This is a genomic window from Bacillus sp. 22475 (assembly GCF_052044835.1).
GTDB lineage: Bacteria > Bacillota > Bacilli > Bacillales > Bacillaceae_G > Bacillus_A > Bacillus_A cereus.
Map to the genome: position 1 here is coordinate 1 of NZ_JBQENW010000003.1, position 446,801 is coordinate 446,801.

A 446,801-nucleotide genomic window follows, 5' to 3' on the forward strand; every position below is an offset into this window, starting at 1 on the left:
AAAATAATCCTTTGTGCGACACGTTTCCTCATAAGTGTGCAAACACGAAGTAGGAGGGTTATCAATTTGATAACAACAACTGTTTGACTGAAAGTAGGAATGAAAGCCGTCATGTTGAGCTGAAACTACTTATCTAATACTCCTACATGCAAGGCGTGATAGTAGTCACAAATTGTATGAAGCTAGGTGAAGTCGGCTGAACAAAACCTAAGTGAGAAATCATATGGTAATGGATAGGTCGGGATGCTACAAAATATCTATGGTGAGAATGTCTAAAATAACGGACTGGCGAACTTGCGAATGTACGGGTCTAAATTATTAATACAATAGAAATTTGTATGTCGTCAATGATGACGTTATCTACCGAAAAGTAAGAGTAAAGGATACGAAATTCGGAACATCTAACGATGAGGGTGTAAAGATAACAGGCTTAAAGCAAGCACCTAAGGATATATGTATAGCTAAGTCAATCGGAACGTGGTAAGCAAGAAACTGTCACCAACGCCTACTAGCGGACAGATGCATATAAGGTTCTAACGAACCGAAATTGCTTCATTCTTGTGAAGGTGGGGACAAAGTACCGACGAAGCATGTAGCGAATGTGGAGGGATAGTCCCTAGTCTTGTTCTTTGAAAACTAAATTAACTAGATGTAACTCACAGGATCGAGTAAGATGATGGGACTTTTCGTAAGAAAGGGGAAATAATACATCGGTGAGTACAACATTACGAAATGCAGAATATTACGATATGCAAAAAGTGTTTGATGATTTATACCAACGTAGTGAAAATAACGCTACTAAAGGTGTAAATCTATATAAATACATCATATCAAAAGAAAATATTCTATTGGCATATAGAAGTATAAAGGCTAACAGTGGTTCTAAAACTGAAGGAACAGATGGTATCACAATCGACCATTATAAAATGGAAGATGTAAATTCCTTCGTTGACGATATTAGAAAAACTCTCACAAATTACAAACCAAATACGGTACGTAGGATAGAAATACCTAAACCTAATGGGAAGAAACGCCCATTAGGAATCCCTACAATGAGAGATAGATTGATTCAACAAATGTTCAAACAGGTTCTAGAACCAATATGCGAGGCAAAATTCCACAAGCATTCATATGGATTCAGACCTAACAGGTCAACACACCACGCAATGGCTAGGTGTCAATATCTGATAAACAGAGGAAGATTTAGTCACGTAGTAGACATTGATATACAAGGTTTCTTTGACAACGTGAACCATTCCAAGTTATTAAAACAACTATACAACATAGGCATAACTGATAAAAGGGTGCTGACAATTATCTCTAAAATGTTAAAAGCACCAATCAAAGGAAAAGGTATTCCTACAAAAGGAACTCCGCAAGGAGGAATCCTAAGCCCATTACTTAGTAATGTTGTATTAAACGATTTGGATTGGTGGATATCTAGGCAATGGGAGAATATTAAAACAAGAAGACCATACACAACAGCAACCAAAAATCCATTGCTGATAAAAACAAAATTGAAGAAAATGCATATCGTTAGATACGCAGATGATTTTAAAATATTTACTAACAATCATCAATCTGCAATCAAAATATTCCATGCAGTAGAAGGTTATCTTAAAAATCAATTAAACCTTAATATATCTAATGAAAAATCGACTATAACTAACCTAAAAAGAAAATCTTCCGATTTTCTGGGGTTCTCTATCAAATCTGTTAAAAAGCGCGAAAGATATGTGGCAAACACACATGTAAGCGAGAAAAAGAAAAAGGATATCCTTGAAAAAGCAAAGACAAGGATTAAAGCAATTCAAAAAAGCCCATCAGGGAAAACAGTACAGGACTATAACTCTTATGTACTTGGTATAAAAAATTATTACAAAATTGCAACACATGTAACTATAGACTTTGCTGAAATAGCCTTTCGTCTCTCGAAAACTTTGTTTAATCGTCTAAAATCAATAGGGAAATATAAGATTCCTACCAATGTGAATGCATTATACAAAAGAACTCATAGGAACAATTATAGAACCTTTGAAATAGCGGGCAATCATGTATATCCACTAGCGGACATACAAACACGATTCCCTCAAAGTTTTAGTCAAGACATATGCAATTACACTAAGCAAGGAAGACAAAAACTCATCAAAAGCCTAAAAGGTAACATTGCCAATGAAATGCAAAAGATGTTGCTATCCTCCAATAAAGGACAAAGCATGGAGTATACAGATAACAGAATATCCAGGTATTCCATGCAAAATGGTAAATGCGCTGTCATCGGAATCTTCTTAATAGCTGAAGATGTGCACTGTCACCATAAAATACCGAAAGGTATGGGAGGAACTGACGAGTTTAATAACCTGATTATTGTACATGAATTTGTCCACAGATTGATTCACGCTACAAATGACGAGACGATTAGAACATATATGAGAATTCTTCAATTGAACGATAAACAATTGAAGAAAATAAACAAACTCCGTAAAGCTTGTAATCTAGTTACTTTAGTATAAAAGGATAAGATGGGGCGCTGTATGCGATGAAAGTCGCACGTACAGTGCTAAGCGGGGGAAAAGATGGAGATAACTTCAAAGTCTTACCTATCGCAACTGTTTATAGAAAAACAAGCTACCTCGTTTCACTGATTGTGAATCTTTTCTAAGGTGTGGTTAAGGGGATGGGAATAAAAAGAATATTTTCGAGAGGAAAGGGATTTAATTTATGTTAGGAAATTAGTTTGATAAATTAAAAGAACCTAAATGTATACATAGATATAAACTTAATAAAAGTTATGACAATGAAGATTTTAGAACTGGTAAGATGGGGATAGTTAGTTATTATAAATGTGAAAAGTGTGGGAAAGAGAAGGAAATCAGCAAATATACTAATGATGTTAATAGTGACTATTGGGATGTTTAAAATAACATTCGAATATAGTCCGGCTAGAAAACTAGAGGACAACAATTCATTAAAGTAGCAATTAAAGCTGTTTTAGGAATAGGTGTCCTTTTTATTTCGTTTTAAAATTAGAACACAATAATATGAAATGCTCATAAAATCATTCTTGCTATACATGATAATAGTATAAACTCTATATTTCTTTTAATAATTTAGGGTTATATCTTTTCTGTATTAGCCGCTTTTAACCACGCTTCGTAAAATTCTGCAACGGATGCATACCGTTCTGCCCGATTGTCATTTACAGCACGATACGCTACCTCATATAATTCCTTACTTGCTTCCCATTTTATAAAGGAACGATCTTTTTCACCGCCTAAAAGTGAGAAAGCCATTGCTCCCATATTAAATACATTTGTTCGTTCATCAATTGTTGCGTTTAGTTCAAATTCCTCTGGTGACATAAAACGGGAGGAACCCCATAGCCGGCCCATTTTATTTATGTAAGGTTTCTTACTGTATAAATCTATATCACAAATTTTTGTCTTGTTTGTATTAAAATTATATAAAATACTACCGTCATAAAAATCTATCGCTACATAGTTTTTCTTTTCTACATAAGTATGGAAAGAAAAAATGGAATGTAAGGAATGAACTCGTTCTATAGCAGATAAATGTCTAAATTTATAAAATGGAGAGTTTGGATTTTCATATTTCTCAGGAGGTGGGAAGCGCCAATGCGAATGAAGACATTCACCATCAAACCAATCGAAAATTAATACATATCCAGATTGAACTGGAAAATGATCAATTAATCTTATGAGCGATTCATGCTTTAAATCTTCATAAATAGTAACTGAATTTTTTAGCCTTTTAATAGCATCACCCGTTGTACCTTCATATGCAATTGTTTGTGCTCCTGCGTATTTGATAAATTTCTTGTGACCATCTTTTTCTACACCAAAACTTATATTACCTGAGTCTTGCTGGTCAAAAACTGCAAATACGGTCCCTAATTTAATAAGCCAATCAAAATTATGATATTCTTTTAATTGGAATGTTACACTATTTAACTGAATTTCGACGGAATTATCTTTCATAGCTTACCTCACATTTAATATAATTAAGTTGTACATTCCACTATTCGACATATTTTATGGAAATCCTATGCTAATAATATAAAGTTTTATAAATATAATGATAAACACTTATAAAGAGGTGGATACAATGGATCAACAAATTGTTATTAAACCGTATCAAAAAGACTGGGTTGAAGAGTATATAAAAGAAAAAGAGAAATTCTGTTCCTTGTTAGGACAAGAAATAATCGCTGTTGAACATATAGGGAGCACAGCAGTAGAAGGATTAGGAGCTAAACCTCTTATTGATATGATGATTGGCGTAACAGAATTGCAAATTATTGAAAACTGGATTGAGATTCTATCTGAAATTGGATATGAGTTTGTCCCAAAAGAAGCAACGAATTGGCGTTTTTTTAGAAAGGGAAAATGGAGAGCAGGTACTCATCATTTGCATGTTTATATTTATAATAGTGACGAATGGAGGAACAATATTTTATTTCGTGACTTTCTAATAAGCCATGAATGGGCACGTAAAGAATATAGAGAATTAAAAGAGATGCTTGCTATTACATATGCTTTTGATCGTGTTTCATATACAAAGGCAAAAGAACCGTTTATTCAAAACATAATAAAGTTAGCTGAAAAAAATCAATAATAATTGTCAGTGATATTGAAATTCTCATTTTATTTTAATCTTTCTCTCATGTTCTTTTCTTTTTTATTTGATAGACTGCTTGTTACAAAGCTTTTGTGAGTAAGGAGATTAAATAAAATGGAGAAGATATTAAGAAATAAATATTTTCGTGTGTGTGTTAAAATTATAGGCATTACTATTATTATTTGTAGTGTAGTGATGCTATTTATTAATGTTATATACGGCAATGTTTTGAATGTAAAATGGTTAAATAAAAAATTAGGCTCTTTTGGTGAATATGGGGCTATTATCGCTGCTTCATTATGGTTTTTACGCCATATATGGGTGTTTTTAAAGAAGAAAAATATACAAGGATTTAAAAAAGTTAAAGAAGTGTATCTATTTGCAAAAAAGTTTCATGTATTAATTGGATACGCTATAATAGCTGTTGCAATTACTCATGGTGTTTACTTTTTTATAAAAGGGAGTCCTCATATTTTACTCATATACAGTGGTATATTTTCTCTATTAGCCTTAATCGCACTAGGGGTTGTTGGGTTTTATTTACAGAAAATAAATAAGAAAGAAAAATTTATGGTGTATAGAAAATTGCATCAAATCATTGTAATTATATTTGGAATAGGATTATTTATTCATTTAATCGTCTAGGAGGAACTATCGTTGCAACACATTTTAATTATTGAGGATGAGGAAAGTTTAGCAGATTTTCTAGAATTAGAACTAAAATATGAAGGGTATAAAGTAGATATACAACTAGATGGAAGAAAAGGGTTAAGCGCAGCACTAGAAAAGAATTACGATCTCATTTTGCTTGATTTAATGCTGCCTGGATTAAATGGACTAGAGGTATGTCGTCGACTAAGAGCGACTAAAAATACACCTATTATTATGCTGACTGCTCGTGATAGTATTATGGACCGTGTGACAGGTTTAGATAGTGGAGCGGATGATTATCTTCCGAAACCATTTGCAATTGAAGAACTGTTAGCACGTATGAGAGTGATATTTAGAAGAGAAGAACATATTGAAAACAAGCAGGTTTCATTTCTTACATTCAAAGATTTGCAGCTTCAGATTGAATCTCGAACTATAACTAAAGGAAATGAAGAAATTGAACTTACAAATAAAGAATTCGAGTTATTGCTTATGTTTATGAAAAATATTAATCGCGTACTTACTCGTGATGTTTTACTGGACCAAGTATGGGGATATGATGCAATTGTTGAGACAAATATCGTTGATGTATATGTTCGTTATTTGCGAAACAAGTTACATAGTGTAGATAAGGAGGAGTATATCCAAACAGTCCGTGGTGCGGGATATATAATGAAATGATAAAAAATATTATGTTTCGAATTCGAAATCTACCTATAAAGTGGAAACTAACACTTTGGTCCACTACACTAGTATTTATTTTATTCATCTTATATAGTGCTTTGCAGTTTATTGTAATCAATAAGTGGACTATAGATTATGAACAGAAACAAATAAATAGGCAAGTGACGGAAATAGCGGCATATTTCCAAGATAAAAATGATACCCTTTCGAGTAAAACATTTGAAAACAGTAAAGATTTTCTAAACAATATGATTGATAAGCATCAAATGATTCGTATTATTGACATGGATGGGGAGCCGATTATTACTGTTTCACGAGATTTTAATGAAACATGGATAAAGCCGAAACAGGTTATAAAAGATGAGTCATTTATAAAAAGGCATTTAGAAGATCGAATATTAGTTAAGCGCATACCAATTAATACGAAAGAGTTTACTGGTACTATTGAACTTACGAAAAACCTAGAGACATTTGATCATTTATTAAAAATTATTTTAGTGGTAATGGCTATTGCTGGAATATTCGGATTGATATTTAGTTTTTTAGGCGGGATACTTATAACGAAGAAACTATTATCAAGTGTTCAAAATATAACAGATACGATGAAACGTATTAAAAAGAATGGACTTAATGAACGGGTTCCAGTACGAGAAAATAATGATGAGCTTGCAAAATTATCATTTCTCTTTAATGAGATGATGGATGAAGTAGAAACTTCTTTTACACAACAGAAACAATTTGTCGAAGACGCATCTCATGAACTAAGAACACCGTTAACAATTATTCATGGACACTTAGCGATGTTAAACCGATGGGGGAAAAATGATCCAGCAGTATTAGATAAATCTCTTCAATCTAGTTTAAAGGAAGTAGATCGTTTAAATAAATTAGTTTCAGAATTGCTAGAACTATCAAGAGCTGAATCTGAACAAATGCATCCAATTGCATCTGAGCCAGTCCATGTAAATAGCGTATTAAAACATGTTACACAAAACTTTATAGTACTTCAAAGTGATTTTCAATTTGATATGAAATTTGGGGATGATGGAGCTTATGTGTCAATGCCATCATCTTACTTAGAACAAATTATTATTATCATAATGGATAATGCAGTTAAGTATACAAAAGAGATTAATAAATATATTTGCATAGAATCCAGTTTACAATCAGGGAAAGTTAAAATTCGTGTAATAGATCATGGAGCGGGAATACCTGAATCCGATTTACCATTTGTTCTTAATCGGTTTTATCGAGTTGACAAAGCGAGAAGTCGAAAACAAGGTGGAAACGGGCTAGGCTTGTCTATTGCAAAACGACTTGTAGAAAAATATAACGGAACTATTCAAATAGAGAGTAAAGAAAACGAAGGAACAATCGTTACAATTACATTACCTTGTATAATAAAATAAGCAATCAAAGAAGAGATGCCAAAAAGCATCCCTTCTTTTTTACGAGCAAATAATTTTGTTTATTTCGAAATTTCTAGTACATTAAAATTATTAAGGGGGAATTATAATGAAAGCTATCGTACATCAATATAAAACTGGATTTGACGGTGTAGAATATAAAATATCACCTGAGAGAACACTTAATAATGGGGAAGTTAAAGTGAAATTAAAATCAGCAGGCTTAAATCATCGGGATTTATTTATTATGAATAATAGAAAAGAAATGCAATTACCTTTAATCTTAGGATCAGATGGTGCAGGTATTGTTACGGAAATTGGAAACGGTGTTTCTGATAACATATTACATACAGAAGTTATTATTAATCCTAGTATTGGATGGGAACATGCTACTGAAGTACCGGAGTTACCGGAAGTGCTAGGTGGGCCGAAAGATGGAACGTTTGCTGAATATGTAATTGTACCAGTTGAAAATGTTGTAGAAAAGCCGTCATATCTTACTTGGGAAGAATCAGGTGTTTTATCTTTATCCGCATTAACTGCATATAGAGCGCTTTTTACTAAAGGTAGATTGAAGCGCGGCGAACACGTTTTAATTCCGGGAATAGGCGGTGGTGTTGCTACATTCGCCATGTTATTCGCGAAAGCAATTGGCGCAAAAGTGAGTGTTACTTCAAGGGTAGAGAATAAAATGGAACTTGCTGCAAAATATGGTGCAGATATTTCTTTTCATAGTGCCGGAAATTGGGAAGAGAGCTTACAAGGTGAAAAAGTAGATTTAATAATAGATAGTATAGGTCCAGCAACTTTTTTGAAATATTTTGATGTATTAAAACCAAACGGAAGAATCGTGAATTTTGGTGCAAGCTCAGGAGATAAAATTGAATTACCATTACGCGCATTATTTTATAATCAAATTGATATTATGGGAACATCCATGGGTAGCCGTGAGGAATTTAATGAGATGATAAAGTTTATTGAAAAATATCAAATTAAACCAATTATTGATAAGGTTTACTCGTTAGAAGAAGCAATTAGTGCACTAAGCCGTATGGAACATGGAGAACAATTCGGAAATATTGTACTTCAAATGAATTAAAAAATATGATTTTGCAATTAGTATATTTAAATGAACATGTTATGTATTCCAAACATGAAAAAAATACGAACCGCCTTATTATAAAGGTTTACCGGCTTTATACATAAATAGCGTATAAAATTTGTTTTATAATTGTCAAATGAGTAATAGTAAAATGAGAATTAGATGAAAAAAGTTTAAGCCCATTTTCATAATGGTATTGTATACTGTGTAAATCAAGAACACTTGTAAGTAGGGAGAGAGTATTATGAATTACACAGTATTTCAGTGGTTTAATAATTTTGCTGATTCATCCAAACTATTAGATACAATAATGGTTGCAATTACAAATAGCGCTGCATACGTAGCCATTTTATTTATGCTTATCTTATGGTTTAATAATGGAAAGAAAGAGAATGCAATTAGAAAACAATATACAGTTTTATATACGACGCTTTCGGTTATTATTGCATTAGTAGTAAATGTTCTTATACACGCAGTATATTACCATCCGCGTCCGTTCGTATCACATGATGTACACCAATTAGTACCACACGCAGCAGATTCATCATTCGTTAGTGATCATTCTGTACTTGTATTTTCAATTGCCTTCGTATTTATTCTTAGAGGAGAAAAACTGAAATATATCGCGCTCTTATGGGCAGTGTTAGTCGGTATATCACGTATGTATGTAGGTGTTCATTATCCTTTAGATATACTTGGTGCAGCATTCTTAACACTTATTACGAGCGCTTTAGTAATGCAAAGTACACGTATGTTTGAACCAATAGCGAAACTTGTATTCAAAATGTATGCATTAGTAGCGAGACGAATTCCTTTCTTAGCGAAATATAACCATATCGCATAATTTTCCTATAAAAAGTTCCCCTTTGGACATCCAGAGGGGAACTTTTTATAGGAAATACGAAAAGAGTTTAGAGTGCTCTGTAATCAAGTTGTACTAATTAATATTCTGAAATTTCACGCACCGTATTTAAAATATATAAAATAATGACACAAAATAACAACAGTTAGTTTTGCATTGTTTTAAAGGAATTAAAAAAAAAACTTCGAAACATATAATATCGCAAACAAAAACTACAAATTTTAAAACGGATCTTCGTACGAATCCATTCCAAAAGAGAGGAGATAAGTATGCAAAAACTACAAACGAATAAAGGCGCTCGATATATGATGATTGCTTTTATTGTTTTGTTTCTTATTATGATTTTGCGTATATTCTATATTCAGGCAGTAGGAGTCGTGCATAATGTAAATGTAAAGGACCTCGCGGATGAACAACATAATAAAAAAGGTGTTTTAGAAGCGAATCGTGGCACTATCTATGATCAAACCGGAAAGGTGTTAGTACAAGATTCTACAACGTATCGAGTTGTTGTGAATTTAAAAGGAAAAGATAAAGTGAAAAATAAAGATGAAACCGCACAACAATTAGCTGATGCGCTTGAAATTGATAAAGAAGAAGTATTAAAAAACTTTCATGAAGGGCGTACGCAAGTTGAAATTGGGAAAATTGGTCGGAACTTATCTAGGGAAAAGAAGGAAAAAATTAATGATTTAAAAATACCAGGTGTATCTTTTATGTCGGAAAAAGCAAGAGTGTATCCGAATGAAGACTTTGCATCTTATATACTTGGTTTTGCTAGACCAGATGATAAAGGGAATACGGAAGGAAAGTTTGGGCTTGAAAAGAGTTTGGATAAATATTTGCGCTCTACAAACGGGAATATAGAATATGTGGGTACACGAAGGGGAATTCCGCTTACGAATGATATAGGTAAAGTAGAACCTGCTAAAAATGGGAATAACGTATATTTAACGCTTGATAAACAAATTAATAGCTTTTTAGAAGAAGCGATGAACAAAGCACAAGAGCATTATGATCCTTCTATGTTAATTGGCATTATTGCTGATCCAAAAACAGGAAAGGTTTTAGCGATGTCTAGTAAACCTAGTTACAATCCTAATGTAGGTGATATCGAATACTTTTTAAATGATCCGATTGCAAATGCATATGAACCAGGTTCAACAATGAAAGTTTTTACGTTAGCAGCTGCCATTAATGAAGGTGTATATAACGGAAAAGAATATTTTCAATCTGGAAAATATTCCGTTGGTTCCTCTGATATAAAAGATCATAATGGTGGATTTGGATGGGGATCAATTACATTTGATGAAGGTTTTGAAAGATCATCAAACGTAGCTTTTTCTATTTTAGAAGATCAGTTACTGAAACCAAATAAATTTAAGCAATATATGAATAAATTTGGATTCAATCAAAAAACAGGAATAGATTTACCTGGAGAAAGTAAAAATACTTTATTATTAAATACGCAAATTCAACAGGTTACAACTTCTTTCGGTCAAGGTTCTACAGTAACTCCGATTCAATTAATCCAAGCGGCTACTGCTATAGCAAATGACGGGAAAATGATGCAACCATATATCGTTGATAAAGTTGTAAATCCAACAAACAAAGAAGTTATTATGGAAAATCAACCGAAAGAAATTGGGAATCCGATAAAAAAAGAAACAGCGGACAAAGTTAGAAGCTTAATGGAGCGTGTCATAACATCTTCAAAAGGAACTGGTACAATGTATAAAGTGGATGGTTATCCAATTGGAGGTAAAACAGGAACAGCACAAATCCCGAATCCTGAAAACGGCCGATATATGGAAGGGAAAGAGAATTACATTTTCTCCTTTTTAGGAATGGCTCCAATTGATGATCCGGAGTTAATCGTATACTTAGCTATTAAGCAGCCAAAGTTAAAAGGAGATGAGTATGGAGCTCAGCCTCTTGCTGAAATATTTAAACCTGTTATAAAAAACAGCCTTGAATATTTAAAGGTGAAACCGTATACCAAAAAACAAATAGCTGATGCAGCGAAACAATCTAAATTAAAAGTACAAAATTATGTAAATCAATCGATGGGTACAGTAGAGAAAAGTGTAGAAAAAGAGAAGCTACAGTCAGTAATTTTAGGAGAAGGAAAAATAATAAAACAATATCCACAGTCTGGCGAGGTAATGAGTGAAGGTGATCGTATATTTTTATTGGGGAATAACGCACAAATGCCAAATGTAAAAGGGTGGTCCATGCGTGATGTTATGTATTTCTCTAAACTTTTGAAATTAGATTTGAAAACTTCTGGTACGGGTTATGTAACGAGCCAAAGTATTGAAAAAGGACAAGATTTACAAGAAGGAGATACACTAGAACTAGAATTAGAATCGCCGTTACAACCGTTAACAGAGGCGAATACGAATTAATTCAAACTTGTTGAAGAACCTACATCCAATAGGTTCTTTTTTTAAAATTTATGAGTAATTTCACGCACCGTATTTTTCAGAAAAAATAATAAATAAAATACTTAACAGTTACTAAAACAAAAAAACTTACATATATTGAAATTAGAACGATTGTTCAATTTTTGTATTAAACGATGGAAGGAGTCTACATTGAATAAAAGACGATATGATAGTGATTTAGCCAAAAAAATAATAGCAGAAAAAGCGATAGAGTTATTTTCCTTAAAAGGGTATACAAGAACCTCCATTGATAACATTGCTAAAGCCTCTGGTTATAGTAAAGGACATATATATTATCATTATAAAAATAAAGAAGAATTATTTGTTTATTTAGCTAAAGACAGTATGAAAAACTGGCATGATAAATGGGAAATGGCAGAAAAACAGTATACAAACGCAACTGAAAAATTATATGGAATGGCTAAATTTGTACTTTATAATTACAAAACGCCGTTATTAAGAGCGGGGCAAGAACTTGCCTCTGATCCGAGCACGAATCCTTCTACAGTTCAACAACTTTATGGTTTAGCTGTTGTCCCTTTAAAGGCATATCAACAAATTTTAGATGAAGGTATAAAAAGTGGTGAGTTTTATATGAAAAATGTTGAGGGTTCATGCCTTTTATTAGGTTCATGGCTAGGTGGATTATGTCAATTCATTCATTCAATTGAAATGGAGAAATTAGAAGTTTTATTTGAAGAAGCTATTAAAATTTTTTTACTCTCTATTTCAAACAAATTTATGTAGCGTGACACGCGAATTAGAACGATTGTTCAAATCCTTACACTCGTCCGTTTTCATTATATGTATAAACAACAGGAGGTTATTTATATGGATGAGCAAAAAATCGCAATTATAACTGGCGGCGCTTCTGGTATTGGTAAAGCTTTAGCCATTCAATTAGCAAATAAAGATATATTTGTAATTATCGCTGACATTAATGAAACTTGTGGCCAAGACCTTGTGAATAATATAAAAAATAAAAATCAACTAGCTAGGTTCGAATATTTAGATGTTACTAACGCTGGATCCGTAGAAGAACTTATTATAAAAATAGTTAATGAGTTTGGTAGAATTGATTATATGTTTAATAATGCAGGAATTGCTATGTATGGAGAAGTATTCGATATGTCTTTGGATGATTGGAAACATATTATTGAAATAAATTTATTAGGAGTAATTTACGGAACACAATTGGCTTACCAATTCATGAAAAAACAAGGATTTGGTCATATCATTAATACTGCTTCTGCAACTGGTTTAGGACCAGCTCCCCTTTGTACCGCGTATGCAACAACCAAACATGCTATCGTAGGTTTAACAACTTCATTACATTATGAGGCGGAAGAATACGGTGTAAATGTAAGTGTGCTTTGTCCAACTTTTGTAGATACACCCATATTTGAAAAATCAATTGCAATTAATATGAATAAGAATCAAATTATAAAACAACTAAAAACAAATAAGCCAATTTCAGCTGACAAGTTTGCTGAAATTGCACTGAAAGCTATTCATAAAAATAAATTAGTAATTTGTCCAATGCCATTAAAAAAAACGATGGACGTATTCTTCACTTTATTTCCTTATCTTCATAAAAAGCTAATGCGTTTCGTATGTCGAATTGGTCGTAAAGCAAAAATGACGAAAATATAAATATCTGATTATTTTTTATTTACAGTTAAAATTATTTGTGATAATATGGAAAAAATCAAATGCAGTGAAGAGAATAGTAAATAAAATGAATTTTTCACAGAGAGCTCCATTTAGCTGAAAAGGAGTAAAAATTCTTTATTGAATCAAGCCTCTGAGCAGTACACCGGAACCTGTTATGAAGGGGGTGGTGTGACGGGAGCTCCCGTTATAGAGCTATGGTATAAGCATGAATTAGAATGCAGTACCTGATAAGGTTAGTATGGTGACATATTAACAAACTAGGGTGGCACCGCGATGATAAATCTCGTCCCTAAGATTAAAAGTCTTGGGGGTGGGATTTTTTTATTGTTGTAAAACAATTTGGAAAGCGGGGGCCAAAAATGAAAAACTTACTTAAAGATTGGAAATATCCTTTATTACTATTGTCCGGAGTTGGTATTGCGAATTTAGGGGCATGGATTTACTTAATAGCACTGAATGTACTTGTCTATCATATGGGTGGCTCAGCCTTAGCTGTTGCTACTTTATATGTAATAAAACCATTAGCCACTTTATTTACAAACGCTTGGTCTGGGAGTATGATTGATCGTTTAAATAAACGGAAGTTAATGATTCACCTCGATATATATCGTGCGTTATTTATCGCTATTTTACCTTTACTTCCGTCACTTTGGATTGTTTATGTATTCGTATTCTTTATAAGTATAGCCAGTGCAATTTATGAGCCAACTGCTATGACGTATATGACGAAATTAATTCCCGTAGAACAAAGACAACGTTTCAACTCATTACGTAGTTTAATAGGATCTGGTGCATTTTTAATTGGTCCAGCGATAGCAGGCGTTTTATTAATTGCGAGTACACCAGAGTTTGCTATATATATAAATGCTATAGCATTTCTCTTATCAGGATTCATTACATTACTTTTACCTAATCTTGATAAGAAAGAAGCTTCGGATACAACTAGTAATATATTATCTCTTACAGTATTAAAAAAAGATTGGAACACTGTTATAAATTTTAGTAGAAAACATGTGTATGTCGTATGTGTGTATTTCTTATTTCAAAGTATGTTCGTATTAGCAACTGCTACTGATTCACTTGAACTATCGTTTGCGAAAGAGGTATTACTACTAACAGATAGTGAATACGGTTTTCTAGTTAGTATAGCTGGTGCAGGATTTATTTTAGGTGCCATAACAAATACAATTTTATCAAAGAAATTAGCACCTTCATTTCTAATTGGAATAGGATCATTATTCATCGCAATAGGTTATTTAATTTATGCTTTTTCAAATGTATTTTTAATAGCTGCTATTGGATTCTTTATTTTATCTTTCTCTATGGCATATGCAAATACAGGATTTTATACGTTTTACCAAAATAACGTTCCCGTTCATATAATGGGACGGATCGGAAGTATATATGGACTTGTTATTGCGTTAGTAACAATCTTTATTACAATATTATCTGGTGTTGCGACTCAGTTCATTTCTATACAACTTGTAGTTATTGTAGGTTCATTGATCATGTTATTTATTACTATCGTCTTGTGTGTGTTTACTTTATTCCCATCACAATCTAAGTTGTATTCTACTGAATCAATAAAGTGAAATTTTAATCAGGGGGGCATCCCCCACTGATTATCAGCCCTCACCAATCGGGCTTTTACGGGCAGCAGGGTCCCCACTTAACTTCTTTGCTTTCGCTGAATTTTGAGATGGTGGTCCTACTGCCCACAAATAGTGGAATACATTCGAAATGAACTTTGTGTTCTCATTAACAATTGATCGTATTTAATAAGAGGAAAGAACAATACCGAAAGATAAGGGTGGTTGTTGTGATAAAAACAAAAGATGAAATTGATAAAATTGTAAAAGAAATACAAAAGAAAATAGATTTCTCTGGAGTAGTTTTAGTAAAAAAAGAAAAAGACTTAGTCTATAAAAAAGCTTTGGGTTACGCAAACCAAAGTGAATGTATAAACAATACGATACAAACAAGATTCGGCATTGTCTCAGGATGTAAAATTTTCACTGCAATTGGCATCTGTCAACTTGTTGAAAAAGGTTTTATTTCTTTTCATACAAAATTAAAAGATTGTCTAGAGATAAAATTTCCAAACTTTGATGAAGATATTACAATACATCAACTACTAACGCATAGTGCTGGTATACCAGATTATTTTGATGAAAGTATTATGGATAACTTCGAAGATCTTTGGAAACAAACACCTATGTATCTATTAAAGAGCTTAAAAGACTTTTTACCATTATTCCAAAACAGTAATATGATGTTTACACCTGGAAGTAAGTTTCACTACAACAATGCAGGTTTTATCATACTTGGATTAATAATAGAAGAACAGACGGGACTTGAATTTGCGGAGTATATAGAAAAAAACATTTTTAATCCGATTGGCATGAACGATTCTGGCTATTTTTCGTTAGATAGATTACCAAGACATACAGCTCTAGGATATATAAAGGACGAAACTAACCAAAATTGGAGAACAAACGCCTACTCTATACCAATAAAAGGAGGTGCTGATGGAGGTGCATATGTTACTGCATCAGACATGTTGAAATTTTGGGCGGCACTATTTAATAATAAAATTTTAGGAAAAGAATATACAAAGTTATTTTTAACTCCTCACCTTCAAGTAAATAATAAACAATCTTACGGCTATGGAATATGGATTGAAACACGAGAAAACAAGGTATTCAAATATCATGTAATGGGATATGATCCAGGCGTCAGTTTTCGCTCGGCTATATATCCAGAATTAGGAATAACTTTAGTTATTACGTCGAATAAAGGGGCAGGACCTGAAAAATTAATGACAGAAATAGAAAGAGCTTTTTAATTATATGGATTTAAAAGAAGAGATACGAAAATAATTTAAACGGGTTCATGATTATTTCTGTTTTGAAAAATATTTTAGTTAACGAGGAACCCTTTATTTATTAAATAAGGGTTTTTTGTAATTCTGTACAATTATATATAATTATATGGATTTTTAAATTAGAAAACATTACTATATAGTTGTAAATTTTTATTATTAATTCATATGAAAGGATGTGTTAACAATTTGTATATGATTAACGGTAGTGTGTTTATTATTTTAGGAGTTATTTGTTATTTAATTGTACGTGGAATATTAATTGGTACCAAAAATACAAAACATGTAATTTGGTGGAAAGAAATAATAAGTTTTTTATTTGTGATCTACATTTGTATGGTTGTTGCAGTAACTTTATTCCCTTTACCAATCGGTTTTCCTTTTAATATTGAAAATCTGAATCGCTCGGTCAATATAATACCATTTGCATCAATTATTAAAGACATCAATCAAATTGGTAGTGCTTATGATGGAGATACCCTATTTATGATTGGTCTAATTGTAAGAAATGTAGGCGGGAATATTTTATTATTAATGCCTTTAGGATTTTTAGCACCAATCCTATGGGATAAATATAAGAAATTCAAAAATACAATTTTATTAGGATTTTCTATATCAGCTAGTATTGAATTGCTACAATTAATTGAGTCTTTATTTAGTGGAGTGGGACGTATTACTGATATTGATGATGTGATCTGTAATGTTATAGGTTCTATTGTTGGATATTGTATTTATATTATCTTTTTAAAAGCTATTAATAAATTTAACATTCGAGTGTTGGGTAAAGCTAATTCTAAAGGTGTGGAATTAGTTGATAAATAGGAGTTTAAACGAGTTATTAAAGGCGTACGAGTAAAAAGTACGTCTTTTTATTTTTATAAATAATGCTTAAGGCTGATGAGAAATCACATTTTCCATCTTACACTTGAAAGTAGCTATGGTATTTCAAGTATGGTATTTCAAGTATGGTATTTCAAGTATGGAATGAAAAGAGGAGAATATAATCTTTAAAGATAAACAAGTTTATAGGAGGATTCTAAATGGATATTTTACTTGTTATTCTTATTATTGTTTTGATGCAAAGTAAAGAACGAAAAGTGAAAATAAACCGTATTTGGCTCATTCCGGCTTTGTTGTGTTTTGTAACAGTTCAATCCATTATTCATATGGGACAAATAACTTTGCTGCAAGGACTACTGTTTGTTGTAATGCTTGGAATTGGCTTATGTCTTGGGATTATACGGGGAAGAGCTTTAACATTTCGATTAGATAGTGAAACAGGTCATGTACTACGAAAAGGAAATTGGGTAAGTACAATAATCCTTCTTGTTATTTTAGGAGCAAAAATTATGATTAAACAAAGTATGTTTTCGGGTAGTACGCACCAGACATTAATGGTTGTAACAAATGCCTTTTTATGTATTACATTAGGCACTGTGATTAGTAGACGTTATTATATTTGGAAAAAATATAATGAATTAACACAAAAAGCGTAAATACATTTATCCCTTGTTTAACATTGCTAAGAACGGTAATACTAATTAACATTGAACTTTTACAACAAGGGATGATAATATGATATACATTTACACAGATTTTGGTGGAACACATACTACCTCACTAGCTGCAGCGTATCATTTAAATAAATTACCAACGGATCGCAAGTTAACGAAAGAAGAAATTTTGAATGTAGATTACTTTAATAAATTGAAAACAGAAGATATGGGAAAAATTATTTTTCATGGCATAGATGAACATGGTCATCCTGTATATACGATTGGATGCGGCGCATCAAAAGTGGTTGTACCAGCGATGAAGCATTTAGGAGAAATCTTGCAAAAACATTATCAAAGTCATGAAAAGATTATTTTTTCTAATACATCACCAACCGTACCTTTACCAATGACTTTCGGTGGGCTGTTTTCTAGAAGGTTCCATATCGATTTTATTGGCGTACCGTTACTCGTATGGGGAGCAAAAATTTGCTGTGATAATATACAAAGGCTTGTTAGTTATACAAAAGAAGCTGGCCGATTAACGAATGATTATGTTGTAATTTTAGATAATGAAACTTTTAAATAGTATATGATAAAAAGAAAATCGAGCAAATTCCTTGATTTTCTTTTTTATTTGTGAAATAGACAAGAAATAGTCACATTTAATATACATCTACTATAGCCAAAACAATAAAGTCCTGTTACTATTACAGGGATATTCTCTTTTCATAACATAAATATATAGAAAAATTAGAAAAGAGGAATTGAATTAAGGGAGGAACAACATGAAGCGTGTTGCTTGGATTACTGATAGTACAACTGCGAATTTTAAAACAGAAGGAGATAACTTTGTTATCCCAATCGAAGTTATTATTGATGGAATTTCGTACAAAGATTGTGAAGAAGGTGTACGTGAAAGGGTTTATAATGCGTTAAACGAAGGTAAAACAGTCACTACTTCACAACCTAATATTGGGGAAATGGTAGAGTTATTTACAAAATGCAAAGAAGAATATGAAGAAGGATTTGCAGTTGCTATTAGCGGAAAAGTAAGTGGAACCTATCAAAATATGAAGTTAGCTGCAGAAATGGCAGGTTTTCCATTAACGGTATTAGACAGTGAAACAACAAGTTATCCAATGGATGAACTAATTAGAAAAGCGAAATCGTTATACAATGATGGTATGACTTTACAAGATATACACAAAACATTAGTAGATGAAAAAAGAAGACCTTTTCATGTATTCCCAAAGAGTTTAAAAGGTCTATATGCAAGTGGCCGTGTAAAGGGCATGCAATTTTTACTTGGAAGTTTATTAAGTGTTAACTTAATATTAGAAGTAAAAGGTGGAGAGCTTTTACTTGAAAAGAAAGTTCGTAAAATCCAAAAATGTCGAGAATATATTAAAAATGAACTTGAAAAAGAATTACCAAAAGTACTTCATATGTTCCATGCTAATGATAAAGCTGGAGCGGAAGAATGGATTGCAGATATTAGACAAGCATTCCCTGAAATGGATTTCAAATTATATCCATTACCAATTTCATTTGCGGTTCATGCAGGTGAAGGAACAATAGCAATTAGTTATTAAAGAAAAACCCGTGAATAATTCACGGGTTTTTCTTTAATTAAAATTAAATTGGATCCCGGCATATCTCCAGCGAGCTTAGAAATCGATGGTTCCCCTTAACCTAGCAGTAATTGAAAGACTTGTACTATGGAATCTACAAAATATCCGTATTCTTTTCTTTGTACAAACTATAGGTATACTTTGCATTCTCGGATAAGATCTGATCCATGAAAGCTTTGAACATATACAAGACAATCCCCTTTGGATGCTATTTATTATTACTTCGGTCGTATCGGCTTATCTATCCATGAGCATTAGTACAAGGGAGGGTTTATTATTAGGTTTTATCTAAATTTGAAATAAAGTCGCGACGTTTTGCCCCTTTGAATCAGTTTATCTAAAAGGATGTTTTTATAGTGAAAAGAAGATCTGCACTGTAAGGCGAATTAAGGAACTGCTGGGTAGCAATAAAGTTTCTCCACTAAAGGGCCCATTTAATGAAATAAGGCTTATGAACAAAATGAATTTCTACCATTCGATTAAATCCCGAAAACTGAGGCTGTACGTAGGCACCATTTTATGGTTAATAAAATAATATCAGGTTGATAATGTTTCCACTTGAATAGATTTTGCTTTTCCACACTTAACATGTCTTTTTTTAGAGTACTAGTATCAGTATGTCCAAGTATGGGGAGGTACTGCAGATATTTTGAAGGTTTGCACCAGAACCTAAAATCTTTTCTTTTATCTTCATAAAATCAATTCTTGATAGGCATGTGATGGGACCCCAATAAGGTTGTTTAAAAGTCGGCTTGGAGATATTTTTAAATATGTTTAACATCCAAACTAAGCCAAGGTAATTAAAAATGAAAGTGTCCTATTAATATTAAAAAAACACCTAATCCCATTCTCTTGCTATATTTTTAGTTAACTCACTTGACTATAACGCAACGTCATAGTGCATAATTTTAACTATATTAAATAAGGAGTGAAAGAAATGAATATAAAATCATTACGGTCAGATAGAATATACCGAAAAATTTTACAAGCTCCAAAAGAGGAAAAGGTTGAGTTATACAGGAAAGAAATGTTGGCTCCGTTTATGGGGAAATGGGAAATTCAATATGTTCCTTTTAAAGCTGAGGAGCCAAATGGTTTTGATGTTATTACATTGAATAATATAATGAGCATTTCTCCTAATCAGATTACAAATGAGATTACACCAGAACTAGAATTGATTTCGTCAGATTCTTTTTGGTCTGAGTGTAAAGAAGCTGTTAGGAAAAGCCTTCATTTATTTAGAGAGTATGATGTGAACCTTCGTGTATCTGATTACGTATTCACGATTCTATTAGGGAATCCCAATAGTCCTTCATTAATGTTAAATGAAGGGTATAGTGGTGATGGAGGTATTCCTGGTTATATTTTGTGTACATTTTTGCCAAATGAATACACAATCCCTCGAATGAAAGCTGCTTTAGCACATGAATGTAATCATAATGTTCGATATCAATTTATTCAGTGGGACCATACTGTTACTTTAGGTGAATTAATTGTTAGTGAAGGTTTAGCAGAGAATTTTGCTACTTCTATTTTTGGGGAAGATCTACTCGGACCTTGGGTATCGAAAACAACTATGGAAATGCTTAATACACGTATCAAACCCGTGCTCAAGGATCAATTACAATTAACAGGATTTGATAAAATTGCACCGTATCTTTATGGTGATGAATTAGCAAAACTTCAAAACTATATACCAGTCGATATGCCTTATGCTGCTGGTTATGCCTGTGGATACTATTTAATTAAATACTATTTAGAAAAAACAGGTAAAAATATCTTTGAAGCCACAATAACTCCTGCCAATCAAATACTAGATGAAATAAAGGAATTTTGGGATGAAGAAACAATTTTTAACGGTTAAAGATATTGTGCAAATTACAGGCATAACAAAAAGAACCTTACAATACTATGATAAAATAAATTTATTAAAGCCAATTTACTTAACGGAAAATGGTTATCGACTCTATGATAAGAACAGTTTAGCAAGACTTCAAATGATACTATTTTTTAAAGAAATGGACTTTTCTCTAAAGGAAATTGCGGAAGTTTTGAAACTTACAAGAGAAGAACAGCTACAATTATTAAAAAAGCATAACCAAACTTTATTGTTAAAAAAACAACATTTAGAAACAGTTATTACTGCGGTGGATGAGTATGTATCAGGAAAGGATATCTACAATTTAAATATTTTTAATAATTCATCTATTTTGCCATTACAAGAACAATATGCTCATGAAGCGAAATTCATCTATGGAGAAACAGAAAAATACAAAGAATTTGAGGAGAAACTGAAAGAACTCTCTCCTAGTGAAAAAGCGGACTTATTTCACGAATTCGAACAAAAAATGGAAAGGGTGTTTAGAAAAATTGCTTCCTATATTAATCAATCACCTACTTCCGATGAAGTACAGCAATTAATTGTAGAGTGGAAAAGTTATCTCGAACAATCTATTGTATGTGATTCTGAAATGTTGACATGTATTGCAAATACGTATAAATTTGATAATCGATTTAAAAATTATATAAATCAATTTAGTAATGAAGACTTAGCTGAATTTTTATATGACGCTATTATACATTATATCAATCAAAAGAAGTATTAATGTCGTACTTTTATAATAGGGGTCACCTTACATAGCCATTAACTTAAGAACAGAATTAAAAAAGGCTTTCGTTTACCAAAATAAAAGCATTTAAAAAAGGAGTATTTTCTTATAAATGTGCATGATAAATAAGCCCTGGCTAGTTCTAAAAATTATACAGTTTTTTGCCCTCTTAATACAGTATACTCGTAAACAACACCTAAAATATTCTCATATGGGTGAGTTTTTCGTCCGTTTTAGCTAGAAATATGTCCATAAACTGTGTATATAAATCATGGAGGGTAGTTCAAAATCTAGAACCAGGATTTGTATCACAAATAAAGGATATTTTCGGGAAAAATTCACAAACTCCATTGTGAACTGTTTGTTATGTTAGAGTTTCTTTAAGTTCCTTTTATGAAAAACTGTATTTTACAAATACTACAAGTTCATTTAGGGCAAATAATAATGGAAAATCGCCGTTGTATAATCAATTTATTATGAGCATGCAAGGAGGCTTGTTAGGAGTGAAAATAAGCGAACTAGCACGATTGACCAATGTCAGCATACGATCCATCCGGCATTATGACAATAAAGGACTTCTAAACGCCGATAGGTTGGAGAACGATTACCGGGATTTCGACGAATCGGCCATAGAACGAGTCAAAGCGATTCAGTTATACTTGAAGCTTGGATTAACAGCAGATGAGATTAAAGTATTGTTCAAGAGCGAAGCGGCAAATCCTGACGAATATCAATATTGCGAAGAGATGCTGGAAACGTATGAAAAAAAGCTAAGTAATGTGAATTATCAAATCGAAGCACTTCATGGATTAAAGAGATTACTGGAGAGGCAAATCGCTTTAACGATTAGGAAAAAGAGAACTGTTTAATGTAGAAATGGTCCCGAGCATGATAAATTGCTCCGGGGCCATTTTTGTTTGTGTTGACATTGACACTAGTGTAATCCTTTATGATTTACTTAATTTCACCTGAAAGGGGTTTTTTCATTGAAAAGTAATAGCCAAAATGAGAAAAATGGTTCTGAAACTACAAACGCGGTTGGGAACCGAAAATCAGTAACAGTCATAGGGTTAGGGCCGATGGGTCAGGCGATGGCAGACGTTTTTCTGGAATACGGGTACTCGTTGACCGTGTGGAACCGGACTTCAAGTAAAGCAGACCAGCTTGTAGCAAAAGGAGCCATCAGGGTGTCCACGGTCAACGAGGCGTTAGCTGCTAACGAGTTGGTAATCCTTAGCCTTACAGATTACAATGTGATGTACTCTATTCTTGAACCCGTCTCTGAGAACTTATTCGGTAAGGTGCTCGTTAACTTGAGTTCGGATACTCCGGAGAAAGCTCGTAAGGCGGCTAAATGGTTGGAAGACCGTGGAGCCTGGCATATTACTGGAGGGGTGCAAGTTCCACCGTCAGGCATAGGTAAGTCGGAATCTTACACATACTATAGTGGTGATCGAGTGGCCTTCGAGGCTCACAGGGAGACCTTGAAAGTGTTAACAAGTACCGATTACCGGGGCGAGGACCCCGGATTAGCCATGCTATACTATCAGATACAGATGGATATATTCTGGACAGCAATGCTAAGTTACCTACATGCTCTTGCAATCGCTAACGCAAACGGCATTACGGCGGAGCAATTCCTACCATACGCTTCGGCGATGATGTCGTCACTCCCGAAATTCGTAGAGTTCTATACCCCGCGTCTCGACGAGGGGGAGCACCCTGGTGACGTGGACAGACTCGCAATGGGCTTGGCGAGCGTTGAGCACGTTGTTCATACTACCCAAGAAGCCGGCATCGACATCGCTTTGCCAGCAACTGTTTTGGAAGTCTTCAGGCGCGGCATGAAGACTGGTCATGCCAGTGATAGCTTCACCAGCCTCATTGAAACCTTCAAAAATTCCGATATTCGTTCATAACAAGAATTACGTGGAAACTGTTTCATTGTACATGTCTTATGAAAATAAATGTATCTTTGAAGCCGAGATGAAATCGGCAAAACGAATCTATACTCGTAGTAACTCCTTATATGTTCAAGGCGGTGTAGAAAACAAAACAATCGAGGTAAAATTTAAGCCACATTTTACTATTCAAATAGAGGTATTCCAGATATAGTAAATAAGAAAACACCTTACATACTATAAGGTGTTTTTACACCAAAGATGCCCATATGGGCGTCTTTGGTACCTCTTAACATGACTTGAATAGCGTTTATTTGAGGTCATTAGGTAGTAAGAGATGGATAGACTATCTTAAACGAAAAATGTTGATTAGTTCTTATTTATTATACATCATTATATATTGATTTAAACATTAAATATTGCATGTTTAAATCAATGCTCAGCAAATCCTAAGCAAATTTACAATTTTTAATGTCAACACTACAAACTTGACATGTTTATTAAGAAAGAGTGAGGATGAGAATTATAACACTTATCCGATATATTCAGGTGATATTAGAATTGGATTTATTTTTAAGGGGGATGTTTAATGAAACCGGAAATAATTATTAGAAATTTCTTTAAAGAAGTGCGTTCAGGGAGTAATCCGGATTTTTCAAATCGATATATGGCAGATAAAGTATTGGCACATCAAGTTATATCTGAAGAGGAACAAACAGTATACAGATCGCCAAAAGATTATGCTGAGCATGTAAGAGAGATGATAGGAATATATGGAAACTTTTCATTAGAAATTCAAGAATTATTAGTACAAGATAGTAAAGTATATGTACGCTGGAAGCAAGTAGGTACACACATAGGAGAAATAGATGGGTATGAACCTACAGGCCTCCCTATAATTCAAATAGCAAGTGCAGTGTATAGAATAGAAAACGGGAAAATTTCAGAGTATTGGATTCAAATTGATAGATCAGGAATTCAAAATCAATTAGAGTACAATAAGAATATTCAATAAATTATCTTTAAGAATAATAGAAAAAAGCATAAAAACAAGATTTTTAAAACGATTATTTTTGTTACATAAAGGATACAAATCAATGTACTTTTTTACTGAAAGATTCATTCAAATTAATAAAAGAGAGCATGTTTTAATAAATCTTTTAAAATATGCTCTCTTTTATTGTTTCTATGTGTACTGATATCAGTTTGGTGTAACATTATTATATAGTAACAAGAAATATAGGCATCTGTTTATGAACTAAAAAAATAGCAACAATGGTTCATAGGGTTTAAATTCGCTATACGCTAGCTAATAATGAAAATAATAGAATCAATTTGTAATGTGTATTTCGTTTTACACTGTAAATCATTCATATTGAGTGATAGAATTGCAGAAATATATAATAGAATATTCACACTAATGTTTATACAGCTACAATCTATTTACATATAAAATTATTAGGATTATATTGACAATGAAAGAAAAAACAATAGAAAGAATTGGGCTATGGCCAAAACCCATTTGCTAAAATGAATGGTTCTAATGTAAAAAGTATTGATTCCACTATAATTGGCGGAAGACCAATCGTTGGCTGGTATTATAAATGGGATGCTTCTGGACACCAACAAGGAACTTTTGAGTACCAAAAGACATCTATAAATGCACCATTTAATACAATGCGTACATCGATTTATATCCAATAATTTTGAAAGCGTTCGCACATATAGAATAGTAAAAAAGGTACTTCTAGGAGTACCTTTTTTTGATTTGAATCACGTTCATCTATATTTACAATCCTAATTTCACAGCAAGAATACTTCCCATAAAACAAAATCCTTAAACGTCTATAAAATTAATATGAACGCGTAGTACAAGTCCGCTACAGTTAAAGTACGTAACTTTACATATTTCAACTCAATGAAAAAGGAAGAAACTGCAGTACTTACGCCGCAGTTTTTAATTCATACATGAATTCACAGTTTTTAGATATATAGATATAAACGTACTACCTGCTACTCTTTTTTAAATTCAAGATTAAAAAAGGAGTAGCTAAACTTATATAAGCTTAGCTTAATGGGTATGTGGCGGAACTTTAAAATTAATTACATCTTTTTCATAGCATAAATAATTTTGTATAGGGAGATGAAAGGATTTTTTAAAATAATAAAGAAGTATGTATAAACAAATATATAAATGGTAGTGATTAGGATGAAAATCAGTAAGTTTGCAGAAGTAAATAATGTAAGTGTAGATACGATTAGACATTATATGGACCTCGGACTCGTTATTCCCGAGAAAAAAGGAAGTCACTATTTTTTTGACGAGTATTGTCAAAAGGATATAGAACTTATATTAGAGTACAAATGGCTAGGGTTTAGCTTGTATGAAATTAAAGAACTGTTTCTTTATAAAAATTTAGGGAAATCCTTAGGCTATGAAAAGGATAATTTTTATCAATCTTTATTTAAAGTAAAATATGAAAAGATTGAACAAGAAATAAAAACTTTAGAGGAACGAAAATGCAAATTAAAGGAAGCGTTACATAATTTATCTATAGAAACTGAAATTTCGAGTTCAATTTTAGGGATAGATTTAAAAGTACTTCATTTATTTAAATGTGTTAAGTGTAACGGAAATTTAATTCTTGAAGATGGCATTATTAATAAGAATCAAATTATTGAGGGAAAGTTAATTTGTAATTGTGGTGAAGAATACACGATTATTTCAGGGGTTTTAACAGCTGGTAACTCAGTGAAAGCGTATGAAAAGAAATCACTTGAAGATTCTATTTCGGATTATATTCATGAAACTGATACTGCTTTTTTGGAAAATGTTCAAAGAGGAGGAGAATGGGCGAAAAAGAAACTAATGCAATTAGATTTAAATGAAAAAATACTACTTGATTTAGGGTCTGGTATTGGGTTCTTTTTACGAAATATTTATGAAGAACTACCGGAAGAGTGTTTATATATTGCTGTTGATCGAGATTTGAATAAACTTTTACTTTTAAAAGATGTAATTGAGAGAAGAAATGTGAAAAGAAATATTGTATTTATCTGTGCCGATTTTCTAAACATACCTATTCAGAATTATTCTATTGATATTGTAATTGATCAATCAGGTACAAGTAATTATAGTTTTGAACATGAGGAGTTCTTATTGTGCGAATTAAATTCTCTTTTTAAACACAATAGTTATTTATTAAGTTCGTTTATTTTATTTAATAAATTTAGTATAAATAGCCAAATTGCACCTAGACTCAGAGAGAATTTTACATCTGTAAAAGTAACGAAAGAAATCCAAAGTTTACAGTTTCAATCGATTGATGAAAGTACTTCAAATTATTTGATACGAGGGGGAAAGTACGAGGATTTCTTTGTTCAAGGAGAAGAAATTTATACATATTCATTTTTCGGAAAAAGATGGGGTTAACCCCGTCATAAAAAGTCCGTTTTTATAACGGGACTATTTATGACGATTCCTATCTATACTTTTTACGATGAAAAGAAAAAGAGAATGTTAATCTAAATGTTTAGCACTCACTGGACAGTCTCTTGTCGGTGTATGTCTAGTAAGAGAAAAGATAGCCAAACCTAAAGATAATAAAACTAAAGATCCACCAACCCAGGCCATATTGGCGACATTATGTACTTGTTTTAAAGCTATACCTCCAACTGCAGAGCCGAGTGAAATTCCTATTTGTAGGGCTGAATTATTAAAACTTTGCTGTATATCTGACGTATCCGGGGCAGTTTGGATTAAATAACTTTGTTGAGGTGGTGCAAGCCCCCAACTCAATGCAGCCCAAACTATCATAACAGGAATAAATAGGATAATAGAAACTGCAGTAAACGGTAATATAAATAAGATTAGAGCAAATAGAGTAATAACTATCAAAATACTTTTTTGAGCGCCTATTTTATCTGATAATACACCGCCAAACGCACCGCCACTTACTGCAGCTATACCAAACACTAAATAAAATATGCTAATCCAATAAGGGCTTAGGTGAAACTTATTTTCTAAAAAAGGAGTAAAATAAGCATATAGAGTATAGTGTCCTGCTAACATAAACATGGTAGCTAGATGGGCAGATCCTAGTTTAAGACTACAAACGGCCTTTAATTGGATAGATAAAGGAGTTCGGTTTTCCTCTCCAGGTATTTTATCTAAAAATACTGAAATTAAGATAATAGACCCCAATGATAAAATAGCTATACATAAAAAAATAATTCTCCAGCCAAATGTGTTTGAAATTAATATGCCTAGTGGTACTCCTAGTACAAGTGAAGAGCTAATACCCATATAAATTAATCCTAATGCTTTTGCTCGATAAGCGGGATTAACAATTTTAGCTGCAATTGTTAGGGAAAGTACTACAACTAAAGCAGTACTCATAGCAGTTAAAATTCTTGCTATCATCATAAAAGTAAAGTTCGGACTAAAATAAGTAAGTAGATTACCAATTAGAAAAATGTAAAGTGAAATAATATATAATTTTTTTCTTTCCACTTTACTTGTGAAAATCAATAATACAGGACCTGCTATTGCATAAGTAAAGGCGAAAATTGTAATTAATTGACCAGCGGAACTTAATGAAACATTAAAATCTTTAGCGATGTCTGGCAATATTCCTCCAACGATAAGCTCTACAAGACCTACCGCTATCGTTGCTAAAGCTAATATAAATACTTTGAAATTCATTTTTTATATTCCCTTCTCTGCATTATTTACCGTAGAACAAAAAAACTCCTGACTACAAACGCTAAAAGACGCATTTTGTAGTCAGGAGTTGTTGGTTCCTGGTAGAGACCCCCAAGCCATATTCTTGGAGTTATACATGATTCTCATATGTAATTAATCAACGTAATAGAAGATACCATATTATTTTTTAGATTTCAATAAAAAATTTGCATTTGTACATGTGATCTTATTAATCATTTTATTTTTTATCGTTGTAGGAGGCACTAATATCTTCAGTTGATGTGCACGGGGTTAACCCCATCTTTTTTCATTTCTTTGTAGTAATTTTTAAACACAGTGTATTGATATTGGGTTAACCCGAGAATTTACACTTTATGTAATACAAAGAAAAGTGAGGGAAAAGTGATGGGAAGTTTACGATTACATATAGAAAATAAAAAAAGAAACCAAGAACTAAGAAATATTTGTTTATATTCAATTGCAAAAACAGTATCACTATTCGGTAGCTCAATTTATAGTTTTGCATTAGGATTGTATGTTTTACAAATAACCGGATCTGCGTTACATTTTGCGATTACGCTCATATTAGGAACGATTCCAATGATTGTTATGAATCCATTTGCTGGTGTCATTGCTGATAAGGTTGATAAAAAGAAACTCGTCGTTTGCATGGATGTACTAAGCGGGTGCTTATTAATAACTGTTTATATATTAAGCAACTATTATGGATTAAACTTATTCATTATTTATACTACTACCTTTCTTATGACAGTATTTACAACGTTTTTTGGAATAGGATTAGAGGCCGTAAAACCGAATATGGTTACTAAAGAACGGTTAATGAGTATTAATTCTATAAGTAAAATTATCGATTCTATATCTTTAATTTTAGGGCCTATGTTAGGGGGGATTGTTTTTGCAGTCTTTGATATTAAAATTTTTATAATTATAAATGGTATTTCATTTATCCTTTCGGCTATTTCCATATTGTTTATTAACTTTAAATTGTTTGAGCAAAACATAAATGAGGAATGTTCAATTAGAGAAATTAATTTTATTGAAGATATAAAGGAGGGATACTCTTACTTATTGGAGCGGAAAAGCTTAAAAAATACTTTTAGTATTTTAATTTCTCTTAATTTCTTTTTAGGCTTTGCTGTAACCGTTCCGTTGCCATACATTATTAACACAGTTCTCAATCTTAATTCTAAGCAATTTGGTATGATTCAAGGGACTTTTCCGATAGGTATGATAGTTGGTGCAATATTAGTAAAAAAGATAACTGATTGTTTTTCTTATTCTTATCTATTGAAAAAAATAAGTTTTATGTTGGCAATTTTTATGATAGTTTCAGGAATACCTGTTTTATTTAAACCTATTGTAGTAAATAATTTGGTATATGTTACTACGTATTGCATGATTATGTTCTTTTTAGGATTTATGATAGCACAAATTGATATTCCTTTAATGTATTTCATGCAAAATGAGATTCCTGAAGAATATAGAGGAAGAGTTCTTAGTATTGGATTAAGCTTAGGTAAAATAATGCAGCCAATAGCACTTGCAATATCAGGACTATTATTAAATTTCATTCCAGCCTACACGCTTCCTATTGCAGGGGGGATTGTATTTTTTATTTTGAATAAAATTTTAGCAAATAAGTTAAATTTAGAAATTCATTCAAAAGATTATAGTGTTTAACGTAACTTAAAAAGCGCAGGATTCTAATCCTGCGCTTTTCTATCGTAATTCAGCTGTTTTTCTAATAACGATCTTATCAATTTCATCTTCTTCATCACCAATAAATAATCCTCGTTCTTTTAAATATGCTTCAAAATATAAATCTGCTTCAGCGCGTTCGTCATATGGCTTTACAGAGAGAACGAAACCTAATTTGTTTTGTTCTTCTAAATGAGAAGTGGAGATGTAAGCCGGTACATTATGGCGTAAAAAGAGTTCTTTAACCGGAATAATCATATCTTTCATTAATTTCGTTAGCATACCCATTTCAAACTCGAAATTAAAGCGATCTATACTAGATAAATCAGCGAATACTACACCGATAAAACCTGTATTAAATACTTCTTGATATTCTACATCTTCGTCATGGCCGCCGTAAAAATTCTTTTCGATTAAATAATTGACAAAATAAGCAACGCCATCACTTTGTTCAAATGGTTTCGTTGAAAGGACAAAGCCAATTTTCTTTTGTTTATGTAAATACACACATGACATGTATGCTGAAATGTTATGTTCTTTAAATAAAGCACTTGTTGCTCCAGAGAGACCATCTAATACGTGATGAACAATTTGAAGTTTTTTACGAGCGAAATAATAGGATTTCTTTTGTAACTCCAATGTATCAATAAAGACAGAGCCGATAAAGCCTGTATTTGAAATAATAGGTGCTTGCTTTTTTCTTCCTCTGCGCTTTAATGGAGCCATTGTTAAAATCATCCCTTCATGTACGTTTAAAATAAAAAGAACGTTTGTTCGTATATTTATATTTTACTATTAAAACGCTATAAAGTAAAGGGTTTTTGACGAAAAAAACAACAAAAAAGACACCTGTAAAGGGTGCCTTAAACGCTGTAGGGAAGAGGGTTCATCCCTACAATTTATATTATGATACAGAAACAATCTCTTCTGTATCTTCTACATCTAAATGACAGTCCATAGTACGAACATCTTGATCTTCATGACTTCCGAAATAAATAGTAATTTTCATATGTATCGCTCCTTTATTCTAGGAATACCTAAAATAATTACTAGTAATGTTAATATTTATTATATACCACTTTTTTCATTCCGACAACGTTATATCATTTTTAATTCTTTCAGAGCGTATAGAGTGATTTATAGAGATATTTTTATAGAAATAGTTACATTTCGTATATGTTATATTTAATACTGAACGATTTGAATACGAATTTTTATGAAAGGAGAAAAAAGAATGAATTATAAACAGTTATTAATAGATAACTTCACATATAAAATGTCATATATTGCGCGTCATGTACATGGAATGAATGTAAAAGAAACGAAGGACTACATTGCTGTAGATTGTGGTTTACCTGCAGATACATTTAATATCATTACTTTACTAAACAATGATGTAACGGAAGACATTGAGAAATTATATAAAGTGATAAACAACTATAATAAAAAGAAGTTTCCAATGTGTGTTTGGTTTTGGGATAATAGCTATGAACAGGCTATAAAAAACGAATTAATAAAACTTGGCTTAAAAGAAGCAGAACAAAATATTGGGATGGTAGCAGACTTAAAGACAATTCAACCAACAATAAAAATGCCAGAAGGTTTTACGATACAAAGAGCATCTTCGTTAGGACAAATTAAAAAGTTTGGGGAAACGTTAGCTAATCTATTTGGTACATCAGAGGAAGGTATACATGTGCAAACATTTTATAATGAAACTGCTTCTTTCGATTTATGGAATAGTGAAAATATGAAACTATATTTAGGGATTTTTAAAGATGAAGTCGTATCTGTTGGTTCATTAGTATGTACAAAAGATAGTATTGGTATTTATGATATAGCAACTAAAGAAAAAATGCGAGGGCAAGGATTTGGCTCCACTATGTTTAATTACTTGCTGCAAGAAGCAAAACAATTGAAAGTTTCTCAATGCGTATTACAAGCTTCACCTGATGGGATTAATATTTATAAAAAGGCTGGTTTTCAATCTGTTGGACAAATGACTGTATTTGAAAATCGACATTTAATTGAATAAATTATTCGATCCAAATTGCTTTCATGTAGGAGTTAATACATCATTATGAAAAAGATATATATCATTACAATCATTTGCACCATTATATTACTAGGTACTTTCGTTTTACATAAAGTAGATGAACGTAAGTACACGAAAGCTATTAATCAAGCAAATCATATAAAAAACATTGCACATAGAGGCGCTTCTGCGTATGCGCCGGAACATACAATAGCAGCGTATAAATTAGGACAACAATTAAAAGGAGATTATATAGAAATTGATCTTCAAATGACAAAAGACGGACATTTAGTAGCTATGCATGATGAAACAGTAAACCGCACTACAAATGGTACGGGTCTAGTTAAGGAACATACATTAGAAGAAATAAAGAAACTTAATGCAGGTTCTTTTTTCAATGAAAAGCATCCAAGTTTAGCAAAGAAAGACTTTGAAGATGCTAAAGTCCCAACACTAGAAGAAATTATTGAAACGTTCGGGAATGGTGCAAACTATTATATTGAAACAAAATCACCAGATGAATACGCTGGTATGGAAGAGAAGCTATTAGAAATTATACAGCACTACGAAATAAGTGATAACGTTATTATTCAATCATTTAGTGAAGAAAGTCTGCAAAAAATTCATAGTTTAGATGTTACTTTACCGCTAGTACAATTACTACCTTACAAAAAGTCAGTTCAATTAACTGAATTAGAGATAAAAAAGTATAAAACATACTGCATCGGTCTTGGGATGAACTATAAATATATTGATTCCGCTTATGTAAAGAGAATAAAGAAACACGGATTAGAAGTTCATCCATTTACTGTAGATAATGAAAAAGATATGAAAAAGTTACTTTTATGGGGCGTTGATGGGATGTTTACGAATTACCCGGATCGTTTACATTCGTTATTACAATCTTAAACTATAATGGTGTAATTATCACTGAACCAATAAAACAAGTACCCACAAGTATACAAAGATGGTTTTTGGTCCAAATGGTAACATCATTGAATGCATAAAGCCGATATTGAAATGAAATTTGAAAAAGAATCCAATACTGTTATTGGATTCTTCTTATTTAGCGCTAAGTGACTAACTTAAAGCAATACGATCTTGAATTTATAAATAAAATATTACATTGAGTATGATTTTTCATAATAATCATCAGAAAGTAACGAAAATGTAATGAAGTTTAACTACGCTTTTTATATTTTTTTGATACACTGGCTACGAGGGGGATACCAATTAAGGTGGGTAAAAACCAAAACCATATTGGCGGAAGTAAATTTATAATGGGAATATGGATGCCGACATTTACTAAAAGTGCGGTGACTGCACCTATATAAGAACCTAACATACCTCTAATGTGGTGATGGAGCCAATTTTTCCAACGTTTTTTTCGTGCAAGGTATCCATAAATCGCAAATGAATAAGAGAAGATTGCTACATAAAATAAATATGCGATTTTATCCCAGTTTATAATGGATAATATAATGGCAGTAACGGTGATAACGACATAGGATGCGTGATATATTTCACCCCATTCCGTATGTTTACCTTTCTTCTTTTGAGCAACCATCGCTATTATCCCAGTTATTAAACATATCGTTCCAAATAATATGTGGATGGTTAAAAGAATGTTGAAAATGCTCATCATAATTCCTCCCTTTTTATTTTTATAGTATTGCAGCATAGGAGAAAAGTTGAAACATATTGTTTATTCACTTTAATATATTGAAGTAAAGGTACTTCAAGAACAAGTTTAAACGGACAAATTTTTCTTGAGTTTAGTGAGACACGTATTACGTGAAATGAAGGAGAGACTTCCATGTTTACATCTATTACATATTTACAATCGGGCAATGACAAGCAACAAAAAATATATGATGTTTTGAATAGCCTAAACATAATGGAGGATTTAGCTTTATATAATCCCGTTCTTTGCGGGACAATCCCGATAAGAATTGATACTCCTCAATCTGACTTAGATATTGTAATGGAAGTATATAACTTTGATGTTTTTGAGCAAGAAATGAGATCTTTATATGGTTCTTATAGAGGGTTCGACATAAAAAAGAAAAAAATGAAAGGTACTGAATCGATAAAGGTGAATTTTGAATTCGAAGGTTTTGAATTTGAATTATTTGCTCAACCTAAGCCAGTGCGTAATCAAAATGCATATAGACATATGATAGTGGAGCACATGTTATTAATGCAGCATCCTTATATAAGGGAAGAAGTTATTCACTTAAAGGAACAAGGTTTAAAAACAGAACCTGCTTTTGCTCAAGTATTAAATATTGACGGAGATCCTTATGAAGAACTTATTTTATTAGGGCAGGAAATGAAATTGTGGTAAATAAAATACGTAAAAAAATCCTCCAAAAACAAAAGAGGATTTTTTTATGCCGTTAACTTCCGAATTAATTCACTGAGCAATTTAATTCCGTTAGTCATTTGTTCTGGAGAAGCATATCCATATGATAAACGAATGTACTGATCTGATTCTTCTTCATAAATACGTCCTGGATTTAAAAGAATTCCTTTTGATAGCGCTTCTGAAAATAGTTTTTTCATCGGAATGTTAGGTACAACCTTTAGCCATATGAAAAATCCACCATTAGGAATATCCCACGTTGCGATATCTGTACAATACTTATGTACAGCTTGTACCATTATTTTTCTTCGTCCTTTTAAGTGAATTCTTACGTTTGCTACATGTGCTTCATAAAAACCTTCATTTATCCATTCAGCAGCTACTCTTTGAGATAAAGAGCTGGATCCATAATCTGTTTGCATTTTTATATCTGACAATCTATCAATAACAGGTTCTGGTCCGATGATCCAACCAATTCTAAGTCCTGGACTAAGTGTTTTAGAGAGACTACCAATATATAATACATGTCCATGTTTATCCATCGTTTTTAAAGGAACTGGGGGAGGTTCATCAATCCATAACTCACGATAAATATCATCCTCGATGATAGGTAACTGCTCTTTTTCACATACTTTTAATATTTCTTTTCTTCGCTCTTTGGACATCAATATCCCCGTTGGATTTTGAAAACAAGGAATTGTATATAAAATATTTTTCTTTTGACTATATTTAATTCGTTTTAATAAGTCGTTAGGTAAAATACCGTGATGATCCATTGGTATACCGGACAAATTTATATTTGCTGATTGAAAGACGTGAAGTGAATATAAGTAAGAAGGTTGTTCAAGTAAAACAGTTGATTTTCTATGCAAGAGACCAATTGATATTAATTGTAATGCTTGTAGTGCACCAGAGACGATTAATATAGAACCCGGCGATGCTTGTATTCCAAATGATTTTACGTATTTGCTTATTGCTTCACGTAACGGATAAAAACCTTTTTGTTCTTCGTATCCGAAATAATCTAATTCCTCACTGACGTTTTTCATTATAGATTGCATAGTTTCGAGCGGGAAAAGATGAGGTGCAAGTTCACCTTTACTAAGATGGATAAGTGTTTTATTTGCTTCTGCTTCATTTATTTCTCACACCATTAACTTGCTTGGTTTATGAATACCGGCCTTTACATATTCACTCCAATCAGGAGGGGGATTAGTCGCTAATAATGACCATGTATTATTTGTTACAATTGTTCCTGCTCCGATTTGTCCTTGAATTAAACCATCTGCCATAAGTTCATCTAGCGCAGTTATTATAGTACTTCGATTTACATGAAATAATTTTGCTAACTGCCGCTGACTAGGGATTTTACTTCCAATTGGCCATTCTCCGTTTTCAATTTTTTCTTTCATATAGTCTATTATCTGCCGATATTTGGGCACTTTTTTATCGGTTGTCATATAAAAAACTCCTTCGTTAATTTAAAAGATTCAAAGTGGTTGGTTTTTCCGATAAATAACTGGTTGAAGACATTGTATCAACTATTAAATATGATGAAAAGAAATAATTGGTAATTTAAAAATGGTTGGTTTATTAAGGAGGGAGAGAAAACATGCATAATAAAAAATGGGATTTACGCATTATATGTGCTCATGCTTTTACAATTCTTATATGGGGAACTGCTTTTCCAGCAATTCGTCTGGGGCTTGAATCTTATACGCCTGAACACCTTACTTTACTACGCTTATTAATCGCCTCATTTATACTTTTGTTATTTTCATTTATATACAAACTACGATTACCGGATTTAAAGGATATCCCAGCAATTTTTATATTTGGTGCTTTAGGGTTTACTATTTATCACATCGCATTAAATTACGGCGAAAAAACAGTCAATGCTGGATCTGCAAGTTTAATAATTTCAGTCACTCCAATAGTGACGGCAATTTTTGCTTCTGTTTTTTTGAATGAAAAAATGAAATTAAATGGCTGGATCGGTGGTGTAATGAGTTTTGCAGGAATTGCCTTAATTTCATTTAGCCAAGGCGACGCTATTCAATTAAATAGCGGGGGATTATTTATATTATTAGCGGCGATTTCAGAAAGTCTATTTTTCGTTTTCCAAACATCTTACTTAAAAAAATACGGTTTCTTACCATTTACCATATATACAATTTTGTCTAGTACTGTATGTATGCTTATTTTCTTACCCGGAGTTTATCAAGAAATATTAGCAGCTCCTCTTGAAGTTAACTTGAGTGTTATATATTTAGGTGTCTTTCCAACAGTACTCCCGTATATTGCATTGGCCTATATTATATCTCGTGCTGGTGCTTCTGAAGCAACAAGTTCTCTATATTTAACGCCAATAATTGCGTGTTTCATTGCTTGGATATGGTTAGGAGAAGTGCCAACTTTAGTTTCAATAATTGGCGGCGGAATTACTATACTTGGAATTGTGATTGCTCATATACCAGTATTAAGAAAAGAAAAACATAGGAATTTAGTAAATAATCAATCCGTATAATGTAATTCAATAATGATTTTATGATACTTTTTTATATAGTTTCTTTCTTATGTTGATAAATATAATATTTTGTATTTCAGTTAAATATTGTATGTTACATTTTATGTAGTAAGCATTTTAAAAGGAGCTGACAACATAATGAATGGAAAAAGAAAAATTTTCACATGTATTTCTATTGTAGGAATCGGACTAGCTAGTTTTTCTAATTCTAGTTTCGCAGCAAGTGTAACGGACAATTCAGTACAAAATTCTATTCCTGTAGTTAATCAACAAGTAGCTGCTGCAAAGGAGATGAAACCATTTCCCCAGCAAGTTAATTATGCAGGTGTTATAAAACCGAATCATGTTACACAGGAAAGTTTAAATGCTTCTGTAAGAAGTTACTACGATAATTGGAAAAAGAAATATTTGAAAAATGATTTATCTTCTTTACCTGGTGGTTATTATGTAAAAGGAGAGATTACAGGTGATGCTGATGGGTTTAAGCCACTTGGAACTTCAGAAGGTCAAGGGTATGGGATGATAATTACAGTATTAATGGCTGGTTATGATTCGAATGCTCAAAAAATCTATGACGGTTTATTTAAAACAGCAAGAACTTTTAAAAGTTCTCAAAATCCTAATTTAATGGGATGGGTTGTCGCAGATAGTAAAAAAGCACAAGGTCATTTTGATTCTGCTACTGATGGAGATTTAGATATTGCGTATTCTCTTCTTCTTGCTCATAAGCAGTGGGGATCTAATGGAACAGTTAATTATTTGAAAGAAGCACAAGACATGATTACAAAAGGTATTAAAGCTAGTAATGTTACAAATAATAACCGACTAAATTTAGGAGATTGGGATTCTAAAAGTTCACTTGATACGAGACCATCTGATTGGATGATGTCACACCTTAGAGCATTTTATGAATTTACAGGTGATAAAACTTGGCTTACTGTTATTAATAATTTGTACGATGTTTATACGCAATTTAGTAATAAGTACTCTCCAAATACAGGACTTATTTCAGATTTCGTTGTAAAAAACCCACCACAACCCGCACCTAAAGACTTCTTAGATGAGTCAGAATATACAAATGCATATTATTACAATGCTAGTCGGGTACCATTGAGAATTGTAATGGACTATGCGATGTACGGTGAGAAGCGAAGTAAAGTCATCTCTGATAAAGTTTCTTCATGGATTCAAAATAAAACGAATGGAAATCCTTCAAAAATTGTGGATGGTTATCAATTAAACGGATCAAATATTGGTAGTTATTCAACTGCTGTATTTGTTTCACCATTTATTGCTGCAAGTATAACAAGTAGTAATAATCAAAAGTGGGTAAATAGTGGATGGGATTGGATGAAGAATAAGAGAGAAAGTTATTTTAGTGATAGTTATAATTTATTAACTATGTTATTTATTACAGGAAATTGGTGGAAACCTGTATCTGATGATAAAAAAACACAAAATCAAATAAAAGATGTAATTTATGAAGGATACGATAATTAATTAAATTTGAGAATGGTTACTTAAAAAAGGAATTAGCATACGCTAGTTCCTTTTTAATATTTTGTAAAACATTATCCATTCTAAAATTCGCATAGATATACTTGCTTTTTTCATATACATAGTTATTGATGACTCTATGTTTTTATGAGGGGAGAGTATTTCTTGGAAAAAGTATTATTTTTCGGAGACCCAGGTATTGATGACTCATTTGCTATTATGTATGGTTTACTGCATCCCGAAATTGAAATTGTCGGTATTGTAACTGGATACGGAAATGTTGAGCATATACATGCTGCACATAATGCAGCGTATATTTTACAGTTAGCAAATAGACAAGACATTCCGGTAATTAGTGGTGCAACAAAACCACTTACAGAAGAAATTACTACGTACTACCCTGAAATTCACGGGTCAGAAGGATTAGGGCCCATCCATGTTCCAGAAAGCGTATTATCTATCCCGATATACAACTTTGGTAGTATTGCTTCGATTCTTATAAAGTATGGAAAAGATTTAACGATTGTCGATGTAGGAAGATCTACCTCGTTAGCAATTGCTTTTAATTTATGGAATGATTTAATGCTAAATGTAAAAGGAATCTATTTCATGGGTGGTGTTTTTTTAGAAGTAGGAAACGTTACGCCATTAGCAGAGGCAAACGTGTATGGAGATCCTATAGCAAGTAAAATTGTTTTTCAGCAAGCAAAGAATTTATTGATATTCCCTTTAAATGTAACAAACAAAGCAGTTTTAACACCAAATGTCTTTAATTACATCCAAGCTAATACAAAGAATTCATTTCATATGATAATGAAACCAATGTATGATTACTATTTATCTGCATACCAAAAACTTAATCCATCTATCGAAGGACCTTTGCTACACGATGTGGTTGCTATAAGTGGATTAGTAAATCCAAATTTTTTTGAATTTGTGCATCGTACAGTGAATGTAGATACATACGGAGATACGAAAGGACAAACATTTGCTGATTTTCGCCCTAACTCTATATCTGAAGGAGCCCGTATAGCTTTAGAAATAGATGCAGAAAAATTCATTCAAGATTTTATAAAAATTATGTTATAAGTTGCTGTCGAAAAAGGGAATTATTTCAATGCGTTGAATATAAAAATACATCCTCTATATAAAGGAGCTTACAATATTGAATGTCCAGTTAAAGGTTGTTACGAGAGACAATTGGGAAGATGCATTAAAGTTACAAGTTAAAGAAGATCAAAGAAAATTTGTCCCCGCCGTAGCAGTTTCACTTGCTAAAGTATATATAAAACCAGATGGTGACAATGTAGAGTACATACCATTCGCTATATACGATGGTGACCTTATGGTTGGTTTTGTTATGCATGCTGTTGTAAGAGAGACATCGGATATGTATTGGATTAACGGATTTATTATTGATCAATCGCAGCAAGGTAATGGTTATGGAAAAGCAGCATTACAAGAAAGCATTTATTTGATCAAAAATACATGTAAGGCGTGTAAAGAAATTAGATTAACCGTACATAAAGATAATGTCTCTGCGAAGAAACTATATGAACGTTACGGTTTTCAATCATTAGGACATGATTATGATGGTGAGCAAGTGTATCGTTTATTTGTTTAACTATTATGAAGTAAAGTCGTGAAATTTGAACTAGTATAGATTGAATGACTAGGAGGAATATCAATTGAAAAGTAAATTCCATCATATTGTACGAGCAGTCGTGATAAAAGATGAAAAATTATTAGTTGCTGAATATATTGGCCATCATTATTTCTTGCCAGGGGGTCATGTTGAAATTGGTGAATCAGCAGAGAACGCATTAATAAGGGAGTTAAGAGAAGAACTTGGAGTAAACTGTAGTATACAACAATTTTTAGGAGTCATAGAAAATCAATGGCAAGATAAAGAAGTGCTTCATCATGAAATTAATCACATTTTTGAAGTAGAGTCACAAGGTTTACATACAGATTTAACACCACACTCTAGCGAGTCTCATTTAGCATTTCATTGGATAGATTACAGTAAAGAATCTTTAAATACTCATAAAATCATGCCAACGCCTTCAGTTAAAGAATTACTAGAAAGAAAATTAAGTGATGAACTACTAAATTGTTGGATAAGTAATTTTTAAATCACTCTATTTATAGTAAATACGTCCATCGAAAGGATATAAAGAAAATAGGCTAATAAACAAGGTACATCACCTAGTGTAAGTTCATATTTTGTTGATGTACGCATTTAGTCTATAGTCTTGTTTCTATTTTGTTTACAAAAATATATAAACTTTAACGTTTGGGCGGAATTTATATTTATAAATGGAGGGGTTCGTAATGAATCAGTTTCAACATGAATTACAAACATTAAACCTTAATGATTATCAAACTGGTAATGTTGTGTATTGGGATCAACAACAAAGTCAATATCCATATTATTACATCCAAGGCGATGCACGTCGTTGTGGCGGATGCGGAGGTTGTGGTGGACGCTGTGGCGGTTGCGGCGGCGGCAGATGTGGTGGTTGCGTAGGTTGTGCCGGATGTTTTGGTTGCTTTAATTGCTGGAACTGGTGGATTATTTAAATATAGTACATCATTAATATTTTATATGAAAGAAAGGTGTAAATACTGTTTATACTTTTCTTTCATGCTGTAATTTTGTATTAGGGTTAAGGAGGATTTATTTGTATACATACGAAAAGTTGATTTCTTGGGTAGAGAATATAAAAGAAAAAAATCATAGTTCTGCTACAGCACTATGTATTATAAAGGATAACAAAATTGTACTAGAGCATTATAATGGATATCACTCAAATACATTTAATAGTAAAGAGGTAACAGCATCTTCGCAGTTTAATGTTGCTTCTGCGAGAAAAAGTTATTTAGGATTAATGATAGCGTATGCCCTTTACGAGGGGAAAATAAACTCTATTGATGATGAAGCGATAAAGTATTTTAAAGACTTCGATCCTGTATTACTTGGTAAAACAACGCTAAGACATTTAGTAACCCATTCGCATGGTTTAGGTGAAACGAATGACGGAACAATTTTTCGTGAATTTGAACCTGGACAAGCATGGGCGTATAGAGATATTAATGTAAGAATGATGACACGTCTTATTTATCAGCTATATAGTAAAAGTTTTCCTGAATTATTAAAAGAGCGTGTGTTTAAACCTGCTAATTTTCAAGAAACAGGTTGGAGAATTCAGCAAGATGAAAATTTGGTTAAAGTTATTAACAATCCAAATGAAGACGCGATTAGTGAAATTGGTACAGTAGATGACGGTACTGAAAAAAATCTGTTTGTCTCAGCTAGAGAATTTGCACAGTGGGGCAATCTGCATTTAAACCATGGCAAGATACATGATAAACAAATTGTTCCACAAGAAGTTATAAAAATTGCTACAAGTTTGCAGAGTCCAACATATATAAACAAAGATCTACCGCAAAATGGCTTGTTTTGGTTCGTTCAAAATAAACCTTCAAGATTAAGTGAACTTGGTGAACGAGTTCCGAAAGGGTCGTATCAAATATTAGGGATTACTGGACCGACCATTTTAGTAATACCTGAATATAATGTAGTTGTTGCAAAAATGTATAATAAAAGATTTAACTACGGCGGTGATAATTATTTATATTATTTACGTGAATTTAGCAATTTAGTCGCTGATACATTTAGTAGCAGTAATAGGGAATAATTACTCCTATAACAAAAAGGAGTGATCTAAAGTGAAAGAAAACGGGAAAAAAAATAAAAAACAAAATATAAAAGGTGTAAATACAGAACAAAATGCGATTTTTAGCGATCCTAAAGATGCAGCTAATATGCAAACGGTACCGCAACCGAAGGATTTTGATGAAATTGAATACTAATTTTTCGTTTATCCGACTATATGATGAATGAAAAATACATCTTAAGTCCCATCACATGACAGAAATCTTTTGGTATCCTATATACATAAGCATTTGAAAATGGCTTATCTTAACAAAGCTTTCTTTAGAAACATCTGATATAACCTGCAAAAGACACTTCTTTATGAAGTGTCTTTTTGTGTATATGAACTTAATTACCATTTTCCGTACAGTATCTTGCAATTTACGATGGATATACTAACTGTGAAAATTCATGTCAAGATAAAAGAAGGGGACAGTTAGTATGAAACAAACTTCTATAAATCCGTTACTAATTGTTCTAGGTACAATCATTGTTCAAATTGGACTTGGAACAATTTATACATGGAGTTTATTTAATCAACCCCTTGTAAGTAAGTTTGGATGGAATCTTAATTCAGTAGCGATAACTTTCTCCATAACAAGTTTTTCTTTATCATTCTCAACCTTATTTGCAGCAAAGTTGCAGAAAAAATTAGGACTTCGGAAACTTATTGCTACTGCAGGAATTGTTTTAGGACTCGGCTTAATACTTAGTTCACAAGTTTCTTCCTTACCACTATTATATTTATTAGCTGGTGTCGTTGTTGGTTATGCGGATGGAACAGCTTATATTACATCACTATCTAATTTAATTAAATGGTTTCCAAATCGGAAAGGGCTTATTTCAGGTATATCTGTATCAGCTTATGGAATGGGCAGCTTAATCTTTAGATATATAAACGGAAATCTTATCGATAATCTTGGTGTATCACAAACATTCTTATATTGGGGCATTATCGTGTTACTTTTAGTATTAATCGGATCGTTCTTCTTACGTGAGGCAATTGTAAGTAATGCTGTAACTGAAACATTACACAATGATTATACTCCGCGTGAAATGATGCGAACGAAACAAGTATATCTGCTATTTTTTATGTTATTCACCTCGTGTATGGGTGGTTTGTATTTAATCAGTATGGTAAAAGATATCGGTGTACAACTCGTTGGACTTAGCGCGGCAACCGCTGCAAACGCCGTTGCTATGATTGCGATCTTTAATACAGTAGGTAGAATCATTCTTGGGACGTTATCAGATAAAATCGGCCGAATGAAAATTGTCTCTGCAACGTTTATTATTATAGGTTTGTCAGTCTTTACTTTAAGTTTTATTCCGCTAAATTATGGAATCTATTTTGCTTGTGTAGCAAGTGTCGCCTTTTGCTTCGGCGGTAATATAACTATATTCCCAGCTATTGTCGGAGATTTTTTTGGGTTAAAAAACCATAGTACAAATTACGGGATTGTCTACCAAGGTTTCGGATTTGGTGCGCTTGCAGGATCATTTATTGGAGCGATACTCGGGGGATTTCAACCAACTTTCATTATAATCGGTGTTTTAAGTGTTATTTCCTTCATTATTTCAATATTAATCCGTCCACCAAATGCAGAGAAGACAAAGGAACTAAAACATCTACATCGGAAAGTGGCGTAATACTAAAAAGAGTCCTAATATAGGGCTCTTTTTAGTACAAAACATTTTTTGTGTAGAGAGAATAGAGTTATTTAATTTAAAATGAAATGAGTAGCAGATACTTAGAATATTCATATTGTTTTATAAAGGAACTAACATGTTGCTAAAAACATTTAGAAAATTACAGTTAACCAACTTTGTGATGGAACGCGTACTTCATTCATAGACCATTATTTTCTTATAAGTTTACAATGAAAGTAGTTGGCTTTTATTGATTACAACCATAATTTCTTCTGTTGTGGCATTCGCTACAACAAATATTGATGACATTTTTATACTGTTTGTTTTATTTTCACAAGTAAGAACAGAAGTAATCAGGAAAGAAGGTAGAGTTGTCCGCGAAAAAGCTACGAGAAAAAAACTTTATATTGTTATTGGGCAATATGTGGGGTTTAGTATGATTATTTTTCTAAGTATCATTGGGTCTTTAAGCTCTTTTTTCATTCCTGTTTCGTGGATTGGGTTATTAGGATTAGTGCCAATTTATATGGGGGTTAAAGGACTATTGTCACTTCGTTCTTATAAAAGTAATGAAGTTATCGATAACGTTACTGTTTCATTATTTAAAGTAGCTTCAATTACATTAGCTAATGGAGCTGACAATATTTCGATTTATATACCAATGTTTGCTAGTCAAACTCTTGAAACAAATATCGTTACATTAGTTATCTTTTTTTCCATGATAGCGATATGGTGTTTTATTAGCTACAAATTGATAAAAGCTCCTATACTAGCTAAAGTACTTGAGGAAAACTGTCATATTATTGTTCCAATTGTTCTAATTGGTTTAGGAATGTTCATTCTTTTTCGTAGTGGTACAATTGGACTATTCTCCTAAGGTGTTGAAATAACGGAAGTTTTCATAAAAAAGAATTGAACAATTTTAATATTTTTTGAGCAATTACATTCATTGAGATTAATTAGATTCTACACAACGTATATAAGTCTTATTACAGATGAAATGTAGTAGGGCTTTTTTTATTTTAGTGAAATGAAACAATTGTATTAGTGATCTACGACTATTATTTAAACAGGACATTAGAATTATGAAGTTGAATAGCTACCGTAAAAGGAGTGTGATACTTAAAATGAAAATGGTACAGCAGTGGGTACAAGAAGATAGTGATTACATAAGAGAGAAAGTAATTGAATATAATCAAAAATATCTCGCAGATGAAGAAAAAACACCTTCAGAAAAGGTTAGTTTCATAGTAAGAGATGAAAAAGAAGAAATCGTAGGCGGGGTAACAGCGATAACTTTTTGGCACCATATACACGTTGACTTTCTATGGGTTTCTGAAGAATATAGACATGAAGGTTACGGAACCAAGTTAATAAAACTTATTGAAGAATTTGCAATTGAAAAAGAGTGCAGGTTAATCAATTTAGATACTTTTAGTTTTCAGGCACCTGATTTTTATAAGAAGCATGGATATAAAGTAATCGGAGTAAGTGAAGATCATCCGAAAGGACACAATCGATACTATTTAGAAAAAAGGTTATAAAGTATATAGAATTCAAAAATGAATCAATTAGAGCATAAAGAGCGTACATTGAATAATCAATTCCAAAATACGCTCTTTTTTATTTTGTAATGAAGGACTATCGATTATTAACTTTGCTAAGAGCAGATAAATGAAATACTCAATTAACTTTTTTATATTTTAAAACGAATAAATGGTAGAATGTAACAAAGATAGAAAATTCCCATTATTAGAGGTGGACTTAGATGAAAAAAGTAAATGTTACATATGCACTTTTATACGATAAAACAAACGAAAAAATCTTAATGGTAAAAAACAAAGGGGAAAATGGTTCTTATTATACATTACCAGGTGGCGCAGTTAAATTAGGAGAAACGTTAGAAGAAGCAGTAATTCGGGAAGTAAAAGAAGAAACAGGGTTACATATAAATGTAAACGGGATTTGTTCTATCAGCGAAGCCTTTTTTGAGGAAAGAGATCATCATGCAATTTTCTTTAATTTTCTAGGTGAAATAATTGGCGGAGAGACATATATATCAAGGCCAAAAGAAATTGAAGAGATTACTTGGATGGAATTACATATAGCAGCTCCATATTTACGCATACCAGAACATTTACTAGATTTATTACAAAGGAAAGAAACAGTACCGTACTTTTTTAACGGAACAATCGTTCATCAATCTTCATAAAAATATTATCTCATGTAAGGCGGGGAAAACATGGAGTTCATCGTTAATCACAAACAATTTACTCAAGCACTTTCAGAAGTTAACAAAGCAATATCAACAAAATCTTTAATTCCTATATTATCTGGTATAAAAATAACTGCAGATCAATCTGGAATTACTTTAATTGCAAGTAACTCGAATATTTTTATCGAAAAATTCATTCCTGTTTCAATTGAAGACGAAAAGATTGCAACTATTATAAAGGCAGGAACTATTGTTGTACCTGCAAAGTATTTCATTGAAATAATAAAGAAAATGCCAAGTGATATAGCAATAAAAAGTAAGAATGAGCAATTAATTACGATACAATCAGAAGAAATCACATTAAGTTTAAATGGATTTCCTGCAGATGAGTTTCCGAATGTACCGCTTATAGACAATCATGCAGAAATCAAAGTAGAGACAGAGCAATTGATTGAAGTATTTAAACAAACAGTCTTTGCGGTAGCGAAAAATGAATCTAGACCTGTTCTTACTGGGGTGCATATAGAGTTATCTAATAATAAGTTAATTTGTGCTGCAACTGACTCACATAGACTAGCGATACGTGAAACGCTACTTTCCTCAGATGTAAAAGCAAATTGTATTGTACCAAGCGCAACCATTAGTGAACTTCTAAAATTAATGAACAGCAATTCGGAATTCGTATATATCTACCTTTCAGAGAGTCATATTATATTTACGCTCGGAACAACTACATTATATTCAAGACTAATTGAAGGGAAATATCCTAACATTTCCAATCTCATTCCAAATGAATTTAAAACGGTTATTAACGTAGATAGAAAAAAGATATTACAAGGCGTAGACCGATCAAGTTTATTAGCAAGTGAATGGGCCAATAACAATGTTAACTTAGAAATCATAAACGAATCTACAATTAAAATTTCTTCAAACGCTTCTCAAATTGGGCAAATATCCGAAACGCAACAAATAGATGCGATTCAAGGTGAAAAACAATTAAATATATCTTTCGATGGGCGTTTTATGGTTGATGCTTTAAGAGCAATAAAAGAAGAAACGATTACTTTAAGCTTTGGCGGTTCTATGAGACCGATATTGATTGAAGCAGGAGAGCAATCTGCAGCAGTACATCTTATATCACCAGTAAGAGCTTATTAGGGATAGAGGGAGGAATTACATTATGTACAAGGATACAATGGTAATCTGAAATACAAAGCAAAATAATAATAACCTAAATATAAAAGCCATAGATTAATCGATATGGGGTGAGTACGATGAAGAAAATAATTGTTTTACTCATTGGTATAGTTTTAATTATTTTTGCTTTTTATCAATACAACAAAAAAGACTATGCAGCTAAAAGTACTAACTTGTATGTAGAAGACTTTAAAGGGGAAAATGATTCAATAAAAATACAATCTGCTATTAACAAAGCGGCGTCTAGTAAAATAAAAACTGTATTGCTTGATGATAAAAAGTATAAAATCACGTCACCAATCATTGTTAAAAAAGGTGTGAAATTATTATTTGGTTACGGATCACAATTTGTGGTTGAGGGAAACTTTAGAGTTCTAGAATTAGAGAAAAACGCATCCATTGAAGGAGCTTATATAGCTATTGACGATTCTAAATTTAACTCTGAAGTTATTTATTTAGACGGTAAAAATAAATATTATAACACTTGGAACAAAACACAAATAAAAGATATAAATATTATCAATTGGACGGAAACGAATAAAGGTACCGGAATTTCTTTATACTCCGCTGGAAAAGAAAATGAAATTTCGTTTGTTAACTTTGAAAACATTAAAGTTGTAGGAATGGAAACTGGACTGAAATTAGTAGCGAAAAAACCGAGCACCGGACAAGCTTGGATAAATGCCAATCGTTTTATGAACTTTTCTTTAGAAGACTGTGTAAATATGATTTATATGGATAGTCAAGTAACTACGCCAAATGAAATTAGTGGAAATCAATTTACAAATCTTCAAATACAGCCTTCAAATAAAACAAAAAGCATTATACAGGTAAGTGGTCAGCATAATGAATTTCATGGAATGGTGTGGGATTTAAATAAAATAAAACATGAAAACGAACTCATTGAACTAACTGATAAGAGTATGAATACAGTGGTTGAAATGTCCAGTGTACCAGCAAATAGAGTTTTAGATAGTGGGAAATCCAATATAATAAAGTAATATTTTTATTTATGAATTCACTTCTAAAAGCAGATAGAAATAAAAATTTTAGACAGGAGATTCAATATGTGGAAAACAAATATTATCAAAACTACTAGAGGAAAATTTGAGTATTTTGTGAAGGGAGAAGGGCCGCCTTTATGCGTTACACATATGTATAGTGAATATAACAATAATGGAAATACTTTTGCAAACCCATTCACTGATTTTTATAGCGTATATTTAGTTAATTTAAAGGGTTGTGGGAATTCAGATTTAGCAAATAGCGATTCGGGAAGCTTTATATATTAATAAGTGGGGATTTGCTGGTCATTCAACAGGAGGGATGTTAGCTCTTGTATATGCGACTGAAGCACAAGAAAGTTTAACGAAAATAATTGTTGGTGGCGCAGCGGCGAGTATGGAATATGCATCCCATAAAGATAGTATATACTGTAGTAAAAATGAAAAATTTAATAGAATCGTATCAATTATGAATACATTAAATGAGGATAGTATAGTACAAGAAGAAAGAAAAGCATTAAGTAGAGAGTGGGCACTTATGTCTTTTTATTCTGAAGAAAAGCTTGAAGAGGCATTAAAATTGCCGAATAGCGGAAAGACAGTTGGCAATCGGTTAAATTATTTTAGACAAGTTGAATATAAAGATTATGATGTTCGTCAGAAACTTAAATTCGTAAAAATCCCAAGTTTTATATACTGTGGTAAGCATGATGCGCAATGTCCCTACATATTTTCTCGTGAAATAGCAAATTTAATCCCGAACGCAGCATTAACTAAATTTGAAGAAAGTAATCATAATCCATTCGTTGAAGAAATAGACAAGTTTAATCAGTTTGTAAACGATACATTATAATCAATAAGTAAAAAGCGAATCTTCTATATAAGACAGATTCGCTTTTTACTATAATTAGACTTTTCGCCACCAAGCATACCTAGGATAGTCTGTAGATTTCAACGTAATAGATTCGCCAATTTGAGGCGTTGTAATTTTAACACCTAAACGGTTGGCTTCTTTCGTAACACGTTCTATCGGGTCACTCCATTCGTGTAATGCTAACGTAAAAGCACCCCAGTGAATTGGAAGAAGTACTTCTCCTTTAACATCAATATGAGCTTGTACAGTTTCTTCAGGCAACATATGAATCGCAGACCACCTCGAATCATATTGTCCGCATTCCATCAATGTAAGATCGAATGGACCGTATTTATCACCAATTTCCTTAAAGTGAGGGGCATAACCGCTATCACCACTAAAGAAAATTTTAGTCTTTTGACCAAGAATAAGCCATGAACACCATAATGAACAATCTCTATCTGTCATACCACGTCCAGAGAAATGTCTTGCAGGCGCACATACTAACTTAATATTATCAAACGTAATTTCGTCCCACCAATTATGCTCACTAATTTTACTAGGTGAAACGCCCCATTTAATTAAATATTGCGCAACTCCAGATGGAACATAAAAGTGCTTTGCACGATCTTTTAACTGCATAATACTTTTGTAATTCAAATGGTCATAGTGATTATGAGAAATGATAATCGCATCAATTTCTTGAAGTTCTTCACGTTCTAAAGAAAAGGTACCACTATAACGTTTACTATTAAACAGAGGAAACGGGGAAGAGGCATCTCCAAACATCGGGTCTAATAACAATTTTTTACCTTCTATTTTTAAAAGAGAAGCAGAATGGCCAAACCATGTCACACTCTCTAAAGATTCATTATCTTTATTTGATAAAACGATCGGTAAATTCTTTATAGGACGCAGCTTTGATTTCATTTTAAAGTAATCCGTCATTAAACTTATAATATCTTTCGGTTTAACACTCATATCAGTATGAATTTGATTTGTATATTTCTTATTCATTAGTTCTCCTTTTTACGATTAACAATATACGTATGTTGTTATTGTAGCTATTTTTAGTTTAAACTAAATTATTTTACCTTTCATCTTAAATGCATTGCAGTTCATAAATTCGTCAAATTCAATATTCGTAAATATAAAATGAAACTTATTTAGCAGCAGAGAAAACCACTATGAAGTAAATGTAAATTGTTTTAATTTAGTAAATCCCTTCTTACAAAAAAGAAAGAACATACGTTCCGTTGTATGTTATAGAAGAAAATATGTTTCTAATTAACAAAAGGAGGGAGAGGATATAAGTGCAAATAGAGCGAAAAAAGAAGTCCAAATGTAAACTATCAAAATCTGAAATCATTCATCTGTATGCAGAAGGGAAAAGCACCTCAGAAATTGCTATGCTTGCTAATGTGTCTGCAAGGTATATTCGTATGGTTCTAACAGACAACAACGTTCCAAGGCGAGCTATAGGGAGCTGGAAGAGAAAGTATGACATAAAAGAAGATTTTTTTAAAACTTGGTCAAATAATATGGCTTATATTTTAGGGTTTATAGCAGCTGACGGCGTTATACAAAAAGAAAATCAATGTGTCAGTATATCACAAAAAGAAAGTTACATTTTAGAAGATATAAAAAAAGAACTACACACAAATCAGCCGCTATACCAAAACAAAAAAACAGGTGTATACATGCTAAATATTAATAGCAAAACAATAAAAGACGACATTATGAACATACACGGAATCATGCCATGTAAATCATTTAAAATTGAATTTCCTTTCGTACCAGAAGAATTTTCACATCATTTTGTTCGTGGGTATTTTGATGGAGATGGTTACGTCAATTATGAAACTTATACAGTTAGTTTTGTAGGTGGATCATATAATTTTATGAATTCTTTAAATCAAATACTACAAAATCACAATTTAACAGCCGATTTACTAGATCAAAATAAACATTATCGTGTCATTTTATCCGGAAGAAAATCAATACAACTATTTTCAAATTGAATTTATAAAGACAAAGATATTTATTTGCATAGAAAATATGAAGTATTTCAGAAAGAAAGTCTAAGTCTAGATCAATTACAAGATCGAAAGCTAAAACAAACTCAAACTGCTGTTAAACAAAGAAAACAAAATTTCCTTAAAGAATATATGAAAAATAAATGTATTGGCACAGCTTGTTCTAATATAGAAATAAGCGAATAAACTTTTAAACGTTGGTTAAAAAATGATAATCAATTTAAAACAGAATATGAACAAATTAATTTGACAAATCCAACTAGCAATAACTAAATATAAAATTCTAGATGACCTTAGTATAGGTATTAACATAGCCATACTAAGGTTTTTAATTTGAAATCATTAAAGGATTCTTATTTTTATTTATAGAACATAATAAATACATAAATTTTACAATTAAATCACTAAAAAAGGAGGAATATTAAAATGTTCGTTAAGTATACTCCGGAGAAAATACTTCAAACATCTTATGAGGCAAAAATGATTTCATCAGGTGACAATTATCCAGCCTTAAAGATAAGTGAAACAAACCTTCAGTATTTACTTGTAATGCTCCATCTTGGAATTGAGTCAAATGCTATAAAAACGAAGCTAAATTGGACGAATGAGGAATTTGAAAAGCACGTTAATTCATTAGAAGTAGAGGGGCTATTGAAACAAACAGGAGGGAGGTACTATCCAACGTGTATGGTGATAACAGCTACTGAAGGAAAAAAGCTTTATAACCTTTGTGAACCTCTAATTAAACCAACACTTAAGATCATTGAAAATTATTCAAATCAAATTGAAACTATTTCAAAAAGAATCGACACGTTTAATCATTTATCTAAAGAATCGTATAGTCTGTTATTGTATAGCGGTGTTTTATTAGATTTTGGACAAATAATTAACATTGAGAAAAACTATTTAAAAAAGGAACGACCTCTAAAAAATAAGAAAAGATACTATTATGCTATTCCAGAACAAGAACAGACAGATATAGAGGCATTCGGGATGTATGGTAATACATATTTAGATTTAAGAGAAGTTCAAATTGGTCTTTATGGAAATACTCGATATTCAACATTAAATTTAATAACAGCAAATAATAAAGCATTTGAAGAACATTTTCAAAACACTAATACTGATATTAATTATGTAAAAAAGCGATTAGTAAAAAATTTCGTAGCAGCAGAAGGGCAAATAAACTTACACCTAAATGTACTTTACGAAAAATTAGGCTTATATCAAAATTCACAACCTGTTATCCCTATGTTTAAAACAGCAGACTTACCAATACTTAACGAAATTGCAAACACAATCAGTGAAGATTTAGTCTTATTATTTAAAGAAAACGATAAACCTTTAAAAGAATACTTTGCGAGCAGCAGATACTCAAAAGAAATAACTTATGAAGAGTTTTTTATCTGGTGGTATCATTTTTTCTATACAAAAGTAACTGAAGAATTAATAAAACAAGGTGTAATTATAACTAGTGCTCAAAAAAATCAAACGTACATAATCTATTAAATCTATTACAAACTCATTTTAACGAACTTTAAATAAAAGCGACTTATATAATTTCACATATGTAGCAGCTGAGTGTATGTGGAATCTTTAGTAATTTGTAAATAAATAATCATTCAAAATTAAAATCTAATATATAAAGAAAATAAGATATTAAAAGGAGAGAAAAATCTTGCAAAAAAAATTTATCAATCCAGAAACGATGCCACCAACTTTTGGATATTCACATGTAGTCGAAGTTAGTAACGCTAAACGAACAATTTACATATCTGGACAAGTAGCAATCAATACTAACGGTCAAATAGTAGGTATTAATGATTTAGCTACACAAACGCGACAAGTATTTGAAAATATTAAAATTGCATTAGAATCTTCAAAATTAAACTTTAATGATGTAGTAAAATTAACATTTTTCTTAACAGATATTTCTCAAATGGCCATTGTTAGAGATATTCGGGATCAATACATAGATACTAAGAATCCACCAGCAAGTTCAGCTGTCGAAGTTAGAAAGTTAATTAACGATAACTTATTAATTGAAATTGAAGCAATTGCTGTAGCAAACTAATTTTAAGAACTTATTCGTAATCATATCAATGCAATTCGTTTAATGCGTTCAGTTAAAACGAATTGCATTTTTTATTGTCTTAAATATAATTTATATCTGGAGACATTTTCATCAACAACTTATAAAACAAACAACTAAACAATCCATCACACAGAATGATTAAAAAGAACGAGGGGAGGCTAATCACAAAAATTGACTTATTTATAATAAGTTTATTATTTAAAGTTAGTTAACATAATATATATTATAGGCAGTTATAGAAACAAAGTAATATCAGGTATCAAAAACCAAGTAAACTATACTTAATGAGACGAAATGGGGATTTTTAGTGAGATTCATATGAAATCTTATCTAAACAAATTTCTTCAGTTTTTATCGTTTTTATTTGTTATAAATTCATCACAGCAAATCTTAATCAATAATCGCTTAAGATTTAACGAATTAAAAACATTTTTGATTGGCAAGAAATTTTTATACAGAAAAATTATTTCTATACAAAATATAAATTAGTAATTTTATTTTATGTTTTACTTAATGAATTTATTGCTATTTGCACATGTTTTACAACTTTACATTATTTGTTGTTATTTCTGTTATTTAGGCTTGACTTTCATTACACTCATTGTTTTTTATTCTAGTTAACATAACGCTTATTTTTAACATAAAAAAATCCTCCTCACCTTCAGGAAGATTTTTTGTTTGCTATTATTTTATTTATATCTTCTAGTAACAATCCCAATTGTAAATGACATTGGAAAAATCTAGATTTAACAGCTCTTCCTTACGTATAAAGAAATTAGCAACCCCAGAATCGCCCCACATAATATTTAATGAATCGTCTGTATCGATTTGCAGCAATAATATGTCATGTTGCTGGTATTTTTCTTCCCATTCTCTCGGATCTGTCTGTGTGAAAAATGGATATCCACCAATTTTATGTCCTTGATCTTTACATAAATCATCATACAGTTCGCCTAATTCTGTATTATTTTCTTCATCAACAATTTCTTCCCAATCAATGTTATCACTAAAAATCATTTCAAATCGATAATCTCTTGGTGTTACTGGTTGATATGCCAACTCAAACTTTAGTTTTGCTGCTTCGGGTATGATAAAATTCTCTAAATCTAAAGTGTTTAAATAACTAAAATCAGTAATAACCTTATTTAAATCTTCTATAATTGTAGAATGATAAATAATTCGAAAGTCTTTTTGGACTGTTGGATGATCAAAATCTGCTCCAAAAAGATCTTCTTCAGCACTTATGAAAAACTGTAACATTCCATGTTGAGGCATATGTTCAATGTTTGGTATTTCTTCAAGGTTTAACTGCGCAAGTAGCATCATAGGTTGTCCGTTTGAGTCTTTAGGATGCTCTTGATCTATAGGTAAATACGGATATCCACCAAACTTACTTTCAAAAAGCGTTGTCTCTGCTTGCGTTCCAGACACTTTAACATACGGTTTCACACTTTCTTCTAAAATACTACGATACTGTTCTAGTTCTTTCGGAATTTGAAGTTGATACGTATTCTTCACTACATTTGCCTCCCTTTAGTAATGAATTGAAAATGCCTAACTTAATTATATAGCAAGCGATAGCTTAATTGAAAATCGTTAAAAATCCATTTTCACCCTCATTTTTTGCGCGCTTGGTGGACAAAGTAGATTATGTTCTAATACCTTTTTATTAATAGTTCGAATTAAATCCGCTGCTTCTGCAGTATTTGTATTTTCTTTTAGCTTTTCTTTTAAATCGTCAATTTCTTTTGAAAGCTCAATCCACCTAGGTAAAACATGATTATTTGCTAAAGTTCTATAAAGTTGCTTTTCAGGATTGTACGAAAGATCTTTATCAAGATTAAGAGGTTTCCCTTTACCAGGTAAATGATCAAAAGACCCTTTCTTTTCTGCTTCTTTAACGATAGAACTAATATGATCTTCATACGTATAGGACCAAACTTTCTCATCTTTTACTAAAATCTCTTGCTTTTTTAGTTTTTTATCTAGTTCTTCTTGATTCATAGATTCTCTCTCCTTTTTATTTTCTAATGTCGTTTTTGTAAATTCTAATGCCCTTAATCCATCGAATAGCTTTTCTCGCCACCATGCGCTATCATGTCCGCCTTGAAACTCTTCGTAAGTGGTTCGGTGTTTCATTTCTTCTAAAGCTTTATATAGCCGTCTATTAGCCGTTAAAAGAGGTTCGTTTTCGAGTTCACCTACTGCTATGTAAGAATGTAGATCAGTCGTATTAGAATTTATTGATGAAATTTGATTTTCAATCCAAGGAATTGTATTTTCATAATTATCCTTTTTCCAATGTACGGATCCAGACATTGACAACACATTTCCGAAAATATGTGGATTTTGAAGTGCTGCATAAAAAGCTGCTAAGCCAATAAGACTGAAACCAGCAATTGTTGTATGATTCTTTTCCTGATAAACGTGATACTTAGCTTGAATCCACGGAAGTAATTCCTTCGTTAAAAATGCATTCATTTTATCGTTATAAGTTAGCTCTTCTAATCGATAGACAGGATCTATAGCAACAGCAATACACGATGGGATTTCTTTTCCGTAAATTAAATAATTAAGTGTTTTTGTGATTGAAAGGTCATTAATGAATGAATTCCCATCAAATACAATGAGAAGTTCTTGAAGATGTGAAGTGTGAGAATAATCATGAGGCGTATAAATATGAATTTTGCGTGTGTTATTTAAAATCGAACTATAAAAAGAATATGTTTCAATCTTTCCGGACGGATAATCCTTTGAAGGAAAACGACTGCTATATTGCACCTCCATTCCTATGTTTAACACAGACGCTTTATTGGTACCTTCTCCAAATGTATTTTCATTAAATGGATCTAGTCGATACTGTTCACTACGCTTTATCCAATCATTTTCAAAAAAATCGTTGACTGAAAAATAATAAGTTGAAATAAAACTCTTATTCGTTCTAAACGTAATATACCAAATATCTGTCTGTAACAATCGTTGTAATTGATTTACAGACAGATCCCAAAGAATCCCTATATAAAAGTAGTCATAAGTTATGTGTTTAGAGAAGTTATTGATTAGAAAAATGATCAATTGCCTGAATAGAAAGTTCTAATGATTTTATTCTTCTTTCTAAAAGTGTTCTTTGAGGACTCCCAAGCTTTGACTTAACGTAAATCTTTTCAATTGATGGAAGCAAACCAATCAGAACATTACGAGCTTCTGCTAAATCTTCCTGAGTATAATGATGAGTTTCTTGCTTCCAAACACTTTCTAACATAGCTAAGCCGATACTAGCTGCTTTGAGTCTTTTTTTCACTAAAGTAGTATTTGATCCTTTTTGAGTCATCTGTGATAAGGCATTTTCAAGTTTACTAATTGTTGACTGTAAAGATTTTATTGATTCTACTTTATCTATATTTGATACGTTTTTCATGTTAATGTTATCCCTTCTACGTTGCTAACTTGTTTTGTTTAATGTTTAATGAAATCCTTAAAAGCTTGATTTCACTCGAAATATTTTAACATAAATAACTAACTGTATTCGAGTTGGACAATAACTTAAAGTAAAACAGCTATTCCTCTCTCCTCCCCTGTATCATTCTATTATATGTACTTCTTTCTTCTCATTAGAATTCCTATATAAACTAGTTGTTAATATTGAATGTTTTATGAACAAAAAAACGTACAAGTAATGTAACCTGTACGTTTTCGCTTTTATTCAGTAAGGTAATAAAGTAATAGCTTCCTGGTCTTCTCATAACTTATGAAATCTCTATACAAAATGGGATAATTCACAATTTCTGTTTCTAGAAAACGATATTGCGGAAACCACTCAAAAAACGATTTTCTTAACCACTTTATTTGTTGAAACGTAATGTTCTGTTCGTTTCCATTTAGTACAGAATTTAAAGTAGCTGCTGTATGCATCCAATAATGATTAAAATCAGCGTTTATACAGTCATCTTCGGTAAATTTACTTTTTAAGTCTCGCTGCAATTTTGCTGTAGCACGATAAGGAAACGGTTTATGAAGTGGACTATGCATTTTCTGCAATTCCTTAAAAATAATTTGTTTTCCTAACTTCAACTTTCTCCTCCTTTATTTCTCTATCCAATTTAATAAGTTTTCATAATGATATTGAGCATCGATATACCCAAGATTATATAGATTAACAAGCTTTTCCTTATTTCTTTCTATTCCGCTTATAGGAAGCTGTACACTTGGCTGAATTACATAAAAATTATCTTTTTGTTCTTCTTGATTCATATAAGATATCGTCTCATTATAAAAACGATAATGGTTTACTAAATCCTCTGCGATTTTCGGATATTTTCTATATAAAATTTTAGCCAGGCCTGAAAATTTATTTCGCTGCTTCTCATATCCTTCTGGCTTTGTCATAATTACAACGTTCTTTTCATAACCATCCTTTTGGGCTTTCAAAACTGGTATAGGGTCTATAATCCCTCCATCTAATAATTTTCGATTATTATATTCTACAGCAGGTGCTATAAACGGCACAGAGCTAGATGCACGAATGATTTTTAAAATATCATTTCCGTGTTCTGCTTTATTATAATAAATGGCTTGTCCTGATTCGCAATCAGTTGTCCCTATAACAAACTGTTCATTACAGTTTAAGAAAGTTTGAAAATCAAATGGTACAATTTTATTAGGTACTTCATCAAATAAAAAATCCATTCCGAATAATTCACGTTTTCGAATTAAGTTTCGATAAGATATATACCTGTAATCTGATACTAGCTCTGTATTTACTTTCTTATTTCTACCTTTTTGACGTGACAAATAGGTTGCTCCCATACAGGCTCCAGCTGATACGCCGACTACATATGGAAAGAATAAGTTCTTTTCCATGAAATATTCGAGTACACCTGCAGTATATAAACCTTTCATTCCTCCGCCCTCTAATACTAAACCAATATTCTTCATGCTATATCCCTCTGCTTCTTTTTTCTTAATTTCATATTAGCATAAGATTTTAAGATGAGGTTATATAAACTAATTACAACAATAACCAGAAACTACTAAAGTAATGTCATAATATCTTTGTGAGTAACATGTTACAATATAAGTAATTCATTCCACATATATTAAAGGAGGAATTTAATATGGGTTTATTTAGCGGTATTTTAGGAAATGCATCAAATACGAGTTCTGAAAGTGTAGAACGTGATTTAGAGAAGATTATGCTAGACGATGAAAAAGTAGAGCATGCTTATAAATTAATTCGTGATCTAATCGTATTTACAAATCGTCGTCTTATTTTAGTAGATAAACAAGGAGTAACTGGCAAAAAAACAGAATACCATTCTATTCCTTATAAAAGTATTACACAATATAGCATCGAAACGGCTGGGCATTTTGATTTAGATGCAGAACTTAAAATTTGGGTGTCTAGTATGGAGGATCCAATTACGAAAGAATTTAAAGGTGACGATAGTATTTTAAGCATTCAAAAAGCGTTAGTAACCTTTACGACAAAGTAGTGATTTTGTATTTTTATTCATTTTTAAAATTACTAACCCGAGTATTTTGGAAGAACATACATTATTTTTGTATATTTAATCTAAAATAACATAAAAAGGTAAAGCGTATTTTATATGCTTTACCTTTCTTTTTTGTAATAAATAAGTGTAGTTTCATCATTTAATTTCTTTGTAACTTCTGTTCTTTTATACTCCATCTTTTCATACAAAAAACAATTTTTCTCTTCTTCTAAAATAGTAGCAAGTTCCCAGCTCGTTGCTTCAGGAAACATTTCCTCAATTAATGTAAGTACCTTTTGGGCAATTCCTTTTCCTTGATAACTCGGGTGAATAAACATTGGACTGATCCAAAATTTAGAGGGTGTTTCTTTTTGTGAAATGCATATCGCTCCAACAAGATTCATTGCCACTATTATTTTATATAAGCCACCGTCTACATGATTTATTCTACAAATAGTTTTTTCGATAGTTTCATTTGCTGGATTTGTTTCATAGTCTTTATATTTATGTAATAAAGGGCTAAATGAGTCTATTTGCATTTGAAATATAACTTCTGCATCACTTTCTGTCGCCTTCTCTAATGTAATCTCCATGTTACCAATTAAGTCGCTTTCTTAACGAGGTAATATGAGCGGTATGATGACGACCATGCCATGCATATAGGCCTATTGCAACAGCAAGTTTTGTTTCACCAGTTTCAGGATGGTTAAATGTCTTTTCTAAATCTTCAATTTCTAGAGAATATAAAAGGTTAACCCATCTTTTATGTAATGAATCTAGCATTACTAGTGAAACATCTACCGGTAATTTTGAATCGGGTAACTCTGCCCACTTCTCTTCTTTATACGGCTTAATAGTTGGATTCTTTTCTGTCAGTGCTAATTTAAAGCGTATGTAGCTATTCATATGGCTATCAACAACGTGATGAACAACTTGACGGACAGTCCACCCTCCAACGCGATATGGTGTATCTAACTGCTTCTGATCTAAATCTTTAATTGCCTTTGTTAGTTCATGAGGTAAATCTTCAATTTCTTGAATCCATGTATCAATCATTTCTTCAGTTATAGGACGTTTGTATGTAAATTGGCCAATTGGATAACGTAAATCATTCATGAATAAGTCCTCCTTATTATAAGCGCGAAGTATTTCTCCAAATATAGTGTACAAACTTCACATGTTCTCCATTTAATTCTACAGATGTTATATCTGATTCGTTTTGATAAGAAGAAAATCCGCTTTTTTCAAGTACAATTTGTGATGCGAGATTATTAGTAGTTGTTTTAGCATGAACTTCAGTAATTTCATTCTTTTTCGCTACATCTAAAATTAATTTTACGGCTGCTGTTGCAACTCCTTTTTTAGTAAATTTTTCTCCGACCCGATACCCTAGCGAACTAATTCGAGTTTTCGTATCTATATCTACTAAATTGATTCGCCCTACAATTTCTTTTTCTTCATTACGAATTAAATAAAAATAAGAATCTCCATCCGCTTGTTCTATTAATAAATCGTCTAGTAGTTTTTGGAAATATTCAAATTCAAAATATTTTGAGCTACGATTTGGTACCATTGTTTCAAAAAAAGATTTATTCGTAAGTTCAAACGTAAATAAATCCTTAGCATCTTGTTTCTTTAGTTGCTCTATGTATATTTCCATCCCGTATTCTCCTTCTTGATTTACTAACTGTTATACATTCTTTTTTAATCAATTATATTCCTGCTATTACTTTCGATTAAGTAATACAGATAGTAGCACTTTCGGATGAAAAAGATGAAATGGACTACGAATTAAATTCATCACTCGTACTAACCGAATATAAACATCAGAATTACTTGCGGATAGTCGATATATTTGTTTCGTATACCATAGCTGAAATTTTTGTTTTGTAGTTAATTCTCTCTTTAGTTGCGGATGACGTGATATTTCTGTTGTTGTCATATCCCAAGGGGTTTCTATTATAGTAGCTGCCTTTTTATAAAATTGTTGTGTAAATGTTTTATCAAGTTGTTTTCTGCCTTGCAGAAGTAATTGCAACTGGTGAGCCTCCATAGCAGCAACTGATACGCCTTGGCCGAAAACGGGATCAAAACGACATTGCGCATCTCCAACAACTAATAAGCCTTCTGGTACATTATTCACTAAATCAAATCGCCGGCGTACTTGATAGGGAATTTTGTATGTCTTTATATCAGTAATTCCCTCAGCCTTGTTTAGGAAGTCTGTAACATTAGAAATTGATAGGTTTTCAGCAAAATCATAAAAATCATCATCTGTTTGTGGTGCTTTCTCGTTTGCGTATCCACTGAAAGTAACAAAATAACGATTATCTTCTATCGTTTGAATAAGAACGCCATAAGGGTTATCAGGGAAACTCGGAGACATTAGCACATTGCAACAGTCTAATTTCTCATTTTCTTTAAGTTTGAACATTTTTGTTGCGTAAAATAAATCAATACGAACTTTCTCTTCTAGTACTTCAATTCCGTATTCTCGTAACCACTCTATACTTTTTGAGCCAAATCCACTCGCATCAACAACAAGATCTGCATGAACTTCTTCTTGTATGTCTGTCTCTAAATATTTAACTTTTACTCCACACACTTTGTTAAGCTTTTCATCTACCAATAACCCTTTAACCAATGTTTCATATTTAATAGTAATATTTGAAATTTGATGTATTCGTTTTTGAATATGCCATTCTAGTAAAGGACGACTTTGTTGAATCATATGTACTTCCCCTATGAACGGTTGTTTCCATAGACCGAATTGATGCCATTTCAAATCACGTGTAAAGTTGTTTATAATACTACCCGCTTCTATTAATTCATTCGTAATAGTAGGAAACAATTCTTCAATTGCTTTTTCTCCACCTTTTAATAACACGTGAGGATGATTACTTTGTGGAACTCTTTTTCTTGAAGCTTTTCCATCCCATTTTTCACCGACTTCTAAAATGATTACTTCTTTAAAAAAAGTTGATAATGCTTTTGCTGCAAACTTTCCTGCCATACTTCCACCAATAACGATAGCCTTATTAAACATATTTTCCCCCTTAATAAAAAGAGATCCTGCCTTGTATGAATGAAACAGGATCTTAAACTAATTAACTTCTTTATCATTATACTTAAAATACATCAGTAAATTGCAAAGTTAAAATTAAAATACCTAATCCCCATACGTAATACGCGAATACTTTTAAGGAGTGACGTTTTAAATATTGAATCATCCATGAAACGGCTATGTATCCAAAAAACGCTGCTGATAACGTTCCGACAATTAAAGATGTACTAGAAATAGATTCTGCTTTCCCTTGAAAAACGTCTACAAATTGCAAAATGATAGCTCCAACAATGGCTGGTGTCGAAAGTAAAAAAGAAAAGTAAGCAGCTGTTTCACGATCTAATTTTCTCCATAATGCAGCGACAATTGTCATTCCAGAACGAGAAATGGCTGGAAAAATAGCAGCCGCTTGAAATGACCCGATAATTAGTGCGTCTTTATATGTTATGTCATCCATTTTTTTACGACCATTTTTTTGTTTATCTGCCATGTAGAGAAAGAATCCAGTCACTAAAAACTCCCAACCGATCGTGATTCCTGTTTTTGAAATATCTTCAAAGAAGTCTTTAAACAATAAACCAATAACAACTGCGGGTATTGTCCCGACTATAAGTAATAACATTAGCTTTGAAAATGGATTTTTAATTAAATATATAAATTCTTTTTTGTAATAAATAAACACTGCAAGTAAAGTCCCAATATGCAACATCGTATCTAAAAATAAGCCTGCTTCATCTAATTGAAATAAATGCCTTCCTAAATAAAGATGTCCGGTACTACTGATTGGTAAAAATTCTGTTAAACCTTGAATTATACCTAATATGAAAGCTTCTAACCAATTCATGATGGTCTCCTTTCTCTTTTGCTTGTACCAATATATGAGGGTTAAATTTTCGATATGAAAAAAACTATATTTCTCTATGAATTTACTTTTAGTTTATGGATATATATGTAAAGAGAATTAAGGAGGGTTATTATGTGGAAGCACACAAAATTCGGTAATGTATTACTTTGGATGGGCCCTATCCTTGTATTTTTAGGACTATGTATGACAAATGTTATTTCAGATATTCCTTTCTTTGAGGGAAAACATAAAACGCTTGGTATTGTACTTATATTTATAGGGATATTCTGTTTTATTGTGGCTAATCATTTGAAAAGAGGAGAAAGATATGAAGAATAAATCTAAATAAAAAACAATCCTGGCATATTAGCTAGGATTGTTTTTTATTAATGTTGATTATTTGTAGAATACTTTATCAACGTTATATTTCGCTTTGTATTCATTAATGATATATGTTTCGTAAATTTCTCTTTCTGTTGGATCTTCTACGATACATGCATCAATGCGGTATACTTCATCACGGTGATTTTTAATTGGTGAAACATTATCTTCAAAATGCTTCTTAATACGTTGTCTAATTTTACGAGCTTTACCTACGAAAAGTAGTTCGTCATTAATATTGTAAAACATAAAAATGCCGCCTTTATCTCTAGGGAACAAGTGGAAATCGATAAATCCATTAATTGGAGTAATGATTGGCTCGTCTCCTTTAATAACTTGTTTACGTTCAGTAATTGTAACATCAACTTCAGGGATACTAATTTTAATCAAGTTCATTCACGTCCTCTTTTATTATAAAGATAAATAATAGCATACATATGTAAGAAAAGCTACGTTCATAGGTATATTTCATTTTATAATTCAAATATTATAGGTGTATCATGTAAACTCTTCTTCCAAATCATATGATCACTTGATTCTCCCCAATAATCTTTCAGTACATAACTAGGCTCTCCAAACTTCTTTGTCCATATACTTTGCGCTTTTCTGTATCCACTATCTAAACAAAATTCTGTTATTCCTCTGCTAAGTAACGTAAGAAACATTGTATGTAGCAGTAAACTCCCGATACCCTTTCTTTGATACTCTGGAAGTATAAATACAGTTCCTATTTCATACAAATCCTTAAGTACACCACCTGTACAACTAGTAATCAATGTACTTGCTGGACCAACTTCAATTGTTCCAATGATTTTATCGTTATTTGTATCAATCGCTAATAAAAAGTAACGACTTTCTCCGTTACTTTCAAAATCACTTTTCAAATACCGCTTTTTTGAGTTAATTTCATTTTCTATGTCATCCAATAATTGTGACAATCCTTCATTTTTGTATGTATTCGTAATAACGATACGGAAAAATAAATATAGTTCATCTACATCATTCAAATTCGGTCTTCTAACTGCAACGTTAGTCATGAATGCATTCTCCAATCTTCATTATGCCATTGTCAATACAACACTTTACATAATCTATTCATCATTATTCTGCAAAAACCTGCATAAATCCAGCAGTATAGAAAGCTCAGTATAAATATTGATAAAATAATTTTTATGTCCATAGTTGTATGAACAGTAGGACCAAGTACCGGAAAACGGAAAACATCGAGAACGATCATAATACCTATAAGTAGACACGTTGCTGAAAAAGAAACTATCCAAATTCTCCTCTTTAATTTTAAAAAAGATACTCCTAAGGCTAGACCTAATAAGCCTGTAGTAAAAGGAAAGACAATTAGTTCACTTGGCTCAATAATAAATAGTAGAAAAATAGTAAGAATATAAGAAAGTATTCCCTCACGAGTAGAATAGAAAATAGCAAAAAAAATCGGTAATGTCGAAAATGGACTAATGAGCAAACCTATACCAGGAACTAAGTTACCCGCTGCTTGAAACATGGTGGCTAATGCACTCATCAAAGCTGTAAGTACTAACTTATTCGCAAGGGACAATTTTCTTTTATGAACAAAGCTTATATCATGCTCTATCATCAGTTGATACCAATAACGTACAAACCGATTCATTAAAATCCCCCCTAAAGACACCTCATTCAGTACTTTCTATATTATTCGTACACATACGGTTTATGAGTTACTTTCTGTAAGTTAATAGATTCTCATACATTGAAGATTTTTAGGTGGACAAGTTAAGTCGTGCTTTTTGGGAACAGAATAAATTCCTTATATTTTTAGACTGATAATTTGTATCGTATCAAGGGATAATTTCAAAAATGGTACCTTTGTTAAAATCAGTTACTTTCATAGAACCGTAAACTCCTAAATATAATCTAGTTTGATTCAAATTTGTTCCTAAACTCATATAATAAGCTGCTTGCGTACCAAAATCATAATTAGTTTCAATAGCATGAAAGTCAGCATGTTTACCGTCTGTACCTGCTCTAGTATAAGCTAAAACACCCTTAACTGGCGGTTGAGAATCTTCTTTCTTAGCAAGGTCAGTAAACACTACGCTACCTGTTAAATTTGGAATTGCATTTCCCATATATGGCTGAACTCCTGTAAGTGAAGTTCCTCCAAACTTATCTGTTCTAGAATCTTTATGAAAATAACTAAGTAGAGGCAGAATACGCTTCACTGAAGTTTGTATTGTTTCATCATGATAAACCATTGTTCTCTCATCCAAAGTCTGATTTTCGGAACAATGTCGTATAAAAGAAGTAGGTAAATCCCCTTCCCATCCTCGCCACCCAAAATTGATAAACCCATCTTGATTGGGAGTTAACCTCATAAAATGCATTTGAACAAGTTCTGTAACCGGTATAGGTTTATATTGAACAAATGAAAAAATAGACTCTACAATATCTTGTCCGACATTTCCAGCGTATTTGATATATTGATTATAAAACCTTTGAAATGAAATGCCGGTTATATTACGTACTCCTTTTGCAATTACTGTAAGTGTTTCTTGTATAGATAAAGGAAGTTCATTAAAGCGTGTAACTACAGGAGGGTTATTTATAAATGTATTTTTACTTACATCGATTTCAATTATTTTTCCTGCTATTTCTAAATCATCTTGGCTTAAATTAAATGGATCATAACCTGATCCGCCATCTCCATTTGTAAAAACAAGTTTTCCATTCTCTGGTGAAAAGTTTAAACTATTGACTCCGTTATGATTAAAAAATGGTCTTCTTACATTCAGTAATGTTCGTCGCTTTTGAGCTTGACCATTAGGTTGTAAAGTCCATTCTTCCACAGTATCAATGTGATTATATTGCGTATTTCTATTAACCCACTTTAAATTTAACGTTTTAGGGTCACAAGGATTCGGTTTAAATTGTTCAGAAAGTGCACCTGGCCCTTGAGTTCCGGCTACTGAATAATGTAGATAAAATAACCTATTTTGATAAAATTGTGGATGGAACGCAAGTCCTAGCAATCCGCGTTCATCATAACCGCTACTAGAAACACCTTCTTCAAATGTACCTAATTTAATAATTAGGTGACGAATATCTAAAAATGTCTTTATAACTCCATTCCCTATGTAGAAAATCTCTCCTAATTGGGTTGCGATAAATAGTCTTTCGGTCGATTCGCCTGGAAGTATTGTTGTTTTCAATACGGTTGGTAAATTTATATTATGAACAATGGGTCGTAAACTAACTTTAACTTTTGTCAATTTACTGTACACCCCTTTTTCTTCTTTTTATAGAAGAATATGATTAGAGTAGTTCTGTTAGTATCAAATAAGTCGTATTCCTTTTTATTACAATTTTGTATATAATATAATTATAAATAATATGGGGGACGAACTATGATAATCGTACTACAAATCATCTTACCACTAATTTTCGCAGTCTATTTATTTACCCTCTATCATAACGGGACGTATGGATCAGCTTCATTCATTTTAGCAGTCATGATAGGAATTTTCGGTTTAGAGAATATTTTTCAATATGCTAGTCTAACAGATCATGCTATTTATCCATATTGGGGAAGTTTGAAGGCTGTTGTTATCGTTTTATCAGTCGTATTTCTATTTAAAAAAGGTGGTTTAACAGGAAAATATTGATTTGTAATGTGTTACATATTTTCTTGTTAAATTGCTTTTATTTTATAAAAGAAGAAATATTTATGTGAAAACACGAAGGGATGTGTTACATATGTCTATAAATATTATTTCAATAATCTCTATCATAATATGGATTGTGTTAATTACAGAACTTATAAAACCTTCAAAAGAACAGAATGGACGAAAAATAATTAGGATTCACTCCTAATCTTTTTATATTTTGGGATAGCACCACATGCCCAGCAAGCTAAGGTCTTGAAGTAGCCCCTAAACAAAATTTTAAATTTTTCTAAAGTTATTTATGTGAATTCAAATCGTTTTCAGGAACATATGTGGTCCTTTTATAATTTGAAGTTCTTTTTAAGCTTCTTAAATTTTCTGTACGAACGTCTAACAATGTTTAACATAAAATACGGTATTTTAACGGGGAAAGGCAATTTATAAATGAAAGGAAAATAAAAGGTGAAATATGCCTTTTCTAGGTCTCTCCACTTACTATCTTCTTTTGTTTTTAAGAAATCAGATACATCGACTACATATCCCCTTCCTTTTTCCATCATCACATTTTTCCCGTGAACATCACAAGGAGTTAACCCTTGTTCCCTCGCATACTCTAAAGCCTCATTAATATCAAGTATTACTTGCTTAGGAATTTTAATCCCCTTATGAATAGCATCGTATAAGGTAATTTCTTTTAAACGTTTCAATACTATGAAATTTTCTCCTTTATATATAAGCTTTGAATAAGAAGGATGTTCTCCAATTCTTCGGTATACTTCTGACTCTTTTTCAATTCCTTCTCCTTCTCGCACGTAAACTTTCACTACCCAATCTTTGTATTCTTTGTGCATGAATACTGCGGCATAATTACCTGTTCCTAAACACTTCCAAAGTCTAGGAATATCTTTAACTACTACAGGCTCGAATTCATCCTCACTTCTTATACTTACCTCTTTTAATAATTCGTCCTTTATCAATCCCACAAAACTATTTATACTCATCATTCCCACTCCGGTTTTGCTAAAAGGGGGCCCACCCACATTTTAACGAAAATATACACTAAGCGAATTTTAGCATAAAACGAGTCATCTTTCTTCTTAAAATAAAAAGCTAACTCATTTTATTTAAATTGTTGAATACTTAATATTTATTCCGTTATTCATAGCCAAAAACCGTACGATATAAAAATATTTCTAACTATTTTCATTTTTTCAGAGTCAACTGTATAGGGCTTTTCTTAGTACAAGTTCTCTTAGTAAATTACCTATACAAAATCTATATTACTCTATTTTATAATCTAAAACATTGTTTAGAAGTGTAGCAAAGGTTTGTTAATGGTTCAATTCTTGTTCCACTACTATCTTTGTTAGCTAACACTTTTATTGTTTTAATAATCTTTTGTTTAATTTCCACAATGCTGTTTTGTTACTATCCCATTTCAAAAGCGTTACTGCTTTCTCAAAGCATAACCATTTATAATTGAAGTGTTCTTTAGATAATGATATGTTTTTTGTAGGGACTTTAACTCCAAAAGAAAATTCTTTTATTACATAAACTTCTTCTCCCCAAAGGAATCCTCCAACTACATCCTCTACTGGTAGTGAAGACACAGAATCTAATTGTATATATGGACATTCTCTTGTAATACCAGCCTCTTCAAACGCTTCCCGTTTTGCTGATTCAATAGGAATCTCACCGTCTTCTCCGCCACCAGCTATTCCTTGCCAATATCCATAATCACTTCGGTTAAAAATGGCATATTGAATAGAATCGGCAGTTTTTATATAAGGAAATATCAATACTTGATATGGCGCTCTCATTACTTAACCTCCTCTCGAAAATAAGTTTTAAATCAATATGAATAAAGAGCCGACATCACAATTCTACATTATTAATGCAGGTTTATAATGTCGGCCCTCTATTTTTAAATAATTTTATTTTTCATAAACAGGCTTACTCTTAACAGAGGAAAAACTACTTATTCTCTGTCGAATTTGTTTAGCATGGTTTTTCATAAATGTTAGCAGTACTCCGTATTATTCAATTGCGCCAGCAACGTCATAATCATTTAAATCTAATTCAATCGGTTGTCCGAGCGCTAGTTTAGCAAGTTCCGCTCCTAAATATGGACCAGCTGTTAAACCCGAAGCCCCTAATCCATTCGCAACGAAAATTCCTTCAAAGTTAGGTAGTGGTCCGATAACAGGTAAGAATCCTGGTGTGAATGGTCTGAACCCAACTCTCGTTTCAAGCATTGTAGCATTTTCTAAGCCAGGTGCAACTGCTAATGCCTTATGGAATACTTCATGTAAACCACCAGCTGTTACACGATGATCGAAACCAGTATCATTCTCATGTGTTGCACCAATTACGACATGACCATTGTCAAACGTTAAAATATATTGATCGTTTGGTGGCATAACAACTGGCATATTTTCTGTTGCTGTATTTTCAATTTGCAGATGAACAATTTGTCCTTTTTGGAATGTAACTAAGAAATTAATTCCTAATGGGTTCAAGATTTCATTCGCCCATGCGCCTGCAGTTACAATAACCTTTTCTGCTAAAATTGTTTCATCGTTTACTGTAACTCCAGTAATATGATTTCCTTCACGGACTAATATGGCATCGCCTTTTATAAAAGTTGCACCATGTTTTTTCGCAGCACTTATTAAGGCATTGCGTAATAATCTTCCATTTACTCGTGCAGCACCACTAATATGAACAGAACTATATTCGTCTGATAATGCTGGGAATAATTTTTTTGTTTCTTCAGCTGATAAGCGAGTTATTTCACCAATCTCTGGGGCATCTTCACGTCGTTTATAAGCTCGCTCTTCCATTTGATCTAACTTTTTCTCGTCAGTATGTAAACTAATTGCACCTACACGATTATATCCTGTGTCAGTTTCACCGTCTTCTTCTAATTGCTGAATTAACGAAGAATAGTAACGTGCACCGCCTTTAACGATTTTATACCATGCTTTATTACGACGCTGTGATAGCCATGGACATACAATACCTGCTCCTGCATCAGTTGCTTGCCCTAATTGTTGGCGATCCACGATAGTAACATTCGCACCTGCCTTAGCAAGATGATAAGCAGTAGACGCTCCTAAAATTCCAGATCCAACTACAATATACGATTTCATTTCAAACACCTTTTCTCTTTTGCTAATTATATAAATACAAGAACATTCCTTAGTATAATGGAAGGAATGCTTTTTTCAATGTACTCATCACAATTAATTGTTGCAGCATTGTGACTTTCTTAATCATTATTTTTTCTTCTTACGGAATAATTCAATTGTTTTATAGCCTTGTGAAAGGATTTCTATCATTTTCTCTAGACGTTTTTCACGTGTTTTTTCTTGTTTTACAGAAAAAAGATTACGTGCCCAATCTTTCTGATATCCAGGCGTTAAACTTTGATAAAACTTAAGTTCATTCGGGTGATTTGTTAATAATGCTTCAACATCTTTAATTCGATCTGCATAGTCGGCAACACATTGACTCATAGCAGATGTTTTCGTTGTTTTTTTCTTTTCACGTTTTAAACCTACAACAGTAAAGACTTCATCCATACTTACCATTCGTGCAAATTTAATATCGCTTTCTCCCACATAACCATCTTCTCCAACGTTTAATGCCGGAAACATCTCATCACGGTGAATAAACGTACTATAACGAGCATTACCTTTTTTCGGATATGCGAAGAATACGTAACCTTTTTCAATTAGTAATTCTTCATTACTAATAATAAAATTCGTTTGTTTCACCATTTCATCAAGCGTTTCTACAAATATAAAGATAGCATCGTGTTCTTTTGAGAATGCAGTTTCTTTACCTGTAAAAATGTCATAATCACTTGGTTCGTTAATAACGACCATATTTGTATACTTATTAAGTTTCAATTTATCAATAACTGACATAATAATCTTCCTTTACATTCAAAATTCATTGTACATACTTTTTCGTACTGTTCTAGTGTATTATATGTATTAAGAAAATCAAACTTTAAATCGTATTATTCTGCTGCAAAAGAACATAATTCTTTAATAGATGGGTTGGTTTTATGCCATATGTAATCCGAGATGAAGGGCTAGTTTTACAAGGGGATGATGGAAAAGAACCAATTTTTCATACATATGAAGAAGCTGAGGAAACATTAAAAACATTAACTATACCGTAGTTTCCGAAACGTATTAGAAGAAAACCATTTACACCAAAAATAATAAAAATAGCCGCTTCTGAATAAGAACCGACTATCTTTATTATTCATGACTTAATAGCAAATAAAGTATATAAAAACTCTTTATATTGATCTTCTGTAATTTCATGCTTAGTTTTTTCCCCACGAATAATTTCAGTTAAACTTGTATTCGTTAATGAAATATGACCGGAGTTCGTCAACTTTACTGCAATTGGTCCTTTATTAAAAACAGACTTCTCATCTTCTATCACTCTTCTTTGAACATCGTTTACTACTATCTCATCAATAATATGTTTATAAAAAGCATGACAAACTTTCCATTCTCCAGCAGCATCTATTCTTTCTAAAACATAATTTCCTTTACTCGTATCTTTCCGTCTCACCCGGTACGAACCATTTTTTGAAGAAACAGACTCGCCAGTAAAAGGTACAGGAACAAGAGGTACTAACGAAGCTATACCGACATCAATTAAATACTGTACATTATCATAAGTTAAAATAATTGTTATGTGGCCATCCTCAAGTGCCCATGCATTTATATCGTTTTTATAAACCGTACCTAATGCCAGTTGTACATCATAGCCACAGTCTCTTAAGAAATAGTAAAAAAGAGTGTTTAATTCGTAGCAAAGTCCACCACGGGAACTAGTTAAAATTTTCTCTCGTAAGTTTTCCAGAGAGATTTGATTCGTATTTCGTGCTATAACATCTAAATTCTCAAATGGTATAGTATGCGCAAACGAAAAGAGTATGGTAGGTAATTCTTCAAACGTTACTTCATTACGTTTTTTAAGATTTAATCTTGTGAAAAGCTGATCTTGTAAACTTGTCATATTTAGCACCCCTTAAAAATTTATAAGTTTAAATAATATATGCTGATTGTAAATTTTAAGGGGCACTGTAACAACGTACATTTCATTAAACTGTACCGGTACAAAAATTACGATTCACATAGGAGGTGTCATTACACATGTTTTTTGTAATCACTTCTTTTTGTGGCAAACCAAAAGCTACGAATATAAATTTAATAGTTTATCTATAGGCAAACTATTACTATCACTTAAATCAACAAAATATTGAAGTTGCCATGCTTGGCTCTTTTTAGCTTGATTACTAACAGTGGTATCCCAAACAGGATAAATTCTCATTGCCATTTTCCCTGTTTGACTTTGTGTTCTCAATATTTTTTCTTTAAGAAGAATCTCTTTAGGAAAAATAAATTGCCCTAGTTTATTATCAGCAATACAAGTGATTACTAATAAATCAGGAGCAGCTTCATAAGAGAAAGCTCTATTTCGCATATTTTCATCTTTCTCCCAAAAAGAAACAAATTGCCCAATTTTATTAGGAGTAACTTTTGATTTTCTAAAACGAATGGTTTTGTTATTTAAGTGAAATAAACATCCTGCATATTCTGCGTTTTGCTTTTCTTCTTTTAGATTCGTAATCATTAAGTTGTTAGGTTTGTAAACTATATTATTTAAATTTTGGATTATATTATTAAAATTGTTCAAAAAAACTCCCCCTTTATTCATCTCTTAGTTTACCACAAACATCAGTTCTTCTATATCGTATATAATTATGAACTAAGTGAAATGGGGGAATTTAGCAGGATATAATTATTACTTTAATGTACTTAGTTTTTCAATTGCTTGTTGTTCAGTTGCTAAGTAAAAAATGTCATTTCCTTTATTACATTCATAAATAAAATCTTTTAAGCTTTTACTAGTATACATAGAGAAATTTCCAACAATAGCAATCTTTACCTTGTAGTTTATAAACTTTTGAAGGATATCACCCGCAAGCCGTGTTTTTAGGTCAAAGAAATCTTCACTTATTAAAGATTTATGGATAATAATATGTTTCGCATCTACCTCATTTTGAACTGTTGCCATAGTATCTAATGCAGACTGAACATCCGATATTAATACCTTATCGTTTCTAATGACCGCAATATTGATTCCATCGATTACTACTTTCTTTATTTCCATAGTCCCACCTGTACAGAGATAATAAAGTTGTTTAATTTACAATAAAGTCATTTAAAAAATAATATAGTAGTTTAAAAATCCTTCTTCTACTAACGAGGCAGGTTAGTGGAAGAAATAGCAAGTGGGTTTAACTAGGAGAAGTGTCGATGACATTACAGAAGACACCGAGGTGTCTTCTGTTTTTTAAATTAAGGATATCAATAAATTAAGATTTATTTACTTAACATTATACTTATTTTCGGACCGAGGCATCTAATCGGTGAGTATATACAAACCAAGTAATGCTTGCTGTTAATAATGTTGACGAAATTAAAGCTGTAAGAACACTATATGTTTGCCAAATAAGTATCGTTGACCAATCGAAGGCAAAAACCATTATACACTGGGCAATCGTAGCGATTAGGAAAATAATTGTTACGATTGTTCTCTTTTTTGTCATTGGCTGCTGCTCATTCGTTTTCCTTTTTCTTAATCCTAAGAAAAATAACAGAACGGCTAATAGGCAAAGAATAATTGTGGTAGACGAAAAAATGATGTCCAAAAGCTGTGTGCCGCTTATCTCATATGACTGAGTTAGATTGCCGTTTAATATATTTTTAACTTTTAGTACCAGGTTTATATTGGTATTTGTGCCGTTGCTCAGTAAGCAGATGGCTGTTCTTTCATTTGGCAGTATGGCTACTTTGGTACTAAAATTTGGATTACCCCCAGTGTGTTCTATAAACGTTTGTTCGGCGTTTACCGACCAACCTGCCGCATAATACATATCATTGACAGCCGAAACAGACATATCACCCCTATGTGATTTTTCGATGGCCCTGTGAAATATTTCGGGTATGTCCTGCACGATACCCATCTGTATGCCCATCCAACGCGCCATATCTTTTGTATTAGAAATGATATAGCCGGCAGGTTTATTCCCAGCATAATCCGGAGCGTTAAATGGAGTTGTTATAAAAAAGGAAGAACGGTAGCCCTGTGCTAACTGTCCAGTGGCTTGAGCATCTTCTTTATAAACATACGTCTGGTGAAGACCTAAGGGTAGAAGTACCTGTTCCTTCATAAAGTCTTCATAGCTTTGTCGTGATACAATCTCAATAACCAAACCCAATACGTCATAATTAACGGTTCCATATTTATATTGTTCACCGGGAGAGAACGCCAATTCTGCATCTGCCAGCGTTTCCACAGTCTTTTGCAACATATCAGGCGTATTACCTTGTGGAATATTTTGAGTATGTCTAATATTTGTTAGGCCGCTGGTATGGTGAAGAAAGTTATTTAGTGTAAGGTTTTGCATATCAACAGGTTTACCTTGATACTTTAACGTAAACCAAGGTAAATATTTTTGGATAGGGTCAGTCATTGATAGCAGCCCTTGCTCTTCCAATAGCAAAATCCCCATACCAGTAAAAGCTTTACTCACCGAGGCCAACTCATAGAGTGTATTTTCACTTGCAGAAAGTCCCTTTTCAAGATCTGCATACCCAGAAGAAAAGTAGAACACTTCACCATCAGCAAGTATTGAGAGTGACATTCCAGGCACACCTGACGTACGACAGGCATCATCTAGCAATGCTTGTATTGCCACAGATTTCGAATCTGACAACGCATAACTTTGTGTTGCAAATCCTGAGAATAATATAAATATCGTTAATACAAAAACAATAGTTTTTTTCATACACTCTCCTTTTTGAAGAATTATAAGGGTATAAATAACTTATTTTTATAACTATAAACCAAATTCTAATTTATCTTTCTATTTATCTATATAATATAAAATAATTGTGAAGAGTTACACTTAAACTAACGGGGGCGTTAGTTCAATAAGAAGTAAACAACTTTATTATCCATTTTTTAAGCATTACATAAGCAGATGGATATAATTTGAAACAACTTTAAAGAGCCTTGCTGCATATAGAATGTAGTAAGGCTCTTATCTTTTTTAATCAAAATTCAATAACTTTATTATCACTATACACCACCCCTTTATAATTTACACAGTATGAGTAAAATTGTTTTACAAAACTTCGTATTAATCATAGATTAAATTAGCCACAGCGATTAAAATCGCCTCTATTTTTTATTGTAAGTATATATTTTTTATTACTAATACGGTCAATGAAATTAATGATAGTTTCTCTTTTTTTTATATTTTTGAATATATATATGGAATTGCCTTTACTTGTTATAAAAATATTGCGGAGTAACATAACTTAACAAACTATTCAAAGTGTTAATCTCGGCATATGGTTGTATTTTGGTAGTATTCTTGATTTTCTGAGGGTTAAACCACACACCTTTTATATTTGCATTTTGAGGACCAGCAATATCCTTTTCTAAGTCATCCCCAACAAATAAAGTATTTTCCGGTTGTAAATTTAACTTATTTAATGCTAGTTCGAATATACGTTTATCAGGTTTACTAAATCCCACTTCTTCAGAAATAATGATTGTTTCAAAATACTTATTTAAATTCGTGTTAAATATTTTAGCTTTTTGCCTCTGAGTTGAGCCATTTGTTATAATTCCAACTTTAAAGTGCTTCTTTATTTGATTTAAGAAATGAATAGTATTTTGCTCTATTGAAAAACATCTAGGGAAATTATTATTCCAAAAATCTTGGATGTAATTGCGTGGCAATCTATACTTCGGCGTGAATTCATCAAACAATGATTCTAAAACTGTCGTTTTATTACTTATGCCATATTCTCTTTTATCGTATTCTTTGAATTTCTGTAACATGTTGCTTTTAGCCGCACCATCTACATTTTCATAACACTTTTCTAAAACAATTAAAAATAATGCCTCTACTGCTGTATCCCTATCAAGTAATGTATCATCTAAATCAAACAGCATCGCTTTATAACCCATCAAATCATTTCACAACCTTTCTAGCATTATATAAATCTCTCCAAGTTTGTACCTTTAAACTTTTGGTTTAGCAAGAACATTGTTATGTAGTGATTAACGATTAAATAGAAACTAGATGAAAGAAATCCAAAGTTCTTGGCACACACTCTAGTATTACGGTAGCTTCTTCTATATTGAAATTCCTTTTCCTCTTTTGGTAAAGAAGCAAAAGTATATTTTCGCAAATTTCAAGAAAATACATACAATTCACATTATTATACATTAGTTTTTCGTAAATATTAATCGTACATCAATTCATACGATAAGTTTTTTTTAGCAATTATTTCTCCATCAAAAAATAATATAGCTAATAATACTTTTTGATAGTAAACGTCCTATGAAGTTTACTACTGTATCTCCACATAAACTCCAGATTGTACGGCTATAATGACTACCAGAGGTGATATTATGAAAAACTATCATATCCTCGTGGTTGAGGACGATCAAGAAATTCAGGAATTAATTAAACAATTTTTAATGACACAGCATTATACAGTGGTAGTCGCTTCAGATGGACTAGAGGGTATGACACAATTTAATAAGCAATCATTTGATTTAATTCTTCTAGATGTTATGATGCCCAATCTTAATGGGTTTGAAGTTTCTAAAATGATTCGAAGTCAGTCAAACGTACCAATTATTATGCTAACTGCGTTGGAAGAAGAGGAAGATCAAATGAAAGGATTCGATCTTGGGATCGATGATTATATAACAAAACCCTTTTCATTTCATGTTTTGATTAGACGAGTCGAAGCTGTACTTAGAAGAAGTTATGATAAAAATGTAAATAATCATTTGATATTTAAAGAAGTTCGTATCGATGTGGATGCATATAGAGTGTATGTAAATGACGTTGAAATTATATTAACGACAAAAGAGTTTGAAATTCTACAACTACTATTTCAAAATGAGAGAAAAGTACTTACAAGAGAAAATATCGTAGAGAAAGTTTGGGGGTACGATTATTTTGGAGAAACACGAATAATTGATACACATATTAAAAACCTACGCAAAAAATTAGCTATCCCTTATATTAAAACAATAAAGGGTATTGGTTATAAAATTGATGAATAGTATTGTGAAACTCATGAAAATGAAGCAAATCACTTATAAACTCTTTATGACTACATCTCTCATTTTGTTATCCTTTGCAGTATTGATTTATTTAACTTTATACTTCTTTCTCCCTACATTTTATGAGCAATATAAAACAGATCAACTTCAAACAGGGATAAACGAAATCATTGATAAGTCTAAAAATCTTACGTTTCAAGATGCGATACCACTTTTTGATGAATACGCAAAAAAAAATAATGCGATGCTTTACCTTCAAAATAAAGAAGGGGTAATTATTTACTCTCCTTCGTTTTCTTTTATTCAAAGTGGTACGCAAAAAACAGTAGTTACTAAAGCAACACGATTCGAGAATGCAAGTACCCTTAGCAATTCATATAACGTTACGAAACCAATTCAATTCCAAGATGGTAGTTTAACGCTTATAGTCTTTGCTACATTTCAACCGATTGATGAAGCTTCACAGGTTTTAGTCCGCTTTCTCCCCTATATTAGTATCATTGTACTCGTAATTGGTATAGGGAGTGCTTATTTTTATTCCAGGTTTATTACAAAGCCACTTATTTATATTAATGAAGGTGCACAAAAGATGGCAAATTTAGATTTCTCCGAAAAAATTGAGGTTCGCTCTACAGATGAGTTAGGAGAATTGTCTAATAGTTTGAATGACATGTCTATTAACTTACAACAAGCTATGTTTGATTTAAAAAAAGCAAATGAACAATTAAAAAATGATATTGAAAAAGAAAGAGAAATAGAAACAAAACGCAGAGAGTTTTTTGCGATTGTAGCACATGAATTAAAGTCCCCTCTTACTGTAATGAAAGGATACTTAGAAGGGATGATTTACAATATTGGCCCTTATCAAAATCGCGATCAATATTTAAAGAAAAATCATCAAATTATTGAAAGTATGGAACAATTAGTTCGTGAAATTTTAAGCGTATCGAAATTAGAACAACACACCTTCAAACTAAAAGTAGAGGAAGTTAATCCTTCAAAGTTAATAGGTACAATCACAAAAGATCTCGAATTTTTTGCTTCTCAAAAAAGCATCGAAATAATAAAAGAAATTGATTCTGACCTTTCTATTTATACAGATTGTGCTCTTTTAGAAAAAGCATGTAAAAATATTATTCACAATGCGGTTATGTATTCACCACATAATGAAAAAGTCTATATAAAGTTAAGTGAGGATTCGAAACAAGGTCAAATCGAAATGCAAATTATAAATACAGGTGTCAATATTAAAGATGAAGATTTACAACAAATTTTCAAACCATTTTATCGAATTGAAAAATCAAGAAATCGAAATACTGGAGGAAGTGGTTTGGGGTTATATATTGTTAAACAAATTCTTGAAACGCTAGATATAAAGTATTCAATAAAAAATATGGAACATAGTGTGCAATTTTACATGAGTATTCCATTATCTAAACATAAAAACAAGCAAACTCTCCTTTAAATAGGACGAGTTTGTTTGTTTTTGTAGTAAGTATAAATTTATTAACAGGTTTTTCACTTAATGGACAAATGCTGCTTCTTAAATGGCGATTATCATAAGTAGTGACAAACTGTATTCAATTTACATATTTATCTTCTACTATAACAGCAAAAACGAAATTCCGCTTAGCAGCAAATTAGATTCTCTTATTTGAGATGCATTTCATCTATGAAACTGAAAAGGAAGATGAAAAATGCATATTTCCCTCCATTTTTCAGATTAATTTGGAACTCTTTTATGATAAGCTATATGTAAAGATTAAACATAAAACAAAAAGGATGATTCGTATGCAAATAAGACCAAAGGTAAGTGAATATAACTCCTATTATGCAACGTATACCAACTTGGTATCAGACGGAAATATCATACATATTCTAGAACAACAAATGAAAGAAACGAATCTTTTATTAAAGGGAATTTCTAATAGTGAGGGACTTTTCCGGTATGCTCCTACTAAATGGAGTATAAAGGAAGTAATCGGTCATATAGCAGATACAGAACGGATTATGGCGTATCGATTGCTATCAATCGCTCGAGGCGAGACAGCAGAACTTCCAGGCTATAATGATGATATGTATGTTCTTAGAGCTGCTTTTGATAAGCAATCAATGCAAGATCTTCTTGAGAATTTAATAGTTGTTCGCCAATCTACCCTGTATTTACTTAGAAGCTTAGATAAAGAAGCTTGGTCACAAAGAGGAAATGCGAATAATTCTGAAGTTACAGTTCGTGCATTAGCATACATCATTGCTGGTCATGAGCTTCATCATCTTCAAATTATAAAAGAACGTTACCTTGGTTCTGATTTATATCCAGCTACTTAACATTTGAAGAAAATGAGTCCTATCTATGTAGGGCTCTTTTTCAGTATTTATAACGGATTAGTGCTTAGAACTATGGCAATTAAATGCATTTATTTATAAAGTCCACCACATAATATATATGCTATCCCCTCTTATTCTGTACATAATTTTCTTTAGGCTGATATACTATAAACACAATAGTTCTGGAAAGGTGATGATATTATGTATGAACAACAAAATAATAGAGATAGAGATCAAAAAATGATGTTTTTCATGCAAGGAGTTCCCACAAATAAAATTAACATGCATCAATTACCTAAATGGATTAGAATTTTTGGCTATTGCGCGTTTGGTTGGATGATAGTATTTAGTTTAATTATGATTGTAGGTTTAATTCTGCAATAACTATACAGATACACAGGTAAACGGGACAGCATTTAGATTATATATCTAGGTATTGTCTCTTTTTTTATGTGTGATTATCCCATGATATAGGTAACCAATTATAATAAAAAGAACTTGTAGAATATCCTACAAGTTCTTTTAAAAATATTATTAAAACGGGAACAACAAACTATTTTAACATTCAGTACAGGGAGACCATTTTGATTATGGCTTGATTTTATTATAAATCAAATATAAGCTTTTGAAAGGTCTAGTTTTTGAAAAATATGTGAATTAAACAGCTACGATGTTTATATTAGATTTCATTTATGATCAACTTCTTCTTACTTAAATACACTGCACGATCTGATTTTTTAGCAACCTCCTGTGAGTGCGTCACAACAATAATGCATTTATTCTCTTTATGTGCAAGTTCTTGAAACAGTTCTATTATATCCATTGCGGTTTCCTCGTCGAGGTTTCCTGTCGGCTCATCTGCAATTAGTAAATCAACATTACAAGATAGTGCTCGAGCAATTGCTACACGCTGTTGTTGCCCGCCACTTAGTTGCAGGACGTTTCGTTTCGCTTCAGCTTCTGAGAGTCCTACCCTCTCTAATAATTCTAATGCTCTTGCTGTTTTATTTTGCACTTTAACACCTGTAATTTCCATTGCTGTTAAGACATTTTGAAGAGCGGTCATATAGGTAATTAAGTTATAAGATTGGAAAATTACAGATACATTTTGATTACGGTATCGATCCAAACCAATTTTTCTAATATCTTTGCCATTATACAGTACATAACCATTTTTAGGGACATCCAGTCCACAACCTAAGCTCAGAGTTGTGGTTTTACCAGATCCAGATGGCCCTAAAATCGTGTAGAAATGTCCTTTTTGAAAAGAAAAGTTAACATTATCTAGTATCGCTACATTTTTTCCATTACTTTCATAATAATAATCCAAATTTTTAAACTGTAAAATCGTCTCCATATCGAGCCTCCTCATTCATCTTTTAAAAGAATTTGTTTTGGGTTTAAACGTAGAATAGATAATGCTGGAAGAAGCGTTGCTATTATAGCAATAGCTAGTCCAATTCCACCCATTTTTCCTACATCTTCTCCTGTTACACTTACATCAATTTTATCAATTGGATCTTCTTTTTGATTTTGTAGAGTACCACCGGGTCCAGCCATCATTACAGTACCATGTTGCGAGGTATCTGTTTCTTCGCTTGCAGTAGCAATTTCATTCGAAAGTAAATTATCCCCGATATATTGAGAAACTTTAGCTCCTGTTGTTATGGATAATCCAAATGCTAAAATAGCGACACACACTACTTCTACTACGAATTGCGCCATCAGTTTCCACTTTTTCTCTCCAATAGACAATAGAATTCCCATTTCTTTACGACGCCCTTTAATTGATAGCATAATGATTAATCCTAAAATGATCGCACCTGCAATCGATACAATATAAATAATCATTTGAGAAGTCGAAGAGATATTTTCGATAGGACCAATCATTTGCTTGTACAATGAATCATGCGCATCTAATTTATAATAATTAAAATCAATATTAGATTTTTTTGCTTCTTTTTTAAATGCATCAATATATTGTGGATCATTCAAGAAATACACGACTTGAACACTACTTATACCTTGGTCTACTTCTAATTTTTTCATAGTTGAATGCGGCATATATAGTTTATTAGCTGGATCCATAATAGGAGGAGCCTGTTGACCCATTGCTTGCTCATTTGTTTCGTAAATACCGATAATTTCAACCTCAAGGGTTTCCTTCTTATCCCCTGATTGCACTTTAACTTTGTCTCCTACTTTCAAATTGTTTAATTCCGCTAATCGTTTTTCCATTAAAGCTACATTCTGATCCTTCATTTGTTCTGTAATTGGTTTTCCATCAATGATTTTACTTTTTCCGTTTTTAAAGCTTTCTTGTAATGCAGTCTTGCGAACTCCCTCAATCATAAAAGAAGCATTCATATCTATTTCTGTACCAGAGCTTGAACCGCCTCGCACAGCCGCCATTCCGGCTTTACCTTTTCCTTCTTCTTCTGAAGCTCCTACTAGTTTAAGTCCATCAGAAATACCGAAAGTGTTAGCTATGTAATTATAGTCTTTTACATACTTGGATTTCGCTAATTGATCTGTTTCTTTTGTATCGAGCTGCGGTGGATTTGGCATTTCTCCAGTTTCCTTAGCTTTTTGACCTAATTTGTCGAAATCAAGACCTAAAGTAACATCTGCACCAAGTTTTTTTCTCGCAGCATCCGCTGCTTTTTTTGACGCATTTTGGATTGTGAAACCTGAAAGAACCAAATTTGTAACAATCAGAAAAACTGCCATCAAAATTAATGATGTTCCTATCCTTTTTTTTATACTGAGAATTGCTCGTTTCATAAAATTCATTTTTTCTTACCTCCTTGATATCTTGTATTCTATATAGGTTATCTAGAGTTTATATGGAGCTAATCGGTAGTTTAACTAGAGATATAAGGAGTTTATGTGTAGTTATTTACCTGTTCCAGAAAAGCTAGAACACAAATTCAAAAACACAGTCGTTTTTGAATTTCGGTAAGGAGTTAGTCAATTTAAGAGACTTATAGAAAAGAGAGGTTAAGCTTAATTTAATGTATATAATATAAAAAATATATTTATTGTATAATTTCTATACAATAAATATAGAGAACCTATTTGTGAATATTTATTTGAGAATTGTAAGTTCCTAATAGAAATTACATCTTTTAATAAGAAAAGAAACAAGTTAACATTCTTTTATATGGATAAGAATATTAACTTGCTTCTTAAATTTTAGTATAAATTATTTATTGTAAGCTTTATAATATAATATACAAATTTATCACCTGTTTTTATAATTCAAGCACCTACTATTAGGAAAAGAGAATATTTTATAATTAATTTAAAACATAAATTTTGTCCATGTTTTAAACAATATGTATTTTGGAGGAGGTTAATTTGATTTTTTCAAAACTCATTGATCGGTACGCCTTGTATGATTTACATAAAAAAAGAAGTGTAGCGTTTCAGTATACTTCCCTTTCTAACACTTCATTAAATATAAAGGACATAGAATCTTTTTATAAAGTAAAACCATCACATATTCATTTTGACATTAAGCATTCAAAACAGGAAAAGAAATACATGGTTGGACAATTCAACTATAAAAGCTCGGTTCAATCTGGTGATTCACGCAACGACTCTGTAACTGGGGAATTATTCTTACATAAAAATGAAGATGCACCTCAGGTTATCTTTGTTCATGGTTGGAGAATGGATTCTAACGAACGTGTGAAAAAAATATTCCACGATCATATGACCAGCCTAAAGTGGAATATGTATTATTTCACTCTACCCTATCATTTTGAAAGAAAACCCGATCAATCCCTTTTCAGTGGAGAGTATATGGTAAGTGCAAACATTGAACGAACAGTACAAGCAACTAGACAAGCGGTAGCTGATTTACGAGCTTTGATTAAATGGATTAAAGCAAATAAAAATGGGCCCCTGATTCTAATAGGAATTAGTTTAGGCGGATTTATTACTAACTTAACCTCTCTTGTTGAAGAAGAAATTGATGTGTTAGCATCCATTTTCTATGCAAATCGACTTTCTTATTCTATTTGGAATACGACTCCAGGTAAATTTATTAGAGAAGACTTGGAACATCATGGTGTTACGTATGATGATTTAATAGATTATTGGAAAATCACTGAACCGAGTCAAGCATTACCAAAAGTAAAAAAAGAAAATATTTTATTAATTTCAGGTAAGCACGATCTATATGTGCATTCTGAGGATACAGACTACTTGTGGGAATCTTGGGAAAGGCCTACACGATATATTTATACATGTGGGCATGCCGGGATAGTTCTTAAACGTAAAAAAATTGCCGCTGATACTATTAATTTTATTCAGAATCGATTGAACTCCTCGCACTCATCCAATGTCGTGCCTTAAATAACGAGATTACTAAGCGCATAATCTTATACTTGTAATGTTTCATTTTAACCAATCACATATATAAATCATCGTCACGCTAATCCATACACGATTAAAAAATGAAAGATCCCCTAATGAAACATTAAAAAGGGAAGAACCTTGATGAGCTCTTCCCTTTTTGTTTATTCTTCATTGAATTGTAATTTAATTACAGTATGTGAAATTATGCTATATTAATTTTAAAAGCGAAGTAAAGGTTGTTTTTACTTCGCTTTTTTCATTTGCAATCCTTATTAACTTTGCTCAATTCAGTATTTATTTCCACACTCTTCGCTTTTATTTAATCGGTTTTTCTGATTTTAAAACAATGGAACTTAATGCAGGAACTTTAATTTTATTGTCATGGACAACATAAAGTGGTTTACTTCCCGCCTGCTTGCCATCTACTAGTACTTTCCAAGGCCCTTTCGATGGAAGTTTTATTTCAACAGCTTCTCTATTTGCATTGTGAGCCACCGTAAAGTATTCATTTTTATTCCCCTCTATTGTATAAGCAACCGTATTTTTCGGGGCACCTATAAATGAAACTTGTGTTTTTATTTGCTCTGCAGATGTCATTCGAAAAGCTGAGTACTTTTTGCGTAATTCTATTAACCCCTTCATATAATCTACTTCATTATTAAACGTTGCACGGCGCAACCAATCCATCTGGTTAATTGAATCTGGAGATTTGTAACTATTATGATCACCATATTTCGTGCGCATAAACTCTTGTCCTGCATGTAAGAATGGAATCCCTTGTGATGTTAATAAAATCGAAGAAGACAATTTGTGCATTTGTTTTCGTACTTCTTCACTATCATCTGGATTAGTTAACTCAAGTTTATCCCATAATGTATGATTGTCATGTGCTTCCACATAAGTTAGCACCTGCTCTGGATCTTGATAGGTAGACAAATTGGTATCATAGTCAATACCTGCTGTAATGCCTTTTTTAATACGATCTTCCATGTTTTGCTTTCCATTTACAAAACCATTTTCTTTCTCCTCAAATACACTACCTTTCAATCCATCACGTATATTATCGTTAAAATGAGCAATCCCTTTCATTTTCTCCGCATTTTTTTGATTTGCTTTCAACTCAGCTGCAAGAGGTGTATTTAAATCCCAGCCTTCTCCATGCAGTATAATAGAAGGGTCAATTTGATTAACAGCTTTACGTATTTCATTCATCGTTTCATAATCATGAATACCCATTAAATCAAAACGGAATCCATCTAAATTGTATTCTTTTGCCCAGTATGCTACAGAATCGATCATAAACTTCCTCATCATTTTTCTTTCTGAAGCAGTATCATTTCCTACACCGGTTCCATTTGCAAATGTTCCATCTTCATTGTAACGATAATAATAACCTGGAACTAACTTATGAAAATTAGATTCAGCAGCATTATACATATGGTTATATACTACATCCATCACCACACGAAGATTATTATCATGCAGTGTTTGAACCATTTGCTTTAATTCAGTTATTCGAACAGTCGGCTCATAAGGATTTGTAGAATAGGAGCCTTCTGGAACATTGAAATTTTTAGGATCATATCCCCAGTTATATTGCGGTTCATTTAAAGTCTCTTCATTTACTGAAGCATAATCAAATATCGGTAAAAACTGAACGTGAGTAACACCAAGATCCTTTATATGATCAAGTCCTGTTTTTACACCTTCTGGCCCTTTTGTTCCTTTTTCTGTTACACCTAAATATTTCCCTCTCTGTTTAATACCACTTTCAGATTGGATGGAAAGATCGCGTACATGTAATTCATAAATAATAGCATCTTCTGGATTTTTAAATTTTGGCTTTTTGTTTGCTTTCCATTTTTTCGGATTTGTGTCTTCTAAATTAACGACTACACCTTTATCCCCATTTACAGAAGCAGCACGCACATATGGATCAACCGCTTCAGTCCACTTATCACCAATTTTGACCTTATACGTATAAAAGAGCCCTTTTTGGTTCCCTTTTAGTTCTGCTGTCCAAGTTCCCTTTTCACCTTGTTGCATGTTTATTTCAGTACCTGTTTTATCGCTCCATTTTTTATATGTAACCAACTTCGCTTCACTCGCAGTAGGAGCCCATACACGGAAATTTGTATATTGCGGAGTATATATATTCCCTAAATCATTACCACCATAATAAAATAAATTGTCGAATTCCTCGCTACGAATGACTTTACCGATTTCAGTATTCGTATCAGCTAAGTTTTCAATTTTAACTTTGTATGTTTGTTTTAAATCAATTTTCTGTTCCGTAATTATTTTAACCTTATTAGTAACATCTCCACTGTTTATATCATAAGGAGTAATATTCTTAATTTTTATGCCTTCAATTTCAATTTTCTGTTCCTTAATATTAAACGGGACATTAGTCGTTACAGTAATTTCATGGAAACTATCAATAGTTGCTTTTTGAATTGAGAGATCCGATGAAGGCTTAGAGTTATATACTTTTTCATCACCCGAAAGAATCCATACTTCAGCACGACCGTCCTTTATATTTTCAATCCAACGATCCCCACCATCTTTTTCCCATTCATTTGTTCGAACTATAAATCCTACACGATTATAGTCACCTTCTATTTTTATCTTAGCGTATTTTCCAAATTCATCTTCACCAGTAAATTCATAAGATGTACCATTTGCATTTTCTCCCCATAACCAAATATTCCAGTCTTTTGTATTTCCAAGCTTTTCTTTGTAATGAATGATAACTTCAGTTGTTTTCGAATTTGAAACTGCCTTCACACTCTGAAAGGAGAAAACAGATGATAACATAACGATTAAAGTAAGTAATAAAACTGATTTGTTAATTAACCTTTTTGTAATTTGCACCACATACACCCTTTCTTCAAATATTACTAGTGATTTATTATGCTTACACTGAATAACACTGCTTAAATTAATCTAGAAATCTCTTTTAATTCACCTCCATATTGGCTATTTTCACGTATGTATTTCAATGACCTTTTAATGCGAAAACGTTTGCATTAATGATTAAAAAAATAGATTTGTTAATGCCTTCATATGTTTGTAAATGCTAAAAGATCAGGGAAATCATTTTAAAGCAATCGTTTGTTATCGCTTTCATTCTATAGATTTTCCATCAAGAGGTCAATATATTATTAATTTTCTGTTTTTATATATTTTAAACCTTATTTATTTGTCGAAACTTCTTAAAGATAAAGCGCCTAACTATTGCTTAGTCAGTTTATTTTCAATAATACATTGCTACGAAAAAACAGCTAATATCCTTAAAATGACATTAGCTGTTTTTCATAATATATTAATATATGAATGATAACTATATTTCTAAATTACTTAATTTTTGCTGCATCAAATGCCTTTTGAACTGCTTGAACTTCAGCTGTATTCGCACCATATTTATTAGTTGCCACTCGAATACATGCTGATCTCAATTCTTTGAAATTAGAAGTCATGTTTAACTCATCAGTATTTGCATAATAGAAAATATCAAACATTTTATCTTCACCAATTCCTTTAACAGTTACTCCGTTATGAGTACCGCCTTTTGCAATGAGATACGCAACTTTATTAATAATACTTGAATTAAAATGAACACCGCCTTGATCCCATCCATTAAAATCGTTAAATTCACTGTAATCATCTGGATAAGGTACTCCTAGTGAAGATGGAACAGAAGCTGGGTTTTCCATATCACGGAAAACAGATCCTGTTTGTTCTCCCATTGTCCAGTTAAAGTTTCCATTATTTACGTATTTCTCAATAGATGTTCCCATAATATCAGATAGTGCCTCATTAATCGCACCAGATTCCCCGTAATATTCAAGATTAGATTCGCTAGAAGTAACAGCATGTGTAAATTCATGTCCAGCTACGTCATATGCTTTAACAATAGGATCACCATATACAAGCATACTTCCATTATTAGCACTTAATGCATTCTGCCAATTTTTCGGATCATTCGTCTCTTCAGAATCCCAAGCGTGTACAACTGAAACTACCTTTTGTCCCTTATTATCAAAGCTATTGCGCTTGTATTTATCTTTATAAAAATCAAATACTTTTGTTGCTAAGTAATGAGCACTTACCGCTTTTGGATCGTTAAATGTTGCCGAAGTACTAGTCGCTAATGTACCAGGATAATAGCTTTCTTCTTTAGTAATATCTCTGTAATTCACATCATATGTTTCAATTCCTTGCCCTCTTGTATAATCAGCAAGAGCATATTTGCCATTACTTTGTTTAGAGATACCAAATGAACGATTAATACCTAAATCATCTTTTCCTGTTCCGGTTAATGATGTAAGACTGCTTTGTTTATTTTTCTTTAAAGCGCCAACTAGTTTGTCACTGGCTTTTAAGTTAGATTCTTGTACCATATTTTTTAACATATCACCATTTTGTGCATTTACTAAATAAGTACCAGAAACATAGTTTGGTGTTGCAGCTTCAAATTTAACTTGATATGCATTTTTAGCTTGTCCATTATTTTCATCAACAAAAATAACCTCTTTAACTTCTGGCTCAGTAATAAACTTGATATCGTTCCCGTACTTCGTATAAATAAATTGTTTTGCTTCATCTTTTGATAGATTAATAGTTTTTTTCAATTCTTCTTGTTTTAAATTTTGCGCGCTATCACCTGAAACACTTTTAATAACACCATTATTATCTACGTGTGCAGTTAATTGATGACCATATACTTCTTTTCCTTCGTATGTTTGCTGCATACGTACAAGTGTAGTTCCATCATACGAACCACGTTTTTGAAGGACTTTATAATCTACTCCTGCTTCTCCATTGACTTGTTTTTGGGAGAGAGCTTGCTCTGTTTTCTCCTTAAGTGCATCCTTTACTACATTTTCTGGTGTCTTTTGTGACGGTTGTGTCAGTTCACCCGAACGGAACGATTCTTCCTGAATTTGAACTTGTAGTTGATCTGTTTCCTCTGCATGACCTACCCCATATGGTGCCACAGCTGTTAAAGCTAATCCTGTTGTTAATGCTACCTTAGTTAATGTCTTTTTGTTTTTCATTATTTCACCTCGTATAATTTTTGAAATAGAAAGCTTGTACAAAGTATACTGTCTATTTCTGTCGGAAAAAAGAGAAAATACACAATTTATGTAACATTATGCAAAATTACATAAATTGTGGTCAATATTATAAATAATGAACGGAACACATATGTACATTAATTTGAATAAAAGAGAGTCCTTATAGGCGCTCACCCAATTGGTTAGTTATTAATTATCTATATTCATTGTAATAAAAGTATACTTACCTCTAAATAACAACATAAAAACCCACTCTTTACTATTGTAAGAGTGGGTTTAATGTTATTAAAATAACAATTACTATAAGAAACCTTATAATTTATATTTTTTTAGTAATCCTACTAAGTTTTTTGTAAAATTCACCTTTCGTTTTTATATGCTTAAACTGATTTGGATTAATATTTGCTTTTTGTGAGAGTGCTACAATCTCTTCTTTTGAAATTGAGTCTTTCGTATTTATAGATGCTATATTTGTGTATTTTCCGTCTTCTGTTTTTGGAATTTCTAAAATCCCTTTATTCACAAGATCAACTACAGCCTTATGCTCTGAAGAATGTAAATCTACACCAGTAATTTTCCAATTACGCATAACTTTTGGTGTGTATACACCGTTCTTTACCTCTTTTAAATATGTAATAGCAAGGTTACGAATGGTTCCACCTGTTTCTCCAAATGCATTCTCTTGTTTAGATGACCAAATTTGTTCAAACTTACGCCCCTCTAAAGCTCCTCCTTTTGCCTGAAGAGCCTCCATTCTATATGCATTCATTCCCAGCGTCATAACATCGCTCATTTTGATTGGTTTGTTTGTACGAATAGAGCGTAAATTTGTAATTCTACTTCCGTATGGTTTTGTTAAGTCAATTTCGTATTTTACGCCTCCAAAGAAATCGTTCGTACTGTATTTAGATGCACGGCGGGTTTTATCAAAGCTAACGGTTACATCTCCGGCACGAGATGAGTTAAAATATCCTGCTGCCCATTCCATATAGTCTTTCAAATCTTTTCCAGAAATCTTATATACTGTAATTTCTCCCAAGGCATATTGGTAATTATACGCAATATCTTTTTTCTTAATAGGACCTGTATCCAAACGGGCATAATCATTATCAATTTGATGGGCTACTACATCTGCTTTACTGTAGTAGAGCATGACTTCATGAAAGAAATCTGATAAAGGTGTTTCTTGAATCTGAACACTTGGGATACCCTTTATTTCATTTTCAGGAACAAGATTTCTACCCTTTAATTGAGCGACTACAACATTTGCATCTCCTCTCGCATATTCGTGAAAAGGTGTTAGTGTTTCTTCAAGTGTAGGATCAGATAATATCGTTGTTCCATCAGCATTTTTTACAGGTATAGCGGTAGCAGTTTTATCTTTTAAAACCAACTTCTCATCTTGCTTTGTAAAAGTAAGGTCAATACGTGAAATATGTGTTCCATATTTATCTGGTTCTGTAATAATTACGCCATTTACAACTTCTTTTTTTACAAGTTTATGCATATGAGCCGCAAAAATAGCACTTAGTTCCGGACAAGCATTTGCAATATCTTGAACACCAGTACCAGGGATACCATTCTCATTTTCTAGTCCCATATGCATAACTCCTACCATTACATCTACTTTACCTTCTAATTCCTTAATTGCCTTTTTCGTCTCTTCTACCGGATTTTTCACCACTAAACCATTTAAGTGATCTGTCCCTTTTTCAAAATCACTAATCATTGGTGTATTCATACCAATAATCCCAACTTTAATTCCACCTTTTTCTACAATTGTATATGCAGGAAGAAAGCGCTCTCCATTTTCCTTATAAATATTTCCTGCTAACGTTTTTCCCTTATATTGCTCACTAACTTTTTTCAATGTATCTAATCCAAAGTTGAATTCATGATTTCCAAATGCCCAGGCATCATATCCCATTGTATTCATCGCTACCATCATTGGCGATTGTGGCTTATCGTTGAATAATTCTACTGAGTTTCCTTGAATTGTATCCCCGGCATCTACTAATATGGTATTTGGATTTTCTTGACGGACCTTCTTTATAACCGTATAAAGCTGCGTCAAACTTCCACTCATATTTGCTCCATCAAGCGCATAATCCCAAGGCATAAATCTACCATGAATATCTGCAGTACCTAACAATGTAATATTAACTTCAGATTCCTCAGCCTTAGAGATAGGTGGTTTGACTATTACTGCCGTTCCAAGCAGTAATAGAATTACAAAGTAACATACATAGTTCTTCCATTTCATTTTTTGCATAATAATAATATTTCTCCCCTTTTTGTACTTTCATAAAGTTGCTTGAACTTTAAAAATGTAACTTATTATTTAGGAAACTTCAACTACAAAAGATAATTTTGAAGGTGGTTCTGTTGCAAAAATAAAGAGAATAAATTGCATACATCCCCTAACAGAATTGTATTTTATCGTTTTCTGACAGAATACTCCTTCCTTAAGCGTGTGAAGTGTACTTTCAAAATAAGGACATATCACTTATCATTATTTCAATTTATTAAAACGTGCATATACAATATGTTATCATGATTAATTTTTTGAATTTCGTTGCTGATTTATTTCCTTCTAAATAAAAACACTTTCAAAAAAATAACCCCGCTCTTCATTTAAGACGGGGTTACACTTATACAGAAAATCGGATAGTTTCATATTTTCTTAAGCTTATTGGTCACTTTCAACTAATTTCATTCTATTTTTGTTTTCTTCTGAATCAATATGAATCAACCGTTTTCCTTGTTTATAATACGTATCAATAAATAGGGAATAATTTTTACTTTTCAATTTCACAAAGCAATTTTATCTCTTTGATTTGTAACATATGACGCTGTTCATGCAAATAGATCAGTTCTATCCACTGATCAAGGGGCAATTCTCCAAGAGCTGGATGCATCACTGATTTTTTCGCTAATACAGACTCATCATCTATTGTACTCAGGAAACGCATCAATTCTTTTCTTGATTCGTTTAGCATATTGAGCATTTGCTCCACTTCAAATGGTTCTATACTTGGTTCAATCATTTCTGGAGCTATAAACTTTTTCGTTCTATCTAATAAAATAGTGTGAATTTCTTTACGCTCATTTTGGGTACTATCTAACTTTTTTAACCCTGAGGAAATAACTGTTATCACTCTCTCATCTAATAAAACTAAATGATGACAAACTTGTGCAATACTCCATTTATCCTTATCTGGTTTCCTATTAAATTGAGCATCACTCAACAAAGAAATTTCCTCAACTAATTGATTTCTCGTTTCATAAAACTTGTCATTTACAAATGTATCCATGCGGATTCTCCTTTCATTGCAACCTACATACTTAAATTTCTACGCTAAAAACATTATCTTCGAAAACAGATTTTCTTTCACTACTATTCCAATTTCATTTTAAAGCCACAAATGAAGTTATTTGTTTTTTTGTATGTTTTTAATTGGCACAAATAAATCAACCTTTAACTTTCCTTCTAGATCTTCAGCAACATTATTTAAGCAAAACTCTAAATTATCTCTATCATAATCTGCATCATACTCACTATTTGGTAGCCACTCTGCATACATGTATTGATACGCTTCACTTAATTTATGAGGTTCATCATAGAACTGGTATAGACCATATGTACCTCCATCTAATCTTTTAAATTGCACATCATGATACTTTTCTTTATCGAAGTTTTCAGGAATCATAACACATGCATCATGCCGGCACTTATGACTTGCAACAAGTTCAGGATTATCTAATGATATTCCGATAAATGATTGCTTTGGTGGATACAGTTTATTTTCAATTGACCAGTTCAGTAACTTCCCCCAGTGATCTTGCGGTTCAAAGTAGCTACCAGTTCGTCTTATATACGCTACTTCTAATGGTGGTAATTTTTTTATAACAACTTTCATTTACATCTTCTCCCCTATAAATACGTACACTGTTTATTTAGCTTTCTTTAATATTTATTCCTTCTTAAACAAAAAGAATTTTCTAATCACATAAAGTGAAACTTTAATCAGCGGGAGATGAATTTTAATTGAAATATAATTGATTACTATTACTACTACTAAAGTAGTATGTACTTTCATACTTTTATTTGATTTTAAATTCTTTTTAAATCGATATATTAATTGTAAGAAAATAAAAAGGTGGAGGATTTTAATTGATTAAAGGAATATACGAAGCGCATTTACCAGTGAGTAATTTAAAACAATCTATCGAATTTTATGAAAAACTAGGGTTGAAGTTAGCCTGGAGCGATGAATCAACAGCATTCTTTTGGATTGAGGATGGGAAAAGTTGGCTAGGATTATGGGCGGGCTCTGAATACGAAACAAAATATCATCCTTCTTTACGTCATATTGCATTTAGAGTTTCCTATGAGGATTTAAAAGAATCATTACATTGGTTACACTCACTTCAAATTAAAGCTGTTCCGTTTGGGAGTAATGAATCTATTGAACCATTTGTCCGTCCACATCAAGGTAATGCATCTGTTTATTTTATTGATCCAGATGGTAATAGCTTAGAACTTATTTGTCATATTTTTGTACCTAACGCACTAAAACATATAAATGATAAATTATCCTTTAAAGATTGGGAGACACTATTAGCTGACACATTTGAATGAATATTAGTTATAAATCATAATGGCTCACCTTTATTTTTATAACATGTATAACAATCTTGAATAGTAATGTCCTATCAATTTATCATTAAATAAATGTAAAAAATGACCCTATTTATTCATTTTTAATGCGTATGTATGTACATTTGTTAATTTATTCGATATATTATGGGTATTGAATGATTACGTGAAGTGTATAGGTCGCTTATATAACACCTTATATTTTTATATCCGTGAAAACTACAAAGTGTATGAAAATCCATTTGTCAAATGAATTTAGTGCGGAAGGAGGTTTGTGGTTACTTCATAGGGTATAATAATCAGTTTTTTACTGATAAAAATATAGGAGGCGACATAATGTTTCGTACGATTTCAAATTTCATGAGAGTAGCTGAGATAAGAAGGAAAATCCTTTTTACACTAGCGATGTTAATCGTTTTTCGAATTGGCACGTTTATTCCAGTTCCTCATACTAACGCAGAGGTATTAAAAGTACAAGATCAAGCTAACGTTCTAGGTATGTTAAACGTATTTGGCGGAGGAGCATTGCAACACTTCTCAATCTTTGCTGTAGGTATTACACCATATATTACAGCTTCCATCATAGTACAATTACTACAAATGGATGTTATACCTAAGTTTTCGGAATGGGCAAAGCAAGGAGAAATGGGCCGTAAGAAATCAGCTCAATTCACTCGATACTTTACAATCATTCTCGCATTCATACAGGCCATCGGAATGTCTTATGGCTTTAATAATATAGCAGGTGGACAATTAATAACAGATCAAAGCTGGACTACATACTTATTTATTGCGACAGTTTTAACTGCAGGTACTGCATTTTTACTTTGGTTAGGCGAACAAATTACCGCTAACGGAGTTGGTAATGGTATTTCGATGATTATCTTCGCAGGTCTCGTTGCCGCGATTCCAAATGTTGCAAATCAAATTTATTTACAACAATTCCAAAATGCTGGCGATCAGCTATTCATGCACATAATAAAAATTGTTTTAATTGGACTCGTAATTTTAGCGATAGTTGTTGGCGTTATTTACATTCAACAAGCTGTACGTAAAATACCGATCCAATATGCAAAAGCTGTTTCAGGAAACAATCCATATCAAGGAGCAAAAAACACTCATTTACCGCTTAAAGTAAATAGTGCTGGTGTTATACCAGTTATCTTTGCTTCTGCATTTTTAATGACGCCGCGTACAATTGCGCAGCTCTTCCCTGATTCAAGCGTATCAAAATGGTTAGTTGCAAATCTTGATTTCGCACATCCAATTGGAATGACACTTTATGTCGGTCTTATTGTTGCTTTCACATACTTCTACGCATTTATTCAAGTAAATCCTGAACAAATGGCTGAGAATTTGAAAAAGCAAAATGGATATGTTCCTGGTATTCGTCCTGGTAAAGCAACTGAACAATATGTAACTAAAATTTTATACCGTTTAACATTTATCGGTGCAATTTTCTTAGGTGCAATTTCTATATTACCGCTCGTATTCACGAAAATTGCTACGTTACCACCTTCTGCTCAAATTGGTGGTACAAGCTTACTTATCATTGTCGGTGTAGCACTAGAAACCATGAAGACTTTAGAAAGCCAGCTTGTAAAACGTCATTATAAAGGCTTTATTAAAAAAGTGAATTAATTATAAAAAACACACTATATTTTAAAGACATAGTGTGTTTTTTATTTTATATAAATATCGCCATTAATTCTCGATTTTAAAATCCTTATTATTGTGCATGTAAAATACCTTGAAGTACAACTTCTAATCCCCAGCGGAACCTTTCTTCTCCACCAGACAACATATCATCTTTTAAGCTTACAATCATCGGATACTTTACTACATCTAATGTTTCGTACGAAGCACGAATTGCGTCAAGTGTAGTTCCCTTTTCTTTACGTGCTGTTTGTTCAAAGGCGACTGAAGCAGCATATAACAGTAGAATATCTACTCCCCATGCTGATGATTTCGCATTTACTCCTCCTAGGTGTAATTGGTGCAAAATCTGTTCGGTAAGAGCTAACGAATTTGGTCCAATTGGAATTGTCATTAAAGCCAATTCTGCCATTCCAGGGGAATTGAACAAAATTCTGAAATATGAATATACAAGTTCAAATAATTCTTTTTTCCATGTTTCATTTTTGACATCTACTTCTTCAATCTTTCCTAGACCATAATCTAATACAAACGCTCTTAATTCATCAGCATTTTTAACATAAACATATAAAGAAGATGGTCCTGTATCTAGCACTTTTGCAATTTTTCTCATACTAAGACCTGATATTCCTTCAGACTCCAGGAGGTTATATGCGGTTTTCACAATGATTTCTTTACTCAATGGTTCTTTTGCTGGTCGCGAACGACGGCTATTCGTTGTATTTGTTTTCTCTTCCATAGTTCTCCTTAATTACATCCAGTTTTATTGTTGTCCATGAAGTTGATTCATAAGATTGTACATTTTAATAGCAGCATCTTCTGAAAAACAAATTTCAAGGTTATCATTTGAGATAGCAGCAGATTGTGAAGAATAATCGTACATTTTTCCTTCATAAGTTTTGATTGCTTCGTTCAAATCGTCATACTTTACAATAGCTAGTGCAAGTTCTGCTGCATCACGCATAGCTAGGTTCACACCTTCTCCAGCAAATGGAGACATTAAATGAGCAGCATCACCAATTAAAGTAACACCAGGTGTACTATTCCAAGTTAGCCCCACAGGTAACATATAAATTCGTCTAGGAAAAATTGCACCATCTGCACATCTAATATAATTTTTAAGAGTTTCATCCCAGTCCTCAAAATATTGTAGAAGTTGACTCTTTGCTTCTTCTACATTTTCAAATGGAATCCCACAATTATCAAGCCATTCTTTATTAGTTCTAAAACTTAAGTATACTCGAATACTGTCATCTCCATTTAACTGTGCCAAAATACCTTTTTGATCCGAAAGTGCAAAGACTTTACCACGTCGATTAAACTCCGCTATTCCCGGATGATTTTCCGTGACATTTTGCAAATTCAATTCAATCATACTAATTCCAGTATATTGCGGTGCCGAATCTGTGACAAGTGGGCGAATTTGTGAAAAAGCACCATCTGCCGCTACAACTAAATCCACAATATCTACATGTCCATTTTCAAAATGAAGTTTATGCATACCATTTTCTAGAGAAACGGCTTTTATTAAATTATATCCCCAATGTATACATTCTGAATCAACAGAGTTTAAAAGCAACTCACGCAAAGTACCACGATCAATTTCAGGACGATCCCCGCCAGCTGAATCTGCTTCTTCATCTAAATATATTTTTCCACTTTTATCAAATAAGCGAAAATCTTCTCCCTCATATCTAGCAAATTCATAAAATTTCTCTAACAATCCTGCTTCTTTTAGCGCTTCTTGAGCAGAATCATGATGGATATCTAATGAACCTCCTTGTTGACGACTCATTGGGGATGTTTCTCTTTCATACAACACACTTTTTAAACCATGTTGTTGTAATATACGAGCTAATGTTAATCCTCCTGGTCCAGCGCCTATAATGGCAATTCTTTTTTTCGTATTTTTCGTTCTTTCCATCATTAATCACACCTTACATGTTTTTGAATTACTTGTTCTATTTATAACATAACGAACACTGTTCGTAAAGTACAGTGTTCGTTATTCTCTAAGGAAATTATGGTAACGGCTCCAATAAGAAAAACATGCTACAAATTAGTAATAGCATGTTTTTTGTGTCATCTATTTATTTAAGTTCTCAAAACACTTCAGTCGTTTCTATTTAAAGCTCCTTCTTTAATAGCTTCCCTTGCTTAAAATAAGCTCCAATTGTTGTACGGTTTGCTAAAAATACACCTATCAAAATGAAACAAGCCCCCATTCCCATTGTAGGATTTAAAGGTTCTCCTAATACGATATACCCTACGATAATTGCTATTAATGGTGATACATATAACCACGTCGATGGAAATACTGGGTTTGTTTTTGATAAGAGCCAGTAATATAATCCGTGTCCACCGATCGATCCGATAAATATGAGATATAAAATAGGCCATTGTACACTCCATGAAGTTAATACAGTTACATTTGGTTGTTCTACAATAATAGATGCGATTAGTAGTAAAATCCCTCCATAAAACATTTGAATTCCGTTAATAAGAAATGGTGATACATTTGATAAATCTGAAAGTATTTCTTTCGAACGAATAGAGCCTATTCCGTAAAATAACTCTCCTATAACTAAAACAATACAAGCAATACTCCATATGAAACTTACTTGTTGATGCATTCCTGGTAAAGAAACAAATATAACACCTATTAGTGCAATAACTAAAGCAACGAGTTGTTCCTTTTGTAATTTCTCCCTATTCCTCTTTGCTTGTATTAATAAAATCATCATTGGTCCCGTAGCAGACAGAACAGCAGCTAATCCCGAAGAAATATATTGTTCTGACCAATATAAACTTGCGAATGTCATAAATGTTAAACAAAATCCAGCATACATAATGCGTTTTGAAAATATATGTGGCATAATTTCTTTTCGCTTTAATTTAAAAAGAATCATAAGGATTATACCCGCTAAAAAGAAGCGAATTCCTGCTGAAAACAACGGTGGCGCCCCTGCTTCAATTCCAATTTTTATCGTTAAAAATGTTGTCCCGAAAATAATACATACTAAAATGTAATTAAAAATGACCATTTTTCTTCCTCCTTTTTACTCTTAAAATGAGTATAGAGGCTATGGTGTATAACAGTGTATGGGTACATATAACAGTTACTTCAAGTTGTAGTTGATTCCCTATATATTTTTCGCTTTAATTAAGTTAAAAAGAAAAATAGGTGAACCTATGAAAATTGTATTGCGTAAAGAAACAAACATACCGTATTACAAGCAAATATATATGCAAATTGTTGACAGAATACAAAGTGGTATGCTTTCACATGGTGAATCTCTTCCTTCTTTACGTTGTATGGCCACAGATTTACAAATCAATGTATTAACAGTTCGTAAAGCGTATAAACAATTAGAAACGAAAGGGTATATACGCATCGAACAAGGAAAAGGTGCTTACATATATAAACGGGTAAAGAAAGATTTCAAACCAATTCCGTATAAATGGCAACAAACGAAAACGATTAATGTTATGCGTTCTCAATATGCAATGAATAAGCACCGTAAATATTATAATTTTTCACAAGCAATTCTGTATCCTCGTCTGTTACCAAATCCATTTTTGACAGATGAAATGCATAAATTGCTGGATAAAAATCCGATGTTGTTAGCAACTTATGGACCAGTTCAAGGCGATTATGAATTGCGAGTTGAAATAGTGAATTACTTACATGAACACCAGAATTTAGTGACAGACCCATCTCAATTATTAATTACAAGCGGAGCACAACAAGGAATTAATTTAATTGCTCAAACATTATTAAAACCTGGAGATATCGTATTAGTAGAAAGTCCATGTTACAGTGCCGCGCTTGATGTTTTCATCAATAAAGGTGTTCAAATCATTCCCGTTTCTCTTGATAATCATGGAGTTCGCTCCGACTTAATTGATGATATTTGTCAAAGTAAAAATCCCGTTTTATTGTATACGAATCCCACCTTTCAGAATCCGACAGGTACAGTAATGAGTAAAGAACGAAGAATGGAACTTATAGAACTAGCGGAGCTATATCAATTTTTTATTATTGAAGATGATTCTTTCGGAGAAATATATTTTGAGGATGCTATAGTCCCGCCCCCAATCAAAAATTTTGATAAAGATGGTCACGTAATATATATAAAAGGATTTAGTAAAACGTTAGCACCAGGACTGCGTATCGCAGCACTTATTGCCGATGGCCCTATTTTTGAATGGCTATATGCAGTGAAAGGTTCAATGGATATCGGTAGTCCTTTATTAACACAAAAGGCACTTCTACCGTTTTTACGTGCGGAACGTATGAAAAATCATTTAGAAAAATTACGAACAGCTTTACAAATGAGACGTGATTTAACAATTGATATATTATCGCCATTAAAAGAACTAAACTTTGAAATACCAAATGGCGGTTTTAATTTATGGGTGACACTGCCTGATTCGATAGATCCCTTTACCTTATTACAAAAAGCAAATGAAGTAGATGTCTCTTTTTTACCAGGAACAGCTTGTCTATTAAATTACGAAACAAATGATAACCAATTAAGAATTAGCTATTCAATGTTAAACGAGAAAGATATGGAAATTGGATTAGAGAAATTACACGATACAATACGAAACAGTATTTATTAGAAGTAATAACACAATAGCCAACAATAAATAATACCCGCAAATGAAAATGTATAGTATGGGATATTATCTATTGTTGAGCTTTTTCGTTATTCAAATCTAGTTACTCTATAAGCTGTAATCTTCATTATCATTCCACTTTAACTACAATCTTTCCTCTAACATGTTGTCCTTCACTCAAAATATGAGCTTCTCGAACTCCTGCTTCATTAAATGGCACCACTTTACTTATGATTGGTTTGATTTTTCCGTTTACAATTAAAGCTGATAATTCTTCTAATTGTTTTCCATTTGGTTTTAGCCATAAAAATCCTGATTTTATTCCTTCTACTTTTTGTAGTGGTTCATGAACAATGGAAACTAAAACACCACCAGGTTTAATAATTCGAAAACTTTTTTCTTGCACTTCGCCACCTATTGTATCTAACACAATATCAAAATCTGATACTAGTTCTTCAAATTTATCTTTTTTATAATCAATAACGAGATCCGCTCCTAAAGACTGTAAAAATTCTTTATTTTTACTACTAGCAGTCGTTGCAACAAAAGCTCCAAATGATTTTGCGATTTGGATTGCCAAACTTCCAACGCCACCAGCTCCAGCATGAATGAATACACGGTCATTTTCTTTTATTTTTGCGTAATCTACAAGACTTTGCCACGCTGTAAGTCCTGCAAGAGGAATAGAAGCTGCTTCTTCGTAACTAATATTATTAGGCATATGTGATACTAAATCTAATTGTACTGCAATGAATTCAGCATAAGAGCCGCTTCCTATATTTTCAGGTTTCGTAAACACTTTATCTCCTATATTGAAACACTCTACATCTTCGCCAACTTCTTCAATAACTCCAGCTACATCTAATCCTAAAGTAATTGGAAATGAAAAGCGTAACTGTTCTTGTAAGTCACCTTTTCTTATTTTCCAATCAACCGGATTAACAGATGTTGCATGAATACGTATTAATACCTCATTATTCTTAACAACCGGTTTTAAAACTTGTCTTTCTTTTAATTCTTCAACACTGCCATATCGATCAATAACAATTGCTTTCATTTCCTCTCCTCCTTGCTGTTTATTTTAATAACATACAATTATTTCTCAAAATTTTTTGCCTTGAATTCCCATATACTTATTTTTGGGGGTAATTATGCAAAAAGCATTATAAAGTAAAACTTTAATCATTCCTCACCAATCGGGCTCTTACTGCCCGGCAAATAGCGGGATGAATTTCAAAAAGAATCTTACACACATCTTAGAATTATTCAAAACTGTATTGTTAATTAAATTCAAAAGAAATGGGGCTAACTTTATGAGTGAAAAGATATTTAAAATAAACGGTATTGATATATGTACAGAAAGCTTCGGTAACTCTAATGATCCCGCTATTTTATTAATTATGGGAGCTACTTGTTCAATGATATATTGGGATGAAGAATTTTGTGAAAAGTTGGCGAACACAGGAAAATTTGTTATTCGCTTTGATAATCGCGATGTTGGACGCTCTGTTACATATGAACCTGGCACTTCAAATTATTCAGTAACAGATATGGCTGAAGATGCAATCGGGGTATTAGACGCTTATCATATTGATAAAGCCCATCTTTTTGGTATGTCATTAGGTGGTATGATTGCTCAAATTGCTGCTGTAAAACATCCCGAAAGAATTTTGACGCTAACTTTACTAGCGACTAGTGTAATAGGATCTGATGACAATACTCGCGATTTACCTCCAATGGATGAAAGGATTTTAACACATCATGTAAATGGCACAAGTATAGATTGGGCAAATAAAAATGATGTGGCAGAGTATTTAGTTTCAGGATCTTGTCTATTATGTGGATCAGAACGAATATTTGATGAAAATAGAGTTTATAAACAAGTAAAACAAGAAATAGAACGCGCAAACAATTTATTAAGTATGTTTAATCACGCTTTACTTCAAGGTGATGATGCATATGAAGGTGTACTTCAATCCATACAAGCACCTACATTAGTTATTCACGGAACAGACGATACAGCACTACCATTTGAACATGGCCTCGCACTAATTGATGAAATTCCAAACTCAGTACTATTAACCCTTAAAGGGGCAGGCCACGAAAACCATCCAGATGACTGGGAAAGCATGATTAATGCTGTTTCTAAACATACATCTAAAATTTAGATAAACAACTAATGGAAGAGGGCACAAATTGTATTACAAATTGTGCCCCCTTCTAGTTACAAACAAAAACCCATCACTGTATTCGTATGTATAGTGATGGGGACTTTTTATATTTTTCTATGTTTAAAAAAATGGACAATCTAATTGATCAACAGATTTCCATAATTTTTTTTTTGCATTTTCGGTGGATGTATTTGTGTCTAGTGTCATGTTTTTAAAAGGGTTTACTTCGACTTTTAATAAGGATGAAGGCTCCACATATAATGAGAAAACATGGCTGCTTGGTAAAGCTTTTGAAACGTCAATATCTCCTACTTGTTTAAATAATTGCTGCGCAGCAAAAAAGAAGAAATTAGTTGGATTTGATTGTTTATTCAGCCACGCAAGCATTTCAGGTGATACCGATTTATGAATATTGATTTTTACTCGATCACCACGTTTATATCGCCTAGATCGCATACTTCCACCAACTAACTTATCGTTAAGTTTGTAAATCCTAACTCTTTTTGCTTATGCTCTCTATATTTTGGCGAACAAGTATATACTAATAAACCTCGTGCATTTGTAAATAACGGATTATCTACAAAGATTACATTTTTGAGTCGTCCTTTTTGCTTTAAAATCATTTTTAAACTATTTTTAATAATTACTGCACCCCCGCCATAAATAAACACGTATGGATCGTCTTTCATATCATCAATTTTATTTATAATATCTGTTGCGACACGCGCTGCTAAACCTAATAGTGCCGGCTGTGATTCCTCAACTAATAAGGTATTTCTCGGATGCGTATCATTTAAATAAATTTGATTGAATTCTGTAATACTATCAATCGTCTTAGTTGGATACTTCCGGTTCCATCTCGTAATGATTTGTAGTAACGTCTCTTTTACACCATAAGATAAACCTTTACTTAGTTGCGGACGGAAATTTACCCCTAATGAAACAACTTCTTCTGTCGTCCCTGCACCAATATCAAAAGAGAGTAGAGTTTTATCTACAAAATCAATTTCAGAAACTTGATTTTGCTCACATTCTATTTTATGTTTCACAACATTTCCTTCTTCATCGTATACAATGCCCCACGTCCCAGAAGCACCCTCAGGCAGGCATTTACAATACTCAATTGAAACATTAATTGTCACATCGCGTCCGTTCGGATAATGGAAAATAACCTTATGATTTCCCATATAACGTTTTGCATTTTCAGCAGCTATTTCTTGTGTAATAAGCTGCATAGGAAGAGCGACAGATAAATCATAACGAATATTAATATGGCTAGAAGTTGGACTTTGACGCATAGCGCTTACCGCCAAACCTGATAGTATTGTAATAACCATTAACTCATCCGTTGACTTATTTGATTTCTTCTCTACCTCAGTACCTTTTAATTGATCTTGAATGACTTTTTCTCCAACGATGTATCGTACATTATTAAGCATTAACGATGGCGAACTTATAGTCACATCAATGTGGTTTTCTAATTCAGATAATGAAACATCTACCTCATCTAAGAGTCCTGTCGGCTCACCTATATATAAAGAATAAATACTCGGAATAAAAATAGGGTCTTGCCCTTTCACCATTAACTTCAAACCGTTGTTTCCTGCATCTGCACCAGCTTTTAAAAGTATAGACATAACTACCCCCTAAATTAATCTGACATCCCTTCCAAATATATGCGAGCCCATTCTTTTACATTCAAATGTATTGTAATTTTTTATTTATTATAAAACCAAAATATTGCATACTTACATATTATATGTAAAAAGTATTTGACATGATACTTTTCCAATTTTATACTTATATTTGTAAAGAGTTTTTTACAATCGAGGGGGGCAATTATTTATTGAATACTAAAAAAACTATTTTTATAATCATTGTTTTAGCATTAATTGCAATACTAGTACATGGCACATATAAATACATCACTGAAGGTTCTATTTTGGGTGGTACGATTTTTGCTATCTCGTTAATACTTAGTAATTTAATTAATCACATTACTTGGGGAGATCCCCACGGTGTATCAGAAGAAAGTCAAGATGAAATGGGCCAACAAATTACATATAAAAGCTTTAAAATTGCGTATTTTGTGCTTGTAGTTGTAATGTTCCTTTTATTAATCTTCTCCGAAGGATTTTCTATGGGGGCTAATTTAGATGGCGTTAAAAACCTCCCTCTGTTCATCGCAATTTGCTCTTCATTCTTTATTTATCCTATTGTCGAACTCATAGTTGCAAAACAATATAAGTAAAAAGATGAGGTTTTCTACATGTAGAAAACCTCATCTTTTTATATTTACATACTCTCTACAATTGCTTTTAATTTATTCGCAGTCCGCCAATTCCTAACTGTAGCTGGTGTATGTAACTTCTGAAACTGGTTCATTAATTTAGAATTTCGAATGCTATTTTTGAAAAATAAATAAACGACCTTCTCATCTATATAGCAATCTTCAAGTTCATTTTTAAATGTAAGCAATTGACTACTCTCTTCTTCAGAAAGTACATTAGCTAAAAAAGCAATATGAACACTTTCTCCTTCTAACAATGAATGAACTTCATACGGACATTGTTTAATAATATTTATAAATTCATCATGTGTTCTTAGCATGACTGGAACATCGAAATCAAATTCTTTTTTTATTTCAGATTGTATTCGGTCCTTTAGAAAGTTTATACTTTCCTCAGATTCGAACACAATATTACCACTTTGTATATATGTTTTCACTTGTTTTAACCCTATTGATTCAAACACTCGTTTTAAATCAGCCATTTTGATTACTTTATGGCCACCTACATTGATTCCTCTTAGTAATGCAATATAAAGTGTCATATTATTCCCCCCACAGTAAAATGAACTTATCAATTGAATCGATTTCCCCACTCATATTTCTCGGATATTTGTTTTAATTCTTCTAACATATCATGAATAGATAATACCTCAAATAAAATAATAGATTCACTTGAAAAATGATGATAATGATTTGGTTTATAATCTTTCAAATCATTTTTATAACTCCAAAATTGCTTGTCTAATTCAGCAATAAGTTTGAAATGTTCCTCATCAATTTCATTACAACGGTTTCTCAATATAGCAATTATAGAATGAGTTGTTCGTTGTAATATTTCCCTTTCACCTTGTGACCAGTCACAAGTCTCAATTGACACTCGAGCTAAATTATCTATATGGTAAATGATTTGCTGTAATATATGAAGTTGGTTCTGCATGGTTAAAAAGCTTCTCATTTCCTTCTTTGTATGTTGATGATATTTCCAATCTTTCTGCTCATATTGAACAAATTGTATCGCCTTATGCAATAATACAGTTAATTTAGATAAATCCTGAGCGGTCTCCTTTTTCATACCTTTTCCTGCAACTAATGCAGTAATCCATTCTTCCATAATATTTGCTGTTTTAGCAAATAGATCCTCTGTACATCCAAAAATCGTTTTCGTGTAGTGTGGTGGGAAAATGAAAAAATTCACTAAAGTAGATACTATAATACCAGTAGATGTAGTAGCTAAACGAATTAAAAATGCAGTGAAATAATGATCTGCCGTAATTGGAATCATAGCTACAGCAGTTAAAGTTGCGACTAATGTTCCCGCATGTAACCTTAGTTTTTGACATGTAACGATCGTAAACATCGCAGCTAATGCATAAGAAATTGCTTGATGACCTAAGAAAAATGTGAACGTCATGGCATATGCCGATCCAATTGTTGAGGCCGGAAAGCGAATAAGCCCTTTTTTTATTGAGTCTGTTGCAGTTGGTTCAATTGTAACAATTGCTGTTATTACAGCAAAAATAGTTGGAATGTTAAAAAATTCACAAACTAACACTGTAAGAAAAACTGCAATCCCAGTTTTAATCACTCTTCCCCCAACGATATTCCATTTTCTATCTTGATTCATTTTTTATATCCTTCATTTCTGTTTCATTTTATATACATATATTATATATTACTAAAATAAAAAAACCTACTACGTGAATATTCAAGAGTAAGTTTTCTATCTCATTATTTCATTATAGGTAAATGCATTATTATTTGTTGGCCAATTGGTCCCATTCTTCTAAAACCTTTATCTTCGAAGCCGACTTTTGCATATAAATTTTGCGCAGGAATATTTCTTTCATTCACAGCAAGTACAACTTCATTTTTTATTGGAAAATAGCGTTTTACAAACTCTTCTAATAATAACAATGACTTTTTAGCGAATCCTTTTCTTTGTCTATTGTGATTAATAGAAAATGACGTTAAAAGTAAAGCATCCTCATTATCTGTGAACTCCTTTACTCTATCTCCCGTTTCCAATGCGAAAAGATCCACCGGTACCCCATTGTAATCTAAAATAACAATCACATTTTTTGTACGATCACTTTTTGCTTTTTCCAGTAAGGCGCTTGGATCTGCTGTAAACTGAACTTGTTCACTTGGTAAAGTAAATGTTTGTATAACTTCTTTATATTTCTCCTTATACGGAACTAATTGAATTTCCCCTGTGTGTATGTTCATGCTAAACTCTCCCATTTTTTAGCTTATTAACTTATACCTTGCTGTGCTTTTGAATGCACTCTTCCATCTAAAAAGGTAATTTCAACAAATGAATTTGGATTGTTTCCTTTCCAAGCAAAAATTTGTTTAATTTGTGTAGAATGTTCTACCCCTTCTTCTATAAGTAAATCCCCTTCAAAACCAATTAAATCTTTCACTTCTGTATAAGTCATTCCTTCATTTATGTTCGAGAAATGATTTATATTGATAGATTCTTTCTGTTGCCTTTCCATCACAGTAGAAGAAGTTGCTGTTTGATTTTTCACTTCTTTTCTCTTTTCACACGCTGTCATACTGAAACCTAAGCATAAACTAAACAATATACATGCGCTTTTTTTCATCATAACAGTTGTCCCTCCCATCATAATTAAACCATATATTCCCTTAAAAATAAACTGAATATTTAATATTATACTTAAAAACCTCGCACAATTAAGTACGAGGCTAATTTCATTTATTCAAATGATTATTTGATTGATCATCCTGTTCTTTTCTTAACTCTTGTTCTTCATCTTTTGGTAATTGTTTATCATTATCTTTAATTGGATTCGTTTCTCGATTTTCAATCATATCATTTGGAACTTGTGGCATTACTCGTCCCACAATAGCCGCTAATTCATCTAGTATACCTTCACCTGTTTTTCCTTTTTTAATTTGCTTTCCGATTTGTTTGAGGCGTTCATACGTATCAACATCTGCTACAACGACTGCATTAGCACCGTCAGGGTCATTTTTTAAACTTTCTGCAACAGAATATTTAATTGATTCAACACGAGTTCGATCAAGTTTTGCTTTTACGTCTATACCTACAATAGCATATTTTCCAACAACGACCGCTGTCGCATCATTCACACCTGGCACACTTGCTGCTAAAGATGCTAAATGATCTGCCGCTTTTTCATTTGGCTTATTTGATTTATTCGTATAATTAACATTTTTCATTGAAACATTTTTTTGTTCCGGCTTTTCGTTTGGGTTTTCTTTTGTTCCAATACTGCATCCAGTTATAACGAAGCAAAGCATTAATATATATATTAGAGTTTTCATTATTTTCACCACTTCACTTTTAAGGTTTAATCATAAATTTTTTCAACAGCTTGCATTTTCTTTACCTTTTCCTCGGCCCCGCTATTAGCATTAATGAATATTTGGTACGTATCTTTTCCTAAAGTACCTACAAATTCATAGCAAAGTACTTCATTATGCAAATCATTAACTACTATAGCTTTACGTTCTTCCATTACTTTTACATCCGGATTGATTTTCTTTCTTGCTTCTGCTGCAGTTAGCTTTGCCGATGGAACTGTTCGTTTTTGATGTGACGCTAAATATTCTTTTGCGGAGAACCCTACGATAGAACCGTCATCTAAAGCAATTTTCATTTGGATTGCTTCTGGATAAATTCGTACTCCATTTTCATTTACTACATACGTAAATACACCAACATTATCATATTGAGAGCTATCATAAAGCTCCATATTATTAAACTTATGGTCCTTTAAAAATTTCAAACCTTTACTACCTGCATCGTTTAAACTAACTTTCTGTTCTTTAATTTCGCGGTTATTCATAACCCAAATTGGATATCCGCCTTTTCCGGTAATATCCATATAGAACTCATTGTTCGTTGCTTCATCTTTAATTTTCACACTATAGAAGGATTCTTTCGCACCTTTTCCACTTTTCTCTACATCTACTTTTTCATTTCCTTTTAAATTCAAAAACGATTTGGAAATTTTCGCCGCTTCATCTTTAGAAATTGCCTTTCCTTCCGCTTCAAATCCGCCTTTTTTATTTTTTTGCGCACTTGTAAAGGTCGGTCCGAAATTTGTAGAAGAATATGATGTTACGTTTTTCTCTACAGTTTTCAATCCATCAATAATTGTGTTATCTGCTGGATCACGATTTGATGCAAGTGCCATTTCTACATCCATCCAGCGTAAATTATTTTTCAAAACAAGATGTTGTACTTTTCTTAGTTCATCTTGTATATTTCCTGCATTTGAATATAAAGTCTGTAGCGTTTTATATTCTTGCTCATTTAACGGCTCTTTTTCTAAATCACGAATGGCTGCACGGTAACTGAAATCACCGATATTCGCTAAAAATTCTTCCGTTTTATTAAATGGCATTAATGTTAAAGGAAGTTGTCCTACATCTGAGCGAGCTTCAGATGTTAAACGCCATACATCCGCTAATGCAGGTGATAAAGATGATCGTGAATTCATCGCAAGTGTTGTGCCAATTTTATCGTGTAATAAATCGACTTCGTATGCTAAATCATGGAATGCACGTTGATAACTATTTTCCGCTCGAATTAAAACCGCATTTTTCTCTTGGTGCTCTTTATAGCCCCAATAGCCTGTTCCTACTACACCGACTGTTAATAATACAATGATAATACCTCGTAACATTGTCCCACCTCCGCTCTATTTACAGAAAATATGTTTACCGATTTTTTTAATTTGTGGACGAGTCCAAATCCATTTACTAGTCGCAGTATCTGGATTGAAATAATATAAAGCATTTCCTGTTGGATCCCATCCGTTAATCGCATCTAAAACTGCTTTTTTTGCTGTTTCATTTGGCGTTAAATATATTTGTCCATCGGCTACCGCTGTAAATGCTCTAGGCTCAAAGATTACACCTGAAACAGTATTTGGGAATGACGCACTTGTAACACGATTCAAAATAACGGCAGCTACTGCAACTTGTCCTAAATACGGTTCACCACGTGATTCTCCGTATACTGCGTTTGCCATAAGCTGAATATCATTTTGAGAATAACCGTTCGGAACATTTGTCCCTTTATTTTGAGGTGGTTTATTCTCTTGTGCAGTTCCGCCGCTATTTCCTTTATTCGTTGTCGTCCCTTTATTAGCAGTTGACTTGTCATACTTCGTTGCCTTCACGAGCATTTGCTTCGTTTTAGCTCCAGCTAAACCATCAACGGGTAATCCGAATTTCTCTTGAAAATTCCGAAGTGCCCAGTATGTACCCCATCCGAAAACACCATCCACTTTTCCCGTATAAAATCCGTTATATTTCAAACGAGATTGCAGTTCAATGACATCTTCGCCAGATGCTCCTCTTTGAATAACTTGATTAGAAAAAGCTTCTACATTCTTTAGTTGTATACTACTGACCATTAAAGACAGTCCTATGAACGCAAGTAAAACTGCTATTTTAAAAATAGCTTTTTGGCGCATAATTTTCCCTCCTTAATTACGGAAATGATTTCTTGGTTATGTTTTGTAAAAGCCTCGCTTTTATGTAAAGAAGACAAAAAAATCCAAACTAATATCGTTGAAAAAATATGTAAACAATATAAAAAAAGGATAAAAGGAGTTCATCATGAAGAAATCGTTAAAACGTGTCGCACTCGTCATTCTGTTCCTAACAACATGTTCATATATATATACAGGCTCATCAATTGTTCATGCGCAGCCGCCGTATGCCAAATGGGGTAAACTTGCCGTAGAAAAGACGAAAGAACAATACCCAAAAGCAGAAATTATTGACTATCTTCATATAGGTAGAAAACCAAAAACAGTTCAAATAACTGTTGAAAAATTTAAATTGTGGTTACGTGAAGATGGAAAAGAATATGGTGTTTTTGTTGATGTAGAATTTGAAACGAAGACGGAGAAATTTATAAAGTTGTCGTTTCAGAAGACGAGTAGATAAAGTGAAACTTTAATCAGCCCTCACCAATCGGGCTGCCCGTTAATGCGGGATAAAGTGAAACCCCCACTGTTAAAAACAGAAACAGTGGGGGTTCTTGCATTTCTAAAATTCTTTCCTAAAGTTTCGATTCCCTAAAAATCTTACCAATATACAAATAGCCCCAATTACAATTGCTATCCCTATACTGTATAAAAGTACTTTACCATATCCACCTATTCTCGGATCTAAAAACGGATATGGATACCAATTCACGATTGGACCACGTATTAAGCTATATACAACGTAAAAACACGGGAATAAGAGCCAACTTGCAGCTTGTTTCCAAGTGATTTTCTTAATAGGTGGATTTAAAATCCAATCTAAAAGCATTGCAATCGGCATGATATAATGTAGCACAGTATTTACCCATGGTATTGCCGTTTGAAGTGACTCTTCTAACCCTCTTAGTAACAAAAAATAAACGAGTCCTGTCGTAAGTATGTATACCGTTGCCGCACCACGAAGTATACTAAACTGTTCTGAGCGACCAAATGTAGCTGTTCCGATACTGCTTAAAAGGAGAATACATGCAACTAAAATGTTACTTTCAATGGTGAAGAAACTAAAAAAGTTAACTGGATTAAACGGCTTCACTTGTGCCCTAATTATGAATTGCGTAACAATGGCGCTACATACTAGAAGACTTAAACATAATCTAAATAAAGATAAAATTTTTTCATCCTTCATACATTCCCTCCTTTTCTTATATATAATTAGAATTTCCCTGTACATGCTCAATAAATAGTTTTAATGGAACGAGCCCACGTTTTGGCATATGACTACTTATAATAGCTACTATTTCTAACTGAGGAATGATAACGATGTATTGTCCGCCGTATCCCATAGCAAAATATATACAATACGGTATGTGAAATCTTCCGTTATGTAATACCCACCAGTGATATCCATATGCACCGACATGTTCATATGTTTCAAATAGAGCCCTACTTGACTCTTCTAACCATTTCGCTGATACAATTTCTTTTTCATTCCAATATCCATTTTGCAAACATAACTTTCCTAATTTTAATAAATCGGTAGATTTCATTTTCATACCGAAGCCGCCGACATATATACCTTGCGGATCTTGTTGCCACTCGTATTCGTTAATTTCTAATGGATCAAATAAATATTTCTTTGCAAACCGCTCTGTCGACATTCCAGTAGCTTCTTGAATAATATAGCTCAGTAAATGAGAAGAACCTGAATTATAATTCATTTTTGTAGCAGGTTCTTCAATTATTGGCTTTTCTAATATGTACTGTACCCAGTTCTCTGATTCTACAAAGTCATTTGGGAATACTACTCCATTTCCAAACTCTTTCCAATCCTCACCAGTAGTCATTGTTAATAAGTGATAAAGCGTCAAATCATGTTTTTCCCCAGGTACATTTTCAATCCACTCTGTAATCGGTGTATGTATATCATTTATATAGCTCTTATCAATTGCAATACCAATTAATAAAGATATAATACTTTTTGTAATCGAATTTATTTTATATAAGTTATTTGCACATTCAGGTGTTTTATAGTACTCAGTTGTTAATTCCCCTTTTTGATAAACAAGAAATGTATTCACTTTTTTCTTTTCGAATTTATTTTCTAGTTGCTTGAAATCCAAAAACTTTACCTCCATTTAAATAGTTACTCCATTTATTATATCTTGTTCCTTCATTTTAAACATAATTGTGCTCAAATAAAAATAAACCTGTCAGCCATAATGAACTGACAGGTTTATTTTTATAATTTCGTACGAACATTCCAAAGCTCTGGGAAGAATTGTTGATCAAGTACTCGTTTTAAATAAGAAACACCGGAGGATCCACCTGTTCCCATTTTATGTCCAATAATTCGTTCTACTGTTTTCATATGACGGAAACGCCATTGTTGTAGCCAGTCTTCAATATCAATCAATTTTTCAGCAAGCTGATATAAATTCCAATATTTTTTCACATCCGCATATACTTCTAACCACGCTGCTTCTACTGTTGCATCTTCTTCATAAGGTTGCGTAATATCACGGTTTAACACATCTTTATGAATAGGGAATCCTTCTATTACTAATGCTTGAATCGCGACATCATATAGACTTGGTGCATGTAGCGCTTTATGAAGTCGTGCATGTAATTCTGGATCCTTTTCATAAATTTTTAATGCGTGTGGCGTTTTATAGCCAAGTGCATACTCAATCATACGATATTGATACGATTGAAAACCTGAAGCTTGACCGAGTGAATCACGAAACTCAATATATTCTGATGGTGTTAATGTCGCAAGAATATCCCAAGATTGAATAATTTGAGACTGAATTTTTGATACACGTGCTAACATTTTAAAAGCTGGTTGTAATTTATCTTGTTTAATCGATTCAATCGCCGCATTTAGCTCATGTAAAATGAGCTTCATCCAAATCTCACTTGCTTGGTGAATAACGATAAATAACATTTCATCATGATGGTCCGATAATCTTTTTTGAGAAGATAGTAAACTATCTAATTGTAAATACTCCCCATACGTCATATTCTCTTTAAAATCCGTATGAATCCCTTTTTCCATAATTACTTTTTCATTTTCTTTCATATTAGCCAAACGCCCCTTTTATATGATTCTACTTATATTGGTCTAATAACGGCTCGAACTGGACTTCCATCTGCATCAGTTAATGCAAGTGGTAATGCAATAAGTTCATAATCACCGTCTGCTACATGATCTAGTACGACATTTTCTAAAATATGAATTCCATGTTTAAATAATTGATGATGCGCTGCTAATTCTTTATCATCTAGCGGATCAACTGATGGTACATCTACTCCGATTAAACGAATACCTTTCTCTGAAAGAAACGACGCTATGTCTGCACGTAAATGAGGGATCACATCTGGAAATTCTTCAGCTTTTCCATGTGAAGATGTACGTAATAATAATCGTTCTACACCTTCTAAATGAAAGCTTTCTAATTCCTTTTTCCCGATGCTTTCAAAATTAGAAACGTCAATAATCCGTGCCGGACCAACATAAACTTGAACATCTAAATCTAATACTTTCTTTCCATCATTATCAAAATGAAATGGTGCATCAATATGAGTGCCTGTATGAATACTCATCGTTAACTTTCCGACATTTACCGAGCCACTTTCTTCTTTTGACCATGAAACTTCATACGAGAACGGTGTGTCTCCTGGCCACGTTGCAATATTATTATTTAGCGGTTGTGAAATATCAATCCACTCTGATGTTTTCATATTTATGCCACAACCTCTCGCTTATTTTCAAACTGCTTATACTCTTCATTTTTCATAATTTTCTTTAATATTTGTACAGATTTCCACACTTCTTCGTATGTGTTATATAAAGCGACCGGCGCAAGTCTCACCCCATTTGGCGCTCTAAAATCTGGAATTACTCCATTTGCTTTTAGTGCTTTACATATACGTGCTGCTTCTGCATGCTCTAAATAAATGTGCCCGCCTCGTTTTTCATCCTCTAATGGATTTCCAATTGTAATTTCGAAATCTTTTAATTCATGTCCAATTAAATTCAGCATGTATCTCGTAATATGTAAAGATTTCTCACGTAAACGTTCAATACCAGCATCTTTGAAAATTTCAAGTGAACCAATTAATGGTGCTGTACTTAAAACGTGCGGTGTACCAATTTGATAAGCACCTGCATGATCAGCAGCTGTTAATGTATGCTCCATATCAAACTGCTTATCTTTTCTAGAACTAAACCATCCAGACAACCCTGGTAGTCTATTAAAATGTTTATTATTCACATAAATTCCTGCAACGCCACCCGGTCCTGCATTTAAATATTTATAATTGCACCAAACAGCAAAATCGACATCCCAATCTTTGAAATGATGCGGAATAGATCCTATTGAATGGCATAAATCAAATCCGATATGAATGCCGCGTTTATGAGCTTCCGTTGTTAAACGTTTCATATCCAGAATTTGACCACTTCTATATAAAACAGAAGGTAATAAAATTAAAGCGATATCATCTTCCATCGCATAAATAATATCTTCTTCAGAAAGTGTTCTACCATCTCGGCTTTTCACTCTTACTAGATGTTCATTTGGGTCTAATCCTTTTAGACGAATTTGACTTTGAAGTGCATAAATATCTGACGGGAAAGTTAATTCATCCGCAAGTATTTTTGTACGTATTCCTTTTGGTTCATAAAACGTCGCAATAACTTGGTGTATATTCGTAGTCGTAGAACCGGTTACAATAGTTTCTTCGGGTAAAGCTCCAATAAGAGGGGCTGTAAGTTTACCTAATTTCTCTGAAAGGAAAAACCACGGGTGCTCACCTTCTGTCCAGCCGTCAATGCCATACTTTTTCCAAGAATCTAGCAACGTAAGTAATGATTTCTCTGCTCTTTTTGAAAGTAGCCCTAATGAGTTTCCATCTAAATATATAGTACCTTCTTTTTTATAGAATTCAGTTTGAAAATCTTTCAGTTCATCATGTTTATCACATTCAAGCGCATACTCATAAGTTGGTTGAAATGGTTCTTTATACATGGTGTCACCTTCTCTTAATTTTCTTTTTATTCTAACTAATTGAAATATACCACCTTAATTGATACAACGTCAATGATATTATGTCAGTTGACTTTATATATGAACTTCTTTTACAATACAGTTATATTTTCAGATATTTCAGTATAAAGAGGTGATTCTTTGAAAAACTCTACTCTTTCATCAAGAAAACACCGCTCCTTAGAAACGAAGAAGAAACTATTACACTCTGGTTACACTATTTTTATAAATAATGGATTTCAAAAAACGACAATTACACAAATTATTAAACATGCAGAAACTGGTTATGGAACAGCATATGTATACTTCAAAAACAAAGATGATCTCCTAATTAGTTTAATGGAAGATGTTATGAATCAATTTTATAATATTGCTGAGCGCTCTTTTTCTCCACAAACAAAAGAGGAAGCACGTATAATGATCCAAAATCAAGTTAGAGCATTCCTGCAATTAGCAGATGAAGAACGCGCTATTTTGCAAGTTGTAGAGGAAGCGATAGGATTATCAAGAGAAATACGGCAAAAATGGGATGAGATTCGGGAACGTTTTATAACAAGTATTAAACAGGATATTACTTACTCTCAAGAAAGTGGATTAGCACAACCTAATTTAAATAAAGAGATTGTAGCACGCGGTTGGTTCGCGATGAATGAATCGTTTCTTTGGACTATTACGCAAAATGATAAAAAGATTAACTTAGAGGAAATTGTGTATACGTTAACGGAGATGTATACGACCGGGTTATATAAATAGCACATCTTCAATAAGTAAGGTGTGTTATTTTACATCTATAAAAATATATTATCTGGGTATGGTAGTGCTAAAGTAGGCTTTTCAGAAAATGAGAAATATTGTAGTTTTAAAGATTCACCATCTATCGATTTCAGTTTTCCACTAGTAATTTCACATTCAAATACAACAACAATATATTCTACTTGATCGCCATTCGGATATATATGACGGAACCTTTCCCCTCCAAATACCCCTTTTTGTTTTTTTACTTGCACTTTCAAACCCGTTTCTTCCCACACTTCACGAACTACCGCTTCTTCTGGAGTTTCTCCAGGCTCAATTGCTCCAGCTGGCAAACTCCAGTATTCTCCACCAGGATATTGAAATAAGATTTTCCCTTGCTCATTTTTAATAACAGCAGCTACACTCGGTATTAGAATTAGTTCATGGCCTAATTGCTCACGGATTTTTTTATAATATAGCGACATCGACATATAATTCTCTCCCACTCCAATAATAAACGACTGTATTTTCTGACACCTATTGTATAATAATACCAATAAAAATTTCTATATAGAAAGGATAAGAAAATGACCCAAGTACAACTAGTAAATAGCTTTCTATCATTTTTAGGTACGACAAAACAGCCTACTAGCTTAAAGTTTTTAAATGAGCTTATTAAAGCTCATCAAGAAAAAATAAAATGGGAAACCCTTACTAAAATAATTGACTGGGAAAAGGGTAATGAAACAGGTAATTATTTTCCTTCCATTGAGACATACATAAACCGTATTACAACAAAAGATCTCGGGGGTACTTGTTGGGCGCACTCAATTGGATTCCATTGGTTATTATCAAATCTTGGTTTTAATGTTCATTATATGTATATGGATCCCCGACATTTATGCTTACGGGTTAACTTAGACCAACCTTATTATGTTGATGTTGGTTATTGTGCACCTTTATTCCAAGCTTACCCACTTTATGAATCATTTCAAGTAAGTAATGTAAGAGAAACTTTCACTTATGAAGTCTCAAATAATAGGATTAAAATTGCTAGAAATCCAGGTCCAGCAAAAGTTTTACATACAGAGCCAATACATTTATCAAGTATGAAAGAAATCATTACAAAGTCTAATGATTGGCGTATATCTCCTGTATTAAAGAAAATTCAGATTTTCGGTTATATCGATGGCATTCCGACTTCTATTAATAATAATGTTTTAAAACAATTTTCCCAAGGTAAGAAAATAGAACAAAGCCTTACATTTTCTGAACTTAATTATTGGATAACAGAAAGATTTTATATTAATCAAGAAATATGTGAAAGAGCTATTGAGATTTTCAATGAAAAATCTTCAAATAGAATATTACAAACAAGTTCTTTAATATCTTTAGGCTGAGGTAAATAGCTAGTTGAAGGAGCAATTTCAAAATTAAAGCTTATATGTCCACATATAGTGACATTTCAACTCTTCATCGAACATATATTTCACAATATCTATAGATAATAAATCTCCTGCGTATTGCAACAGAAACTCCATATTCGAGCTACAAGTATAATAATTGTCATCGTCATCAAGATTTTTTATATTATATTCCGCCAAATCCCATAAAAAATCTTCTTTTAATATATTTTTAATTTTTTCAACAATGCTTATCCCCCCGAATTTTCCCAAGAATAACTCTCTAATCTACTTAAAATAATTTCAGTAAATTCTTCAGCAATGTCCTTAGAAATCTCACCACGATTTTCAATAATATCCCAAGCAATATTAATTGAAGTCCATCTCATCAATGAATTCTTTTCAAATTTTAAAAACTCTATTATTTCCTCCTCTTTCATTTCACTTAGAATTGCTTTTAATTCACTTTCTTCTAATTTGCTTCTTTGATCATAATCAGTTTGATTTTGTATTTTTACATATTCCTTACTTTCTTGATAAAAAGCAATCTTTACTTGTTCTGGTGATAAATCCGCTAATAGTTTTTCAATTTCTTCAGCGCCTATTTCTTTACCTTTATTTATACATTTGAAATAAATATGTTTTAATCCTGCTCGGTCTTCTTTGTGATACCAAGATAATATCCCACAACTTAATATCCAAATAGAAATTAACTCTTCAATATCAGTAGCATTCTCCACAAAATCAAATAATTGATTATATATTAAATTTAACGAGAAACGAAATTCTTCATCATGTTGTCTAATTTGCCATATGTCATTAATCCCACTTTTTACTGCAGCAGTTGCAGTTTCTTTTTGTATATCGTACGAGGCTCTATTACTCCCCTTTATATCTGCTACACTAGATAATTTATACAGTTCTAACCCCCGCGTTTTCCATTCTTGTGAATCTTGTTTAATTATCTTTTTAAAATATTTTAGTAGTGGCCATAAAGCATACTCCTTATGATCTACATAACTAACAACATCCCATTTTAACTTTTCATTAATTTCACTCATAAGTTCGGGTATTACTACTTCACCATATTTTTTAAAACATTCATGAGTTTCTTCGTAATTTTAAAATAAAGTTTGATTAAAAATATCGTGTTAACCCGTATTCTATGGTAAATAAAAAGAATCCATTTTGAAAAAGATTGATCAAAATGGATTCTTATCCAGCAGGTTTATGTTTTGGTTTTATAAAAAAGTTTGATCATTTTCTATCAATGAAAACAATTAATTGACTATTTTTATTATGAAAAGGTCGGAGCAGGAAATTCATCAATTTTGATACGAAGTAAACTATAAGGTTTCTGTCGTAAGTCTTTTCCATAATGAAATCTAGGCTGTCGATGTAATTGGTTCACAATGACATACAAATATTGATCCGGACCAATTGAAAAAGTATCCGGCCACAAAATTCTCGGATCATGTGCGATAGCTTCCATTATGCCATTTGGCAATATCTTACGGATACTGTTGTTTTCATAATCTCCAGCATAAACAGTTCCCTTTGCATCGGTGATCATTCCATCAGACGCACCTTTTTCTCCCCAATACTCCACATGATAAGGTAAATTCATGTCCGGTATCGTTCTGTCTCTCAAGGCTTCTGTTGAGATCGAGAACAAATGCCGACTGGTTAGTGGAGCAAAAAATAATATCTTTCCATCGGGAGAAATCGCAAGACTATCAGACGCCAACCTAAATGGAGAAGTTGAACCGTCTTTGTTTCGATTCATTAAAATTTGACCTTCTACTTTCGGTAAAAAATAGGGATCGGGTGAAGTTGAATTTGCTCCATTTAACCGTCTAAACGCGTTTCCATTTGATAAATCTACGACGATAATAGCTCCTGGTCCTCTTGAAGAAGAATCCGTTATATAGGCATAACCTGCTTTTCCAACACGAAAATCAAAACGGACATCATTCAGATAAGTTGTAGGCAGGACAACATCTTCTGTAAAGGTATATACTTTTCTTATTGTATTGGTTTCTAAATCAACAGCGACTAATTTTGCCCCCCCTTTAATAGGTTCAGAAAAATTGGGTGCCGCTGTATCTAATATCCAAAGCGTTCCCCTTCCATCAGCAACAACACTTTGGACACTGATGAAAGTCATTGGGATATTCTCGGGGTTAACCAAATTGGTTTGTAAATTAGGATAAGGCTGCAATTTATCCTCAAAAATTTCCGCCACCGTAAATTTAACATCGTCTCCCCATTTCGGAAAGCAAATGAAAATACGACCGGTTTCTGAAACAGTAACACCTGTAGGCATAGCCCCATAAAATGCATAAACTAGTTCTAAATTACCAAAATATTTTTCACTAGGTAACATAGGTTTCATAATATCCTCCTCAAGCATTCAAACGGGATATCTCCTATATATGATTTATATTTTTTCTAGTGCATGTTTCTTAATAAGTTTTTCTATACGAAAAGATGATTGAATTGATTGTTTTCGAAATTTAATAAGTCTGTCAGAAGAAAGGAAACATTTTAATTTAAAGGTCTCCAGATGAAGTAGAATTCAATTAGCAGGTAGCGAAGTTCAATATTCCCGAATCAACGTTAAGCTGGTATAAAAAATGGGGAAATTTCCCCCTTTAAATTTGTGAAAAAATGTACTTAAGCTAAACTGCCCGTTAGTTTAAGTGTAACACTTCACAAATAATCTTTTGAGTATTCTTATTATTCCTGTTTCCTCAACAATCTGGCCCTTTAATTGAACAATACAACTGAAATTTAAGGGGCAAAAGAAAAATCTTATATTAATACAGGGTTTTATCAATCTTTTTTATAAATTATCAAACTTTATTTTAAATCAATACCACACTTTATTCCATGTTCCATGAGTGACTAACGGGGGCTTTGAACAAGAAAATAAAGGTGAGTACATATTATACATGACTAATATGCGCTCACCTTTATTTTTTTAGGATTTTTAGCTTTTAGGTCTTGATAATAATTTTTAGTGGTTTTATTAACAATTTATATTTAGTAAAATTGCTTTTTATGAATTTGATATAAGTCCAAAGAATTTCCTGGTCAATATAATAACGTATATCAGCACACTTTTTCTTTATTTATTCTACTTACAATTCCAACTATAAATTTATATTCAATCCTCCTCTTCTTAGTTTTTTTAAACCCTTCTTTCGTATCAAAAATAAAACACGTTTTCCGAAACCAAATTCGTACATATAAAGACTCAAAATAAATAGGTTTTATAATTCCTCGTTCCTCAAATTCAGTTCCATCTTTATTTTCAGTTTCTGTTCGAACGAACCACCTATTTCCGAAGCCAATTTCAATATACTTCACATAAGTCCCCCTTTCGGAAATTAATTTCTAACTGTTCTATTATTTCCCCGGTAAGCGCACATTCCGACAGAACATGAGCCCACAAAGAAAAAGTAGATTACAAAAATCTACTTTATAACTTATATTTTTGCATTCGTTTATAAAATGTACTACGGGGTACATCTAATAGTTTTGCAGCTAATGAAACATTTCCGTTTGTCTTTTGTAATGCTTCAATCATGCTATCACGCTGTATTTTTTCGCGGAAATTCAATGTATGTTGGGTTTTATTTTCAACTTGTAACTCAAGTTGTTGTTGATTTCCCATCATTGTTTGTATCAAAAAAGCGACTTGTTTTTCGCATATTTCCCGTCCTTGCGACAAAATGTAAATGCGTTCTAATGCATTTACTAGTTCTCGGATATTTCCGGGCCATATATGTTGTAAAAATTGATTGCAAATACTCTTCGGAAATACAACATTCCATTTCTTCCGTTCGCAAAAGTGTTGTATAAAATATGGGATATCCTCTTTTCTTTCTATTAACGATGGAACATATAACGGATAAACGTGCAAACGATAATATAAATCTTGACGGAATTTCCCTTCTTCTACTAACCGTAGTAAATCTTTATGTGTGGCAGTAATAATACGAATATTTACTGGTACCTCTTTTGAACTTCCTATTGGAGTTATTGTACGTTCTTGTAAAACACGCAATAATGCTACTTGCATCTCTGATGGTACTTCACCAATTTCATCTAAAAATAATGTTCCTCCATTCGCTTGTTCAAATTTCCCTTTATATCCTTGACGTCGCGCACCTGTAAATGCACCTTCAGCATAACCGAACAATTCACTTTCCATTAATTCTTTAGGCAAAGAACCGCAGTTAACAGCTATAAAGGGCCCGTCTTTTCTTGGACTATTTTCATGAATCGCTCTCGCGACATATTCCTTTCCCACTCCTGTCTCACCACATACATACACACTAGCATCAGTCGGTGAAACAAGCTTAATTTCTTCTAGTGTGTGTTGAAATGCTCTGCTTGTCCCAGTAACTCCTGGAAAAGTAATTCCTTTTATAAATGTGAGAGCAGAATATGTATTCATTTGTTTGTTTTCCTTTAAATACATACATTTCCCAATCATTCTTTCATTACTATATACTGGTATCTCTAATTTAGTTTCTAATCCATGGTGCATTAACTCTTCAAGTTTCATTCTTGACCAATTATTTATTCGTTCACGAACGCTCTTACTCGCAGAAACGATAACATCACGATGATTACAAATAACTACTTGTTCATCACTATCAATGACATCTAAAAAACGATGGATTAAGTGTAATTCATTTTGATGAACTCTTATGCTACATTCACGTTCAATCGCATGTGCAATTGAAGTTACCATACCGAGCATATATGGATGCGAAAATTCAATTGGACAGGAGAAATCTAGAATACCAATTAATTTCCCGTCATCGTTATGAATGGGAGCAGCCGCACAACTCCAGCTATGAGATGCCACGGAGTAATGTTCAGTACCACTTATCATAATAGCTTCTTCAATTTCTAGCGCTGTTCCTATTGCGTTTGTCCCCACAGCTGCTTCCGTCCATTTTACACCTTCAATAAAATTAATATGTTTCGCTCGCTTTAACGTCTGTTTATTTCCACTTAAGGATAGAACATAACCATCTGGATCGATTAATAATGCCATCATTTGTAGTTCATCAATGGTTTTTCTCATATTTTGTATTTGGGGTAATGCTATATCAAGGAAAATTTCACTCTTTTTCTTTTGTTCTCGAAAAATATTAGAAGACAAAATTTTCTGACCTTTATTCATGTGAGGATTAACATTAGCCTGTTTACATCGATGCCACGATTCTGAAATTCTTTGATTTATGCGATTTGAATCAAGAACACCTTCATTAACAAACTTTTTCCATGTATGTAAGTAAAACGGTGAAGCTAACATTGTATCATCTCCCTTTTAATTGTTTTGGAGATTTATAAAACATACTTTTATTATAAAACTGAATAAAAGCGTTTTCAATACGACACAAATATGTTAATAATTTGAATATCCTAATGCACTTCTTTATTCTTTTTTAGTAGCACTATATTTTGTATAATGGACGCAAAGAAAATACATAACCAAAACCACTTTTGTGGATTACCATTTATAAAGAAAACAATCACGGCTATTGCAAATAAAATAGTGGATGCTAAACTAAAATATAATTTTGTTTTCATTCCTATTATCCCTCACCCCTCTATTACTTTACAGTACATACTAACTCTTCATTTTTCATCTCTACTATATACTCCTGTAAAACATATTCTTTCCCACCATATTTTTCATACCATTCATGTATTCTTCTAATATGATTCTCGTCACTTCTAATTTTCGATTCTATTTCTTTATACTGTTCATAACTATCATATTCCCATATGGCAAATACTTCAGACGTACCATTCTTATTATCTTTCATCCAGCGTCCTATTAGCTTAGAACCATGCTTTAATTGATTAGGTAAGTTTGTGTTATTGAAATGATCATTAAATACTTCTATGAATTCATTTTTCACTACATAGTACTTCCTTCTGTAAAACATACTTCTTCACCTCTTTTATGAAAAGTATCAGTAAACCTTCCCATCACTACCGTATTATAATACTTTCCGTCCGATAGTCTTTTGTCATTTTTTAAAACGCCTTCTACTTCAAAACCTAATTTTTTATAAAGATGAATAGCTTTCTCGTTTGTCTCTAATACTTGTAAAGATATTTTATTTACTGCATTTTCGTCAGCCCATTTAATAGATTGTTGTAATAGGCTCTTACCCATTCTATATCCCCAAAACTCTTTTAAAATACAAACGCCAAACTCCACTTTATGAGATAATCTCTTAAAATTTGATCCTTCACACCTTGAAAATCCAATGATTCGATTGTGCACTTCTGCAACTAAAAAGAGATTCTTCGTCTCTTCACTATCTGTTTTTATTATTTTTTGAAACCCTAGGTCATCTATAAATCCCTCTCCAGCATCTCGATCCATATTTTCAGTTTCTCCATCAATCTGAACTCTAATTTTCGATAACTGCTCAGCATCTTTCTCAGCTGCAGAACGAATTGTATAAGTTAATCCATTTATATGAAACTCTTGCTCTTTTACAATCATGTCAAACTCCTTTCAAATGAATATAATGGCGCTATTACAACTTGTTTACCTTGTTTCTCAAATTCCTGAACAGTTTCTTTACTAGCCTCTTCGTCAGTTATAATAAGGTCAATTTCTTTTAGAGACTCTCCTCTTATAAAACAATCTATTCCAAGTTTATTATGCGGAGCTAAACAAATATTTCTTCTAGCAATTTCACTTACTCTTTTACTAAAATAAGCAACTTCAGGTGTTGCAGTACTAATACCTTGTAATGAAATGCCTCCACCTGTAGAGAAATAAAGATCAATAGAAAATCTACTTATCAATTCAGAGGCAAGTGTATCAGTAATATTTCCTGAAGGTTTTACTTTTCCGCCAATTAAATACGTATCAATATTCTTATATTCTCGTAGATAACCAGCTATTTCTATAGAATTCGTAATAACCGTAAATGATACTTCCGGTAAATATTTCAGCATCGCATTATGAATGGAAGCCCCGCCAATAAAAATTGAATCACCTTCTTGTATATAAGATACTGCAACTCTTGCAATTGTGTCCTCATATATTGAGCTATCACTATAACGTTTAGTTGGTTCCGCAGCTAAATTTCTCACTCGCGTAAGTTCAATTGCACCTCCGTGCGTTCTTTTTAATAAACCATCCTTTTCCATAATAGACAAATCTCTTCTTATAGAATCAATAGACATATCAAATCTTTCCGCAAGATCCTTTGCGATTACTCTTCCATCTGTATTAAGTAGTTCTAAAATTTTCTCTCGACGCTCTTCAGTAAACATGTTATCACCACCGTTATTGAAGATTCAGAAACTTAAACTTTATTTTAATTATATGCATGCCTCTTTCATTTTACAATATTTTCAGTTCTTATTTATTCCGTTTTATACAGTCTTCTCCCTCTTTCTATCCCATTAATTTGCCAACCAAATAAATGCATATCTGTATATTACGCAAAAATACTTCCATTTACCTTCCTGTTGATGTAAAATTATTCCTATATTTTACTTTTTAATACAGAAAGGGATTACTATGAAATCAATTAATCAAAACGACATGTACAGCATTATTATTTACTGGAATATTAACAGGATGTAATAGCAATACTACACCAAAACAAGAAAAGAGCGCTCTCGAAAAGAATGCAATGCACTATGGAGAAATAGTTAAAAACGAATACTATAGAGCGACAGTTGAAAATGCAAAGTTTGAAAAATTAGACGAAGAGCGGCGCCTTACTACTCGTATTATGATTAATAATGTTCGAGACGATGGACAAACTATTGATCTTTCGGAAATAAAATATTTCATACAAGATGAAAAAACTGGTCAGAAATATGAAGGTGAAGCTCATCCGATAGGTGACGAGCACTATAAAAATGTTCCGCACGAATTCTCTTTAACTACTGACGTTGTATTTGAACTGAAAACTTCACCAAAAGATTTAAATAATATGTATTTATACATAGATAGCAAAGCTGCACCGTTAACAAATACATATTGGAAGCTTGATAATTTAGTATCTAAATAGAAAGACCAGCCTTAAATGACTGGTCTTTTTACATTCATACATTTACCTTTCATTAACACTTATATTCATTTTCTAATAACAACTTGAATAACATCAGCTAAACCAGTGTGCCCTTTCCCTTCAACTCGCTCTTGTTCTCCATTAAAGAAATGAATTACCTTATGTTCTTCACACCAAGTAAGAATATCAATTGGATCATACAGCATATCAACATCTTTTGGTCCACCAGTACTATAGTTTATTTGTTTTTTTGAGTAAACTTCAAACATAATTAATCCACCAGGTTTTATCGTTTGTATCATTTTATCTAATATCATTTTTTTATAATCATCATGAAAATGTCCAAATACCATAATTGCCGCATCATATTCATTTTCTGGCAAACAATCAGCTAATAAATCTACTTTTTTTGTATGCACGTTTACGTTATGCTTCTCTGCCAATTTTTTTGTCTTTTCTAATCCATCTTCCGAATAATCAATAGCTGTTACTTCGTTCCCTTGTCTTGCTAGAAATACAGCATTTCTACCTTCTCCCTCTGCGAAAGCTATTACTTTATTGTGATTTTCTAAACGAAATGCTTGTTCTTTAATAAATGTATTAGGTTCTTCCCCGTAAAAATATTCATCTGATTTATATCGATCATTCCAAAAATTATTCATCATCTTCTCTCCTTCTACATATTATTTTCTAACTACAATTAAAGATATTAAAGAGCCTTTTTATCCTTAATTAATTTAAAAATAAAAGCAGATTAAAAATCCACTTTTATTTTTTTCGCAAGATCTACGATTTTTTGATTTCTTAACTCTTCTTCCATTTTCTCTTCTGCTGCGAGCATTGCCTCATTAATTAAACATCCAGGTTTGTCATGTAAACAACAGTCAAACAATGATGTTTTGCCTTCAATTGCATGTATAATATCTAAAAATGAAATATCTTCCCAATTCTTACTAAGCGAGTAACCGCCCTTTGGACCAGATGATGAATGTATCATCCCTTCCTTCGTCAACTTAGTTAGTATTTTAGACAAGTACGTTGGTGAAACATTTTGCATTTCTGCTAATTGGTGAACACTAACTAACTTATTTGGTGTGGCCTTTGCCAGAAAAAGCATTGTATGAAGAGCATAATTTGTAGCTTTAGAATATTTCATAGTACAGCTCCTATTGTAGACTTCATGTATCTACAATAACTTTATTTTTTTATTATGTCAAACGTTTGTAATACTCCATACAACATTATTTCTTCACAAGTAATACATCTGCTGCGCAAATCGTCACTTCTCTAAATGGAGAGTCAAATAAAACACCTAGTTCAAAACCATCTTCAGTAAGAGCTATTTCATGATATAGCCACCAAGCACTTTCAAAGTTTTCCGGCATAGAACACTTTGTTACTCCTATAAAGTGAAACTTTAATCAGTGGGGGTTTTGTTCATCTCCCACTGATTATTAGCCCTAACCAATTGGGCTTTTACGGGCAGTTGATCCCCACCTACCTTCTTTGCTTTCGCTGCATTTTGAGGCGGGTGCCTTACTGCCCGTTAATGCGGGATAAAGGTTACTTCAAGTTTATCAAATTCACTAAAAGTACCACTGCAATCTAATATGATAGACAAAGTATCTTCTGACTTTCTCTTTACTACTTTAATTACACTATCGTGTAGTGATGTCTTGTGTAACTGAGCGACATTTGACGGAAGTTTTTTCTCAATGGAATTAAAATATTCTACGTATGATTGATCTAATTGTGCCACTCTTTTCTCATAATCTGTTGTCCACTTTTGCATAAGTTTTTTCAGTTCACCTGATGGGTATTCTGAATTAATTGTGATGTTTTGTATAATTGAGTATATCGATTCAGGAAGGAACTTTAATAAATCTATTTTCCTTTTCTCAATTTCCTCCTTTAAACTTTCTATATCCATTTCCGACCATTCTTTTATAGAATCTATAAAACTTACAAATTCTAAAACTTGCATTTCTTTATACCAATCTCTTGTAAAATATTTCAATGACACCTCTCTTAAAACATCTTTACATCCAGTAAAAACAATATATCCACTTATTGTATCATTCCAATAACCATTCTTTCTAAAGAAAAAATATAAAACTGTAAATATTCCACCTATTATTTCTAAAACTTCAGAATATTTACAAAAGTATAAAATTAGAATACATTTTAGCTGTACACGATTCACCTGTACAAAAATTCAAACAAAAAGGGATGGTTATATGTTGAAGAAATTAGTAGCAGGGACATTAGTAGCGGGTTTTGCATTAACTGGAGGACTAGGTGCGGTAAGTGCTGAAGAAAAAGTAACACAATTAAGTCATTTGATTATTTAAAAGTGGATGAACAAAATGTTAATTCATTTGCAAAATTAAGTGATCAGGATAAGAAAGATATCCAAATTACTATGGTATTACCTAAGCAAAATGAAAATGGAGATTGGCTAGCTTATGGTTTTACTAGCCGTGAAACATTAAATGCGTATATTGAAAAGGATAAAAAAGCAATTAAAAATAAAATTAATCCTTTAGGTAGCGGTGCTGGTAGTACTGATTTTTATGAACATAAAGATAAAGGTGGCCAATATATTTACTGGAGTAGCGGCTTTAAAAACTTACCATCTAGCTGGAATGACAGAATTTCTTCTGTAAGTACAGCGTCACCTTCTGCAAGTTATTCAACGACACTTTGGGAGCACACTTCAACACAAGGATATGGAAAAGGCGTTGTATTTAAACATGCTGATTGGTACGGTAAAACTGCTAATTTAGCTGCTGATTGGAACGATATTACTTCAGCGATTGAAATTAAATAGTAATAAGATATTTAATTTCTTCTATAAAAATTCAAACCACTATTCTCTCTTTCATTTAGAGAATAGTGGTTTATCATATTTCTATTTAAGCATGTACAGCATGTCCTACTGCTTGCATTAACGCTTCATGAATCGCCTCAGATAAAGTTGGATGTGCTGCAATATAATCTCTCATTATATCAGCGGTAACTTCTGTATGAATCATTACGGTTCCTTGACCAATAAGTTCAGTTGCATAAGGACCGATAATAGAAATCCCTACAATTTCTTGGTATTTAGGTTCCACAATGACTTTTACTTTCCCTACTTGTTCTCCTAAAATAAGAGCTTTTCCGTTCGCTGTAAAAGGGAATTCTCCGATGAGAATATCACCATATTGTTCTCTTGCACCTTTTTCACTTAACCCGACACTAGCTATTTCTGGAGCTGTGTATATACAACGGGGCACAGCGTAATAATTTACTTTCACGTCTTCTCCGCTTGCGTGTAATGCTGCTGTCGTTCCTTCATGGAAGGCAACGTGAGCAAGCTGAATTCCACCAATCACATCACCAGCTGCGTAAATATGCGATACGTTCGTTTGCATATGTTCATTCACAGCAATCCCTTTATTTGAAAACTGAACTCCTGCCTTTTCTAATCCTAATTGTTGTACTTGTGGTTTTCTTCCTATGGAAACAAGAACAAATTCTGGAGTTACTTCGTGAGTAATTCCCTCGTATTCAAATACAGCTTGCTTCTTATAGTTATTTAATCCTTTTAAAACTGCTCCCGTAAAAATTTCCACACCATCTTTTTCTAATTTTCCTCTTAAAATATTCGCAATATCTTCATCTTCACCAGGTAGTAATTGCGGTGCCATCTCAACTATCGATACTTTTGTGCCAAGTCTACTATAAATACTTGCAAACTCGCATCCTATTACACCACCGCCAACGATTAACAATGAAGATGGTACACTCTCAAGAGACATTGCATGGCTACTATTTAAAATCCATTTTCCATCGAACGGAGCGAATGGTAGCTCTGTAGACTTGGAACCAGCTGCGATAATAAAGCTCTCTCCATCGATTAATTCTTCTTTATTTCCTTGTACAACTCGCACACGATGATCCGTTTCGAATTTCGCTTTTCCTTTTACAACTTTAATTTTATTTTTCTTCATTAAATATTGTATTCCTTGGACAAGTTGCATTACGATTTGTGATTTCCTCGCCTGTATTTGACCCCAATCAATTGAGATATTTTCTGTATTAAGTGTAACTCCATAATCATTCGCTTTTCTCACAATGTCATGTACTTCAGCACTTTCTAACAGTGATTTCGTCGGCATACACCCAACATTTAAACATGTTCCGCCAAGGTCAGCTTCATCAATAAGAGTGACATCTTTGCCATTTTGAGCCGCGGTAATTGCTGCTACATAGCCAGCAGGTCCGCCCCCAATAACAACTAATTTACTCATTCTCTCACCTTCTCTTTATAAAAGAATTGTTATAGGTTCTTCTAAATAATGTTTAATTGTGCGTAAAAATGCAGCTGCTGGTGCACCGTCTAATACACGATGATCGAATGTTAAACTTAAAGGTAACATACTTCCTTTTCTTAATTTTTTCCCTTTAAATACAGGAACATGTTCAATTGCACCTACACCTAAAATACCAGTTTCAGGTGTATTTAATACCGGCGTAAAATATTCAATACCAAAGCTACCTAAATTACTAATTGTAAATGTCGTTCCGTGCATATCATCACTACTTAAGCTACCTGCTCGTGCCTTTTGTGCCACATTCTTAATCTCTTTAGACAACTCTACTAAAGATAAATTATTTGCAAAGCGAATAGCTGGAACGATTAACCCTTTTTCTAATGCGACTGCCATGCCTAAATGCACATGTTCAAATTGATGAATTGCATCATCTATATAAGCGCTGTTCATTTCTTTATGCTCTCCAAGTGCTAATACAGTAGCACGCGAGACGAAATCCGTAATGGTTAATTTATTATCATATCTTTTTTGTACAACTTTCGCTATTTCTTTATGTAAAGCAACTAAATCTGTTACATCTACTTTCATCGTTAACGTTAATTGTGCGCTATTTTGTAAGCTTGCGTGCATACGATTTGCGATCGCTTTACGCATACCAGTAACAGGAATCACGTTACTTTCTTCTTGTTCAGATATTTCCGGAACGATTCCTCTTACCTCAAGTGCTTTTAATACATCTGCCTTTGTAATCCTTCCGCCAGGACCTGTACCAACCAATACCTTGATATCCAAATTTTCAGACTTTGCAATTTTCTTCGCTACAGGTGAAATTTTAATTCTTTGCTTCGCTACTTCTTTCCCATTTGGTTCTTGATTTTGTACATTTTGTACTTCTATATTAGATGTTTTTTCTTCTACCACATGTGTGCTTTCCTGCATTTCTACTTTTTCATTCGGTTTACCGATGTAGCAAATTACAGTACCAGGCGGCACCCCTTCATCTTCACTTACAGCTATATCAAGCACCGTACCATCAGCTGGCGCTTCAATTTCCGTTTCAATTTTTTCTGAATTAATACTAGCAATTAGTTCTCCTTTTGCTACATTATCGCCTGCTTTAATATTCCAGCTCGTAATAATACCTTCTTTCATCGCCATACCTAACTTCGGCATTACAACTTCTACAGCCATGTTTCTCTCTCCCTTCTCATCGTTTTATTACACATGTAATAAAGATTGGTCTCCGATCATTTCTGATACAGTTTCAATTACTTTTTCTGGCGTTGGCAAATACAACTTTTCAAGTGGCGGTGAGAACGGAACAGGTGTGTGTGGTGCTGTAATTCGTTTAATAGGTGCATCTAGCAAATCAAAACCTTTATCCGCTACAATTGCCGCAATATCTGTTGCAATACTACATCTAGGATTCGCTTCATCAATGACGATAAGACGATTTGTTTTTTCAACAGATGATAAAATAGTATCTTCATCAAGCGGTGATAAAGATCGTGGATCAATTACTTCTACTTCAAGCCCCTTTTTCGATAATTGCTTTGCAGCTGCAAGTGCTGTATGAACTTGCTTTCCGATCGCGACAATTGTTACATCAGAACCTTCCCGTTTAATATCTGCTTTTCCTAATGGAATTGTATAGTATCCTTCTGGCACTTCACCTTTCATATTGTAAAGTGTTTTATCCTCAAAGAAGATTACTGGATCATCATCTTCAATTGCTGCTAATAATAAGCCTTTTGCATCATACGGTGTGGAAGGAACAACAACTTTAATACCTGGTATGCTCGTAAATAATGCGTACAAACTTTGTGAATGCTGAGCTGCTGCACTAAAACCAGCGCCATGCATCGTACGTACTGTAACGGGTACTTTTGCTTTACCTCCAAACATATAACGGAATTTCGCACCTTGGTTTAATACTTGATCAAGACAACTACCGATAAAATCATTAAACATTAACTCAGCTATCGGACGTAATCCAGTTGCAGCAGCTGCCATCGCAGCTCCCATATAACCCGCTTCAGAAATTGGTGTATCCAATATACGATTTCGGCCAAACTCTTGTACAAGTCCTTTCGTAACACCAAGAACACCACCCCAAGCTTCATCATCTTGCAGATGATCAACTTGTGCACCGCCTGCAACATCTTCACCTATTAAAATTACATTTTCATCACGACGCATTGAGATTTTCATCGCTTCATTAATTGCAGTTGACATACTTACTGTTCTAGTCATAATTTTTCACCCTCCTCTTATTTGTAAGAAACGTATACATCTTTTAATAATTCTTCATCGTCTGGGTATGGACTATTTTCACTAAATTCAATGGATCTTTGTACTGCATCATCTACTGCTTTTTCCATATCAACAAGTTCAGATTCCGTTAATAAACCTTCATGAATTAAATGCTTACGGAAATTCACAATTGCATCTTTTTCATTTAAATGTTCTTCTTTTTCTTCTGATGTTTTATATGTTTGCGCTTCACCTTCGAAATGACCATAATTACGATATGTCATACATTCAATAATTGTTGGACCATCCCCATTACGCGCACGTTCCACTGCTTCTGCAGCAGCTTTATATACAGCTAGAAGATCTTTTCCATCTACTTGAACACCTGGAATATTATAAGCTTTTGCACGATCAGCAATAGAATCACAACTTGAAGCATATTCAAATGTAGTTGCTTCACCGTAACCGTTATTTTCTGCGATAAAAATAACTGGTAACTTCCAAATCGCTGCTAAATTAACCCCTTCATGAAATGTCCCTTCATTATTTGCTCCGTCACCGAAGAAGCAAATACTTACATCTTTTGTTCCTTTATATTTAGCTGTTAATGCTGAACCGCAAGCAAGTGGGAAACCGCCGCCTACAATGCCATTCGCACCTAGCATTCCTTTATCTAAATCGGCAATATGCATGGAACCGCCTTTTCCTTTACATAATCCTGTCGCTTTCCCGAAAAGTTCAGCCATCATACCATTTAAATCACAACCTTTTGCGATACAATGTCCATGACCTCTATGTGTACTTGTAATACTGTCACTATCCGTTAAGTGGGCACATACACCAACTGCTACCGCTTCTTCACCTGCGTATAAATGAACGAAACCTGGCAAAACGCCTTGCGCGAACAATTCATGCACCTTATCTTCAAACTTACGAATCTCTAACATTTTTTCGTACATCCAACGAGCTTGTTCTTTCGTAATTTCATTCCCTTTACTTTCAGTTGTTTTTAACATGTCCAGCCCTCCTATTTTCTTGTTCGTCTTTTATATTGCAAGTACCGTGCCAAATTCTAATCCTTGCTTTAATAGTTTTTCTCTTTTCTTTCATAATAAAAAAGTGGACAAAATGAGACATTTGTCTCGTTTTGTCCACTTTTGTTCACCTAATTTGAGAACTATTATCTTATTCATTATCAAAGCTCTGCTGTAACTTTCGGATGTAAATAATTTGTCCAATATGATATGCATTATGAGTTGTTACATTCGCTAGCACTTCCCACCACTTTGCAGAAACGGGAAATCCCACTACATCACTTTCAACCTTTTCTTCATTTATGAGATTTTGCCATTGTAACAGTTTTTTTAGTAGCTTTTCCCGTAATTCATCGAAAGTTTGATTATCTGAAAGCATAAAACTTTTGTTATTATCTCCAATAGCGGGTACTGCATTAACATGTGATTCTTTATACCTAGTTTGCCACGTAGAGTTCCAATACAGTAAATGTTGTACGATTTCGGCTATACTATTACTCTCTTCATTCGGTTTCCAGAAAGCTTCCCTCTCAGACAAACCCTTAACTGCATCTGAAAATGGCATATACCAACTGGGATCATTTGCATTTGCTAATAACTGATCTGCTAATACAGCTTTTACATGGACCATTTTTCTTCCCTCATTTCATTATCATATTAATATACACTACTCTATATACGCTCATTCCCTATGATCCCCTTTTTTTACATACAAATTGATTTCATAATGAATGTAAGAATAATAGATTTTCTTATCATAACTCGTTATGATAAAAGAAAAAGAAAGCTGGCGAAAAATGAATAAAAAAATCGCAATAATTACTGGAGCTTCAAGTGGATTTGGACTATTAACTACACTCGAACTCGCAAAAAAAGATTATTTAGTTATCGCTACAATGCGAAACCTTGAAAAACAAGTGAACTTAATATCTCAAGTTACTCTACTTAACTTACAGCAAAATATAAAAGTTCAACAATTAGATGTAACAGATCAAAATTCTATACATAATTTCCAATTGTTTTTAAAAGAAATTAATAGAATAGATCTCCTTATAAATAATGCAGGATATGCAAATGGGGGCTTTGTAGAAGAAATCCCAGTAGGCGAATATCGAAAGCAATTTGAAACGAACCTTTTTGGAGCTATATCAATCACTCAGCTTGTTTTACCATATATGAGAGAACAAAGAAGCGGAAAAATCATTAATATAAGCAGCATTAGCGGCCAAGTTGGATTTCCTGGTTTATCTCCTTATGTATCTTCAAAATATGCATTAGAAGGCTGGAGTGAATCGCTTCGCTTAGAATTAAAACCTTTCGGAATAGATGTCGCTTTAATTGAACCTGGTTCTTACAACACAAATATATGGGAGGTTGGTAAACAACTAGCTGAAAACCAATCTGATACAACATCTCCTTACAAAGAATATATGGATAAAATACAAAAACATATTAATAGCGGTAGTGATACATTTGGTAATCCGATAGATGTTGCTAATAAAATCGTTGAAATTGCTGAAACAAAGCGTATTACTTTACGATATCCTATTGGTAAAGGTGTGAAATTTATGATCTTCGCGAAGAAGATTCTTCCTTGGAAATTGTGGGAATACCTTGTTTTGAGAAGCTTTAAGAAGATGTAATAAACTTTTTGAAAACTATTTTGAAAGAGGTGCTAATTAAATGTTAGGTTTACCGTATGGGAAAGTGTTTTTAGTGCCGTGGACTGAAGAATGGGAAATTGAGTTTATGAAAGAGAAACAATTCATTGAGGAACAAATTGGCGAACATATTTTAGCGATACACCATATTGGTAGTACTTCTATTCCACATTTAAGTGCAAAGCCAATTATTGATATAGCAATAGAACTAAAAGATAATGCAGTTGGCATACAATGTATCGCAAAGTTGGAACTACTAAATTATAAATACAGAAAAGATGTATTGCCTGAAAGATACTATTTTAATAAAGGAGAGCCACGAACTCATCAAATTCATATGTATGAACAAGGAAATAAATATTTAATAGAACAATTACAATTTCGAGATTACTTAATAGACAATAAAACATCTCGTATACAGTATGAACAATTAAAAATTCAACTTTCACAAGCTAATCCTACTGATAAACATAAGTATGCGGAGGACAAAACAAATTTCATTACATTCATACTAGCTAAAATAAATGATTGAATGAAAAAGACAGAATTTCATACACAGAATAAGAAACCATTTATTCCTAAGTAAATGGTTTCTTATTCGTTAGTTATCTTATTATTTATACTATCAATTTTTTTATTATACAGCAGGTGGAACGAAATAAAATAGTATTGAGAGCATCAATATAAATGCAACCATTCCCGTTATTGAAAGTATATACTCTTTTGATTCTCTATCATACTTCCATTCCATCCATGCTCTTAAAGTCCAAGATATTCCTAAATAAGTGAACATGACATAAGCCATTTTAGAGTTTTCAAATTTAAACATATAATAATAACTACCTATTACATAAATAATAATAAGCCCTATTTCTAATTTTACATGTAAACTATTCACATGCTTATATCCAAAGAAGCCTCTTTTCTCCATATTCAATTTTCTTCTTAAAAACTGTTCTAAAAAGTAACCACCTATACCTAGTCCAATAATAATAATCAAAATTGTAGAGGTCCCCATTGTTATCCACCTCCTATTCCTTTATTTATTTTTAGAAATAAAGTGGACTATATTTCGGTTATTCTCTTCTAAACAACTTACAATTCCTTCAGGATATGTTGGTTTCTCCTTTAATTCGTCTAGACTTTTCCAAATTAATATAATATCTTCATGTTCTTTATGCCTTGTTTCATTTGTAATTATCTCTTCAACCGTTCCCCAATGTATGAATGTACAATGATGTCCTATTTCGTTGTTCCATTCGAAAATATGCTCATTTACAGCGGCTAGTTCTTGGACATCAATCTTCAAATCGTATTCTTCCATTAATTCTCGTATTATCGCTTCTTTTGCCGTTTCACCAAATTCAATAGAACCGCCTGGAAAACGATAAAATATTTCTCTTAAATCACATTGTACAAGTACTTTAGAATGATCTTTATTTAAAATCATTGCTTCAGCACGTAATTTAGCCATTTTCATTTTATCTCCTCATTCATTCCACATATAATTAAATCCAATATCTATAAAAGAAAAGATTAAGCATAATTCCTGTTATTACTAATAGCGGAACCGTTCCTAAAGAAATGACATATTCTCTCGATTCTTTATCAAATTTCCACTCCATAAATGATTGAAAGCAGTATAAAGTTATTAAAAATAAAATGGGTAAATTACTAATATAAATAGGATTTAAAGTGGCACATATCATGGTAACAATTATATAAGAAATGATAAGAGCCCTAGTGCCCCATTTATGAAAGTTATTTACATATTTACTATTCCAGTCTGTTTGTTTCGGTATATTTAGTTTTTTCCTCACTATTTTTTCCAAAACAACTAATGATATAATCCATACTACTAATAAAATTCCTTTAACCCAAAACAGTGATGTTTCCTCCTTTACCTTTTATCAGGTTGATCACTCGGATACGTGGCATTCTCTTTATTTTCAACGTCCCAACTAATTATAGTCGCACTATCACGTCCGAATTGATGATGAACGTGCTCTAATACATGATGAACACTTTCTCCAAGCTTTTTATTATTTCTATTCATATTATTATACAGATTTAATGGTGTTTCATATCGGCGTTCCCCGCATTCTAATACTCCATCTGTCACCATTACAATTCGGTTCTTTCCAGTACGTAATTCACGAATACCTGATGAATAACAAGGAACAGGTAAATCAAATGTGTTTACATTTCCAATCCATTCGTAAAAATGACGTTGATTTAATGCATATTGTCCTAACTTATGTAACTCTTCGTGAAATACATACACTAAACAATCACCAATAGAAAGCCACCATATATAATTTTCTTTTCTTACACATAGTAAGCAAGCTGTTTCACCTTGTATTCTTTTGCACCTTTCCTTAAATGAAGATGACTGAAAAATTGTCAGTATATGATTTTCAATAGATTGAAACACTGTATTAATTGGGTCATTCAAAATTACTTTTATATTTTCATATTCTTTTTCGATTGTATTTACTACTAAATCAACACTTTCTGCACTATTATGTCCATCTAATATAGCTGCAAATTCCCATTCACCATTTGACCAAACTAATGCACCATCTTCATTCTTTTTCGCTCCAGCACTTATATTCCCGCCATATTTACCAAGTACAATATCACCATATTGCTTAACTGAAATTTCTCCTAAACACATTTCTATATTTCCAACCCATGAATATTGTGTATTATTTGTTGTATGCATACTCATTTACCATATACTTACGTATTCTTTCGCATAGTTTTTTTATTTTCTCTTCATCACCATATGGTGCACCAGTCCATTTCGCTACTTCGGTTGGTGACCAAAATTCTTTTGGTGTGTTCGGATAACGTGGAATAATGTGCATATGCATATGTGGTACACCATTTCCTGAAACAAAAGTGTAAATATGCTCTGCACCTTCGCTTTCTTTTAGCGCTTTACTTACTCTACTTGTTATCAGTCCGAACGCTTTCGCTTCTTCATCTGTTAGTTCAGCAAGGCCAGGTACATGTCTTTTTATATCTATCATTACATAACCTAGGTATGTTTCTTCACTATCCCAGTAGACATGTCCAACGTAAACGAGTTCATCTTCGTAAATAGCTCCACCTGGAACTATAATATTTCCTTTATGTTTTTCGCAAATGAAGCAGTTTTGTTCTACTTGATTGTTTGTTGACATATCCATCACCATCCTTTTCATATATAATATCACAAAAAAAGGAAAAACAGGATTTATATTCCGAAAATTCACTCTTTTGATACAGCAATTTTTGAAATGAATTTAGACCTCATTATTTCTTCAAAAACGCAATCCCAATTACGATCCCAATCACAATTCCGATTACTAAATTATTTGTAAAATAACCTTGGAATACACCGATTACAACTCCTATACCAATACCTATTGCCAAAGCATCATTTCTTTTTTTATTTTTAGCCAAAATTGCATCTCCTCCCATCATTTCTCGCTAAACAACATACACTTACTTGAATGTATTAATATATTCACTATCTCACTTGAACATTTCAAAAAAATGTACTTTAACTTCACATATAATATTTTCCATTTTCTGTACATACTCCTTTTATATTGAAAAATTTTCAAGTAACTATTAATTATACATAGGCATTTACTATAAGAAAGCTTCGTAATTTATTGAAGGAGGAACAATTCAAATGTATCCTCATTGGAATCCAAATATAAATCAACAGTATGTTTATTCCCCCCATCCCGCAAGGAATACATTGCATCATGATTCACAATATATGATGCAGCGCATCGCTAGCCTTGAAAATCAGTTAGCTAAATTAATCTCATTAATCGAAGAAAATAATCAATTAATTAAATCCATGGAACAATAGCAAAACCAAGTTTGTGCACCAGCTGGAGGTTCTGTTATCGTTCGTATGTAAACTGGATGCAATAAAAAACACACTTTGTAGTATAAAAGTGTGTTTTTTGGTCATTATTTTCTTTTCGTATGGAACCCTTGTGTAATTCGGTCTAATATAATTGCGATTACTACGATAGCTAATCCAGCTTCAAATCCCATTCCGATATTAACTTGTGTTACCGAGCGATATACATCAACTCCAAGTCCTGGAGCTCCTACAAGTGATGCTGTTACAACCATCGATAATGAAAGCATAATACTTTGGTTCACACCAGCCATAATCGTTCCGGTTGCAAGTGGTAATTGTACTTTAAATAGTTTTTGTGATGCAGTGGATCCAAATGCATTCGCTGCTTCAATTAAATCTTCTGGAACTTGTCTAATTCCTAAGTCAGTAAAACGAATTGTCGGTGGCATTGCAAAGATTACTGATGCAATAATTCCAGGTACTACACCTACTCCGAAAAATGTAATCGCTGGAATAAGGTATACGAATGCAGGCATTGTTTGCATAAAATCTAATGTTGGTTTTAAAAATTTTGAGAAACGTTCATTTTGAGATGCTAATATACCAATTGGAATTCCGACAATAATTGAAATAATAACTGACGTAAGTACGAGTGCTAATGTTTGCATCGTTTGTGCCCAGTAGTTAATATTCAAAATAAATAATAATCCAATAAGCGTAAAAATGACTAAAGATAGTTTTCTCGTTGTGTACCAAATGAGGAAACATAAGATAATAATCATCAATATGGCAGGAATTATTATTAAAAAATTAGTGAGTAAATCAACGAATCCACCAATAATATAAGAGAATCCTCGGAATAAGCCTTCAAAGTGCTCATATAAACTTGCAACAAATGAGTCGACCCATTCCCCTAATGGAATACGCGGTATACTATTCATCGTCTTTCACCTCTTCTTCAATGTTTCCTGCAAGAGCTTGAATGACACTTTCACGTTTAATAATTCCTCTTAGCCTTTTCTTCTCATCGATTACTGGTAACGGATATTTCATCTCCGCCATTTTTGCATACGTCTCTTCCAGTAAAGTATCTAAATACACATGCGGAATATCATTAAGTAATAAATCAGCAATCGGCCACTGTTTTTGTACTGCCTTACTCGCATCATCCGCAGTTAATATACCTAAAAACTCATACTTTTTGTTTACAACATATACAGTTGAAACACCAGCATTCCTCATAATTTGAAGGGCTACACGAGGTCCACGATCAATTAATAAAGTTTCTGGTCGTTTTAAAATAGACTCCGCCGTAATTACTTTTCCTAAATTCACGTCCGCAACAAACTTTTCTACAAATTCATTAGCGGGGCTCATCATAATTTCTTCTGGCGTTCCAATTTGAACGATTTCTCCATCTTTCATTAATGCGATACGATCTCCAATTCGAAGCGCTTCATCTAAATCATGCGTAATAAATATAATCGTTTTTTCCATTTTATCTTGCAACTCTAACAATTCATCTTGCATTTCTTTTCGAATAAGTGGATCTAATGCACTGAATGACTCGTCCATTAGTAATACATCTGGATTATTCGTTAGCGCCCTTGCGATTCCAACGCGCTGCTGCATACCACCACTAAGTTGACTTGGATAATTATCTTTATGATGATCGAGTCCTACTAACTGTAGCGATTCTAACGCTTTTTTCTCTCGCTCTTCAACTGGAACTCCTTGTATTTCTAAACCATATGCAACATTTTGTATAACCGTACGATGCGGAAATAGAGCGAACTTCTGAAATACCATACTCATTTTCGTTCTTCTTACTCTCCGTAACTCTTCTTTTCCCATCGTAGCGATGTCTTCACCATCTATGTATATATGACCTGCGGTTGGTTTAATCAGTTGATTTAACATACGAACTAGCGTAGATTTCCCACTACCAGACAAACCCATAATAACGAAAATTTCTCCAGAGTATACTTCAAACGTTGCTTTTTTCACACCGACGTTCATTCCTGTCTCTTTTAAAATTTCCGATTTACTTTTTCCCTCTTTTAATAAGGCAAGGGCTCTTTGCGGATGTTTCCCGAATACTTTTGTTACGTTTTCAACACGCACCTTTGTATTATCCATGTCACTACTCCTTTTCTACCCATCTATTCACATAGTGTTGCGATTTTGCAAAGAAATATTACATAAAAATGACATTCATAAGATTTCTTTAAAATTCTCGTTTCCGTTCATAATAAGAATGCTTACTTATACATTTATTTAAAAAGGCAAACATTCCTTAGGAGGTTTTCAATGAGAAAGAAAATATGGCTTATATGCCTTGCATTATTTATTACTATGATTTTCACTTCATGTAATGCAACAAATGCAAATTCGAAAGGAAAAATTAAACTTGGTGTAACAAGTTGGAAAGAAAATATTGCAACTGCAAACATGTGGAAAGTTTTATTAGAAGAAAAAGGCTACAAAGTTGAGCTCATGTATTTAGAAAAAGCCGCAATTTGGACTGGTGTCGCTCGTGGCGATGTTGATGCGAATTTAGAAGTATGGCTACCAGTTACAGATAAACCGCTAAACGATCGTTATAAAGATGATATTGTCTTAAAATCAAAATGGTACGAAGGTACTGGACTAGGTTTAGTCGTCCCTTCTTATATGAAAAACATAAACAGTATCGAAGATTTAAATGCTCATAAAGATGAACTAGATAATAAAATTGTCGGTATCGAACCCGGTAGTAGTCTTATGAATTTAACGAATAAAGCAATGAAAGAATATGATATAAAACTAAAACTTGTCCAATCCTCTGAAGCTGCGATGATGAGTGAACTAAAGAAAGCATATACAAAAAAGAAACCAATCGCTGTTACGCTTTGGAATCCGCATTGGGGTTTTTCAGAATTTGACTTGAAATATTTAAAAGACCCTAAGAAAGTATATGGTGAAAAAGATGACATTTATTACTCCGTTCGTAAAGGTTTCGAAAAAGATCACCCAGATGTTATAAAATACTTTGATAAATGGAAAATGAAAGATGAACAGCTCGGTACGTTAATGGTCATGTTAAATAAAACAAAAGATCCTGAAGAGGCTGCGCGAAAATGGATTAAAAAAAATCAAGCATTAGTTGATGAATGGGTGAAGGATTAATAAAAAGGCTAGAGAATTAACATATCCTCTAGCCTTTTTCATCTTATTTTTTCGTAACAACATCATCTACAATCCCATATGCCTTCGCTTCTTCTGCAGTCATAAAATAATCTCTTTCTGTATCATGTGCTACTCTTTCAATCGGTTGGCCTGTTTTTTCTGCAATCATTTTATTAATATCATGCTTTAACTTTAATATTCTCTTCGCAGTTATTTCAATTTCTGTTGCTTGCCCTTGTGCACCACCAAGCGGCTGATGAATCATAATTTCACTGTTAGGGAGCGCAAACCGTTTTCCTTTTGCTCCAGATAATAATAGCAATGCACCAAATGATGCCGCAAAGCCCATGCACAGCGTTTGCACATCTGGTTTAATTAAATTCATCGTATCTAATATTGCAAAACCTGCTGTCGTTGAACCGCCGGGGCTATTGATGTATAAGAATATATCTTTCTCTGCATCTTCTGCTTCTAAAAATAATAATTGAGCTACGACACTACTCGCTACTTGATCATTAATTTCTGAACCGATAATAATAATGCGGTCTTTTAATAACCTTGAATATATATCATAGGAACGTTCTCCTAATTTTGTTTGTTCTACTACATATGGAATTGCATTCATTTTAAATCCCTCCAATACTTGTTATGCTGCGCAAAGCATACAACTGTAGGAAGAAGGTTGTTTCACATTAAATAATAAGACTGGCTGTTTAGATGGTAACTTAGTAAAATCTATTGACGGAAGCAGTTTCGTTAATAATTCCGGTCTCTCTTCTCGAATAGACGTTACTACAACTTCCATATCATCTGTGAATTCGACTATCTCGACCCCTTCTTCACTTACAGTTTTCAGCCTATTTCTACTCCGAAATAAAGAAGCTTTCACTGCACCTTCTGATACAGAACACACTTTAGCAATATCAGCGATACTATATTGAAAAACATCTTTTAATAATAAAATTGCGGATTGTTGTACATTTAATGAAGACAATACTTTCCCTACCATTTCATGCAAATCTGCAATGTTCTCATGTGGTTCTTCAGAAGTGATTTGTTCTCTTATTTTTTCATGAATAGACTTAGACTTCATCTGATCTAACCAACGATTTCTTGCTATTTTATAGACGAGTGTCATACAAATATCTTTATTTCTATATTTTTGAAGCACTTTACACACTGTTTCTTGGGCGAGATCTTCCCCATCCCATTTGTTTTTCGTTAAAAAAGTACAGTATCTTTTTAACTCTCCATATTGTTCAATTAAAAAGTTTATATTTGAATGATTCATATCGATACGGTTCTTTAAAACATGAGTTACTTTTGTGCACAAAATAACCACTCCTTTTCAGCGCTTACTTAATAAACGATTCAACATTAAAAAAAGTTACGGGGATATAAAAAAATAATGTTTATGTTCAATAATTCGCGGTCATAAATATGTTATGTACAATTTTACGTGAGGAGGAACAAATTTGCCAAAATTAACAATTGAAGGTGCGGGAACATTTGATGTAAAAGAAGGAACGAAGTTAGTATTAGCAATTGAAGATAGCGGTGTTAACATTCTTCATCGTTGTGGTGGGAATGCACGTTGCACAACTTGTAGAGTAGAAATACTAGCAGGTGATTTCTGTGAAGCGAGTGCGAATGAGAAACATGCAATGACGGAAAAAGGGATTGAAGATCATTTACGATTATCTTGTCAAATGCGTGTACATAAAGATATAGTCGTTCGTCCGGTACTTACAGTTGAAAATTCAGGTCTTGATGCCGGGCCGCGTCCGGCGGAGTAAAGCGATGAATTTAAAACAGCTCGCTGGCGAATATGCCGCTTACTTTGTAAATGATGGCATGAAGATTGGGCTTGGTACAGGTTCTACTGTATATTGGACAATACAAAAATTAGGTGAGCGTGTAAAAGAAGGATTATCATTTCAAGCTGTACCGACATCAAAGGAAACTGAAGCATTAGCGCATCAACTAAATATCCCTCTAATTTCGTTAAACGACGTACAAAGTCTTGATCTTACAATTGATGGAGCGGATGAAATTGATTCAAATTTACAACTTATAAAAGGCGGTGGCGGTGCATTACTTCGTGAAAAAATCGTTGCCTCTTCCTCTAAAGAACTAATTATCATTGCTGATGAATCGAAACTTGTAACACATTTAGGTACTTTTCCATTACCTATTGAAATCATCCCTTTTTCATGGAAACAAACCGAAAATAAAATTCAGTCTTTAGGATGTCAAACAACATTACGTTTGAAAAATAATGAAACCTATATAACCGATAACAATAACATGATTATCGATTGTATATTCCCTAATCATATTTCTAATCCTGCCCATTTACACACTCAATTAAAAATGATTACTGGTGTAGTTGAAACAGGGTTGTTTATAAGTATGACGAGTAAAGTAATTATCGGCGCTAAAAATGGGATAAAGGAATTGTAATAAAAGCTAACTTTTTAAAGTTGGCTTTTTAGTATGTTCTTCTCTTAATAGCGCTTTATTATGATATACTATGAAAACACAAGCTGATTACACTAGAAAGGACTGAACATTTTGCAATCCAAACTTATAACAGAACTTGCTGATTTAGAAACTGCCTTTCATATTCGAAAAGAAGTATTTGTAAAAGAACAAGGTGTCCCTCTTGCAGATGAATTCGATACATTCGATGAAATCGGAGAGCAATGTAAACATATTTTAGTTTATTATAATGAGCTTCCTGTAGGTACAGGGCGTATACGATTTGTTGATGGCGTCGGAAAATTAGAACGTATTTGCATTTTAAAAGATTATCGTACATACGGATTAGGTAAAGTTATCATTCAAACGTTAGAAGAAATTGCTCGTAACGAACAAGCTACAAAAATGAAACTACACGGGCAAACACAAGCTGAAGGATTTTATAAAAAATTAGGTTATGAAACTTCTTCTGATATATTTATGGAAGATGGCATTCCGCATATACTTATGACGAAAATGTTATCATAATAAAAAGGGTAGTGTATGAATCTTATGTATTCATACACTACCCTTTATTATTAATAGAAAAGTGAATTCTCAAGATTCTCTTTTGAAATCAAAGCCCATCATCTCTTAGTTCATATTTAGGTAAAGCTTACACTGTTTTCCATAATGATAATGCATAAATCCAGTTCGGATCACCATTTCCTTGATAACTCTGGACTGCTTCATATACTTTTCCTTCGTGTAGAACTCTATCTCCCTTTTTATATGCTTTTTTTGCATCCCACGCTTCATATGAAGCGCTTTCGGTTTTTGTAGTAATTGTGAATATATCACTCTGTACGGATTCATTTCCAGCTACATCAACAGCTTTTACTACATATTTATAAGTAGTATTAGCGAGCAGATTTTTATCCATATAAGAAGTTGTATTGGATGTTGCAATCTTTTTCATTGATCCTTCTGTTTCTCTATAAATATCGTAATGGTCTACACCAATATTATCGTCAGATGGACTCCACATTAAATCCACACTTGACGCTGTCGTTCCCATACTATGTAATCCTTTTGGTTGTGTTGGTGCTTCTGTATCAGGAATCTCAACTGTTGTTTTTACTGTAAGCGTTGTACTTTCCTTCGATACATTGCCAGCTGCGTCAATTGCTTTTACAGTATAAGAGTATTCTGTGCTTGGTTGTAATTTCTTATCAATAAAATGAGTGCCTATTACTGTATCAATCATCTCTCCGTTACGGAAGATTTGATATCCTTTTACCCCTACATTATCCGTAGAAGCGTTCCATGTTAGTTCTACACTATTTGCTGTTACTATTTGCGTCTGAAGTCCATTTGGAATACTTGGCGCTTCTATGTCTGGTTTCACATCATTAATAAGATTAACATCAATTACATTATAGAATGCATTTGCTGTATCAGCTACATCCCATACTGCTAAAATCACATGATATCCACTACGATCAGTAGGTACATTGATTTTATGAGTTAAATTATTTGAAGCTGCAGAACCATCATGTTGTACAGTTCCAATTGGTTCAAAATCTGCTCTTGTTAGCGCTTTATTTGGATTCCATCCTTTTTTAGTAATATAGTAATGCCACTTACTCGTTAAGTGAGGCGCAGTATACTTCCAAGTAAATGTATTTTCCCCACCAGTGATTGTATTTTTAAACCAACGATTTGCTGTTTGTTGATCTAAAATACCACCAAATTTTCCGCCTGCTGAAGCAATTTGTCCATCTACTGGACCACTTTGTGGGAACCCTTTTGGAGCTTCTAAACTTTGTGGTTCATACATAATACTTCCACAGTTTACATTTAGCGCACCATAAGTTGGACTACATAAAGCAGATCGGCTACCAGGCTTTTCAACAAAACCGTGCGCATAAGCATTTTGAGGAATAAGTGTCGTACTAATAATTCCAGCTGTTAATGCTACAGCTCCTAAACTTTTTTTGTTCATTTTCATATTTTGTAGTTGTTTTAAAAATCGATTATTCATGTTCATGTCTCCTTCTTGTTATACTTTGTAGTGGAATGTGGGCTTTGATGTAAAAGAATAACAAGAGACAAACTTGTACCGATGTATGTGTTAATTATGCATACACCGCAGTGAAATTATATTTTTCTTGTGAAATATTTCACTTTATGAATATATCATGACATAGAAATTACCTGAGTATGTGCAGAAGTTGTGCAGAAGTTGTGCAGAAACAGTGAAATTATTACTAACATGTAAAACTAAGTCCTAACATTTTAAAATACAATTTGAATATATTTATCTATCATCTTTACTTCATAATTAACAATACATTTAACTGGTTAACTTTTATTCTTATACTTATATCTCTCAGTGCCTTAGTTTTAACCATACTAGATATTAAAAATAAGAATTATAAAGTTAAATAAAAAGCATCCTATTTAGATGCTTTTCTAATGTATAATTTCATTTTTTTCACTGACCTACAAATATAAAAATTTCATCAACAGCTTCATTATATCCACCTGATTTTTGGAAAGATTCCTTCAAATTCAAAGCAACTTCTTTAAATGAACGATTATTTAATACTATTTCTACACTTTCACTTAGTTGATCCACAGTTAATCCTTGCATTTGTAATTTTACTCCTGCTCCAAGACTCTCCACTTGCTTTGCGACTACTGGCTGATCTGCACTTTGCGGTATTACAACGAGCGGAACCCCGTTATACAGTCCTTCATGCGCACTGTTCATCCCGCCGTGTGTAATAAATAGTTTCGTATATGTAAGCAGCTCAGTTTGGGGTACATAGTTTTTCACAATGAAGTTTTTAGGGATTTCGCCTAGATCACTTATTTTTGTTTTACTACCAATAGACATAACAATTGTATGCTCACTATTCTCAAAGGCCTTCATACACAGTTTATAAAAGTCAATCGCTTCATTAAAAACAGTACCTAATGAAATATAAATCGGACTTTTTTCTTCAATTGAAGTAAAATCAACGTCTCTGTTTTTCATTTGTGCAGAGATAGATGGTCCTACAAATTTATATGTTTCATCAAACGTATCACCAAAAGGCTGGAACTCCTTAATTGTATATACAATAGTAAGGGGTGCAGGATTACAGAAAACTTCATATGATGATTTTATTTCAACACCATATTTTTCAGCAATTCCCTTCGTTAAGTTTTGAAAATCATTCTGTATTTTAACATAAATTTCTACTGGGATATTTTTTGATAGATGACCTAACATTTTCTCAAAGGATTTTTCATCCTGCGCAAAAGATGTGCATGAATTTATGGCTGGAAGTTTAAGGATTTGAGCAATTAAATGGCCACAGCCAAACATAGAATCATGAATTATGTAATCAAAATGTTCACCTTCAATTTGTTCTAAAACGCTAGGTATTACAATATCCGCTGTATGTAGAAGGCCATTTATTCTTTCCTGTAAATAATTTCTGCCTCCAGATAGAAACGCTTTTATAAATTTTTGATCATCAATCGTTCGTACAGTAGCACCTTTCTTCTCAATCCGCTCCCTGAAAGCTTCTATTGAAAAATAAACGACCTCTTCACCACGAGAAATCAATTCATCTACAACCTGTAAAGTTGGATTTATATGTCCTTCTGATCCAGCATTAATAAATAAAACACGCGCCATAATAAACACTCCTTACGTTAAATCATTTCTATGTTGGAAAAGTACGGATTCTCTCCATACTCTTTTCCTAGCTGTTCGTATCATGTTCCTACTAAATTGACCTAGCGAGTCTAAAACCGAGATCATCTATATGAAATGTAGGATGGCTTCGACGACGACAAGTAGCTCCGCACCCTCTCGCTTTTTCAGCCCAACTACCACCACGGAAAATGCGGTATGATCCGTACACTGTTTCATCATACAAATCATAACACCATTCCCAAACGTTCCCTAGCATATCATAAAGTCCCCATACATTCGGTTCCTTTTGGCCAACGTCATGAATATGTCCATTTGAATTTTCATTATACCATGCTATATCATGAAGTTTCCCGTATGTATATCCGGTTGTACCTGCTTTACATGCATATTGCCACTCTGCCTCAGATGGCAATCGGTAGCCATTTGAATCTAACTTACATCTAACAATTTGACCACCATCACTAATAGAATAATATTCTTTTAATCCCGCTTTTTTTGAAAGTACATTACAAAACGCAATGGCATCGTTCCATGAAATATTTACAACTGGTTTATGATTATTTTCAAAATTATTTAATGTACAATTTGTAATAGCATCATATAGTTCCGTTGTTACAGCATACTTTGCAAGAAGAAATGGTTGAATTTGTACTAACCATTCTTTTTTTATTCGATCATCTCTTAATACTACCTCTCCAGCTGGAATATTGACCATTAATGAATCGATTAGTTGAATTAAATCGTTAGTCATTTTCTATTCCTCCAAACGTTCATTTTATATGAACTTATAGTCATATACTTATTACAAAATACAATTTTCAAAAAGCGTTAAATCTTTCATAATAAAAAACGATTAGTTTTATTAAACTAATCGGTAAGATCCACAAAGAATTTTTGTGTTACATTCTATTATTATATGTGCTCTAAAAATTTCCGAACCTCATTTGGAGATTTTAAAACAATAACCTTTTTCTCTTCGGGCAATTGCTCTAACTCTTTTAAAATTGTAGGTCGTTTAGCATTAGGATATTCCCATATCCATTTAAAAAATTGCAAATCAAATCTTTCTTCACATCCCGCGCCCATATCTGGTCTTGTTTTATTTCGGTATTTTACAATTCTTTTAAAAGCCCTATAAACACAAATTGTTCTATGAATATCAAGGAAGATAATTGTATCAGCTGCATTCAGTCTTATACCCATCGTCCCGCCGTAATTCCCATCAATAATCCATTTCTCATCTTTAATTAAGTTATTTTGAACTGTTATTTGTTCTTCTCTCGGAACACCTTCCCAATTCGGTTTCCAAAATAATGCATCAAGATGATGCACCTTAATATTTAATTTATTCCCTAACTGCCTTGCTAATGTAGATTTTCCTGAACCACCAGAACCAATTAATATTATTTTTTTCATAAAGGGCTCCTTTTTAAAATCGATTATTTCCTCCGTAACATAAACTCACAAAGTATGCCAACAACAACACCAATTGTATAAGCCACCAAATCACTCCACAAAAAACCGTATCCCAACACGAGTCCGCCCAAAGTCGTTGTACGAATGCTATCTATCCATTCCGCATGATACAATTGGCTCACTTCAATCCCGTAGCAAAACATTAAACTAATAAAAGCCAACTTCTTCGTCTCTGTTTTAGGAAACAAAAATCCAAAGCCAGTGAAAATCATTAATGCCCATAAAGCATCGCCTAAGTAATTATTTAATAGATGTGGTAGTGCAAAAGAAAACTTTCTTGAGCTAAGACCTAAAATAATAACAACTATAGTAAATAGTGCATATACTACTCTATTTCGTTTCGTATTCATTTTAAAGTCTCCTAATATGTAATGTAAAACTGTAAATAGCTAGTAAAACAAAGTTATTTTACTAGCTATTTATTGATTGCTTTTATGATAAGAAAATGTGGATTCATATTTAAATAATGATATGATTTTTCGCTTACTTCTTTCATTTTTTCAATTGCCTTCGGTTCCACTATCTCTTCTAATACAAAATAATTTGTAGTTTCATTTATTATGTCTTGTAGTGACCTTCTGAAAAATTCGACTTCAATAGTAATATTCGGTTTAACCCAAGTATCTATTAATAGCTGTTTTTCAAAATAACTTTCACATGGAAACTTTGTGAAATCCATAAAAGGATGATGGATAGAATATATAAGTTCTCCACCCGGCTTCAATACGCGACGAAATTCTTGAAATACTTGATTCCAATTTTCTAAGTAATGAAGAGTTAACGAACTTACAATCACATCATACGTATTATCTTCAAATGGCAATGTTTCTTGCAGATCATGACAAAGGAACGTTGCTTCTTCTCCTATATTTTCTTTTGCTGCTTTTACCATTTCAGGACTTACGTCAATTGCTGTAACATTTGCTCCTCTTCCTATGAATTGAGAAGTATACCATCCAGCTGCACATCCAGCATCTAGTATCTTTTTTCCTTCTAGTTCCTTTGAAATAAGCTCCATCATCGCCGGTCTTTCATAATAACTGTTATATGGATTTGCGAAATCTAGATTTTCTTTATATGTACTCGCTAATTTATCATACGTATCTTTAATCGAATCTTTCATTACACACACTCCTAATACATATTAATTCATTAACTCCTGCTGCTTTTTCTTTGAAAATGATTGTAGTACTAAATCATACGACCAATCAATCATTTTATTTATTTGCTCCTGTTCTATACCCTTATGAATATAAACGGTATTCCAATGTTTTTTATTCATATGATACCCTGGAATAATTGTTTCTGGATAATCTTCTCTTATCCTTAATGCGACTTCTGGATCACACTTCAATGTAATCGCAGCTTTTTCACCTTCTTCATGATTTACTATCGCAAATATTTTATTATTAAGTCTCATACATGTTGCACTCCAACCATCTGGAGAATCTTCTGTCGCTTTTCTTTTCGATAAACAGTACGCTCTTGTTGCATTCATTTTAATTGGCACCTCTTATTCTTTCCCTGTTTAATTACGATGCATCACAATTTGCTTCGTTGCTTGAAATTGTTGCTCACCATAAAACTTTATTAGCTTCTCTCCGCAAAATAGACTAACAATATCAATATGAGATATTTCTCGAAGTAATATTGTTAGCATCTTCTCTCCAATACCTTTATTTCTTACACTCTCATGTACGACAACATCTTCAATGTATGCTCGAAAAACACCATCAGAAACGACTCTAGCAAATCCAACTAATTCATTTTCTTCCCATACTCCAATGGCTATGCTATTCTTTAATATTTTTTCAATATCGACTTCTTTTCTTTCTGGCCACCAACCGACAGAATCATAAAGTTTTTTTATTTTTTCTGCACAGATTGGTTGTTCTTGTTGCAATTTATACGTGTACATATTCTTTCTCCTATCAAACAGTATACATAATATTATTATAATCTCTTTTCAAAAAAGTGCTGACTATGACCTTTCGGGTGATCTTCAACAATACCATACTCCCTGTAACCGTGCTTTTTATAAAATTCTGGTGCTTGAAAACTAAATGAATCTAGCAATATTAATCTACACCCTTTTTCCTTCGCAATCCCTTCAATTTCATGTAAAAGTTGGCTGCCATAACCGTCATGACGAACTGATTCATCAACCCACAAAAAGTCGATATGAAGATGATAAAAATACATCGTACCTGTTACGCCACCAAAAATTTTTCCTTCTTCATTTTTTACTACGAGGCTTACTTCTTCCATCGGCTGTCTTGCCTCATCTGTTAAGATGGACATATTATATTGAATGACTTTATTTTTAATGTATTCTCCTTCAGTGCGTGTACCGTTCTCTATATGTTTCATATACATTGCTTCCTTTCAGCTTAGTACGCTACATTTTATTTTTCCCCTTTAAAATACTAATCAAAACGAATCCACCATATGTAACAAAGCATGAAAAGCCAATTATCCCTGATACAGAGACATAGCCTACCATTATGTAACTTATAACTGCAAAACAAGCGATAGACAATAAAATAGATGGCCAAAATATAACAGCTATTTTTCTTCGTCCTCGTTTCGATGTACTTTCTTTCTCTCCAGAAACACGTGTGCCAAAAAGCAATACAATACAAATAAGGATCGCTGTAAAGTAAATTGTATCTAATGACAAATCGTGATCATATAGTGCGATTCCAACTTCAAGAGCAATAATCGTTAAAATTAAAATAATGATTGTTGAAGTCTTTAAGTTTCTTTTCAACCGCTCACTCCTAGCATGTTTTCACTATATTCTTTGTATATGTACTTTAAAACTACTGCAAAAACTTCATCTACCTCTTTATTTTCACGGCGATTCGGTAAATCTTTTCCCCCAATCACATAAAGAAGCGGAAATTCGTTAAACATTCCTATTATACCAATATTTATTGTAGCTGTGAGCAATCCACCTGTCATATGGGCTAAATGATAATATGGGATTTCTTCATACTCCCCTTGTTGTCTTACCATACCACTAATAATTGGTTCCCATAATTCTGGTTCTGATTTATAACCTTGAAAGGTTTGTATCAAAAGGGCAAGAACTTCATTTAAGTCTCCAATATTTTTCTCATCTCTAGCATTCTCTTGTATATGAATTTTTGAAAAGTACGTTTGTACATACATTTTCACAGCATCCCATCCACCACAGTGCATTACAACTGACTGTGCAACGTAACTATCATGACAAGCTATCATTACCTCGACCGCTTGACTAAGTGTTAAAGAAGTTCTTCCTTGTAAGTGCGGATATAACTGCGTACTATCTTCATGCGGATTAAATTTAATGTGATGAAGTATATCATTCCAATTATGTTTATTTTCCTTCACCATTTGTGCTACTACAAATCCAATAACTAATTTTGCTGCTGATGCTAACGGAATATTTAATTCACTATTATATGAAGCAACTATACGATTGTTTTTTGTAGAATAAATTTCCATTCCCACATAATTAGATTGTACCTCTTTTATTTTATTTATGACAGTTTCCATTTCCATCCCTCTTTTCATATCATTATATTAACTTCTAATAATTCAATATTGAATATAAAAAACCTTTTTATCAGCTATTAAAATAAGAAAAAGGTAGCATGAATTTTTTCTTGCTACCGAAAAATATTTATTCTTCTATAGGATTTTCAGGACCGTTAAGTTCCAGCTGATAAAAAGCTAAATCTAGCCATTTATTAAACTTATAACCAGCTTTTTTTATTGTCCCTGCATGAACAAATCCATAGTTTTGATGCAAGGCAATACTTTTTTCATTCTCTGCATCAATTCCAGCAATTAAGGTCATATACTCTCTTTCCTTCGCAATTTTGATTAATTCTTTCATTAATGAAGACCCAATGCCATTTTTTCTATATGCCCTATCTACATACACAGAATGTTCAACTGAATATTTATAAGCAGGCCACGCTCTAAATGGGCCGAATGTCGCAAACCCTACTACTTTATTATCTAATTTATATACGAAAATGGGATACCCTTCAGCCTTTTTTTGTTCATACCAATCTATTCTATTTTCAAGGGTTACAGGTTTATACGAATATACAGCTGTTGTATAAAGTATCGCATCGTTATAAATATCTAAAATGTATGCTAAATCTCTTTTCGTTGCTTCCCTTATCATTATTTTCTTCCTTTCATCATGTTCATCTTATTTCACTATTTTCTTAATAGTTTTATTTTATCGAAATTTCCGTTTTTTATCTACATACGAATACTAGCTTTTCGGAAACCATCAAATATATTTATTGCAGCAGATAACATATAAAAGAAAATTCCTCCCCCAATGAGCCACGTTTTAAACTCCTCTGGGGAAGTAGTAAATGCATTTGCCAAATACGTAATGAATCCTTCGTTTAATAAATGTGGATTTACTACAATTACAATGAATATGATTGTTCCGACTACTTGAAGAATAGCATTTCCAATTGCCAACCTTTTCGTCCATTGTCCCTGTACTAACTTATAAAGTGATATAGCTACTTCGAAAACGATCATAACCAAAATTAGGGGCCAGTATTGAAGCAAAACATCTTGATTAAACGTTGGCGCGACAAACTTCAATCCGTTTTCTGTACCATGATATACGCCTACAAGATGATTCGCATAAAAGTAAAGTGTAGCCCATATTGCTGTCCACATTAAACCTCCAAAAACTTCAAACTTTGAAATCGCCTTTTTCTTCGGGATATACGAAACATTTTTCAAGTCATCTGGTGTCCATTTTTTTAAGCTTGTTGTTAATGGGTGTGGATCCTTTTCTTTATCAGTTCTTTCTAAAATAGCAAATACAAGTGTTAACCAGAAAAATACATGGAGACCCACTTCAAAAATTTCCCCTATACCTTTACCTATCAATTGTAAAATAACATTTAATACCGCTTGATCACCATTATAGCCTATAAAATTTTCTGCAACCATTGAAATGAGCCCAATAACAGCTGCAATTGGTATAATCATTTTTAATAGCGTCGTATATACATCAAAATAACGTGGTCCAATTAAATGCATTGGTCTATCCAAGTACCCATTAGCCAATGAAACTGGACTTCCCAATTTTTCGAGTACACTCTTCACATCTTCCTCATTATAATCGTCTGGTAACATATCCTCTATTGTTGACCGTAGTTCAAGTGTAATATCTTCACGATTTTGTTCAGGCAATCTCTTCGCAACTTCATGGACATACATATCAATCAAACTCATTTTCGTCCTCCTCCTTTAATAAGTTATAAAGTTCTTTCGAATCCTTTATCCATTCCTTTTTTAACTGCAAAAATATTTCTAATCCATATTCACTTAAAACATAATATTTACGAGGTCTACTCTCCGTTTTATCCCAACTACTCGTTACTAGCTCCTGCTTTTCTAATCTGCGAAGTAGTGGATATAAAGTACTTTGATCAATTGTAATCCCTGATTGCTCCAATAACTGGACAAGTGAATATCCGTACTGCGGCGTTCTTAATTGACTTAAAACAGCTAACGTTAATGTCCCTCTTCTTAACTCAGTAATTAACGAGTTTAATAAAGTATCCATTCACTCACCTCATTTCCATTACTATATGTCATACAGTATGTGTTTTATACTATGTATCGTACAGTATTAATGTGACAAAAACTATAATCATTTACCAAAAAACGGATAATAAAAAGCGCAAATTATATGATTTTTGCTTTTTTAGCTAAGTTATATATCTATAGCAATCTAAAAGGTAGCACCTTAACTACTAATTTTGAAGTTCTAGTAATGCTATGTTACAAATATCGTATACATATGATGTGAACATAACATCTCACTATAGGAAGCTATTAAAACGGCAAATTACCATGGTTGAATGATTCCCGTTTTCAGCACCTAATCAACGTTATTTCCTTCATAAACTTCATCTTGTTCAAAATCTCTATTTTTATTTGGTTTATTAAAGTAAAATAAAAAACAATTAAATTAGGTTAATTGTTTTTCAAATGCAAAATCTTTATTTTTTTAAATAACCTATGATATTCGAAAAGACAAACTCTCCAAATGCAAGTGGTATATAAATAAACCATAACTTTAATATTGCCTTTGTTTCTTTGTGATCAGAATCCCCCATTAAAACCAATCCAATCCTTTTTCTTCTAATATTTTCATTTTAATTCCAATAACAAGGAAATTATACCATTTATCAATATTATAGTCTATGTTTTCTAAAAATTAGATAAATAAAACTTTTGTATTCCCTCAATATTCAGATAAACATAATAATTTTTTTACGTTTCATCTTCAAAGTCTATAATGAGTCCTGTTAGAACTGCTTCATTACCAATCGATTGGATCCCGTGACCAATAAAAATTCTTCCCACTCTAACTGCTCTTTTGTGATTCATCGTCACATTATGATGAATCACTCATACATTATCTAGAAGTAAAAACCCTAATTCACTTTTCTCTTAAAGAGCACAATTCAAATGTGCTCTTTTTAAGTCTGTTCGAATAAAATTAAAAATCCTACTGATAAACAAAAAATCTCGTTTATCAATAGGATTCATTAGCTATATATAGCAATTATAGCGAACTCCATCGCCTATTACTAAAGTCGAACTGATTTAAGTAATATAAATTCCCCGTTTTCTTTAGAAAATGGAACAACCTCTACAATCGCCTCAACATTAATTACTCCGTAAACATGCGGATATTCTTGACCGTTTGAAGCAAGTTCATATTTTACTTCTGCTTTTAATAGGGCTGGATCAATTGTAAGTAATAAAACATCTTCTTCATGCTTGAAATATTTTTCTGCAACTCTTAAAGCTTGATCTACTAATGAACAATGAATAAATCCCTCTTCTATAAGGGAATCTTCATTAATTTTTCCAATTATTTTTGCGATTTCCCAATTACTTTTCGTAATTACTTTTGTAATCATAGTAACTCTCCCTTTTTAATTTATGTAATGATATAATAACACTAAATTTTCAACACGTTCTTAATAGATTGGGGACTTATAATGGATAAACCTCTCACTACATTACAAACTATTATTATACATATGAATACAAATGAGCATTGGCATGATTTTATTTGTTACTGTCAGCATCGTGAAGCGGGACTTCGAAAATTAGCTTATAAACATTTAGAGACATTTATTTCAAATGCAAAGAAATGGGAATCAAAAGATCAAGAAGAGTTTGCCATTTCACTGTTTACTATTTTAGATGCATTAAACGAAAAAGATGAGGTCTTAACTTTCGCACTAAATAGTTTGCTAATAGACATTCTATATAGATGGACAGAAAACAACCCATTTGATTCAAGACCTTTTAGATGGATAGGAATTTATATGGACTCTAGCAATAAAGATGACGATTTAGAAAAATTCCTTCGAAAAGCGATTGAATTAGGTGGTGATACCGAACAAGAAGCTATGATATACCTAGTTTCTAATTACATCCATACTTTAGAATTTGGTACACATGAATTCCCTTCAGGTTATTGCGGAGATTTAAGCGAATGTATAGAAAAACTTCCCTATATGCTTCAATTAATTAATAGAATTCAGAATAAGAACATAAAGGAGCAAAACATTGGTCAAATACAAGAACAACTACACCTTATTCTAGATTGGTTAAAACATACACAAACTCCAGTAGATGCTGTTCGTACATGGGAAAAAGAACAAACTAAGGAATTAGAAAAAAGCATCGTATATCATTTAAACAACAGCTCAAGTCATTAATTCGTCTACCATTTTAATATAAAAAAGAGGATCTTCATACTGTACTAGAAAATCCTCTTTTTATATTTATCCCACATTAGCTTGCAGTAAAACTCCCCACTGATTATAGTTTTACTTTATTTTAATCCTTTAATTAAAGGTGACGCTTCCCCACTATGGAAAATCCATAAGTCATGAAGTGATCTCGTACATCCAACATATAGTAACTTTGCATCATGTTTTGTATTTTTGTAATGTTCCTCATCCACATCAATTAAAAGCACCGCATCAAATTCTAAACCTTTCGCTAAATAGACAGGTACTACTGATATACCACCTTCATATTTACTTTGGTTTGCTTCAATTACGTTTACCGTTAATTCTGCATTTTTTAATTTCACATATATATCACGGCATTCACCTTCTGTTCTTCCGATTACCGCAATTGTTTTCACATCTGCATTTTGCAAATGTTTTACCGTCTTCACAATTTCAGTAAATTGATTTTCTGCACGAATTACTTTCACATCTTCTCCACTGCGGAAGACTGGTGTTGCGAGTCCTACTGGGATGTCTGCATTTTTAATTATTTCATTTGCAAATTCAATAATTTCTTTTGTAGAACGATAACTTCTTGTCAATTCATAATAACCGGTTTCTTGGAATACTTCCTTAAAAGCATTCCAATCTTCAATTCCTTGGTAATCATAAATCGCTTGCGATAAATCACCTAATATAGTGAAAGAATTACCTAATGTAATTTCTTTTAATACATAAACTTGGAAAGGCGAAAAATCTTGCGCTTCATCAATAACAACGTGATGAAACTTCTGCCCGATTTCGATCCCTGTTATACGATGATGTATGTATATTAAAGCTGGTAAATCTTCTACATACACTTCTTTTTTACGACAACTCTTTTCTGTTTCTTTAACAAGTTCTTCAGGTAATACCTCAAGTATTTCTTTACTTTTTACTATTGAACTATACAGTGAAAGAGCACTCATTTTTGGCCAAAACTTCATATATGCGTTCAGTCTCTTAGTCGCTTCTTTTTTAAGTAATTTTTTCTCGTTTGTTTCCCCGAATTTTTTAAGTTCAATTTCAATCCAGCGCTTCATTCGTCCTACTAATCGTTCTCTTCTTTTCTGTAAAGGATAATGTTTATATTCAACTTGCATCCATTTTTTAATATCTTCTACTGGGATAATCGCTCTATCCCACGCCTCAAAATCTTTTGTCGGAATTAACTCATTTTCAAATTGGATCATTCTCTCTTCAATAAACGTCTTAAATTCCAACGTACCCTTTAATTTACCTAGCATTACCTTCTTTTCATCACGATTAATTGAAAATGCTTCTTTCAATTTTTCTTCTGTCTGCTTTAGTTTCACTGAATCATCTAACGTACGTAATGCCCAATCCGGAAACGTTGTTTGACTAATATTCCCTACACCTAATTCAGGAAGTACACTCGAAATATAGTCTAAAAACAGACTATTCGGCGCAAATACGATCATTCTTTCTGCTTCTAGTTGTTCACGATATTCATAAATTAAAAAAGCAAGGCGATGTAAAGCAATTGTTGTCTTTCCGCTCCCTGCAACCCCTTGAATAAGTAATGGTAAATTTCTTTCCGCTCGAATAATATCATTTTGTTCTGATTGAATCGTTGAAACAATATCCTTTAGCTTATTATCTTTATTCTCACCTAATCGATATAGAAGAAAATCATCGGCATGCGATACATCTTCATTTCCTTTTACATATGTATCAACAACACGTTCAAGTTCTCTTTTTCGAATGGAAATGTTTCGTTTTAAATACACATCACCTTCTACTAACCCATCTGGTGATTGATAAAACGCTAATTCGTCTCCACCGGTAAATGAATAAAACATACTTGCGACAGGTGCCCGCCAATCGATAATGATTGGCTTCATCGTGTCCATATCCGAAACCCCTACTTTTCCGATATAAATCGGCATAACTTCTTCTTTTCCATCTTCCTGAAAATCTAACCTTCCAAAGTACGGCTCTTGCACACCAATACGTAAGTTTTGTCTATTAGACTCCCTCATACTTTCAAGAATTTGCTCTTTAAAATCTTCTCCATAATAAACTGGGATTTTTTCAAGCTTATCCAATTGCTCATCCATCGTATGTAAAGTATCCTTCATTTTTTGTAACTCATCTTCAAATATGTTGCTCATTTCGACGATTCCCTCCTGTCCGTTCTAATTTTTCAGTCGAAGTATCATTGTATTAAAAATCCAATCATAAAGTCAATAGTTTCCATTTAAATTTTCCGAAAAAACTTACTTTTCATCTTTCTAATTTAAAAAGAATATGCAACATCTAAATCAAACAAATACACATATAGTATAGTGATGCATGCAAAAGATACTACTTTCTATTTGTCTCCTATTTAATTTATCTATTAAAAAACATTGTAAAAATTAAAGATTTTAATCAATGGGCGTTTTACTGCCCATAAATAGTAGGATAAACAAAAGTAAAGGAGGCTCTTCAAATGAATGTCGCGAAAAAGAAATCACTAAAGTTATATTTACTTATTTTTGTATTCACTGTTTTGGCCAGTGGATGGATTGGGGTATTTCTAGATTCTCTTCTAACAAATCAACCTGAAGGAAACACTTTAGGTATGGGATTATGGCTAATATTACCTTTCCTCCTAAGCATTTTCCTTAGAGTTATTAGCCGAGATTGGAATGATTTTGGCATCAAGCCAAATTTGAAAGGAAACTTTACATGGTATTTCACTGCACTACTTATTTATCCATTCGTTACAGTAATAACGATAAGCATATCGCTCATTTTTGGAGTAGCTCATATTTCTAGTTTTGATATATCCACGTTATTGTCACTCATAGTCATGTCTTCTATTGGAAACTTTATTAAAAACATTTTTGAAGAGTTTTCTTGGCGTGGTTATTTAACTCCAAAGTTGATTGAACTAAATCTAAACGATTGGTACATTTATATTATTTCTGGTTTAATTTGGGCACTTTGGCATGCTGCATATTATATAGTCTTTTTGCCAAATGAATATTTTGAATCTATCTCAAGATTAAATATGCTTTTATCTGGCTGTATCCTTATGGTTTGTTGGTCAATTATGTATGTTGAAATATATAGACTTACAAAATCCGTCTGGCCATGCGTTATCATGCATGCGATCGAGGATGCTGTTCCTACTGTTTTAGTTACCATAACAGGGATTATTACCCTTACAAACAGTAGTGATTTTTGGTTAAATCCTATTAGCGGGGTCGCTGCTACTGTTTTATTTCTCGGAATTGGAATCGTACTAAGAACTATAAGAATAAAAAGAGAACGACAATTATTCACACAATAAAAAGCAGATAATGAATTCGTCATTATCTGCTTTCCAATTTTTAAAACTACCTTATTATATTTTTTGATACATAAGCCAGTCATCAGATTCTATCACTTTCTTTAACATCTTTTTATCTTGAGCGATATACACATATGCCTCTATTTTCCTATCAGCAACATATACTGTTTGCGTGATTCGATCATATAAATCAGTCTCCGCATTACCTGTATATTCTTCTAGTTCATCTAACTTACACAATATCTCATCATTTACTACATAAACTTCTCCATACACCTTTTCTTCAATCGAATAAGTCATGGCCGGATATCCTTCGTTCGTATCAAATAATTTTCCATATGTCCAAGCTCTGTCTGCAATGCATGTTGCACCTAGCATATAATGAGCATTCGTTTGTCCTCTTCTTAACGTGCCATAAACGAAAACATGATACATAAATTCTTATCCCCTTTATATGTCTCTACTTTCTTATTTGTAAATAAGCACGAATCATAAAGTAACTCACTTCATTCGGAAGCTGTTCTTTAATAGATTTCAGACCACCCTCTGCATTTTGAACGGCAATTTCAATAAGAGATTCATACTCTGATGGAACAAAACTTTGCCACTCTACTTCCATTCCATCCTCGTAGCAGCGAATTAAATGGTTTTCGATTGTTTGTCTTGATAAGTTGCGTTCTTTTGCAATCTCATTCAAATCAATACCTTGTTTATACATTTCATACGTTTCTAAATGAGAATTTGCGGACGCTTTTCCTGACTTTTTACGCTCTGAAACTACTTCTGTCTTAATCGTTTCAGTATAATTTGGATTTTCTTCAATAAAATGCTGAACTGCTTGTAAGAAGTGCGAGCCATATTTCACAAGTTTGTGTTCTCCGATACCTTTTACCGTCAACAATTCGGAATCACTTTGCGGCATTTTCACGCACATATCTTTCAATGTTTGGTCAGAGAAAATAACGAACGGAGGTACACCTTCTCCTTGTGCAATTTCTTTACGTACTTCACGAAGCACTTCAAATAAAGGATGGTCTTGAACAATTTGTCTTGTCTCTACTCGTTCTTTTCGTAAAACATTCTCTTTACCAAGTAATACTTCTTTCCCTTTTTCTGTTACTTTTAACGTCGGATAAGTGCCATGTTCAACTGCAATTAACTCATCTGAAATTAAAAACTCAATAAACTCACTGACCTCTTTTACACTACGGTTCGATAAAAGCCCATACGTTGGTAAAGTATGAAAATTAAATTCAATAACTTTCTTATTTTTCGACCCCGTTAATACTTGCGCTATCATTTGCTTTCCAAAGCGTTGGTTCGTTCTAATCATGCATGATAAAACCATTTGTGATTCCCTTGTCACATCGATGCTCTCGCGATTGTCTGTACAATTACCACAGCGTCCACAATCTTCTTTCGGTTCTTCTCCAAAGTATTGCAAAATGAATGATTGTAAACATTGTTCTGTATGACAGTAATCGGTCATATTTTGCAATTTTTCAAGTTCATTTGAAAAACGTGATTCTCCAGTTGATTGATCAATTAAAAAACGCTGTACTTGTACATCTTGAGAAGAATATAACAATATACATGTGCTATCTAATCCGTCACGACCAGCACGTCCTGCTTCTTGATAGTAACTTTCCATATTTTTTGGAAGCTGATAATGAATTACGTAACGAATATTCGATTTATCAATACCCATCCCGAATGCAGATGTTGCTACCATTACACTTACTTCATCTCGTAAAAAGAGTTCTTGTTGCTCATTTCGATCACTATCACTCATACCAGCGTGATATTTTGATACAGAAACTCCTGCCTTCATTAAATCTTCATATAACTGATCGACTACTTTTCTAGTAGCTGCATATATAATCCCAGATTCCTTTTGATTTTGACGAATATAATCCGCCAAATATGCATTTCGATCTTGCCCTTTAATAACAGAAAACGATAAGTTCTCACGCTCAAACGTTGTCATAATTGTATTTTCTTGATTAATTTCAAGTGTATTACAAATATCATCACGTACTTGCGGTGTTGCTGTTGCTGTTAATGCTAATACGAGCGGCTTTTCTGGAAGATAATCTAATATGCGATGTATATGTAAATAACTTGGACGGAAATCATGTCCCCACTGTGAAATACAGTGTGCTTCATCAATCGCAATCATAGGGATTTTCATATCGATAAGTTGGTCAACAAACTCCATCGAATCAAGACGCTCAGGCGCGACATAAAGTAATTTGTAATGTCCTTGTTTCGCTAATTGAATTCGCTGATTTGCTTCAGCAATAGAAATAGAACTATTAATATATGTAGCTGAAATGCCATTCTGTACCAATGTATCTACTTGATCCTTCATAAGTGATATTAAAGGAGATATAACCAACGTCGTTCCTTCAAATACTAATGCCGGAATTTGATAACAAATTGACTTACCGCCACCCGTTGGCATAATACAAACTGTATCTTTCCCATCTAGTACATTTTTAATTGTTTCATCTTGTCCTCTTCGAAACGAAGAATAACCAAAGTAGGACGCTAAAAGTTCTTGTGCTTTAGTAAACAAAAAAGAGTCACCTGCTTTTCTTTATCTTTCATCTACTTCTATTATATCAATCACTTATGCGACTTGAAAGGGATGGATAAACGCTTATTGTTTTTTCATTATTCTATATTTAATATGAATTAGCATCCGTGTTTTATATGTTTTACAACATTTATAACGTAAATCCAGTACACATGAAGAAAGAGTTTCAATTTAGATGTTCATTTTATTTCCCTTTCTTGAATACTACTAATTGTATACATATAAATTCAGGAGGTTACTATATGAAACATCGTAATATGAGTTCCATCACGGCAAAAAAGAAAACAACACAATTCCAATTCTCTAATAATGATGCGTGGAAATATGAATCATACTATAAGTATCAGCCATTATTCTCTTATAAAAAGCTTTTACATTTTCTTTCTCAATTTTTTAGACGTTAATATATGCGCAAAAAATGTATCATTCACAGAAGTTTTCTCAATATTAAATGTATAGACTTACTACAATTCAGTTGTTACCATATATAATAATCTGTTGGATAAACCCCTTAAGTTGACCTGCTCATATTAGCAGGTCTTTTTCATGATTACATACTAATGTGCACTTCAATCCCACTTCCAAGTCTTTTCTCCATTTTATAACTATATTTAAATCCCAACAATTAATGATAATCATAAATCGTTGGGATTTAAATTGTTCACATATAATTATGCAATTCTTCTTTCTCAATACACAAAACACATTTTACTTGTTACTATAAAAGTACTCCAGATGAGTTTTTGCTCATCGACATTATCTAGTTAATGGGGCCTGCCGCGGGAAGCAGGTCCCTTTGACTTTATGACGGTACCAATTTCATTTGGACACATTTACCAGGTTTTTTCAAAAGAATTTTATGATAACATTACGTAGTCGAGTCCGACATCTCGGCAATACCCTTTTGAGGGTCTGCAACTTCCCTTGCAGACCCTCTTTTACTTTATATTCACTTTATTCATATATACCACAACATCATTCGTTGAATTTCTCCATTTCAAATTCCCTAAAAATAATCTAGGACACGTAACTAAAAATAAATATTTATCATACTTTGAGTTATACATGTTCAAAGGAGTGTTACTATTTATGTATTCTTATTTGCAATCGTATTACTCCCCCTACCATAACCCTTATGTAAACTATGATTTATCCGTACGTAACTACCGAATTAGTAAAAACGAGAATTTTTTAAAAGGGTATATGCGTTCTTTATGGGAACAACACGTCGCTTGGACGAGATTGGCTATTATAAGTATTGTATATAATTTACCAGATGTTAACGTTACTGTTGGACGGCTTCTACAAAACGCAACACATATGGGTCTATCACTTGAACCATTTTACGGTGAGGATGCAGTGAAAAAATATAGTGCATTAATTAAAGATCACTTAGTAATTGCAGCGGATCTTGTTAAAGCCGCAAAAGCTGGTAATCAAAATGCAGCGGCCGCTATAGAGAAAAAATGGTACGCTAATGGTGATGAAATTATTGAATTTCTTAACAGTATCAACCCATATATAGATAAAGAAGAATTTAGAAAAATGTTTTATGAACATTTAGCACTAACGAAAGCAGAAGCACTTGCCTTCCTAAATAAAGATTATGAAGCAGGAGTAAAACTTTACGATAAAATTGAAAAAGAAGCATTAGAAATGGCCGATATGATAACAAACGCAATCGTAAAACAATTCCCGCAAGTATTTCAATAAAGTAAAACTTTAATCAGAGTAGGTATTACTACTAAGTAATACTTGATAAAAATAAGTCGATTTCCAAACATAAATCGGCTTATTTAGTTTTCTCTCCATGATATTTCACCTCTCCTCTTTACATTTAGCTTATATCGATATATTTTATTAATATCCGTTTTTTATAGGAGGAAATAGTTTGATTAACGCGATTGGTCTCGTTTTTATACTTACAAATAAACACGAGAAAAAAAAGAAAGTTTACTTAAATGAAAAATTTGCACTAATAGATATTATTGATTCTAAAGAAGTATTTGATGATGAAGGGAATCCTTTAGTAGAACTAACATGTAAATACAGTATATATTTAGATGAAAAATATTACTGTAAATCTCTCGATGATTATACCGGACAAGTATTTCCTTTCTTAAGTGCAAAAATAGGAAAAGGTCTTCTAAGAAACTTAAACTACTACTTTTCTTACGTTGATGCCTATGATAAGAAACCACCAGTTAAAGAAATAAGACCACTTATGAAACAAGTAACGAACAGATAGCGAAAAATACAAAAAAAAGAAAGCATCTAACTCTAGATGTTTTCTTTTTTATTGAAAACTCATTAACTTTCATCCTCTTCTAAAAGTATGTATCCAAGCATATTTTAAATTAAAAACATTGGAGGATTAGACTAAATGAAATACTCAGAAACAATTATAAGCAAACGACTTCGAATACTTAAACTGACGGGTATGTTTTTCATGCTAGTGTTAATAGCATGGATTGGCTATACAAAATTACTTTATGAAAACGGCTTTCTTCAAGAAAAAAAGAATTCAGTAGAAGTAATGAACACTAGCATTACAGGAGAAATAGAGCAGCTTTTTCATATAAACTTGCAAGGTTATCGAAAAACAAGCCTTGATGCTGTTATAGAAGCAAGCAAAACCGATCCAAGCGAACTATCCCTAATTGAATTGGTCAACAAATCCTGCTCGCGAGATTGCATAGGCGAACCAGTAACATATGTAAACTCAAACAATGGATATATCTTTTATAAGGAATCTAATGGAACTAATGTAGCTATAACGGTTAAAAAGAAAGACACATGGGTAATTGTAAAGAAATCTGTTCAAGATGGATTATAATTCCCCCCCAAAAAAAAGAGTACGTATCGTACTCTTTTTTATTATTAATCCCCTTCCTCTTCATCCCTACAATGGCATTTCGGTTTTGTTTTACAATGACATTTTTCACACTCACATTTCGGTTTCTCTTTGCAACAACATTCGTGAAAATCTCTGCATTTGCATCTACATCTCCCAAACATTAAATCATCCCAAAATTTATTACAATTTCGGGAATGCCCACAATGACAAGTATTCCTCATGAATATACTTCCTCCTAAATAGAATTCATCATATTCTATGTTTGAAAGTATACAAAGGCTTGTATATTAGTCTATTTTCTCCATATCATAAGTAGAGTTAGAAGATTATATAAAAATAAGTCTTATCTCACATTTCACAAATCGGATTTTTTATTCTCTAAATTGTATTAACTTGAATGGTAACACGAACAAAAAAGCATCACCTTTTTGGCGATGCTTAAAAACTCTATTTTACTTTTAGTTCTCTAAATAAAGTTTAAGATCATGGTGACCGAAACTATACCTATATTTCCGCCTCCTCCTTCACTGCCTCTTTTAACCTCTGCAACATATACCCAATTCCTTTACACCCCTCTAGCGGATATGTAATCATTTCTTCTGGATATAACTTTGTCACTACTTTTTTATGCTTCTTCCCTGCTAGTAAGACGATTTCGTCAAACTGTAGTAAACTTTTATCTACCATCTGTTTTTGTAATTTCTCTATACTTATTACCTCATCGTTTTTTGAATCAAATGCAAGATCATAGTTTTTTAATACAATATCATTTGGCCTTAAAAATCCATGTTTCGCTGATAATATAACCCAGTTTTCGAAAAACATGGATGCGTACGCCTGACATGCTTTTCCGAACGGACTAATATATACATCTTTTGCTTCCATCGGTCCGTAGTTTGAATGCTTATCCCAAATTTTCTTTTTTCCACATGGAATTATACATAGCCTTTTCATATATATTTCTACTCCCTTTACTTCAATAAATAAAATCCATTATTTTGTACATTTTTCTCTCGAAATACTATATAATAATTCTGAAAGTTTTAATTACACATTTTACCATATAAGTACTATGGATCACTCTCAATGCAAATATTATAATACCATAAAAATTTTTCTTTTTTCTTCAAAATAATAAAAATAAATTGTAATATTATGATGTATTAATAAAAATTAAAAAGGAGGTTCATAAAAATGAAAAATATTATCCCTGCACTATTAGTCTATTTTATCGTTTGCGTTATTTCCGTTATCATCCCAGCATCTGAAGGCTACAATTATGTCGGCTGGAAGTTATTTGTTGGGCAAGTGTATGCGATACCTATTTTCTTCATTACTGCGATAATCACATTTTATATAAACAAGAAAAAATCTTACGAATAAACAATTGTAAGGATAGCTAACGCTATCCTTATTTTAATTCGTTAATCAAATCTAAAATAGCCCTTGCAGTACTTTGTATCCTTTCTTCCGAAAAGTCAAACGCAACACCTGTATTTATATATATTTCCTGTATAGATAAATTCCAATCTGCACTCGCTCCCTCTTTAAAGAAAGCAATCGCTTTTTCTGGGTCCTCTCGATATATTTGAAACAGTTGCATCGCTCCTATTTGTGCAATTGCGTATTCAATTTTATAAAAAGGAAACTGAACATAGTGAAATGACTCTATCCAGCTTGCACCGATTTCACCTTCTAATCCTGCAATGTCGACTGATGAATATTGATACCTTTTGCATAGTTCGGCATATTTCTTATCACGCTCTTCTGGTGTATGGTTTGGATTTGCATAAAGCCAATGCTGGAATATATCTCCTGCAATTGACGACATTAATAAAGACAGAGCACGATATAATTGTACGCGCTGCACTTCTTTATATTCATCCTCTTGCTTATAAAAAACATTCAACTTATCCATTACTAATAACTCAAGACTGAGTGAATAAAGCTCAGCCACTTCTTCGCGCAGATATCTTTCCTGCATGCTACTATCATTGTTAAATTGTTTATAAAAATGAAATGCATGCCCCAATTCATGTATGAGTGCATTAATTGCATAAAAAGATGGACTAAAATTAGAATACACAAAAACCTCTTTACTATGAGGCAATGTAAAACAAGCAGCTCCTGGTGCTTTATTTCTACGTTCTTCTACGTCAATCAATTCCGCTTTCCCTATATAAATAAATTTCTCATAAAAATATAAATCTGTCGTCCGAAACATTTCTTCCACTCCATCCAATAAATCAATAGCATTTTGGAATGGGACTTTTGGTAAATGACATGGAGAAAGATCCCAAGGGCGATACGTTTTTACACCGAGATTCTTTTTAGAAATACTTCCTAACTGTTTCCAAATTGGTACAACATACTTTTCTATAGATTCATGGAGCTTATAGCAATCTTCAATACTGTAATCTCTATTTTTTTGTTTAAAAGCATATTCACTATAATTATGAAACCCTGCATTTAAAGCGAGCTCATTCCGTAATTGTACGAGCTCATTCATAATACAATCTATTTCCATTTTCACTGCACTTCTTGCTTTACATAAAGCGTACCAAGCTTTTTCACGAATAACTCTATTGGGGTTATCTAGCTTTGCTTTAACGTATGCATACGTCTTTTGCTCCCCCTCCCAATTAATTGTTATGTTAGACATTACTTCTCTATACTTCGTAATAAGTTCTTGCTCTTTAATAGAAAGTGCAATGTTTTTTTCATTAAACATTTTACTTTTTGCCAATCTTAATTTTTTCATAAATCCATATTTTTGCTCATCTAATAAATCGGAAAACTGACACTCTCTAAATTTCTGGTCAAATTTTGCATTGTATCTTTTTAATAGTGGTTGAATTGTATTTTGATTATACATATGTAAATTACGTTTATTTCTGTCATTTGTATCTCTATACGTGGCGATTAAACTACTTGTAATCTCCTCTTCTATTTCAGCGTTTACACGTAGTTCCTCTAAAAGCCAATTTTCTAATTCTAAAACAGAATTAATATTTCGCTCTAAAAGTGACTGTAATTTACTTTCCAAATCATTAAGCATACACAAGCCTCCTATTTTAAAATTAAAATTTTCTGTTTTTTAGAGAAAGAAAAAGGACAAGCAGCCAATCCGACTACTTGTCCTTTTTGTTAAATCATACTCAATAATATTAAGCTTGGAATGCTTCTGTTAATACTGGTACGATTTGTTTTTTACGAGATACAACACCTTTTAAAGTAGCTGTGTTGTTTTCTAGTGATACGTTGTATGCTTTCTCAACAACGTTTGCTGCTTTACCGATCGCAAGACCGACAGAATCGTTAGTTAAGATATCAGTTACAACGAATAAGAATAGGTCTAAACCTTTCTCTTCTACTACTGCAGAGATTACTTTTTCAAGTTCCGCTTGGTGTACAAGAACGTCGTTTGTATCAACAGCGTTTACTTGTGCGATTTCAACTTTCGCATTACCCATTTGGAATTCTTTAGCGTCAAGAGAGATTAATTGCTCCATTGTTTTTCCGCTTAAGTCAGCACCAGCTTTTAACATTTCTAAGCCGTAGCTATCAGCATCTACACCAGCGATTTCCGCTAATTCACGAGCAGCTGCTACGTCTTGTTCTGTGCAAGTTGGAGATTTGAATAGTAAAGAATCTGAAATAATTGCAGATAACATTAAACCTGCAACTTCTTTACGAATTGTAACGCCATTTTCTTTGTACATTTTGTTTAAGATTGTAGCTGTACATCCAACTGGCTCACAACGATAGTATATAGGATCGCTTGTTTCAAAGTTAGCAATACGGTGATGGTCAATAACTTCTAACACACGAACTGATTCGATATCGTTAGCACTTTGTTGACGCTCGTTATGGTCAACTAAAATAACGTTGTCCACTTCGCTTGCTACTGTCTCAACAAAATGCGGTCCTTCTACTTTAAAATAGTCTAACGCAAATTGAGTTTCACCGCTGATTTCGCCTAAACGTACAGGCTCAGCATTCATTCCTAATTCTTTTTTCAATTCTGCATAAGCAATTGCAGAACAAATTGCATCTGTATCTGGGTTTTTATGCCCGAAAACTAGTACTTTTTCCATGTTTTCCACCTCTTCATGAAAAGGATATCTTAAAGAAGCAAATATGACAATATTTAAAGCATATTTTTTTATAAATAATTGCACTTTCTTCTATATTTTTCATCATTTTCATAAAAAAAATCATCTAAAATGAATTAGATGATCGAAATATATGTTTCAATTAAAATAGTGTAGGAGTTTGCACTACGTTGTTAAAAGCGAAATTTGAAGCTAAGCCATTATTCACAAGGTTTACATCTATAACTTGATAAAACGCATTTCCAGTGTCTGCAATTTCCCAAACAGCTAAAATAAGATGGTATCCACTACGGTCAGTTGGTACATTTGCTTCGTGCATTACTGTTGTCCCTGGTCTAGCTCCACCGTCATTTTTCACATAGAATGGCACTAAATCTAAATCTGATCGCGTTAAAGGTTTATTTGGATTCCAACCTTTTTTCGTAATATAATATTTCCACTCTTTTGTACTATGAGGAGCCGTTAGTTTCCACTTGAATGTATTCGTTCCGCCATTTAACGTAACTTTCTTCCACCTATCTACAGTTTGAACATCTAAAGCGGGAAAATGACCAGCCCCTGCAATTTGTCCATCAGAAGGTCCGAGTTGCGGAAATCCACCTATCCCTTCTACACTTTGTGGTTCATATTGAATCGGTCCACAATTTACATTTACCCCTTGCTTACATAAATAAGATCGGCTCGCTGGTGATTCTACATATCCATGAGCTGAAGCCTTTTCTGAAAATCCAAATGTTAATAATCCCGTAAGTAATACGCCACCACTTAAAATAACTTTCTTCATCTTTTGTAAACTATTCTTTTTCATTCTTTCATCCCCTTCCAATAATAAAGCGAAAATAACTATAGTTGCCTAGTCATCTTCTCTACATTTATTATAAGACGAGAATCATTACTAAAAGAACCCTCTAAAAACTTTCTCAAATTCATTTAGTGCGGTAAATGGATTATATCAATAAATTTATTTAACACCGCCAAAAAAATATAGACGGTGTTAAAATAGTTTCTTATTATTCAGTATGATAACCTTTTAATCACAATTTATATGCATTTATAATAAAGAACCGTAGCATCTAACTTTCCATTCGGAGAAATTGCATACCCTGGTATTGTTCCAACTTCTTGGTAGTCTAGTGATTTGTACAATTTATTGGAAGGATCTCCTTCTCTAGTATCTAATACTAAAAGAGACCTGTTTTCTTGCTTTGCTCGTTCCTCTGCTTTTTGCATAAGCGATCGTCCAATACCGTTACGTCTAAAGTTTGGGTGAGTCATTAATTTACAAATCTCGGCTCTATGAATTCCGTTAGGCTTTGTAACTAATTGTAATTGAATACTCCCTGCTACTTCGTTGTTTATTTTAGCCACATACAATATCACTTCTGGCGCTAATACTGTTTGCCAATACTTTGTTGCGTCTTTTTGTTCCAGTGGAGGCAAAAAACCAATTGATGCCCCATCATTTACAACCATTTTCAAAAGTTTCGAAAGTTCTTCCATATCATTTTCTAGTTTCTTAATTTCTTCAATTACTAAATTTCGCATTACTTTTCCCCCTTTTGTTTCATTGTAACAATTTTTAAAGAAGGAATAATGAAATAATAAGATGAATTTATATTAAGATATGATTTTTTTTGAAAGGATAACGATATGAAATATATATTAGATAGAACGTACGCAAAAGAATTACTCGAATGGGCATATGAACAAAACCCGGGCCCTTGGTTTGAACATTCACTACATGTTGCTCATGCAACTGAAAACATAATTATAGAACTTATAAAAAAAGGGTACAAGCTAGATGCTGACATAGCATATAACGCTGCCCTTTTGCATGATATCGGAAGATACAAAGGTTTTACCAAATCGGTCATTCATTCCTATGATGGTTATATGTATATGAATGATTTAGGATATACAGGAAACGCCATTATTTGTGTGACACACTCATTTCCCTGTAAAAATGAACATATAGATATCGCAGCGGAATGGAGTCTCGTTCCTGACCATATGAAAAGCCGGTTAGTTGCAATATTGAATGAACATAGTAACTACGACTTATATAATAAAGTAATTACTCTTTGTGACGCTCTTGCTGACGCAGATGGCTTTACTACGCTGGAAAGAAGATTAATTTCCGTTGGTTTGCGCCATGGTACAACATCTCATACATCTTTACATTGGAAAGGGTTTTATGCGATTAAGAAAGAATTAGAAGCTTTAATCGGTAAGAGTATATACACAGTTCTTCCTGATGTAGGAAAATCTATTTATGAAGATATAGAATATTAAATTGAATACAAATTGAAAACGATAAAAATTGAACCCATCCTAGATAATTTTTATACTCAAATTTAATTTCACATAAAAAACGTTTTAAACATAAAGTTTAAAACGTTTTTTATTCAATGCTTTTGATTTTTCAGTTCTGTTAAACACTCTTGCACTAAAGTTACCGCTTGACTCATCGCAGCTCCGCCAGCAAATGCTGCTGAAACACCACATGCTTCCAGAATCTCTTTATCCGAACATCCTTGATCAAGACAACCTTTTGTATGATAAATTGTACAATACTCATCTTGCGTTGCTAAACTAATACCTAATGCAATAAGTTGTTTTTCTCTTTTTGTTAAAGCACCCTCTTGAAAACAAGCTTGCGTGAACGCATTATATGTCTCAGCGATTTCAGGAATTTGATTTGTAAAACTACCTATACCTTCTTTATAATGATGTAGAATATCATTTATCGAACTATGTTGCTCATGTTCCATCTTATTCCCTCCAGTCATATTATCCATACCTATTGTAGTATGCGATGAAATGGAGGCAATATACCTTCTTTTAAATTAAGAATTTTCAGTTAATTTATGTTATAATTTTAAATTATCATCTACAATAACTTTTTCTCTAAAACTTTTTCTTTCAACCTCTTTACTTCTTTCTTCCCAAAATGTTAATCCTTCAATCCCCACATTTTTAGGATTAAATACTGGATCTTTCCCTTCTTTTTTCTGCGTTTCATAGTCTTTTAACACTTTTAATGCGATTTTACTTAATAATAGAATCGCGATTAAGTTTAACCATGCCATACTACCGATTCCTAAATCTCCGAGATTCCATAAAAGCGATGCTGATTCAACACTACCGATGTAAACCATAATTAAAAATCCAAATTTTAAAACTGGTTTTAACCAGCCATACTTCAATTGACGATCTAAATAAGTAAGTGTCGTTTCAGCAATATAGTAATAAGCGAGTAACGTTGTAAATGCAAAAAAGAAAATTGCAATTGAAATAAATATTGGACCAAACCCTGTCATCACAGTTTCAACTGCTTGTTGCGTATAAATTGGACCTGCTTCCACATTTCCTATGTTTTTTACAATAGCGCTTTTCCCTTCAGGTATAACATTATACATACCTGTAATTAATATCATAAGAGCTGTCGCTGTACATACGACAATTGTATCGATATATACGGAAAACGCTTGAACTAATCCTTGTTTTGCAGGATGCGATACTTCAGCAGCAGCCGAACTATACGTCGCTTCTCCGACACCAGCAACGTTTGAAAATACAGCGCGTTTTACACCCCATGCAATAGCTGCACCAACAATTCCACCAAACATTTCATTTACACCAAATGCGCTAGAGAAAATTAAAGCAAACATACTTGGAATCTCCGTTACATTCGCAATTAATATGATACATGTAACAATTACATAACCAATTGCCATAAATGGAACAAGCATTTGAGAAACGCCAGCAATTCTCTTTACACCACCAAAAATAATTGCTGCTAGTAACACGACTAAAAATATACCAGTTATATATTTGTTAATACCATTAGAGTTTTCGAATCCAACTGCGATACTACTAGATTGAATACCTGGTAATAACATGCCATATGAAAGTGTTACAACTACCGCTACAATGACTGCAAACCATTTCATTTTTAAACCTTTCTCAATGAAATATGGAGTACCGCCACGATATTCATTCCCTACTTTACTTTTGTATACTTGAGATAATGTTGATTCAACAAACGCACTCGCTGCCCCTAACAAAGCCATTACCCACATCCAAAATACAGCTCCAGGCCCGCCGAAAGCGATCGCTGTCGCTACCCCTGCAATATTACCAATTCCAACTCTTCCTGATAAGGCTAAACAAAATGCCTGAAAAGATGATATTCCCGTCTCGGAACTCTTTCCTTCAAATAATAGTTTAATCATCTCTTTAAAATAACGAATTTGCAAAAAACGTGTTGCAATCGTGAAATATACGCCTGCCCCTAATGCAAAAACAACTAAACCGATACTCCACACTTGCCCTACTAACCATTCTACTAAATTCTCCATCCAAATCCCCCTTATCATTCTTTGGAAAAGCAATTTTGTATATAAGAAAACGGACAACTATTATCAAACTTTCTAGTTGTCCGCATCTTTCATTATTTCATCCCTCAATTTTTGTCAGTAAAACACCCTATTACTTTATATTTACCCAAACACTTTTCACTTCTGTATAATTATCAAGCGCATATGAACCTAATTCGCGGCCAATACCAGATTGTTTGTATCCACCAAATGGTGCAGCTGCATTTTCTAAGTTATAATCATTAATCCACACTGTTCCTGCTTTTAATTTATTTGCCACTTGATGACCCGTTTTGATATTTTGCGTCCATACACCCGCAGCAAGGCCATAGGATGAGTTGTTCGCTCGTTCAATTACTTCTTCTGTCGAATCAAATGGAAGTACAACAACAACTGGTCCAAATATTTCTTCCTTAACGATTGTCATATCGTCTGTAACATCTGTGAATACAGTTGGTTTAACGAAATAACCTTTTTCAAGCGCACGTTCGCCACCAGCCGCAACTGTAGCACCTTCTTTCTTCCCTTGCTCAATGTAATGTAACACACGCTCTTGTTGTTTCTTAGATACGAGTGGACCCATTTCCGTTCCTTTCTCCATACCTGCTCCAAGTTTTACGTTGTTCGCCATTTTCACAAGTGCATCTACTACAGTTTCATAATGTTTACGATGAACAAATACACGTGATCCTGCGCTACAATTTTGACCGTGATTATACATAATACCTTGGAATGCACCATTAATTGCTTCTTCCAAGTCCGCATCTTCTAAAATGATATTTGGTGATTTGCCGCCAAGCTCTAACGTTACATGCTTAATCATTTCTGCAGACTGACGCATAATATACTTTCCTGTAACAGTAGATCCTGTAAAAGCAACTTTATCAATGTCATGATGATTTACAATTGCTGCTCCTGCTTCAGGACCAAAGCCTGGTACAAAGTTTACAACACCGTTTGGAAATCCAGCCTCTTTAAAGAGTTTTGCTGTATATAGTAAGGATAAAGGTGTTTGCTCTGCTGGTTTTAATACGATCGTACAACCTGTCGCCAGTGCAGCTCCCATTTTCCAAGAAGACATAACGAGCGGAAAGTTCCACGGAATAATCTGACCTACAACACCTACAGGTTCATGTCTCGTGTAATTTAAGTAATCTTTTGAAATTGGGATTGTTTGCCCAATAATTTTTGTAGCCCATCCTGCGTAATAACGATAATTTTCTACAGTCGCTGAAATATCATCATCAAGTGCTACTTGATATGGCTTTCCATTATCTAAAGCTTCTAGTTGCGCTAATTCTTCTCTATGTTCTTCAATTAAATCTGCTAACTTATAAATAAGATGCGCTCTTTCAGCAGTAGTCATTTCTGCCCACGGACCAGATTTAAATGCAGATCTTGCTGCTTTTACTGCAGCATCAATATCCTCTTCTTGCGCTTCACATACGACTGCTAGAACATCTTCTGTTGCTGGATTGTATGTTTCAAACGTCTTTCCGCCAATAGCAGAAACAAATTCGCCATTAATAAACATTTTAATTTCTTCATTTAAAAACGCTTCCACTTTTGGTTTCAGCTCAATATTTGTCTTTAACATTATGTTCTCCTCCTTATTTAAACAGCTGCATGAGCTGCAATATTTGATAAAATCGTTTGAAGCTTTTGATCTTCGTCAACAGTTAATCCTAGTCTTGGATAGCGAGAAGGTCCTCCCGCTTGCCCATGTAATTCCATGGAACGTTTAACGATTTGAACATATTTCCCTGATCCTTCAAGAAACTCGCAAAGTGGTAAAATAGCATCGTTTATTTCCCACGCCTTTTCTAATTCACCATTTTGAAAATGCTCATACATTTTTGTAACGAGACCGGGAACGATATTTCCTGCTACTGAAACCCATCCCGAAGCACCAACTAAATATGATTCCATAACTAAATCTTCAGAACCACAGAAGACTTGGAAAGCCCCTTCACTTTGTCTTACTAAATCTCTCGCTTTTCGAATATCTCCGCTAGATTCTTTAATATGTGTAACATTTTCACACTCTTTTCCAATACGGAGCATTAGCTCTGTACTCATATCGACACCAGAAGTAAATGGGTTATTGTATAGCATAATTGGTATATTTACAGAGTTTGAGATTTCTTTAAAATGAAAATAAATCTCCTCTTCCTTCGGTTTACAATAGTAAGAGTTTATAATTAATGCACAATCCGCTCCGTGCGCTTCTGCATGTTTCGTATATTCAATTGTTTCTTTTGTGGTCTCTGCTGCAGTTCCAACAATGACTGGAATACGGCCATCAATTTCTTTCAACACAGTTTCTACCATTTTAAATCGTTCTTCTTTTGATAAACTTACAAACTCTCCTGTACTTCCATTAATGATAATACCTGCAACCTTTTGTTCGATAAAGTAATTTACATTTTGTTTTACCCCATCCCAATTAATTTCCTGAAATTCATCCATCGGTGTTATTAATACTGGAAATGCCCCTTTAATTTTTTGCATATTTATCTCTCCCTATCACATTTTATTTTAATAAGAATCCTGCCGGAAACGGATCCGTAGGGTCTAATAGAAACGTCTGCATCCCTGTAATAAATCCTCTACTTTCAAAACGGAAAATGTATCCTAGTTCCTCCTTCTTCACTTTTTCCACAGTTATAAAACTATTAAATATATTTTCATTTTTAAAAGGTTTATCCGCCATATAATCATTTTTAAATAATGCATGAACATAGGAAACGATAGTAGAAACAAAACCTGGCGAACGTACGATAAAGTTATCTTCATGAAATGTAATCGACTTTATATGGTTCTTTTCTTTTTGCGAAGGATCTACTAAAATAAGCCTTTTTATTAGCGACTGTTTTTGTATAGCCTGAAGTGTAGCTTCTCCCCATCTTTTCAATTCTGAAATGTTTTCAACACGAATTTCTGGCGAATACGCACCTTTTTCTACAACTGCATATACTTTATCTGCTTGTATGAGAGAATAACTTACATTACCAACCTGTAAATTTTCCTCAATCAAATAGCAAAGTTTGCTTTCAAACGAAACAGATATAACTTCATCATTCTCTACATACGCATGAACTAAAAATATTCCAGATAACGTTTCAATTTTGTATTGATTGGACTCTCTCTTTTTTAAATACCCACTTTCGAGTAACATCGTTATTACCGCAACAATGCCCCCATAATGAAGCGGAATCGAACCTTCATAATTAAAAAATAATACAGCTGCATCCACTTCATTATGGATAGATGGAACAACAATACACCCATTCAAACCAATAAAACCACGTGGTTCATTTAATAAAAGCTTCATCTCTTCTGCTAATTCACCTGAAAATTGTTCATTTAATTGCTCCAAACTGTAGTAGTATTTGCATGGTACGTCTTTCATTACACGAAATGCCTCGCCATTTACATGTACGTCTACTGCTGTATACATTTTTTGAATGTTCATTTTATATCCTCCGTTTCATGTTCCATCGGCGGAATTAGCAAAAATCCTTCTTTGAGTGGATCCATTTCATTGTAAAAAAATTTATGCATACCCATAAGCCAAGCTGATCCCGTAATTTTCGTTATGACAGCTTCAATATTTTCAACATGTGTCGTATTCACGACATTTCCTTTAAATAAAGAACCAACGATACTCTCATGAATGAACTCTTCACCAATTTTGATTTCTTTCTGAGCGTATAATACAGCTAGCTTCGCAGATGTTCCTGTACCGCATGGGGATCGATCTATTCCGCCTGGTGGTACAACAACTGTATTTTTCACATGCGCACATTCATGAGTAGCATCTGTATAAAATTCAACATGTGTTAATCCTCTAATAAACGAATACTCTGGATGAATGATTTCAAACTTCTCATTAATTGTGTTTCTTATATGAATCGCCTTATCGATGATTGTAGATGCATTTTCTGGTACTAATTCTAGGCCTACTGACTTCGCATCAATAATGGCATAAAAATTCCCTCCATACGCAATATCAGCCTCTACAGTTCCAATGTCTTTCACTTGTACAGTAATATTTTTCAATAAAAAAGCTGGTATGTTACAGAAAGATACCTCTTTTGCTTTTCCATCTTGAACAGCAATATCTACTTCCACTAAGCCAGCCGGGGTATCTAGTTTTAAAGAAGTAATCGGTTCAACTACTGGAATTAAACCTGATTCAACTAACGCTGTACATACACCGATTGTATCGTGACCGCACATCGGTAAGTATCCACCTGTCTCTATGTATATAACACCTATATCAGCCTCAGGATTACATGGGTCTGTTAATAATGCCCCTGACATTACATCATGACCACGCGGTTCATTCATTAACAATTTTCGAATCCAATCATATTCCTTTTTCATATGTAACATCTTCTCTGCCATCGTCTCTCCAATCAACTTTGGAAGTCCGCTAATTAATGTCCTCGTTGGATTCCCGCCCGTATGTGTATCAATAGTCGTAAAGACTCTTTGTGACCTCATCCGTTTAACACCCTTTCTGTAAAACGACTCAAACGAAGTGGTTCAATAGGAATAATTGTCTCTTTTTCATTTAATAACTCTTCAATTACTTTCCCAGTAACTGCTGCAAGACTAATCCCATCCCCTTCATGTCCAGCGGCAATGAAATAATTCGGAATATGTTCCACTCGTGAAATAATCGGCAAATGATCTTCTGTCCACGGACGTAAACCAGCGTAAGAACGAATTACCATCATATCTGCCATTTTCGGATAAAAGCGAATCGCTCTATTTGCGATACATTTAATGACTTCATTGTTTATTCTCGTATGAAACCCTACAAATTCACGACTACTTCCAATTAAGAAATTTTGACTTTCAGTAGGCTCAAATACGAGCGCAACCCCGTATTTTTCAGTTAAAGCATCTACTTTTCTTTTTCCGCCAAATTTAGAAATTAAATAACCGAATTCCATTACTTTACGGCATCCTACATGTTGTTGCCTTGATGCTACTATAATATGCCCTTTTCTCGGTTCAATTGGTATATTTACATTTAACATCTGACCAATCTTAGGAGCCCACACACCGGCTGCATTTACAACTTGTTTTGCTGTAAAAGTACCATTCGTAGTTTCTACAACAAATGAACCATTCGTCTCTATTTTCATACTCTTTACTTCGGTCTGCTTAAAGGCTTTTGCGCCAAACTTTTCTGCCTCTGACAGAAGCGAGAAAGCAAGGAGATATGGATTCACAGTTGAATCCGTCGCACATTCTAAACCGCCTAATAAATCATCAGCAAAAAAAGTCGACTCTTCTCTTATATCTTGCCTATCAAGCATTCGAAACGGTAATCCAGCTTTTTTTTGCCGATTTACCCATTGCTGTGCAGCCTCCATCTCTTCGTCTGACTCACATACGAGAATACTTCCTGGTGCCCTATATTCAAATGAATGCTCTAATTCTTCACTTAAATCAGTTACTAATTTTTGACTTACTAAAGACATTTGACTATCAAACCCTGGGTCTTTATCAATGGCCAAAATATTCCCATCACACCGTGAAGACGTCCCGCTGACAAATTCTCCTTTTTCAATGATTGTTACGTCTCTTCCGTATTTTGAAGTGTAATAAGCGATAGAACACCCTATTATTCCACCACCTATAATTAAAACGTCGCAGTGCCTCACAATATACTCCTCCTTTCTCTAAACCTCTCACTTTCTTTTATGCAATTGACGTGCCAATTCTGCACATATACAATTTCCATAAACAATATTTTTATTTGTAAAAATAATTCAAATTTATAGTAAATAGGTGTATTATTTTTTTATCACTGTCAAAATTTTTATACATAACGGGAGGATATTATGGCATTTTCATTTCCGACTATACAAGAGTTTTTGGAAAGTATTTTAATCGATCATACATGTAGCCTTAATCACATTAAGCAAGTAAACGAAAGGTTTTATTATCTCCCTTCTACTACAGAAGAATATAATTGCGCCATTATTTATGTAGATGACTCATTCGCTGCATTAATTGACGCTTTTTCTTATGAATTAGCTGTTATCATCCTTAACGAAAACGATGAGCCGATATGCTGTATAACTTCTCAGCAAATCATTCCATTTCTTTATAAGTCCTACAATGAACTACAGGCATTTTATGACACCGTAATACTAACAACTGACTCTTCTGTTACAGTCATTGATAGTAAAGAATGCGTTCGAACTTGGACAGATGGTGCTGAAAAAATATTTTCAGTCAACCATAATGAAATTATTGGGAAACCGATTACTCGTTTTTTTGATTATAAAGACTTGGAAATTTTACAATCTTTACATGATGGAAAAAGCATAGTCGCTCAGTTCCATCAGCCTCGTCCCGATTTATTCGTATTAATTAATTCAAATCCAGTTTATTGTAATGATGAAATTATAGGAGCAGTCGTTTCAGAAACAGATGTTACAAATCAAGTCGCTTTAAATGAAAAACTATTTAATATGTCACATGAAATGCACCGTTTAGAACAAGAAGTGGCAAAGTATAAAGATGAATCCGATCCATTCCTTGCGATGAATGGAAAAAGTCCTGTTATACAAAGAACGATACAATTAGCTAGAAAAGTTTGTTCGGTGAAATCAACTGTTTTAATACTTGGGGAAAGCGGAGTTGGAAAAGAAGTATTTGCGAAAGCAATTCATGAAGCAAGTGAAGCAGCGAAGGCGCCTTTCATTTCGATTAACTGCGGGGCAATTCCAGAAGCGTTATTTGAAAGTGAATTATTCGGTTACGAGCGTGGGGCGTTTTCTGGAGCTAATAGTAAAGGGAAAAAAGGTAAAATTGAACTCGCACAAGGCGGTACTTTATTCCTCGATGAGATTGGCGAAATGCCGCTCGATATGCAAGTAAAACTGTTACGTGTACTACAAGAACGAAAGTATTACCGAGTTGGCGGAGAAAAAGAAATTAATATTGATTTCCGCATTATCGCTGCTACAAATCGGGATTTACAAGAAGAAATGAGAAAAGGAACTTTCCGAGAAGATTTATATTATCGTTTAAATGTAGTTAGCCTGCATATTCCACCGCTGCGTGAAAGACGAGAGGATATTATCGAACTCACATACTCATTCTTAAACGATTTTTCAATCAACTATAACAGACCAATTCGTGACTTACCTTCAAGCATTATGCATGAACTGCTTCATTACAATTGGCCAGGTAATATTCGCGAACTTCGAAACGTTGTTGAACGACTTGTGGTATTTGCGACAGACGGAATTATAAAACAAGAATATTTACCATTTCATACAACCGAAAATTTAGACAATCATACAGCTCATTCCCTATTACTCAGCAACAATAATACAATCCTTTCTTTACAAGAAGAGATGGATGAGCATGAGAAAAAAGTTATTGAAAGGGCTTTACGAATTTTAAATGGGAATAAATTAGAATGTGCAAAACAACTTGGCGTAACAAGGGCTACTTTATATAACCGTTTAAAAAAACTTGGACTTCAATAAAGAAGCAGTATGCACCGATTAGGCGTTTACAGGTAGCTCTCTCTCCCTCCTCTATATTGGCATGATTTTTGCATATATAATTTGTGCAAACCGAACTAGAGGAGGAATACACATGACCAATAAAAACAACTTAATTGTTTGTCGTTGTGAAGAGGTTACATACGGACAACTTCAATCGACAATTGCTGAATATAACTGCTCGGCAAGAGAATTAAAACTAAGGACACGTGCTGGCATGGGATTTTGCGGTGGTCGTACATGCAGAATAATGATAGATCGAATGATTGAAAATGTGAATCCTGACGTAACTCTTAATGAACTACCGTTAAAATATCAACCACCAATACGTGCAGTTACTTTTGGATCGGTAGGTGAAAGTAAATGAGTAGAATTACACATCACCCTATTTTAGGTACTTTACAAAGTAGTGAGCGTATTACTTTTCAATTTAACGGTCATCAATACGAAGCATATGAACATGAAACGATAGCTGCTGCCCTGTTAGCAAATGAAATACGGACATTAAGAGTTCATGAAGATAGCGGGACACCGCGAGGTATTTATTGTAATATCGGGCACTGTTCTGAATGCCGCGTAACAGTAAATAATCAAACAAATGTACGTGCATGCTTAACTGTTGTAGAAGAAAACATGGTTGTTGAAAGCGGGAAACAGCATCCGAATATCGTGAGAGAGATGGTGAAAAAACGATGAGTGATGTAATTATCATTGGTGCAGGACCAGCGGGATTATCTGCTTCTATCTCTTGTGCTCGTTTCGGACTAAAAGTGCTCGTTATTGATGAATTTATGAAGCCGGGTGGGAGATTGTTAGGACAGTTGCATCAAGAGCCTACTGGAGAATGGTGGAACGGAATAGAAGAATCGAAGCGACTTCATGAAGAAGCAGAATCACTTTCAGTACATATTAGGTGCGGTGTTTCGGTCTATAATTTAGATAAAGATGAAAACAATTGGTTTGTACATACTAATATCGGTACGTTAGAAGCACCGTTCGTACTACTTGCTACTGGTGCTGCGGAATATTCTATTCCCCTTTCAGGCTGGACACTTCCAGGAGTGATGTCAATTGGAGCAGCTCAAGTTATGACAAATGTTCATCGCGTGCAAGTTGGAAAAAAAGGAATCATTATTGGTGCTAACATTTTGTCTTTCGCCATTTTAAATGAATTGCAATTAGCGGGAATTAAAGTAGATCATATTGTACTCCCTGAAAAAAGCGAGTTAAGTCAAAAAGCTGGTGAACCTGAAGAAGTTTTAAACTCTCTTTTAAATGCAGCACATCTCGCTCCTTCTGCTATTTTACGAATAGGTAGCCACTTTATGAAATATGATTGGATTCGAAAAGCTGGATTAACATTCTATCCAAACAGCGGAATGAAAATAAACGGAACGCCACTTCACCTTCGGAAAGCAGCTCTTGAAATTATCGGAACAGATCAAGTTGAAGGTGTACGTATTGCTAATATTGACTCTAAAGGAAATGTTATTAATGGATCCGAGAAAATATATGAAGCAGATTTTGTTTGTATTGCTGGGGGATTATACCCACTTGCCGAACTTGCAGCTGTAGCTGGTTGTCCCTTCCATTACATTTCAGAATTAGGCGGACACGTTCCTCTCCATTCCGAAACAATGGAAACCCCTCTTCCTGGTTTATTTGTAGCTGGCAATATTACAGGCATTGAAAGCGGAAAAATTGCGATGGCGCAAGGAACTGTTGCAGGTCTATCAATTGCTAAATATGCAGGTGAAAAACATGATATAGTCGACCAACAATTATATCACGCCATGCAAAACGTTCACTCTGTTCGTCAAAAAGCTGCAATTCAGTTTAATCCGATGGTAGATATCGGTAGACGAAAAATGAATGAAATTTGGCGTGATTATTCTTCTACATATGCACATACTAAAAAGAGCTGCTGAGATTATTCTCAACAGCTCTTTTCTCTACTCATCTGAGTTATTAAATCTCGCTAATGCGTAAATACCTTCTTCATCATCTAATTCAAGTTGTAATCTCGCTGCGAATGAATTGACATTATATTCTCTGTCAAGCAATAAGCGTAATGCTTCGATTAAGTTTGCTTGAATTAAAATTTGCTGGCGACCATTTACCTCTACTTCCGCAGAGAAACCGTAGTCATCGTCATACATGAGTTCAACTAACACTTCTTCTGGACCCACTTGTCTTTTTTCAGCTATATATACGCAAAGCGCATTTATTAATTCTTGTTCAGAAATTTTTATTGTTTCCATGCTACTTCATCTGCCTTCTTTTTACGTTGGTCTTTGAAGTATTTAAATGCACGAACTGCTAACATTACGATACCAGCCATTACTAACATATTTACCATAAACGCTAATACAGAACCAAGAGCTCCCATATTTGCAAATAAGCTACCCATTAGTAAACCACCAAGACCACCTAGTAATAAACCTTTCATAAAGCTTCCTTTATTACTTTTTGGTGCTGTGTTTGTTGCTTTCGTTTTTGAATCTGGAGTCGTTTTTTGAGAATTTACATTTGAGTCTTTTTTGTTTAAATCAACTTTTGACTTTTGACCTGAACTTGGTGTAAATGATTTTTTACCAGATTTGTAACTTTTCGCTGCCGCATGATCTACGAACATAAAGCTGCTAGCCCCAAAGATAACCATAAATGCTGTCATTACTGCTACAAGTTTTTTCAACATATTATATCCATTCTCCTTTTATATAGATATATGTGAAATCTATCTTTCTAGTAAATTCAGAATGATAGATTTGTTTTTAAGAACATTTTAAAGGTTCTTATGAACTTATTATATGAACTTTTGTCGAAATATGCAAGTATTATTTACTTTCAACAGTTTGGTGACAAAGGAAAAATTAAGCAAAACAGAATTGACTTTAAATGAAACAAAACATATTATAAGTTCATAAGAACTTTTTATTATTTTGGAGGTGAAAAGATGGAAACATTTCATCTCACACGAAACGAAATGGCTACCCTTCTTCTATCACTAAGAGGATGGAATACGAAAAAGCCTCTCGGTATTTTACAAGAAGCTTGGGCAAAGTCACATAAAAAAGATATTGAAAGCGGACAAAGCGTTACAGCTTTTATTACTACCGCACTTTCACCTATTTTTGAAAAGCTGATTAAAATTGACGATACTGATGTCGGTTTTTCTTTAAATGAAATAGTTGCGCTTGGCAATCAGATTGAAAACACAAGTTTCTCTGTAACTGCTATGCAAAACTGGGTGAAACGAGATATAAAAGAAATGATTGGCTCTCCTCAAAAAGGGAAAAAATATTCAATTGAACAAGCAGCCTTACTATTTATTGTCGAAGATTTAAAAACAGCACTTGATTTTGAATCCATTCGTAAGCTATTACGCCTTATTGTAAATGACCCAGCCGATCGAAGTGATGATTTAATCAATCCTGTTCATTTATATGTAGCATACTCTTCTCTATTTGAAGAACTCAATCAAGGGAATTGCTTACAATTAAATGCAACAGATACCGTTCATACAATTGAAAACATCGTAAAAGAAAAAGCTGATAAAATCGCAAGCAAGTTCGATCAAATTAATAACGAACAACGCGAAGCAATTCGTAACGCTATTATTATTGCGACCCTTTCTGTACATACCGCATATGTACAAATGTTAGCAAAACGTTACGTAACAGCAACTTTATTTTTACAGAACTTAGATGTGAAGCCTTAAAAAAATAGGAGCAGAAATGCTTCTATTTTTTATGAGAAATTTTTAATAATCTTTTCATTAACCCTTCATGAAAACGCGGCTTATATCCTTTACTATAATACTTATAAGAGACATAAAAGAATTGAAATAGCAATCCCCTATGTAAATAAGGTATAATCTACATATAGTGAACCTTTTATGTCATTAAATAAATGGTTCTTATACTCAAAAATTCATAAACTAGAAGGTGCAACAATGTTAAGTAGTTTTATTCATTCAGTATTAACGTTTTTTGAAGGATTAGGTTATTGGGGCATTATGCTTGGACTTATGATTGAGATTATCCCAAGTGAAATTGTCCTTGCTTATGCAGGATACTTAGTATTCAATGGAAGTATCTCATTTATAGGTGCTGTTGTATTCGGTACAATTGGCGGTGTTATTGCCCAAATCTTTATTTATTGGCTTGGACGATACGGCGGACGACCTATATTAGAACGTTATGGAAAATATATTTTCATACATAAAAAACAAATAGATGCTGCAGAAGATTGGTTTAATCGTTACGGAACTGGCGTCATTTTTACAGCACGCTTCATTCCAGTAGTGCGTCATGCGATTTCAATTCCTGCTGGTATTACAAAAATGCCTTTACTACGTTTCACTACATTAACAGCACTCGCAATCATCCCTTGGTCCATCATTTTCATTTATCTAGGTGAAAAACTAGGCGAAAACTGGGAGAATATAAACGATATTGCTGGTCCGTATGTGAAATCATTTGCAATTGGTGGCGTCGTACTTATACTTTTATACTTCGTTATAAAAAAATGGACAAAAAAGCGCAAAAATCTTGCTTAAGAATATAATAAAAACCGCTATAAATTCATTCGGAATTATAGCGGTTTTCTATTTATATATGAATTAATCTCCAGGAATTATATAACACCTTTCCATCTACATTTACATGGATAAGCAACCATTCGATCATTCCTTTCGTATATTATCTCAAAAAGGAGTGATTCCCCTATGCATTGGCAGCAAAAAATACCATACTTAATCGGACGCCCTATCGGTATTTCCTTCATAAATGGGCAAGGAACTTCAGGTGTATTATGTTCAGCGCATGATGGGCAATTATATGTGTATGAATACCTTTATCAAGCCCAGTTCGCAATGAAACATTATGATTATAGACAGGTTCAAGATATACATGCATTCCCAAATTGTCCTCACCAAAATCCTCTATACTAAAAAAATCGGAACGGCTCATAGCCATTCCGATTTCTATACTTTATTTCTCAGAATAAAATTTCTGCACTGCTTCATCAAAATAAATCCAACCTTTCCAGCCTAAATGAATCGTATCTTTTAAGAAATACTTATCATATTCATGACCAGAGAAATCAACTACTGGATATCCTGCTTTCTCAACCTGTTCTCGAACTTTATTATAATACACTTCACGGCGTTCTTTCGGGAAGCCAGTATAATCATACCAAGGCCCATTTACAGGTACAGAAATAAAGAGTGGTTTGACATTTTTCTCTTTAAATAAATCTAAAATAATTTGTAAATCATCATATTCTGGTGATTCATCATATGTTTCATTTGCTCTAAAGTTTTTTAAACCTTTTAGTTTTTTCTTCAGATTATTCTTATGATAATACGGATTTTCAATTCCGAATGTATTTGTAGTAGACTCAGCTTTCCCTTCTTGTTCTGCGTGTTTACGTGCGTCTTCCCAAGAAATTGAACGAAGCCCGCTATTGGTTTTCTCTTTCATCGGTTCGATTTTAAATAAAGAGTTAAATAAATCTCTATGATCTAAAATATTTCGATACATATAAGCAAGTGGTTTAACTAAACCTGCTTTTATGTTATGTTTCGTATCATTATATACAATACCTTCTAATGAATTTTTTAATATATCATCTTCTTGAACAACTTTATAATCTAATAGCCGTTTCGCGATTTGCTTCTTCATTTCTGGATTTATCTCATCATTAAAAATAAAATGATATGCTTGTTGTTTGGAGAAATTATTAGTGAAATCCCCTTGTGAAACACCAGTCTTTGTAAACCATTGTGGTGAAAGAACAAAGACTACTTTTTTACCTTCTAATTCATCCATAGTAGATGTCATATTTAAAATATGAGCTAAACTTTGTGTACCGCCAGTTCCAATTAAAAACGGTGTAAAACCAGCTGGATTTACTTTGAAATAATTAGACGGATGATATGCATCCATTCGTAAAAATTCTGATGAACCGTACATCGGTAAATACTGTGAATTATCTAACATTTTTTGCTGTAAGAAAGCACTTTGTAATTTCTCTTTTTGTAAAGAAGTTGCCGCATCTTCTACCTTCTTATCACTAATAAGCGATACCAAACTTTTCGATGGGATTAGAATGATAATGAAAAACAGCACACACGCTAAAATTATAGGACCAAAAGCATGCTTCATTTTCATCTTCTGTCCCTCTTTCTATCGTTATTAACTTGTAACCCTTGTTTTTGACACGTCATCTTTTCTCTCCTTTTTCTCTATACATGTTCCATTCTATTTATCTATTATATACATGTATGTATTTCCTTCCTTGTTCTATTAAGCCCTATATAAATAGCGCCAGAAAATGTTTCCATAGAAACACGTTAATTATACAAGATTCTACATAAATTTCACACTGGAATTTTAGTAATAATTTTATTTTTAAGTCGTGAAAAAACATATGAAATGTCTATATTTCATTCGGAACTGTACAAAAAACAGACTATCACACACGTGAAGTCTGTTTCCCCATTCTTTTATTTTTGTACATCTGCCCATTTTAAACTTGTAGATGGACCAAATTGATGTACATATAAATCTTTCACATATGGTTTTTGTAAGTAAGATAATCCACGCTGGAATACCGGTGCAATTACTGCATCATCAAGTAGCATTTTTTCAGCATCTTGCATTGCTTTCCAGCGAGCCTTTTCATCATTACCTAATTCTGTTTTAATCTTCTTAATTAACGCATCATATTCTGGGTTTGCATATTCTGTATTATTAACACTGCTTCCAGAAAGGAATACTTCTAAGTAAGTCATTGGATCTGGATAATCCGGTAACCAGCGTGATAACGACATTTCATATTCTTTCTTCTTCTCAAGTGCTAATTTTTGCGTATGTGGCTGTAATTTCACATTCACTTTTAATCCAGGTAAATTTTTCTCAAGCTGCTCTTTAATGTACTCTCCGACTTTTTTAAAGTTTTCTAAGTCATAATTTAATAGTTCTAACGTCACTTCATTTGTACCTGTCTCTTGTTTTGCTTTCTCCCAATATTCCTTCGCCTGTTTTACATTCGTCTTATTAAACTCACCAGCCGTACTTCTAAAATCTTTCTTATCTGGGCCTTTTAAGAATCCTTTTGGTACGTAATAATTTGCAGCAACCGAACCATCATTTAAAAATGAATCTGCGAGTCCTTTCTTATCAAAAACTGTACTTAGCGCAAGCCTTGCATTTTTATTTTTAAGAATCGGTACATTTTCATTAAATCGGAAGAAGTACATAACTGGATCTGTGTATTGTTTTAGCTCTTTATTATTTTTATATTTATCTACGAATTCTGTAGAAATAACAGCTCTATCAACTTTATCTGTTTCATATAAATTTACCGCAGTTGAAATTTCTTTTACAATTTGATAGTTTACTTCATCTAACTTCACTTCTTTTTTATCCCAATACTTATCGTTTTTCTTCATTGTAAAGCTAGCTTCATGCTTCCACTCTGATAATGTAAACGGTCCATTATATACCGCTTTATTTGCTTCTAATCCATATTTATCACCTTGCTCTTTCGCATATTTTTCATTAATTGGATAGAAGGATGGTAAAATTAATAATTTCGTAAAATACGGTACAGGATGTTCTAGCTCTACAACGAATGTTTTATCATCCTTCGCTTTTACTCCTAATTCATCTAGACCTAGTTGCTTTTTATTTATCTTCTCAGCGTTTTTCACATCGTACGCAATGTATGCATATTGAGAAGCGGTATCTGGATTAATCAATTGCTTCCAAGCGTATACGTAATCATGAGCGGTTACTGGATCTCCGTTTGACCATTTCGCATCACGCAAATGAAATGTATATGTCTTTCCATCTTTACTCACTTCATATTTTTGTGCGCCTGCCTCAATTACTTCATCATTTTTCGATAGACGGAATAGTCCTTCCATTACGTTATTCAAAACGTTAAACGAGACTGCATCTGTGACTTTCCCTGAGTTTAACGACGGAATTTCACCCGTTTCTAGTAACTGTAATACTTTCTTTTCATCTTTCGGCTTTGTTGTAGTTTTTTCTTTTGCGCAGCCAACTAAAAATGAAGAAACTAATAGAGTACTAACTAATGAGTAACGAACAACTTTTTTCATTTAAAAACCCCCTCTATTTTTAAGGTAAGTAACGACGAGCACCAGCGTATTCTTCTATATATCCTGGTGTATTTAGTGGTATAATCTCTACCGACCTTTCAGCTCTTGGTGAGTGAATCATATTGCCATCACCAATATACATTGCAACGTGATGGACACTACCTTTCCCTTGATCATGTGCAAAGAAGATTAAATCTCCCTTTTGTAAGTTTTCTTTATCAACTGCAATTCCTGCTCTTGATTGCGGTCCAGAATCTCGCGGAATTGTAATGCCGTGCGATTTATAGATCGTATGTGTGAAGCCAGAGCAATCAAATCCAAAACCACTTGTACCAGCCCATATATACGGTAAACCTAAAAACATTTTCCCTGTGTTAATTAAATCATCAGCTGTCGGTTTTGGAATATCAGTTTGAGAACGGTAAACTGTTCCATCATTTTTTCGTAGCCATGCTTTCTGACCATTTGGCAACAATACACGGTATGACATTGTGTCTTCACTTAATAGCGGCAGTCTTGTATTATAACTGACTTCAAGTGATTTATGTTTTTCAGAAGGATTTATATATAAAATCGCTGTTGGCTTTGTTATTAACACAAAAGGTTCATTTGTTTTATCTGCAAATTCTTGATTATATGTTAATTGCTTTTCAGGCATCCAGCCCGGATAACCTTCTTCATTTCGTGGTGTTGGCTGTCCATGCACTAATACCTTCACCCACTCGCCTTTCTTATCAATAACGGTTACTTCTTGACCGAGTAACGCTTGTGTTTCTAATTTATTTGCATTTGTTAACCATAGTTTCTCGTCAAGTGTCATTGATTTCGTCCATTTCCATAGATCCACTGGATTTGTTGCACTCGGTGTATCGATTGACCTTAATGAATCAGGTGCTGTCCATAACGTTGCAGCAGATACATCTATAAATGCTTTATTATCCTTCTTTTCTTCAGCATTTGCCGATGTAAACGATGAAAATATAAATAAAGTTGTTAAAAATGCAGTTCCTACTTTTTTCATATATATCCCCCTTAAAAAAATAGTTTACTAGTCTCTTCTCCTAAGACTTACTATTCACTGTCGATTGAAGGTTTACCTTTGATCCAGAATAAGTCATTCCTTCTGGCTCTTCCATTAACCAAAGCGGTGCATCAAGATCAAAATAATGTATATTAGGATGTGCTGCCGCTAAATGTGCAACAGCGCTAACGGAAAGTGAAGATTCCATCATACTTCCCACCATACACTTCACACCAGCCGTTTCTGCGATATCTGCAATACGCCATGCTTCACGTATGCCACCACATTTCATTAATTTAATATTAATTAAGTCTGCGTATCTTCCTTGAACGAGCTTTAATGCATCACTTGCTGAAAATATACTTTCATCGGCCATAATTGGCGTTTGCACACGATCTTTGACGTACTTTAACCCATCCCAATCTTTCGCGTGTACTGGTTGTTCAATAAATTCTATATTTAAATTACGATTTTCCATCTCTTGAATAATAGAGATCGCTTCTTTTGGACTCCAACCTTGATTCGCATCTAAACGTAATGTCGTATTTCTTGGTACTACATTTCGAATTGCCTCAATACGTTCCAAATCTAAATGCGCCTCTTTACCCACTTTAATCTTTAATGTTTGAAATCCTTTTTCTATATGTTTCTTCGCTTCTTTTGCCATTAATACAGGCTCATCCACACTCACTGTAATATCGGTATAAATTTCTTTCTTCCCGCCTAACAATGCATATAACGGCACATTTTGATATTGGCAATATACATCATATAGAGCGATATCTACCGCTGCTTTCGCACTTGAATTTCCAATACAACTCATTTGAATGCGCTGTAGTAACTGCTGAAACTGAATGATATCTTGACCAATTAAACATGAACGCATCGGTCCTAAAATCGCATCTTCCATTCCACTGGTGAAATCACCCGTAATAACTGGCGTTGCGGCTGCAGCCCCCTTACCAATCACTCCTTCGTCTGTATGAATATAAACATCTATACTTTCAATTTCTGTTACAGTACGAAGCGCGGTTTTAAACGGTGTATGAAGTTTTACACGTCTACGATTTACTTTTACATCTGTAATTTTCATTTTGTTCATCCTTTCGTTCTCCAATGAAGTGAAATCTTAATCCACCGGAGATTTATACCCACGAATTATTAGGTAAACTCATTGGGCATTTACTCTTCTATCACTCTACTTTGTTTTCGTTTACTTTTGATGTAGAACGATAATGTGAAATAAAAAAATCCAGCCATAAGAATGATTCTTACGGCTGGATTTTGTCTATGATTGAGTAGACAAAGCAGCAATCTGATTATATTTTTTCTGTGCATCTTTTAGCGCTACAAGTAACGCTTTTTGAGAAGAGCCGAAATATCGGTTCTTTACTTCCATTACTAACGCCGGGTCATTTATATTTTTATGTAGAAATAAATATTTAACAAATTGAGATGTTAATGCAATTGTCGCTGAGCAGTCTGCATCTACAATTTCCCCTGTATCCTTAACAAGTACAAATGCTACGAAATAGCTTTTAAACTTTTCAGTAATGGGATTATTTTGAGGTGCTTTCGCATCCCCTACGATATAAATTGTATTTGAAGCGTACACAGCTATCTTCCTTTCTTATACGAGGATAACGGGTTTCTTAATAGTCGTATGAGCGAGGAACTCAACGTTGATTAAAAAATATATCCGCTTACCTTGTATTATAATATAATTGACAGAATTTTAACAACATTTATTTTAGTGCATATTCCATATTTATGCAAATAGCTTAAACTCTTCATTTTTACAATATGTGATTGTTCCTTGTACCATGACATTCATACATAAAAAACTGCACCTCCAATTGTTNATTGGAGGTGCAGTTCAATGGCTAACTGTTTTTTTATTACTTTGGCATCACAAATATAGTTTCATTTGACTTAGAAAATTGATACTCTTTTCTCGCAAACTTCAAAATTTCTTCTTCATCGTCTGTTAAATTTTCTATGTTAGTCTTTAAAGAACCTTTATCTTTCTTTAAAGATACTAATTGTTTCTTTTGATCCGTAATCGTATCTTTCTTTTTATCAATTACTTCTTGTTGTTTCGTTAAAATATATTGAACGTACAGAGTAGTTGCCGCAATAAAAAGGACCATTAAAATAAGACGCCTTAACTTCTTTTTATTTATCTTACGCTTGTCACTAGGTTGTGATGATTGTTCTGGTATATTAGGAACATTTACTCGTTTGAGTTTCCTCATTCAAATCCCCCTAACCCATATTTTTCACTACCATCGGCACATTTTCTTACTAAACTAAATTCTATTCTTATAAAATAAACTCCTTCACAAAAATATCCCATAAATTTACCAATTAAAGATAGCATTCGACGACATTTCTACATTTACACCGTTTTTTTTTATACATGCTGCTATAAAATAGTAGTTTCTGTAATTCTTTTTCTACTATTGTAGAAGAGTTTTTTCACACAAAAAATTCTTACCCCACATATCCATGTTATAACATGCTTACAAGGAGGGGAAATATGCATTACCGCACATTAGGTAAAACTGGAATAACTGTTTCTGAAATAGGTTTTGGGGCATGGGCAATCGGTGGTGATGAATGGGGACCTGTTAACGATAAACAATCTATAACTGCTATAAAAAAAGCAATTGAGTGTGGTGTGAATTTTATTGATACTGCGGATGTGTATGGTTTAGGACATAGTGAAAAGTTGGTGGCCACCGCGATTAAAGGACATCGTAATGATATTATCCTATCAACGAAAGGTGGTTTAATCGGACACCACTACGACCCTAATGGAGTTCCTGTATATGATACTCCCGAAAAAATCATCGCCGTATTTGAAACAAGTTTACAACGTCTTCAAACAGATTATATTGATCTTTATTTTTGTCATATTTGGTGGCATAATCGTAGAGAAACAGAAGCATTTCTACGTGCATTTGACATATTAAAACGTGATGGAAAAGTAAGGGCAGTCGGTGTTTCGACTCATGATTTACAATACATTCATCATTTCAATAACAACAACGAAATTGATATCGTACAACTTGATTACAATATATTAAATCGAAAACCTGAAAAAGATATTTTACCATTCTTACAAGAGGAAAATCTAGGAGCTATTATTCGTGGTCCATTAAAAATGGGCATTTTAACTGGAAAATTCACAAATAAAACAATTTTTCCAGATGGAGATTTACGCAAAGATTGGCCAAATGAAACTTGGTTTCAAGAAGACTTACAAACCGTAGAGAAACTTCGGTTGCTCTCAAATAAAAATCAGACCCTAGGGCAACTTGCACTTCGCTATGTACTCTCTCATCCGGCAGTAAGTGTTGTAATTCCTGGTGCCAAAACCGGAATGCAAGCACAAGAAAATGCAAATGCATCTGTTCGCCCTATTTTGAGTGATGAAGAGCTTAACTATATTCATTCAATATAAAAAGCCCAATTCGGGCTTTTTAATTTGGCAAACTAATATCATACTCCATTCGCTTCGCTGTGTCCTCCGCAACATGCATACCTAACAAGTTTTTCACAATATGAAATGCCATATTAATTCCAGCTGAAATTCCAGCAGATGTTATAATATGTCCTTCATCTACAAACTTTACATTTTCTATAACTTCAACATTTTGAAACTCATTTTGAAACTTTTCAATACTAGCCCAATGTGTTGTTGCTTTTAAACCTTCCAGTAAACCTGCTTTCGCCAGTAATAGCGCTCCTGTACAAACTGAAGTCATCAGCGTTACTTCTTTCATTTGTTGGCGAATCCATTTTATTACTATTTCATTTTTTATTTCATATTCTCTAGCACCTAGCCCACCCGGAATTATTAAAATATTCACTGGTGGTAAATTTTCAATACTATAATCTGGCTGTACCTTCAATCCGTTCCTTGCTGTAATCATTTCCCCATTCTCGCTAACTGTATAAACAGTAAATGGTTTTTCTTCATTCACCTCAGTTACAGAAAAAACTTCAAATGGCCCTGCAAAGTCTAACACTTCTACTTCATTAAATAAAAATATACCAACACTCCATTTATTCATCATAAGTTCACTTCCTGTTTCAAATGATGTAATAGATGATCATATCCTTTTTCTAATGCAATATCATACGCTGTTTTCCCATCATTTTTCTTTATCATCTTATTAGCTCCATTTTTAAGGAGTAACATAATTATTTCTTCATTTCCTAATAATGCCGCTTCGTGAAGTCCTGTCCAGCCACCACTTTGCATAATATTTACATCTGATCCTTTTTCAATTAAGAAAGCAACAAGTTCACTTTGCTTGTTCGCAATTGCTGCTTGCAAAGGCGTATTTTCATTTTCGTTTTTCGCTCTACTATGTATATCTGCACCGCTTTCTAAAAGAAAACTCGCTATTTCTTTCTGTCCAAAATAAGCTGCTAAATGAAGTGGTGTCCATCCATCTTCACTACATTCGTTAACAATACTTGGACTCGCCTTTATAAACTCCACTACTTTTTCCTTATGACCACTTAAAACAGCTTGTGCTATTGATTGTAAATGCTCCATAATAATCTCCTATCCTTCAAAATATTTAAGCATCCCCTTCTACATGTTCTATTAATTATTACATTTTCCTTTTAAAAACTTAAGTTTACATAATAATATTATAAATCACTTTTGTACTAATGTTGAATAGCAATAATGTTAAAAATAATACCTTTAAACAATAAAGACTATGATTTCATTAGAGTTACTGAAAAAAGCAATTAAAAAAACTATACACATAGTTTTCATCATATTCGTTCAGTTGCATAAACTAAAACAGGTAATGTTTATTCTGCTATTCATGCTTTCAACATATGAAATAATATTATTCCAATAAAAAAACAATCCATTTTAAAAATGGATTGTTTTTTTATTTCTGTTTTATGCGGTTTTATTTTATTTTTGTATTTTCAATGACGAAATAATTACGTTTACAAAAATGAAACGCCACTATCTTTGTCCCTCTTATAGTGAGCTTTTCGTTTGAAAACAAAAAACTTATTTTCGCCTTACGATTGAAAAAACATATGTAAAAATCTCTAAAACAGCTGCCTTATCATACTAATCTATAGCAATTCTGTCTTCTTCCCTTACCTGTTTCCTTTAACACATACGATTTTAAAACAAGCGCCGTTAATGAATCTGTTAATGTTTTATATGATAAATTTGATAATGCCAATAGATCGTTTGTATATAACATTCTATGCTTCTCTAATAATAATAGTACTAATCGTTCAGACGGTTTTAATGCCTCATCACTTTCTAGTATAAAGTCTATATTTTTCATTTCTCTAATTACTACTCCTTATATAAAAAAATACTTTATGTGCTAATTTAATATAAAAATAATACATAACAAAATTTGAAATATATTAAAATAACATTGTTTTAAAACACTATTATACTATAACATATAAAAAGCATTTCCCGAAATAGGAAATGCTTTTTATATTGGTTATATAATTCTTCAAAAACTACATTTAAAGACGGTTAGTCATTCTCTAAAAATGAATGACTAACCGTCTTCCAGCTTCTTCTCAATTAACATGTTTTACCTTAAATATTTCTTGCAATATGTGGCTTACTGTAATGACTTGTTCCACCGCCACCTACTACCACTTTACCGCCTTTTTCGAAAATTAATAATTTACTTGAACCATCTGCAAGAAGTACAATTACTTCAGCATTATTACTTGTTGCTACATAAATTACATAACCACTCTTTGATATACAAGTTTCCCAATTCGCATCAAATTCTGATCTTACTACACGATTTGAATACACTTGATTTTCAATTCTATCTTGTTCTATATTTTCCAAATTGATTCCTCCCACTTCACTAAAATAGCATTTATAGGAAATAACAGCCCTATATAAAATAGTAGCTGACTTTAACATAAATAGTATATGTAGTAAGTAGCAGAATGCTTGGACAATGAAAACCTAATAACATGTAAGCGATATACAATTAAAATAAGGCAATCGATCTTATATCAATTGCCTTATTTTCATAGATAGTTCTTTTATTTCTCGTTTCGCACAGCTTCAAAAGTAATCATTTGATTTGCATTTGAAGGTTCTTTTTCATAATCATATTCGGCAGAGCAAGTAATGTTAGAGAAACCTATACTTTCTAAAAGGAGTTTAAACTCTACTATTCCATACCAGCGCAGCGCAAAACGTTGTAACTCTGTTTGTACTAGCTGTCCTTTACTCCACTTTTCATATTTCAAATATGATACAGTAACTTGGTTCAGCCAATCTATTTCAATTGATTTATTTTCTAATGTGATTCCGTCTCCGTTCGGCAAAGAAAAAGTCGATGTATGAATTTCCCCAGTCTTCCAGTCATGCGGAAGCATAATATCTACGATTAATCGTCCGCCTGGATTAAGATGTTCATAAAAACATTTCAATGCGTTTATAGAATCCACACGATTTTCAATTAAACAAAAAGATCCAGTAGGAATGATAATTGCCTCATATTTATGCGGAATTGAAAATTGTTGCAAGCTTCCTTCATACAAATTAGGATGTAAGCCTCTCTCTTTACACCGCTTACGGCAAGAATTAAGCATTTCAGGTGAATAATCTATCCCATCCACTTTAAAACCAGCCTCTAGAAGCGGAATGATGACACGCCCTGAACCTACTGCAGCTTCGAGAATTCTACCTCTACAATCTTTTAAACGTTCTTTGTAATACTCAATATCACCATTTAAAGAATAACCGACTGGTTTTGTGTAATCATACAGTTCCGTACAAAGTGTACTATAAAAACTAAACATTTATTTTCTCCTCCGTTTTTACGTACGGAAGATTCCAATTCAACTAATCTTCCTGTACCTCTAAATTTAATGCGCTTTCGAAAGAGCTGACTGTCATAATATATCACTCACTTTCCATAGAATATAATGATATTGTATTACATAACCTTCCAATTTGAAATATAAAATTAAAAATTCAGACTATAAAACAAAAAGCTTACTTTAGTAAGCTCTTTGGAAAAAATATTTATTTCACAATCGGCAATGTCACTTCACTTAATTTCACTGTAAGTTTCGTGCCCGCTTTCGGTCTAATTGTATAATCATAGTCGCTAGCAATTAAAACGACCCCTATTTGATGTCCAGCTTTAAAGACATAATCATCTGGCTGCATGTCCCATGTGAATGTATAATCTTTGCCCGGTTGAATCGCTGTTGAATTTTCTATACTCTTTACGTTTTGTGGATCCATCCAGCCTCTCGTTACGATTTCCGGCTTCGCTCCTCCATAGTCAACAAGTAATGCTGTTAAATTTGATACAGATCGATCAATATTTCCTGTAATTGAAATCTTTGGTGTACCACTTATGCGTGTATCTTTTTGAAGTACAGGCATTGTATATACTAATCGATTGGCTACTTCTAATTCTGGGTTTGCTACTAATTGATTTGATTTCATTTGTGCATCATCTAAGAATGAGAAAACTTTATTAGCCGATCCCATACTTAGTGGAAAATTGACTGATTTATTACTTAAATACATACGGATTTTTGAAGGTACAGCCGCTGGATCTGGCCAATTTTTTATCTTTTGCCACGATTTATTTTCTCTTTGCACATCAACCATTGGTTCATCCATAATTCCATTTTCAATTCCGTACAACCAATAATCTAACCATTTATTTTGTGTTTGCTGCCAGTTATTACTTGATGTCCCACCATGACCACCTTGGTGTAGCCACATTTTACGAGGAACATTATTTTCTCCGAGTGCATCCCACCATTGCGCGAACTGCTTCGTCTTAACATTCCAATCATTTAAACCATGAACAACAAATACGCTTGCTTTTACATTTTTAGCATCTTTTACATAATTGCGTTTATCCCAAAAATCATTATAATTACCTGTTTTTCGGTCTTGTCCAGCCGTTAACTCTTTTATAACTTGTCCGCAAACTTCAGGATTTTCCCTTGTCAGTACTGCTTCTGCCATATTATCTGTATCTTCTCCTTGATATCCGCCTGGCGCAATTACTGCACCATTTGCACGATAATAATCATACCAACTACTAATTGCTGCGATTGGAATAATTGTTTTTAAACCTTCAACTCCAGTAGTCGCAACAGCATTTGGTAGTGTACCATTATAAGAAACTCCAGTCATACCTACATTTCCTGTAGACCAATTTGCCTGAACTTCCTCACCCTGTTCTGTAAATGCTTTCGCGCGACCGTTTACCCAATCAATAACAGACTTTGTACCGAGTATTTCTTGTTCATCTCCAGTTGTAGGGCATCCATCTGATTTTCCAGTACCGATACTTTCGCCTAGAATAACTGCATAACCTCTTGGCACGTAATAGTTCCCATACGAACCAAGATTAACCGCTCCATACGGTTTTCCTTCATACGCATACAATTCTTCATCTACATTATATACAGGAACATCTTTTAATCCAGATCGATATGGACTCATTTCATAAATAACAGGAACCTTCACATTCGAATCTGTCTTTGGACGCATAACTTTTATCGATACTCTGTCTTTCTTACCGTCGCGATCACTATCAACCTCTGTCTCTACATATAAATTTTCGATAATAGCTTCATCGAGAGAATAAATCGGCTTTGTCATCCCATTTTCTAATTCAATTTTCGTATTTTTAGTCTCTTCTTTCTTCTCTGCATGCACATCCATAGTAAAGCTAGGTATAATTGTTGCAGATAGCATTGCTGACAGTGTAATTGCCATTTTCTTTTTACTCAAAATGTTCCCTCCCCTTATTCGTTCTCTTTTACTATATAACAAAATAACTGAAAATTCAGTTTTATTTTTATATAATAGTTGAGAAACTCAAAGATTTCTTATTAAGTAAAATTCAATACAGGTGTGAAAGTATTTTCCCACTCCCAGCTTCTATATAAAGTGAGCCCTCACCAATCGGGCGTTTACGGACAGCGGGGCCCCACCTAACTTCTTTGCTTCCGCTGAATTTTGAGTTTTGGGGTCTTACTGCCCGGCAAATAGCCGGAAAAATAGAGAAAAAGACAACCGATATTTCTATCGATTGTCTTACATTCCATTTATTATTTTTCTAACTCTTTAAAGGTATCTTTCAAGTCTTTATCTGATACTTTTATATCTGCATTTTTAAGCAGATCTCTAGTAACTTGTTGATGGAATTGAGGATCTTGTATACGTTGCTGTTCTAATTCTTTACGAATATTCTCTTTCTCTTCCTCATATGGTTTAAGCTCTTTTTTATCCGTTAGCTTAATTATATGATATCCGAAAGAAGATTTAACAGGTTCACTCAATTGACCAACTTCTAACTTATATGCAGCATCCTCAAATTCTTTCACCATCATACCTGGTCCAAATTCAGATAGTTCTCCACCTTTTTCTTTAGAGCCTGGATCCTCTGAATATTGTTTAGCCAATGCCGCGAAATCTTCGCCACTATTTAATTTTTCTTTAATTTCTTTTGCTGTCTTTTCATCTTTCACTAAAATATGGCTAACTTGAAGCTTTGGCTTATAGTGATCTTTAATATCTTTTTCCGTTACGGTTGCTTTAATAGCTTTTTCAAAAGCGAAAGTAAGCTTTAATTTCTCTTTCAACTGATCTTCATTTTTCACACCATTAGATTCCATATATGTATTAAAATTATCGCCCATCTTGTCTTTTAATTCTTTCAGTTGTTTCGTTACCTCTTCATCCGTAACTTTATATTTATCATTTAATACTTTCTCTACTACCATTTCAGATAAATTCTGTTTACCATAGTTTTCTTTTAATTTTTTGTTAAAATCACTTTCTGAAATGCTTCCTGATTTTGTAGTTACAATATTATCTGATGAACCACATGCAGATAAAGATAACGTCATCCCCATTAAAATGCTACCAATTACTAATTTCTTTCTTTTCAAATCCGAATACCTCACTTCATTAAATTCAAATGTAACTATGTAAATATAACGTTTCCCTGTGAACTTCACGTGAATTTAATGAAAGTAGAACATTTGCTAATTCTCCATTTAATACATCAATTTTGAAAATTATGGTGATTCATCCTGTATCGCTAACCTCTAAAGCTGCAAAAAGGACTAAATTTTCATTTGTCCTTTTTCACATTTATATAAAATTGAATTTCTCCATTTATAGAGGAAACTCCATATTCAAAACCATGTCTTTCTAAAATACTTTTCACTATCGCTAGTCCTAATCCTGTACCTGATTTTTCTTTACTACGAGAAGATTCTAGTACGTAAAAAGGCTCCCAAATTTTCTCGATATCTTTAATTTTATCCGTATGAATGCCATTTTTTATTTGAAAATATATACTTTTATTTCTATCTTCTAAAGTAATTATTATGCTTTGATTTGCTGTATATTTTATTGCATTAGAAATTAAATTTTGAAATACCATTCTCATTTTATTTAAATCTGCATAAACGATTGTATCACCCGTATTACAGTTTACTTGTAAGTCAATTGCTTTCGAATCCAGGTCAATCTGATGCTTATCTAATATACTCTGGACCAGTGGTTCAATGGGGAATTCTTCTTTTTGTAAAATATCTCTTTCTAGTTTAGAAAATCGTAATAGTTCTTCAATTAAGTTTGATATTTGATCTGTTTGTTTAATAATTGTATCTACGTAAGTCCCATCATCTAATCCATCTTTAATCCCCATAGAGTATGCTTTTACTAATGCGATCGGTGTCTTTAATTCATGCGTTACATCACCCATAAATCGTTTTAAATTTTCATTACGATTAGTTAAGTCTTGATGTGCTTCATGTAGTTTTTCACTCATGATATTAATACTATTGGCCAACTCTCCTATTTCATCATTCGTTTTCACTTTCGTTCTTTTAAACTGCAAATGTGAAATATCCTGAGCCACATCACTTAGCTCCTTCAGTGGCGTCGTTATTATTTTTGAAAGTATCCACACAAGTAAAATAATAAGAAGGAGCGAGAAACATACGATGTATAAGTAAAATGTATTTAACGTATTTATAATTTCATTTGAATTCGCAATGGAAGTCCCAATTAAAATTATCGTATCATCTTTCGCAATATATTTAGCAAAAAAACTCGCTTTTACCTTTCCTTGATCGTACAGTTTATTCGATTGCCCTTCCGTCTTCACTTTCATAACTTCGTCTTTCGTAATCCAAAGCTTATTTAAAGTTACTTTCTTTTTCGTAAGTTGCATGCGTAACGCTTCGTTCATAGCATCTTCTGACTGATTAATTGGCGTATACGCAATTGTAACGTTATTTTCACTTTCAATTGTATGAATAACATCCTCTATATTTTCCACTGTTGTATTTTGTATTTGTGTTGTAAATTTATTTAAGTTTTCACGTGTTTTATAAATATTATAGTTCGGTAAGAGATTGTTAATGAATAATAATGAAATCATAAAGATGAGAATAACAGTTGCAGAAATACTTAAAAATAACTTTTTCCCAAGTTTATTCACTTTGTTCCTCCAAACTATAGCCCAACCCGCGATGCGTCTTAATAATATTTTCTCCAATTTTTTTACGCAGCCTTCTTACATGTGTATCAACCGTTCTCTCTTCTCCAAAATAGTCAAATCCCCATACAATATCTAGCAATTTTTTACGAGTTAAAATCGTTCCTTTATGATTTAAAAAGCATTTTATTAATTCGAGCTCTGTTTTTGTAATTTCTAACTCTATATCATTTTTATATACTTTATTTTTGGCGAAATTTATTTTTACATCTTGTACTTGAATAATATCATCATGCTGAATAAGTTTTTTCGCTCGCGTAATTAGTACTCCTGGATGAAATGGTTTTTTCACGTACTCATCTGCCCCGCTTTGAAGTGCTGCTAATTCATCTTCACTTTCACTTTTCGCCGTAAGCATTAATACTTTTACGCTTGAATTCTTTTTTATTTCCTGACAGACAGTAATACCACTATGTTTTGGCATCATCCAATCCAAAATAGCTAAATCAATTTTTTCATCATAAAATATTTGAAGTGCTTCCTCTCCGTCTTTTGCTAATAAAACTTCGAAGCCTTCTTTTTCAAAATAAGCTTTTAAAATTCTTAACATATCTTGTTCGTCATCTGCAATTAAAACTTTCATATTTTTTCCTCCATTGCTTTTAAACAAAAACCAATTGTATCATACAACATCTTTGTTACATGAATGTGACAGAAAAATATTTAAAGCTTTTGAGGGGATAGTAATGGTGAGGTGTTGTATTATGATAAAAAAAATCGAGGTCATTTCTCTTCTTTTATTTCTATTATCAACAAATGCATTAGCAAATACAAATCAACAAATTGAAGTGTTTGATTGTCAAAAAGAAATGGTCATTCAAAAACAATCTTTAGATCCAATAGTCCAAAAAGAAGCAGTTCAATACGCTAAAGCAATTACTGGTCCATTTAAAAACTTAAATGTCGTTCCAAAAGATGGCTATATGATAAAAATCCCATTATCTAAGCCGGTTTCTATTACTAATCAATGGTTACACACTACAATAGACGAAGTACTTATACTGCTCCCACTAAATGAAAAGCCTTATATTATGCTTTATGATGATGAAAATAATCCGCATTTTTATTATGTAAAAGGTAAACCAGGATTATTATTGAAACAAATGAACGTTAAAACGTAATTGACTGAAAAGGAGTCACCTTATAAGCTAAATTTTAAAAGCTAAGGTGCTCTTTTTTATAATAACAATTTAGTAAATGAAATTATAAAAGTTGTTTTTTAATATAAGGATCGCAACTTCATATATCAGCGATTTTTAAGATATATCGATTTACCAACAAAAAACCTGTCCGTCTATTCTTTTGGTAGCTACCTCGATAATACTTTGTAGTGACTAGATCCCTTATATAATCCCTCTTTTACAAATCCATTTGCAGTATAAAACGCATCTCCTTCCTTCGTGTCAGCATGTAATACAATCACTTCAAAATACTTTTCCGCATGACATAATAGTTGGTTTAATAATAAGTTCCCTAACCCTATACGCCGAAAATCCTTTGAAATATAAAATCTCCTTAACCGCCCAATCTTATTGTCTTTTGTGTACGGATCCTCATTTAAACCTCCAACTCCAATTAACATATCACCTTGAAAAATACCATATAAACATTCTCCAGTTTTATTGAATGTATTTATTTCGTTTTTATATTCACTTATTAGCCTTATAAGGAAATTAAAACCTTCTTCTTCACTGTCTTGAACGAGATGACTGAATTCATATCCCATTAAATTTTCTATTTGTTGAATATGTATATCTTTCAAGTCCATTCCCCCTAAGTACGAAAATATATAAAATGCTCGAGAATCATTTATTCTGAGCATTTTTATGGTTGTTACTTTATTTAATTCATAGCGTGCGTATTCTTCACTTCATATCTAAACCGATAATACAGTTGATTAATTTTATTATGAAAATATAAGAGCCTTGCTACAATCTAGTGTGTGATAAGGCTCTTTAAAATTGTTTAATTCTTATTGAATTAAAGCATGTGTTTGTTTAAGTGTATACATTCACCATTTATAAATTCTCTCAAATATACAATAAGTTTATATATTTCTCATTCTTCTCTAACAGGTTCAAAATCAATTGTAATTTGTTAATCGATATGTTTGTGTAACCACTGTTCAAATATCTTTAACTGTTCTTCAGTATGAAAGTAATGTTCACCCGTCTCCATAACTTCTAATTCACAACGATGTTTTTTTGTAAAATAGTTAATAGTTTCAAATTCGCACAGTTCATCCTTGGCTCCGTACATAATATATGTATCTATATTCCATATATTAATAGGATGTTCTTTTACATAGCATAAATAATCCCAATATAACTTTTGACCAATAGGTGTCTCTATAGTCATTTCTTTTTGCAAAAGCTCTGGTGTTACATTAAACCATTTCATCATATTTTCGATAATTCTTTCCATATTAACTACTGGTGATAAAAATAATGCCTTTTCTACCACATCATTTTGATAAGCTAAAAGGCTAAAATACGCTCCCATACTACATGCAAACACGTTTATTTCTTTCCAATTTTCTTTTGCATAATTCATAATTATAGATAATTCACTAACACAAATCTGTATTTTGCAAGGAGTGTTATCATTTTTTCTTTCTCCATGCTCAGGTAAATCAAAGCTTAATACTTGATAACCTTTTCGATTGGCTTCTTCAGCTAATATTTGAATAACTGCATCTTCCTTATTTGACATATTTCCATGTACTGCAATAAAAATTTTTTCACTCTTATCTCCCCACAAGACCGCGGGAATATTACTAATTTTAAAATTATTTTTAAACATATTCCCTCCATAAAATAAGACATATAGGACTTGGAAAAAATGCACACACTTTATTTATCTCTGTACAGCAGGCAATATCCCCTTCAACTCCATTAAATCATCTATTACTACATCAGCCTGAGCAAGTTCATCTTCTTGCGCAAAATCAAAATTGCACCCAATTGCAAGTAAACCGTTGTCTTTCGCAGCATTTATATCAGATAGCCGGTCACCAACTACGGCTGCCTCTTTTATATCATATTTGTTCATAATACTTTTAACTAAGTCACCTTTATTTAGCGATTGTATTTGTTCAATACTAAACGTTTCAGTCACCCACTTGTCTAAAGCATAATAAGTTACGATTGCTCGTAAATATTCTTTCAAACCATTACTAGCAATGTAAATGGAACAATTATTTTCTTTTATATATGTAAATATTTCTTTTACATTTGGATATAAAGCGCCTTTTCCGCTTTTTATGTTTTCAATAAGTCTATCTAAAAAATATGCATCTGTTTGTTCTCTTACTTCAATAGAATGGTCCGGTAATAAAGCTTCCCAAACTTTCGGTAACGGCACACCCATAATTTCTCTATATTTATCAATTGGAGTTACTGTATCCCATAATTGTAGTGATCTTAAGTGATTAAAAGTATCATCTAAAGATAATTCTAAAATTTTATCTGTTTGAAATAACGTTCCGTCCATATCAAAAATTAATGCTTGTAACATCTCATTCTCTCCTTTTGAACTATAGTACAGTTTTACTCTTTATATTTTTAAGCATCTCAATAATAATTTCTGAGCAATACTTCGCAGCAGTTTGCGCGAAGTCATCATAAGAAATTTGAGCTTCATCATCTGCGCTGTCAGAAATACATCTTATAATGAGAAACGGTATATCATTTATATAGGCAACATGTCCAATTGCTGCCCCTTCCATTTCTGTACAATGAGGTGCGTATTCGTCTATTAATTTCGCCTTTAACTTTGAATCTTCAACAAAACATTCACCGCTGACAATTCTTCCTTCATGAACTGCAATCTGTAAACTACTACTAATACAAGCTTTACGTGCTAACTCTACCAATTCCTTACTTGCAATAAATTCCTCTTGGAACGGAAATAAGTTTTTCATTTGAGTTTTACTTACATCATGATGAGTAACATTCGTTGAAATAACTATATCGCCGACTTTTACATCTGAATGTAATCCGCCAGCAACGCCCGTATTAATGATAGAGTCTACATCAAATTTATGAATTAATGTTTGCGCGCATGCAGCTGCATTTACTTTCCCTACACCAGAACGTGTAATAATTACTTCTATTCCCATGAATTCTCCAATATAAAAAGGCATTCCCGCTATTGTCTGTTCCTCTTGTATAACTAGTTTTTCTAAAAGTAAATCTATTTCAATTTGCATTGCTCCAATAATGCCGATTCTGTTCATGTATGTAGTCTCCTCTTTATTTATAAGTCGGCCAATATATTATGTAATACACCATAATTTTCAGCTATCCAATTCATTTCATCTGCAAAGCGTGAAGGTGGTACACTATGCTGATCCATATTGGCATGGATCCACCAAGTACTCTCCATGTACCAAAGCATTTGAATTGCCCGAACAATATTCCCTACTGGAAAGTCTACATCATTTCGGTACCCTTCTAAAAATGATGCAACAAGACTCTTATTTAATACTCCGTCACTTAATGCGCACGATATAACTACACGGCCAATATCTAACTCTACATAATCGTAATCCATGCGATCAAAATCAAGAATCGCTGATACTTTATCATTAAGAAACAAGAAATTATCTACCCATAAATCACGGTGCACCCATCCCCGTTGGCTATTATGAAATTGTTCTGTATTTACCAATTGTGTTGCTTCTTGCTGTAATTTTATATAAGAGAGAATGTGCTCTTTTCCTAGCTTCTCTACTTCTCTCATTTTTTCTCCCCAATGTTTCAATCTCGCCTCTTTAGTAGGTGGAACAAATTTAGGATTTTCTCCTTTTATTAAAGAGCCATCATTTAACAAGTTATGCATATAACCTATCGTCTGACCAAGAGAGTGAATTTCCTTTTGATTCACTTTTCCTGGTGAAACTAAGCTACCTTCCTTATGTTCTAATACTATAAATCTTTCATCACTTTTTGATATATGCATTACATTATTTTTATAAATTAATACCCTTGGACAACTTACACCATTATTATGTAATCTTTGCTGTTGTTGTAATGCTTGTATTAAAAGGTCTGGGTTATACATTTTGTAGCGTTCTTGATTATATTGCTTTAATACAAAATCCCCTGCATCCGTTTCGAGTTTCCACTTCAAATTTAGCCAACCACGATGAATAGGTATTGCATTTCGAATTTTAAATTCAAATAAAGTTTCACATTCTACTTTCAGTTCTTGAAAAATCATTGTAGCTTTTTCATTAGATAACGGCTCTATCATCTTACTTGTCCTTTCTTAGCTTGGCATTCCTTTCACTCTCTCTAACATAACCGACAATAAAAATTTCGGAAGTACAAGTTGCCTCTTCAATCTTTTCGGCTGTGAGAGTAACCTATACAGCCATTCAGTTCCAGTATCCCTCATCATTTTCGGTGCTCTTTTTACAGTACCAGATATTATATCAATCATGCCTCCGATACCAATAGATAGCGGAACGTTTAATGTTTGTATGTTTTCATAGATGAACTCTTCTTGTTTTGGTGAACCTAGTCCTACGAGTAGTAAATGCGGCTTGAATTGCTTAATTTTTATTTTTATTTTTTCTATTTCTTCACCATTACAAATCCATGCTGTCCTTTAAACTGTGCTCCTGGGAACTGCTCATTTAATTTTTCTAATGCCTTTTTATTACTTTCTGGAGCGGCTCCAAAAAGAAAGACACGATATTCATTGTCGTTACAATATTTTATTAAATCACGAGTTAAATCCGCAGATAGTAACATCTTTTTAAACTGCTTTGATTTTTCCGTATTTTCCTTTGCAGACATAAAAATTTCAGAATTTGCAGTTACTACAAACCTTGGTTTCTCTTGTTGTTCATGTATCCAACCTTTTAATAAACTTATAGCTTTTGCATATTCTAAAGTTGAAAAAGGTATACCTTTTATAAACTGTTGATCCACTATACTCTCCCCTTACATAAGCTGCAAATATTCATCAATGTCTTTAGAAATTTGAATAAAAGCCTTATTCCAAAATTCATAATTTCTTATATCTATTTCAAAATATTTTTTCATAAGCTCCTCTACTGGAGCCTTTCCTGTTTCTCTTAAAAACTCTTTATATTTCGGATGAAAAGTACTTTTACTTTCTTGAGCTATTTCTAATAAACTAAAACTTACTAAATATCCAAATGTGTATGGATAATTGTAAAAAGGAACATCTGCTATATAAAATTGAATATATTTCATCCATACAAACGGCTGGTATTCACTTAAAGAATTTCCATATGCTTCTTTTTGTGCCATTATAGATAATTTCTCAATTTCATCACCACTTAATGGACCCTCTTTACATTTTTCATAAAATGTTTTTTCAAACTGATACGATGCTCGTATTGCCATTACATAATTAAAACTATTTCTTATTTTCCAGCTAAGCAATGCCTTTTTCATATCTTTACTATCAGTTGTTTCAATTAGATAATTTAAGAGTACCGTTTCAAAGAAAATAGATGCTGATTCAGCCGTACTCATCGGCAAATAATCATCTAAAAAAGATGTAGATTGTTCAAAACTCATATTATAAAAATGCCAAGCATGTCCTAATTCATGAGCGAGCACTCTTACACTATCTATACTCCCATCATAACGCATGGAGATTCTCGATTCTTTCTCACTGAAAAATGGAGCACAAAACCCACCTGGTGGTTTATTCTCTCCCGGTTCAGCATCTACCCATCCACTTTCTATCGCATTACGTGCAAATTCTGCTAATTCTTCGTCAATATTCTTACATGCATCATAAACGTTTTGTACTGCGACTGAAAAAGGAATAGTAACCTCATTACTTTCCTTTACTGTCATAAGTTCATGCCATGTAATCGAAGCTTTCCCTTTCTTATACACGTTTAAAGCACTTACTAATTTATCAAGGTTTTCTTCTGTCACATTCCACATTTGTAATAATACAGTTTCTGAAATGCCATTCGCATGAAAAGATTGTGTTAAAATCTCTCTATCTTCTATTTCATTACTCTTTATATTACGTAATCTCCCTATTTGATTTAATACAGTAGCAAAGATTTCTTTTTCCTTATGTAAAGTACTTGTAAGTAACTCGAATACTTCTAATCTTTCCTTTTCATTATCACTATTCATTGCAATGTTATTTGCTTGTCCAAATGATAATTGTTTGTTATTGTGCGCTATTTCTATCCTATCCCGTAATTGTATGTACATATTTTCCCACGCATTAAGTTCATCTTTTATTAACTTAGTATTATCTGAAGTTTCCACTTCATTATGTTTTATTACTTGCTGTACTTCACTTTTTAGTTCCTTCACTTTCACAGTCAATTTAGTAAGGTCAGATGAAACACTTTCTTCAACCGATTGACAGTACAAATAGTATTCTGCTTTTTCAATAGCTTGTATAAGCTTTGAAAGAATCTCTACATCTTTTGTTACAAAATATTGCTCTTTCAACTCCAAAATCGGAAATAGAATATCCTCATTCAAATACAATCGATTTAAATCCCATCTAGCAATTTCTTGCATTTTTATAGCCGCCTCCTATTTTTACAAATAGTTACAGATATTTCTCCCTACACAATTATATATGAAATGAAAAAATTTCGATATCATTAAATATTCAGATTCCTATAAATGCATTCTTATTTATACTCTTTTCTTCTACCATTAAGTATCATTCCACATATAAAAAATACTCCCTCTACAAGATTGCATTTGATATAGGAAAACTTCAAAGATTTTATCTTCATCAATACCATATCGACCGATTTTCACAGATTAAAAAATAAAAAAGGATTGATCAAAAGATCAATCCTTTACTCTACTTCATTTAAGAAAAATAACGTTATAACGCCAGGACCTGTATGTGCTCCGATTGCTGCACCAATTGTATTTACGATAAATACTTCACAGCCAAATCTTTCCGTAATTAATGCTTTTAATGCTTCAGCTGTTTCTAAATCGTCACCGTGAGTCATACCGATTGTTTGACCTTTAAGGTCTTTACCACGCTCTTCCATAATATCAACAATACGGCTTAATACTTTCTTTTTCCCTCGTACCTTTTCAAGTGGTACAAGTTTTCCTTCTTCCACGTTTAAGATCGGCTTAATGTTTAGTAAACCACCGATAAAACCAGCTACTTTACTTAAACGTCCACCTCTAACAAGGTACTGTAAGTCAGCTACAGTGAAGATGTGCTCCATATGGTTCATTAGAAAAGCGACACGGTTTAAAATCTCTTCTTTTGATGCGCCGTCTTTTGCCATTTTAGCAGCTTCTAAAACGACAAGACCTTGACCAAGCGAAGCACATTTCGTATCAATAATTTCTAAATCTAAATCTGCATATGTTTCTTTTACTTCCTCTTTAATGACAACTGATGATTGATATGTACCAGATAGTTCAGATGAAAAAGCTAAATATATACAAGGATTACCTTCTTTTGCATAAGAAACAAATTTTTCTTGGAAAGTTTCAAGTGAAGGCAATGACGTTCTATAAACAGCGCCTTCTCTCATTTTTTGCAATAATGTAACTGACTCTAATGTTACTCCATCTAAATACTCTGTTTCTGCTTCATCATATACACGGAGTGGAATTAAATCAATATCATATGCTTGCAGCAATTCTACTGGTAAATCCGCCGCACTATCCGTAATGATTTTAACACCCATTTTTAAACCTCTATTCTGTTATAAATATAAAATAATAAAATAAAAATAGTACTTTTAAATTATATACGTAAAACTTAAATGAAGAAAGGAAAACACTTTATATTGTATGCACTATTCTTCAAAACTTGAACTATTAATGAAAATGATTCTATTTTAAACACCTTTTTCTTATTATTTTTCTAAAACACGAATAATTTTATAAGTATTTTGTATCATTATATTTTAATTCTTTATCTTAATATAATCTTTTCAAATTCATACTTTTTAAAATTTAAAAGCCAAATCCAATAAAAGAAATGGCTTTTAAATTTTCATAAAATAACCAAACTTCATTTTCCATCACATTGCTCTCATTATTATTTTGGCGATGTTAAATATTAGTCCAGTTATGATTAATATTTATAGCCTGTACTATACTTAAAACAGTAAATATTCACCTGTAAGAATCACTAGATAAAAAGCAAGTTAAACATTTTATAAAATATTTAATTTTACTAGTAAAGCTAATAAAATTTGGAGAAGAATTTGAACATTTACTGCTATATCTGTATCTGTTGTCGTAACTGTAACATTTCTAGAGTTTCTAATAACAGTTTCTTGTTTATTAATTTGTTTAATAGATGATTTTTGAAACAATTCTTGTGCTACACGGTCAGCTTTTTCACTATCTGCTATAGAAATACTTATTATAACCACGATAGCTGCTTGTAATGCTGCTTGAATAGATAAAGCGGCTTTTGTATCTGTAGTCGTAACTTCTACATCTGCTGAATCTACAATTGTAATAGATTCTTCAGAAATTTGGTAAGTTTTACTTTCTTGCGCAGCTACTTCTGAAACGCTAGTATTTTTAAAAGACGGATGAGGATTTGAGGAATCTAATGCACTCCACTTTTTATTTTCATCTGAATGACATTTTTTGTCCATACGTTCACCCCCTTTCAATCTAAATAATTATTAACTTGTGATTGTATTTCAGAAACAATACTTTTAATTTGCTGCTTTTTTTCTGGTGATAAATTTTTTAATTTTTCTTCATTTATCCCATGCCTATTAAAAATATCTGAGAGTAAAAGGTCTATAATTATATTCTTTTGATCCTTATCAAACTTAAAGGAAGAAAATTTATTTAAATCATCCATTTACAATGTTCACTCCTATCAGTTTTCTATAAAAATTTCAAATAACTACCAGCATTATATGCATTTAAATAAAAATTGCTTGGACAAGTAACTTAATCTTCTATTTTCACTTTTTTACTAATAAAATCAAAAAGCTGTCTTCTAATACGAAGACAGCCCTCCTTTACTTCACATATATAAGTTTTATTCACTGTTAAATAATAAGTTCACCTTTGTTATTGTGTAATTTTCCACACTTAATTTCCCAGCAATCTTGAATATTAATTCAGTCATAATGAGAAGTCCAAGCTTGTACCACATATTACAACAAAAAAATATTTACTTAGAGTGAACCCTTATAGCTAAATATAAATGGGATAGACACTTTATAAAATGTTTAGTTTAACTAGTAACGCTAATAAAATTTGAAGGAGAATTTGAATATTCACTGCAATATCTGTATCAGTAGTTGTTACGGTTACGTTTCTGGAATTTTTAATAAATGTTTTTTGTCTATTAATTTGTTTAATAGATGATTTTTGAAACAATTCTTGTGTTATTTTATCTGCCTTTTCACTATCTGCTATAGAAATACTTACTACAACCACAATAGCTGCTTGTAACGCGGCTTGGATAGATAGTGCAGCTTTTGTATTTGTAGTAGTAACTTGTACATCTGCTGAATCTACTATTTCAATATATTCCTCAGAAACTTGATCGATTTCATCTGTTTGTATAGCTTCTTCTAAAAAATTTGCATTTTTACTAAATGAATAAAAATTTCCTGATTCAGAATCCTGATTTATTGGCTCAGAAACCTGTTTTTTTGGTTCAGAACCCCGATTTAATGGATCACGTTTTTTCTTTCTTCTACAAACTTCACAATCACACATAAAATCACCCCTTTTAGTCTAAAAAATTAGCAATATAAAAATATTGGCTAACTACTAGCATTTTATGTATTTTTAAAAAAAATGTTTGGACAAGTAACTTGAATTTACATTTTACTTCTAATTCTTTTTTGTAATAACAAAAAGCTGCCTTCTAATAAGAAGACAGCTCTCTTTTATTTCACATTTATATAAAAGACCCATACTTAAATACACTTAACTTCATATAATATATTGCATCCTTTCTTTTTAGAATAAATAGTCGTTACTGAAGGGCACTTTTCGAAGTGCTCTTATCTTTAATCCCCCTCTTTTTCAGGAAGAGTTTTTTTACTAAACCTTAATATGATTTGTATCACTAAGGCTAGGGATTACCACATTTCCTTAATAACTTCAATTAATACAGTAGATACTAATTAAAATACCCCTATGATCTTCTCTACACTAAAAAAATCGTGCGTTACCGAACGCATGAACTAATTTTTATTTTGACTATGTAACACTAAATTCACAACATTATTATCCTATGTTTGGTGAAGCCATCATTTCAATGCCAGCAACCCCACACTTTTAACTAATAACTTAAACAAATGTGCTATCTCAAGGTTCCTTTGATATAGTATCTTATGTTCTATATAATGAAGAGAGCGCTAGTATTCCGAAGGAGGATGTATATGAGTATTCAACTAGCTACATCTAACGATTTAAAATGGATTAATAGTCAATATAACTCAATAGGATTTGTAAGAAGTGATTTAAAGAGAGATAAAGTTGCAATTATTACATATAACAACGAGTATGCAGGTGTTGGCCGATTAGTCCAAATAGATGAAGATACTTTAGAAATGGGCGGGATTTTTATTCTACCTCAATTTAGAGGGCTTCAATTAGCTGGTGAGCTTGTTTCATTTTTAGTAGAAACTGCGAAAAAATCACAAATACAAAATGTATATTGTCTTCCTTTTGAGGAATTAGAAAACTTTTATAAGAAATATGGATATACTGAAGTCGATACTACGAAAGAAGCAGTCCATCCAATTATTCTAAAAAAATATAATTGGTGTTTGGAGAATTACGATAAACACGTTCTACTCTTCAAATTGTAAATGTAATAAAAAAATATATTCTCAATCGTTTTTCTATCAGTACTACTAATCGGAGCCAAAGGATTAATCAAAGATATTTTATCTCTCTTTTTATAAATGACTGATTAAAACTTAATGTTCCGTCAATACTATAGGTAACATGATTGTATTTCTCCATTCTCCCTTGGAGAGGAGCAGTAAGCTTTTGCTAGCTGCTCTTTTATTTTTTCAAAAAGTCACATAAATATCTTTAATTCCAAACATTCAAAAGATAAAATGTGATAAGATTGTTATGAAGATATTTACCAACTAATAAATGCGCCCTAGACTTACGTACTAGGGCGCATTTATTTTTTAGTATGTAATTCCTTCACTCATCTATTATCCACAAAATAAGTATCATACGCTTTATCAAAAACATATCCTAACTTTTCTGCTAGGTTAGCAGATGTAGTATTCGCTGCGTCCCAGTTTGGATACTTTCCATTTTCTAAGCAATCCAATATAAGAGCTGCACTAACTACAGTTGCCAAACCTTTTCTTCTATGATTATGATCAGTCGCAACTTCAATTTCAATGCCATCATTATAAATACTATACGAGGATGCACCGCATACAACTTCTCCGTTATATAAAATGCTATAACCTATACCACGGTTTATATAATCTTCTACCGACTGAAATTGACTTGTAAAATCTTCGGAGATCTTATGTAATGTAGGGCTATTTGCGATATGCTTATCTATTCTTTTTAACTCATATCCTTTTGGAAGTGTTGATATAAAAGATTGTAATTTTGAACGATTAAAAACTTCTAGATTTCGTTTGAATTTATAACGTAAAAACTTATCTATTTTTCTTTCATGGAATGTTTCTAGGCGTTGTTTCCACTCTTCACTATTTACGATAACTAAAATTCTTTCTGGAATATTACGTAATAACTCTTCTGTTTCTTGCACGTTTGGGTCTCCAGCGTAAAATGTGAAAATTCCTACCGTAACTTGTGCTACTGTTGGATTTTCAAGATCATTTACCCAAGCAGTACCCATATGCCCTTGTAAATAAGAAAGTAAAACAACGTTATTGAAATCATTAAACATAGAAACTAGTTTTTTTCTTGTATGTATATTCGCTTCATATATCATTTACATTCCCGCCTTCTTTAGAATCAACTACTCTTAACATTTTCATGAGCGCTCCATAATTCGTATTCATATACATACCCACCTGTTCATCATAAAAGCAATTGACTATTAAATTAAAACTTCGAATATTTATAAAATATCAGTAAACATAAAATGATTATAACATCTACTAACTATAAAATGATCAACATAATTAATTATGTAACAACCCTCAACAATAGTTTGAGGGTGCATTTAAATACATGTATTATAACTCATTTTTATAAATAAAAGATTCCGTCTCACCGTTCTTATATACTTTAGTCAATTTAACAACTGATTTGTACGTGTTAACGTCATCCTCTATCATTTTTTTCATCTCTTCTATTTTGGCATCACCAGTTCCGCCCTCTATTTTTAAACAGTTCGAAATGGAAAGGTATCCGCTTGATGCCAATATAAAAATAAAAATCGTATCAGGAAAATTAATAAATAATAATCCGTAGTTTAAAGGGTCTCCAGCTGGATGTGATAAAAGTAATCGAAAACCTACCAGTTCAGGTACTTGAACAAAATCTCTAGAAACTCTCGCTTCACCTACTATAGTAATTTGCTTTACTACATTCCCAAGTTCATCTGTAAATTCAGTACATCTAGGTGGATTAATTGTTGTTGCTTGGAAAGACACATTTAATTCAGGATTGTTAAAATCGAAAAAGATTGTACTCCCCTCTGTTAAACATTGCGGGCAAACATTTCCTAGCAAGCTAAAGTCCTCTTCAATATATTTAACTTTCGATTTGCAACTACAAACTTTTCCTATTCGGATTGCATCAATTTTTGAGCAATCTACAAAAATAACCTCATTGTCTTCTTGTACAAATGATACAATCCCTTTCATCACATTAAACGAAAGAAAATAGGATACAACGATTTCGTTTCCTGCTATTACAATACTTTCAACTTTAGTATACGGTTCTAGACTTTGTAAAAATTCACATATACTATTTTGGCAACATCCACAATCACGTTTCGGCTCACAATCCACTTACACTCCATCCCTTCTCTATATAGAATAACTAATACATATATATGAAAGGAAAACAAAAAAGCTTGGACAATATAACTTTAACGTAGGAATATCGTTACCTATTCATAATATTAGTAAGGGAATTACACCAATAATGAGTAATAACACATAATTTTTACTATAAATACATATAACAATTTCATCTTTCATGAAAAAAACGTTATAATGAAGTGTAGCCTCTACGATTACGTTATAAAGGAGATTAAAACAATGGCTAAAATTAAAGTATACCAAGTAAAAGAAGAAAATATGGAAGCAGTAAAAAACATCATTGATGTTGAGGAACAAAACCCAACTGCTGAAAACTTACAAAATCTATATGCATGTGTATTAGAAACTGAAGATATGGCATTGCCTGAATCATACATTGAAGAAGATATCTTAATCGATTCTATGGAAGTTATGGTTAACGCTTCTCAAAGCAAAGTAAGAGACTTAGGTGCATACGATGTAATCGAAGTTCAAAACAAAGGTAAGAAAACACAAATTTTATTACTTGCAGACGAAGAATACGAAATTATCGAAGGCTAATCTAACACCATACATACGAAAAAGCTCCTTTCCAATTGGAAAGGAGCTTTTTCATTACGCTTTTGATGTTTCGCTCTTTTTATTCTTTTGTTGTTTCTTAATTACCATGCGCTCATTTCCCATAAAGAAAATGAATATGAATGCTAATCCAGCTGGTACCAATGCCCACATGAATGTTTGAACAATTGAACTAGAAAGAGCATCAATAATCTTATCTAATATTTGCGGAGGGATTTGAGATCTTGCCGATTCTGATAAAATGGCTCTTGAATCCCTTAATGTGTTTGTATTCATTCCCCCGCTCATACCTTTAAATGCTTCTTCTAATTGATCTTGGAAACCTGTTCTTTGAATCATTCCGAAGATTGTAATACCAAGTGTCATACCTAATGAACGAATGAAATTACTCGTCGAAGTCGCAGATCCGCGCTGTTCCATACCGAAGTTGTGAATAGCTGCCATACTTAGTACAGAGAATGAGAAACCGACTCCAAATCCGATAATGATCATATACACTGTTAATAATGCACGACTTGTTTCTGGCGTTAATGTGCTTAATAAAAATAGTCCAATTAGCATAATAACCACAGAAATGATCATAATGTTTCGGTAGCTAAGCTTTGTCGTTAAAAAACCACCTAACTGCGCTGTTACGACTGAGCCTAACATCATTGGTAAAAGTAATAATCCTGAGTTTGTTGCAGTGCCACCGTATACACCTTGAATGAATAATGGAATGTATACAGTTGCTGACATAAATGCAGCTCCGTAACATAAAGCAATAATTGTACTCATTCCGAACAAACGTTGTTTAAACATCTCAAATGAAATGATCGGTTCTTCTACTTTACGTTCAATAAAAATGAATGCAATAATTAAAATAACGAATCCACCAAATAAACTTAAAATAAAGTTAGAATCCCAATCATACTTTTGTCCGCCAAGTTCAAGCGCAAACATTAAAGAAACTACTGCACCAACTAAAGTAATTGCGCCAAACCAATCAATTTTTTGCTTTCTATGAACTCGTGACTCTTTATAAAAGAATGTAATAAAAATAAGTGCTAAAACGCCAAGCGGTAAGTTAATATAAAATACCCAGTGCCAGCTTATGTAATCTGTAATATACGCACCAAGCAACGGACCAAAAATACTTGATAAACCAAATACTGCTCCGAATAAACCACCCATTTTCCCGCGCTTTTCAGGAGGGAAAATATCAAAAACGATAGTAAACGCGATCGGCACTAATGCCCCGCCGCCAATACCTTGAATGGCACGATAAATCCCTAACTGTGTAATATTTTCAGCAGTACCACAAAGCGCCGAACCAATCATAAAGACGATTAAACCGAAAATAAAGAACCTCTTTCTACCATACATATCTGATAGTTTTCCGAATATCGGCATACCTGCCATTTCTGCGACCATATAGGCAGAAACGACCCATACAAAGTTTTCAAGGCCTCCTAAATCACCAACGATTGTTCCCATCGCTGTTACGACAATGGTATTATCCATTGATGCCATTAAAATACCTAGCAATAAGCCCGCTACAACAAAGCCGAGCTTATTATTCTTTTCAACCATAAACTTGCTCTCCCTCGTACTACTTATATTTGTTTATGTTCCTTTACGACTGCATTACCTTTTTGATTAAAACTAGTATGATATTCTACAACACTAATTTCACATCCGGGACCAATTGTAACATTATTTCCTCTTACTACTTCAGCAATCGTATGCTCTAAATAAATCTCATCTCCTTCAATGATAGACGTTTGGAGGCTTCCAGCATGATTTGTAAATGGAATAAATCTCGCTTTTTTACGAACGGTAATCTTCTTACCGCCAATTTCTCTTACTTTGCTACCTTCATAACGAAGTGAAATTTCAATATTTTCAGCATTAAGTAATCCATCACTTTCAAGGCCACCAGTTAGTGACAGTTCTTCAACTTCAATATCTCCTTTTACATTTAAAGCGCCTTTCACATCTACGAAATCACCAGTTAATTTCCCCTTAACTTCTATCATACCTCTTACTTTTATTTTTTCAATATGAGCATCACTATGCATTTGTGTATTTCCGTATACTTTTACATATTCCGCATCTACATTTCCTTGTACTTCACTATCTCCATACACGACATAACTTTTCACTTTCATATTACCGCACACTTCACTCGTGCCGTACGTTTTAAATTCATTACAGCTCATGTCATTAGAAATCGTTCCTTCACCGCGAATCTTCACTTTATTATAATCTCCGCCTGCTGAACTACCAGAACCATTAACAGTAAGACTATGTTGATGTTCCATATCATTTTCTCCCTTCCATTAAATCTGCTTCATTTCTTTTACATTTGCGCTTTTATCAACAGTAAGAACACCCGTATATTCGATCAGTTCAATCTCACAGTTCGGTCCTACCGTAACATTATTTCCTCTTACCGTTCTTATGTGAGCATAATCAATATCGATATTGTCACCTTCTAATAGTTCAGCCTCTAATTGCATACCAAATACTGATTTAAACAGCCTACTAAAAGTACTTAGTCTATGTTTTACTTTAATCGTTTGACCACCAATTTCTTTCGCTCGACATGTACCGTGAATATTAATATTTATTTCATCAGCGCTTAGTAATCCACCAATTGTAAATTGTCCTTCTGAAGAAAACGTATCCACTTCACAATTACCATCAATTGTCGCTTGACCATTGACTTTAAATTCTTCACCAGTGACATTTCCACCTACCGTACCTTTTCCTGCAATTTTCAAACTGTTTGCCTTCACATCTTGCGTAATTGTTGCTTTTCCATCAATTCGCATCGTTTCAGCATGAACTGTACCGTCGATTTTACCTGATCCACTAATTCTTGCATTGCTACTTTTCAAATTTCCAGTAACGGCACCGTAACCGTTACATTCAAATTGGTCACATTCAACATTTCCATTCACAGTACCTTTTCCGTTTAATTGCACTTTATGAAACTCGCCACCATTCGATGAACCGTAACCATTTATAATCAAATTATCTGTACGCATACTTTCTCCTCCACTACAACAATTTCGTTTTTAATGCTTCGGTATATTTCATAATCGCTTCGCGTAAAACGATTTTAGTGCCTTTTTCAAAAATTAAATCTTCCACGTTTGAAACTAATAAACATGTAGAAATCCCTAACTTTCGTACAATGATTAAATCACAAGTTTTATGTTTAATTGCTTCATAATTTTCACGTAAAACTTGCAAGACCATTTTTCCTTCTTCTAAACTAATATCTCCCGATTGTAATAATTCTTCTAACATGTACACATAAAGAATATCTACAAATTGAAACTCTGCTGTTTTATTCGTTTGTTCTATGAAAAATTGTAAAACTGGTTCTGATGCAATCCCCTTACGTAAAATGTCTTCCTTTGTTAAAAGAATTTCTCTCACACTCGGTGAAAACATATTCGCTAGTTCATCAAGTGATAAATCCTCTTTCATCGTTTGGATTTTATCAATACGCTCTAATATCTTTTCTTTCGGAAAAAATGTCTCTTGACCCGTGAATGTTGACTTTCGTACAAACCAATCTTCCGGTATTAAATTTTTTCTTTTCCACCTATATAACTGTCCGTATGAAATGCCAGTTAGTTCTAATAAATCTTTTTTTGAAATCAAATCTGTACTCAACTATATAACACTCCTTCCTGATATCAATGTAACATAACACTGTTACGCTGTAAATAGACTTTTATCACAAGTAGCGTAACAATGTGTAAAACAAACCTATTCCTACATACAAAAAAGGCTCTTACACATCTTATGAAAATGCGCAAAAGCCCTTATATATCAAGATTTAAACCAAATATTATAAAAATCAATCCAACCTTGTGAATTAATCATTATATTTTGGACTTTTTCATGTGTACTTACCTCTTGTTTATTACGATACAAAGGAATAATATGAATTTGACGTAACAAAGTATCCTCAATATCGCGTAACAATGTAACTCTTTTCTCTAATTCTTCTTGTTTAAAATAAATAGACAACTTTTCATAAAAGTCCATGTTGCTTTGTCCATGAATAAAACTATTTTTTGTAAGAAACATATATAATAGACTATCTTCTATTCGTTCGCTTATTGTGGCACTATCATGCATCATATCAGCCTTTTGTATCGTACTTACTTCCAATAGCTCTTCTATATCAAGAAAATTATTTTCTACACGAATCCCGTACTTCGCACACTCTTTTTGTATCCATTGTGCATCTTCAACATGATCTCGTCCTGTAAATGTGTAGAGCTGTAGCACTTCATTATGATAAGTACTCCTTTTAATTAAACTTTCTACATCTTCCTCAATCTCTACAATGCTTTCACCTGCTAATATTAGTTTCTTTGCCACTTCTCCACGTTCTCCGCCGAGTTCTTGAACGATTGTATAACCATGAATGATTTTATATAACGCTTTCCGAAATAACTCATCTTGCATTGGTCCTTCTTTCGTAAGATTACATGTTAGATATGTCACGTTCGACTCAAGCCGAGACAATTCTTTATTATGTTTTTCTTTATCTTTATACTGCGCCTTTACTAAAACATCGTATGTACTTACACCTTGTTCTACATTCCACAACTCAACACGATCTAAAAAAGGTCTTTCACGAAAATATAAAGGATGACCTTCTAAAATGAACAGATTTTCATTACTTTTATATAATTGAAAAGACCCTGTTCCAATTAGCTCTCCTGCTTCATCTTCATTCACGATAGAACACTGTTCTGCACTTATCATATGTAAAAACATTTTATTTTCCGTATGTAATTGAATTTCGACAACGTAGTCATCCACTGAACGGATACTTTCAACGTGTTGTAACATCCAAGCGTGTGCATTATTTTCCAGCTTCATAAATCGATTCAATGAGTATATAACATCATGTGCAGTAAGTTGTTTTCCATTATGAAAGTGAACTCCTTTTCGTAAATAAAACGTCCATATTTTTTCAGCGTCATTATATTCCCAGTGAAATGCAAGTCTTGGCTCTATAATGTTTGTATTACCGTCTACATACACGAGTGTGTCGAATATATGTTTTACCATATGACATTCTGAACGCATTGTAGCGTATACAGGATCTAATGTGATATCTAAATTCATTTGTACTTGCAACCGGAGTACATCTCTTCTCCCTTCAGATGTCATTTCAATCTTATGACCAAATATTGAATCTACCCAGCGGTGATATTCTCCCTTTACTGACGGAAAATGTGAGCTATAGCGTTCCACAAATATGCTTCCGCTTTTCACATCCCCTTTTTTCGTTATTTCTTTTCCTCTATCTAAAATTAAAGACATCGGGTGCTTTTGAAATATTAACTTAGAACGATTTCCCCTGCCGCGACCTGGAAACCACTTGATCCAATTTAACTCATCTAATTTTTTTATAATTAATTTACTATTACGCTCTGTACAAAATAATGTTTCAGATATATTTTGCACTGTTACTTCCAATCGTTCTCCCTCTTTTTTCCCTTTTCCATAAGCAATCCATAGTTCAATATATTGATCTAAAATAAACATCATAATCCCCCTAAAAGGTGAAAAATACTCCCTATTGTTTCTACCCTTTTTCCAATTCTTCTTTCATCTTATCATTTCAATATAGAAAGGAGGAATTAATATTGAATTATCTCTTACTTCGTTACAATAAACCTATTTTTATTAGACTGTGTGGTGAATTATTAACCCGAACGACTGAATCTATGTTAGCTATCATTATGATTATTTACGTTAATAAAATGTTAAACGGCAATGTAATAATAACTATGCTGATTTTCGGATTACAGCCACTTTCAGACATTTTATTTACACTTATTGCTGGAGGAATTACTGATAAATATGGCCGAAAAAAGATTATGTTACTCGGCTTATTGCTACAAAGTGTTGCAATCGGTAGTTTCGTTTTCGCTCAATCCATTTTTATATTTGCACTGTTATATGTCATTAATGGCATTGGCCGTTCCTTATATATTCCGGCTCAACGTGCACAAATTGCTGATTTAACAAAAAAAGAGCAGCAAGCAGAAATTTTTGCTCTTCTACAAACGATGGGAGCAATTGGATCCGTAATCGGCCCTTTAATCGGTGCAAGTTTTTATAATACTCACCCAGAATATTTATTTATCGTGCAAAGTGTAACCCTTACGATATATGCCGTTGTTGTTTGGACCCAGCTCCCAGAAACCGTTCCGACTATAAGTAAGACGAAACAAACAATTGAGGCAAGTTCACCAAAGCAATTTGTTTTTAAACATTACGCCATATTCGGTCTTATGTTTTCTACACTTCCTATTAGCTTTTTTTATGCACAAACTGAGACGAATTATCGTATTTTTGCAGAACATGTATTTCCTAATCTCGTATTCATACTCGCATTTATTTCAACATGCAAAGCCATTTTGGAAATCATTCTACAAATCTTCCTCGTAAAATGGTCTGAACGATTTTCTATGGCGAAAATCATCCTTATTTCTTATACCTGCTTTACAATAGCTGCAGTTGGCTTTAGTTATTCAACGACGATATTGTCGTTATTCTTCACCTTACTCTTTTTAGTCATTGGAGAAAGTATTGCTCTAAACCATTTATTACGATTCGTTTCAGAAATTGCACCTCATGATAAACGTGGTTTATATTTTTCAATTTACGGTATACATTGGGATATATCTCGAACGTGTGGACCAGTTATTGGTGCAGTTTTATTAAGTAAACTAAGTGGTAGTATGCTTTTTTATATTTGCGCTTGCTTCTTATTAGTTGGGGGCATCGTTCAAGCACTGTTCGTTCAACATTTGGAACGTAAAAAAATCGTGAACCATCCTACACACAATTTATAAGTTACTACTTTTTCAGTAGATCAACATTTCTTATTGGATGCATGCTAAAAAATAAAAGTGAAGTATTTCACATATGAAAGGAAACGTTCCTTGTTTACAACTAAAAACACCTCACTTAAAGAAAGTGAGGTGTTTTTGAAATCACTTAATTTCTTATCCTGCCATTTTATTAATACTATCCTCTGGTGAAAACACGGAAATATGATCTACCTTACCAGTCGATTTTGGAATGACAAATTTTAACTCATACTGGTTATTTACTTTGTATACATATATTTTGTCTTCACCATTCCCTTTAACTGAAGATGGTTTTCCTAACGCTTTTTCAATTTCTTGTAATGTAATCGATTTTAGTTCTGCATGATATGAGCGTACATCAAAAACTTGTGACCCTTTATTAAATCCGAAAACAACATTTTTATTTGTAAAAGTTGCATACATTCCATTCCCTGCATATTCGATTTTATTTGCTTTCCCCCACGCTTTTTCAATTTCTTCAATATCCCCTGTATGGGCTCCAAATGGTATATTAGGTACTTTTCCTTCTTTTGCTAGTTCAAACAAATCTTTAACGTGGTTAATTGATTTTTGATTAAGTGTTCTATCTTTCGAATCTGGCTCAGGTGATGGTTTTCTTGTTTTTTCATTACTTGGTTTTGCTTCAGGATTTTTCTGTTCTTCTGAAGAATTGCTTTGTTCATTTTTATTATTTTCCAAGGTTGGATTTGTTTCCTTTTTTTCGTCTGTCCCATTACATGCTGCTAGCGCAAACATACATGCTAAAGCCAAAAACAACATGACTATTTTCAAATACCCTTTCATCATTTCCCCCCTATTGCATCTTATTCATTTCGATAACCAACCCATTACACTACTTTTCAAATTATGTTTGTTCCAAAAAGTCAGTGCTTCATTCTCTCCAAAGGCTTGTACAAAATATGTTACAAAAGCTGTTCCTAAAAAGTAACCAAGTCTGTTATATCCGAAGTAACTACCTCCTGATAAACGGAACCATTCTTTCTCTTTTTCATCTGTCCATCCTTCAACATAATCTTTTAAAAAACGTTTCTTTATTTTCTCTTCATTTTCTTTATAATATTGTAGCCATGGATCACCGTCACTATTATATGAGTAGTAAACAGACTCATTTAAATCTTTAACGATTTTTTTTGATAAATAAGTTGCAACACCTTCACGATACAAACTTACCGACGCATCGATCCATTCAGCCCTAGTCCAATCCATTCCAGTATTTTGTAGCATAACATTATGATATATATGACCTATTTCGTGAGCAGCAATAACACGAAGATGATTCAAATCTGGAGATAATTTTTCTGCCGCAAAAAATATGTCTCCAATGATTTCCCTTTCTACAAATGCATTTGAACCAAATCCTCCAACGAATAAATGGAATTTCATATTTACATCAAAGTTATATTTATTACGATATTCATTTGTTACCTCTTGAATAATGATTGGTAATGATTCTGCAATAATACGAATATCTTCTATTTTTGCGGGATATTGTTTAATGGCATTAGAAAGACGTTCTTTCGTTTTAGGACAATGATACTTAAAGTATTCTTCAAATATCTCTGAATGCGAAGTAAAGTATCGATTAAGGAGTTCTAATTCTAAATCGTCACTTTCCCATAATTTTAAAAAACTTGGAATTATATTGTTAATCACTGTATTCATCTCCTTATTTAAACCTTCTCTTCTCAATGATAATATCCTCTATCTATAGCTGAAAATATGCCGTCACAACAGCTCCTTGAAACAGAAAAAAACCAGTAGGAAGTGATTGCTCTTTTCCTACTGGTTGAAATGAAATTAAACGGTAAATCTTAGTTTCTTAAAAAATGTAGCGATAGTGCTTTTTACAGTTTCAAAATTATAAGCAAATGTATTATCTCCACTTAATGATGAAATACATGTTAAACCTGCAGCTTTAATAAAAGCTTTTACATCTACAAGCATAGAATTAGCCTCCATGAATTTAATTACAATCATTATAACAGGTGTTTTACGATACTAACATGAAAGTAATAAATAATCCTACTTAATAAATAAATTTCTATTATTAATTTATCCCGCTATTTGCCGGGCAGTAAGATCCCCACGTCGAAGCAAAGAAGTTAGATGGGGGTAAGGGCTGCCCGTAAAAGCCCGATTGGTAGGGCTAATAATCAGCGGGGATGAACCCCCCACTGATTAAAGCTTCACTTTATTTAGCTCAAAGTACACCATTTCAATGTCATATAAAAAAGCTGCCCCAAAAGGACAGCTTTAAATATGTATATTACACTTCGATTGACTTACCGTCTTCAACAATATGATAAAGTAAGTGAGCTAAATGATGAATTGGACCATATTCTTCCTCTTCCTCATCTGTTTCACCTTGGTATTCCAGATCATTTAAGTATAGTGCTAAAAATTGATAGTATAGTTTTAAATCAAATCCATAACACGCAGTTGGTTCTTCATGATCTCCTTCATATTGTAACATTAAGTATTGATCATTTCCTTCTGCATCTTCTGCATCAAAGAATACGAAGAAGCCAACGTTTGTGTCTAAATCAAATAAATGACGAGTACCTTTTTCAGTTGCTTTATTGAAGTCCTCTTCACTTAATTTATGTACTGTTGTCGCTTTTGCATTATCTTCTTGATGGAAATTTACTGTAAATGATTTCAATGCTGACACCTCCTGATTGTATAATACTAGCATAACATATAAAAAGGACTGCTTACAAATGTAAACAGTCCTGCTACATTCATTTCCGCATTGCTCGTAGTAAAAAACTCACAATGAAGATCAAAATAACCGCACCAATTAAAGCAGGAATGATTGCAAATCCGCCTATTACAGGACCGAAACTACCAAGTAATTTCGTACCAATCCAAGAACCGATAATACCAGCAATAATATTACCAATTACACCACCTGGTACATCCCTTCCAGTAATTAAGCTTGCAAACCATCCTAATAAACCACCAACAATTAAAGACCAAATCATATAATAACCTCCTTTATATTTAACCAATCAAAATATAATTAGAAACAATTGCTTACCATTAGTTATGTGACATTTTTCATAAGTTATTCATGCTGCTCAACTATAAGATTTTTGAGAATAATACACACCGATAAACTATTTTTCGAACTAACGATTTATCCGACTTGTTATTACACACATTAAGGACAATCTGGCTTCAATATTGTTCGCATAAACTCTTCTTTAAAAGCAGGATAGTTAAAACCAACAGCAATTCTCTGAATCGGCCGATCATCAAACCTTGTTGGTTCAGCTATTTTTCTAAAGTCAGCTACACTTTGGCCCCTAGTAACATCATTTGTCGTACTAATCCACACTGCCGATTTTTTATATTCGAAAATACTATCGTTTATAAACGAGACAAACGGTAGTAAATCGTGTATGGGACTTCCACCAATACCTGGATATTCTTTTTTATAAAAATTCTCATAATAAAAATCAATCATTGGTTTAATGAGTTTCGCCTGTCCAGTTCCTTGTTTATCTATTATATTGGCCATTTCAGGCGTAATAAGCGCACCCTGTGTTACATTTAACGGGTATATAGTAGCGTTTTTCGCATATTTCATAACAATATTTGCTGCAATTGGATCACCATAAAAATTCGCTTCAGATACTGGTGTAACATTACCTGGAAATAGGAAAGCACCGCCCATTATATAATACGAACAAATACGATCCATTATATTTGGATACAATAAAAATAACGTAGCAAGCGTCGTTAGTCTTCCTGTCGCCACAATTATAATATCTTCTGGACAAGGTTCGATTAATTTGATTAATTCACAAAAATTTTCTCGTTTACAAATTCTCATTTCAGGTGGAATAATAGGACCTAAACCGTGATCCCCATGGATTTCAGGGAAAAACAAAGGTTCTTCAGCTGTCATCGGCCTACTCGCACCTTCAATAATTTTCACTTGTGTAGCATAGTACCTTTCTAAAAAATAAACATTTTCCGTAACGATATCTCGTGATACATTCCCGTACTCTGCAACAATACCTAGAATATCTAATTTACATGTTTTATTTGCATAAATTAACGCTACGGCGTCATCAATACCAAAGTCTCCAAAAAAGATGATTTTCTTATTAACTATTCTCACCCCTCTTCAGAATAATCTACTATTATTATTATGTGAAAAAGACAAGGCGGTGAAACAGCGCAAACTAAAAAAGCCGCCTATTTATTGGCGACTTCAATCTTTTTATAAGACAAATATGCTAGTACATTTTTACTTGAATCGTATTTCGGGTTATTTCCTTTTCTTGGCTCTCTCATATGTGTCTTTTCAAATCCAGGAATGTCTGGCATTTTCCCCATAAATTCAAGCATTTCTTCCTCAGTACCTTCAATGCGTACACGAATCATAATAACTATTCCTCAATTCACAGTTTCTCTGTACTAAGTATATCGTACTTCAGAAAGACTGCAACACATTTATCTTTTTAATGTTGTACTTTTTTTACATATAAACATAGCCATTTCAGTATAGAACGAATCTACTTTATTATTTTTAAGTTGAATATTAAAATATTCCTTCATTTCGTTTGGTGCTTTCATCATACATTCTGTTAATTTTTCACGCTTTTGTACAGGGACATCCATCATATTACACCACCAGTCAAAATCAAACTTCTTATCAAAAGTAAGACATGACTGCATTTGCAAACCGTTTTTTTCTAATAAAGTAAGCCATTCTGTCTTTTTTAGAGCTCGTTCATGACTTGGGTCCCGCTTCTTTTCTATAAAATTATAAAATGTATCATATTCATTATTTTCTGGCGAAACATTATCTATTAAGATGAATAATCCATTATCCTCCAACGTACGATTTACTTCATAAATAAATTGAGCCGGATTCGTAAAATGATGGGCTGCAATCCGGCATGTAATTGTATCAAAAAAATGATCTGCAAATGGTAAATCCTCTGCGTTTCCTGCTACAAAAGACACATTTTCATGACCATTCTGCTTTATAAAACTTTTTGCTTTTTCTAACATTTGTTCTGTTAAATCAAGTGCAACTACTTCTTCAAACATAGGTGCTAACATATTCGCAACATGTCCTCCACCAGTAGCAACATCAAGAAGACGATTATTATGGCGAGATTCAACTTGTTGAACTACATGCTGTAAGTCCTGTCCTTTAGCATGTATTTTACTATTCACATACTTATCTGCATTACTGCCAAACTGTTTTTTCACAAGCTCCTCTTTACTCATTTTATCATCTTCTTTCTATTGTAATTTACATATACGATTCATATAATTATTACAATTCTCTTCATGTATTTTCAAATCCTCTTTTCATCTCACTTCTTATCGTGCTGTCCTATCATCAACATAATATAAATTTTACTTTTACTATTAAATAAAAAAGGCTACGGGAACTTCTCCCCTAACCTGATTAAATATTTATTACATTTTTATTTCTTCATATACGTCTATATAATATAAATCCTCTTTCAACTTCATAATAACATCTACTTCGTTATAAGTAGCCTCACGAGCATGTAATCCAAATTGATCCATACCAATCCATATCCATCCAGGTGTATGATATAAAACATCTATGTTAAAATAATCTAATTTAGTAAGCTCCGATGTAATAAATTTATCTTTATTAGCGATTTGTTTATCTAGTAAACCATATTCTTTTCCATTTTCAAATAGCGATATAAATTTCCCTACAATCGGATGTTCACGAACAATAAAATGATATTCCTTTTCCTCTACATTTGCCACAATCAAACGAGAAACAGATAAATCAGCCCCCGAATTCGACATATTTGTTTATTCACCTCCTTATATAGGTTTCTTCATTATAATAACAAATGAATATTCAAATCAGATTAATATAATGTAAAAAATAAAAAAGCTGACTTCCCTTTAGAAATCAGCCTTTATAATTTGATCAACTTTATACTTTTACAAATTATTATAATGTTTCTTTTTCCTCATCATTTCCGGAAACTAAACTTCCTATAGCATCTGCTGTTACTTCCACTACAAATTCACAAATACCTGCTACAACTTCTCCAATTACTTCATCCATCTTTTTACCCCCTTATTTTATGTAACTTATTTGTAGTATAGAAGAAATTGGTGAATGTAAACTATCGAAAAAGGTGACATAAACCTTACAGAATTGTAAGCTCTTTCATCACTTTACGTACCCCCTTTTGAAACTCCAAGTATTTTTAGCAGACATATAGGCCATCATAATATGAAGCAAGTAATAATCAAGTGTCAGGAGGCGTTTAATATGTATTACGTAAAATTAATTAAAGGTCAATCGTTCTACGCTTTTGATCATCGTTTCTTAGTGTCTGAAGAAGAAAAGGTTTCAGAGAAAATCTATAATTACTTACGACGTAATGAATTTTTTGAAGTACGTAAAGAAGAATATTCTGCTTAATTACAAAAAGCATTAAGAAAAATATCATCTTATTGTGATATATTCTTGATGCTTTTATGTGAATTTCTTCTTTCAATAATTGTTGTTGACTCTATTAAATAATCTAGTATTTGTCCAAGCTAATTCTTCACTATTTTCATATTCTAGTATATGAGGAGGTGAAGAATATGACTCATATCATTGATTACCAAGCTACTCAACCTATAAGTAAAACTGGTGAAACAACTTTTGCAATCCCAGCTTCTCCAAATAAAGCAATTTTAGCAAATTTGAAATTGAGAATTTCAAGTAGAGATTCACGTAATAATCGAGTAGAATTAATCGCTACAATTGGTGTAGAAGGTATAACTGGGACTTCACAAGTTTTATTCCGAATTTTTCGTGATAATATTGAAATTTTTAATGCACAAGTAGGTATTGAATCTACAGATTCTGAACAATTCTACGTACAAACATTTCAAGCTATAGATCAAAACGTTAGCAGTGGAACACACGAATATTCATTAACTGTAGAAAACCTTACTAGTGGTGCAAGCGCAGAAGTTGTTGGCCCACTATCTTTTAGCGCTTTAGCTATTGGACAAGAGCGTAGATGTTGCTAAGTGAAATTAATTTTTAATTTTGTACTTTGTAAAAGCAAGACGTAGTTATACGTTCTTGCTTTTTTATTTTCGCTATTTTTAACCATATGTCTTTTACATTTCAATTGCTTATTTCATCAATTAACGAATCAAATTTTCGGCAAATCAAAAAGATTGAAATCCAATTATGAAACACGTAATATAGACTCTGACTCTAAAAAAGTTCGTATGAAAATAATACATAAATAAGGAGGTTTTATATACGAGTTTTTCATTTTAAAAGACGGAGAGGTTTTATGTTATGTGGCGTAATAAAAACGTTTGGATTGTTTTAATTGGGGAGTTTATTGCAGGTCTAGGCTTATGGCTTGGTATTCTTGGCAACCTTGAATTTATGCAAAAATATGTCCCTTCTGATTTCATGAAATCAGTTATATTATTTATCGGACTATTAGCCGGTGTTCTAGTTGGACCTATGGCTGGCCGTGTCATCGATCAGTATGAGAAGAAAAAAGTTCTTCTTTACGCTGGGTTTGGTCGAGTTTTAAGTGTTATCTTTATGTTTTTCGCTATTCAATTTGAAAGTATCGCATTTATGATTGCATTTATGGTTGCTCTTCAAATTTCAGCAGCATTTTATTTCCCTGCATTACAATCTGTGATTCCACTCATCGTAAGTGAGCATGAGTTATTACAAATGAACGGTGTACATATGAATGTTGGTACAATCGCTCGTATTGCAGGTACTTCACTAGGTGGAATTCTTTTAGTTGTGATGAGTTTACAGTACATGTATGCCTTCTCAATGGCAGCATACGCCTTATTATTCCTCTCGACTTTCTTCCTGCAATTCGAAGATAAGAAATCAACAACACCAAGTAAACAAGCTGCAAAAGATAATAGCTTTATGGAAGTATTTCGTATTTTAAAAGGAATTCCTATTGCTTTTACAGCACTTATATTAAGTATTATCCCTCTTTTATTTATAGCTGGGTTTAATTTAATGGTTATTAACATTAGCGAAATGCAACATGATCCTACGATTAAAGGGTTCATATATACAATTGAAGGAGTCGCATTTATGTTAGGTGCCTTCGTAATTAAACGTCTATCTGATCATTTCAAACCTGAAAAATTACTATATTTCTTCGCAGTTTGTACTGCTTTTGCACACCTATCATTGTTCTTTAGCGATATAAAATGGATGGCTCTTACATCATTTGGTTTGTTTGGGTTTAGTGTTGGCTGCTTCTTCCCTATTATGTCGACGATTTTCCAAACGAAAGTTGAAAAAAGTTATCACGGTCGCCTCTTCTCATTCCGTAATATGTTTGAGAGGGTTATGTTCCAAATCGTCTTACTTGGCACAGGGTTCTTCTTAGATACAATTGGGTTACAATATATGGTTCTCATCTTCGGGGTCGTTTCATTATTGATTATTTCTATTTCCCTTTCTAAGCAGAAACATTATGAAAAACAACATTCGCAATCTGCGAATTTATAAAATAAACAAAGAAGTATGGATATAATATTGAATCCATACTTCTTTGTTTTATAATACGCCTATTTATTACGTTTATTGAAATTATCTAAAGGAGTATCCCTCTTTTATTTCGAATAGATTATAAAGAGTACTCTTTATAAAAGGAGTGGTAAAATGTCTGATGGCATCCAAGTATTTATTGTCCTGCTCTTTGCAATTGCGCTGTTTAGCATCCTAAACTTTTTAGCCATTTCCTTATCTCGACATAGTTTAAAAAAAAGAATCGTGGCAGGTTTCATATTTTTACTACTGACTCCCATTATCTTTTTGACTATCGCAACATTTGCTTCTATATTCGATAAAGCAGGATTTGGCGCAGGTACGTTAGCCTTTATGATCGCAAGCGTATATATATTAAATGGAATAGTGCTTCTGCTTTCCTCTTTATTTATCCTCAAAAAAGACATAACATAGGCTATGGTACTAGCATGAATCTGACTTTACACTAGATTCATGCTTATTTAATTTCTCCTAAATTTTTATATGAAATTAAATAATTCTTTAAAAAAATTTAAACTTTATTTATTATAATATCCCTATCGTATTCGCACGTTTATTCAAATTTAAAAGAAAGGAGCACAAAATGAAAAAGGTTCTACTTACAATTCCTATACTAATCATCCTACTGAGTGGATGCAGCAATAACGATATATACGGTTCTTGGGAAGTCGTTGACAATAAAAATGGTGAATGCCCTGTATATTATAAATTTGAAACAGTTGTCAAAAAAGAAAATAAAGAGGAAATTGTGCAAAATTTAGTAGAAATGCAAACCACAAAGAATAAAGACGATTTATATAAAGGCTCATTTGTCAAAAATTCTAATGTATATCACATTGATTATGGTAATTCATTTACATCAGAGCAAACTTTAAAAGTTGCCGACGGTACATTAAATGTATACTTTTTGACAGTTGAAAAATTATGCACATATAAAAAGAAATGATTACATTTCAGAGGAAACGCAGAAAATATTTTCTGCGTTATTTCACTTTAGAAATCTTCCACAAATACTTAATAAAAACTATAAAATAACTTAAGTTATATAAAATGAATCCTATAATAGACATTTCAATTAACACGTCTACGCTATTTACATCGATACTTTTCAAAATAGGCTAATCCTTCCTCTAAATTTGTCAATCGTTTTAATTTTCATAAAAAAATGATAAAATATAAACATGTGTTTTCAGAATAATTAAAAACGCAGAATGAAAGCACTGTTTTAGGAGGGGTTTTGATGACTTACACGTTAGCAACTAGAATGAAAGCATTCCAATCTTCTATATTTAGTGAATTAGGAGCCTATAAAAAAGAAAAAATTGCAGCAGGTCATAACATGATTGATTTGAGCATCGGAAATCCTGATATGCCGCCCGCTGATTTTGTAAGAGAAACAATGGTACATACAGCGAGTGAGAAAGAGAGCTACGGGTATACATTATCAGGTATTCAAGAATTTCACGAAGCTGTAACTGAATATTACAACAACACTCATAACGTTTTATTAAATGCGGATAAAGAAGTTTTATTATTAATGGGTTCACAAGACGGGCTCGTTCATTTACCTATGGTTTATGCAAATCCAGGTGATATTATATTAGTTCCTGATCCAGGATATACAGCTTATGAAACAGGTATTCAAATGGCTGGTGCAACATCTTACTACATGCCTTTAAAGAAAGAGAATGATTTCTTACCAGACTTAGGAGTCATCCCTGAAGAAATTGCCGATCAAGCGAAGATGATGATTTTAAACTTCCCAGGGAATCCCGTTCCAGCAATGGCTCATGAAGATTTCTTTAAAGAAGTAATCGCATTCGCGAAAAAGCATAATATTATCGTTGTCCATGATTTTGCTTATGCTGAATTTTATTTCGATGGTAATAAGCCCATTAGCTTCCTCTCTGTACATGGTGCTAAAGAAGTTGGTGTAGAAATCAATTCTTTGTCAAAAAGTTATAGTTTAGCAGGTAGCCGTATTGGATATATGATTGGAAACGAAGAAATTGTTCGTGCACTTACTCAATTTAAATCTAATACCGATTACGGTGTATTTTTACCAATTCAAAAAGCGGCATCTGCAGCACTAAGAAATGGCGCTGTATTTTGTGAGAAAAACCGCGATATTTATCAAGAACGGAGAGATACTTTAGTTGATGGATTCCGAACATTTGGCTGGAATGTCGATAAGCCAGCTGGTAGTATGTTTGTCTGGGCTGAAATTCCACAAGGATGGACTTCTCTAGACTTCGCTTATGCATTAATGGATCGTGCGAATGTCGTTGTTACACCTGGTCATGCATTTGGACCTCACGGAGAAGGCTTCGTACGTATTGCACTCGTTCAAGATAAAGAAGTGTTGCAACAAGTTGTTGAAAACATTAGAAATAGCGGCATTTTCACTCTTGAAAAAGTAAATGAATTAGTTAAAAATTAGTTCCCACTCCCCTGCTTAAATTTAGCAGGGGTATTATTAATTGGAGGTACTTTCATATGCATATTAAAGACACTCTTCCCCATCGTTATCCATTTTTAATGACTGATAAAGTAACAAATGTAAAACAAGGTGAATCCGTTACAGGATATAAACTCATTACAAATAACGAATGGTTTATAAATGATAGTCAAAAACATATGCCTCATATGTTAATTGTAGAAGCACTTGCTCAGCTTAGTGCATTTGTACATACAAGTGATTCTGAAGGACTAGGATTCCTCTCCTCTTTAGATGGAGTTGAATTCCAAGGAAAAGCATATCCCGGTGATAAACTTGATTTACATTATGAACTAACGCGCAATCGCCGAGGTTTTGTTCTTGGTAAAGGTATTGCAACTGTAAACGACCAGCCTATTGTAACTATAGAAAAACTATTAATATATCAAGCAGATTAAATTGTTCCTTATATCAGTTGGGAATATCTATTCTCAACCAATTAAAAATAAATAGGAAAACATATTACGTAGTTAGGAGCAGGAAAATGGAACGTACTATCGGTATCGATGCTGGAGGCACATTAACGAAAATAGCTTATTTTAACGAAAAAAGGCTATTAACTTTTGAAAAATTTTATTCGCATGAACAACATAAAATAATAGATTGGATTAAAAGCAACAATGGCATAAAACAAATATGTATTACGGGTGGTAAATCGAAACTATTACAGCAACTGCTTACAGGTTCATATAAAATAATAGAGCTAAACGAATTTGAAGCTACTCTTGCAGGTGTCCAATACATATTAAAAGAAGAAAAACATGCTATACGCAATTTTATTTTAACCAATATCGGTACAGGTACTTCTATCCATTACGTTTATAATGAACAATATATTCGCGCTGGTGGAACCGGAGTTGGCGGTGGGACTATTATGGGACTTTCAAAATTGTTAACAAATATAGATCATTTTGAAGATGTAATCCCTCTAACAAAAGTAGGATCTAGAAAAGAACTAGATATTACGGTTGGAGATATTTATGGTGGTATTCTTTCCCCTATCGATAATAACTTAACTGCTAGTAACTTCGGAAAAACAGCCATTACAGAATCAAATAATAGTAGCTCCGATATACTAGCTACTGTACAAGGACTTGTCGGTGAAGTCGTTACTGCATTAAGCCTTCAATTCGCTGAAACAAAAAACATTAAACATATTATTTATATTGGTTCGACTTTATGTAATAACGTACAACTTCAACATATTATTAGTAGCTACACCGAATATCAAAATAAAACACCAATCTTTTTACAAGATGGTGGTAATAGCGGTGCAATTGGTGCATTACTTCATGCTACGAAATAAAAAGCTGACTTTTGTCAGCTTTTTAGAAATGGCACTTCAAATTCAATAATTGATTCCCCGTTCTCTCCAATTCGCTCCACGCTTATTCTATCAATCACACAATTTAACTTCCCATGAAAACTAGCAATCTCCTTCACTACTTCAGCAGCTAATTCGGCACTCTCTTTTCTTCCGACTGTTACATGCGGGATGTACGGAATGTCTTCTTTCAAAAATTGTAATAAAGGTCCTGTATATAGAATATTATGTAGTTCCTCTATTTGTTCTTTCCCCTTTTCAACTCGTAAAAACAAATATTCTCTTTCACTTGTAATTTGATTCTTAAATTCAATTTCTATATTCTGTATCGGTTTTGATACATTTATAATATGTAATTTCAGCTCATCATTTGAAATCGAACTTTCAAATGGGAATACAATTGTAATATGCGGTGGAATTAATCCAAATAAAGGATCATGTTTTTGCCTAATGTCCTCGATTTCGCTAATGAACATGTTGTTTAGAAAAAGTAAAATTGTACGCATTTTTATCCCCTCAACTTTTCCTCATTATAATATGTATCATATTCTATGACAGCCTGCCCTTCAACAACTTGTTTTGCTTACCTGTAAAAATAAAAAAACTTCTCAAATGAGAAGTTTTCATATAGCATGATTATTATTTTCCCGCCAAACTTTTCTAAACTTTATATAACAGGCAATTCTCCAAGGAAAAATATACGATACTGCAACAACATAAAATAATAAACCTATTGTTTGCTGATCTAAGTCAACAATATATTTTCTTGAACCGTATCTCAAAACGACAATTGCAATAAAAGTAATTAAAAAAGCTGCACTTTTTTTCGTATAAATATTCCCATCATCTCTTCGTTCATAATTTGTTAATACTATAAGCGGCACAGCAAAAAGTACACCAATGAATACCGCTATAATTACTTGCAATATAGCTGGATGTACGGGACCTAAAAACCATACAATACCTGGTGTTAAAAATAGTAATGGCCATAAAATACGTTTTCCCGATCCCTTTATTGGCTTATGCATGGAGCGATAACGACGCCAAAATATTAGTAGTGCAATGCATAAAAAGACGGTTATTAGTGAGGACGTGTCTCCCATATATTTTCCTTCTCCCTAAAAGAATAATCTATCACTATTTTAAACTGTTCGTTCAAATGATACTTTACGAATAAATATACTACTAGTTATGATATAAAGAATTGTTAATCCAATTGAAATAACAATAAAATAAGGGATATCTCTTAAAATGTCTCTCTTTCTAAAAATTCGAAGTTTCAACTCTTGTTCTCAAATTCTTTTCATTTATACCATTTTGACAAAAGTTAAATTGTTGTCCCTTTATTGACTTTGTACGATCTACTATTTGCCCTAAATGATAACTTGTATGCTCAACCAAATGTAATAGACTTTGAAGATCAATATGCGTTTTTCTTCCCAGACCTGTATATATGCTTTGCCCCACTATTTCAACTGGTTCACTGGATATTTAGCAAATAAAGATTTCCGAAAATCTTTATCTTCCACAAGCATTTTAATTTTTTCTTCATTGCTGTTAAAGAACTTTATAACTTTATTTTTATCCCATATATCTTTTTCTTTTGGAAAATCATCGAATATCCTATGCAAAATTGATAACATTTCTTCCCTCGTTATCTTAAAGTTTTTATTTTCTATTTGAAACTCATAAGCTTTTGCATTTGGCACTAAAATCACTAAATATATAGCATTAAAGAAAAAATTCTTCTTCATCGTATCCTTCTCATCAAACCAATACGTCTCAATCATTTCTTCTGTAAGAGCCCCACTTTCTTTTGTGCCATAGTTCACTTTTATATTTTCATTTTCTAAACTTATACTTTGAACTGTTCCACCACCGGGTAAATGATTAACAATTGCAACCACATCTGAATTATTACCAACGTATGTCCCAGTATATTTCTTAAAATCATCTGACCTAACATCATATATATCTTTTATTCTTTCTCCGTTAGAACAAGCCGCAATGAATAAAAAAATTGTTAGCATAACGATCATGTTATGATGCATATATTTCATTTAGCATCCCCCATTTTTATCGATATTTCGTTAATTACAATATTTACTTTCAAATCCCTTTTTAAATATACGCATTTTAATCAAAATTAAAAATTTTCATTTTTTATGTTTACAATTATCCATTAATTGTATATACTTACTAACGTAAGAAAAAAATTCTAAAAGGAGGTCGAAGGAAATGATGAAATTACAATTACATGCATTAACTTTAGCGTTAACTGCACCTGTGTTTTCTGGACAATTAAATATGAATTCGACCACCCTAATGGAGAATTGAAAATCGTAATTTATTTCATTTAATTCATAAATTCGCCACAGGAGGTCGTATACTTTCCTGTGGCTTTTTCACGCCCAGCCATAGGAGAACTGTATCTTCCTGTGGTTTTTTTGCGCGATTTTTTAGTCTCTTACATTATTTTTCTAAGAAAGGAGCAACATTCAATGACTATTAGCGTATTGTTTTTAAGTATTACGATTCAAAGAAATACAATTTCCAAAGGGGTCATTCTTCATAATGAGCAAATTGAAAAAGCTATGAATGATGTTAAGGAGCGCCAAGCACTTTACTGTGATCACCTGTAATTCCTTTTCGAAAGGAGGAATTCATTTATGACTTTTCATATTTTCTTTTTTACGACTGTGCTTCAAAAAAATACTTTATCTGAAACTGAAATCAATCGTAAACAACAGTTAAAACAACTGACTGATAAAATAACTGACATTAAAAGTTCATACTACACTCAAATGTATTAAAAATATATTTTAAAGGGGTCATATATTCATGAAATTTAAAGCATTCTTTTTAACAATCACCATTCAAAAACGTAAGCTTTCACAAAAAGAGATTTTACGTGAGCAACACATCCAAAGCATTATGGACGAAGTAAAAGAGCGCCAATCTTCTTATTACACTCGTCTTTTCTAAATCACTTATAAAGGGGTCATAAATCTAATGAAATTTAAAGCATTCTTTTTAACTATCACTATTCAAAAACGTAAACTTTCACAGAAAGAGATTTTACGTGAGCAACACATTCAAAACATTATGGACGAAGTAAAAGAGCGCCAATCTTCTTATTACACTCGTCTTTTCTAAATCACTTATAAAGGGGTCATTATCCAATGAAATTTAAAGTATTCTTTTTAACCATTACCATTCAAAAAAATACATTTTCCGAGTCTGAAATGTTTCATGAGCGACAAATTAATCAGGCTATGGATCATGTAAAAGAAAGACAAAGTCATTACTGTAGTCATCTGTAAATTCTTATTACACTCGTTTTTTCTAAATCACTTATAAAGGGGCAATTATCTAATGAAATTTAAAGTATTCTTTTTAACCATTACCATTCAAAAAAATAAATTTTCTGAGTCTGAAATGTTTCATGAACGACAAATTAATCAGGCTATAGATCATGTAAAAGAAAGACAAAGTCATTACTGTAGTCATCTGTAATTCCAATTCGAAAGGAGGAATTCACATATGAAGTTTCACCTTTTCTTTTTAACGATTACAATTCAAAAAGAAACAATATCTCAAAATGAATTAAAACAAGAAAGACAATATAAACAAGTTATTGATGAAATTCGAGATCGTAGAAGCAAATACTACACTCACCTTTAATCGTTTAACTATATAGAATTGAAAGGAGTCGATTATGATGTTGATAGCACGCTGTAAGGAAATGATTTGGATAGTTCAGAGGGATTCCACATAGTTTTATAGAGCTTATATCACACAAGTTTATCACTGAATTTGATGTATAAAAAATATATAATAAAATCAAATCAACCCGCTTTTAATTATTTATTTATAAACAAAAGATACACCACTTAAAAAGCGGTGTATCTTTCTCAGGTTTCACTATTTCCGATTACTTCTCTTTGTCTTAAACAATCTCACTAAGTTCAAAACAACAGTTTTTGTTACTGCATAAACTGGTACTGCTAAAATCATTCCGATGATTCCAGCAAAGTTACCTACCCCTAAAATTAGGATAATAATTGTTAATGGGTGAATGTTTAATTTCGAGCTCATAATACGCGGTGAAATAATATTACTTTCAAACTGTTGTACAATTGTTACGATAATAATTACGTATAAGGCTTGCATCGGAGAAACGAACAGTCCTACAATAACAGCTGGTGCTGCCCCAATAAATGGCCCTAAGTTAGGAATGATGTTTGTAAATGCTGCAATAATTCCTAAAACGAAAGCGTACGGTAAATCGATAATTAAATAACCGATAAAAGTAAACGCACCTACAAATATACAAACGAGTGCTTGCCCTTGAATATATGCAGATAATGTTTCGTTCGTTTCCTTAATGATACGAAGCCCCTCTTCACGGTAAGACTCAGGTAATAAACTTACCGCTTTTCCCGGAAAGGCATGTCCATCTTTAAACATGTAAAATAAAATGAACGGTACAGTAAATACAACTAATGCAACGTTCGTGATAATACCAAATAAAGCCGTTGCACTCGACGTAATTGTATTTGGTATATCTTTTAAGTATTCAATCGCATTTTTTTCAATTGTTTCAATGGAAACGTAGTTTTGTGTAGATAACCATTCAAACAACCTATGATGTGATAATTCTTGTATGTATACTTTCCCCTCTTTTATGTAGCTTGGCATATTTTTTACTAAGTCCATTAGCTGTTGTGAAATCGTAGGAACAACTACTCCAACGCCAACCGCAGTTAATGTTATGATAAAAAGATATAACAGTAATATCGCTAAATTTCTAGGTACTTTTTTATTCTCCAAAAAGATTAATACAGGATTAAATATGAAGTATAAAAAAAGCGCGATTAAGATTGGGAAAAACAATGTTGATATGAAGATACCAATCGGTTGAAATAAAAATGATATTTTTGTGCAAATAAATATGATTCCTACAACCATTAGCACTTCTAATGTCCAAAAGTGCACTTTTGATTTCAAAAAAACGGCCTCCTTTAAACTAGCACTTCTCTTCATTGTACCAAAATAAGCATGAATTTCACATAATATTTTCGTTTACAATATTCCAAAATACCGATAAATACACTACAATGAGATTACATACAAATTTGCAGGTAAAGGTGATAAAAATGACACAATGCATCATTTGCAGAAAAGATACGAAAGAACTTAGTGAACAATATGTCATTCCAGAAATATTATGTGGGTATTATTTCACAAACTCAATTTGTGATACTTGTCATGAACAAATGACAACAAATATTGATCGTCCTTTAATTAGGCATAAATTGAGTCAATTTAAGATTGAACAAATGAAAAGACAAATTGATTCCCCACTCTATACGAATGAGCACGGTGAGGAACTTGCGGCTGCTGAGACTGATGTTGTCGAAGTAAGCGACGAGATTCTTTATTCTAATGCATTAATTATGAAACTATGTAAAAAGCACGATATTTCCTTACATAATGAAATTTGGAAAGAGGAACGTGTAACGAAAGTAGCGAGTTCTATTCAACGTGAATTACTATTAGATAACCGTAAATATAAAATGAGTGTATTAAAAATGGCTTATACATTCGCTGTACAAGCAGTTGATGGCTACTTTGAAGATCAAGATGCAATTGATATTTCTACCATTCTCTCAAATGCAGATTTCGTGGAACTAAAAGAAAAAAGCATTGTACGTGATTTAAGCAAAAGTTCTTTATGGAATACGCTAAATACAAGTAGTGAAAATCATTACTTTATTTTACTTAGCGATAAAGACGGCCTGTTTTGCTTCATTCGTTTGTTTGACATCTTTGATGTTGTCGTTCATTTATCAGAAAAAAGATTTGACCTTCCATCGCCGATTGTCGGTGTAAATAATGTGAATACGCAGAAATTTTATGTCCAAAGTTTAAAACAGTATATGGATGGGCTGTTTAAAGAAAAAGCACCTACTATATAACAGGAACCAGAACATACGGTCTCCTTTCTTGATGAAAAGACACTGTGTTATAATGAGTATGAAAAGAACAATACAATCACATAAACCAATTATAAATTGTATATAAATAAAAAAGACTAGTGTGCGGCTACACACTAGTCCACGTAACTTAGCAGATTGGATTGTTCATTTATCCTATTTGTTTCTTACAAACAAAACAACCCACATTCTATAAGCATAGGTGGGTTGTTATTTTTTGAGCTTGTCTATTAAAACGACGACGAACGTTAACAATGCAACGAGAAACAGTCCACCTTGCAGTAGCAACGCTATTTCACTCACGTATTATCACCCCCCTCCTACTCGGAGAAGTGATAATTGAACAACCAACCGCACCTTAAGTTACCCTTTAATTTTACCATATTTTCTAATAATTTACGATGAAAACCCGCAAGCGAATAACTTGCGGGTTTTTTATCCCGTATTAACAGGCAGTAAACAAAATAAAGCAATAAATATGTGCAACTTTATTTCTCACTATTTTTTTAATGCATATGCATCAGCAATCATTTCACCAACAATTTTATTTTCTTCTTTCTTCTCGTCTTTCAATAATGGGAATAACAATTCTGCGACCTCATACGCTTCTTCTAAATGCGGATATCCTGATAAAACAAACGTATCAATTCCTAACGATTCATATTCTTTTATCCTTTCTGCTACTGCATGTGGATTGCCTACAAGTGCAGTACCTGCCCCACCTCTTACAAGTCCGATTCCAGCCCATAAATTAGGGCTTATCTCTAACGACTCTCTCGTACCTTTATTTAAATGTGTCATCCTCTTTTGACCAACCGAATCATATCTTGCAAATGTCTTTTGAGCAAGCTCAATTGTTTCATTATCCACATATTGAATTAAACGTTCTGCCTCTTCCCACGCTTCTTCTTCTGTTTCTCTTACAATTACGTGTAATCTAATGCCAAATCGTACTGTACGCCCCTTCTCTTCTGCAAGTTTTCTTACTTCTTCTATTTTCTCTTTCACTTGCTCTGGTGGCTCTCCCCACGTTAAATATACATCACTATGTTCAGCTGCTACTTCTTTTCCAGCAGCTGATGATCCTCCGAAATATATAGGAGGATATGGTGTTTGAACTGGCGGGAATACAACTTTACTATCTGTAACTTGAATATGTTTTCCTTCTAAAGAGATCGTTTCACCTTGCAATGTCGATTTCCAAACCTTTAAAAATTCATCCGCTGCTTCATATCTTTCATCATGCTCAAGATATAATCCATCTCCTTGTAGTTCAACTGGATCTCCTCCAGCTACTACATTAATAAGTAGTCTCCCATCTGAAATTCTATCAAATGTAGATGCCATCCTCGCTGCAACTGTAGGTGACATTAGTCCTGGTCTCACTGCTACTAAAAATTTTAGTTTTTCTGTTTCAGCAGCAAGAGCTGAAGCTAACACCCAAGGGTCTTCACATCCTTGACCAGTTGGAAGTAAAACACCCATATATCCTAAATAATCAGCTGCCGCAGCAACTTGCTTATAATAACCATATTCAGCTGCTCTTCCTCGTTTTGTCGTTCCTAAATATCGACCATCTCCATAAGCCGGAATAAACCATAATAATTCCATACCTTTACACACCCCTTATTTATTTTGAAACGTATACTAACAAATTCTATATAAATTACCCCTAATAATTTATATGTTAATTCCCAGTCTCACCTTTAAAATTATCTCGCCATCTTAAAAACTTCACTTCTAGTAAACGTACTAGAGAGTCAGAAAACTTCCCAACAAATGCAAAGATAATTATGCCGACAAATACGATATCTGTATTTGAAAATTGCCTTGCATCCATAATCATATAACCAATACCTTCTGTAGATCCCATAAGTTCTGCTACTACTAAACTCACCCATGCAACACCTAACGATAACCTTGCTCCTAGTAAAAGGTTAGGCAATGCAGATGGTAAAATTAGTTTCGTAATTAGTTTTCTTTTGCTAAACTCTAACACTCTCGCAACATCAAATAACTTTGAATCCACACCTCTAATACCTAAAAATGCGTTTACGTATAAAGGAAAAAATGCACCATCTGCAATTAATAACACTTTCGATGTTTCACCAAAACCGAACCATAATACGAAAAGCGGCGCAACAGCTAAATGAGGTACAGTTCTTAACATTTGCACAGATGGGTCTAAATATTGCTCACTTCTCGTTGAAAATCCAACAATTGTTCCTAAAATGATTCCTAAGCCCCCACCAATAAAGAAACCAGCCGCAGCCCTGAATACACTAATACTTAAATGGCCGAATAACTCTCCTGTTTTAATAAGCTCTTGGAACGCTAGAAAAATATCTAATGGTGTTGGTAAAACTGTTTTAGAAACAAGACCGAATACGCCAGCCAACTGCCAAATTATTAATATAATAACCGGTATAGTAATCGCCCTTACTAAAACTTTTACATTTAACTTTCGTACCTTCTTTATGCCATTTTTCTTAATCGTTATACTCGCTGGTTTCATAACAGCTTTCGTATTTTCCACTTTACAAAACCTCTTTTCACTTCGCTTTCAATGCTTTTTCTACGAAAGAATTATCTACAACTTTTTCCGTCTTAATTTCTTTCTTTATAGAACCGATCTTATATTGAAAATCCGCTGTCTTTTGTTGTTCTGCTATTATTTCCTTCGTTACCGGAACTAAAATTGGTTTGTCGTGATTAAACACTTCTTTTACAATCTCTGCATCTATCTTTTTTACAGAAGTGTACACTTTTATTGCTTCATCTAAGTTAGCCTCTTGCCATACACGTGCTTTCTCATAAACTTTGAGGAATTTCTCAACTAATTCTGGATGTTCTTTCGCAAATTTTGTCCTCGTAATTAAAAATTCTGGTGAAGAGACATTTAATGTTTCACCGTCTGCAATCACCTTCGCACCTTTATTTAACGTATGTAATGATATGAAAGGGTCCCAAATCGCCCATGCATCTACTGATCCTGATTCGAATGCAGGCTGCGCTTCATCTGGTTGTAATTGAATGACATTTACATCTTTTGCATCAATACCTTCTTTATCAAGCGCTCGATATAATAAATTAAAGGCACTACTTCCTTTTGCTACTGCAATTTTTTTACCTTTTAAATCTTTTACACTCGCAATCTTGCTATCTTTTTGAACGAGAATTCCAGTTCCTTTTCTCGCATAACTTGTATTGGCGATTTCGGTAAATCCAATACCTGCTGCTTGCGCTGAAATGACTGGAGAATTCCCTACTTCACCAAAGTCTAACCGGTTTGATGCGATTGCTTCAAAATAAGGAGGTCCACTTTGGAACTCTGTCCATTTCACTTTAACTCCTTCTTTTTTAAACTCCTCTTCAAACCATCCCTTTTTCTTTGCTAGTAATAGTGGGCTTAATCCTTGCTGTATACCAATTTGTATTGTTACATCTTCTTTCTTACTACTTACTGTACTTTTTTCACATCCTAATAAAAATACTGATATAGCTAAAGCAAAAGAAAGAATTTTAAATTTTTTATACATATAAAATCACCCTTTTCCTATATACTTGTTTGAATCAACCCTCCATATTCAAACTGCTGTAATACTTTCGTTCGAAGTTGTTGGAACGATTGAGAAGTTTTATTTCGCGGATAAGGCAAATTATTTTCAATCACTTTATGTATTTTCCCTGGTTTTGCACTCATAATGATAATTCGGTTTGAAAGATATATCGCTTCGTCTATATCATGTGTAACGAATATCATTGTTGTTTTCTTCTGCTCCCAAATATTCAGCAATACTTCTTGTAAATGACTTCGAGTAAAAGCATCCAGCGCTCCAAAAGGTTCATCAAGTAATAATACATTCGGATCTCTTAATAACGCTCTCGCTATCGCAACACGTTGTGACATCCCGCCTGAAATTTCTTTCGGATACGATTTTTCAAAGCCATCTAACCGAACGATTTCAACCCATTCTCTCACCTTATCTTTCACATACTTATCTTTTAACGACAAATCTGCCGCTATATTTTCTTCAACTGTTAACCATGGAAAAAGCCTATGCTCTTGAAAAATAAAACCTTGTTTCTTGCTCGTTTTTAAGATAGGCTCCCCGTCAATAATAACTTCACCTTCAAAATCATTATCTAGACCTGCAACAATTTTTAGTAATGTACTTTTTCCGCACCCACTCGGACCAATTACTGTAACAAAATCCCCTTTCTCTAATTGAAAATTAATATTCTCTAGCACTTGAACCGTACCAGTTTGTTTCAAAAAATATTTTGATACCCCATCAATTGAAACAGTCATTTCTTTCCCTCCTTAAAATGATTCATATAAATGAACAGATTCAGTATTTGTGCAATAAAAAAACCAAAGGCATTTTATCTGTTGATAAAATGCCTTTGGTTTCTCCAATCAGCAATACGTTATGGAATTAAGTACATATTATACAAATATTTCCGATAAGTCAACTAGGTTTTATTAAAACATACATATGATTTGTTTGAACATTTTACTTTTGTTTATTTAAACGATATCGTTTACTTACTATTTTTTCTGATCTTTAATCCACTGTAACCAATAAGAAAACTCACACGCTAAATGCATTTGATGGGATTTAATTAGACTATTAGGACAAAGGGCTGGGAACTCAACAACTAGACTTACTTCTATCCCTGTATCAGTATCTTTAAATTGATGTCGAACTCCACCAATAGTAGTACCATCTTTCATACGTGCAACACCTGTTGATTGGTATTGATAAGATTTATCTCTTGGTGTTTTCAATCCAGTTTCGTCACCAAAAACAATGAAAAATTGAACTGGAAACGGAGAATTACCAGTAGTTTCGATAACCTCTAATTCATTTTCCCCAAAGGGCCTTAGTACATAGTGATCAGGACAAGCAGATAAATTCACTTTGTTATTTTCACGTGATTGTTCAAGCATCAAACTATCAATTCCATGTATGGCTTCTTCTGCTGTAATCCCGTCTAAATAAATACTAGTTTTTGAAAATTTTCGTCTATCGCCAGATAAAAGAGTACAGATACGCATACCTATTGCACTTAATCTAAGTTTTGATTTCAACTTTTCGTACATTTCATTGTATGTATATCGCAACTTTATTTCCGTTAGCTGTTTTATCATGACGTCTGTATCATTTATTTCAGGCTCTTTATGTCCTAATATATATAATACTTTTTTTACCCGTTCTCTTTTCCATTTTATAAGTTGCTCTTGTGAGATATTATTTCCATCGATAATAATTTTCATAAACTTTCTCCTTCCTTTTGATTGTATCGTAGTGTAGTTAATACTAAATTAACCATTTCTTGTTTTGTATCTAGATTCAACTTTACTTCTGAATGAGCAATACTGCTAAGACCGTATAGAATAAACCCAGAAGCTAATAATGAGTTATCAGTATAAAAAACCCCTATGTTTACTCCCTCTTCAATTACTTGTCTAATTAACGGTTGCATACGTGCGAATAATTTCTTTTCCAGTTGAAAATGTTGTTCCGTCTGAAACGAACTCACATTTTTATAGGGTGCTAACTTTTCAATAAATGTCCAAAATATATCTAGTGAATCTTTCATCTTTTGTATGACAGACCGTTCATTTGAAATAAGTATTTCTTCAATTAACTCCATATTTTTCACAATAAAGTCATTTAAAACTTCATCAACAAAATTCTCTTTAGACTTGAAGTAATAATAAAATAAACCCGTTGCTACACCTGCATGATTCACAACATCTTTTATGCCAAATCCTTTCATACCATTTTTCATATATAGTTCAAAACCAATATCCATTAACTCTTGGCGTCTTACATCTGGTTCTTTTGATATTCTTTTCATAGGTCATCTCCTACTTTATTTTTCCTGCGACTGAATCTGATTCAATCATAAACGACTGAACTTGATTCAGTCAATATTATTTCATAAATTTTAAATCCATTTAATAACTAAGCAACAAAATTTCTACCAAAAAAAAGTAATCTCAAGAAATATGCTACTAACCTTAGATTTATCAAAAAAGTTAGACCATATAACTTGAGACTACTCATTTCCATTCAAAATATTTATGTAATTAAATTTTAGTTCTTCTGCACCCTGGCTGTCTCCAAAACTATTTGTGGAAGCTCTTTTTGAATGATTTCTTTCAGTCCATAAAGAGCTTTCTTCACATAACCACCTTCGAAATTCCCTAATGATTCTGGTAATTCATCCTCATCTAATATGAAGTATTCTCCATTAGGAAGTACCATAATATCGATGATTAAATCTTCGAAGGAAACCACTTCGTCTTTTATTTGTGTATTTTTTACGATATTAAAATAGGAACCTAAATACTTCCCTTTTATATCTCTCCATACGTATAAATTGTACGGACGATCTTTCCAATAATATGCGATTGTATAACTTCCTTTTGGGATTGTTAACTTAGTATCTTTTGCAGTCATTGTAAATGAATACTGCACCTCGTGAAATAAAACGATACTTTGTGATTGCTTTTCAAGTAATAAACAATTGTGATCTACTATTGTTGAGTTATACCGGATTTTTCTTTCTAAAATTTCACTTTTCGATGTAAGTAACTTATTCATTATTTTGTTTCCCCTTATACTAGTTCTATCCTCAATTATATCCACTTATCTAACGATAAAGAAGTATATAGTTTTTTATATAATGATTTATACAAGTACACAAGAAAAACTCCTTCTTATTTAGAAAGAGTTTTTCACTATCCATGTTTCATATTTTTTCACTTCTAACGGAAGCTTATTTGTTTTTATGTAACTAACAGCACTATTACTCATGTTTTAACTTTTCCTTAACCGCATCATAAAATTTTCGTTCTTCATCAACATTTAAGTGCACACGACTTACTGTTTTAGAAAATCCATATAACAACTGTGCTTTCACTGGCTCTTTTAATGTTATTTCAAAAGTAGCAGGTTCTTTTATGAACTCCATAACAGTTGCATCCAATACCTGTTTCCCTTCTTTTGCCGTTAGCAATTCATCACCCTTGTAGAACGCAATATTATCAATTTGTGTAAATGGTATAACAATTTTCTTTCCTAATCCAATTTGAATGATTACTTGTTCTTCTGTTACGTTAAGTGGATTTTTACGCATCGCTTGTATTTCAGCTATAAAATAAATCATCGCGTATACATTTAAAATAAGTAAAATCCATGCTATTACTGGATTCCACTGGTGTAGCAAATAATGAAAACCAATACTTTCTATTAAGGTCGCATGGATGATCATGATATATACACCTATTGCACCAGTCTTTTTGTGATATGAGTATACGTATTCACCTTCTGGTACTTTTTCACTCCACGATAAAAATGCATAATAGATTAACTTACACTCCGTTACAATGATATCTATTAATTTATTTCTTTTCATAGTAGCGTCAAACGCAGCATCAATTGCATAAGAAAATGAAGAGTACTCACTTTTATATTCTTTATATTTTTTTATTATGGTAGGAAGCTTTCTAACAATTTTATATAGAAGGAATAACTCTAAACATACAAAAGCAATTTCTCCTGCAATTATAATATAAGAAACGTATGAAAAATCTTGTAAATAGTCACTTGGAATAATAAATCTTGCAAAAATATAACCAGCTATTACAACAGGAACTATATACGTTAACGAGTACCTTTTTCGAATAATGAAGAAATACGTGATGATTGGAATGACAAACATGCAATCTAATAATGACCCAAGTACAACTTCTTTCGGCGCAGCTGGTACTATTGGAAGAGCATACAATAAATAGTTTGATAGCATAATTAAAGAGACGAGTCCAATCCAAATACTTTTTCGCCTTCGCGATAGTGTAACATTCATACGTTCACTCCTTTATTTAAAAACCTCATTTAAGTGGTCTTTATAAAATGAAATGGCACGTTCAAATTCTTTTACTTCCTCTACTTTCACGACAGTTTCAAGTAATAATTTCATCGCTGACTCGTGATCGTTTACGTTATATTTTGCTAATGATAAAAATACTTTCATCGGATCGTTCTCTGGGAATTTTTTCACCCCAGCTTCTAATACTGTAATTGCCTTTTCATATTCCCCTAAACAACGATATGTACTTCCTAGACCAATATAAGCACCGCAAAGGGATTCGCCATCAAGTCCATTTGCGATTGCCTGCTCATAATACGGAACTGCTTCTGTTTCTAGCCCCATTACATCATGTATCCACGCACACTGATACAGTACTTCTGCATCCTTTGTAAAGTTTGTTAATCCTATAAGCATCTCTTTAGACTGCGCATATTTCTTTTCGTTTCTAAGTTTAATAGCTTGCTTTAATAAATGTTCCATAGAATCCACTCCTCACCAATTATTCTGTGTATAGCTCTTGATTGATATACGCTTCACATTCGTGTAAAAGTAAAATTCCCACCAATTAAAGTTTCGCTTACTTATTACTATGAGGATTCATTCTTATCTAAAAACTTAATTTTAAAAAGCAGTGACACGATTACATAATACTTCTAAGCTTTTGACAATTTCTTTCGCCGTTTCATCTTTTCCATTACACAACTTCCCTTTACCATCCTGTCCAATTACATAATGTACAGCTCCACGCGAATATAAAGAATGTGGTGAATTCGCAATCATTACATTCGCCCTTGCTTCTTTCATTCTATTTTTCGCTCTTGCAAACAGTTCTTCTTCATTTAAATCACTTTCAAGTTTAAAACCAACAAGTACTGTTTCTGGGTCCCATTCTTTTATTTGTTTTAATACTTTTGGAGCCTTTTGAAAGTGAATAATCGGTGCTATATCACTTGAAATTTTTCCGTCCATATTAAGAACATTACCATCTTGATCACAAATTTTCTCCACAATCCAATCTGATCCAGCCGCTGCCATAATAACCGCATCAACCTTTTCATGTGTGACGATACTTTTCATTTTATCTTGTAAATCAACAATTCCTTCAAATGGATGTAATTCTAACCCTCTATGTACATCGCTCGGTTTCTCCGCAAAATAACCGTGCAAATATATAACATGTGCCCCTTTAGCTATAAGTTCTTCTGCGATTATCCTTCCGATTGTACCTTTAGCCATATTCGTATGCCCGCGTACTTGATCCCATTTTTCTAGACAACCACCGCTCGTAATTAATACCTTTTTCCCCTTCATTGTAACCATCCCTTACTAATTTTTCTTACGAAACCATTCTGTTCCAAAGTCAACTATATCACGCTGTTTCATTAGACGACACGTTGCATTCCCTATCTTCCCGTTTTTTACAGTTCCTTTTCGCTCAAACTCCACACCAATTTCTACAAACTTCTCAGATTCGTAATCCATTTCAACAAACTCTTTCCACACTCTTTCACCGTTTTCTATAATAGGTGCTCCTACTTGTATTAACTCACATGCACCAGTACGCACCTCGGATAAATGAACAGACGTATTTGAATCATATCCAACACCAATCAATAATACGTACCCGTCTAAATCGTATATTTTTCTTAATGGAGATTCTTCTCCAAAGCTCATTGATAATGAATGGTTCATTGTTATTTCTACTGCATGTTTTCCCCATGCAGCAAAACTTCCTAACGGATGATTACTACGTACTACATTCGGATATGTACGAAAACATTCAACTATTTCACCCATTCCCCTTGTTGGGGTTATACGTGAATCAAATGCAGGGACGTTATCTCGGATAATTTGCCACCAGTCTTCCGGTACAGGTGGTCTTGACCAATGTTTTGGATCAGACAAATCCGAAGATTGCGTTGGCATTATTATCGTTCCTTCTTCCGTAACAACTTTCATTAATGCTTCTACTACAGCAACCGCACCACCAGATGTCCATCCGATAGAACTTAGTGATGAATGAACGATAATTGTCATTCCTTTTTCGATTCCTAATGCTTTTAAATCTTTTGTTATTGTTTCGATTGTATTTGGAAATTGTGTGCTTGCTACTATTTCATTCATTTTCATATTGGTTCCCTCACTAGCCACGTAAATTTAAACTTTTATATAAATATATTATCATATTTTTCTTAATTTTTAACTTAATCATATTCATTACTACAAAAATATGTATATGGGTGTACTGAAGCCTCAAAACTCTATTAAAATCGTAGATAATGATGAGCGAGAGTTTTTTCAAATGAAGAAAAATGTAAATCTTATTTTTTCAAGCTATACTCCATATGCATATTTTTATACTATTTTTCCAAATAACAATGAAATCTTTCGATTCCCGTATATTTTTCTCCTAAACTTTTAACTTGAAAACCAATTCTTTTATAAAATTCTACCGCCCCATCATCTGTCTCTGCTTCTATATAAGTCAATTGATATATCCTTACCACTTCTTTAATCATTTGCAGTGCAATTCCTTTTTGACGATAATCTGAATCCACTGCTATATGGCATACTCGTGCTTTAGTTGCTCCGATTACTTCAATACCTATACAAGCTTTTTCTTCATATTTGTACAAAGTCCCTTTATTCATTTGGTAAAATAATACTGCCTTCTTTAAGCTTATTTCATTTGGACCGACGGCATATTGTAGCACATTTAATATTGAATCTTTTTCAATTTGTTCAACACGCTGTAAATTCATATTTTCATCCCTTTCTATGAAAAAAGACTAGCTCTTAATAAAAAGAGCTAATCTCATTACGCCGTTATTTTTTCTTCTTTTTTTACAACGACAGCCACATAACTATGAAGTACCATTCCAATAATAACGAGACTCATACCAATCCAAGATAATGATGACGGAATTGGTGCAGATAACCAGATCAGCTCTCCTACTAGCGCAAATAAAACTTCACCAGACTGCGTCGCTTCCACTGTTGCTAGTTTTTGTGGATCATCTTTCACAAGATCTGTTGCAAAGAAAAATAATATTGTCGCGATTAACCCAGAACTAACTGCTACAATAAAACATTGAAAAACTTGGTTACTTGACGGTAATCCGCCAGTTGATACTTCGTAACCAGATAATAAAAACCAAAATGGTAAACTTGCTAATGTCATACCGAGTACTCGCTGAAATACATCTAATTCCCCTTTACAAACTTGCATCATTTTTCGATTTCCAAGAGGATACGCAAATGCTGCAATAAGTACAGGAACTACACATAAAACGGTTTCACGAATACCTAATGAAGAAGCATGTTCTACTTGCATGAGAACAACACCGAATAAAATAATGCCCGACATAACTAATTCCTTCATCGGAAGTTTTTTATGTAGTGGATCCACCGCAAAAAATGGTGTTAACAAAATCCCTGCAACGATTGTAATTTGCCATGTTGATGCAACGAGCCAACCTGGTCCGAACGCTCCAGCAAAACTAAGCGGTGCATAAAAGAGACCAAATCCAACGATACTCCATACTAACCATTCTTTCGGATTGTTTTTCATATATTGAAAGAGTTGCTTTAAGTTCCCTCTATACATAACAATAAGTAATAGCATTGGAACCATAAAATAATACCGTAATGATGCACTCCAAATCCAGCTTCCACCTTCTAAGTCCATTGCCCGGTTTAAAACAAAGGTAAAGGCAAAGAAAAATGATGCCAGTATCCCTATAACAATTGCTTTCATTGTAAAACCCCTTGTATTTAATTTTTAATCTTTATAACATATATTTTAGTATACGCGATGAAAAATCTACATTCAAACTTACATTTCACTTTCCATTCACTTGCAATGAAAAAGATAATAATACATTCATTTATTATACTTAATATAAAAACATTAAACAGAAATAATTTTAAAAATAAGTTACTTCTATGGATGTAATAACACTGAAAATATACAGAGCCTCTATACAATCTATTTTATTTGTACTTTCTTTCGGAGTTGTTTTCCTTCTAATAAGTGTTTTATCTTTAATGGAAGAATTTGATTTACTAGGAATTATTTCAATATTTTTCTCCTTATGGCTACTAAAGTATGCCCTAACCTTATGGAAAACACGTGCAAACGATATAGGTTCCTATTGGGATGATGAAGGAATTGTAGTAGATTTGCATGGGAATAAAGTGTATTGGTATGAAATCAAGGATATTACATACCAAAATTTTCAAGGGTCAAAATCTACCTTAATCTCGACCCATTATACTCACCATGAAAATATACGAATCCGCCATAAAAGATGGCTACCAACTATTGCACATTCAATTTACTGGTTTTCTATTGAAAAACCAAAAGATTATCATAAAAATTTAATGATAGCTTGGGAAGAAAAGCAAACAAATAAAAATAAACGCCTCCTTTAATTATTATTTAGGGGCGTTTGTTCATTCAAAAATTAAAGAATATGTAGTTTATATTCTCTATATAATTTCCTCAATCGACTTATATGTGCTTGATGATACCGATTATGATCTGCTATATGCCAAATTCCCCATCTTATAGTCGCATTTTCCCCTTTTTCATACAAAACTTCCCGCGTTAAATCAGTTTCTGTTAGTTTCATACATTCTTCATAAAACAATTTTTGCACTGCTTCATAATCTTGCATTAACTCTTGCAACGTGTATTTTCTTAAACTCGGTATTTCTCCTACTTCATTCAACATAGGACCATATTTATTTTCAAATGCTGTTGGAACATCTTCTCCCTTGAAACGATACACCCAATGTAAATCGACAACTGCTAAATGCTGAAGTAACTGCCCAATACTATTTTCATTATTTTCAGACCCTTTATAGGATAGTTCGTTCTCTTCAGTACCTTCTACTAACCTTTGCAATCTATTAAACGTATCAGCAACCGTCGCATACAAAATCGCTACTTGAGGGTCCAGATTTCTTTCTAAATGGAGATCTTTCATACAAAACTTCCTCTCTTAAAAGAACAACACCATATGTTCATCATCACTATACACACCATTCATTTTTATAGCCCTTTTTTCAATTCCGTACGTTTTAAATCCCATTGATTCATATAATCGTTTGGCTGGTTCGTTCGTTGACACAACCCCTAAATTCAATTGCTCTAACTTCATCTCTTTTGCCCTTTCAATTGCTTTACGTATTAAATCACGTGCAAGACCACTTCTTCGATTTTCAGTATCTACATACATTGCAACGATATGCCCTTTATGCTTATATGCGTCCTTTTCTTCTGTTAATAAAGTAACAACCCCAACTAAACGATTTTCATTATTAAAAGCACCAAATGTAAAACTACTGTTGGATGAAAGATTACTAGCAACGCGTTCAAGAGGGTTTTCTTGACGTACTGCTTCTTCATAAGTCGTTACAAATGCTTCTGGATTTACTTGTAGTGCTTGTAAACGTAACTCCCAATATTGTTTTGCATCCGCTTTTGTAAGTAATCGAATCATTTTATCTTCCCCTTTTTAATTGACATAATATTTTTATAGGTTATTATTTTTTGATTCATACTCTTCTTTTAATATACTGTAACGATAGCGATGAATGAACTTTCCCTGTCTCAATCGATCATTTCTCATTAACCCTTCGCATACAAATCCGGCATTTTCATAACTCTTTTTAGCTTGTGTATTATCTTCATCTACACGTAACCAAATTTTCTCCAATTCAAACTGGGAAAAACCTATTTGTAACATGCTGTTTAGAGCTGCCATTCCAAATCCTTTACCCCAATAGTCTTTATTTCCAATCGCAATTCCTAGTTCTGCATTTTTATTTGTTTTATCAAAATTTTTAAGGTCTACCCATCCAATATGTATACCTTTCTCAGTAACGATCGCCCTTTGTTCATAACCATTTTTTCGGCTTATACAAGCTTCAATCCAGATTCTCGTATCTCCACGAGTGAACGGAGGATATTGGTCTGGTACGACTAAATGCTTTGTTACATCGCTATCTAACGACCATTGATAGCGATCTTCTACATCATCTAGTGTCAATTCTCTTAATTGAACATATGGTACATTCATTTTTCTCTCCCGTTTTATAAAAATGATCAAAAGCCGCTACAAATTTGTTTGCATATTGCTCATCATATCTTCTTAGCACTCTAATAAACCATTTTGAACTCCCAAGCCACCTACCATTTACTCTTAATACATATTCATGTACTAAATCCGCTAATAAATTAGCGATAAACAATTCTTCTTCTCTTTTTGTTGCACCAATAAAGTCATCTAAAGTATCCGTAATAAAATATCGCTTCTGCTTAATCGTTTCTTCGGTCCATTTAGCTGGTCCTTTATGTAGTAAATCATTCGCTTCTTTTTTTAATTTCTCAACAATTTCCTTTTCCCCTTTTAATGCAACCCCTTCTGAAACTAATTGTGGTAACGACGGTCTCCCTCGATCACAATCCATTTTGAAAAAGGTTTTATATGTTGTAAAATTATGAACAAACACCTCAACAGGCCATCCATTACTATAGAAAGATTCTCTATAACAAGAAGTTAAACTTTGGTCAACTATTACAATATCAAGGTCAGATGTTTTCGTCGCTTCTCCTCGTGCAACGCTTCCACCGAGTAAAGCTACATCACAATTCGGAAATTGTGATGTAATTATGCTTTGTGCTGCTTCAATTGGTTTCATAGCCGTTCCTCTTTTCTTATTTCACTTTCTTTTTTTGAGCTCTTTCTCTCGCTTTTTTTATATAGCTTTCTGCATCTGGTGTTTTACATGATGTTGCACCGTGATCAACCTCTACTTTTCCAATTTCACGTGCAATTTCAATCGCTTGTCGCTCTAAGTCTTCATTACGAATTCCTATTGCGATTAAAGCACTATTCATCGCTTCTTTTTTTCTATTTTTTTCATTATGTATATTTTCTTTAATCTCTTCTAAGTATGGAGAGAAGAAATCATCATGTAACGTTTTATTTTTAATCGATATATTTGCTAATAAAGACCAGCCAGCTCTTCCAATCCATTCATCATTAGACTTTGTCCACTCTTCCATTCTTTCTATTGCAATTGGCGAAGTACATATAGATGTCATAAAAACATCCATTAAACAGTAATAATCAACATCCTGAACCCAACTATTAAGCTGTTCTGCTGTTATATTCTTCGGGTCTAAAATATAAGTTGCTAATATCATTGCGTCCATATTTTTCGTTTCCCACAATTCAACTGCTAAATCGTGATCTTTTTTTATTTTCTTTTTTAACAATTTTAAATTTGCAAAACTAACTCCGAATAGTGGCTCTTTCGCTCCGTGGTTTTTATACGTTTTACGATTTTGTTCTGTTCCATATTCCTCTAGTTGCTGCATTACTTCCTCAAGTAACATATACCCACCTCTTTATCTTTTATGTTGACTGTATATATGTATGTACGATATATTCTACATTACTTTTCGGTTTTCCTATATTTATTTTTAAAATACGGTATGTGAAATTTCTAAACATTGCACAGCTACACCATTAAAAAACTGTACATGTTAAACATACAGTTTTTTAATGGTATCAATTTTGCGTAGAATAAGATATAAACTACAATAGAACTTTTAATGGTCCTCTCTATCATTTGGTCTATTCCCTATTTTCAACTAAATTTTTTACATCTGACCACTCTTCTATTGATCCTGCGTCCGGAAAAACTGTAACTACATTAAAATTCGCACCTTTTTCTTTCCCAATTTGTTTAGCTGCTAATAAATTCGCTGCCGCAGAAGTTCCTATTTTTATACCAGTATCTTTGTAAAAACGTGCCATTTCATACAGGGTATCTTCATATGAATAAGTCCATTGTTTTTCTATCAAATTTTCTTCCTGTTCTATGAAATGTTGTTTCCTTCCTAAGCCGAACCCACCTGATCCAGCATATTTCTTTAAATCATTTGGTGGTTGTTCCGAACCATAAGGCAATTCAGCAGGCATTACTAAATGTAGTTCAACATTTTTTGTATAATTCTTTATTGCTGTATAGACTCCCATTAGAGTTCCACCAGTACCAGCAGATGCTACCCATGCATGTATTGGTTTTCCAATCATTTGTGCAATAATTTCTCGCCCTGTACCTTCTATATGACTTACTAGATTTGCATTATTATAATGTTGGAATAAAAAGTATAATTCTGGATTTTGTTTACTAATCTCTACTGTTTTCTCAATTACTGCGTAGAACCCTTTACATTTATCAACTAAGATTACGTTAGCACCATAACGATCAAGTTCATTTAATAGAGATTTACCGGTTCCAGAACTTAAAACTAACGTGCATTGAATCCCTAAATAATTACAAATACACCCAATTGACCTCGCTAAGCTTCCACCACTATACTCTAAAATATTTTGTTTTTTGTCCGCTTCTTGTAAATATTTATTAATCATTCCAAGTGCTGCCCTATCCTTAATCGATCCTGTAGGATTGTGCCATTCACATTTAGCATAGATAGAAAGGTCCTTCGTTTCTTCGCATTTTAATTTCATGAGAGGTGTATTTCCAACATGTTTAGAAAACTCTTCAAAATGGTTTACTATCATACTTTTATACCTCCTTCATAAATTATGTTTATTACATTTGTTCTCAGCCAAAATACTTTCTACATTTTAATAACTCTCTCAATAAGATCTTCTTATATAAAAATCCCTACAAACACTGTAGGGATTTATGTCTAAATCATTTTGTTACACTCTATTTCATATGAAAATAGTTTCTTTATTCAGATGCATTCATAAGCACAATTCTCCAACCATCTGGATCCTCTATTGTGGTTCCTTTCTCTATCCAATACGGGTTTTCTGGTTCCACCTCATGATAGCCCATATTACTTAATCGATTCACTATCTTTTCAATTTCATCTTTATTAGGCATATAAAAAACTAGTAAATTATCTTTTGTCGGTGCCGGACATGGACTTCCATTAACATGTGTAGTAAACTCCAAATGATACTCTTCATCTGGTAAGCCAAACATAACCCCATCATATCCTTCATGATTGTGAAATTCCCCTATACGTTTTAAACCTAATCCTGTTTCATAAAAATTTATCACTTCTTCAAATTTATCTGTTGGTCTTGCAATTCTAAATTGAACCCAATTCTTCATGCAAATCTCCTCCTTTTCATTTTCCAAAGCTTTATAGTAATTAGTATAGGTTACATATATTCCCTTTAACATCCCTCATTAGTGTGAACTTCCTAAGTTGAAAGACCTATTAGTTAATAAACAATAGGACTTTAGTGTAAAATTAGTTATATAAATGTAGAGATGAATTACAAGCTATTACGTATGAAATAGTTCTCCTTGCAGGGCCTTTATATACCGATCAGCAGATCTTTGTACAGCTTTATTCGCATCTTCCACCACACCATGAAATGCATTATATAGTCGACAAAATTGGATATCTTTTACCTTCTCTGCCATATCTCTAACTTTATTCGCTGGTAATGGAATGAGATTGGGATAACTATACATAAAACTTACCCATTTTCGATCCGAAACTACTTGTATAATATCACCTGATAACAAAATGCCTTTCCCTTCATTACCGTCTTTCCAATGTATAACAGTTCCGCCCTTAAAATGGCCTCCTAAGCGATGCAATGTAAGTTCTTCCGATAATATCAGATGCTCCCCAGACCAAAATTTAATTTGCTTACTCGGACGAACTACCCACTCTTTATCATCTTCATGAATATAAATAGGTACATTGAATGTTTCCGCCCATTTAACTTGTGTAGAGTAATAATGTGGATGAGAAAGTGCTATTGCTTGAATACCACCTAAATCATATATACGTTGTATCGTTTTATCATCTAAATAACTAATGCAATCCCACATAACATTTAGAGTTTTACTTTGTATTAAAAATGCTGTTTGTCCAATCGCAAATTTAGGTTTAGTAGTAATGCTATACAAACCGCTTTCTTCTTTTATTATTTCGTTTTTGTATAAATTGCTATTTTGCATCGTTTCTAATGTTGTCCATGACTGCCCAATTGGATTAACATATTGTCTTTCCTCATTACAAATTTTACAGCGAGAAGGTGCTTCTTCATTTTCGGGATACTGTACTCCACATGTAGTGCAAATATAATTATCCATATTCCCACTCCTTTTTTCATGTAATTGTTTCTTTACCAATATTTTAATAAAAAGCAAAAATATTCGAATCAATAATTGGAATGAAAATGAAATGATACGAAAGTATGATTAGTCTCCTTTCGTTTTAAGACTTTAGCCTAAGTACTATATTTTTCATTTCTTCTTTCTGTGAAAGTTGCATATCGTTTTTAATAGAAATTCCAAGTAAATTAAACTTTTACCCATTAAATAAGTGAATACATCTTTTCAAAATAAATGAACCTATTCATAGATTTCGTCACACCTTTGACATAGTTGCACTAAGCGATACACATTAGAGGTATAGTATATTTAAAGAAACGATAAAAGAATATTCAATAATTTTATCTTCCTTATCGTTACTAGATTCAATTCGTAACAAATAAAGGAGAGGTTTTAATGGAAATCGTTATTATGCTCTATGATGGAATTACTGCATTAGATGCTATTGGTCCATACGAAGTATTTGCTGCAGAAAGCAACAACAACATAAAATTTGTTGCTAAAACGAAGGGATTAATAAAATTAGATTCGAAAATGGGCTATTTACATGCTGATTACAATTTTAATGAAATTACTTCAGCAGATATTCTTATTATTCCCGGATGTCGTCCACCAAACTTTACACAACTTATGAAGGATGAAGAAACTCTTAATTGGATTCTCCAAATACATAAAACGACAAAGTGGACTACAACTGTATGTACGGGCTCCTTAATCTTAGGTGCTACTGGTCTACTAAATGGTGTTAATGCTACTAGTCATTGGAGCTGTTTTAACTTACTTCGTTCTCTCGGAGCTATTCCAACTGAAGAGAGATTCGTGCGCCATGAAAAAATTATAACAGCTGCTGGTGTATCTGCAGGTATTGATATGGCCCTTCAGTTAATAGCTTGGGAATTTGGAGATGAAAAAAGCAAAGCAGTTCAACTCATGTTAGAATACGACCCTCAGCCTCCCTTTGATACAGGTTCTCCTAAAAAAGCGCATGCATCCTTATTAGAAGATTTAAATTTGATGATTGAAAGTTTAAATAATAAAGTTTAAATAATAAAGTTTAAATTCATCCTATTTTTCAAAACTGCAATTGATATAAAATCTTGCATACTTTTGAGTAAACTTTTTTACACTTGTAAAAAAGTTTTTTTGCATTTCCCTACCTATAATTGCTAATATAGTAGAGTAGAACTTTTATAGAGAGAAGGAAAATTATGCACAATGGAATTCGAATGACAACTTTAGTAAAAAGGGCTATGTTAGTTTGTGCGGGGGTATTATTCACATACGAAGCGGCTTTGGGATCAGTACATACTGCTCTAGCTAGTACAGAGGATGAAGCAAAATCTGTTCAACTTGTAAGTGAGATTCAAACATCTCTTGCTCCGAAAGAAGCTCCTAAACATTATAACGGGCAAGTTAGAAAAGTCGCTTATTTAACATTTGATGATGGTCCTGGAAAATACACAGCTGAGCTTTTAGATATGTTAAAGAAAGAAAATGCAAAAGCAACATTCTTCCTAATTGGTTCAAACGTAAAAGCTTTCCCTGATCTTGTAAAACGCGAAGATGCTGAAGGCCACTACGTTGGGATGCACAGTATGACTCATAACTACAAGAAACTTTACACAGAAGGTCATTACGTAGATGAAATGAAGGAAGACCAAGGCTTAATCGCTGGTGTTTTAGGTAAATCACCAATATTAACTCGTCCATCTTACGGCTCTATGCCAGGATTAAACGAAGCTCTTCGCAACAAAGTTGTAGAAAATGGCTTAAAAGTTTGGGATTGGACAATTGATTCTTTAGACTGGAAATACAACAAAATGCAAGTTGATGCTGCATCTGCTAAAATTGTAGAGAACGTGTTACATGGTGCTACAAATCCAACAGAAGTTATCCTTATGCATGATATTCATCCACAATCAGTAAAAGCAGTACCTGGAATTATTAAAGGACTGAAAGAAAAAGGATATGAATTAGAAGCATATAATGAGAACGAACATTTCCCATTAAACTTCTGGCATGATAATCGTATGTAATGAAAAGACTTGATTCCCTTTAGTAGGTTATCAAGTCTTTTTTTATTCCATATATTAAAAAATATAGCCAACTAACTTCACAATTTCACTAATCAAAATACCGACCACTGCGAAATCAGAATCCCCGAATGTTGTATTCTCAAATCCTAAACCACCTAATATAGGTAATAATATCGCTGGTAGGAATGAAATTAGTAACCCATTTACAAAAGCGCCAAGTATCGCTCCCCTTCTACCTCCTGTTGCATTTCCAAATACAGCTGCTGTTGCTCCTGTGAAGAAGTGAGGAATTAATCCTGGTACTATTACACTTAAACCGATAAATGGAAGCAGAAACATGGAAAGGAGTCCAGCAATAAAACTTGTTAAAAAGCCAATAATAACTGCATTTGGTGCAAACGGAAAGATTGTTGGACAATCTAATGCCGGTTTTGCATTTGGTACAAGTTTATCCGCAATCCCTTTAAATGCAGGTACAATTTCTGCAATTAACATACGTACACCTGCTAGAATAATATATACACCTGCTGCAAACGTAATGGCCTGCATGAAAGAATAAACGAGATAATTTTGTCCGTTACTTAATTCAGTTTCGATAAACCCCTTACCAGCAAATGGCGCGACAATAAAGAACAATACAGCCATCGTTAATGACATAGATACTGATGTATCACGCAAGAAACCAAGTGATTTCGGAACTTGAATTTGTTCTGTTGATTTTTCTTTATTTCCAAATTTACTTCCAACAAACCCTGCCGCTAAATATCCAACAGAACCGAAATGGCCAATTGCAATATCATCCATCCCTGTAATCTTTCTAACATACGGTTGTAGTAATGCTGGAAAAATCACCATGAGTGCCCCTAAAATAACTGACCCAATAATGACTAGTGAAGCGCCTTGCATCCCTGTAGTTGAAAATACCGCTGAAATTAAACATGCCATGAACAATGTATGATGACCAGTTAAAAATACATATTTAAATTTCGTAAATCGTGCGATTATTAAATTTGTAATCATACCAAATACCATGATTAATGCCGTTTCTTTTCCTAATGTTTGCTGAGCTATTGCAACAACAGCTTCATTATTTGGAATTATACCTTTAATATGGAATGCTTTATCAAATATTTTACCAAAAACGTCTAAAGCTCCTACTAATATAGTAGCTCCGCCTCCTAAAACGACAAAGCCCATAATTGTTTTTAAGGTTCCTGAAACTGTGTCTGCAAAGTTTTTCTTTTGCAGTAGTAAACCACACATAGCAAATAATCCAACTAATATTGCAGGCTGTCCCAAAATATCCTTCATTATTATATCAAACATAGCATTACTCCCCTTTCACTGTACTACATCAGGTGTTTTTGTAATGCTTCTTTAATTTCATTTTGATCTAAAATATTTGTTAAACCAGCAACTGTGCGTGTGCCATCTTCAAGATTACAAATAATATCTTTTGCACCTAAATATAAATCAGCTTGCTCAGATTTACTAGAAGCTAAATCTGTATGAGATACTTCTGCTTGTAATCCTAGTTCATTTAAAATTTTCTTCACATTCATTTCCACAATAAAACTACTTCCTAAACCATTTCCACATACAACTAATACTTTTTTCATTTTAATTTCCCCTTTAATTAGAATATTTAGCTATCATTTCTAATAATTTATCTTTTGAATCTGAATGTATTAACATTTCCACATTGTTTTGTTCAGATAGCATCTCACTTAATTGTGCTAATGCTTTTAAATGTGTTTCATTATCTATAGCCGCTAGCACAATAATCAAATTAGCAGCATGCTCTTGTTTTTCTGAAAATGAAACACTTTCTTTTAACTGTAGTAAACTCATTCCTAGCTGCTTAACTCCTGCTTCTGGACGAGCATGTGGTATTGCAATTTTAGGTGCAATAACAATATAGGGACCTAATTTTTCTACATTTACAATCATTTCATCAATATATTCTTCAATGATATATTGATTTTGTAATAACGGTTCAGCTGCTACCTTTATCGCATCTTTCCAATTATCAACTCGATTTTGAAGTTGAATAAACTCTTTAGTTAAAAGTTCGTTTAACATTGGTTTATATTTCTCCTCCTTCTCAAAATACACCGGACCACTCATAAATTCAGTCAATTCTCTTTTTAAAGATTGCTTATCTACTACATCGGAATATTTTCGAATAATTCCCATGACTACATCAACAGAATCCTTTTGATTCTCACCATAGAATACTCCATTTACGTTTCTTAAAAGAGATGCTTTTTCAGAATCAGTTAGAATTGGATTCACCTTAAAAACAGGTACCCCTCTCTTCTCAATTTCAGTAGTTGTAATAATACAATCTACATCAAATGTATTTGATTCATATTCTCGCTTTGAAATTGCATTTAATATATCCACATTTGAAAATAATTTTTCTAATTGGTATTGCAACATACGTGATGTTCCAATGCCATTCGGACATACAAGTAGCGCAGTTTTCCGCGGATTGGGAACGATTCCTTCTTTCCTCATCCACGCTCCAAAATGCATAGTAATATATGCAATCTCATCATCTGAAACAGATTTTCTCACATATTCTTCAAAATGATGAATCACTTTTTTTGTAAGACAATATACCTCTTTATAATTTTGCTGAATCGTATTCAGTAATGGATTTTCAATATCTATTCCATACTTCACCCGATAAAATGCGGGTTTCATATGCAAATATAGGTCTGAAGACAGCCCGTTAAAATCTTCAAATATAACGCAAGCATAGTCCTGAAATTCTTTAATCATCCTGTCAACAACCAAATGTATTTCATCCTTATTATTTTTTTCATACATATTTTCCTGGTAATTTACTTTTGCCCCTAACAAATGCGTCGTAATATAATAAATTTCATCACTTGGGAATTTAACAGCAAACTTTCGCTCAAACTGCTTCGCGATATACTTTGCTGCTTCAAATTGCTTTGAATCTCGAAGAACATTTTTTTCTGCTTCTTCCATTTCAATGTACTGTCCTTTTAAAATACGTCTATGGAACAAATACATGTAAACGCTTAAATTTTCAAGCACCTCATCTGTATATTGGATACCTAAAAACTCTTCACAGTTTGAAAGAATATTTTTTATGTTGTAAAGTGTTTCTCGTTCCAGAGTATCTTTTTCATTCCTCATGTCAGTTATAATGCATTTTACTTGTGATATTAAATACTCCCAGCCGTTTTTGGAAATAATGTGAGAGAGACTGGAAATTAACAAATTTCGTTTATCCTGTTCATCTCCAGCAATTTGATAGCCTTGTTTACGCCCAAATTGTAATAATAAATCATACTTATTTAGTTCTACTTTTAGCTTTTTTAAATCTGTAAGCACAGTATTACGACTTACTTGTAAAAGGTCAATTAAGTCTTCTAATAAAATTCTGTTTTCCTTTATGAGTAAGCATAAAATTAACCATATTTTTCTTTCTTGTGGAGAATATTCATATTGATCACTCGTAAATTCATTTAATTTTTTTACTATTATCTGTTTCGTTTCATTATTTAAGCAATAACCTAGAGGCCGGATATATTCAATTGAATGTAGCCCTTCCTCTTCTAACCAATCTTCAATCTTCTTAATATCATAATAAATTGTTCGCTTAGAAACTCGAATTACATCAATTAATTGATTTATAGACACATAACCTTCTGCTTGAATAATTTGTTGCAAAATATTTACACTTCGATTACCTAATATCATATATGGTGTACACCCTTTCTATACTTGTTCACTAATTGACTTGCAAGTATAGATACTAACTTTGCAAAATTAGATTTTGTAATCGTTTTCTATTAATATAATATCTTTTATTACCTCCAAATATAAGTCCAAATTTTGTTTTCTCTGTAGTGCAATGATTGTGCTTTAAAAATTACTTCAGCATACATTCCCCCGATGGAATACTTTATTTTCCTTTAATTCTAAAGTTCCCCTCATTATTCATTTACAGCAATGACAAAAAGATCTTTAGAATTTTTAATATAGCTTAGCACATATTAACCATAAGGAGTGATATGTATATGGAGTTTCTCTCATCTGAATATTTGTCTGCCTTGCTTGCCATCATTGTAATCGATTTAGTGTTAGCCGGAGATAATGCCATCGTAATTGGATTAGCAGCAAGAAGATTACCGAAAGACCAACAAAAAAAAGTTATTATATGGGGTACTGTCGGGGCAATCGCTATTAGAGCCCTCGCTACCTTAGTTGTCGTTTGGTTATTAAAAATACCTGGTTTACTCCTAATTGGCGGTATACTTCTTATATGGATCGCTTACAAGTTGATTGCTGAGGGTAAAAATCATGATATTAAAGCCGAAGAAGGATTTTGGTCTGCTATTAAAACCATTATTATCGCTGATGCGTTAATGGGCATTGATAATGTACTCGCAGTTGCAGGAGCTGCCCATGGTAACTTTTCTTTAGTAATCATTGGTCTATTAGTTTCTATTCCTGTAGTCGTATGGGGCAGTACATTGATTTTAAAATGGGTGGATCGTTTTCCTGTCATCATTACGATTGGAGCAGCGGTTTTAGCTTATACTGCTGCAAAAATGATTGTAGATGAGAAATGGTTTGCTGGATTTTTCGAAAGTAACCCTTTCATTAAATGGGCATTTATCATTATTATCATCGTCGGTGTAGTTTTCTTCGGAAAAGCAAAACAAAAAGCAACAGCTAGTTCTGTCTAATAATGATGGTATATTTACAAATAAAAAGCGCTATTCATATGAATAGCGCCTTTTATTATTTAGCTTCCCCTTCCGGAGTCGTTTTTACCTTCGTTTTGTTTTTATCACGATTGTTATAGTTATACTTCGAACGATCTACTGGAGTGAATCCTTCCGGTGTGTAGAATCGTAATAAGTCACCATTTACGACTTGGTCAGAGTATTTTAGTGAGTTTTGAACCATTTGTTCATTTTTCTTTATTTCATCTGTAAATTCTACAGGTTTTCCAGTTGTTGTATCATAGTATTTGCCGTTTAGTGCAGTAACAGTTGGGCTTACGTAGTTACCGTTACGGAACGCAACGACTTGTTTATGCTCTGGTGATAATAAATCTGAACCGAATTGAACATAGTTTTTCGTATCTGTACCTAGTAAGTGTAATAACGTAGGAAGAACGTCAATTTCACCGCCATATTGATGTTGTACGCCACCTTTCACTCCTGGTACACGAACGATTAAAGGCACACGTTGTAACTGTGCATTTTCAAATGAGTTCATTTCTTTACCCATTACTTTTGACATTGCTGCATTATGATTATCTGAAATACCGTAATGGTCTCCGTACATAACGATAATTGAGTTATCATATAAACCAGATTGTTTCAAGTAATCGATGAAGCCTTTTACAGATTCATCTAAATAGCGTGCTGTTTGGAAGTACGTATCTACTGATGAATCACCTGTTGTTGCTGGTTCAATCGTTGCTTCTGCCTTATCGATTGGATAAGGGAAATGGTTCGATAACGTAATAAACTTCGTATAGAACGGTTGTTTCAATGTTTGTAATAACGGAATAGATTCATTAAAGAACGGTTTATCTTTTAATCCGTAGTTTACTACATCTTTTTCATTCATATCGTAGTATGACGCATCAAAGAATTTATTAAAACCAAATGATTTATAAATATCGTCACGGTTCCAGAATGTTTTGTAGTTACCGTGGAATACTGCTGATGTGTATCCTTGTTGTCCTAAAATAGCTGGTGCTGATTGATACGTATTATGAGATTTCGTTGTAAAGACAGAACCTTGCGGTAAACCAAACATTGAATTCTCTAACATAAACTCCGCATCAGATGTTTTCCCTTGTCCTGTTTGATGGAAGAAGTTATCAAAGTATAGTGTATTCGCATCTTTTGTAAATGAGTTTAAGAACGGTGTAACTTCTTGACCATTTAATTTGTAATCGATTAAGAAGTTTTGGAATGACTCTAAATGAATATAAATTACGTTCATTCCCTTTCCTTTACCGAAATACTCAGGATTTGGACTTGCATAAGTTGATGTTAAATAATTTCGTACTTCTGTCATATTATCGCCATCAGCTAATGCTCGTTCTGTCGATGCTTTCGCACTTTGAATTCCATCATAAATTGTGTAGTTGTATGCCCCTAAATATTTCACAATATAATTACGGTCAAACGTTCTTGTTAATAATTCAGGACGGTCAGACTCTGCAAGACCTAAGTTAACACTGAATAATAAAATACCTGCTACAAATACTAGAGATAATTTATGCTTCGCAACACGAATTGGTTTTGGATTTGCAAATTTTGTTGCGACTAACACAATTAATATAATCGTGTCTAAAAAGTATAGTGGATCATAAAGATGTAGCAACGCAAGAATACTACCACCTAAATCTCCAAAGTTATTCGTTTGTGTTAATGTCGGGAACGTAATAAAGTCACTGAAAAAGCGATAGTATACTACGTTTGCGTATAAAAGAATCGACAATAACAAGTTGATGACAATTAGCCAAATATAAGATCGTTTCCCTTTTGCAAATAATGCAAGTCCTAAAAATAGAACTGCTGAACTAAGCGGGTTAAAAAACAGCAAGAATTTTTGGATTGTGTTTGAAATTCCTAAATTAAATTCCGTTACATACGCGGCATATGTTTTGAGCCAAAATAAAATAACGGCAAACAGAAAGAATCCAAAATGATTGCTTAACACACTTTTGCTCTTTAATAAGAACTGTTTCATTTCTCCACCTCTTTTAATCATCCAAGGCTTATTTTTTATAAGTCTGTCTCTCTATTCAAATTTTCTTCTTCAAATAGATTATCTTTATTTAACTATATGAAGAATATTAGTAATTATAATTTGAAGCTAGTATTTATTCAACTATTTCTTTTTAAACATTTTGACCTTGGTTTCTATTTAACAAAATAAATTTGTAACATTTCCTGTTTTCTCCCAAGATTCATCCACTAATTATGACATCCCATACTATATACCTTTATAAACTCATTCGCAAACTATTCTATCTCCAATTTTGGTACATATTTCACATGACAAAATAATGTTATTTAATTATATTGCTCACCTTACATTCCCCTGCTTCAACTAAATCTTAAAGTCATTACATCTCTTCCATACATGAAAAATCCTCATGTTCACTAATATTATATTTGAATAATTATTCATTTACCCTACCAGTAGTGTTATGTTTTCTCGACAAAAAAACTCGCTCTAAAAAGAGCGAGTTTTTTCATGATATATTATTGACCTTTGTACATTGCATCTACTTGTTTTTGAAGTTCTTCATTTTCTAAGTACTCATCGTAAGTTGCCTCTTTATCGATTACACCGTTTGGTGTTACTTCGATAATGCGGTTTGCAATTGTTTGTACGAACTGATGGTCATGAGATGTGAATAACATTGTACCTTTGAAAGCAATTAAACCGTTGTTTAATGCAGTGATAGACTCAAGGTCTAAGTGGTTCGTTGGATCGTCAAGTGTGATTACGTTCGCACCACTTAACATCATTTTAGATAACATACAACGAACTTTTTCGCCTCCAGATAATACAGAAACGTTCTTCTTAACTTCTTCACCTGAGAATAACATACGGCCTAAGAAACCACGTAAGAAGCTTTCTGACTCATCTTGTGGAGAGAATTGGCGTAACCAATCAACTAAGTTATAGTCACTGTTCTCAAAGTACTTAGAGTTATCTCTTGGGAAGTAAGATTGAGATGTTGTAACACCCCATTTGAATGAACCGCTATCTGGCTCCATTTCACCCATAAGGATTTTAAATAATGTTGTCATCGCGATATCGTTACGACCGATAAATGCAACTTTATCACCTTTATTTAAAGTGAAGTACACATTATCTAACACTTTTTCGCCATCAATTGTTTTAGAAAGGCCTTCAACAGTTAATAAGTCATTTCCTATTTCACGCTCAGGTGTGAAGCCAACGAATGGGTAACGACGTGATGATGGTCTAATATCATCTAATGTAATTTTATCTAATAATTTTTTACGAGAAGTTGCTTGTTTCGCTTTAGATGCGTTTGAGCTAAAGCGTGCAATGAAGTTTTGTAACTCTTTTACTTTCTCTTCTTTTTTCTTATTAGCATCTTGTGTTAATTTTAAAGCTAATTGGCTTGACTCATACCAGAAGTCATAGTTACCAACATAAAGTTGAATTTTTCCGAAATCAAGATCAGCCATGTGCGTACATACTTTATTTAAGAAGTGACGGTCATGGGATACAACGATTACTGTATTTTCAAAGTTCATTAAGAAGTTTTCTAACCATTGAATCGCTTTTAAGTCCAAGTGGTTGGTAGGCTCATCTAGTAATAGAATGTCAGGTTTACCGAATAATGCTTGAGCAAGTAATACTTTTACTTTCTCTGCACCAGTCAATTCTGATAATTTTTTGTCATGAAGATCTTCACCAATACCAAGACCTTTTAGAAGGATTGCAGCTTCTGACTCAGCTTCCCAACCGTTAAGCTCAGCGAACTCACCTTCAAGTTCTGCAGCACGCATACCATCTTCATCACTAAAGTCTTCTTTCATGTAAATAGCATTTTTCTCTTGCATTACTTTGTAAAGTTGCGTGTGACCCATAATTACTGTTTCTAATACTGGGAACTCTTCATATTCGAAGTGGTTCTGTTTTAATACTGCTAGACGCTCACCTGGCGTAATATGTATGTCACCTGTTGATGGTTCAATTTCTCCAGATAAAATCTTTAGAAATGTTGATTTACCAGCACCGTTTGCTCCGATTAAACCGTAGCAGTTACCTGGCGTGAATTTTATGTTAACATCTTCAAATAATTTGCGATCCGCGAAACGCAAACTAACGTTACTTACTGTAATCATTTGTGTCCTCCTACTAATACCGCTTATTTCAGCGTTTTCTCACCGATTGTCTTAAAAAATCGCATATTACGACTCAATTATTGTAGACTATAGCTATTATATAGTAGAAGCTGGATGAATAGCAACGGTTGATTACCTTTCTATAATGAAATCGGATAGTTTTTATCCATTCCCCTAGCTATTGTATGTATATCATCGACCTCTTTCTCATATAACCATTCACTTCTCATTCTGTAATACATTGGATTCATTTTTCATTCGAAATTTTATATATAGAAAAACTGTAGAGAAATCACCCCCTACAGTCTTCACTTATTTCGTATTTATTATCTTTTCTTTATAACTCTTCAATTTACTCGTTAATCCCATTAAAGCAGGTAACAATATCGGCATCACGATTAAAGCTAATAGTAATAGTGCAACGCCAACAACTGATGCTACTTGTATAAGTGTTAATACACCTGAAGGGATTAATGCTGCAAATGTCCCTACTAAAATTAGCGCCGCTGATAATACAACTCCTCCTATATGACGAGATGCAGTTATAATTTTCGTTACCGAATCCCCTTCTACCTCGTTATAGCGCATCATTACGAAAATACTATAATCCACTCCTAAAGCGACAATCATAATGAAGCTAAAGAATGGAACATTCCAGCTTAATGACTCTACATGTAATACATGTGCACTAATTTGTTCGCTTATACCAAGCGATGCAAAGTACGCTAATAGTAATGAGCCAATAATAAATATTGTATTTAATAATGAACGTGTAATTACAAGTAATACAATCGCAATTCCAATTAACATAATCGTAGCTGTACGTAAGAAATCTTGCCCCGTTACTTCTTTTAAATCAACGTTTCTAGCTGTAGTTCCGCCAATCGCTGTTTTCGCATCCTTTAATTCCGTTCCCTTTACAGTGCCCTCGATTGTTTTATTGATTTCTTGAATAATCGGCATTGCTTCTTTTGAATACGGATTTACATCTAAAATGATGGTCATTTTAGCAATCTTTCTATCTTGTGACATGTACGTGTTCAATGCTTTTTGGAAATCGTCTCCCTCTAACACTTCTTTTGGAATATAAAACTTCTCAGAGCTTTTCGATTCATTGAGCTCCCCTAAATATTTCTGCGCGTCATGCAGGCCATTGCTTACTTTTCCAAGCCCTTCTGTACTTTTAGATAAACCAGATTGTAATTGCCCCATCTTTTCCTGCAGGTCTTTAAGGCCCGTTAAAAGTTGCCCTTGCCCATCGTTTATTTTCGTTAATCCAGATTGTAACTCAGCTGATTTATTCGCAATTTGTTTTGAACCTGCAGAACCTTCATTTAATCCATTTTTAAGATCCGCTGCTCCCTTTTGTAACTTATTAATTCCATTGTTCATTTCTTTTAAGCCGTTATCCACTTTCAGTAACGATTGATTCGCTTCTTTAAATGAACTCATCGCTGCTTTATGCTGCGTTGCTAATTGATTTAATTCTTTTGAAAGTATATTTAATTTTTTTTGAGCTTCTTTAGCAATCCCTATCGTTTGTTGTATGTTTGAATCATTCGCTAGTTCTGGTTTCGTTTGAACGAAATTGGTCATTAACATTTCAATTTGTTCATATCCCTTTTTCGCACCATCAATTGCTTGAGAAATACTTCCGAAGTATTGATCGTAAGAGCTTAAACCTTTTTCTAACTGTGCATAACCAGCATGCAGCTGCGACGTTGCATTAGATAGAACATTTATATTTTCGTTTACTGAAGCTAAGCCACTCTCAATTTGCTGTGCCCCTTGTGCACCGTCGTTTATGCCATTTGATAATTGATGTAAAGCTGTTCCTAATGCTGATACCCCGTTTTTCGCCTCGTTCGTTCCATCAATTAATTTTTGAACATTCGCAAGACTATTTGAATCATTACTTCCCATTTTATTTTTCGCATCCGTTAATCCATCATTAATTTCCTTTATGCCACCATCGGCATCTCCTAATCCTGTATTCAATTCTCCCGCTTGCTTATTTAAATATAATTCTTTTATCTTCTCACCAGTTGGACGTGTTGGTGCATATACTTCTGATACACCTTTAACTTTCAAAATTTTATCAGTTAATTCGTCTAAAATTTGTAGAGAAGTTCCTTCATCCAGCTTTTTATCAGATTGAATGACTAATGTACTCGGTGAAGAGAAACCAGGCGGAAAATGATCCTCTATTACGTTAATACCCATCTTTGATTCATACTTATTATCTACTTCAAATAAATCATTGTAATTTAGTGTATTAGAGTATTTTAATATGAAAGGAATCGATATTAAAAATACGATGATTAAAGCGATAAATGGCCTTGCTACTGAGTTTTTCGCAAAGAATCCCCATAAGCGACTATCCTCATGACCTTTAAATGTTTTAACTGGATAAAACATTCCTTTTCCTAAAAGCACCATAAAAAATGGATTTAAAGTCGTTAATACGAGTAGTAATACTAAAACACCAATTGCTACCGCTGAAGTAGATTGATATAATTTAAAATTCGCTAACGCAAGTGATGCAAAACCAATTAGCACCGCTATACCGCTATATAATACGGTTTTACCTGCCGATTTAAATGTTTCTTTCGTGGCCCAAAATGCATTTTCTTGTTTACTTAATTCTTCTTTAAACCTCGTATATAATAAAATGTTATAATCTGTTCCTACTCCAAAGAGGACGACGACTACGAACACTTGTGTAAAGTTTGAAAATGGGAAATTAAATTGATCTACAAGCTGAGCAATAATCCCCATTGAAACTAAATACGACACACCGACTGTAAGAAGAGAAACAATCGGAACAACTGGTGAACGAAATACGAGGATTAATACTACAAGAATGAAAATGATTGAAATAACTTCTGTCTTTTTCACTCCCTCTTGAGAGGATTTAAGAAAATCACCCGCTATTAAGTCACTTCCTGTTAAATACGTTTTTACTCCTTTCGTTTGCACCTTTTCATGCAGATTATTTGAAACCCTTGATATTTCACCATGTTTTTTATCTATCGATATTTGCGTTAAAATAGTCGTATTATCTTTAGAAACTAATTGTTTCTCCAAGTCTTTATTATCTAAATGCGAAACAACTTCCTTAATTCCTAATTGCTCTTTTTCATTTTGCAGGGCGTTGATCGTTTTTGTTATTTCCTTCTTTTGTTCATCTGTTAAAGCTGCCTTATTACCACTATTAAAAACGGCTATAATTTCATACTTTTCAACCCCTTCTTTATCCATCTCTTTAATCATCTTGTCAGCAATGCTGCTTTGTTCTGTATTAGGGATTGTAATTTTCCCTTTTTCCTTCACTAATTTATCCATATTAGGCATCGTTACAACCATTGTAATAGTAATAACTATCCATAATAGAAAAGATAAACTTCTCCAACTTTTTAACTTGCTCATTTAAATCATCTCCCATTATGAAATTTACACACGGAATGAATATTCATTCCTATTCTTTTGAAAACCCTTCCGGAATGAACGTTCATTCCTATCATTCTATTAAATTATTCATTAACTTTATTAAACTAGGTAATACGGAATGAATATTCATTCCTTTAGTTGTAAAGATTTATCATCTCCTGTTATTCTTTTTCATACCTCTCTCGGAATGAATGTTCATTCCTGTCCTTATAATGCTATAGAATCAAATGATTCTAATAGCATTCCAACAACTTTCTTCCAATTCCTTTACTAATTCATCTGTATATTCTAACTGCCCTGTTTCCATTACTTTAATTAATTTTTCAATTGGTTGATATACAATAATAATTAAAGCAATTGGTGGTAATGGACGAAGCAAACCTTTTTCGATTCCATCTTCAATCAAGTTCATGAAGAAACCCATGAAGTCCTCGAATATTTCATTGCTATGTTCATCTAGAAAATAACTATCACAGTGAGAATTTGTAAAAAGAAAAGCATCTGCATTTTGTCTCGCAAATTCAAATAAACGGTTGTATGTATGGCTAAACTGTTCACGAATATTTGCACCGACCGGGAAATCATTTTTTATTAATTCCGATAGTTGTAAAACACTTTTCGTAAATAAAGAATTAACAAGCGCTTCTTTATTTTCAAAATAACGGTAGATCGTACCTGCGCCTACTTTTGCTTTTTCAGCAATCATCGGAATTGTTGTACCATCATAACCTCGTTCTGCAAAAAGTTGTATTGCAGCATCAAAAATATCCTCTTGTTTGTTTTTAGCCATTTTTCCACCTCAATTTCCAGGAATGAAAATTCATTCCGTTTTTAATTATAAATTACATGAATTAAAAGTCAAGTGCGTGACAAAGTATAACTGTGATTTTTTATCCTCTATTTGTGAATGAAATTATATGAGTGACTTTCTGGATATATTGGCGCAACTTAAAATTATATCAGCGATTCTCATGATATATTGACTTACCGACAAAAATTCACAATATAAGAGGAAGCTATCCCGAAATTTCACTTAGGATAGCCCACCTTCATACATACAAATTAAAAGAAATCATAAATAAATGGCTTACGCACTGGTACTAGATTCTCAATTGACCGTATTGCCTCGTCACTTCCACTAATTAATTCAAGTTCATTTAGTTCTAACGGGCGTTTATAACCAAACATTATTGCCGATAGTGCATTTATATCCAGTTTTATTCCTTTTTCCGTTGTTTCTTCTACAATTGTTATTTCATGATTTGCAAGTCTCACTGTTACGTTATTCCACGGAGCAAATGCGTCTGTAATGTGTAGGATCACTTCTTGCTGTACATTGTTCCAATTCAACTCATATTGTTTTAAGAATTGCTCTACATCTACAATTCTTCCCATAAAATATGGTTTTATTTCTGTCTTCACGCGTGGCTCTTGCAATGAATATAACAACGGTTCGTTTTCACTTACTGTCATTTCAAGTTCTTTAATCATAGAATCATGCTGGCAAATAAAGTTCCACAGACCATTTCGTGCTTCATTATGTAGTGGTACAAATTCTTCTACTGTCATTTTATAGTTTTCTATTTTGTATAACATGTAACCTGCTGCCCTTTTATTTTCATCATAGTAAATCGCTAATGTTAAATCATCATAAACCGCTTGTAACCACCAGTTCTTCTCTCGAACTAGCATACCTGAAAAACGTTCTGCAAATACTTCATAGAGCTTTTCGACCTCTTCTGGATGATTTTCTTTATTAAAACGTTTCACAGTGCCATTTACTTGTTTTTCCATCACTAAATCGCTCTTAGTTATATGACATGTGACTAAATTCGCACAAAGTTCCCAGCCGTATTTACGGTAAAATGAAACCGCAAATGGATGTAACATAGAGACTGTATAGCCATCTTTTTTCATCGTTTGAAGTGAATCTTGAAGTAGCTCTTTTACATACCCACTTCTTCTATACTCAGGATACGTCGCTACCCCTGCAACGCCACCCATTTTAAATTTTTCTTTACCTATGTAAATATGAAACGGAATAAGATGTAGTTTTGCTGCTAAGTCTTCCCCTTCCATAATGCCGTATATTTCATGACTTTCCTTCATCTTTGTAAGTTGCTGCTGTAATCGTTCCTCATCTACTTTATATTGAAAAGCGTATTCTGATAAACGTAATGCTTCTCTGAACTTATCTTCTTTTAATTGTATGACATTCATATAATTCTCCTCCATTCCCTGTTTGAATTGTATCACAATTCTTTCTATTATAGTTCGGTAAGTGAAATTAGAAAGACGTTTTAACAAAAAAAGCAGATACATCACGTATCTGCTTTCCATCCTTATTATTTAGCTAACTTTTGAAGTTCATCAAAGAATGTAGGATATGATACACCTACTGCTTCTGCATCTTCAATAATTGTTTTTCCTTCTGCCAGACAGCCAGCAATCGCAAGCATCATTCCGATGCGATGATCACCATAACTATTTACTGTATTGCCTTTTAGAGCTGATTTTCCGTAAATGATCATGCCGTCATCAGTTGCTTCTATGCGAGCTCCTAGTTTCGTTAACTCAGCAACGACTGTATCAATACGATTTGTTTCTTTTACTTTTAATTCGTGTGCATCTTTAATTACTGTAATTCCTTCCGCTTGCGTTGCCGCTAATGCGATTACAGGAATCTCATCGATTAATCTAGGGATAATATCTCCGCCAATTTCAATTCCTTTTAATGAAGATGTTTCAATTGTAATATTTGCAGCTGGTTCTGATGCCCCTTCGTTAATTATATCTACAGTGAACGTAGCACCCATTTTCTCTAAAACATCAATAATACCTGTACGAGTTGGATTCATTCCTACATTTTGTAATACTAGTTTACTATTTGGGATGATTGCACCTGCTACTAAGAAAAATGCTGCTGATGATACGTCACCTGGCACTTGAATGTCTGTTGCTGTTAATTTTTGTCCACCTGACAGCTTCACTGTTTTCCCTTCGCGAGTTACTTTAACACCAAATGCTTCAAGCATTCTTTCCGTATGGTCGCGTGAAATATGTGGTTCTGTAACAGCTGTTACACCTTCTGCACGAAGACCTGCAAGTAAAATAGCTGACTTTACTTGTGCACTTGCAACAGGAGAAATATATTCAATTGCTTTTAAATCTCCGCCACGTATTGTTAGCGGTGTAAATGTTCCTTCTTCTCTGCCGTCAATGTTTGCACCCATTTGTTTTAATGGGTTTGTTACACGCTTCATCGGTCTTTTTGCGATAGACTCATCACCTTGTACGCAAGAGAAAAATGGTGTGTTAGCTAATATACCTGACATTAATCGAATTGTTGTACCAGAATTACCAACATCTAATACAACTTTCGGTTCTTGTAAACCTTCTAATCCTTTACCAACTACAGTAACTTCATCACCGTTTTGCGTAATTTCTACTCCCATTTCTTTAAAACATGAAATAGTACTTAAACAGTCTGCACCGGGCAAGAAACCTTTAATTGTTGTTTTCCCTTCTGCAATCGAACCGAACATAACAGCACGGTGTGAAATGGATTTATCACCTGGGATTGTAATATTGCCATTCAATCCGTTATTAACAGGTTGTATTGTTCTTTCTTTCACGTTTTTCACCTTCTCATTTAAATTGTTTCATAAGTTTGGTATTCTTCTTCTCCAAGCGCTAGCTTCGCTTTCATACGATCTTCTTCCCTTTGGAAACTAATACGTAATACCCCAAGCAGTCCTTCACGCGCTTCTAATATTTGCAAGTTCGTAATACTAATTTCCTCGCGCGCTAAAATACTCGTAATATGAGCCAATGCCCCCACCTTATCTAATACATCAACGTATAAGTCGTGATAAGCAGGAATTGCACCACTCTTTCTTACTGGTAAAGAATCACGGTATTCCTTCGCATCTGCAAAATAGTTTTGAATCTCGCCTGCATCTCCGGTAGAAACTGTCTTATATAAACCTTCCATTTCAGAGATCCACTCTTTTAATAATACCATTAAATGCTCTCGATTTTGCTTTACAATATCACTCCACATTTTCGGACTACTAGATGCGATACGTGTAATGTCTTTGAAACCTCCAGCAGCGAGTTGATGAATGAGCGGATTATCTCCTGCATGTTTCTCAACTTGCTTTACTAAACCTGCTGCGATAAGATGCGGGAAATGACTAACAATCCCTGTTACATAATCATGTTCTTCTGTATTTAAAACAAGAAAATGAGATCCTGTTCCTTTTAACCATACTTTAAGGTCTTCCACTTGTTCATTTGGTACATGATTCATCGGTGTTAAAATGTAAAATGCATTTTCAAATAAATGCGCCTTTGCGCTTTCAACTCCCGTTTTATGAGAACCCGCCATCGGATGTCCCCCAATGAAAGAAACTTCCTTTGAAAATAAAGCTTCCGCTTCGTTCATAATAGACCCTTTTGTACTACCAACATCAGTCACTATAACATCTTCTCGTAAACGGAATGACGCAAGTTTGTGTAATAGCTTCTTCGTTTCTTCAACTGGAGAAGCAAAAACAATTAAATGGGCCTCTTCACATGCATGTTGTAAATCAACTGCTACTTCATCTACTACGTGTAATTCTTTTGCACGCTCTACTTGCTCTTTAAATATATCGTAACCTGTTATCGTTACATCGTGCTCTTTCTTAATCGCTAATGCGAGAGAGCCTCCTATTAAACCTGTTCCAATTAATACTACCTTTTTACGCATTTGCCTCATCTCGAGACTTACTTTTTTTGTTTTCAAAGTGTTGTTTTAACACTGAAATCACTCCTTCATTTTGCTCCCTTGTTCCAACTGTAATACGGACACCATTTGGGAATGGACGAATAATAAACCCTGCATGTGCACAAGCTTCATAAATCTCTCCTGCATTCTCAACTGGCAAGAAGATGAAATTTGTTTGTGATGGATAAAATGGAATTTCATTTTCCTTACAAAAGCTTGCGTATTGTTGTAATCCCTCTGTATTCACGTGAACTATTTCTTCAATAAACTCGTTATCACCAAAAGCAATCGTAGCTGCTTTTTGCGCTAATGAAGATACGTTAAATGGTAAACGTACGACATTTAATTTCTCAATTAGCTCTTCCTGTCCGATCGCATATCCAACGCGGAAAGAAGCTAATCCGTATGCTTTAGAAAACGTTCTAAGTACAAGAATGTTTTTATGTTTTTCTAAAAGCGATAATGTCTCAGGGAAATCTTTTGCTGTTACGTATTCATAGTACGCTTCATCAATGACAATTAACGTATTTTCACTAATGCCTTCAATAAATTGAGTTAATTTTTGCTCATTCACATATGTGCCCGTCGGGTTATTCGGATTACAAATCCATACGATTTTCGTATTATTATTTACCGCTGACAAAATTTCGTCTAAATCGTATACACCGTTATTTAAAGGAATTTCTTTCACTTCACAGCCTTCAATAATCGCATGATGACGGTATTGCGGGAATGTTGCACCTGCTGTTACAATGTTATCTCCCGCTCGTAATACGGCGCGGCTTATTATTTGAATGATTTCATCTAAACCACTACCACAAAGTACTTGTTCCATTTGCACATGCAACTTATCCGCGATTGTTTGACGGAGCGTCGTAGCACCTCCGTCAGGATATAAAGCATGTTCCAACCAAGATTTTTGCAACTCTTCTAAAACTCTCGGTGAACAACCGAATGGATTTTCATTCGATGCTAATTTCACAAACGAATGATCTCCGTACACTTCTTTCATTTGTTCTGGTGATTTACCTGGTTTATATGGTTGTAATGATGATAGTTGATCTTTTACTTGCACGTTAAACCCACCTTTTTATTAAAATTCTTTTGCGTAGTTATTGTGTTGCATAATGTTTTGTTTTAATAATTCCATACGATCTTTTCCGAATTGTTCGACTAGTGCATCTGCAAGTTCCCATGCTACAACAGATTCAGCTACTACACCCGCTGCTGGTACTGCGCAACTATCAGATCTTTCAATACTAGCTTGGAATGCTTCCTTCGTATCAATATCAACGCTTGCTAACGGTTTGTATAATGTAGGAATTGGCTTCATAACGCCTCTTACGACAATTGGCATACCTGTTGTCATACCGCCTTCTAAACCGCCGGCATTATTCGTTTTTCTCGTGTATCCTTTTTCTTCATCCCACAGAATTTCATCATGCACTTTACTTCCTGGTTGTCTTGCCGCTTCAAAACCTACGCCAATTTCAGCACCTTTAAATGCATTTATACTCATAATTGCACCAGCAAGTTTTGCATCTAATTTACGATCGTAATGAACGTAACTACCAACGCCAATAGGCATACCTTCTGCAATAACTTCCACAATACCACCGATTGAATCTCCGGTACTTTTTGCGTTGTCAATCGCATCCATCATTTCTTGCTCTACTTCTTTATCTAAACATCGAACTGGTGAGTTTTCAGTTATCGTTTGAATTTCTTCAATCGGTAAGTTTGAAATATGTTTTGCTTTTACTCCACCAATTTCAAGAACATGTCCTGCAATTTTTACGCCTAATTCGCTTAAAATTTGTTTTGCAACTGCACCAGCAGCTACACGAACTGTCGTTTCTCTTGCAGATGAGCGCTCTAATACGTTTCTTATATCACGATGACCATATTTAATTGCTCCATTTAAATCCGCATGTCCTGGACGTGGTTTTGTAATTGTACGTTTCATGTCTTTACTTTCTTTTTCAGAAATTGGCTCAGCACCCATTACTTTCGTCCAATGTTTGAAATCATCATTTTTTACGATTAACGTAATCGGTGATCCAAGTGTCATCCCGTGACGAACACCACTTACAATTTCAACTGTATCTGTTTCAATTTGCATGCGTCTTCCGCGTCCATGACCTTTTTGTCTTCTTAATAATTCTTTATTAATATGTTCCGCCGTAAGTGTCAAACCTGCTGGTACACCTTCTAAAATAACTGTTAACTGCGGTCCATGTGATTCTCCAGCTGTAATGTATCTCATTTCTCTTGCCCCTTTACTATTTTTTTGTACAAAAAAGTCCCTACTGAGCGCTCAGTAGGGACGATGTTTATCGCGGTACCACCCTAGTTGTAGACAACTGTCGTCTACCTCTCTTCTTCTTTAACGATCGTTTGACCGTCTTCCCCTCCATAAGTTGTCGAGAAAGATGCTCCAAGGCTGTAATTCATGCTTACCTTTGTACTGATTCACACCAGCCATCAGCTCTCTTTAACAGTGAGATAAGCACTACTGTTTCCTCTTCAACGCATATATGATATGGAATTAAGATAATTTATTTTTGAAACCTTTTAACTCATCCATGAATCTATGGAATTCTGGAATGTCCATTTGTTGTGCAGAATCTGACAATGCAACTGCTGGATCTGGATGAACTTCAGCCATTACTGCATCTGCGCCAATTGCAAGTGCCGCTTTCGCTGTTGGTAATAATAAATCTCTGCGTCCAGTTGAATGTGTTACATCAACGATAACTGGTAAATGTGTTTCTTTCTTTAAAATTGGTACTGCAGAAATGTCTAATGTGTTACGTGTTGCTCTTTCGTATGTGCGGATACCGCGCTCACAAAGAATAATTTGATCGTTACCTTGCGCAATGATGTATTCCGCTGCGTTAATGAACTCATCAATTGTTGCTGCTAATCCACGTTTTAATAATACTGGTTTGTTAACTTTACCTACAGCTCGTAATAAATCGAAGTTTTGCATGTTACGTGCGCCAACTTGAATTACATCAACGTAGTCTAATGCCATTTCAACATCGTTCGGATTTAAAATTTCACTAATAATTGCTAAGTCGAACTCGTCTGCTACTTGGCGTAAAATTTGTAGTCCTTCTACTCCTAAACCTTGGAAATCGTATGGAGATGTTCTCGGTTTGAATGCACCACCGCGCATTAATTTTAAGCCTTGGTCTTTCATCGCTTGCCCTACTTGACGAACTTGCTCTAAGCTTTCTACTGCACAAGGTCCCATGATGAACGTTTGTGTTCCGTTTCCAATCAATTCACCTTTTACATCAACGATTGTATTTTCTTGTTTCTTTTTACGTGATACTAGTAACGCTTTACGGTTATCATCTTCTTGTAACTCTAAGCTTGCTTTGAAAATCGTTTTGAAAATATGTTGAACTGTTGATGTTTCGAATGGTCCTTCGTTATGCTCTGCAATCATATCAAGTACTTCACGCTCACGTACTGGATCAAAGCGTTTCGTACCTTGTACTTGCTTTTGCTCTCCAATTTTTTGAACGATTTCACCACGTTTGTTTAAAAGGTGTAATAGTTGTAAGTTAATTTCATCTACCTGTTTACGTAATTGATCTAATTCATGATTTGCCATTTGGAAATCCTCCTCTAATGTTTTAAAAGTATAGTAAGAGAATAAAAGATTCTCTATTTTCTGAACTGGCTAATTATACAAATTTATAGTGGAATCGATACCTCTTCTTATTTTAAACTAATAATTCGTACAAAGACATGAACTACTAGTTAAAAAGCCACTTTTTTGTACAAAAAAGCCCTACTGATCCAATCAGTAGGGACGATATTTATCGCGGTACCACCCTAGTTGTAGACTTCTTTCGTCTACCTCTCTTCATTGTTAACGATCATCTGACCGTCTTTCCCTTCATAAAGACAATACTATCTTTACTACGAAAAAGATGCTCCAGGACTGTAATTCGCTCTTGTTTTTGTACTGGTTCGCACCAACCACCAGCTCTCTGTTACAGGGAAACAACAACTACTGCTTTTCCTTTCAATGCATGACTATTTTATTTTCAAGTTGGACCACTAAAATACAAAAAGTCCCTACTGAATAAATCAGTAGGGACGATATTTATCGCGGTACCACCCTAGTTGTAGACTAACTTTCTGTCTACCTCTCTTCACTGTTAACGATCAATTGACCGCTTTTTCCTCATAAAGACAAACTATCTTTATTACGAAAAAGATGCTCCAAGACTGTAATTCATGATTATCCCTGTACTGGTTCACACCAACCACCAGCTCTCTGTTACAGTAAGACTAACCACTACTGTGATCTCTTCATTGCACTTTGTTTATTCAAATGTTTTTGAAATTGAATAAGTATGATTCGTATTATAGAACGCTTTTCAAAACACTGTCAACAACTTTTTATATATTTTTTAAAATTCCACTTTCGTCCTATAATTCTTCTTGTAAATCACCCATTACAATTCCTATGCGAATTATTTCATTTTCTAGTAAATGTAAAACATATTCCTCTACTCCATACTGAACTAATAATTCTTTTATTTTTATGATTTCTTTTTCAAATAAAACGGCTTCTTGACATGTTTGTAGTAAAATAAAAAACACATTTGCAAACATTTCTTTATGCGCTTTCATACTTTCTTTCTTATGAAGCATTTCAATCAATAACTGCTTCATTTCCTCACCTGTACATTTACCATTTACACTTGAAAATGCACGAGACATAATACATAATCCTTTTTCTAATATTTCATCCATGTATAAAATAATACGTAAAAGCATTACATATTCTCTCGCTGTTATCTCACCCATTTTTGGTCGTTCTCGCAAAAATACACTGAGCCAAGCTGTCCAAAATTTTTGTTGTTCTTTTACACTTAATGTTTTGACGTAATAGCATAAAAACTGCATAAATTTAATTTTATTTTCTTCATTTTCTAATACGAGTAAAGGGTATAACCAATCTGTTTTTTGCTCCCAATATAGTACACATTTAATAAATACAAAGCTAAGCCACTTCAAGAAAGCTTCCCTCGTATGCGGATGTAATACTTCCAAATGTTCTATCGCATACTTAATAAAACGCTTCATTTCTGTAAATAAAGGTAAATTTATTTGCGTGTAACATAAACCAGCCCATGCATATTCCGTAATTTCATTTTGTTTTTTTAAATCTAAGTATGGTAACAAATATTTTCGGCACCATTGCTTTTCAATATGATATAGAAATGTAATATCTGCTATTAAACGAGCAAACATAAAGTTTGTTCGTACTGAATTAACTCTTACTTGTTCTTCAAATAAAAATAAATATTCATATACATTACGATCGTATAAATGATCATATGATAACAACTTTAATAATACAGCCGTCATTTTTCCAACAGGATGCTGAATTGATTCATTGTAAAAATCTTGTTTTCCAAGCTTAAAATCCGTATCACTCTTCATAACTTGAGGAAACACTGAAAAAGCAAAGCGTTTTACAACACGTATACTATTCTCTTCTAACTCTTCTAGTCGATTACTAATTTCATATAGAAAACTACTAATTAACCAATGAAAAGCAGTATTTCTAACAAATTTCTGCAATAACGGAATAATTTTTTGGATTTGATCATTTGTCAATCCTCTGTTATTTCGCCATTCTCTAATACAAACAAACCATACTTCATTACTTATTTCTTGCACTCCTACTAATTGATATGCGAATGAAATACTCCACTCTGTATTCAATTTACATGCTTTTGATAACATCTCTAAAAAATGGCGTTGTTCAAAAACACCATCTTGCGAAAATTGCCGAACTTGCTTCATAATTTCAACATCTTTCAGCTGCAATAATCCGTCAGCTGTTACATTACAAGTAATGCTTTGCGCTGTATCCTCTTTCTTTTGTACACTGTATCGTTCAGAATGAAAATGAGGATGCTTTTGCTTCATTAACTCATACCCATTTGCCGTAGATGGACTATTTGAATCACACTTGAATAATAAGTCTAATACGAGACATGCATCAAATACTCTCTCTTCTGTAAGACGCTTTATTACAGTTCGAGTGACTTCTTCTTTTGTTTTTTCCAAACAATTTGCATAATGACTTTTTAAAAGTTGGAAAACTTCATGTTTATAAGTGAAATCTAAAAGAAGTCCTTCCTGTAACAACCATTTCATTTTGTCATCTACACGAACAAAAATATTTTTATTCATCGCATCAATTGCAATTCGCTTTTGAAGTACACTATTCGCTTCTATCATTTCTGTAATATAATAATCCGCTTTTTTCTCATTGTTTTCACATAAATAAGTTAGACACTCTTTTACAATTTGTATTAAAAATGCAAGATCATTTTGATGAAACTCTTTTTCTACATCTTCCTTATTTCTCTTTTTCAGTGCCGTTTGTCTTAATGACAACATTCTCAATTTTTCTAATCCAATCATCATAATTGGAACAGCATAATAGGCGATATATGGCCTCATCTTTTCGTTCCAAATTTGCTCCACATGAGAAAATGTAGATACTGGTAAGCGACTCGATTCCTCGAGTTCTATTGATTCTTGCGTATCATTTCCCCATTTTCTTACACGTTTCAACTTCAGCTTTCCGTCTAAAATAAAAGTTAGTAACAATAAGGCAATTTCTTTATGCTCAGGAAAAGAACATTTTTGCAATAACTTAGAAATCTTTTCTATAGAGCTACTATCTTTTTCAGCAGTTTCTAATAAAAGGAGTGTCCACCTGGCAAACAACAATGGGTCCATCTCACTCTTCGTTTCGTTTAAGTAGTTACAAATTGTTTTCCATAATAACGTTGATATTTTAGAATAATTTTTATAAATTAATTGAAATAATTCTTTCTGATGACTAAAAAGAAATTGTTCCACTAACCATTCTGCAAGTAATTCATCTACTTCATTATAGTTTGGCGTAAGCATAAACAAATTTTGTAATTTACCTTCTGCTTCTAACCATTCGACCCATTCATAATCGTGAGCAAATTCCACAAAGTAACGAACTGTTTCAATTTTTTTAATTGATTGCTTTATGTATGATAATTGTTCCTGTTCTACTGACGGGGGAACCGTTACAATATCCCGAATACGCATTCTTTTCGTAATATAATTATCACCCATTAATTCCGCCCAGCGTTTTACCGCTTTTACGAGAGATTGATGATTATTCACTTTATTCGGATACACAATCGGTCTTATCCCTAAATGTTCCCAGTGGTACGTATTTTCTCCTTGTGCGACAAAAGCAAATCGTCTTGTACTTGGTGGTAAACCAGTTGCTAAATATTTCATTACTGGGTCATTATGACTATATCCAATGAATAAAACGGTGTAATTTGAGAATAGATCGACTAAAAATCTTCTCGCCCAACCTTCCGTTAAGTAAGCCCTTCCAAAATCACCGTCTGTTAAAATTAAAGCCTCTTTCTCCTGTTCTACATTACCATGTATATAAGCAAGACCTTTAAAAGCTCTCCCAGTCGGTAAAGCTGGAGCGTAATAAACATTGATATCTCTATTTATTTCTTTAATTGCAGTTGTAAAATGTTGATCAAAATTTGTTGTTACAATGCGGATATCTGTATCTAAAGGAAATAACCTTGGAATTGCATAATGTAATGGATTCGGTTTTGATTTCTCTATATGAACAAGATCTCTTGCGACTTGATGTACATCTTTTGTTTTCGCAATTTTACCAAGATAATAATCATGTGGTTCTGTTATTTCACGCTTTTCGACATATAACGTTTTTGCAATTTCATCAACTAAATCATCAAAATTTGGTAAGTTTGATTTCCCTTTCATAGAAACTCCCGCTCCAACAAATAACACTAACTTTCCTTGCTCAATGTGATCAATTAACTCATCTGGAATTTCTACTTCTGAAGTAATCCACATCCTGGATTCCCCCTTACCTAAAAATGTCATACACTCTCATTTTACTATAACATTTTTTCGTTATTTTTATAATATTTAGACTAAATTCCGAACATGAAAAAGTTTTATGTAAATAAATCCGTTACAATGTATGAACTACAGAATTTATTGAAAAACTATGTATAAATCGGAGGTGTAAATTTTGAATGATTTCACAGTAGTGCTTATCAAGTTTATATCATGCATTATCGCATTTAGCATTGGGCTTGCTTTATTTTTCCCTGCAACGTTTGTTCAAATTATTTCATTCAGTCTCTTTGTTACAATCGTATCCTACATGTTCGTTGATAAAATTATTTTAAATCGAATTGGCAATACTGGTGCCATTATGTCGGATTTCTTATTAACATATTTAAGCGTATGGATTTTCGGTAATATTTTATTAGACAACTATATGCAAATTGCATGGGGCAGTATCCTTTCTGCCATCGTCTTCACTTTATCTGAAGTAATCGTTCATCGCTTCTCTAACTCTCATACAAGGCACAACAATGATAACATTCGTATTAATCGCCGCTTTGCATATGGTACGGAGTTTGCTGAAGAACAAAATATATTGGATAAAGACAAGAAGAAGTAACATTTTAATGCAGGAGCGCCCTTTTTAATTATGTGGTGCTCCTTTTTTTGTATTTTTTCATTATGGTACGTGAAATTATATAAACGATTATTTCAAAATATCGACTTACCGACAATATTTGACGCTATTTTTCTAATAAAAAAACTGCCTCTTATTTAGAGGCAGCCACTTTCAAGTCTTTTAATGCAACAACATCCGCAAACGCTCCCAATACTGCGTTATGATGTTTCACAATATCTTCAGCACGTAACACTTCTGCATCAAATGTACTATGCGCATCACTAACTAACGTTACTTTATATCCTTCACTACATGCTCTGCGCGTTGTCGTATCTACACAATACTCTGTTTGCATTCCCGAAAGAATAACGTGTTCAATTCCTTTCTCTTGTAACACTTCGCTTAAGTTTGTCTTATGGAATGAATCTGGCGTCGTCTTTTCAACAATATCATCCCCTTCTTGCGGAGCGATTGTTGCATGGATTCGCCATCCATCCGTACCTTTTTCTAACGGATGGTCTTTAGGACCGTTATGTTGGACATAAATAACTGGAATATCATTTGTACGACATTCCCCAATAAGCTCTTGCAATGTTTGTAAAAACTTTTCCCCATTATGTACTGGCATTCCAGCTGTATACATACCGGCTTGCACATCAATTACGATTAATGCTTTTTTCATTTCACACAGCTCCCTTCGTTTATATAAGCCATTGCATATTCATTATAATTGTTTGTATTCCATCATCCAACAATCTTCTAGTTCCCCCTCATGTAGCTCATGTTCCTTTAAAATCTTTACTTTTTTAAATCCGCATTTTTCATAACACTTTATCGCTCGTTCATTATTTACTTTCGGATCCATTGCGATTGCTTCTGCTCCCATTTCACCCATAATGTATGTAATTGCTGCCTGAACGAGTTTTTGTCCAATTCCTTTTCCCCAATAGACTGGTTCACCGATAAATTGATCCATTCCCCATACATTTTGTGATTCTTTATAGCCATATATCGCTTTCCACTCTGAATCAACTGGGTACATTTGTATGTAACCAATCGGAACGGTATCAAATTCTATTAAACATCTATTTTCATTACTGTTTGGATTATGCATAAAATGATCAAGCACCTTTTCTACAGATTGCGGATTATCTCGCCCTTCGTAATACCGCAGGACTGCTGGGTCCGTTAACCATTTAGAAATGATAGCTGCATCATTTTCCATTACGTATCTAATCAATAAACCTTCTTTTTGAAAAAGCATATTATACCTCTATTATTCCTTTATATTTTTTCTTGATGTTACATCTTTCATTGCACCTACTAATGCATATGGTAGTAATGTAATCGCAAAAAATGCTGTAAATACGTTAAATTGCGGGATTGTATAGAGTGTGAACCATTCAGTGAAAAATTGAGAATTTAATATTCTATTAAAAAACTCTCCGCCTGGCCTAAAGTTTGGTGCCCACGCAGTTATTTCACACAAAATAAACAGTAACTGAACAATAAAAAATGCCCCTAGATAACGAAACCAAGTCCGTTTCCATATAGGTTGTGCATTTTTTAATATATCCCCCATCTAATCCCCTCCTTAAATATTCATCATATTAATTATACACTTTCCTCACTTTATTTGTTAAAATTTTCTATATAATTAATACCGTTGGGGGAATACATTATGTCTAAACCTATACTTACATCCACTTTAATCATTCTTAGAGGAAACTCCGCAAGTGGTAAAACAACGATCGCAAAGCAACTACAAGAACATTTCGGACAAGGGACACTTTTAGTCTCTCAAGACGTCGTACGTAGAGATATGTTAAGAGTACACGACACGATGGGGAACTTATCTCATGATCTACTATTTGAAATTACGAAGTACGGAAAAGGAAAATGTAAGTTTGTTATTTTAGAAGGTATTTTAAACAATCGTAGATACGGTGATATGTTGAAAGAATTAATTCGTTATTTTGATGGAAATGCATATACATATTACTTTGATTTATCACTCGAGGAAACCATTAGACGACATAACACAAGGGACAAACGACATGAATTTGGTGAATATTCCCTTCAAAAATGGTATAATCCGCACGATACAATTGAAGTTGCTAGTGAAACTATTTTTACAGATAATTTTACACAAAAAGATATATTTGATGCGATTCTTAACGATGTTGCGATACAAAAACAAGACTAATATAATATGTTAGTCTTGTTATGTACTTTGTGTTTCCGTTTTTATAATTGAACAATCTTTACATAAATAAAAATAGATATTCATTTCCCCAAACTGGAAATCAACTACTGAAATAAGTTCACGTTCCTCGATATCTTGTGTAATTGTAGCAGCATACTTCATCTCTTTAGAACAAGTTGGACACGCCAAATCCTCTGGAAGATCATCATATAATGGTGCCCCTAACAATCTACATACATATTCCGAACCGAACAAGTCGAAAGCTTCCCAGTACCTATCTTCATCTGTAGGTATATCTTCATTTTTCATATTTATAAGCTTTACCGTTGTTTTTGGTAATGAAACTGGTAACTTATCTTCCTCTTCCATTATCCATTCTTCTGTATTTTGCTGCTGTATGATTTGAACTGTTTTACCTCCATCACTTAACTGAAAATATTGCGGTTCCCACACCATCGCGCAGTTCAAGCATGAAACGAATGGTAAAATATTTAGTTCACTACTTTTAAGTTCAGCAAGTCTCTCATCTTTTAAATCAAAACAGAGAATTTGGTGCATCTTCTCACCGCATAACTTACATACTGGCAAATTGCAATCTTGACCGCCAAAGTAATGATTATATGCACCTCTTCCTTCAATTACTCTATACCCTTTCCGCTCATTACAATGTGCGCCATATAATTCTATTGTCATATTCTATCCTCGCCTTTTATAAGAATGATTCACAAAATGATAATAATTAAGACTAAAAAACATCGTCTTCCTGAATAGTTTCCATAATAAATTCTTTTAAACTCGGAGATATTTCTTCCATTTCGTCATCCGCGTGATACCAAATATATATTTTATCATCCGTTTTTCCATTATTTATTTTAAAGCACAATTTATCCCCTGAACCATCGTCACCAATTATGATAAGATTTTCTGGTATAGACTCATCTCTCATGTCAATGTTTTTTCTAACAATATCATCCAAAGTTTTCGTTACATTTCTATTATCTTTAATCGGATATAGTATCCATTCCCCTATTTCAGCATTATTAACTAATTTAATAAGATCCCTATATTGATTTGGGAAAGCAGCACCTAGCTTTTCTTCCGTTTCTTTTATTTGCAACTCCAATACACCTTGTTTCTTTGTTTCAATATATTCTCTTACTTCTTTCATGAAATACACCTATCCTTTGAACTTAATTACACTATTATGAGTGAAAGTGTTTAGTAAACGATTTGATCCGATTTATATATTTCATTATACGTTAACCCTTCGTTTTCAACATACTATTCTTCTCTACTTCTCAATAACCTTCTGTTCTACTTCCTTACCTCATTCTTAATAGTTTTTCTAAACATGAGACAATTTTTATGTTTTATTACAGGTTTATTAATAAGTCATTTAAAAATCCTATTATACTTCCACTAAAAAAATAAAAGCCAGCCTCAATAAGGAGAACTGACTTCTATTTGGATCATTATAGTTACTATAAAATTTTTACTTTAACAGTTTTTCTTCCCCAATTCATAGCTTTACTTTTTGACCCCATTAATACATCAATACGATTACCTTTAATTGCGCTTCCAGTATCACCAGCGATAGCTTCTCCATAACCTTCTACCCATACTTTAGATCCTAATGGGATTACTTTCGGGTCAACTGCGATAATTCTCATATTCGGATTTGCCGTTAAATCATGCCCCATCGCAGTTAAAACGCGTCCACCATATGTACCATTTTCACTTGGATCAGCAGTATACGCTGTCGCTACTACCGTTAATTCACGTTTAGCAGACTGTATGTTGTTTTTTGATACTTCTTTCGCTCTCTCTTCTTCTTTAGCTTTTGCTATTTCTCTTGCTCTCTCTTCTTCTTTAGCTTTTGCTTTTGCTATTTCTCTTGCTTTTTCTTCTTCTTTTGCTTTTGCTATTTCTCTTGCTCTCTCTTCTTCTTTTGCTTTTGCTATTTCTCTTGCTCTCTCTTCTTCTTTAGCTTTTGCTATTTCTTTTGCTTTCTCTTCTTCTTTAGCTCTTGCTATTTCTCTTGCTTTCTCTTCTTCTTTAGCTTTTGCTATTTCTTGCGCTTTTTCTTCTTCTTTAGCTTTTACTTCTTCTTTAGGCTTTACCATTTCTTGTGCTTTCGGTTCTTCTTTAACTTTTACTTCTTCTTTGACTTTTGCCTCTTCTTTAGGCTTTACTATTTCTTGCGCTTTCGGTTCTTCTTTAACTTTTACTTCTTCTTTGACTTTTGCCTCTTCTTTAGGCTTTACTATTTCTTGTGCTTTTACTTCTTCTTTAACTTTTACTTCTTCTTTGACTTTTGCCTCTTCTTTAGGCTTTACTATTTCTTGTGCTTTTACTTCTTCTTTAACTTTTACTTCTTCTTTGACTTTTGCCTCTTCTTTAGGCTTTACTATTTCTTGTGCTTTCGGTTCTTCTTTAACTTTTACTTCTTCTTTAGGCTTTACTATTTCTTGTGCTTTCGTTGTTTCTTTCGCTTTTGCTACTTTCTGCGTCTTTACTTCTTTCTTTTCTTTAACTGATTTTTGTACTTTCGCTACTTGCTTCGTTTTCTCTTCAGTTTTCTTTTCAGTTGGTGCTGTACTTGATAGGAAAGAAACGTTTGCATAAGCAATTTTTCCTTTATACTCAAATTCCAACCATCCGTCTTTTACTTGATGCGTTGATTCAATTACATCATCTTTTTTTAGTCTGCCAAGAATTTCTGAATCTGTGTTTGCTTCGGTACGTACATTTAACAAATTCGCCGTTACATGATACACATCTTTTGTAAACTCCGAACTTACAAACACTTCTTTACCGTTCAATTCAATTTTTGACCAGCCATCTTCGGTATTGATGACTTTTAACTCTTGCCCATTCTTTACTTTTTCGACCACTTTTGATTCTGTAGTCGGTTTTTCACGTACGTTAAGTACATCTGCTGTTACGATTGTTTCTGCGGTAGCAGTTGTGGTAAACGCCCCCAATCCAAAAATAGTTGCTGTTGCTGCGCCAATTACTTTTTTCATATTAGCCTCCATTATATTTTTTTGAATTTTATCAAATGCCTCTGTAAAATTGTATAATTTTACATAATATCAAAACATTTGCAACAGTATATTAATACGGCTTAATATACTGTTATTAAAACTCCTCACTTCAATACTAACAAATTCTTATTTCTAATTCTATATATTATAAATCTCCTTATCTTTTATAAAAGCTTCATGCCCTTCTTCACACTAAATAGTTGTTGCAATTCCCGCCAAAAATAAACTTACAATTGCTAAAAATTGAGTAGCGACTATAGCCCCTCTTAAATGAAACTTATAATCTTTATATCCCTTCATTCCTTCCGTACTAGGAATCACAACAAACCTTGGAGTAATCCAGCAAAAAATTAGCCAATCAATTATAAGTAAATCTACTAAATTGAAAATCATTAAAATACCAAAAGTGTGTAAATAAGCATCCATATACAATAATTTTTCATGCTTATGTAATATATATGTAGAAACGAAAGGACAACCGAAAAGAATAGCATTATATACAATATTAAAGTAAATGGTTTGCTTTTTTTCATGAATCGATTTTGGAAAAACTACTTTTTGAATATCTTTCGGATAATCAGTTAATGAAAGTCGAGGATTATAATATAAGGACCCTAAAATCATTACGGATAGTACAGTAGACATGATGACACCAACGTACATCATTTGCTCAAATTGATTCATACGCTTCATTCACCCTTTCTGTAATTACTATGTTGATCATTCACTTAATTACACATTGTATGTACGTACATAATCAAAAATTAACAACTAGCTTTAATAGCGAAGCAAACAGATGTAAACGTACTAAAAGCAATGATTGATCCAAATAATATCCCTTCTCGCAAAATTTTACTAAGCGTAGGTTTTACATCGGAGAAAGTTTGTGAGATTGATGGATTACCTGGGGAGATTTTGAGCACATACATATAATTACAAAAAGGCAGTGCTACTTATGTAGCACTGCCTTTTTCTTTATTGGAATAATCCTCTTCCTTTATTCATTTACTTATAAAGTATTGTCAGTTCTTCTTTATGTTCTGTATTTCCACATTATAAATATTTCACGTCAAGGAGAGATGACTGAAATGAATAATCAAAAAATTGAACTTACTGGTCGTATCGTTACACCTAATGATCCTGATTATAATTCAGCGCGTGAAGAATTCAATACATTCTTCAACAAATTTCCGTTAATCATTGTTTTTGCTCAAAATACACAGGATGTAGTAAACGCCGTTCGCTGGTCAAGGCTACATAACGTTCCTATACGCATGCGCTCTGGACGTCATAATTATGAGGCATTATCCGTCAGTAATGCTGGTCTTGTAATTGATGTAAGTGAAATGAAACAATTAGAAATAGATCACAATAATGGAACTGTAACTATTGGGACTGGATGGAGAAATATTTCTTTAATTGAAACACTTGCTGCTGAAGGATTAGTTGTACCGAGTGGTGTTTGTCCTACTCCCGGGATTGCAGGTGTTACTTTAGGTGGCGGACATAGTATTCTCTCTCGTCCGTTTGGATTAACTCTCGATCATTTACTTGAATTAGAAATGGTAGACGCGAATGGTTGTATAATACGTGCTAACGCCAAGTGTAACTCCGATCTCTATTGGGCTTCGCGCGGTGCTGGTGGTGGTAACTTTGGAATATGTACTTCGTTTAAGTTTCGAACACATAAAATTAATACGGTAGGATTTGCAGAAATAAGCTGGGGGATATCAGATTTAAAACCCGTATTAACCTCTTGGCAAGAATATACGCTACCTTGCGCTAATAAACGCCTTACAACTACTCTTTTTATGTCTGCAGGATTAGAACCATCATTATTAATGCAAGGTGTATTTCTCGGTTCTGTTCAAGAATTGCAGACGCTACTACAGCCATTATTAGAAGCCGGTTCACCCATGCAAGTAACTATCGAAGAAATACCATGGGCAGAAGCAGCAACGAAAATAGCTGAGAAGCAACCTGCAACACCTTTACCATTTAAAAGTGTTGGTCCATATGTGTATGAACTATTACCAGAAGAAGGACTATCCATTATCGATCACTTTATTAATAATCCACCTCCCTTTTCCACTACCTCTGTATTTTTCCACGGATTAGGCGGTGCTGTTGCTGAGGTGCCAAATGAGGCGACTGCTTACTTTTACCGAAAAGCACTATCAAACATGTCAATATTCGCTACTTGGGAGCAACCAGAAGGTGCTGGTGGAAGTATTCGATGGGTTGAAGACTTCCGTTTGGCAATGCTTCCATTTACAAAAGGTGTCTATGTTAATACTCCTGACCTATCCATTAAAAATTGGCCAGATGCATACTTCAGTTGCAACTTTGACCGATTAATGGAAGTAAAAGCAAAATATGATCCGAAAAATGTCTTTAACTTTCCGCAAAGTATTCCGCTTTTTTAAACTATATATTCCACCTAATATATCAAAATATAAAACATCCATTTTTTAAATGGGTGTTTTATAAACTAAGTTTACATAATATAATTATTAGTTACTTTTTTTGCTAAATATCTATTCAACAATCCAAAGTAATACTTTCTCAAACTCTTTTTTGGGCAACATACTTTCTTTTATATAGCCATTCTTTTAATTGTACTTCATCCAAAGTTTCGTTCCCCTCTCGTAATCTTTCACACTATATTCGCTCGTTTTTCACAAAAGGTTCATTTTACATGAAAATTTATTTATTACAATAAAAATATAAGGTATATTTTTAAGAAAAGGAGGATTTCAAGAATGAATCAAGAGGATAAAATTTACGCTGAAAAAGTGTTGGAAAATCTATTCATCGGATCACAAGTTGATGGATTACAATTTGGTATTTCTCCAGCCGCTATAAAGATTCATTTCACAAACTTTCACGACTCAGTTGATTATGACAGACAATTATATATCAATATCGAATCCAAATGGTGTTTATTTAATAAACCTCAAAAAAGATACCCATTAAATGAAGATGAATTTGAAGTTTATTCTGAGGAAGAAGAATATGAAAGAATATTTAAGATAAGAAGACAAAAAGTTACCGCTATACGACTCGGCTTAGAAAGCCCTCATTTAATTATTACATTAGAGAGTGGACAAATTATTTTTGTAAATGGTTTTCATGATTATTATGAATGTTGGCAATCTGGTGTTCTATGTGAGCAATGGCTTGTAGTCGCTGCACCTGGGAATGAAATCGCCACTTGGGCTCCCGATGAGTTTATCGATAAATAAACTGTCTTCACGAAGAAGAACCGAAGATATTTTATGAACTACATAACTATTTCTATTACACTTAAACGAATGACCATTTTACTTTAATAGAACTCACTTTATTAATGCTGAAAGGATGATAATGATGGCATGTGTCCATGATTTTGGAATAATTGACGATTTTACTTCTCAAAAAAATTACGAAGATTATACACCAGAGAAATATCATTGTATTTCTGTTGATGATGATATTATCAGTAGCTTAAATCGAAATTTATCAATTATGAAAACCTACTTTCATACAGTCAAAAATCAGGAATACGGTTTAGTTTATTACGGTATTACAATTATCCCGCCTGAATCATTAGCAATATTCTATGAAACAGTTACATCTTCAAAGCTCTTCAAAAATTCTGATGAGCTGATTGAGTTAGCTTCAAAAATTGAACAAGCCGCAGCAGAACAGAAGTACATGATCCATTATGGGGTTTAAATGTAATTCAAAAAATGCTTAGGATTTCTCCGAAGCATTTTTTGTATGTTACTAATAAATTTATTTCCTTAACCATTTAGTCCATGATTGAGCCTATGGCCCCACCTTTTACAAGTGAGGGCGCCCCTATTAATCTAAATAGGCGTCTCATTTCCAATCTTCCAGCTAAACCATTTCCCATGCCCTTCTGTTTCTCCAACCGTTTCACGATATTCGTTTCCGTTAATATAATAATCAATATGAAGGTCACGATCCCACATGTTGTTATAAAGGTGGAATACATCACGTTTTGCGCCAATTTCTTGTATTTGTTTTTCTAACTTATGTTTTACTTGTTCTGGTATTTGATTTGCGACGTGTGTATGGAAAATACAAATAACAGCTTCTTCACTTATTTGTTCAATAATAGATGATAATAGCTCTACACCGTCTCCTTCTATGAATTGGACAGATTCATTTTTCACTAAAGATGCAGCTTGATCAAACATCTCAAGCCTTTCTTTATGTTCTGGCCAAATTAAAGCACGTAACCATAAATAATCTTCCTCATTATGTAAATCATTCACATGTAAGTCCAGTCCGATTCTTTCTACGACAGATGGGCTTTCTTTTAGAAAATGCGGTACATTCTCCCCTCTTATTTCAGAAGTTACATGCACATTTGAATTTATATTTCCGTACATTTCATCCGTCCCGTACGAATAACTATATTGGTCCCAGAACAGTTGCAACCCAGAACTTGTCCCAATTTCAATTAACGCTAACGGCTTCTTCACTTTGTTAAATATGTAGCAGAAACTTGGGTATAAGTATGCACACCGTCTTACTTCATTCGTTTGAACGAGTTTCGTTTGTAACAATGTAATGATTTCTTCTCGGTACTCTTTACAGAAATCTTTAAAATGATCAAAAGCTTTATTTAAATTTGTATCGGCATTTTCAACTAAACTACTATAATACGTTTTTAAATGATGTTCTTTCCCTGCTAACAATAAATAATGTACTGCACCTAATAGTAAGTTTGGGACTGGTTGACCTACCTGAGCAGAGGACGATAGTGTAAGTACTTCCTCATCTTCAGCAATTTTCATTGATAAATATTCATATAAATCACTTGACCCTTTACATTCCTTTATTGAAAAGTTTCGAAATAAGTTTGAAATTTGTTCTTTTGTACACATTAGAGTCCCTCCTTTTTATTTTTCAGAATAATCTTACCATTACAGAAAGAATAATCCCATAAAAAGGTACTCGATTTAGTCACTTAAGGATACGTAAGCTTTTTCGAGATAATTTCAAACTGTAATTTTTTTCTATTTATCACCTTAAAAGAGCTTGTTAAATAAGATTTTTAGCGAATAAAACGTTAAATAGTTTAAAATTATCAGATAACACTAGATATTTTAGTCTATTAATTATTATAATAGAGTATGAGATGGTTATATAATTGAGACAAAAAAGGTATACACCTAGGTGGGGCCTAGGCGGTGTTTCTCTTTTACGGCTTAGACATAGAAAACACCTACACTTTTTTGCCAATATAGGGGATGGAGAGATTATCATGAGCAACATGCAGCAAAAAACAGACGTTATCTTAATTGGTGCAGGAATTATGAGTGCAACGTTAGGCTCATTACTAAAAGAATTAGCACCAGAATGGGAAATTAAAGTTTTTGAAAAACTCGCAAGTGCCGGGGAAGAAAGCTCTAACGAATGGAATAATGCAGGTACAGGGCATTCTGCGCTATGCGAACTGAACTATACTTCCGAAAAATCTGACGGATCTATAGATATTAGTAAGGCTGTAAAAGTGAATGAGCAATTCCAGCTTTCAAGACAATTTTGGGCATATCTTGTAAAGAGCAAATTAATTCGTAATCCACAAGATTTTATTATGCCACTACCTCATATGAGTTTAGTACAAGGGGAAAAAAATGTTGAATTTCTAAAAAACCGTTTTGAAGCGCTTTCAAAAAATCCACTGTTTCAAGGAATGGAATTTTCTGATGCTCCTGAAACATTAAAAAAATGGCTTCCACTCATTATGGAAGGCCGCACATCTAATGAACCGATGGCGGCAACGAAGATTGACTCTGGAACAGATGTTAACTTCGGTGCATTAACACGTATGTTGTTTGATTACTTAAAAACAAAAAATGTCGAGCTAAACTACAAGCATAGTGTCGAAAATATTAAGCGCACGAAAAATGGTTTGTGGGAAGTAAAAGTACACGATATGAATAGTGGTAAAATTGAGCATCATACTGCTAAATTCGTCTTTATTGGCGGTGGTGGCGGTAGTCTACCTCTACTTCAAAAGACTGGTATCCCTGAATCAAAGCATATCGGAGGATTCCCGGTAAGTGGACTATTTATGGTATGTAAAAACCAAAAAGTTGTAGAGCAACATCATGCGAAAGTATACGGTAAAGCTAAAGTTGGCGCTCCGCCAATGTCTGTACCTCATCTAGATACGAGATATATAGACAATAAAAAAGCTTTACTGTTTGGACCATTCGCAGGCTTCTCACCTAAATTCTTAAAAACTGGCTCAAACCTTGACTTAATCGGTTCTGTAAAACCGAATAACGTCTTAACGATGTTAGCTGCTGGTGTAAAAGAAATGGGACTTACAAAATACTTAATTCAGCAAGTTATGTTATCGCACGAAAAACGTATGGAAGAATTACGCGAATTCATTCCGAACGCGAAAAGTGAAGATTGGGATATTGTAGTTGCTGGACAACGTGTACAAGTAATTAAAGATACTGATGCTGGCGGTAAAGGAACACTTCAATTTGGTACAGAAGTAGTAAGTGCAGCTGACGGCTCAATCGCCGCATTACTAGGTGCATCACCAGGTGCTTCTACTGCTGTTCACGTCATGCTTGAAGTATTAGAAAAATGTTTCCCAAGCCGCATGGTAGAATGGGAAGAAAAAATAAAAGAAATGATTCCTTCATATGGCATTTCACTAACTGAAAATCCAAGATTGTTCCAAGATCTTCACACTTCGACTGGTCGTACACTTGGATTAAACGAAAAAGAAACTGTTCATAATTAATGAAGAAATTAAAAAACGTCCGATATATTCGGACGTTTTTTTGTCTACTAAAAATTATACTTATCAATATTATCTTTCGTAAATACAACTCGGTCTGGTAATACGATAATTCCGTTCCCTTCTGCCTCATAGTCATATCCTTGAATGGAGTTTGGCTCTACTTTCACTATTCCAATTCCTTTTACTTCAAAGCTATCCCCTACTATTAACTTCTTCCCTTTTACAACAATTTCATTTGCTACATAAGTTGCCAACGCACCTTGCTGTTTGACATCCCATAATCCGAATTGTTGTACTGTTCCTCGTTTTACATAATCACGCATAACGTTCGGTGTAGAAAATCCAGTTACCACTACTTTTTTATCCATTTTTAAGTTTTCAGCTGCTTGCGCCATGGCTGGGAGTGCTGTTGCATCTGGACAAATAACTGCGTTAATATCTGGATACGTTTTTAATATGTTCTCCCCTACGGATAAAGATTTTTGTGCATTATTTTCACCGTACTGCGTCGTTACAATTTCCCAGTTCGGATATTTCTTTTTAATAATTTCTTTCGCTTTCGTTACCCATTGGTTTTGATCCGTTACTGTTGGACTAGAATAAAAGAACGCTACTTTCCCTTTATCTCCAATTTGCTTGGAAGTCATTTCAATTAATAAGTTAGCAAGTTGGTCTGGTGTCCCTTGACTTATATAAAAAGAACGGTCTTTGGGATTCACATCAGAATCCCACGTTAAGACAGTCATTCCTTTTTTCTTAGCACGTTGCAATGATTGCGATAAACCATCAACTGATGTAGAGGAAACCATAAGTGCATCATAATTTTGGTTAATAAAATTATTTATATACTTTACTTGCCCTGATACACTCGCTTCAGACGGCCCATCATATTTCACTTGTACGCCTAGCTTATCTCCCATCTCCTTTGCTCCTTCACCGCCCGATGTAAAGAAGCCAACTCCAGTTAATTTCGGGATAAATGCAAATTTCACATCATCCGCTTTTTTCTTATCTGCCGTTTGACTGGAACAAGCGATTAAACCTATTAAACAAATACATACAATCAATACAATCCCCAGTTTTCTCTTCATGACATTTCCCCCTTATGCCAACTCTGTCTTTTCCCCGCTAAAAATTGATGTAATTTGAAATGTCTCATAATAACTGAAAGAATAAGGATAATACCTATTACGACATTTGATTGTTCATTTGTTAAGCCTGTCATTTGTAGGCCATATTGCATAAGGCCTATAAAAATACTTGCAAGTACAGTACCGAAAATACTTCCTTTTCCACCTGTAATAAGTGTCCCGCCTAATACGACTGCTGTAATGATTGGTAATATTGTTTCACTTCCTATATCAGCACGTGCAGAACCGAAATATGCAGTTAAGAAAACTCCCCCTAATCCACCTCCTAACCCAGAAAGTATGTAAGCAATGATTACTACTTTCTTCGTCTTAATCCCGGTGTATTTTGCTGTATTTTCATTCGCACCTGTTAATTTTACGTAGCGTCCATATATCGTTCGGTGAAACAAAATTGTGTATACAATTGTTAATGAAATAAGTAACCATAATAAATTGGGTATTCCTATAAAACTACCATTTGCTAGTTGTACATAAGTATCAGGTAAACCGCTTATCCCTTCATATCCAGAAGCACCCGCCCCTCCTGAAATGACAAGCGCAATTCCTCCGTATAAAAACATCGTTCCGAGTGTAACGACTAGTGGTTCTACATCTGTCATTTTTATAATGAGTCCATTTAAAGCTCCTGCTAAACAACTAATTATTAGGGCGATTATGACAGCAAACAAAATAGGTATTCCGTTCATCCAAAGTACACCAATCAAGATCGAAGTGAGCCCCATTATTGATCCGACCGATACATCAATTCCTCCTGTTACAATAACGAAAGTCATTGGTATCGCCGCAATTGCGATAAATAGGAAATCATTTGTACTAAAAAGGAGATTACTAATATTTAAGAAATCACTATTTATAAAACTAAAAAGGATGAATTCTATAAGAAGTAATACAATTAGAACCCCTTCCCATCTATATAAATACTTCATAGATTCATCCTCCTTTTTGCCTTCCACTTTCTCATAACACTATCTAATATGATGATGAGTAATAATAAAAAGCCTGAAATGGCATTATTCCAAAATGCTGGTATTTTTAAAAAGACGAGTGAGCTGCTTATCACTTCTAGAAACAATGCTCCTAATGCGGCTCCAAATATAGAACCTGTTCCTCCTTTTAAATGAATTCCTCCTAGTACAGCGGCTGCGATTACTTGTAATTCTAATCCTGTACCTGTTTGATTTGGGACGAACCCGATATTCATAACAAATATGCAACCAGCGAGCGCAGCGCTTATGCCTGAAATCATAAACGCATATATCTTCACTTTATTAACAGGTATACCAATAAGCCTCGCGCCATCTTCATTATCACCTACCGCATAAAAGTATCTTCCCAATGGCACTTTTCTTAAAAAGAAGTATAGTAGTAGTAAAATAATAAAAACGAACCATACAGTTATAGGTAAACCAAGAATGATGATAGATGACAGCTGCTTAAAATCGTTTGGAATATCTTCAATCCACTTCCCGCCTGTGAAGATTAACATTGCACCTCTAACAATTCCTAGCATCCCTAATGTCATAATAATGGCTGGTACCCGAAACTTTGCAACGCCAATCCCGTTTATGAAACCGATAATAGCACCAAGCATTATCGCAGCAAGAATTGACATGAATGCATTATACCCGTTCGTTAACAACATCCCGCAAACTGCCGCGCTTAATCCCATAATTGAGCCAACTGATACGTCTATATTTTTCGTAAATAAAACGAACGATTGGCCAATTGCTAGAACGACTAAAATAACGCTTGATTTCATCAGTAAAGATAACGAGTTAAATTGAATAAAACTAGGGTTTATCATTCCTACAATAGCTATATAAATTAGTAGTAACAGTATGATAGACGTTTCATGCATTTTTAACATATGTTTCATTCCGCTACACCTCCGTATGCAAGGCGTGTAACTTCATTCACACTCAGTTGTTCTTTTTCCATATGAGAAACAAATCGCCCATTTCTCATTACATATACACGGTTTACTAATTGGACAATTTCTTCAACATCTGAAGAGATTAATAAAATTGCGAGTCCATCCCTTTTCATTTTTTTTATCGTCTCATACACTTCAAGCCTTGCTTTCGCATCAATTCCGCGAGTCGGCTCATCAAGAATAATAATTTTAGGATTACATGCAAGATACTTCGCAAGCACGACCTTCTGCTGATTACCTCCTGATAAAGATGCCAGTTCTTTATTCATATTCTGTACAACAATTCGGAACTGTTCTATAAACGAATTAACTAAAGCGCTTTCTTTTTCTTGATTTATAAAAAAGCGATTATTTTGATATAAACTTGCTGCTGCAATATTTTCTTTAACAGAAGCAATTGAGAAAATTCCATTTCTCGCCCTATCTTCCGGCACATAAACGAGCCCTTCACTTAGTCTTTTATGCAAAGAACATGTATCAATTGATTTTCCTTCTAATAAAATAGAACCTGATTTTATAGCTTTCAATCCGAATATCGCTTCCGCTAATTCCGTTCTGCCAGATCCTATAATGCCAGCAACACCTACAACCTCACCCGCATGTACAGTGAATGATATATTTTCGAATGCGTGACCATTTATATCAACCACTTCTAATATTTTTTTCGTCTTTGCTGTCTCTTGAACTACTTCTATTTTCTCTTTCTGTTTATATCCTTTTGGCAATAGTCCCTCCATCAGCATGTCATATGTATAGTCACATACATCACCTTGGCTTACAACCATTCCATCACGTAGTATTGCTACTTTGTTGGCAATTTCAAAGATTTCTGGAAAACGATGCGTAATATAAATCATCCCAATTCCTTTTTCTTGTAAACTTTTCATCAACACAAAAAGACTCTTAATTTCGTGTGTTGTTAATGTCGATGTTGGCTCATCTAGAATAAGAATCTCAGCTTCTCTTATTAATCCTCTAACGATTTCTACTAACTGTTGTTGCGCAATCGATAATGTTCCTCCTAGTTTATTAAGGTCAATATCCCATCCTAAGCTGCTAATCAATTGCTGAATCTGTACTTTTAGTTTCTTTTTCTTTTCTTTTAACCCGATACATATATTTTCTTCAATGGTCATATGCGGAAAAATGAGCGGTTCTTGTGGTATTAAATAAATCCCTTCTTGGTGTGCTTCTTTTGGATTTACAAACTGCTGTCTCTTTCCTTTCACATACATTTCTCCACTATCATACGAATATAACCCCGTTAATATTTTCATTAATGTCGATTTCCCGGCGCCATTGCCACCAACTAAAGCGTATATATCACCATGCTCTACTTGTAAGTTCACTTCCTTTAGCACAAGTTGATTCGAAAACGCCTTACTCATTTTCTTCACTTGTAATAAGGGCACATTCTCCACATGATGTCACCTGCCTCTATCCAGAACATTTTTTGAGAAAATGATTATTTGTTCTACTTGTTTTGTAGCATTGTATATTCCTTTTTTCATATCTAGAACACTTTTTTCAATGTGCTATTAATCGTTTCAACTGGAATAAACAAAATATATGCTACATATGTTTAAGCATTGGTCAATTGTTGAAAGGGATGAAGAGTATGTCACAGCTGAACTTTGAAGAAAATTTATTAACTAAAGTAGCCTGGTACTATTATAAAGATCAATTAACACAACAAGAGATTGCTTCACTTCTTCATATTTCAAGAAATAAAGTCGTCCGGTTATTAGATAAGGCACGCAGTGAAGGTATCGTTACATTTCACGTAAAAGGAACCGGTTTGCATTGCTTGAGCATTGAACGTGACTTAATGAAAAAGTTCCACTTGAAAGATGCCTTTATTATCCCTACTCCAATAGACAATTATGCTACTTCTCTCGGAAAAGCCGCTGCACAATATTTAGAGACTCATCTCCAACAAGGTGATTTACTCGGCATCGGCTGGGGTGAAACAATAAGTAAAATGCTAGAAAACATTCATTTTGAAAGTTCTATTAATCTTTCATTCGTAACGCTAACAGGCGGAGTAAACCACTATCTTCCAAGAAAACAAAACTATTTACACTACATGCAAGGTGATCTTCATATTATTCCTACTCCTTTTCTAGCATCTTCTACTGAAATGGCACAAAGTATTTTATCAGAACCAAGTGTGAAAGATATGCTTCATGTCGCTTCACTTGCACATACGGCAGTTGTCGGTATTGGCGGGTTATCTCAAGACGCTACGATTGTAAAAAAAGAAAAATTAACGCTACGTGAAATGACATATATTCGAAGTCAAAACGGGGCGGGCGATATTTTAGGACAGTTTTATAATACGAATGGTGATTTATTAGAGCTCTCGCATCATAATCGTCTAATTGGCACACCACTTACGATTCTTCGCAGCATGAAGCATGTCATTGGTGTGGCTGGAGGTACTCAAAAGATAGATGCCATTTATGGGGCTTTAAAAGGGAAATTTATTCATACATTAATTACTGATGAAGAAACTGCGCTCTCCTTATTAAGAAAGGAAGGTGATTCTTAATGTCTACTTTATTAGCTTTCGATGCTGGTACAGGAAGCATTCGAGCTGTTCTCTTTGATTTACATGGCAATCAAATTGCAGTAAGCCAAAAAGAATGGGTTCATAAAACTGATCCTCGTTACCCCGGTTCTATGAATTTTGATGAAAAAGAAAACTGGCAACTTGTACAACAGTGTACGAAAGAAGTTCTGCAAAAAAGTAATATACTTCCCTCTTCTATTCAAGCTATTAGCGCTACAAGTATGCGGGAAGGTTTTGTTTTATATGATAAAAATGGGCAAGAAATATGGGCATGTGCAAATGTTGATGGCCGTGCATCCGCTGAAGTTAGTGAGCTAAAAGAAATCCGCTCACATCTTGAAGAAGATTTATACAGAAAATCTGGGCAAACTTTTTCATTGGGTGCTTTACCACGTCTACTTTGGATTAAAAAACATGAACCAGACATCTACAACAATATTCAATCCTTTTCGATGTTAAATGATTGGATTTTGTATAAATTAAGCGGCGTACTGCAAATCGATCCTTCCAACGGTTGTACGTCCGGAATCTTTGATTTACAAAATAGAAATTGGGATAACGAAGTCGCTAAAGAATGTGGTATAACGTTGCCATTTTCACCAAAAGTAAATGAAGCTGGCACTGTAATTGGTAATGTTACAAAAGAGTGTGCAGCACTAACTGGTTTACTTGAAGGGATTCCTGTCGTCGCTGGTGGCGGTGATGCTCAAATGGCAGCACTCGGGACTGGAGTCGTAAAGCCAAATCAAACTTTAATATGCGGCGGCAGCTTTTGGCAACAGGAAGTGAATATTACAGAGTCAACAACGGATCCAAATGCTGCAATTCGAGTAAATTGTCACGTCGTTCCGAACCTTTGGCAATATGAAACGATTGCCTTTTTCCCTGGCCTCGTTATGCGTTGGTTTCGAGACGCTTTTTGCCAAGAAGAAAAAAAGTTCGCTGAAAAACTCGGTGTAGACGCTTATGAATTATTAGAAGAACAAGCGAAAGACGTACCTGTCGGTTCATATGGTATTATCCCTACTTTTTCAAACATTATGAACTACATTTCTTGGCGTCATGCCGCACCTTCATTCTTAAATTTAAGTTTAGACGCTGACAAATGCGGAAAAAAGGAAATGTTCCGTGCTATTGAAGAAAATGCGGCCTTCGTTACACTTGGAAACTTAAAACTAATTGAAAATCTTACTGGTACATTCCCTTCTGAAGTTGTTTTTGCTGGCGGTGCCGCTAAAGGGAAACTATGGCCACAAATTCTATCAGACGTACTCGGCATTCCTGTAAAAGTACCAGTTGTGAAAGAAGCGGCTGCTTTAGGAACTGCAATTGCTGCTGGAGTTGGCGCTGGCATATATTCATCTATGGAAGAGACTGCCGAACAATTTGTACAGTGGGAAAATACATTTGAACCAGTCACTGAAAATCACGAGCTATACAAAGAATTCTATGAAACATGGAAAACCGTGTATAGCAGTCAGCTCGCTTTAGCTGATAAAGGACTTACAACACATATGTGGATTGCACCTGGTGCACTGTAACACATTACATAAAGGAGTGAACTGTATGTTAAAAGCGAATGAAAATGACTTCTCCTATCGCTTCGGTGATAACGGGCCGAAATATTTAATACAAGGTCCAAATATTGATCTTGGCCTTGTTGTCATTCAGCCTGGGCAAGAATTTCAAAATCATTACCATACAACGTGTGAAGAAGTTTTTTATGCGTTAGAAGGTGAAATAGACTTCTATGTAAATAACGAAAGAGTTCCGATTAAACAAGGTGATGTCCTGCAAGTTCGCCCTCATGAATCTCACTATCTGATTAACCATTCTGACAAACCTTTTAAAGCTGTTTTTATAAAGTCACCACATTTACCAAATAAAGATACGGTACAAACGGAAAATCCAACATTAACGAAGGAGTGATTTTGAATGACTTGGGGATTTAAAAATCGATTAAATACAATTTTACCTGATGGTAGAGCGGTTATGTTAGCAATAGATCACGGCTACTTTTTAGGGCCAATTCACGGGCTAGAACAACCACTTGAAACAGTTAAAAACTTACTTCCTTATACAGACTCCCTCTTTTTAACACGCGGTGTACTTAGCTCCTGTATTCCTGAAAACTGCAGCACACCGATGGTTATGCGTGTATCCGGTGGCGCTACTGTCGTCGGTAAAGATTTAGCGAATGAAACAATTGTTACACCTGTGAAGGAAGCAGTGAAGCAAAACGCAATTGGCGTTGGCGTTTCTGTTTTTGTCGGATCAGACTATGAAACACAAACTGTTACAAATCTCGCAAATGTAGTTTCTGAAGCTCATGATTACGGCCTACCAGTACTCGGCATTACCGCAGTCGCAAAGGAATTACAAAAACGTGAAGCTCGCTTTCTAGCACTTGCTTCCCGCGTATGTGTTGAAATGGGTGCTGATATTATTAAAACGTATTACTGCGAAGGATTCGAAAAAATAACGAGCACATGCCCTGCCCCAGTCGTCATCGCGGGTGGCCCAAAACTAGATTCAATTGAAGACGCATTAAACATTACGTACAATGCATTGCAAGAAGGCGCTATCGGAGTAGACATGGGCCGAAACATATGGCAATCCGAGCACCCAGCTGCGATGATTCAAGCAATACATGGTATTGTGAAAAATGGATTGAATGTGAAAGAGGCACTTGAACTTTATGATGATGTGAAGAATTAATGTGAAAAGACAGACTATTTATTAGTCTGTCTTTTTTGTTAAAATAAAGTAAAGGAGGAATGATTATGCAAAGAATGACTTTCGAACGTCCTACCGATCATTACGATGAACGCTTATACTCTATTGATGAAAAAATTTGCGCCCTATTAAAAGAACGAAAAGAACTTTCAGGTGATGACCCAGGTTTTCCACATGATGAAGCGATTTATAAATGGGCTAAGCAATACGAATTCTATCCAGACTATCTAAACTCATTATTCTCTTCCATGATGGATGAAGAAGAATTTAAACCTCGCGTTGAACCAACTGGCTTCAAAAAACATGTACCTGTTTTTAAAACTTATGAACATAATGGCGTCATGTATACTGTAACTTTTATTCAGCAATATGCAAATGCTAGTGTAGTTTATTTATATAGCGATTGGGATTCCACGGATGAAGATTTTATTGAAAATAAGCCTCATAGTTTCTTCCAATTATCAATAGATGATACATACGATTGCTGGTCAGAAGGTGGTGGCGGCACCGATGGACATATGAATCATCAATTCGTTATATCTCCTGTCCTTCCTGATAATTTGTCTGGAATAAGCTTACGATTTAAAGAACTCAGTATGCCGTTTAGGAAAGATCAAGCTGTGCTTGAATTTGAAATTCAGATAGACAAATAAAGTGAGACTTTAATCAATCCACAAATAGTAAGATAAATAAGGTAATAAAATAAACAAGCCCCTTTCCAAACTGGATAAGGGGCTAAATATACACCTTCAAATGATTACTCTTGGTGATTACTATTAAGCTTCGAAACTTTCTTACCTTCTCTATAATCAAGACAAGACACTTCAATTAATAAGCCATTAAATACTGTAAAATAAAAACCATAACTACTACCTCGCATCGAATAAGGTTCCTTATCTATTTCAATGCCGCCTGCTACTAAACGATTATACGCTTGATCAACTTCATTTGAAGTATCCACTAAAAAACCAATATGAAAAGCTTCCGGATACGTAACTTCCTTATTCCCTTTAAATGCTTTTGGATCACTTAGCACAAGTATAAATCCACTCTCATCACTCATAACTACAAGTGCTTTCCCTTTTTGTTCCAAAAATTGAAAATCAAAAAATGTTTCAAAGAAATGTCTCGCTTCTGATAAGTCATCAACACATAAATTTAAATGATTCAGCTTCATGTACTCATCTCCTTTTAAACAGAAGGTATATAGACTCATTTTCATAACACTTAAATATGTAAGGCAAGATATTCAAGCGTTCCATCTAAGACTATGCTTTATAAGTCTAATACTTTTCTCCATAGCCTAGAACGTTTTTTATGACTGCAATTATATAAACCGTTCGACGTGAAATATTAATGTACCTATATAAAATAGTCTCATTATTTATTTTCCAGATTGTGTAGAACCCACTCAACCAAGAAAATTGCTGAAGGGATGCGCTCTGTTGTATCACCTAAAAATAGCTTATTAAGTAACTCATCTAAATAAATTGGCTTATTCGGCAACGTTTGAATATACCTTAAAGCAGATCCCGCTGGCGGTACTGGCTTATTATTAATAGCCCATATCCCTTCTAACAATGTCCAAGTTGACGTATGAACTAAGTATGAAGCTTTTAACTCATCATTTGCTTTTAAAGCAGATTGAATTTTAATAAGCGAACTATGCAACCAATGAGAAATGCCCTTCATTTTGTCACTTGAAACACGATAGTTTTCAAATTCATATGTAGCTATTTCCTTTAACTTTTTTAACTCACCGCTTTTATCAAACAAAATTTTCCCTTCTAGAAATGAGTATAGTTCCATCGGATTGTTTTTAAAGTTTACTTGAATTTGATTAAAATCTGCACCCTTATATTCAACTAAAATATCTTCTCTCATTTCAGAATGAAATTTCTTCTTTTGTCCGTCTTCTAAAAGAATATAGAAGTCTAAATCAGATTCAGGATATGCATCGCCTCTTGCAACAGATCCAATTAGCATGAATCCATTTACCTTTTCCATAGATAAGACTTCCGCTACTATTGTTTGCACTAATTTTTTATGTTGTTCATATGTAATGAATGCAAGTTTTTCTATCATTCCCATCCCCCCAGTAATAAAAAAGAGGATACATGATTGCTTCTACAACATGTATCCTCTGCTTGTATATTACGACTGTTGATAAGCCGCTTTCGATGATTTTACATAATAAACTGCATGATCCACATTAATAATATGATCTGGTTTTGGTTTACCACGGCCTGCTCTATGTCCAGCTAAATGTTCTTCACTTGTTTCCCAGTTTTTCCATGCTTCTTCAGATTCCCAGCGAATCATTACGACAACTTCTTCGTCGCCGCGTCTTACTTTTTTCACAAGAACACTTAAATCGATGAAGCCTTCAAATTTTTCAATAATACCTTCTCCAGTGAAACGTTCTACAACTATATTTGATGTACCTTCTTTTACTGTAAATGTTTTCGTTTCGATAAACATATATCCCACTCCCTCTTTGTTATACGAATACTAGTATTCTTCTATTATAATTGATTATGATAATTATTTTCAATTGTAAAGTTTTAATTTTTTGAATTATGCTGATTTCTTTTCTATCGCCTCATCTAAAAATTTGAAATATGGAAGTAACATCCCTATTAAAGATGTAACACATATAATTGCACCGATGATTACATATAGCGCTCTTACTCCCCACATTTCACTCAATATTCCCCCTACTAACACACCTAATGGCATAGCGGATCGTATAAAAAATAAACGCACTGAAAATACTTGTCCTATCATATTATTTGGGACGGTTTGTTGGCATATTGTCGTGTTATGAACATTGAAAAATGCAATACAAATCCCTGCTATTACTTCAATTATTATTGCAATGATAATACTATGATTGAATCCTAATGAAATGTATGTGAGTCCCCCTATAAACAATCCTCCGATCATAAGTATACGCCGGCTTTTATATGTTACTTTTCCGACTAGTATAGATCCAACTACATAGCCAAGTGGGAATCCGGCCATAAAATAACCATATTCCGCATATCCCGCTGATAGCTCGTCTTTTATATAAGGAAGATTTGTGACCATCGTTACCCCAACTCCAAATTGCACGAAAGTAAGAAATATACCGAGCCAAACGATGATTGGTTTTGTGAAAAAATATGTAAAACCGTGAAGAAATTGTTCTAGCCACGTTTTCCGAATAGGTTGCGACGTTCTATTTTCTTTTATATAAAATAAGAAAGCACCACTAACAAATAGACAAATACATACGAAAGATAATGTAAGTTCTGTTCCAATCAAATGAATGACTACTCCGCCTAATACTGGCGCAAGAAACATCATAAGGCGAGTCATTCCATCAATGTACGCATTTGCATCTTGAAGTTGTTCTTTCCCTACAATGCTCGGTGTAATTGCTTGACTTGCAGGTGTATAAAGTGGTGTAATAAGTCCCACTACAATTTGAACAACATAAATGTGCCAAACTTCTATACTACCTGTAACTAGCATCACCAAAGGTAATAAAAATACAGACGCTCGTATCCATTGTGAAAATATCATAATCCACTTCCGGCTCCATTTATCAATAAATGGGCCACTTATTAATTGCAATATGAGTGATGGGATGAAATATAATAGCCACATACTACTTAAAGCCATTTCCGATCCTGTTAATTCATATACTAGAATTGAATTACATAACGTTCCGAAAGCCCCTCCTAATTCTGAGATTGCACTACCAATCCACATAAAAAAGAAAGAACGATTTTTCAATACACTCTTCACTATAGCTCACCAACTTTTCTCTTAAATTCCTCCCTTTATGTACATTCTTGTTGCATATTATCTATTCAAAAACGCTTCTAATTCTTTTGCTAACGACTGTACTGCTTTCTTCCTTAATACATATTTTCCGTCATGTATATCAACTAACTTCGCTGCACGTAACAATTTCAAATGATGGTGTACTGTCGATTTACCAAGCTGCAATCTTTCCGTTATTTCCTGTAAAGTACGTTCTTTTTCAAACAACATTTTTACAATTCGCAATCTCGCTTCATCCCCAAGAGCCTTATGTTTTTGAACTAAAAAATAATTCGGTTCATACGAATCTTCAGGATGAATGCTTTCATTCGCAACTGGATAATGAAATACTTTCGTATCTTCAATATCTGCTTCAATATTCCACGGTCTGTACGTCATTTGCGGAATAAGAAGTACGTGATGAACACTTGGCTCTGGCATATAGTTCACTCCGCCAGTTGCCCACTCGACAAACTCTTCCGGTTTCATCTTTTTATTCATTTCATTTTTTGCTTCATAATCTCGTTTTAATATAGAAAGTATTTCTTCTTCCTCATTCTTAATTATGCTCTCATACCAACCTTTCATTACAGTGATTATATGAGATTTCAGCACTTGTACATCTACATCACATATAAAGCTAATATAAGTAGAAAAAAACGGATGATCCTGCGTTAACTCCTTTAGTTCATGTATTGCAGTTACATCTCTACTTGCGGCTAAACGTCTTTTCTCTTCATACTTCTCCCCTAAAAACGGTAAACATATAAATTTCAAATCTTCTTCTGAAAGTAAATCAATTTTAAAATTAAACTGCGATAAATCTTGAAAATCCTCTTCATACAATAACTGAAGCAATGCTTTCCACGTATTATGTTCTTCTACAAACTGTAAGTGTTCTTCCATCTCATCTGTTAATGATTGTCTAATTCCTTTCCATTCACTTTCAGTCTTTTCAAGAGTATCAATTAACCTTTTATGAGTAATTGCTGCAATGCCAAGTGCACATTCGAAAAGTATCGAATATTTCACCTGAACGTTGTATGTTTCCCTCTTTTTACTCTTTATGTGATAGACCTCCATTTTTATCCCCTCCTTGTTTGCTATGTATTAAATTCTATTTTTATCGAATTTTACCTTCTATTCTTTTAGAATTTACAAAAATATAAATTAAACCACATTCATTCTAAATTAAGAAGAATAAGAGCTTTTTTATATACAAATAATAAAGCTCAAGGAGTGGTTGACATGCATTTCATATTAAATATGTTAGGGATTTTCGTTGTCATATTAATCGTTTTCTTATGTTCGCCTAATAAAAAACATATAAAATGGAGACCAATTGTAATCCTCATCATATTGGAGCTTTTTATTACGTGGTTTATGTTGGGCACAAAGCTAGGCAGTATTATCATTAATAAAATTGCGTCATTTTTCAGTTGGCTACTGGCATGTGCGAATGAAGGAATTCGATTTGCATTTCCTTCCGCTATGGACAGTCCACACATTGATTTCTTCTTTAGCGCGTTACTTCCTATCATTTTTGTTATCACGTTCTTTGATATTCTTTCTTATTTTGGAATCTTAACTTGGATTATTGATAAAGTAGGTGCAGTTATTTCAAAGATTTCTCGTTTACCAAAGTTAGAAAGTTTCTTTTCGATTCAAATGATGTTTTTAGGAAACACCGAAGCACTTGCGGTTGTTCGTGATCAATTATCTGTTTTAAAAGAAAATCGATTATTAACTTTTGGAATTATGAGTATGAGTAGCGTTAGCGGATCCATTCTTGGTGCTTATTTATCAATGGTTCCAGCAACATATATTTTCAGCGCAATCCCATTAAACTGTATTAACGCATTAATTTTAGCCAATGTATTAAATCCTGTGGAAGTTTCGAAAGAAGAAGACGTTGTTTACACACCTTCAAAACATGAAAAAAAGGATTTCTTTTCTACTATTTCAAACAGTATGTTAGTTGGGATGAATATGGTTATCGTTATTTTAGCTATGGTAATTGGTTATGTAGCTTTAACAGCATGTTTAAATGGGATTTTAGGATTTTTTGTAACGGGGTTAACAATTCAAAAAATCTTCTCCATTATCTTTAGTCCTTTTGCATTTTTACTCGGTTTATCAGGCAGTGATGCTATGTATGTAGCTGAATTAATGGGGATCAAAATAACGACGAATGAATTTGTTGCAATGATGGATTTAAAATCAAACTTAAAGTCGCTACAACCGCATACGGTTGCGGTTGCAACGACATTTCTAGCTTCTTTTGCTAACTTTAGTACAGTAGGTATGATTTACGGAACTTACAATTCATTATTTGGCGGAGAAAAATCATCAGTCATCGGTAAAAATGTTTGGAAGCTTCTTGTTAGCGGGATGGCTGTTTCTTTATTAAGTGCTATGCTCGTTGGGCTATTTGTATGGTAAATAATTTTTATAATAAAAGACACCCAAGCCAATTGAGTGTCTTTTATTATTATTTTCGAATTTGTCCATTTCCACGAATCACATATTTTGTAGAAGTTAATGCTGGAAGCCCCATTGGGCCTCTTACGTGTAACTTTTGTGTACTGATACCAATTTCCGCTCCGAATCCAAATTCGGATCCATCTGTAAAACGAGTCGATGCATTATGATAAAGTGCCGCGGCATCTACAGAAGTAAAAAACTTGCTGACGTTTTCCTCGTTTTCAGTAATAATTGCTTCAGAATGCATAGATCCATACGTATTTATATGATGAATCGCTTCTTCAACAGTGGAAACCACTTTCACTGCTAGTGTAAGAGATAAAAATTCTGTCCCCCAGTCTTCTTCTGAAGCAAGTACAATTGAAGAATCCATTGCAAATGCTTTTTGATCACCACGTAGCTCCACACCTCTACCCTTCAAAGAAGAAAACAACTCGCTACCATATTTCTCTGCCCACTTCTCATGAAGAACAATCGTTTCAATCGCATTACATACAGATGGACGCTGCGTTTTTGCATTTATAATAATATCCAATGCCATTTGTTTATCCGCTGTTTCATCAATGAAAATATGACAATTTCCCGCACCTGTTTCAAGTACTGGAACAGACGCTTCTCTCACAACAGTATCGATTAATTGTTTGCCACCTCTTGGAATAAGAACGTCTAGATAATCCTTCATTGTAAACAACTGCTTTGCGCTATCTCGCGTTGTATCTTCTATAAGCTGGACGCTTTCTTGAGGTAAGCTTGTTTGTTTGAGCGCCCTGTGAATAACGGCAACGATCGCTTTATTAGAATGAATAGCAGAAGAACTACCACGTAATATGACTGCGTTTCCTGTTTTCAAACAAATTGTAGCAGCATCCACTGTTACATTCGGTCTTGCCTCATAAATCATCCCAACAACACCAAGTGGTACGCGCATTTCCTGAATAGATAGTCCATTTGGCCTTTCCCATGCACTTACACATTCTCCTACAGGATCACGTAATTCAATTAGCTGCTTAATCCCTTCTGTCATATCAACAATACGCTGTTCATTCAGCATAAGGCGATCAATGAGAGAATCAGAAAACCCTTTTGCCTTACCTTCTTCTATATCCCGTTTGTTTTCCTCTAAAATATAAGCTGTTTCACTTATTAATTGATTTGCAATTGCAGCAAGTGCTTCGTTTTTTTGATTTGTAGATTTTAGTACAAGTTCCCTAACAACCTCTTTTGCTTTTATCCCCTTTGCCAACACTTCATTCATTTTTATTTCCTCCTTTTTAAAGTGAAACCCAATGATCCCTATGGATGACTTCATAACTATGTCTCTCGCCTCTTACTTGAATATCTTGGCTTTGCATACCTTTTACATCTCTTAGTTCCTCTGCACTATATGTGCATTGTCCTTTTCCTATTACGCGCCCTTGTTGCGTTACAACCTCTACAACTTCACCCACTTGGAAAAATCCTGATACATTCGTAACACCAGCTGGAAGTAAACTCTTACCATGCTGAATGATGGCAGTAGCTGCCCCAGCATCTACTTCAATTTGTCCGCTAACAAGCGAATGCAAGGCAATCCATTGCTTGTTCATCTTCATTTCTTTTTGAGGAGCATTACCGACATACGTTCCATCACCCTTACCCTTCAAAACATCTACAAACTTTTCCTGTCCACGTCCTGTTCCGATAAATACACTCACACCAAGAGAGAGTGCTGTCTTTGCAGCATCGATTTTTGATTTCATACCGCCAGTCCCAAGTTTTGAGCCAGCATCTCCTGCAAGAGAAGAAATTTCTTCCGTAACTTCAGGAAGAAAATAATATTTTTTTGCATCCGCATTTTTCTGAGGATTTTTGTCATATAACCCGTTCACATCTGTAAAGATCATAAGCATATCCGCCGAAACAAGCCCGCTTACTAAAGCTGACAGCATATCATTATCACCGAACGTCAGCTCCTCTAAAGAGATGGAATCATTTTCATTAATAATTGGAAGAGCGGAACGGTTTAATAATTCTCCTAACGTAGCGTAAGCATTACTATACTGTTCTTTTCTAGAAAAATCACTTCTCGTCAACAAAAGTTGCGCAGTAACGATGCCATATTTACGGAATTCCTCCGTGTACGCCTGCATTAACAAACTTTGTCCGACAGCTGCTGCAGCCTGTTTCCCTTTAATCGTTACAGGTCTGCTAGGATATCCTAGCGCTGAAAAACCTGCAGCGACAGCTCCAGATGTAATTAACACAACCTCGTGCCCATCTTCTTTCAACCGAGCCAATGCGGCAACGTGATCTGAAAGCTGTTCTGTAGAGATGCCTCCATGACTATCTGCCAAGGAACTACTTCCAATCTTTACAACAATTCGTTGTTTTTTCACTTTTTTATCCCCCAAGTCTAAAATCAAAGTTTTTATAATTTACACTTCATCCACTTTGCAACTATATCTATTCTCATCAATGCAGCACTGAAGTATTTAAGAGCAAAATAAAAATGACCGCTTCGCCCTTAATAAAATAAAAAGGACGAAACGGTCATTGTTCCGCGGTACCACCTTAATTGATATACATAGATATCCACTTGGTGCCTATAACGCAGGCGAACGCCTAAACTTTCATTTAAGACTCAGGGATAGGTTCGATACATTCTATACGAGGAATCTTTCAGCCGGTGAATTCCACTCTCTTTCGCAAGAAGACATATGTACTAATTCCCTTCAACGATTTTCGATCTAATTTTTTTATATTATGCGATATAGTTCGATTCGGTGTCAAGAGGTATTTTTAAAAATAAATAGAGCCACAAGTTACTTGTATGAAATTATTGCCCTACTGAATGAAAATACAAATTGATATAAGTTTAACTCATATTCATAAACATAAAACCTTAAATTATAGTGTATATATTTACATAATGTCGAATATAATTAATTTTTATCTTTTAGTGTTGCAAAAAGGAATATATTCTCTTAGAATGTTTCTTTATATTGCACAGGGATGTTATTCTTATTCTAAGAAAATAATATCAAACCGATATAATTGATTATAAAAGGAGCAAGATTGAGTTATTATGGATAAACAAATTGGATTCATCGGTTGCGGAAATATGGGAATGGCTATGATTGGCGGAATGATAAACAAAAATATAGTGTCTTCAAATCAAATTATTTGTTCAGATTTAAACACTGCTAATTTAAAAAATGCTAGTGAAAAATATGGGCTAACTACAACTACCGACAACAATGAAGTAGCTAAAAATGCTGATATTTTAATTTTATCAATCAAACCAGACCTATACGCGTCAATAATTAATGAAATAAAAGAAGTAATCAAAAACGATGCTATCATCGTTACGATCGCTGCTGGGAAAAGTATTGAAAGTACTGAAAATGCATTTAATAAAAAAGTAAAGGTTGTAAGGGTAATGCCTAATACTCCTGCTCTTGTTGGAGAAGGAATGTCTGCATTATGCCCGAATGAAATGGTGACAGAAAAAGATTTAGAAGATGTACTAAACATTTTCAATAGTTTTGGTCAAACAGAGATCGTAAGTGAAAAATTAATGGATGTTGTCACATCCGTAAGTGGTTCTTCACCAGCTTATGTATATATGATTATAGAAGCGATGGCAGATGCTGCTGTACTAGATGGTATGCCAAGAAATCAAGCATATAAATTCGCTGCTCAAGCTGTGTTAGGCTCTGCAAAAATGGTACTAGAAACAGGAATACATCCAGGTGAATTGAAAGATATGGTTTGTTCTCCTGGTGGAACGACAATAGAAGCTGTAGCAACATTAGAGGAAAAAGGATTACGAACAGCGATTATTTCAGCTATGCAACGTTGTACGCAAAAGTCTGTTGAACTATCTGGTCAAACTAAAAAATAAAACTATAAAAGAGATTACGTTAGCTATGAATTCACATAATTTTAATTAAAAATTCACTACATGATAAACGGCCAAACTCATATAAAATTGAGCTTGGCCGTTCCGCTTTTTAATTATATTAAAATAATTTAATTCAAATCTTCTTTAAAGGTTCTATTTTATCCCTTACCTATTCCCTACTATGATTGTGTAATTTTATTAGAAACTAATAATTTTTCAATGCATTTCGGTAACATATCTATTAGTGTTTCAAATGCGTAGTTTACATCTAGACGTTCTGTCCATTGATGTGCATCTTTTCCTACCGGCCCCATATTTAATACTGGAACATCAAACTCTTCTAATTCCTGAAGCGGAATTGAATAACCTTTATCCCATAATGGCATATTGTCTACAAGCGAACTCATTGAATCCAGTGGATACTGCAAGCCTACATAGCTTAAATCTGAAATCCCCCCAAAATAATTTTGGTTTTCAAATGTAATCTTATGATTGTAGTGTGCATACTTTTCCATTTCTACAACTACCTCTTTTATTAAAGGATTGTTGCGTGAACTCACAGCTGGATAGTACGGCGGAGCGAAGAAAAGTACAATCATCGGTGCCTTTTCTTTACATAAAATCGCTAATTTATCTACTAAATCAATCGTTACCGCACGATCATCTTTATCTTCTCTATTTTTTATAATATTAGATTGAATATGATTTATTTTTTCTTGTCCATGTTGCTCAATTGCATATGTGATAAGCTCTTCATAAGTTAATACATTTACTTTGAGATTAGGTGGTATAAATGGATTATATTTAGAAAAACGATATGCATGTTTTTCATACGACTCTTCTATTTTCTCTGCTACTTTCGTTACTTTTTGACGTAACAATGAAACTACATCTGTCATTGATTTTTCTAATAAAAACAAATTAAATAATGTAACTGCACGATGCGGAATTTGTACAGAATAATCCTCTTTTAAGTCCCTTTGAAGTAAGTTAGTTGGCGGAGGACTCGCTTCCCCTTCTACAATGTCACAAAGGTCTGTGTTTAACTCTAATTCTGCTGTTATTAATGAAGCCATATAACTCCCATTTAAGCCTGCAAAAGGTTCACCTACATGTGTCTCTTTTCCATAGCAAAGAAAACCAGGTAATACTTTACCAATAGAGCCAGTGTAAATATACTTATTTTGGTCACCAGGATGTCTTGAAAACATAGGCTCTGAGTTTAAGACCGTTTTATAATCTAAGTTATGCTCTCTAGCTAAATCTAACAGTCTTGGAACAGCGGCCCTCATCCCTACAGAATTCACTTCTTCATCTGGTACAGCCAATAAAAGAACATTCCCATCGAATCTTCCTTCACATGCTTGTTCAATCATTGCCATTTGTAATGCGAGGCCGCATTTCATATCCATTGTTCCTCTACCAAACAGCCATTCCCCATGTTCTATATCTTCACGTACATGGTCTGGAAGTTCATCTTTATGAGAATAAAACATAGATGTTAACTTTTTAGGATTAAATGCATCTTCTTTCCACACTCCGTAATCTTGTACATCTACAACATCAAAGTGACTTACTAGAATTACAGTATTTTTTGTACTATCGCTTTTCTTTACTAGTGCTGTAACAAAATATCGTCCGTCCCCTGTCGGATTTTTTTGTAAATGATGCGGGTTTTCTTTGAAGTACTGTAAATCAGATAACTGTTCCACAACAAAGTCTGGCAATATTACTTCAGCTTCTGAACCGGTAATACTAGGAATTTCAACAAGACCGCTTAATAATTGAATCAATTGTTCTTTTGATTGCCACTTTGACATATAAATCCCCCTATTTTTCCGCATTATGAAAACTAATTCCATTATATGAATAAAAAAATGACGACAGCTATCAAAATTATAGTTCTGATGTACTGCCGATTTTTATTGATATTTCATGAGCCGCTTGTTTTACCTTGCTAATAAGAAAAGATAGTCGATCATCATTAATACGATGACTAATTAACCCAACACTTAATGCTCCTACTACTTTATGATTAAATCCGATAATAGGTGCAGCTACTGAAGCTGTCCCTTCTGTTTTTTCACCATAACTGACAGCATATCCTTCATTTTTTATTTGCTTTATTTGATTAAGAAGAATTTGCTTTTGTTCTGGTAATGAAGAAAGTAAATTTTCTACAATATGTTCCATTTCATTCGTTTTCATATTGGCAAGCATCGTTTTATTTGCGGCACCAATTGAAAGTGGAATTTGTTCCCCTAGATTATCGATAACTCGAATTTTTAAAGGACTATCAATTCTTTCAATGATAATAGAATGTGTTCCGTTTGGAATATTTAAATAGACACTTTCCTCCACTTCAGCAGCTAAACGTTTCATCACTTCTCTTGCAACAGATCTGTAGTCTACCTTCTCCAATTGACGTAACCCTATTTCCATCCACATTGGTCCAATTTTGTACTGTTTTGTCTCTGAAATTTGTGTAACTAACCCATGCTCCATTAAAGAGTTAAGTAATCTATGTACTGTACTAACCGGGAGATGTGTTCCATCAGCTATATCAGAAATAGCCCAATACTCTTTTTCATTTGTAGAATTCAATAATTTAATAATACTTATCGCTCGATCAATGGACTGTACCATAACTCGCCTCAACTTTACTCGTAATATGTTAGTATGCTTAATTAACTATCAATTTAGCAAACATTCGAAATGAAATCAATCTATTTATTTAATTTTCTAACAATAAAAACATATCACTAACAAAGAATTGAAAACGCAAACAAAAAAATATTGACTTTTCTTTTTAATTATCTGAAAATTATAACAAGATTTCACATCACGGAATACATTCCATAATACGGAAAAACATCAAACTTTATTCTATCACCTATGAAAGTGAGGAAAACAATGGCGCAAGTAAGCAATACAAACAATGAATTAAAACGGACGATGAAAAGTAGACACTTATTCATGATTGCACTCGGTGGTGTGATTGGAACGGGGTTATTTAACGGATCTGGCTTTATTATAAGTCAAGCTGGACCTGGCGGATCCGTACTTGCCTTTATGGCCGGTGGATTATTAATGTATTTCGTTATGCTATGTCTTGGTGAACTTGCTGTAGCCATGCCTGTTTCAGGTTCTTTCCAAGAATATGCCACTAAGTTCATCAATCCTGCAACTGGCTTTACAATCGGATGGTTGTATTGGTTAAGCTGGGCGAATACGACCGGTCTTGAATTTACAACTGCCGGCATTACAATGCAGCGCTGGTTTCCTGATATTCCTGTTTGGGTTTGGTGTTTAATATTTGGCGTTACAATCTTCACTATTAACGCATTATCTGCTCGTAGTTATGCAGAAACAGAATTTTGGTTTTCAAGTATAAAAGTATCTGCCATTATCGCTTTCATTATTCTTGGCGGCGCCGCTATGTTCGGTTTTATTGATTTAAAAGGTGACGAACCCGCTCCGCTATTATCAAATTTCGTAAATCATGGTGGTTTATTCCCAAATGGACTTGCCGCTATTCTTTTAACAATGGTTACAGTCAACTATTCCTTCCAAGGTACAGAACTTGTTGGAATCGCAGCAGGTGAAAGTGAAGATCCAGCAAAAACTTTACCTCGTTCTATTAGAAATATTATATGGCGCACAATGTTTTTCTTCGTCTTAGCAATCTTTGTTCTTGTTGCTTTAATTCCTTGGGAAGAAGCTGGATTAACAAAGAGCCCATTCGTTGCTGTTTTTGATAATATCGGTATTCCATATGCAGCTGATATTATGAACTTTGTTATTCTTACTGCTGTTCTTTCTGTTGCAAACTCAGGACTATACGCTGCTACTCGAATGCTTTGGTCTTTATCAAAAAACGAAATGGCTCCAGCCTTTTTAAAGAAATTATCATCACGTGGGATTCCTCTCAACGCTTTAATCATGACGATAGCTATTTCTGCTTTTTCTCTTTTGACAAGCGTAGTAGCTGCTGAAACGGTTTACTTATGGCTCATTTCAATTTCCGGAGTCATTACCATTATTGTTTGGATGTCAATTTGTGTTTCTCAATTCTTTTTCCGCAAACATTATTTAGCAGACGGTGGAAAATTAGAAGACTTAAAATTTAAAACACCACTTTATCCACTCGTACCAATTCTTGGTTTTGGATTGTATGGCATTATATTAATCAGTCTTATTTTTATCCCAGAACAACGACTTGGAATCTATTGCACTGTACCATTTATCATCTTTTGCTATACCTACTATCACTTTAAAGTTAAGAAAAGAATATCTACTAACACTCATAGTGAAAGTAAAATTAGCGAGACTTCGTAATATTTGACGATACATAAAAGACCACACGTGGCGTTTCACTTCATGTGTGGTCTTTTATCGTTCCTTCTCTCATTTCCCCCTACTATTGAAAGAATTATTTATAACACTTTAAGTTCTGGATTGCTCAGGTGAACTTTTGGTTGAAAAATGAGCATTTCTATACCTTTCCCAAAATTTCAAGTTCTGCTAATGATGTTGTAGAAAGTGTTAATGTAGTAAATACTATAATACTAGCAATTACTATTTTTACTATTCATAAGTTGATGATTCTGCTTACTATTACTGTTTTGTTTTGATATATTTAATATATATTTAAAGACAGACAGGAGTTAGATACGATGATAAAAGGTTTTGGAGGAATATTTTGGAGAACTAAGAATCTTGATGTTATAAAAAAATGGTACAGTGAAGTGTTGAAACTTGATATAGAAGATTGGAATGGAACTGTGATTAAACCCCAGTTAGGAAATGAGACCATCTTTTCTTTCTTTACAGAGAATGACAATTATTTTCCAAAAGAACAACAAGTGATGTTAAATTTCGAAGTACATAATCTAAACGAGACTATAAAGCATCTTGAGAATATTGGTGTACCTCTTGAGAAGAAAGAAGAAATCAGTGAATTTGGAAAGTTTATTTGGATTAAGGATCCTGAAGGTCGATTGATCGAACTTTGGGAGAAATAGTGGATTCTACTTATTTACTATTAAGTTAACAGCTGCGTTAATACATCAAGGTAAATAAAAAAGTCGATTCCTTTAACTCCACAGGAAATCGATTTTTTTGTGGAGTTAAACTTCTTAGCTTTGTAAATCCTCATTTTTCAAATTCTACCCTATGGCCACCAACTTAAAAACATAAAAAAACGCTATTCTTACGAAAAGAATAGCGTTTTTCATTATTTAAATATGATTTCATCTGAATTTAATAGATATATCCCCTCTCCTACAAAAGTAGTAGAGTGTTCATTTAAACACTTACTACCTCAGTGGGATTTATCACATTCCAATTTCAATATAATAGTAAATAGGTATATCGGATATAGATGTACATTACTAGGCTTATACATATTTCAACTTTAGAATTACATTCACTATTTAATTGGTAGTTACAAATAAAGAAAGGAATGATCATAATAATACAGAACATATACGAAACTCATTTACATGTAAGAAATTTAGAAAACGCAATAAATTTCTATCAAAACAAGCTAGGATTAACGTTAGCAAGAAAATTCTCCAAAAGAAGAGTGGCTTTCTTTTGGGTCGGAGAAAATAAACAACAAATGCTTGGACTATGGGAAGTACAAAACATTGAAGACTTTGAGCCGAGACATTTTGCTTTTGGTGTAAATTTAGAGTTTTTAATGACTTCTAAAGCGTGGTTAGAGGAACGTGGAATAGCAGTGATAGGAAGTCAAGGAAAAGGAAATCAAAAGCCAATTGTCCAAAGGTGGATGCCTGCTGCAAGTGTATACTTTCTAGATTGTGATGGAAATAAATTAGAATTCATTTCTATGTTACATGAGAATCCAGATGAATTAGAATATGCGTCCTATTTAAGTGTATGGAATGAGGAACACCAAGAAAAATGAATGGAATTTCCGTTCAAGTCTTTTCTTATTTTTGGATATAATGTTGTACGATTCCCATGCCCATCAACTTAAGAATTTAGAATTCCCCCCCCAAAAACGAAATTTCGTCACAAGTTGTCACAAAATTTCGTTTTTGGGGGTAGTTTTATTTTCTTAGCTTGATTTCGATGAGCGGTACCCCATAAAGGCCCCTGATACATAATTGATGTTCTGCTATTTGTAGAAAACAATCCACTTATACCATTTTAACAAGAAGAAATATCTCGTCCATGTTGTAATATTGGCTTACGTTAAGCTTGTGAAAAAATCATATTCATGTATAATACAATTGATGTATGATACAATAGTTGTAGGAGGGTGACCTTTTTGAAAAGAGAAGATGCCTTAAAACTAAGAAAAGATATTAAGAAAATGATTATAATAACTGGGGTTTTTGAATCTCAAAAATTGCCCAATGGACCATTTGAAAAACCTTTACCAACTTCTCAAATGATGGCGTTAGAAGAACTAGAGGTGGAAAAATTAACTGTTTGGCAACTATCCAATAAACTTAGATTAGAGACTTCAACTGTAAGTAGATTGGTAGATAAGTTAGTAAAAAAGGGGCTTATTTATCGTGAAGTAAATGAAAAAAATAGAAGAGAACTTTTTCTGCACCTCACAGAAAAAGGTCACATAACTGTTAATTGCTTAAGAGAGCAATCCATTACATTTTATCAAAGTATTCTCAATAATTTATCAGAATCAGAACAAAAAATAGTTGTGGATGGTTTTGAATTATTTATTGATTCTATTTCTAAGCCTTTTGATTAGAGTGAGGTAAGTCATAACATTTGGAGGATAAAATGAGTTTGCATTTTGAACGTCCTATTATTGAATTAAAAGAGAAATTTGATGAATTAAAGAAAATTATGAAAGAAAATAATGTAGATTTATCGTCAGAAATTCATGAATTAGAAAAACGTTTAAATAAAATGCAAGATAAAATTTATTCTAATATTACACCTTTTCAACGAGTTCAAATTGCAAGGCTACGTAATCGACCCACGACATTGGACTATATACCTTTATTGTTTACAAACTTTCTCGAACTTCATGGTGATCGATTATATGGTGATGATAAAGCAATGATAGGTGGTATTGCAAAATTTAAAGGAATGCCCGTTACGGTTATTGGTCATCAAAGAGGTAGAAATACAAAGGAAAGTATAGAAAGAAATTTTGGAATGGCACATCCAGAAGGTTATAGAAAAGCGCTAAGACTTATGAAACAAGCTGATAAATTTAATCGCCCTATTATTACATTTATTGATACAATAGGCGCCTATCCAGGGATAGGGTCTGAAGAACGTGGAATTTCTGAAGCGATAGCTCGAAATCTATTTGAAATGACTACACTTAAAGTGCCAATTGTTTGTATTGTAATTGGAGAGGCATCAAGTGGTGGAGCTCTTGGCATTAGTGTCGGTAACCATATCCATATGTTAGAGTATTCATGGTACTCGGTAATTTCGCCCGAAGGAGCAGCATCTATCCTATGGAAGGACGCTAAGTATGCTCCAGAAGCTGCTGAACATATGAAAATTTCAGCAAAAGATTTAAAACATTTAGGAATTATTGATGAAATCATTCCTGAAATTAAAGGTGGAGCACAAAATGATATACAATCACAGGCAAAAATGATTGAATCTGTAATCGAATCATCTCTAAAAAAATTGATACTATTATCCTCGGAAGAGCTTATACAACAGCGATATGAAAAGTATAGACAAATAGAGAATTATAAATGAAAGTATTTAAAGTCCGTATTACATTTCGGAGGATTATCGCAAAAAAATTCTAAATATTTTTGCAAGTAACCTCTTAAACTGGGATATGCTGATACTATCATTCTACAAAAGATGTGTGATCGGTATGGAAAAGGATAATTTGTTCTAATGGATCAACGTGGTGTGTACTATATACCGCGACTCAAATTAAACAATAGGATATATGTCAAAAATGAATTTCCTGAATACTTTCGAAACGGAACAATAAAAAAACAATATCAGTACATCAAAGTTGATTTAGAGCACATCATGGATACCTTAAAATCAGGACAGTCCTATGAAATAAAAGAAGCTTATATTGGAAAGGATAAAAAACTATTCACTCGGGTGATTATGTATCGATTTACAGAAAAACAACTTCGTGAGCGTATGAAAAAACAAGTGTACACAGAAAGTACACTTTGTTTTCATTTTTAAGTTGATAGGCATGTGTACCCCCCCTTTTTGCTATTAATTTTCGTCGGATTTATGAACAATTATCATAACGGAAAATTCATGACAACTCCATTTGTTAACATAATGTATTTACTGTCAACTTACATTTGTACTTACATACAAGCAATTTTCTAATCTGCTTCAATTATAATTTGAATCATTTAATTTTTCTTCTTATCTGGCATCTACTCTTTAAACAAAAACTCCCCTTAAATCGAAAATGATTAAGGGGAGTTTTATATACGATGCAATTATAGTTCAGATTTCACTCGAACAGAAACATTATTTTTAATTATATTTTTGACATCTTTAAAGCTAACAAAATTGTTACTTTTCTCATCCCAAAGACGGAAACGTAGTGATTGTAAGCTTGTAGCAAGCGTAATCGTTGGTACATTTTTTAACGGAAGCGTATTATTGTGTGCCTCTTCTAGTTTATAGTTAGGTACTCTTGGGCTTAAATGGTGTACATGATGGAATCCAATATTACCAGTTAAGAATTGCAAAATTTTAGGAAGCTTATAAAAAGAACTTCCTTCCACTGCCGCTTTCACATATTCCCAATCTTTATCCTCTTCAAAATAAGAATCCTCAAATGTGTGCTGTACGTAAAACAACCAAATACCTATTGAACCTGCTATTAAAAATATAGAACCATGTACTAAAAGAAACGATTGCCATCCAATTGCCCAGCAAAGCATTCCTATAATAGCAACGATTAAAATATTCGTTAAATAAGTGTTCATACGTTCTTTTTTTCTAGCACCTTTTCGGTTAAATCTATTTTTAAGCAGGAAAACATAAATCGGGCCTAACCCAAACATAACGAATGGATTGCGATATAAACGATATGCTAAACGAAGTCTAAATGGTGCTGCTACATATTCATCTACTGTAAGCGTCCAAATATCTCCTGTACCCCTTTTATCCAAATTACCACTCGTAGCGTGGTGAATAGAATGCTCATGCCCCCACTGATCAAATGGGAATAATGTTAAAACACCCATACACGTTCCAACTATTCTATTTGCACGTCGACTTTTAAAAAACGAATAATGGGTGCAATCATGAAAAATAATGAAAATCCTTGTCATAAATCCAGCGGCTAACAATGCTGGAACTAATGTTAACCAATAAGAAACTGACAAACTTTTATAAGCAAGGTACCATAAAATAATAAATGGCACGATTGTGTTGATCAGTTGCCAAACACTTTTTTTAATCGTTGATTTTTCAAAAGGAGCAACTTGTTTTTTTAAATTTTTAGTATTTTCTAAGGTCATTGTTCTAATTCCTTTCCTTTTTGTTGCTAATTCATATTATAGCACACTATTAGTATCAGGTGTTAAAAGTAGCTATAATAAATATTTTATACTATAAAAATCTCTTTTTTCTTACTCATTACTTACAAATTTCTTACGTCCAAAATAGCTTCTATAATTGGACAAACGGAGCATTATATATATCAAAGAAACTTCGAATTTTTCCAATAAGTACATAAAAAAACAGAGAGTTTTTTCACAAGAAGAAAAGAGCTACCATAAGTCAATTTCACCGACTTATGGCAGCTCCTCTTCTTTTCACCTTATTTTATCGATGAAGCCAAACTGCACCTGCAGACTTGTCTTCAGCTTGGCCTACCACTTCAAACTTCAGTCCTAATTTTGGTAACTTACGTCCTGCATCAGGAATAATGCTGTTGATGTATTGCTTAGAATCATCAAATTTCGCCACTCCTGGTAATCCTTTATAATCAAAGATACCGCGAGTTGGTGAATTTACTTTCCATGCTGGCGTTTGATCAAATGAGAATGCCGCATCGGCAATTTGATAACGCGTACTGCTCTTCACAGTAGGTTGTCCGTTTAATGTCCCTACAATTGCCTCTGGATGAGAATCTACAACTCCTAAGAACCCTTCACCTGGATGAACGCCTACCCAGTTATCTGTAAAGCTTTGATCCGCATACCATACAACCATTCCTGTATTAAATACTGGGCCACGTGCATGTTGTAACGCAGTGTCAGAACCAGCGTAATTTCTCCACTCTACATAGTAATTATGTTTTTTCTGTTCAAATCCGTTAGACACAGTAAAGCCTTTTAACGTCATTGCTGGCTGACCTTCTGCATCATCAGAGAAAACAACTTTTCCATCTACAGTTAAGGCTGCATTATCTAACGCAAATCCTTTATAAGCTACTGCAATATCTGTTAAGTACTCAAATTGCAGTTTTACTTTTTTTCCTTTGAATTGGCTTAAATCGTATGATTTATCAACCCATTTACCATCAGTTGTATCCGCGCCGCCTTTTACATCTTTTTCGCCCATTCTATCAATGCGTGTCTTCGTTCCATCTTCTGCAATCGCATATACGTCAAGGAAATCATACTTCGCTTCAAGTTCGTAAAATGCCTTATAATCGAACTTAGCATCCTTTGCATTTGTTAAGTCAAATACTGGCGTCTCAAGTGTTGTATGAATGTCATTTCCTTTTGTACTATAATAGAACTTCTTACCAAACGCCGATTCGATATTTTTTATATCTTTGTCCGGCAAGTTAACACGAACGATTCCAGGTCGTTTAGATTTTGTAGTACTTTGATCTACATATGTCGCAACACCGATGCCTTTGCTAAGTTTGTCATAATCTACTTCAAGGATATTCGCCCAATTCCCCTTCATATTCTTTTGGAAAAACTCTTTATTTTGTGGTGAGAAACTCGTTGGCTCTGTTCCTGCAATTTTTCCAGCCCAGCTACCACCACTCATAATAGACCATGACTCAACAGGTTCACCTTGTCCTGAGTACTTTGTATCATATTCATCTGGTAAGCCTAAATCATGGCCATACTCATGTGCAAACACACCAACCGCTCCGTCTTCAGGCTCGATTGTATAATCGTATGCAGCCATCTTTCCGCCCCAGTTCGAAACAGAAGATTTCGTGCCATCAATTGCATATGGTTTTGAACCGAGTTTTGAACGATGTGACCAAATCGCATCATCTTTCAATTTACCGCCGCCAGCTTCTTGACCAACGCCAGCATGTACAACCATTAAATGATCAATAATTCCATCTGGCTCATTTTTATTTCCATCACCATCTTGATCGTATTGATCAAATTGGTCATAGTCTGCTAAATTGATTCCTTTTGCTACCGCTGCTTTTAATGCTTCTTTCACAAAATCTTTTGGTCCTAAAGGCCCCTTGTTATCATGACCAGTACCCGCATCAGCACCATAATCTGATGCTTTTCCTGGAACAGTAAGCCATTCTGTTACAGTCCCATCAACTGTATAGCTACCACCAGATTGTTCTTCATAATATTGCTTAAATGTGTTAATCTTCGATCCATCAAATAAAGTGAATGGTTCATCACCAAATAACATTTTTTGATAATGTTCACGATTAAAGTCCTTAGAATACATGTATCCTGGCTCTTGATCAATATTGTTATGCTTAAAATCGCTAAATTCTACAAGTAAAACAAGTACTTTATCTTTTCGAACAGCTCCATTGTATTCTTCTTGCTTCGCTGATGTAGTAGGTACTTTTCCATTTAATTTCCCTGGATTTAATGCTGCACCTTGTCCAGCTACTGGGCCTACTTCAGGCTGCTGTGCCTGTTCATTTTCCTTCATTTTTGCATCTTTTACTTTTTTCATAAAATCAGAAGCTTCTTGTGTAAGACTATCTCCTGTTAAGATTTCTTTCCCAGGGTTTTCCCCTTTCTTTTTCTCAACATATTTTTCGACAGCTTTTGACGTCTCAGCTTGTGATGCAGATTGATCAATTACCCCCCGTTGTTTTAGCGCTTCTGCCAAACGCTCCTCCGGTATTAAGTGCTCATCTATTGGTAGAGATGATGTTGGTGTCTCAGCATACGCTGCGTGACCTCCAAAAGCAAACGTACTACTTAGTACCACTGCTGTTGTTAATACCGCTAATGGTTTTAATTTCTTTTTCTTTTTCAATGTATTTCCTCCCCAGTGTCTGCAAATTATCGTTTTTTGCCGATAACAACATAATATTCGTTATAATACGAATATTCAATCTTTTTCAACAAATAAAATGTTGAGAAATATTTTTTTATGCAGAGTGAAATACAAAAGATAGAAAAACAAACAGGCTCTCCAATAAATAACAGTGAACTTTTATATGTTCTTAGTTACAATCAAAATCCAGTAAATCTGAGATTTATATTTTTTTAATAAAAATAAGAATTAAATATTTTCTATACTATTTAATCTATGGATTATCATATTACTCACTATTCTCATTATTACAAGCTAATAGTGGTTCATACATCATTATAGCGTGATTCTCCGTTACATATTGATCTTCTATTAACTGTTTCTGTTGATTATATACTTTACGTTGAATCACATTATGTCGTATATAACCGCCCCAGTATGCAGGTTGAATTGAGTGTTCTTTCTCATACACTTCATATTGATAAAGTTGCGGATAGACTGTTCTCCATTCACCAACTAAATGTTCATCTGTCATATAAAGGTGAAGTTGATACGGTTGGTCCGTTTCATTTTTAATTTGTAAATCCAAATAGTTATAGGAACAAGTCGCTCCACTCCCAAACGGTTGAGTTCGCCTCGAATCAGGAAAGACATCAAAGCTATGACGATATCGTTCTGTTACTGTCAGTGGTGTATGTAAAGTCATCCAATATATTAAATTCGAAAGCTGACAAAGACCTCCTCCAATACCTGTTTGAAAAGATCCGTAGTGTAATACCATACCTTCTACATATCCTTTTTTCCTCGTAGGCTTACCTATTAAACGCCAGTAAGAAAATGTTTCTCCTGGTCTAATGACGATACCATTTAGTTTTTTTACAGCAATTTTCAAATTAACAACCTTATTCTGTTGATACCACATATCTACATCTTTGAGCTTACGAAGTAATATCGTTCGGTGCTGAATTGCTGTACAAGGTAGCTTTTCTTGTTGGAGCCTTTTTGCATATGTTTTTCCGTCTACTAACCACTGAATGTATCTCTTTGTAGAGTAATACCACGTCCCTAGCATAATGCGATACTTAGACCGCTGTTTAGGACGTAAGTGCACTATATTCATTTTATTCCCTCTCTCTTTCTTCAACTAAATTTCAATATACCTCTAATTCAATGAACTACAGTTTTCTTAGCTGCATAATAATTTTCGTAAATAAAGTGAAACTTTAATCAGCCCTCACCAATCGGGCTTTTACAGGCAGCCCGATCCCCACCTAACTTCTTTGCTTTCGCTGAATTTTGAGGTGGGGGTCTTACTGCCCAGCAAATAGCGGGATAAAAAAGACGCAAAAAAATAATAAATTTACTCTAGTGGAGATTTTATTTTGATGATTGCTTTATAATTATATGAAACTGCGCTACAATACGATAAATTGAAATAAACATATTATAAATATAACGAATAATATTAAATAAAAAATAATGAAAATTAAAGAAATTCTAAAGTATTAATATATTTTTCATAAATATTAATTGATAATACATTAGACTTTACTATATGTATAAATTCTCTATTCTACAAAACGAAATTTTTTAATGTAAGAAAAAAATATAATTCCCCTTTCACATTTATACAAGTCTCATCTGGAAAACTTTCCAAAACAATCCGAACCCTTATATTTAGAATAAACACAAAAAAATTGCCACCAGTTAGCTTAACTGGTTGGCAATTTTTTAACGAGAATGCTTTACAAATAGTTGAATTGCTTCTTCTGGTACATAGCACTTTCCATTACTCTCTACAATAATACTTCCTAATTCATACCCTTTACCATTGATACGAATTATATTTTTGTTACCAAATAATTGTGCTTCTACTTTATTATGTTTTACTACGAGTAACGGGTTTGCTCCTTCGGTTTTTTCGGCTGTTACAGTTGCACCGACTTTCTTAAAGGCTTGTTCACTCTCTAAAAATATTTTATTCGTTACTTCTTCTAAGTTAAAGCCCATCGCTTTCGCCATCGTCTTCGCAATGTCTGTATTTTGGATTAAGCCTTCTGGTTTTTGAGGTCCATAAGAATGTAAAAATACATCCTCACCTGTATGTCCTCCTGTCGTAAAGCCGATATTTGTACGATTAGCCAATAATGTAGTAAGAATTCGTCCTACATCCATTTTCTTTTTTGCCGCTTTTAATTTTTCTTTTTCATCATGAGTTAGATTATCCAAACCGTATAGTTTAGCTACATCTTCTACATTTGATAAATCAGATTTCAGTTTATTTATAGTTCCTTCAAGTGTCATTTTCGCCTTTTTCAATGAATCAATGTATGCAGAAACCGGTGTAGTATTGTATCCTTTTGTCGTATTTCTATTCCCTATAGAGATACCGCTGTTACCATGATCAGTTAAAGCGATGAGCATCGTATCCCCATCTTTCTTCGCAAATTGTAACGCCTTTGCTACCGCTTCATCAAATGCCAATATATCACTAATCATCCCAATTGGATCATTAGCATGAGCTGCCCAATCAGGCTTACTACCTTCTACGAATAAAAAGAAGCCATCTTTATCTTTTGATAATGTTTGAATTGCTTTTTCTGTCATTTGAGAAAGTGTTGGTTGTTCTGGATTTGTTGCTATACGATCCATATCAAACGCAAGAGCATGATTTGAGAAAGAGCCCCAAATTTTATTAGATTTGGAGTTCAATAACGCATCTTTCGTTTCAACAAAATCGTATCCTTTGTCTTGAATCACCTTTACTAAATTTTCACCATCTTTTCGGATTCCATTACTTTTCATAGGTAGCAGCGCCGCTTTTCCCCCGCCTAATACGACATCTATATTTTGATATACTTGCTGCTTCGCAATTACATCAAATTGCTTGCGATTGACATGGTGAGCCGAGAATCCCGCCGGAGTAGCATGCTGAATTTCAGATGTAGCAACAATTCCAGTTGCACGGCCAGTACGTTTTGCACCTTCCAATACGTTTGCGACCGGCCGTAACTTGTCCTCTTCTTTTATTGGCTTTAAGTTAGGTGAATTTACAGTAGAAGGTAGTACGCCTACATATCCTGAATTCGATTTATTTCCAGTTGCTAATGCTGTCGCTGCTGGTGCTGAGTCTGTAATAGCTGATTCTGCAGAATATGTACGAACACCTCCTGTTACAATTTGATCTAACGTAAGCGGTGCCCCTTTATACCAGCGAGCCAATGTTGTCGCCGTTGAACTTGTTCCGTCCATAACCATCATAATTATATTTTTAGGCTGGTGTTCTACTTTTTTCACCTTAGCTTTGGCCGCATGATAATTCATCATACTTTCCGTACTTAATACGCTTACTATTATAGCTCCCACTAATAGTAACTTTTTCATCTTCACACCATAATTCAACATGATTGTTCCTCCATAAACTTTGCATTCATTTCAATACACCTTATTTCCTTTCTCATTCCACAACCTACATATGTTTTATTAGTTCCCAATTCTCATAAAGCTAACAATAGTTACTTTCTATTTCTTTCCTTAATCAAATATCGGTATGTGTCATCTATCTTATAAAAAAGATTTAGCATTCATTTCATTAATTACTTGTTTAACAATAAATCCTCGATTAAAAGAAATAAAATTTTATTGTTAAACAATAAATTCCATGTTAAATTAATAAGATATTAAATAAATGAGGTGCTTTTTATGAAACAAGGATCCACACTCTTTTTAAAGACCGTTGTGATTCTGATCGGAATCCCCGTTCTTGCTATGTGCATTTTTTTAGTCCCTAAAATAGGAAACTTCGCCGCAGAATTATATCCGGATATTGCATATATTAAATACCTTGTATTTATCAACTTATACGCAACAGCAATACCTTATTACTTCGCACTGTACCAAACATTTAAGCTTTTAAACTATATTGATAAAAACAACGCATTCTCAGAGTTATCTGTTAAAGCTTTAAAAAATATTAAGTACAGCGCATTGGCAATTAGTGTATTATATGTATTAGGTATGCCACTTTTCTATCTCGTGGCAGAGAGAGATGACGCCCCTGGCATTATTATTATCGGAATGATTATGATTTTTGCTTCAATGGTAATCGCGGTCTTTGCTGCCGTTCTCCAAAGACTATTAAAAGATGCTATAGATATAAAATCAGAAAATGATTTAACGGTCTGAGGTGAATAATATGGCAATTATTATTAATATTGATGTAATGTTAGCAAAAAGAAAAATGAGTGTAACAGAACTTTCGGAGAAGGTTGGAATTACAATGGCTAACCTTTCTATCTTGAAAAATGGAAAAGCAAAAGCAGTCCGTTTTTCAACTTTAGAAGCAATATGTAAAGCATTAGAATGCCAACCGGGGGATATTTTAGAATATCAACCTGAAGATACCGAGTAAAAAGAGTCCTTCATACGAGTAATGGGTTCAGTTTAGGAAGAAAAAATGCTAATAAACATTAGAAATAACAAACTAAAACGCTCAGAAAATATTCTGAGCGTTTTTATTTCCTTCTTCAATTAAAGCACCCGTTAGTGTAAAAAGCTATTTCACCATTTGTATGGCTAACTTATCTTTTAACATTGACCTATATGAGTCAATTTCATATTTTGTATTATTGATTTTTTCTTTTTTCATTTTTAACATATCGAATATTTCTAATTCTAAATTCCTTCTAGCTTCAAGAACTTTTATCGCTCCTTCTACACCTGAATGGTTATGTTCTTTTCCATAGCCTTGGTTAGTGTAATAGTCGATAATTCCTGTGGACCATTCTGGAGTTCTTTCTTTTAACGCCTTCCTAAATGAAAATTCAAGATTATCTTGTTCTACATACAATAACATTGGATTTAAATTCTCTATGATTTTTGCAACTTTCATTACATAATTTATTATTTTTTCTTTTTGTTCACCATATTTAATCATCCCAATAGTTAATGGATTTTGTATGAAACAACATTCAAAGATATAAAACTTATTGTCTTCTAGAGCGATTTCAGCAAAGTCATTCCATTTGTCAGCAATTAATTCAACATTTTTATCGAATGGTAATTCGTATATATCATTTTTTAAAATAATGTTAAATAATTCGTCCGAAAACTGGTCACCAAACTCATTTTTCATCTTTCTGTATGGTAATAAATAATTGCTTCCTTTTTTTAGAACTTTCTTAAGGAGCACTTCTTTAAAATCTCCACTGTTAGATAATAATCTATTGAACTCAAATTTATTAAAACAAGATACACCATCATAGTCGGCTGGGTGGTTCAAATTTCCCTCTAAAAATAGTTCAACCTCAATTTTATTTTGGCTTAGAATTTCATTTATTAGCTTTGCAGTGGTTGATTTTCCAAATCCAGGTAACCCTTCTACTATTATTAGTTTTGTATTCATAGTTATAAACCCCTATCTTCAAAGTATTGAACCAAGATTAAAAAAATCACTTAATCCACTACAATCACCCCTTCAAAAGATGATATTTACCATTTCCTTTGAAAAACCTTCTTAAAGTAATCTGAACGCTAGTTTAAGAACATTTTTTCACAATCTCTATAATTATTTTAACATAAATTTTCCATTTATCTTATTATTTAGAACGCTATTTAACTATATGAAAGCGCTTAAACACTGAAATAACAATAAAAAAAGGGATGCTAAATCATAAGTGATTTACATCCCTAATTTGTATGTTATTTTATATTTTCACTCCCGTAACTATACCCGTTATCATACGAAAAGGACTCTTTTTATTTCACATTACGGCGCAAAACTAATTTGACCAGTAAACAATAGGATAATTGCTATGATCCAAAATATAAAAAATGATGAGGACAATATTAATGAAAGAATAGCAATCCCCTTCTTCTCTGTTTTTTTCGTCATTGTGATTATTGAAAGCATGATACCTACACCTGTCAGGACAATTGTAATATAATCTCCAACTATATTACCTGCATTCGCTATCCTTGTTGGCGTTATAAAAACGAATAGAAAACACAAAATGCCGATGAGTAAAGATATATAGCTTATTATACTGTACTTCTTTTTAGGAACTATTTCTGTTTTCATACTAATCCCACCCCTTCTATATAGCTATGAGTTTATATTAGCATGAATAACCATAATTTGGTTATGATAAAAAGCAGATAAAACGGACACTATCACTTTATCTGTCAGTTTATTTCTATCTAACAACTAACTATTTCTTTACTAAAGATATACAATCATTCTTTAATCCACGGCAATTGGTATATAATAGCTCTAAAAAATAAAGACTGTACCTTTAAAATGAAAGATACAGTCTTTATTAATAACTTTTTTTATAAAGAAAACTCTCTATCACTCACTACCTTAAAAAACTCCGAGTAATGTGATAAAGAATAATCCGCTACATCACAATTACCTTGAAACATACATGTTGAAATACCTAATTCTTTTGCAGGTAATAAATCTAATTCTCTATCTCCAATAGCTAAATCAATATTGTATTTTTTATGCAGATGATTATAAGCTAAAGAGTTTGGCTTCCGAGGAAAGCCATCGTCAATTGTAACCATATCTACGAAGTATTTTTCCCAGCCGTAATATTTTAAAATGCCCATAACCCCTTCCCTATGTTTATGGGTCATAATCACATTTTTATTTGCAAATTTCAAAACCTCTTCGACACCTGCAAAAGGTTTCATATCTTTTGACGTGAATTTTCCCTTCAAAACTTTAATCTTTTCTTCCTGCTCGCATGAAATATTATAATACTGAATTGCATGAGAGTATGATATTTTTAAGTTTTTGTATATTTCTTGTTTTTCTACTGAATCACCTAATATTTCAGAAAGCATCATTGTATATGCAGGATACGTATCAAATAACGTCCCATCAAAATCCCATAAAATATTCATTCTATTCACCTTCTATGTTCAAATCATTTAATGACTAAATCCGCCCTATTCCTCGGCGATTCCATTTCTAAGTAATAATCCTCTGCTTTCCAATACCTATTTTCAAACTTTGAAAGGTTTTTCTGTGTCTCCTCACTCTCACGTAGAAACCTTGTCTCTCTTGGACAGTCCAAATAGACCATATAATGAAAGAAATCTCTCCATTCTTTTCGCTGCAGAAAAACTCCTTCAATAACAATTACGCCTACAATAGGAATCTGTACTTTTTTCATTTCACATGAGTCTGTTTCCTCTTGATAAAAAGGCAAAGTTAATTTTGTCTCATGTTGTAACTTCTGAAAAAACTTCTGCCTCAAGTATGTAATATCCCACTGTAAACAATAATACTCATACCATTCTTCATGGTTTGTATAATAGCGTCGATTACGCTCCACTATATGATCATCAATATGGAAAATATGAAACGGAATGCCTTCTTGTTTCATATTTTCTTTTAAATTTGCTACGAATGTTGTTTTTCCTGAACGACTTAAACCATCTATACCTAAAATGAATCTATTTTCCCTATGATTCTTCATAATCGTTATAAGTTCGTTTGTACTCATTACTTCTTCCACTCTTCTTTTAATAAAGAATATAAAATGGTATCATGAGCAACTCCATTTTGAATCATATGTTTTCGAAGTAATCCTTCTTCTTGAAATCCTGCTTTTATTAACAACTTTTGAGAAGCTTTATTTTCTACATATACAACCGCTGCGATTCTTATCAGTTGCAGCATTTCAAATCCGTAAGCTAAAATCGCTTGTAATGCTTCCGATGCATATCCTTGTCCCCAATATGTATCATCTAATTCATAACCAATTTCAGCTCGTTTATGATTATTATTAATTAAATGAAATCCGCACGTTCCGATTAATTGGCCCGTCCCTTTTTTCTCGATTCCCCAGCGAAATACACTGCCCTCTTCATAACGATTTTTAAAAGTTTGAATCGTTGTTTTCGCTTGCTCAATATTTTCAAAAGAATCCATTCCGAAATAACGTATAACTGATTCTTTCGAAAAATATTGGAACATCGTTTCTGCATCTAATAGTGTAAGTTCTCTTAAGAGTAAACGTTCTGTTTCTAGTTTTGGAAATCCCATCTCTCTTTCTCCCTCTATTCTAATGAACTGCAAATTTCAATATAATTTCCATCTGGATCAGCAATGTAGGCAATTGTTTGTCCCCACGGTTTTACAATAGGTTCAACTAAAATCTTGATTCCTTGTTCTCTAAATTGCTCAATCGTTTCTTGTACATTCTCAACAACGAATCCTAATTCGAAATGAGAAGACTTTAATTCACCTTCTGTAAGCGGTAGTCCTGTTAATTCTTTCACATCTTGCCGCGTATTCATCGCTAAAATGGTAGTTCCAGTATTAAATTCAATATATGTACCGTGCTCTGCTTTTATAGGTAACTGTAAAATATCTTTATAGAATTTTAAACATTCCTCAAACTTTTCTACATATAAAATGATGTACTTCATTTTCAAATCCATTTTACATCCCCCTTTATATCTATCCCTAAAATTTCGACAAAAGTCTCACAAAAACCTTGTTCCTTGTAGTAATGAGCAAAAAAAATGAGGCCGATTTCTCGGCCCCCCAGCTTATTGGCATAAAACAGGAGATTTGGTTTGGACATAACCAGTTCGTACTTTTATTATATTTTATTTTTTCTGAATTTTAAATACATTAAACACCTATTTATATTGAGAAAGTTTTTTGCTTGCATAAAATTAAAGATTTTAAGAAATGATACAAATGGAGGTGTATACATATGGAACCAATGCTATGTCCAAGCTGTAAAACGAACCGTACTCGCTTTAATATTCTTGAACAACAAGTAAAACCAGTCAAATTAAATCCACAAACTGGTCAAGTAGAAGAAGAATACACAAATGAAACGATGAATGCTTTTCATATGGCCTATCAAGGACCTACATACCGCGTTCAATGCGCTGTATGTGGGCTTGTTGAAAACCCTGAACAATTTATTAAACCTGCTCAAAACCAGTCTTTCTAATAAAAACATTATTATCCCTTGTAGAAATAGATTTTTCTATAAGGGATTTTTCCATTTAATAAGTTAATTAAAGATGTATTTCTTCCTTATTATATATTAAAACCCACACCCTTTTGGTAATATTTACATAAGGGGGGGGGATAACAAATGATTTTAAATAAAAAGATAATGCTTCCATCAACATTTCTACTAGTAACTTGCCACATAGTCATCTTTTACTTTTGGATCTTCGATTTTGAAAAAATAACGACTCCTTACGGTCTAACAATATGGATTGTTTCTACTATTTGTGGTCTTTTACTTTATTACCATTTTAAAAATCAAAAATCTAATAAAGTGATATTTATTGCTAATTCTTTATTATTAATTATTTCTTCTTCATTTATGATTTTTTTTAGGTATTGTTACTGGTATTATCTTTGTAACTGTTAGTTCTATGAATTAAATATATATTTTTATTATATAAAAAATAGTTAACAAAATAGAATTACATAAAAATTAAAGAAGAAGATAATGATGTCATTGTCATCATTATCTTCTTCTAGAGTCTAATCTTTATTATAATATTTCACTTTTCAATTTCTTGATTTTCCAATAAATTCTCATGAAGAAATAAGCATACATACAACCTACAAGCCCTGTCATAACTTTCGCCCAAATTGGCACTCTTGATTCTGTTGAACTTAAAAATACGCTATACATTGAGGGTAATATAGTTATTGAAATTAATGCGAAAAATTGTAATAATTCCTTCATTTTTTGCACCTTCGTGTCCTTCTCTGAATATATGTCAGGTAACTCAATTCCCTTCTCTACTTCCTTACAAAAATAATTCCATCTTGTAAAACTTGTGACACGTTTCCAACCAGACATTTCATATATTTCAAAGTACTCCTGTTGTTTTTCTTTTGAATCCCAATAAACCAATCTAAAATCCGCTTTATATATTACATCTTTCGGTTCTGTTTTCTTAAACGTATACAACAAATTATACCTTTGTAACGCCCAACCTTTTTGATGCATTTTCCGTAAAAAAGCTTCTTCTTTTTCTAAACTCCATGCCATGAAAAATTTAAATACCTTCTTTGTCTCCATCTCTCATTCACTCCCCTAATATACTATTCCCATTCCTTACAGATCTCTGTAACCTGTTATACTCGAGCTCTAACACTTCTCTCCCAAACGGCGTTAACTCATAGCACTTCTTTCTATCTGTAGAGGCAACTTCAACAATTAATTTTTCTTTAAGTAATTTCGTCGTATTCCCGTATAACGTACCAGGACCGAGTTTTACTTCTCCATTTGTCATCTCTTCTACCATTTGCATAATTCCATAACCATGCATTGGCTTTACAAGTGACAATAATATGTAGTATGTCGCCTCAGTTAACGGAATATATTTTTGCGCCTTCGCATTCATTATAACTACCTCCGATACATCGCTTTATGATATATCGACTCACGATACATCGTATACCGATATTGTATAATCATATTCCAAAATATGCAAGCTTAATTTAATAATTAAATATCTATTTCTTTGAATTAAAAAATCATACTAATTTTCCGAATAATTTGTTAAAATATAGAAATATTAGCTCTTTTATACTGAAAGGAATGGTACATATGATAAATAAATTGAAAGAAAACATAGGATCTGTGTTTGTTGGTAAAGAAAATGTTATTGATCTACTGCTTGTTTCACTGCTTGCTGATGGACATGTACTACTCGAAGACGTGCCTGGTACTGGGAAAACGTTACTGGCGAAAACCATTTCAAAAAGTATTGGCGGTAGTTTTTCTCGTGTTCAATTTACCCCTGATGTACTTCCAAGTGATGTAACAGGTATTGAATACTTTAACCCAAAAACAAGTGAATTTGAGTTAAGAATTGGACCCGTTATGACAAACATTTTGCTAGCAGATGAAATTAACCGTGCAATGCCGAGAACACAATCTAGTTTGTTAGAAGCGATGGAAGAGCGACAAGTGACGCTTGAAAAACAGTCTACTCCTCTCCCAAAACCGTTCTTTGTTATTGCAACGCAAAACCCAATTGAATCACAAGGGACTTTCCCTCTTCCAGATGCACAGCTTGATCGCTTTTTAATGACGATTTCAATTGGTTATCCAACTCCTGAAGATGAGTTACAAATGATGCGACGTTTTCGTAACGATATACCGCTAGAACGTGTCACACCTGTTATCTCTTTAGAAGATATATTAGAATCACAGAAACGAATAAAAGAAATTTTCATATCAGAACCGTTAGAACATTACATAATTAAACTTGCACAAGCTACTCGAAATCACGATTACATCGCTAACGGTGTAAGCCCACGTGCCACACTTTCTTTAGTGCGCGCAGTTCAAGCATTAGCCTTCTTACGCGGGAGAGAATATTGCACCCCTGAAGATATACAATTTTTAACTCCTTCTGTTTGGAATCACCGTATTGTCTTATCAATGGAAGGTGCCCTGCGCACGACTAAAAATGATATAATGCAAAGTATTTTAAAAGAAGTTGACGTACCTGTGGAGATTGAGCAAGCATGAATGGACAGCGTGTTGTAACTGTACCTTTATTTTTTCAACTCCATATTATTCAACTAACTGTGCCAGGCGCTATACTATTTACCTTTTTTATGCCGCAACGAATTATAATGTTTCTCTTTTTCTCCTATTATTTATTTGCGATTTTCATTTATAAATATGTCGCTTACATAGAGAAAAAATTTGAAGTTATAAACGAGAGACAAACAACTCGGCTTTTCCCTGATGAATCTGGAAAGTTTTTTATTCATTTGAAAAACGGTGCACATATCCCTCTCGTTAATGGTGTTTGTTATTTTCATTTAGATTCGTCTCTTATACAGCATAAAGATCAAGGAATTGAACGAATATCAAAAACGTTATTCTCTTTTCCATTTTCACAACCTGCACATTCGGCGCAAAAATGGGATTTAACATTAACCGCAACGAAACGTGGTGTGTTTCAAATTGAACAGTTCGAATGCGTTTTAAAAGATCCTTTTCATTTATTAAATGTACACTTACCTGTTTTCGATAAGTTAAAAACTGAAATTATTGTGTATCCTTCTCCTAAAGAAGTAGCAGGTTTGCAAGAACTTCAGCAACTTCTAACTGGTTCTTATCGAACTAATTTTTCTTTTTACAATGATGAAACATCTATTATCGGTGTAAAGCGATATGAGCGTGAGTCTTTCCGCTCTATTCATTGGAAGGCATCTGCTAAAATGCAAGAATTACAAGCGAAGCAATTTGAACCTGTAAAAAATTATAGTTGGACGATTTGTCTTTCTTTAGCTGCCGATCGTGGATTTGGTTGGAAAGATAATGTTGAAGATTTAATTTCATTCGCAACATACATTTGCCAATATGCAACGAAGCATCACATACCGTTTGAATTATTTATTAGTGTATTAGCAGAAGGTGGTGCATTACATTTATCGTTACATGAAGGGCAAACACAATATGCAAAAGCTTTAGAAGAATTAGCACGTATTTCAGATGATAGTACGTTACTTCCGAAACAAGGATTCCTTCATTATGTAACGAGAAAGAGAGAACGTTCGTCTACAATGATATACATTGGTTTACAGAAAAATGAACTCCCTCTTCTCTCGCAGCCAACGTTCCTCATTAATAGCGAAGGGATGGTGGAATCGGTTGAAAACTTGGCTCTATCACGTTAATGACTTTATTTTGCTTCTCCTCCTTTCATTATTAACAGAAAGGGATGACCTTGTTGCTATTGCCATATTTTTAGCAACAGGCTATGTAGGCATATTTCTTATTCATAAATTTATGAAGAAAAAAACAACCGGATTTGTCATACTGTTCATTACTCAAATAATTGGTTGTTCTTTCCTTCTCCCATTCTCTCTATTCGGCACAATTATGTTACCGCTTTTCTTCTTTATCGTACATGTAGTCGGACCAGGATATCCAGTTCAAAAATCGTTAGGCGGTATTGTTTGGTTTAGTATTTCAGCCATATTTTATGCGCCCTTTCCACCTTTGTGGAAGCTGTTACTATTAGTTATACACATTATGATTACATTTTGGTTAACTGGGGCAAATCGGAATCAACAGTTATTACGTTTCATTTCTATCATTACGATTGGTGTAATGAGTATAGTACTTGTTTTAGTTTTTCCTTTTATTCGTCTTATTTTTAGCTTTATCACAGAAGTAGTTGCGTTAGGAGTCGGTTATGTTATAAATCCATTTCTCATAGCAGCTGAATTGAAAGATACTGAAGGGGTTTGGGCAAGTAAAGGGCATCTCTTAAAACCTAAAATTGAAGACAATGGGGAAAAACTTCCTGATTTTGACCCCACACTCATAAATAGCATTACCATAATAGCATGTACAGCTATCGCTATTTACGTCGTTTGGAAAATAGTAAAAAAACGAAAACAATTCAGTTTACCAAATATGCCCGCCTTCGAATCTACTATCATTACTAATAAAGAAGGAACGAACCAAAATCGTTTTAAACGAAATAAACCGCCGCATAACGAAATTCGGAAGGAAATTTTCAAGCTAGAGAGTAAGTTAACCCCTCCTTTAAATAGAAAACGGGGAGAAACTGTTGAAGCTTGGCTAGAAAGAATAAATGATGAAGAAGATGTAAATATTCAAAGTGATATTATTATAGATGCTTATAATACGGTGCGCTATTCAAATGGTAAAAGCATTGTACTTCTGCATGAATTTAAGGAAGAGATTCATAAGCTTTATGCCTATCAGAAAAGTTTGAAGAAACGAAAGAAATAACGTAACAAAAAGACTCCTATATTCATAGGAGTCTTTTTATACTTCTACGTTGCTTTTTAAATGGAAGCATTCTTCCCTGCTTCAATTTCTAATGACTCTTCATGCCACCAAAGTGTTTCTTCAGGGTCTTCTTTAGCGATTAGGTGTGCTTCTTTTTTCGTTTCTACTGTAGGATATGAACCTTTTAGCGCACGCCCTGAAGTCGTAACAAATAATACACTAAATACAACTAATCCAATAATACTTACACCCGTCAAATAAAATGCTGGCGCAAGCGGGTTACCAGTTGCATGAACTAAGTATGAACATACGAGCGGTGTTGTTCCACCGAATATCGATACAGAAATATTAAATGAAATCGAAAGTGCTCGATAACGTACATCAGTGAAAAAGAGTGATGGTAATAATGAAGGTAATGTTCCTTCATATACACTTAAGAAGAAACCTAGTACGAAAATACCTGCAAATATAGCTGCAATATGTCCGTTACCTATTAGTAAAAATGCTGGAATTGCAAATACAGTTAAACCAAGTAAACCAATTTGCACGACGCGTTTATTACCAATTTTATCACTTAATTTACCGAAATATAGTGCTAGTGGAATCATAAGTGCCATCGTAATAGAAATAATTAATAAGCCCGTTGTTTCTTTGACTTTAAGTACTTGAGTTAGATAAGAAGGAATATACGAAAGAATCATATAATTCGTAATATTAAAGAAGGCGACAATTACTGTGCTTAATAAGAAGTCTTTTTTGTGATATTTAATAATATCCATAAATGAAAATTGTTCATTGTCTTCAGATTCCTCTTGTGCTTTTTCCATCTCTTCAAAGATTGGAGATTCATCTAGATGACGGCGTAAGTATAAACCGACCAAACCAATTGGTGCAGCTACTAAGAACGGAATACGCCATCCCCAGCTGAGCATTTGCTCATCTGTTAACAATAACGTCAAAATGGTAACAATTACCGATGCAGCAATGTAACCTGAGAGTGTTCCAATTTCAAGACCACTACCGAGTATACCACGCTTTTTATCTGGAGAAGATTCTGCGATATAAACCATTGCTCCTGAATATTCGCCGCCTGTAGAGAAGCCTTGAATCATTCGGGCAACTAAAAGTAGTATTGGTGCCCATACACCAATTTGTTCATAGGTTGGTAGTAATGCGATGAATAATGTAGAAAGTGCCATTAAAATAATAGTAGTACTTAACACGATTTTTCGGCCGTACTTATCTCCTATTCTACCAAAGAATACACCTCCGATTGGTCGAACGAGAAAGGCTGCTGCAAATGTACCGAATGTAAGTACAAGTTGCAATCCACTATTATCAACACCTGAGAAGAATAATTGACTTAAGATAACCGCTAAATACGCGTATAATCCGAAGTCAAACCACTCCATTGCGTTTCCTATACCAGTAGCAATTACTGCTTTCCTGGCTTGTTTAGGATTGACAATATTAACGTCTTGAGGTTCAAAATTTAAATCATTATTTTGTTGCATATAATAAAACAGCTCCTTTTTAATTTAACTTCTTTAAGCACACCTTCTCTTATTGAATAAAATTAATTCGAAGCACTTAAGGAAAATTAACGTCTCCTTATCTGTTATTATTGTTTCACATAATTAATTATTTGTCCAATGAGATGCTCTCTAGGTTAAGTAATTTACTATTTTAAAAAGCTGAAGAAGCCGCTAAAATAGCGCCTTCTTCAGCTTTTATATTTTTTTATATTTTTTTATATTTTTTTAAATACTTGCTGTAGCAGCTATGTTATGAATACAGGAAATAAACTCATAAGTGAATGCGTCAATTTCCTCTTTCGTAATAATATACGGCGGAAGTAATCGAATAATATTCCCTTGTGTTACATCGACTAACATCCCTTTATTCATTAACTCAATCTGTAATTTCTTCACATTTTCTTTCGTGTCATTCACACTTATCCCAAACATCATCCCCGCATGACGTACTTCCTGAATATAATAAGCATTTTCTTTCTGAATATCTTGCAGTTTGTCATTCAAATATAGTGACGTTTCATAAGCTTCTTGCATTAACCCATCATCAAGTAATGTATTTAATACAGTTAAACCTAAAGCTGTTCCCATTGATGAATGAGCAAATGTTGTCCCGTGATCTCCTGGTGAAAATACATCACATAACCTTTCACCTACAATAATTCCTCCTAGCGGTATCCCGCCTCCTGCTCCTTTACCAATTTGAATAATGTCCGGTGTGATATTAAAATTTTGATAAGCAAATAATTTTCCCGTTCGACCCATACCACTTTGAACTTCATCAACGACAAGAAGTACATTATATTTTTCACATAAATTTTGAACACCATGTAAATATTCATTTGATAAAGGATAAATCCCCCCGCTACCTAAAACAGGCTCTAGCATAATTGCAATTGGATTTTCTTTAATAATGATTTCTTCTAATTGGTCTATATTCTCGCGCTCTACTTCATATACAGGAATAGATGTTTTAGGGAAATTTTGATATACCTTTTCTTGTCTCGTAAAATGCAGTGCCCCTAACGTTCTCCCGTGAAAACTATCTTTTAACACAACTACTCCATCACGCTCTTCATTCGCAATAAATCTATATTTATCAATTAATTTTAATGTCGTTTCTGTCGCTTCCGTACCAGAGTTTGTAAAAAAGACTTTTCCGCTTTTTAAAGTACAATCTACTAATTTCTTTGCATACTCAATTGCAACTGGGTTTAAAAAATGAAACGGTAAATGCAACGATTTCGCAACTTGCTCCATTGTCATTTGTACAATTTTAGGATGATTGTATCCTAATACATTTACTCCTACGCCAGAAAATAAATCTAAATACTCTTTACCATCTACATCATACAGTTTACACCCTTCTCCTTTTTCCATTGCAACCTCTGTACGACAATATGTAGACATCATATATTCTTTATCTAATTGAAACCAATCCGACATATTAAATTCCTCCTAGTTATTTTCCCTTTTTTAACGTTCATTCTCTATATAATCGTTTATAAATTAAGTTTTAAGATTGAAATTTTAATAGTGGTTTTCTTCCACCTTTTTAGTAAAACGTGTGCTTTCTCTTCCCGATATTCATTTTTCCATAATTTCTTCTATTTCAACAGGTCCACTACATATGTGTTTTTTTCATCTAGCGGTATGTTACTGCTTTGAACTGTGCGTGTCATACATAATTAAGGCTATAGAATCATATTTAGTAACAATGGACAAAAAAGATTTGGAGGCTATATCGATGGATGAAAACTATGATAAACAGGGGCAATCTATACTAGGGAAAGACTTTAATGAAAATGACGAACGTAATGAACAAGCTAAACTTCACTCTCAAACAGTTGGTTCACGTGGACCCGTACTAGAGCAAGATAGTGTACTGCATGAGTCATTACAAGAATTTATTCATGAAAAAATTTTAGAAAGACCTGTTCATGTAAAAGGATTTGGTGCGTTCGGTTATTTTCAAACGATATATTCGATGTCTGAACATACTAAATTAAGTTTTTTACAAAATTCTAATGAGAAAGTTCCTGTTATGGTGCGATTTTCGTTAGCTGTTAGTACAAAAGGAACACCGGATACTGCTAGAAATGTACGCGGTTTTTCTACAAAATTTTATACAAAAGAAGGAATTTTTGACCTTTTATGTAATCACATTCCTGTTTTTTCTGTTCGTGACCCAATGCGTTTCCCTGAAACGATTCAAGCATTATTGCCTTCACCTAAAAATAACTTAATAGACCCTAATAGATTTTGGAATTTTGTCGCTAAAGCACCTGAATCTATTCATTTTGTTGTCCGTTTATACTCTAATAATGGTACGGCCAAAAGTCTTCGCCACATTCCAGGACATAGTGTTAATACATATGTATGGAGAAATGCGGAAGGTAATCGAAAGTATGTAAAGTATCATTGGTACCCATTTGAAGGTGTACAGTACATTACTAATAAAGAAGCAATTAAACTAGCTGCTGAAAATCCTGATTATAGCGGGAAAGATTTATATGATGCTATTGAAAATGGTAAACCAGTGGAGTATGGTTTATACGTCCAGCTCATGGATCCGAAAGATGAAGCTTACCTATCTTATGATCCTTTAGATGACACAAAAGTATGGGATGAACAGGCGTATCCTCTCATACCAGTCGGGAAAATGGTATTAAATAAAAATCCTGAAAATTTTATGGAACAAGTAGAGAAAGTCGCATTCTCCCCTTCTAATTTACTGGATGGTGCAGAACTATCAGATGATAAAATGCTGCAAGGGCGCGCTAACATTTACAGTGATTCACAAAGAAGAAGAATTGGTCCCGAATTTCGCAAATTAACGATTAACCAACAGCAAGATTGGACACCCGCTAATCAAATTACAAGCGGTGATGGAAGGTACGTTGAAGGTAAACTTGAAAGAACTTCTATAACAAAACAGAATGACTTTACGCAGGCTGGTGAATTTTATACGAAGTTAAAACCGATAGAAAAAGAACATCTCGCTGAGAACTTAGCTAGTGATTTGAAAGTTATATCCGATGATATTAGGGAGATCGTTTTGGGGTATTTCAATCAAGTATCAACTGATTTGAAAACAAGCATTGAGACAGAAATGAAAGAGCATTAAGAAGATTAAAGTATTCTTTACGAATGAGAATTCAAATCTATATTAATTATTTTCTTGTCAAAATCCAATGAGATTATTTAATTTAAAAATATAAAGCCAATATATCCCTGTTCTATAATTAGAACAGGGATATATTGATATAGTTTAATTTTTAACATTACATACTTTATTTTGCTAAAAAATGCAATAAGTTTCCTTTCAAAATAAATTATAGTAAACTATTTTACTTGTACCGTATAATTCCCTGTTCCACCACCATACTTATATACACTTAAGTAATATTTCCCTGGCTTTGCATTATAATTTCCAAGCAATTTGTTTCCATCACGTTTTGTTGCATAAGCTACATAATTATTTAGATCTGATTCAGAATATAATACCCAGTTCAGTCCAAGATTTTGTTCGTTCGTAACAGAAATTTGTAAATCTTTTTGATCCTTTACATCAATAACAAATTTATCCCCCTGATCTTGATCACTCAAGGTTCCTCTTAACAAAATATTCAAAGATAGTGGGTTTGCTGTTTCAAATGAATTATTTGGTTCTTTTTCTACAGCCGTACCTTCTTCCGTATTCACTCCGCTAAACACAACATCATATTCATATTGCCCAGCATTATTTACACGGTAATTTACAAAATAAGCAGTCAATGTTTTATATCCAGTCCACTCTTTTCCTGAAAGACGTTTCAACATATCATTTGTTGCTTCATTCATCACTTTCCAGTCCTCAACTTCTCCTTTAGCCGCACTTCCTGTATATGTCCCCTGTAGTGTAAATGTATTAAAGAATTGTGATTTATTCTTTGTTACTTTCACATCTTTTAATTTCGCTTCATTTGTAATATCTGAAGTAATGTCGGAAAGCGATTTTGGATCATGCTGAGTTAAATACTCATCTGATACTTGTGGAATTGTATACTTATCGCGATTATCAATAAGCATTTGCATATAAGATTGATATTCTTCATTTAACTTATTATCTTTGCTTAATGTAGCACGGTATGCATCGTAACTTGAAACATCATTTGCGCGAATCAAATCATGCACTTTATCGAACATTTCAGGGCGCTTATTATACATATATGATTGCAGCGCAAACGAATAATTATAAAAATCCCACGTTCCATATTTCGCATTTAATGTTTGTGATGCTGTATAACGTTTTGCAGGATCATTAGATAACCCACCAATTATACTTTTTCGCGGTACTACACTATCTAATCGCGTTGCACCTGCAAAGAACTCTGCGTTTCCTTCTTCAAACCATGTTAAACGTTCATTTTGATACATTTCTCCTTGTCCCCATAATCCCTGAACTTCGTACCTTCCCTGTAAGTAGTGCGTAAATTCATGGCGGAATAATTCTTCCAAACTATAAATACTTTGCTCTGGTGTACGTTCATATGTAAAGAAAGTCCCTGTCCCTTCAATATAAATCCCACCATTATTCGTTTCATATCCGTACAGTTGACGATTAAATTGATACTCATCTGGGCTATTATAAATAACCATCGTTAACACATCATCAGCATGTCCACTTTCAAGTGGTTTATCGCTACCAACTGTACGATAAAATTGAGAACGCACTTCTTTTGCCGCCCAGTATAGACGTTTAATTTTCTCTTCGCTAACTTTATCCCCAGCTTTAAAGACAATTGCTCCATCATCAAACGTATACGTTTTCGGTAAATATTTCTTTTTACCCTCTTCTCGAATTTGATCTAAATTTACAGTTTTTCCGTTCGCATCTATTCCTCCATAATTTGTAGTAATTTGTTCTGCCGCAACAAAGTATTGCTCTCCTAAATATGGATAAATTCGCATTGCATCTGTAACAACTTGTTGTCCTTTTGTCGGCGTGCTATGAAGCTTGCCCAATCGTCCAGCATAGTAAATCCCATTATTAATTAACCATCCGTTTTTATTTGTTACTGTACCAAGTAGTGCAAAACGATTTACTTCATTAATAAAGTTATCAATATTTCGAAACCACATCGTATCTTTTGGCTCTTTTCCAGTCGTGTACATATCCGTCTGAATATCAAAGTCAATTCCCTTCATCAACTCATATATAGCGTCTCCTTTTGTTCTGTCTTCAATGAAAGTTGCAAGATTATCATTATATTGTTTAAAAATTTCACCTGCATATAAAACCGTTTCAACATCTGCTGATGCATTTCCAATTAATTTTCCATATGATGCAATTACTTTATTTTGTTCTGATGTACCAAGTTTGAAATTTGGATTTTTTGCAATTGTTTTTAAAGCTGGTAAACATTTATCATGGTAGCTACGCTCATTTAGTTTGCTTAATTCATCATGGTAAAAACCTAAATAAAATGCTGCACGTAGAGCTTCTACTAATGTTTCAATCCCTTTTGAATCATCTTTCGTATAAGCTTGTCCTTGTTCTGCTAGTTTATTAATAATTGCTTGCATTCGACTATCATCTTGATAGAATTTAAGACTATCACTATTAAACTGAAATAATTCTGGAATTTGATACCATTTAATTGTCACAAGAAGATCAGTTAATTGTTTATTATTTAATTGATTTAACTCAGCCATTGAATACTTTTTTTCTTCAGCTAACGGTTTAATATTATCGTTTAGTGCTAGTGGACGCTGCGATAAATCCGCTAATTTTAACCGTTTTGTAAAAGATGCATTTTCTTGTACTTTTGAAGGGTGCGCCAATTCATCAACAGATTTCTGTATTCCTACCGGCTCCATTTGTAATACGTTCTTCACATTTTTCTCTTTTGTCTCTGCTTGAATTTGCAAACCATTACATGTTATTGTCACTAGTCCAACACCAAGAATCCACTTAGAAATTTTCGAATATTTAACCATACCATTGCCCCCTAATAATTTAAAAGAAAATTCAGAATTTTTAAACCGAAAACCTACTTATTTGTATGTATTTACAGTTCCGCTATAAATACAACTATGATTAATAATGCAATAGTAGCTTGTTTTATACTATTACGAGTACAGATTCCTTACATACAATCTCCCTTCCTTACATGTAATACAAGCAAAAACTGTGCCAATCATATTTCTTATGCATGGCCAATATTCTTTTATAAATACTGTAGAATAAAATATACATAGGTGGTTCGGCAATGTATAAATCATTTGACACAAAATCTAATGTTTATGAAGAACAAATTCATTGAATGTTATAAGTTCATTAGCCAGTACATAATTTCCAACTAAAAACATCCCCAATTTTTAAATCTCTCAAAAAAAGGTAAACAATCATATTCCATAAAGCTAATATGTTCGTTTACCTTTTTCTATTTCAAATCAACAGCAAAATATCATTGAATAAAAACAGCATGAATACGTATTTTGTTATTCATTTCTCTTTTTCATATAATCTTTTTCACATTGCAAAGGCTTGAATTTCACTTTTTTCCCTTTCTTCTTTTTCGTTTTTATAACGAGCCATTCCCCTTTTTCAACGTCTAGTTTTAGGCGTTTCATTACATTGATATTATCTTTTTCTTTATAAAGTAAAAATGCTTCTCGCGCCCTCACAAATAAGCTGGGCTGTTCGCTAAATCCACCACTATCATAAATTTTAGTTAGCGAATTATAATAAGAATCATTTTCCTTTCCACCATACATCAAATGGGCAGCCTCCAGATCTCTTTTACTTACTTCCCAAAAACTATGTTCATCAATATTTAAATTAAATGTGGATTTAATGTCCTGTATTTTATTCTTCACATACTTTTCATCTCGAACTTTTCTTTCTTCGAGACAATCCGAAGATAACCTTGGTGCATCTGATTGGGAATGTACAACGTGTTGTATCGATACACACAGAATAAATATGCTTAAAATGTAAAATATTTTTTTCATATTTACATATCACCTCAAATGATTTAGATACTATATCATTTGAGGCTTACAATATTCTTATACTAATAATATAAAAGGCCCTATAATTTAGACTATTATAGGGCCTTTCCTTTTAATATTGCTTTATTAAATTCACCGGCGAAGCCAGTACCTTACTACTTTTTACATCATATAATCCTATAGGTGTTACTCGTATAAAAGGCAAGTGCGTCGCAGAAAAGAATAAAATTGTAAATGCTGGATCATCATACGCGTAGCCACGCTCTTGTAGTAATTTCACCATCTGTTTCTCTTCCTGTATTAATTCACTCATTTTTAAATTAGACATAATCCCGAGCAATGGTAATGCTATTTCGTGTAACACTTCATTGTTTTCTGCTACGACCATTCCACCACCGAGCTCTTTTACTCTACGAAAAGCTGTAAGCATATCTTCTTTACTTTTTCCAATGAGAATCATATCACCTGTGCCGGAATAAGAACTAGCAAGACCACCTAATTCTTTCGCAAAACCTTTTACAACTGTATTTACTCGCCAAGTACCATCACGAGCAATCATCATGAGGAAGCATTCATCATGATCTGTGGATAATTCATCACAGTCTATATTGATTTCACTAGTATATGGTTTTGTAATAACGTTATTTAATAAGTGTATCCCCGTTTTATTAGAGAAAATCATATCCTCTTTTTCTATTGACCAATCTAATGATAATGGAGTTACTTTATATTTACTCCAGTCTATATGTAATGCTTCATGCGTATTTACACCGTCACGCTTCACCCATTTCCCCTTTGCAAGGACACTAATTGGTACTGGGTTTTCTTTACTTTCTAAAATATTGATATTAGCAATTCTACCTGTCGCAATCGAACCATGTACATGTTCCATATTATAATAGCGAGCAATATTATAACTTGCCATATGGTATGCATCTATTACTGGCACTCCTTGTTTTATCGCGGTAGAAATCATTACGTTTGTCATTCCATTTTCATAAAACGAAGGATGTGAGCCGTCTGTAGTAAGTATAAATCTATCAAACTGTTTCACGCCTAATTCCAACAATTCTTTTAATAAAACTTCTAAATCCGGTCTAATGGAAGAATTTCTAAGAGAAACGGTGTAACCTTGCATAAGACGAGTGAAAGCTTCCTGCCCTGTCATCGCTTCATGATCACAATCTGTACCTAACAGTTTTAACTTCGCTAAAGTCGTTTCAGATGCACCCGGAAAATGGCCTTCTACTTTCTTCTGCAATCGCTTCGTTTCCTGCACCCAAGTTAACATTTCATCATCACCATGTAATAATTTTGGCCATGCTGTTAACTCCCCACCTTGAAGAACAGCTTCTTGTTTCAGCCATTCTATTATTTCTTTACTATTAAACAAAGATTCCCCGTTTTGCAATTCAGTCTGTCCATCAAAACGGCACCACCAATACATAGTAGCTGGAATCTTTTTAAATTCCTCTAATAAACGAAATGATTCTTCACGTTTTAATGTGAAAAATAGAGTTAAATTATCATTAATAAAAGTCGTTGTCCCAAATTGCATCGCATGATTTGCTAGCGTCTCTGGGTTATACAACTGATATGGATGTGCATGCGGTTCTATGTAACTGGGAACGACATACTTTCCATCACAATCAATGACTTCACATTTATATAGTTGCTCTGGCAACTTTTCTCCTACATATATAATACGGTCATCATAAATCCAAATATTTGCTTGCATCCATTCACGTATATAGGAATTTAAGTATGTTGCATTCTTTAATAATTTGTGTGGACTTCTTGTACCGTCTATTATTTCAACATGTTCTCGTAATTGCTTGTTACTCCATCTAAACTGATTTTGTCCCAATGTATTTCACTCCAAATCAATTTACTTTTTTATTAAAACAAAATAATTAACAAACTAAAGTATTATCCATTCATAACTCCCCTGTATAGCCCCTATACTTCTCATTATATGGAACACTCTCAAAAATAACAATTTTCAAAACAAACAACACCTCTTTGTCCCACAACAAAAAGGATGTCATGCAACTGACATCTTTTTTAAACTAAACTATAAGATTGAATTGCACTTTGAAATACACTTGTATCATATTTATGTTCTACATATACTTAATACCATATTATGAATGTTAATACTGTCCTTATTTGTGAAATTTAAAAAGCATCTCTTTTATTTACAGCTATTGCAGAAACCTATTCGCTTTTTCTTCATCTATTTATTAAATTCAACTTGCATCATTTTATCAAACTGTGTAAGAATATCAACCGGACCTAAAGAATTAACATTGACAGCAAATGTATGCTTGCCTCCAATTACTCCACCAGCAAAAGTCATAAACCCAGGAATTGATCCTCCGTGCCCCCATACTGAGACACCATTTGGAAGTTTAGTCTCATAGATTCCAAGACCATATCCATCCCCAACCCCTTTTCCTTCTACAGGAACTGTAGTAAGCATTTCTTTTAGCTCGCGTTCCTTCAGTAACTTACCACCGAGTAAAGATGAAAAGAATTTGTTTAAATCATCCGCATTAGAAATCATATCTCCAGCTGCATTAGCTAAACTCGGATTATAATACGTAATGTCTTTCAACTCGCCTGTTTCTTCCATTTTCACATATCCACGAGCATGATTCTTTCCTGGGATGACGGGTGAATTTCCTGGTAAAAACGTATTTGGCAAGTCCAGAGGTTCAATAATTCGCTTTTCAATTTCTTCCGCATAACTATTACCAGTTATTTTTTCAATAAGCATTCCCAATATTACATATCCTGTGTTTGAATACAACCAGTCTTTGCCCGGCGAGAAATCTGGAGGCAGAGAAAGGCCTATTTTCACTATTTCTTCTGCTGTATACGTTTTTTTCGAATTCATTACGTCAGCGTCTTTTGACTTTAAATATTCAGCGATACCACTCGTATGATTCAAAAGTTGTCGTATCGTAATTTGATTTCCATCATACCCATTTCCTTGCACGAGACCCGGCAGCCACTTTTCAATTGGATCGTCAAGTTGTACGCGATTTTCTCCTACTAATTGAAGAACAGTAGTGGCGGTAAAAGTTTTCGTCACACTACCAATCCGAAAGCGAAAATCCGATTTCACCGGTTTCTTTGTAATTAAATCCGCCACGCCAGCAGTATAACTATTAACTTTCCCTTTATTAGACGTCTTAGCTAATACCCCTGGTGCCCCAATTTGTATTGTTTCCTGCATTACTTGTTTCCATCCATTCCGATTCTTTTGATTAGGTTCTTGTGACGAATTAGAAATATTTTGAGTAGACTCTGCTTTCACAGTAAAACCAGGTGTAAATAGAGTAGTACCCGCTAATAAAACTGCTAAACTTGCCAACTTAATTTGATTACGTGTTTTCATAAGGCTTTCTCTCCTCTATTAATATCGTATTGATTCAAGCTATACTTTCATCCTATACGATAAACCTCTCTTTTTTCTTATTCATTCCTTACAAAATACTTACGTTTAAATTTAAATAGGGTAAACTGAGGTAGAGTTATGCATGCAAATAAAAAGAGAACATGTTTTCACTTTTTATGTAAACATGTTCTCATAAACATTTAAAATTCTATATCAGCTTTTCATCCTATTCTTTACACAACTAATCTAAATTCCTTTTTACCAGCCTGCACTAGCATTCATACCATTTCCAATAATAGAAAGTAATAACGGCCATAATACTGGTCCTAATGTAAGAAATACATTTAGAAGTATGAGCATTCTATATCCAACGGTGAAATTGTGATTTTTACGATTAACAAATACTAAACTGATTAATGATATTATAGTCGTTAAAAATAATACTAACATTAGCAACCAATACCACACCATTAAACTAAGACTCCATGGTGTTAATAGCTCATGTATGATGCAAAATGAGATTCCTAATACTGCAAAACTAAAGCTAGTCACCGCTGTTTTTATAAGCCATTTATTTAATTTTTTATCGTATGTATTTTTACAGTATAAATCTATTAAAGTATATAAAGATAAATATGACATTAATACGCCTATCCAAGATAATAACCAATCACCGTCCCCTTGAAATAATAAGAACAGCAACCAACACATACCTACTGCTGAAAAAACAAAGGAAATAAGTATGCTTTTTAATACCGATTTCATTACATTTTCACACCCTTAAAAAATCAAAAATTAATTATAATTTATAAAAATTAAGTATAGGTTAACATGTAATGAAGTATAAGTAAATAAAGTTAATTTACAGTTAATTTCATTTTCTTATTTGAAGGCAGTTTTATATTTGAAAATGATTCATGATAATCAAATTTCTATACTAAAAAGTAAAGGTGGATATTTACATATCCACCTTCCCATCTCCCTCTACCCACTTCATTATTTTTTCCACATCTAACTCCGTATACGTCTTTTCACCATAACGAACAGACTCATATAGCGAAGTAATATTTCTCGTTCTACTAATTCTTTTTAACCACTGTTGCATCGTTTCATAGGATCTTCTCTGTTCATGAAATGGTAATGTTCTTTCCCATTCAACTAACGTTTTTCTTATCGTATCTGTCGGTAACGGCTGTTCAAACTGATGCTTCACTTTCTTGTTCTTTTCAGTTCTATCCGTGTTTTCTTTTGTTATCGATTGTTTATCCTGTTGTATTTCTGATTTCGTTACCTTTTTCCTCATTAATTTATAAAAAACATATAGAATAACCACTGCAATAATTACATAAAAAACGACACTAATCCATGAATTTGAAAGAACAGAAAACACATCAGTCCATGAATTTTTTCGTACAAAAAGTGGAATTTTCCTATCTATTTTTGTTCTTGTATCTACAACTCCTGTTTCTTCATCTATAATTCTTTCAGGTTCATCAAACTGTGAGTCTACACTAGTAAAATCATAATTTCTTTCTGATATTGTCTCCGTCTTACTAGAAAAAAGCCCTTTTACTATGTCTTGTACATGCACAACACCTTGTGAAAACGTTATCGCACTAACCGTAAAGAAAAGTAGTATTAATACTCTAACACTCCACAACTTTACTTCCATATGTCTCTCTTTATTAACCATGACATAAACCCCTTCTTATTCTTTAATTACAACCCATTTATTCGTTCTGGTGTATTTCCTTGGGGAAGTACCAAGAATTAAAGGAACTGCATCCAATTCTTTTCGACGAAAGCCTGCTGTGTAAAAATAAGTGGAAGATACAGGAGTATCTTGGTCCGATATTGAGGCAAGTACTTTTAATATATTTTGCAAATGTTTCCGATTATCCCCATTTTTTATATGTAGCAAACCGTTATCTTTTACACTATTGATCCATACTTCAAACGAACAGTTTTGCATAAGAAGTTGTTTGCATATACCTGCTGTTAATTCAATTAGTTCCTCTGTATCATTTCGCAAAGAAATACCGCTTTTATTTTGCAAGTTGAGGTAAATCGCGTATTTATCTGATTGCGTTCGCTCGTACTTTTTCGCAGTTATCGTCCCTGTTTTCGCTGTTGCACTCCAGTGGATAGAACGAAAATCTTCATTTTTATAAGACTTTACTCCCATTACTTTCGTTTCATCATATAAGGGTGATGACATCGCTTTTCGAAATCCTCGTGACCATTCTTGTAATTCAGGAACTTGTATTTTCGGAACAGCTGGTAAGACTAAATAGGAGGGCGTATCAACTTGTTTATATGTGATATGGTTCGTTATAAATCCAAAGAGATCAGTAATAACAATTTCAACCTCTTCCCATTTCGCAATGCCTCTTTTTAATGCCACAGCTTGTAAATCAAATGAAACTGACTCTCTTCCTTTTAAATTAAAATTCATATAATAATTTGAACCTGTACTATTATTTTTATTTATTTCATCATGATTCCAAGTTATCTTATTTTCACATTTAAATCGGAATACAACATTAAAAATAGGGAAAATTGATTTGTTTGAAATTTTTATTTTGCACCTGTTCGTTTCACCGATAAAAACATTCGAATTTCCTTGATCGTATTCCCAGTTAACACGAGATACTTTACGTATATAAACATGCATAGCACCTATTAAAATTACATATAAAAATACGAGAGATAATATGAGTAGATTACTTGAAAATACACTTAAAATAACGGCTACAACTGACATAACTCCTATTACGAAAGGCTCCGCTAAAGGTGTATACACAAGTTGTTGATTCATCGTACATTCTCCACCGGCACATTAATCGTATGAAGAATTTCTTTCATGATTTGTTCTTTTGTTGTTTTCATCTCCCCTTCAATTGTCAACGTTAAACGATGAGCGCATATAGATGCAGCAAGTATCTTTATATCATCTGGCGTACAGTAATCTCTTTCATTTAATATAGCCCGTGCTTGAATCGCTCTCATAAATGCCAACGTCCCCCGCGGACTTACACCAATTTCAATTAGCTCATGCTTACGCGTTGCCTCAATAATTTCAAGAAGATAATCTTGCACATCATTTCCTACTAACACTTCTCTTGCACGTTTTTGCATCATAATAATTTCTTCACTTGAAATAATAGAGTGTAATGTTTCTAACGGATCATTCGTTTGAAACCGATTCATCATTTCCTTTTCAGCTTCTCTCGTAGGATAACCTTGGCGAATCGTAAGTAAAAATCGGTCTAATTGAGCATCAGGTAAAGGAAATGTACCAGCAGATTCAAGAGGATTTTGCGTTGCAATTACTAAAAAAGGTTCTGGTAATGAATGCGTCTGTTTCGCAATTGTAACAGTACGCTCTTCCATAACTTCGAGTAACGAAGATTGTGTTCTCGGTACAGCCCGATTAATTTCATCCACTAATACTATATTTGCAAAAATAGGACCTAACCTCGTTTTAAAATCCGATTCCTTCACATTAAAATATTCAAGACCAATAACATCTCCGGGCAAAGTATCCGCTGTAAATTGTATTCTTTGAAATTTTGCGTCCACGCTTTTAGCCAAACTTTTCGCTAGTGTTGTTTTTCCTGTCCCCGGTACATCTTCTAATAAAATATGTCCTTTTGCTATTAGAGCAATGGCTGCAAGTTCTATGGATTCATCTTTTCCTATAATAACTTTCGAAATATTATTAGTGATTTTCTTTAAAATGTTCATATATTTATCCCCCGTCTTCGCTTATTCAGAAAATTAAGAATTATTATTTTCCAAATTATAACACATACTGATAAAAGTAAATATATTCCTGTAAAAATAAAAAAGATGACCTTAGCACTATAAGCTAAAGTCATCTTTTTCTATCTCATTATTTTACTAACTCTCCATTATAAGCTTTTATATTAAGCGGAGCAGTTAAAAATTGTGCTGCTTTACTAACGAAAGATGTGAAGTGTTCACTCGTATTATGGCTCGCAACTGCTGCTTCATCTTTCCACACTTCTACCATCGTATAAACACTTTCTTTTTCTGTATCTTTATATAAGTCATAAGATACATTTCCACTTTCTTCTCTTGAACCGTGAATGAGTGGCTGAATTTCTTCTAAAAATGCTTGTTGTTTTGCTGGATCTACTTGAAATATTGCGTGAATAATAATCATGGTGTTTCCCCTTTCATATTCCACTTATTTCTTTAAAATTACTTCCACTCTGCAACTTTTTCAATTGGAAGACGTACTGATTGGTAACCACTGTCAGCAGCTTTTCCGATTGAAATTAACATAACTGGTACGTGACGGTCTTTATCTAGTCCGAAAGCTTCTGCGATTTGATCTTTCTCAAATCCACCAATTGGACAAGTGTCATAGCCGTGAGCACGTGCTGCTAACATAAATTGCATCGCTACAAGACCACCGTCAATTAATACAGTGTCTTTCATTACTTCTGGTGTAACCATTGAAAAGTAACCTGAAAGTTTTTTCATTTGATCTTCTTTTACTTCAGCTGGCATAAGTCCGCGCTCTACTGCTGTACCATAAATTTCTTCTGCGTTATCAAAGTTGTTTAAGTCACCGAATACAGCGATCATTGCTGAAGATGTTTCTACTTGAGATTGATTGAATTTCGCAAGTGGTGCAAGTGTTGCTTTTGCTTCGTCACTTTCAATCACAAGGAATCTCCATGGTTGCATGTTTACTGAAGATGGTGCAAGTGTTGCTTCTGTAAGAATTTCTGTCATTTCTTCTTTGCTAATTTTCACTGAAGGGTCGTACTTACGAATTGAACGACGTCCTGTTAAAATTTCGTTAAAATCATTTGTTTTTACTGAGTTAGTCATAGTTGTATTCTCCCTTTTTTATAATTCTTTTATATTTTCTTGAATGTGGTTTAACATATTTAAAAGATTGTCGCGTTCTTCTTCACTTAATCCTTTAAATGCAGATGCTGCAAAACGTTCTTTTTCCTCTTGAAACGCTTGAATTTTATTTCGTCCCTCTTCAGTAAGAGAAACTAACGTAATTCTGTTATCATCTGGATTTTTACGTCTTACAATCATTTCATTGGCCTCAAGCTGCTTTAAATGCCTCGTTATCGCAGCATTATCAATATTCACTTCTTGCTGAAGTGCTTTTTGACTAATTTCACCTACTTCATATAACTGAAGTATAAGCTCTAATCGAGACTGGCTCATACCCGTACACCCTTCAAATTTCGAACTTACTTCTTTATTTAGAAAGTGTAATTTATATAAAATAATCGCTTCTTTTGAGCATGAACTTGTCAAATTACCCCTCCTTTACAATCAAAATGAAAACATTTGATGTATCAATAGTTGATATGTCAATTAATATAATCTATATCGATTTAGAATGCAAGCATTTTGTTTTCATTTTATTTTTTCCAAATTAAGGCGCTTTGTAGCGTTACAAATAATGTTAATTGCACTATAATAATACTAATTTAAAGAACTGGAGAGTGATTGATAATGCGGCAATACACAAATAGAAATGAGGAAATGAAAATGGAAAATGAAATGAGGATATTGATATATGACAACAATAAATATAGGGATTGTCGCGCACGTAGACGCTGGCAAGACGAGTTTGACTGAGCGTATTCTTTATGAAACGAATGTGATTAAAGAAATTGGCCGAGTAGATAGTGGTAATACACAAACTGACTCAATGGAATTAGAAAGACAACGCGGAATTACGATTAAAGCATCTGTCGTTTCTTTCTTTATTGATGATGTAAAAATAAATGTCATTGATACACCTGGACACGCTGATTTTATCGCTGAAGTGGAGCGATCATTCCGCGTTCTAGACGGTGCGATTTTAGTTATCTCTGCCGTTGAAGGTGTGCAAGCACAAACAAAAATTTTAATGCGAACATTACAGAAACTAAACATACCGACAATTTTATTCGTTAATAAAATTGATCGTAGTGGAGCAAACACTGAAAAAGTTATGAAACAAATAAAAGAGGTTCTTTCAAATGAAGCATTCCCCTTCTACTCTGTTCTAAACGAAGGAGCGAAAGAAGCCCGGATCATTGAATATAAATCATATGACGATTGTATGGAACTGTTAGCACCATTTAATGAATCATTACTTGAGTCATATGTAAATAACGAAATAATACCGGACGCACTATTAAGAGAAAAACTAGAACAGCAAATACAGCAAGCAAGTGTGTATCCAATCTTTTTCGGTTCAGCAATGACAGGTATAGGAGTAACAGAACTACTTGACAAACTTCCGGCCCTAATGCCGGCTCTTACATCGGCACAAGAGGAACCATTATCCGGTGTTGTTTTTAAAATTGAACGTGAACCTTCTGGAGAAAAGGTTGCTTATATAAGAGTTTTTTCAGGTAGCTTACATGTTAGAAAATATGTTGATATACAGCGCGATGAGTCTCTACCACATAAAGAAAAGATTAAAAAAATGTGTATGTTTCATAGCGGAAATGCTGTTCAATCTACTATCGTTCCTAGCGGAGAATTTTGCAAAGTGTGGGGACTGAATGATATAAAAATTGGTGATATTATTGGTGAACGTACGGATTATATAAAAGATATTCACTTTGCCGAACCACAAATGGAAGCTTCCATTGATGCAGTATCAAAAGAAAGAATTCATGATTTATACGCTGCACTTATGGAGCTATGTGAAGAAGATCCACTTATTAAAGTGTGGAAAGATGATGTTCATAATGAACTATACATTCGCCTTTTCGGTGAGGTACAAAAAGAAGTAATTGAAACAACACTTTATGAGAAATATAATTTGCAAGTTACTTTTTCAAATACGCGAGTTGTATGTATCGAGAAACCAATTGGCTTAGGCAATTCTGTTGAAGTAATGGGTGAAAAAGAGAATCCATTTTACGCAACAGTCGGATTCAAAGTTGAACGTGGTGAACTTAACTCTGGCGTAACATATCACTTAGGGGTTGAACTCGGATCACTACCTTTAGCATTCCATAAAGCAATTGAAGATACGGTATTTCAAACGTTAAAACAAGGATTATATGGATGGGAAGTTACAGATATTATCGTCACGTTAACACATACTGGTTATGCTAGTCCTGTTACAACAGCAAGTGACTTTAGAAATTTGACACCGATCGTATTAATGGATGCTTTAAAGCAAGCTGAAACATATGTATATGAACCAGTAAATGAGTTTGAATTAACTGTACCGGAGCACGCAATTAGTACTGCAATGTATAAACTCGCTGCCGTTCCAGCAACTTTTGCAGAGCCTATATTCCATTACAATTCTTATCAGTTAACAGGATCATTACCTGTTGCGAAAACAGAGAGTTTCAAACGAATACTACATTCATTTACAGAAGGAGAAGGCATATTTACAACGAAGCCAGCTGGTTTCACAAAGCTTATGGCTCCCTTCCCTACTCGAAAACGTGTTGATTATAATCCGCTGAACCGAAAAGATTATTTGCTTCATGTGTTGAAGGCTTATTAAAAGTAAAAGAGGTGCAATTCGCACCTCTTTTTGCATGTATTGATAAGTTATTTTTTCCTAACAACTTCTTTAAGCTTTTCTATTATATTTGCTATCGCTTCAATTGAATTCTCTGTTTCATATTCCCCAACATTTACAGAATGATTTGCATTTTTGAAAACGTCGATCGTTAAATTCGTTTTATATAACTGATCAATTTGATTTGCATTATAATGGTGATCTTTATCCCCAATAACTAAAAGCCCTTCGTGACTACTATGTAAAATAGAATCAAAAATAGATTCAAAAGTTAGTAAAGGTGTAAGTACTATCATTTTTGACTGTAAAAAATCGTCTCTCCTCATTAAATCATTTGCAATCGGAATTGTTCCGAGTGATTTCCCTAAAAACAAAGTCTCGTTGTATTGCTCATCTTTTAATACTTCTTTCATTATAGGATGAATATCATCCATCATTACTTTCGTTACTTCTTCCATTGGTTTATTCATTAATTGTCCATCAAAGGAATAATGAATATGTATAACATCTATTTTATGTTCAAGCATTAACATCGTTGCATAATAAAATAACGGTTTATCGTAATTGTATCCTGAACCTGAGAACATAAAGCAAATCCTACTAGAACCTTTTTCGATATGTGTGTAACGAATTACTTTATCATCTATATGTATTTCTTTTTTAGTCCCCTTCACCCTTTTCCCCTCCGAATACATTTAATTTTGTAAAACGATATGTTCTGTATGAACTGCTATCTCCTTTACCTTCTCTTTTATAAATGCAGGCTGTAAGTTATATGCATCTAACTCTTCTACCGGCACCCACTTAAACAAATACGTTCTACCCTCTTCTTCCAAAATATATTGATCCGCTCCATTCGCAGGTAATTCATGTAGCTCTACTTCATAATAAAAACTAATCTCATGAAACTTTCGCTCAGAAAGTGTAAAGAAATTTTCTACTGTCCATATTAATCTCTTCTCTTTCATAGGAACAGCTAGTTCTTCTGCAAGTTCTCGTTTTAACGCAGCTTCACTATTTTCTAGCATTTTCACTCTTCCGCCTGGTACATACCAATAATCTTCCCCTTTGTTTTGAAGAATAAGTATTTTATTATCCTGTTTACAAATTGCTCCAACGCGGTAATTAAAACATGTTTCCTCAACTTTAAACGTAAGATCCATCCGTAATGCCCCCTCATATAAATATCGAATTATTACAAAACAATTATGTAATTACTGTACAAATAAGGTTACTAAATTTATTCACTTCATTCAATGATTTTCGAATTTTCTAAACTATTATTTTTCATCATTACAATTGTATATACATATGTTACAATCATATTGCACACTAGAAAACATTATGGGGGTACGGATGGAAACGTTATTAATCCAGCAAACTGAGAAATCAAATAAGTTTTGGAAAATCGTTGTGAAAGAAAAAGACTATGTTGTGTTTTACGGAAAAATTGGCACAGCTGGCAGTGTGAAAGCGAAAGAGTTTGAAACAGAAGAAGAATGTATGAAAGAAGCTAATAAACTAGTTGCTTCCAAACGTAAAAAAGGATATATAGACCCTATTCAAGGGGAAGATTACATAAAAGAAAAGACGATAACCGAAGAAGAATTTTGGGAACTACTTCATCGGGCAAAAACGAAAGGTGAGGACCAAGAAGAACAAATAGAATGGCTTACTTCCCACCTTGCTAAACGTACAGTACATGAAATTGTAGCTTTTGATACGCATATGCATCGTATTTTGAAAGATTCCTATACCACCCGTTTATGGGCAGCAGCCTACATTATTATGGGTGGCTGTTCAGATGATACTTTCGATTACTTCCGCGGATGGTTATTATATCAAGGAAAAGAGACATACGAAGCTTGTATTGAAAATCCAGAACGATTAATTCCTGTATCAGAAAACTTGAGTGAGTATGACGTCCCAGAGATTGAAGAACTTACTCTATATTTCGGGCAAGAAGTTTACATGGAGAAGACTGGGGATGAAGATGATACTTACTTTACACTATACCATGTCTTAACAAATGAAGAGTTTGAGGAAGTTGATATCGAGTTAGATTGGGATGAAGACGATGAGGAAGGTTTAAAAAAGATGTTTCCTAAGCTATGGGAGATGTACGGGGAAGAACCGATTGAGTGGTAGATTCATATTAGGACTCTGTTTAACCAATAAACAGAGTCCTTTTTTCACAAGATTCTTATTTAAACTCTCTTTATTCCATACCACTTATCCAATAACATCTTTTCTCTTTCCCTTGAAATCCCTGCTTTTAATTCCCAATTCTCCATACTCTTCATCCACTTATACACATCTGTAACTGTATGTTCTAAACTTCTAAAAGTAAGTCCTTCTTTAACAGCACTTGCAATACTAATAGAAAACCCACCTTTCCACGGCTTCGTTTCCCCTTCTAATGGAAAAGTTTCTGGAATCCATAAGGGCATTTCTGTCCAAGGCTGCACATTATGTTCACTCATAAACGATTCGCCTATCCAAACAAATTCAGCATCGCTATTCGTAAACTTTTTACACGTATTTAATAGTTCTTCCATCGTCAATTCATCATTCGGACCTGTTATATTGAATGTACCTGTTTTATTATTTTCTGCCATGTTGAGTCCAAAGCTCGCGACATCTTTTATATCAACTATTTGCACTGGACGATCTTTTCTTCCTGGAACTAACACTTTACCTCCTTTGGCTACACGCTGAATCCAGTATGGAAGCCGATCTGTATAATCAAACATCCCTGAAAGAAGTCCTGCTCTTACGTGTAAAACACGCCTCGGCCAATACTTCTCTGCTTCTTTTTCACATAATACTTTCAGCGCACCATAATGCTCATAAGGAGAAACTTTACCATTCTCTACAGCCTTTATTTGCTCTTCCGTTGGTTCAGGTTGTAATATATAGTCTTCTTTTATGTCATGCAAGATCCAATCTTTATATACGGAAAGGCTTGAGATGAATATATAATGTTTTATATTATCTTTTAAGACACCTCCAATATTCCGAATGTGATGCGGAGAAAACCCACATGTATCCACGACAACATCCCATTTTCGATTCTCTAAACTCGATACATCACCATTTCTGTCACCGATAAGTTGCTCCACTTCAGGAAAAATTTCTTTGTTTGTTCCGCGGTTAAATAATGTAACTTCATGCCCTCTCTGTAAAGCCTCTTCTACGAAAGCTCTTCCTAAAAATCGTGTACCACCTAGAATTAATATCTTCATAGTTCTCCCCCATTCATGATTGAAAATCCTTTCTTTTGTTAAACGATTTTTTGTTGTGGAAAGTTACGGGGAAAGCTTAATTTTTTCTACAAGTTCAATATATGTAATTTCGACACTTTTTCTATGTTAAAAACAATAATATAGAAATATTCATTCTGTCGATTTCCATTTCATATATAATTAAAATATCGGATATTCGATTAACCACTTATACATACTTAGGCAGGTGAAAAATATTAATAAACACATAGTTTATCATTCAACATTATGTATTTATTTTCTCACATCACTTGTATATATCATCTTGCTGAACATAGAAAATGGTCGTAATTATTTGGGGTTTACCATGGTTGTTCCACTTTTAGCTGTTATTTTATTTCAAAAATTATTTAAGAAACAAAACTTAGTTCACACATTTGGATTTTCACGTCCCAAAATAAAAACACTAATTTTCTCCATATTATTGCCACTACTTCTAGGACTATGTCTCCATTTCTATTTTTATAATGATGATATAAAGTTCTTATATCATCATTGGAATGAATTAGGATTTCTCTTGCTCGTTGGTCTTACAGTCGGATTTTTATCTGCATTATTAGAAGAGATTATATGGCGTGGGAATTTTCATTACTATTTACGAAAAAAATATTCATTCAAACAAACAGCTATTATTATAGCTTTTCTCTGGTCTTTATGGCATATTCCAGTAGCAATCTTTTATAAAAACTATGAGTTTTGGTTTGTAGGAATATTAAGTTATCTTGCTTTATTATTTATACTATCTATCATTTTGACGTACACAAGGGAATATGGTGGTTCCGTAATATCACCAGCAATTTTACATGGTATGTTTAATGTATTTTATTTAACAGATGTAGTACAAAACAAGTGGGATGCCAGCCTAATAGAATTAATTAAATTTACCTTACTAGCAATTGTGCTGGGCACGATGTATCTTATACTGCACAAAGTTAAAAAATAGTTAAACAGCTAAGAAAAAAGATGTTTCTTCTTTTAGTTGAAAGCAGCCTTAATAGATTAAAAAGTACTTCAACACCTTGCAATTATTTAATAATCGTATAGGTGTTGAAGTTTTATAATCTTAGTTACATAACTTTGTTAACACCACACTTTTTTCTATCATGAAGTACAAAACAAGTTTAACTAAACCTTTCATTCTTATTTTCATAAAAATACCCATATTAATCTTTTAAATAAGGAAGTATGTATCCTTTAACTAACTCCCATCTATCCCGTGCATTCGGCATAACTTCAGAAGTAATTACTACAACCAATTCCTTCTCTGGAATACAACAAATCATATTCCCACCATCACCCATTGCACAATACGAATAGACACCCTCTTCTTCTCGTAACCACCATAAATAACCATATTGATTTTGGTTCATTTCTGTCGATTCTTTTATCCATGATTTTGATAGTATTTGTTTTCCATTATGAATACCTTCATTCAAATAAATCTGTGCAAACTTCGCCATATCTCTAACCGTTAACGTTAGTCCCCAGCCGCCCGTCGAAATACCATTTGGATCGTGAACCCATCCTTTCACATCTTTTCCGAATAAGTCATCAAATCCAAATGCTTTCATATTATAGTTTGGAATTTCTCTCATGCCCAGTGGCTGAAATAAGTATTCATTCGCAAATTCACGCGCATTTTTTCCTGTTGCGTTCGTTATGATCGCTGATAGTATATGAGCTCCTGCAGATGAATATTTAAAAGATCCAATTTCTCCGCCGCTTCCTATCCTATTTAACGTATATTGTATCCAATCTTGTTGTGTACATAGTTCTTCTAACGGTTCCTGCCAGTCTACGAATGGATGTGGAGCTGTCATCGTTAGAAGATGGCTTACTGTTACTTCAGATGAATTAACGTTATATTCCGGGAAAAATTCTATTACTCTTTGATCAACGCTTTTTATATAGCCCTTATCTATACATATCCCAATTAGCGCAGAGATTATCGTTTTTGTGACTGACGCTATGTGAAATGCATCATCTGGACCGTAACCGTTATAATATTTTTCAAAAATAACATTACCTTTCTGCACTACTAACATACCATTCATATTTTCATATTCTTCTTTTATAATCTGATCTAACTTTTCAGCAGTTTTCATTATTCCTTCCCCTTTAACCAATAATTAAAAAGGTTCGATAGGTACATATATATCAACTAAATGTTTATGCTTTGGATGCTGCTTTGGATCATTTCTATATACTTCAAAAGGATACGAGTCTCTCGGTTTATATCCGCTATTTGGCAGCCATTCACCGTATAAGAAATCCCATGCTCCTTTATATTCATCTTGGAATATTTCAAAATGTCCTACTGCATATTTTCCAGAAGGTATTACCATTATTCCAACGTCGTTCGTTTCTACTGTGGATTCATCTGAAATTGTTACACATAGACTTGTTCTTAAATGATAGTCCTCAGTAAATTCATGATGATCGTGGTAAATGGTTAATACTTTCGTATCCTCAAATACATGATAGTTTTCCTCTGCTGCGTAATGAAATAATTTCTCTATCATGTTTGGAAAAGCTAGCGTTAACTCTTCATATGTACCGATATGTCTTATGTATGCGACGTTTATATCGTCCGCTGTTACAATTTCAACATTTCCTCGAACCTTCTTACATTCATTGTATTGAGGAATTCCCCTTACGTCTTTGCAATTCTTGCTATTGTCATTTCGATATTGAGACGGACTTACACCGTAATAATTTTTAAATGTTCGGGAGAAAACTGCTGAATCTGTGAAACCAAAATGGTAAGCGATATCCGTAATCGTCATATCCAATCGATATGTAAGAAGGTTTGTTGCCCTTTCTAACTTCAATCGATTTACATATCGTGATAACGGCTCGTCTACTATTCCTTTAAAAATTCTATGAAAATGAAACTTCGAAAATCCTGCTATATCCGCTAGCTTTTCAATGGATAGTGAACTGTCTATGTTTGATTCTATATAATCTTGAACCTTATGTATGCGTCTTAAATACTCATTTCTACTTTGTTTACTCTCCATATTTCTAGCTCCTCACAACAAAAAGGCTAACTTTGTGCTAGCCTACTTTTACACATTTTTCAAAAATAATACTCTACTACCGCCATTCCCATCATAATTTGTATGTACCGATACACCCTCTATCTCATCATCCCCAGCCTCAATTTGAAAGCCAATCTCCCTATGAAACTGTATTGATTTTTTATTTACTGGTGACGTGATTGCTTTTACAACTTTACGGTTATTTGCACGAGCGATATCAAAGAAATAAGAATACAATGTCGATGCAATTCCTCTTCTTCTATACTTCGGATTCACACCGATAAAATGAACGTATGCTTCATCTTTATATGTTTGTGAAAAAAAACCGCATAAGAAACCTAACGTTTCTCCCTCTTCTTCAATAATAAAACTCGTTTCTTGAAAGTGAATGAAGAACAATTTTGGCAACATGGCAGCCATGTCTCTCCCGCCCCACCAATCATTTAAAACAGAATGAATCTTTACATAATCTTCCCCTTGGATGTTTCTTACTCGCATATGTTTCTCCCTCTCACTCACTTCATTTTTTCATAAATTTTAATGACTGTTTCTACTAATAGGATGAATACCCATATCCCGCAAAATACGAGAACTGACTGAAATATAGAACCTAGCATAACAATACTTATTAAACCTAATTCTGATCCTGAAATGGACATTTCATCAAACCCCAGATTATGTATAAATGGACCAGTTGAAAAAGCCATTAAAATAGATCCTATTAAATAAATCACACTCATTATTTTTAATATTTTTATAGAAAGATACGAAGTTTGTTTTTCTTCCACTTGTGATAATTCGATTTCTCCACTCGCAATTCCTTTTTGCAAACAGTCCTCACATAGAAATTCTTCCTTAATTTTTTTACCACCGTGCAATGTACCTGTAATTTCTTTACAGCGCGAACACTTTCGATTTATCATTTTGTTATCACTCCAATCTCGTAAGATTATACTTATACAATTCTATTTTTACCTTATTATTCCTTTTGTGTATTTTATAGAGAGGTGACGTGTTTTATGATATCTAAACTTATTTTTGGTTATAAAAAGCCTACTGAGCAATATGTATTACGGCCTAGTTGTTATGCAATTATTTTTAACTCAACTTCTTCAAACATTGCTATTATCCAAAAAGGAGACCGTTATTTTTTACCTGGTGGCGGTATGGAAGGTACCGAAACAAAAGATGAATGCTTACATCGTGAACTACTAGAGGAATTAGGATGGGTAATTGAAATTAATCAATATATCGGTAATGCAATGCGATATTTTTATGCGGAAAAAGAAGATACTTATTATTTAAACGATGGGTTCTTTTATATTGCGAACATGGTGCAGACACAAACTGAAAACTGTGAGGAAGATCATGTTTTGCGGTGGATGTCTCCTTTACTTGCTGTAGAGCTTCTCATTCATGATCATCAAAAATGGGCTGTTGAACAAGCGCTTTTATTACAAAAACCAAAAGGATCTCCTTCTATATGAAAGAGATCCTTTTTATTGTTAACTTACTTTTTTCAAATTGAGAGCTGGCTTTTGAATTCCACCCTTTTTTACAACATATAAACCGATAAAGATTATAAGTCCGCCAACGAGTTGCATTATGTTGATTTTCTCTCCGATAGTTAATGCCGCGAAGATAACTGCGAACAATGGTACAAGATACATATAAACCATTACTTTCGTTGAGCCTATTTTACTAATACCGACATACCACATTGCAAGTCCGAAGATGGTCGCGAAGACGATTGAATATGCTAGAGACCCCCAGCTTGGCATGTCTGCTGGCCACGTTAATGTATTTACGTTGAATAAACAATATACAACGAGAGGTACAATTCCAATTAAAGTTGACCAAGATGTGACTCTCATTGCGGAATATTTTGTTATAAGAGGTTGCGCTAATATTGGATACCATCCCCACGCAATCGCTGCGACTAATCCAATTATGTTTCCGAGCCACGCATATTCGTAAGTAGTTCCTCCTGTATGTCCTGTTAATAAAACGAATGCTGCACCAATAAACGCTACTATTGAACCAATCTGTACTTTCATGGAAAAACGTTCTTGTTTGTGTAATACCGCTAATATCCCTGTAAATATAGGTGACATCGCAATTAATAATGAGGCGTTCGTTGCTGAAGTATATTTCACAGATAGCATAAACATCGTTTGATACATTGTCGTACCAACGATACCGACTGCTACTAATCGTAACCAATCTTTTCTTTCAATACGTAATGAGCGTTCCATTATAAAAGTAATAAGTAATAATACCGGTGATGCTACTAAAAATCGTAAACTATTAAATTGAATGGATGACATAAATGCCACGCCATACTTTCCTATTGTATAATTTGCTCCCCATACTAATGCAACTGATACTAGGAGCCATTCCATTTGCCATCGTTTCATCCGAATCTCCCCTTCCCTATTTAGCATAGTAAAATTGGCTGGATATAACACCGTCCAATTGGCTGTTTTTTTACCCAGCCAATTTGCTATACTGAATTTATATAAGAGATACGGAGGCGTTTTTTATGGAATGGAAGCTAGATAACGATAGTAAAATCCCTATTTATCAGCAAGTTGTTGACTTTATTGAAAAACGTATTACATATGGAGAACTTCCTCCAGGAAGCTTCCTCCCTTCAGAACGGAAATTAGCTACGCAGTTAAATGTAAACAGAAGTACAGTAACGACTGCTTATAATGAACTACGTGCTATGGGAATTGTAGAAAGTACGACTGGTAAAGGTACACGTGTGAGTACACATATGTGGGGCGTTTCTCCAACATTAACGCCGAACTGGAGAAATTTCGTAGAAGGTGGTACTTTTTTACCAAACTTACCACTACTTCGCCATATTCGGGCAGAAGTACAACAAAATGAAAATATTATTGATTTTGCAAACGGAGAGCTCGGTTGTAATCTTTATCCCCACGATCAACTACAAGCGATTTTACGTGAACAACCGTTAACGCATTCATTAAGTTACGATCATCCGCAAGGCTATCTCCCGCTAAGACAAGCGGTCGTAAAATATATGAAGGAATATTTAAAAGTTGAGGCAACTGAACAATCCATTATGATTACATCTGGCGCACAGCAAGCACTTCACCTTATCGTGCAATGTTTATTAAATCCAGGTGATGCTGTTGCTTTCGAAAGTCCTTCACACTGTTATTCCCTGCCTCTATTCCAATCAGCAGGTACTCGTATTTTCCCATTACCTGTTGATGAACACGGCATTAACCCAGATGATGTACAGGAGTTATATAGAAAGCACCGCATTAAAATGATTTTTTTAAATCCAAATTTCCAAAACCCTACGGGGACGATGCTTCATCCAAACCGTAGAAAAAAACTATTATCACTTTGTGCAGACTTACGAATTGCGATTGTGGAAGATGATCCGTCTAGTTTACTTACGCTAGAAAAGAAACAACCTTGCCCTACTTTGAAATCAATTGATGAAAATGGAACTGTCATTTATGTACATTCTTTATCAAAAATGATTGCACCAGGCTTACGAGTTGGTTGGCTCGTTGCCCCGCAGTCTGTAGTAGAAAGGTTATCCGACGCAAGGCACCAAATGGAATTAGGTATGAGCATTTTCCCACAGTGGCTTATGCAACAATTTTTTGAAACTGTACCATTTCAGTCGCATATCGTACCGTTACGAAAACAACTAGCAGAAAAAAGAGACGTTATCGTTCGTGCCCTAAACGAGCAACTTCATGATAAAATCTCTTTTTCAAACCCTACTGGTGGTATATACATTTGGGGGAAATTAAAAGAACCGATAAACGAAAAACAACTTATTATGCAAAGTTTAAAACAAGAAATTGCTTTTATGCCAGGTAGTATTTTCGGCGCAAAAGATGGTTATATACGTTTATCTTATGGAAAAGTGAATATTAATCAAATTGAGGAAGGTATTTCTCGTTTGCGGGAGGCTATTTTGGTTTGTGAAAAATAACGTGAGATAAAGCTTTCTCGTTTGACAAAAGAAAAATCTACCATTATTATCAACACGAACCTAGTTATAGGAGTGATAAAAATGAAAATTTACGTTGATGCAGATGCTTGTCCTGTAAAAGATGTAATTATTTTTGAAGCTACGAATGCAGAAATCCCTGTAACCCTCGTTACTAGCTTTTCTCATTATTCTAATGCGGAACAACCAAAAGGTGTGGAAACAATATATGTTGATTCCGGAGCAGATGCTGCTGATTACCGAATTATGCAGTTAGCAAAAAAAGAAGATTTAATCGTAACACAAGATTACGGTCTTGCTTCGCTCGCTTTAGCAAAAGGCTGTATCGTACTACACCATAAAGGCTATAAGTATACGAATGATAACATTGAACAATTGTTACAAACACGATATTTAAGTGCAATGGTTCGAAAAAGTGGTAAGCGTACAAAAGGACCGAAACCATTTACAGCAGAAGATAAAGAGAAATTTAGAGCGCTCTTTAAAAGTATGATCGCACTTTAAAAATGAATCGTCTATTTGCTAGGAAAACTTCGCAAAACAAAGAAGAGAATATCGTAATGAACATTCTCTTCTTGAGGTTTACCCGTTTAAAATGAAGGTAAATTATCTAAGTTATTTTCTTTTATTCCATCCGGTTCACTACGTATAATATCTCTGCCATACTTATGAAATACGTCCACATGAGCTAACTTCCCTGATTTCGCTTCATTAAGAGCAGTCATATAATCTAACTCTCTCCCGCTACTTGTTTTAAAAGCAATCAAATCACCTTCATCATTTTTACGAACAGCAACAATTTGTTCTGCTCCTGAAGTAACTTCCTGAGCTATTTCAAATTGAGCTTGCTCTTCCCCTTGATGTAAATAATCATTATATACTTTTTCAAAGTCTTTTTTGTCCATTAAACTCACCTCCAAAACATTTTATTAGTATGGTTGGGAGGTGTTGGTTTTATGTACTTTTCTGTTAGAAAAACGAATTTTTAATACCTACGAAACCCTTTCAAAGTCTCCAATACATCATCTGTAAAGGCTGTATTACCCTCTGTCTCTAAAACTCTAAAATATAAACTTCTTAAGAAAGCTCTAATATTTTGTACTAAAATAGCATGCTGCGGATGTCGGATGTCCTCAACAGTTGCTATACTATGTAGCCAATTGCTCCACTCTTCTTCAGTTAAAAGCTTTTGGTTATGTAACGACATAATTGGCTTTACTAATCTCTCATCCTCAAAGTGTACATATACGTAATCACTCAATCGAACCTTCTGACGAACAGCCGCAAGAATCGCATATGAAAACTCACGATTTTGAATTGTACGTGCTAACGCATCGAGCGCATCTGCTGCATGTGCAGTAGAGTGTGCCCAGCCTTTTCCTTCTACGTAGCCCCTTACATCTTCTTCTAAATATACATATTCCAACACTTGTTCTGCCACACTGTACAATTGTTCTTCCGATAACAACGGTTCTCTTTCATGAACAGATAAAATAAGTGGTGGAATTAATACGGAGAATGCACGTTTAAATACAGAGTCTGTTCCCTTTTCACCAATTTTATAAAATAAATAATCAGGACTAATTGCTTGTAACATTAATCCTCTTAACTCTTTTTGTCTAAATACATCATTTGTAATCCATGTGTGAAGCGTACTATAAATTAAATCATCACGTAATTCAGCATCAGGTGATCCGATATAATCTAGCATCCATTGCGCATATGGATATGCATCTACGTCTTCTGGTACAGCATAATTGTTATTTTTAATTTGTAGTAGTTCTTCTTTTAGTTCGAGTACTTCATTCATTATATTTCTTGTCCCCTTTTTGCGTTTTTTATTGTCTTATCCCCTTTTATTTGCTTCATAAAATTAATTTAATTATAACAATAAACAAAAGGCTATACATATATTTCTGATTATGTATTACGCTCTTTCATGAAATATAACTTCTGGATTTCCTAAATCACTATTCTTAAATATAACATTCGCACACTCTTTTGGATTATGCTCATCTATATACAACTTACAGGCCGCATGATATCTGTTCAAAAACATCTTCTCTGCTTCTTCATAACTTCCAAAAGCTTCAGTTTCCCGCTTCGCACCACGTTTTCTCGCAATCTCAAAATTTGTATCTACAAAGATTTTGTAATCAAATAAATACGCAACGTCTTTTTTCAATAGAAACGTTCCATCTACTATTAATATCATATTTTGCGTGGCCAATAGCGGCTCATTATGTACAGACATATCCGTTATTAAATTATGAGAAATCGTTTCATACTGTAAAGTCCCGTTAGGTCCTAAAGGCATTAATAATCTTTCTTTGAAAGCTGTATAATCGTGTGCATCTTCATAATACCCTCTTGCAGATTCTTTTCCTTTTGCATAGCGAATCACTCTTGGATTATGAAAATCATCAATGCTTGCGCGTGTTACTGGTAATCCTCGTTTTTTTATTTCTTCCGCTAATTCGTTTGCAAATGTTGTTTTTCCTGATGCTGTAATACCACTTACTCCAACTTTTGTTGGATAGGTTAAGTTTAGCTTTACAATATGATCTGCAATTTCTTTGATTCGTTGTTTTCGGTTCATGATATCTCCCTTTATAATTAGTTTGCATAATATAATTATAAGTAACAATCCATGTCACTATTTGACGGTAAATTGATATCCTTTGTCGAATCGTTGATATATTTTAAGTTATGATAGATATATTTGAAAAATTGTTGATATATTATTAGCTTACTTCCCCTTAAACCCCCGATATAAGGCCGTCCGTAACTCTTGCTTATACTCTTCAATTTCTGGCATTTCGAGTTCTTCTGCTAATCTGATAGCTAACTCAATATCATACGGTACTCGTACAAGTTGAATAGAAAAGCTCGCCGCTTCTTTTTCATTATATATTCCTTCAAATATTAAATAGGAAGCTTGCGTTATTTCAAGTGGGTTTCCTACGCTACCGGCGTTACATAACGTTTTCCCTCTGAAATTTTGAACGAACGCTTGGTGAACATCACCGTAACAAACGACATCTGGTTTTCTTTCCCCTTCTATATTTTCCGTCAAATCACTATTTTCGAACATACTAATACGTTCTTCTCTTAAAGCGTGTGGTTGAATTCTTTCATATAAACTTCTCGGTGAGGCGTGGAACATACGAATGAGTTTGCCACTCATAAAAAATTCGATTGAAAATGGTAAACTTCTTAAATAGTCGTTTTGTTCTTCTGATAATTGTTTTTGATGCCATTTTAATGCTTCAAATTCAGTCGGCTTTGTAATAAAATCATCCCAGTTTCCCATTACGACTACTTCACATTCTTTACGAATGATTTCAATTGCTTCACTGGAATGAGGTCCTTTTCCTACTAAATCTCCAAGACAAATAATGCGCTCGATTCCTCTTAATTTAATATCATTTAACACGGATTCTAATGCTTGAATATTACCGTGAATATCTGAAATTACTGCTATTTTATCCATATAAATTACTCCTTTATTTATTAAATTCACTTGATTGATACCATTTTGGAATATAAGATGAAAAATGATTATGATCTTCTAAAATTCCATTTAACCTTTCCTTCATATCATCTAATAAATATGGTGTGCTTCGGTTTGTCCATACGATATCAGCCGGGAATATCATTGCTGCATATAATGAGTACAGTTTCCAAAAATGTAGATCAGGTTCTCCTCCGCAATAACCGTGAACTTGTCCAACCGCAAATGGTTTGCTTATATTCGTTGTAAATAGTGCTACTTTATAAAAATCATGAATAGGATCACCAATATCGAATCTAGCAAAATCAATGACAGCCCGAAACTCATTTTGGTCAATCATTATATTAGCCGGATGAAAATCGTCATGTAAAAATACGATGGGACGATTTTTTAATAAATCTTTATGATTTCCTACAAAATCTATCACTGTATTTAAACGAAAAAAGTCTACTTCATATTCTTTCAACGCTTCTAAGTATCTCTCATATTTACTCCATATAGACATTTCCCATGAATTACTTTTATCTTCTTTTTCAACTAAATGAATCTTTTTTAGTACTTCTCCAGCCTTTTTTCCAGCCCTATACTGCTCTTCTGTAGACAACGTTCTTAATATATCTTCACCATCTAATCCATCAATCCATTCAAAAACTTGTACACATTTATTGAATTTAGTAAGACTAATAAAATGAATTAATTTTGGCATAGGAATATGTAAAGAATCTAGCTGCTGCATATATTCATATTCTTCCTGCTTCCGTTCAAAATATGATGAATCGCATACTTTAATAAAATACGAGGCCCCACTCTCTAATTCAATTTTATATTTCTCATCGAATGAAAAGCCTTTTGAAATAACAGTCGCTTTTAACATGCGAGGCCATTCTAGTATTCTCTCTATCTCTCTAAGCATTTCTTCCACAACGTTCACCTCTATTAATATATGTACAAACTCCCTAACACTTCATGCTCTCGTTTATTTCCACCTTTAAACTCTACTGCAAATGGATATTCGCCATTCTTATTCAAATGTTCTAGTACTAGCCCTTCTCCAATCGGTTCACAAAACTGCACATGAATATTTCCAAACACTACACTTTGACTCTCAGCATTCCATTTTTCATTTTTCACAACTGAGCTTGTAGATAGTCCCATTACTTTTTTCCATTTCCGTACTGTTTCTCGAACGTTTTTTACTGCGTAATGAATCGTTTCAATTTGTTGCACTTTGTTTTTATGTTCAGTGATCGTCCCACTGTTACGTAAATCGTTTCTTCTTTCTTCGTCCGTTTCATTCCACTGTATAAAGAAAGGTAATTTCGGTCCGTTCTCTTCTTGCTTAACAAATAACATTTTCCATTCTAAAAGCCGGCCATCTTTTCTCATGCGTTTCCCTTCAAATGGCCCTATCGTATGTAAGCCGTACTTATTAAAGTTAACTGCTAGCTCCTCAATTGCATCTGTTCGGATCGCGATTTGTAGCATTCCTTCTCCATTTTGTAGTTTCACCACTGTTTCTTGTACTAATGGATTTTCTGCTTCTTTCGCTTTTTCTTCATGCTGAACTGCTAAAAATTCTATATATGATAAATCAAAATAACTTAAACTATTCCAAGTACCCCAAGTAGTATGCTCTCCGCCTAGTGCGGTATGAAATCCAAGCTTCTGCATTTGTTTTGCCGCTTCCTCCGGTGTAGATTGCACTGCGTGAACGAGATGATCAAATGCTAACATATTCTTTCTCCCCTTTCTCTCCATCCTTTTATTGTATATTTTATTTTTCTTTCATTCAATTCAAAAACTTTAAAACCTAGTTGATTTATACGATTAATATGTATTATAATGAAACAAATTTAATTATTGCTGATTGGAAAAACCAAAGGCACTTTTCTCATACGGGAAAAGTGTCTTTTTCATTTATTATTACAGGGGGATTATTTATGCAGAAATTAATTGTCTTTGCTATTATTGGATTTTTCGCTCAATTGATCGATGGAGCACTCGGAATGGCGTATGGGGTAACGTCTACTTCACTATTATTAATGTTTGGTATTGCACCGGCTGTAGCTTCCGCATCGGTTCATTTAGCTGAAGTCGTTACAACTGCAGCTTCTGGCGCATCTCATATCAAATTTGGAAACGTTGATAAATATACAGTTTCCAGGCTTACATTACCTGGGGCAATCGGCGCATTTGTTGGGGCATGTTTTTTAAGTAACTTGCCTGGAGATGTAATCAAACCGTACATTTCCGTATTTTTATTTACTTTAGGGGTTTATATTTTATTACGATTCATCATTCAAAAACAAATTGTCACTTCAAATAAGCGTATGTCTGCAAAACAACTTGTACCGCTTGGTTTATTCGCTGGGTTCGTTGATTCAACTGGTGGCGGTGGTTGGGGGCCGATTACGACCCCCGTTCTTCTAGCAAGAGGAAATGAAGCTAGAAAAGTTATTGGATCTGTAGATACGAGTGAATTTCCTGTTTCACTTGCTGCAACAATTGGCTTCTTCATCTCACTTGGCTGGGAACAAGTAAGCTGGGTTTGGGTATTTTCTCTCATGCTCGGTGGTATCGTAGCGGCACCAATCGCGGCATGGCTAGTTCGCATCGTTCCTTCTCATTTACTTGGCGTATTAGTTGGTGGTCTTATTATCTTTACAAACATTCGTACACTGCTTACTACATTTAAAGTGGATCCAACTATTATTTCACTTTCTTACGTTGCAGTTGGTCTTGTCGTTATTATTTCTATTTTCATTGCTGTTCGTAATCATTCCAATCGTCCTAATACGTCAACGGCTGAGTATCCGAATGATCAGAAGCAAATGCTACCATAACTATAAGAAATACCGCCCAATTTAGAGCGGTATTTTTTATTTTTCTATTTTCCAATTAATCATCGTTTCTGTAGCATTTACTCTCTTCATATGTAACTTTTCTAAAACACGCATCGAACTATAATTATCTAGAAGTGTCTCTGCAATTATTGTTTCTACCTCACCTGTTTTGAAAGCCCAATCGATTAGTTCTTTTACAGCTTCTGTTGCATAGCCCTGATTCCAATATTTCTCAATGAATCCATAGCCAATTTCTACTGTTTGATCCTCGTTTGGTTTCCCTTTAAACCCAATATCACCTAAAATGCTATCATCTTCTTTTCGAAGAACATACCACGCCCCCCATGGTAATAAAGTTGCATCTTGTTTTACATTCTTTACATGCCCTACAATATGCGGGCCGCTATTGTATCCTTGCTCGTTAGCGACTTGAATCCTCTCTTCTGTACACGGCACTATATAGAGCCTTTCTGTTTCTAATTTCATTTTGATTTCCCCTTTTTGCTTAAACGTTACTCTAATTATAACAAATAATATGGCTTTATTATGAATGTCGAATTATATTTTTCTGAATTTTCTTTTAATTTAGAGGGTTTTTCAATATTTTTTGCGAAACATTTGTATAACAATTTTTTCTTTGCTTATTGCTACATAATAGTAGGTTCGGGTGGAGTTTTGCAAGCGTTTCCTATACAATAACCGATATTTTTTGACTTTTCCTAACAAAATATCTTGCAATATATTCAGAAAGTCATTACAATTGCCATATATTAAAAATCTTAGCAATATATAAATCCTCATCAATCCGATGAGGTAGAGGTTGCGACTTTTAATAGTAAAACGGACGAGACACAGAGAATGTCAGCTGACTCCGTTTGAAAGGAAAAGTTGCCGAAGTTTATATTTCTTCTCTGGAAATATGAGCTGGGGCTGTCTCCGAAAGGAACAGAACTGTCACGTTTACAAAATTACCGTGTAAACGTGGGGTGCTATCTTAACGGAAGGGTATGATGGGGTGGTTATTTGTGAAACGTTCCGCCAAATTCCTTTGGCGGTTTTTTGTATTTTTCTCCCCCGCTCCTTCCTAACCTACAAGAAAAGGAGTGTTGAACATGAATAGCGCAACAAATCAATCTACCTCTAAAACGCAAACTACACAAGGACAAGGTGAATTAAAACGCGGATTAAAATCTCGTCACCTTACGATGATTTCTCTCGGTGGTACAATTGGTACCGGACTATTTCTTGCCAGCGGTGGTGTCATCCATACAGCTGGACCTGGTGGCGCATTAATTGCATACGCCGCAATTGGAATTATGGTTTATTTTTTAATGACAAGCTTAGCTGAACTTGCAGCTTACATGCCTGTTACTGGATCTTTTAGCACGTATGCAACAAAATTTGTTGATCCATCACTTGGCTTTGCACTTGGATGGAACTATTGGTATAACTGGGCAATTACGATTGCTGCTGAACTTGCAGCCGTAACATTAATTATGAAATTTTGGTTCCCAGATACCCCTTCTCTTATTTGGAGCGGATTATGTTTAGCTATTATTTTCCTTTTAAACTATTTATCTGTTAAAGGGTTTGGTGAATCTGAATATTGGTTCGCACTTATTAAAGTAGTTACGATTATTATCTTTTTAATTGTTGGTTTCATGATGATTTTTGGAATTATGGGCGGTGAAACGGTTGGATTTAAAAACTTCACTGTTGCAGATGCACCATTTAACGGCGGTATCATGGCAATTATCGGTGTGTTTATGGCAGCTGGTTTCTCATTCCAAGGTACTGAACTATTAGGAGTAGCTGCTGGTGAAACGTCTGATCCAGAACGTAATATCCCAAAAGCAATTCGTTCAATCTTTTGGCGTATTCTTTTATTCTATATCCTTGCGATTCTCGTTATCGGTTTATTAATTCCTTATACAACTGAAAGCCTTGCTGCAAGTGATGTTACAGTAAGTCCGTTTACACTTATTTTTGAAAAAGCGGGCGTTGCCTTTGCTGCTTCTGTTATGAACGCTGTTATTTTAACTGCTGTACTATCTGCTGGTAACTCTGGTATGTATGCATCAACTCGTATGCTTTGGGATTTAGCACGCCAAGGAAAAGCACCAAAGTTTCTTGGTAAATTAGATAGCCGCGGTGTACCTGTTAACGCGTTAATCGTAACGTCAATTGTTGGTAGTATTGCTTTCATTGCTTCTTTATTCGGTGATGGTGTTGTATACATTTGGTTATTAAACGCATCCGGAATGTCTGGTTTTATCGCATGGGTTGGAATTGCAATTAGTCATTACCGTTTCCGTAAAGCATATATCGCACAAGGAAAAGATTTAAATGACTTACCATATAGAGCAAAATGGTTCCCATTCGGTCCAATCTTCGCATTTACACTTTGTATCATCGTAATTTTAGGACAAAACTACGGCGCATTTATGGGTGAAGCAATTGATTGGAACGGTGTACTCGTTTCTTACATCGGTTTACCACTCTTCTTAGTACTATGGTTAGGTTATAAATTTACGAAAAAAACAAAAGTGATTCCACTTGATAAATGTGAACTAAAATAAAGTGAAACGAGCAAACAAATTTGTTTGCTCGTTTTTTGTTGCAAACCTCTTTACTTCCCTATTGCTCCTGTTTTTGCAATAATAAAGGAAATATAAATAAAGGTTGGGATATAATGAACATTCGCATTACTGATGAAGCGAAAGCAGCTATACATAGATTAGAACGTGAAGATAAAAAAATCGTTCGCATTAGAGGAACAATGACGAACTCTTGTAGTATTTTCGTTGATGTCGATTTAATTTGGGATACATATAACGCAGATGATGTTGTATATGAAGATGCAGAGCTTATCGTACAAATGGATTCATTCACGAAAGACTACACTGGTGATACGGTGAAACTTGATTATAAGACGACAGGTTTTAGTGTTACGACTCCGAGTGAGACTTTGGTTTATGGATTGTCGATTAAAAAATAAAAATTGTTTTCATTTGACCACCGAGGTGAAAAAATGGGTAAATATGTTCCGTTAAAATTTTTATTTAATGAAGAATTAGCAGAAAAAATAGCTGATTCTATTTGTAAACACGATCCTTGTTTCTCTAAAAGCATCTTTGTAGATTCTGTAGCTTGTAAAGTTGAAAATTTAGAGTTAAAACAGCGTATTGAAGTAATTGCAGATGAATTACACAATGCTTTACAAAAAGATTTTAATGCCGCAATACATATATTACTGAAAACATTAGGACCAGAAAATACAACAGAAGTAGGCACATTTACAAATGGATATATGTACATGCCTGTTGCAAAATACGTTGAAAAATATGGGCTTAACGATTTTAAAATCTCGTTTAATGCAATGTATGAAATAACGAAAAGGAATACTGCTGAATATGCCATTCGGCCCTTTCTTGAAACATACCATGAAGATACACTAAACATATTACAACAGTGGATTCATGACGAAAACAGCCACATTAGGAGATTAGTTTCTGAAGGTACAAGACCAAGGCTTCCTTGGGCTAAAAAAATAGGAGCTCTAAAAGGTGATTTTAAGTACAATTTACAACTTCTTGAACCATTAATGAATGACCCTTCTAAATATGTTCAAAAATCTGTAGCCAATCATATTAACGATATTACGAAAGAAGATAAAGAACTCGTTTTTCAGTGGTTACAGCAATTACGTGATAAACAGCATCCTATTAACTCTTGGATTATAAAGCATGGGTTACGAACGGTGATTAAAAATGGTACTTTACCAAAAGATTTTTGTTTTTGAGTATATTAAATAAAAACGCTATCTTTTCCTATGATTCTAGAAAAAGAATAGCGTTTTTTTACTCGTCCAGCATTTAGTAGGTATAACTTTTTATATTTCAAAAGACTTTTCTCTCTAAAAATATTTTTCATACAAATTTTCACATTCTAAAAAATCTATAAATTTCTTATAATGTGTCACTGTTCTTTCTAAAGCAATCATTAAAACAAAAATAAAATAATTTGCTTGGATTCCATTCATATAATTAAAGAGTGATTCAAATATATATACAATACTTGCAATCATAGAACAAAACCATAAATAAAACTTCATTTTCAGCTTTTTAATTTTTTGCTTAGTTGTCTTACAATACTGGCCATGAACTCTTATAAACAAATAAATTGCTGTATGTAAAATAATAATTGAAAATTGAAAACTTCGATTGTCCTCCGAACTAAATTCAGAAAAATCTATTTCTAATGAATGTAATACTATCCAAATAGAAAATAAAGATAGCAGAAATACATATAAAAAACCAATTAATAATTCAAAAATAAAGAGCCAAGGTTTATTTATGATTGAGTAAAATGGATTTAGATATTTTATGGTTAATAAAAATTTTCTCACTAAATCAGTAATAATAATTGATGTATTAGTTATATTCATATAGAAAAGTAATGTTATTGGAACTAATAACATTATAGTGATGCCCCAAACAGTAATCTTAATGCCTGATAAAAAGAAAACAGCTCCATAAATTATAACTGAAAAAATAAAAGTTGATACTGGAACAAACATTAAAAATGTAAAAGTTCTTATTATGATTAAATCCCCTAAAAAATCTTTTATTATGGAAACGTGTATTTTTTCCTCCTTGTATTTTTTCACAGTATCAACTATTTCTTTCTCAGATAAAAGAAAACACTTCAATCTATTAAACATAAAAAAACCCCTTTATATTAAAAAGATTAAAATATATACCAAACTGTTATTAAAATTTCATAAAAATAATTGTAAATTTTGTATAAGCATTTTTTTCACTTTCAACTGTAATTAAGGCGTGATGTGCCTCTATAATAGCTTTGACAAGTGCCAATCCAATTCCGGTCGATCCGTGCTTTTTAGAACTACTTGATTTATAGAATCGTTCAAAAATATGAGGTAATTCTTCAGCTGAAATTCCCTCTCCAAAGTCTTGGATTACTAGTTCTGTATAGATTGGAGAATTTTTGGCCTGAATCATTATTTTACCACCGGGTTTAGAATGTTCGATTGCATTCTTCAACAGGTTTAACAAAGCTTCCTGCATCCATAATTTGTCGTGAATAACGACTATTTCTCTTGGTGCATTCCAATCAATCAAAATATTTTTATCACTTATCATGCTTTGCAAGCGATTTAGTACTTCCTCAGTCGTATCTACTAAATTCCCTGGCTCTTTATCAAACGAAATCGCTTTTGCATCAATTTTTGCTACTTTTAACAAATTCTGAATTAAGACATTCATTCTAGAAATCTGAATATCATTATTTTGTAGTAATTGAGCTTGTTGCTCTCGGGATAGTTTCTCATTTAACAACATTTCATTATAGATAGAAATAGTTGAAAGCGGCGTTTTTAACTGATGAGATATATCCTGCAACATTTCTCCTAAAAACCGTTTCTCTTCAAGCAAATCATGCATATTTTTTCTAATGATATCCCTCATTGAACGAAATGAAATCGCCAGTTTCGCGAAATCCCCCTCTTTATTTTCATTGATGACAACCGAGTAATCTCCCTCGATTATCTTTTTTGCAGCTCTAGTAAGCTGGCTAATCTTATTGAAAATAATTTTTTGTTGCATGTAGTTTGCAACAAAAAGTAAAAATCCAAAAGCAATCAATCCCCACATCATAAATTGATTGTGATTAATAATTAGATTATTTAAGTGAGGAAAAAATTTTGAATCCAAGTCTTCATATAATCCATATTGCTTTAGGATCTCTGTCCCTTTTTCCTGATATTTACTTGAGTGAGACGAATGACTTGATAAGACTTTCATAATTTCCGCTTCATTTTCTGGATTCTGCTCTACCAACCTAGCTGTAATTTCCCCCCATGTTGCAATAGAGTCTCTTTTCAAATGATCATAAAATAATTGTTGAATAATAAATTGGTAAATCACAAATATAGATAAAAGGACGGCTAGTATCGTCATATAGCTTTTTAACTCGGTATTTTTCATTATCTTGCTCACCCAATCACGTCCTTGCTCCAACGATAACCATATCCTCTTTCGGTAACGATAAACTGTGGTTTTTGAGGATTGTCTTCAACTTTAGCTCTTAAACGCTTTATGTATACAGATAACGTGTTTTCATCAAAAAAAACATTTTCTCCTTCTGTTATTTGTTGTAGGAGTTCATCTCTTTTTAATGCTTTGTGAGAATTCTTCATGAAATTCAATAGCAGCTTGTATTCTAAATTCGTCAATGTAATACTTTCACAATTTTTATAAACCTTGACTAGGTTCGTATCGATTCTTATATTCTCAGATCTTAAAATTTGAGATGGCGTTTCTAGCGACGCTTGTTTACGCAATTGTACTTTCACTCTGGCCATGAGTTCCCTAACCCGAAAAGGTTTGGTTATATAATCATCACCGCCTATATCCAGCCCCATTACCACATTTGCTTCTTCATCTAGTGCAGTTAAGAAAATAATAATCGAATTCTCGTTTTTCTTTTTAAAATACAAACATAAGTCATAACCATTACCATCTGGTAGGCCGATATCAAGGATGGACAAATCAAATGTATTGTGAACAAACTGGTGTTTAGCTTCTTTTACACTGGACGCTCTAATCACCTCATAACCTTCATTTCTCAATGAAAATTCGATGGCTATGCCAAGAGCTTCATCATCTTCAACTAGTAATATTTTTTTATTCAAGTATGCCCTCTCCTTTTTTTCCCCTAGCTTATACTCCAATTACAATAGCCTGGCTATAATCTAGCCAGGCTTATAATATTATTGTTCTCTGATATTATCAATAATATTATCTTGTTGAATTTTTTTCAATGGATTTAAGACTGCTAAATAACTAATTATTAAAGCTGAAACAAACGTAATGATACAAGCCTCATAGGGAATCGTCCATGTCATTTTCAACATATCAGATATAGCTAAATATATAATATAAGACAATATACAGCCAAAAAAGATTCCTTGTAAACTTCCAGAAAAACCGTAAATCAAAGCTTCATAGGTAATCATTTTTTTCAAATCCTTTTGTGACATACCAATGGATTTCAAAGCGGCCAATTCTTTTCGTCTAGTCATGATACTTATAGTTATAGTATTGAGGATATTAACGCTACTAATTAAAGAAATGACTGTGATGAAACCATATGCAAGCACTTGTAAAGTAAGTTTTTCTTCTTTTTTTGTTTTATTTTCTTGATAATTATTTACGATTGTAATGGAATAGCTTTTTCCAATCGTGTTTTCTATTTCCTTTACTGTCGCGGAAGATTGAGTTACATCCTTTAATTTAGTTTCAAAGCTATTCTCCTTTTTTTCGTATACTTTAGATATATTTTCAAGTGATTTCAATTGATACAAAACTTGTTCACCTTCAGCTAAATGATCTGGATTATTATCCACTATCTTAATTGTAATATCCGATTTAATAGATAACTTATCAACAGATTTAGATGCAAATGCAACACTCATTAAATACGAGAAAGTAATAAATAACACACTACTTATAATAATTGATAAGATTGTAATGGTATAGCGATTTTTATTTCGCTTAACATTTTTCATAGCCATGCTCAAAGGAATAGATAAAGGTTTTTTCACCATGGAATTCTTTTGTTTTTTGATTTGTTCCTTTTTAATTGACAACCTGCTACTAATTGCCAACAAAGGGGAGATTTTCCCTGCAAAATAAGCTGGGTACAAACTTGACGCTATTACAGAAAGCAAGGTAATAATCGAACTTACTAGTAAAATATTCCAATCAACATAAAATATCGAGACCGCTTTACTATTTTCCATTAAAAGTGAAAAAGTGAACTGCAGAGAGGCAAGTGCTATTAGGCTACATATAATTCCAATTGGTATAGCGATAACAGCCAGAAAAGTAGCTTCTCTCAGAACGATTTGTCTAATTTGCTTTCGTGTTGCACCAATGCTTCTCAACAAGCCAAACTGCCTCGTTCGTTCTACGACACTGATTTGAAAAGCGTTGTAAATCACAACAATTGTCGCTATCACAACAATGCTGATTGTAATAATTAGCGTAGCCATAATCGAATTATTGTAACCTGGTTTCTCTAATTGAATTAATTCATTACTTATATTAATATTATTTTCTCCGGAAATGGTCTTGAGTCCCTCTAAAACCTCATTAAAGTTTGCTTTTGAGCTAATTCCAACTAATATTTTTCCTTCACCAGCGCTAAACTTACTCTTATAGGTTAGTAACCGTCCCACCTTATTTTCCTGTGTATATGTACTATCACTTAGAAAACCAACCAATTTGTATTTTTTTTCATTTAATTCGAATGAATCACCTATTTGAATATTTTCTTTTATATAAGGTAATACCCAGGGATCAACAGCAACTTCTTGATCATTAGATGGCAATCTGCCCTTAATAATACTGTATTTTAAAAATTCCAAGGCGTTATCATCAGCAAAATTCATTTTTACAGCAGCCTCTCCAACTTGGACTGTTTCTCCCTGTGACATTAAACCAAATGATTCAATTTGCGGGTTATATTTAATTTTTTTCAATATCGATTCATCGTAATTTAATACAACGGCATGAAAAGAATACCCTTGCCTCTTTTTCGTATTCTCGATTTGAGAAATCTGAGTACCGTTCATAAATAGGCCGATTGTAGAAATTAACGATACAGAGAGTACGATTCCTATCAAAGTTAAAATTGTTCGTTTCTTATTTCCCTTTAAGTATCTCCTGCTTAATTGTTTATAATTACCAATCAAGATTAGTTTCCTCCCGTCTTAGGCTTATTCGTGGATAGCCACTGATCGGAAATGATTTGGCCATCTTCAATTGTAATAATACGGTCAGAAGTTGATGCAATTTTTAAATCGTGAGTAATCAATACAATAGTTTGATTATATTTTTTTGCTGTCAATCTTAATAAATCCATGACTTCTTTTGTGTTTTGAGTATCCAGATTTCCTGTAGGTTCATCAGCTAAGATTAAATGTGGGCGATTTATAAGTGCCCTCCCAATCGAAACCCGTTGTTGCTGACCTCCTGATAATTCAGATGGTAAATGATTTCGTCTTTCATGAAGTCCCAGAATTTCAATAATTTCGTCCATATAAGGATTATCTACAGGTTCATTATCTAGTAAAGTGGGCAAAGCTATATTCTCTTGCACATTCAATACAGGAATTAAATTAAAGAACTGAAATATAAAACCAACTTTTCTTCTTCTAAATATCGAAAGTTCATTATCTGAATAATTATAAATATTGTTCTCTCCAATAAATACTTGTCCTGAACTCGGACGGTCCAACCCTCCCAAAATATGCAACAATGTACTTTTACCTGAGCCAGAAGCTCCTACGATTGAAACAAATTCCCCTTGCTGTATAGAAAGATTTATGCCCTTCAAAGCATCTACCCTACTATTTCCTTCACCATAACTTTTGACTACATTTTCTATTCTTACGATTTCCATTTATATCACCTTATTTTCATTTTAATTTAGTCTTGTACCTCTACAAAGTTTATTTTATTCTGATTATTCGAAGAGAGCTTATCAATCTGTTGTAAAACTTTGTCTACTTCTTGTTTGTTTTTATAATCAAAATTACGTTTTTGAAATTGAATCAATTTCATTATTGACTCTGATTCAGAAATTGTATTATAGTCTTGGTCGTTTAGAATAACAAGGTTCATTGGAACATACCCAATCCAAATTTGCTGTTTAACATACTGGGCAGATACCATCTTACCGTTCAAATTCAACTGGTTATTTTCAAAATTATCAACCATAGAATCCTTAGCCGCATAAGAAAATAATAGATTCTGATCACTAGATACTTTATTTTTATCTTTCACCCTCTCAGAAATAATAGATGCTAAATTTGGATCTTTTCTAGCTCTTAGAAGTCCCTTATTAAATAATTTTACCGCGGTAGAACTATTAATAACTGCATATTCTGTAGTGTTGATTTCAAATTCTTCATTTGTATCATTTTGTTTCTTATCTTCTTCTGATAATGGAATCCTTTTTGTTGTTGTGACGTACTTTACCTTATAGTCTATTGATTGTTTAGTGTCATCTTTAAACTCTTGTTTAACTTTTTCTACGTCAGTTGCAGTACCACTAACTAGAATCCCATCGACTGGTTGTCCTGGACCTTGCACATAACGTTTTACTCCTAATCCTATTCCTATAAAAATAGCAATAACAACCGTATAACTTATAATTTTTTTCATTAGAATACTCCTTTAGTAAATGATTTATATCTGGATTATAGATGAGTTTTTTTCATAAGTTAATGACTTCTATCTAACTATGTGACTTCTAATCTTACAATTTTGTAAGATTAGTATTCCCCATGCTCAACAAGCTAAATTTATATAATAATAATCTTATACGTTATTATTCTCTTTTTTATTGAAACGGGTCGAATCACAGGCAATAACCCGACCTATAATGATTAATGTTACAGATAATAACTTAAGGCCCGTCTTATATATAATCTAAATCTTTAAAATAAACAAAGGATATTACTCCTAATACAGCACCAACTATCCCTAGCATCAAACCCTTATACTTTTGTATAAACATCTTATTCCTCTTTTCGTACAAATAAATTATTCCATATATAACAATACTAAATTATGGAATGTTTCCAAAGAATTAAAACGTTTTTATATTCAGTTTATATGTCTACTTCTTTACTTATCCCATAGATAAGTAAATCCAAAGGGATACAAAAACGTCACTTCTTTTATAAACAGTACGACTTTATTGTTACTTAATAGTAGTGAGAAATATCACATATCTCATAAAAGGGCTGGGCGGAAATTTAAGTTTACTAAATACCTTTTCTAAAGTTTGAGTGCACCCTTTTTCTGTACACTCCATCCAATCTTTCATCAAACAACTACCTTCTCCTATAATTTCAAAGGATTCCCACTCGATTATCCCGAATATATAAATTACTATTCTCACAAGGAGCGAATTTATATGAATCTATTCGAACACGAAACGTAAAACCGTTCCCCTTTCATAAGAGGTCCTCCTTTTTTCTTTTCTCACCATATCATTTACTTACAAAATAGGAGGATACAATTATGAAACGTGATCCATTATTTTTAACTTTATTAGAAAGTGCAAATACACATTTTAGCGGCTGGGATTTTTCTTTCATTTCAGAAGCGGGTCGAATGAAGAGTGAGCCTTTATCGTGGTCGTACGGCAGTACTGCTTTCCAGCTTATGCAACATGCAGAATCAATGCTCGATATGGGTACTGGCGGCGGAGAGTTTTTATCTATGTTACAACCGTTCCCGTCAACTATTTATGCTACTGAGGGCTACGCTCCAAACGTGCCAATTTCTCGAAAGAAATTAGAGCCTTTAGGGGTTACTGTTGTAGAGGTGAACGATGATACTGCATTGCCATTTCAAGATGGTCAGTTTAATCTAATCCTAAACCAACATGAATCATATGCTGCTTCTGAAGTAAAAAGAATCCTTTCTCCAAATGGAACATTTCTTACACAACAAGTTGGCGGTCTCGATTGCGCGGAACTTAATGACCAATTTGACACACCACTAAATAGTGAATTTGCAAGTTGGTCGCTTGAAGCGGCATGTAATGAACTACAGGAAAACGGATTTACTATCTTAGAAACAAAAGAAGAATTCCCTTTCCAACGCTTTTATGATATTGGCGCTATCGTCTATTATTTAAAAGCAATTCCGTGGCAAATTCCTGATTTCACTGTCGAAAGGTATTATGAGGAGTTATATCGTATACATGAGATTATCTTGCAAAAAGGATATTTTGATGTGAAGCAACATCGCTTTATCATTAAGGCCATTCGAGGCTGGTAATATAAAATACTAAATACAAAAAGAGTGCTTTTCTTCAAAGCACTCTTCCTAAAAAATTTACCACTCTTTACGTTCATCACAATCACAGTCACGATCATGATTACGTTTACGTCGACATTTATCACAATCGCAATCACGGTCACGTTTACAACGACATTCATCACAGTCTCTATGTCTACATCTACAAAACATTAAATCATCCCAAAATCTATTACAATTTCGGAAATGTCTAAAATTACAATTACACCCCATAACTACCAGACCCTCCTCTTTTTAATAAGACTCATCCTATTCTATGTTTAAATTTCAAATACGGCTTGTTTACTAGTCTATTTTTTCTACCTATCTTTCCTTAACAACAAATAAGACGCTAACCAAATAAAGGTTGCGCCTACAAGCATTAATATTGTTTTAATCAAATTAAAAACATCGCTTTAATTTTGTCCATATATTTGATAATAGCTTGAGTCATAACTTTCCCTTCATAATAATATTCAACTGTATCATCCTTGCCAGTAAACTTAACTAATACTATATTCTTGTTTCCCATTACCTTCACTTTCCTCCAAAATAAAAAGCATCCTCCCTGGATACTATGTAATTACTTATTATATTGTAATTCAAATAAGGTACATGAAATTTCATTTTTCTTTCAGCTACCTAATGTTGTTAAATCTATCTTCATTACATACTTTATTAAATAGTTAGAAGAAGAGCAAAAGCCCTTCTCCGTATACACAACGTGAATTGCAATTGAATGTGAAATTGCAATTCAACTATTCATTCACTCTGCAACCATCGCCATCGGTTATGACGATCCATTTTCAGTTATAAGGAATTGTATGAGCAATGTTTTCTGCCGCCGCTCACAATACAAATATATCACGTTGATTCTAAAACAACTGGCACATTTACTGCCAAAAGGCGGTTACGACTCTGCCAATTATTATAAAATAGCAAGTTCTTTTAGTTAAATTACCTTATTAAAACTAACCCAAAAACGCAATCGCATTTTTCGTTTTTCTCGCAAATGCAATTGGATCTTCTATCGATTCCCAGTGAACATATATTAAATGAGGATTATCATCTAGCCAATGATTGTGAAATGCCGATACTTTAAAGCCAAATCTCAGAAGTTGTGAAATTAGTTGATCAGTCTGATCTTGAGTCGTTGCCGTTTCACCTAAACAAAGTGCAACTTCGGATGGATCGAGGGATTCGAACGAAAAAAGTTGATGCCCCACAAGAGGTGAATTTGCAGGTCTTCCAAAGATAGTCGCTCCAAAATTCACATTCCGCATAACAAAACATACAGGCCCTGGTTCAATTTCACCTTCACCACCTAATGTAGCAGTAAATTCATCACATAATGCTTGAAATTCTGGAGATACTACAGGTGGTGGCAAATCTGGTGGTAATACTGGACCTAAGAAATCAATAGATTCTCTTGATTTTCTCGCAAATGCAATCGGATCATCTATCGATTCCCAGTGAATATAAAATAAACGTGGATTTTCATTTATCCAGTGATTGTGCAAACCTGATACGATAATACCGCGATCACGAAGATTAGTAAGGACTTGTTCAACCTGATTTTCAAAAGCTGCAGTTTCCCCTAAACAAAGTGCATTTCCTGATTCATCAAGAGATTCAAACGAAAAAAATTGATAATTAACCAAAGGTGAATTTGATTTTCTTCCTAATACTGTTTCATCAAATATTCTAGTTCGAGTTACAGTACATACAGGTCCTGGATCAATTGAATGATCAGTACCACCTAGAATATCAAAAAAGCGTTGACATAGATTTTCAAATACTGGATCTACTTGTCGATTTTCTATTTCCATAGTATATTCCTCCTAAAATTTTATAGGATTATCTTCCTAAAATTGCAGAAGACAATATATTCTATGCTAGCAATCTAGTAACTGCTTAGACAATTATGAAAGATTAATAGAGAACCATAGCAAGTTATTCAATGTACATACTATATTTCAAATTATGTTACACGATAAAGTTATAGACATATAATAAGGAGCACTTTAAACATGTCTTTTTCTCAGTTAAATAATGAGAGCAATCAACTTATAAATGTCGATTGCTCTATTAAAATATTCTCTACTAGATTATAAGATTGATTGTTTTCGTATTCTTTCTATTGAGAAACAAGTTGTTTTTCATATCGCTTGTTCGCATCATCTTCTTTCAAACATACAGTTGTGTAATTAATAATATTCCGGTTATCGTACGTGAATATATGTTTTAACTTATTTTCTTCTGTTAATACTGTCGGTAAGTATTTTGGTAAATTGCTAACTACACCTCTATTATCACCATCTAATATCCAATCAATTTCTTTCCATTCTAATAAGCCTTCAGCCGTACGTAATGGTGTATTCATTTGCATTCCATCTGGCAAATCAGCAACGAACACATACATTCCTTCACTAGCCTGGGGCTGATCTTTACCTTTAAAACCAACAGTCCCTTTATACGTTACACTTGAAAGTTCTATGCCCGTTTCCTCAAACGTTTCTCTAATTATTCCTTCGTATGGCGTTTCATTCTCTTCTATTTTTCCTCCAACACCATTCCACATCCCCATATTCGGCTTTTTATTTCTATTTAATAGCAGTATTTTATCGCTTTTTCTAATAAAGCAAATTGTGTATTTGTACATACGATCATTTCCTTTCATTTTCCACATGAGTTATTTGGCTTATTTTCAATTAAAAACACTCGCCTTATAATTCCTTACTACATAATATATAGTACAACTTTCATGCGTAAACACTTTACGTCAAACGAGAGAATCCTTTTTAGAAAGGAGAATTTAAAATCGATAATATAAGTAATGAATTTTTAAACCAATATTACAACGGCATCGTGTGGTTAAACGATACACACTGGTTCGGGGTTCCAATCTGTAAACTTCCCTCTGATCTCTTTTTGTATCAAGAAATTATTTATGAATTAAAGCCCGATTTAATTATTGAATGCGGGACTTTTCACGGTGGTAGTGCACTGTATTTAACTTCTATGTTAGATTTAATTGGAAAAGGTCACGTACTTACTATCGATATAACTCCGCAGCCAAATCGGCCATCACATAATCGGATTACGTATTTAACAGCATCTTCTGTTTCTGTGCAGGCCATCCAAACAATAGTAAGTATGCGCAAACCTGATGATGTGATTTTAGTTATTTTAGATTCTGATCATAGTAAAGAGCATGTTTCCAAAGAACTCTTGCTATATAAATCTATCGTCACTACTGGCAGTTATATAATTGTAGAAGATACCTCCATTAACGGAAATCCGCTTCTTCCCGATTGGGGTCCTGGCCCAATGGAAGCTGTGGAAGAGTTTTTAACTAAAAACAATAACTTCATAATCGACGAGTCTAAACATAAATTTTTCATATCATTTAATCCAAAAGGTTTTTTAAAGAAAATAAAGTGAAACTTTAATAAGTGGGGTTTTGCTCATCCCCCACTTATTCTATCATTTTCATTTTTGAAAAAGGATAATATACAAATTCCACCTTGCCAATTATGTTATCTTCTTCAATATATCCTAAGCCATTGCGACTATCTCTACTTACTTCGCGGTTATCTCCCATTACAAATAACTTATTTGGCGGAATTTTTGTCTTTTGAAAGTTATAAAACACTTGTGTGTTGTTAAATAAATCTTTGTTCGTATATGGTTCTTCTTGCTTTTTATCGTTCACATATACCTTTCCGTTCGTTATGTTAATTACATCACCAGGAAGCCCTATTACACGTTTCACATAATATTTCGATTCATCCTCTTCTTTTATAATGACAATTTCTCCGTGTTGTAAATTAGAAAGACGTACTACCGCTTTATTTACAAATACGTAGTCTTCTTCATATAAAGTCGGCTGCATCGATTCCCCTTCCACCTTACATAAAGTAAAAGAATGGTAGCCTATGACTATCACCAATATAAATAGTATGTACTTTCCCCAGCCTCTCTTAATCTCCTTTTTCATATCCATTCCCACCTTATAAAGCGCTTTTTAACTCAAAAAATATATCACTGCACAATATGTTTCCATGCAGTGATACTATTTTTACTGTGCCTTGTTCGGTTGTTCTACTGGAATTGAATTTGTATTTGATCTATTTGTTTTTAATTCAAAATACGCATCCAAAATCTCTTTACCAATCGCAGAATTAATTCCTGATTTATCATCATTCACCCATGGTACAACAACTGAAAAAGCTACTTCCGGATCCGCATCATATGGTGCATAACCGGCAAGAGTTAAATTATAACATTTTTTTCGGTTGTTGTTCTCATCTCTTCCAATATCACTTTCTCCACCATATATTGTCTCAGCTGTTCCTGTTTTTCCCGCTGGTTTATATGGTAGACCTTTAAATGTTCCGGTTCCGGTTCCGTCAGCTTCTTGAAAAACTCTTCTAAATCCTTCTTTTACATGATTAATGTACGAAGTTTCCATATCCACTCTATTTAATACAACTGGTTCAATCGACCGAACAACTTTTCCTGCATCCTCTGGTCTATTCGGTTGCTCTCTAACTTCTTGTACAATTTGTGGTTTCATTCGGTAACCGCCATTTGCAATGGTTGAAATATATTGCGCAAGCTGAAGCGGCGTATATGTATCATACTGTCCAATCGCGTAATCAAGTAAAAATCCGGGTATGTTATCAGTTCTACCTATTTGACCGATTGATTCATTTGGCAGGTCAATACCAGTCGACACACCTAGGCCAAATTGTCTAAAATAGTAGCGCATTTTATTAAATGTTTCTTGTTTAATATCTAATGGATTGTTTGGAACATAATTAATGCCTGCAATTTTTAAAGCTGTATTAAACATATAAACGTTCGATGACACTTGCAAAGCTCTTAAATCATCAATATCCCCAAATTCTTTCCACGATTTCTTCGGCTTAGAACTTCCTTTAAAATACATTGGCGCATCAAAGAAGTGTGTATACGGCTTAATCGCTTCTGTTTGATATCCAGTTAATAAAGTAGCCCCTTTTACAGTTGACCCTAACTCATAAGAACTTGTCATCGTTCCTAATGCATAATCTTCTATTTGCATACCACCATCTTTATTTACAATTTTCTTTCCTGCCATTGATAAAATTTGACCGTTTTTCGGATTCATCATTACTACGAACGCACGATCCATCATCGGCTCTGCAGCATGAAAGGCTCGTAAATTCTTTTCAAGGCTTCCCTCTACTCTTTTCTGTAAATCCATATCGACTGTTAACATCAAGTTATTTCCACTTTTTCCTTCAGTCACTTTTTCTGTTCGAACAATCTTCCCTGCTTTATCCATAATATTTTTAGACTGTTCTTTCGTTCCATGTAGTGCATCTTCGTATTGTTTTTCGATGTAACTTTTACCAATACGGTCGTTTCGATTATAATCACGAACTAAATAATAATCTAATTGTTCTCTTGGCAACCCTTCATTTTCATTAGAAACGCTACCTAGTATAGAGCGCAGTATTTTATCATTTGGGTATTCACGTTCCCAATCTACTGTTGTATCCACTCCCGGTAAACTTGCCAACCTTTCACTAACGACAGCATATTCATTTTCACTTACGTCTTTTTTAACGATTTGCGGAGTCATTTTATATCCCGCATTCATTTTGCTTTTAATTACTAATACTTCTATATCTTCCTTTGAAAGCTCATTTAATTCTTCTTGTGTAATTCTTTCCCGGCGCAGTTCTTCTACTTTTTTATCTAACTCTTTTCCTTCTATTTCTTGCTTTCTAAATTTACTCTCATCTTCTTTCGTTACTTTCGCTGCTGCCCGCTTTTCATTTAACTGCATCCAAAAATCTTTTTTATCTGTCTCTGTTAACTTATCCATGTCCTCTTGCGACATTTCAATTAGCTTAGCTAAATCTCTTGCTACTTGTAAAACTTCTTTTGAGTCCACTCCTCTCATTTTCGTATATGTAACGGTTCGTAATGGTTTATTATTTACAATAACGTGACCTTGTCGATCAAACATTTTCCCTCTAGGAACGGGAGTACTTACCGTTACATCTTCCTTTTTGTTTACTTCATTTCTATACGTTTCTCCATCAATGATTTGTACTTTACCTAATTGAATTATAATAGCTGAAAATAAAAGAAAGACAATAAAAAATAGTACATTTAACCGAAATGGAATATGAGTCTTTTTCTTTTTCGATTGTTTTTTCTGCTCCTTTTTCTGTCTCATTTCGCTCCCTCGCTTCATTCTATTAACATTTCTACGCAAAATCATTATGTATCAAATTTATTTATATGATATATATAGAATTTTATATTAATTACTAAAGAAATAAAAGATTTAATTTTCAGTTTTTTAATTTTATAACCTATTTATTACCATTCCCCTTCATAAGTCATAACATGAATTTTATTCAAACAAAAAACTGAGGTGTTCTCTATACACCTCAGTTTTTCATAAAAATAATAACTTATTTAACCGACGATAACCCTTCAACAAACTCACCAATCTTATTTTGAAAAACAAAATCAAAGTTATATTCTTGCCCTGTTAACTCTTCATTTACTAAAATTGTCGTTGCCCCTATTTCCCTCTTTGCGATTTGCGGGAATGAAGCGACGGGTTGCACTTTTAATGACGTTCCCATAACGATAAATACATCTGTTTCATATAAACGTGTTATCGCATTTTGATATTGCGGCAATGTATCTCCATATAAAACAACGTCTGGATTTAAAATGAAATTACACTTCTCGCAGCGAGGCACTTCATGATCAATCATATACTGCAAATCATATCCCGCTTTACACTTCGGACAATGTGCTGTTTGAAGTGTTCCATGTAAATCAATGACATGCTTACTACCGCCTAATTGATGTAAACCGTCAATATTTTGCGTTAAAATCGTAATATCTTTCCCTTGTTCTTCTAATTCAGCTAAAAAGCGATGGCCGTGATTTGGTTTATATTGATGAAACGTATTAATTTGAAAGATTTCTTTATAATGCTTCCAAAATTCTTTCGGACTCCTATTATAATATCCCCTTGATAAATACATTTCCACATTCGCATCGGCATACAATCCATTTGCTGAACGGAAATCTGGGATACCACTTTCCGTACTTGCACCAGCACCTGTTAACACTGTAATTTTCTTCGCTTTTTCTAAAATTGAACGTACTTCTTCAAATTGCACAAAAATCACCTCTATGTATTTTCCTATACTTATTATACCAGTTGTTTACAGGAGGTGTTGTCTTTGTATAAAGAACTCTTTAAACTTCCTTATTTTACATAGTTTTTCTTGATGATATCTTTTGCATTTTTGTAAAGGAATACAAAGAAGATTACTGCTAGGATACCGTTTACCCAATAATATGTATTTCCAGAGGCAAACCTATTATAAAAGGATTGAGCATTATAATATAATAGGCCCGCTGAAAGCACGGTAGAGATTACTAACATACCAAAACTTTTCAAGATACCCACCTCATTTTTAAAAATTCCGATTTTTATAATAATTATACATGAAAATGGGAGAGTTTAAAATGTGCAATGTATCCTATTATTATCAACCTAACGATACATCTTTCCTTCAAACAAAAATAACAACTACATACGCACTTCGGTACTACCCCAACATCTTACTTAATGTGTCGTACCCCCAACTTCCACAATATCCACCTCAACCGTCGTCGTTATCTCAACTGCCAATTCTATCCCTTTACGAATAGTAGAAAGTGACATACTCGGTTGGCCTGGATAGTTACTCGCTTGCTCTGGTAGGAACGGAATATGAATAAATCCGGCTTTTATTTTCTTATCCTGTTTCTCTAGTTCATGCATGAGACCGTAGAATAAATGATTACAAACGAATGTACCTGCTGTTTGTGAAACGGAAGCTGGTATCCCTTCTTCGTGAAGTCTTTTTACAATTGCTTTCATCGGAAGTGTAGACCAATAAGCAGCCGGTCCTTCTTCTATAACCGGCACATCTACTGGCTGATTCCCTTCATTGTCAGCAATTCTTGCATCATCAATATTAATTGCGACACGCTCTACCGTAATATCTGGTCTGCCCCCAGCTTGTCCGATACATATAATTATTTCCGGTGTTAGTTCTTCTATATATTCTTTTAAAACTTGTATTGATTTATGAAATACAGTTGGTACTTGTTTACTAATAATCTTGTATTCTCCGATTGTTTTTTCATGCAAACTTTTTGCGACTTCCCAAGCTGGATTGATGCTTTCTCCGCCGAACGGGTCGAACCCTGTTAATAATACTGTTTTCATAGTTTTCCCTCCTAATTAGAAACGATATACAAGGCCGTACATAATAAACATATTGATAATAAAGATGGAAAGAGCAATTGGTACTTGCGCTTTAATAACTGCATTCTTATCTTTTAGCTCTAAAAGCATTGCCGGAACGATATTAAAGTTTGCTGCCATTGGAGTAAGCAGCGTTCCGCAATATCCAGCAAACATACCGAGTGCTGCCATAATTGCTGGGTTTCCGCCGTGCATTTGAACTATTAAAGGTAAGCCAATTCCGCCAGTAATAACAGCAAACGCTGCGAATGCATTTCCCATTACGACTGTAAATAGCATCATGCCTAAACAGTACGCCATAACAGCAACGAACGGATACTCTGTCGGTAGCACTTGTCCAACTAAGTCTGAAACAACTTGTCCAACGCCAGACTTCGCGAATATACCGCCAAGTGCTGCTAACATTTGTGGCAAAATAACAGCCCAGCCGACAGCTTGTAATAGTCTGCTTCCTTCTTGTACAGGCGTTGTTATTTTTGATTTTGTAATACGCATCGCCGCAACGAATGCGAGTAATGCACCAAGCGCTAATGCAACTAATGTTACTTTATCTGGATCAACAAGAGAGACATTTCCCCATTTAATTTTCCCTAACGTCAACGTACCGATAATTGTAAAAATAGGAATTAATAGTGCAGGCATAAAAATTTTATTTTTTAATTTCTCAGCATGTTTCACACGTTCTTGTACTGGAACTTCTTTTTCCTCTGATTTTGTTACTTTATTTAGTGAAGCTAAAACGACCATAGCGAGCACTATACAGCCAACGTAAAACGAAGGAATTACATTTCCGAATAAAAATGTAACTGCAAACAATGCCCAAAATAAACTAGAACCGAATCTGTTTGGATGTTCACGATCGAATGCGATACGAACAGCGATAAAAGCAACGATTATCCCTAATACATAATAGATTGTATCCATTGTGATGATGTTCATATTAAATTGCCTCCTTCTCTTCTTTTCCTTCTGCCTTCATTGTTTTCTCTATATATTTATCAAACTTTCTAAATCTAATCCAGCTTACAATAAGTGCAGATATTGCTGTCGGAATGCCCCAAAGTGCCATATCCCATACTCCGACATGCATACCTACTGAATCGAAGAATCCTTTCATTAATAAAATAGCTCCAGTTGCGATGAAAATATCTTCTCCGAAAAACCAAGCTGTATTTTCAGCAGCTGCTGCGTTTGCTTTAATCTTTTCTCTTAATTTTTCAGGAAGTTTACCATATTTACCTTGCGCGGCCCCTTCTGCCATCGGTGCAACGAGCGGCCTTACTGTTTGCGCATGCCCACCAATATTAAGCCCTAGTGCTGCTGATGATTCTCTTATCGTAAAATATGACATTAATACTCTTCCAGTTGTTGCTCCTTTTGATTTCGTTATAAGTGCTTCTGCTCTTTCTTTTAAACCGTAACGCTCTAAAATTCCGATTACCGGTAAAGTTAATATAATTGGCATAGACATATATCTATTTTCTATGAAAAATTTACCGAACATGCTGATCACATCATAAAAACTTAATCCTGAAACCATACCAGTAACAATACCTGCAACCATAACTACTAAAAGTGTATTTAATCTAAATAAAAAGCCCACTGCAACAAGTAGTATTCCGATTAATTTAATCATCCCAGCACTTCCCCCTATTTTTTATTTCGGTGCACAAATAGAAATATTATTAAGTTTGAATGTTCTGTATATTCTTTCTGCAAATTGCACTGCTTTTTCCCCATCACCGTGTAAACAAATCGTTTGCGCCTGAACTGCTACTTTCTCTCCATTGACCGCATTTACATGGCCTTCTTTCACCATTTGAAGTACTTGCTTTATCGCTTCGTCTTCATCTTTTATAAGCGCATTTTCTTCTGTACGGCTCGTTAATGTACCATCTTGCTTATATGTACGATCCGCAAAAGCCTCTTGTACAAGAGTTACTTTGTATTTTTCTGCAGCCTGTATAAACGCCTCGCTATTTGCTAATCCATAAAGTAATAGACTTGGATTTATATGATAAATTGCCTTTGCAATTGCATCTGCAATTTCCTGATTAGACGCCGCCATATTATATAAGGCACCGTGCGGCTTTACATGCTGCATTTTCCCGCCTGCCGCTTTCACAAATGCGTCTAATGCGCCTGTTTGATATAGAACATAATCGTATACTTCACTTGCTGAAACATTCATGTTTCTTCTACCAAATCCAATTAAATCAGGAAATCCAGGATGCGCCCCTATTGCTACGTTATGCTCCAAAGCTTTTTCAACAGTTTGACGCATAATAGACGGATCACCCGCATGAAAACCGCAAGCAACGTTTATAGAGGAAACGAACGGAAGAATCTCATCATCATTCCCCATTTTATAAGCGCCAAAACTTTCTCCTAAATCACAGTTTAAATCGATTGTAGTCATAATGTATTCCTCCTAATTTCAGCTTCGTAAAGCGATGAATTTCTTTAATAAATTCATATTTACTTCTTGTTCTATGTACAATTGTTCCGCTTCTTCAAGCGTAATTTTCTCAAAAGAAACATAGTCCCCCGGCTTTAGCTGGGCAAGAAGAGGTAAATCTACTGAAATGATATTTCCCATTCTCGGATAGCCACCTGTCGTTTGCCTATCTGCCATTAATATAATCGGCTGTCCACCATTAGGAACTTGAATGGTTCCAAATGTAACAGGACTCGATAAAATCTCTTTTTCTTCATTCCTATTTAAAACTTCTCCCTCAACCCTATAGCCCATACGGTCAGCATAATTAGATACCTTATACTCTTTCGTAAAAAATGCCTTTCTACTTTCTTCTGTAAATTGATCATATTCAAAGTCAGTTATGACACGAAGCTTTGGATGTTTCTTATACTTTGGTAGTACGCTGTTGCTAATTGCCCATTTCGTTTTTATTCTCGCATCTTTTTGTAAGTCTAGAATGAAACGACTCGCCATTTCTGGTTGTGCACCAATTTGGAAGTAGTCACCCTTTTTCAGCATTCTTCCTTCTATACCACCAATCGCAGCACGTATGTACGTACTTTTGCTTCCCATTGTACGCTCAATATGTATACCACCCGCAAAAGTTACATACGCTCTGCAACCACTTTTCACTTTTCCAAAACAAAGCATACTACCTTCTTCCGCTAAAATGGGACGCCATAACGGGATACGTTCTCCATTCAATAACGGTTCCATATCTGCTCCGCCAATCGCAAGTAAAGTCGTTTTCTTTATTAACAATTTAGGTCCCATAATCGTCATTTCGAGTCCCGCTTCATTCTCCTCATTACCAACTAACATATTGATCATCCGAAGTGCACTTTGATCCATAGTCCCGCCAACTGGTACACCGTATTGTTGATAATGAGATCGCCCTAAATCTTGGACTGTTGTAAACATTCCTGCATGCAAAACCTCTACATCCATTCTTTAGCCCCCTCAAGTGATACGTACTCTTCCTTCGTTATTGGGATAAATCGTAAATACATACCGCTTTGAATAAAGGTTGGTGTTTCTTCTTCCGGATTAAATAAGGAGATTGGTGTTCGACCAATAATATTCCATCCACCCGGTGTTTCAAGTGGATAAATACCTGTTTGATTTCCGCCGATTCCTACCGAACCAGGTGAGATTTGTAACCGCGGTATTTCTTTTCTAGGTGTTTCTAATTCTTTTGATAGTCCTCCTAAATACGGGAACCCTGGTGTAAAACCTAACATATATACAAAATATGTAGTTTCACTATGTATTCGAATCACATCTTCTACTTGTAAACCTTTATAATGTGCAACCTCTTCTAAATCAGGTCCATATTCTCCCCCGTAGCACACTGGTATAGAAATATGTTTCACATCCTGTTTTACTTCTTCTTTATAAGAATCACACAGCTCCTTTATATACTGGCGAACGTAATCATATGACCTTTCACTTCTCTCATTTCTCTTCCATACTTCGTATACATTGTAGTAAACAGCTAATGAAGTAAACGACGGAACGCACTCAATCATTCCTGCAAACGGATGTTGCTGCAGTGCTTGAAATAACCGCTGTACTTTCTCATATATATCCATCTTAATTTCTTCACCAAATGTAACAATAATTGCTTGATCCCCTAACGCAGAAAATTTCATCCTACTCCCTCTTTCTATACCAAAAAGCCGAGTTCTTTCGAAATGCGATGTGCTGTTTCTTTCACCTTAGCGATAAAATATGAAATGTTACTTTCGCTGTACTCAATTGCTAATCCCGAAATACTCATACCTGCTACAACCGTTCCATCACTTGCGTAAATGGGCGCTGCTATTGCGGCTGTATGATTTTCTAACTCAGAATAACTAATTGTGTAGCCTTCCTTTTTTGCCATTTGCAACACTTCTAGCAATTGTTCCTTATCCACAATTGTTCCATCTGCAAACTGTTTTAAATCCACTTCCTCTATGTATCTCCGTTTCTCTTCCTCAGAAAAATACGATAGTAAAATTCTCGGACATGCACCAGCATAAAGCGGTGCTCTTCTTCCAACCGCCGTATACACGCGTACTGGCTGAACACCTTCCATCTTTTCAACATAAATTGCGTCATTACCATCTTGAATTATTAAATTAACTGCCTGTCCTAAACTATCTCTAAGCTCTTTCATATAAGGAATTGCTATATTCCTTACTGATAATCGTTGTGAAACAAGTTGACCGAATCGTAAAAATACGACCCCTAAACGATATTTCCCCTTTTCGTTTTTTTGTAAAAACTCCATCTCTTCTAACGAGCCAATTAAACGATAAACAGATGTTTTCGGCATATTTGTAAGCTGAACCATCTCAGTTAAACTTAGCTCTTCATGCTCATAAAACAACTCTAAAATATCCATTGTCTTAACTGCCGTTTTATTTATACTCATTCTATCTCCCTTTCGTTCCGAATTACGGAACTTAAATTCCATTTTTCGAAACAAACATATAATTTAAAATTATAAAATATTCTTTCAATTCAATCAATAGATTTTAAGCAAATAAAAAAGTATGGAAGAATATCTCTCCCATACTTCACCACACTTTATAACGCTCTTACTTGTTTTAACGGCCAGAAAACAGCTTGTCCTTTTCCGACAATTTCATCTTCTGAAATAAAGCCAAACATGCGACCATCCTTAGAAACTTCACGATTATCCCCTAAAACAAATACTTGGCCTTCTGGCACTTTCGTTTTCCCAGTGATTTGTTCTAACGTAAAGTCTGGAGTTAATACACGGCCTACTGCTTTTTCTTTAAACTTTTTTAAATATGGTTCTTCCATCGCTTTTCCGTTTACATATAAAACATCATTTTTATACTCAACTGTATCGCCTGGCAAACCAATTACTCGTTTTACTAAATCGTATCCTTCTTTTCCGTGGAAGACGATAATATCAAAGCGATCTAATCCACTTATACTATAACCAATCTTATTCACGAGAACTCGTTCGTTATTTTTTAAAGTGGGCATCATTGATTCACCTTGCACTAAAGAAGGTGTAAATAAAACACCGCGAATAATAGCAATTAATACAAGGGTAAACCCTATTGTTTTAGCCCAAGAGAATAATTCTTTCTTCGTATTTTCCTTCATCGTTTCTCCTCTTTCTTAAGCACTTATTTTATGATTTCAACTAATTCTTGTACTAAATTAGGATCTATTTCAGAAAAACATGATTTTCCTTCTCTTACCGCTGTACCGACATGCGCCTGCGTGATTCCTGTTTCATCTAGCAATCGCTTTATATTTTCTTTCGTCACGCCAGCTCCAGCTACAAGCTGAATTTGACCATCACTTACCTTTTGCATTTCAGTAAGCACCGGAATATTCTCTACTATATTTCCTTGTCCACCTGAAGTTAAAACGTGAGACACTTTATGAAACTTCTTTAAAGTGTTCATCGCTTCTACTGGATTTTTTATATCATCTATCGCACGGTGGTACGTTACATTTATTCCATCTACAACAGATAGTAAATCCGCTAATTTCTCTTCATCCACTTCATTTCGTTCGCTTAATACGCCTAATACTACACCAGCTGCTCCTAACTTCTGTGCAACTATAATATCTTCTTTCATCATTTCAATTTCTTCTTCCGTATATGTAAAAGACTTCGCATGCGGACGAATCATAACATGAATTGGTATACTTACCGCTTCTACCGCTTTTTTTATAAAAGCATAACTCGGTGTTAAACCACCTTCTGTATAAGATGAAATTAATTCAATCCGCTTCCCGCCAGCACTTTCAATTCGTTTTACATCTTCTAAACATGTTGCAATAACCTCTAGCATGAGATGACCTCTTTTCGTGCTTTTTTCTTATTATAACATTAGTAAAAATAAGAAGCCTAGCTTTCTCCTTTAAAACTTAAAAAAGAAGAATGAAAAGAAAGATTTTTTTATTGGCAACAATTATTTGTGACATCCTATTATTCATGTACACTCCTACCATAATGAAAAAACCCGTCATTTTGACGGACTTTTCTAATTCCAAGCTTTTCTTTCCTCAGTTTTCATATCAATGCCTAATTGATCTTCCAATAACTTTACACCTTTCTTTGTAAGATGGACAGCTCGGTTCTTATCCGTTTTCGTAATCCATCCCTGTTCAAAAAGCAGTTTTGCAATTGCAGACCCTAACCAACCAGAAATATGGTAACGCCGTTCACTCCAATCAAGGCAAGGTTTTGCAAATACCCTCCTTTTTGTATCTGCCTCATCAACATTTATTCCAAAATTCAGAAACCATTTCTTACCTTGTTCCGTTACAATGTATTCTCCATCCTCTAAAATTATAAATTGCCTATCTAGTAATTTTTCAGTTATCTCTACACCGAGTTTGCCTGCAAGATGATCATAACAAGTTCGAGCATAACGAATTTGTTTTAGTTGGCTTGATTGTTTTAAAGAGCGAACTTGAACTGTTGGTGCAATTGTCCCTAACTTTTCAAGCACTTCTGCAACTTCTTGATTAGCAAGTCGATAGTAACGATGTCTACCATGTTGTTCAACTGTAAGTAAATTCCCTTCTACTAATTTAGAAAGATGCGAACTAATTGTTGGATGTGACACTTTTGCCATATAAGCCAATTCACTAGCAGGTAGTGCCTGATTATTCATTAGACAATCTAAGATGATTGCTCTTGTAGGTTCAGCAATTAGTTTAGCTATATATGAGATATTCGGATATACATTCATATTTCGATGATACCCTAACTGTTAAATTGATACAATTATTTTAAGTTTAATAGTAAAGGAGAATGTATTATGAATGCAATTGATCTTAGTATATTAAATTTGAAAGAAACGAGAAGACGCTCAGAAAAATTATGGAATTCTCTTCCCGATAATTTTCTTAATTGGAAGCCTGATCCTGAGGCTATGTCCTTTGGTGAAATGATTCGTCACGTATGGAGCTCAACTTTTTACTATCATATGATTATAAAAAACAACGGTTCAATAAACGACATACGTACCCCGTATGATGACGAGCCAATTACTTGTGTAAAAAAAGAAATTGAATTGGCACAATCACACTTTACTGACTTCATAGAATATGTTCAATCCATAAGCATAGCCGAGCTAGATTCAAGACTTATTGATAGAAGTGATGTTGGCTATCAACGATATTTAGGTGATATGCTATTACGAATTGCCTATCATGATGCGGTCCATGCGGGTCAATTTTTACAATATTTGCGAATGGTTAACTTGGAAAGACCTTTAATTTGGGATTAAATACGAAAAATGTTTATACAGCCTCCAAACTGGCATTACAATAAGAATTTTTCAACAAGAAACAATCACAACACCATGATAATCATTTATATTAAAAACCTACATCTCCATTAAGTACTTCATACACATAAAAAGCACGGGTTTGATTACTAATCAAACCCGTGCTTTCAAAACAACTATAATATCCATAAACAATAAAATGTAAACTTCAAAAATCACGACCGAAACGCCGCATCCGCCAGCATAGACAATGTTGCATCATCCATCGGTGGATTGTGTAATCCTGCTCTGACATTTAAATAGTAACGGTGAAGCGGATTTTTTTCTGATAAACTTTTTGCTCCTACGATGCGCATTGATTTATCCACTATGGATATCGCCGCATTTGTTACGGCGTATTTCACTGCCGCTAATTCTGCTTGCAGTGACAGTTTATCTTCTGCCTCATCGTATTTTTTCGCAATTTGATATAAAAAGACGCGAGCTTGCATAAGCTCGAGTTCTAATTCTCCAACTAATTTTCTAACATTCGGTAATAAACTAATAGAATGGTTTAAACTATTTGGCTTGTATGATCCCGCAAATTGAACTGCATAATTTCTTGCTGATTGTGCGATTCCTAAATAACATGCTGGTATATGTAGCAACCAGCCAATACCCTTTTGTTTCACTTTCCCGCCTTTTACATCCGTAAAAAAGCGGTTGTCTATCTCTACATTTTGTAAGACAAGGTCGTGGCTAGCAGTCCCTCGCATTGCAACGCTATCCCACGTTTCTTCAATAGATACACCGAGTGTATTTCTTGGAATAACAAACTCACCAACTTCTTCTTGGCCTTCCATACTTGCTGAAATAATAAAATAATCAAGTACTGGCGCCATCGTTGTAAAAGTTTTTCTTCCATTTATAACCCACTTCTCGCCTTGTTGAACCGCTATTGTTTCTGGTTTGCCGCCACGCGTCGGACTCCCTGTTTTCGGTTCTGTTGCTGCCCTGTTAAAAAGCGCACCATTGCTTACTTCTTCGCAAAACCATTTGAACATCTCATCATTCCAAGAGCGATTTTCCGCTAGCTCTTTCACAATGCCAAGATGCCAGCCAATCGATAATGCAGTAGCTCCGCAGCCTTCCGCGATTTTCTCTTGAAATAAAACGAAGTCATATAAAGAAATCGCACTACCACCAAATTCCTTCGGTAACGTTAATTTCGTATATCCGATATCTTTCAAATCATTTATATTTTCATACGGAAATGATCCTAATTCACTTAGCTGATGCTCCCTTTCCATGAACTTCGGAATCAATTTATTTATTTTCTCAATAATTAAAGACTGTTCTTCTGTTTCAACAAATGAGAGTGCCATACTATAATCTCCTTTATGCTCGATTCATAAACCGTTCATTTTGTCATTATGATTATATGAAGCTACCTCTCTATTGTTTCACTATTCCGATAAAAATACAATGTTTTTGACTAATAAGAAAAGTTCCTATTTAAGGATAGATCCTTTTCTTATATTAGTCCCCCTTCAATGCTTTTAACGGCAAAGAGGTTACATATCCAATATACGAGAATAATTCTTTAAAGAAGAATGGTATTTCTGTATCTAACGTTTTATATGCTGATGTCGGCGTTGGTGAAGCATACGCTTCAATATTAATATGTTTTGCGATTCTCATTGCGCGTTTCATATGAAGTGGATCACTTACAATCGTGTATGTTTGTATGCCGTTCTCTATTCCAACTTGCTTCGCATTTTTTAAATTTTCTTCAGTGAAAAGGGATTTAGTTTCAATTAAAATATCTTCCTCTTTTACACCTTGTTTCATTGCATATACTCTTGCAGTACGTGCTTCCTCAAGTTCTGCCTCGAACTTTGTACCACCTGTAAAAATAATCTTTTTAATATTTCCGTTCCTATATAAAGAAATCGCATGATTAATTCTTTCTTTAAATACAGGAGATGGTTTTCCGTTCCATGAAGCTGCGCCTAGTACGATACCAGCATCCGTTTTCACGTCATCATTTGCTTTAAAACGATAACTCCAAATATCGTAAGCTGCATAACTTACATATAAAATAGCAGAACAAATCATTAGTAAAAATACTTGAAAGATTCGTCTTTTCTTACTCTTCTTATTTTCTTTCATTTGTAATTGCCTCCGTACATCATCCATACTTCTATAAAAAACATTTATATCAAATCGTTTTGTTTGAGTTTATTTAAAAGAAGGAACTTTACTTGTTATTTATGTATAAAAGGGTTTTCATTTAAAATTGAGGATTATCAATTCATTTTCATTTGCGGTTTTCATTACATTTTTTAAATTCATAAGTTTATTACCATACAACTACATTGTAACGAATTTTTTCTCAGAAGGGAACGATGAAACAAAAGGAATTAAAATAAAGTAGCATTTTGTAAGAAAAAAGGTATATTTTTCATGCCTCACGAACAATATACCTTTCAAAACACGAATTATAACTTTTCTTTATACAACTCTGATTTTTCTAACATTTTCTCTTTTACGCCTGGCCATTCACTCGAGATAATACTGTACACCACCGCATCTCTCACATAACCATTCGGTAATTTTCTTTCATTTCTAAGCACACCCTCTTTTACTGCGCCTAACCTTTCAATTGCTCGTTGTGCTTTTTCATTTCTTGCATCCGTCTTAATTTGCACTCTCAGCATATGCAATTTTTCAAAAGCATACTGAAGAAGCATATACTTACACTCTGTATTTATACTCGTACGTTGCACACTCGGATGATACCACGTTTGCCCTAACTCAACTGTCTTATCTTCTACTGAAATATTATATAAACGTGTACTTCCTACAATCTTATTCGTCTGTTGATCTACGACTACGAAAGGTATTTGAGTACCTCTTCCGTAACCCTTTATCGCTTTTTGAACGTATTGTTGCATATCTTGCACACTATCCATTTTAGAGATTAAATACGCCCAAATATCCCGATTTCCTTCTACAATCGAAAACAAAGTTTCGACATCAGTATTATCCATTAACCGCAACTTTGCTCTTTCGTGAATAATTTCCATTTTTAAGCCCCCTTTGTTGTTACTATAACATATCATTAACATCGTTTTATTAATATATAAAATAAATTCACACCATAAATATATAGTACATCTAAAAATAAAAAATGCGATGCCTTTATTCAAGCATCGCACTTATAATTTCGCACTACCTACGATTTTAAGATAAATATTTATTTACACAAGTTAGTAAACGCCATATATTTAGAACTTACATTATAGTTCAAAGCAACAAATAAGCAATCGGCGTAATGATAAGCAACGTTAAAATCGTTCTCTGCACATACAGAATAATAAGTTCAGATACTTTTAACGGAATATCTGTTGATAATATACAAGGAATGGAAGCGGAGAAAAACAAAATAGATGATACGGAAACAACTGCAATAACAAACTTTGTCACGAGTGGTGCACTTACTACTAATAATGACGGTAAAAACATTTCTGCAATACCAACTGATGCGGCTTTAGCAGCTAAGTCTGCTTCCGGTAATTGTAATAGCCATGTAAATGGATAGAAAATATAACTGATCCAATCAAATATTGGCGTGAACTTCGCTAAGACGATACCAATTAATCCTACTGACATAATGGATGGTAAAATTCCCATCGTCATAATAAATCCATCTTTTAAATTCACTGCAATATTTTTCATAATGCTCGGTGCAGACTTTGATACTTCTAACGCATCTTCCCAAGCACGTTCTAACATTTTCTCTTTATAAACAGGCTCTGGGAACCCTTCTTCTGTTACATATGTATCTGGTTTTCTACTGAGGGGCGGGATTCTTACGGTGATAGCAGTCACGATGAATGTTACAACAAGCGTAGTCCAAAAATAAACATTCCATAAATGCATAATATCTAATGTTTTTGCGATGATGATCATAAATGTAGCGGATACTGTAGAAAATCCTGTAGCGATAATCGCCGCTTCTTTTGTCGTATACTTTCCTTCTTTATACACGCGGTTCGTAATAAGAAGGGCAAGCGAATAACTTCCAACGAAGGACGCAACTGCATCAATCGCCGATCTCCCAGGCGTATTCCATAATGGCCTCATAATCGGACGACAAAATGTACCGATAAATTCAAGCAATCCATATCCGACCAATAACGCTAAAAACGCCGAGCCAATTGGAACGAGCAAACTTACTGATATGACTAGCTTCTCATACAAAAACGGCCCAACATCTGGCGCAAAGAACCAAGCTGGTCCTACTTTTAAACAATATAATATGCCGAAAACAACGCCAACTACTTTTAAAATAGAAAAACAAATGTCTACGATAGATGCATTCCATTTCTTCGTATAAAATGGATAAATCGCACCAATCGCCATAACAAATAATGCATAATAAGGTACTACGCCTGGAACTGAAGCCCTAATCCACGATACGATATGATCAATCATAATAGACGATTCACCGTTTATCGTAACAGGAACGAAAAACATAAACACCCCAACGAGACTAGCAAGTATAAACCGAAGAATAATCCCCTTCTCTCGCCCTGTCTTAATTACATTACTCTTTAATTCAATTTCACTCAAAATTCGACACCTCCTATTATCTAAATATTCTGTATAATAATGTTGTATTCCTTCTTTCCATTTCTACTATTTAATCATATGAAAAAGCCTATTTTAAAATAGGCTTTTCTATTACCCTTTATAATCATCCACAATCACTTGAATGACACGATAAGATTCTTCTGCCACCTTCTCATTACTATCCCTATTCGCGTCATATGTAATTAACGCCTTCCAAAGTGCCCATCCTCTCGCTCTATTCCACGTTTCTTCATCCATGCGTAATACTTCTTTAAATACATTTCTACTATTTTCATCAAAAAACGTCCAAGCCATCGCTGCATCACAAGCAGGATCTCCTACGCCTAAAATACCAAAATCAATTACAGCACAAAGTTTTCCATCTTTAACGAGTAAATTCCCCGGTGCTACATCTCCATGAATCCAAACTGGCTTACGGTCCCATATTGAACTAAGTGCTAAATTCCAAAGGTGCTTTAATAATGCCTCGTCAAAAACATCCTTATTATTTTCAATAGCAACTCTCGCCTCTTCATCATATACCGATATAAGTCCGCCCCGGTAAAAATTATGCGGTCCAGCTAAAGGGCCTTTACTCGCATTAATAGATTGCAATTCTACTAAAAAAGATCCTAAGTCCGCTGCAAATTCATTTAAATCACGAACGTTTTGTTTCGTAACTGTTTCTCCCTCTATCCACTTATTAATAGACCAAGGCAATGGATACGCTTCAGACGGATTTCCTTTCGCAATTGGTGTAGAAATTGGTAAAGAAAGTCCCTTACTTAATATAGGGAGCCAACTATTTTCTTTCTCTACTTGCGGTGCATATGCCACATCACTTGGCAATCTTACACTCATCTCATCCCCTAAGTGAAACGTCCTATTATCATGCCCACTAAACTTTACAGGTTTCACTTCTAAATGGGCCCATTCAGGAAACTGTTCCTGTATTAACTTTTCAACTAAACTTACGTTAATTGGATGCATTCACATTCTCCTTTTCTTTTGAAACTTACTAAGCCCATCCGTACTCCCAACATATTCAAACTCATTTTTCTTATAAAAATCATTCAACGTACGATTATGCCCCACGCAATCTAACTTCAAATACTCTTTGTCATGTTGTACATTCTCTTCTATCCACTGTAAAATCCATTCTCCAATTCCGTTCCCCTTATACTTCCGTTTCACCGCAAATCTATGAATATATAATGAATTAGAAACTTCCTCTTTACCAAAAATATGTTCATCCCATTCATTTTGTTTAGGAGAAACTGTAACCGTACCAACTATTTCATCTTCTTTCAGAACAACATATGTATATTTCTCTCTTATACATTCTAGTATTTCAGCCGTAGCTTCCTCTCCTAAAAGATACTGCCACTGATCCACTTCTTTATATTGTAGCCATTGTGCTACCTCTTTTAATAGAGTTTTAATACTATCACTCTCATTTTCGGTAGCAATTCGAATTGTATATTCTTTACTTAGATTTCTCTCCATATTGCTGTTCCCCTTTCACATTACTACCATACTGACATACGAGTCCTTCCATCATTTTCATCTGTAATATATTCTACATACAATCCTTGATTCCGTGCGTTTTCATACATCATTTCAATCTCTTCTTGGTTTTTCACATAAATTTGTATGTAATCACCATCCGCTACTAATACGACTACTTCACACTTACTCTCCTTAAATTCTTCATATGTTTCAATTTCTCCTAGTACTTCCCCTTTTGGATATGCTTTTAAGTCTACAAATAAAAGATAATATATGTTGTCTTTTATTAGCTTTTTTAAAGCTGAACCTGCCATGATCTCGTTATCTTCTGAAAATAATTCTGGACCTAATTCATTCCCTACTATTATATAAGCTTCCTCCCTTCCCATGGCTTGCCAATCAAATGCAGTAATATCAATTGGCTTTAACACTTTCCAAAGTAAATTATCATATCCATCTAGAATATCTACTGTAATCCCTCTTTTCATATGCTTGCTCCTAACTTCTTCATTTTCATACATTATATATGAAATGTAATTACTATATTTTGTCGATACATATGTACATCATAAAAAACCGCTCCACTACTAGCGAAACGGTTTCCTTTTGCTTACATTTAAATATTTCATTCAATTGTTGGACTACGTTTTAAAATATTTTTTAATATATGCACCACATCATTCGTTCATTCTTAATGCTCACTTCGACTTCACGAAATAATATAAAAACCATACTGCATGATTTTGTTCATCCGCAGCTATTCTCCGTAACAACTCTTTCAGATGTGCATCCGATGTCTCATCTGAAATTTCCAAATAAAAATCTACTGTTTTTTGTTCATCTTGTATAGCGAACTCTAATCCTTGTAAATACGTATTTGGGCAGTCTTCAGTAATTTGTGGTTTTGGCTGCCTACCAGTTAAATTCGTATAAATTTGTACAAAGTTGTGGAAATGCTTTATTTCATCATTACGGATTTCAAGAATTTGTTTTTGTTCTACTTGATTTGGAGCCATATTCGCTAATTTTGCATAGCAGCTTATAGCGCTATACTCTCCATTTATAGCTTTTTCAATATCACTAATCAACTTATCATTCTGCCTATACCAATCATAATAATTTGAATTATACATCGTATCCCTCCATACTTTCGCTTAACATTTTATGCATTTAGAAATAGTAGGAGCCTGTGTATATAACGGGACGACTTTAGATTGAAAGTAAAGTTTGAGAAAAGGGTCTATTTTGCAAAGGAATTGCTTATTCATAAAGTGAAACTATATTCAGTGGGGATTTTACTACACGACAAATAGCGGATAAAATATCACTATTTTTTTGTACGCTGTGGCTATAAATTCGCGAATGAATCAGGTTTCCAACCAGATGTGGTGTTGAGATGCGAAGCTATTATGAATCCAATCATATAACTAGGAGGTACCACTATGCCATCTTTATTTAAACCTATGGCCTTCCAGCTGAAAACCGAAAGACTTGAGCTTAGTATGTGGGAGGAATCCGATTCCGTTTGGCTGAGCAAATTAATTGGCGAACGTGGTGTGGACATGCCAACCCTCGACTCCGTTCGTAGCCGGCTTATTGAGATGCGCAAAAAGGCAGACGAAAATGGCATTTCCCTTCTCACTATTCGGAGGAGAGACGAAGGCGATTTCATCGGATACTGCGGCTTAATTATCGGTCGTTCCACACTTGAAGAGCCGGAGATTGCATACGAGTTGTTTCGCAGCACCCATGGTAAAGGTTATGCAACTGAGGCGGCATCCGTTGTACTGGACGCTGCGATTGCTACTGGGCGCCATAGACTTTGGTCGACTGTAGGCGCTTGGAATATCGCTTCCCTCCGGGTACTAGAAAAGATAGGATTTAAGCGTCATCACAGTACGTGGGATGATGAACGTGGTGAGATTGTTTGGAACGTACGCGATCTTTAAAGATTCCGACTTAATTCTAAACACTACACTTTTCAACAATCAGGCATTTACATTGAGAAAAAATCACAAACAAGCCGTTTCACTAATTAGTGAAACGGCTTGTTTTTAAGCGTTCAATTCTGTTTTATGCCCTTTTACTACACTACGTTTGAATGTAGTTGCTAATATAGTAACCATACTTACTATACCAATCCAAACGAGTACAGTAACAGGTGTATTCCAGCTTAACCCTTTTCCGAAGAAGAAGATTTCTCTTAGGCCTTCAATCATAAATTTCATTGGTAACCATGAGTAAACCCAGTCTTGATAAAACGGAGACAACATCTCAGGTGCTAATGATAATAACGGCGCCCCGAAGAATAGTAATAAAGCGAATAAACCGATTCCTTTTAGCCCAACTAATGAAAGTACCGCAGATATCATTAAGAAGAAACTAAAAGAAGTAATGGATAAGAATAGAGCTGTATCCGTGAAGTTCGAAATATTTAATCCTACCATCCCATCTGCAATCCATGTAAGACCAAATCCAATTACAAGTGCCGCAATAGCTCCTGTTACGATTTGTTTTACTTTCAATATAAAGTTTTCTTTTCGTGAACTTACCGGTATTTTACTAATCGCAATAAAAATAATCGCTGCGCTCGCTAAACTTGCAATCCATAACGGCTGGAACAATGATATTGGTGAATTACCGTTCGCACTATTTTTGCCGACCTCATTCACATTTTTCACGTTCTTTACAATAGGTGTTACTAATTTCTCAGCTTGATCTGTTGTTACAGTAGCTCCTTTTGTTTTCAACCCTTCTAATATTTGTGTACGAACAGTATTGTTCATATTATCAACCACGCCATTTAATATTTGTCCTGCCATAGTTGATGCAGCCGTATTCATTCCTTGATTAATATATTTTTCTATCTCAGGTGAAGATGGCTGTGGTGTGCGTAACGATGCTTGTTTTGCACTAAATTCTTTCGAAATGACTAGCGCTGCATAATACTCTTTATTATTTAACCCTTTTTGAACTGCTTCCTTATTCTTCACTTCTACCCACTTTACCGCAGGTTCTCCATCTGATTCCGATGATTTTTTCACCATATCAACAATTGTTTGCCCCATATTCATTTTCGGTTGATTTGGAATTTCTACACCTTGATCCTCATTTACAATTGCAATTGGCAAGTTTTTCGGCTGCGGTTGAACAGTTGGAAATAACGTTAATGAAAAAATAAAAACAACAAGTAGTGCAATAACTGGTGATAACAATAAAAGTTTATTTTTAAACATCTTCTTTTCTCCTCCTTTAATTTGATTTATAATAATCAACAACGTGTTGTTTATTTATATTTTGAATTATATGTTCGAGTTGAACCTTATACAATAATCAAAAATCGTGAATGTGTCGGTTATAAGACACATTTTCTAAATGTGTTGAGTAAAATTAAGGAGGGACATGCTTTGCGCGATAGTAATTTAGATTTGCGTGTTATTCGTACGAAAACTGCCATACGAAATGCATTGGTGGAGCTAATTGAAGAAAAGGGTTTTGACGCCATTACAGTGAAAGATATTACAACTAAAGCAAACATTAATCGCGGTACTTTCTATGCGCACTATCAAGATAAATTTGATTTAATGACAAAATGCCAAGAAGACATTATGTACGAGTTTTCTAACATTGCTAAACAGAAATTCCCGGAAGTTATTGCTGACCTTGGAACAAATCCTTCCCCAACAATGCCATTTATACTTATCACTTCTATTCTTGAATTTCTAAATGAAAATAGTGATTTTATGAGAGCTGTACTAAGTCCGAAAGGAGATTTATCTTTCCAAACAAAACTGAAAGACTTTATGTGGAAAACATTATTTGAAGATACGAATGGTCCTCTCATTAATAAGGAGAATTTACTTGTTCCAAGCGAATACTTAACTTCTTATATGGCATCTGCACATATAGGTGTCATCCAACAATGGTTAAATAATGGACAAAAAGAAACACCTGAGGAGATTGCTCGCTTTTTATCAACTATTGCAGTTCATGGACCTTTTTATGCAGCTGGTTTAAAAAAATAAGCCAGCTTGCTTAGTAATTTCTATTATTTTATTAATAACTTGAAATTTATGTTTCTGTAAAAAAAACTGTTGAAAGGACTTCCCCTTCAACAGCTTCTACATTATTAACGATATAAACGAACTGCACCTGCAGAATTATCATCTGCTTGTCCAACTACTTCAAATTTCAATCCGAATTTTGGTAATTTACGTCCTGCATCTGGGATTAAATCATTTATATACAATTTAGAGTCATCAAACTTCGTTACACCTGGTAATCCTTTGTAATCATATGTTCCACGTGTTGGAGATACGACTTTCCATGCTGGTGTTTGGTTAAGGGAGAACGCAGCATCTGCGATTTGGAATCGTGTACTATTTTTAACAGTTGGTTTTCCGTTTAGCGTTCCAATAATTGCCTCTGGGTGAGAGTCAACAACTCCTAAGAAACCTTCACCTGGATGTAAACCAACCCAATTATCTGTAAAGCTAGAGTCTGCATACCATACAAGAAGACCTGTATTATACGGTACACCACTGCTATATTTTAACGCTTGATCAGCACCAGCATAGTTTCTCCACTCTAAATAGTAGTTATGCTTTTTCTTATCAAAACCGTCTGCTACAACGAAACCATTTAATTTAAATTTCGTTTCGCCTTCTGCATCATCAGAGAACACAACATTTCCATCTACAGTTAATGTAGCATTATCAAAAGTAAAACCGGTCGGCGCTAAACCACCATCTGTAATGTATTCGAATACTAATTTTACTTTTTGACCTTTGAATTTGCTTAAATCATAAGACTTATCTACCCATTTACCATCTGTTGTGTCTAGACCATTTTTCACATTCTTTTCACCAATTCGATCCACTAACGTTTTCGTGCCATCTTCTTTCACTGCATGTACTTCAAGGAAATCATAATCCGTTTCGATTTCATACATTGATTTGTAATCAAACTTCGCGTTTGTTGCATTTGTTAAATCAAACACTGGCGTTTCTAATGTTGTATGAAGGTTATCACCTTTTGTACTATAGTAGTACTTCTTACCGAATGCAGGCTGAATACCTTTCACCTCTTTATCTGGTAAGTTAACGCGAATCAGTCCAGGACGATTTGATTTCGTTACACTTTGATCTAAATACGTCGCATAGCCAATACCACGATTTAATTTATTATAGTCAACCTCTACAATATTGGCCCAGTTTCCACCTATGTTCTTTTGAAAGAACTCTTTGTTTTGCGGAGAGAAACTCGGTGGCGTTGTTCCTGCAATCTTACCAGCCCAGCTACCGCCACTCATAACAGACCAGGAGTTAATTGGCTCACCTGCTCCTGTGTACTTCGTATCATACTCATCTGGAAGACCTAAATCATGACCAAATTCATGTGCGAATACACCAACCGCTCCGTCTTCTGGCTCAATTGTGTAGTCGTATGCTGCCATCTTACCGCCCCAGTTATCAACTTTTGCTTTTGTTCCTTCAATTGGATATGGTGTTCCAAGGTGCCAACGATGTGACCAAATTGCATCATCACCTAGTCTACCACCACCTCCATCTTGCCCAACTCCAGCGTGAATGACCATTAAGTGATCGATTAGACCATCTGGTTCATTTTTATTGCCATTACCATTATTGTCATATTGATCGTATTCGTCAAATTCAGATAAATCAATACCGCTTTCTACAGCCGCATTTAATGCCTCTTTTACAAAATCACGAGGTCCTTTCGGTCCCAGATTATCATGACCGCCATCTCCTGCATCTGCGCCATAATCTGCCGCATTACCAGGAACTGTCAACCACTTTGTTACTGTGCCATCTACTGTATAACTACCACCAGATTGCTCTTCATAATATTGTTTAAATGTTGGTACTTTTGAACCGTCAAAGAGTGTAAATGGCTCATTACCAAATAACATTTTTTGATAATGTTCTGGATTAAAATCATTTGAATACATATAACCTGGTACTTGATCAATATTGTTATGCTTAAAGTCAGCAAACTCTACTAGCAATACGAGAACTTTATCTTTACGAACATCACCGTTATATTGTTTTTGCTTCGCTGAAGTAGTTGGTACTTTGCCGTTTAATCCCCCTTTAATCGGCTCTTGTCCCGCTACTGGACCACTAGCAGGTTGATCTGCTTTTTCTTTCTCATCTGCTTTTGCATCTTTAACTTTTTTCAAAAAGTCAGCAGCTTCTCTCGTAACACTATCCCCCGCTGCTGGTTCTTTTCCCGCATTTTCTCCTTTTTTCTTCTCTACGTATTTTTCAACAGCTTTTAATGTGTCTTCTTTCGACGTAGATTCACTAATTACACCGCGTTTCTTGAGCGCATCTGCTAAACGCTCCTCTTGAATTAAATTTTCATCAATCGGACTTAAAGTTCCTCCATTAGACGACGTTGCCGCATAAACAGATTGACCCCCATACCCAAATGTGCAACTAAGCACAGCTGCCGCCGCAAGCGTAGACAGCACTTTAAAAGGCTTTTTCTTCATCCCTATTCCTCCCCAATATTAAATACGATACAACGTTTATATATTACGGAAAATTCAGATAATTATCAATGCATTGTCTGAATTTGTAATATTTTTGAAAAAATCCTTTGTTTTAGATGAACATACATTCTGATTCATCAATATTTCAGAAAATATTGATGAAAGTTGATAAAACTATTAAAATCTCTGTATATCATATGCTCCTTTTTATTTCATTCTTCCGTTTCAATTAAAATCATAAAGAAATCGTCCACTATATTTAGTGGACGATTTCTTTATTTATCTAAAATACAACTATAGCACTTCAATATATCCTTCTGTTCCATGTACCCGAATTCGTTGCCCATCTTTTATTAGTTTCGTAGCGTTCTCTACTCCAACAACTGCTGGCAGGCCATACTCACGTGCAATCACTGCTCCGTGCGTCATAAGCCCGCCGACTTCAGTGACTAACCCTTTTATAGAAACAAACAACGGTGTCCAGCCAGGATCAGTAAATGCCGTAACTAATATATCTCCATCTTCCAAATTCGCGTCTTCCATATTTAAAATAACGCGTGCTCTCCCCTCAACCACTCCAGAAGAAACAGGCAAACCTACAATTGCTTCAGCCGGGAGATTTTCACGTTTGTACTTACCTGTAATGATTTCTCCATCAGACGTGATAACACGCGGGGGTGTTAGTTTTCCATATAATTTGTACTCATTTTTTTGTTTATGAATAATCTTGTAATCTAGTTTATTTGTGCGGACGACTTCGTAAAGTTCTTCAAAAGTTAGATAGTATATATCTTCTATTTCATCCAGAACATTATTTTGCTCAAGTTTCTCTGCTTCTTTCAGTAATGCCTGCTTATATATGAAATAACGATGGATCATGCCGTATTTCGGATATTCACGATAACCGATGGAATTGCGGAGGTTACAAATCATTCTCTTCGTCTCTTCTACTTTTTGTTCCCCATCCGGCAAGTGCTGCAATCGCTCTAACAGCTCTGCTTCTTTTTTCAAAGCTTCCTGCAGCCCTTCTTCAAACTTCCGTTTACTAGCACCATATTCAAAGTCCCTTATATGATTTAAAATCATCGGTATAATTGTAGCTGGCTGTTCACTCCAGCGAGTTTTCGTAATGTCGATTTCTCCGCTGCATCTCATTCCATATTTATTTAGAAAGGCATCGATTGCATCCCGAACTTTTTTCCCGCCTTTAAACTGAATTAATTCATCTAAAAAGCTGTCATCTTCTACATGCTGTAAATACATAATGACTTCCGGATACGGCCGGATCACATCTGCCACATCCAATAAAGCTAGCCCCATTTCTGACGTAATATTATGTTGTACAGATTGTGAAAGTACATCTGCTGCATTCTTTTCCCCTAGCCATTGTTCCATCTTTTCATTAATCCATGATGAAGCATTCATACCTGCCATAATAATAGCTATACTTTGCGAGTTAAATAATACTTCCTTTAATTGCTGAATGTCTTCTAAAATAAAATCAAGTACATCCACCCCTGATTTCGTTTGCATGTTTCGTTTTAACTCTTCTATTGATGATTGACTATTCTTTATTAAATTCGTAACGATTTCCGGATCGTTTTCAGGTTGTTGTTGCGAACTTGCAGGTGGCACATTTTTACTAAGATTCTTTTCTTTTTCATCATCCGATAACAATTTAATAAAATTCTCTCGCTCAATTACAGTCGTTAATGCATCTCGTATGAGCGGATCCGATTTACCTAAAGTGTTTATTAAGTAATCTCTGCTAGCAGGTGAAGCTAGTCTTTGCGTAGCATCAACAAATAGTCTTCCTCCAGCTTTACACATAGGTGCACTAGTCGTTAACAGGAAAAAAGATAAACCTAATGGTTTCATCGCATCCGTCATCATTTGCTGGTGACCAACCGATACATACACGTGATTTTCCCCATCATTTACTTCTGGAATTGGATATAAAGTCGTAATCGGCCTACTTTGGACTATATAAAATGTATCATCAACTAAGCACCATTCAATATCTTGTGGACAACCAAAATAAGCTTCGATTTGTCTTCCGATGCGTGCTAGTTGTAAAATTTGTTGTTCAGTAAGTGTTTGAACTTTTTGCTGATTAGGAGCAATTTTCTTTGTCACTGTTCCGCCTTCTTTTCGTCCATAGATGGCTAATTTTTTCGTTGCGATGACCTTTTCGACGATTTCGTCTTCTTTTACCCTATAATTATCGGCAGAAACCAATCCAGATACTAGCGCCTCGCCAAGTCCAAAGCTGGCATCGATTGATAACACCTTCCTATTCGAAGTAATCGGATCCGCAGTAAATAAAATCCCTGAAGCCTCAGGGAAAACCATTTTTTGAACGACAACACATATAGAAACTTGATTATGATCAAAACCATTTTGCATTCGATATATAACCGCTCGATCTGTAAATAAAGAAGCCCAGCATTTTTTAATATGCTGCAAAATGTTTTCTTTTCCAATAATATTTAAATACGTATCTTGTTGACCAGCAAACGAGGCATACGGTAAATCTTCAGCAGTAGCACTCGAACGCACTGCATACGCATGTTCATCGCCAAAGTGCGAAAGATAATGCACTACTGATTCCACTACATCAACTGGAATTTCCACCGCCATAATGACTTCTCTAATCTGCTTACTAATTTCACCAATTTGATCTCGTTCCTCAATTTTTAGCATTGCTAATTGATTCAATAAAATTTGAAACGCTCCATTTTTTCCGATGGCCTGTTCATATCCTACCGTTGTAACACAAAATCCTTCTGGCACTTGTATCCCTTGAATATTGGATAACTCCCCTAAATTCAATCCTTTTCCACCAACGAGAAAAAGCTGCGTTTTTTCTATTTCCTGAAAATTGAGAACAAAAGAACTCATTTGGCACCTCTCCTTACTATTCATGTGTTCTTGATTGTAACAGTAGTAAATGAGAAGAAACAGTCTATTTCGAACGTAAATTACATGATATAATTAAGTTAGGAAGAGATCATCACTTCTATTTCCCCTCTAATTCACTTCAATTACATCACCAAACTTAAACATTCTTTTATTATGAAAAGCAATCATTAGACATAATGGATTTCTATCGACCTTTGTTATTTATTTTTTATATAAACCCACATTTTAATATCCTTATATACCTTTTATTAAGCCATAAATTCGCCTCAAAAAATAGTAGAATCTGTGACTTTAAAAGCAATATTTTTTGTTTGCACTTTATATAAATTGATATGAATCCCTCTTAATTCTAGGACTAAATTATTGTTTTTTATCCCGCATTACTTCTTTTCTCAAATTCACCAAAATGAATTTTCAAGATTAGGGAACTATAATGTCGTATTAAAATATATTAAGGGGGAGAAGAATTGGACAATGAAATGAATTATGGAAGTGATTACAAGTTTATTCCAGCAACTTCAATTGAAAGTGGTCACGGCATCGAAGTATTACGTGATTTATTTTGTTACACGATTCAAATCGTCAATATATGCTTTGTTGGAAATCCTGAGACCAATGAATTTGTTTTAGTTGATGCTGGAATGCCTAAATGTGCAAATGAAATTATCTCTATCACTGAGGATCGATTTGGTACCAATAGCCGCCCAAAAGCAATCATTTTAACTCACGGCCATTTTGATCATGTTGGGGGAATAATTGAACTCATCAAATATTGGGATGTTCCCGTCTATGCACATCAAATGGAGCTACCGTTCCTGACTGGACAACAAAGCTATCTAGAACCAGACCCTACAGTTGAAGGTGGTATGGTAGCGAAAATGTCTCCTCTGTTCCCAAACGAACCAATTGACTTAGGAAATAACGTAAAAGCGCTACCTACCGATGGAAGTGTTCCCCATATGCCAGAGTTTAGATGGATTCATACACCAGGACATACTCCAGGGCATATTTCATTATTCCGAGAAAAAGACCAAACTTTAATTGCTGGGGACGCTTTTGTTACAGTGAAACAGGAGTATCTGTATAAAGTAATAACTCAAAAACAGGAAATAAGCGGTCCGCCTCGTTATTTAACAACAGACTGGAAAGCCGCTAAAGAGTCAGTTATTAAGCTAGAGAAGTTAAAACCTCTAACCGCTGTTACTGGACATGGGATACCGATGTCGGGTGAATTGCTATCAACAAGCCTCAAAACACTCGTTCAAGAATTTGATAAAATTGCTGTACCTGATTACGGAAAATATATAGATAAAAAGATGCATTAAACGCGGAAATACTTTGTTTATTTTTATATTAATGAATCAAAATATAATGCAAAATCAAAACATCAAAAAATATTAAGTTTAATAAAAAAAACACTGTACTTAGGCAACATCTCTATTATAAGAATGGAACTCCCCTTTATGAATAAAGCTCGGTATTCCACAAATACTATCCATAGTATAAGCCTGCTTCTTACCCAGGTTGTACTTCTTACCGTTAAGGGGTAATTAAAACGGGTTACGCTATATAAAAGCATAATCCGTTTTTAATGAAATATTGTGTTCCATATACGTTTAAACAATGGAGGAAAATGATGAAACATATTGTTGCCTTATTAATTAAATACACAGCAATAACTGCAGTATTGCTAATCATGCTCAGTATCTTTCAAGGCATTTCAATTCCTAGAGTATTACTAATTTCTCTTTTTCTGACAGGAGCTGCCTATTTAATCGGAGACCTCTTCATTTTACCTAAATACGGAAATATGATTGCTACAATGGCAGATTTCGGCTTAAGCTTTTTCGGAACTTGGTTACTAACATCTTTGTTTACTAATTTAGATGCTACTCGTAACATTGGACTTTCTTCATTTATAGCCGCTTTAATTATTGGTGGAACAGAAGTTTTCTTCCATATTTATATGAAGAGGCTAGTGCTACGTAACGAAGATGAATTAACAAATCACAATCATATTCAACATGATAAATATGCTATGGAAATGTCAGATGAATATATAAATTCTTCCACAATAAATAAATCCAAGCTTGAGGATACATCTAAAAAATAAAAAAGTGGCCAACGCCACTTTTTTATTTTTGTTTATTACGCTTGATCAGAATTTCTTACATGTAATGGAGGTGGAACTACCCATCCCTTTTTCTTACTTAAACGTAGCAGAGTTACACCTGCCTGCGCTTTTTTCATATGAAATTGTCCAAATAACATGCCTACATCTTCTCGAAGGCATTTTCCCATTACTTGACTACATGTCACAAGTCCAGCTGCTAGCCCTGCAGAAACAGCAGCAGCAATTTCAGCATCATTAATACGTGCTCCAGGAGGAATGTCTTCGATAGATGCAACTGGTCGTTCTGGAGGAGCAGGCGGTAAAGCGACCCCATTAATCTTTAAAAGAGCTTTTAATTCTTCTATTTCCGAATTTATATCATTTTCAATTAAGCCTTCTAAAAACTTCTTCAAATCTTCATCACCTGTGTGATTCATAAATACTTGATGACTTGCAATTGCACCCTGTGCAGCAAGAAGATAACTCCAAATGTCAAATACTTCTCCGTAATGTAAAGGTTCATTTTGAGGATTTCCACTTAATATACCCATTTTTAAATTCCTACCTTTCGAAAATATCAAAATAAATATTGATTTCAATATTGAAATCAAATTTTTAAGTATGCTTTTTCCTGCAAAGGATTTTCTACTATGCATGGAAAACACCTTTCCAACACTGCGTGTTTATTGTTTAGGAAAGTAGTTTACAAATTAAATACTCAAAGATTATGAAAGAAGATTATCAATAATCTTTGAGTGAGAATCTGTTTAATATAAGGTTTTTTATTTTTATGAATACACAAAAGAAATTGATTTACATATTTGCTATATTTTATGCCAATTTACTTAGCGGTTAGCTCTACCACCAAGTTGTACACCAAACTCTTGTGCAATTTCATATTTCATTTGATCAAGAGCTTGTTCAGCGCCTCGAACTAATAATTCATTACGACTTCCACTATTATTGTTTGCCATATTGTTTCACCTCCGATGTTGTTAATATGCTACAAATTATGAAAAAACAATTATCCTTTTTCTGGTAATTGTATTGTGAATAAAAATTGATTTTTTTCTTAAAGTAGGGCAAAACATATAAGAAAGAATAACTGATATAACATACTTTCATAACAACACTATGTATACTTTCTAATTCCCTTCAGTAAATAAAAGAAAGATTTCTATTTCACCAAGAGATTAAATAAAATTATGTTTTGAGACATAATTCAAAAGGAGATATGAGATGAAAGCTGTAACCTATCAAGGACCAAACCAAGTACAGGTTAAACAAGTGGATGATGCAAAATTAGAAAAAAAAGATGATATTATAGTAAGAATTACTTCAACCGCTATTTGTGGTTCTGATTTACATTTATATCAAGGCAACATGCCCTTACCTCAAGGATACATTATCGGCCATGAACCAATGGGAATCGTTGAAGAAGTCGGGCCAGATGTCACTAGAGTGAAAAAAGGCGATCGTGTTGTCATCCCCTTCAACGTTTCTTGTGGACATTGTTTCTATTGCCAACATGAAATGGAAAGTCAATGTGATAACTCAAACCCTCATTACGATTCTGGTGGATACTTTGGTTATACAGAGAAATTTGGTAATCATCCAGGAGGACAAGCAGAATATTTAAAAGTTCCATTTGGTAATTTCACTCCATTTGTTATACCGGAATCATGCGAACTTGAAGATGAATCCCTACTATTTTTATCAGATGTTTTACCAACAGCCTATTGGAGTGTAATAAACGCAGGCGTTAAGCCAGGTGATACTGTTATCGTCCTTGGTTGTGGACCTGTTGGATTAATGACACAAAAATTCGCTTGGATGCAAGGTGCTAAACGTGTAATTGCAGTGGATTACTTAGATTATCGGATGAATTATGCAAAAAAGATTAACAATGTTGAGGTATTTGAGTTTACAAAATTCCCCGATATGGGAGAACATTTAAAGGAAATTACACATGGCGGTGCTGATGTAGTTATTGATTGTGTGGGGATGGATGGAAAAAAATCGCCTCTAGAATTTCTGGAACAAAAATTGAAATTACAAGGTGGAACTCTCGGTCCTATTCAAATCGCTACGAAAGCCGTAAGGAAATATGGAACGGTTCAAATGACCGGCGTTTATGGTGGCAATTATAACGCCTTTCCACTTGGGGCATTTTGGGTTAGAAATATTAATCTTAAAATGGGACAAGCACCTGTCATTCATTTTATGCCGGAACTATTTGAAAAAATAACAAATAAAGAATTTGATCCAAAAGAGATTATTACACACAAAATTCCCCTTGAAGAAGCGAGCTACGGTTATCAGATTTTTAATAATCGTGAAGATGATTGTATTAAAGTTATTTTAAAACCTTGAAAATTGTTATGTGACTGAACCTTTTATTTTTCTATGCAGTAGACTGCTAAAAATAAACCTACTGCATAGAAAAGTATTCTAATCAACCTCAATTACATCACCAAACTTTAACATTCTTTGATTATGAAAAGCATCGGTACAAGTAATCGTCTCCATTAATGGATTAATATCCACTACTGTTATGTAATTTTTATATAAATAACCATCTTTATAATATGTAAGTAAAACCTCTTCCTCACCTAAAAATGAAGTTAATAGCTTATTTTCAATCATTTCTTTTGCATCTTGTGTTACAATTGGACGCGAGGCTTTCGTTTGCTCCTTTATCATTTCTTTAATAACTGCGAACTGCTCCGGCATACTGGCAAACGGTTGCCACTTTACCATACCTCTTCCTTTTGGCATATTAGCATTCTTCACGATTTGTGCCCTCCTAATAATGTGTTTCTATATCTTGCTGTTGCGACGCTTGTGTAAGAAATCCCACGTAAAATACTGTTCTTACCAAATCGTGTTCGAATTTCGTCCATAACTTTCGTTAATCGTATTTCTTTTTCTCTTTGTATAATGTTATCGAAAAGCGAAATTTGCTCTTCCCCTTCATTAATAAGGTTTGTTAATGAAACACTTACTGATCGAATCGGCTCTCCTGTATGGCGCTCATATAAAAAATATGTACAAACATTATAAATATCCATCGTTAAGTTTGTTGCTCTATTTAACGTATGTGCCTTTTTTATTCCCCCACCGTATTTCTTGCTATATCCAACTGAAAAATGAATTGTTTGCGCGCATTTCTTTTCTCGTCTCAACCTATAACAAACCTCTTCTATATGCTCTAATAAAATAACTATGAACTCTTCTACCGAATAATCACGCAATAATATTTGGCTTTTCGCTATAGATGTTGTCACTGGAACGTATTTTTCTGCTATTCTACTAAAATCAATTCCGTTACTATGTAGATGTAATTCTTCGCCTATTACACCGAATGATTGCTTTAAATATTTCAAAGGATACTGAGCTAATTCTCCAATGGTATGTATATCTTTTCGATTCAATTTCATTTCTGTTTTATACGATATACCCCAAAATTTACTGAGCGGTCTAATACTCCATAACTTCTCGGGTATATCGTCATACGTCCACTGCGCTATTCCATCCCTATTCTTTTTCGCTTCCACATCCATCGCTACTTTACTTAATAATAAATTAGGCCCAATACCAATCGTACTTTCAATCCTTGTACGTTCATATATTTCTCGCTTAAACTTTAATGCGAATTCGCGCGGATTACTGGCAAACAAATGAATACTTGCAGTCATATCCATAAAAAATTCATCGATACTATATTGATGAAAATCTTCCGGTGCGACATATTGCAAAGCCAAACCCGTTATGAAAGTTGAACACTTCATATACGTATGCATAATTGGATTCACAATAATAATATCTGGTCGCTTCGGTATTTCGTACAAACGAGCCATCTTCTTTATTCCTAACGCTTTTAATGGCGGTGTTGCTGCTAATACAATTGAGCCGCTCTGATTCACATCCCCTACGACAGCCAATTTTGTATATCTTGGATCAAGTCCTTTTTTAATACATGATACGCTTGCATAAAAGCTACGAAGGTCTACACAAAGAATAATACGATTCGGTAAAAGAGAATAATCATACAAGGTTATCACTCCTAACAAAAAGAACATTTGTTCTTATTATATACGAACTAACGTTCTTTTTAAAGGTATTTCTATGAAAATTTTGGTTAAAATGACCGTTACTAAATTCTAAGAAAACCTTAAAGAATTTCCCTCTGTATTCATAGGAATTGTTTTCTATACCGAAAAATATAAATAGATACAGGGAGAAACAACTAAATTCTTCGTGAATAGGTACGGTATTTTGGAACTCATTTTTTAGTAGTGTTTTTTTATAGAAAATAAAATATTATTGGTTATTTTCTCAACGTTGTTTTTCTAGTTTTATCATTCAAATTTAAATATATATTTATTTAATCTACATAAACTAAAAACATATAAGTGCATACTTTGTGAATTTTTTATAATAACATCTCGAACAGACTATCATAAATCGTAAGTTTAATAACTCGGATACATTAATCAGCTCCAACAAAGTTCCGAATATCCAAGTACTATAGCTTGTATTTCTTTTAAAATAAACATTCAAATCTCCAATTATATAATTTTGTACGAGAAAGGGATTGAATTTATGCACAATCTTAATTTCATTTGTGAACAATTTGCTACAATACTTAAAGGAAAAAGTAAAATAAGTCAAAGTGGTTGTTCAGTGTCTTTTCACCGCGATTTTAGCGTGCTTGTTCAAGGAAAACGGAGTACCAATGTAGTACCCGTCGGAGTAAGTTTTGAATCATTGGATCAAAATGGTAATGCATTAAATTTAGGTGAAATCGCTGTTCTACAAGAAGAGATTCCTGCATTTATGAGATCAATTATACAACAAGGAATTATTGTCAGTGCTTTACATAATCACTGGCTGTACATGGATCCCTTAATTATGTATATTCATATCCAATCTGTAGAGCCCCCATTACATTTTGCACAAAAGTTGGCGAATTCTTTTTTATCCTTAAGTAACTATCCTATTGCTAATAATGAGGGACAATGATTGGTGTTTGGAATAATTACCTTTTCTATATGTATAAACATGATAAAATCATTTCACTTTGTGCCAAAAAGTAAAAAAACTGCCTATCAAATTTTTAGATAGGCAGTTTTTGCATCTATTAAAATAAAGTACCCTACTATTTTATAAAATACTATTCCCTAAACAAAAAATACAGATTTTTAATTCACTGTGGCTTTCTTATCTCATATATTCCTCTAAAGTTAGTTTTTCCTTATATATTTTTTAGCAATATCTCCTACATAGCGGATATGCCAAGGCTCATACGCATAAACAGTCATATTTCTTTATTCTTTTGGATAACAAATGATATATCCTGCACGATGCGTATTTTCTTTCGGCCACTTCCCTTCCTTCGTCTTAGCACACCATAACTCTAATTCATTATTTGCATCTTTAGCATCCATCGTTAAGCCTATTTGATGTTCGCTATTTCCCGTTTTTTCAAAAAAGCCCCCCTATACGTTCAGGATATCGACTTTTGTTTACTTCACTTTTTTTCGGCACTCTGTATCTATACAGTATATCCATTGACCACGGTAAGATTTATTTCAAAGCCACAAAAAATAGATTACCTGCACATTAAGAAGTATAGCGTACAGGTAATCTATTTGTTTTTGAGATTAATAAAAAACTAATTTATTTTTTGAATTCTTCCATCAATAATAGACTGAATTGGTTCTTTTGATTTTTTTATATAATCTACTAATGCTTCAAAATCAGTTGGTCCTGTTTCAGCATCTTTACCGTTTTTAAAGGATACAAATCCATCTCCACCTGACGCTAGAAATGCGTTCGCAACGACGCTGTAAGTTTTAGAAGGATTAATTTCTTCTCCATTTGTTAGGCGAATACTTGTTACTTTTTCTCCATTAGGCTTGTTCGCATCCCAAGTGTATTGGATCCCTGAAATTTGAAGCATTCTTGTTATATCTTTTTGCCATTGTTGATTTAAAATATCACGAATGTCTTGACCTGTTAAATTTACTTTTATTAATTGATTTCCGAATGGTTGAATACCATATATCTCTCCCCATGTAATATCACCAGCATCTAAGTCATTACGAATACCACCAGGATTCATAAGTGCAATTTGGGATTGCATTGTTGTACGCTGGGCATCAGCAACTAAATTTCCGAGAGTAGATTCACCAGCTGTATTTTGTTTGCGATCTAGTGGAGCAATAGACTTACCTACAACTTCATTAACAAGAGGCGCGATTTTTGCTTGATATTTCTCCATCTTCTTCTTTATTTTTTTATCAGGCTCCATGCCTTCATGGTAAGTTGTAACAATTTCTGCTTTTTTCTCAACAATATCTTGTGTCTTACGATCAATCTTTACATCAACATCAGCAAAAGCCATACCATAAGAATTTGCTTGTACGACAAGTTTATTATTAACAGTTCCATTTACATAAGTGTGGCTATGCCCACCAAAAATAACATCGACTTCTGGATCAGTCTCATTTGCTAATCGGACGATATCACCATTTGTTACGCCGTTCCCATCTGTTATACCTCCGTTATGTGCAAGAACAACGATAGATTTAACGCCTAGTTTTTTTAATTGCTTTACGGATTTGTTAATAGCTTCAACTTCATCTGTAATTTCTACATTCTTTAGCATAGTAGGCATAACAAGGTTAGGAACATCCGTTGTTACGACTCCGATAAATCCAACAGGAACTCCTTGTACCTTTTTTATAGTGAATGGTGGTAAAAATAAACGACCGGTGGATTTATTATAGAAATTTGCAGCAACATATGGGAATTTTGCTCCTTTAAAATTTCCTGTTTTCTCATGGTATCCACCATAAATAAGGCGGTTCATTTCTTCAACACCTTCATCAAATTCATGATTTCCTATCGTTCCAACATCGAATTTCAAATCATTTAGAAATTCAATCGTAGGTTCGTCTTGTAATAATGCTGAAACAGGAGTACTTGCTCCAACAACATCGCCAGCATGTACTTTTAATGTATTCGGATTTTGTTTTTCACGATCACGTAAATAAGCCCCTAAGTACTCAATTCCCCCTGCATCTTTATTGTTAATTTTTTTTACTGTGTCTAGTTGCCCATGAAAATCGTTAATACCGAGCATTTGTACATCTATGTAACGGTTTTGTTCTGTACTTGCTTGGATTGAAGGTGCAGCAAATACACTAGTAAAAGTAACTGTACTTAATGCTAAAGCAACTGGAATGATTTTTTTCAACATAAAATTTCTCTCCCCTAATTAAAATCTGACATAATACGATGTTATTTTAATATATTAAGAGAATTATTTCCACAAAAATTCTACCAATTATAAAAATTAATAAGATTTTATTGTTTTCTGACAAGATATTTCTTCCTCAAAAAAATGTATATTTCTTTGTTTTGAGGATTATTCAAAATATTATCTTGATAGTAATATAACAATACTTCTAAGAAATCTAAAAAACTCTAATCAATATATTTTAGCTGTTAAGAAGAGTATTCAATCCAAAATTAATAGGGATTTATCAACCTAACATCTCAATATCACCATTTAAAAAGATGCTCCTGGATTTATCCAAGAGCATCTTTTATAAAGCTTTATTTTTTACTTGTTTATAATTTATCAATTAACAATTATATAGTTGTAATCAGTCATTTAAAAATAATAGGAGTGCTTCATTAAATTCTTTAGCATGCGTTGCATTTAGCCCATGTGGACCACCCTTTATTAAGGCTACTTTAGAATTAGGAATTGCTTCATGTGTTAATTTCCCACTATATTCATATGGTACAGTTGCATCAGAATCACCGTGAATAATAAGAGTAGGTATATTAAACTTCTCCAAGTCTTTTCTAAAATCTGTCTTACTAAAGGCGGTAATACAATCAAGTGTTCCTTTAGGTGATGCACTGGCTGCAATATCCCAATTATATAAACGGAATGGCTCACTAACTAAATCTGTTCGATTACCAGCCGCGAAAAATCCCTTAGTAAATTCATCAAGAAATGCAAGGCGGTCATTTATCACACCACTTTTGAATGCTTCAATTGTTGCATCATCTAATGCCCCTTCAGGATGATCCTCTGATTTGTATAAATATGGAGGTACTGCTCCAGCAAAAACAGCCTTTTCAATACGATCTGTTCCATACGTACTAATATACCGGGCTACTTCGCCTCCACCCATAGAAAAACCAACAAGTGTGACATTTTGAAGCTCTAAATGTTCTAATAGTTGATGTAAATCAGAAGTAAAGGTATCATATTCATACCCTTCCCACGGCTGAGATGATTGTCCAAATCCTCGACGATCATATGTTATAACTCTGTATCCAGCCTCAACAAGAGCGGGAACTTGGTATTCCCAAGATCGACCACTTAACGGCCAACCATGAATTAGTACAACTGGTTTTCCTGTGCCATAATCCTCATAATATATCTCAATTGGTTCTTGATTTTCGGTTCCTACAGTAATTTTAGCCATGCTTCTACCTCCAAAAAATATTCTAATATGTATCCTTTTCTTCAATAATCCGGATGAATCTCATAACCTATTCATGCACGTTTATGTTGTGAACTCTAAGTATGAAACTCTATTGTTCCAATGCATTCATTTTCTCCTTTTGGAACAATCCCCCCTCTAATACCTTTTTCATCATAAAATAATTACTGAACATTACTCCTATTCAATTGTAATAACAAAAATAGGTGACTATCAATATTGTTCTATCTATAGGATGTATAGGTAAAACCAATCTATTTTATAGTGAAAACAACTATAGTTACGACCTATATGAATTATAGATAATTTAGAATTGATTAACGAATCAGTTTTCAAATACTATAAATTTGTATAGCACTTCATGTTCTGTGAATGCTGCTATAACCAATATTATTGGTCAGCTTAGTTATAAACGAAGAAACTTATGATAGTATTCGACTATTTAAACTTTCTTCGATTACTTAATTTTTAGGAGGAATACATAATGACTGATCTCTATTCTCGTATTAACAAAGATGATGCTGTTGTGCTTTTAGTAGATCATCAAACTGGTCTTATGTCCGGACTAGTACGTGACTATGGTGTTGATGAATTCAAGAACAATGTTTTAGCTCTTGCTCATACTGCTAAGTTTTTTGATTTACCAGTTATTTTAACAACAAGTTTCGAAAACGGGCCTAATGGACCTTTAATGCAAGAATTGGTTGATCTCTTTCCTCATGCACCAAAAATAGCTCGACCTGGACAAATTAACGCATGGGATAATGATGATTTTGTAAAAGCAATCGAAGGAACTGGAAAAAAGCAACTTATCATCGCGGGCGTAGTTACGGACGTTTGTGTTGCTTTCCCTGCACTTTCCGCTTTAAAAGCTGGATATGAAGTATTTGCTGTTACTGATGCTTCAGGAACTTTCAGTAAACAAGTTGCAGATGCTGCAAATACTCGTATGGCACATAGTGGTGTGCAACTTATGAACTGGTTTAGCGTAGCTTGCGAATTACAACGCGATTGGCGCAACGATGTCGAAGGTTTTGGCAATTTGCTTGCTAGCAATCTTCCAGGCTATCAAAATATAATTGGAAGCTATATGGGCGCGCAGCGAGATCTTAGTAAACAAAATGCATAGATGTATCTCAAGGAAATAGCTTTAAATCACCTTTTTTAAAGTAGATAGTATAAATTTAGTGCTGATTAAATCAGCACTAAATTTAAATTAAAAAGTATAGCAGAGCTTTAATTGACAGAAGATACATTACTTTCAATAAACAATTGAAAAAGGAGCGTTTTATTATGAGTAATTTAGAATTGTTAAATCCGGAGAACAGTGCCTTAATTTTAATTGATTTTCAACCTCAAATGACTTTTGGAGTTGCAAGTATTGATAGACAAACATTGATTAATAACGTTATGCTGCTTGCTAAATCAGCAAAAACTTTTAACGTACCTACTATTCTTACTACAGTTGAAACACGCAGCTTTTCTGGTTATTTTTGGCCACAAATTCTTGATATATTCCCAAACCATGAAATTATAGAACGTAGTTCAATGAACTCTTGGGAAGATCCGAAATTTGTTGAGGCAGTTAAAGCAACCGGTAGAAAGAAATTAATATTTGCAGCACTTTGGACTGAAGTTTGCCTTGCATTCCCTGTGCTTGAAGCAATTAAAGCTGGCTATGAGGTATATGCAGTTGATGATGCTTCAGGTGGTACTAGTTTGACAGCACATAACGCTGCTATGCGTCGTGTAGAACAAGCTGGTGCAATTCCAGTGACAGCAATTCAAGTTTTACTTGAATACCAACGTGACTGGGCACACAAGGACACTTATGATGCTGTAATGGAGATTGTAAAGGAACACACTGGTGCTTATGGTCAAGGTGTAGAATACGCATATACTATGGTGCATGGCGCGCTTCCAAGCAGGAAAATATGAAACAAGAAGGAGTAGCTGTCGAAGAGACTTATACAGGGAACACGATGGATGCTGGCAATCCAGTAACAACGATTGTTACATGGGAAATTCAAGAAGGTAGAGAAAAACAGTTTGAAACATGGAGACATGAAATTGAGGCTGCGGCTACTAAATTCCCAGGACATTTAGGTGTAAATCTAATAGTCCCAAGTAACGAATCCAGAGAGTATACTGTTATTTTTCGCTTTGATACGTATGAGCATCTACGTGCTTGGCAAGAATCAGATGTTCGCCGGGATTTGTTAAAAACGGCCGAGCAATTTCAAGCCACTAATCCAACTTATAAAACTGAAAGCAGTTTGGCTTATTGGTTTGTTACTCCGAAAACGCCAGTTCCACCTCCAAAATGGAAAATGTCTATCGTTACCCTTCTGGGTGTATGGCCTCTTAGCATGTTAGTTCCTAAAGTGATAGGACCTATTATAAAACATATGAATCCTATTATGTCAGCTTTTTTTGTTTCTGTATGTATAGTGTCCTTGCTATCATGGGTAGTCATGCCGATTTTCGGTAAATTATTTCATCCATGGTTACAAAATAATAGAAAGTAGACGAGGTGTGAACATGAATTTACCGAATATGATCTTATATAACGGAAAAATTACTACCCTTGACCCTTCTCAGCCTGAGGTATCTGCTATCGCCATAACTGATGGTTTAGTCACTGCAGTAGGTGGAGATGAGATTCTTAATAGTGCCACGGAAAAAACAAAAAAAATAGACCTAAAAAGAAAGAGAGCTATTCCAGGCCTGAATGACTCTCATATACACGTTATTCGTGGTGGTCTGCATTATAATATGGAATTACGTTGGGAAGGCGTGCCATCACTTTTTATTGCTCTAGAAATGCTCAAAGAACAGGCAAGGCGTACACCTGCTCCTCAGTGGGTAAGAGTAGTTGGAGGTTGGTCTGAATTTCAATTTAAAGAGAGACGGATGCCAACATTAGAAGAGATTAATGCTGTTTCTGAAGACACGCCTGTCTTTGTGCTACATCTTTACGATAGAGCACTTGTAAATCGTGCAGGGCTACGTGCATTGGGATACACGAAAGATACCCCAGACCCTCCAGGCTGTTTAATTCAGCGGGATAAAAGAGGTAATCCAACGGGCCTTTTAATTGCTAACCCTAACGCTTCTATTCTTTATTCAAGTTTGGGTAAAGCTCCAGTACTTAATCTTGACGACCAGATTAACTCAACTCGCCATTTTATGCGTGAATTAAATAGATTAGGTATTACAAGCGCCATCGACGCAGGTGGTGGTTTCCAAAATTACCCTGATGACTACAAAGTTGTTGAACATTTAGCCGAGAAGGAACAATTAACTTTGCGTATTGCTTATAATCTATTTACGCAAAATCCTAATCATGAATATGAAGACTTTGCTTCATGGGCAAAAATTGTTTCTCCTGGTCAAGGAAATGATAAGTATAAAATGAATGGTGCCGGAGAAATGTTAGTATTCTCGGCAGCCGATTTTGAAAAATTTCAAATGCCACGGCCCGAACTAGCTACAGTAATGGAAGCCGACTTAAAGAAAGTAATTTCTCTCTTGGTGGAAAACCGTTGGCCATTCCGTTTACATGCAACTTATGACGAGTCAATCACACGTTTCTTAAATGTATTTGAGGAAGTTAACAGAGAAATTCCTTTTAATGGGCTACGCTGGTGGTTTGATCATGCAGAAACAATCTCAGATCGTAGTATGGAACGTGTTAAGGCTTTAAATGGCGGTATTGCCATCCAAGACCGCATGGCTTTTCAAGGTGAATACTTTGTTGACTTATACGGAAAGGAAGCTGCAAAGCATACTCCTCCGATTTATCGTATGTTAGACCTTGGTATACCTGTTGGTGCCGGTAGTGATGCAACCAGGGTTTCCAGCTATAACCCTTGGGTCGCCCTTTACTGGATGGTTGCCGGAAAAACCATTGGTGGGCTTTCCATATACGATGAAAAAAATAAACTTGATAGAAAAGTAGCCCTGGAATTATATTCAAAAGGAAGTGCGTGGTTCTCTGGTGATGAAGGTAAAAAGGGAACCCTGACAGTAGGTCAGTTTGCTGATATTGCTGTATTATCTGCTGACTACTTTACTGTGCCAGAAGAAGAAATCAAAGACCTTGAATCATTACTCACCATTATGGGCGGGCAGGTTGTTTATGGAAATGATGAATTTAAAAACTTATCACCTGAATTGCCGCCAGCATCACCTGATTGGTCACCGACGGGCGTTTATGGTTATGGTGGTGCTAACCTAGCCAACACTATACTTTCTCACGATTCCCATGATAACAAGTTACATAGTTGTAGTAACCCTCTCCATCAACACACTCATACCGTAATAGGAAAAGATGGAACTAAATGGGGGATTGGTTGTACTTGCTTTGCTTTCTAAATCAAAACCACCGGTATAATGCCGGTGGTTTTCTTTCTACAATAAGGATATGTAGATTCAAAATAGCAGTGTATATCCCTACATGGAATCTGTTACTATGCGATAAGACCAAAGAATTGATTGATTAACTTAACTTGTTTTTGATAGCCTTCTCTCCTTGCAAACTCTGTCTTTTTTCCTTAATTAAAAGTCAATGGTATCCCCCTTTTTGATCGACTACACCACACATATAACCCCACTGTCCTTTGACTTTAATATAGATTTTAATTTTTTCAATTGTTACACTAGAATCATTATTATTTCTATTACACTGATACTTTTTGAGAACCATTTAACTTCTGCATAAAGATGCGTGCTGCAAAACTTAAAAATTTATCATCAAAGTGTATAAGATTAATATCTTGACTTGGTGTTGGATCAGTAATACGAACTATGCTCAAAGTATCATTATTAACAAAGTTAACCAGTGAAAGAGGTATTATGGCAACCCCATGTCCATTGTATACAAGGCTCAATAGAGAAATAGAAGATTTTGTTTCTATATTTGCTTCAGATAAAGATAACCCTAAACTCTCACAATATATCTTAATAGATTCACGACAACTACATGAAACCATTACTCTACTGAGCCCCACTAATTCTCGAAAAGAAACAAATGATTTATCATTCAAAGGATGATTTTTTGGAATGACAAGGACGAGCTCTTCACTATACAAAAGGGTGTTTGTTAATGTGTCTGGAATTTGAGCACTACGTGTAATCCCGAAATCAATATTTTTGTCAACGATTTGATTTACAGCAACTTCGGATTCTATAATCTTTACTACAATGTTGGGATAATGTTGTTGAAACTTCATAATATAAGGTGTTAAATAAGTGAGATCCTCTAATAGACCTCCTATAGTAATCACACCTCTTTTTACACCCTTTAATTCAAAAATTTCATTATAAACGTCATCAAATTGTTGCATGATAAATTTTCCTTTATCAAATAGCAGCTTACCCGCTTCTGTCATTTTGATACCTCTTCCAACTCGATGAAACAAGGGTGTATCAAGTTCACCTTCTAAAACTCGTATTTGTTGACTTAAAGTCGGCTGTGAAATACCTAGAACTTCCGCAGCTTTAGTGAAACTATTATTATTACAAACTTGAATAAAATACTCTAAATGACGTAATTCCATTCTTGATACCCACTCTCCGCTTTATGAAAGATTTATAATTTAAAGGACGATATGTATACGTTAACATAACAACTTTATTTCATATTATACCGATTGAAATTACACGCTTTATTCATTTTGTATTATAATAAATTTACTACCATTTATTAATTTTTCCTCCTATTTATTTAAATTATATTTAATTAGGACATTACTAATTCGAGATATATTTCTAAAGATTTATAGTTCTAGTGCATAATACCCTATTTTTTTCAACTTTTCGATTATTATTTTTTTCTCAATATAGTCCAAACCACCAAATATTTGCTGAATCGCCTCTTTATGCTGAGGAAAAATAATATCCATTAGTTCAATACCTTCTGAAGTAATTGACGCATACGTGACACGGCGGTCTTTAGGACATGGTTTTCGTATTAAGAACCTCTTCTTTTCCAACTTATCCACTACATACGTGATACTACTACTTGCAAGTAATATTTTGTCTCCAATTTTTTGTATAGGCTGATCGCCTTTACTATACAGTAGCTCAAGCACTGCAAATTCTGTTGGATTAAGTCCATAACTTTTTATATCCTCTTCAATACGCTTAGTAATTGACTGTATTGCCCTAGATAATATAACAAATAACTTTAAAGATAAGCTCTCATCGTTAATCACGCTCATAATTACCAATCCTTTACAAGTTATCTTGAATTCGAGATTCATTATATTATCGTCAAAATATTATGTCAATCATTCATTTTAGCTTTATCAATCCATTTATAATTTATTTCTCAACATATGACATATGGAATTAGAAGAAAACAATTGTTAATATATAAGTATCTCAATTACGTTATTTCTTTTAAAGAGAGCTTGTTTTTAATCACAAGTTCTCTTTTGCCATATTCTAAATTGAATTCGGACAAATTTCAGATGATGAGTCTGCCCCCCCAAGTATATGATATAGTTTTTTTAACAAAGATTAGAGCCCTCCTACAAGAAGGAGGGCTCTAATCTTTCATATAAATATTCACCATTTTTATCATTGCGAGGACATCAAAACTTTAACTTGATGGGGATATGGTGCTATCTCAATTAACAAATATTACAAACCATATATCTATCATATTTTTTATAAACAGGATTAATTAGATTTAAAAAAAGATTTCTTTTTCTTTACTCGTAATAAGTCACCTGTCCATCCTTTGAATCGCATATACATATACATACCCGCTGTTGTGAAAATAATAAATAAGAGAGCGATTAAATAGCTATATTTCCATTCTAGTTCAGGCATGTATTTAAAATTCATACCCCATAATGCTCCTAAGGCTGTCAAAGGCGTACTTACAGCAGTTAATACAGTAAGAGCTTTCATAATTTCATTCCCACGATGAGAAGAAACAACTTCTTGTAAATGAATTATCGTGTCTAATTCTTCTTGGTACTCTTTAACGAGTTGTAATCCACGCTCTAATTTTACGTGTGTTTGTTTATAACAAAGGGTGTTTGTTAGGTTTTCTAGCCAAGCTTCCTCCAAGCCTTGTAACACTTCTTGTATTAAGCGAAACACATGTGTGTTCATAAATAATTCATGACGAATATGATAAATTCTTTCTAAAACTGCTATGTTATTATGATGATAAAAATCCCATAATACATTTCTGAAATTGTTTTCAAAATAGTCAACCTTTCGTAAATAGTGAGATATAAACATTGATAAGATGGCACATAATCCTTCAGCGGAACTATTACAATTTTTTATACCTATAGGGAAATTATGTAGTAATTTTTGTAAATCCTCTTCCTCTTTTTCCTGGACCGTTATCAGTATTCCATGCGCTACGAAATAATGAAGAAACTTTTGGATTTTGGCGTCCTTTTTATCTTGATCATATAAAAACGAACCATATACACAAGTTTGACTTGGTGAAAACGTATAAACATATAATCCATTTTCACAAGGAGAACTTATTTTTTTTACAAATTGAGAGAAATAAGATGTTACATCAGGAGGGATTATAGAAGAAAGTTTTTCAAGTTCACTAGTTTTCACATGATACCAATTCCATTTCGGCATTTTTATGCATTCCATCTTATTCTTCCTTTCTGAATAGTTTAATGTTTGATCGAATAATATCCGTAATATGAAATTTATATGTAGGTATTCATGTCTTGGAGGAAAAATTTTTAGATCCTCTAAATTACAAACTAAATGGCATAGGAGGTCTTCTTCTATTACAAGGAAGACCCCCTATATATTAGTTATTTGGATTCTAAATTTTAAACATTTCCTCTATACAAGCACTTGTCATCTTTTCTTATTTATATGTGGAAAAGAAGCCACATACTTTGGCAAGTCAATTCAACGAACTTCATTTCGGTCGTTATTATAATTTGGATTCATATGCAGATTGATTGGTGATGTCGTCAAATACTTGACTTCCAATCATATAGTATCCATGAAGTGCAGCCTCTTTCGAAGCGTCTACCATACGGAAAGAAGAAATTTCACCTTGCATTTTTTCAATTCGTTTTTTGTGGATATCTACTATTCCTCCTGTCCAAATAATAGTGTCATACTGGTCTAACTTAAATTGTTCTTGTAATACACGCATAACGTCTTGGAAATGTGTATCCAACTCTTTTTGAATCAAAGTATTAACCTGACTCGTCTGATGATTTTCTTCTTGACCTCCATATCCTTTTTCTAATACTTTTGGTATGTCGTTAATATGCAAGTGATCACTTTCCCCTGCATGATTCTGCAGGATATTTTTAATATTTTTCAAAGGCTTGCTACATCCTAGTTCCGTCTCATAATGATTTAAAATGACATTCTGTTTCATATCTGTCATTTCTAATGTACGAAATCCACCATCAATAATTAAGATACGATCTTGTTCCTGAATGATTCCCTCTTTTAAGAAATAGGCATGTAAAGCGACCGGTTGCTGAAGAATCAAAGTATTTTCCACCGTAATATTAATAAATTTCCCATCAATTTGCACAGAAGTTTCTTTTTTTAGTGCACGTTGTAATTGCTCATGCTGACTACCAAAACAAGTAACGGGAAGCCCGGTAACAACTAAAGGTAACACGACATTTTCTTTATAATCCTTTGCAATGCAACCAAATATTTGTTGTTTAAACTGTTCGCTTTCATAATAATTTTCTATTTCTTCGTCAAATGGAGGAAGAAATGAAGCGTCAGATTGATGTGCTTCATTTCCCATGTAGTATGCAAAGTCTAAGTCTATAAAACTTACCTTTGTTAAATCTTCACTTTCAACATGATTAGGTACAGGGGCTAGTGTGGAAGCTTCACTCTTAATCGTCACCTCAGAATCTACATCCTGTCGATATGCCCGCTTAGTAAAACCAATTCCTACATCAATTGCATACAGAGATTTCATACTTTTTTCCTCACTTTCTATTTTTAGAGTTAAATCTAGGCACTCTCTTCTTTCCCTTCTTTCACATATTTCTTTTCATTTTTCGTTTTTTCCCCGTCTAAGTTCTTACTATTTTCATTTATTTCGTAATCCTTTTCACCTGTTTTCTTTTTATTATTTTCGTTTTCTGTTAAGTCTTTAATGGTAGAAATGACAACTGGTGTGGCTGTAAGCAGTTGTGGTAATGTTTGTTTTGCAACATTAGCTGCAGTTACAGAAAATTGTTTACTTGTCTCAGTTACCTTCTCCAATGTTTCCTTTATGTTTCCTTCTTGTAGTTTTTCTTTTACGCTTTTTCCTTTTGTTTGTATAGCTTTCCGATTTTCTTTTTTTAATAGGGAGACTATGACTCCGGTCGTAATTCCAATCACAGTATATTTAAATATTGTATGTTTCATTTTTCTCATCCTTTTCTATTTTTATTTTCTTCCATGCTACAACCTAAAATAATTACCTTACCTATTTATCAGATATTGCAATCTATTAGAGAGAATGATAGTTTTGCAGCTGCCTATCAGTCGCCGTTGGTGTTTCAGCTGTTACTAGAAGTAAAATTCTCCCTTGATCTAGTTTTTCTTCATATAAATTAGCTTCCGCCTTCGACAACCCCATTTCCTCCATTTGATTTCGGAGCTCGTCCCCTTTTTTGGAGAAAAAGTTGATAATACTTGTTCCTAATCCTTGTTCTTTTACTCCAATCGTATTTATGTTTGTATCATCCGCAATCTTTTTTGTTAGATGTTTTTCATGTGCTAAGACGTAAATGTCATCTTGGTGAATCCCTTGCAATTCTAGCTCTTTTACTTTCATAACTACTTCATGTTCATTTTCATATTCATGAACCACCGGTTTTCTTTCATTCTTATGCATTGTATATTTCCTCCTTTAGATTTTTTATTTTTTTATTTAGTTGTTATGTAATATGTAATACACCTATTTTAAAGATGTTAAACCTAAATTTTCGAAAAATTCCATACAATAGGTTATTAATGTTTTTGAATATCAAAGCGATGTCACGAGAACTTTGCTTTGATAACAGTGTTACAAATAACGATTTGTTCGGAAGGCAAGCCCCTTATTTTATAGAAAATTTCTATTTAGAAAAAGTTACAAAAGGAGTACAAGATACTTTTTTCGTTAATTAAATCAAAAGAAAAATAAACATACTAAGATTAGTAGTGCAGACCAAGGCATTGGTTCGCACTACTATTTTTTATATAGTAGAAGTGAAGAAAGGGTCGTGGGTGCTTTGGGATCTTGAATCCGTAAAATAAACTGACCTTCTTCACTTACCTTATTTGAATCAGTTTTTAGTATGTTGGTCCTCGAGATCGTGTATAAGAAATGGGAATCGATAAGTGTAAGTTGAAGACTTCAATTTCACCTAAGGAGGAACTTTATGGAACACGTAATTGCGTTTGACGTCAGTATGGGTAAAAGTTACATGGTAATTTATAATGCACAAAAACAATGTGTATTTGAAAGTGAAATCAAGCATTCTAAACCCGAATTCGAAAAGCTACAAGAAAAAATTCATGAACTTGCAGATAATACTGGTGAATTACCTGAAATTGTGTTCGAATCAACAGGTATCTATTCCAGGCAGCTAGAACGATTTATGCAAGATAACCAGTATACGTATTGTTTATTAAACCCATTAGAAGCCAAACTACAATGTGATTCCTTACGGATTCATAAGACCGACCGAAGCGACGCACATCGATTAGCTCTCACTCACTTCACAGTTACCCGAAGGGTATCTAATGGAACTATCAACTCATTCCATCAGCTAAAATCTCTTTCTAGATGGTATAGCGAATTGGACAGTGAATTATCGATAATTCGTGGTCGTATGCACAAAGTAATTCAATTAACTTTTCCTGAATTGGAAAGAATGTTTACCAGTAAATCTGATTTGTTTTTAAATTTTGTTCAACTATTCCCCCACCCAGATTGTGTTTTAGGTCTTTCAAAAACAATCATAAAAAATCGTATTCGTGCCAACACCAATAAAAAAATATCAAATATTACAGCCGAGAAAAAAGCGATTCAGATAATTGAAATAGCGAAAACTTCCTATCCGGCTGTTTCTGAGAACGATGTTCTTTGTGATCAACTCAAATTATATGCAAAGCGCTATCAAGAGCTTCTTCACCAAAAAGAATGCTGTATTAACAAGATGGTATATATAGCCGAGCAACGTGCAGAATACGGTATCATTCTCAGTCTTCCTGGGATTGGCCCGAATACTGCAGTACGCTTGATGGCTGAAATAGGAGATATTACTCGTTTTAACAATAACAAGCAGCTCAATGCATTTGCAGGTATTGATATACGCCGTTTTCAATCAGGTAAAACCTTTTATAAAGATAAAATTAACAAACGTGGAAATAAACATTTGCGGAAGCTCCTTTTTCTCATCATCCAGAACATGATTAAACAACGACGTTACGGACAAAATCACATTGTTGAGTATTACGATAAATTAAAAACGCAACCCTATAACAAATGTCATAAAGTTGCGTCCATTGCATGTGTAAATAAGTTCTTGAAACTTCTCTTTCACCTTATTACACATGATATACACTATGATTATCGGTTAACGGCCTAATATCATAGTTTCATTCATCATATCATATCTCACCCCTAGCAAAAAACGAGTATATATTAGGGGTCTTTGTTATGCATGATAATAAGTATATGTTTATTCTGATATTCACTCCAGTAAAAACCTAAAAATACAGGTTGACTAATCGTAAGAAAA

Annotated in this window: 457 protein-coding genes, 19 pseudogenes, 3 riboswitches and 5 other annotated features; of the genes and pseudogenes, 167 read left to right on the forward strand and 309 right to left on the reverse strand. The window is 33.6% G+C overall.

Features of this window, described 5'->3' with window-relative positions; genetic code table 11:
* Positions 1–334: 334 nt before the first annotated feature.
* The 3 genes from ACTJJY_RS06210 (at position 335) to ACTJJY_RS06220 (ending at position 2,662) form a co-directional block, all read left to right on the forward strand.
* On the forward strand, positions 335–484 hold the full coding sequence (locus ACTJJY_RS06210; RefSeq protein ID WP_165773209.1) for a hypothetical protein: 150 nt from the start codon (positions 335–337) through the stop codon (positions 482–484).
* Positions 485–713: 229 nt separating this feature from the next.
* Positions 714–2,513, forward strand: a complete 1,800-nt coding sequence (ltrA, locus tag ACTJJY_RS06215; protein WP_440605206.1) for a group II intron reverse transcriptase/maturase — start codon at positions 714–716, stop codon at positions 2,511–2,513.
* 26 nt (positions 2,514–2,539) lie between these two features.
* Positions 2,540–2,662 (forward strand): hypothetical protein, encoded by a 123-nt coding sequence (locus ACTJJY_RS06220; RefSeq protein ID WP_440605207.1) that lies wholly within the window; start codon positions 2,540–2,542, stop codon positions 2,660–2,662.
* A 454-nt stretch (positions 2,663–3,116) separates the two neighbouring features.
* Here the strand turns inward: ACTJJY_RS06220 and ACTJJY_RS06225 are convergent, their stop codons facing one another.
* Positions 3,117–3,998, reverse strand: coding sequence for a protein kinase domain-containing protein (locus tag ACTJJY_RS06225; RefSeq protein WP_440605208.1), 882 nt, complete (start codon positions 3,996–3,998; stop codon positions 3,117–3,119).
* 127 nt (positions 3,999–4,125) lie between these two features.
* Between ACTJJY_RS06225 and ACTJJY_RS06230 the strand changes: the two genes are divergently transcribed.
* The 15 genes from ACTJJY_RS06230 (at position 4,126) to ACTJJY_RS06300 (ending at position 19,433) form a co-directional block, all read left to right on the forward strand.
* The gene (locus tag ACTJJY_RS06230) at positions 4,126–4,635 is read left to right on the forward strand and encodes a GrpB family protein (RefSeq protein ID WP_440605209.1); all 510 of its coding nucleotides are present in this window, start codon (positions 4,126–4,128) and stop codon (positions 4,633–4,635) included.
* Between the two features lie 117 nt (positions 4,636–4,752).
* Complete coding sequence (locus ACTJJY_RS06235) at positions 4,753–5,283, forward strand: hypothetical protein (protein ID WP_440605210.1); 531 nt, start codon at positions 4,753–4,755, stop codon at positions 5,281–5,283.
* Between the two features lie 12 nt (positions 5,284–5,295).
* Positions 5,296–5,970, forward strand: coding sequence for a response regulator transcription factor (locus ACTJJY_RS06240; protein ID WP_001163828.1), 675 nt, complete (start codon positions 5,296–5,298; stop codon positions 5,968–5,970).
* Positions 5,967–7,382 (forward strand): HAMP domain-containing sensor histidine kinase, encoded by a 1,416-nt coding sequence (locus tag ACTJJY_RS06245; RefSeq protein WP_440605211.1) that lies wholly within the window; start codon positions 5,967–5,969, stop codon positions 7,380–7,382. Before ACTJJY_RS06240 ends, ACTJJY_RS06245 begins: the two co-directional genes overlap by 4 nt.
* Before the next feature lie 106 nt (positions 7,383–7,488).
* Positions 7,489–8,478 (forward strand): zinc-binding dehydrogenase, encoded by a 990-nt coding sequence (locus tag ACTJJY_RS06250; protein ID WP_440605212.1) that lies wholly within the window; start codon positions 7,489–7,491, stop codon positions 8,476–8,478.
* Between the two features lie 247 nt (positions 8,479–8,725).
* Positions 8,726–9,325, forward strand: coding sequence for an undecaprenyl-diphosphatase (locus ACTJJY_RS06255; RefSeq protein ID WP_048656849.1), 600 nt, complete (start codon positions 8,726–8,728; stop codon positions 9,323–9,325).
* A gap of 287 nt (positions 9,326–9,612) precedes the next feature.
* Positions 9,613–11,751, forward strand: coding sequence for a penicillin-binding protein (locus ACTJJY_RS06260; RefSeq protein ID WP_440605213.1), 2,139 nt, complete (start codon positions 9,613–9,615; stop codon positions 11,749–11,751).
* 189 nt (positions 11,752–11,940) lie between these two features.
* Complete coding sequence (locus ACTJJY_RS06265; RefSeq protein WP_440605214.1) at positions 11,941–12,537, forward strand: TetR family transcriptional regulator C-terminal domain-containing protein; 597 nt, start codon at positions 11,941–11,943, stop codon at positions 12,535–12,537.
* Positions 12,538–12,621: 84 nt separating this feature from the next.
* A complete protein-coding gene (locus ACTJJY_RS06270; protein ID WP_440605215.1) occupies positions 12,622–13,443 on the forward strand; it encodes an SDR family NAD(P)-dependent oxidoreductase in 822 nt (273 codons plus the stop codon).
* 55 nt (positions 13,444–13,498) lie between these two features.
* Positions 13,499–13,758: a binding site (T-box leader), on the forward strand.
* A gap of 65 nt (positions 13,759–13,823) precedes the next feature.
* Positions 13,824–15,056: an MFS transporter gene (locus tag ACTJJY_RS06275; RefSeq protein WP_440605216.1), complete on the forward strand. Its 1,233-nt coding sequence runs from the start codon at positions 13,824–13,826 to the stop codon at positions 15,054–15,056.
* 227 nt (positions 15,057–15,283) lie between these two features.
* Complete coding sequence (locus tag ACTJJY_RS06280) at positions 15,284–16,309, forward strand: serine hydrolase domain-containing protein (protein ID WP_440605217.1); 1,026 nt, start codon at positions 15,284–15,286, stop codon at positions 16,307–16,309.
* A 225-nt stretch (positions 16,310–16,534) separates the two neighbouring features.
* Complete coding sequence (locus tag ACTJJY_RS06285) at positions 16,535–17,167, forward strand: VanZ family protein (protein WP_000281849.1); 633 nt, start codon at positions 16,535–16,537, stop codon at positions 17,165–17,167.
* Between the two features lie 218 nt (positions 17,168–17,385).
* The gene (locus ACTJJY_RS06290; RefSeq protein WP_000353706.1) at positions 17,386–17,841 is read left to right on the forward strand and encodes a DUF1453 family protein; all 456 of its coding nucleotides are present in this window, start codon (positions 17,386–17,388) and stop codon (positions 17,839–17,841) included.
* Between the two features lie 79 nt (positions 17,842–17,920).
* Positions 17,921–18,427: a DUF3189 family protein gene (locus ACTJJY_RS06295; RefSeq protein WP_000639421.1), complete on the forward strand. Its 507-nt coding sequence runs from the start codon at positions 17,921–17,923 to the stop codon at positions 18,425–18,427.
* Between the two features lie 199 nt (positions 18,428–18,626).
* Positions 18,627–19,433 (forward strand): DegV family protein, encoded by an 807-nt coding sequence (locus ACTJJY_RS06300; RefSeq protein ID WP_000831921.1) that lies wholly within the window; start codon positions 18,627–18,629, stop codon positions 19,431–19,433.
* Positions 19,434–19,946: 513 nt separating this feature from the next.
* Here ACTJJY_RS06300 and ACTJJY_RS06305 read toward each other — a convergent pair.
* Positions 19,947–20,053 (reverse strand): annotated as a pseudogene (locus ACTJJY_RS06305) (IS6 family transposase); the annotation flags it as partial.
* Between the two features lie 356 nt (positions 20,054–20,409).
* Between ACTJJY_RS06305 and ACTJJY_RS06310 the strand changes: the two are divergent.
* From ACTJJY_RS06310 to ACTJJY_RS06345, 8 genes and pseudogenes are all read left to right on the forward strand, one after another.
* Entirely contained in the window at positions 20,410–21,336 is a 927-nt protein-coding gene (locus tag ACTJJY_RS06310) for a DUF2268 domain-containing protein (protein ID WP_440605218.1), read from the forward strand.
* Positions 21,311–22,078, forward strand: a complete 768-nt coding sequence (locus tag ACTJJY_RS06315) for a MerR family transcriptional regulator (RefSeq protein ID WP_000743883.1) — start codon at positions 21,311–21,313, stop codon at positions 22,076–22,078. The genes ACTJJY_RS06310 and ACTJJY_RS06315 overlap by 26 nt, the downstream gene beginning before the upstream one ends.
* Before the next feature lie 506 nt (positions 22,079–22,584).
* A complete protein-coding gene (locus tag ACTJJY_RS06320) occupies positions 22,585–22,950 on the forward strand; it encodes a MerR family transcriptional regulator (RefSeq protein ID WP_000703056.1) in 366 nt (121 codons plus the stop codon).
* Between the two features lie 117 nt (positions 22,951–23,067).
* Positions 23,068–24,000 carry an NAD(P)-dependent oxidoreductase gene (locus ACTJJY_RS06325; protein WP_000841637.1) on the forward strand — a complete coding sequence of 311 codons (933 nt, stop codon included), beginning with the start codon at positions 23,068–23,070 and terminating at the stop codon, positions 23,998–24,000.
* A 7-nt stretch (positions 24,001–24,007) separates the two neighbouring features.
* Positions 24,008–24,196 (forward strand): annotated as a pseudogene (locus ACTJJY_RS06330) (hypothetical protein); the annotation flags it as partial.
* A 375-nt stretch (positions 24,197–24,571) separates the two neighbouring features.
* Entirely contained in the window at positions 24,572–24,997 is a 426-nt protein-coding gene (locus tag ACTJJY_RS06335; protein WP_000801679.1) for an ester cyclase, read from the forward strand.
* Between the two features lie 479 nt (positions 24,998–25,476).
* Positions 25,477–25,686: pseudogene (locus ACTJJY_RS06340) on the forward strand (DUF4879 domain-containing protein); the annotation flags it as partial.
* A 505-nt stretch (positions 25,687–26,191) separates the two neighbouring features.
* Entirely contained in the window at positions 26,192–27,415 is a 1,224-nt protein-coding gene (locus tag ACTJJY_RS06345; protein WP_061654631.1) for a MerR family transcriptional regulator, read from the forward strand.
* An 87-nt stretch (positions 27,416–27,502) separates the two neighbouring features.
* Here the strand turns inward: ACTJJY_RS06345 and ACTJJY_RS06350 are convergent, their stop codons facing one another.
* Positions 27,503–28,687, reverse strand: a complete 1,185-nt coding sequence (locus ACTJJY_RS06350; RefSeq protein WP_001009821.1) for an MFS transporter — start codon at positions 28,685–28,687, stop codon at positions 27,503–27,505.
* Between the two features lie 58 nt (positions 28,688–28,745).
* A riboswitch (purine riboswitch) is annotated at positions 28,746–28,845 on the reverse strand.
* Between the two features lie 247 nt (positions 28,846–29,092).
* On the opposite strand from ACTJJY_RS06350, the gene ACTJJY_RS06355 reads away from it, so the two are divergent.
* A complete protein-coding gene (locus tag ACTJJY_RS06355) occupies positions 29,093–30,388 on the forward strand; it encodes an MFS transporter (protein WP_087947662.1) in 1,296 nt (431 codons plus the stop codon).
* A gap of 39 nt (positions 30,389–30,427) precedes the next feature.
* Here ACTJJY_RS06355 and ACTJJY_RS06360 read toward each other — a convergent pair whose 3' ends face one another.
* Positions 30,428–31,132, reverse strand: coding sequence for a hypothetical protein (locus ACTJJY_RS06360; protein WP_000035356.1), 705 nt, complete (start codon positions 31,130–31,132; stop codon positions 30,428–30,430).
* A gap of 508 nt (positions 31,133–31,640) precedes the next feature.
* Here ACTJJY_RS06360 and ACTJJY_RS06365 point away from each other — a divergent pair.
* Positions 31,641–32,441, forward strand: a complete 801-nt coding sequence (locus ACTJJY_RS06365; protein WP_440605219.1) for a GNAT family N-acetyltransferase — start codon at positions 31,641–31,643, stop codon at positions 32,439–32,441.
* A gap of 45 nt (positions 32,442–32,486) precedes the next feature.
* Entirely contained in the window at positions 32,487–33,350 is an 864-nt protein-coding gene (locus ACTJJY_RS06370; RefSeq protein WP_000725523.1) for a glycerophosphodiester phosphodiesterase, read from the forward strand.
* Between the two features lie 271 nt (positions 33,351–33,621).
* On the opposite strand, the gene ACTJJY_RS06375 is transcribed toward ACTJJY_RS06370, so the two are convergent.
* Positions 33,622–34,083, reverse strand: a complete 462-nt coding sequence (locus tag ACTJJY_RS06375) for a DUF2306 domain-containing protein (RefSeq protein WP_000021727.1) — start codon at positions 34,081–34,083, stop codon at positions 33,622–33,624.
* 174 nt (positions 34,084–34,257) lie between these two features.
* On the opposite strand from ACTJJY_RS06375, the gene ACTJJY_RS06380 reads away from it, so the two are divergent.
* A complete protein-coding gene (locus ACTJJY_RS06380; RefSeq protein WP_440605220.1) occupies positions 34,258–34,788 on the forward strand; it encodes a DUF4269 domain-containing protein in 531 nt (176 codons plus the stop codon).
* A gap of 44 nt (positions 34,789–34,832) precedes the next feature.
* Here ACTJJY_RS06380 and norG read toward each other — a convergent pair.
* Positions 34,833–36,266 (reverse strand): annotated as a pseudogene (gene norG, locus ACTJJY_RS06385) (efflux pump transcription regulator NorG).
* Positions 36,267–36,418: 152 nt separating this feature from the next.
* Between norG and ACTJJY_RS06390 the strand changes: the two are divergent.
* The 15 genes and pseudogenes from ACTJJY_RS06390 (at position 36,419) to ACTJJY_RS06460 (ending at position 49,467) form a co-directional block, all read left to right on the forward strand.
* Positions 36,419–37,333 (forward strand): DMT family transporter, encoded by a 915-nt coding sequence (locus tag ACTJJY_RS06390; RefSeq protein ID WP_440605221.1) that lies wholly within the window; start codon positions 36,419–36,421, stop codon positions 37,331–37,333.
* Positions 37,334–37,471: 138 nt separating this feature from the next.
* Entirely contained in the window at positions 37,472–38,833 is a 1,362-nt protein-coding gene (locus ACTJJY_RS06395) for a glycosyl hydrolase family 8 (protein ID WP_440605222.1), read from the forward strand.
* Positions 38,834–38,995: 162 nt separating this feature from the next.
* The gene (locus ACTJJY_RS06400) at positions 38,996–39,919 is read left to right on the forward strand and encodes a nucleoside hydrolase (RefSeq protein WP_377825681.1); all 924 of its coding nucleotides are present in this window, start codon (positions 38,996–38,998) and stop codon (positions 39,917–39,919) included.
* A 76-nt stretch (positions 39,920–39,995) separates the two neighbouring features.
* Positions 39,996–40,454, forward strand: coding sequence for a GNAT family N-acetyltransferase (locus ACTJJY_RS06405; protein WP_440605223.1), 459 nt, complete (start codon positions 39,996–39,998; stop codon positions 40,452–40,454).
* Between the two features lie 64 nt (positions 40,455–40,518).
* Entirely contained in the window at positions 40,519–40,965 is a 447-nt protein-coding gene (locus tag ACTJJY_RS06410) for an NUDIX domain-containing protein (RefSeq protein WP_440605224.1), read from the forward strand.
* Between the two features lie 199 nt (positions 40,966–41,164).
* Positions 41,165–41,413, forward strand: coding sequence for a heterocycloanthracin/sonorensin family bacteriocin (locus ACTJJY_RS06415; protein ID WP_001071345.1), 249 nt, complete (start codon positions 41,165–41,167; stop codon positions 41,411–41,413).
* 101 nt (positions 41,414–41,514) lie between these two features.
* Positions 41,515–42,531, forward strand: a complete 1,017-nt coding sequence (locus ACTJJY_RS06420) for a serine hydrolase domain-containing protein (protein WP_440605225.1) — start codon at positions 41,515–41,517, stop codon at positions 42,529–42,531.
* 31 nt (positions 42,532–42,562) lie between these two features.
* Positions 42,563–42,706 (forward strand): hypothetical protein, encoded by a 144-nt coding sequence (locus tag ACTJJY_RS06425; RefSeq protein WP_440605226.1) that lies wholly within the window; start codon positions 42,563–42,565, stop codon positions 42,704–42,706.
* Positions 42,707–42,989: 283 nt separating this feature from the next.
* A complete protein-coding gene (locus tag ACTJJY_RS06430; protein ID WP_440605227.1) occupies positions 42,990–44,198 on the forward strand; it encodes an L-lactate MFS transporter in 1,209 nt (402 codons plus the stop codon).
* A 250-nt stretch (positions 44,199–44,448) separates the two neighbouring features.
* Entirely contained in the window at positions 44,449–45,075 is a 627-nt protein-coding gene (locus tag ACTJJY_RS06435; protein ID WP_440605228.1) for a cadmium resistance transporter, read from the forward strand.
* A gap of 250 nt (positions 45,076–45,325) precedes the next feature.
* Complete coding sequence (locus tag ACTJJY_RS06440; protein ID WP_440605229.1) at positions 45,326–45,742, forward strand: GNAT family N-acetyltransferase; 417 nt, start codon at positions 45,326–45,328, stop codon at positions 45,740–45,742.
* A 224-nt stretch (positions 45,743–45,966) separates the two neighbouring features.
* The gene (locus tag ACTJJY_RS06445; protein ID WP_029442479.1) at positions 45,967–46,410 is read left to right on the forward strand and encodes an NUDIX hydrolase; all 444 of its coding nucleotides are present in this window, start codon (positions 45,967–45,969) and stop codon (positions 46,408–46,410) included.
* A gap of 30 nt (positions 46,411–46,440) precedes the next feature.
* A complete protein-coding gene (dnaN, locus tag ACTJJY_RS06450; RefSeq protein WP_440605230.1) occupies positions 46,441–47,571 on the forward strand; it encodes a DNA polymerase III subunit beta in 1,131 nt (376 codons plus the stop codon).
* 116 nt (positions 47,572–47,687) lie between these two features.
* The gene (locus ACTJJY_RS06455; protein WP_440605231.1) at positions 47,688–48,611 is read left to right on the forward strand and encodes a hypothetical protein; all 924 of its coding nucleotides are present in this window, start codon (positions 47,688–47,690) and stop codon (positions 48,609–48,611) included.
* A 66-nt stretch (positions 48,612–48,677) separates the two neighbouring features.
* Positions 48,678–49,467, forward strand: a pseudogene (locus tag ACTJJY_RS06460) (alpha/beta fold hydrolase).
* A gap of 54 nt (positions 49,468–49,521) precedes the next feature.
* On the opposite strand, the gene ACTJJY_RS06465 reads toward ACTJJY_RS06460, so the two are convergent.
* Positions 49,522–50,484 (reverse strand): MBL fold metallo-hydrolase, encoded by a 963-nt coding sequence (locus ACTJJY_RS06465; protein ID WP_440605232.1) that lies wholly within the window; start codon positions 50,482–50,484, stop codon positions 49,522–49,524.
* 296 nt (positions 50,485–50,780) lie between these two features.
* Here ACTJJY_RS06465 and ACTJJY_RS06470 point away from each other — a divergent pair.
* The 3 genes and pseudogenes from ACTJJY_RS06470 to ACTJJY_RS06480 all read left to right on the forward strand — a co-directional run bounded on the left by ACTJJY_RS06470 (position 50,781) and on the right by ACTJJY_RS06480 (position 53,577).
* Positions 50,781–51,776 (forward strand): annotated as a pseudogene (locus tag ACTJJY_RS06470) (LAGLIDADG family homing endonuclease).
* Positions 51,777–51,929: 153 nt separating this feature from the next.
* Positions 51,930–53,012 (forward strand): hypothetical protein, encoded by a 1,083-nt coding sequence (locus tag ACTJJY_RS06475; protein ID WP_440605233.1) that lies wholly within the window; start codon positions 51,930–51,932, stop codon positions 53,010–53,012.
* 169 nt (positions 53,013–53,181) lie between these two features.
* Positions 53,182–53,577, forward strand: a complete 396-nt coding sequence (locus ACTJJY_RS06480; RefSeq protein WP_377857808.1) for a RidA family protein — start codon at positions 53,182–53,184, stop codon at positions 53,575–53,577.
* A 723-nt stretch (positions 53,578–54,300) separates the two neighbouring features.
* On the opposite strand, the gene ACTJJY_RS06485 is transcribed toward ACTJJY_RS06480, so the two are convergent.
* The 5 genes and pseudogenes from ACTJJY_RS06485 to ACTJJY_RS06505 form a co-directional block, all read right to left on the reverse strand.
* Positions 54,301–55,116: a YwqG family protein gene (locus ACTJJY_RS06485; protein ID WP_113303426.1), complete on the reverse strand. Its 816-nt coding sequence runs from the start codon at positions 55,114–55,116 to the stop codon at positions 54,301–54,303.
* Between the two features lie 78 nt (positions 55,117–55,194).
* A pseudogene (locus ACTJJY_RS06490) lies at positions 55,195–56,604 on the reverse strand (DnaJ family domain-containing protein); the annotation flags it as partial.
* A gap of 46 nt (positions 56,605–56,650) precedes the next feature.
* Positions 56,651–57,016, reverse strand: a complete 366-nt coding sequence (locus tag ACTJJY_RS06495; RefSeq protein ID WP_440605234.1) for a hypothetical protein — start codon at positions 57,014–57,016, stop codon at positions 56,651–56,653.
* A gap of 281 nt (positions 57,017–57,297) precedes the next feature.
* Positions 57,298–57,669 carry a YxiJ-like family protein gene (locus ACTJJY_RS06500; protein ID WP_029442484.1) on the reverse strand — a complete coding sequence of 124 codons (372 nt, stop codon included), beginning with the start codon at positions 57,667–57,669 and terminating at the stop codon, positions 57,298–57,300.
* Positions 57,670–57,681: 12 nt separating this feature from the next.
* Entirely contained in the window at positions 57,682–58,533 is an 852-nt protein-coding gene (locus ACTJJY_RS06505) for a patatin-like phospholipase family protein (RefSeq protein ID WP_440605235.1), read from the reverse strand.
* Between the two features lie 179 nt (positions 58,534–58,712).
* Between ACTJJY_RS06505 and ACTJJY_RS06510 the strand changes: the two genes are divergently transcribed.
* The gene (locus ACTJJY_RS06510) at positions 58,713–59,090 is read left to right on the forward strand and encodes a PH domain-containing protein (protein ID WP_000522472.1); all 378 of its coding nucleotides are present in this window, start codon (positions 58,713–58,715) and stop codon (positions 59,088–59,090) included.
* Between the two features lie 119 nt (positions 59,091–59,209).
* On the opposite strand, the gene ACTJJY_RS06515 is transcribed toward ACTJJY_RS06510, so the two are convergent.
* The 5 genes from ACTJJY_RS06515 to ACTJJY_RS06535 form a co-directional block, all read right to left on the reverse strand.
* Positions 59,210–59,683, reverse strand: a complete 474-nt coding sequence (locus tag ACTJJY_RS06515) for a GNAT family N-acetyltransferase (protein WP_440605236.1) — start codon at positions 59,681–59,683, stop codon at positions 59,210–59,212.
* A gap of 1 nt (position 59,684) precedes the next feature.
* Positions 59,685–60,206, reverse strand: a complete 522-nt coding sequence (locus ACTJJY_RS06520; protein ID WP_000999062.1) for a YfiT family bacillithiol transferase — start codon at positions 60,204–60,206, stop codon at positions 59,685–59,687.
* 16 nt (positions 60,207–60,222) lie between these two features.
* On the reverse strand, positions 60,223–60,750 hold the full coding sequence (locus tag ACTJJY_RS06525) for a GNAT family N-acetyltransferase (RefSeq protein WP_440605237.1): 528 nt from the start codon (positions 60,748–60,750) through the stop codon (positions 60,223–60,225).
* 66 nt (positions 60,751–60,816) lie between these two features.
* A complete protein-coding gene (locus ACTJJY_RS06530; RefSeq protein WP_440605238.1) occupies positions 60,817–62,136 on the reverse strand; it encodes a glutamate synthase in 1,320 nt (439 codons plus the stop codon).
* 82 nt (positions 62,137–62,218) lie between these two features.
* On the reverse strand, positions 62,219–62,998 hold the full coding sequence (locus ACTJJY_RS06535; protein ID WP_001104274.1) for an undecaprenyl-diphosphate phosphatase: 780 nt from the start codon (positions 62,996–62,998) through the stop codon (positions 62,219–62,221).
* Positions 62,999–63,130: 132 nt separating this feature from the next.
* On the opposite strand from ACTJJY_RS06535, the gene ACTJJY_RS06540 reads away from it, so the two are divergent.
* On the forward strand, positions 63,131–63,337 hold the full coding sequence (locus ACTJJY_RS06540; protein WP_440605239.1) for a hypothetical protein: 207 nt from the start codon (positions 63,131–63,133) through the stop codon (positions 63,335–63,337).
* A gap of 57 nt (positions 63,338–63,394) precedes the next feature.
* On the opposite strand, the gene ACTJJY_RS06545 is transcribed toward ACTJJY_RS06540, so the two are convergent.
* The 4 genes from ACTJJY_RS06545 to ACTJJY_RS06560 form a co-directional block, all read right to left on the reverse strand.
* The gene (locus ACTJJY_RS06545; RefSeq protein WP_001048947.1) at positions 63,395–63,775 is read right to left on the reverse strand and encodes a nucleotide excision repair endonuclease; all 381 of its coding nucleotides are present in this window, start codon (positions 63,773–63,775) and stop codon (positions 63,395–63,397) included.
* 77 nt (positions 63,776–63,852) lie between these two features.
* Positions 63,853–64,416, reverse strand: a complete 564-nt coding sequence (locus ACTJJY_RS06550) for a GNAT family N-acetyltransferase (RefSeq protein ID WP_440605240.1) — start codon at positions 64,414–64,416, stop codon at positions 63,853–63,855.
* A 32-nt stretch (positions 64,417–64,448) separates the two neighbouring features.
* Positions 64,449–65,021, reverse strand: coding sequence for a hypothetical protein (locus tag ACTJJY_RS06555; RefSeq protein ID WP_440605241.1), 573 nt, complete (start codon positions 65,019–65,021; stop codon positions 64,449–64,451).
* Positions 65,022–65,208: 187 nt separating this feature from the next.
* Complete coding sequence (locus tag ACTJJY_RS06560) at positions 65,209–66,639, reverse strand: PQQ-dependent sugar dehydrogenase (RefSeq protein WP_440605242.1); 1,431 nt, start codon at positions 66,637–66,639, stop codon at positions 65,209–65,211.
* Positions 66,640–66,774: 135 nt separating this feature from the next.
* Between ACTJJY_RS06560 and ACTJJY_RS06565 the strand changes: the two genes are divergently transcribed.
* Complete coding sequence (locus ACTJJY_RS06565) at positions 66,775–67,032, forward strand: hypothetical protein (protein WP_000587696.1); 258 nt, start codon at positions 66,775–66,777, stop codon at positions 67,030–67,032.
* 341 nt (positions 67,033–67,373) lie between these two features.
* Here the strand turns inward: ACTJJY_RS06565 and ACTJJY_RS06570 are convergent, their stop codons facing one another.
* From ACTJJY_RS06570 to ACTJJY_RS06585, 4 genes are all read right to left on the reverse strand, one after another.
* Positions 67,374–68,033 (reverse strand): serine/threonine protein kinase, encoded by a 660-nt coding sequence (locus ACTJJY_RS06570; RefSeq protein WP_440605243.1) that lies wholly within the window; start codon positions 68,031–68,033, stop codon positions 67,374–67,376.
* Positions 68,034–68,411: 378 nt separating this feature from the next.
* Entirely contained in the window at positions 68,412–68,852 is a 441-nt protein-coding gene (locus ACTJJY_RS06575; RefSeq protein WP_440605244.1) for an NUDIX hydrolase, read from the reverse strand.
* A 216-nt stretch (positions 68,853–69,068) separates the two neighbouring features.
* Positions 69,069–70,184 (reverse strand): NAD(P)/FAD-dependent oxidoreductase, encoded by a 1,116-nt coding sequence (locus ACTJJY_RS06580; RefSeq protein ID WP_016081365.1) that lies wholly within the window; start codon positions 70,182–70,184, stop codon positions 69,069–69,071.
* Between the two features lie 126 nt (positions 70,185–70,310).
* The gene (locus ACTJJY_RS06585) at positions 70,311–70,964 is read right to left on the reverse strand and encodes a YdeI/OmpD-associated family protein (protein ID WP_000110846.1); all 654 of its coding nucleotides are present in this window, start codon (positions 70,962–70,964) and stop codon (positions 70,311–70,313) included.
* 143 nt (positions 70,965–71,107) lie between these two features.
* Here ACTJJY_RS06585 and ACTJJY_RS06590 point away from each other — a divergent pair.
* Positions 71,108–71,290: pseudogene (locus ACTJJY_RS06590) on the forward strand (hypothetical protein).
* 20 nt (positions 71,291–71,310) lie between these two features.
* Here ACTJJY_RS06590 and ACTJJY_RS06595 read toward each other — a convergent pair.
* From ACTJJY_RS06595 to ACTJJY_RS06615, 5 genes are all read right to left on the reverse strand, one after another.
* Positions 71,311–72,078, reverse strand: a complete 768-nt coding sequence (locus ACTJJY_RS06595) for an arylamine N-acetyltransferase family protein (protein ID WP_440605245.1) — start codon at positions 72,076–72,078, stop codon at positions 71,311–71,313.
* Between the two features lie 177 nt (positions 72,079–72,255).
* Positions 72,256–72,780, reverse strand: coding sequence for a MepB family protein (locus ACTJJY_RS06600; RefSeq protein ID WP_326342130.1), 525 nt, complete (start codon positions 72,778–72,780; stop codon positions 72,256–72,258).
* Positions 72,781–72,867: 87 nt separating this feature from the next.
* Positions 72,868–73,236, reverse strand: coding sequence for a DUF4180 domain-containing protein (locus tag ACTJJY_RS06605; RefSeq protein ID WP_440605246.1), 369 nt, complete (start codon positions 73,234–73,236; stop codon positions 72,868–72,870).
* A 232-nt stretch (positions 73,237–73,468) separates the two neighbouring features.
* A complete protein-coding gene (locus ACTJJY_RS06610) occupies positions 73,469–74,917 on the reverse strand; it encodes a serine hydrolase domain-containing protein (RefSeq protein ID WP_440605247.1) in 1,449 nt (482 codons plus the stop codon).
* Between the two features lie 500 nt (positions 74,918–75,417).
* Positions 75,418–76,110 (reverse strand): HAD-IA family hydrolase, encoded by a 693-nt coding sequence (locus ACTJJY_RS06615; RefSeq protein WP_440605248.1) that lies wholly within the window; start codon positions 76,108–76,110, stop codon positions 75,418–75,420.
* A 447-nt stretch (positions 76,111–76,557) separates the two neighbouring features.
* Here ACTJJY_RS06615 and ACTJJY_RS06620 point away from each other — a divergent pair, with 447 nt between their 5' ends.
* From ACTJJY_RS06620 to ACTJJY_RS06635, 4 genes are all read left to right on the forward strand, one after another.
* Complete coding sequence (locus ACTJJY_RS06620) at positions 76,558–77,223, forward strand: response regulator transcription factor (RefSeq protein ID WP_000800727.1); 666 nt, start codon at positions 76,558–76,560, stop codon at positions 77,221–77,223.
* 13 nt (positions 77,224–77,236) lie between these two features.
* Positions 77,237–78,688 (forward strand): ATP-binding protein, encoded by a 1,452-nt coding sequence (locus ACTJJY_RS06625; protein ID WP_440605249.1) that lies wholly within the window; start codon positions 77,237–77,239, stop codon positions 78,686–78,688.
* A gap of 326 nt (positions 78,689–79,014) precedes the next feature.
* Positions 79,015–79,551 (forward strand): DinB family protein, encoded by a 537-nt coding sequence (locus ACTJJY_RS06630; RefSeq protein WP_016512709.1) that lies wholly within the window; start codon positions 79,015–79,017, stop codon positions 79,549–79,551.
* A 201-nt stretch (positions 79,552–79,752) separates the two neighbouring features.
* A complete protein-coding gene (locus ACTJJY_RS06635) occupies positions 79,753–79,935 on the forward strand; it encodes a hypothetical protein (RefSeq protein ID WP_098390845.1) in 183 nt (60 codons plus the stop codon).
* A gap of 295 nt (positions 79,936–80,230) precedes the next feature.
* On the opposite strand, the gene ACTJJY_RS06640 is transcribed toward ACTJJY_RS06635, so the two are convergent.
* Positions 80,231–80,908: an ABC transporter ATP-binding protein gene (locus ACTJJY_RS06640; protein WP_072938658.1), complete on the reverse strand. Its 678-nt coding sequence runs from the start codon at positions 80,906–80,908 to the stop codon at positions 80,231–80,233.
* 11 nt (positions 80,909–80,919) lie between these two features.
* Positions 80,920–82,344, reverse strand: a complete 1,425-nt coding sequence (locus ACTJJY_RS06645) for an ABC transporter permease (RefSeq protein ID WP_440605250.1) — start codon at positions 82,342–82,344, stop codon at positions 80,920–80,922.
* 567 nt (positions 82,345–82,911) lie between these two features.
* Here ACTJJY_RS06645 and ACTJJY_RS06650 point away from each other — a divergent pair.
* Complete coding sequence (locus ACTJJY_RS06650; RefSeq protein WP_440605251.1) at positions 82,912–83,913, forward strand: alpha/beta hydrolase; 1,002 nt, start codon at positions 82,912–82,914, stop codon at positions 83,911–83,913.
* Positions 83,914–84,231: 318 nt separating this feature from the next.
* Here the strand turns inward: ACTJJY_RS06650 and pulA are convergent, their stop codons facing one another.
* From pulA to ACTJJY_RS06675, 5 genes are all read right to left on the reverse strand, one after another.
* Positions 84,232–86,790, reverse strand: coding sequence for a type I pullulanase (gene pulA, locus ACTJJY_RS06655; protein ID WP_440605351.1), 2,559 nt, complete (start codon positions 86,788–86,790; stop codon positions 84,232–84,234).
* Between the two features lie 482 nt (positions 86,791–87,272).
* Positions 87,273–88,976, reverse strand: a complete 1,704-nt coding sequence (locus tag ACTJJY_RS06660) for a M4 family metallopeptidase (RefSeq protein WP_440605252.1) — start codon at positions 88,974–88,976, stop codon at positions 87,273–87,275.
* 340 nt (positions 88,977–89,316) lie between these two features.
* The gene (locus ACTJJY_RS06665; protein ID WP_440605253.1) at positions 89,317–91,269 is read right to left on the reverse strand and encodes a bifunctional metallophosphatase/5'-nucleotidase; all 1,953 of its coding nucleotides are present in this window, start codon (positions 91,267–91,269) and stop codon (positions 89,317–89,319) included.
* Between the two features lie 526 nt (positions 91,270–91,795).
* Positions 91,796–92,311 (reverse strand): DinB family protein, encoded by a 516-nt coding sequence (locus ACTJJY_RS06670; protein ID WP_440605254.1) that lies wholly within the window; start codon positions 92,309–92,311, stop codon positions 91,796–91,798.
* Positions 92,312–92,428: 117 nt separating this feature from the next.
* A complete protein-coding gene (locus ACTJJY_RS06675; protein WP_440605255.1) occupies positions 92,429–92,917 on the reverse strand; it encodes an AraC family transcriptional regulator in 489 nt (162 codons plus the stop codon).
* Between the two features lie 254 nt (positions 92,918–93,171).
* Between ACTJJY_RS06675 and ACTJJY_RS06680 the strand changes: the two genes are divergently transcribed.
* The gene (locus tag ACTJJY_RS06680) at positions 93,172–93,639 is read left to right on the forward strand and encodes a VOC family protein (protein WP_440605256.1); all 468 of its coding nucleotides are present in this window, start codon (positions 93,172–93,174) and stop codon (positions 93,637–93,639) included.
* Between the two features lie 354 nt (positions 93,640–93,993).
* The gene (secY, locus tag ACTJJY_RS06685; protein WP_000490131.1) at positions 93,994–95,298 is read left to right on the forward strand and encodes a preprotein translocase subunit SecY; all 1,305 of its coding nucleotides are present in this window, start codon (positions 93,994–93,996) and stop codon (positions 95,296–95,298) included.
* A gap of 88 nt (positions 95,299–95,386) precedes the next feature.
* On the opposite strand, the gene ACTJJY_RS06690 is transcribed toward secY, so the two are convergent.
* From ACTJJY_RS06690 to ACTJJY_RS06700, 3 genes are all read right to left on the reverse strand, one after another.
* Positions 95,387–96,052: a TetR/AcrR family transcriptional regulator gene (locus ACTJJY_RS06690; protein WP_440605257.1), complete on the reverse strand. Its 666-nt coding sequence runs from the start codon at positions 96,050–96,052 to the stop codon at positions 95,387–95,389.
* A gap of 24 nt (positions 96,053–96,076) precedes the next feature.
* Positions 96,077–97,240: an FAD-dependent oxidoreductase gene (locus ACTJJY_RS06695; RefSeq protein WP_440605258.1), complete on the reverse strand. Its 1,164-nt coding sequence runs from the start codon at positions 97,238–97,240 to the stop codon at positions 96,077–96,079.
* A 199-nt stretch (positions 97,241–97,439) separates the two neighbouring features.
* Entirely contained in the window at positions 97,440–98,357 is a 918-nt protein-coding gene (locus tag ACTJJY_RS06700; protein WP_440605259.1) for a DMT family transporter, read from the reverse strand.
* 148 nt (positions 98,358–98,505) lie between these two features.
* Between ACTJJY_RS06700 and pdxR (ACTJJY_RS06705) the strand changes: the two genes are divergently transcribed.
* Complete coding sequence (gene pdxR, locus ACTJJY_RS06705; RefSeq protein WP_440605260.1) at positions 98,506–99,939, forward strand: MocR-like pyridoxine biosynthesis transcription factor PdxR; 1,434 nt, start codon at positions 98,506–98,508, stop codon at positions 99,937–99,939.
* Between the two features lie 127 nt (positions 99,940–100,066).
* Here the strand turns inward: pdxR (ACTJJY_RS06705) and ACTJJY_RS06710 are convergent, their stop codons facing one another.
* Complete coding sequence (locus ACTJJY_RS06710) at positions 100,067–100,993, reverse strand: NADP-dependent oxidoreductase (RefSeq protein ID WP_029442511.1); 927 nt, start codon at positions 100,991–100,993, stop codon at positions 100,067–100,069.
* Between the two features lie 256 nt (positions 100,994–101,249).
* Here ACTJJY_RS06710 and ACTJJY_RS06715 point away from each other — a divergent pair, with 256 nt between their 5' ends.
* A complete protein-coding gene (locus ACTJJY_RS06715) occupies positions 101,250–102,104 on the forward strand; it encodes an alpha/beta fold hydrolase (protein ID WP_440605261.1) in 855 nt (284 codons plus the stop codon).
* A gap of 123 nt (positions 102,105–102,227) precedes the next feature.
* Here the strand turns inward: ACTJJY_RS06715 and ACTJJY_RS06720 are convergent, their stop codons facing one another.
* Both ACTJJY_RS06720 and ACTJJY_RS06725 read right to left on the reverse strand, forming a co-directional pair.
* Entirely contained in the window at positions 102,228–102,563 is a 336-nt protein-coding gene (locus ACTJJY_RS06720) for a hypothetical protein (protein ID WP_440605262.1), read from the reverse strand.
* An 11-nt stretch (positions 102,564–102,574) separates the two neighbouring features.
* Positions 102,575–103,744 (reverse strand): ParM/StbA family protein, encoded by a 1,170-nt coding sequence (locus ACTJJY_RS06725; RefSeq protein WP_000025623.1) that lies wholly within the window; start codon positions 103,742–103,744, stop codon positions 102,575–102,577.
* A gap of 209 nt (positions 103,745–103,953) precedes the next feature.
* Here ACTJJY_RS06725 and ACTJJY_RS06730 point away from each other — a divergent pair, with 209 nt between their 5' ends.
* A complete protein-coding gene (locus ACTJJY_RS06730) occupies positions 103,954–104,358 on the forward strand; it encodes a hypothetical protein (RefSeq protein WP_001093141.1) in 405 nt (134 codons plus the stop codon).
* 44 nt (positions 104,359–104,402) lie between these two features.
* Here ACTJJY_RS06730 and ACTJJY_RS06735 read toward each other — a convergent pair whose 3' ends face one another.
* The 7 genes from ACTJJY_RS06735 to sleB all read right to left on the reverse strand — a co-directional run bounded on the left by ACTJJY_RS06735 (position 104,403) and on the right by sleB (position 109,871).
* Positions 104,403–104,939: a DUF1697 domain-containing protein gene (locus ACTJJY_RS06735; RefSeq protein ID WP_440605263.1), complete on the reverse strand. Its 537-nt coding sequence runs from the start codon at positions 104,937–104,939 to the stop codon at positions 104,403–104,405.
* 29 nt (positions 104,940–104,968) lie between these two features.
* Positions 104,969–106,021: an aromatic acid exporter family protein gene (locus tag ACTJJY_RS06740; protein ID WP_440605264.1), complete on the reverse strand. Its 1,053-nt coding sequence runs from the start codon at positions 106,019–106,021 to the stop codon at positions 104,969–104,971.
* A 104-nt stretch (positions 106,022–106,125) separates the two neighbouring features.
* Positions 106,126–106,638: a GNAT family N-acetyltransferase gene (locus ACTJJY_RS06745; protein WP_440605265.1), complete on the reverse strand. Its 513-nt coding sequence runs from the start codon at positions 106,636–106,638 to the stop codon at positions 106,126–106,128.
* A gap of 11 nt (positions 106,639–106,649) precedes the next feature.
* Positions 106,650–107,006 carry a hypothetical protein gene (locus ACTJJY_RS06750; RefSeq protein WP_016512697.1) on the reverse strand — a complete coding sequence of 119 codons (357 nt, stop codon included), beginning with the start codon at positions 107,004–107,006 and terminating at the stop codon, positions 106,650–106,652.
* Between the two features lie 106 nt (positions 107,007–107,112).
* Positions 107,113–107,709: a YhcN/YlaJ family sporulation lipoprotein gene (locus ACTJJY_RS06755; protein WP_000854060.1), complete on the reverse strand. Its 597-nt coding sequence runs from the start codon at positions 107,707–107,709 to the stop codon at positions 107,113–107,115.
* A 26-nt stretch (positions 107,710–107,735) separates the two neighbouring features.
* Positions 107,736–109,076, reverse strand: coding sequence for a germination protein YpeB (gene ypeB / locus ACTJJY_RS06760; protein ID WP_440605266.1), 1,341 nt, complete (start codon positions 109,074–109,076; stop codon positions 107,736–107,738).
* A 15-nt stretch (positions 109,077–109,091) separates the two neighbouring features.
* Positions 109,092–109,871, reverse strand: coding sequence for a spore cortex-lytic enzyme (gene sleB / locus ACTJJY_RS06765; RefSeq protein ID WP_001249053.1), 780 nt, complete (start codon positions 109,869–109,871; stop codon positions 109,092–109,094).
* 145 nt (positions 109,872–110,016) lie between these two features.
* Here sleB and ACTJJY_RS06770 point away from each other — a divergent pair, with 145 nt between their 5' ends.
* Positions 110,017–110,349 (forward strand): DUF3889 domain-containing protein, encoded by a 333-nt coding sequence (locus ACTJJY_RS06770; RefSeq protein WP_440605267.1) that lies wholly within the window; start codon positions 110,017–110,019, stop codon positions 110,347–110,349.
* 102 nt (positions 110,350–110,451) lie between these two features.
* Here the strand turns inward: ACTJJY_RS06770 and ACTJJY_RS06775 are convergent, their stop codons facing one another.
* From ACTJJY_RS06775 to kynU, 5 genes are all read right to left on the reverse strand, one after another.
* Positions 110,452–111,075 (reverse strand): Pr6Pr family membrane protein, encoded by a 624-nt coding sequence (locus ACTJJY_RS06775; RefSeq protein ID WP_440605268.1) that lies wholly within the window; start codon positions 111,073–111,075, stop codon positions 110,452–110,454.
* A gap of 16 nt (positions 111,076–111,091) precedes the next feature.
* A complete protein-coding gene (locus ACTJJY_RS06780; RefSeq protein WP_440605269.1) occupies positions 111,092–112,009 on the reverse strand; it encodes a serine hydrolase domain-containing protein in 918 nt (305 codons plus the stop codon).
* A gap of 119 nt (positions 112,010–112,128) precedes the next feature.
* Positions 112,129–112,968, reverse strand: coding sequence for a tryptophan 2,3-dioxygenase (gene kynA, locus ACTJJY_RS06785; protein WP_440605270.1), 840 nt, complete (start codon positions 112,966–112,968; stop codon positions 112,129–112,131).
* Positions 112,969–113,000: 32 nt separating this feature from the next.
* Complete coding sequence (gene kynB, locus ACTJJY_RS06790; protein ID WP_440605271.1) at positions 113,001–113,630, reverse strand: arylformamidase; 630 nt, start codon at positions 113,628–113,630, stop codon at positions 113,001–113,003.
* A gap of 2 nt (positions 113,631–113,632) precedes the next feature.
* Positions 113,633–114,919 carry a kynureninase gene (kynU, locus tag ACTJJY_RS06795; RefSeq protein ID WP_440605272.1) on the reverse strand — a complete coding sequence of 429 codons (1,287 nt, stop codon included), beginning with the start codon at positions 114,917–114,919 and terminating at the stop codon, positions 113,633–113,635.
* 159 nt (positions 114,920–115,078) lie between these two features.
* On the opposite strand from kynU, the gene ACTJJY_RS06800 reads away from it, so the two are divergent.
* The gene (locus ACTJJY_RS06800; protein WP_000798537.1) at positions 115,079–115,690 is read left to right on the forward strand and encodes a TetR/AcrR family transcriptional regulator; all 612 of its coding nucleotides are present in this window, start codon (positions 115,079–115,081) and stop codon (positions 115,688–115,690) included.
* A gap of 35 nt (positions 115,691–115,725) precedes the next feature.
* Here the strand turns inward: ACTJJY_RS06800 and ACTJJY_RS06805 are convergent, their stop codons facing one another.
* Positions 115,726–116,163: an NUDIX hydrolase gene (locus tag ACTJJY_RS06805; protein ID WP_025118390.1), complete on the reverse strand. Its 438-nt coding sequence runs from the start codon at positions 116,161–116,163 to the stop codon at positions 115,726–115,728.
* Positions 116,164–116,259: 96 nt separating this feature from the next.
* Here ACTJJY_RS06805 and ACTJJY_RS06810 point away from each other — a divergent pair, with 96 nt between their 5' ends.
* Positions 116,260–117,072, forward strand: coding sequence for an arylamine N-acetyltransferase (locus ACTJJY_RS06810; RefSeq protein WP_440605273.1), 813 nt, complete (start codon positions 116,260–116,262; stop codon positions 117,070–117,072).
* A 33-nt stretch (positions 117,073–117,105) separates the two neighbouring features.
* On the opposite strand, the gene ACTJJY_RS06815 is transcribed toward ACTJJY_RS06810, so the two are convergent.
* The 8 genes from ACTJJY_RS06815 to ACTJJY_RS06850 all read right to left on the reverse strand — a co-directional run bounded on the left by ACTJJY_RS06815 (position 117,106) and on the right by ACTJJY_RS06850 (position 124,401).
* A complete protein-coding gene (locus ACTJJY_RS06815) occupies positions 117,106–117,348 on the reverse strand; it encodes a hypothetical protein (RefSeq protein WP_440605274.1) in 243 nt (80 codons plus the stop codon).
* Positions 117,327–118,136 carry a hypothetical protein gene (locus tag ACTJJY_RS06820; RefSeq protein WP_440605275.1) on the reverse strand — a complete coding sequence of 270 codons (810 nt, stop codon included), beginning with the start codon at positions 118,134–118,136 and terminating at the stop codon, positions 117,327–117,329. Before ACTJJY_RS06820 ends, ACTJJY_RS06815 begins: the two co-directional genes overlap by 22 nt.
* 236 nt (positions 118,137–118,372) lie before the next feature.
* On the reverse strand, positions 118,373–119,470 hold the full coding sequence (locus ACTJJY_RS06825) for an L-dopachrome tautomerase-related protein (RefSeq protein ID WP_440605276.1): 1,098 nt from the start codon (positions 119,468–119,470) through the stop codon (positions 118,373–118,375).
* 719 nt (positions 119,471–120,189) lie between these two features.
* Positions 120,190–120,447 carry a DUF3977 family protein gene (locus ACTJJY_RS06830; RefSeq protein WP_000873825.1) on the reverse strand — a complete coding sequence of 86 codons (258 nt, stop codon included), beginning with the start codon at positions 120,445–120,447 and terminating at the stop codon, positions 120,190–120,192.
* A 112-nt stretch (positions 120,448–120,559) separates the two neighbouring features.
* Positions 120,560–122,410 (reverse strand): sigma-54-dependent Fis family transcriptional regulator, encoded by a 1,851-nt coding sequence (locus ACTJJY_RS06835; RefSeq protein ID WP_440605277.1) that lies wholly within the window; start codon positions 122,408–122,410, stop codon positions 120,560–120,562.
* Positions 122,411–122,711: 301 nt separating this feature from the next.
* Positions 122,712–123,050, reverse strand: a complete 339-nt coding sequence (locus ACTJJY_RS06840; protein ID WP_440605278.1) for an NIPSNAP family protein — start codon at positions 123,048–123,050, stop codon at positions 122,712–122,714.
* Positions 123,023–123,619, reverse strand: coding sequence for an N-acetyltransferase family protein (locus tag ACTJJY_RS06845; protein WP_440605279.1), 597 nt, complete (start codon positions 123,617–123,619; stop codon positions 123,023–123,025). The genes ACTJJY_RS06840 and ACTJJY_RS06845 overlap by 28 nt, the downstream gene beginning before the upstream one ends.
* Positions 123,616–124,401 (reverse strand): DeoR/GlpR family DNA-binding transcription regulator, encoded by a 786-nt coding sequence (locus tag ACTJJY_RS06850; RefSeq protein WP_440605280.1) that lies wholly within the window; start codon positions 124,399–124,401, stop codon positions 123,616–123,618. The genes ACTJJY_RS06845 and ACTJJY_RS06850 overlap by 4 nt, the downstream gene beginning before the upstream one ends.
* Positions 124,402–124,664: 263 nt before the next feature.
* Here ACTJJY_RS06850 and ACTJJY_RS06855 point away from each other — a divergent pair, with 263 nt between their 5' ends.
* Positions 124,665–125,150: a hypothetical protein gene (locus ACTJJY_RS06855; protein WP_440605352.1), complete on the forward strand. Its 486-nt coding sequence runs from the start codon at positions 124,665–124,667 to the stop codon at positions 125,148–125,150.
* Positions 125,151–125,215: 65 nt separating this feature from the next.
* On the opposite strand, the gene ACTJJY_RS06860 is transcribed toward ACTJJY_RS06855, so the two are convergent.
* The 4 genes and pseudogenes from ACTJJY_RS06860 to ACTJJY_RS06875 form a co-directional block, all read right to left on the reverse strand.
* Positions 125,216–125,815 carry a class I SAM-dependent methyltransferase gene (locus tag ACTJJY_RS06860; protein WP_440605281.1) on the reverse strand — a complete coding sequence of 200 codons (600 nt, stop codon included), beginning with the start codon at positions 125,813–125,815 and terminating at the stop codon, positions 125,216–125,218.
* 89 nt (positions 125,816–125,904) lie between these two features.
* Positions 125,905–126,306 carry an Rrf2 family transcriptional regulator gene (locus tag ACTJJY_RS06865; RefSeq protein ID WP_000877649.1) on the reverse strand — a complete coding sequence of 134 codons (402 nt, stop codon included), beginning with the start codon at positions 126,304–126,306 and terminating at the stop codon, positions 125,905–125,907.
* A gap of 85 nt (positions 126,307–126,391) precedes the next feature.
* Positions 126,392–126,559: pseudogene (locus tag ACTJJY_RS06870) on the reverse strand (DUF4085 family protein); the annotation flags it as partial.
* A 152-nt stretch (positions 126,560–126,711) separates the two neighbouring features.
* Positions 126,712–127,167: pseudogene (locus ACTJJY_RS06875) on the reverse strand (DUF4085 family protein); the annotation flags it as partial.
* A 220-nt stretch (positions 127,168–127,387) separates the two neighbouring features.
* Here ACTJJY_RS06875 and ACTJJY_RS06880 point away from each other — a divergent pair.
* Positions 127,388–127,980: pseudogene (locus ACTJJY_RS06880) on the forward strand (hypothetical protein).
* Positions 127,981–128,065: 85 nt separating this feature from the next.
* On the opposite strand, the gene lpdA reads toward ACTJJY_RS06880, so the two are convergent.
* From lpdA to ACTJJY_RS06905, 5 genes are all read right to left on the reverse strand, one after another.
* Positions 128,066–129,445, reverse strand: coding sequence for a dihydrolipoyl dehydrogenase (gene lpdA, locus ACTJJY_RS06885; RefSeq protein WP_440605282.1), 1,380 nt, complete (start codon positions 129,443–129,445; stop codon positions 128,066–128,068).
* 15 nt (positions 129,446–129,460) lie between these two features.
* Positions 129,461–130,660, reverse strand: a complete 1,200-nt coding sequence (locus ACTJJY_RS06890; RefSeq protein ID WP_440605283.1) for a dihydrolipoamide acetyltransferase family protein — start codon at positions 130,658–130,660, stop codon at positions 129,461–129,463.
* 27 nt (positions 130,661–130,687) lie between these two features.
* Positions 130,688–131,722, reverse strand: coding sequence for an acetoin:2,6-dichlorophenolindophenol oxidoreductase subunit beta (gene acoB / locus ACTJJY_RS06895; RefSeq protein WP_000198898.1), 1,035 nt, complete (start codon positions 131,720–131,722; stop codon positions 130,688–130,690).
* 17 nt (positions 131,723–131,739) lie between these two features.
* Positions 131,740–132,738 carry an acetoin:2,6-dichlorophenolindophenol oxidoreductase subunit alpha gene (gene acoA / locus ACTJJY_RS06900; protein ID WP_440605284.1) on the reverse strand — a complete coding sequence of 333 codons (999 nt, stop codon included), beginning with the start codon at positions 132,736–132,738 and terminating at the stop codon, positions 131,740–131,742.
* 169 nt (positions 132,739–132,907) lie between these two features.
* Positions 132,908–133,387, reverse strand: a complete 480-nt coding sequence (locus tag ACTJJY_RS06905; RefSeq protein ID WP_440605285.1) for a DinB family protein — start codon at positions 133,385–133,387, stop codon at positions 132,908–132,910.
* 166 nt (positions 133,388–133,553) lie between these two features.
* Here ACTJJY_RS06905 and ACTJJY_RS06910 point away from each other — a divergent pair, with 166 nt between their 5' ends.
* A complete protein-coding gene (locus ACTJJY_RS06910; RefSeq protein WP_440605353.1) occupies positions 133,554–134,399 on the forward strand; it encodes an oxidoreductase in 846 nt (281 codons plus the stop codon).
* A gap of 40 nt (positions 134,400–134,439) precedes the next feature.
* Positions 134,440–134,949 carry a GrpB family protein gene (locus tag ACTJJY_RS06915; protein ID WP_440605286.1) on the forward strand — a complete coding sequence of 170 codons (510 nt, stop codon included), beginning with the start codon at positions 134,440–134,442 and terminating at the stop codon, positions 134,947–134,949.
* A 105-nt stretch (positions 134,950–135,054) separates the two neighbouring features.
* On the opposite strand, the gene ACTJJY_RS06920 is transcribed toward ACTJJY_RS06915, so the two are convergent.
* The 6 genes from ACTJJY_RS06920 to ACTJJY_RS06945 all read right to left on the reverse strand — a co-directional run bounded on the left by ACTJJY_RS06920 (position 135,055) and on the right by ACTJJY_RS06945 (position 137,885).
* On the reverse strand, positions 135,055–135,435 hold the full coding sequence (locus ACTJJY_RS06920; RefSeq protein WP_440605287.1) for a DUF4181 domain-containing protein: 381 nt from the start codon (positions 135,433–135,435) through the stop codon (positions 135,055–135,057).
* 21 nt (positions 135,436–135,456) lie between these two features.
* Positions 135,457–135,897 carry an NUDIX domain-containing protein gene (locus tag ACTJJY_RS06925; RefSeq protein WP_440605288.1) on the reverse strand — a complete coding sequence of 147 codons (441 nt, stop codon included), beginning with the start codon at positions 135,895–135,897 and terminating at the stop codon, positions 135,457–135,459.
* 28 nt (positions 135,898–135,925) lie between these two features.
* On the reverse strand, positions 135,926–136,249 hold the full coding sequence (locus tag ACTJJY_RS06930; protein ID WP_440605289.1) for a DUF4181 domain-containing protein: 324 nt from the start codon (positions 136,247–136,249) through the stop codon (positions 135,926–135,928).
* Positions 136,250–136,317: 68 nt separating this feature from the next.
* Entirely contained in the window at positions 136,318–137,142 is an 825-nt protein-coding gene (locus tag ACTJJY_RS06935; protein WP_440605290.1) for a PP2C family serine/threonine-protein phosphatase, read from the reverse strand.
* The gene (locus ACTJJY_RS06940; RefSeq protein WP_025118383.1) at positions 137,126–137,626 is read right to left on the reverse strand and encodes an HIT family protein; all 501 of its coding nucleotides are present in this window, start codon (positions 137,624–137,626) and stop codon (positions 137,126–137,128) included. The genes ACTJJY_RS06935 and ACTJJY_RS06940 overlap by 17 nt, the downstream gene beginning before the upstream one ends.
* Before the next feature lie 91 nt (positions 137,627–137,717).
* Positions 137,718–137,885 carry a hypothetical protein gene (locus tag ACTJJY_RS06945; protein ID WP_000508397.1) on the reverse strand — a complete coding sequence of 56 codons (168 nt, stop codon included), beginning with the start codon at positions 137,883–137,885 and terminating at the stop codon, positions 137,718–137,720.
* Between the two features lie 217 nt (positions 137,886–138,102).
* On the opposite strand from ACTJJY_RS06945, the gene ACTJJY_RS06950 reads away from it, so the two are divergent.
* Positions 138,103–138,288 (forward strand): hypothetical protein, encoded by a 186-nt coding sequence (locus ACTJJY_RS06950; RefSeq protein ID WP_440605291.1) that lies wholly within the window; start codon positions 138,103–138,105, stop codon positions 138,286–138,288.
* A 104-nt stretch (positions 138,289–138,392) separates the two neighbouring features.
* On the opposite strand, the gene ACTJJY_RS06955 is transcribed toward ACTJJY_RS06950, so the two are convergent.
* Together ACTJJY_RS06955 and ACTJJY_RS06960 are read right to left on the reverse strand one after the other, a co-directional pair.
* Positions 138,393–139,229, reverse strand: a complete 837-nt coding sequence (locus tag ACTJJY_RS06955; protein WP_001084752.1) for an ABC transporter permease — start codon at positions 139,227–139,229, stop codon at positions 138,393–138,395.
* Positions 139,222–140,427 carry a quaternary amine ABC transporter ATP-binding protein gene (locus tag ACTJJY_RS06960; protein ID WP_277509465.1) on the reverse strand — a complete coding sequence of 402 codons (1,206 nt, stop codon included), beginning with the start codon at positions 140,425–140,427 and terminating at the stop codon, positions 139,222–139,224. Before ACTJJY_RS06960 ends, ACTJJY_RS06955 begins: the two co-directional genes overlap by 8 nt.
* Before the next feature lie 171 nt (positions 140,428–140,598).
* Between ACTJJY_RS06960 and ACTJJY_RS06965 the strand changes: the two genes are divergently transcribed.
* Entirely contained in the window at positions 140,599–141,456 is an 858-nt protein-coding gene (locus ACTJJY_RS06965; protein ID WP_440605292.1) for a glycine betaine ABC transporter substrate-binding protein, read from the forward strand.
* A gap of 43 nt (positions 141,457–141,499) precedes the next feature.
* Here the strand turns inward: ACTJJY_RS06965 and clpP are convergent, their stop codons facing one another.
* Positions 141,500–142,081, reverse strand: coding sequence for an ATP-dependent Clp endopeptidase proteolytic subunit ClpP (clpP, locus tag ACTJJY_RS06970; RefSeq protein ID WP_000991610.1), 582 nt, complete (start codon positions 142,079–142,081; stop codon positions 141,500–141,502).
* Between the two features lie 21 nt (positions 142,082–142,102).
* Positions 142,103–142,789: an RNA polymerase subunit sigma-70 gene (locus ACTJJY_RS06975; protein WP_440605293.1), complete on the reverse strand. Its 687-nt coding sequence runs from the start codon at positions 142,787–142,789 to the stop codon at positions 142,103–142,105.
* A gap of 142 nt (positions 142,790–142,931) precedes the next feature.
* Between ACTJJY_RS06975 and ACTJJY_RS06980 the strand changes: the two genes are divergently transcribed.
* The 3 genes from ACTJJY_RS06980 to ACTJJY_RS06990 all read left to right on the forward strand — a co-directional run bounded on the left by ACTJJY_RS06980 (position 142,932) and on the right by ACTJJY_RS06990 (position 144,465).
* The gene (locus tag ACTJJY_RS06980) at positions 142,932–143,252 is read left to right on the forward strand and encodes a 2Fe-2S iron-sulfur cluster-binding protein (protein ID WP_001125388.1); all 321 of its coding nucleotides are present in this window, start codon (positions 142,932–142,934) and stop codon (positions 143,250–143,252) included.
* Positions 143,253–143,256: 4 nt separating this feature from the next.
* Positions 143,257–143,919 carry a ribose 5-phosphate isomerase A gene (rpiA, locus tag ACTJJY_RS06985; RefSeq protein WP_440605294.1) on the forward strand — a complete coding sequence of 221 codons (663 nt, stop codon included), beginning with the start codon at positions 143,257–143,259 and terminating at the stop codon, positions 143,917–143,919.
* 111 nt (positions 143,920–144,030) lie between these two features.
* A complete protein-coding gene (locus tag ACTJJY_RS06990) occupies positions 144,031–144,465 on the forward strand; it encodes a GNAT family N-acetyltransferase (RefSeq protein WP_440605295.1) in 435 nt (144 codons plus the stop codon).
* A gap of 127 nt (positions 144,466–144,592) precedes the next feature.
* Here ACTJJY_RS06990 and ACTJJY_RS06995 read toward each other — a convergent pair whose 3' ends face one another.
* The 15 genes from ACTJJY_RS06995 to ACTJJY_RS07065 all read right to left on the reverse strand — a co-directional run bounded on the left by ACTJJY_RS06995 (position 144,593) and on the right by ACTJJY_RS07065 (position 156,072).
* Positions 144,593–145,960 carry a lytic polysaccharide monooxygenase gene (locus ACTJJY_RS06995; protein WP_440605296.1) on the reverse strand — a complete coding sequence of 456 codons (1,368 nt, stop codon included), beginning with the start codon at positions 145,958–145,960 and terminating at the stop codon, positions 144,593–144,595.
* Positions 145,961–146,413: 453 nt separating this feature from the next.
* Positions 146,414–147,607, reverse strand: a complete 1,194-nt coding sequence (locus tag ACTJJY_RS07000) for a macrolide family glycosyltransferase (protein WP_440605297.1) — start codon at positions 147,605–147,607, stop codon at positions 146,414–146,416.
* A 91-nt stretch (positions 147,608–147,698) separates the two neighbouring features.
* Positions 147,699–148,379, reverse strand: a complete 681-nt coding sequence (locus tag ACTJJY_RS07005; RefSeq protein ID WP_440605298.1) for a formylglycine-generating enzyme family protein — start codon at positions 148,377–148,379, stop codon at positions 147,699–147,701.
* A gap of 161 nt (positions 148,380–148,540) precedes the next feature.
* Positions 148,541–149,044: a DNA topology modulation protein gene (locus tag ACTJJY_RS07010; protein ID WP_000720561.1), complete on the reverse strand. Its 504-nt coding sequence runs from the start codon at positions 149,042–149,044 to the stop codon at positions 148,541–148,543.
* Positions 149,045–149,067: 23 nt separating this feature from the next.
* Complete coding sequence (locus ACTJJY_RS07015; protein ID WP_440605299.1) at positions 149,068–149,454, reverse strand: DUF2809 domain-containing protein; 387 nt, start codon at positions 149,452–149,454, stop codon at positions 149,068–149,070.
* A 65-nt stretch (positions 149,455–149,519) separates the two neighbouring features.
* Entirely contained in the window at positions 149,520–150,227 is a 708-nt protein-coding gene (locus ACTJJY_RS07020; RefSeq protein WP_089171226.1) for a class I SAM-dependent methyltransferase, read from the reverse strand.
* Between the two features lie 21 nt (positions 150,228–150,248).
* Positions 150,249–150,602, reverse strand: a complete 354-nt coding sequence (locus ACTJJY_RS07025; protein ID WP_000994624.1) for an MmcQ/YjbR family DNA-binding protein — start codon at positions 150,600–150,602, stop codon at positions 150,249–150,251.
* A 30-nt stretch (positions 150,603–150,632) separates the two neighbouring features.
* Positions 150,633–151,022, reverse strand: a complete 390-nt coding sequence (locus tag ACTJJY_RS07030; RefSeq protein WP_000288963.1) for a GNAT family N-acetyltransferase — start codon at positions 151,020–151,022, stop codon at positions 150,633–150,635.
* 35 nt (positions 151,023–151,057) lie between these two features.
* Entirely contained in the window at positions 151,058–151,474 is a 417-nt protein-coding gene (locus ACTJJY_RS07035) for a GNAT family N-acetyltransferase (RefSeq protein WP_440605300.1), read from the reverse strand.
* A gap of 28 nt (positions 151,475–151,502) precedes the next feature.
* Positions 151,503–151,874, reverse strand: coding sequence for a hypothetical protein (locus tag ACTJJY_RS07040; RefSeq protein ID WP_440605301.1), 372 nt, complete (start codon positions 151,872–151,874; stop codon positions 151,503–151,505).
* A complete protein-coding gene (locus tag ACTJJY_RS07045; RefSeq protein WP_089171228.1) occupies positions 151,871–152,647 on the reverse strand; it encodes a serine hydrolase in 777 nt (258 codons plus the stop codon). Before ACTJJY_RS07045 ends, ACTJJY_RS07040 begins: the two co-directional genes overlap by 4 nt.
* Before the next feature lie 127 nt (positions 152,648–152,774).
* Positions 152,775–153,287 (reverse strand): N-acetyltransferase family protein, encoded by a 513-nt coding sequence (locus ACTJJY_RS07050; protein ID WP_440605302.1) that lies wholly within the window; start codon positions 153,285–153,287, stop codon positions 152,775–152,777.
* Positions 153,288–153,367: 80 nt separating this feature from the next.
* Complete coding sequence (locus ACTJJY_RS07055) at positions 153,368–154,369, reverse strand: HAAS signaling domain-containing protein (RefSeq protein ID WP_440605303.1); 1,002 nt, start codon at positions 154,367–154,369, stop codon at positions 153,368–153,370.
* Positions 154,356–154,703 (reverse strand): PadR family transcriptional regulator, encoded by a 348-nt coding sequence (locus tag ACTJJY_RS07060; RefSeq protein ID WP_144465260.1) that lies wholly within the window; start codon positions 154,701–154,703, stop codon positions 154,356–154,358. Before ACTJJY_RS07060 ends, ACTJJY_RS07055 begins: the two co-directional genes overlap by 14 nt.
* Before the next feature lie 975 nt (positions 154,704–155,678).
* Positions 155,679–155,740, reverse strand: a riboswitch (Fluoride riboswitch).
* The gene (locus tag ACTJJY_RS07065; RefSeq protein ID WP_000629081.1) at positions 155,737–156,072 is read right to left on the reverse strand and encodes a DUF952 domain-containing protein; all 336 of its coding nucleotides are present in this window, start codon (positions 156,070–156,072) and stop codon (positions 155,737–155,739) included. It overlaps the preceding riboswitch by 4 nt.
* Before the next feature lie 81 nt (positions 156,073–156,153).
* On the opposite strand from ACTJJY_RS07065, the gene ACTJJY_RS07070 reads away from it, so the two are divergent.
* Positions 156,154–156,882: a hypothetical protein gene (locus tag ACTJJY_RS07070; RefSeq protein ID WP_440605304.1), complete on the forward strand. Its 729-nt coding sequence runs from the start codon at positions 156,154–156,156 to the stop codon at positions 156,880–156,882.
* A 116-nt stretch (positions 156,883–156,998) separates the two neighbouring features.
* On the opposite strand, the gene ACTJJY_RS07075 is transcribed toward ACTJJY_RS07070, so the two are convergent.
* Positions 156,999–159,074 carry a HelD family protein gene (locus tag ACTJJY_RS07075; protein ID WP_440605305.1) on the reverse strand — a complete coding sequence of 692 codons (2,076 nt, stop codon included), beginning with the start codon at positions 159,072–159,074 and terminating at the stop codon, positions 156,999–157,001.
* A gap of 320 nt (positions 159,075–159,394) precedes the next feature.
* Between ACTJJY_RS07075 and ACTJJY_RS07080 the strand changes: the two genes are divergently transcribed.
* A complete protein-coding gene (locus ACTJJY_RS07080; RefSeq protein ID WP_440605306.1) occupies positions 159,395–160,240 on the forward strand; it encodes a CPBP family glutamic-type intramembrane protease in 846 nt (281 codons plus the stop codon).
* 54 nt (positions 160,241–160,294) lie between these two features.
* Here the strand turns inward: ACTJJY_RS07080 and ACTJJY_RS07085 are convergent, their stop codons facing one another.
* Together ACTJJY_RS07085 and recQ are read right to left on the reverse strand one after the other, a co-directional pair.
* The gene (locus ACTJJY_RS07085) at positions 160,295–160,675 is read right to left on the reverse strand and encodes a gamma-glutamylcyclotransferase family protein (RefSeq protein ID WP_440605307.1); all 381 of its coding nucleotides are present in this window, start codon (positions 160,673–160,675) and stop codon (positions 160,295–160,297) included.
* Positions 160,676–160,700: 25 nt separating this feature from the next.
* Complete coding sequence (gene recQ, locus ACTJJY_RS07090) at positions 160,701–162,818, reverse strand: DNA helicase RecQ (RefSeq protein ID WP_098125771.1); 2,118 nt, start codon at positions 162,816–162,818, stop codon at positions 160,701–160,703.
* A gap of 263 nt (positions 162,819–163,081) precedes the next feature.
* Between recQ and ACTJJY_RS07095 the strand changes: the two genes are divergently transcribed.
* From ACTJJY_RS07095 to ACTJJY_RS07110, 4 genes are all read left to right on the forward strand, one after another.
* Positions 163,082–163,243: a hypothetical protein gene (locus ACTJJY_RS07095; protein WP_016081284.1), complete on the forward strand. Its 162-nt coding sequence runs from the start codon at positions 163,082–163,084 to the stop codon at positions 163,241–163,243.
* A gap of 685 nt (positions 163,244–163,928) precedes the next feature.
* A complete protein-coding gene (locus tag ACTJJY_RS07100; RefSeq protein WP_440605308.1) occupies positions 163,929–164,552 on the forward strand; it encodes an acetylglutamate kinase in 624 nt (207 codons plus the stop codon).
* A 178-nt stretch (positions 164,553–164,730) separates the two neighbouring features.
* Positions 164,731–165,087, forward strand: a complete 357-nt coding sequence (locus tag ACTJJY_RS07105; protein WP_000606231.1) for a hypothetical protein — start codon at positions 164,731–164,733, stop codon at positions 165,085–165,087.
* 135 nt (positions 165,088–165,222) lie between these two features.
* Positions 165,223–165,675 (forward strand): hypothetical protein, encoded by a 453-nt coding sequence (locus ACTJJY_RS07110; RefSeq protein ID WP_000877567.1) that lies wholly within the window; start codon positions 165,223–165,225, stop codon positions 165,673–165,675.
* Here the strand turns inward: ACTJJY_RS07110 and ACTJJY_RS07115 are convergent.
* Both ACTJJY_RS07115 and ACTJJY_RS07120 read right to left on the reverse strand, forming a co-directional pair.
* Positions 165,620–165,853 carry a hypothetical protein gene (locus ACTJJY_RS07115; protein ID WP_247610939.1) on the reverse strand — a complete coding sequence of 78 codons (234 nt, stop codon included), beginning with the start codon at positions 165,851–165,853 and terminating at the stop codon, positions 165,620–165,622. The genes ACTJJY_RS07110 and ACTJJY_RS07115 overlap by 56 nt on opposite strands.
* A gap of 347 nt (positions 165,854–166,200) precedes the next feature.
* Entirely contained in the window at positions 166,201–166,650 is a 450-nt protein-coding gene (locus ACTJJY_RS07120) for a DUF6884 domain-containing protein (RefSeq protein WP_144465264.1), read from the reverse strand.
* Positions 166,651–166,890: 240 nt separating this feature from the next.
* On the opposite strand from ACTJJY_RS07120, the gene ACTJJY_RS07125 reads away from it, so the two are divergent.
* Complete coding sequence (locus ACTJJY_RS07125) at positions 166,891–167,079, forward strand: DUF4017 family protein (protein ID WP_000789485.1); 189 nt, start codon at positions 166,891–166,893, stop codon at positions 167,077–167,079.
* 28 nt (positions 167,080–167,107) lie between these two features.
* On the opposite strand, the gene ACTJJY_RS07130 is transcribed toward ACTJJY_RS07125, so the two are convergent.
* From ACTJJY_RS07130 to ACTJJY_RS07145, 4 genes are all read right to left on the reverse strand, one after another.
* Positions 167,108–168,754, reverse strand: a complete 1,647-nt coding sequence (locus ACTJJY_RS07130) for a M3 family oligoendopeptidase (RefSeq protein WP_440605309.1) — start codon at positions 168,752–168,754, stop codon at positions 167,108–167,110.
* 109 nt (positions 168,755–168,863) lie between these two features.
* Positions 168,864–169,793 (reverse strand): manganese-dependent inorganic pyrophosphatase, encoded by a 930-nt coding sequence (ppaC, locus tag ACTJJY_RS07135; protein WP_440605310.1) that lies wholly within the window; start codon positions 169,791–169,793, stop codon positions 168,864–168,866.
* Positions 169,794–169,953: 160 nt separating this feature from the next.
* The gene (locus ACTJJY_RS07140) at positions 169,954–170,619 is read right to left on the reverse strand and encodes a lytic polysaccharide monooxygenase (protein WP_089171237.1); all 666 of its coding nucleotides are present in this window, start codon (positions 170,617–170,619) and stop codon (positions 169,954–169,956) included.
* A gap of 233 nt (positions 170,620–170,852) precedes the next feature.
* The gene (locus ACTJJY_RS07145) at positions 170,853–171,356 is read right to left on the reverse strand and encodes a GNAT family N-acetyltransferase (protein WP_023522191.1); all 504 of its coding nucleotides are present in this window, start codon (positions 171,354–171,356) and stop codon (positions 170,853–170,855) included.
* A 105-nt stretch (positions 171,357–171,461) separates the two neighbouring features.
* Between ACTJJY_RS07145 and ACTJJY_RS07150 the strand changes: the two genes are divergently transcribed.
* The gene (locus ACTJJY_RS07150; RefSeq protein WP_097920591.1) at positions 171,462–172,103 is read left to right on the forward strand and encodes an HD domain-containing protein; all 642 of its coding nucleotides are present in this window, start codon (positions 171,462–171,464) and stop codon (positions 172,101–172,103) included.
* 113 nt (positions 172,104–172,216) lie between these two features.
* On the opposite strand, the gene ACTJJY_RS07155 is transcribed toward ACTJJY_RS07150, so the two are convergent.
* The 7 genes from ACTJJY_RS07155 to ACTJJY_RS07185 all read right to left on the reverse strand — a co-directional run bounded on the left by ACTJJY_RS07155 (position 172,217) and on the right by ACTJJY_RS07185 (position 179,871).
* On the reverse strand, positions 172,217–172,609 hold the full coding sequence (locus ACTJJY_RS07155) for a carboxymuconolactone decarboxylase family protein (RefSeq protein ID WP_001999958.1): 393 nt from the start codon (positions 172,607–172,609) through the stop codon (positions 172,217–172,219).
* A gap of 72 nt (positions 172,610–172,681) precedes the next feature.
* The gene (locus ACTJJY_RS07160; RefSeq protein ID WP_440605311.1) at positions 172,682–174,172 is read right to left on the reverse strand and encodes an alanine/glycine:cation symporter family protein; all 1,491 of its coding nucleotides are present in this window, start codon (positions 174,170–174,172) and stop codon (positions 172,682–172,684) included.
* A gap of 130 nt (positions 174,173–174,302) precedes the next feature.
* A complete protein-coding gene (locus ACTJJY_RS07165; RefSeq protein WP_000920978.1) occupies positions 174,303–175,787 on the reverse strand; it encodes an aldehyde dehydrogenase family protein in 1,485 nt (494 codons plus the stop codon).
* A 17-nt stretch (positions 175,788–175,804) separates the two neighbouring features.
* Positions 175,805–176,701, reverse strand: a complete 897-nt coding sequence (gene dapA / locus ACTJJY_RS07170; protein ID WP_001169449.1) for a 4-hydroxy-tetrahydrodipicolinate synthase — start codon at positions 176,699–176,701, stop codon at positions 175,805–175,807.
* A 22-nt stretch (positions 176,702–176,723) separates the two neighbouring features.
* The gene (locus ACTJJY_RS07175) at positions 176,724–177,665 is read right to left on the reverse strand and encodes a proline racemase family protein (RefSeq protein WP_440605312.1); all 942 of its coding nucleotides are present in this window, start codon (positions 177,663–177,665) and stop codon (positions 176,724–176,726) included.
* The gene (locus ACTJJY_RS07180; protein ID WP_144465265.1) at positions 177,662–178,699 is read right to left on the reverse strand and encodes a proline racemase family protein; all 1,038 of its coding nucleotides are present in this window, start codon (positions 178,697–178,699) and stop codon (positions 177,662–177,664) included. The genes ACTJJY_RS07175 and ACTJJY_RS07180 overlap by 4 nt, the downstream gene beginning before the upstream one ends.
* Positions 178,696–179,871 carry an NAD(P)/FAD-dependent oxidoreductase gene (locus ACTJJY_RS07185; protein WP_089171242.1) on the reverse strand — a complete coding sequence of 392 codons (1,176 nt, stop codon included), beginning with the start codon at positions 179,869–179,871 and terminating at the stop codon, positions 178,696–178,698. The genes ACTJJY_RS07180 and ACTJJY_RS07185 overlap by 4 nt, the downstream gene beginning before the upstream one ends.
* Positions 179,872–180,051: 180 nt before the next feature.
* Here ACTJJY_RS07185 and ACTJJY_RS07190 point away from each other — a divergent pair, with 180 nt between their 5' ends.
* The 4 genes from ACTJJY_RS07190 (at position 180,052) to ACTJJY_RS07205 (ending at position 183,659) form a co-directional block, all read left to right on the forward strand.
* Positions 180,052–181,713, forward strand: a complete 1,662-nt coding sequence (locus ACTJJY_RS07190; protein WP_440605313.1) for a sigma-54 interaction domain-containing protein — start codon at positions 180,052–180,054, stop codon at positions 181,711–181,713.
* Between the two features lie 112 nt (positions 181,714–181,825).
* Positions 181,826–182,098 carry a (2Fe-2S)-binding protein gene (locus tag ACTJJY_RS07195; protein WP_000182620.1) on the forward strand — a complete coding sequence of 91 codons (273 nt, stop codon included), beginning with the start codon at positions 181,826–181,828 and terminating at the stop codon, positions 182,096–182,098.
* Positions 182,095–182,427: a (2Fe-2S)-binding protein gene (locus ACTJJY_RS07200; RefSeq protein WP_000087063.1), complete on the forward strand. Its 333-nt coding sequence runs from the start codon at positions 182,095–182,097 to the stop codon at positions 182,425–182,427. Before ACTJJY_RS07195 ends, ACTJJY_RS07200 begins: the two co-directional genes overlap by 4 nt.
* Positions 182,424–183,659 (forward strand): NAD(P)/FAD-dependent oxidoreductase, encoded by a 1,236-nt coding sequence (locus tag ACTJJY_RS07205; RefSeq protein ID WP_440605314.1) that lies wholly within the window; start codon positions 182,424–182,426, stop codon positions 183,657–183,659. The genes ACTJJY_RS07200 and ACTJJY_RS07205 overlap by 4 nt, the downstream gene beginning before the upstream one ends.
* A 24-nt stretch (positions 183,660–183,683) precedes the next feature.
* On the opposite strand, the gene ACTJJY_RS07210 is transcribed toward ACTJJY_RS07205, so the two are convergent.
* Both ACTJJY_RS07210 and ACTJJY_RS07215 read right to left on the reverse strand, forming a co-directional pair.
* A complete protein-coding gene (locus ACTJJY_RS07210; RefSeq protein WP_000447762.1) occupies positions 183,684–183,992 on the reverse strand; it encodes a YxcD family protein in 309 nt (102 codons plus the stop codon).
* On the reverse strand, positions 183,980–184,429 hold the full coding sequence (locus ACTJJY_RS07215) for a hypothetical protein (RefSeq protein ID WP_000914478.1): 450 nt from the start codon (positions 184,427–184,429) through the stop codon (positions 183,980–183,982). The genes ACTJJY_RS07210 and ACTJJY_RS07215 overlap by 13 nt, the downstream gene beginning before the upstream one ends.
* A 258-nt stretch (positions 184,430–184,687) precedes the next feature.
* On the opposite strand from ACTJJY_RS07215, the gene ACTJJY_RS07220 reads away from it, so the two are divergent.
* From ACTJJY_RS07220 to ACTJJY_RS07230, 3 genes are all read left to right on the forward strand, one after another.
* A complete protein-coding gene (locus ACTJJY_RS07220; RefSeq protein ID WP_000447231.1) occupies positions 184,688–185,452 on the forward strand; it encodes a DUF1836 domain-containing protein in 765 nt (254 codons plus the stop codon).
* A 234-nt stretch (positions 185,453–185,686) separates the two neighbouring features.
* The gene (locus ACTJJY_RS07225; protein WP_000952913.1) at positions 185,687–186,292 is read left to right on the forward strand and encodes a DedA family protein; all 606 of its coding nucleotides are present in this window, start codon (positions 185,687–185,689) and stop codon (positions 186,290–186,292) included.
* Positions 186,293–186,460: 168 nt separating this feature from the next.
* Complete coding sequence (locus ACTJJY_RS07230) at positions 186,461–186,685, forward strand: hypothetical protein (protein ID WP_000558692.1); 225 nt, start codon at positions 186,461–186,463, stop codon at positions 186,683–186,685.
* Positions 186,686–186,725: 40 nt separating this feature from the next.
* On the opposite strand, the gene dltD is transcribed toward ACTJJY_RS07230, so the two are convergent.
* The 6 genes from dltD to ACTJJY_RS07260 all read right to left on the reverse strand — a co-directional run bounded on the left by dltD (position 186,726) and on the right by ACTJJY_RS07260 (position 193,141).
* Positions 186,726–187,907: a D-alanyl-lipoteichoic acid biosynthesis protein DltD gene (dltD, locus tag ACTJJY_RS07235; RefSeq protein WP_098127586.1), complete on the reverse strand. Its 1,182-nt coding sequence runs from the start codon at positions 187,905–187,907 to the stop codon at positions 186,726–186,728.
* A 335-nt stretch (positions 187,908–188,242) separates the two neighbouring features.
* Positions 188,243–189,865, reverse strand: coding sequence for a peptide ABC transporter substrate-binding protein (locus ACTJJY_RS07240; protein WP_095690712.1), 1,623 nt, complete (start codon positions 189,863–189,865; stop codon positions 188,243–188,245).
* A gap of 19 nt (positions 189,866–189,884) precedes the next feature.
* A complete protein-coding gene (locus tag ACTJJY_RS07245; RefSeq protein WP_078993775.1) occupies positions 189,885–190,886 on the reverse strand; it encodes a C40 family peptidase in 1,002 nt (333 codons plus the stop codon).
* A 40-nt stretch (positions 190,887–190,926) separates the two neighbouring features.
* On the reverse strand, positions 190,927–191,988 hold the full coding sequence (locus ACTJJY_RS07250; RefSeq protein WP_120460708.1) for a dipeptide epimerase: 1,062 nt from the start codon (positions 191,986–191,988) through the stop codon (positions 190,927–190,929).
* Between the two features lie 186 nt (positions 191,989–192,174).
* Positions 192,175–192,501 carry a DUF3870 domain-containing protein gene (locus ACTJJY_RS07255; protein WP_000271314.1) on the reverse strand — a complete coding sequence of 109 codons (327 nt, stop codon included), beginning with the start codon at positions 192,499–192,501 and terminating at the stop codon, positions 192,175–192,177.
* 283 nt (positions 192,502–192,784) lie between these two features.
* Positions 192,785–193,141: an FtsB family cell division protein gene (locus tag ACTJJY_RS07260; RefSeq protein WP_001228739.1), complete on the reverse strand. Its 357-nt coding sequence runs from the start codon at positions 193,139–193,141 to the stop codon at positions 192,785–192,787.
* Between the two features lie 284 nt (positions 193,142–193,425).
* On the opposite strand from ACTJJY_RS07260, the gene ACTJJY_RS07265 reads away from it, so the two are divergent.
* The gene (locus ACTJJY_RS07265; RefSeq protein WP_095690711.1) at positions 193,426–194,352 is read left to right on the forward strand and encodes an aldo/keto reductase; all 927 of its coding nucleotides are present in this window, start codon (positions 193,426–193,428) and stop codon (positions 194,350–194,352) included.
* A gap of 19 nt (positions 194,353–194,371) precedes the next feature.
* Here the strand turns inward: ACTJJY_RS07265 and ACTJJY_RS07270 are convergent, their stop codons facing one another.
* From ACTJJY_RS07270 to ACTJJY_RS07310, 9 genes are all read right to left on the reverse strand, one after another.
* On the reverse strand, positions 194,372–194,968 hold the full coding sequence (locus ACTJJY_RS07270; RefSeq protein WP_440605315.1) for a DJ-1/PfpI family protein: 597 nt from the start codon (positions 194,966–194,968) through the stop codon (positions 194,372–194,374).
* A complete protein-coding gene (locus ACTJJY_RS07275; RefSeq protein WP_065484052.1) occupies positions 194,965–195,456 on the reverse strand; it encodes an ankyrin repeat domain-containing protein in 492 nt (163 codons plus the stop codon). The genes ACTJJY_RS07270 and ACTJJY_RS07275 overlap by 4 nt, the downstream gene beginning before the upstream one ends.
* Positions 195,457–195,991: 535 nt before the next feature.
* On the reverse strand, positions 195,992–196,222 hold the full coding sequence (locus ACTJJY_RS07280; protein WP_000789031.1) for a hypothetical protein: 231 nt from the start codon (positions 196,220–196,222) through the stop codon (positions 195,992–195,994).
* 269 nt (positions 196,223–196,491) lie between these two features.
* A complete protein-coding gene (locus tag ACTJJY_RS07285) occupies positions 196,492–196,755 on the reverse strand; it encodes a hypothetical protein (RefSeq protein WP_016081250.1) in 264 nt (87 codons plus the stop codon).
* A gap of 203 nt (positions 196,756–196,958) precedes the next feature.
* Positions 196,959–197,723, reverse strand: a complete 765-nt coding sequence (locus tag ACTJJY_RS07290; RefSeq protein WP_440605316.1) for a class I SAM-dependent methyltransferase — start codon at positions 197,721–197,723, stop codon at positions 196,959–196,961.
* A gap of 226 nt (positions 197,724–197,949) precedes the next feature.
* Positions 197,950–199,689, reverse strand: coding sequence for a Xaa-Pro dipeptidyl-peptidase (locus tag ACTJJY_RS07295; RefSeq protein ID WP_098127584.1), 1,740 nt, complete (start codon positions 199,687–199,689; stop codon positions 197,950–197,952).
* A 320-nt stretch (positions 199,690–200,009) separates the two neighbouring features.
* The gene (locus ACTJJY_RS07300) at positions 200,010–200,852 is read right to left on the reverse strand and encodes a peptidylprolyl isomerase PrsA (protein ID WP_001987511.1); all 843 of its coding nucleotides are present in this window, start codon (positions 200,850–200,852) and stop codon (positions 200,010–200,012) included.
* A 185-nt stretch (positions 200,853–201,037) separates the two neighbouring features.
* Positions 201,038–202,417, reverse strand: coding sequence for an ATP-binding protein (locus ACTJJY_RS07305; protein WP_440605317.1), 1,380 nt, complete (start codon positions 202,415–202,417; stop codon positions 201,038–201,040).
* Positions 202,410–203,057, reverse strand: a complete 648-nt coding sequence (locus ACTJJY_RS07310) for a response regulator transcription factor (protein WP_000865979.1) — start codon at positions 203,055–203,057, stop codon at positions 202,410–202,412. Before ACTJJY_RS07310 ends, ACTJJY_RS07305 begins: the two co-directional genes overlap by 8 nt.
* A gap of 121 nt (positions 203,058–203,178) precedes the next feature.
* Between ACTJJY_RS07310 and ACTJJY_RS07315 the strand changes: the two genes are divergently transcribed.
* A complete protein-coding gene (locus tag ACTJJY_RS07315; protein ID WP_095690706.1) occupies positions 203,179–203,595 on the forward strand; it encodes a hypothetical protein in 417 nt (138 codons plus the stop codon).
* 188 nt (positions 203,596–203,783) lie between these two features.
* Here ACTJJY_RS07315 and ACTJJY_RS07320 read toward each other — a convergent pair whose 3' ends face one another.
* The 11 genes and pseudogenes from ACTJJY_RS07320 to ACTJJY_RS07370 form a co-directional block, all read right to left on the reverse strand.
* On the reverse strand, positions 203,784–204,236 hold the full coding sequence (locus tag ACTJJY_RS07320) for a GNAT family N-acetyltransferase (RefSeq protein ID WP_423220065.1): 453 nt from the start codon (positions 204,234–204,236) through the stop codon (positions 203,784–203,786).
* Positions 204,237–204,571: 335 nt separating this feature from the next.
* Complete coding sequence (locus tag ACTJJY_RS07325) at positions 204,572–205,276, reverse strand: alpha/beta hydrolase (protein WP_053564205.1); 705 nt, start codon at positions 205,274–205,276, stop codon at positions 204,572–204,574.
* Between the two features lie 54 nt (positions 205,277–205,330).
* Positions 205,331–205,990, reverse strand: a complete 660-nt coding sequence (locus ACTJJY_RS07330) for an HAD hydrolase-like protein (RefSeq protein WP_168410545.1) — start codon at positions 205,988–205,990, stop codon at positions 205,331–205,333.
* Between the two features lie 19 nt (positions 205,991–206,009).
* Entirely contained in the window at positions 206,010–206,711 is a 702-nt protein-coding gene (locus tag ACTJJY_RS07335) for a 5'-methylthioadenosine/adenosylhomocysteine nucleosidase (RefSeq protein ID WP_440605318.1), read from the reverse strand.
* Positions 206,712–206,731: 20 nt separating this feature from the next.
* Complete coding sequence (locus ACTJJY_RS07340; RefSeq protein ID WP_440605319.1) at positions 206,732–207,730, reverse strand: phosphotransferase; 999 nt, start codon at positions 207,728–207,730, stop codon at positions 206,732–206,734.
* Positions 207,731–207,745: 15 nt separating this feature from the next.
* Positions 207,746–208,413: pseudogene (locus ACTJJY_RS07345) on the reverse strand (WecB/TagA/CpsF family glycosyltransferase).
* Positions 208,414–208,425: 12 nt separating this feature from the next.
* Entirely contained in the window at positions 208,426–210,009 is a 1,584-nt protein-coding gene (locus ACTJJY_RS07350) for a M3 family metallopeptidase (protein ID WP_144465276.1), read from the reverse strand.
* 290 nt (positions 210,010–210,299) lie between these two features.
* A complete protein-coding gene (locus tag ACTJJY_RS07355; protein ID WP_089171258.1) occupies positions 210,300–211,160 on the reverse strand; it encodes a DegV family protein in 861 nt (286 codons plus the stop codon).
* Between the two features lie 474 nt (positions 211,161–211,634).
* The gene (locus ACTJJY_RS07360) at positions 211,635–212,087 is read right to left on the reverse strand and encodes a spore coat protein (RefSeq protein ID WP_440605320.1); all 453 of its coding nucleotides are present in this window, start codon (positions 212,085–212,087) and stop codon (positions 211,635–211,637) included.
* A 14-nt stretch (positions 212,088–212,101) separates the two neighbouring features.
* On the reverse strand, positions 212,102–212,302 hold the full coding sequence (locus ACTJJY_RS07365; protein WP_000342253.1) for a spore coat protein W: 201 nt from the start codon (positions 212,300–212,302) through the stop codon (positions 212,102–212,104).
* A gap of 365 nt (positions 212,303–212,667) precedes the next feature.
* On the reverse strand, positions 212,668–213,174 hold the full coding sequence (locus tag ACTJJY_RS07370; RefSeq protein WP_089171260.1) for a spore coat protein: 507 nt from the start codon (positions 213,172–213,174) through the stop codon (positions 212,668–212,670).
* 671 nt (positions 213,175–213,845) lie between these two features.
* Between ACTJJY_RS07370 and ACTJJY_RS07375 the strand changes: the two genes are divergently transcribed.
* Entirely contained in the window at positions 213,846–214,277 is a 432-nt protein-coding gene (locus tag ACTJJY_RS07375; RefSeq protein ID WP_095690700.1) for a GNAT family N-acetyltransferase, read from the forward strand.
* A gap of 353 nt (positions 214,278–214,630) precedes the next feature.
* On the opposite strand, the gene ACTJJY_RS07380 is transcribed toward ACTJJY_RS07375, so the two are convergent.
* Both ACTJJY_RS07380 and ACTJJY_RS07385 read right to left on the reverse strand, forming a co-directional pair.
* Positions 214,631–215,401, reverse strand: a complete 771-nt coding sequence (locus tag ACTJJY_RS07380) for a GNAT family N-acetyltransferase (RefSeq protein ID WP_340719974.1) — start codon at positions 215,399–215,401, stop codon at positions 214,631–214,633.
* A gap of 247 nt (positions 215,402–215,648) precedes the next feature.
* On the reverse strand, positions 215,649–216,428 hold the full coding sequence (locus ACTJJY_RS07385; RefSeq protein WP_440605321.1) for a BC_2878 family exosporium-associated protein: 780 nt from the start codon (positions 216,426–216,428) through the stop codon (positions 215,649–215,651).
* Positions 216,429–216,680: 252 nt separating this feature from the next.
* Between ACTJJY_RS07385 and ACTJJY_RS07390 the strand changes: the two genes are divergently transcribed.
* Entirely contained in the window at positions 216,681–217,001 is a 321-nt protein-coding gene (locus ACTJJY_RS07390; protein WP_001062742.1) for a hypothetical protein, read from the forward strand.
* A 54-nt stretch (positions 217,002–217,055) separates the two neighbouring features.
* Here the strand turns inward: ACTJJY_RS07390 and ACTJJY_RS07395 are convergent, their stop codons facing one another.
* From ACTJJY_RS07395 to ACTJJY_RS07415, 5 genes are all read right to left on the reverse strand, one after another.
* Entirely contained in the window at positions 217,056–218,591 is a 1,536-nt protein-coding gene (locus ACTJJY_RS07395) for an MDR family MFS transporter (RefSeq protein ID WP_089171264.1), read from the reverse strand.
* Positions 218,592–218,614: 23 nt separating this feature from the next.
* Positions 218,615–219,322, reverse strand: coding sequence for a polymer-forming cytoskeletal protein (locus ACTJJY_RS07400; RefSeq protein ID WP_000401031.1), 708 nt, complete (start codon positions 219,320–219,322; stop codon positions 218,615–218,617).
* 18 nt (positions 219,323–219,340) lie between these two features.
* Complete coding sequence (locus ACTJJY_RS07405) at positions 219,341–220,051, reverse strand: bactofilin family protein (RefSeq protein WP_001258371.1); 711 nt, start codon at positions 220,049–220,051, stop codon at positions 219,341–219,343.
* A 13-nt stretch (positions 220,052–220,064) separates the two neighbouring features.
* A complete protein-coding gene (locus ACTJJY_RS07410) occupies positions 220,065–220,688 on the reverse strand; it encodes a YhbD family protein (protein ID WP_000102246.1) in 624 nt (207 codons plus the stop codon).
* 159 nt (positions 220,689–220,847) lie between these two features.
* Entirely contained in the window at positions 220,848–222,584 is a 1,737-nt protein-coding gene (locus tag ACTJJY_RS07415) for an ABC transporter substrate-binding protein (protein ID WP_440605322.1), read from the reverse strand.
* A gap of 101 nt (positions 222,585–222,685) precedes the next feature.
* Here ACTJJY_RS07415 and ACTJJY_RS07420 point away from each other — a divergent pair, with 101 nt between their 5' ends.
* A complete protein-coding gene (locus ACTJJY_RS07420) occupies positions 222,686–223,900 on the forward strand; it encodes an MDR family MFS transporter (RefSeq protein WP_098127925.1) in 1,215 nt (404 codons plus the stop codon).
* A 153-nt stretch (positions 223,901–224,053) separates the two neighbouring features.
* Here ACTJJY_RS07420 and ACTJJY_RS07425 read toward each other — a convergent pair whose 3' ends face one another.
* The 9 genes from ACTJJY_RS07425 to ACTJJY_RS07465 all read right to left on the reverse strand — a co-directional run bounded on the left by ACTJJY_RS07425 (position 224,054) and on the right by ACTJJY_RS07465 (position 229,753).
* Entirely contained in the window at positions 224,054–224,725 is a 672-nt protein-coding gene (locus tag ACTJJY_RS07425) for a YjgB family protein (protein ID WP_141241039.1), read from the reverse strand.
* A 21-nt stretch (positions 224,726–224,746) separates the two neighbouring features.
* Positions 224,747–225,601: an Hsp33 family molecular chaperone HslO gene (locus tag ACTJJY_RS07430; protein ID WP_144465356.1), complete on the reverse strand. Its 855-nt coding sequence runs from the start codon at positions 225,599–225,601 to the stop codon at positions 224,747–224,749.
* 135 nt (positions 225,602–225,736) lie between these two features.
* Positions 225,737–225,883 (reverse strand): hypothetical protein, encoded by a 147-nt coding sequence (locus tag ACTJJY_RS07435; protein ID WP_000959551.1) that lies wholly within the window; start codon positions 225,881–225,883, stop codon positions 225,737–225,739.
* Between the two features lie 322 nt (positions 225,884–226,205).
* Positions 226,206–226,601: a hypothetical protein gene (locus ACTJJY_RS07440; protein ID WP_000834885.1), complete on the reverse strand. Its 396-nt coding sequence runs from the start codon at positions 226,599–226,601 to the stop codon at positions 226,206–226,208.
* 79 nt (positions 226,602–226,680) lie between these two features.
* Entirely contained in the window at positions 226,681–226,923 is a 243-nt protein-coding gene (locus tag ACTJJY_RS07445; RefSeq protein WP_000638310.1) for a GlsB/YeaQ/YmgE family stress response membrane protein, read from the reverse strand.
* A gap of 179 nt (positions 226,924–227,102) precedes the next feature.
* A complete protein-coding gene (locus ACTJJY_RS07450) occupies positions 227,103–228,068 on the reverse strand; it encodes a nucleoside hydrolase (RefSeq protein ID WP_001223685.1) in 966 nt (321 codons plus the stop codon).
* A gap of 77 nt (positions 228,069–228,145) precedes the next feature.
* Complete coding sequence (locus ACTJJY_RS07455; RefSeq protein ID WP_000621885.1) at positions 228,146–228,334, reverse strand: DUF3970 family protein; 189 nt, start codon at positions 228,332–228,334, stop codon at positions 228,146–228,148.
* A gap of 69 nt (positions 228,335–228,403) precedes the next feature.
* A complete protein-coding gene (locus ACTJJY_RS07460) occupies positions 228,404–229,189 on the reverse strand; it encodes a class I SAM-dependent methyltransferase (RefSeq protein ID WP_000031312.1) in 786 nt (261 codons plus the stop codon).
* A gap of 195 nt (positions 229,190–229,384) precedes the next feature.
* Complete coding sequence (locus tag ACTJJY_RS07465) at positions 229,385–229,753, reverse strand: hypothetical protein (protein ID WP_095690694.1); 369 nt, start codon at positions 229,751–229,753, stop codon at positions 229,385–229,387.
* A gap of 478 nt (positions 229,754–230,231) precedes the next feature.
* On the opposite strand from ACTJJY_RS07465, the gene ACTJJY_RS07470 reads away from it, so the two are divergent.
* The 8 genes from ACTJJY_RS07470 to coaW all read left to right on the forward strand — a co-directional run bounded on the left by ACTJJY_RS07470 (position 230,232) and on the right by coaW (position 236,311).
* Positions 230,232–230,384, forward strand: coding sequence for a YqbF domain-containing protein (locus ACTJJY_RS07470; protein ID WP_000291907.1), 153 nt, complete (start codon positions 230,232–230,234; stop codon positions 230,382–230,384).
* Between the two features lie 167 nt (positions 230,385–230,551).
* On the forward strand, positions 230,552–230,986 hold the full coding sequence (gene exsC, locus ACTJJY_RS07475; RefSeq protein WP_095690692.1) for an exosporium protein ExsC: 435 nt from the start codon (positions 230,552–230,554) through the stop codon (positions 230,984–230,986).
* Between the two features lie 280 nt (positions 230,987–231,266).
* Positions 231,267–232,469, forward strand: a complete 1,203-nt coding sequence (locus ACTJJY_RS07480; protein ID WP_000269265.1) for an MFS transporter — start codon at positions 231,267–231,269, stop codon at positions 232,467–232,469.
* Positions 232,470–232,622: 153 nt separating this feature from the next.
* Positions 232,623–232,922, forward strand: coding sequence for a hypothetical protein (locus ACTJJY_RS07485; protein ID WP_095690691.1), 300 nt, complete (start codon positions 232,623–232,625; stop codon positions 232,920–232,922).
* A gap of 169 nt (positions 232,923–233,091) precedes the next feature.
* A complete protein-coding gene (locus tag ACTJJY_RS07490) occupies positions 233,092–233,454 on the forward strand; it encodes a hypothetical protein (RefSeq protein WP_095690690.1) in 363 nt (120 codons plus the stop codon).
* A gap of 294 nt (positions 233,455–233,748) precedes the next feature.
* Positions 233,749–234,948 carry an LL-diaminopimelate aminotransferase gene (locus tag ACTJJY_RS07495; RefSeq protein WP_000222704.1) on the forward strand — a complete coding sequence of 400 codons (1,200 nt, stop codon included), beginning with the start codon at positions 233,749–233,751 and terminating at the stop codon, positions 234,946–234,948.
* A gap of 56 nt (positions 234,949–235,004) precedes the next feature.
* On the forward strand, positions 235,005–235,403 hold the full coding sequence (locus ACTJJY_RS07500; protein ID WP_065484095.1) for a 3-hydroxyacyl-ACP dehydratase FabZ family protein: 399 nt from the start codon (positions 235,005–235,007) through the stop codon (positions 235,401–235,403).
* Positions 235,404–235,489: 86 nt separating this feature from the next.
* Positions 235,490–236,311, forward strand: a complete 822-nt coding sequence (coaW, locus tag ACTJJY_RS07505) for a type II pantothenate kinase (RefSeq protein ID WP_440605323.1) — start codon at positions 235,490–235,492, stop codon at positions 236,309–236,311.
* A 14-nt stretch (positions 236,312–236,325) separates the two neighbouring features.
* On the opposite strand, the gene ACTJJY_RS07510 is transcribed toward coaW, so the two are convergent.
* From ACTJJY_RS07510 to ACTJJY_RS07530, 5 genes and pseudogenes are all read right to left on the reverse strand, one after another.
* Positions 236,326–236,835 carry a 2'-5' RNA ligase family protein gene (locus tag ACTJJY_RS07510; protein ID WP_053564188.1) on the reverse strand — a complete coding sequence of 170 codons (510 nt, stop codon included), beginning with the start codon at positions 236,833–236,835 and terminating at the stop codon, positions 236,326–236,328.
* A 117-nt stretch (positions 236,836–236,952) separates the two neighbouring features.
* Positions 236,953–237,432 (reverse strand): CcdC family protein, encoded by a 480-nt coding sequence (locus ACTJJY_RS07515; protein ID WP_089171274.1) that lies wholly within the window; start codon positions 237,430–237,432, stop codon positions 236,953–236,955.
* 39 nt (positions 237,433–237,471) lie between these two features.
* Positions 237,472–237,579, reverse strand: a pseudogene (locus ACTJJY_RS07520) (DUF4052 family protein); the annotation flags it as partial.
* A 13-nt stretch (positions 237,580–237,592) separates the two neighbouring features.
* Positions 237,593–237,795 (reverse strand): annotated as a pseudogene (locus ACTJJY_RS07525) (hypothetical protein); the annotation flags it as partial.
* Entirely contained in the window at positions 237,796–238,389 is a 594-nt protein-coding gene (locus ACTJJY_RS07530; RefSeq protein WP_440605324.1) for a DUF4825 domain-containing protein, read from the reverse strand.
* Positions 238,390–238,830: 441 nt separating this feature from the next.
* On the opposite strand from ACTJJY_RS07530, the gene ACTJJY_RS07535 reads away from it, so the two are divergent.
* The 7 genes from ACTJJY_RS07535 to ACTJJY_RS07565 are packed head-to-tail and all read left to right on the forward strand — an operon-like array spanning position 238,831 to position 240,013.
* Positions 238,831–238,971 carry a YrzI family small protein gene (locus ACTJJY_RS07535; protein WP_053564182.1) on the forward strand — a complete coding sequence of 47 codons (141 nt, stop codon included), beginning with the start codon at positions 238,831–238,833 and terminating at the stop codon, positions 238,969–238,971.
* Between the two features lie 27 nt (positions 238,972–238,998).
* Positions 238,999–239,142: a YrzI family small protein gene (locus tag ACTJJY_RS07540; protein WP_000142729.1), complete on the forward strand. Its 144-nt coding sequence runs from the start codon at positions 238,999–239,001 to the stop codon at positions 239,140–239,142.
* A gap of 28 nt (positions 239,143–239,170) precedes the next feature.
* Positions 239,171–239,314 (forward strand): YrzI family small protein, encoded by a 144-nt coding sequence (locus tag ACTJJY_RS07545; RefSeq protein ID WP_000668965.1) that lies wholly within the window; start codon positions 239,171–239,173, stop codon positions 239,312–239,314.
* Between the two features lie 27 nt (positions 239,315–239,341).
* Positions 239,342–239,485: a YrzI family small protein gene (locus ACTJJY_RS07550; protein ID WP_000668963.1), complete on the forward strand. Its 144-nt coding sequence runs from the start codon at positions 239,342–239,344 to the stop codon at positions 239,483–239,485.
* Between the two features lie 26 nt (positions 239,486–239,511).
* The gene (locus ACTJJY_RS07555; protein ID WP_063547616.1) at positions 239,512–239,652 is read left to right on the forward strand and encodes a YrzI family small protein; all 141 of its coding nucleotides are present in this window, start codon (positions 239,512–239,514) and stop codon (positions 239,650–239,652) included.
* 52 nt (positions 239,653–239,704) lie between these two features.
* Positions 239,705–239,845, forward strand: coding sequence for a YrzI family small protein (locus ACTJJY_RS07560; RefSeq protein WP_000669802.1), 141 nt, complete (start codon positions 239,705–239,707; stop codon positions 239,843–239,845).
* A 27-nt stretch (positions 239,846–239,872) separates the two neighbouring features.
* Complete coding sequence (locus tag ACTJJY_RS07565) at positions 239,873–240,013, forward strand: YrzI family small protein (RefSeq protein WP_000668497.1); 141 nt, start codon at positions 239,873–239,875, stop codon at positions 240,011–240,013.
* 240 nt (positions 240,014–240,253) lie between these two features.
* Here the strand turns inward: ACTJJY_RS07565 and ACTJJY_RS07570 are convergent, their stop codons facing one another.
* Positions 240,254–241,339 (reverse strand): AI-2E family transporter, encoded by a 1,086-nt coding sequence (locus tag ACTJJY_RS07570; protein WP_440605325.1) that lies wholly within the window; start codon positions 241,337–241,339, stop codon positions 240,254–240,256.
* A gap of 149 nt (positions 241,340–241,488) precedes the next feature.
* Here ACTJJY_RS07570 and ACTJJY_RS07575 point away from each other — a divergent pair, with 149 nt between their 5' ends.
* Positions 241,489–242,310 (forward strand): HNH endonuclease, encoded by an 822-nt coding sequence (locus ACTJJY_RS07575; protein ID WP_000189714.1) that lies wholly within the window; start codon positions 241,489–241,491, stop codon positions 242,308–242,310.
* 228 nt (positions 242,311–242,538) lie between these two features.
* On the opposite strand, the gene ACTJJY_RS07580 is transcribed toward ACTJJY_RS07575, so the two are convergent.
* The 14 genes from ACTJJY_RS07580 to ACTJJY_RS07645 form a co-directional block, all read right to left on the reverse strand.
* Positions 242,539–242,631, reverse strand: a complete 93-nt coding sequence (locus ACTJJY_RS07580; protein WP_001289320.1) for a putative holin-like toxin — start codon at positions 242,629–242,631, stop codon at positions 242,539–242,541.
* Between the two features lie 195 nt (positions 242,632–242,826).
* On the reverse strand, positions 242,827–243,939 hold the full coding sequence (gene ssuD / locus ACTJJY_RS07585) for an FMNH2-dependent alkanesulfonate monooxygenase (RefSeq protein ID WP_440605326.1): 1,113 nt from the start codon (positions 243,937–243,939) through the stop codon (positions 242,827–242,829).
* A 76-nt stretch (positions 243,940–244,015) separates the two neighbouring features.
* Positions 244,016–244,864, reverse strand: coding sequence for an ABC transporter permease (locus tag ACTJJY_RS07590; RefSeq protein ID WP_000432135.1), 849 nt, complete (start codon positions 244,862–244,864; stop codon positions 244,016–244,018).
* Between the two features lie 16 nt (positions 244,865–244,880).
* Positions 244,881–245,867: an aliphatic sulfonate ABC transporter substrate-binding protein gene (locus ACTJJY_RS07595; protein WP_000276913.1), complete on the reverse strand. Its 987-nt coding sequence runs from the start codon at positions 245,865–245,867 to the stop codon at positions 244,881–244,883.
* 17 nt (positions 245,868–245,884) lie between these two features.
* Entirely contained in the window at positions 245,885–246,640 is a 756-nt protein-coding gene (locus ACTJJY_RS07600; RefSeq protein WP_000218578.1) for an ABC transporter ATP-binding protein, read from the reverse strand.
* Between the two features lie 240 nt (positions 246,641–246,880).
* Positions 246,881–247,609, reverse strand: a complete 729-nt coding sequence (locus tag ACTJJY_RS07605; protein ID WP_095690683.1) for a hypothetical protein — start codon at positions 247,607–247,609, stop codon at positions 246,881–246,883.
* Positions 247,606–248,196, reverse strand: coding sequence for a TetR/AcrR family transcriptional regulator (locus tag ACTJJY_RS07610; RefSeq protein ID WP_144465286.1), 591 nt, complete (start codon positions 248,194–248,196; stop codon positions 247,606–247,608). The genes ACTJJY_RS07605 and ACTJJY_RS07610 overlap by 4 nt, the downstream gene beginning before the upstream one ends.
* A 239-nt stretch (positions 248,197–248,435) precedes the next feature.
* Positions 248,436–248,945 carry a DUF402 domain-containing protein gene (locus ACTJJY_RS07615; protein ID WP_168410557.1) on the reverse strand — a complete coding sequence of 170 codons (510 nt, stop codon included), beginning with the start codon at positions 248,943–248,945 and terminating at the stop codon, positions 248,436–248,438.
* A 205-nt stretch (positions 248,946–249,150) separates the two neighbouring features.
* Entirely contained in the window at positions 249,151–250,209 is a 1,059-nt protein-coding gene (locus ACTJJY_RS07620) for a hypothetical protein (RefSeq protein ID WP_440605327.1), read from the reverse strand.
* 12 nt (positions 250,210–250,221) lie between these two features.
* Complete coding sequence (locus ACTJJY_RS07625) at positions 250,222–250,695, reverse strand: tetratricopeptide repeat protein (protein ID WP_440605328.1); 474 nt, start codon at positions 250,693–250,695, stop codon at positions 250,222–250,224.
* 141 nt (positions 250,696–250,836) lie between these two features.
* Positions 250,837–251,526 (reverse strand): phosphopantothenoylcysteine decarboxylase domain-containing protein, encoded by a 690-nt coding sequence (locus tag ACTJJY_RS07630; protein WP_098127898.1) that lies wholly within the window; start codon positions 251,524–251,526, stop codon positions 250,837–250,839.
* Positions 251,527–251,541: 15 nt separating this feature from the next.
* Positions 251,542–252,345: an aminoglycoside N(3)-acetyltransferase gene (locus ACTJJY_RS07635; RefSeq protein WP_095690678.1), complete on the reverse strand. Its 804-nt coding sequence runs from the start codon at positions 252,343–252,345 to the stop codon at positions 251,542–251,544.
* Positions 252,346–252,575: 230 nt separating this feature from the next.
* Positions 252,576–252,977 carry a GNAT family N-acetyltransferase gene (locus ACTJJY_RS07640; RefSeq protein ID WP_088024654.1) on the reverse strand — a complete coding sequence of 134 codons (402 nt, stop codon included), beginning with the start codon at positions 252,975–252,977 and terminating at the stop codon, positions 252,576–252,578.
* A gap of 56 nt (positions 252,978–253,033) precedes the next feature.
* Positions 253,034–253,972: a DMT family transporter gene (locus ACTJJY_RS07645; RefSeq protein WP_053564173.1), complete on the reverse strand. Its 939-nt coding sequence runs from the start codon at positions 253,970–253,972 to the stop codon at positions 253,034–253,036.
* A gap of 188 nt (positions 253,973–254,160) precedes the next feature.
* Here ACTJJY_RS07645 and ACTJJY_RS07650 point away from each other — a divergent pair, with 188 nt between their 5' ends.
* Positions 254,161–254,649 (forward strand): hypothetical protein, encoded by a 489-nt coding sequence (locus tag ACTJJY_RS07650; RefSeq protein ID WP_002094058.1) that lies wholly within the window; start codon positions 254,161–254,163, stop codon positions 254,647–254,649.
* 32 nt (positions 254,650–254,681) lie between these two features.
* Here the strand turns inward: ACTJJY_RS07650 and ACTJJY_RS07655 are convergent, their stop codons facing one another.
* The 8 genes from ACTJJY_RS07655 to ACTJJY_RS07690 form a co-directional block, all read right to left on the reverse strand.
* Positions 254,682–255,206: a DinB family protein gene (locus ACTJJY_RS07655; RefSeq protein WP_000653846.1), complete on the reverse strand. Its 525-nt coding sequence runs from the start codon at positions 255,204–255,206 to the stop codon at positions 254,682–254,684.
* A gap of 15 nt (positions 255,207–255,221) precedes the next feature.
* Positions 255,222–255,722 (reverse strand): GNAT family N-acetyltransferase, encoded by a 501-nt coding sequence (locus tag ACTJJY_RS07660; RefSeq protein WP_000620322.1) that lies wholly within the window; start codon positions 255,720–255,722, stop codon positions 255,222–255,224.
* A gap of 33 nt (positions 255,723–255,755) precedes the next feature.
* The gene (locus ACTJJY_RS07665; protein ID WP_001102507.1) at positions 255,756–256,301 is read right to left on the reverse strand and encodes a GNAT family N-acetyltransferase; all 546 of its coding nucleotides are present in this window, start codon (positions 256,299–256,301) and stop codon (positions 255,756–255,758) included.
* Positions 256,258–256,923 (reverse strand): nucleotidyltransferase domain-containing protein, encoded by a 666-nt coding sequence (locus ACTJJY_RS07670; RefSeq protein WP_440605329.1) that lies wholly within the window; start codon positions 256,921–256,923, stop codon positions 256,258–256,260. The genes ACTJJY_RS07665 and ACTJJY_RS07670 overlap by 44 nt, the downstream gene beginning before the upstream one ends.
* A 16-nt stretch (positions 256,924–256,939) precedes the next feature.
* Positions 256,940–257,623 (reverse strand): DNA alkylation repair protein, encoded by a 684-nt coding sequence (locus ACTJJY_RS07675; protein ID WP_098976104.1) that lies wholly within the window; start codon positions 257,621–257,623, stop codon positions 256,940–256,942.
* Positions 257,624–257,864: 241 nt separating this feature from the next.
* Positions 257,865–258,818, reverse strand: coding sequence for a PLP-dependent cysteine synthase family protein (locus tag ACTJJY_RS07680; RefSeq protein ID WP_078401530.1), 954 nt, complete (start codon positions 258,816–258,818; stop codon positions 257,865–257,867).
* A gap of 175 nt (positions 258,819–258,993) precedes the next feature.
* A complete protein-coding gene (locus ACTJJY_RS07685; RefSeq protein ID WP_000800663.1) occupies positions 258,994–259,383 on the reverse strand; it encodes a VOC family protein in 390 nt (129 codons plus the stop codon).
* A 177-nt stretch (positions 259,384–259,560) separates the two neighbouring features.
* Positions 259,561–260,382, reverse strand: coding sequence for an MBL fold metallo-hydrolase (locus tag ACTJJY_RS07690; RefSeq protein ID WP_069355807.1), 822 nt, complete (start codon positions 260,380–260,382; stop codon positions 259,561–259,563).
* 417 nt (positions 260,383–260,799) lie between these two features.
* Between ACTJJY_RS07690 and ACTJJY_RS07695 the strand changes: the two genes are divergently transcribed.
* Entirely contained in the window at positions 260,800–261,447 is a 648-nt protein-coding gene (locus ACTJJY_RS07695; RefSeq protein ID WP_000407025.1) for a DJ-1/PfpI family protein, read from the forward strand.
* Between the two features lie 164 nt (positions 261,448–261,611).
* Complete coding sequence (locus ACTJJY_RS07700; RefSeq protein WP_440605330.1) at positions 261,612–262,439, forward strand: peptidoglycan-N-acetylglucosamine deacetylase; 828 nt, start codon at positions 261,612–261,614, stop codon at positions 262,437–262,439.
* A gap of 54 nt (positions 262,440–262,493) precedes the next feature.
* Here the strand turns inward: ACTJJY_RS07700 and ACTJJY_RS07705 are convergent, their stop codons facing one another.
* From ACTJJY_RS07705 to ACTJJY_RS07715, 3 genes are read right to left on the reverse strand one after another with little or no spacing between them, the layout of a single operon-like run.
* Positions 262,494–263,765 (reverse strand): PTS ascorbate transporter subunit IIC, encoded by a 1,272-nt coding sequence (locus tag ACTJJY_RS07705; protein ID WP_340783522.1) that lies wholly within the window; start codon positions 263,763–263,765, stop codon positions 262,494–262,496.
* Between the two features lie 23 nt (positions 263,766–263,788).
* The gene (locus tag ACTJJY_RS07710; protein WP_000757316.1) at positions 263,789–264,058 is read right to left on the reverse strand and encodes a PTS sugar transporter subunit IIB; all 270 of its coding nucleotides are present in this window, start codon (positions 264,056–264,058) and stop codon (positions 263,789–263,791) included.
* Positions 264,059–264,071: 13 nt separating this feature from the next.
* Positions 264,072–266,177, reverse strand: a complete 2,106-nt coding sequence (locus ACTJJY_RS07715) for a BglG family transcription antiterminator (RefSeq protein WP_440605331.1) — start codon at positions 266,175–266,177, stop codon at positions 264,072–264,074.
* Positions 266,178–266,497: 320 nt separating this feature from the next.
* Between ACTJJY_RS07715 and ACTJJY_RS07720 the strand changes: the two genes are divergently transcribed.
* Positions 266,498–267,169, forward strand: coding sequence for a TerC family protein (locus tag ACTJJY_RS07720; RefSeq protein ID WP_000395169.1), 672 nt, complete (start codon positions 266,498–266,500; stop codon positions 267,167–267,169).
* A 55-nt stretch (positions 267,170–267,224) separates the two neighbouring features.
* Here ACTJJY_RS07720 and ACTJJY_RS07725 read toward each other — a convergent pair whose 3' ends face one another.
* The 11 genes from ACTJJY_RS07725 to ACTJJY_RS07775 all read right to left on the reverse strand — a co-directional run bounded on the left by ACTJJY_RS07725 (position 267,225) and on the right by ACTJJY_RS07775 (position 287,498).
* Complete coding sequence (locus ACTJJY_RS07725; RefSeq protein WP_000808748.1) at positions 267,225–269,198, reverse strand: LTA synthase family protein; 1,974 nt, start codon at positions 269,196–269,198, stop codon at positions 267,225–267,227.
* A gap of 518 nt (positions 269,199–269,716) precedes the next feature.
* Positions 269,717–271,342, reverse strand: coding sequence for an ABC-F family ATP-binding cassette domain-containing protein (locus tag ACTJJY_RS07730; RefSeq protein ID WP_000633860.1), 1,626 nt, complete (start codon positions 271,340–271,342; stop codon positions 269,717–269,719).
* Between the two features lie 312 nt (positions 271,343–271,654).
* Positions 271,655–274,771 (reverse strand): MMPL family transporter, encoded by a 3,117-nt coding sequence (locus ACTJJY_RS07735; protein ID WP_440605332.1) that lies wholly within the window; start codon positions 274,769–274,771, stop codon positions 271,655–271,657.
* 244 nt (positions 274,772–275,015) lie between these two features.
* A complete protein-coding gene (locus tag ACTJJY_RS07740) occupies positions 275,016–275,582 on the reverse strand; it encodes a TetR/AcrR family transcriptional regulator (RefSeq protein WP_001107291.1) in 567 nt (188 codons plus the stop codon).
* A gap of 272 nt (positions 275,583–275,854) precedes the next feature.
* The gene (locus ACTJJY_RS07745; RefSeq protein ID WP_440605333.1) at positions 275,855–277,012 is read right to left on the reverse strand and encodes a GNAT family N-acetyltransferase; all 1,158 of its coding nucleotides are present in this window, start codon (positions 277,010–277,012) and stop codon (positions 275,855–275,857) included.
* 125 nt (positions 277,013–277,137) lie between these two features.
* On the reverse strand, positions 277,138–278,427 hold the full coding sequence (gene aroA / locus ACTJJY_RS07750) for a 3-phosphoshikimate 1-carboxyvinyltransferase (RefSeq protein WP_088022194.1): 1,290 nt from the start codon (positions 278,425–278,427) through the stop codon (positions 277,138–277,140).
* Positions 278,428–278,444: 17 nt separating this feature from the next.
* Entirely contained in the window at positions 278,445–279,545 is a 1,101-nt protein-coding gene (gene tyrA, locus ACTJJY_RS07755; RefSeq protein WP_053564165.1) for a prephenate dehydrogenase, read from the reverse strand.
* Positions 279,538–280,638: a histidinol-phosphate transaminase gene (hisC, locus tag ACTJJY_RS07760; protein ID WP_440605334.1), complete on the reverse strand. Its 1,101-nt coding sequence runs from the start codon at positions 280,636–280,638 to the stop codon at positions 279,538–279,540. The genes tyrA and hisC overlap by 8 nt, the downstream gene beginning before the upstream one ends.
* Positions 280,639–280,656: 18 nt before the next feature.
* Positions 280,657–281,829 carry a chorismate synthase gene (aroC, locus tag ACTJJY_RS07765; RefSeq protein WP_071732051.1) on the reverse strand — a complete coding sequence of 391 codons (1,173 nt, stop codon included), beginning with the start codon at positions 281,827–281,829 and terminating at the stop codon, positions 280,657–280,659.
* A gap of 53 nt (positions 281,830–281,882) precedes the next feature.
* Positions 281,883–282,102, reverse strand: a binding site (T-box leader).
* A gap of 9 nt (positions 282,103–282,111) precedes the next feature.
* Positions 282,112–283,188, reverse strand: coding sequence for a bifunctional 3-deoxy-7-phosphoheptulonate synthase/chorismate mutase (locus ACTJJY_RS07770; protein ID WP_001273575.1), 1,077 nt, complete (start codon positions 283,186–283,188; stop codon positions 282,112–282,114).
* A gap of 194 nt (positions 283,189–283,382) precedes the next feature.
* Positions 283,383–283,618 (reverse strand) — a binding site (T-box leader).
* Positions 283,619–283,672: 54 nt separating this feature from the next.
* Positions 283,673–283,908, reverse strand: a binding site (T-box leader).
* A 107-nt stretch (positions 283,909–284,015) separates the two neighbouring features.
* Entirely contained in the window at positions 284,016–287,498 is a 3,483-nt protein-coding gene (locus ACTJJY_RS07775) for a DUF4020 domain-containing protein (protein ID WP_440605335.1), read from the reverse strand.
* A gap of 181 nt (positions 287,499–287,679) precedes the next feature.
* On the opposite strand from ACTJJY_RS07775, the gene ACTJJY_RS07780 reads away from it, so the two are divergent.
* Positions 287,680–288,117, forward strand: coding sequence for a YndM family protein (locus tag ACTJJY_RS07780; protein ID WP_000997702.1), 438 nt, complete (start codon positions 287,680–287,682; stop codon positions 288,115–288,117).
* A gap of 151 nt (positions 288,118–288,268) precedes the next feature.
* Here the strand turns inward: ACTJJY_RS07780 and ACTJJY_RS07785 are convergent, their stop codons facing one another.
* From ACTJJY_RS07785 to ACTJJY_RS07795, 3 genes are read right to left on the reverse strand one after another with little or no spacing between them, the layout of a single operon-like run.
* Entirely contained in the window at positions 288,269–288,799 is a 531-nt protein-coding gene (locus tag ACTJJY_RS07785; protein WP_098126627.1) for a cysteine hydrolase family protein, read from the reverse strand.
* A 42-nt stretch (positions 288,800–288,841) separates the two neighbouring features.
* Positions 288,842–289,381: a GNAT family N-acetyltransferase gene (locus ACTJJY_RS07790; RefSeq protein WP_000898784.1), complete on the reverse strand. Its 540-nt coding sequence runs from the start codon at positions 289,379–289,381 to the stop codon at positions 288,842–288,844.
* 12 nt (positions 289,382–289,393) lie between these two features.
* Positions 289,394–289,699 (reverse strand): YfzA family protein, encoded by a 306-nt coding sequence (locus tag ACTJJY_RS07795; protein ID WP_000502339.1) that lies wholly within the window; start codon positions 289,697–289,699, stop codon positions 289,394–289,396.
* 99 nt (positions 289,700–289,798) lie between these two features.
* On the opposite strand from ACTJJY_RS07795, the gene ACTJJY_RS07800 reads away from it, so the two are divergent.
* A complete protein-coding gene (locus tag ACTJJY_RS07800; RefSeq protein ID WP_069355812.1) occupies positions 289,799–290,323 on the forward strand; it encodes a kinase in 525 nt (174 codons plus the stop codon).
* A gap of 18 nt (positions 290,324–290,341) precedes the next feature.
* Here ACTJJY_RS07800 and ACTJJY_RS07805 read toward each other — a convergent pair whose 3' ends face one another.
* The 4 genes from ACTJJY_RS07805 to ACTJJY_RS07820 all read right to left on the reverse strand — a co-directional run bounded on the left by ACTJJY_RS07805 (position 290,342) and on the right by ACTJJY_RS07820 (position 294,054).
* Positions 290,342–291,016 carry a hypothetical protein gene (locus ACTJJY_RS07805; protein WP_440605336.1) on the reverse strand — a complete coding sequence of 225 codons (675 nt, stop codon included), beginning with the start codon at positions 291,014–291,016 and terminating at the stop codon, positions 290,342–290,344.
* A 52-nt stretch (positions 291,017–291,068) separates the two neighbouring features.
* On the reverse strand, positions 291,069–291,491 hold the full coding sequence (locus tag ACTJJY_RS07810; protein ID WP_440605337.1) for an SMI1/KNR4 family protein: 423 nt from the start codon (positions 291,489–291,491) through the stop codon (positions 291,069–291,071).
* A 313-nt stretch (positions 291,492–291,804) separates the two neighbouring features.
* Positions 291,805–293,349: a cell wall-binding protein EntB gene (entB, locus tag ACTJJY_RS07815; RefSeq protein ID WP_440605338.1), complete on the reverse strand. Its 1,545-nt coding sequence runs from the start codon at positions 293,347–293,349 to the stop codon at positions 291,805–291,807.
* Between the two features lie 213 nt (positions 293,350–293,562).
* Complete coding sequence (locus ACTJJY_RS07820; protein WP_141558571.1) at positions 293,563–294,054, reverse strand: nitroreductase; 492 nt, start codon at positions 294,052–294,054, stop codon at positions 293,563–293,565.
* Positions 294,055–294,138: 84 nt separating this feature from the next.
* On the opposite strand from ACTJJY_RS07820, the pseudogene ACTJJY_RS07825 reads away from it, so the two are divergent.
* From ACTJJY_RS07825 to ACTJJY_RS07840, 4 genes and pseudogenes are all read left to right on the forward strand, one after another.
* Positions 294,139–294,303: pseudogene (locus tag ACTJJY_RS07825) on the forward strand (GNAT family N-acetyltransferase); the annotation flags it as partial.
* Between the two features lie 155 nt (positions 294,304–294,458).
* The gene (locus tag ACTJJY_RS07830; protein WP_144465296.1) at positions 294,459–295,796 is read left to right on the forward strand and encodes an FAD-binding oxidoreductase; all 1,338 of its coding nucleotides are present in this window, start codon (positions 294,459–294,461) and stop codon (positions 295,794–295,796) included.
* A gap of 336 nt (positions 295,797–296,132) precedes the next feature.
* Positions 296,133–296,615 (forward strand): hypothetical protein, encoded by a 483-nt coding sequence (locus tag ACTJJY_RS07835; RefSeq protein ID WP_142947089.1) that lies wholly within the window; start codon positions 296,133–296,135, stop codon positions 296,613–296,615.
* A 121-nt stretch (positions 296,616–296,736) separates the two neighbouring features.
* Positions 296,737–297,087, forward strand: coding sequence for a short-chain dehydrogenase (locus ACTJJY_RS07840; RefSeq protein WP_157676107.1), 351 nt, complete (start codon positions 296,737–296,739; stop codon positions 297,085–297,087).
* Between the two features lie 134 nt (positions 297,088–297,221).
* Here ACTJJY_RS07840 and ACTJJY_RS07845 read toward each other — a convergent pair whose 3' ends face one another.
* Complete coding sequence (locus ACTJJY_RS07845; RefSeq protein ID WP_000337428.1) at positions 297,222–298,268, reverse strand: DUF2332 domain-containing protein; 1,047 nt, start codon at positions 298,266–298,268, stop codon at positions 297,222–297,224.
* 380 nt (positions 298,269–298,648) lie between these two features.
* Here ACTJJY_RS07845 and ACTJJY_RS07850 point away from each other — a divergent pair, with 380 nt between their 5' ends.
* A complete protein-coding gene (locus ACTJJY_RS07850) occupies positions 298,649–300,151 on the forward strand; it encodes a malate:quinone oxidoreductase (protein ID WP_000069161.1) in 1,503 nt (500 codons plus the stop codon).
* A 47-nt stretch (positions 300,152–300,198) separates the two neighbouring features.
* Here the strand turns inward: ACTJJY_RS07850 and lsrB are convergent, their stop codons facing one another.
* The 4 genes from lsrB to ACTJJY_RS07870 are packed head-to-tail and all read right to left on the reverse strand — an operon-like array spanning position 300,199 to position 304,656.
* A complete protein-coding gene (lsrB, locus tag ACTJJY_RS07855) occupies positions 300,199–301,242 on the reverse strand; it encodes an autoinducer 2 ABC transporter substrate-binding protein LsrB (RefSeq protein WP_440605339.1) in 1,044 nt (347 codons plus the stop codon).
* Complete coding sequence (locus ACTJJY_RS07860; protein ID WP_000876510.1) at positions 301,239–302,228, reverse strand: ABC transporter permease; 990 nt, start codon at positions 302,226–302,228, stop codon at positions 301,239–301,241. Before ACTJJY_RS07860 ends, lsrB begins: the two co-directional genes overlap by 4 nt.
* Positions 302,225–303,178 (reverse strand): ABC transporter permease subunit, encoded by a 954-nt coding sequence (locus ACTJJY_RS07865; protein WP_000682140.1) that lies wholly within the window; start codon positions 303,176–303,178, stop codon positions 302,225–302,227. Before ACTJJY_RS07865 ends, ACTJJY_RS07860 begins: the two co-directional genes overlap by 4 nt.
* Positions 303,175–304,656 (reverse strand): sugar ABC transporter ATP-binding protein, encoded by a 1,482-nt coding sequence (locus tag ACTJJY_RS07870; protein WP_142947091.1) that lies wholly within the window; start codon positions 304,654–304,656, stop codon positions 303,175–303,177. The genes ACTJJY_RS07865 and ACTJJY_RS07870 overlap by 4 nt, the downstream gene beginning before the upstream one ends.
* A gap of 179 nt (positions 304,657–304,835) precedes the next feature.
* On the opposite strand from ACTJJY_RS07870, the gene ACTJJY_RS07875 reads away from it, so the two are divergent.
* From ACTJJY_RS07875 to ACTJJY_RS07895, 5 genes are all read left to right on the forward strand, one after another.
* Positions 304,836–305,786, forward strand: coding sequence for a sugar-binding transcriptional regulator (locus tag ACTJJY_RS07875; RefSeq protein WP_141241028.1), 951 nt, complete (start codon positions 304,836–304,838; stop codon positions 305,784–305,786).
* Positions 305,786–307,348: an autoinducer-2 kinase gene (lsrK, locus tag ACTJJY_RS07880; RefSeq protein ID WP_000105700.1), complete on the forward strand. Its 1,563-nt coding sequence runs from the start codon at positions 305,786–305,788 to the stop codon at positions 307,346–307,348. Before ACTJJY_RS07875 ends, lsrK begins: the two co-directional genes overlap by 1 nt.
* A 25-nt stretch (positions 307,349–307,373) precedes the next feature.
* On the forward strand, positions 307,374–307,736 hold the full coding sequence (locus ACTJJY_RS07885) for a cupin domain-containing protein (RefSeq protein ID WP_000909986.1): 363 nt from the start codon (positions 307,374–307,376) through the stop codon (positions 307,734–307,736).
* A 6-nt stretch (positions 307,737–307,742) separates the two neighbouring features.
* Positions 307,743–308,525 (forward strand): 3-hydroxy-5-phosphonooxypentane-2,4-dione thiolase, encoded by a 783-nt coding sequence (lsrF, locus tag ACTJJY_RS07890; protein WP_000219782.1) that lies wholly within the window; start codon positions 307,743–307,745, stop codon positions 308,523–308,525.
* 65 nt (positions 308,526–308,590) lie between these two features.
* A complete protein-coding gene (locus ACTJJY_RS07895) occupies positions 308,591–309,196 on the forward strand; it encodes a hypothetical protein (protein ID WP_141241027.1) in 606 nt (201 codons plus the stop codon).
* Positions 309,197–309,300: 104 nt separating this feature from the next.
* On the opposite strand, the gene ACTJJY_RS07900 is transcribed toward ACTJJY_RS07895, so the two are convergent.
* From ACTJJY_RS07900 to ACTJJY_RS07920, 5 genes are all read right to left on the reverse strand, one after another.
* Positions 309,301–309,720 carry a VOC family protein gene (locus ACTJJY_RS07900; RefSeq protein ID WP_000773084.1) on the reverse strand — a complete coding sequence of 140 codons (420 nt, stop codon included), beginning with the start codon at positions 309,718–309,720 and terminating at the stop codon, positions 309,301–309,303.
* Positions 309,721–309,923: 203 nt separating this feature from the next.
* The gene (locus tag ACTJJY_RS07905; protein WP_095690655.1) at positions 309,924–310,628 is read right to left on the reverse strand and encodes a nucleotidyltransferase family protein; all 705 of its coding nucleotides are present in this window, start codon (positions 310,626–310,628) and stop codon (positions 309,924–309,926) included.
* A gap of 69 nt (positions 310,629–310,697) precedes the next feature.
* Positions 310,698–311,024 (reverse strand): heme-degrading monooxygenase HmoA, encoded by a 327-nt coding sequence (gene hmoA / locus ACTJJY_RS07910; RefSeq protein WP_000469496.1) that lies wholly within the window; start codon positions 311,022–311,024, stop codon positions 310,698–310,700.
* 96 nt (positions 311,025–311,120) lie between these two features.
* Positions 311,121–312,335 carry an MFS transporter gene (locus tag ACTJJY_RS07915; protein ID WP_440605340.1) on the reverse strand — a complete coding sequence of 405 codons (1,215 nt, stop codon included), beginning with the start codon at positions 312,333–312,335 and terminating at the stop codon, positions 311,121–311,123.
* Between the two features lie 57 nt (positions 312,336–312,392).
* Positions 312,393–313,436 carry an ArsR/SmtB family transcription factor gene (locus ACTJJY_RS07920; protein ID WP_095690654.1) on the reverse strand — a complete coding sequence of 348 codons (1,044 nt, stop codon included), beginning with the start codon at positions 313,434–313,436 and terminating at the stop codon, positions 312,393–312,395.
* Between the two features lie 165 nt (positions 313,437–313,601).
* Here ACTJJY_RS07920 and ACTJJY_RS07925 point away from each other — a divergent pair, with 165 nt between their 5' ends.
* Positions 313,602–314,795 (forward strand): NupC/NupG family nucleoside CNT transporter, encoded by a 1,194-nt coding sequence (locus ACTJJY_RS07925; RefSeq protein ID WP_000545482.1) that lies wholly within the window; start codon positions 313,602–313,604, stop codon positions 314,793–314,795.
* A gap of 49 nt (positions 314,796–314,844) precedes the next feature.
* Here the strand turns inward: ACTJJY_RS07925 and ACTJJY_RS07930 are convergent, their stop codons facing one another.
* Complete coding sequence (locus ACTJJY_RS07930; protein WP_001006624.1) at positions 314,845–316,092, reverse strand: glutamate-5-semialdehyde dehydrogenase; 1,248 nt, start codon at positions 316,090–316,092, stop codon at positions 314,845–314,847.
* Positions 316,093–316,108: 16 nt separating this feature from the next.
* Positions 316,109–317,212 carry a glutamate 5-kinase gene (gene proB / locus ACTJJY_RS07935; RefSeq protein WP_000744736.1) on the reverse strand — a complete coding sequence of 368 codons (1,104 nt, stop codon included), beginning with the start codon at positions 317,210–317,212 and terminating at the stop codon, positions 316,109–316,111.
* Between the two features lie 138 nt (positions 317,213–317,350).
* Positions 317,351–317,561 (reverse strand) — a binding site (T-box leader).
* 340 nt (positions 317,562–317,901) lie between these two features.
* Here proB and proC point away from each other — a divergent pair.
* Positions 317,902–318,720, forward strand: a complete 819-nt coding sequence (gene proC / locus ACTJJY_RS07940; RefSeq protein ID WP_000360725.1) for a pyrroline-5-carboxylate reductase — start codon at positions 317,902–317,904, stop codon at positions 318,718–318,720.
* Between the two features lie 179 nt (positions 318,721–318,899).
* On the opposite strand, the gene ACTJJY_RS07945 is transcribed toward proC, so the two are convergent.
* Both ACTJJY_RS07945 and ACTJJY_RS07950 read right to left on the reverse strand, forming a co-directional pair.
* Positions 318,900–320,564: a M20/M25/M40 family metallo-hydrolase gene (locus ACTJJY_RS07945; RefSeq protein WP_140155489.1), complete on the reverse strand. Its 1,665-nt coding sequence runs from the start codon at positions 320,562–320,564 to the stop codon at positions 318,900–318,902.
* Positions 320,565–320,616: 52 nt separating this feature from the next.
* Entirely contained in the window at positions 320,617–321,366 is a 750-nt protein-coding gene (locus ACTJJY_RS07950) for an IclR family transcriptional regulator (RefSeq protein WP_000250751.1), read from the reverse strand.
* A 267-nt stretch (positions 321,367–321,633) separates the two neighbouring features.
* Here ACTJJY_RS07950 and ACTJJY_RS07955 point away from each other — a divergent pair, with 267 nt between their 5' ends.
* The 6 genes and pseudogenes from ACTJJY_RS07955 to ACTJJY_RS07980 all read left to right on the forward strand — a co-directional run.
* Positions 321,634–323,058: an amino acid permease gene (locus ACTJJY_RS07955; protein WP_016081145.1), complete on the forward strand. Its 1,425-nt coding sequence runs from the start codon at positions 321,634–321,636 to the stop codon at positions 323,056–323,058.
* 338 nt (positions 323,059–323,396) lie between these two features.
* Complete coding sequence (locus tag ACTJJY_RS07960) at positions 323,397–323,744, forward strand: VOC family protein (protein WP_016081144.1); 348 nt, start codon at positions 323,397–323,399, stop codon at positions 323,742–323,744.
* A gap of 449 nt (positions 323,745–324,193) precedes the next feature.
* Positions 324,194–324,652 carry a VOC family protein gene (locus tag ACTJJY_RS07965; RefSeq protein WP_141241136.1) on the forward strand — a complete coding sequence of 153 codons (459 nt, stop codon included), beginning with the start codon at positions 324,194–324,196 and terminating at the stop codon, positions 324,650–324,652.
* Between the two features lie 366 nt (positions 324,653–325,018).
* Entirely contained in the window at positions 325,019–325,465 is a 447-nt protein-coding gene (locus ACTJJY_RS07970; protein WP_095690649.1) for a MarR family winged helix-turn-helix transcriptional regulator, read from the forward strand.
* Positions 325,466–325,497: 32 nt separating this feature from the next.
* Positions 325,498–326,442, forward strand: a complete 945-nt coding sequence (locus ACTJJY_RS07975) for an acetyl-CoA carboxylase carboxyltransferase subunit alpha (protein ID WP_000052088.1) — start codon at positions 325,498–325,500, stop codon at positions 326,440–326,442.
* A gap of 147 nt (positions 326,443–326,589) precedes the next feature.
* Positions 326,590–326,877 (forward strand): annotated as a pseudogene (locus ACTJJY_RS07980) (IS4 family transposase); the annotation flags it as partial.
* Between the two features lie 290 nt (positions 326,878–327,167).
* On the opposite strand, the gene ACTJJY_RS07985 reads toward ACTJJY_RS07980, so the two are convergent.
* The 4 genes from ACTJJY_RS07985 to ACTJJY_RS08000 form a co-directional block, all read right to left on the reverse strand.
* A complete protein-coding gene (locus tag ACTJJY_RS07985) occupies positions 327,168–328,199 on the reverse strand; it encodes a fatty acid desaturase (protein ID WP_000171496.1) in 1,032 nt (343 codons plus the stop codon).
* Between the two features lie 307 nt (positions 328,200–328,506).
* The gene (locus ACTJJY_RS07990; RefSeq protein WP_440605341.1) at positions 328,507–330,894 is read right to left on the reverse strand and encodes an immune inhibitor A domain-containing protein; all 2,388 of its coding nucleotides are present in this window, start codon (positions 330,892–330,894) and stop codon (positions 328,507–328,509) included.
* A 289-nt stretch (positions 330,895–331,183) separates the two neighbouring features.
* Positions 331,184–332,014 carry a VanW family protein gene (locus ACTJJY_RS07995; RefSeq protein WP_088022222.1) on the reverse strand — a complete coding sequence of 277 codons (831 nt, stop codon included), beginning with the start codon at positions 332,012–332,014 and terminating at the stop codon, positions 331,184–331,186.
* A gap of 611 nt (positions 332,015–332,625) precedes the next feature.
* The gene (locus tag ACTJJY_RS08000) at positions 332,626–334,299 is read right to left on the reverse strand and encodes an alkaline phosphatase (RefSeq protein WP_168410574.1); all 1,674 of its coding nucleotides are present in this window, start codon (positions 334,297–334,299) and stop codon (positions 332,626–332,628) included.
* A 297-nt stretch (positions 334,300–334,596) separates the two neighbouring features.
* On the opposite strand from ACTJJY_RS08000, the gene ACTJJY_RS08005 reads away from it, so the two are divergent.
* Both ACTJJY_RS08005 and ACTJJY_RS08010 read left to right on the forward strand, forming a co-directional pair.
* Positions 334,597–335,079 (forward strand): DUF2975 domain-containing protein, encoded by a 483-nt coding sequence (locus ACTJJY_RS08005; RefSeq protein WP_001977318.1) that lies wholly within the window; start codon positions 334,597–334,599, stop codon positions 335,077–335,079.
* A gap of 10 nt (positions 335,080–335,089) precedes the next feature.
* On the forward strand, positions 335,090–335,305 hold the full coding sequence (locus ACTJJY_RS08010; RefSeq protein WP_000974619.1) for a helix-turn-helix domain-containing protein: 216 nt from the start codon (positions 335,090–335,092) through the stop codon (positions 335,303–335,305).
* A gap of 144 nt (positions 335,306–335,449) precedes the next feature.
* On the opposite strand, the gene ACTJJY_RS08015 is transcribed toward ACTJJY_RS08010, so the two are convergent.
* From ACTJJY_RS08015 to ACTJJY_RS08040, 6 genes are all read right to left on the reverse strand, one after another.
* The gene (locus ACTJJY_RS08015; RefSeq protein ID WP_168410575.1) at positions 335,450–336,298 is read right to left on the reverse strand and encodes a hypothetical protein; all 849 of its coding nucleotides are present in this window, start codon (positions 336,296–336,298) and stop codon (positions 335,450–335,452) included.
* 363 nt (positions 336,299–336,661) lie between these two features.
* Positions 336,662–336,973, reverse strand: a complete 312-nt coding sequence (locus tag ACTJJY_RS08020; protein WP_168410576.1) for a hypothetical protein — start codon at positions 336,971–336,973, stop codon at positions 336,662–336,664.
* A 251-nt stretch (positions 336,974–337,224) separates the two neighbouring features.
* On the reverse strand, positions 337,225–337,803 hold the full coding sequence (locus ACTJJY_RS08025; RefSeq protein WP_016512647.1) for an HAD-IA family hydrolase: 579 nt from the start codon (positions 337,801–337,803) through the stop codon (positions 337,225–337,227).
* Between the two features lie 23 nt (positions 337,804–337,826).
* On the reverse strand, positions 337,827–338,408 hold the full coding sequence (locus tag ACTJJY_RS08030; protein WP_071732026.1) for a kinase: 582 nt from the start codon (positions 338,406–338,408) through the stop codon (positions 337,827–337,829).
* Positions 338,408–338,950 carry a GNAT family N-acetyltransferase gene (locus tag ACTJJY_RS08035; RefSeq protein ID WP_000506652.1) on the reverse strand — a complete coding sequence of 181 codons (543 nt, stop codon included), beginning with the start codon at positions 338,948–338,950 and terminating at the stop codon, positions 338,408–338,410. Before ACTJJY_RS08035 ends, ACTJJY_RS08030 begins: the two co-directional genes overlap by 1 nt.
* Positions 338,951–338,964: 14 nt before the next feature.
* Complete coding sequence (locus tag ACTJJY_RS08040) at positions 338,965–339,348, reverse strand: VOC family protein (protein ID WP_000364497.1); 384 nt, start codon at positions 339,346–339,348, stop codon at positions 338,965–338,967.
* Between the two features lie 281 nt (positions 339,349–339,629).
* Here ACTJJY_RS08040 and ACTJJY_RS08045 point away from each other — a divergent pair, with 281 nt between their 5' ends.
* Both ACTJJY_RS08045 and ACTJJY_RS08050 read left to right on the forward strand, forming a co-directional pair.
* Positions 339,630–339,875, forward strand: a complete 246-nt coding sequence (locus ACTJJY_RS08045) for a hypothetical protein (RefSeq protein ID WP_000433609.1) — start codon at positions 339,630–339,632, stop codon at positions 339,873–339,875.
* A 147-nt stretch (positions 339,876–340,022) separates the two neighbouring features.
* Positions 340,023–340,320: pseudogene (locus ACTJJY_RS08050) on the forward strand (hypothetical protein).
* A 113-nt stretch (positions 340,321–340,433) separates the two neighbouring features.
* Here ACTJJY_RS08050 and ACTJJY_RS08055 read toward each other — a convergent pair.
* Complete coding sequence (locus tag ACTJJY_RS08055) at positions 340,434–340,970, reverse strand: DUF2812 domain-containing protein (RefSeq protein ID WP_168410577.1); 537 nt, start codon at positions 340,968–340,970, stop codon at positions 340,434–340,436.
* Positions 340,971–340,977: 7 nt separating this feature from the next.
* The gene (locus ACTJJY_RS08060; protein WP_000991891.1) at positions 340,978–341,295 is read right to left on the reverse strand and encodes a PadR family transcriptional regulator; all 318 of its coding nucleotides are present in this window, start codon (positions 341,293–341,295) and stop codon (positions 340,978–340,980) included.
* Between the two features lie 206 nt (positions 341,296–341,501).
* On the opposite strand from ACTJJY_RS08060, the gene ACTJJY_RS08065 reads away from it, so the two are divergent.
* The 3 genes from ACTJJY_RS08065 to ACTJJY_RS08075 are packed head-to-tail and all read left to right on the forward strand — an operon-like array spanning position 341,502 to position 344,678.
* Positions 341,502–342,431, forward strand: coding sequence for an AAA family ATPase (locus ACTJJY_RS08065; RefSeq protein WP_053564135.1), 930 nt, complete (start codon positions 341,502–341,504; stop codon positions 342,429–342,431).
* Positions 342,428–343,591 (forward strand): DUF58 domain-containing protein, encoded by a 1,164-nt coding sequence (locus tag ACTJJY_RS08070; RefSeq protein WP_089171324.1) that lies wholly within the window; start codon positions 342,428–342,430, stop codon positions 343,589–343,591. Before ACTJJY_RS08065 ends, ACTJJY_RS08070 begins: the two co-directional genes overlap by 4 nt.
* Positions 343,566–344,678, forward strand: coding sequence for a DUF4018 domain-containing protein (locus tag ACTJJY_RS08075; RefSeq protein WP_095690647.1), 1,113 nt, complete (start codon positions 343,566–343,568; stop codon positions 344,676–344,678). Before ACTJJY_RS08070 ends, ACTJJY_RS08075 begins: the two co-directional genes overlap by 26 nt.
* A 56-nt stretch (positions 344,679–344,734) precedes the next feature.
* On the opposite strand, the gene ACTJJY_RS08080 is transcribed toward ACTJJY_RS08075, so the two are convergent.
* Both ACTJJY_RS08080 and ACTJJY_RS08085 read right to left on the reverse strand, forming a co-directional pair.
* Positions 344,735–346,192: an MFS transporter gene (locus tag ACTJJY_RS08080; RefSeq protein WP_001186932.1), complete on the reverse strand. Its 1,458-nt coding sequence runs from the start codon at positions 346,190–346,192 to the stop codon at positions 344,735–344,737.
* A 246-nt stretch (positions 346,193–346,438) separates the two neighbouring features.
* A complete protein-coding gene (locus tag ACTJJY_RS08085; RefSeq protein ID WP_440605342.1) occupies positions 346,439–347,656 on the reverse strand; it encodes an aspartate aminotransferase family protein in 1,218 nt (405 codons plus the stop codon).
* Positions 347,657–347,957: 301 nt separating this feature from the next.
* Here ACTJJY_RS08085 and ACTJJY_RS08090 point away from each other — a divergent pair, with 301 nt between their 5' ends.
* Positions 347,958–349,337 carry a catalase gene (locus tag ACTJJY_RS08090; RefSeq protein WP_000344192.1) on the forward strand — a complete coding sequence of 460 codons (1,380 nt, stop codon included), beginning with the start codon at positions 347,958–347,960 and terminating at the stop codon, positions 349,335–349,337.
* A 218-nt stretch (positions 349,338–349,555) separates the two neighbouring features.
* Here the strand turns inward: ACTJJY_RS08090 and colA are convergent, their stop codons facing one another.
* From colA to ACTJJY_RS08145, 11 genes are all read right to left on the reverse strand, one after another.
* Positions 349,556–352,192, reverse strand: coding sequence for a collagenase ColA (gene colA, locus ACTJJY_RS08095; RefSeq protein ID WP_095690646.1), 2,637 nt, complete (start codon positions 352,190–352,192; stop codon positions 349,556–349,558).
* Positions 352,193–352,696: 504 nt separating this feature from the next.
* Positions 352,697–353,209 carry a hypothetical protein gene (locus ACTJJY_RS08100; protein ID WP_098976370.1) on the reverse strand — a complete coding sequence of 171 codons (513 nt, stop codon included), beginning with the start codon at positions 353,207–353,209 and terminating at the stop codon, positions 352,697–352,699.
* 112 nt (positions 353,210–353,321) lie between these two features.
* Positions 353,322–355,076 carry an adenine deaminase C-terminal domain-containing protein gene (locus ACTJJY_RS08105; RefSeq protein WP_053564129.1) on the reverse strand — a complete coding sequence of 585 codons (1,755 nt, stop codon included), beginning with the start codon at positions 355,074–355,076 and terminating at the stop codon, positions 353,322–353,324.
* 369 nt (positions 355,077–355,445) lie between these two features.
* Complete coding sequence (locus tag ACTJJY_RS08110) at positions 355,446–356,612, reverse strand: serine hydrolase domain-containing protein (RefSeq protein ID WP_043936964.1); 1,167 nt, start codon at positions 356,610–356,612, stop codon at positions 355,446–355,448.
* 258 nt (positions 356,613–356,870) lie between these two features.
* Positions 356,871–357,377: a DUF3902 family protein gene (locus ACTJJY_RS08115; protein ID WP_000843829.1), complete on the reverse strand. Its 507-nt coding sequence runs from the start codon at positions 357,375–357,377 to the stop codon at positions 356,871–356,873.
* A gap of 193 nt (positions 357,378–357,570) precedes the next feature.
* Positions 357,571–358,305: a signal peptidase II gene (locus ACTJJY_RS08120; protein WP_141241026.1), complete on the reverse strand. Its 735-nt coding sequence runs from the start codon at positions 358,303–358,305 to the stop codon at positions 357,571–357,573.
* A 15-nt stretch (positions 358,306–358,320) separates the two neighbouring features.
* Positions 358,321–359,430 carry a DUF58 domain-containing protein gene (locus ACTJJY_RS08125; RefSeq protein WP_095690643.1) on the reverse strand — a complete coding sequence of 370 codons (1,110 nt, stop codon included), beginning with the start codon at positions 359,428–359,430 and terminating at the stop codon, positions 358,321–358,323.
* The gene (locus ACTJJY_RS08130) at positions 359,427–360,359 is read right to left on the reverse strand and encodes an AAA family ATPase (protein WP_095690642.1); all 933 of its coding nucleotides are present in this window, start codon (positions 360,357–360,359) and stop codon (positions 359,427–359,429) included. Before ACTJJY_RS08130 ends, ACTJJY_RS08125 begins: the two co-directional genes overlap by 4 nt.
* Before the next feature lie 148 nt (positions 360,360–360,507).
* The gene (locus tag ACTJJY_RS08135) at positions 360,508–360,801 is read right to left on the reverse strand and encodes a putative quinol monooxygenase (RefSeq protein WP_000583805.1); all 294 of its coding nucleotides are present in this window, start codon (positions 360,799–360,801) and stop codon (positions 360,508–360,510) included.
* 38 nt (positions 360,802–360,839) lie between these two features.
* Positions 360,840–361,478, reverse strand: a complete 639-nt coding sequence (locus tag ACTJJY_RS08140) for a nitroreductase family protein (protein ID WP_095690641.1) — start codon at positions 361,476–361,478, stop codon at positions 360,840–360,842.
* An 18-nt stretch (positions 361,479–361,496) separates the two neighbouring features.
* A complete protein-coding gene (locus ACTJJY_RS08145) occupies positions 361,497–361,925 on the reverse strand; it encodes a MarR family winged helix-turn-helix transcriptional regulator (RefSeq protein WP_000204172.1) in 429 nt (142 codons plus the stop codon).
* 265 nt (positions 361,926–362,190) lie between these two features.
* Between ACTJJY_RS08145 and ACTJJY_RS08150 the strand changes: the two genes are divergently transcribed.
* Positions 362,191–364,134, forward strand: coding sequence for an elongation factor G (locus ACTJJY_RS08150; RefSeq protein WP_000207806.1), 1,944 nt, complete (start codon positions 362,191–362,193; stop codon positions 364,132–364,134).
* 47 nt (positions 364,135–364,181) lie between these two features.
* On the opposite strand, the gene ACTJJY_RS08155 is transcribed toward ACTJJY_RS08150, so the two are convergent.
* Positions 364,182–364,847, reverse strand: a complete 666-nt coding sequence (locus tag ACTJJY_RS08155) for an alpha/beta hydrolase (RefSeq protein WP_141558569.1) — start codon at positions 364,845–364,847, stop codon at positions 364,182–364,184.
* Positions 364,848–365,315 carry an NUDIX hydrolase gene (locus ACTJJY_RS08160; protein ID WP_098976368.1) on the reverse strand — a complete coding sequence of 156 codons (468 nt, stop codon included), beginning with the start codon at positions 365,313–365,315 and terminating at the stop codon, positions 364,848–364,850.
* Positions 365,316–365,508: 193 nt separating this feature from the next.
* Here ACTJJY_RS08160 and ACTJJY_RS08165 point away from each other — a divergent pair, with 193 nt between their 5' ends.
* On the forward strand, positions 365,509–366,300 hold the full coding sequence (locus ACTJJY_RS08165) for a DUF4240 domain-containing protein (RefSeq protein WP_440605343.1): 792 nt from the start codon (positions 365,509–365,511) through the stop codon (positions 366,298–366,300).
* A gap of 59 nt (positions 366,301–366,359) precedes the next feature.
* On the opposite strand, the gene ACTJJY_RS08170 is transcribed toward ACTJJY_RS08165, so the two are convergent.
* Positions 366,360–367,397, reverse strand: coding sequence for an SDR family oxidoreductase (locus ACTJJY_RS08170; protein ID WP_440605344.1), 1,038 nt, complete (start codon positions 367,395–367,397; stop codon positions 366,360–366,362).
* 226 nt (positions 367,398–367,623) lie between these two features.
* Between ACTJJY_RS08170 and ACTJJY_RS08175 the strand changes: the two genes are divergently transcribed.
* Positions 367,624–368,379 (forward strand): CPBP family intramembrane glutamic endopeptidase, encoded by a 756-nt coding sequence (locus ACTJJY_RS08175; RefSeq protein WP_084746152.1) that lies wholly within the window; start codon positions 367,624–367,626, stop codon positions 368,377–368,379.
* Between the two features lie 220 nt (positions 368,380–368,599).
* Here the strand turns inward: ACTJJY_RS08175 and ACTJJY_RS08180 are convergent, their stop codons facing one another.
* Genes ACTJJY_RS08180 through ACTJJY_RS08195 form a run of 4 tightly spaced genes read right to left on the reverse strand, consistent with a single transcriptional unit; the run spans position 368,600 to position 371,400 of the window.
* Positions 368,600–369,541 (reverse strand): serine hydrolase domain-containing protein, encoded by a 942-nt coding sequence (locus ACTJJY_RS08180; protein WP_098976366.1) that lies wholly within the window; start codon positions 369,539–369,541, stop codon positions 368,600–368,602.
* Positions 369,542–369,565: 24 nt separating this feature from the next.
* Entirely contained in the window at positions 369,566–370,456 is an 891-nt protein-coding gene (locus ACTJJY_RS08185) for an AraC family transcriptional regulator (RefSeq protein ID WP_098976365.1), read from the reverse strand.
* Between the two features lie 48 nt (positions 370,457–370,504).
* Complete coding sequence (locus tag ACTJJY_RS08190; protein WP_069355841.1) at positions 370,505–370,975, reverse strand: GNAT family N-acetyltransferase; 471 nt, start codon at positions 370,973–370,975, stop codon at positions 370,505–370,507.
* 17 nt (positions 370,976–370,992) lie between these two features.
* The gene (locus ACTJJY_RS08195; RefSeq protein ID WP_000610492.1) at positions 370,993–371,400 is read right to left on the reverse strand and encodes a DUF3980 domain-containing protein; all 408 of its coding nucleotides are present in this window, start codon (positions 371,398–371,400) and stop codon (positions 370,993–370,995) included.
* 96 nt (positions 371,401–371,496) lie between these two features.
* Here ACTJJY_RS08195 and ACTJJY_RS08200 point away from each other — a divergent pair, with 96 nt between their 5' ends.
* Positions 371,497–371,964 (forward strand): NUDIX hydrolase, encoded by a 468-nt coding sequence (locus ACTJJY_RS08200; protein ID WP_000623967.1) that lies wholly within the window; start codon positions 371,497–371,499, stop codon positions 371,962–371,964.
* Positions 371,965–371,982: 18 nt separating this feature from the next.
* Here the strand turns inward: ACTJJY_RS08200 and ACTJJY_RS08205 are convergent, their stop codons facing one another.
* On the reverse strand, positions 371,983–372,894 hold the full coding sequence (locus ACTJJY_RS08205; protein WP_095690636.1) for a DMT family transporter: 912 nt from the start codon (positions 372,892–372,894) through the stop codon (positions 371,983–371,985).
* 125 nt (positions 372,895–373,019) lie between these two features.
* On the opposite strand from ACTJJY_RS08205, the gene pdxR (ACTJJY_RS08210) reads away from it, so the two are divergent.
* Positions 373,020–374,462: a MocR-like pyridoxine biosynthesis transcription factor PdxR gene (gene pdxR / locus ACTJJY_RS08210; RefSeq protein ID WP_095690635.1), complete on the forward strand. Its 1,443-nt coding sequence runs from the start codon at positions 373,020–373,022 to the stop codon at positions 374,460–374,462.
* A gap of 81 nt (positions 374,463–374,543) precedes the next feature.
* Positions 374,544–374,984 (forward strand): YaiI/YqxD family protein, encoded by a 441-nt coding sequence (locus ACTJJY_RS08215; protein WP_000708761.1) that lies wholly within the window; start codon positions 374,544–374,546, stop codon positions 374,982–374,984.
* An 86-nt stretch (positions 374,985–375,070) separates the two neighbouring features.
* On the opposite strand, the gene ACTJJY_RS08220 is transcribed toward ACTJJY_RS08215, so the two are convergent.
* From ACTJJY_RS08220 to ACTJJY_RS08245, 6 genes are all read right to left on the reverse strand, one after another.
* Positions 375,071–375,385, reverse strand: coding sequence for a DUF3892 domain-containing protein (locus tag ACTJJY_RS08220; protein WP_000358161.1), 315 nt, complete (start codon positions 375,383–375,385; stop codon positions 375,071–375,073).
* Between the two features lie 80 nt (positions 375,386–375,465).
* Positions 375,466–376,290, reverse strand: a complete 825-nt coding sequence (locus tag ACTJJY_RS08225) for a DUF2785 domain-containing protein (protein WP_440605345.1) — start codon at positions 376,288–376,290, stop codon at positions 375,466–375,468.
* A gap of 117 nt (positions 376,291–376,407) precedes the next feature.
* Entirely contained in the window at positions 376,408–377,079 is a 672-nt protein-coding gene (locus ACTJJY_RS08230; RefSeq protein WP_095690634.1) for a uridine kinase, read from the reverse strand.
* 150 nt (positions 377,080–377,229) lie between these two features.
* Complete coding sequence (locus tag ACTJJY_RS08235; RefSeq protein WP_089171344.1) at positions 377,230–377,973, reverse strand: metallophosphoesterase family protein; 744 nt, start codon at positions 377,971–377,973, stop codon at positions 377,230–377,232.
* Between the two features lie 13 nt (positions 377,974–377,986).
* On the reverse strand, positions 377,987–378,916 hold the full coding sequence (locus ACTJJY_RS08240; protein ID WP_089171345.1) for an aminoglycoside phosphotransferase family protein: 930 nt from the start codon (positions 378,914–378,916) through the stop codon (positions 377,987–377,989).
* Between the two features lie 14 nt (positions 378,917–378,930).
* The gene (locus ACTJJY_RS08245; protein WP_089171346.1) at positions 378,931–379,728 is read right to left on the reverse strand and encodes a VOC family protein; all 798 of its coding nucleotides are present in this window, start codon (positions 379,726–379,728) and stop codon (positions 378,931–378,933) included.
* Between the two features lie 98 nt (positions 379,729–379,826).
* Here ACTJJY_RS08245 and ACTJJY_RS08250 point away from each other — a divergent pair, with 98 nt between their 5' ends.
* On the forward strand, positions 379,827–380,837 hold the full coding sequence (locus tag ACTJJY_RS08250) for a sulfite exporter TauE/SafE family protein (RefSeq protein ID WP_002024365.1): 1,011 nt from the start codon (positions 379,827–379,829) through the stop codon (positions 380,835–380,837).
* Positions 380,838–380,873: 36 nt separating this feature from the next.
* Here ACTJJY_RS08250 and ACTJJY_RS08255 read toward each other — a convergent pair whose 3' ends face one another.
* Positions 380,874–381,323 (reverse strand): GNAT family N-acetyltransferase, encoded by a 450-nt coding sequence (locus ACTJJY_RS08255; RefSeq protein WP_095690633.1) that lies wholly within the window; start codon positions 381,321–381,323, stop codon positions 380,874–380,876.
* A gap of 320 nt (positions 381,324–381,643) precedes the next feature.
* A riboswitch (Lysine riboswitch) is annotated at positions 381,644–381,837 on the forward strand.
* 112 nt (positions 381,838–381,949) lie between these two features.
* Between ACTJJY_RS08255 and ACTJJY_RS08260 the strand changes: the two genes are divergently transcribed.
* The 3 genes from ACTJJY_RS08260 (at position 381,950) to ACTJJY_RS08270 (ending at position 384,639) form a co-directional block, all read left to right on the forward strand.
* The gene (locus ACTJJY_RS08260; protein WP_001083396.1) at positions 381,950–383,416 is read left to right on the forward strand and encodes an amino acid permease; all 1,467 of its coding nucleotides are present in this window, start codon (positions 381,950–381,952) and stop codon (positions 383,414–383,416) included.
* Positions 383,417–383,529: 113 nt separating this feature from the next.
* Entirely contained in the window at positions 383,530–383,835 is a 306-nt protein-coding gene (locus tag ACTJJY_RS08265; protein WP_141241025.1) for an iron-sulfur cluster biosynthesis family protein, read from the forward strand.
* 33 nt (positions 383,836–383,868) lie between these two features.
* Positions 383,869–384,639 (forward strand): DNA alkylation repair protein, encoded by a 771-nt coding sequence (locus tag ACTJJY_RS08270; protein ID WP_089171348.1) that lies wholly within the window; start codon positions 383,869–383,871, stop codon positions 384,637–384,639.
* A 114-nt stretch (positions 384,640–384,753) separates the two neighbouring features.
* Here the strand turns inward: ACTJJY_RS08270 and ACTJJY_RS08275 are convergent, their stop codons facing one another.
* The 6 genes from ACTJJY_RS08275 to ACTJJY_RS08300 form a co-directional block, all read right to left on the reverse strand.
* Positions 384,754–385,560 carry a hypothetical protein gene (locus ACTJJY_RS08275; protein ID WP_440605346.1) on the reverse strand — a complete coding sequence of 269 codons (807 nt, stop codon included), beginning with the start codon at positions 385,558–385,560 and terminating at the stop codon, positions 384,754–384,756.
* Between the two features lie 49 nt (positions 385,561–385,609).
* Complete coding sequence (locus ACTJJY_RS08280; protein WP_000798888.1) at positions 385,610–386,845, reverse strand: HAMP domain-containing sensor histidine kinase; 1,236 nt, start codon at positions 386,843–386,845, stop codon at positions 385,610–385,612.
* A gap of 8 nt (positions 386,846–386,853) precedes the next feature.
* Positions 386,854–387,552, reverse strand: a complete 699-nt coding sequence (locus ACTJJY_RS08285; protein ID WP_001035094.1) for a response regulator transcription factor — start codon at positions 387,550–387,552, stop codon at positions 386,854–386,856.
* 78 nt (positions 387,553–387,630) lie between these two features.
* Entirely contained in the window at positions 387,631–389,616 is a 1,986-nt protein-coding gene (locus ACTJJY_RS08290) for an ABC transporter permease (RefSeq protein WP_098976361.1), read from the reverse strand.
* Positions 389,617–389,618: 2 nt separating this feature from the next.
* On the reverse strand, positions 389,619–390,326 hold the full coding sequence (locus ACTJJY_RS08295; protein WP_000407086.1) for an ABC transporter ATP-binding protein: 708 nt from the start codon (positions 390,324–390,326) through the stop codon (positions 389,619–389,621).
* 26 nt (positions 390,327–390,352) lie between these two features.
* Positions 390,353–391,090 (reverse strand): lipoprotein BA_5634 family protein, encoded by a 738-nt coding sequence (locus ACTJJY_RS08300; protein WP_089171351.1) that lies wholly within the window; start codon positions 391,088–391,090, stop codon positions 390,353–390,355.
* 864 nt (positions 391,091–391,954) lie between these two features.
* On the opposite strand from ACTJJY_RS08300, the gene ACTJJY_RS08305 reads away from it, so the two are divergent.
* A complete protein-coding gene (locus ACTJJY_RS08305) occupies positions 391,955–392,719 on the forward strand; it encodes a class I SAM-dependent methyltransferase (RefSeq protein WP_089171352.1) in 765 nt (254 codons plus the stop codon).
* 57 nt (positions 392,720–392,776) lie between these two features.
* Here the strand turns inward: ACTJJY_RS08305 and ACTJJY_RS08310 are convergent, their stop codons facing one another.
* From ACTJJY_RS08310 to ACTJJY_RS08325, 4 genes are all read right to left on the reverse strand, one after another.
* A complete protein-coding gene (locus ACTJJY_RS08310; RefSeq protein WP_089171353.1) occupies positions 392,777–392,971 on the reverse strand; it encodes a hypothetical protein in 195 nt (64 codons plus the stop codon).
* 163 nt (positions 392,972–393,134) lie between these two features.
* Complete coding sequence (locus ACTJJY_RS08315; RefSeq protein WP_276569230.1) at positions 393,135–393,269, reverse strand: hypothetical protein; 135 nt, start codon at positions 393,267–393,269, stop codon at positions 393,135–393,137.
* A gap of 439 nt (positions 393,270–393,708) precedes the next feature.
* Complete coding sequence (locus tag ACTJJY_RS08320) at positions 393,709–394,566, reverse strand: DUF1259 domain-containing protein (RefSeq protein ID WP_095690632.1); 858 nt, start codon at positions 394,564–394,566, stop codon at positions 393,709–393,711.
* 308 nt (positions 394,567–394,874) lie between these two features.
* Positions 394,875–395,399: an NUDIX hydrolase gene (locus ACTJJY_RS08325; RefSeq protein WP_095690631.1), complete on the reverse strand. Its 525-nt coding sequence runs from the start codon at positions 395,397–395,399 to the stop codon at positions 394,875–394,877.
* Between the two features lie 158 nt (positions 395,400–395,557).
* On the opposite strand from ACTJJY_RS08325, the gene ACTJJY_RS08330 reads away from it, so the two are divergent.
* Positions 395,558–396,181, forward strand: coding sequence for a cephalosporin hydroxylase family protein (locus tag ACTJJY_RS08330; protein WP_276565494.1), 624 nt, complete (start codon positions 395,558–395,560; stop codon positions 396,179–396,181).
* Between the two features lie 34 nt (positions 396,182–396,215).
* On the opposite strand, the gene lepB (ACTJJY_RS08335) is transcribed toward ACTJJY_RS08330, so the two are convergent.
* The 14 genes from lepB (ACTJJY_RS08335) to ACTJJY_RS08400 all read right to left on the reverse strand — a co-directional run bounded on the left by lepB (ACTJJY_RS08335) (position 396,216) and on the right by ACTJJY_RS08400 (position 408,290).
* The gene (gene lepB / locus ACTJJY_RS08335; RefSeq protein WP_002094069.1) at positions 396,216–396,737 is read right to left on the reverse strand and encodes a signal peptidase I; all 522 of its coding nucleotides are present in this window, start codon (positions 396,735–396,737) and stop codon (positions 396,216–396,218) included.
* 81 nt (positions 396,738–396,818) lie between these two features.
* Positions 396,819–398,972: a peptidoglycan D,D-transpeptidase FtsI family protein gene (locus tag ACTJJY_RS08340; RefSeq protein ID WP_095690629.1), complete on the reverse strand. Its 2,154-nt coding sequence runs from the start codon at positions 398,970–398,972 to the stop codon at positions 396,819–396,821.
* A gap of 241 nt (positions 398,973–399,213) precedes the next feature.
* Complete coding sequence (locus tag ACTJJY_RS08345) at positions 399,214–399,939, reverse strand: NAD-dependent protein deacylase (RefSeq protein ID WP_141241024.1); 726 nt, start codon at positions 399,937–399,939, stop codon at positions 399,214–399,216.
* A gap of 89 nt (positions 399,940–400,028) precedes the next feature.
* Positions 400,029–400,223, reverse strand: coding sequence for a hypothetical protein (locus ACTJJY_RS08350; RefSeq protein WP_440605347.1), 195 nt, complete (start codon positions 400,221–400,223; stop codon positions 400,029–400,031).
* Positions 400,224–400,391: 168 nt separating this feature from the next.
* Positions 400,392–401,039 carry a pyroglutamyl-peptidase I gene (gene pcp, locus ACTJJY_RS08355; RefSeq protein ID WP_095690627.1) on the reverse strand — a complete coding sequence of 216 codons (648 nt, stop codon included), beginning with the start codon at positions 401,037–401,039 and terminating at the stop codon, positions 400,392–400,394.
* 15 nt (positions 401,040–401,054) lie between these two features.
* The gene (locus tag ACTJJY_RS08360) at positions 401,055–402,017 is read right to left on the reverse strand and encodes a DUF979 domain-containing protein (RefSeq protein ID WP_001021658.1); all 963 of its coding nucleotides are present in this window, start codon (positions 402,015–402,017) and stop codon (positions 401,055–401,057) included.
* A gap of 1 nt (position 402,018) precedes the next feature.
* On the reverse strand, positions 402,019–402,714 hold the full coding sequence (locus tag ACTJJY_RS08365) for a DUF969 domain-containing protein (RefSeq protein ID WP_095690626.1): 696 nt from the start codon (positions 402,712–402,714) through the stop codon (positions 402,019–402,021).
* 21 nt (positions 402,715–402,735) lie between these two features.
* Positions 402,736–403,497 (reverse strand): 5-oxoprolinase subunit PxpA, encoded by a 762-nt coding sequence (gene pxpA, locus ACTJJY_RS08370; RefSeq protein WP_095690625.1) that lies wholly within the window; start codon positions 403,495–403,497, stop codon positions 402,736–402,738.
* A gap of 18 nt (positions 403,498–403,515) precedes the next feature.
* A complete protein-coding gene (locus ACTJJY_RS08375) occupies positions 403,516–404,505 on the reverse strand; it encodes a biotin-dependent carboxyltransferase family protein (RefSeq protein ID WP_053564100.1) in 990 nt (329 codons plus the stop codon).
* Positions 404,496–405,209, reverse strand: a complete 714-nt coding sequence (pxpB, locus tag ACTJJY_RS08380) for a 5-oxoprolinase subunit PxpB (RefSeq protein WP_000672267.1) — start codon at positions 405,207–405,209, stop codon at positions 404,496–404,498. Before pxpB ends, ACTJJY_RS08375 begins: the two co-directional genes overlap by 10 nt.
* Before the next feature lie 14 nt (positions 405,210–405,223).
* Positions 405,224–405,976 (reverse strand): IclR family transcriptional regulator, encoded by a 753-nt coding sequence (locus tag ACTJJY_RS08385; protein ID WP_095690624.1) that lies wholly within the window; start codon positions 405,974–405,976, stop codon positions 405,224–405,226.
* Positions 405,977–406,131: 155 nt separating this feature from the next.
* Entirely contained in the window at positions 406,132–406,683 is a 552-nt protein-coding gene (gene lepB / locus ACTJJY_RS08390) for a signal peptidase I (RefSeq protein ID WP_000662499.1), read from the reverse strand.
* 23 nt (positions 406,684–406,706) lie between these two features.
* The gene (locus ACTJJY_RS08395) at positions 406,707–407,384 is read right to left on the reverse strand and encodes a copper homeostasis protein CutC (RefSeq protein ID WP_095690623.1); all 678 of its coding nucleotides are present in this window, start codon (positions 407,382–407,384) and stop codon (positions 406,707–406,709) included.
* A 192-nt stretch (positions 407,385–407,576) separates the two neighbouring features.
* Complete coding sequence (locus ACTJJY_RS08400) at positions 407,577–408,290, reverse strand: ArsR/SmtB family transcription factor (RefSeq protein ID WP_095690622.1); 714 nt, start codon at positions 408,288–408,290, stop codon at positions 407,577–407,579.
* Positions 408,291–408,359: 69 nt separating this feature from the next.
* Between ACTJJY_RS08400 and ACTJJY_RS08405 the strand changes: the two genes are divergently transcribed.
* Complete coding sequence (locus ACTJJY_RS08405) at positions 408,360–408,830, forward strand: DinB family protein (RefSeq protein WP_000991272.1); 471 nt, start codon at positions 408,360–408,362, stop codon at positions 408,828–408,830.
* Between the two features lie 215 nt (positions 408,831–409,045).
* Here ACTJJY_RS08405 and ACTJJY_RS08410 read toward each other — a convergent pair whose 3' ends face one another.
* The 8 genes from ACTJJY_RS08410 to ACTJJY_RS08445 form a co-directional block, all read right to left on the reverse strand.
* A complete protein-coding gene (locus tag ACTJJY_RS08410) occupies positions 409,046–410,194 on the reverse strand; it encodes an acyl-CoA dehydrogenase family protein (protein ID WP_095690621.1) in 1,149 nt (382 codons plus the stop codon).
* A gap of 154 nt (positions 410,195–410,348) precedes the next feature.
* Complete coding sequence (locus ACTJJY_RS08415; RefSeq protein ID WP_000662218.1) at positions 410,349–410,981, reverse strand: YdcF family protein; 633 nt, start codon at positions 410,979–410,981, stop codon at positions 410,349–410,351.
* Between the two features lie 329 nt (positions 410,982–411,310).
* Positions 411,311–411,898, reverse strand: a complete 588-nt coding sequence (locus tag ACTJJY_RS08420; RefSeq protein ID WP_089171358.1) for a GNAT family N-acetyltransferase — start codon at positions 411,896–411,898, stop codon at positions 411,311–411,313.
* Positions 411,899–412,118: 220 nt separating this feature from the next.
* Positions 412,119–413,447 carry a YjiH family protein gene (locus ACTJJY_RS08425; protein ID WP_089171359.1) on the reverse strand — a complete coding sequence of 443 codons (1,329 nt, stop codon included), beginning with the start codon at positions 413,445–413,447 and terminating at the stop codon, positions 412,119–412,121.
* A gap of 111 nt (positions 413,448–413,558) precedes the next feature.
* The gene (locus tag ACTJJY_RS08430; protein WP_098127578.1) at positions 413,559–414,437 is read right to left on the reverse strand and encodes an aminoglycoside phosphotransferase family protein; all 879 of its coding nucleotides are present in this window, start codon (positions 414,435–414,437) and stop codon (positions 413,559–413,561) included.
* A complete protein-coding gene (locus ACTJJY_RS08435; RefSeq protein WP_089171361.1) occupies positions 414,438–414,953 on the reverse strand; it encodes a GNAT family N-acetyltransferase in 516 nt (171 codons plus the stop codon). It abuts the gene before it with no gap.
* A 23-nt stretch (positions 414,954–414,976) separates the two neighbouring features.
* A complete protein-coding gene (locus ACTJJY_RS08440; RefSeq protein WP_000820194.1) occupies positions 414,977–415,444 on the reverse strand; it encodes a DUF2691 family protein in 468 nt (155 codons plus the stop codon).
* 210 nt (positions 415,445–415,654) lie between these two features.
* Entirely contained in the window at positions 415,655–416,089 is a 435-nt protein-coding gene (locus tag ACTJJY_RS08445) for a ferritin-like domain-containing protein (protein WP_000282830.1), read from the reverse strand.
* A 309-nt stretch (positions 416,090–416,398) separates the two neighbouring features.
* Between ACTJJY_RS08445 and ACTJJY_RS08450 the strand changes: the two genes are divergently transcribed.
* Entirely contained in the window at positions 416,399–416,905 is a 507-nt protein-coding gene (locus ACTJJY_RS08450; protein WP_440605348.1) for a GNAT family N-acetyltransferase, read from the forward strand.
* A 105-nt stretch (positions 416,906–417,010) separates the two neighbouring features.
* Here the strand turns inward: ACTJJY_RS08450 and ACTJJY_RS08455 are convergent, their stop codons facing one another.
* A complete protein-coding gene (locus tag ACTJJY_RS08455) occupies positions 417,011–418,192 on the reverse strand; it encodes a YhgE/Pip domain-containing protein (RefSeq protein WP_440605349.1) in 1,182 nt (393 codons plus the stop codon).
* 171 nt (positions 418,193–418,363) lie between these two features.
* On the opposite strand from ACTJJY_RS08455, the gene ACTJJY_RS08460 reads away from it, so the two are divergent.
* Positions 418,364–418,981 (forward strand): TetR/AcrR family transcriptional regulator, encoded by a 618-nt coding sequence (locus tag ACTJJY_RS08460; RefSeq protein WP_088021883.1) that lies wholly within the window; start codon positions 418,364–418,366, stop codon positions 418,979–418,981.
* Between the two features lie 104 nt (positions 418,982–419,085).
* On the opposite strand, the gene ACTJJY_RS08465 is transcribed toward ACTJJY_RS08460, so the two are convergent.
* Positions 419,086–421,473 carry an immune inhibitor A domain-containing protein gene (locus ACTJJY_RS08465; RefSeq protein WP_095690618.1) on the reverse strand — a complete coding sequence of 796 codons (2,388 nt, stop codon included), beginning with the start codon at positions 421,471–421,473 and terminating at the stop codon, positions 419,086–419,088.
* Between the two features lie 294 nt (positions 421,474–421,767).
* Entirely contained in the window at positions 421,768–424,374 is a 2,607-nt protein-coding gene (ppsA, locus tag ACTJJY_RS08470) for a phosphoenolpyruvate synthase (RefSeq protein WP_095690617.1), read from the reverse strand.
* 488 nt (positions 424,375–424,862) lie between these two features.
* Between ppsA and ACTJJY_RS08475 the strand changes: the two genes are divergently transcribed.
* Complete coding sequence (locus ACTJJY_RS08475; protein ID WP_095690616.1) at positions 424,863–425,720, forward strand: MBL fold metallo-hydrolase; 858 nt, start codon at positions 424,863–424,865, stop codon at positions 425,718–425,720.
* Between the two features lie 311 nt (positions 425,721–426,031).
* Complete coding sequence (locus ACTJJY_RS08480) at positions 426,032–426,508, forward strand: YndM family protein (protein WP_141241022.1); 477 nt, start codon at positions 426,032–426,034, stop codon at positions 426,506–426,508.
* Between the two features lie 35 nt (positions 426,509–426,543).
* On the opposite strand, the gene ACTJJY_RS08485 is transcribed toward ACTJJY_RS08480, so the two are convergent.
* The gene (locus tag ACTJJY_RS08485) at positions 426,544–427,059 is read right to left on the reverse strand and encodes a DUF3231 family protein (protein ID WP_095690615.1); all 516 of its coding nucleotides are present in this window, start codon (positions 427,057–427,059) and stop codon (positions 426,544–426,546) included.
* A 312-nt stretch (positions 427,060–427,371) separates the two neighbouring features.
* Positions 427,372–427,482 (reverse strand): annotated as a pseudogene (sasP, locus tag ACTJJY_RS08490) (small acid-soluble spore protein, SasP family); the annotation flags it as partial.
* Positions 427,483–427,747: 265 nt separating this feature from the next.
* On the opposite strand from sasP, the gene ACTJJY_RS08495 reads away from it, so the two are divergent.
* A complete protein-coding gene (locus tag ACTJJY_RS08495; protein WP_071731980.1) occupies positions 427,748–428,881 on the forward strand; it encodes a zinc-dependent alcohol dehydrogenase in 1,134 nt (377 codons plus the stop codon).
* A gap of 78 nt (positions 428,882–428,959) precedes the next feature.
* Here ACTJJY_RS08495 and ACTJJY_RS08500 read toward each other — a convergent pair whose 3' ends face one another.
* Both ACTJJY_RS08500 and ACTJJY_RS08505 read right to left on the reverse strand, forming a co-directional pair.
* A complete protein-coding gene (locus ACTJJY_RS08500; RefSeq protein WP_078400233.1) occupies positions 428,960–429,301 on the reverse strand; it encodes a YolD-like family protein in 342 nt (113 codons plus the stop codon).
* Entirely contained in the window at positions 429,298–430,563 is a 1,266-nt protein-coding gene (locus ACTJJY_RS08505; protein ID WP_095690613.1) for a Y-family DNA polymerase, read from the reverse strand. Before ACTJJY_RS08505 ends, ACTJJY_RS08500 begins: the two co-directional genes overlap by 4 nt.
* 550 nt (positions 430,564–431,113) lie before the next feature.
* Between ACTJJY_RS08505 and ACTJJY_RS08510 the strand changes: the two genes are divergently transcribed.
* The gene (locus ACTJJY_RS08510) at positions 431,114–431,533 is read left to right on the forward strand and encodes a DUF1259 domain-containing protein (RefSeq protein ID WP_095690612.1); all 420 of its coding nucleotides are present in this window, start codon (positions 431,114–431,116) and stop codon (positions 431,531–431,533) included.
* A 198-nt stretch (positions 431,534–431,731) separates the two neighbouring features.
* On the opposite strand, the pseudogene ACTJJY_RS08515 reads toward ACTJJY_RS08510, so the two are convergent.
* The 3 genes and pseudogenes from ACTJJY_RS08515 to ACTJJY_RS08525 form a co-directional block, all read right to left on the reverse strand.
* Positions 431,732–432,003, reverse strand: a pseudogene (locus ACTJJY_RS08515) (M15 family metallopeptidase); the annotation flags it as partial.
* A gap of 182 nt (positions 432,004–432,185) precedes the next feature.
* Complete coding sequence (locus ACTJJY_RS08520; protein WP_095690610.1) at positions 432,186–433,775, reverse strand: bifunctional metallophosphatase/5'-nucleotidase; 1,590 nt, start codon at positions 433,773–433,775, stop codon at positions 432,186–432,188.
* Positions 433,776–434,184: 409 nt separating this feature from the next.
* Entirely contained in the window at positions 434,185–435,021 is an 837-nt protein-coding gene (locus ACTJJY_RS08525; protein ID WP_095690609.1) for a bromoperoxidase, read from the reverse strand.
* A gap of 502 nt (positions 435,022–435,523) precedes the next feature.
* Here ACTJJY_RS08525 and ycaC point away from each other — a divergent pair.
* The 4 genes from ycaC to ACTJJY_RS08545 all read left to right on the forward strand — a co-directional run bounded on the left by ycaC (position 435,524) and on the right by ACTJJY_RS08545 (position 439,416).
* A complete protein-coding gene (ycaC, locus tag ACTJJY_RS08530; RefSeq protein ID WP_095690608.1) occupies positions 435,524–436,168 on the forward strand; it encodes an isochorismate family cysteine hydrolase YcaC in 645 nt (214 codons plus the stop codon).
* Between the two features lie 164 nt (positions 436,169–436,332).
* Positions 436,333–436,977, forward strand: coding sequence for a hydrolase (locus ACTJJY_RS08535; protein WP_000067162.1), 645 nt, complete (start codon positions 436,333–436,335; stop codon positions 436,975–436,977).
* A complete protein-coding gene (locus ACTJJY_RS08540; RefSeq protein ID WP_000806856.1) occupies positions 436,974–437,567 on the forward strand; it encodes an antibiotic biosynthesis monooxygenase in 594 nt (197 codons plus the stop codon). Before ACTJJY_RS08535 ends, ACTJJY_RS08540 begins: the two co-directional genes overlap by 4 nt.
* 13 nt (positions 437,568–437,580) lie before the next feature.
* Positions 437,581–439,416, forward strand: a complete 1,836-nt coding sequence (locus ACTJJY_RS08545) for an amidohydrolase (protein WP_141558568.1) — start codon at positions 437,581–437,583, stop codon at positions 439,414–439,416.
* 305 nt (positions 439,417–439,721) lie between these two features.
* Here ACTJJY_RS08545 and ACTJJY_RS08550 read toward each other — a convergent pair whose 3' ends face one another.
* From ACTJJY_RS08550 to ACTJJY_RS08575, 6 genes are all read right to left on the reverse strand, one after another.
* Positions 439,722–440,600 (reverse strand): LysR family transcriptional regulator, encoded by an 879-nt coding sequence (locus ACTJJY_RS08550; RefSeq protein WP_095690606.1) that lies wholly within the window; start codon positions 440,598–440,600, stop codon positions 439,722–439,724.
* Between the two features lie 219 nt (positions 440,601–440,819).
* Positions 440,820–441,263 carry a MarR family winged helix-turn-helix transcriptional regulator gene (locus tag ACTJJY_RS08555; RefSeq protein ID WP_095690605.1) on the reverse strand — a complete coding sequence of 148 codons (444 nt, stop codon included), beginning with the start codon at positions 441,261–441,263 and terminating at the stop codon, positions 440,820–440,822.
* A 463-nt stretch (positions 441,264–441,726) separates the two neighbouring features.
* Positions 441,727–442,677 carry a magnesium transporter CorA family protein gene (locus tag ACTJJY_RS08560; protein ID WP_095690604.1) on the reverse strand — a complete coding sequence of 317 codons (951 nt, stop codon included), beginning with the start codon at positions 442,675–442,677 and terminating at the stop codon, positions 441,727–441,729.
* 295 nt (positions 442,678–442,972) lie between these two features.
* A complete protein-coding gene (locus tag ACTJJY_RS08565; protein ID WP_095690603.1) occupies positions 442,973–443,998 on the reverse strand; it encodes a ParM/StbA family protein in 1,026 nt (341 codons plus the stop codon).
* A gap of 35 nt (positions 443,999–444,033) precedes the next feature.
* On the reverse strand, positions 444,034–444,435 hold the full coding sequence (locus ACTJJY_RS08570; RefSeq protein ID WP_000683238.1) for a hypothetical protein: 402 nt from the start codon (positions 444,433–444,435) through the stop codon (positions 444,034–444,036).
* Between the two features lie 85 nt (positions 444,436–444,520).
* Complete coding sequence (locus ACTJJY_RS08575; RefSeq protein WP_095690602.1) at positions 444,521–444,907, reverse strand: general stress protein; 387 nt, start codon at positions 444,905–444,907, stop codon at positions 444,521–444,523.
* A gap of 119 nt (positions 444,908–445,026) precedes the next feature.
* On the opposite strand from ACTJJY_RS08575, the gene ACTJJY_RS08580 reads away from it, so the two are divergent.
* Positions 445,027–445,182 (forward strand): acyl dehydratase, encoded by a 156-nt coding sequence (locus tag ACTJJY_RS08580; protein WP_095690601.1) that lies wholly within the window; start codon positions 445,027–445,029, stop codon positions 445,180–445,182.
* 254 nt (positions 445,183–445,436) lie between these two features.
* Positions 445,437–446,648 carry an IS110 family transposase gene (locus tag ACTJJY_RS08585; RefSeq protein WP_440605350.1) on the forward strand — a complete coding sequence of 404 codons (1,212 nt, stop codon included), beginning with the start codon at positions 445,437–445,439 and terminating at the stop codon, positions 446,646–446,648.
* The last annotated feature ends 153 nt before the right edge of the window (positions 446,649–446,801 follow it).

Bases quoted from the DNA above. Each gene is read 5' to 3' on its own strand.
- ACTJJY_RS06220 (WP_440605207.1), top strand. From the start codon at position 2,540: ATGAAAGTCGCACGTACAGTGCTAAGCGGGGGAAAAGATGGAGATAAC.
- ACTJJY_RS06225 (WP_440605208.1), bottom strand. From the start codon at position 3,998: ATGAAAGATAATTCCGTCGAAATTCAGTTAAATAGTGTAACATTCCAA.
- ACTJJY_RS06230 (WP_440605209.1), top strand. From the start codon at position 4,126: ATGGATCAACAAATTGTTATTAAACCGTATCAAAAAGACTGGGTTGAA.
- ACTJJY_RS06235 (WP_440605210.1), top strand. From the start codon at position 4,753: ATGGAGAAGATATTAAGAAATAAATATTTTCGTGTGTGTGTTAAAATT.
- ACTJJY_RS06245 (WP_440605211.1), top strand. From the start codon at position 5,967: ATGATAAAAAATATTATGTTTCGAATTCGAAATCTACCTATAAAGTGG.
- ACTJJY_RS06250 (WP_440605212.1), top strand. From the start codon at position 7,489: ATGAAAGCTATCGTACATCAATATAAAACTGGATTTGACGGTGTAGAA.
- ACTJJY_RS06255 (WP_048656849.1), top strand. From the start codon at position 8,726: ATGAATTACACAGTATTTCAGTGGTTTAATAATTTTGCTGATTCATCC.
- ACTJJY_RS06260 (WP_440605213.1), top strand. From the start codon at position 9,613: ATGCAAAAACTACAAACGAATAAAGGCGCTCGATATATGATGATTGCT.
- ACTJJY_RS06270 (WP_440605215.1), top strand. From the start codon at position 12,622: ATGGATGAGCAAAAAATCGCAATTATAACTGGCGGCGCTTCTGGTATT.
- ACTJJY_RS06275 (WP_440605216.1), top strand. From the start codon at position 13,824: ATGAAAAACTTACTTAAAGATTGGAAATATCCTTTATTACTATTGTCC.
- ACTJJY_RS06290 (WP_000353706.1), top strand. From the start codon at position 17,386: ATGGATATTTTACTTGTTATTCTTATTATTGTTTTGATGCAAAGTAAA.
- ACTJJY_RS06295 (WP_000639421.1), top strand. From the start codon at position 17,921: ATGATATACATTTACACAGATTTTGGTGGAACACATACTACCTCACTA.
- ACTJJY_RS06300 (WP_000831921.1), top strand. From the start codon at position 18,627: ATGAAGCGTGTTGCTTGGATTACTGATAGTACAACTGCGAATTTTAAA.
- ACTJJY_RS06310 (WP_440605218.1), top strand. From the start codon at position 20,410: ATGAATATAAAATCATTACGGTCAGATAGAATATACCGAAAAATTTTA.
- ACTJJY_RS06315 (WP_000743883.1), top strand. From the start codon at position 21,311: ATGAAGAAACAATTTTTAACGGTTAAAGATATTGTGCAAATTACAGGC.
- ACTJJY_RS06335 (WP_000801679.1), top strand. From the start codon at position 24,572: ATGAAACCGGAAATAATTATTAGAAATTTCTTTAAAGAAGTGCGTTCA.
- ACTJJY_RS06345 (WP_061654631.1), top strand. From the start codon at position 26,192: ATGAAAATCAGTAAGTTTGCAGAAGTAAATAATGTAAGTGTAGATACG.
- ACTJJY_RS06350 (WP_001009821.1), bottom strand. From the start codon at position 28,687: ATGAATTTCAAAGTATTTATATTAGCTTTAGCAACGATAGCGGTAGGT.
- ACTJJY_RS06355 (WP_087947662.1), top strand. From the start codon at position 29,093: ATGGGAAGTTTACGATTACATATAGAAAATAAAAAAAGAAACCAAGAA.
- ACTJJY_RS06360 (WP_000035356.1), bottom strand. From the start codon at position 31,132: ATGGCTCCATTAAAGCGCAGAGGAAGAAAAAAGCAAGCACCTATTATT.
- ACTJJY_RS06365 (WP_440605219.1), top strand. From the start codon at position 31,641: ATGAATTATAAACAGTTATTAATAGATAACTTCACATATAAAATGTCA.
- ACTJJY_RS06370 (WP_000725523.1), top strand. From the start codon at position 32,487: ATGAAAAAGATATATATCATTACAATCATTTGCACCATTATATTACTA.
- ACTJJY_RS06375 (WP_000021727.1), bottom strand. From the start codon at position 34,083: ATGAGCATTTTCAACATTCTTTTAACCATCCACATATTATTTGGAACG.
- ACTJJY_RS06380 (WP_440605220.1), top strand. From the start codon at position 34,258: ATGTTTACATCTATTACATATTTACAATCGGGCAATGACAAGCAACAA.
- ACTJJY_RS06390 (WP_440605221.1), top strand. From the start codon at position 36,419: ATGCATAATAAAAAATGGGATTTACGCATTATATGTGCTCATGCTTTT.
- ACTJJY_RS06395 (WP_440605222.1), top strand. From the start codon at position 37,472: ATGAATGGAAAAAGAAAAATTTTCACATGTATTTCTATTGTAGGAATC.
- ACTJJY_RS06415 (WP_001071345.1), top strand. From the start codon at position 41,165: ATGAATCAGTTTCAACATGAATTACAAACATTAAACCTTAATGATTAT.
- ACTJJY_RS06430 (WP_440605227.1), top strand. From the start codon at position 42,990: ATGAAACAAACTTCTATAAATCCGTTACTAATTGTTCTAGGTACAATC.
- ACTJJY_RS06440 (WP_440605229.1), top strand. From the start codon at position 45,326: ATGAAAATGGTACAGCAGTGGGTACAAGAAGATAGTGATTACATAAGA.
- ACTJJY_RS06445 (WP_029442479.1), top strand. From the start codon at position 45,967: ATGAAAAAAGTAAATGTTACATATGCACTTTTATACGATAAAACAAAC.
- dnaN (WP_440605230.1), top strand. From the start codon at position 46,441: ATGGAGTTCATCGTTAATCACAAACAATTTACTCAAGCACTTTCAGAA.
- ACTJJY_RS06455 (WP_440605231.1), top strand. From the start codon at position 47,688: ATGAAGAAAATAATTGTTTTACTCATTGGTATAGTTTTAATTATTTTT.
- ACTJJY_RS06465 (WP_440605232.1), bottom strand. From the start codon at position 50,484: ATGAATAAGAAATATACAAATCAAATTCATACTGATATGAGTGTTAAA.
- ACTJJY_RS06475 (WP_440605233.1), top strand. From the start codon at position 51,930: ATGTTCGTTAAGTATACTCCGGAGAAAATACTTCAAACATCTTATGAG.
- ACTJJY_RS06495 (WP_440605234.1), bottom strand. From the start codon at position 57,016: ATGAAAAACGTATCAAATATAGATAAAGTAGAATCAATAAAATCTTTA.
- ACTJJY_RS06505 (WP_440605235.1), bottom strand. From the start codon at position 58,533: ATGAAGAATATTGGTTTAGTATTAGAGGGCGGAGGAATGAAAGGTTTA.
- ACTJJY_RS06510 (WP_000522472.1), top strand. From the start codon at position 58,713: ATGGGTTTATTTAGCGGTATTTTAGGAAATGCATCAAATACGAGTTCT.
- ACTJJY_RS06515 (WP_440605236.1), bottom strand. From the start codon at position 59,683: ATGGAGATTACATTAGAGAAGGCGACAGAAAGTGATGCAGAAGTTATA.
- ACTJJY_RS06520 (WP_000999062.1), bottom strand. From the start codon at position 60,206: ATGAATGATTTACGTTATCCAATTGGCCAATTTACATACAAACGTCCT.
- ACTJJY_RS06525 (WP_440605237.1), bottom strand. From the start codon at position 60,750: ATGGAAATATACATAGAGCAACTAAAGAAACAAGATGCTAAGGATTTA.
- ACTJJY_RS06530 (WP_440605238.1), bottom strand. From the start codon at position 62,136: ATGTTTAATAAGGCTATCGTTATTGGTGGAAGTATGGCAGGAAAGTTT.
- ACTJJY_RS06535 (WP_001104274.1), bottom strand. From the start codon at position 62,998: ATGAATTGGTTAGAAGCTTTCATATTAGGTATAATTCAAGGTTTAACA.
- ACTJJY_RS06540 (WP_440605239.1), top strand. From the start codon at position 63,131: ATGTGGAAGCACACAAAATTCGGTAATGTATTACTTTGGATGGGCCCT.
- ACTJJY_RS06545 (WP_001048947.1), bottom strand. From the start codon at position 63,775: ATGAACTTGATTAAAATTAGTATCCCTGAAGTTGATGTTACAATTACT.
- ACTJJY_RS06550 (WP_440605240.1), bottom strand. From the start codon at position 64,416: ATGACTAACGTTGCAGTTAGAAGACCGAATTTGAATGATGTAGATGAA.
- ACTJJY_RS06555 (WP_440605241.1), bottom strand. From the start codon at position 65,021: ATGAATCGGTTTGTACGTTATTGGTATCAACTGATGATAGAGCATGAT.
- ACTJJY_RS06565 (WP_000587696.1), top strand. From the start codon at position 66,775: ATGATAATCGTACTACAAATCATCTTACCACTAATTTTCGCAGTCTAT.
- ACTJJY_RS06570 (WP_440605243.1), bottom strand. From the start codon at position 68,033: ATGAGTATAAATAGTTTTGTGGGATTGATAAAGGACGAATTATTAAAA.
- ACTJJY_RS06575 (WP_440605244.1), bottom strand. From the start codon at position 68,852: ATGAGAGCGCCATATCAAGTATTGATATTTCCTTATATAAAAACTGCC.
- ACTJJY_RS06580 (WP_016081365.1), bottom strand. From the start codon at position 70,184: ATGAAATCGTATATTGTAGTTGGATCTGGAATTTTAGGAGCGTCTACT.
- ACTJJY_RS06585 (WP_000110846.1), bottom strand. From the start codon at position 70,964: ATGTCAGTTATTGATAAATTGAAACTTAATAAGTATACAAATATGGTC.
- ACTJJY_RS06595 (WP_440605245.1), bottom strand. From the start codon at position 72,078: ATGACAAGTTTACAAGATCAGCTTTTCACAAGATTAAATCTTAAAAAA.
- ACTJJY_RS06600 (WP_326342130.1), bottom strand. From the start codon at position 72,780: ATGAATAAAGGGGGAGTTTTTTTGAACAATTTTAATAATATAATCCAA.
- ACTJJY_RS06605 (WP_440605246.1), bottom strand. From the start codon at position 73,236: ATGGAAATAAAGAAAGTAGTAATCGATGGAATCAATATTGCGGTCATT.
- ACTJJY_RS06610 (WP_440605247.1), bottom strand. From the start codon at position 74,917: ATGAAAAAAACTATTGTTTTTGTATTAACGATATTTATATTATTCTCA.
- ACTJJY_RS06615 (WP_440605248.1), bottom strand. From the start codon at position 76,110: ATGGGTTATAAAGCGATGCTGTTTGATTTAGATGATACATTACTTGAT.
- ACTJJY_RS06620 (WP_000800727.1), top strand. From the start codon at position 76,558: ATGAAAAACTATCATATCCTCGTGGTTGAGGACGATCAAGAAATTCAG.
- ACTJJY_RS06625 (WP_440605249.1), top strand. From the start codon at position 77,237: ATGAAAATGAAGCAAATCACTTATAAACTCTTTATGACTACATCTCTC.
- ACTJJY_RS06630 (WP_016512709.1), top strand. From the start codon at position 79,015: ATGCAAATAAGACCAAAGGTAAGTGAATATAACTCCTATTATGCAACG.
- ACTJJY_RS06635 (WP_098390845.1), top strand. From the start codon at position 79,753: ATGTATGAACAACAAAATAATAGAGATAGAGATCAAAAAATGATGTTT.
- ACTJJY_RS06640 (WP_072938658.1), bottom strand. From the start codon at position 80,908: ATGGAGACGATTTTACAGTTTAAAAATTTGGATTATTATTATGAAAGT.
- ACTJJY_RS06645 (WP_440605250.1), bottom strand. From the start codon at position 82,344: ATGAATTTTATGAAACGAGCAATTCTCAGTATAAAAAAAAGGATAGGA.
- ACTJJY_RS06660 (WP_440605252.1), bottom strand. From the start codon at position 88,976: ATGAAAAACAAAAAGACATTAACTAAGGTAGCATTAACAACAGGATTA.
- ACTJJY_RS06665 (WP_440605253.1), bottom strand. From the start codon at position 91,269: ATGCAAAAAATGAAATGGAAGAACTATGTATGTTACTTTGTAATTCTA.
- ACTJJY_RS06670 (WP_440605254.1), bottom strand. From the start codon at position 92,311: ATGGATACATTTGTAAATGACAAGTTTTATGAAACGAGAAATCAATTA.
- ACTJJY_RS06675 (WP_440605255.1), bottom strand. From the start codon at position 92,917: ATGAAAGTTGTTATAAAAAAATTACCACCATTAGAAGTAGCGTATATA.
- secY (WP_000490131.1), top strand. From the start codon at position 93,994: ATGTTTCGTACGATTTCAAATTTCATGAGAGTAGCTGAGATAAGAAGG.
- ACTJJY_RS06690 (WP_440605257.1), bottom strand. From the start codon at position 96,052: ATGGAAGAGAAAACAAATACAACGAATAGCCGTCGTTCGCGACCAGCA.
- ACTJJY_RS06695 (WP_440605258.1), bottom strand. From the start codon at position 97,240: ATGATGGAAAGAACGAAAAATACGAAAAAAAGAATTGCCATTATAGGC.
- ACTJJY_RS06700 (WP_440605259.1), bottom strand. From the start codon at position 98,357: ATGGTCATTTTTAATTACATTTTAGTATGTATTATTTTCGGGACAACA.
- pdxR (WP_440605260.1), top strand. From the start codon at position 98,506: ATGAAAATTGTATTGCGTAAAGAAACAAACATACCGTATTACAAGCAA.
- ACTJJY_RS06710 (WP_029442511.1), bottom strand. From the start codon at position 100,993: ATGAAAGCAATTGTTATTGATCGATATGGCAGTGTTGAAGAATTAAAA.
- ACTJJY_RS06715 (WP_440605261.1), top strand. From the start codon at position 101,250: ATGAGTGAAAAGATATTTAAAATAAACGGTATTGATATATGTACAGAA.
- ACTJJY_RS06720 (WP_440605262.1), bottom strand. From the start codon at position 102,563: ATGCGATCTAGGCGATATAAACGTGGTGATCGAGTAAAAATCAATATT.
- ACTJJY_RS06725 (WP_000025623.1), bottom strand. From the start codon at position 103,744: ATGTCTATACTTTTAAAAGCTGGTGCAGATGCAGGAAACAACGGTTTG.
- ACTJJY_RS06735 (WP_440605263.1), bottom strand. From the start codon at position 104,939: ATGACACTTTATATTGCATTACTAAGAGGAATCAATGTAGGTGGCCAT.
- ACTJJY_RS06740 (WP_440605264.1), bottom strand. From the start codon at position 106,021: ATGAATCAAGATAGAAAATGGAATATCGTTGGGGGAAGAGTGATTAAA.
- ACTJJY_RS06745 (WP_440605265.1), bottom strand. From the start codon at position 106,638: ATGGGAGAGTTTAGCATGAACATACACACAGGGGAAATTCAATTAGTT.
- ACTJJY_RS06750 (WP_016512697.1), bottom strand. From the start codon at position 107,006: ATGATGAAAAAAAGCGCATGTATATTGTTTAGTTTATGCTTAGGTTTC.
- ACTJJY_RS06755 (WP_000854060.1), bottom strand. From the start codon at position 107,709: ATGAAAACTCTAATATATATATTAATGCTTTGCTTCGTTATAACTGGA.
- ypeB (WP_440605266.1), bottom strand. From the start codon at position 109,076: ATGTTACGAGGTATTATCATTGTATTATTAACAGTCGGTGTAGTAGGA.
- sleB (WP_001249053.1), bottom strand. From the start codon at position 109,871: ATGCGCCAAAAAGCTATTTTTAAAATAGCAGTTTTACTTGCGTTCATA.
- ACTJJY_RS06770 (WP_440605267.1), top strand. From the start codon at position 110,017: ATGAAGAAATCGTTAAAACGTGTCGCACTCGTCATTCTGTTCCTAACA.
- ACTJJY_RS06775 (WP_440605268.1), bottom strand. From the start codon at position 111,075: ATGAAGGATGAAAAAATTTTATCTTTATTTAGATTATGTTTAAGTCTT.
- kynA (WP_440605270.1), bottom strand. From the start codon at position 112,968: ATGAAAGAAAATGAAAAAGTAATTATGGAAAAAGGGATTCATACGGAT.
- kynB (WP_440605271.1), bottom strand. From the start codon at position 113,630: ATGAAAACATCAGAGTGGATTGATATTTCACAACCGCTAAATAATAAT.
- kynU (WP_440605272.1), bottom strand. From the start codon at position 114,919: ATGTATAAAGAACCATTTCAACCAACTTATGAGTATGCGCTTGAATGT.
- ACTJJY_RS06805 (WP_025118390.1), bottom strand. From the start codon at position 116,163: ATGTCGATGTCGCTATATTATAAAAAAATCCGTGAGCAATTAGGCCAT.
- ACTJJY_RS06810 (WP_440605273.1), top strand. From the start codon at position 116,260: ATGACCCAAGTACAACTAGTAAATAGCTTTCTATCATTTTTAGGTACG.
- ACTJJY_RS06820 (WP_440605275.1), bottom strand. From the start codon at position 118,136: ATGAGTGAAATTAATGAAAAGTTAAAATGGGATGTTGTTAGTTATGTA.
- ACTJJY_RS06825 (WP_440605276.1), bottom strand. From the start codon at position 119,470: ATGAAACCTATGTTACCTAGTGAAAAATATTTTGGTAATTTAGAACTA.
- ACTJJY_RS06835 (WP_440605277.1), bottom strand. From the start codon at position 122,410: ATGTTAGCTTCACCGTTTTACTTACATACATGGAAAAAGTTTGTTAAT.
- ACTJJY_RS06840 (WP_440605278.1), bottom strand. From the start codon at position 123,050: ATGTTTTACAGAAGGAAGTACTATGTAGTGAAAAATGAATTCATAGAA.
- ACTJJY_RS06845 (WP_440605279.1), bottom strand. From the start codon at position 123,619: ATGATTGTAAAAGAGCAAGAGTTTCATATAAATGGATTAACTTATACA.
- ACTJJY_RS06850 (WP_440605280.1), bottom strand. From the start codon at position 124,401: ATGTTTACTGAAGAGCGTCGAGAGAAAATTTTAGAACTACTTAATACA.
- ACTJJY_RS06860 (WP_440605281.1), bottom strand. From the start codon at position 125,815: ATGATGAATAATTTTTGGAATGATCGATATAAATCAGATGAATATTTT.
- ACTJJY_RS06865 (WP_000877649.1), bottom strand. From the start codon at position 126,306: ATGAAATATTCTAAAGCTACAAATTATGCTCTTCATACAATGCTTTTT.
- lpdA (WP_440605282.1), bottom strand. From the start codon at position 129,445: ATGAGTAAATTAGTTGTTATTGGGGGCGGACCTGCTGGCTATGTAGCA.
- ACTJJY_RS06890 (WP_440605283.1), bottom strand. From the start codon at position 130,660: ATGGCTGTAGAAGTTGTAATGCCGAAGTTAGGTATGGCGATGAAAGAA.
- acoB (WP_000198898.1), bottom strand. From the start codon at position 131,722: ATGACTAGAACAGTAAGTATGTCAACTGCAATTAATGAAGCGATGAAA.
- acoA (WP_440605284.1), bottom strand. From the start codon at position 132,738: ATGTTAAAAACAACTGAAAGTAAAGGGAATGAAATTACGAAAGAACAA.
- ACTJJY_RS06905 (WP_440605285.1), bottom strand. From the start codon at position 133,387: ATGGTCCATGTAAAAGCTGTATTAGCAGATCAGTTATTAGCAAATGCA.
- ACTJJY_RS06910 (WP_440605353.1), top strand. From the start codon at position 133,554: ATGAATAAAAAAATCGCAATAATTACTGGAGCTTCAAGTGGATTTGGA.
- ACTJJY_RS06915 (WP_440605286.1), top strand. From the start codon at position 134,440: ATGTTAGGTTTACCGTATGGGAAAGTGTTTTTAGTGCCGTGGACTGAA.
- ACTJJY_RS06920 (WP_440605287.1), bottom strand. From the start codon at position 135,435: ATGGGGACCTCTACAATTTTGATTATTATTATTGGACTAGGTATAGGT.
- ACTJJY_RS06925 (WP_440605288.1), bottom strand. From the start codon at position 135,897: ATGAAAATGGCTAAATTACGTGCTGAAGCAATGATTTTAAATAAAGAT.
- ACTJJY_RS06935 (WP_440605290.1), bottom strand. From the start codon at position 137,142: ATGCATACAACAAATAATACACAATATTCATGGGTTGGAAATATAGAA.
- ACTJJY_RS06940 (WP_025118383.1), bottom strand. From the start codon at position 137,626: ATGAAAAGGATGGTGATGGATATGTCAACAAACAATCAAGTAGAACAA.
- ACTJJY_RS06945 (WP_000508397.1), bottom strand. From the start codon at position 137,885: ATGGGAGGAGATGCAATTTTGGCTAAAAATAAAAAAAGAAATGATGCT.
- ACTJJY_RS06950 (WP_440605291.1), top strand. From the start codon at position 138,103: ATGTATCCTCATTGGAATCCAAATATAAATCAACAGTATGTTTATTCC.
- ACTJJY_RS06955 (WP_001084752.1), bottom strand. From the start codon at position 139,229: ATGAATAGTATACCGCGTATTCCATTAGGGGAATGGGTCGACTCATTT.
- ACTJJY_RS06960 (WP_277509465.1), bottom strand. From the start codon at position 140,427: ATGGATAATACAAAGGTGCGTGTTGAAAACGTAACAAAAGTATTCGGG.
- ACTJJY_RS06965 (WP_440605292.1), top strand. From the start codon at position 140,599: ATGAGAAAGAAAATATGGCTTATATGCCTTGCATTATTTATTACTATG.
- clpP (WP_000991610.1), bottom strand. From the start codon at position 142,081: ATGAATGCAATTCCATATGTAGTAGAACAAACAAAATTAGGAGAACGT.
- rpiA (WP_440605294.1), top strand. From the start codon at position 143,257: ATGAATTTAAAACAGCTCGCTGGCGAATATGCCGCTTACTTTGTAAAT.
- ACTJJY_RS06995 (WP_440605296.1), bottom strand. From the start codon at position 145,960: ATGAATAATCGATTTTTAAAACAACTACAAAATATGAAAATGAACAAA.
- ACTJJY_RS07000 (WP_440605297.1), bottom strand. From the start codon at position 147,607: ATGGCGCGTGTTTTATTTATTAATGCTGGATCAGAAGGACATATAAAT.
- ACTJJY_RS07005 (WP_440605298.1), bottom strand. From the start codon at position 148,379: ATGACTAACGATTTAATTCAACTAATCGATTCATTAATGGTCAATATT.
- ACTJJY_RS07010 (WP_000720561.1), bottom strand. From the start codon at position 149,044: ATGAAAAAAATAATATTAATTGGTTCTGGTGGTTCAGGAAAATCTACA.
- ACTJJY_RS07015 (WP_440605299.1), bottom strand. From the start codon at position 149,454: ATGAATACGAAACGAAATAGAGTAGTATATGCACTATTTACTATAGTT.
- ACTJJY_RS07020 (WP_089171226.1), bottom strand. From the start codon at position 150,227: ATGAAAGATTCGATTAAAGATACGTATGATAAATTAGCGAGTACATAT.
- ACTJJY_RS07025 (WP_000994624.1), bottom strand. From the start codon at position 150,602: ATGAATGCAACAAGAGCGTACTGTTTATCGAAAAGAAAAGCGACAGAA.
- ACTJJY_RS07030 (WP_000288963.1), bottom strand. From the start codon at position 151,022: ATGTACACGTATAAATTGCAACAAGAACAACCAATCTGTGCAGAAAAA.
- ACTJJY_RS07035 (WP_440605300.1), bottom strand. From the start codon at position 151,474: ATGAAACATATAGAGAACGGTACACGCACTGAAGGAGAATACATTAAA.
- ACTJJY_RS07045 (WP_089171228.1), bottom strand. From the start codon at position 152,647: ATGGAAACTGTCATAAATAAAATAAAAGAGGTACAATCTAATTATGTG.
- ACTJJY_RS07050 (WP_440605302.1), bottom strand. From the start codon at position 153,287: ATGATAAGGGAAGCAACGAAAAGAGATTTAGCATACATTTTAGATATT.
- ACTJJY_RS07055 (WP_440605303.1), bottom strand. From the start codon at position 154,369: ATGAGTTTGATTGATATGTATGTCCATGAAGTTGCGAAGAGATTGCCT.
- ACTJJY_RS07060 (WP_144465260.1), bottom strand. From the start codon at position 154,703: ATGGATACTTTATTAAACTCGTTAATTACTGAGTTAAGAAGAGGGACA.
- ACTJJY_RS07065 (WP_000629081.1), bottom strand. From the start codon at position 156,072: ATGATTACAAAAGTAATTACGAAAAGTAATTGGGAAATCGCAAAAATA.
- ACTJJY_RS07070 (WP_440605304.1), top strand. From the start codon at position 156,154: ATGGATAAACCTCTCACTACATTACAAACTATTATTATACATATGAAT.
- ACTJJY_RS07075 (WP_440605305.1), bottom strand. From the start codon at position 159,074: ATGAGCAACATATTTGAAGATGAGTTACAAAAAATGAAGGATACTTTA.
- ACTJJY_RS07080 (WP_440605306.1), top strand. From the start codon at position 159,395: ATGAATGTCGCGAAAAAGAAATCACTAAAGTTATATTTACTTATTTTT.
- ACTJJY_RS07085 (WP_440605307.1), bottom strand. From the start codon at position 160,675: ATGTATCATGTTTTCGTTTATGGCACGTTAAGAAGAGGACAAACGAAT.
- ACTJJY_RS07095 (WP_016081284.1), top strand. From the start codon at position 163,082: ATGAAACATCGTAATATGAGTTCCATCACGGCAAAAAAGAAAACAACA.
- ACTJJY_RS07100 (WP_440605308.1), top strand. From the start codon at position 163,929: ATGTATTCTTATTTGCAATCGTATTACTCCCCCTACCATAACCCTTAT.
- ACTJJY_RS07110 (WP_000877567.1), top strand. From the start codon at position 165,223: ATGAAATACTCAGAAACAATTATAAGCAAACGACTTCGAATACTTAAA.
- ACTJJY_RS07120 (WP_144465264.1), bottom strand. From the start codon at position 166,650: ATGAAAAGGCTATGTATAATTCCATGTGGAAAAAAGAAAATTTGGGAT.
- ACTJJY_RS07125 (WP_000789485.1), top strand. From the start codon at position 166,891: ATGAAAAATATTATCCCTGCACTATTAGTCTATTTTATCGTTTGCGTT.
- ACTJJY_RS07130 (WP_440605309.1), bottom strand. From the start codon at position 168,754: ATGCTTAATGATTTGGAAAGTAAATTACAGTCACTTTTAGAGCGAAAT.
- ppaC (WP_440605310.1), bottom strand. From the start codon at position 169,793: ATGGAAAAAGTACTAGTTTTCGGGCATAAAAACCCAGATACAGATGCA.
- ACTJJY_RS07140 (WP_089171237.1), bottom strand. From the start codon at position 170,619: ATGAAAAAGAATAGTTTACAAAAGATGAAGAAAGTTATTTTAAGTGGT.
- ACTJJY_RS07145 (WP_023522191.1), bottom strand. From the start codon at position 171,356: ATGCGAAATTTAGTAATTGAAGAAATTAAGAAACTAGAAAATGATATG.
- ACTJJY_RS07150 (WP_097920591.1), top strand. From the start codon at position 171,462: ATGAAATATATATTAGATAGAACGTACGCAAAAGAATTACTCGAATGG.
- ACTJJY_RS07155 (WP_001999958.1), bottom strand. From the start codon at position 172,609: ATGGATAATATGACTGGAGGGAATAAGATGGAACATGAGCAACATAGT.
- ACTJJY_RS07160 (WP_440605311.1), bottom strand. From the start codon at position 174,172: ATGGAGAATTTAGTAGAATGGTTAGTAGGGCAAGTGTGGAGTATCGGT.
- ACTJJY_RS07165 (WP_000920978.1), bottom strand. From the start codon at position 175,787: ATGTTAAAGACAAATATTGAGCTGAAACCAAAAGTGGAAGCGTTTTTA.
- dapA (WP_001169449.1), bottom strand. From the start codon at position 176,701: ATGCAAAAAATTAAAGGGGCATTTCCAGTATTAATAACACCGATGGAT.
- ACTJJY_RS07175 (WP_440605312.1), bottom strand. From the start codon at position 177,665: ATGAACATTCAAAAAATGTATACAGCAGTAGACGTACATGTAAATGGC.
- ACTJJY_RS07180 (WP_144465265.1), bottom strand. From the start codon at position 178,699: ATGAGGTCACAAAGAGTCTTTACGACTATTGATACACATACGGGCGGG.
- ACTJJY_RS07190 (WP_440605313.1), top strand. From the start codon at position 180,052: ATGGCATTTTCATTTCCGACTATACAAGAGTTTTTGGAAAGTATTTTA.
- ACTJJY_RS07195 (WP_000182620.1), top strand. From the start codon at position 181,826: ATGACCAATAAAAACAACTTAATTGTTTGTCGTTGTGAAGAGGTTACA.
- ACTJJY_RS07200 (WP_000087063.1), top strand. From the start codon at position 182,095: ATGAGTAGAATTACACATCACCCTATTTTAGGTACTTTACAAAGTAGT.
- ACTJJY_RS07205 (WP_440605314.1), top strand. From the start codon at position 182,424: ATGAGTGATGTAATTATCATTGGTGCAGGACCAGCGGGATTATCTGCT.
- ACTJJY_RS07210 (WP_000447762.1), bottom strand. From the start codon at position 183,992: ATGGAAACAATAAAAATTTCTGAACAAGAATTAATAAATGCGCTTTGC.
- ACTJJY_RS07215 (WP_000914478.1), bottom strand. From the start codon at position 184,429: ATGTTGAAAAAACTTGTAGCAGTAATGACAGCATTTATGGTTATCTTT.
- ACTJJY_RS07220 (WP_000447231.1), top strand. From the start codon at position 184,688: ATGGAAACATTTCATCTCACACGAAACGAAATGGCTACCCTTCTTCTA.
- ACTJJY_RS07225 (WP_000952913.1), top strand. From the start codon at position 185,687: ATGTTAAGTAGTTTTATTCATTCAGTATTAACGTTTTTTGAAGGATTA.
- ACTJJY_RS07230 (WP_000558692.1), top strand. From the start codon at position 186,461: ATGCATTGGCAGCAAAAAATACCATACTTAATCGGACGCCCTATCGGT.
- dltD (WP_098127586.1), bottom strand. From the start codon at position 187,907: ATGAAAATGAAGCATGCTTTTGGTCCTATAATTTTAGCGTGTGTGCTG.
- ACTJJY_RS07240 (WP_095690712.1), bottom strand. From the start codon at position 189,865: ATGAAAAAAGTTGTTCGTTACTCATTAGTTAGTACTCTATTAGTTTCT.
- ACTJJY_RS07245 (WP_078993775.1), bottom strand. From the start codon at position 190,886: ATGAAAAAAGTAGGAACTGCATTTTTAACAACTTTATTTATATTTTCA.
- ACTJJY_RS07250 (WP_120460708.1), bottom strand. From the start codon at position 191,988: ATGAACAAAATGAAAATTACAGATGTAAAAGTAAATCGTAGACGTGTA.
- ACTJJY_RS07260 (WP_001228739.1), bottom strand. From the start codon at position 193,141: ATGAGGAAACTCAAACGAGTAAATGTTCCTAATATACCAGAACAATCA.
- ACTJJY_RS07265 (WP_095690711.1), top strand. From the start codon at position 193,426: ATGCATTACCGCACATTAGGTAAAACTGGAATAACTGTTTCTGAAATA.
- ACTJJY_RS07270 (WP_440605315.1), bottom strand. From the start codon at position 194,968: ATGATGAATAAATGGAGTGTTGGTATATTTTTATTTAATGAAGTAGAA.
- ACTJJY_RS07275 (WP_065484052.1), bottom strand. From the start codon at position 195,456: ATGGAGCATTTACAATCAATAGCACAAGCTGTTTTAAGTGGTCATAAG.
- ACTJJY_RS07280 (WP_000789031.1), bottom strand. From the start codon at position 196,222: ATGAAAAATATAGACTTTATACTAGAAAGTGATGAGGCATTAAAACCG.
- ACTJJY_RS07290 (WP_440605316.1), bottom strand. From the start codon at position 197,723: ATGTTTAGTTTTTATAGTACACTTTGTACGGAACTGTATGATTACACA.
- ACTJJY_RS07310 (WP_000865979.1), bottom strand. From the start codon at position 203,057: ATGAAAGTTTTAATTGCAGATGACGAACAAGATATGTTAAGAATTTTA.
- ACTJJY_RS07315 (WP_095690706.1), top strand. From the start codon at position 203,179: ATGATAAAAAAAATCGAGGTCATTTCTCTTCTTTTATTTCTATTATCA.
- ACTJJY_RS07325 (WP_053564205.1), bottom strand. From the start codon at position 205,276: ATGTTTAAAAATAATTTTAAAATTAGTAATATTCCCGCGGTCTTGTGG.
- ACTJJY_RS07330 (WP_168410545.1), bottom strand. From the start codon at position 205,990: ATGTTACAAGCATTAATTTTTGATATGGACGGAACGTTATTTCAAACA.
- ACTJJY_RS07335 (WP_440605318.1), bottom strand. From the start codon at position 206,711: ATGAACAGAATCGGCATTATTGGAGCAATGCAAATTGAAATAGATTTA.
- ACTJJY_RS07340 (WP_440605319.1), bottom strand. From the start codon at position 207,730: ATGATAGAGCCGTTATCTAATGAAAAAGCTACAATGATTTTTCAAGAA.
- ACTJJY_RS07350 (WP_144465276.1), bottom strand. From the start codon at position 210,009: ATGCAAGAAATTGCTAGATGGGATTTAAATCGATTGTATTTGAATGAG.
- ACTJJY_RS07355 (WP_089171258.1), bottom strand. From the start codon at position 211,160: ATGGGTGTTAAAATCATTACGGATAGTGCGGCGGATTTACCAGTAGAA.
- ACTJJY_RS07360 (WP_440605320.1), bottom strand. From the start codon at position 212,087: ATGGACAAAAAATGTCATTCAGATGAAAATAAAAAGTGGAGTGCATTA.
- ACTJJY_RS07365 (WP_000342253.1), bottom strand. From the start codon at position 212,302: ATGGATGATTTAAATAAATTTTCTTCCTTTAAGTTTGATAAGGATCAA.
- ACTJJY_RS07370 (WP_089171260.1), bottom strand. From the start codon at position 213,174: ATGTGTGATTGTGAAGTTTGTAGAAGAAAGAAAAAACGTGATCCATTA.
- ACTJJY_RS07375 (WP_095690700.1), top strand. From the start codon at position 213,846: ATGAGTATTCAACTAGCTACATCTAACGATTTAAAATGGATTAATAGT.
- ACTJJY_RS07380 (WP_340719974.1), bottom strand. From the start codon at position 215,401: ATGATATATGAAGCGAATATACATACAAGAAAAAAACTAGTTTCTATG.
- ACTJJY_RS07390 (WP_001062742.1), top strand. From the start codon at position 216,681: ATGGCTAAAATTAAAGTATACCAAGTAAAAGAAGAAAATATGGAAGCA.
- ACTJJY_RS07395 (WP_089171264.1), bottom strand. From the start codon at position 218,591: ATGGTTGAAAAGAATAATAAGCTCGGCTTTGTTGTAGCGGGCTTATTG.
- ACTJJY_RS07400 (WP_000401031.1), bottom strand. From the start codon at position 219,322: ATGGAACATCAACATAGTCTTACTGTTAATGGTTCTGGTAGTTCAGCA.
- ACTJJY_RS07405 (WP_001258371.1), bottom strand. From the start codon at position 220,051: ATGCGTACAGATAATTTGATTATAAATGGTTACGGTTCATCGAATGGT.
- ACTJJY_RS07415 (WP_440605322.1), bottom strand. From the start codon at position 222,584: ATGTTTATTTTAGATCAATATATTGAACTATGGATTGCTTATGGAAAA.
- ACTJJY_RS07425 (WP_141241039.1), bottom strand. From the start codon at position 224,725: ATGATGAAAGGGTATTTGAAAATAGTCATGTTGTTTTTGGCTTTAGCA.
- ACTJJY_RS07430 (WP_144465356.1), bottom strand. From the start codon at position 225,601: ATGAATACAGTGATTAACAATATAATTCCAAGTTTTTTAAAATTATGG.
- ACTJJY_RS07435 (WP_000959551.1), bottom strand. From the start codon at position 225,883: ATGCTTGTAGATGTAAAAGCTTTTATTAAAGCTGCAGGTTTAACATGT.
- ACTJJY_RS07445 (WP_000638310.1), bottom strand. From the start codon at position 226,923: ATGATTTGGTCTTTAATTGTTGGTGGTTTATTAGGATGGTTTGCAAGC.
- ACTJJY_RS07455 (WP_000621885.1), bottom strand. From the start codon at position 228,334: ATGATTCGTGTACGCATTGAAGGTACTGAGGAAGAAATGCTTGAATTT.
- ACTJJY_RS07460 (WP_000031312.1), bottom strand. From the start codon at position 229,189: ATGAGTAAAGAGGAGCTTGTGAAAAAACAGTTTGGCAGTAATGCAGAT.
- ACTJJY_RS07465 (WP_095690694.1), bottom strand. From the start codon at position 229,753: ATGTCGAATTCGGGGGCTGATTTATCTGTTTCTCGTTTGATTGTGGCA.
- ACTJJY_RS07470 (WP_000291907.1), top strand. From the start codon at position 230,232: ATGTATTACGTAAAATTAATTAAAGGTCAATCGTTCTACGCTTTTGAT.
- exsC (WP_095690692.1), top strand. From the start codon at position 230,552: ATGACTCATATCATTGATTACCAAGCTACTCAACCTATAAGTAAAACT.
- ACTJJY_RS07480 (WP_000269265.1), top strand. From the start codon at position 231,267: ATGTGGCGTAATAAAAACGTTTGGATTGTTTTAATTGGGGAGTTTATT.
- ACTJJY_RS07485 (WP_095690691.1), top strand. From the start codon at position 232,623: ATGTCTGATGGCATCCAAGTATTTATTGTCCTGCTCTTTGCAATTGCG.
- ACTJJY_RS07490 (WP_095690690.1), top strand. From the start codon at position 233,092: ATGAAAAAGGTTCTACTTACAATTCCTATACTAATCATCCTACTGAGT.
- ACTJJY_RS07495 (WP_000222704.1), top strand. From the start codon at position 233,749: ATGACTTACACGTTAGCAACTAGAATGAAAGCATTCCAATCTTCTATA.
- ACTJJY_RS07500 (WP_065484095.1), top strand. From the start codon at position 235,005: ATGCATATTAAAGACACTCTTCCCCATCGTTATCCATTTTTAATGACT.
- coaW (WP_440605323.1), top strand. From the start codon at position 235,490: ATGGAACGTACTATCGGTATCGATGCTGGAGGCACATTAACGAAAATA.
- ACTJJY_RS07510 (WP_053564188.1), bottom strand. From the start codon at position 236,835: ATGCGTACAATTTTACTTTTTCTAAACAACATGTTCATTAGCGAAATC.
- ACTJJY_RS07515 (WP_089171274.1), bottom strand. From the start codon at position 237,432: ATGGGAGACACGTCCTCACTAATAACCGTCTTTTTATGCATTGCACTA.
- ACTJJY_RS07530 (WP_440605324.1), bottom strand. From the start codon at position 238,389: ATGAAATATATGCATCATAACATGATCGTTATGCTAACAATTTTTTTA.
- ACTJJY_RS07535 (WP_053564182.1), top strand. From the start codon at position 238,831: ATGACTATTAGCGTATTGTTTTTAAGTATTACGATTCAAAGAAATACA.
- ACTJJY_RS07540 (WP_000142729.1), top strand. From the start codon at position 238,999: ATGACTTTTCATATTTTCTTTTTTACGACTGTGCTTCAAAAAAATACT.
- ACTJJY_RS07545 (WP_000668965.1), top strand. From the start codon at position 239,171: ATGAAATTTAAAGCATTCTTTTTAACAATCACCATTCAAAAACGTAAG.
- ACTJJY_RS07550 (WP_000668963.1), top strand. From the start codon at position 239,342: ATGAAATTTAAAGCATTCTTTTTAACTATCACTATTCAAAAACGTAAA.
- ACTJJY_RS07555 (WP_063547616.1), top strand. From the start codon at position 239,512: ATGAAATTTAAAGTATTCTTTTTAACCATTACCATTCAAAAAAATACA.
- ACTJJY_RS07560 (WP_000669802.1), top strand. From the start codon at position 239,705: ATGAAATTTAAAGTATTCTTTTTAACCATTACCATTCAAAAAAATAAA.
- ACTJJY_RS07565 (WP_000668497.1), top strand. From the start codon at position 239,873: ATGAAGTTTCACCTTTTCTTTTTAACGATTACAATTCAAAAAGAAACA.
- ACTJJY_RS07575 (WP_000189714.1), top strand. From the start codon at position 241,489: ATGACACAATGCATCATTTGCAGAAAAGATACGAAAGAACTTAGTGAA.
- ssuD (WP_440605326.1), bottom strand. From the start codon at position 243,939: ATGGAATTATTATGGTTTATTCCGGCTTATGGAGATGGTCGATATTTA.
- ACTJJY_RS07595 (WP_000276913.1), bottom strand. From the start codon at position 245,867: ATGTATAAAAAATTTAAAATTCTTTCTTTTGCTTTAGCTATATCAGTA.
- ACTJJY_RS07600 (WP_000218578.1), bottom strand. From the start codon at position 246,640: ATGACTGTTTCAATTGATGGGGTATCAAAATATTTTTTGAAACAAACT.
- ACTJJY_RS07605 (WP_095690683.1), bottom strand. From the start codon at position 247,609: ATGAAAATTATTATCGATGGAAATAATATCTCACAAGAGCAACTTATA.
- ACTJJY_RS07610 (WP_144465286.1), bottom strand. From the start codon at position 248,196: ATGAAAAGAATATCAAAAGAACCAGATGTAAGACGCCAAGAGTTAATG.
- ACTJJY_RS07615 (WP_168410557.1), bottom strand. From the start codon at position 248,945: ATGAATAAGTTACTTACATCGAAAAGTGAAATTTTAGAAAGAAAAATC.
- ACTJJY_RS07620 (WP_440605327.1), bottom strand. From the start codon at position 250,209: ATGAATGTTACACTATCGCGAAGGCGAAAAAGTATTTGGATTGGACTC.
- ACTJJY_RS07625 (WP_440605328.1), bottom strand. From the start codon at position 250,695: ATGGAACATTTATTAAAGCAAGCTATTAAACTTAGAAACGAAAAGAAA.
- ACTJJY_RS07630 (WP_098127898.1), bottom strand. From the start codon at position 251,526: ATGAAGGGGAAAAAGGTATTAATTACGAGCGGTGGTTGTCTAGAAAAA.
- ACTJJY_RS07635 (WP_095690678.1), bottom strand. From the start codon at position 252,345: ATGAAAATGAATGAAATAGTAGCAAGCACACAATTTCCAAATACAATC.
- ACTJJY_RS07640 (WP_088024654.1), bottom strand. From the start codon at position 252,977: ATGAATTTACAGCGTGTTGAACAAATTGAAAAAGATTCAATATTAAAT.
- ACTJJY_RS07645 (WP_053564173.1), bottom strand. From the start codon at position 253,972: ATGAAAGCAATTGTTATAGGGATACTGGCATCATTTTTCTTTGCCTTT.
- ACTJJY_RS07650 (WP_002094058.1), top strand. From the start codon at position 254,161: ATGGATGTAATAACACTGAAAATATACAGAGCCTCTATACAATCTATT.
- ACTJJY_RS07655 (WP_000653846.1), bottom strand. From the start codon at position 255,206: ATGAAAGATCTCCATTTAGAAAGAAATCTGGACCCTCAAGTAGCGATT.
- ACTJJY_RS07660 (WP_000620322.1), bottom strand. From the start codon at position 255,722: ATGATTCGATTACTTACAAAAGCGGATGCAAAACAATATTGGGAGTTA.
- ACTJJY_RS07665 (WP_001102507.1), bottom strand. From the start codon at position 256,301: ATGAATGTACCATATGTTCAATTAAGAGAATTGACACTAGATGATGTA.
- ACTJJY_RS07670 (WP_440605329.1), bottom strand. From the start codon at position 256,923: ATGAAACCAATTGAAGCAGCACAAAGCATAATTACATCACAATTTCCG.
- ACTJJY_RS07675 (WP_098976104.1), bottom strand. From the start codon at position 257,623: ATGTTACTTGAGGAAGTAATGCAGCAACTAGAGGAATATGGAACAGAA.
- ACTJJY_RS07680 (WP_078401530.1), bottom strand. From the start codon at position 258,818: ATGATAGTAAACCATTTTGAAGAGTTTTCTAAACATGTTGGAAATACA.
- ACTJJY_RS07685 (WP_000800663.1), bottom strand. From the start codon at position 259,383: ATGAAGAATTGGGTTCAATTTAGAATTGCAAGACCAACAGATAAATTT.
- ACTJJY_RS07690 (WP_069355807.1), bottom strand. From the start codon at position 260,382: ATGGATAATTATATTTGCACTACATGTGGAGTACAGTATCCCGAAAAT.
- ACTJJY_RS07695 (WP_000407025.1), top strand. From the start codon at position 260,800: ATGGAAATCGTTATTATGCTCTATGATGGAATTACTGCATTAGATGCT.
- ACTJJY_RS07700 (WP_440605330.1), top strand. From the start codon at position 261,612: ATGCACAATGGAATTCGAATGACAACTTTAGTAAAAAGGGCTATGTTA.
- ACTJJY_RS07705 (WP_340783522.1), bottom strand. From the start codon at position 263,765: ATGTTTGATATAATAATGAAGGATATTTTGGGACAGCCTGCAATATTA.
- ACTJJY_RS07710 (WP_000757316.1), bottom strand. From the start codon at position 264,058: ATGAAAAAAGTATTAGTTGTATGTGGAAATGGTTTAGGAAGTAGTTTT.
- ACTJJY_RS07715 (WP_440605331.1), bottom strand. From the start codon at position 266,177: ATGATATTAGGTAATCGAAGTGTAAATATTTTGCAACAAATTATTCAA.
- ACTJJY_RS07720 (WP_000395169.1), top strand. From the start codon at position 266,498: ATGGAGTTTCTCTCATCTGAATATTTGTCTGCCTTGCTTGCCATCATT.
- ACTJJY_RS07725 (WP_000808748.1), bottom strand. From the start codon at position 269,198: ATGAAACAGTTCTTATTAAAGAGCAAAAGTGTGTTAAGCAATCATTTT.
- ACTJJY_RS07730 (WP_000633860.1), bottom strand. From the start codon at position 271,342: ATGATTACAGTAAGTAACGTTAGTTTGCGTTTCGCGGATCGCAAATTA.
- ACTJJY_RS07735 (WP_440605332.1), bottom strand. From the start codon at position 274,771: ATGAGCAAGTTAAAAAGTTGGAGAAGTTTATCTTTTCTATTATGGATA.
- ACTJJY_RS07740 (WP_001107291.1), bottom strand. From the start codon at position 275,582: ATGGCTAAAAACAAACAAGAGGATATTTTTGATGCTGCAATACAACTT.
- ACTJJY_RS07745 (WP_440605333.1), bottom strand. From the start codon at position 277,012: ATGAATGTCATACAATTAAAAGAAGATAAGTTCAGAGAAGCATTACGT.
- tyrA (WP_053564165.1), bottom strand. From the start codon at position 279,545: ATGCGTAAAAAGGTAGTATTAATTGGAACAGGTTTAATAGGAGGCTCT.
- aroC (WP_071732051.1), bottom strand. From the start codon at position 281,829: ATGAGATACATTACAGCTGGAGAATCACATGGACCGCAGTTAACAGTT.
- ACTJJY_RS07770 (WP_001273575.1), bottom strand. From the start codon at position 283,188: ATGGCAAATCATGAATTAGATCAATTACGTAAACAGGTAGATGAAATT.
- ACTJJY_RS07775 (WP_440605335.1), bottom strand. From the start codon at position 287,498: ATGTGGATTACTTCAGAAGTAGAAATTCCAGATGAGTTAATTGATCAC.
- ACTJJY_RS07785 (WP_098126627.1), bottom strand. From the start codon at position 288,799: ATGAAAAAAGCATTAATCGTAATTGATGTGCAAGCCGGTATGTATACA.
- ACTJJY_RS07790 (WP_000898784.1), bottom strand. From the start codon at position 289,381: ATGCTTTTTCAAAAAGAAGGTTTATTGATTAGATACGTAATGGAAAAT.
- ACTJJY_RS07795 (WP_000502339.1), bottom strand. From the start codon at position 289,699: ATGGGGGATATATTAAAAAATGCACAACCTATATGGAAACGGACTTGG.
- ACTJJY_RS07800 (WP_069355812.1), top strand. From the start codon at position 289,799: ATGTCTAAACCTATACTTACATCCACTTTAATCATTCTTAGAGGAAAC.
- ACTJJY_RS07805 (WP_440605336.1), bottom strand. From the start codon at position 291,016: ATGACAATAGAATTATATGGCGCACATTGTAATGAGCGGAAAGGGTAT.
- ACTJJY_RS07810 (WP_440605337.1), bottom strand. From the start codon at position 291,491: ATGAAAGAAGTAAGAGAATATATTGAAACAAAGAAACAAGGTGTATTG.
- entB (WP_440605338.1), bottom strand. From the start codon at position 293,349: ATGAAAAAAGTAATTGGCGCAGCAACAGCAACTATTTTTGGATTGGGG.
- ACTJJY_RS07820 (WP_141558571.1), bottom strand. From the start codon at position 294,054: ATGAATCAATTTGAGCAAATGATGTACGTTGGTGTCATCATGTCTACT.
- ACTJJY_RS07830 (WP_144465296.1), top strand. From the start codon at position 294,459: ATGAATAATCAAAAAATTGAACTTACTGGTCGTATCGTTACACCTAAT.
- ACTJJY_RS07835 (WP_142947089.1), top strand. From the start codon at position 296,133: ATGAATCAAGAGGATAAAATTTACGCTGAAAAAGTGTTGGAAAATCTA.
- ACTJJY_RS07840 (WP_157676107.1), top strand. From the start codon at position 296,737: ATGATGGCATGTGTCCATGATTTTGGAATAATTGACGATTTTACTTCT.
- ACTJJY_RS07845 (WP_000337428.1), bottom strand. From the start codon at position 298,268: ATGTGTACAAAAGAACAAATTTCAAACTTATTTCGAAACTTTTCAATA.
- ACTJJY_RS07850 (WP_000069161.1), top strand. From the start codon at position 298,649: ATGAGCAACATGCAGCAAAAAACAGACGTTATCTTAATTGGTGCAGGA.
- lsrB (WP_440605339.1), bottom strand. From the start codon at position 301,242: ATGAAGAGAAAACTGGGGATTGTATTGATTGTATGTATTTGTTTAATA.
- ACTJJY_RS07860 (WP_000876510.1), bottom strand. From the start codon at position 302,228: ATGAAGTATTTATATAGATGGGAAGGGGTTCTAATTGTATTACTTCTT.
- ACTJJY_RS07865 (WP_000682140.1), bottom strand. From the start codon at position 303,178: ATGAAACATATGTTAAAAATGCATGAAACGTCTATCATACTGTTACTA.
- lsrK (WP_000105700.1), top strand. From the start codon at position 305,786: ATGTCTACTTTATTAGCTTTCGATGCTGGTACAGGAAGCATTCGAGCT.
- ACTJJY_RS07885 (WP_000909986.1), top strand. From the start codon at position 307,374: ATGTTAAAAGCGAATGAAAATGACTTCTCCTATCGCTTCGGTGATAAC.
- lsrF (WP_000219782.1), top strand. From the start codon at position 307,743: ATGACTTGGGGATTTAAAAATCGATTAAATACAATTTTACCTGATGGT.
- ACTJJY_RS07895 (WP_141241027.1), top strand. From the start codon at position 308,591: ATGCAAAGAATGACTTTCGAACGTCCTACCGATCATTACGATGAACGC.
- ACTJJY_RS07900 (WP_000773084.1), bottom strand. From the start codon at position 309,720: ATGAAGCTGAATCATTTAAATTTATGTGTTGATGACTTATCAGAAGCG.
- ACTJJY_RS07905 (WP_095690655.1), bottom strand. From the start codon at position 310,628: ATGATAGAAAAACTTGCATTCATTACATATGAACAACATAAAAAATTA.
- hmoA (WP_000469496.1), bottom strand. From the start codon at position 311,024: ATGTTTATCGAAACGAAAACATTTACAGTAAAAGAAGGTACATCAAAT.
- ACTJJY_RS07920 (WP_095690654.1), bottom strand. From the start codon at position 313,436: ATGGAGGTCTATCACATAAAGAGTAAAAAGAGGGAAACATACAACGTT.
- ACTJJY_RS07925 (WP_000545482.1), top strand. From the start codon at position 313,602: ATGCATTTCATATTAAATATGTTAGGGATTTTCGTTGTCATATTAATC.
- ACTJJY_RS07930 (WP_001006624.1), bottom strand. From the start codon at position 316,092: ATGAATGAAGTGTTGGCAAAGGGGATAAAAGCAAAAGAGGTTGTTAGG.
- proC (WP_000360725.1), top strand. From the start codon at position 317,902: ATGGATAAACAAATTGGATTCATCGGTTGCGGAAATATGGGAATGGCT.
- ACTJJY_RS07945 (WP_140155489.1), bottom strand. From the start codon at position 320,564: ATGCGGAAAAATAGGGGGATTTATATGTCAAAGTGGCAATCAAAAGAA.
- ACTJJY_RS07950 (WP_000250751.1), bottom strand. From the start codon at position 321,366: ATGGTACAGTCCATTGATCGAGCGATAAGTATTATTAAATTATTGAAT.
- ACTJJY_RS07955 (WP_016081145.1), top strand. From the start codon at position 321,634: ATGGCGCAAGTAAGCAATACAAACAATGAATTAAAACGGACGATGAAA.
- ACTJJY_RS07960 (WP_016081144.1), top strand. From the start codon at position 323,397: ATGATAAAAGGTTTTGGAGGAATATTTTGGAGAACTAAGAATCTTGAT.
- ACTJJY_RS07975 (WP_000052088.1), top strand. From the start codon at position 325,498: ATGAGTTTGCATTTTGAACGTCCTATTATTGAATTAAAAGAGAAATTT.
- ACTJJY_RS07985 (WP_000171496.1), bottom strand. From the start codon at position 328,199: ATGACCTTAGAAAATACTAAAAATTTAAAAAAACAAGTTGCTCCTTTT.
- ACTJJY_RS07995 (WP_088022222.1), bottom strand. From the start codon at position 332,014: ATGAATATAGTGCACTTACGTCCTAAACAGCGGTCTAAGTATCGCATT.
- ACTJJY_RS08000 (WP_168410574.1), bottom strand. From the start codon at position 334,299: ATGTTGAATTATGGTGTGAAGATGAAAAAGTTACTATTAGTGGGAGCT.
- ACTJJY_RS08005 (WP_001977318.1), top strand. From the start codon at position 334,597: ATGAAACAAGGATCCACACTCTTTTTAAAGACCGTTGTGATTCTGATC.
- ACTJJY_RS08010 (WP_000974619.1), top strand. From the start codon at position 335,090: ATGGCAATTATTATTAATATTGATGTAATGTTAGCAAAAAGAAAAATG.
- ACTJJY_RS08015 (WP_168410575.1), bottom strand. From the start codon at position 336,298: ATGAATACAAAACTAATAATAGTAGAAGGGTTACCTGGATTTGGAAAA.
- ACTJJY_RS08020 (WP_168410576.1), bottom strand. From the start codon at position 336,973: ATGAAAACAGAAATAGTTCCTAAAAAGAAGTACAGTATAATAAGCTAT.
- ACTJJY_RS08025 (WP_016512647.1), bottom strand. From the start codon at position 337,803: ATGAATATTTTATGGGATTTTGATGGGACGTTATTTGATACGTATCCT.
- ACTJJY_RS08030 (WP_071732026.1), bottom strand. From the start codon at position 338,408: ATGAGTACAAACGAACTTATAACGATTATGAAGAATCATAGGGAAAAT.
- ACTJJY_RS08035 (WP_000506652.1), bottom strand. From the start codon at position 338,950: ATGGGATTTCCAAAACTAGAAACAGAACGTTTACTCTTAAGAGAACTT.
- ACTJJY_RS08040 (WP_000364497.1), bottom strand. From the start codon at position 339,348: ATGGATTTGAAAATGAAGTACATCATTTTATATGTAGAAAAGTTTGAG.
- ACTJJY_RS08045 (WP_000433609.1), top strand. From the start codon at position 339,630: ATGGAACCAATGCTATGTCCAAGCTGTAAAACGAACCGTACTCGCTTT.
- ACTJJY_RS08055 (WP_168410577.1), bottom strand. From the start codon at position 340,970: ATGGAGACAAAGAAGGTATTTAAATTTTTCATGGCATGGAGTTTAGAA.
- ACTJJY_RS08060 (WP_000991891.1), bottom strand. From the start codon at position 341,295: ATGAATGCGAAGGCGCAAAAATATATTCCGTTAACTGAGGCGACATAC.
- ACTJJY_RS08065 (WP_053564135.1), top strand. From the start codon at position 341,502: ATGATAAATAAATTGAAAGAAAACATAGGATCTGTGTTTGTTGGTAAA.
- ACTJJY_RS08070 (WP_089171324.1), top strand. From the start codon at position 342,428: ATGAATGGACAGCGTGTTGTAACTGTACCTTTATTTTTTCAACTCCAT.
- ACTJJY_RS08080 (WP_001186932.1), bottom strand. From the start codon at position 346,192: ATGCAACAAAATAATGATTTAAATTTTGAACCTCAAGACGTTAATATT.
- ACTJJY_RS08085 (WP_440605342.1), bottom strand. From the start codon at position 347,656: ATGTCGGATTGGTTTCAATTAGATAAAGAATATATGATGTCTACATAT.
- ACTJJY_RS08090 (WP_000344192.1), top strand. From the start codon at position 347,958: ATGGATGAAAACTATGATAAACAGGGGCAATCTATACTAGGGAAAGAC.
- colA (WP_095690646.1), bottom strand. From the start codon at position 352,192: ATGGTTAAATATTCGAAAATTTCTAAGTGGATTCTTGGTGTTGGACTA.
- ACTJJY_RS08100 (WP_098976370.1), bottom strand. From the start codon at position 353,209: ATGAAAAAAATATTTTACATTTTAAGCATATTTATTCTGTGTGTATCG.
- ACTJJY_RS08110 (WP_043936964.1), bottom strand. From the start codon at position 356,612: ATGAAAACACGTAATCAAATTAAGTTGGCAAGTTTAGCAGTTTTATTA.
- ACTJJY_RS08115 (WP_000843829.1), bottom strand. From the start codon at position 357,377: ATGAAATCGGTATTAAAAAGCATACTTATTTCCTTTGTTTTTTCAGCA.
- ACTJJY_RS08120 (WP_141241026.1), bottom strand. From the start codon at position 358,305: ATGGTTAATAAAGAGAGACATATGGAAGTAAAGTTGTGGAGTGTTAGA.
- ACTJJY_RS08125 (WP_095690643.1), bottom strand. From the start codon at position 359,430: ATGAATCAACAACTTGTGTATACACCTTTAGCGGAGCCTTTCGTAATA.
- ACTJJY_RS08130 (WP_095690642.1), bottom strand. From the start codon at position 360,359: ATGAACATTTTAAAGAAAATCACTAATAATATTTCGAAAGTTATTATA.
- ACTJJY_RS08135 (WP_000583805.1), bottom strand. From the start codon at position 360,801: ATGATTATTATTCACGCAATATTTCAAGTAGATCCAGCAAAACAACAA.
- ACTJJY_RS08140 (WP_095690641.1), bottom strand. From the start codon at position 361,478: ATGACTAACTCAGTAAAAACAAATGATTTTAACGAAATTTTAACAGGA.
- ACTJJY_RS08150 (WP_000207806.1), top strand. From the start codon at position 362,191: ATGACAACAATAAATATAGGGATTGTCGCGCACGTAGACGCTGGCAAG.
- ACTJJY_RS08155 (WP_141558569.1), bottom strand. From the start codon at position 364,847: ATGTATTCGGAGGGGAAAAGGGTGAAGGGGACTAAAAAAGAAATACAT.
- ACTJJY_RS08160 (WP_098976368.1), bottom strand. From the start codon at position 365,315: ATGGATCTTACGTTTAAAGTTGAGGAAACATGTTTTAATTACCGCGTT.
- ACTJJY_RS08165 (WP_440605343.1), top strand. From the start codon at position 365,509: ATGGAAACGTTATTAATCCAGCAAACTGAGAAATCAAATAAGTTTTGG.
- ACTJJY_RS08170 (WP_440605344.1), bottom strand. From the start codon at position 367,397: ATGAAGATATTAATTCTAGGTGGTACACGATTTTTAGGAAGAGCTTTC.
- ACTJJY_RS08180 (WP_098976366.1), bottom strand. From the start codon at position 369,541: ATGAAAACTGCTGAAAAGTTAGATCAGATTATAAAAGAAGAATATGAA.
- ACTJJY_RS08185 (WP_098976365.1), bottom strand. From the start codon at position 370,456: ATGGAGAGTAAACAAAGTAGAAATGAGTATTTAAGACGCATACATAAG.
- ACTJJY_RS08190 (WP_069355841.1), bottom strand. From the start codon at position 370,975: ATGCGAGTAAGAAACATCCAAGGGGAAGATTATGTAAAGATTCATTCT.
- ACTJJY_RS08195 (WP_000610492.1), bottom strand. From the start codon at position 371,400: ATGATAAATCGAAAGTGTTCGCGCTGTAAAGAAATTACAGGTACATTG.
- ACTJJY_RS08200 (WP_000623967.1), top strand. From the start codon at position 371,497: ATGATATCTAAACTTATTTTTGGTTATAAAAAGCCTACTGAGCAATAT.
- ACTJJY_RS08205 (WP_095690636.1), bottom strand. From the start codon at position 372,894: ATGAAACGATGGCAAATGGAATGGCTCCTAGTATCAGTTGCATTAGTA.
- pdxR (WP_095690635.1), top strand. From the start codon at position 373,020: ATGGAATGGAAGCTAGATAACGATAGTAAAATCCCTATTTATCAGCAA.
- ACTJJY_RS08215 (WP_000708761.1), top strand. From the start codon at position 374,544: ATGAAAATTTACGTTGATGCAGATGCTTGTCCTGTAAAAGATGTAATT.
- ACTJJY_RS08220 (WP_000358161.1), bottom strand. From the start codon at position 375,385: ATGGACAAAAAAGACTTTGAAAAAGTATATAATGATTATTTACATCAA.
- ACTJJY_RS08225 (WP_440605345.1), bottom strand. From the start codon at position 376,290: ATGAATGAAGTACTCGAACTAAAAGAAGAACTACTACAAATTAAAAAT.
- ACTJJY_RS08230 (WP_095690634.1), bottom strand. From the start codon at position 377,079: ATGAACCGAAAACAACGAATCAAAGAAATTGCAGATCATATTGTAAAG.
- ACTJJY_RS08235 (WP_089171344.1), bottom strand. From the start codon at position 377,973: ATGGATAAAATAGCAGTAATTTCAGATATTCACGGTAATATTCAAGCA.
- ACTJJY_RS08245 (WP_089171346.1), bottom strand. From the start codon at position 379,728: ATGTTAGCATTTGATCATCTCGTTCACGCAGTGCAATCTACACCGGAG.
- ACTJJY_RS08250 (WP_002024365.1), top strand. From the start codon at position 379,827: ATGTATTATAATGAAACAAATTTAATTATTGCTGATTGGAAAAACCAA.
- ACTJJY_RS08255 (WP_095690633.1), bottom strand. From the start codon at position 381,323: ATGAAATTAGAAACAGAAAGGCTCTATATAGTGCCGTGTACAGAAGAG.
- ACTJJY_RS08260 (WP_001083396.1), top strand. From the start codon at position 381,950: ATGAATAGCGCAACAAATCAATCTACCTCTAAAACGCAAACTACACAA.
- ACTJJY_RS08265 (WP_141241025.1), top strand. From the start codon at position 383,530: ATGAACATTCGCATTACTGATGAAGCGAAAGCAGCTATACATAGATTA.
- ACTJJY_RS08270 (WP_089171348.1), top strand. From the start codon at position 383,869: ATGGGTAAATATGTTCCGTTAAAATTTTTATTTAATGAAGAATTAGCA.
- ACTJJY_RS08275 (WP_440605346.1), bottom strand. From the start codon at position 385,560: ATGTTTAATAGATTGAAGTGTTTTCTTTTATCTGAGAAAGAAATAGTT.
- ACTJJY_RS08280 (WP_000798888.1), bottom strand. From the start codon at position 386,845: ATGAAAAATACCGAGTTAAAAAGCTATATGACGATACTAGCCGTCCTT.
- ACTJJY_RS08295 (WP_000407086.1), bottom strand. From the start codon at position 390,326: ATGGAAATCGTAAGAATAGAAAATGTAGTCAAAAGTTATGGTGAAGGA.
- ACTJJY_RS08300 (WP_089171351.1), bottom strand. From the start codon at position 391,090: ATGAAAAAAATTATAAGTTATACGGTTGTTATTGCTATTTTTATAGGA.
- ACTJJY_RS08305 (WP_089171352.1), top strand. From the start codon at position 391,955: ATGAAACGTGATCCATTATTTTTAACTTTATTAGAAAGTGCAAATACA.
- ACTJJY_RS08310 (WP_089171353.1), bottom strand. From the start codon at position 392,971: ATGGGGTGTAATTGTAATTTTAGACATTTCCGAAATTGTAATAGATTT.
- ACTJJY_RS08315 (WP_276569230.1), bottom strand. From the start codon at position 393,269: ATGGGAAACAAGAATATAGTATTAGTTAAGTTTACTGGCAAGGATGAT.
- ACTJJY_RS08320 (WP_095690632.1), bottom strand. From the start codon at position 394,566: ATGGAAATAGAAAATCGACAAGTAGATCCAGTATTTGAAAATCTATGT.
- ACTJJY_RS08325 (WP_095690631.1), bottom strand. From the start codon at position 395,399: ATGTACAAATACACAATTTGCTTTATTAGAAAAAGCGATAAAATACTG.
- lepB (WP_002094069.1), bottom strand. From the start codon at position 396,737: ATGAAAAAGGAGATTAAGAGAGGCTGGGGAAAGTACATACTATTTATA.
- ACTJJY_RS08340 (WP_095690629.1), bottom strand. From the start codon at position 398,972: ATGAGACAGAAAAAGGAGCAGAAAAAACAATCGAAAAAGAAAAAGACT.
- pcp (WP_095690627.1), bottom strand. From the start codon at position 401,039: ATGAAAACAGTATTATTAACAGGGTTCGACCCGTTCGGCGGAGAAAGC.
- ACTJJY_RS08360 (WP_001021658.1), bottom strand. From the start codon at position 402,017: ATGAACATCATCACAATGGATACAATCTATTATGTATTAGGGATAATC.
- ACTJJY_RS08365 (WP_095690626.1), bottom strand. From the start codon at position 402,714: ATGATTAAATTAATCGGAATACTACTTGTTGCAGTGGGCTTTTTATTT.
- pxpA (WP_095690625.1), bottom strand. From the start codon at position 403,497: ATGACTACAATCGATTTAAACTGTGATTTAGGAGAAAGTTTTGGCGCT.
- ACTJJY_RS08375 (WP_053564100.1), bottom strand. From the start codon at position 404,505: ATGGATGTAGAGGTTTTGCATGCAGGAATGTTTACAACAGTCCAAGAT.
- pxpB (WP_000672267.1), bottom strand. From the start codon at position 405,209: ATGAAATTTTCTGCGTTAGGGGATCAAGCAATTATTGTTACATTTGGT.
- ACTJJY_RS08385 (WP_095690624.1), bottom strand. From the start codon at position 405,976: ATGAGTATAAATAAAACGGCAGTTAAGACAATGGATATTTTAGAGTTG.
- lepB (WP_000662499.1), bottom strand. From the start codon at position 406,683: ATGAAGGAAAATACGAAGAAAGAATTATTCTCTTGGGCTAAAACAATA.
- ACTJJY_RS08395 (WP_095690623.1), bottom strand. From the start codon at position 407,384: ATGCTAGAGGTTATTGCAACATGTTTAGAAGATGTAAAACGAATTGAA.
- ACTJJY_RS08400 (WP_095690622.1), bottom strand. From the start codon at position 408,290: ATGAATGTATATCCGAATATCTCATATATAGCTAAACTAATTGCTGAA.
- ACTJJY_RS08405 (WP_000991272.1), top strand. From the start codon at position 408,360: ATGAATGCAATTGATCTTAGTATATTAAATTTGAAAGAAACGAGAAGA.
- ACTJJY_RS08410 (WP_095690621.1), bottom strand. From the start codon at position 410,194: ATGGCACTCTCATTTGTTGAAACAGAAGAACAGTCTTTAATTATTGAG.
- ACTJJY_RS08415 (WP_000662218.1), bottom strand. From the start codon at position 410,981: ATGAAAGAAAATAAGAAGAGTAAGAAAAGACGAATCTTTCAAGTATTT.
- ACTJJY_RS08420 (WP_089171358.1), bottom strand. From the start codon at position 411,898: ATGGAAATTATTCACGAAAGAGCAAAGTTGCGGTTAATGGATAATACT.
- ACTJJY_RS08430 (WP_098127578.1), bottom strand. From the start codon at position 414,437: ATGCATCCAATTAACGTAAGTTTAGTTGAAAAGTTAATACAGGAACAG.
- ACTJJY_RS08435 (WP_089171361.1), bottom strand. From the start codon at position 414,953: ATGGAGAGAAATCTAAGTAAAGAATATACAATTCGAATTGCTACCGAA.
- ACTJJY_RS08440 (WP_000820194.1), bottom strand. From the start codon at position 415,444: ATGAAAAGAGGGATTACAGTAGATATTCTAGATGGATATGATAATTTA.
- ACTJJY_RS08445 (WP_000282830.1), bottom strand. From the start codon at position 416,089: ATGTATAATTCAAATTATTATGATTGGTATAGGCAGAATGATAAGTTG.
- ACTJJY_RS08450 (WP_440605348.1), top strand. From the start codon at position 416,399: ATGCCATCTTTATTTAAACCTATGGCCTTCCAGCTGAAAACCGAAAGA.
- ACTJJY_RS08455 (WP_440605349.1), bottom strand. From the start codon at position 418,192: ATGTTTAAAAATAAACTTTTATTGTTATCACCAGTTATTGCACTACTT.
- ACTJJY_RS08465 (WP_095690618.1), bottom strand. From the start codon at position 421,473: ATGAAGAAAAAGCCTTTTAAAGTGCTGTCTACGCTTGCGGCGGCAGCT.
- ppsA (WP_095690617.1), bottom strand. From the start codon at position 424,374: ATGAGTTCTTTTGTTCTCAATTTTCAGGAAATAGAAAAAACGCAGCTT.
- ACTJJY_RS08480 (WP_141241022.1), top strand. From the start codon at position 426,032: ATGAAACATATTGTTGCCTTATTAATTAAATACACAGCAATAACTGCA.
- ACTJJY_RS08485 (WP_095690615.1), bottom strand. From the start codon at position 427,059: ATGGGTATATTAAGTGGAAATCCTCAAAATGAACCTTTACATTACGGA.
- ACTJJY_RS08495 (WP_071731980.1), top strand. From the start codon at position 427,748: ATGAAAGCTGTAACCTATCAAGGACCAAACCAAGTACAGGTTAAACAA.
- ACTJJY_RS08510 (WP_095690612.1), top strand. From the start codon at position 431,114: ATGCACAATCTTAATTTCATTTGTGAACAATTTGCTACAATACTTAAA.
- ACTJJY_RS08520 (WP_095690610.1), bottom strand. From the start codon at position 433,775: ATGTTGAAAAAAATCATTCCAGTTGCTTTAGCATTAAGTACAGTTACT.
- ACTJJY_RS08525 (WP_095690609.1), bottom strand. From the start codon at position 435,021: ATGGCTAAAATTACTGTAGGAACCGAAAATCAAGAACCAATTGAGATA.
- ycaC (WP_095690608.1), top strand. From the start codon at position 435,524: ATGACTGATCTCTATTCTCGTATTAACAAAGATGATGCTGTTGTGCTT.
- ACTJJY_RS08535 (WP_000067162.1), top strand. From the start codon at position 436,333: ATGAGTAATTTAGAATTGTTAAATCCGGAGAACAGTGCCTTAATTTTA.
- ACTJJY_RS08540 (WP_000806856.1), top strand. From the start codon at position 436,974: ATGAAACAAGAAGGAGTAGCTGTCGAAGAGACTTATACAGGGAACACG.
- ACTJJY_RS08545 (WP_141558568.1), top strand. From the start codon at position 437,581: ATGAATTTACCGAATATGATCTTATATAACGGAAAAATTACTACCCTT.
- ACTJJY_RS08550 (WP_095690606.1), bottom strand. From the start codon at position 440,600: ATGGAATTACGTCATTTAGAGTATTTTATTCAAGTTTGTAATAATAAT.
- ACTJJY_RS08555 (WP_095690605.1), bottom strand. From the start codon at position 441,263: ATGAGCGTGATTAACGATGAGAGCTTATCTTTAAAGTTATTTGTTATA.
- ACTJJY_RS08560 (WP_095690604.1), bottom strand. From the start codon at position 442,677: ATGGAATGCATAAAAATGCCGAAATGGAATTGGTATCATGTGAAAACT.
- ACTJJY_RS08565 (WP_095690603.1), bottom strand. From the start codon at position 443,998: ATGAAATCTCTGTATGCAATTGATGTAGGAATTGGTTTTACTAAGCGG.
- ACTJJY_RS08570 (WP_000683238.1), bottom strand. From the start codon at position 444,435: ATGAAACATACAATATTTAAATATACTGTGATTGGAATTACGACCGGA.
- ACTJJY_RS08575 (WP_095690602.1), bottom strand. From the start codon at position 444,907: ATGCATAAGAATGAAAGAAAACCGGTGGTTCATGAATATGAAAATGAA.
- ACTJJY_RS08580 (WP_095690601.1), top strand. From the start codon at position 445,027: ATGTTTTTGAATATCAAAGCGATGTCACGAGAACTTTGCTTTGATAAC.
- ACTJJY_RS08585 (WP_440605350.1), top strand. From the start codon at position 445,437: ATGGAACACGTAATTGCGTTTGACGTCAGTATGGGTAAAAGTTACATG.